456 protein-coding genes, 3 tRNA genes and 8 pseudogenes (1 of these 467 cut by a window edge) are annotated in these 438442 nt (G+C 64.9%); 210 read left to right on the forward strand and 257 right to left on the reverse strand.

Going from position 1 to position 438442, the window contains the following annotated elements; genetic code table 11:
• A pseudogene (locus EN857_RS03115) lies at positions 1-102 on the forward strand (IS110 family transposase); the annotation flags it as partial.
• A 199-nt stretch (positions 103-301) separates the two neighbouring features.
• On the opposite strand, the gene EN857_RS03120 reads toward EN857_RS03115, so the two are convergent.
• The 5 genes from EN857_RS03120 to EN857_RS03140 form a co-directional block, all read right to left on the reverse strand.
• Positions 302-940, reverse strand: a complete 639-nt coding sequence (locus EN857_RS03120; RefSeq protein WP_127394260.1) for an alpha/beta family hydrolase — start codon at positions 938-940, stop codon at positions 302-304.
• 238 nt (positions 941-1178) lie between these two features.
• Complete coding sequence (locus EN857_RS03125) at positions 1179-2297, reverse strand: tetratricopeptide repeat protein (RefSeq protein WP_128273452.1); 1119 nt, start codon at positions 2295-2297, stop codon at positions 1179-1181.
• The gene (locus EN857_RS03130; protein WP_127394150.1) at positions 2294-3205 is read right to left on the reverse strand and encodes a Ku protein; all 912 of its coding nucleotides are present in this window, start codon (positions 3203-3205) and stop codon (positions 2294-2296) included. Before EN857_RS03130 ends, EN857_RS03125 begins: the two co-directional genes overlap by 4 nt.
• Before the next feature lie 361 nt (positions 3206-3566).
• Positions 3567-6062, reverse strand: a complete 2496-nt coding sequence (ligD, locus tag EN857_RS03135) for a DNA ligase D (protein ID WP_135857977.1) — start codon at positions 6060-6062, stop codon at positions 3567-3569.
• A gap of 237 nt (positions 6063-6299) precedes the next feature.
• On the reverse strand, positions 6300-6524 hold the full coding sequence (locus EN857_RS03140) for a hypothetical protein (RefSeq protein WP_127286561.1): 225 nt from the start codon (positions 6522-6524) through the stop codon (positions 6300-6302).
• 303 nt (positions 6525-6827) lie between these two features.
• Here EN857_RS03140 and EN857_RS03145 point away from each other — a divergent pair, with 303 nt between their 5' ends.
• The gene (locus tag EN857_RS03145) at positions 6828-7325 is read left to right on the forward strand and encodes a GNAT family N-acetyltransferase (RefSeq protein WP_127393605.1); all 498 of its coding nucleotides are present in this window, start codon (positions 6828-6830) and stop codon (positions 7323-7325) included.
• A 73-nt stretch (positions 7326-7398) separates the two neighbouring features.
• A complete protein-coding gene (locus EN857_RS03150; protein ID WP_127393606.1) occupies positions 7399-8406 on the forward strand; it encodes an aldo/keto reductase in 1008 nt (335 codons plus the stop codon).
• 7 nt (positions 8407-8413) lie between these two features.
• Here the strand turns inward: EN857_RS03150 and EN857_RS03155 are convergent, their stop codons facing one another.
• From EN857_RS03155 to EN857_RS03170, 4 genes are all read right to left on the reverse strand, one after another.
• Entirely contained in the window at positions 8414-9421 is a 1008-nt protein-coding gene (locus EN857_RS03155) for a LacI family DNA-binding transcriptional regulator (RefSeq protein ID WP_187331247.1), read from the reverse strand.
• Positions 9422-9567: 146 nt separating this feature from the next.
• Positions 9568-10581: a zinc-dependent alcohol dehydrogenase family protein gene (locus EN857_RS03160; protein ID WP_127393608.1), complete on the reverse strand. Its 1014-nt coding sequence runs from the start codon at positions 10579-10581 to the stop codon at positions 9568-9570.
• 24 nt (positions 10582-10605) lie between these two features.
• The gene (locus tag EN857_RS03165; protein ID WP_127393609.1) at positions 10606-11376 is read right to left on the reverse strand and encodes an L-iditol 2-dehydrogenase; all 771 of its coding nucleotides are present in this window, start codon (positions 11374-11376) and stop codon (positions 10606-10608) included.
• A 192-nt stretch (positions 11377-11568) separates the two neighbouring features.
• Positions 11569-12888, reverse strand: a complete 1320-nt coding sequence (locus tag EN857_RS03170) for a sugar ABC transporter substrate-binding protein (RefSeq protein WP_187331170.1) — start codon at positions 12886-12888, stop codon at positions 11569-11571.
• Positions 12889-13200: 312 nt separating this feature from the next.
• Between EN857_RS03170 and EN857_RS03175 the strand changes: the two genes are divergently transcribed.
• Together EN857_RS03175 and EN857_RS03180 are read left to right on the forward strand one after the other, a co-directional pair.
• Positions 13201-14181, forward strand: coding sequence for a sugar kinase (locus EN857_RS03175; protein ID WP_128346699.1), 981 nt, complete (start codon positions 13201-13203; stop codon positions 14179-14181).
• A complete protein-coding gene (locus EN857_RS03180; protein ID WP_127392373.1) occupies positions 14181-15455 on the forward strand; it encodes a D-tagatose-bisphosphate aldolase, class II, non-catalytic subunit in 1275 nt (424 codons plus the stop codon). The genes EN857_RS03175 and EN857_RS03180 overlap by 1 nt, the downstream gene beginning before the upstream one ends.
• 30 nt (positions 15456-15485) lie before the next feature.
• Here the strand turns inward: EN857_RS03180 and EN857_RS03185 are convergent, their stop codons facing one another.
• The 5 genes from EN857_RS03185 to EN857_RS35460 all read right to left on the reverse strand — a co-directional run bounded on the left by EN857_RS03185 (position 15486) and on the right by EN857_RS35460 (position 19333).
• On the reverse strand, positions 15486-15728 hold the full coding sequence (locus tag EN857_RS03185; RefSeq protein WP_127310050.1) for a hypothetical protein: 243 nt from the start codon (positions 15726-15728) through the stop codon (positions 15486-15488).
• A 130-nt stretch (positions 15729-15858) separates the two neighbouring features.
• The gene (locus EN857_RS03190; protein ID WP_127287141.1) at positions 15859-16488 is read right to left on the reverse strand and encodes a glutathione S-transferase family protein; all 630 of its coding nucleotides are present in this window, start codon (positions 16486-16488) and stop codon (positions 15859-15861) included.
• A 211-nt stretch (positions 16489-16699) separates the two neighbouring features.
• Positions 16700-17800 (reverse strand): NAD(P)/FAD-dependent oxidoreductase, encoded by a 1101-nt coding sequence (locus tag EN857_RS03195; protein ID WP_127287142.1) that lies wholly within the window; start codon positions 17798-17800, stop codon positions 16700-16702.
• Positions 17801-17886: 86 nt separating this feature from the next.
• Positions 17887-18705: a tetratricopeptide repeat protein gene (locus EN857_RS35455; RefSeq protein ID WP_245511263.1), complete on the reverse strand. Its 819-nt coding sequence runs from the start codon at positions 18703-18705 to the stop codon at positions 17887-17889.
• On the reverse strand, positions 18620-19333 hold the full coding sequence (locus tag EN857_RS35460; RefSeq protein ID WP_245511264.1) for a LuxR C-terminal-related transcriptional regulator: 714 nt from the start codon (positions 19331-19333) through the stop codon (positions 18620-18622). The genes EN857_RS35455 and EN857_RS35460 overlap by 86 nt, the downstream gene beginning before the upstream one ends.
• A gap of 241 nt (positions 19334-19574) precedes the next feature.
• Between EN857_RS35460 and EN857_RS03205 the strand changes: the two genes are divergently transcribed.
• From EN857_RS03205 to EN857_RS03240, 8 genes are all read left to right on the forward strand, one after another.
• Entirely contained in the window at positions 19575-19796 is a 222-nt protein-coding gene (locus EN857_RS03205) for a hypothetical protein (RefSeq protein WP_127392369.1), read from the forward strand.
• A gap of 148 nt (positions 19797-19944) precedes the next feature.
• Complete coding sequence (locus EN857_RS03210) at positions 19945-20187, forward strand: hypothetical protein (RefSeq protein WP_127285802.1); 243 nt, start codon at positions 19945-19947, stop codon at positions 20185-20187.
• A 64-nt stretch (positions 20188-20251) separates the two neighbouring features.
• Positions 20252-21784 carry a winged helix-turn-helix domain-containing protein gene (locus EN857_RS03215; RefSeq protein WP_127392368.1) on the forward strand — a complete coding sequence of 511 codons (1533 nt, stop codon included), beginning with the start codon at positions 20252-20254 and terminating at the stop codon, positions 21782-21784.
• A gap of 72 nt (positions 21785-21856) precedes the next feature.
• Positions 21857-22462 carry a DUF922 domain-containing protein gene (locus EN857_RS03220; RefSeq protein WP_135857982.1) on the forward strand — a complete coding sequence of 202 codons (606 nt, stop codon included), beginning with the start codon at positions 21857-21859 and terminating at the stop codon, positions 22460-22462.
• Positions 22463-22890: 428 nt separating this feature from the next.
• Positions 22891-23973: a sn-glycerol-3-phosphate ABC transporter ATP-binding protein UgpC gene (gene ugpC / locus EN857_RS03225; protein WP_127285799.1), complete on the forward strand. Its 1083-nt coding sequence runs from the start codon at positions 22891-22893 to the stop codon at positions 23971-23973.
• Between the two features lie 38 nt (positions 23974-24011).
• Positions 24012-25337 carry an ABC transporter substrate-binding protein gene (locus EN857_RS03230; RefSeq protein ID WP_127285798.1) on the forward strand — a complete coding sequence of 442 codons (1326 nt, stop codon included), beginning with the start codon at positions 24012-24014 and terminating at the stop codon, positions 25335-25337.
• Positions 25338-25437: 100 nt separating this feature from the next.
• Positions 25438-26376 (forward strand): sugar ABC transporter permease, encoded by a 939-nt coding sequence (locus EN857_RS03235; RefSeq protein WP_128275417.1) that lies wholly within the window; start codon positions 25438-25440, stop codon positions 26374-26376.
• Between the two features lies 1 nt (position 26377).
• Positions 26378-27271, forward strand: a complete 894-nt coding sequence (locus tag EN857_RS03240) for a carbohydrate ABC transporter permease (RefSeq protein ID WP_127285796.1) — start codon at positions 26378-26380, stop codon at positions 27269-27271.
• 70 nt (positions 27272-27341) lie between these two features.
• On the opposite strand, the gene EN857_RS03245 is transcribed toward EN857_RS03240, so the two are convergent.
• Positions 27342-28046, reverse strand: a complete 705-nt coding sequence (locus EN857_RS03245; RefSeq protein ID WP_127394110.1) for an SDR family oxidoreductase — start codon at positions 28044-28046, stop codon at positions 27342-27344.
• A gap of 122 nt (positions 28047-28168) precedes the next feature.
• Between EN857_RS03245 and EN857_RS03250 the strand changes: the two genes are divergently transcribed.
• Positions 28169-29062, forward strand: a complete 894-nt coding sequence (locus EN857_RS03250; protein WP_128346505.1) for a LysR substrate-binding domain-containing protein — start codon at positions 28169-28171, stop codon at positions 29060-29062.
• An 11-nt stretch (positions 29063-29073) separates the two neighbouring features.
• Here EN857_RS03250 and EN857_RS03255 read toward each other — a convergent pair whose 3' ends face one another.
• The gene (locus EN857_RS03255) at positions 29074-29493 is read right to left on the reverse strand and encodes a VOC family protein (RefSeq protein WP_127311003.1); all 420 of its coding nucleotides are present in this window, start codon (positions 29491-29493) and stop codon (positions 29074-29076) included.
• 292 nt (positions 29494-29785) lie between these two features.
• Here EN857_RS03255 and EN857_RS03260 point away from each other — a divergent pair, with 292 nt between their 5' ends.
• Positions 29786-30994 carry an MFS transporter gene (locus EN857_RS03260; protein WP_127286122.1) on the forward strand — a complete coding sequence of 403 codons (1209 nt, stop codon included), beginning with the start codon at positions 29786-29788 and terminating at the stop codon, positions 30992-30994.
• A 154-nt stretch (positions 30995-31148) separates the two neighbouring features.
• A complete protein-coding gene (locus EN857_RS03265; protein WP_127311002.1) occupies positions 31149-31784 on the forward strand; it encodes an ankyrin repeat domain-containing protein in 636 nt (211 codons plus the stop codon).
• A 71-nt stretch (positions 31785-31855) separates the two neighbouring features.
• Here the strand turns inward: EN857_RS03265 and EN857_RS03270 are convergent, their stop codons facing one another.
• The 4 genes from EN857_RS03270 to EN857_RS03285 form a co-directional block, all read right to left on the reverse strand.
• Positions 31856-32152: a DUF1330 domain-containing protein gene (locus EN857_RS03270; protein WP_127286120.1), complete on the reverse strand. Its 297-nt coding sequence runs from the start codon at positions 32150-32152 to the stop codon at positions 31856-31858.
• Between the two features lie 15 nt (positions 32153-32167).
• Complete coding sequence (locus EN857_RS03275; protein WP_127286119.1) at positions 32168-32704, reverse strand: GNAT family N-acetyltransferase; 537 nt, start codon at positions 32702-32704, stop codon at positions 32168-32170.
• Between the two features lie 82 nt (positions 32705-32786).
• Positions 32787-33350 carry a GNAT family N-acetyltransferase gene (locus EN857_RS03280; protein ID WP_127393510.1) on the reverse strand — a complete coding sequence of 188 codons (564 nt, stop codon included), beginning with the start codon at positions 33348-33350 and terminating at the stop codon, positions 32787-32789.
• A 147-nt stretch (positions 33351-33497) separates the two neighbouring features.
• Positions 33498-35741 carry a cation:proton antiporter gene (locus EN857_RS03285; RefSeq protein ID WP_128346504.1) on the reverse strand — a complete coding sequence of 748 codons (2244 nt, stop codon included), beginning with the start codon at positions 35739-35741 and terminating at the stop codon, positions 33498-33500.
• A gap of 230 nt (positions 35742-35971) precedes the next feature.
• Here EN857_RS03285 and EN857_RS03290 point away from each other — a divergent pair, with 230 nt between their 5' ends.
• From EN857_RS03290 to EN857_RS03305, 4 genes are all read left to right on the forward strand, one after another.
• Positions 35972-36175 (forward strand): hypothetical protein, encoded by a 204-nt coding sequence (locus EN857_RS03290; RefSeq protein WP_127394105.1) that lies wholly within the window; start codon positions 35972-35974, stop codon positions 36173-36175.
• Positions 36176-36286: 111 nt separating this feature from the next.
• Positions 36287-37018: a DUF2270 domain-containing protein gene (locus EN857_RS03295; RefSeq protein ID WP_127286116.1), complete on the forward strand. Its 732-nt coding sequence runs from the start codon at positions 36287-36289 to the stop codon at positions 37016-37018.
• A gap of 198 nt (positions 37019-37216) precedes the next feature.
• On the forward strand, positions 37217-39436 hold the full coding sequence (locus EN857_RS03300; protein ID WP_135857985.1) for a diguanylate cyclase: 2220 nt from the start codon (positions 37217-37219) through the stop codon (positions 39434-39436).
• Positions 39437-39601: 165 nt separating this feature from the next.
• Entirely contained in the window at positions 39602-39790 is a 189-nt protein-coding gene (locus tag EN857_RS03305; protein ID WP_127284475.1) for a DUF1059 domain-containing protein, read from the forward strand.
• On the opposite strand, the gene EN857_RS03310 is transcribed toward EN857_RS03305, so the two are convergent.
• A complete protein-coding gene (locus EN857_RS03310) occupies positions 39787-41037 on the reverse strand; it encodes an MFS transporter (RefSeq protein WP_127391381.1) in 1251 nt (416 codons plus the stop codon). The genes EN857_RS03305 and EN857_RS03310 overlap by 4 nt on opposite strands.
• 3 nt (positions 41038-41040) lie before the next feature.
• Positions 41041-41781: an MBL fold metallo-hydrolase gene (locus EN857_RS03315; protein WP_127391382.1), complete on the reverse strand. Its 741-nt coding sequence runs from the start codon at positions 41779-41781 to the stop codon at positions 41041-41043.
• A gap of 72 nt (positions 41782-41853) precedes the next feature.
• Here EN857_RS03315 and EN857_RS03320 point away from each other — a divergent pair, with 72 nt between their 5' ends.
• On the forward strand, positions 41854-42522 hold the full coding sequence (locus EN857_RS03320) for a metalloregulator ArsR/SmtB family transcription factor (RefSeq protein ID WP_127391392.1): 669 nt from the start codon (positions 41854-41856) through the stop codon (positions 42520-42522).
• A gap of 35 nt (positions 42523-42557) precedes the next feature.
• On the opposite strand, the gene EN857_RS03325 is transcribed toward EN857_RS03320, so the two are convergent.
• The 8 genes from EN857_RS03325 to EN857_RS03360 all read right to left on the reverse strand — a co-directional run bounded on the left by EN857_RS03325 (position 42558) and on the right by EN857_RS03360 (position 51757).
• Positions 42558-43220 (reverse strand): RNA ligase family protein, encoded by a 663-nt coding sequence (locus tag EN857_RS03325; protein WP_245493441.1) that lies wholly within the window; start codon positions 43218-43220, stop codon positions 42558-42560.
• A gap of 206 nt (positions 43221-43426) precedes the next feature.
• The gene (locus EN857_RS03330; protein ID WP_127310430.1) at positions 43427-43765 is read right to left on the reverse strand and encodes a hypothetical protein; all 339 of its coding nucleotides are present in this window, start codon (positions 43763-43765) and stop codon (positions 43427-43429) included.
• Between the two features lie 18 nt (positions 43766-43783).
• On the reverse strand, positions 43784-44344 hold the full coding sequence (locus EN857_RS03335) for an ATP-binding protein (RefSeq protein ID WP_187331171.1): 561 nt from the start codon (positions 44342-44344) through the stop codon (positions 43784-43786).
• Positions 44345-44347: 3 nt separating this feature from the next.
• Entirely contained in the window at positions 44348-46714 is a 2367-nt protein-coding gene (locus EN857_RS03340) for a SpoIIE family protein phosphatase (RefSeq protein WP_127310431.1), read from the reverse strand.
• On the reverse strand, positions 46711-47889 hold the full coding sequence (locus EN857_RS03345) for a class I SAM-dependent methyltransferase (protein ID WP_127391383.1): 1179 nt from the start codon (positions 47887-47889) through the stop codon (positions 46711-46713). The genes EN857_RS03340 and EN857_RS03345 overlap by 4 nt, the downstream gene beginning before the upstream one ends.
• Positions 47886-48407 (reverse strand): ubiquinone biosynthesis methyltransferase UbiE, encoded by a 522-nt coding sequence (locus EN857_RS03350; protein ID WP_127310436.1) that lies wholly within the window; start codon positions 48405-48407, stop codon positions 47886-47888. Before EN857_RS03350 ends, EN857_RS03345 begins: the two co-directional genes overlap by 4 nt.
• A 162-nt stretch (positions 48408-48569) precedes the next feature.
• A complete protein-coding gene (locus EN857_RS03355; RefSeq protein ID WP_127391384.1) occupies positions 48570-50219 on the reverse strand; it encodes a bifunctional diguanylate cyclase/phosphodiesterase in 1650 nt (549 codons plus the stop codon).
• A gap of 395 nt (positions 50220-50614) precedes the next feature.
• Complete coding sequence (locus tag EN857_RS03360) at positions 50615-51757, reverse strand: AraC family transcriptional regulator (RefSeq protein WP_127391385.1); 1143 nt, start codon at positions 51755-51757, stop codon at positions 50615-50617.
• A 235-nt stretch (positions 51758-51992) separates the two neighbouring features.
• Here EN857_RS03360 and EN857_RS03365 point away from each other — a divergent pair, with 235 nt between their 5' ends.
• Together EN857_RS03365 and EN857_RS03370 are read left to right on the forward strand one after the other, a co-directional pair.
• On the forward strand, positions 51993-52295 hold the full coding sequence (locus EN857_RS03365) for a hypothetical protein (RefSeq protein WP_127391386.1): 303 nt from the start codon (positions 51993-51995) through the stop codon (positions 52293-52295).
• Positions 52296-52408: 113 nt separating this feature from the next.
• Positions 52409-52639 (forward strand): hypothetical protein, encoded by a 231-nt coding sequence (locus tag EN857_RS03370; RefSeq protein ID WP_127391387.1) that lies wholly within the window; start codon positions 52409-52411, stop codon positions 52637-52639.
• 128 nt (positions 52640-52767) lie between these two features.
• Here the strand turns inward: EN857_RS03370 and EN857_RS03375 are convergent, their stop codons facing one another.
• Together EN857_RS03375 and EN857_RS03380 are read right to left on the reverse strand one after the other, a co-directional pair.
• A complete protein-coding gene (locus tag EN857_RS03375) occupies positions 52768-53370 on the reverse strand; it encodes a sulfotransferase family protein (RefSeq protein ID WP_135857988.1) in 603 nt (200 codons plus the stop codon).
• A gap of 21 nt (positions 53371-53391) precedes the next feature.
• Entirely contained in the window at positions 53392-54291 is a 900-nt protein-coding gene (locus tag EN857_RS03380) for a VOC family protein (protein WP_127391389.1), read from the reverse strand.
• Between the two features lie 176 nt (positions 54292-54467).
• Between EN857_RS03380 and EN857_RS03385 the strand changes: the two genes are divergently transcribed.
• Positions 54468-54767 carry a hypothetical protein gene (locus EN857_RS03385; RefSeq protein ID WP_127310928.1) on the forward strand — a complete coding sequence of 100 codons (300 nt, stop codon included), beginning with the start codon at positions 54468-54470 and terminating at the stop codon, positions 54765-54767.
• Positions 54768-54937: 170 nt separating this feature from the next.
• Here EN857_RS03385 and EN857_RS03390 read toward each other — a convergent pair whose 3' ends face one another.
• From EN857_RS03390 to EN857_RS03410, 5 genes are all read right to left on the reverse strand, one after another.
• Positions 54938-55252, reverse strand: a complete 315-nt coding sequence (locus tag EN857_RS03390) for a MocE family 2Fe-2S type ferredoxin (RefSeq protein WP_127286342.1) — start codon at positions 55250-55252, stop codon at positions 54938-54940.
• 74 nt (positions 55253-55326) lie between these two features.
• Positions 55327-56274, reverse strand: coding sequence for a substrate-binding domain-containing protein (locus EN857_RS03395; protein WP_127286341.1), 948 nt, complete (start codon positions 56272-56274; stop codon positions 55327-55329).
• 78 nt (positions 56275-56352) lie between these two features.
• A complete protein-coding gene (locus EN857_RS03400; protein WP_127391390.1) occupies positions 56353-57360 on the reverse strand; it encodes a sterol desaturase family protein in 1008 nt (335 codons plus the stop codon).
• A 24-nt stretch (positions 57361-57384) separates the two neighbouring features.
• Positions 57385-58176 carry a 3-methyl-2-oxobutanoate hydroxymethyltransferase gene (locus EN857_RS03405; RefSeq protein ID WP_127391391.1) on the reverse strand — a complete coding sequence of 264 codons (792 nt, stop codon included), beginning with the start codon at positions 58174-58176 and terminating at the stop codon, positions 57385-57387.
• A 283-nt stretch (positions 58177-58459) separates the two neighbouring features.
• A complete protein-coding gene (locus tag EN857_RS03410; RefSeq protein WP_127391395.1) occupies positions 58460-59464 on the reverse strand; it encodes a LacI family DNA-binding transcriptional regulator in 1005 nt (334 codons plus the stop codon).
• A gap of 180 nt (positions 59465-59644) precedes the next feature.
• On the opposite strand from EN857_RS03410, the gene EN857_RS03415 reads away from it, so the two are divergent.
• Both EN857_RS03415 and EN857_RS03420 read left to right on the forward strand, forming a co-directional pair.
• The gene (locus EN857_RS03415) at positions 59645-59917 is read left to right on the forward strand and encodes a hypothetical protein (RefSeq protein WP_127286337.1); all 273 of its coding nucleotides are present in this window, start codon (positions 59645-59647) and stop codon (positions 59915-59917) included.
• Between the two features lie 164 nt (positions 59918-60081).
• On the forward strand, positions 60082-60894 hold the full coding sequence (locus EN857_RS03420) for a methyltransferase domain-containing protein (protein WP_127393828.1): 813 nt from the start codon (positions 60082-60084) through the stop codon (positions 60892-60894).
• A gap of 89 nt (positions 60895-60983) precedes the next feature.
• On the opposite strand, the gene EN857_RS03425 is transcribed toward EN857_RS03420, so the two are convergent.
• The gene (locus tag EN857_RS03425; protein ID WP_127393829.1) at positions 60984-61814 is read right to left on the reverse strand and encodes an aldo/keto reductase; all 831 of its coding nucleotides are present in this window, start codon (positions 61812-61814) and stop codon (positions 60984-60986) included.
• Between the two features lie 147 nt (positions 61815-61961).
• On the opposite strand from EN857_RS03425, the gene EN857_RS03430 reads away from it, so the two are divergent.
• Entirely contained in the window at positions 61962-62258 is a 297-nt protein-coding gene (locus EN857_RS03430; protein WP_320254358.1) for a hypothetical protein, read from the forward strand.
• A gap of 20 nt (positions 62259-62278) precedes the next feature.
• Here the strand turns inward: EN857_RS03430 and EN857_RS03435 are convergent, their stop codons facing one another.
• Complete coding sequence (locus EN857_RS03435; RefSeq protein ID WP_127393830.1) at positions 62279-62911, reverse strand: TetR/AcrR family transcriptional regulator; 633 nt, start codon at positions 62909-62911, stop codon at positions 62279-62281.
• A 436-nt stretch (positions 62912-63347) separates the two neighbouring features.
• Between EN857_RS03435 and EN857_RS03440 the strand changes: the two genes are divergently transcribed.
• From EN857_RS03440 to EN857_RS03450, 3 genes are read left to right on the forward strand one after another with little or no spacing between them, the layout of a single operon-like run.
• Positions 63348-63848: a (2Fe-2S)-binding protein gene (locus EN857_RS03440; protein WP_187331172.1), complete on the forward strand. Its 501-nt coding sequence runs from the start codon at positions 63348-63350 to the stop codon at positions 63846-63848.
• A complete protein-coding gene (locus tag EN857_RS03445; RefSeq protein ID WP_128346373.1) occupies positions 63845-64828 on the forward strand; it encodes a xanthine dehydrogenase family protein subunit M in 984 nt (327 codons plus the stop codon). The genes EN857_RS03440 and EN857_RS03445 overlap by 4 nt, the downstream gene beginning before the upstream one ends.
• A complete protein-coding gene (locus EN857_RS03450; RefSeq protein ID WP_128346374.1) occupies positions 64825-67119 on the forward strand; it encodes a xanthine dehydrogenase family protein molybdopterin-binding subunit in 2295 nt (764 codons plus the stop codon). The genes EN857_RS03445 and EN857_RS03450 overlap by 4 nt, the downstream gene beginning before the upstream one ends.
• A 209-nt stretch (positions 67120-67328) precedes the next feature.
• Here EN857_RS03450 and EN857_RS35465 read toward each other — a convergent pair whose 3' ends face one another.
• The 4 genes from EN857_RS35465 to EN857_RS03475 form a co-directional block, all read right to left on the reverse strand.
• On the reverse strand, positions 67329-67538 hold the full coding sequence (locus tag EN857_RS35465) for a DUF4440 domain-containing protein (protein ID WP_245493453.1): 210 nt from the start codon (positions 67536-67538) through the stop codon (positions 67329-67331).
• A 385-nt stretch (positions 67539-67923) separates the two neighbouring features.
• Complete coding sequence (locus EN857_RS03465; protein ID WP_127287073.1) at positions 67924-68601, reverse strand: outer membrane protein; 678 nt, start codon at positions 68599-68601, stop codon at positions 67924-67926.
• Between the two features lie 74 nt (positions 68602-68675).
• On the reverse strand, positions 68676-69371 hold the full coding sequence (locus EN857_RS03470) for an outer membrane protein (RefSeq protein ID WP_127287074.1): 696 nt from the start codon (positions 69369-69371) through the stop codon (positions 68676-68678).
• 191 nt (positions 69372-69562) lie between these two features.
• A complete protein-coding gene (locus tag EN857_RS03475) occupies positions 69563-70711 on the reverse strand; it encodes a helix-turn-helix transcriptional regulator (protein WP_127392313.1) in 1149 nt (382 codons plus the stop codon).
• A 270-nt stretch (positions 70712-70981) separates the two neighbouring features.
• On the opposite strand from EN857_RS03475, the gene EN857_RS03480 reads away from it, so the two are divergent.
• A complete protein-coding gene (locus EN857_RS03480) occupies positions 70982-72007 on the forward strand; it encodes an AraC family transcriptional regulator (RefSeq protein ID WP_135857992.1) in 1026 nt (341 codons plus the stop codon).
• Between the two features lie 28 nt (positions 72008-72035).
• Here EN857_RS03480 and EN857_RS03485 read toward each other — a convergent pair whose 3' ends face one another.
• On the reverse strand, positions 72036-72794 hold the full coding sequence (locus EN857_RS03485) for a slipin family protein (RefSeq protein ID WP_127284425.1): 759 nt from the start codon (positions 72792-72794) through the stop codon (positions 72036-72038).
• Entirely contained in the window at positions 72791-74161 is a 1371-nt protein-coding gene (locus EN857_RS03490) for a nodulation protein NfeD (protein WP_128346659.1), read from the reverse strand. The genes EN857_RS03485 and EN857_RS03490 overlap by 4 nt, the downstream gene beginning before the upstream one ends.
• Positions 74162-74327: 166 nt before the next feature.
• Between EN857_RS03490 and EN857_RS03495 the strand changes: the two genes are divergently transcribed.
• Together EN857_RS03495 and EN857_RS03500 are read left to right on the forward strand one after the other, a co-directional pair.
• Positions 74328-74813: a hypothetical protein gene (locus tag EN857_RS03495; RefSeq protein ID WP_245493452.1), complete on the forward strand. Its 486-nt coding sequence runs from the start codon at positions 74328-74330 to the stop codon at positions 74811-74813.
• Between the two features lie 253 nt (positions 74814-75066).
• The gene (locus EN857_RS03500; RefSeq protein WP_127392315.1) at positions 75067-75363 is read left to right on the forward strand and encodes a hypothetical protein; all 297 of its coding nucleotides are present in this window, start codon (positions 75067-75069) and stop codon (positions 75361-75363) included.
• Between the two features lie 35 nt (positions 75364-75398).
• Here EN857_RS03500 and EN857_RS03505 read toward each other — a convergent pair whose 3' ends face one another.
• Positions 75399-76937, reverse strand: a complete 1539-nt coding sequence (locus EN857_RS03505) for a winged helix-turn-helix domain-containing protein (protein ID WP_127392316.1) — start codon at positions 76935-76937, stop codon at positions 75399-75401.
• 100 nt (positions 76938-77037) lie between these two features.
• On the reverse strand, positions 77038-77775 hold the full coding sequence (locus EN857_RS03510; RefSeq protein ID WP_187331173.1) for a class I SAM-dependent methyltransferase: 738 nt from the start codon (positions 77773-77775) through the stop codon (positions 77038-77040).
• Between the two features lie 825 nt (positions 77776-78600).
• Between EN857_RS03510 and EN857_RS03515 the strand changes: the two genes are divergently transcribed.
• The 6 genes from EN857_RS03515 (at position 78601) to EN857_RS03540 (ending at position 84491) form a co-directional block, all read left to right on the forward strand.
• Positions 78601-79206 carry a CDP-alcohol phosphatidyltransferase family protein gene (locus tag EN857_RS03515; RefSeq protein WP_127393355.1) on the forward strand — a complete coding sequence of 202 codons (606 nt, stop codon included), beginning with the start codon at positions 78601-78603 and terminating at the stop codon, positions 79204-79206.
• Positions 79207-79226: 20 nt separating this feature from the next.
• Positions 79227-81014 (forward strand): bifunctional alpha/beta hydrolase/class I SAM-dependent methyltransferase, encoded by a 1788-nt coding sequence (locus tag EN857_RS03520; protein WP_135858204.1) that lies wholly within the window; start codon positions 79227-79229, stop codon positions 81012-81014.
• Between the two features lie 37 nt (positions 81015-81051).
• Complete coding sequence (locus EN857_RS03525) at positions 81052-82356, forward strand: phosphatase PAP2/dual specificity phosphatase family protein (RefSeq protein WP_127393358.1); 1305 nt, start codon at positions 81052-81054, stop codon at positions 82354-82356.
• The gene (locus tag EN857_RS03530; RefSeq protein WP_127284432.1) at positions 82353-82787 is read left to right on the forward strand and encodes a hypothetical protein; all 435 of its coding nucleotides are present in this window, start codon (positions 82353-82355) and stop codon (positions 82785-82787) included. The genes EN857_RS03525 and EN857_RS03530 overlap by 4 nt, the downstream gene beginning before the upstream one ends.
• 7 nt (positions 82788-82794) lie before the next feature.
• A complete protein-coding gene (locus tag EN857_RS03535; RefSeq protein ID WP_127284433.1) occupies positions 82795-83463 on the forward strand; it encodes a lysophospholipid acyltransferase family protein in 669 nt (222 codons plus the stop codon).
• An 80-nt stretch (positions 83464-83543) separates the two neighbouring features.
• The gene (locus tag EN857_RS03540) at positions 83544-84491 is read left to right on the forward strand and encodes a phosphatidate cytidylyltransferase (RefSeq protein WP_127284434.1); all 948 of its coding nucleotides are present in this window, start codon (positions 83544-83546) and stop codon (positions 84489-84491) included.
• 253 nt (positions 84492-84744) lie between these two features.
• On the opposite strand, the gene EN857_RS03545 is transcribed toward EN857_RS03540, so the two are convergent.
• Positions 84745-85674, reverse strand: a complete 930-nt coding sequence (locus EN857_RS03545; RefSeq protein ID WP_127284435.1) for a hypothetical protein — start codon at positions 85672-85674, stop codon at positions 84745-84747.
• Positions 85675-85992: 318 nt separating this feature from the next.
• Here EN857_RS03545 and EN857_RS03550 point away from each other — a divergent pair, with 318 nt between their 5' ends.
• The gene (locus tag EN857_RS03550) at positions 85993-86220 is read left to right on the forward strand and encodes a hypothetical protein (RefSeq protein ID WP_127284436.1); all 228 of its coding nucleotides are present in this window, start codon (positions 85993-85995) and stop codon (positions 86218-86220) included.
• Positions 86221-86322: 102 nt separating this feature from the next.
• Here EN857_RS03550 and EN857_RS03555 read toward each other — a convergent pair whose 3' ends face one another.
• The 3 genes from EN857_RS03555 to EN857_RS03565 all read right to left on the reverse strand — a co-directional run bounded on the left by EN857_RS03555 (position 86323) and on the right by EN857_RS03565 (position 89723).
• Positions 86323-88347 (reverse strand): AI-2E family transporter, encoded by a 2025-nt coding sequence (locus tag EN857_RS03555; protein WP_245493317.1) that lies wholly within the window; start codon positions 88345-88347, stop codon positions 86323-86325.
• Between the two features lie 276 nt (positions 88348-88623).
• Entirely contained in the window at positions 88624-89166 is a 543-nt protein-coding gene (locus tag EN857_RS03560; protein ID WP_127285050.1) for a hypothetical protein, read from the reverse strand.
• A gap of 203 nt (positions 89167-89369) precedes the next feature.
• Positions 89370-89723: a cupin domain-containing protein gene (locus tag EN857_RS03565; protein WP_127285049.1), complete on the reverse strand. Its 354-nt coding sequence runs from the start codon at positions 89721-89723 to the stop codon at positions 89370-89372.
• Between the two features lie 254 nt (positions 89724-89977).
• On the opposite strand from EN857_RS03565, the gene EN857_RS03570 reads away from it, so the two are divergent.
• Positions 89978-91954, forward strand: a complete 1977-nt coding sequence (locus EN857_RS03570) for an acyltransferase family protein (RefSeq protein WP_127285048.1) — start codon at positions 89978-89980, stop codon at positions 91952-91954.
• 98 nt (positions 91955-92052) lie between these two features.
• Here the strand turns inward: EN857_RS03570 and EN857_RS36285 are convergent, their stop codons facing one another.
• From EN857_RS36285 to EN857_RS03595, 5 genes are all read right to left on the reverse strand, one after another.
• On the reverse strand, positions 92053-92487 hold the full coding sequence (locus EN857_RS36285) for a hypothetical protein (protein ID WP_348627109.1): 435 nt from the start codon (positions 92485-92487) through the stop codon (positions 92053-92055).
• A gap of 335 nt (positions 92488-92822) precedes the next feature.
• Entirely contained in the window at positions 92823-94211 is a 1389-nt protein-coding gene (locus tag EN857_RS03580; RefSeq protein WP_127393113.1) for a polysaccharide biosynthesis/export family protein, read from the reverse strand.
• A 355-nt stretch (positions 94212-94566) separates the two neighbouring features.
• Positions 94567-95241: a protein-L-isoaspartate(D-aspartate) O-methyltransferase gene (locus EN857_RS03585; RefSeq protein ID WP_127393112.1), complete on the reverse strand. Its 675-nt coding sequence runs from the start codon at positions 95239-95241 to the stop codon at positions 94567-94569.
• Between the two features lie 286 nt (positions 95242-95527).
• Positions 95528-96418: a transglutaminase family protein gene (locus EN857_RS03590; protein ID WP_127393111.1), complete on the reverse strand. Its 891-nt coding sequence runs from the start codon at positions 96416-96418 to the stop codon at positions 95528-95530.
• 133 nt (positions 96419-96551) lie between these two features.
• Positions 96552-97649 (reverse strand): flavodoxin family protein, encoded by a 1098-nt coding sequence (locus tag EN857_RS03595; RefSeq protein ID WP_127311146.1) that lies wholly within the window; start codon positions 97647-97649, stop codon positions 96552-96554.
• A gap of 333 nt (positions 97650-97982) precedes the next feature.
• Here EN857_RS03595 and EN857_RS03600 point away from each other — a divergent pair, with 333 nt between their 5' ends.
• From EN857_RS03600 to EN857_RS03610, 3 genes and pseudogenes are all read left to right on the forward strand, one after another.
• The gene (locus EN857_RS03600) at positions 97983-98291 is read left to right on the forward strand and encodes a hypothetical protein (protein WP_127311145.1); all 309 of its coding nucleotides are present in this window, start codon (positions 97983-97985) and stop codon (positions 98289-98291) included.
• Between the two features lie 76 nt (positions 98292-98367).
• Positions 98368-98575, forward strand: a pseudogene (locus tag EN857_RS35470) (DUF763 domain-containing protein); the annotation flags it as partial.
• A 99-nt stretch (positions 98576-98674) separates the two neighbouring features.
• A complete protein-coding gene (locus EN857_RS03610; RefSeq protein WP_127285041.1) occupies positions 98675-99031 on the forward strand; it encodes a hypothetical protein in 357 nt (118 codons plus the stop codon).
• A gap of 286 nt (positions 99032-99317) precedes the next feature.
• Here EN857_RS03610 and EN857_RS03615 read toward each other — a convergent pair whose 3' ends face one another.
• From EN857_RS03615 to EN857_RS34575, 4 genes are all read right to left on the reverse strand, one after another.
• Positions 99318-99914: a DUF6456 domain-containing protein gene (locus EN857_RS03615; RefSeq protein WP_127393110.1), complete on the reverse strand. Its 597-nt coding sequence runs from the start codon at positions 99912-99914 to the stop codon at positions 99318-99320.
• Positions 99915-100018: 104 nt separating this feature from the next.
• Complete coding sequence (locus EN857_RS03620; protein ID WP_245493319.1) at positions 100019-100810, reverse strand: GcrA cell cycle regulator; 792 nt, start codon at positions 100808-100810, stop codon at positions 100019-100021.
• Between the two features lie 85 nt (positions 100811-100895).
• Positions 100896-101021 (reverse strand): hypothetical protein, encoded by a 126-nt coding sequence (locus EN857_RS36125; protein ID WP_281015713.1) that lies wholly within the window; start codon positions 101019-101021, stop codon positions 100896-100898.
• A 185-nt stretch (positions 101022-101206) separates the two neighbouring features.
• Complete coding sequence (locus EN857_RS34575; RefSeq protein WP_187331174.1) at positions 101207-101344, reverse strand: hypothetical protein; 138 nt, start codon at positions 101342-101344, stop codon at positions 101207-101209.
• Positions 101345-101424: 80 nt separating this feature from the next.
• On the opposite strand from EN857_RS34575, the gene EN857_RS03625 reads away from it, so the two are divergent.
• The 3 genes from EN857_RS03625 to EN857_RS03635 all read left to right on the forward strand — a co-directional run bounded on the left by EN857_RS03625 (position 101425) and on the right by EN857_RS03635 (position 103685).
• Positions 101425-102057, forward strand: a complete 633-nt coding sequence (locus EN857_RS03625) for a S24 family peptidase (protein WP_127311141.1) — start codon at positions 101425-101427, stop codon at positions 102055-102057.
• 79 nt (positions 102058-102136) lie between these two features.
• Entirely contained in the window at positions 102137-103228 is a 1092-nt protein-coding gene (locus EN857_RS03630) for a tetratricopeptide repeat protein (RefSeq protein WP_127391657.1), read from the forward strand.
• Between the two features lie 106 nt (positions 103229-103334).
• Positions 103335-103685, forward strand: a complete 351-nt coding sequence (locus EN857_RS03635) for a hypothetical protein (protein WP_127287006.1) — start codon at positions 103335-103337, stop codon at positions 103683-103685.
• 62 nt (positions 103686-103747) lie between these two features.
• On the opposite strand, the gene EN857_RS03640 is transcribed toward EN857_RS03635, so the two are convergent.
• The 4 genes from EN857_RS03640 to EN857_RS34580 all read right to left on the reverse strand — a co-directional run bounded on the left by EN857_RS03640 (position 103748) and on the right by EN857_RS34580 (position 106263).
• Entirely contained in the window at positions 103748-104251 is a 504-nt protein-coding gene (locus tag EN857_RS03640; protein ID WP_127391656.1) for a porin, read from the reverse strand.
• A gap of 14 nt (positions 104252-104265) precedes the next feature.
• Positions 104266-104766 carry a porin gene (locus EN857_RS35475; protein ID WP_245478420.1) on the reverse strand — a complete coding sequence of 167 codons (501 nt, stop codon included), beginning with the start codon at positions 104764-104766 and terminating at the stop codon, positions 104266-104268.
• A 298-nt stretch (positions 104767-105064) separates the two neighbouring features.
• On the reverse strand, positions 105065-105745 hold the full coding sequence (locus EN857_RS03650; protein WP_210235132.1) for a hypothetical protein: 681 nt from the start codon (positions 105743-105745) through the stop codon (positions 105065-105067).
• 215 nt (positions 105746-105960) lie between these two features.
• Positions 105961-106263, reverse strand: a complete 303-nt coding sequence (locus EN857_RS34580) for a dynamin (RefSeq protein ID WP_127287008.1) — start codon at positions 106261-106263, stop codon at positions 105961-105963.
• A gap of 618 nt (positions 106264-106881) precedes the next feature.
• On the opposite strand from EN857_RS34580, the gene EN857_RS03660 reads away from it, so the two are divergent.
• Together EN857_RS03660 and EN857_RS03665 are read left to right on the forward strand one after the other, a co-directional pair.
• On the forward strand, positions 106882-107091 hold the full coding sequence (locus tag EN857_RS03660; RefSeq protein ID WP_127391655.1) for a hypothetical protein: 210 nt from the start codon (positions 106882-106884) through the stop codon (positions 107089-107091).
• 440 nt (positions 107092-107531) lie between these two features.
• On the forward strand, positions 107532-107735 hold the full coding sequence (locus EN857_RS03665) for a hypothetical protein (protein ID WP_127284208.1): 204 nt from the start codon (positions 107532-107534) through the stop codon (positions 107733-107735).
• A 967-nt stretch (positions 107736-108702) separates the two neighbouring features.
• Here EN857_RS03665 and EN857_RS03670 read toward each other — a convergent pair.
• Entirely contained in the window at positions 108703-108873 is a 171-nt protein-coding gene (locus EN857_RS03670; protein ID WP_135857998.1) for a CsbD family protein, read from the reverse strand.
• A gap of 201 nt (positions 108874-109074) precedes the next feature.
• Here EN857_RS03670 and EN857_RS03675 point away from each other — a divergent pair, with 201 nt between their 5' ends.
• Positions 109075-109287 (forward strand): hypothetical protein, encoded by a 213-nt coding sequence (locus tag EN857_RS03675; RefSeq protein ID WP_127311524.1) that lies wholly within the window; start codon positions 109075-109077, stop codon positions 109285-109287.
• Positions 109288-109417: 130 nt separating this feature from the next.
• Here the strand turns inward: EN857_RS03675 and EN857_RS03680 are convergent, their stop codons facing one another.
• The 3 genes from EN857_RS03680 to EN857_RS03690 all read right to left on the reverse strand — a co-directional run bounded on the left by EN857_RS03680 (position 109418) and on the right by EN857_RS03690 (position 110460).
• On the reverse strand, positions 109418-109684 hold the full coding sequence (locus EN857_RS03680) for a DUF2934 domain-containing protein (RefSeq protein WP_127311525.1): 267 nt from the start codon (positions 109682-109684) through the stop codon (positions 109418-109420).
• A 172-nt stretch (positions 109685-109856) separates the two neighbouring features.
• Positions 109857-110066, reverse strand: coding sequence for a hypothetical protein (locus tag EN857_RS03685; RefSeq protein ID WP_127284203.1), 210 nt, complete (start codon positions 110064-110066; stop codon positions 109857-109859).
• Between the two features lie 94 nt (positions 110067-110160).
• Positions 110161-110460, reverse strand: coding sequence for a DUF1236 domain-containing protein (locus EN857_RS03690; protein WP_127284202.1), 300 nt, complete (start codon positions 110458-110460; stop codon positions 110161-110163).
• Positions 110461-110664: 204 nt separating this feature from the next.
• On the opposite strand from EN857_RS03690, the gene EN857_RS03695 reads away from it, so the two are divergent.
• Entirely contained in the window at positions 110665-110994 is a 330-nt protein-coding gene (locus tag EN857_RS03695; protein ID WP_245478377.1) for a DUF982 domain-containing protein, read from the forward strand.
• A gap of 17 nt (positions 110995-111011) precedes the next feature.
• On the opposite strand, the gene EN857_RS03700 is transcribed toward EN857_RS03695, so the two are convergent.
• On the reverse strand, positions 111012-111308 hold the full coding sequence (locus tag EN857_RS03700) for a hypothetical protein (RefSeq protein ID WP_245509066.1): 297 nt from the start codon (positions 111306-111308) through the stop codon (positions 111012-111014).
• Between the two features lie 185 nt (positions 111309-111493).
• Between EN857_RS03700 and EN857_RS03705 the strand changes: the two genes are divergently transcribed.
• Complete coding sequence (locus tag EN857_RS03705) at positions 111494-111811, forward strand: hypothetical protein (RefSeq protein ID WP_127393367.1); 318 nt, start codon at positions 111494-111496, stop codon at positions 111809-111811.
• A 104-nt stretch (positions 111812-111915) separates the two neighbouring features.
• Here EN857_RS03705 and EN857_RS03710 read toward each other — a convergent pair whose 3' ends face one another.
• Positions 111916-112137 carry a hypothetical protein gene (locus EN857_RS03710; protein WP_127284199.1) on the reverse strand — a complete coding sequence of 74 codons (222 nt, stop codon included), beginning with the start codon at positions 112135-112137 and terminating at the stop codon, positions 111916-111918.
• A gap of 218 nt (positions 112138-112355) precedes the next feature.
• Complete coding sequence (locus tag EN857_RS03715; protein WP_127284198.1) at positions 112356-112655, reverse strand: DUF1236 domain-containing protein; 300 nt, start codon at positions 112653-112655, stop codon at positions 112356-112358.
• A gap of 225 nt (positions 112656-112880) precedes the next feature.
• On the opposite strand from EN857_RS03715, the gene EN857_RS03720 reads away from it, so the two are divergent.
• A complete protein-coding gene (locus EN857_RS03720) occupies positions 112881-113564 on the forward strand; it encodes a DUF1236 domain-containing protein (protein WP_127393366.1) in 684 nt (227 codons plus the stop codon).
• A gap of 164 nt (positions 113565-113728) precedes the next feature.
• Here the strand turns inward: EN857_RS03720 and EN857_RS35480 are convergent, their stop codons facing one another.
• Positions 113729-113935, reverse strand: a complete 207-nt coding sequence (locus tag EN857_RS35480; protein ID WP_245511274.1) for a hypothetical protein — start codon at positions 113933-113935, stop codon at positions 113729-113731.
• Here EN857_RS35480 and EN857_RS35485 point away from each other — a divergent pair.
• The 4 genes and pseudogenes from EN857_RS35485 to EN857_RS03740 form a co-directional block, all read left to right on the forward strand.
• Positions 113934-114169: pseudogene (locus tag EN857_RS35485) on the forward strand (PAS-domain containing protein); the annotation flags it as partial. The gene EN857_RS35480 and the pseudogene EN857_RS35485 sit on opposite strands and share 2 nt — an antisense overlap.
• A gap of 75 nt (positions 114170-114244) precedes the next feature.
• Positions 114245-114739 (forward strand): GGDEF domain-containing protein, encoded by a 495-nt coding sequence (locus EN857_RS03730; RefSeq protein WP_281035918.1) that lies wholly within the window; start codon positions 114245-114247, stop codon positions 114737-114739.
• A gap of 229 nt (positions 114740-114968) precedes the next feature.
• Positions 114969-115265 (forward strand): GYD domain-containing protein, encoded by a 297-nt coding sequence (locus EN857_RS03735; RefSeq protein ID WP_127393364.1) that lies wholly within the window; start codon positions 114969-114971, stop codon positions 115263-115265.
• Positions 115266-115563: 298 nt separating this feature from the next.
• Entirely contained in the window at positions 115564-115812 is a 249-nt protein-coding gene (locus EN857_RS03740; protein ID WP_320254380.1) for an exopolysaccharide production repressor protein, read from the forward strand.
• A gap of 211 nt (positions 115813-116023) precedes the next feature.
• Here the strand turns inward: EN857_RS03740 and EN857_RS03745 are convergent, their stop codons facing one another.
• The 6 genes from EN857_RS03745 to EN857_RS03770 all read right to left on the reverse strand — a co-directional run bounded on the left by EN857_RS03745 (position 116024) and on the right by EN857_RS03770 (position 120254).
• On the reverse strand, positions 116024-116431 hold the full coding sequence (locus EN857_RS03745; RefSeq protein WP_127311071.1) for a hypothetical protein: 408 nt from the start codon (positions 116429-116431) through the stop codon (positions 116024-116026).
• 217 nt (positions 116432-116648) lie between these two features.
• A complete protein-coding gene (locus EN857_RS03750) occupies positions 116649-117485 on the reverse strand; it encodes a hypothetical protein (RefSeq protein WP_127311072.1) in 837 nt (278 codons plus the stop codon).
• A 297-nt stretch (positions 117486-117782) separates the two neighbouring features.
• On the reverse strand, positions 117783-118190 hold the full coding sequence (locus tag EN857_RS03755; protein ID WP_127284192.1) for a TadE/TadG family type IV pilus assembly protein: 408 nt from the start codon (positions 118188-118190) through the stop codon (positions 117783-117785).
• Positions 118180-118620 carry a TadE/TadG family type IV pilus assembly protein gene (locus EN857_RS03760; protein WP_127284191.1) on the reverse strand — a complete coding sequence of 147 codons (441 nt, stop codon included), beginning with the start codon at positions 118618-118620 and terminating at the stop codon, positions 118180-118182. Before EN857_RS03760 ends, EN857_RS03755 begins: the two co-directional genes overlap by 11 nt.
• Positions 118621-118625: 5 nt before the next feature.
• On the reverse strand, positions 118626-119870 hold the full coding sequence (locus tag EN857_RS03765) for a pilus assembly protein TadG-related protein (RefSeq protein WP_320254381.1): 1245 nt from the start codon (positions 119868-119870) through the stop codon (positions 118626-118628).
• Positions 119871-120017: 147 nt separating this feature from the next.
• Positions 120018-120254 carry a hypothetical protein gene (locus tag EN857_RS03770; RefSeq protein ID WP_127284190.1) on the reverse strand — a complete coding sequence of 79 codons (237 nt, stop codon included), beginning with the start codon at positions 120252-120254 and terminating at the stop codon, positions 120018-120020.
• 302 nt (positions 120255-120556) lie between these two features.
• Here EN857_RS03770 and dinB point away from each other — a divergent pair, with 302 nt between their 5' ends.
• On the forward strand, positions 120557-121816 hold the full coding sequence (dinB, locus tag EN857_RS03775) for a DNA polymerase IV (RefSeq protein WP_127284189.1): 1260 nt from the start codon (positions 120557-120559) through the stop codon (positions 121814-121816).
• Between the two features lie 139 nt (positions 121817-121955).
• Here dinB and EN857_RS03780 read toward each other — a convergent pair whose 3' ends face one another.
• Together EN857_RS03780 and EN857_RS03785 are read right to left on the reverse strand one after the other, a co-directional pair.
• Positions 121956-122399 (reverse strand): SRPBCC family protein, encoded by a 444-nt coding sequence (locus EN857_RS03780; protein ID WP_127284187.1) that lies wholly within the window; start codon positions 122397-122399, stop codon positions 121956-121958.
• Between the two features lie 154 nt (positions 122400-122553).
• Complete coding sequence (locus tag EN857_RS03785; protein WP_187331176.1) at positions 122554-123540, reverse strand: EamA family transporter; 987 nt, start codon at positions 123538-123540, stop codon at positions 122554-122556.
• Positions 123541-123768: 228 nt separating this feature from the next.
• On the opposite strand from EN857_RS03785, the gene EN857_RS03790 reads away from it, so the two are divergent.
• Positions 123769-124500, forward strand: coding sequence for a class I SAM-dependent methyltransferase (locus EN857_RS03790; RefSeq protein WP_127393158.1), 732 nt, complete (start codon positions 123769-123771; stop codon positions 124498-124500).
• Positions 124501-124543: 43 nt separating this feature from the next.
• On the opposite strand, the gene EN857_RS03795 is transcribed toward EN857_RS03790, so the two are convergent.
• Positions 124544-124825 carry a hypothetical protein gene (locus EN857_RS03795; protein WP_127310501.1) on the reverse strand — a complete coding sequence of 94 codons (282 nt, stop codon included), beginning with the start codon at positions 124823-124825 and terminating at the stop codon, positions 124544-124546.
• Positions 124826-125237: 412 nt separating this feature from the next.
• On the opposite strand from EN857_RS03795, the gene EN857_RS03800 reads away from it, so the two are divergent.
• A complete protein-coding gene (locus EN857_RS03800; RefSeq protein ID WP_127286806.1) occupies positions 125238-125678 on the forward strand; it encodes a hypothetical protein in 441 nt (146 codons plus the stop codon).
• A gap of 104 nt (positions 125679-125782) precedes the next feature.
• On the opposite strand, the gene EN857_RS03805 is transcribed toward EN857_RS03800, so the two are convergent.
• Positions 125783-126850: a glycosyltransferase gene (locus EN857_RS03805; RefSeq protein WP_127286807.1), complete on the reverse strand. Its 1068-nt coding sequence runs from the start codon at positions 126848-126850 to the stop codon at positions 125783-125785.
• A 433-nt stretch (positions 126851-127283) separates the two neighbouring features.
• On the reverse strand, positions 127284-127472 hold the full coding sequence (locus EN857_RS03810) for a hypothetical protein (RefSeq protein ID WP_127393157.1): 189 nt from the start codon (positions 127470-127472) through the stop codon (positions 127284-127286).
• A gap of 99 nt (positions 127473-127571) precedes the next feature.
• On the opposite strand from EN857_RS03810, the gene ade reads away from it, so the two are divergent.
• Positions 127572-129281, forward strand: coding sequence for an adenine deaminase (gene ade, locus EN857_RS03815; protein WP_127393156.1), 1710 nt, complete (start codon positions 127572-127574; stop codon positions 129279-129281).
• Positions 129282-129308: 27 nt separating this feature from the next.
• Here the strand turns inward: ade and EN857_RS03820 are convergent, their stop codons facing one another.
• The 4 genes from EN857_RS03820 to EN857_RS03835 form a co-directional block, all read right to left on the reverse strand.
• Complete coding sequence (locus EN857_RS03820) at positions 129309-130688, reverse strand: pyridoxal-dependent decarboxylase (protein ID WP_128346476.1); 1380 nt, start codon at positions 130686-130688, stop codon at positions 129309-129311.
• A gap of 75 nt (positions 130689-130763) precedes the next feature.
• On the reverse strand, positions 130764-131492 hold the full coding sequence (locus tag EN857_RS03825) for a GNAT family protein (protein WP_189379671.1): 729 nt from the start codon (positions 131490-131492) through the stop codon (positions 130764-130766).
• Between the two features lie 14 nt (positions 131493-131506).
• Positions 131507-132241, reverse strand: coding sequence for a class I SAM-dependent methyltransferase (locus tag EN857_RS03830; protein ID WP_187331177.1), 735 nt, complete (start codon positions 132239-132241; stop codon positions 131507-131509).
• 32 nt (positions 132242-132273) lie between these two features.
• On the reverse strand, positions 132274-133191 hold the full coding sequence (locus EN857_RS03835; RefSeq protein WP_245493406.1) for a 2-dehydropantoate 2-reductase: 918 nt from the start codon (positions 133189-133191) through the stop codon (positions 132274-132276).
• A gap of 256 nt (positions 133192-133447) precedes the next feature.
• On the opposite strand from EN857_RS03835, the gene EN857_RS03840 reads away from it, so the two are divergent.
• From EN857_RS03840 to EN857_RS03850, 3 genes are all read left to right on the forward strand, one after another.
• The gene (locus tag EN857_RS03840) at positions 133448-133669 is read left to right on the forward strand and encodes a hypothetical protein (protein ID WP_127393940.1); all 222 of its coding nucleotides are present in this window, start codon (positions 133448-133450) and stop codon (positions 133667-133669) included.
• A 432-nt stretch (positions 133670-134101) separates the two neighbouring features.
• Positions 134102-135457, forward strand: a complete 1356-nt coding sequence (locus tag EN857_RS03845) for a sensor histidine kinase (RefSeq protein WP_127285203.1) — start codon at positions 134102-134104, stop codon at positions 135455-135457.
• Complete coding sequence (locus EN857_RS03850) at positions 135454-136098, forward strand: response regulator transcription factor (RefSeq protein WP_127285197.1); 645 nt, start codon at positions 135454-135456, stop codon at positions 136096-136098. Before EN857_RS03845 ends, EN857_RS03850 begins: the two co-directional genes overlap by 4 nt.
• A gap of 129 nt (positions 136099-136227) precedes the next feature.
• Here the strand turns inward: EN857_RS03850 and EN857_RS03855 are convergent, their stop codons facing one another.
• Positions 136228-136701 carry a hypothetical protein gene (locus EN857_RS03855; protein ID WP_127285198.1) on the reverse strand — a complete coding sequence of 158 codons (474 nt, stop codon included), beginning with the start codon at positions 136699-136701 and terminating at the stop codon, positions 136228-136230.
• Positions 136702-137220: 519 nt separating this feature from the next.
• A complete protein-coding gene (locus EN857_RS03860; protein ID WP_127285204.1) occupies positions 137221-137694 on the reverse strand; it encodes a hypothetical protein in 474 nt (157 codons plus the stop codon).
• A gap of 612 nt (positions 137695-138306) precedes the next feature.
• Between EN857_RS03860 and EN857_RS03865 the strand changes: the two genes are divergently transcribed.
• On the forward strand, positions 138307-138411 hold the full coding sequence (locus tag EN857_RS03865; RefSeq protein WP_127285199.1) for a putative RiPP precursor: 105 nt from the start codon (positions 138307-138309) through the stop codon (positions 138409-138411).
• 23 nt (positions 138412-138434) lie between these two features.
• On the opposite strand, the gene EN857_RS03870 is transcribed toward EN857_RS03865, so the two are convergent.
• Together EN857_RS03870 and EN857_RS03875 are read right to left on the reverse strand one after the other, a co-directional pair.
• Positions 138435-139322 carry a DMT family transporter gene (locus EN857_RS03870; protein ID WP_127392602.1) on the reverse strand — a complete coding sequence of 296 codons (888 nt, stop codon included), beginning with the start codon at positions 139320-139322 and terminating at the stop codon, positions 138435-138437.
• A gap of 112 nt (positions 139323-139434) precedes the next feature.
• On the reverse strand, positions 139435-139779 hold the full coding sequence (locus tag EN857_RS03875) for a low affinity iron permease family protein (RefSeq protein WP_127392607.1): 345 nt from the start codon (positions 139777-139779) through the stop codon (positions 139435-139437).
• Positions 139780-139905: 126 nt separating this feature from the next.
• On the opposite strand from EN857_RS03875, the gene EN857_RS03880 reads away from it, so the two are divergent.
• From EN857_RS03880 to EN857_RS03905, 5 genes are all read left to right on the forward strand, one after another.
• Complete coding sequence (locus tag EN857_RS03880; RefSeq protein ID WP_348630761.1) at positions 139906-140901, forward strand: YihY/virulence factor BrkB family protein; 996 nt, start codon at positions 139906-139908, stop codon at positions 140899-140901.
• Positions 140902-141458: 557 nt separating this feature from the next.
• Positions 141459-142595: an acyltransferase gene (locus EN857_RS03885; RefSeq protein WP_127392604.1), complete on the forward strand. Its 1137-nt coding sequence runs from the start codon at positions 141459-141461 to the stop codon at positions 142593-142595.
• Positions 142592-143701: a glycosyltransferase gene (locus EN857_RS03890; protein ID WP_127392605.1), complete on the forward strand. Its 1110-nt coding sequence runs from the start codon at positions 142592-142594 to the stop codon at positions 143699-143701. The genes EN857_RS03885 and EN857_RS03890 overlap by 4 nt, the downstream gene beginning before the upstream one ends.
• 313 nt (positions 143702-144014) lie before the next feature.
• On the forward strand, positions 144015-145007 hold the full coding sequence (locus EN857_RS03900) for a glycosyltransferase family 2 protein (RefSeq protein ID WP_127392606.1): 993 nt from the start codon (positions 144015-144017) through the stop codon (positions 145005-145007).
• The gene (locus EN857_RS03905; protein WP_187331178.1) at positions 145004-146782 is read left to right on the forward strand and encodes an ABC transporter ATP-binding protein; all 1779 of its coding nucleotides are present in this window, start codon (positions 145004-145006) and stop codon (positions 146780-146782) included. Before EN857_RS03900 ends, EN857_RS03905 begins: the two co-directional genes overlap by 4 nt.
• Positions 146783-146850: 68 nt before the next feature.
• Here the strand turns inward: EN857_RS03905 and EN857_RS03910 are convergent, their stop codons facing one another.
• The 4 genes from EN857_RS03910 to minC form a co-directional block, all read right to left on the reverse strand.
• Entirely contained in the window at positions 146851-148266 is a 1416-nt protein-coding gene (locus tag EN857_RS03910; RefSeq protein WP_127393973.1) for a hypothetical protein, read from the reverse strand.
• Between the two features lie 482 nt (positions 148267-148748).
• On the reverse strand, positions 148749-149021 hold the full coding sequence (gene minE / locus EN857_RS03915) for a cell division topological specificity factor MinE (protein WP_127286476.1): 273 nt from the start codon (positions 149019-149021) through the stop codon (positions 148749-148751).
• Positions 149018-149833: a septum site-determining protein MinD gene (minD, locus tag EN857_RS03920; RefSeq protein ID WP_127286477.1), complete on the reverse strand. Its 816-nt coding sequence runs from the start codon at positions 149831-149833 to the stop codon at positions 149018-149020. Before minD ends, minE begins: the two co-directional genes overlap by 4 nt.
• Before the next feature lie 115 nt (positions 149834-149948).
• On the reverse strand, positions 149949-150707 hold the full coding sequence (gene minC, locus EN857_RS03925; RefSeq protein ID WP_127393329.1) for a septum site-determining protein MinC: 759 nt from the start codon (positions 150705-150707) through the stop codon (positions 149949-149951).
• Between the two features lie 368 nt (positions 150708-151075).
• Between minC and EN857_RS03930 the strand changes: the two genes are divergently transcribed.
• Entirely contained in the window at positions 151076-151531 is a 456-nt protein-coding gene (locus EN857_RS03930; RefSeq protein WP_127310579.1) for a hypothetical protein, read from the forward strand.
• Positions 151532-151603: 72 nt separating this feature from the next.
• Here EN857_RS03930 and EN857_RS03935 read toward each other — a convergent pair whose 3' ends face one another.
• A complete protein-coding gene (locus tag EN857_RS03935; protein WP_135858005.1) occupies positions 151604-152065 on the reverse strand; it encodes a phasin in 462 nt (153 codons plus the stop codon).
• Positions 152066-152475: 410 nt separating this feature from the next.
• On the opposite strand from EN857_RS03935, the gene EN857_RS03940 reads away from it, so the two are divergent.
• Positions 152476-153633, forward strand: coding sequence for a sulfite oxidase (locus tag EN857_RS03940; protein ID WP_127310581.1), 1158 nt, complete (start codon positions 152476-152478; stop codon positions 153631-153633).
• Between the two features lie 126 nt (positions 153634-153759).
• Here EN857_RS03940 and EN857_RS03945 read toward each other — a convergent pair whose 3' ends face one another.
• The 3 genes from EN857_RS03945 to EN857_RS03955 form a co-directional block, all read right to left on the reverse strand.
• Entirely contained in the window at positions 153760-154185 is a 426-nt protein-coding gene (locus EN857_RS03945; protein WP_127286481.1) for a globin family protein, read from the reverse strand.
• 133 nt (positions 154186-154318) lie between these two features.
• Positions 154319-154504: a hypothetical protein gene (locus EN857_RS03950; RefSeq protein WP_127310582.1), complete on the reverse strand. Its 186-nt coding sequence runs from the start codon at positions 154502-154504 to the stop codon at positions 154319-154321.
• Between the two features lie 34 nt (positions 154505-154538).
• Positions 154539-154988 (reverse strand): hypothetical protein, encoded by a 450-nt coding sequence (locus tag EN857_RS03955; protein WP_127393330.1) that lies wholly within the window; start codon positions 154986-154988, stop codon positions 154539-154541.
• A gap of 562 nt (positions 154989-155550) precedes the next feature.
• Here EN857_RS03955 and EN857_RS03960 point away from each other — a divergent pair.
• The 3 genes from EN857_RS03960 (at position 155551) to EN857_RS03975 (ending at position 156993) form a co-directional block, all read left to right on the forward strand.
• Positions 155551-156096 carry a group 1 truncated hemoglobin gene (locus EN857_RS03960; protein ID WP_135858008.1) on the forward strand — a complete coding sequence of 182 codons (546 nt, stop codon included), beginning with the start codon at positions 155551-155553 and terminating at the stop codon, positions 156094-156096.
• A 212-nt stretch (positions 156097-156308) separates the two neighbouring features.
• Positions 156309-156494, forward strand: a complete 186-nt coding sequence (locus EN857_RS03965) for a DUF3606 domain-containing protein (RefSeq protein ID WP_128346458.1) — start codon at positions 156309-156311, stop codon at positions 156492-156494.
• A 178-nt stretch (positions 156495-156672) separates the two neighbouring features.
• Entirely contained in the window at positions 156673-156993 is a 321-nt protein-coding gene (locus EN857_RS03975) for a hypothetical protein (RefSeq protein ID WP_127394274.1), read from the forward strand.
• Positions 156994-157007: 14 nt separating this feature from the next.
• Here the strand turns inward: EN857_RS03975 and EN857_RS03980 are convergent, their stop codons facing one another.
• From EN857_RS03980 to EN857_RS04000, 5 genes are all read right to left on the reverse strand, one after another.
• Complete coding sequence (locus EN857_RS03980; RefSeq protein ID WP_127394276.1) at positions 157008-157229, reverse strand: KTSC domain-containing protein; 222 nt, start codon at positions 157227-157229, stop codon at positions 157008-157010.
• 26 nt (positions 157230-157255) lie between these two features.
• Positions 157256-157405 (reverse strand): hypothetical protein, encoded by a 150-nt coding sequence (locus tag EN857_RS03985; protein WP_127394275.1) that lies wholly within the window; start codon positions 157403-157405, stop codon positions 157256-157258.
• A 45-nt stretch (positions 157406-157450) separates the two neighbouring features.
• Positions 157451-157735, reverse strand: a complete 285-nt coding sequence (locus EN857_RS03990) for a PRC-barrel domain containing protein (protein WP_127283927.1) — start codon at positions 157733-157735, stop codon at positions 157451-157453.
• A 120-nt stretch (positions 157736-157855) separates the two neighbouring features.
• Positions 157856-158050, reverse strand: a complete 195-nt coding sequence (locus EN857_RS03995; RefSeq protein WP_127310587.1) for a hypothetical protein — start codon at positions 158048-158050, stop codon at positions 157856-157858.
• Between the two features lie 219 nt (positions 158051-158269).
• On the reverse strand, positions 158270-158593 hold the full coding sequence (locus EN857_RS04000; RefSeq protein ID WP_127283925.1) for a DUF2934 domain-containing protein: 324 nt from the start codon (positions 158591-158593) through the stop codon (positions 158270-158272).
• A 246-nt stretch (positions 158594-158839) separates the two neighbouring features.
• Between EN857_RS04000 and EN857_RS04005 the strand changes: the two genes are divergently transcribed.
• Positions 158840-160063 (forward strand): acyltransferase, encoded by a 1224-nt coding sequence (locus tag EN857_RS04005; protein ID WP_187331179.1) that lies wholly within the window; start codon positions 158840-158842, stop codon positions 160061-160063.
• Positions 160064-160205: 142 nt separating this feature from the next.
• The gene (locus tag EN857_RS04010) at positions 160206-161591 is read left to right on the forward strand and encodes an FAD-binding oxidoreductase (protein ID WP_135858010.1); all 1386 of its coding nucleotides are present in this window, start codon (positions 160206-160208) and stop codon (positions 161589-161591) included.
• Positions 161592-161657: 66 nt separating this feature from the next.
• On the opposite strand, the gene EN857_RS04015 is transcribed toward EN857_RS04010, so the two are convergent.
• Positions 161658-162281, reverse strand: coding sequence for a TetR/AcrR family transcriptional regulator (locus tag EN857_RS04015; RefSeq protein ID WP_187331180.1), 624 nt, complete (start codon positions 162279-162281; stop codon positions 161658-161660).
• A gap of 216 nt (positions 162282-162497) precedes the next feature.
• Here EN857_RS04015 and EN857_RS04020 point away from each other — a divergent pair, with 216 nt between their 5' ends.
• Entirely contained in the window at positions 162498-163622 is a 1125-nt protein-coding gene (locus EN857_RS04020) for an alpha-hydroxy acid oxidase (RefSeq protein WP_245511273.1), read from the forward strand.
• 8 nt (positions 163623-163630) lie between these two features.
• Here EN857_RS04020 and EN857_RS04025 read toward each other — a convergent pair whose 3' ends face one another.
• Positions 163631-164320 carry a BA14K family protein gene (locus EN857_RS04025; protein ID WP_135858016.1) on the reverse strand — a complete coding sequence of 230 codons (690 nt, stop codon included), beginning with the start codon at positions 164318-164320 and terminating at the stop codon, positions 163631-163633.
• 89 nt (positions 164321-164409) lie between these two features.
• A complete protein-coding gene (locus tag EN857_RS04030; protein ID WP_127394101.1) occupies positions 164410-165531 on the reverse strand; it encodes a KamA family radical SAM protein in 1122 nt (373 codons plus the stop codon).
• 441 nt (positions 165532-165972) lie between these two features.
• On the opposite strand from EN857_RS04030, the gene EN857_RS04035 reads away from it, so the two are divergent.
• The gene (locus EN857_RS04035; RefSeq protein WP_127283918.1) at positions 165973-166182 is read left to right on the forward strand and encodes a cold-shock protein; all 210 of its coding nucleotides are present in this window, start codon (positions 165973-165975) and stop codon (positions 166180-166182) included.
• A gap of 110 nt (positions 166183-166292) precedes the next feature.
• Here EN857_RS04035 and EN857_RS34585 read toward each other — a convergent pair whose 3' ends face one another.
• Positions 166293-166646, reverse strand: coding sequence for a hypothetical protein (locus tag EN857_RS34585; RefSeq protein ID WP_189379747.1), 354 nt, complete (start codon positions 166644-166646; stop codon positions 166293-166295).
• On the opposite strand from EN857_RS34585, the gene EN857_RS04045 reads away from it, so the two are divergent.
• A complete protein-coding gene (locus tag EN857_RS04045; protein WP_128346777.1) occupies positions 166626-167561 on the forward strand; it encodes a hypothetical protein in 936 nt (311 codons plus the stop codon). The two genes, EN857_RS34585 and EN857_RS04045, sit on opposite strands and share 21 nt — an antisense overlap.
• A gap of 95 nt (positions 167562-167656) precedes the next feature.
• The gene (locus tag EN857_RS04050; protein WP_128346778.1) at positions 167657-167992 is read left to right on the forward strand and encodes a hypothetical protein; all 336 of its coding nucleotides are present in this window, start codon (positions 167657-167659) and stop codon (positions 167990-167992) included.
• A gap of 106 nt (positions 167993-168098) precedes the next feature.
• Here the strand turns inward: EN857_RS04050 and EN857_RS04055 are convergent, their stop codons facing one another.
• Positions 168099-169166 carry a cyclic nucleotide-gated potassium channel gene (locus EN857_RS04055; RefSeq protein ID WP_135858018.1) on the reverse strand — a complete coding sequence of 356 codons (1068 nt, stop codon included), beginning with the start codon at positions 169164-169166 and terminating at the stop codon, positions 168099-168101.
• Between the two features lie 164 nt (positions 169167-169330).
• Complete coding sequence (locus EN857_RS04060) at positions 169331-170887, reverse strand: serine hydrolase (protein WP_135858020.1); 1557 nt, start codon at positions 170885-170887, stop codon at positions 169331-169333.
• Positions 170888-171051: 164 nt separating this feature from the next.
• On the opposite strand from EN857_RS04060, the gene EN857_RS04065 reads away from it, so the two are divergent.
• The 3 genes and pseudogenes from EN857_RS04065 to EN857_RS04075 all read left to right on the forward strand — a co-directional run bounded on the left by EN857_RS04065 (position 171052) and on the right by EN857_RS04075 (position 176501).
• Positions 171052-172719, forward strand: coding sequence for an acyl-CoA synthetase (locus EN857_RS04065; protein WP_128346957.1), 1668 nt, complete (start codon positions 171052-171054; stop codon positions 172717-172719).
• 94 nt (positions 172720-172813) lie between these two features.
• Positions 172814-173707, forward strand: coding sequence for a hypothetical protein (locus EN857_RS04070; protein WP_127393987.1), 894 nt, complete (start codon positions 172814-172816; stop codon positions 173705-173707).
• 189 nt (positions 173708-173896) lie between these two features.
• A pseudogene (locus tag EN857_RS04075) lies at positions 173897-176501 on the forward strand (EAL domain-containing protein).
• An 80-nt stretch (positions 176502-176581) separates the two neighbouring features.
• On the opposite strand, the gene EN857_RS04080 reads toward EN857_RS04075, so the two are convergent.
• The 5 genes from EN857_RS04080 to EN857_RS04100 form a co-directional block, all read right to left on the reverse strand.
• A complete protein-coding gene (locus EN857_RS04080; RefSeq protein ID WP_127393466.1) occupies positions 176582-176932 on the reverse strand; it encodes a hypothetical protein in 351 nt (116 codons plus the stop codon).
• Between the two features lie 97 nt (positions 176933-177029).
• Positions 177030-178652: a ribosomal protection-like ABC-F family protein gene (gene abc-f / locus EN857_RS04085; protein WP_127393464.1), complete on the reverse strand. Its 1623-nt coding sequence runs from the start codon at positions 178650-178652 to the stop codon at positions 177030-177032.
• 179 nt (positions 178653-178831) lie between these two features.
• The gene (locus EN857_RS04090) at positions 178832-179575 is read right to left on the reverse strand and encodes a 2OG-Fe(II) oxygenase (RefSeq protein ID WP_127393463.1); all 744 of its coding nucleotides are present in this window, start codon (positions 179573-179575) and stop codon (positions 178832-178834) included.
• 104 nt (positions 179576-179679) lie between these two features.
• On the reverse strand, positions 179680-180204 hold the full coding sequence (locus tag EN857_RS04095) for a hypothetical protein (protein ID WP_127310615.1): 525 nt from the start codon (positions 180202-180204) through the stop codon (positions 179680-179682).
• A gap of 13 nt (positions 180205-180217) precedes the next feature.
• Positions 180218-180640 (reverse strand): OsmC family protein, encoded by a 423-nt coding sequence (locus tag EN857_RS04100; RefSeq protein WP_128274693.1) that lies wholly within the window; start codon positions 180638-180640, stop codon positions 180218-180220.
• Between the two features lie 184 nt (positions 180641-180824).
• Here EN857_RS04100 and EN857_RS04105 point away from each other — a divergent pair, with 184 nt between their 5' ends.
• Positions 180825-181496, forward strand: a complete 672-nt coding sequence (locus tag EN857_RS04105; RefSeq protein WP_127391958.1) for a phytochelatin synthase family protein — start codon at positions 180825-180827, stop codon at positions 181494-181496.
• A gap of 89 nt (positions 181497-181585) precedes the next feature.
• Here the strand turns inward: EN857_RS04105 and EN857_RS04110 are convergent, their stop codons facing one another.
• From EN857_RS04110 to EN857_RS04120, 3 genes are all read right to left on the reverse strand, one after another.
• Positions 181586-182035 (reverse strand): hypothetical protein, encoded by a 450-nt coding sequence (locus tag EN857_RS04110; RefSeq protein WP_127391947.1) that lies wholly within the window; start codon positions 182033-182035, stop codon positions 181586-181588.
• Between the two features lie 63 nt (positions 182036-182098).
• Positions 182099-183589 (reverse strand): AMP-binding protein, encoded by a 1491-nt coding sequence (locus tag EN857_RS04115; RefSeq protein WP_127391948.1) that lies wholly within the window; start codon positions 183587-183589, stop codon positions 182099-182101.
• Between the two features lie 82 nt (positions 183590-183671).
• Entirely contained in the window at positions 183672-184496 is an 825-nt protein-coding gene (locus EN857_RS04120) for a p-hydroxycinnamoyl CoA hydratase/lyase (protein ID WP_127284963.1), read from the reverse strand.
• A 103-nt stretch (positions 184497-184599) separates the two neighbouring features.
• Here EN857_RS04120 and EN857_RS04125 point away from each other — a divergent pair, with 103 nt between their 5' ends.
• The 3 genes from EN857_RS04125 to EN857_RS04135 all read left to right on the forward strand — a co-directional run bounded on the left by EN857_RS04125 (position 184600) and on the right by EN857_RS04135 (position 186929).
• On the forward strand, positions 184600-185052 hold the full coding sequence (locus EN857_RS04125) for a MarR family transcriptional regulator (protein ID WP_127284962.1): 453 nt from the start codon (positions 184600-184602) through the stop codon (positions 185050-185052).
• Between the two features lie 296 nt (positions 185053-185348).
• Positions 185349-186551, forward strand: a complete 1203-nt coding sequence (locus EN857_RS04130) for a cytochrome-c peroxidase (protein WP_245478320.1) — start codon at positions 185349-185351, stop codon at positions 186549-186551.
• A gap of 147 nt (positions 186552-186698) precedes the next feature.
• Positions 186699-186929 (forward strand): hypothetical protein, encoded by a 231-nt coding sequence (locus EN857_RS04135; RefSeq protein ID WP_127391949.1) that lies wholly within the window; start codon positions 186699-186701, stop codon positions 186927-186929.
• Here EN857_RS04135 and EN857_RS04140 read toward each other — a convergent pair.
• Positions 186902-187498, reverse strand: coding sequence for a dihydrofolate reductase family protein (locus EN857_RS04140; RefSeq protein WP_127391950.1), 597 nt, complete (start codon positions 187496-187498; stop codon positions 186902-186904). The genes EN857_RS04135 and EN857_RS04140 overlap by 28 nt on opposite strands.
• Before the next feature lie 108 nt (positions 187499-187606).
• Here EN857_RS04140 and EN857_RS04145 point away from each other — a divergent pair, with 108 nt between their 5' ends.
• On the forward strand, positions 187607-188074 hold the full coding sequence (locus EN857_RS04145) for a helix-turn-helix domain-containing protein (RefSeq protein ID WP_127391951.1): 468 nt from the start codon (positions 187607-187609) through the stop codon (positions 188072-188074).
• A gap of 70 nt (positions 188075-188144) precedes the next feature.
• Positions 188145-188870 carry a 3-keto-5-aminohexanoate cleavage protein gene (locus tag EN857_RS04150; protein WP_127391952.1) on the forward strand — a complete coding sequence of 242 codons (726 nt, stop codon included), beginning with the start codon at positions 188145-188147 and terminating at the stop codon, positions 188868-188870.
• 25 nt (positions 188871-188895) lie between these two features.
• Here EN857_RS04150 and EN857_RS35490 read toward each other — a convergent pair whose 3' ends face one another.
• Positions 188896-189528, reverse strand: a complete 633-nt coding sequence (locus tag EN857_RS35490) for a GFA family protein (RefSeq protein ID WP_245493443.1) — start codon at positions 189526-189528, stop codon at positions 188896-188898.
• On the opposite strand from EN857_RS35490, the gene EN857_RS04160 reads away from it, so the two are divergent.
• Entirely contained in the window at positions 189527-189997 is a 471-nt protein-coding gene (locus EN857_RS04160; protein WP_127391953.1) for a nucleoside deaminase, read from the forward strand. The genes EN857_RS35490 and EN857_RS04160 overlap by 2 nt on opposite strands.
• Positions 189998-190085: 88 nt before the next feature.
• Here EN857_RS04160 and EN857_RS04165 read toward each other — a convergent pair whose 3' ends face one another.
• Entirely contained in the window at positions 190086-191144 is a 1059-nt protein-coding gene (locus EN857_RS04165; protein ID WP_127391954.1) for a Gfo/Idh/MocA family oxidoreductase, read from the reverse strand.
• Positions 191145-191312: 168 nt separating this feature from the next.
• A complete protein-coding gene (locus tag EN857_RS04170) occupies positions 191313-192098 on the reverse strand; it encodes a ThuA domain-containing protein (protein WP_127286677.1) in 786 nt (261 codons plus the stop codon).
• 277 nt (positions 192099-192375) lie between these two features.
• Here EN857_RS04170 and EN857_RS04175 point away from each other — a divergent pair, with 277 nt between their 5' ends.
• A complete protein-coding gene (locus tag EN857_RS04175) occupies positions 192376-193131 on the forward strand; it encodes a DUF4239 domain-containing protein (RefSeq protein ID WP_135858022.1) in 756 nt (251 codons plus the stop codon).
• A gap of 2 nt (positions 193132-193133) precedes the next feature.
• On the opposite strand, the gene EN857_RS04180 is transcribed toward EN857_RS04175, so the two are convergent.
• The 6 genes from EN857_RS04180 to EN857_RS34590 form a co-directional block, all read right to left on the reverse strand.
• Positions 193134-194381: a glycosyltransferase gene (locus EN857_RS04180; protein ID WP_127391956.1), complete on the reverse strand. Its 1248-nt coding sequence runs from the start codon at positions 194379-194381 to the stop codon at positions 193134-193136.
• 290 nt (positions 194382-194671) lie between these two features.
• Positions 194672-196144 (reverse strand): tlde1 domain-containing protein, encoded by a 1473-nt coding sequence (locus EN857_RS04185; protein ID WP_189521629.1) that lies wholly within the window; start codon positions 196142-196144, stop codon positions 194672-194674.
• A 490-nt stretch (positions 196145-196634) separates the two neighbouring features.
• Positions 196635-197879 (reverse strand): NAD(P)/FAD-dependent oxidoreductase, encoded by a 1245-nt coding sequence (locus EN857_RS04190; protein ID WP_135858027.1) that lies wholly within the window; start codon positions 197877-197879, stop codon positions 196635-196637.
• Positions 197876-198595, reverse strand: coding sequence for a methyltransferase domain-containing protein (locus EN857_RS04195; RefSeq protein WP_127393795.1), 720 nt, complete (start codon positions 198593-198595; stop codon positions 197876-197878). The genes EN857_RS04190 and EN857_RS04195 overlap by 4 nt, the downstream gene beginning before the upstream one ends.
• Positions 198592-199659, reverse strand: coding sequence for a type III polyketide synthase (locus tag EN857_RS04200; RefSeq protein WP_127393796.1), 1068 nt, complete (start codon positions 199657-199659; stop codon positions 198592-198594). The genes EN857_RS04195 and EN857_RS04200 overlap by 4 nt, the downstream gene beginning before the upstream one ends.
• 258 nt (positions 199660-199917) lie before the next feature.
• The gene (locus EN857_RS34590) at positions 199918-200079 is read right to left on the reverse strand and encodes a hypothetical protein (protein WP_187331181.1); all 162 of its coding nucleotides are present in this window, start codon (positions 200077-200079) and stop codon (positions 199918-199920) included.
• 242 nt (positions 200080-200321) lie between these two features.
• Between EN857_RS34590 and EN857_RS04205 the strand changes: the two genes are divergently transcribed.
• Both EN857_RS04205 and EN857_RS04210 read left to right on the forward strand, forming a co-directional pair.
• Positions 200322-201830, forward strand: coding sequence for a multicopper oxidase family protein (locus tag EN857_RS04205; RefSeq protein ID WP_135858029.1), 1509 nt, complete (start codon positions 200322-200324; stop codon positions 201828-201830).
• Positions 201827-202393: a cytochrome c gene (locus tag EN857_RS04210; protein ID WP_128347007.1), complete on the forward strand. Its 567-nt coding sequence runs from the start codon at positions 201827-201829 to the stop codon at positions 202391-202393. Before EN857_RS04205 ends, EN857_RS04210 begins: the two co-directional genes overlap by 4 nt.
• Before the next feature lie 18 nt (positions 202394-202411).
• Here EN857_RS04210 and EN857_RS04215 read toward each other — a convergent pair whose 3' ends face one another.
• From EN857_RS04215 to EN857_RS04225, 3 genes and pseudogenes are all read right to left on the reverse strand, one after another.
• Positions 202412-203125: an ABC transporter permease gene (locus tag EN857_RS04215; protein ID WP_127394017.1), complete on the reverse strand. Its 714-nt coding sequence runs from the start codon at positions 203123-203125 to the stop codon at positions 202412-202414.
• Positions 203126-203162: 37 nt separating this feature from the next.
• Positions 203163-204101 (reverse strand): annotated as a pseudogene (locus tag EN857_RS04220) (cation diffusion facilitator family transporter); the annotation flags it as partial.
• Between the two features lie 89 nt (positions 204102-204190).
• Positions 204191-204457: a metal-sensing transcriptional repressor gene (locus EN857_RS04225; RefSeq protein WP_127286125.1), complete on the reverse strand. Its 267-nt coding sequence runs from the start codon at positions 204455-204457 to the stop codon at positions 204191-204193.
• Between the two features lie 113 nt (positions 204458-204570).
• Between EN857_RS04225 and EN857_RS34595 the strand changes: the two genes are divergently transcribed.
• The 5 genes from EN857_RS34595 (at position 204571) to EN857_RS04245 (ending at position 208225) form a co-directional block, all read left to right on the forward strand.
• Positions 204571-204717, forward strand: a complete 147-nt coding sequence (locus EN857_RS34595; protein WP_189523004.1) for a hypothetical protein — start codon at positions 204571-204573, stop codon at positions 204715-204717.
• Positions 204718-204795: 78 nt separating this feature from the next.
• Entirely contained in the window at positions 204796-205251 is a 456-nt protein-coding gene (locus tag EN857_RS04230; RefSeq protein WP_127311823.1) for a hypothetical protein, read from the forward strand.
• 104 nt (positions 205252-205355) lie between these two features.
• A complete protein-coding gene (locus EN857_RS04235) occupies positions 205356-205943 on the forward strand; it encodes a dihydrofolate reductase family protein (protein ID WP_128346849.1) in 588 nt (195 codons plus the stop codon).
• A 34-nt stretch (positions 205944-205977) separates the two neighbouring features.
• Entirely contained in the window at positions 205978-206937 is a 960-nt protein-coding gene (locus EN857_RS04240) for a squalene cyclase (protein ID WP_135858032.1), read from the forward strand.
• Positions 206938-207520: 583 nt separating this feature from the next.
• A complete protein-coding gene (locus EN857_RS04245) occupies positions 207521-208225 on the forward strand; it encodes an SOS response-associated peptidase (protein WP_128274502.1) in 705 nt (234 codons plus the stop codon).
• Positions 208226-208256: 31 nt separating this feature from the next.
• Here EN857_RS04245 and EN857_RS04250 read toward each other — a convergent pair whose 3' ends face one another.
• On the reverse strand, positions 208257-208577 hold the full coding sequence (locus EN857_RS04250) for a hypothetical protein (protein WP_127393057.1): 321 nt from the start codon (positions 208575-208577) through the stop codon (positions 208257-208259).
• Between the two features lie 100 nt (positions 208578-208677).
• On the opposite strand from EN857_RS04250, the gene EN857_RS04255 reads away from it, so the two are divergent.
• Complete coding sequence (locus EN857_RS04255) at positions 208678-208854, forward strand: hypothetical protein (protein WP_127393058.1); 177 nt, start codon at positions 208678-208680, stop codon at positions 208852-208854.
• Positions 208851-209060: a hypothetical protein gene (locus EN857_RS04260; protein ID WP_127286627.1), complete on the forward strand. Its 210-nt coding sequence runs from the start codon at positions 208851-208853 to the stop codon at positions 209058-209060. Before EN857_RS04255 ends, EN857_RS04260 begins: the two co-directional genes overlap by 4 nt.
• A 58-nt stretch (positions 209061-209118) precedes the next feature.
• Here the strand turns inward: EN857_RS04260 and EN857_RS04265 are convergent, their stop codons facing one another.
• The 3 genes from EN857_RS04265 to EN857_RS04275 all read right to left on the reverse strand — a co-directional run bounded on the left by EN857_RS04265 (position 209119) and on the right by EN857_RS04275 (position 213322).
• Positions 209119-210558 (reverse strand): FAD-binding oxidoreductase, encoded by a 1440-nt coding sequence (locus tag EN857_RS04265; RefSeq protein WP_127393059.1) that lies wholly within the window; start codon positions 210556-210558, stop codon positions 209119-209121.
• A 213-nt stretch (positions 210559-210771) separates the two neighbouring features.
• Entirely contained in the window at positions 210772-211704 is a 933-nt protein-coding gene (locus tag EN857_RS04270; protein WP_127311353.1) for a dimethylarginine dimethylaminohydrolase family protein, read from the reverse strand.
• Positions 211705-211735: 31 nt separating this feature from the next.
• Positions 211736-213322 (reverse strand): amidohydrolase, encoded by a 1587-nt coding sequence (locus tag EN857_RS04275; RefSeq protein ID WP_135858034.1) that lies wholly within the window; start codon positions 213320-213322, stop codon positions 211736-211738.
• A gap of 82 nt (positions 213323-213404) precedes the next feature.
• Here EN857_RS04275 and EN857_RS04280 point away from each other — a divergent pair, with 82 nt between their 5' ends.
• From EN857_RS04280 to EN857_RS04300, 5 genes are all read left to right on the forward strand, one after another.
• Positions 213405-214301 (forward strand): LysR substrate-binding domain-containing protein, encoded by an 897-nt coding sequence (locus EN857_RS04280; RefSeq protein WP_126055475.1) that lies wholly within the window; start codon positions 213405-213407, stop codon positions 214299-214301.
• Positions 214302-214429: 128 nt separating this feature from the next.
• The gene (locus EN857_RS04285; protein WP_127311732.1) at positions 214430-215524 is read left to right on the forward strand and encodes an ABC transporter ATP-binding protein; all 1095 of its coding nucleotides are present in this window, start codon (positions 214430-214432) and stop codon (positions 215522-215524) included.
• A gap of 71 nt (positions 215525-215595) precedes the next feature.
• Complete coding sequence (locus tag EN857_RS04290) at positions 215596-216708, forward strand: ABC transporter substrate-binding protein (RefSeq protein WP_127311731.1); 1113 nt, start codon at positions 215596-215598, stop codon at positions 216706-216708.
• A 24-nt stretch (positions 216709-216732) separates the two neighbouring features.
• The gene (locus EN857_RS04295; RefSeq protein WP_128346405.1) at positions 216733-217566 is read left to right on the forward strand and encodes an ABC transporter permease; all 834 of its coding nucleotides are present in this window, start codon (positions 216733-216735) and stop codon (positions 217564-217566) included.
• Positions 217567-217568: 2 nt separating this feature from the next.
• A complete protein-coding gene (locus EN857_RS04300; protein ID WP_127393267.1) occupies positions 217569-218372 on the forward strand; it encodes an ABC transporter permease in 804 nt (267 codons plus the stop codon).
• 127 nt (positions 218373-218499) lie between these two features.
• Here the strand turns inward: EN857_RS04300 and EN857_RS04305 are convergent, their stop codons facing one another.
• Positions 218500-218859, reverse strand: coding sequence for a metalloregulator ArsR/SmtB family transcription factor (locus EN857_RS04305; protein ID WP_127287233.1), 360 nt, complete (start codon positions 218857-218859; stop codon positions 218500-218502).
• A 437-nt stretch (positions 218860-219296) separates the two neighbouring features.
• Between EN857_RS04305 and EN857_RS04310 the strand changes: the two genes are divergently transcribed.
• From EN857_RS04310 to EN857_RS04320, 3 genes are all read left to right on the forward strand, one after another.
• Positions 219297-219554 carry a DUF982 domain-containing protein gene (locus EN857_RS04310; RefSeq protein WP_127393266.1) on the forward strand — a complete coding sequence of 86 codons (258 nt, stop codon included), beginning with the start codon at positions 219297-219299 and terminating at the stop codon, positions 219552-219554.
• A gap of 562 nt (positions 219555-220116) precedes the next feature.
• The gene (locus tag EN857_RS04315; RefSeq protein WP_127393265.1) at positions 220117-220470 is read left to right on the forward strand and encodes a hypothetical protein; all 354 of its coding nucleotides are present in this window, start codon (positions 220117-220119) and stop codon (positions 220468-220470) included.
• 175 nt (positions 220471-220645) lie between these two features.
• The gene (locus EN857_RS04320) at positions 220646-220957 is read left to right on the forward strand and encodes a hypothetical protein (protein ID WP_127285783.1); all 312 of its coding nucleotides are present in this window, start codon (positions 220646-220648) and stop codon (positions 220955-220957) included.
• A gap of 54 nt (positions 220958-221011) precedes the next feature.
• Here EN857_RS04320 and EN857_RS04325 read toward each other — a convergent pair.
• Together EN857_RS04325 and EN857_RS04330 are read right to left on the reverse strand one after the other, a co-directional pair.
• Positions 221012-221088, reverse strand: a tRNA-Arg gene (locus EN857_RS04325).
• Between the two features lie 58 nt (positions 221089-221146).
• Positions 221147-221452 (reverse strand): ETC complex I subunit, encoded by a 306-nt coding sequence (locus EN857_RS04330; protein ID WP_127285784.1) that lies wholly within the window; start codon positions 221450-221452, stop codon positions 221147-221149.
• A 247-nt stretch (positions 221453-221699) separates the two neighbouring features.
• On the opposite strand from EN857_RS04330, the gene EN857_RS36130 reads away from it, so the two are divergent.
• From EN857_RS36130 to EN857_RS04345, 3 genes are all read left to right on the forward strand, one after another.
• Complete coding sequence (locus EN857_RS36130) at positions 221700-222674, forward strand: NAD(P)H-dependent oxidoreductase (protein WP_127393264.1); 975 nt, start codon at positions 221700-221702, stop codon at positions 222672-222674.
• Between the two features lie 117 nt (positions 222675-222791).
• Complete coding sequence (locus EN857_RS04340) at positions 222792-223961, forward strand: NAD(P)/FAD-dependent oxidoreductase (RefSeq protein WP_245493387.1); 1170 nt, start codon at positions 222792-222794, stop codon at positions 223959-223961.
• Between the two features lie 169 nt (positions 223962-224130).
• Positions 224131-224207, forward strand: a tRNA-Pro gene (locus EN857_RS04345).
• Positions 224208-224493: 286 nt separating this feature from the next.
• Here EN857_RS04345 and EN857_RS04350 read toward each other — a convergent pair.
• The 5 genes from EN857_RS04350 to EN857_RS04370 form a co-directional block, all read right to left on the reverse strand.
• A complete protein-coding gene (locus EN857_RS04350) occupies positions 224494-224916 on the reverse strand; it encodes a type II toxin-antitoxin system VapC family toxin (protein ID WP_127391665.1) in 423 nt (140 codons plus the stop codon).
• A complete protein-coding gene (locus EN857_RS04355; protein ID WP_127391664.1) occupies positions 224913-225167 on the reverse strand; it encodes an Arc family DNA-binding protein in 255 nt (84 codons plus the stop codon). Before EN857_RS04355 ends, EN857_RS04350 begins: the two co-directional genes overlap by 4 nt.
• Before the next feature lie 89 nt (positions 225168-225256).
• Entirely contained in the window at positions 225257-225961 is a 705-nt protein-coding gene (gene hdaA / locus EN857_RS04360) for a DnaA regulatory inactivator HdaA (protein WP_127285790.1), read from the reverse strand.
• 6 nt (positions 225962-225967) lie between these two features.
• On the reverse strand, positions 225968-227170 hold the full coding sequence (locus EN857_RS04365; RefSeq protein WP_127391663.1) for an AI-2E family transporter: 1203 nt from the start codon (positions 227168-227170) through the stop codon (positions 225968-225970).
• The gene (locus tag EN857_RS04370; RefSeq protein WP_127285792.1) at positions 227142-227699 is read right to left on the reverse strand and encodes a CDP-alcohol phosphatidyltransferase family protein; all 558 of its coding nucleotides are present in this window, start codon (positions 227697-227699) and stop codon (positions 227142-227144) included. Before EN857_RS04370 ends, EN857_RS04365 begins: the two co-directional genes overlap by 29 nt.
• 421 nt (positions 227700-228120) lie before the next feature.
• Between EN857_RS04370 and purM the strand changes: the two genes are divergently transcribed.
• The 4 genes from purM to EN857_RS04390 are packed head-to-tail and all read left to right on the forward strand — an operon-like array spanning position 228121 to position 230633.
• Positions 228121-229200: a phosphoribosylformylglycinamidine cyclo-ligase gene (gene purM, locus EN857_RS04375; protein ID WP_127391662.1), complete on the forward strand. Its 1080-nt coding sequence runs from the start codon at positions 228121-228123 to the stop codon at positions 229198-229200.
• Complete coding sequence (gene purN, locus EN857_RS04380) at positions 229197-229904, forward strand: phosphoribosylglycinamide formyltransferase (protein WP_127311098.1); 708 nt, start codon at positions 229197-229199, stop codon at positions 229902-229904. The genes purM and purN overlap by 4 nt, the downstream gene beginning before the upstream one ends.
• A gap of 3 nt (positions 229905-229907) precedes the next feature.
• A complete protein-coding gene (locus EN857_RS04385) occupies positions 229908-230087 on the forward strand; it encodes a type II toxin-antitoxin system RelE/ParE family toxin (RefSeq protein WP_127391667.1) in 180 nt (59 codons plus the stop codon).
• 27 nt (positions 230088-230114) lie between these two features.
• A complete protein-coding gene (locus EN857_RS04390) occupies positions 230115-230633 on the forward strand; it encodes a histidine phosphatase family protein (protein ID WP_127391661.1) in 519 nt (172 codons plus the stop codon).
• Positions 230634-230823: 190 nt separating this feature from the next.
• On the opposite strand, the gene dapB is transcribed toward EN857_RS04390, so the two are convergent.
• The 6 genes from dapB to EN857_RS04420 form a co-directional block, all read right to left on the reverse strand.
• The gene (gene dapB / locus EN857_RS04395; RefSeq protein ID WP_127391660.1) at positions 230824-231591 is read right to left on the reverse strand and encodes a 4-hydroxy-tetrahydrodipicolinate reductase; all 768 of its coding nucleotides are present in this window, start codon (positions 231589-231591) and stop codon (positions 230824-230826) included.
• Between the two features lie 63 nt (positions 231592-231654).
• Positions 231655-232464 carry an agmatinase family protein gene (locus tag EN857_RS04400; protein WP_127391659.1) on the reverse strand — a complete coding sequence of 270 codons (810 nt, stop codon included), beginning with the start codon at positions 232462-232464 and terminating at the stop codon, positions 231655-231657.
• 90 nt (positions 232465-232554) lie between these two features.
• Positions 232555-234675: a molybdopterin oxidoreductase family protein gene (locus EN857_RS04405; RefSeq protein ID WP_135858036.1), complete on the reverse strand. Its 2121-nt coding sequence runs from the start codon at positions 234673-234675 to the stop codon at positions 232555-232557.
• A 362-nt stretch (positions 234676-235037) separates the two neighbouring features.
• The gene (locus EN857_RS04410) at positions 235038-236180 is read right to left on the reverse strand and encodes an FAD/NAD(P)-binding oxidoreductase (RefSeq protein ID WP_127393846.1); all 1143 of its coding nucleotides are present in this window, start codon (positions 236178-236180) and stop codon (positions 235038-235040) included.
• Between the two features lie 51 nt (positions 236181-236231).
• Positions 236232-236660 (reverse strand): hypothetical protein, encoded by a 429-nt coding sequence (locus EN857_RS04415; RefSeq protein ID WP_135858039.1) that lies wholly within the window; start codon positions 236658-236660, stop codon positions 236232-236234.
• An 85-nt stretch (positions 236661-236745) separates the two neighbouring features.
• The gene (locus tag EN857_RS04420; RefSeq protein WP_127285725.1) at positions 236746-237408 is read right to left on the reverse strand and encodes a peroxiredoxin; all 663 of its coding nucleotides are present in this window, start codon (positions 237406-237408) and stop codon (positions 236746-236748) included.
• A 148-nt stretch (positions 237409-237556) separates the two neighbouring features.
• Between EN857_RS04420 and EN857_RS04425 the strand changes: the two genes are divergently transcribed.
• Positions 237557-239278, forward strand: a complete 1722-nt coding sequence (locus EN857_RS04425) for a BTAD domain-containing putative transcriptional regulator (RefSeq protein ID WP_127393848.1) — start codon at positions 237557-237559, stop codon at positions 239276-239278.
• A gap of 45 nt (positions 239279-239323) precedes the next feature.
• Here the strand turns inward: EN857_RS04425 and EN857_RS04430 are convergent, their stop codons facing one another.
• Complete coding sequence (locus EN857_RS04430) at positions 239324-241201, reverse strand: ABC-F family ATP-binding cassette domain-containing protein (protein ID WP_127392638.1); 1878 nt, start codon at positions 241199-241201, stop codon at positions 239324-239326.
• A gap of 138 nt (positions 241202-241339) precedes the next feature.
• Between EN857_RS04430 and EN857_RS34605 the strand changes: the two genes are divergently transcribed.
• On the forward strand, positions 241340-241477 hold the full coding sequence (locus EN857_RS34605) for a hypothetical protein (RefSeq protein WP_187331182.1): 138 nt from the start codon (positions 241340-241342) through the stop codon (positions 241475-241477).
• 327 nt (positions 241478-241804) lie between these two features.
• Positions 241805-242005 (forward strand): hypothetical protein, encoded by a 201-nt coding sequence (locus tag EN857_RS04435; RefSeq protein ID WP_127285722.1) that lies wholly within the window; start codon positions 241805-241807, stop codon positions 242003-242005.
• Between the two features lie 60 nt (positions 242006-242065).
• On the opposite strand, the gene EN857_RS04440 is transcribed toward EN857_RS04435, so the two are convergent.
• The 4 genes from EN857_RS04440 to EN857_RS34610 all read right to left on the reverse strand — a co-directional run bounded on the left by EN857_RS04440 (position 242066) and on the right by EN857_RS34610 (position 244700).
• Positions 242066-242506 (reverse strand): MucR family transcriptional regulator, encoded by a 441-nt coding sequence (locus tag EN857_RS04440; RefSeq protein WP_127285721.1) that lies wholly within the window; start codon positions 242504-242506, stop codon positions 242066-242068.
• 167 nt (positions 242507-242673) lie between these two features.
• Positions 242674-242877, reverse strand: a complete 204-nt coding sequence (locus EN857_RS04445) for a hypothetical protein (protein WP_127285720.1) — start codon at positions 242875-242877, stop codon at positions 242674-242676.
• Entirely contained in the window at positions 242870-243859 is a 990-nt protein-coding gene (locus tag EN857_RS04450) for a DMT family transporter (RefSeq protein ID WP_245493464.1), read from the reverse strand. Before EN857_RS04450 ends, EN857_RS04445 begins: the two co-directional genes overlap by 8 nt.
• A 7-nt stretch (positions 243860-243866) precedes the next feature.
• Positions 243867-244700 carry a hypothetical protein gene (locus tag EN857_RS34610; protein ID WP_187331183.1) on the reverse strand — a complete coding sequence of 278 codons (834 nt, stop codon included), beginning with the start codon at positions 244698-244700 and terminating at the stop codon, positions 243867-243869.
• A gap of 111 nt (positions 244701-244811) precedes the next feature.
• Here EN857_RS34610 and EN857_RS04465 point away from each other — a divergent pair, with 111 nt between their 5' ends.
• On the forward strand, positions 244812-245783 hold the full coding sequence (locus EN857_RS04465; protein WP_127283662.1) for a LysR substrate-binding domain-containing protein: 972 nt from the start codon (positions 244812-244814) through the stop codon (positions 245781-245783).
• A 303-nt stretch (positions 245784-246086) separates the two neighbouring features.
• Here the strand turns inward: EN857_RS04465 and EN857_RS34615 are convergent, their stop codons facing one another.
• Complete coding sequence (locus EN857_RS34615) at positions 246087-246254, reverse strand: hypothetical protein (RefSeq protein ID WP_187331184.1); 168 nt, start codon at positions 246252-246254, stop codon at positions 246087-246089.
• A 137-nt stretch (positions 246255-246391) separates the two neighbouring features.
• On the opposite strand from EN857_RS34615, the gene EN857_RS34620 reads away from it, so the two are divergent.
• From EN857_RS34620 to EN857_RS04490, 5 genes are all read left to right on the forward strand, one after another.
• On the forward strand, positions 246392-246562 hold the full coding sequence (locus tag EN857_RS34620) for a hypothetical protein (RefSeq protein WP_187331185.1): 171 nt from the start codon (positions 246392-246394) through the stop codon (positions 246560-246562).
• Positions 246563-246638: 76 nt separating this feature from the next.
• On the forward strand, positions 246639-248717 hold the full coding sequence (locus EN857_RS04470; protein WP_127392640.1) for an ATP-dependent helicase: 2079 nt from the start codon (positions 246639-246641) through the stop codon (positions 248715-248717).
• A gap of 491 nt (positions 248718-249208) precedes the next feature.
• Positions 249209-249502: a hypothetical protein gene (locus EN857_RS04480; RefSeq protein ID WP_127392641.1), complete on the forward strand. Its 294-nt coding sequence runs from the start codon at positions 249209-249211 to the stop codon at positions 249500-249502.
• 95 nt (positions 249503-249597) lie between these two features.
• Positions 249598-249780: a hypothetical protein gene (locus EN857_RS04485; RefSeq protein ID WP_135858041.1), complete on the forward strand. Its 183-nt coding sequence runs from the start codon at positions 249598-249600 to the stop codon at positions 249778-249780.
• Positions 249781-249954: 174 nt separating this feature from the next.
• Positions 249955-250257 (forward strand): DUF982 domain-containing protein, encoded by a 303-nt coding sequence (locus EN857_RS04490; RefSeq protein WP_127392779.1) that lies wholly within the window; start codon positions 249955-249957, stop codon positions 250255-250257.
• Positions 250258-250349: 92 nt separating this feature from the next.
• Here EN857_RS04490 and EN857_RS04495 read toward each other — a convergent pair whose 3' ends face one another.
• The 3 genes from EN857_RS04495 to EN857_RS04505 all read right to left on the reverse strand — a co-directional run bounded on the left by EN857_RS04495 (position 250350) and on the right by EN857_RS04505 (position 252664).
• A complete protein-coding gene (locus EN857_RS04495; RefSeq protein WP_127283668.1) occupies positions 250350-251138 on the reverse strand; it encodes a GGDEF domain-containing protein in 789 nt (262 codons plus the stop codon).
• Between the two features lie 210 nt (positions 251139-251348).
• A complete protein-coding gene (locus tag EN857_RS04500; protein WP_127392780.1) occupies positions 251349-251936 on the reverse strand; it encodes a hypothetical protein in 588 nt (195 codons plus the stop codon).
• A 215-nt stretch (positions 251937-252151) separates the two neighbouring features.
• Positions 252152-252664, reverse strand: coding sequence for a DinB family protein (locus EN857_RS04505; protein ID WP_127283670.1), 513 nt, complete (start codon positions 252662-252664; stop codon positions 252152-252154).
• 261 nt (positions 252665-252925) lie between these two features.
• On the opposite strand from EN857_RS04505, the gene bluB reads away from it, so the two are divergent.
• Positions 252926-253561, forward strand: coding sequence for a 5,6-dimethylbenzimidazole synthase (bluB, locus tag EN857_RS04510; RefSeq protein ID WP_127392781.1), 636 nt, complete (start codon positions 252926-252928; stop codon positions 253559-253561).
• On the opposite strand, the gene EN857_RS04515 is transcribed toward bluB, so the two are convergent.
• Positions 253562-253768: a hypothetical protein gene (locus tag EN857_RS04515; RefSeq protein ID WP_127392782.1), complete on the reverse strand. Its 207-nt coding sequence runs from the start codon at positions 253766-253768 to the stop codon at positions 253562-253564.
• A gap of 169 nt (positions 253769-253937) precedes the next feature.
• Here EN857_RS04515 and ndk point away from each other — a divergent pair, with 169 nt between their 5' ends.
• Positions 253938-254360, forward strand: coding sequence for a nucleoside-diphosphate kinase (ndk, locus tag EN857_RS04520; RefSeq protein WP_127283673.1), 423 nt, complete (start codon positions 253938-253940; stop codon positions 254358-254360).
• A 180-nt stretch (positions 254361-254540) separates the two neighbouring features.
• Positions 254541-254741, forward strand: a complete 201-nt coding sequence (locus EN857_RS04525; RefSeq protein ID WP_127392783.1) for a hypothetical protein — start codon at positions 254541-254543, stop codon at positions 254739-254741.
• A gap of 254 nt (positions 254742-254995) precedes the next feature.
• On the opposite strand, the gene EN857_RS04530 is transcribed toward EN857_RS04525, so the two are convergent.
• The 6 genes from EN857_RS04530 to EN857_RS04555 all read right to left on the reverse strand — a co-directional run bounded on the left by EN857_RS04530 (position 254996) and on the right by EN857_RS04555 (position 260132).
• The gene (locus EN857_RS04530) at positions 254996-255760 is read right to left on the reverse strand and encodes a YbaY family lipoprotein (protein ID WP_127392784.1); all 765 of its coding nucleotides are present in this window, start codon (positions 255758-255760) and stop codon (positions 254996-254998) included.
• A gap of 78 nt (positions 255761-255838) precedes the next feature.
• A complete protein-coding gene (locus EN857_RS04535) occupies positions 255839-256321 on the reverse strand; it encodes a molybdenum cofactor biosynthesis protein MoaE (protein WP_127392785.1) in 483 nt (160 codons plus the stop codon).
• A 4-nt stretch (positions 256322-256325) separates the two neighbouring features.
• Positions 256326-256583 carry a molybdopterin converting factor subunit 1 gene (gene moaD, locus EN857_RS04540; RefSeq protein WP_127283677.1) on the reverse strand — a complete coding sequence of 86 codons (258 nt, stop codon included), beginning with the start codon at positions 256581-256583 and terminating at the stop codon, positions 256326-256328.
• Position 256584: 1 nt separating this feature from the next.
• A complete protein-coding gene (gene pgsA / locus EN857_RS04545; RefSeq protein ID WP_127283678.1) occupies positions 256585-257181 on the reverse strand; it encodes a CDP-diacylglycerol--glycerol-3-phosphate 3-phosphatidyltransferase in 597 nt (198 codons plus the stop codon).
• A 102-nt stretch (positions 257182-257283) separates the two neighbouring features.
• A complete protein-coding gene (uvrC, locus tag EN857_RS04550) occupies positions 257284-259374 on the reverse strand; it encodes an excinuclease ABC subunit UvrC (protein ID WP_128346193.1) in 2091 nt (696 codons plus the stop codon).
• The gene (locus EN857_RS04555) at positions 259371-260132 is read right to left on the reverse strand and encodes an SDR family oxidoreductase (protein WP_127283680.1); all 762 of its coding nucleotides are present in this window, start codon (positions 260130-260132) and stop codon (positions 259371-259373) included. The genes uvrC and EN857_RS04555 overlap by 4 nt, the downstream gene beginning before the upstream one ends.
• A gap of 414 nt (positions 260133-260546) precedes the next feature.
• Here EN857_RS04555 and EN857_RS04560 point away from each other — a divergent pair, with 414 nt between their 5' ends.
• Positions 260547-261194 (forward strand): outer membrane protein, encoded by a 648-nt coding sequence (locus EN857_RS04560; protein ID WP_127283681.1) that lies wholly within the window; start codon positions 260547-260549, stop codon positions 261192-261194.
• A 92-nt stretch (positions 261195-261286) separates the two neighbouring features.
• Here the strand turns inward: EN857_RS04560 and EN857_RS04565 are convergent, their stop codons facing one another.
• Both EN857_RS04565 and EN857_RS04570 read right to left on the reverse strand, forming a co-directional pair.
• Positions 261287-261706: a GFA family protein gene (locus EN857_RS04565; protein WP_127394158.1), complete on the reverse strand. Its 420-nt coding sequence runs from the start codon at positions 261704-261706 to the stop codon at positions 261287-261289.
• 80 nt (positions 261707-261786) lie between these two features.
• Positions 261787-262170, reverse strand: coding sequence for a TfoX/Sxy family protein (locus tag EN857_RS04570; RefSeq protein WP_128346192.1), 384 nt, complete (start codon positions 262168-262170; stop codon positions 261787-261789).
• A gap of 269 nt (positions 262171-262439) precedes the next feature.
• Between EN857_RS04570 and EN857_RS04575 the strand changes: the two genes are divergently transcribed.
• On the forward strand, positions 262440-263099 hold the full coding sequence (locus EN857_RS04575) for a hypothetical protein (RefSeq protein ID WP_245493313.1): 660 nt from the start codon (positions 262440-262442) through the stop codon (positions 263097-263099).
• Positions 263100-263196: 97 nt separating this feature from the next.
• Here EN857_RS04575 and EN857_RS04580 read toward each other — a convergent pair whose 3' ends face one another.
• From EN857_RS04580 to EN857_RS04590, 3 genes are all read right to left on the reverse strand, one after another.
• The gene (locus tag EN857_RS04580; RefSeq protein ID WP_127393946.1) at positions 263197-263793 is read right to left on the reverse strand and encodes a glutathione S-transferase family protein; all 597 of its coding nucleotides are present in this window, start codon (positions 263791-263793) and stop codon (positions 263197-263199) included.
• Positions 263794-264063: 270 nt separating this feature from the next.
• The gene (locus EN857_RS34625) at positions 264064-264444 is read right to left on the reverse strand and encodes a hypothetical protein (protein WP_187331186.1); all 381 of its coding nucleotides are present in this window, start codon (positions 264442-264444) and stop codon (positions 264064-264066) included.
• Positions 264445-265076: 632 nt separating this feature from the next.
• Positions 265077-265607, reverse strand: coding sequence for a DinB family protein (locus tag EN857_RS04590; protein ID WP_127393948.1), 531 nt, complete (start codon positions 265605-265607; stop codon positions 265077-265079).
• Between the two features lie 96 nt (positions 265608-265703).
• Between EN857_RS04590 and EN857_RS04595 the strand changes: the two genes are divergently transcribed.
• Positions 265704-266294 carry a TetR/AcrR family transcriptional regulator gene (locus EN857_RS04595; protein WP_127309368.1) on the forward strand — a complete coding sequence of 197 codons (591 nt, stop codon included), beginning with the start codon at positions 265704-265706 and terminating at the stop codon, positions 266292-266294.
• A gap of 22 nt (positions 266295-266316) precedes the next feature.
• Here the strand turns inward: EN857_RS04595 and EN857_RS04600 are convergent, their stop codons facing one another.
• The 7 genes from EN857_RS04600 to EN857_RS04630 all read right to left on the reverse strand — a co-directional run bounded on the left by EN857_RS04600 (position 266317) and on the right by EN857_RS04630 (position 271480).
• Positions 266317-267153, reverse strand: a complete 837-nt coding sequence (locus tag EN857_RS04600) for a DMT family transporter (protein ID WP_127392421.1) — start codon at positions 267151-267153, stop codon at positions 266317-266319.
• Positions 267150-267731, reverse strand: a complete 582-nt coding sequence (locus tag EN857_RS04605) for a TetR/AcrR family transcriptional regulator (protein WP_127283596.1) — start codon at positions 267729-267731, stop codon at positions 267150-267152. Before EN857_RS04605 ends, EN857_RS04600 begins: the two co-directional genes overlap by 4 nt.
• A gap of 183 nt (positions 267732-267914) precedes the next feature.
• On the reverse strand, positions 267915-268529 hold the full coding sequence (locus EN857_RS04610; RefSeq protein WP_127392422.1) for a LysE family translocator: 615 nt from the start codon (positions 268527-268529) through the stop codon (positions 267915-267917).
• Positions 268530-268643: 114 nt separating this feature from the next.
• Complete coding sequence (locus tag EN857_RS04615) at positions 268644-269096, reverse strand: hypothetical protein (RefSeq protein WP_127392423.1); 453 nt, start codon at positions 269094-269096, stop codon at positions 268644-268646.
• A gap of 192 nt (positions 269097-269288) precedes the next feature.
• Positions 269289-270137, reverse strand: a complete 849-nt coding sequence (locus EN857_RS04620; protein WP_127392424.1) for a 23S rRNA (adenine(2030)-N(6))-methyltransferase RlmJ — start codon at positions 270135-270137, stop codon at positions 269289-269291.
• Between the two features lie 7 nt (positions 270138-270144).
• The gene (locus EN857_RS04625; RefSeq protein ID WP_127392425.1) at positions 270145-270768 is read right to left on the reverse strand and encodes a hypothetical protein; all 624 of its coding nucleotides are present in this window, start codon (positions 270766-270768) and stop codon (positions 270145-270147) included.
• Between the two features lie 16 nt (positions 270769-270784).
• A complete protein-coding gene (locus tag EN857_RS04630; protein WP_127283591.1) occupies positions 270785-271480 on the reverse strand; it encodes a TetR/AcrR family transcriptional regulator in 696 nt (231 codons plus the stop codon).
• 85 nt (positions 271481-271565) lie between these two features.
• On the opposite strand from EN857_RS04630, the gene EN857_RS04635 reads away from it, so the two are divergent.
• The 3 genes from EN857_RS04635 (at position 271566) to galE (ending at position 275091) form a co-directional block, all read left to right on the forward strand.
• Positions 271566-272045 carry a carboxymuconolactone decarboxylase family protein gene (locus tag EN857_RS04635; protein WP_187331187.1) on the forward strand — a complete coding sequence of 160 codons (480 nt, stop codon included), beginning with the start codon at positions 271566-271568 and terminating at the stop codon, positions 272043-272045.
• A gap of 935 nt (positions 272046-272980) precedes the next feature.
• Positions 272981-274009, forward strand: a complete 1029-nt coding sequence (locus tag EN857_RS04640; protein WP_245478165.1) for a UDP-glucuronic acid decarboxylase family protein — start codon at positions 272981-272983, stop codon at positions 274007-274009.
• Entirely contained in the window at positions 274006-275091 is a 1086-nt protein-coding gene (galE, locus tag EN857_RS04645) for a UDP-glucose 4-epimerase GalE (RefSeq protein ID WP_127283589.1), read from the forward strand. The genes EN857_RS04640 and galE overlap by 4 nt, the downstream gene beginning before the upstream one ends.
• 193 nt (positions 275092-275284) lie before the next feature.
• Here galE and EN857_RS04650 read toward each other — a convergent pair whose 3' ends face one another.
• Positions 275285-275782 carry a DUF995 domain-containing protein gene (locus EN857_RS04650; protein WP_245478163.1) on the reverse strand — a complete coding sequence of 166 codons (498 nt, stop codon included), beginning with the start codon at positions 275780-275782 and terminating at the stop codon, positions 275285-275287.
• Positions 275783-276182: 400 nt separating this feature from the next.
• Here EN857_RS04650 and EN857_RS04655 point away from each other — a divergent pair, with 400 nt between their 5' ends.
• The 3 genes and pseudogenes from EN857_RS04655 to EN857_RS04665 all read left to right on the forward strand — a co-directional run.
• Entirely contained in the window at positions 276183-277109 is a 927-nt protein-coding gene (locus EN857_RS04655; protein WP_127283588.1) for a lysylphosphatidylglycerol synthase domain-containing protein, read from the forward strand.
• Positions 277106-278149: a glycosyltransferase family 2 protein gene (locus EN857_RS04660; protein WP_127283587.1), complete on the forward strand. Its 1044-nt coding sequence runs from the start codon at positions 277106-277108 to the stop codon at positions 278147-278149. Before EN857_RS04655 ends, EN857_RS04660 begins: the two co-directional genes overlap by 4 nt.
• Positions 278150-278181: 32 nt before the next feature.
• Positions 278182-278964, forward strand: a pseudogene (locus EN857_RS04665) (NAD-dependent epimerase/dehydratase family protein); the annotation flags it as partial.
• A 258-nt stretch (positions 278965-279222) separates the two neighbouring features.
• Here the strand turns inward: EN857_RS04665 and EN857_RS04670 are convergent.
• The 3 genes from EN857_RS04670 to EN857_RS04680 all read right to left on the reverse strand — a co-directional run bounded on the left by EN857_RS04670 (position 279223) and on the right by EN857_RS04680 (position 283306).
• Positions 279223-281667: a sulfatase-like hydrolase/transferase gene (locus EN857_RS04670; protein ID WP_127392830.1), complete on the reverse strand. Its 2445-nt coding sequence runs from the start codon at positions 281665-281667 to the stop codon at positions 279223-279225.
• A gap of 234 nt (positions 281668-281901) precedes the next feature.
• Complete coding sequence (locus tag EN857_RS04675; protein ID WP_135858043.1) at positions 281902-282642, reverse strand: hypothetical protein; 741 nt, start codon at positions 282640-282642, stop codon at positions 281902-281904.
• A gap of 145 nt (positions 282643-282787) precedes the next feature.
• The gene (locus tag EN857_RS04680) at positions 282788-283306 is read right to left on the reverse strand and encodes a hypothetical protein (protein WP_245493338.1); all 519 of its coding nucleotides are present in this window, start codon (positions 283304-283306) and stop codon (positions 282788-282790) included.
• 234 nt (positions 283307-283540) lie between these two features.
• On the opposite strand from EN857_RS04680, the gene EN857_RS04685 reads away from it, so the two are divergent.
• Both EN857_RS04685 and EN857_RS04690 read left to right on the forward strand, forming a co-directional pair.
• Positions 283541-286210, forward strand: a complete 2670-nt coding sequence (locus EN857_RS04685; protein WP_187331189.1) for a DUF6212 domain-containing protein — start codon at positions 283541-283543, stop codon at positions 286208-286210.
• A gap of 126 nt (positions 286211-286336) precedes the next feature.
• Positions 286337-286624 (forward strand): hypothetical protein, encoded by a 288-nt coding sequence (locus tag EN857_RS04690; RefSeq protein ID WP_127283581.1) that lies wholly within the window; start codon positions 286337-286339, stop codon positions 286622-286624.
• A 28-nt stretch (positions 286625-286652) separates the two neighbouring features.
• Here the strand turns inward: EN857_RS04690 and EN857_RS04695 are convergent, their stop codons facing one another.
• Complete coding sequence (locus tag EN857_RS04695) at positions 286653-287657, reverse strand: glycosyltransferase family 2 protein (RefSeq protein ID WP_127393851.1); 1005 nt, start codon at positions 287655-287657, stop codon at positions 286653-286655.
• A 141-nt stretch (positions 287658-287798) separates the two neighbouring features.
• Between EN857_RS04695 and EN857_RS04700 the strand changes: the two genes are divergently transcribed.
• The 3 genes from EN857_RS04700 (at position 287799) to EN857_RS04710 (ending at position 292534) form a co-directional block, all read left to right on the forward strand.
• Positions 287799-291089: a DUF6212 domain-containing protein gene (locus EN857_RS04700; RefSeq protein WP_128346258.1), complete on the forward strand. Its 3291-nt coding sequence runs from the start codon at positions 287799-287801 to the stop codon at positions 291087-291089.
• An 82-nt stretch (positions 291090-291171) separates the two neighbouring features.
• Positions 291172-291948: an OmpA family protein gene (locus EN857_RS04705; RefSeq protein ID WP_127392977.1), complete on the forward strand. Its 777-nt coding sequence runs from the start codon at positions 291172-291174 to the stop codon at positions 291946-291948.
• A gap of 7 nt (positions 291949-291955) precedes the next feature.
• Positions 291956-292534 (forward strand): cation transporter, encoded by a 579-nt coding sequence (locus tag EN857_RS04710; protein ID WP_127392978.1) that lies wholly within the window; start codon positions 291956-291958, stop codon positions 292532-292534.
• A gap of 76 nt (positions 292535-292610) precedes the next feature.
• On the opposite strand, the gene EN857_RS04715 is transcribed toward EN857_RS04710, so the two are convergent.
• Entirely contained in the window at positions 292611-293201 is a 591-nt protein-coding gene (locus EN857_RS04715) for an NAD(P)H-dependent oxidoreductase (protein ID WP_127392979.1), read from the reverse strand.
• A 109-nt stretch (positions 293202-293310) separates the two neighbouring features.
• Complete coding sequence (locus EN857_RS04720; RefSeq protein WP_127285222.1) at positions 293311-293679, reverse strand: antibiotic biosynthesis monooxygenase family protein; 369 nt, start codon at positions 293677-293679, stop codon at positions 293311-293313.
• A gap of 95 nt (positions 293680-293774) precedes the next feature.
• On the opposite strand from EN857_RS04720, the gene EN857_RS04725 reads away from it, so the two are divergent.
• Both EN857_RS04725 and EN857_RS04730 read left to right on the forward strand, forming a co-directional pair.
• On the forward strand, positions 293775-294251 hold the full coding sequence (locus tag EN857_RS04725; protein WP_127392980.1) for a MarR family winged helix-turn-helix transcriptional regulator: 477 nt from the start codon (positions 293775-293777) through the stop codon (positions 294249-294251).
• 198 nt (positions 294252-294449) lie between these two features.
• Positions 294450-295610 carry a hypothetical protein gene (locus EN857_RS04730; protein ID WP_128346259.1) on the forward strand — a complete coding sequence of 387 codons (1161 nt, stop codon included), beginning with the start codon at positions 294450-294452 and terminating at the stop codon, positions 295608-295610.
• Positions 295611-295655: 45 nt separating this feature from the next.
• On the opposite strand, the gene EN857_RS04735 is transcribed toward EN857_RS04730, so the two are convergent.
• The 8 genes from EN857_RS04735 to EN857_RS04770 form a co-directional block, all read right to left on the reverse strand.
• Positions 295656-296654, reverse strand: coding sequence for a Rieske 2Fe-2S domain-containing protein (locus EN857_RS04735; RefSeq protein ID WP_127392981.1), 999 nt, complete (start codon positions 296652-296654; stop codon positions 295656-295658).
• A complete protein-coding gene (locus EN857_RS04740) occupies positions 296651-297796 on the reverse strand; it encodes a GNAT family N-acetyltransferase (RefSeq protein ID WP_245493339.1) in 1146 nt (381 codons plus the stop codon). Before EN857_RS04740 ends, EN857_RS04735 begins: the two co-directional genes overlap by 4 nt.
• Complete coding sequence (locus tag EN857_RS04745; RefSeq protein ID WP_135858045.1) at positions 297793-299049, reverse strand: F390 synthetase-related protein; 1257 nt, start codon at positions 299047-299049, stop codon at positions 297793-297795. Before EN857_RS04745 ends, EN857_RS04740 begins: the two co-directional genes overlap by 4 nt.
• Positions 299046-299885 (reverse strand): MBL fold metallo-hydrolase, encoded by an 840-nt coding sequence (locus EN857_RS04750; RefSeq protein WP_127394192.1) that lies wholly within the window; start codon positions 299883-299885, stop codon positions 299046-299048. Before EN857_RS04750 ends, EN857_RS04745 begins: the two co-directional genes overlap by 4 nt.
• Entirely contained in the window at positions 299882-300865 is a 984-nt protein-coding gene (locus EN857_RS04755) for an NAD(P)-dependent oxidoreductase (protein ID WP_127394191.1), read from the reverse strand. Before EN857_RS04755 ends, EN857_RS04750 begins: the two co-directional genes overlap by 4 nt.
• Positions 300866-300867: 2 nt before the next feature.
• On the reverse strand, positions 300868-301857 hold the full coding sequence (locus EN857_RS04760; protein WP_135858047.1) for a 3-oxoacyl-[acyl-carrier-protein] synthase III C-terminal domain-containing protein: 990 nt from the start codon (positions 301855-301857) through the stop codon (positions 300868-300870).
• 177 nt (positions 301858-302034) lie between these two features.
• The gene (locus EN857_RS04765) at positions 302035-302484 is read right to left on the reverse strand and encodes a DNA polymerase III subunit chi (RefSeq protein ID WP_127392418.1); all 450 of its coding nucleotides are present in this window, start codon (positions 302482-302484) and stop codon (positions 302035-302037) included.
• Between the two features lie 19 nt (positions 302485-302503).
• Positions 302504-303988 (reverse strand): leucyl aminopeptidase, encoded by a 1485-nt coding sequence (locus EN857_RS04770; protein WP_135858048.1) that lies wholly within the window; start codon positions 303986-303988, stop codon positions 302504-302506.
• A gap of 348 nt (positions 303989-304336) precedes the next feature.
• Here EN857_RS04770 and lptF point away from each other — a divergent pair, with 348 nt between their 5' ends.
• The 6 genes from lptF to rsmA all read left to right on the forward strand — a co-directional run bounded on the left by lptF (position 304337) and on the right by rsmA (position 312111).
• Positions 304337-305533 (forward strand): LPS export ABC transporter permease LptF, encoded by a 1197-nt coding sequence (lptF, locus tag EN857_RS04775; RefSeq protein ID WP_135858050.1) that lies wholly within the window; start codon positions 304337-304339, stop codon positions 305531-305533.
• A gap of 2 nt (positions 305534-305535) precedes the next feature.
• Positions 305536-306618, forward strand: a complete 1083-nt coding sequence (lptG, locus tag EN857_RS04780; RefSeq protein ID WP_127392419.1) for an LPS export ABC transporter permease LptG — start codon at positions 305536-305538, stop codon at positions 306616-306618.
• On the forward strand, positions 306618-309029 hold the full coding sequence (locus EN857_RS04785; protein WP_187331191.1) for an LPS-assembly protein LptD: 2412 nt from the start codon (positions 306618-306620) through the stop codon (positions 309027-309029). Before lptG ends, EN857_RS04785 begins: the two co-directional genes overlap by 1 nt.
• A gap of 185 nt (positions 309030-309214) precedes the next feature.
• A complete protein-coding gene (locus EN857_RS04790; protein ID WP_127287107.1) occupies positions 309215-310138 on the forward strand; it encodes a peptidylprolyl isomerase in 924 nt (307 codons plus the stop codon).
• An 89-nt stretch (positions 310139-310227) separates the two neighbouring features.
• The gene (gene pdxA, locus EN857_RS04795; protein ID WP_135858052.1) at positions 310228-311256 is read left to right on the forward strand and encodes a 4-hydroxythreonine-4-phosphate dehydrogenase PdxA; all 1029 of its coding nucleotides are present in this window, start codon (positions 310228-310230) and stop codon (positions 311254-311256) included.
• A 24-nt stretch (positions 311257-311280) separates the two neighbouring features.
• Positions 311281-312111 (forward strand): 16S rRNA (adenine(1518)-N(6)/adenine(1519)-N(6))-dimethyltransferase RsmA, encoded by an 831-nt coding sequence (rsmA, locus tag EN857_RS04800; RefSeq protein ID WP_127392413.1) that lies wholly within the window; start codon positions 311281-311283, stop codon positions 312109-312111.
• 213 nt (positions 312112-312324) lie between these two features.
• On the opposite strand, the gene gmk is transcribed toward rsmA, so the two are convergent.
• From gmk to fabD, 7 genes are all read right to left on the reverse strand, one after another.
• On the reverse strand, positions 312325-312999 hold the full coding sequence (gene gmk, locus EN857_RS04805; protein ID WP_245478501.1) for a guanylate kinase: 675 nt from the start codon (positions 312997-312999) through the stop codon (positions 312325-312327).
• 5 nt (positions 313000-313004) lie between these two features.
• A complete protein-coding gene (locus tag EN857_RS04810) occupies positions 313005-313895 on the reverse strand; it encodes a YicC/YloC family endoribonuclease (protein ID WP_127285716.1) in 891 nt (296 codons plus the stop codon).
• 228 nt (positions 313896-314123) lie between these two features.
• Positions 314124-315359 carry an endolytic transglycosylase MltG gene (mltG, locus tag EN857_RS04815; protein WP_127311673.1) on the reverse strand — a complete coding sequence of 412 codons (1236 nt, stop codon included), beginning with the start codon at positions 315357-315359 and terminating at the stop codon, positions 314124-314126.
• Between the two features lie 201 nt (positions 315360-315560).
• Positions 315561-316823, reverse strand: a complete 1263-nt coding sequence (gene fabF, locus EN857_RS04820; protein ID WP_127393661.1) for a beta-ketoacyl-ACP synthase II — start codon at positions 316821-316823, stop codon at positions 315561-315563.
• A gap of 34 nt (positions 316824-316857) precedes the next feature.
• Positions 316858-317094, reverse strand: a complete 237-nt coding sequence (locus EN857_RS04825) for an acyl carrier protein (RefSeq protein ID WP_006203723.1) — start codon at positions 317092-317094, stop codon at positions 316858-316860.
• 213 nt (positions 317095-317307) lie between these two features.
• The gene (fabG, locus tag EN857_RS04830) at positions 317308-318045 is read right to left on the reverse strand and encodes a 3-oxoacyl-[acyl-carrier-protein] reductase (protein ID WP_127285713.1); all 738 of its coding nucleotides are present in this window, start codon (positions 318043-318045) and stop codon (positions 317308-317310) included.
• 59 nt (positions 318046-318104) lie between these two features.
• On the reverse strand, positions 318105-319046 hold the full coding sequence (gene fabD / locus EN857_RS04835) for an ACP S-malonyltransferase (RefSeq protein WP_135858055.1): 942 nt from the start codon (positions 319044-319046) through the stop codon (positions 318105-318107).
• A 269-nt stretch (positions 319047-319315) separates the two neighbouring features.
• Here fabD and EN857_RS04840 point away from each other — a divergent pair, with 269 nt between their 5' ends.
• Positions 319316-321244, forward strand: coding sequence for an LTA synthase family protein (locus tag EN857_RS04840; RefSeq protein WP_128346509.1), 1929 nt, complete (start codon positions 319316-319318; stop codon positions 321242-321244).
• 21 nt (positions 321245-321265) lie between these two features.
• Here the strand turns inward: EN857_RS04840 and EN857_RS04845 are convergent, their stop codons facing one another.
• A complete protein-coding gene (locus EN857_RS04845; RefSeq protein ID WP_127393176.1) occupies positions 321266-322897 on the reverse strand; it encodes a pilus assembly protein in 1632 nt (543 codons plus the stop codon).
• Positions 322898-323338: 441 nt separating this feature from the next.
• Here EN857_RS04845 and rpsF point away from each other — a divergent pair, with 441 nt between their 5' ends.
• The 13 genes from rpsF (at position 323339) to EN857_RS04915 (ending at position 335395) form a co-directional block, all read left to right on the forward strand.
• Entirely contained in the window at positions 323339-323830 is a 492-nt protein-coding gene (rpsF, locus tag EN857_RS04850; RefSeq protein ID WP_127311714.1) for a 30S ribosomal protein S6, read from the forward strand.
• Positions 323830-324078: a 30S ribosomal protein S18 gene (rpsR, locus tag EN857_RS04855; protein WP_006203718.1), complete on the forward strand. Its 249-nt coding sequence runs from the start codon at positions 323830-323832 to the stop codon at positions 324076-324078. The genes rpsF and rpsR overlap by 1 nt, the downstream gene beginning before the upstream one ends.
• A gap of 216 nt (positions 324079-324294) precedes the next feature.
• A complete protein-coding gene (gene rplI, locus EN857_RS04860; protein WP_127393175.1) occupies positions 324295-324879 on the forward strand; it encodes a 50S ribosomal protein L9 in 585 nt (194 codons plus the stop codon).
• Between the two features lie 275 nt (positions 324880-325154).
• Positions 325155-326444, forward strand: coding sequence for a cyclopropane-fatty-acyl-phospholipid synthase family protein (locus EN857_RS04865; RefSeq protein ID WP_127393174.1), 1290 nt, complete (start codon positions 325155-325157; stop codon positions 326442-326444).
• Positions 326445-326536: 92 nt separating this feature from the next.
• The gene (locus EN857_RS04870) at positions 326537-326860 is read left to right on the forward strand and encodes a YnfA family protein (RefSeq protein WP_127310952.1); all 324 of its coding nucleotides are present in this window, start codon (positions 326537-326539) and stop codon (positions 326858-326860) included.
• Between the two features lie 3 nt (positions 326861-326863).
• Positions 326864-327832: a small ribosomal subunit Rsm22 family protein gene (locus EN857_RS04875; protein WP_127310953.1), complete on the forward strand. Its 969-nt coding sequence runs from the start codon at positions 326864-326866 to the stop codon at positions 327830-327832.
• Positions 327833-328051: 219 nt separating this feature from the next.
• A complete protein-coding gene (locus EN857_RS04880; protein WP_127285617.1) occupies positions 328052-329542 on the forward strand; it encodes a replicative DNA helicase in 1491 nt (496 codons plus the stop codon).
• Positions 329543-329772: 230 nt separating this feature from the next.
• Positions 329773-331191, forward strand: a complete 1419-nt coding sequence (radA, locus tag EN857_RS04890; RefSeq protein WP_127285618.1) for a DNA repair protein RadA — start codon at positions 329773-329775, stop codon at positions 331189-331191.
• Positions 331192-331250: 59 nt separating this feature from the next.
• Positions 331251-331931, forward strand: coding sequence for a CvpA family protein (locus EN857_RS04895; RefSeq protein ID WP_127285619.1), 681 nt, complete (start codon positions 331251-331253; stop codon positions 331929-331931).
• A 133-nt stretch (positions 331932-332064) separates the two neighbouring features.
• Complete coding sequence (gene purF, locus EN857_RS04900; RefSeq protein ID WP_127287302.1) at positions 332065-333546, forward strand: amidophosphoribosyltransferase; 1482 nt, start codon at positions 332065-332067, stop codon at positions 333544-333546.
• A gap of 27 nt (positions 333547-333573) precedes the next feature.
• Positions 333574-334329: an SDR family NAD(P)-dependent oxidoreductase gene (locus EN857_RS04905; protein ID WP_127310954.1), complete on the forward strand. Its 756-nt coding sequence runs from the start codon at positions 333574-333576 to the stop codon at positions 334327-334329.
• A 76-nt stretch (positions 334330-334405) separates the two neighbouring features.
• The gene (locus EN857_RS04910; protein WP_127392711.1) at positions 334406-335038 is read left to right on the forward strand and encodes a hypothetical protein; all 633 of its coding nucleotides are present in this window, start codon (positions 334406-334408) and stop codon (positions 335036-335038) included.
• A gap of 135 nt (positions 335039-335173) precedes the next feature.
• Positions 335174-335395 (forward strand): hypothetical protein, encoded by a 222-nt coding sequence (locus EN857_RS04915; protein WP_127286733.1) that lies wholly within the window; start codon positions 335174-335176, stop codon positions 335393-335395.
• Positions 335396-335397: 2 nt separating this feature from the next.
• Here the strand turns inward: EN857_RS04915 and EN857_RS04920 are convergent, their stop codons facing one another.
• Positions 335398-335904 carry an OsmC family protein gene (locus EN857_RS04920; protein WP_127286734.1) on the reverse strand — a complete coding sequence of 169 codons (507 nt, stop codon included), beginning with the start codon at positions 335902-335904 and terminating at the stop codon, positions 335398-335400.
• A gap of 163 nt (positions 335905-336067) precedes the next feature.
• Between EN857_RS04920 and EN857_RS04925 the strand changes: the two genes are divergently transcribed.
• On the forward strand, positions 336068-337579 hold the full coding sequence (locus tag EN857_RS04925) for a peptidase S10 (RefSeq protein ID WP_127392712.1): 1512 nt from the start codon (positions 336068-336070) through the stop codon (positions 337577-337579).
• 10 nt (positions 337580-337589) lie between these two features.
• On the opposite strand, the gene EN857_RS04930 is transcribed toward EN857_RS04925, so the two are convergent.
• A complete protein-coding gene (locus tag EN857_RS04930) occupies positions 337590-338021 on the reverse strand; it encodes a nuclear transport factor 2 family protein (RefSeq protein WP_127286736.1) in 432 nt (143 codons plus the stop codon).
• Positions 338022-338324: 303 nt separating this feature from the next.
• On the opposite strand from EN857_RS04930, the gene EN857_RS04935 reads away from it, so the two are divergent.
• Positions 338325-339212: a DMT family transporter gene (locus EN857_RS04935; protein WP_127286737.1), complete on the forward strand. Its 888-nt coding sequence runs from the start codon at positions 338325-338327 to the stop codon at positions 339210-339212.
• A 48-nt stretch (positions 339213-339260) separates the two neighbouring features.
• The gene (locus EN857_RS04940) at positions 339261-340175 is read left to right on the forward strand and encodes a DMT family transporter (RefSeq protein WP_245509040.1); all 915 of its coding nucleotides are present in this window, start codon (positions 339261-339263) and stop codon (positions 340173-340175) included.
• A 139-nt stretch (positions 340176-340314) separates the two neighbouring features.
• On the opposite strand, the gene EN857_RS04945 is transcribed toward EN857_RS04940, so the two are convergent.
• On the reverse strand, positions 340315-341172 hold the full coding sequence (locus tag EN857_RS04945; protein ID WP_135858058.1) for a LysR substrate-binding domain-containing protein: 858 nt from the start codon (positions 341170-341172) through the stop codon (positions 340315-340317).
• A gap of 114 nt (positions 341173-341286) precedes the next feature.
• Between EN857_RS04945 and EN857_RS04950 the strand changes: the two genes are divergently transcribed.
• The gene (locus tag EN857_RS04950) at positions 341287-341694 is read left to right on the forward strand and encodes a 4-oxalocrotonate tautomerase family protein (protein ID WP_127310845.1); all 408 of its coding nucleotides are present in this window, start codon (positions 341287-341289) and stop codon (positions 341692-341694) included.
• Between the two features lie 306 nt (positions 341695-342000).
• Positions 342001-344223 carry an AMP-binding protein gene (locus tag EN857_RS04955; RefSeq protein WP_127284287.1) on the forward strand — a complete coding sequence of 741 codons (2223 nt, stop codon included), beginning with the start codon at positions 342001-342003 and terminating at the stop codon, positions 344221-344223.
• Between the two features lie 106 nt (positions 344224-344329).
• On the opposite strand, the gene EN857_RS04960 is transcribed toward EN857_RS04955, so the two are convergent.
• Positions 344330-345076, reverse strand: coding sequence for a phosphatidylcholine/phosphatidylserine synthase (locus EN857_RS04960; protein ID WP_245478351.1), 747 nt, complete (start codon positions 345074-345076; stop codon positions 344330-344332).
• A 75-nt stretch (positions 345077-345151) separates the two neighbouring features.
• Complete coding sequence (locus EN857_RS04965; RefSeq protein WP_127393236.1) at positions 345152-345850, reverse strand: phosphatidylserine decarboxylase; 699 nt, start codon at positions 345848-345850, stop codon at positions 345152-345154.
• Between the two features lie 180 nt (positions 345851-346030).
• On the opposite strand from EN857_RS04965, the gene EN857_RS04970 reads away from it, so the two are divergent.
• Complete coding sequence (locus EN857_RS04970) at positions 346031-346924, forward strand: SMP-30/gluconolactonase/LRE family protein (RefSeq protein ID WP_135858060.1); 894 nt, start codon at positions 346031-346033, stop codon at positions 346922-346924.
• On the opposite strand, the gene EN857_RS04975 is transcribed toward EN857_RS04970, so the two are convergent.
• The 4 genes from EN857_RS04975 to EN857_RS04990 all read right to left on the reverse strand — a co-directional run bounded on the left by EN857_RS04975 (position 346903) and on the right by EN857_RS04990 (position 351352).
• Positions 346903-347244 carry an antibiotic biosynthesis monooxygenase gene (locus EN857_RS04975; protein WP_127393238.1) on the reverse strand — a complete coding sequence of 114 codons (342 nt, stop codon included), beginning with the start codon at positions 347242-347244 and terminating at the stop codon, positions 346903-346905. The two genes, EN857_RS04970 and EN857_RS04975, sit on opposite strands and share 22 nt — an antisense overlap.
• A 205-nt stretch (positions 347245-347449) precedes the next feature.
• Positions 347450-349330 (reverse strand): ABC transporter ATP-binding protein/permease, encoded by a 1881-nt coding sequence (locus EN857_RS04980; RefSeq protein WP_128346598.1) that lies wholly within the window; start codon positions 349328-349330, stop codon positions 347450-347452.
• Positions 349331-349348: 18 nt separating this feature from the next.
• Positions 349349-349696, reverse strand: coding sequence for a metalloregulator ArsR/SmtB family transcription factor (locus tag EN857_RS04985; RefSeq protein WP_127394321.1), 348 nt, complete (start codon positions 349694-349696; stop codon positions 349349-349351).
• Between the two features lie 102 nt (positions 349697-349798).
• Positions 349799-351352 carry a LysM peptidoglycan-binding domain-containing protein gene (locus EN857_RS04990; RefSeq protein ID WP_135858063.1) on the reverse strand — a complete coding sequence of 518 codons (1554 nt, stop codon included), beginning with the start codon at positions 351350-351352 and terminating at the stop codon, positions 349799-349801.
• A gap of 131 nt (positions 351353-351483) precedes the next feature.
• On the opposite strand from EN857_RS04990, the gene EN857_RS04995 reads away from it, so the two are divergent.
• Positions 351484-352095 (forward strand): TIGR00730 family Rossman fold protein, encoded by a 612-nt coding sequence (locus EN857_RS04995; protein ID WP_127284295.1) that lies wholly within the window; start codon positions 351484-351486, stop codon positions 352093-352095.
• A 38-nt stretch (positions 352096-352133) separates the two neighbouring features.
• On the opposite strand, the gene EN857_RS05000 is transcribed toward EN857_RS04995, so the two are convergent.
• The gene (locus tag EN857_RS05000) at positions 352134-353021 is read right to left on the reverse strand and encodes a LysR substrate-binding domain-containing protein (protein WP_127392885.1); all 888 of its coding nucleotides are present in this window, start codon (positions 353019-353021) and stop codon (positions 352134-352136) included.
• 116 nt (positions 353022-353137) lie between these two features.
• Between EN857_RS05000 and EN857_RS05005 the strand changes: the two genes are divergently transcribed.
• Positions 353138-353428, forward strand: a complete 291-nt coding sequence (locus EN857_RS05005) for a muconolactone Delta-isomerase family protein (protein WP_127392886.1) — start codon at positions 353138-353140, stop codon at positions 353426-353428.
• Positions 353429-353474: 46 nt separating this feature from the next.
• Here EN857_RS05005 and EN857_RS05010 read toward each other — a convergent pair whose 3' ends face one another.
• From EN857_RS05010 to EN857_RS34630, 3 genes are all read right to left on the reverse strand, one after another.
• Entirely contained in the window at positions 353475-354326 is an 852-nt protein-coding gene (locus EN857_RS05010) for a hypothetical protein (RefSeq protein WP_135858066.1), read from the reverse strand.
• 83 nt (positions 354327-354409) lie between these two features.
• Positions 354410-354784 carry a hypothetical protein gene (locus EN857_RS05015; protein WP_127392888.1) on the reverse strand — a complete coding sequence of 125 codons (375 nt, stop codon included), beginning with the start codon at positions 354782-354784 and terminating at the stop codon, positions 354410-354412.
• A 155-nt stretch (positions 354785-354939) separates the two neighbouring features.
• The gene (locus EN857_RS34630; protein WP_189521630.1) at positions 354940-355116 is read right to left on the reverse strand and encodes a hypothetical protein; all 177 of its coding nucleotides are present in this window, start codon (positions 355114-355116) and stop codon (positions 354940-354942) included.
• Positions 355117-355485: 369 nt separating this feature from the next.
• Here EN857_RS34630 and EN857_RS05020 point away from each other — a divergent pair, with 369 nt between their 5' ends.
• The gene (locus EN857_RS05020; protein ID WP_127284300.1) at positions 355486-356484 is read left to right on the forward strand and encodes a transporter; all 999 of its coding nucleotides are present in this window, start codon (positions 355486-355488) and stop codon (positions 356482-356484) included.
• Positions 356485-356491: 7 nt separating this feature from the next.
• On the opposite strand, the gene EN857_RS05025 is transcribed toward EN857_RS05020, so the two are convergent.
• From EN857_RS05025 to cysS, 9 genes are all read right to left on the reverse strand, one after another.
• On the reverse strand, positions 356492-357178 hold the full coding sequence (locus EN857_RS05025) for a glutathione S-transferase family protein (RefSeq protein ID WP_127284301.1): 687 nt from the start codon (positions 357176-357178) through the stop codon (positions 356492-356494).
• A 48-nt stretch (positions 357179-357226) separates the two neighbouring features.
• Positions 357227-358156: an EamA family transporter RarD gene (gene rarD, locus EN857_RS05030; RefSeq protein WP_127392889.1), complete on the reverse strand. Its 930-nt coding sequence runs from the start codon at positions 358154-358156 to the stop codon at positions 357227-357229.
• A gap of 82 nt (positions 358157-358238) precedes the next feature.
• Positions 358239-359855 (reverse strand): citramalate synthase, encoded by a 1617-nt coding sequence (gene cimA / locus EN857_RS05035; protein WP_128346128.1) that lies wholly within the window; start codon positions 359853-359855, stop codon positions 358239-358241.
• Positions 359856-360042: 187 nt separating this feature from the next.
• Complete coding sequence (pip, locus tag EN857_RS05045) at positions 360043-360990, reverse strand: prolyl aminopeptidase (protein ID WP_245493297.1); 948 nt, start codon at positions 360988-360990, stop codon at positions 360043-360045.
• A 17-nt stretch (positions 360991-361007) separates the two neighbouring features.
• Complete coding sequence (locus EN857_RS05050) at positions 361008-361484, reverse strand: GFA family protein (RefSeq protein ID WP_127393286.1); 477 nt, start codon at positions 361482-361484, stop codon at positions 361008-361010.
• Positions 361481-361972: a GFA family protein gene (locus tag EN857_RS05055; protein WP_127393285.1), complete on the reverse strand. Its 492-nt coding sequence runs from the start codon at positions 361970-361972 to the stop codon at positions 361481-361483. Before EN857_RS05055 ends, EN857_RS05050 begins: the two co-directional genes overlap by 4 nt.
• Before the next feature lie 23 nt (positions 361973-361995).
• Entirely contained in the window at positions 361996-362382 is a 387-nt protein-coding gene (locus EN857_RS05060) for a VOC family protein (RefSeq protein WP_135858068.1), read from the reverse strand.
• Positions 362379-362738 carry an endonuclease domain-containing protein gene (locus EN857_RS05065; protein ID WP_245478299.1) on the reverse strand — a complete coding sequence of 120 codons (360 nt, stop codon included), beginning with the start codon at positions 362736-362738 and terminating at the stop codon, positions 362379-362381. Before EN857_RS05065 ends, EN857_RS05060 begins: the two co-directional genes overlap by 4 nt.
• A 256-nt stretch (positions 362739-362994) precedes the next feature.
• Entirely contained in the window at positions 362995-364428 is a 1434-nt protein-coding gene (gene cysS / locus EN857_RS05075; protein WP_127393284.1) for a cysteine--tRNA ligase, read from the reverse strand.
• Positions 364429-364818: 390 nt separating this feature from the next.
• Between cysS and EN857_RS05080 the strand changes: the two genes are divergently transcribed.
• Positions 364819-364974 (forward strand): hypothetical protein, encoded by a 156-nt coding sequence (locus EN857_RS05080; protein ID WP_127286319.1) that lies wholly within the window; start codon positions 364819-364821, stop codon positions 364972-364974.
• Between the two features lie 92 nt (positions 364975-365066).
• Here EN857_RS05080 and EN857_RS05085 read toward each other — a convergent pair whose 3' ends face one another.
• Complete coding sequence (locus tag EN857_RS05085) at positions 365067-365843, reverse strand: SOS response-associated peptidase (RefSeq protein WP_127393283.1); 777 nt, start codon at positions 365841-365843, stop codon at positions 365067-365069.
• A 116-nt stretch (positions 365844-365959) separates the two neighbouring features.
• Between EN857_RS05085 and EN857_RS05090 the strand changes: the two genes are divergently transcribed.
• The 4 genes from EN857_RS05090 (at position 365960) to EN857_RS05105 (ending at position 368347) form a co-directional block, all read left to right on the forward strand.
• Positions 365960-366388, forward strand: coding sequence for an NUDIX hydrolase (locus EN857_RS05090; protein WP_128346129.1), 429 nt, complete (start codon positions 365960-365962; stop codon positions 366386-366388).
• 72 nt (positions 366389-366460) lie between these two features.
• Positions 366461-366838 (forward strand): TIGR02301 family protein, encoded by a 378-nt coding sequence (locus EN857_RS05095; protein ID WP_127394383.1) that lies wholly within the window; start codon positions 366461-366463, stop codon positions 366836-366838.
• 350 nt (positions 366839-367188) lie between these two features.
• Positions 367189-367446 (forward strand): hypothetical protein, encoded by a 258-nt coding sequence (locus EN857_RS05100; protein ID WP_126059159.1) that lies wholly within the window; start codon positions 367189-367191, stop codon positions 367444-367446.
• A gap of 103 nt (positions 367447-367549) precedes the next feature.
• Positions 367550-368347: a hypothetical protein gene (locus EN857_RS05105; protein ID WP_187331193.1), complete on the forward strand. Its 798-nt coding sequence runs from the start codon at positions 367550-367552 to the stop codon at positions 368345-368347.
• 87 nt (positions 368348-368434) lie between these two features.
• On the opposite strand, the gene EN857_RS05110 is transcribed toward EN857_RS05105, so the two are convergent.
• Both EN857_RS05110 and EN857_RS05115 read right to left on the reverse strand, forming a co-directional pair.
• Positions 368435-368800: a hypothetical protein gene (locus EN857_RS05110; protein WP_127394180.1), complete on the reverse strand. Its 366-nt coding sequence runs from the start codon at positions 368798-368800 to the stop codon at positions 368435-368437.
• Between the two features lie 245 nt (positions 368801-369045).
• A complete protein-coding gene (locus EN857_RS05115) occupies positions 369046-370377 on the reverse strand; it encodes a dihydroorotase (RefSeq protein ID WP_128346130.1) in 1332 nt (443 codons plus the stop codon).
• 84 nt (positions 370378-370461) lie between these two features.
• Between EN857_RS05115 and EN857_RS05120 the strand changes: the two genes are divergently transcribed.
• The 6 genes and pseudogenes from EN857_RS05120 to EN857_RS05145 all read left to right on the forward strand — a co-directional run bounded on the left by EN857_RS05120 (position 370462) and on the right by EN857_RS05145 (position 377075).
• Positions 370462-371322: a folate-binding protein YgfZ gene (locus EN857_RS05120; protein ID WP_128346131.1), complete on the forward strand. Its 861-nt coding sequence runs from the start codon at positions 370462-370464 to the stop codon at positions 371320-371322.
• Entirely contained in the window at positions 371322-371960 is a 639-nt protein-coding gene (locus EN857_RS05125) for an HD family hydrolase (RefSeq protein WP_127393137.1), read from the forward strand. The genes EN857_RS05120 and EN857_RS05125 overlap by 1 nt, the downstream gene beginning before the upstream one ends.
• Before the next feature lie 125 nt (positions 371961-372085).
• On the forward strand, positions 372086-372916 hold the full coding sequence (locus tag EN857_RS05130) for an oxidoreductase (RefSeq protein ID WP_127393138.1): 831 nt from the start codon (positions 372086-372088) through the stop codon (positions 372914-372916).
• A 64-nt stretch (positions 372917-372980) separates the two neighbouring features.
• On the forward strand, positions 372981-373970 hold the full coding sequence (locus tag EN857_RS05135) for an AraC family transcriptional regulator (RefSeq protein WP_245493298.1): 990 nt from the start codon (positions 372981-372983) through the stop codon (positions 373968-373970).
• Positions 373971-374176: 206 nt separating this feature from the next.
• Positions 374177-374784: pseudogene (locus EN857_RS05140) on the forward strand (methyltransferase domain-containing protein).
• 152 nt (positions 374785-374936) lie between these two features.
• Complete coding sequence (locus tag EN857_RS05145) at positions 374937-377075, forward strand: EAL domain-containing protein (RefSeq protein ID WP_128346132.1); 2139 nt, start codon at positions 374937-374939, stop codon at positions 377073-377075.
• 10 nt (positions 377076-377085) lie between these two features.
• Here EN857_RS05145 and EN857_RS05150 read toward each other — a convergent pair whose 3' ends face one another.
• Positions 377086-377976, reverse strand: a complete 891-nt coding sequence (locus EN857_RS05150) for a fatty acid desaturase family protein (protein WP_127393637.1) — start codon at positions 377974-377976, stop codon at positions 377086-377088.
• A gap of 110 nt (positions 377977-378086) precedes the next feature.
• On the opposite strand from EN857_RS05150, the gene EN857_RS05155 reads away from it, so the two are divergent.
• Entirely contained in the window at positions 378087-379013 is a 927-nt protein-coding gene (locus EN857_RS05155; RefSeq protein ID WP_128346133.1) for a LysR substrate-binding domain-containing protein, read from the forward strand.
• Between the two features lie 14 nt (positions 379014-379027).
• On the opposite strand, the gene EN857_RS05160 is transcribed toward EN857_RS05155, so the two are convergent.
• From EN857_RS05160 to EN857_RS05185, 6 genes are all read right to left on the reverse strand, one after another.
• Positions 379028-379300: a DUF3303 family protein gene (locus EN857_RS05160; protein ID WP_127393634.1), complete on the reverse strand. Its 273-nt coding sequence runs from the start codon at positions 379298-379300 to the stop codon at positions 379028-379030.
• Positions 379301-379503: 203 nt separating this feature from the next.
• Complete coding sequence (locus EN857_RS05165) at positions 379504-380967, reverse strand: RimK family protein (RefSeq protein WP_127393635.1); 1464 nt, start codon at positions 380965-380967, stop codon at positions 379504-379506.
• Positions 380968-380972: 5 nt separating this feature from the next.
• Positions 380973-382070, reverse strand: a complete 1098-nt coding sequence (locus EN857_RS05170; protein ID WP_127393636.1) for a peptidase C39 family protein — start codon at positions 382068-382070, stop codon at positions 380973-380975.
• Between the two features lie 209 nt (positions 382071-382279).
• Positions 382280-383071 (reverse strand): anti-sigma factor, encoded by a 792-nt coding sequence (locus EN857_RS05175; RefSeq protein ID WP_127284255.1) that lies wholly within the window; start codon positions 383069-383071, stop codon positions 382280-382282.
• Entirely contained in the window at positions 383068-383586 is a 519-nt protein-coding gene (locus EN857_RS05180; RefSeq protein WP_127393954.1) for an RNA polymerase sigma factor, read from the reverse strand. The genes EN857_RS05175 and EN857_RS05180 overlap by 4 nt, the downstream gene beginning before the upstream one ends.
• A gap of 141 nt (positions 383587-383727) precedes the next feature.
• Complete coding sequence (locus EN857_RS05185) at positions 383728-386496, reverse strand: DUF2339 domain-containing protein (RefSeq protein WP_135858070.1); 2769 nt, start codon at positions 386494-386496, stop codon at positions 383728-383730.
• Between the two features lie 254 nt (positions 386497-386750).
• On the opposite strand from EN857_RS05185, the gene EN857_RS05190 reads away from it, so the two are divergent.
• Positions 386751-387215 (forward strand): NUDIX domain-containing protein, encoded by a 465-nt coding sequence (locus tag EN857_RS05190; protein ID WP_127392463.1) that lies wholly within the window; start codon positions 386751-386753, stop codon positions 387213-387215.
• Between the two features lie 9 nt (positions 387216-387224).
• On the opposite strand, the gene recO is transcribed toward EN857_RS05190, so the two are convergent.
• Positions 387225-387974 carry a DNA repair protein RecO gene (gene recO / locus EN857_RS05195; RefSeq protein ID WP_127392462.1) on the reverse strand — a complete coding sequence of 250 codons (750 nt, stop codon included), beginning with the start codon at positions 387972-387974 and terminating at the stop codon, positions 387225-387227.
• Between the two features lie 235 nt (positions 387975-388209).
• Between recO and EN857_RS05200 the strand changes: the two genes are divergently transcribed.
• Positions 388210-389010: a type II CAAX endopeptidase family protein gene (locus EN857_RS05200; RefSeq protein WP_127392461.1), complete on the forward strand. Its 801-nt coding sequence runs from the start codon at positions 388210-388212 to the stop codon at positions 389008-389010.
• A 56-nt stretch (positions 389011-389066) separates the two neighbouring features.
• Here the strand turns inward: EN857_RS05200 and era are convergent, their stop codons facing one another.
• From era to rpoZ, 10 genes are all read right to left on the reverse strand, one after another.
• Entirely contained in the window at positions 389067-389993 is a 927-nt protein-coding gene (gene era / locus EN857_RS05205; RefSeq protein ID WP_127392460.1) for a GTPase Era, read from the reverse strand.
• Positions 389990-390715: a ribonuclease III gene (rnc, locus tag EN857_RS05210; protein WP_127392459.1), complete on the reverse strand. Its 726-nt coding sequence runs from the start codon at positions 390713-390715 to the stop codon at positions 389990-389992. Before rnc ends, era begins: the two co-directional genes overlap by 4 nt.
• Before the next feature lie 3 nt (positions 390716-390718).
• Entirely contained in the window at positions 390719-391468 is a 750-nt protein-coding gene (gene lepB / locus EN857_RS05215; RefSeq protein ID WP_127286192.1) for a signal peptidase I, read from the reverse strand.
• Between the two features lie 76 nt (positions 391469-391544).
• Positions 391545-391958, reverse strand: coding sequence for a holo-ACP synthase (gene acpS, locus EN857_RS05220; protein ID WP_127392458.1), 414 nt, complete (start codon positions 391956-391958; stop codon positions 391545-391547).
• Positions 391955-392548, reverse strand: a complete 594-nt coding sequence (locus EN857_RS05225) for a DUF2062 domain-containing protein (RefSeq protein ID WP_127286190.1) — start codon at positions 392546-392548, stop codon at positions 391955-391957. Before EN857_RS05225 ends, acpS begins: the two co-directional genes overlap by 4 nt.
• A 568-nt stretch (positions 392549-393116) precedes the next feature.
• Positions 393117-393662: a DUF417 family protein gene (locus EN857_RS05230; RefSeq protein ID WP_127392457.1), complete on the reverse strand. Its 546-nt coding sequence runs from the start codon at positions 393660-393662 to the stop codon at positions 393117-393119.
• A gap of 647 nt (positions 393663-394309) precedes the next feature.
• Positions 394310-394690: a VOC family protein gene (locus EN857_RS05240; protein WP_127392456.1), complete on the reverse strand. Its 381-nt coding sequence runs from the start codon at positions 394688-394690 to the stop codon at positions 394310-394312.
• 78 nt (positions 394691-394768) lie between these two features.
• Complete coding sequence (gene pyrE / locus EN857_RS05245) at positions 394769-395347, reverse strand: orotate phosphoribosyltransferase (protein WP_127286186.1); 579 nt, start codon at positions 395345-395347, stop codon at positions 394769-394771.
• A gap of 32 nt (positions 395348-395379) precedes the next feature.
• A complete protein-coding gene (locus tag EN857_RS05250) occupies positions 395380-397608 on the reverse strand; it encodes a bifunctional (p)ppGpp synthetase/guanosine-3',5'-bis(diphosphate) 3'-pyrophosphohydrolase (RefSeq protein ID WP_127286185.1) in 2229 nt (742 codons plus the stop codon).
• A gap of 128 nt (positions 397609-397736) precedes the next feature.
• Positions 397737-398138: a DNA-directed RNA polymerase subunit omega gene (rpoZ, locus tag EN857_RS05255; protein WP_127286184.1), complete on the reverse strand. Its 402-nt coding sequence runs from the start codon at positions 398136-398138 to the stop codon at positions 397737-397739.
• Between the two features lie 305 nt (positions 398139-398443).
• On the opposite strand from rpoZ, the gene EN857_RS05260 reads away from it, so the two are divergent.
• Both EN857_RS05260 and EN857_RS05265 read left to right on the forward strand, forming a co-directional pair.
• Positions 398444-399025 (forward strand): NYN domain-containing protein, encoded by a 582-nt coding sequence (locus EN857_RS05260; RefSeq protein ID WP_127286183.1) that lies wholly within the window; start codon positions 398444-398446, stop codon positions 399023-399025.
• Positions 399022-399693: a uracil-DNA glycosylase gene (locus tag EN857_RS05265; protein ID WP_187331194.1), complete on the forward strand. Its 672-nt coding sequence runs from the start codon at positions 399022-399024 to the stop codon at positions 399691-399693. Before EN857_RS05260 ends, EN857_RS05265 begins: the two co-directional genes overlap by 4 nt.
• Here EN857_RS05265 and EN857_RS05270 read toward each other — a convergent pair.
• From EN857_RS05270 to dapA, 3 genes are all read right to left on the reverse strand, one after another.
• The gene (locus EN857_RS05270; RefSeq protein ID WP_127392507.1) at positions 399662-400408 is read right to left on the reverse strand and encodes a GH25 family lysozyme; all 747 of its coding nucleotides are present in this window, start codon (positions 400406-400408) and stop codon (positions 399662-399664) included. The genes EN857_RS05265 and EN857_RS05270 overlap by 32 nt on opposite strands.
• A gap of 82 nt (positions 400409-400490) precedes the next feature.
• Positions 400491-400970, reverse strand: a complete 480-nt coding sequence (gene smpB / locus EN857_RS05275; protein WP_127283034.1) for an SsrA-binding protein SmpB — start codon at positions 400968-400970, stop codon at positions 400491-400493.
• A 150-nt stretch (positions 400971-401120) separates the two neighbouring features.
• Positions 401121-402002, reverse strand: a complete 882-nt coding sequence (gene dapA, locus EN857_RS05280; RefSeq protein ID WP_127283033.1) for a 4-hydroxy-tetrahydrodipicolinate synthase — start codon at positions 402000-402002, stop codon at positions 401121-401123.
• A 302-nt stretch (positions 402003-402304) separates the two neighbouring features.
• Between dapA and EN857_RS05285 the strand changes: the two genes are divergently transcribed.
• Entirely contained in the window at positions 402305-404347 is a 2043-nt protein-coding gene (locus EN857_RS05285) for a lytic transglycosylase domain-containing protein (RefSeq protein WP_128346273.1), read from the forward strand.
• Between the two features lie 87 nt (positions 404348-404434).
• Positions 404435-405319 (forward strand): alpha/beta hydrolase, encoded by an 885-nt coding sequence (locus EN857_RS05290; RefSeq protein WP_127392508.1) that lies wholly within the window; start codon positions 404435-404437, stop codon positions 405317-405319.
• Between the two features lie 158 nt (positions 405320-405477).
• Here EN857_RS05290 and EN857_RS05295 read toward each other — a convergent pair whose 3' ends face one another.
• The 3 genes from EN857_RS05295 to EN857_RS05305 form a co-directional block, all read right to left on the reverse strand.
• On the reverse strand, positions 405478-406551 hold the full coding sequence (locus EN857_RS05295) for a site-specific integrase (protein ID WP_127283030.1): 1074 nt from the start codon (positions 406549-406551) through the stop codon (positions 405478-405480).
• Between the two features lie 241 nt (positions 406552-406792).
• Complete coding sequence (locus EN857_RS05300; RefSeq protein ID WP_127392509.1) at positions 406793-407926, reverse strand: porin; 1134 nt, start codon at positions 407924-407926, stop codon at positions 406793-406795.
• 244 nt (positions 407927-408170) lie between these two features.
• A tRNA-Ser gene (locus EN857_RS05305) sits at positions 408171-408261 on the reverse strand.
• 453 nt (positions 408262-408714) lie between these two features.
• Here EN857_RS05305 and EN857_RS05310 point away from each other — a divergent pair.
• Complete coding sequence (locus tag EN857_RS05310) at positions 408715-409887, forward strand: porin (protein ID WP_127283028.1); 1173 nt, start codon at positions 408715-408717, stop codon at positions 409885-409887.
• 665 nt (positions 409888-410552) lie between these two features.
• Here EN857_RS05310 and EN857_RS05315 read toward each other — a convergent pair.
• Complete coding sequence (locus EN857_RS05315; protein ID WP_127283027.1) at positions 410553-412232, reverse strand: sulfotransferase; 1680 nt, start codon at positions 412230-412232, stop codon at positions 410553-410555.
• A gap of 210 nt (positions 412233-412442) precedes the next feature.
• Here EN857_RS05315 and EN857_RS05320 point away from each other — a divergent pair, with 210 nt between their 5' ends.
• The 5 genes and pseudogenes from EN857_RS05320 to EN857_RS05340 all read left to right on the forward strand — a co-directional run bounded on the left by EN857_RS05320 (position 412443) and on the right by EN857_RS05340 (position 416516).
• Positions 412443-413555: a pyridoxal phosphate-dependent aminotransferase gene (locus EN857_RS05320; protein ID WP_127283026.1), complete on the forward strand. Its 1113-nt coding sequence runs from the start codon at positions 412443-412445 to the stop codon at positions 413553-413555.
• Between the two features lie 96 nt (positions 413556-413651).
• Entirely contained in the window at positions 413652-413936 is a 285-nt protein-coding gene (locus tag EN857_RS05325) for an acylphosphatase (protein WP_127283025.1), read from the forward strand.
• A 119-nt stretch (positions 413937-414055) separates the two neighbouring features.
• Positions 414056-414511: pseudogene (locus tag EN857_RS05330) on the forward strand (HlyD family efflux transporter periplasmic adaptor subunit); the annotation flags it as partial.
• 141 nt (positions 414512-414652) lie between these two features.
• Complete coding sequence (locus EN857_RS05335) at positions 414653-415300, forward strand: TetR/AcrR family transcriptional regulator (RefSeq protein ID WP_135858073.1); 648 nt, start codon at positions 414653-414655, stop codon at positions 415298-415300.
• Positions 415301-415352: 52 nt separating this feature from the next.
• Positions 415353-416516: an isovaleryl-CoA dehydrogenase gene (locus EN857_RS05340; protein WP_127394009.1), complete on the forward strand. Its 1164-nt coding sequence runs from the start codon at positions 415353-415355 to the stop codon at positions 416514-416516.
• Positions 416517-416533: 17 nt separating this feature from the next.
• Here EN857_RS05340 and EN857_RS05345 read toward each other — a convergent pair whose 3' ends face one another.
• The gene (locus EN857_RS05345) at positions 416534-416926 is read right to left on the reverse strand and encodes a hypothetical protein (RefSeq protein ID WP_127394008.1); all 393 of its coding nucleotides are present in this window, start codon (positions 416924-416926) and stop codon (positions 416534-416536) included.
• A 245-nt stretch (positions 416927-417171) separates the two neighbouring features.
• Between EN857_RS05345 and EN857_RS05350 the strand changes: the two genes are divergently transcribed.
• The 4 genes from EN857_RS05350 to EN857_RS05365 all read left to right on the forward strand — a co-directional run bounded on the left by EN857_RS05350 (position 417172) and on the right by EN857_RS05365 (position 421820).
• Positions 417172-418779: a carboxyl transferase domain-containing protein gene (locus EN857_RS05350; RefSeq protein ID WP_127394007.1), complete on the forward strand. Its 1608-nt coding sequence runs from the start codon at positions 417172-417174 to the stop codon at positions 418777-418779.
• Between the two features lies 1 nt (position 418780).
• A complete protein-coding gene (locus EN857_RS05355) occupies positions 418781-419311 on the forward strand; it encodes an O-acetyl-ADP-ribose deacetylase (protein ID WP_135858075.1) in 531 nt (176 codons plus the stop codon).
• 120 nt (positions 419312-419431) lie between these two features.
• Positions 419432-419809, forward strand: coding sequence for a hypothetical protein (locus EN857_RS05360; RefSeq protein WP_127394394.1), 378 nt, complete (start codon positions 419432-419434; stop codon positions 419807-419809).
• 49 nt (positions 419810-419858) lie between these two features.
• Positions 419859-421820: an acetyl/propionyl/methylcrotonyl-CoA carboxylase subunit alpha gene (locus EN857_RS05365; RefSeq protein WP_128274579.1), complete on the forward strand. Its 1962-nt coding sequence runs from the start codon at positions 419859-419861 to the stop codon at positions 421818-421820.
• A gap of 61 nt (positions 421821-421881) precedes the next feature.
• Here the strand turns inward: EN857_RS05365 and EN857_RS05370 are convergent, their stop codons facing one another.
• Together EN857_RS05370 and EN857_RS05375 are read right to left on the reverse strand one after the other, a co-directional pair.
• Positions 421882-423003, reverse strand: a complete 1122-nt coding sequence (locus EN857_RS05370) for an ABC transporter substrate-binding protein (RefSeq protein ID WP_127309863.1) — start codon at positions 423001-423003, stop codon at positions 421882-421884.
• A 367-nt stretch (positions 423004-423370) separates the two neighbouring features.
• Positions 423371-423637 (reverse strand): sel1 repeat family protein, encoded by a 267-nt coding sequence (locus tag EN857_RS05375; RefSeq protein WP_127393724.1) that lies wholly within the window; start codon positions 423635-423637, stop codon positions 423371-423373.
• A 434-nt stretch (positions 423638-424071) separates the two neighbouring features.
• On the opposite strand from EN857_RS05375, the gene EN857_RS05380 reads away from it, so the two are divergent.
• The 5 genes from EN857_RS05380 (at position 424072) to EN857_RS05395 (ending at position 427789) form a co-directional block, all read left to right on the forward strand.
• The gene (locus EN857_RS05380; protein ID WP_127393723.1) at positions 424072-424413 is read left to right on the forward strand and encodes a DUF2147 domain-containing protein; all 342 of its coding nucleotides are present in this window, start codon (positions 424072-424074) and stop codon (positions 424411-424413) included.
• Positions 424414-424595: 182 nt separating this feature from the next.
• Positions 424596-424748: a hypothetical protein gene (locus tag EN857_RS34635; protein WP_187331195.1), complete on the forward strand. Its 153-nt coding sequence runs from the start codon at positions 424596-424598 to the stop codon at positions 424746-424748.
• A gap of 32 nt (positions 424749-424780) precedes the next feature.
• Positions 424781-424978 carry a hypothetical protein gene (locus EN857_RS05385; protein WP_127283014.1) on the forward strand — a complete coding sequence of 66 codons (198 nt, stop codon included), beginning with the start codon at positions 424781-424783 and terminating at the stop codon, positions 424976-424978.
• Positions 424979-425177: 199 nt separating this feature from the next.
• Positions 425178-426638 carry an AMP nucleosidase gene (locus tag EN857_RS05390; RefSeq protein WP_245493415.1) on the forward strand — a complete coding sequence of 487 codons (1461 nt, stop codon included), beginning with the start codon at positions 425178-425180 and terminating at the stop codon, positions 426636-426638.
• 140 nt (positions 426639-426778) lie between these two features.
• Positions 426779-427789, forward strand: a complete 1011-nt coding sequence (locus EN857_RS05395) for an endonuclease/exonuclease/phosphatase family protein (protein WP_127393908.1) — start codon at positions 426779-426781, stop codon at positions 427787-427789.
• 18 nt (positions 427790-427807) lie between these two features.
• On the opposite strand, the gene EN857_RS05400 is transcribed toward EN857_RS05395, so the two are convergent.
• Positions 427808-428407, reverse strand: a complete 600-nt coding sequence (locus tag EN857_RS05400; protein ID WP_127393907.1) for a DUF922 domain-containing protein — start codon at positions 428405-428407, stop codon at positions 427808-427810.
• Positions 428408-428627: 220 nt separating this feature from the next.
• Complete coding sequence (locus tag EN857_RS05405; protein ID WP_128346489.1) at positions 428628-430307, reverse strand: electron transfer flavoprotein-ubiquinone oxidoreductase; 1680 nt, start codon at positions 430305-430307, stop codon at positions 428628-428630.
• Between the two features lie 197 nt (positions 430308-430504).
• Between EN857_RS05405 and EN857_RS05410 the strand changes: the two genes are divergently transcribed.
• From EN857_RS05410 to EN857_RS05420, 3 genes are all read left to right on the forward strand, one after another.
• Positions 430505-431149, forward strand: a complete 645-nt coding sequence (locus EN857_RS05410; protein ID WP_128274051.1) for a hypothetical protein — start codon at positions 430505-430507, stop codon at positions 431147-431149.
• A gap of 46 nt (positions 431150-431195) precedes the next feature.
• On the forward strand, positions 431196-432113 hold the full coding sequence (locus EN857_RS05415) for a uracil-DNA glycosylase (protein ID WP_127392798.1): 918 nt from the start codon (positions 431196-431198) through the stop codon (positions 432111-432113).
• Positions 432114-432207: 94 nt separating this feature from the next.
• The gene (locus EN857_RS05420; RefSeq protein ID WP_127392799.1) at positions 432208-433020 is read left to right on the forward strand and encodes a helix-turn-helix transcriptional regulator; all 813 of its coding nucleotides are present in this window, start codon (positions 432208-432210) and stop codon (positions 433018-433020) included.
• Here EN857_RS05420 and EN857_RS05425 read toward each other — a convergent pair whose 3' ends face one another.
• Both EN857_RS05425 and EN857_RS05430 read right to left on the reverse strand, forming a co-directional pair.
• The gene (locus EN857_RS05425; RefSeq protein WP_127392800.1) at positions 433021-433989 is read right to left on the reverse strand and encodes a DMT family transporter; all 969 of its coding nucleotides are present in this window, start codon (positions 433987-433989) and stop codon (positions 433021-433023) included. It abuts the gene before it with no gap.
• A complete protein-coding gene (locus EN857_RS05430; RefSeq protein WP_135858077.1) occupies positions 433986-436292 on the reverse strand; it encodes a xanthine dehydrogenase family protein molybdopterin-binding subunit in 2307 nt (768 codons plus the stop codon). The genes EN857_RS05425 and EN857_RS05430 overlap by 4 nt, the downstream gene beginning before the upstream one ends.
• 156 nt (positions 436293-436448) lie before the next feature.
• Here EN857_RS05430 and pepN point away from each other — a divergent pair, with 156 nt between their 5' ends.
• Positions 436449-438442, forward strand: partial view of an aminopeptidase N gene (gene pepN / locus EN857_RS05435; protein WP_128346632.1) — the 5' portion only. 652 nt of this gene lie beyond the right edge of the window; 1994 of the gene's 2646 nt are visible here — the first part of the coding sequence; its start codon is at positions 436449-436451; its stop codon lies off the right edge, out of view.

Here is a 438442-nt window from a genome sequence, read left to right on the forward strand (position 1 = left end):
GTCGGCAAGCCGAAGATCGTCGCCGTCGTGGCCGTCATGCGAAAGCTGCTGACCATTCTCAACGCCATCATCCGCGACCAAAAACCATGGCAAACAGCTTGACAGCCAAGACAGTCGCTCTCCCCGTTAACGGGGAGAAGAGGGCTGGCCGTGACGCCGGCGCGTTTCCTGCAGCGCTGGCGATGAGCGAAACCGGAGGCGACAGCGCCCTTCTCCCCGTTCACGGGGAGAAGATGGCGGCAGCCAGATGAGGGGCGGCGCAGACGCCAAAGAATGTCCAATCAGGGTCGAAGCGACCGCCCTAAAGCCCCTCTGCCCAAGCCTTTATCGTCTCCGCCATCGTCCTCAAATGATCCGCCGTCGAAAACCCCGAGATCGCCTTGCGCGGCTTCAGATCGTGGTCACCATCCTCCAGCCAGATCATCTCGATTGCGTCGGAGAGACCGTAGGTCGCCACCTCGTCCTTTGTGCCGAACTCGTCGCGCGTGCCCTGGAAGATCAGCGTCGGCGTCTTGAGGCCGAGGAGATGTTTTGTCCTCAGTTGCTCGGGCTTGGCCGGCGGATGGAACGGATAGCCAAGGCAGACCAGCCCGGCGATCTCGCCTTTTTCAAACATCTCGTCGGCGACCATAGACGCCACCCGTCCGCCCATCGACTTGCCGCCGATGATAAGCTTGCCCGTGACACCCTTGGCGCGCAGGTCGGCGATCGCCTTGATGTATTCAGGATTCACCGTCTCGGCGCGCGGCGGCGGCTTGCGATGGCCGTAGCGGCGGGCGGCCATGTAGTGGAACTCGAAGCGCGCGACCTGAAAACCGGCTGTGGCCAGAGCCTTGGCGGTGGCGGTCATCGAGGGCGAATCCATCGCGGCGCCGGCGCCGTGGGCGAGCAGGATGCTGACGGGAGCGGTGTCGAAGCCGTCGAAGAGGAAGTGGGTCATGGGGCTGTGCTCGGCGCGACGGCGAAGCTGCTGATCTCCCCCCTTGTGGGGGAGATGGCCGGCAGGACAGAGGGGGGCGCGAAGGAACGCCGACTTCGGCACTTACAAACCGAAAATCTTAGAGGTCGCCGCCGCGAGCCGTTGAGAGGCTGGCGGGACAGCGCCCCCCTCTGTCCTGCCGGACATCTCCCCCACAAGGGGGGAGATTGGCTGTCGCGACGGCCTTCGCCAATCATTGTCACCCCGCTGTCCGCGCCATGTGCAGATCCACGAACTGTATGCCCTTCCGCGCCAGCCTCGCCCATTCGGAGTCGGTATCCAATTCCAGATAGCGCGCCCAAAGCCGGCGGGCTTCGGGAAAATTCCCCGCGTCGAACTCCAACCGCGCCAAATTGAACACCGGGTCGGCATAAGCCTTGTCGAGCGTGATCGCCTTCTGAAGATGGCGGCGGGCCGAGGCCACCTTGCCCTCGTCGCTCATCAGGCCGGCGAGGTTGAACCAGGCCTCGACGAAGCCGGGATCGAGCTTGATCGCCCGCGCATAGTCGTGCGCGGCTTCCGCCACGCGGCTGGCGCCGCGCAGGCAGTTGGCGCGATTGAAGGCGGCGATGGCATCGCTGGGGTCGATCGCCAGGCAGCGCTGGTAGAGCGTGGCCGCGTCATCATGGCGCTCCTCCTCTTCCGCGGTCTCCGCCTCGGCGAAGAGTTCCTCCAGGGTATCGTCTTCAGGACTGCCCAGATCGAACAGCAGCTGGCCGTCGAGTTCGCTCAGACCCTCGTCGAGGTAGATCGCATCGGGACGACCATGCTGCGACCCGACATTGAGCGACTTGGCGGTGAGCGAGGCGACCGGGCCGGAGCGGTGGACGGAGCGCGCGATGGCGCCCCAGGTGGCGCCGCTGGCGATCAGCCCGGCATATTTGCGGGCCAGGATCAGATCGCGGAAGGAATAGGGCTCGCCGTCGTGCTCGAAGGCGTCGAACAGCGACAGCATGTCGAGATCGTCGCCGGCAAGCCGCGACTGGTCGATGAGCGACTGCCTGGACAGCGACGAGGCTTCCGGCGCCTTCATCAGGCCGAGCAGGCGCAGGAACCCGTTCTCGCTGATCAGCGCGCGGCCGGCTTCGCGCTCCGCATTCGTTCGGCGCACGATCTCGGCATCGCCTGTCCTGCCCGTCGCGGCTTTTGCCAGCAGCGTGCGGCCAAAGACGACATGCGTCGTGCGCCGCGTGACGCCGCGCCTCAGCTCGGCATGGCGGCGCTCGACCTCGCGCGCGGCGAGCCGGAGCGGAAAGGCGGCCAGCGCGCCGACGGCGCCGAAGACGGCGCCGGGAACGATGACTGGCCCTGCCGTCACTTCTTGCTCTTGCCGACGGCCTTCAACAGGTTCGCCTTCAGCGGGTTTTCAGGCGCGCCGCCGGCGGCGGCCTTCTTGGCGGCGGGTTTTGCCGGCGCCTCCTCGGCCTTGCTCTTCGACTTGGCCGGCGGCTTGGCGGACTGCGACAGGCTCGCCTTCAGCGCATCCATCAGGTTGATGACGTTGCCGCGCTCGGGCGCCGCCGCGATGATCGGCTTGTGGCCCTTCAGCTTCTCGCGGATCATTGCCATCAGCGCCACCTCGTAGCGATCCTCGTAGTTCTTCGGATCGAAGGTGGTCTCCTTCTGCTTGATCAGCGCCTCGGCCAGCTGCAACATTTCGGGGTCCGGCTTGCCGGCCGGGATGTTGCCGAAATATTCAGCCGTGCCGCGCACTTCGTTGGGATTCCTCAAGGTGCAGACGAACATGCCGTTCTCGCGCGCGCCGATCGTCACCACGCGCTCACGGCTGGACAGCACGAGGCGCGCGATCGCCAGCTTGCCGGATTGGCGCATCGCCTCGCGCAGCACGGCGAAGGTCTCTTCGGCCATGGCTCCGTCGGGAGCCAGGTAATAGGGCGAGTCCTGATAGATGACATCGACCTCGCCTTCGTCGACGAAGGCCTCGATGTTCATCGTGTGGTTGGATTCGATCCTGACCGCATCGAGGTCGGCATCATCGATGATGATGTATTGCTTGTCCTCGTATTCGTAACCCTTGACCAGATCCGAGCGCTCGACCAGCCCTAGCTCGGGATCGACCGGCTTCATGTTGATGCGGTTGTGGGTCTTCTTATGCAGCTGGTTGAACGCAATGCGTTCGCTCGCGCTGGTGGCCGGATAGAGCCGGACCGGACAGCTGACGAGGCTGAGCTTGAGGTAACCTTTCCAACTTGCCCTGGGCGCCATGATGAACTCCTACGCGGCCATGCACTGACTTTATCTTGGAGCATGGTCTTGTCCAAAAACCGGTTCCCACTTTTTGGAACCATGCTCGTTGCAGCGCTCCCGCTCAAGGACGGTTGGCGCCGTGGAAATCCTACACCGACCCCTGAGTGTACTGCCGAATTCCTGACGAAATGTTTTCTGGGACGGGTTGGCGCGGAGAATAGTTCAAATTGTAGGAAGCGTCGATGGAGATGAAACTTAGACGCTGACGAGTTGCCGAAAGCCTTTAATGCTTCGTCATCCTAGGGCGGAGCAAGGAGCGAAGCGACGCGCGCAGACCCTAGGATGACGAAAGACGCGAGGGCTTCGCCTCATGCATGGCCTACCTCCCCTCCATCACCGGCAAATCCCTTGCCGCCTCGTCGATCTCCGCCCAGGGATCGCCCGACGTCTCCAAGAGCCCCGGCAGCGAGGCGTAGTTGAGGTCCTCTGGCGCGTCGATCGTCTCGAGATCCGCCCAGCTTACCGGGGTCGAGGCCGGCAGGTTGGTGCGGGCGCGCAGCGAATAAGGCGCAGCGGAGGTGTGGCCGCGGGCGTTGCGGTGGAAGTCGATGAAGATGCGGCGCTTGCGGTTTTCCTTGCCCATGGTGGTGGTGAAGGTGTCGGGCGCGCTTGCCGCCAGATAGGTCGAGATGGCGCTCGAGGCCTGGTGCAGCTTCTTCCAGTTCTGCTTTCTGGTCACCGGCACGGTGATGTGGATGCCCTTGCCGCCGGAGGTTTTCGCGAAGGGCACCAGCCCCAGGCCCTCCAGCCCGCCCTTGATGTGGACGGCGGCCTCGACCACCTCGCGCCAGGTGATCCCCTCGCCCGGATCGAGGTCGAAAACGATCTGGTCGGGCTTGTCGAGGCTGGTGCGATGCGTGCCCCAGGTGTGGAACTCCACCACGCCGAACTGGGCCAGCGCCAGATAGCCCTTTGCCCCTTCGACCGAGAGATAGGACTTGGTCTCGCCTTCGGAGTTGGTGGCCCCGAAGGTGACGACCGAGGGCGGCATGCCGGTGAAGGCATGACGCTGGAAGAAGCAGTCCTGCGGCTTTCCGGTCGGGCAGCGCACCAGCGACACCGGGCGGCCGATGATGTGCGGCAGCATGAAATCGCCGACCAGCGCGTAGTAGACGGCAATGTCGAGCTTGGTTGGCCCGGTCTTGCCGAACAGCCGGCGCTCCGGATTGGTGACCCAGATGGTGGCGAGGTCGGATTCGGCGATCAGCCGCTTGCGCTTGACCGGCGCCGGCGTCGTCAGTCCGCCGACATCGCGCAATCCGCGAAAGACGCCGTGGCGGATCGCATTGTCGGCGGTGCGGTTGGAATAGCGGATGCGTGCCGACAGCAGCGGCTTCACCCAATGCATCTCGCGCATGATCTCGCGCGGCGCCCCCTCGGGCGGCGTGGCGCCGGCGGTCAGCCGCTCCAGCCGGGCAAGCAGGTCGGTCGCCATATCGCGGTCGAAGCCAGTGCCGACCTTGCCGCGATAGTGCAATTCGCCGTTTTCGAACTCGGCCATGCCCAGCGCCGCCAGACCTTCCGCCCGGTCGGACACGGTATAGCCGGCGATGACGAAATCATCCGTCTTTTGCGCCTTCACCTTGGTCCAGCTCTTGGTGCGGCCACTCTGGTAACTGGCGTCGGCGCGCTTGGAGACGACGCCTTCCAGCCCAAGGTCCGAGGCCTGTTCGTAGAGACCCTGCCCGTCGCCCTCGACATGGTCGCTGAACTGGATGGCGGCGTTGGCAGCCTGGCCGGCGAGCAGTTCGGCAAGCAGCGCCTTACGCTTCTGCAGCGGAGCCTTGCGCAGGTCCCAGCCGTCGAGGTGGAGGAGGTCGAAGGCGTAGAAATGCAATTTGCTGCCGGCGCCGGCCGAGAGCGCGTCCTGCAGCAGCGCGAAACGGGAAATGCCCTTCTCGTCGAGAACCATGATCTCGCCGTCGATGATTGCCTGGCTGACCGGCAGCCTGGCGAAGGCTTGCGGCAGGTCGCCATAGCGCTTCGTCCAGTCGATGCCACCGCGGGTGATCAGCCTGACCTCGCCATCCACGACATGGGCCATGGTGCGGTAACCGTCGAACTTGATTTCGTGCAGCCAGAGCTCGCTGGTGTTTTCCGCCGGCCCCTCGCCGCCCGGCGGCTTCGGCACCTGGGTGGCGAGCTGCGGCTCGATGCGGGAAGGCGGTGCGGCCTTGACGGCGCCGGGCAGCGCGCCGGGCTTCAGCGAGCCGGCTTTCGGCGGCAGACGCTCGGCCTTCCTCGGCGGCGCCGCCAGTTCCTCGATGCGGCGGCCGGACTTCACGCTTTCCGGCCGCGCTTCGAGGATGTCGAGCTTGGTATCGGAAGCGAGGTCGCGCTCCTTGAACAAGAGCCAGTTCTTCTTCGCTTCGTTCTCGCCGGGTTTTGGCTTCAGCCTGGTCAGCATCCAGCCGCCGTTCAGCTTCTCGCCGGCCAGGCGGAACTTGAAGGCGCCGGTGCGAAGCGACTTCTCGACATCCTCCATCGGCGCCCAGGTGCCGGTGTCCCAGACGATCATCGGCCCGCCGCCGTATTCGCCCTCGGGGATGACGCCCTCGAAGTCGATGTATTCGAGCGGATGGTCCTCGGTCTCGACGGCGAGGCGCTTGTCGGCCGGGTTGAGCGAGGGCCCGCGCGGCACCGCCCAGCTCTTCAGCACGCCGCCGACCTCGAGGCGCAGATCGTAGTGGTCGGCGGTGGCATGGTGCTTGTGGACGACGAAGCGGTTGCCCGCATCGAAGACAAGCCCGCCCACCGGCTCCGGTGTGCGGGAGAATTCGCGCTTGGCGCGGTAGGGTTTGAGGTTAGAGGGCATCAGCAACCGGCGCCCGCCAAAGGCAAAAGCCGAGCTCCTTCGCGCCCCCCTCTGGCCTGCCGGCCATCTCCCCCACTTGGGGGGAGATCAGACGTCGCGCCGGCTTTCGCCAATCGCCAACGTTGAACAATGAGGGCCGGCGCCGGAACAGCCAATCTCCCCCCTTGCGGGGGAGATGTCCGGCAGGACAGAGGGGGGCGCTGTCCCGCCAGCCTTGCCATGATCATCCGTGAAAACTCAATCGTCGGCGGCCGGCGTGAGCTCGAGCTCAGCCGGGGTCAGCCCTTGCCTGAGCTGGCTCAGCCGGAACTCATCGACCCAATAGGCCTCGCCGTCGACCAGCACGCGCGCGCTGTATGTGCCACCGGAGAAGCTTTGCGCGGTGACATACACCTTGTGGCGGTCGAGCGCCTTCTTCACCGCGGCGCGGCGGGAGTTTTCTCTGGCGACGGAACTGGCCATGGGCTCACACATCTATGCAGCCTAGGAGCGGCGGCTGGCTATAAGGATGGCGGAGAGCGGCGGGGGAGTCAATTTGGCGGGTGCGATGAGGCGCTGATCTCCCCCCTCGAGGGGGAGATGGCCGGCAGGCCAGAGGGGGTAGTCTAACATAGATCTCCCCCCTGTCTTCGTCGCACAGAGGCGTCGGCGCTTCACGCGCGGCGACCCCCTCTGTCGCCTTCGGCGACATCTCCCCCTCAAGGGGGGAGACTGGCTCTGGCCGGCCCGCCGCTATATCTTCTTGGGCTGAACGAGGAGAGGAACATGACCCACATCCGGGCGATGACGAAAAACGACCTCGCCGAGGTGTCGCGGCTGCTCGGCCAGTCCTGGCGGCGGACCTATTCGCCGATCATGGGCGCCGACACCGCGGCGCGGCTCTCCGACGACAAGCACGCGCCGGAGAAGTTGGCGGTGGAACTCGAGGATAACGACAAGATGTCCTTCGTCGCCGAGCGGCCCAACGGCTCGATCGCCGGTTATGCGATGGCCGCGATGGACGATGGCGGCGACGTCATGCTCGACCGGCTGCACATCGAACCGAACGAGTTCGGCACCGGTCTGGCGACCGATCTGCTGCACGCCGTGCTGGCCGCCCATGCGGGAATTCCCAGCATCGCGCTGGAAGTGATCGAGGGTAACGACCGGGCGATCGCCTTCTACCAAAAGCACGGCTTCGAGGCGGTCGAGCGCAGGCCGGCGGCCCACGGCGTCAGCGGTCACGCCTCGCTGATCATGCGCCGGCTGCTGCCACGGGCCTGAGGCCCTGCCGCTGGACGCCTCGCCTTCGGACCCTATAGTTTAGCCGGGTTGCAAATTCGACCGGAGCAAGACGATGAGCCTGGGCAAGCAGAAACTCGGCAACCAGGGGCTCGTCGTCTCGGCGGTCGGCCTCGGCTGCATGGGCATGAGCCAGTCCTACGGACCGGCCGACGAGGCGGAATCGATCGCGACGCTGCACAGGGCGATCGAGCTCGGCTGCACCTTCCTCGACACGGCCGAGGTCTACGGGCCGTTCATCAACGAGGAGCTGCTCGGCCGCGCGTTGAAGGGCCGGCGTCATAAGGTCACCATCGCCACCAAGTTCGGGTTTCGCATCGTGGACGGCAAGCAGGACGGCACCGGTCGCGACAGCCGGCCCGAGCACATTCGCGAGGTGGTGGAGGCGTCGCTGAAGCGGCTCGACACCGACCATATCGATCTCCTCTACCAGCACCGCGTCGATCCCGGCGTGCCGATGGAGGATGTCGCGGGCACGGTCGGCGAGCTGGTGGCCGAGGGCAAGGTGCGCTTCTTCGGCCTGTCGGAGGCTGGCATCGCCAACATCCGCCGCGCCCATGCGGCGCATCCGGTTTCGGCGCTGCAGAGCGAATATTCGCTGTGGGAGCGCAATCTCGAGCCCGAGATCATTCCGCAGCTGAAGGACCTCGGTATCGGCCTGGTGCCGTTCGCGCCGCTCGGACGCGGCTTCCTCGCCGGCGACGTCAAGCGCGCCGAAGACTATCCGGAGGGCGATTTCCGCCGCGGGGACCCGCGCTACCAGGGCGAGAATTTCGACGCCAATGTCGCGGCGGCCAGCGCGGTGCGCGACGTGGCCGCCGCCAGGGGCGTGAAGCCTGGCCAAATCGCGATTGCCTGGCTGCTCGCCAAGGGCCCGGAATTCGGCATCGACCTCGTGCCGATCCCCGGCACCAAGCGCCGGACATACCTGGAGGAGAATGTCGCCGCTGCCGACATCGGGCTCGACGCCACCGAGATGCTGCTGCTCGACATGGCGCTGACCCCCGACAGGATTTCCGGGCCGCGCTACAACGAGCGAACCATGTCGATGGTGGATCGGTAGCCCAACTTCACGCCGAACTGCGCAGCATCAGTTCGGCGTTGAGCAGGATGCGGGCGTCGCCGCGCTTGGCCGAGGATTTTTCGTCCAGCCGCTCGAGCAGCAGTTCGATGGCGAGACGGCCAATCTCGTTGTAGTTCTGCGCCACCGTCGTGATCGGCGGGCAGGCGTAGCGCGACAGCGGGTGGTCGTCGTGCCCGGCGACCCGCAGGTCGCAATCAGCGCCATGTCCCACCTTGAGGCCGAGCTGAAAGGCGGCGCCGAGTACGCCGAAGGCGACGCGGTCGTTGGCGCACAGCACCGTTTTGGTCGGGAAACCGCCGGCCTTCAGGATGCGCGTCGCCTCGTCATAGCCGAACTTCTCGAAATCCCACGAGCGGGCGTCCTCGACCGGCACGATGCGCGGCGCCATCTTGAACTGGTGCATGGCCTCGACATAGGCCTCCTGCCTGGCGGAGGCGTTGTTGTTGACCAGCGGCATGGCGAAGTAGCAGGGCGGCTCGCCGGACCGGCAGAGGTAGTCCACGATCAGCCTGAAACTCTGCCGGTTGTCGGTGCCGACGAAGGAGGAGGTCTGGTCGAGCGGCGAGTCGACATAGATCAGCGGGATCGAAGCGCCGAGCTCGGCCAGGATGCGGTGGTGCGACTGCACGCCGAGCGGCGCGATGATGGCGCCGGCGATGTTCATCGAGCGGAACGTCTGGATCGCCTGGTCTTCCATCTCGGCGCGCCCGTCTGAGGACAGCACGAAGGCGAGGAAGCCGGCCTCGTTGGCGATCAGCTCGATGCGGCGCGTCAGCGCCATGTAGAACGGGTCGGTTGAATTCGGGATGATGACGCCCAGGATGTTGCTGCGGCGGCGATTGAGGTTGACCGCGAACATGCTCGGTCGGAAATCGGATTTCTTCAGCGCCGCCTCGATGGCGCTGCGCGTGTTCTTCCTGACCGAGTTGGGATCGTTGAAATATTTGGAAACGGTCGTGCGAGACAAGCCGACGAAGTCCGAGAAATCCTCCATCGTCCTGATCGTCTTTGCCATTCACAGGCCCCCTGTTCGACCCTTCCCGTCACTCTCTACGTGAGTCACCATCTCGCGCAAAGCTGCAACGCTTCGACCGCGCCAGGCCAGTTTACGAGTCGATGGGAGTGGCCGCGCGTTTTCACTCACATGTCCGCCGAAAACTGCACTTTCATCGTCGCCGGATCGCCGCCGCTCTTGGCGAAGAAGGGCAAAAGCTCGGCAAGCGGCAATCGGTGGCTGACCAGCCGCGCCATGGTGCCGTCGTCGCGCTTGAGGATGTCGAGCGCCTGCGGAATGTTGCGGTTCAGCGAATGCGAGCCGGCCAGCCTGATCTGGCGGCGGAAGATCTCGAAAGGCGCGACCGAGATCCTGGCGTCGGGCGCGCAGACGCCGAAGACGAGCGCCGTGCCGCCATCGGCTGTGAAGCCGACCATGCCTTCGACCACGCCGGCGACGCCGGTGGCGTCGGCGACGAAGTCGAAGCCTTTCGCCCTTGCCGCCAGCGCCTGCGATCCGGACACCAGCGGCTCCAGCCCGAGCGCCTCGGCGAAGGCAAGCCGGGGCTCGCTGATGTCGGCGACCGCGACGCTCACCACCCCCCTCGCCTTCAGCGACAGCGCCAGCAGCAGGCCGATCGGGCCGGCGCCGAAGACCAGCGCGGTGCCGGGCACGCGCGCGCCTGGCTCGATGCCGGCGGCGCCGAGACCGTTCAGCACGCAGGCGAGCGGCTCGGCCAGCGCGGCGGTGGCGAAGCCGAGATCGCCGATGTCATGCAGGTGACCGACGGCGACGAGGCTGAATTCGGCGAAGCCGCCGTTGGCGGTCACGCCGTAGGCTTTCAGCGAGGTGCACAGATTGGTGAGTCCCTTCCGGCAGGCAGCGCAGTGGCCACAGGGAATGTTGGGATCGACGGCGACGCGGTCGCCAGGCTTCACGGAGGTGACGTCGGCGGCGACCGCCTCGACGGTTCCGGCATATTCATGGCCGGGAACCAGCGGGAACGCGCCTTCGCCGTAGCGGCCGTGCAGGACCTCGATGTCGGTGTGGCAAAGCCCGGCGGCGCGGACCCTGACCAGAGCATGTCCCGGCGCGATCTCCGGCATGTCCAGCTCCGCCATGCCGGCGACGCCTGCGGCGGCAAATCGGATGGCTTTCATGTCATTCTCCCAGATGGCAACGCCTCAGCTCATCCAGTTGCCGCCGTCCACATTGTAGGTCTGGGCGAGGATGTAATCACTGTCGGACGAGGCGAGGAAGACGGCGAGCCCGGCAATGTCCTCCGGCCGCGCGAAGCGCCCGATCGGCACGGACTTCGCCACTGCCGCTTTCTTCTCGCCCGGCTTCAGGCCCTCCCAGCGGGCGAAGTGGGCGTCGACGACGTCCCAATGCTCGCCGTCGACGACACCGGGCGCGATCGCGTTGACGTTGATGCCGTGCTTGACCAGCGCCAGTGCCGCCGACTGCGTGGCCGAGATGATCGCCGCCTTGGAGGCGCAGTAGAGCGTCACCAGCGCCTCGCCGCGGCGACCGGCCTGGCTCGCCATGTTGATGATCTTGCCGCCACGGCCGCGCGCTATCATCAGATTGGCGACGGCCTTCATCATGAACAGCGGCCCCTTGAGGTTGATGCCGAAGACCTTCTCGTAGCTCGCCTCGGTAATGTCGGTGATCGGCGCCATGTCAAAGATGGCGGCGTTGTTGACGAGGATGTCGATGCCGCCGAACTCGCGGTCGACCTCGGCGGCAACGCTCTCGATCGCGGCGAGATCGGTTACGTCGAGCTTCTTCGCGCTGGCCGCCGGACCGATCGCGGCGGCGGCAGCGGTCGCACGTCCGATATCGATATCGGCGATCACCACCCTGGCACCCTCGCGGGCGTAGGCTTGCGCAAAGCCAAGGCCGATGCCGCGCGCGCCGCCGGTGATGAGGGCAGTCTTGTTGTTCAGCTTCATGTCCAACTTTCCAAAATTTCGAAAACGATATCCGGGCGGCCCAGAAAGTTGCCTGTCAGCCGGCGCGGAACGCACGGACCCGCTTTGCTCTTGCGGGATCCGTGCATCCTCCGGGCCCGCTTGCAACGGGAGGTCTGGGCGGGCCGGATCGCCAGGGGCGGCACGCTTTGCGCCCCTGGCTAGTTTAGGGCGCTATTTGATGTAGCCCGCTTCCGTCATCGTGCGCTCCACCTCGGCCTGTACGCCATTCAGCGCGTCATCGACCGACTGCTCGCCTGTGACCGCGGCGGCAACCGCCTGGCCGACCTGCGTGCCAATGCCCTGGAATTCAGGGATGGCGACGAACTGGATGCCGGTATAGGGCACCGGATCCTTGGTCTGCTTGGTCGGATCGGCGGATTCGATCGCCGAAAGCACCGTCGCGGCGAAGGGCGCCGCCTTCTGGTAATCGGCGCTGGCATAGGTGGACTTGCGCGTTCCCGGCGGCGCCGCCACCCAGCCTTCGGTCTCGCCGACGCGCTGGACATAGGCCTTCGAGGTCGCCCATTTGACAAAGGACTTCGCCGCGTCCGCCTTCTTGGTCGAGGCCGGGATGGCGAGGCTCCAGGCCCAGCCCCAGGCCGAACCGTTGGGGGTGACCGCGACCGGCGCCTTGGCGAAGGCGACCTTGTCGGCGACCTTGCTCTGCTTCGGGTCATAGACGCGGCCCGCCGCGGACGTGGCGTCGATCCACATGGCGCAATGACCGGAGGCGAACAGCGTCTGGTTCTCGTTGAAGCCGTTGGAGCTGATGCCGGGAGGTCCATCCTTCTTCATGGTGTCGACATACCAGCCGATCGCCTTCTTCCACGCGTCGGAATTGATCTGCGGCTTCCAGTCCATGTCGAACCACTGGCCGCCGAAGGTGTTCACCAGCGTGCCGACGAAGGCCATGTTCTCGCCCCAGCCCGGCTTGCCGCGTAGGCAGAGCCCGTACTGCTCCTTCGACTTGTCGGTGAGCTTGTCGGCAAATTCCGTGATCTGATCGTAGGTCGGCTGCTCCGGCATCTTCAGGCCGGCGGCGTCGAACAGGTCCTTGCGGTAGAGCGTGAACGAGCTTTCGGCATAGAACGGCACCGCATAGAGCTTGCCGTCGACGGTCAGGCCGTTGCGAACCGGCGCGATCAGGTCGTCATAGTCATAGTCGTCGCCGAGATCGTTGAGCGACGTCAGCCAGCCGGCCTTGCCCCAGATCGGCGTCTCGTAGCCGCCGATGGTGAGCACGTCGAACTGGCCGCCCTTGGTGGCGATGTCGGTGGTGACGCGCTCGCGCAGCACGTTCTCTTCGAGCGTGACCCAGTTGACCTTGTTGCCGGTCGCCTTCTCCCACTCCGGCGATAGCTTCTGCATGATGATCATGTCGCCATTGTTGACCGTGGCGACGGTGATTTCCGTGGCGGGCGCGGCGCCTGCCGCCAGCGCCGAGGCTGCGGCCGATACGGCGAGAATCCCGATAAGCTTACGCGTTGGCATTTCGTCTCCTCCTTTACGAATGCGCATGTGTAAGTGAACATGCGTATATATTCTATTGCGCCACAGGAATTTTGAGTCAAGCCGCTTGCGCGTTGATTTTCGACGCCCCGCCCTCGCCTGACGGTAAAATTTTCATCGAAATGCGTTACACATAAGGCTTCGCGCGCATTAAAATAAATGAACATGCGTGTAGTTTCTGTTGACTTCGCCTTCGCCGCGATTTACCCCGGCTACAGCCTGGCGCTATCGTGCAGCCGGGGCGCGGCGTGGTCAGCGCCCGGCAAGGCTGAGGGAGAGAAGGAAATTGCAGGAATGAGCCGCCGAAGCGAGATCGCCGCCGAAGCCGCGGGGCCGACAATTGTCGCCGGCGAGATCCTGGTCGAGATCATGGCGACCGAGCAGGGCCTCGGCTTCCTCGAGCCGCTGGCGCTGATGGGTCCCTATCCGAGCGGCGCGCCGGCTATCTTCATCGACCAGGTGGCGAAGCTCGGCGGCGGCGCCGGCATCGTCGCCTGCGTCGGCCGCGACGATTTCGGCACCATCAATCTGGAACGGCTGAAGCGTGACGGCGTCGACATTTCGGCCGTGTCGGTCAGCGACCGCTTCCCGACCGGAAGCGCCTTCGTCCGCTACAGGCCGGACGGCGGCAGGGACTTCGTCTACAACATCGCCGAATCCGCCGCCGGGCAGATCCGCCTCACACCGGAGGCGCGACGACTGGCGGACGATGCCGGCCATCTGCACGTGATGGGCTCGACGCTGTCGGTAGCGGGGCTGAAGGAGATCGTCGCCTATGCCGCGAAGGCGGTGCGCGGCCGCGGCGGCTCGACCTCCTTCGACCCGAATGTGCGCAAGGAGCTGATCGACGGGGCCGACGGGGCGCTGCTTTCCGCCCTTGTCGACGACGCCGATCTTCTGCTGCCTTCCGGCGACGAGCTGCTTGCCGCGGCCGGCGTCAACGACGAGAAAGAGGCCGTGGCGGCGCTGATCGCCAGAGGCGTCGGCGAGATCGTGCTGAAGCGCGGCGCCGCCGGCTCAACCCGTTTCGGCGCCGACGGCAGCCGGATCGACTGCGCCGGCTTCCTGGTCGAGGAAGTCGACCCGACCGGGGCCGGCGACTGTTTCGGCGCCACCTACCTCACCTGCCGGCGCAAGGGGATGGAGCCGGCCAAGGCGCTGTTCTATGCCAATGCCGCGGGCGCCCGCAACGTGACGCGGCGCGGGCCGATGGAAGGCCTGGCCGGCTTCGACGTGCTTGACGACTTCATCGCCGGGACGGCGCGAGCGACATGATGACCAATCCGCTGACAGGCCTCGCCACCGCGCGCCGGGGAGGATCGCCCTACGGCATCACCTCGATCTGCTCGGCGCATCCGCTGGTGATCCAGTCGGCGATCCGGCGCGCCGTCGCCGACACGGATTCGATGCTGCTGATCGAGGCGACCTGCAACCAGGTCAACCAGTTCGGCGGCTATACCGGGATGACGCCCGACCTGTTCGTCGCCTTCGTCCAGGAGATCGCCAGCCGCGAGGGGCTCCAGCCCTCGCGCATCATCTTCGGCGGCGACCATCTCGGGCCGAACCCCTGGCGCTCCGAGCCGGCGGCGCAGGCGATGGCCAAGGCCGAAGCCATGGTCACGGCCTATGTCTGGGCCGGCTTCAGCAAGATCCATCTCGACGCCTCGATGGGCTGCGCCGGCGAGCCCGCCGCCCTCGACGACGAGACCATCGCGGCGCGGGCTGCCCGGCTCGCCAAGGCAGCAGAGAAGGCTGCTCGGGCCAAGGGCGGCGCGCTGCCGCTCTACATCATCGGCACCGAGGTTCCCGTCCCCGGCGGCGCCGATCACGCGCTCAGCGACCTGAAGCCAACCGAAGCGGCGGCAGCGCGGCGCACGATCGAAATCCATCGCGAGATTTTTGCGCGCGAAGGCCTCGGTGAAGCGTTCGGCCGCGTCATCGCTTTGGTCGTGCAGCCGGGCGTCGAGTTCGGCAGCGAGAACGTCATCGCCTACAAGCCGGAAGCATCGAAAGCGCTGACCGCACTGCTCGATGAACAGCCGTCGCTCGTCTACGAGGCGCACTCCACCGACTACCAGAGCCGCGCGGCACTGGCGGCGCTGGTCGCCAACGGCTTTCCGATCCTCAAGGTCGGCCCGGGCCTGACCTTCGCCTTGCGCGAGGCGCTCTACGGGCTCGACCTGATCGCCGCTGAAATGGTCCCCGGCTATGGCGACCGCTCGCTTGCCCGCACGATGGAGCGGGTGATGCTGGCGGCGCCCGGCCATTGGCGCAGCCATTATCATGGCGGCGAGACCAGCCTCTATCTGCAGCGTCACTACAGCTACAGCGATCGCATCCGCTACTATTGGAGCAATCCCGCGGCCAGCGTCGCCGTCGGCCGCCTGCGCGAGGTGCTTACCGGCGTCGACATCCCAGAAACGCTGATGCGGCAGTTCCTGCCGACGCTGCCGGCGGGCCTGGGGCCGGCGAGCGATCCCGAAGCCATCCTGCTCGCGGCGGTCGATGCGGTGCTGGCGGATTACGAGGCGGCGTGCCGGGGCGGGTGAGCTAAACCGGAGATGCCGGCGGGACAGCCCCTACTCAAACCCCGCCGCCGGCGCCCGCGGCCCGTCGTCCTCCTCCGGCGGCTCGAGGATCTCGATCAGCCGCGCCACCCGCGCGCCCGGCAAATGGCGACCCTCATTGACCAGCGCCTCGTCGGCGCCGATCCAGGCGAAGGCCTCGCGCAGTTCTCCAAGGCTGGCGCCGGTCAGCGCGATGTCGGCGAGGACGGCCTCGTCCACCGGACCCAGCACTGAAATGATGTCGTCGCGTGTCATTGTCACCTCCGCGCCGGCCCGGCGCCGAAGGGCCCGGCCCTGGCGACGGAATCTGGGGCGCGAAATCGGATAGGCAATGGCAGAGCCGGGTTTGGCGCGGATTCGAAACGCGATCCTCGGCGAGCGGGCGTCAGGCGCCGGAATGTGGATCGATGCTGTAAGGATGGACGGGATAGTCGGGACCGATCGCGTCCCGCACCCGGCCGATCCACGCCGTCACGAACGGATAGTCCGCGAGCTTAAAGCCGCAATCCTCGGCGCGGTGGCTGTAGGCATAGACGGCGATGTCGGCAATGGTGAGAGTGTCACCGACAAGGAACGCTCCGTCGACGAGGCTGCGCTCCAGCGCCGCCAGCGTACGGGCGCCGGCTTCGCGCTTGCCCGAAACCATCGCCTGGTTGCGCTCGAGCCGCCCGGTCAGGATCCAGTAGCGCAGCGAGCCAATCACCGGCTCGACATAGTACTGCTCGAAGAACAGCCATTGCATCACCTTGGCGCGGAGAAGCCGGTCTGCCGGCAGATAGGATGTGCCCTCCGCGACGCAGACGAGGATCGCGTTGGACTCGGCGATCGCCTGCCCGTTCTCAACGGCGAGCACCGGCACGGCGCCGGCCGGGTTGAGCTTGAGGAAAGCCTCCGTGTGGCTCTCGCCCTCGAAAATCGAGACGACGCGGGTTTCGTAGGCGATGCCGAGCAAGCCGAGCAGAACCCTCACCTTCCAGCCATTCTGCGACGGCAGATAATCGTAGAGCGTGAGCATGGTGGTCCTTTCGTGCAATCGGGACCGGCTTCGCATAGCGCAGGGGTATGGTCCACCCGATCTATGCTAGGCCCCGAAGCGGCTCTGAACGGCCGCCGGCGATGTCTACGTGCGGACCGAAGAACTCAAAGAGCTCCTGCATCTGAGGCAGCATGTCCCATCCTCTGGTCGGCATGAGTGTCGTTTGTCCCCTCGTCGTCGGAAGCCGCCCTCATCCCCGCTTCTCGATATCGGCGGCCACGGCCATAGCTTCCAGGCCGATTTCGCGCAGCAGGCCGGTGACGGGATTGTGGAAGCCGACGAGGTAGAGGCCGAGTTCCGAGGAGCGGGCATTGACGCCGCTCTTCTGCGGCCTGAGCTCCGCCGGCAGGAAGTTGTCGTAGGCCGGGCGGTAGCCGGTGGCGAGGATGACGGCGTCGAATTCCTCCTGCCCGCCGTCGACGAAGGTGGCGCCGCGCTCGCCGAAGTGCTTGACGTCGGGTGCCACCTTGATCCGGCCGGCCTTGATCGCCGCCACGGTGCCGACATCGATGACCGGAATGCGGCCGGCGTCGATCTGCTTCAGGATGCCTTCCTTCGGCCTGACGATGCCGTATTTCTCGAGCTTGCCCAGCGCCAGGTCGAGGATGATTGGGAACATGCGGTCGTTGAGGCCCTGCGGCATCGGCCGGGTGGCGATGCCCACCATCTGGATCGGCACGCCGAACAGCTGGCGCGGCACGATGTGCACGCCCTTGCGCACCGAGAGCGTCGGGTGGGCGCCACTCTCGGCAAGGTCGAGCGCGATCTCGGCGCCGGTGTTGCCCATGCCGATGACCAGCACCGTCCTGCCGAAAAAAGGGGCCGCCTCGGTATAGTCGGCGCTGTGCAGCACCTTGCCCTTGAAGGTCTCGATCCCGGGAAAGCTGGGGACGATGGGCTCGGCATTGTTGCCGCTGGCGACGACGACATGGCGCGCCGTCAGCGCGTCGGATCCCGTCTCGACGCGGAAACCGTCCTTGTCGCGGCGGATGCTGTCGACCGTCACGCCGAAGCGCGGCCTGAGCTCGAAACGTTCGGCATAGGCGTCGAGATAGGCCACCACCTTCTCGCGCGGCACATAGCGCGGATGGTCGCTGGGGAACGGCACGAAGGGCAGCGAGGAGAAGGACTTCACCGTATGCAGATGCAGCCGCCGGTAGTGCCGCCGCCAGGCCGGCGCCACCTCCGAGGCCTTTTCAAGCATAAGGAAATCCACCCCCGCCCGGCGCAGGCAAGCGCCGACGGCAAGCCCGGCCGGCCCGGCGCCGACGATCACGACATTGGTATCCAAGCGGTTTCCTCCCCTCCCAGGTCATGGCAGGCTATGCCGGGAGGTGCAGGCTGGACAAGTGGGGTGCGGCGCTTCCCTTCTCCCCCTCAGCCCAGCCCCGCCAGCTTCGCCGCGTCGCGAATGGCGTTGACGGCGCCCGGGTTGGTCACGGGATAGCCCGAGATGAAACCCTCGACGGAAAAGTCGGGGAACTCGGCCGCGAGCCGCGCCACGAATCCGGCCGCCTCGGTGCTGTCGCCCGAAGCCGCATGGGAGAGCGCCAGGAACATCAGCACATTGGGCGAGTCCGGCGTGGTTCGGCGCAAGGCCGCGATGGCTTCCCGGTGCCGGCCGGCGCAGAACAGGACGCGGCCGTGCATGCCGAAATACCAGGGCGGAGCGAGCGGATTGAGGCGCATGGCGCGCTCGATGAGCGGGATCGCCTCGGCCGGATCGCCTGCGACCAGCGCCTTGCTGCCGGCAAGCAGCGCCAGCGTGTCGGCATGGTTGGGGCCGCATTCGAAGGCCCTTTTGTAGTCACGCTCCGCGGCATCGAGGTCGCCGAGGCATCCCATGAGATCGCCGAAGCAGTTGCAGGCGCTGCTGTCGAAGGGATCGAGCCGGATCGCATTTTCGACCGCCGCGCGCCATTTCTCGATCGATGCCTGCGGATCGCGGCCAAAGCAGTTGCCGGCTTCGATCGAATAGGCGTAGGCGAGCTCGGTCCAGGCCCTGACCAGCGTCGGGTCGAGTTCCAGCGCACGTGAAAACAGCCGGATCGCTTCCGCATTGCCGGCGCGGCTGAAGGTGTTGTGCTGCTCGACGCCAAGCAGATAGAGATCATAGGCGCGCAGGCTGGCCGGCGGCTTGCGGCGAACCGCGTTGCGCCCGATCGTGGCGATCGCTCCGAAACAGCCGGCGAGCACATTGATGACGCTTTCGGTCAGGCTGTCCTGACAGCGCGAAGATGTCCTCGACCGGACGGTCGTAGCGCTCGCTCCAAAGGCTGACGCCGTTCCTCGCATCGGCGAGCTCGATGGTCAGCCGAATGCGGGTGTCGTCGGCGCGCAGTTGGCCCGACAAGATATAGGCGGCGCCCAGCGCCTTGCCGTCGGCCACGAAATCGGCCGGCTTGCTGCCCAGCGATTTCATGGTGTGGAAGGCAATGACCGGCAGGTCCGCATAGCGCGCAAGGTCGACGGTGATGTCCGACGACAGGCCGTTGGCGAAGCGGCGCCAGCGCTCTTCGTCGCTCAGGCACTCGATCGGGAATATCGCCAGCACCGGCGAAGCGCCGGGCAAGGCCGACGGCTTGTCCGGCGGCAAGCTGGCAATGCCATTGAGGTGCGCGGCAAGCGCCACCTTGTTGCGCACGCCGAGCTTCTCGTAGATCGCGGCAAGATGGGTGCGCACGGTCGACGGCGCGATGAACAGCGCCTCGCCGATCTGGCGATAGGTCAGCCCGGCCGCGAATTTTTCCGCCACGGCGCGCTCGCGCTCGGATAGAGCCGGCGAGGACGGTGAAGACGTGGCCGCTGTCGCGTTGTGGTTCATGCAGATCCCTTGCCCGCGGGCGCACGCGCCATCAACGCCTGCCGTGGCAAAATACTACAAATGCAGGACCTAAAACACCGCATCTGGCCGATCCCCTCGCGGGCACAGGAGGTGCAAGCTTCCTTGCAGCAACAGGCTGTAACCATGGGAGGTTTTCATGCGAGGTGTTTCGATCGGACTGGCATGCGCAATCGTGGGTTTTTCTTCCCCGTCGCAGTCATTCGCAAGCGGGTGCAGGCAAATGCTGGAATCGGACGTCAAGATTGCCAGCATGCGGCTTTATGCCGACATACTGGCCAATGCCGCCCGCAATGGCTGGGACTACGCGCCGGAGGCGATCGTCAGCGGCTCGAAGCGGCATTTCGATGAGATGAAGCTGCAATTGATCGCCGCCGGCTATGAGATCGTCTCCGTCGGCGCCCGCCCGCACTGTCCCCGCTTCGACACGCTGGCGAGCGAATAGCAACGAAAAGCCGGGATCGCAGGCCGCGGCGCTGAAAGCCGATTTCAGCAAAATATCAGCAGCCGTTCAGGACGGCGAGCGCGCGTTGGGGCAATGTTGAAGCAATACAGGCCTAGCGACTGCGAACCACTGACCCTGGAGATCGATCATGCGTGAGAAGGCTGAAAGAGCGCTTTGGTCCTCGATGCTGGCGCAGGAGGAAACGCAGCGCATCCTGTCGATGGGCGTCGCCGGGCTCATCTGTGGGGAAGCCAATGAGATGCTGGCCTATTTCGAACGGCAGGCGCCTTGCGAGACGCCAGCCCCGTCCGCCAAACGGCCGGGCCTATGGCCTCGAATTCGCCACGTCCTGCCGCACAGTGTTTTTCCGGGGAGCTTCTTTCGGGCTTGACCTTGCCGGCATTCTGCCTCTCCGATAGTCGCCGCGCGAATGGGCGCGGCGATGGGGCAAGGGCTTGTCGCAACAGTTCGGCAATGCGGTTATCGATCTTGAACTGGGCACGCTCAGGCGTGACGGCGAGATCGTGCCGGTGCGGCCGAAGACCTTCGACCTTCTTGCGTTCCTGATACGCAATTCCGGCCGGGTGCTGGGCAAGGACGAATTGTTGCAGGCTGTCTGGCCAGGCATCATCGCCACCGAGGATTCGCTCACCCAGTGCATTCGCGACGCGCGCAAATCGATCGGCGACGAAGCGCAGGCGCTGATCCGTACCGTTCCCCGGCGCGGCTATCTGTTCCAGGTCGCGGAAACCCGGGCCAACGATCAGCCTGGGCAGATGGCGCCCCAAGCCGGACGCGCGGCCGAACCGATGGTCGCCATCCTGCCGTTCAGCGTCGAGGCCGGCGACACCACCGGCAGGGTGTTGTTCGACGGCGCGGTCGAGGAAATCACCAACGCGCTGTCGTGCTTCAAGACCGTCGCGGTGCTGGCTCGCCATTCGGCCTTCGTGCTGGCTGAGCATTGGACGGAGGATATCAACGCGACCGCCTTGCGGCTTGGCGCCGACTACATCGCGGAAGGCAGCGTGGAATCCGCCGGGGATGGCTACAGCGCTCGCGTCGTGCTCACCGAGACGATATCCGGACGTCGCGTCTGGATACAGAATTTCACATTCGCCAAAGGCGAGATCTTCGCCTTCCAGAAAACGGTCGCACAACGGATCGCGATGGCGCTGGTCGCCAATATTGAAAGCGCCGTCATGCGCCGCAGCCAGCCCGCATCCGCGTCAAATGTCGAGGCCTATCTCCACCTGCTGCGCGGCATGGCCCTGCTGCGCAGCTATGGCGAAGGCGTGAACGAGGAGGCGCGCAGGCATCTCCTCATGGCGCTCGAACGGGACCCGAATTCGGGCCTTGCGCATGCCTACCTGGCGCTCGCCGATTTGATCATAGGAGGCTATTCCGGCGCGCCGCGCGCCGTGCTCGACCAGGCGCGCGACCGGGCGCTGCATGCTATCGCGCTCAGCCCCGACGAGGGGCGATGCCACAGGATCCTGGCGCTTACCCTGCTCTACCGGGGTTGCGACGAGTACGACGCCGCCGAAAAGCATCTTGCCCGTGCGCTGGACCTCAACCCCTACGATGCCGACACGCTCGCACAGACCGGCTACTTCAAGGCGCTGCGCGGCGATGGCGAAGCCGGGCTGGCTCTGCTCGACCAGGCCATTCAGCTCAACCCGATGCATCCGAGCTGGTATTATTTCGACCGCGGCGTAGCCTTGTTCGTTGCTGGACGCTACCGCGAGGCCGCAACCTCCTTTTCCTCCCTGCCGCGCAAAAGTGTCTGGCAATGGGCGCGGCTGGCGGCTTGCCACGCGCTCGACGGCGACACCGAGAAAGCCAGGGCTTGCGTCAGGGAAGGCCGCGCGCTGGATTCGGGCCTGACCATGGCGGAAATCCTTGCAGACCTGCGCTTGGAGTGCGCCGAGGATTGTGAACGGTTGCGGATCGGTCTCGAACGGGCCGGCTGGGACAACACGCCGGCATAGCCAGTCCGCCACGCAACGGGCATGATGGAAGGCGATCGCCCGCCGACTCGGGCTCCAAGTCCGCGGGGGCGCATGAAACCAGCCATCCTTTTGCTTTTGCTCGCGGCCATGCTGCCCTCCGCACCGGCGCGGGCCGGCGACTGGAAGCCGGTGGAAAAGGTCGAGACCTACGCCATCTCCGGCCAGACCGCGCCCGAGCTCTATGCTTCGGTCGGTGAAAACGGCCCGCTCATTGGCGAGAGCAAGAAGCGCGTCATCGCGCATACCAATTTCAAGCTGACCTGGCAGCGCGACTACGACGACAAGGCCGGGGGCGGCGCCTGCGTGCTAAAATCGGCGCGGCCAAAGCTCATCATCACCTACACGCTGCCGAAGCCGACCGGTCCGCTGCCGGCGGGCTTGCAGAAGCGCTGGGACGGCTTCGCCGCAGGCCTCGCCGCGCATGAGAAGGTGCATGGCGGTCAGATCATCGACATGGTGCAAAAGATCGAAGCGCTCAGCGTCGGACTGACCGTCGCCGACGACCCCGGCTGCAAGAAGATCAGGACCGAGCTCACCCAGCGCCTGGCCGAACTCTCGCAGACGCAGCGCCAGGCCAGCCGCGACTTCGACCGCGTCGAATTCGGGTCGGGCGGCAATCTGCAGAGGCTGGTGCTGGCGTTTGTGAATGGGGAATGAGCCCAGCTCGGGCAAGGACATCCGAACATTTGCGATGACGATCTCCACCCTGGCGAGAAAATTGGTAGATTCGTGATTCGAGGAATGCGGCGCCATTCAAGCATTGGCTTATATAACCCCGGCGAGCTTACCAGTAGATCGATACACGCTGGAATAGCACAGCTATGCGTGGACCTCCGTCTAAGGCCTATCTACGTTCATTTACCCTGAGCGCTTAGGCAGATCTGCTTCCCACCGCCGCTTTACACGCAGGGTTGGTAGCGCTACCGTTTGCCCAGTCGCGTGACCAAGGGGGGAGCCTTGGTAGCTGTCGCCGGCTGGTGTGGTGGATTGAGGTTCCCGCCGTTTTGACGGGATCCGCTTCAGCACCATGTCAGAAAGAACATGGAGTCTTGCGGACGTCGCAGGACCCAGCCGGGAGGATTTCGATGGCGTCTGTCGCGATTGCCGATGTCTACAAGTCATTCGGAAGCGTCGAGATCCTTCACGGCGTCAGCGTGGACATAGAGGACGGTGAATTCGTCACCCTGGTGGGGCCATCCGGCTGCGGAAAATCCACCCTTCTCAGGATGATCGCCGGCCTGGAAAAGATCTCGCGCGGCGAGATCGCGATCGGCGAGCGTGTCGTCAACAACGTCGCGCCAAAGGAGCGCGACGTCGCCATGGTGTTCCAGAACTACGCGCTCTACCCACATATGACGGTTGCCGAGAACATGGCGTTCTCGCTGATGCTAAAAGGTGTCTCCAAGGCAGAAAGCGAAGCCGGCGTCCGGCGCGCGGCCGAGATCCTTGGGCTGGTGCCCTTGCTGTCGCGCTATCCGCGCCAGCTTTCAGGCGGCCAGCGCCAGCGCGTCGCCATGGGCCGGGCGATCGTGCGCAATCCGGCCGTCTTCCTGTTCGACGAACCGCTCTCAAACCTCGACGCCAAGCTCCGGGTGCAGATGCGTGCCGAGATCAAGGAGCTGCACCAGCGGCTAAAGACCACGACGGTCTATGTCACACACGACCAGATCGAGGCGATGACCATGGCCGACAAGATCGTCGTCATGCATGACGGCCTCGTCGAGCAGATCGGGCCACCGCTGGAACTCTACGACCGGCCAAACAATCTCTTCGTCGCCTCCTTCATCGGCTCGCCCGCCATGAACCTGCTCAAGGGCGGGATTGCGACCGATGGCTCGCCATCCTTTCGCGGCGCAGGCGAGATTTCCGTGCCTTTGGCGGCGACGCCGTCGATCAGCAATGGCGAACCGGTGGTGCTGGGAATACGGCCCGAGCACCTGAGGCTGTCCGAGGCGGGGATTCCGGTCACTGTCGCGGTGGTCGAGCCGACCGGCTCGGAGGTGCAGCTCATCGGCCGGACAGAAGGCGGCGAGGAGATCGTCGCGAACTTCCGGGAGCGCCATTCCTTTACGCCAGGTGAAACCATCCGGCTCTCGGCCGAGCCCGGCCTCATCCATCTCTTTCACGGCGAAACCGGAAAGCGGTTCGAGATGGGCACCAGGCCGTAAGAACGACTGAGCGAGGAAACTGACAGGAGGAGACCACCATGAAATTCACCAGACGTGACGTGATCCGCACGACCGCCGGCGTGGCGGCGGGAGCCTTGGGAAGCCGGTTCGTCGGCTCTCCCGCCCTGGCCCAGGAAGGCCTGAAATACAAGCCGGAGGACGGCGCGAAGCTCAGGCTGCTGCGCTGGTCGCCCTTCGTGCAGGGCGATGAGGACCAGTGGCTGGCCAACACCAAGCGGTTCACCGAGGCGACGGGCGTCGAGGTTCGCGTCGACAAGGAAAGCTGGGAAGACATCCGTCCCAAGGCGGCGGTCGCCGCCAATGTCGGTTCCGGTCCCGACCTGATGTTCGTCTGGTTCGACGACCCGCATCAATACCCCGACAAGCTGCACGACGTGACCGAGCTGGGTGAGTATCTGGGCTCGAAATATGGCGGCTGGTATGACGGACCGAAGCAGTACGCGACCCGGGAAGGCAAATTCCTCGGTCTGCCGCTCGCCACCATCGGCAATGCCATCGTCTACCGCGAAAGCTGGGTGAAGGAGGCCGGATTCGCGGAATTTCCCAAGGACACGGCGGGCTTCCTCGAGCTTTGCAAGGCCCTACAGGCGAAGGGACATCCGGCCGGCTTCACGCACGGCCACGGCGTCGGCGACGGCAACAACTACGCGCACTGGCTGCTCTGGAGCCATGGTGGCCAGATGGTCGACGAGAGCGGCAAGGTCGCGATCAACAGCCCGGAGACGCTGAAGGCGATCGACTACGCGCAGCAGCTCTACAAGACCTTCATTCCGGGGACCGAGAGCTGGCTCGACGTCAACAACAATCGTGCCTTCCTGGCCGGCGAAGTGAGCGTCATCGCCAACGGCATTTCCGCCTACAACACTGCCAAGATCAACAAGGACAAGGATCCCAAACTGGACGAAATCGCCAAGGACATCCGCACGACCAACCTGCCGATCGGCCCGGTCGGAAAGTCGGTCGAGCTGTTCCAGGTGACCACGGCCGTCATCTTCGACTACACGCCCTACCCCAACGCAGCCAAAGCCTATCTGCAGTTCATGTTCGAGGATCCGCAGATGTCGGACTGGATCACCTCCTCCGCGGGCTACTGCTGCCAGACGCTGAAAGCCTTCGACAACAATCCCGTGTGGAAGGCCGATCCGAACAACGCCGCCTACGCGAAGGCCTCGGCGACGCTGCGTCCCAACGGCTATGCCGGGCCGCTCGGCTACGCCTCGGCCGCGACCATGGCAGACTACGTGCTGGTCGACATGTTCGCCAAGGCGGTGACCGGCCAGGCCACGCCGCAGGAGGCGATGGAAGAGGCGGAGAAGCGCGCCAACCGCTACTACCGGGTTTGATCATCGCCCGGCCGGGCAGCTGCGCTGCCCGGTGAGGGTGCGCAACCGCGCGGCGGCCGCCCTGGCCGCCACGCAATCATATCTGATGAGGAGCCACCGCATGGCCGTGCCGTCCGTTGCCGTTGAGCAGCGTTCTTCGATCCTGTCGCGCCTGAGCGAAAGCCGCAACGCGCTTGGCTTCGGCTTCATGTTGCCGGCGGCGGTGCTGCTGTTGGTGTTTCTGACCTATCCGCTCGGGCTGGGCGTCTGGCTCGGCTTCACCGATGCCCGTATCGGCCGCCCCGGCATCTTCATCGGCATCGAGAACTATCAATACCTTTGGAGCGACAGCGTCTTCTGGCTCTCCGTCTTCAACACCCTGCTCTACACGATCAGCGCTTCGATCCTGAAGTTCATGCTCGGCCTCTGGCTGGCGCTCATCCTAAACGAGAACCTTCCCTTCAAATCGTTCTTCCGCGCCGTGGTGCTGCTGCCCTGGGTGGTGCCGACGGTGCTGTCGGCGATCGCCTTCTGGTGGATCTACGATTCGCAGTTCTCGATCCTGTCCTGGGCGCTGCAGCAGATGGGCCTGATCGACCATCGCATCAACTTCCTCGGCGACCCGACAAACGCGCGCGCCTCGGTCATCGCCGCCAATGTCTGGCGCGGCATTCCTTTCGTCGCCATCACCCTGCTTGCCGGCCTGCAGACGATCCCCCAATCGCTTTACGAGGCCGCCACGCTCGACGGCGCCAGCCGCTGGCAATTGTTCCGCCATGTGACACTGCCGCTGCTGACGCCGATCATTGCCATCACCATGACCTTTTCAGTACTGTTCACCTTCACCGATTTCCAGCTGATCTATGTGTTGACCCGCGGCGGACCGGTCAACGCCACCCACCTGATGGCGACGCTGTCCTTCCAGCGCGGCATTTCAGGTGGCCAGCTTGGCGAGGGCGCCGCTATCGCGGTTGCCATGATCCCCTTCCTGCTGGCGGCGATCCTGTTCAGCTATTTCGGCCTGCAACGCCGCAAGTGGCAGCAAGGCGGCGGAGACTGAAATGGCCGCGATCAAGAGACCGAAACGTCCGGAAACCGATGAAGGCGGCATGGGCTACCTGCAAAGCCTGCCGCGCCGCGTGGTGACGGTCTATCTGCCATTGCTGGTGTTCATCATCGTGCTGCTGTTTCCGTTCTACTGGATGACGATCACGGCGGTTAAGCCCAATGTCGAGATGACCGATTACGCCAACTTCAATCCGTTCTGGGTCGTGCATCCAACGTTGCAGCACATCCGCTATCTTCTCTTCGAGACGTCCTATCCCGGTTGGCTGCTCAACACGGTCATCATCTCCACCGCCGCCACGTTCCTGTCGCTGCTGGCGGCGGTGCTGGCAGCCTATGCGATCGAACGGCTGAGGTTTTCGGGAGCGCGGCAGGTCGGTCTCGCCGTCTTCCTCGCCTATTTGGTGCCGCCCTCGATCCTGTTCATTCCGCTGTCGGTGATGGTGTTCAACCTCGGGCTCTACGACACGCCGTTCGCGCTGATCCTCACCTACCCGACGTTCCTGATCCCGTTCTGCACCTGGCTGCTGATGGGCTATTTCCGCTCCATCCCCTTCGAGTTGGAGGAATGCGCGCTCATAGACGGAGCGACCCGGCTGCAGATCCTCACCAAGATCGTGCTGCCGCTGTCGGTGCCGGGCCTGATTTCCGCCGGCATATTCGCATTCACCCTGTCATGGAACGAGTTCATCTACGCCCTGACGTTCATCCAATCGTCGGAGAACAAGACCGTGCCGGTCGGCGTGCTGACCGAGCTTGTGCGCTCTGACGTCTACGAATGGGGGGCGCTGATGGCGGGCGCGCTGATCGGCTCGCTGCCGGTCGTGGTGCTCTACTCGTTCTTTGTCGAGCACTACGTTTCCTCGATGACCGGGGCGGTGAAGGAATGACGCCGACCGCGAGCGGCTTGCCGCCAAATGCACGGCGGCAAGCCGGCCGCATGGCCGCGGCCGACAGGCGTCAGATCGCCCGTATGATGCCGCCGTCGACGCGGATGTTCTGGCCGGTGATGTAGCCGGCGCCATCGGAGGCGAGGAAGGCGATGGTGGCTGCGATCTCGTCGCTGGTGCCGTAGCGCTGCATCGGCACGCTGTCGCGCCGCTCCTCGGTGGCGGGCAGGCTGTCGATCCAGCCCGGCAGCACGTTGTTCATGCGCACATTGTCGGCGGCATAGGTGTTGGCAAAGATCTTGGTGTAGGCGGCAAGGCCGGCCCTGAACACCGCCGAGGTCGGGAACATAGGGCTCGGCTCGACCACCCATGCCGTCGAGATGTTGATGATGGCCCCGGCCTTCTGCCTGACCATGTGGGGCGTCACGATGCGCACCGGCCGGATGACGTTCATCAGGTAGACGTCGAGGCCGGTGTGCCACTGCTCGTCGGTGATCTCGAGGATCGGCGCGCGCGGCCCGTGGCCGCCGCTGTTGACCAAAACGTCGATGCGGCCGAAGCGCTCGAGCGTCAGGTCGGCGAGACGCTGCAGATCCTCATTCGACTGGTTGGATCCGGTGACGCCGAGACCGCCGAGCTCGCTGGCCAGCGCCTCACCCTTGCCGGACGACGACAGGATCGCAACCTTGAAGCCGTCGGCGGCCAGGCGCTTTGCCGCCGCCGCGCCCATGCCGCTGCCGCCGGCAACGACGACTGCCACTTTTTCTACACTCATCGCATCTTCCTTTCCGGATTGGTTTTCGGCCCGTACCACCATTGATCACAACGTGTTATATTCGACTTTCGCTGCTGGTTCGAACCAGAAAGCCTTAAATCGGACTGTAGAAAAACTACTCGATGCCCGAAGCCTTCCTGCGCTTGCCACCGCTCAATGCGCTGCGCGCCTTCGAGGCGTCGGCGCGGCATCTCAACTTCCGCCTCGCCGCGCATGAGCTCAACGTGACGCAGGGCGCGGTGGCGCAGCACATCCGAGGGCTGGAGGCCAGCCTCGGCGCGAAACTGTTCGAGCGGCTGCCGCGCGGCCTGGCGCTCACCGACGAGGGCCGCACCTATGTGCCCAACATCCGCCGCGCCTTCGAGCTGATCTCGGAGGCGACGGTGCTGCTACGGCCGGAACCGGCGCGCCTGACGATCAGCGTGACGCCGAGCTTCGCCACCAAATGGCTGATCCCGAAGCTGCCGGAGTTCGTCGCGCACAATCCGCTGGTAGACCTGCGCATCCTCGCCACCGAAAGCCTGTCGAGCTTCCAGGCCGACGGCGTCGACATCGCGGTGCGGCAGGGCCGTCCTCCCTTCGGCCCCGGCCTCGTCGTCGACCTCCTGTTCCCGCAGCAAATCATCGCCGTCTGCAGCCCTGCCCTTTTGCCGCCCGGCGCCGGCGAAATCGCCGCGGCGGACATCCAGCAGCATGTCCTGCTGCATGACGGGCACAATCTGTGGCCGGAATTCATGGAAAAGGCGCTCGGCCTGAAGATGGCGAAGGAGGTCAAGCGCATGCGCTTCAACCAGACGGCGCTGGCGATCGACGCGGCGATCGCCGGCCAGGGCATCGCGCTTGCCAGCCGCTTCCTGGTCGCCGCCGACCTTGCCGCCGGACGGCTGGCGCAGCCGGTCCAGGGAGACATGCGCGGCACCCAGGATTTCCACGTCGTCATGCCGCGCAGGCAGCGGCATCCCGAACCGACGCAAGCCGTCCGGCAATGGCTGCTGGATGCGAGCGACGCGGGCTGAAGCTCCGTGCCCTAAAAGCTGATCTCCACCGCCGCCGCACTCCGCTTCGCCTCGCCATGGAACACCGCCTCGATGTTGTTGCCGTCGGGGTCGAGCAGGAAGGCAGCGTAGTAGCCGGGGTGGTAAGGGCGCTCGCCGGGCGCGCCGTTGTCCTCGCCGCCGGCCGCAAGTCCCGCCTTGTACCAGGCGACGACCATGGCGCGGTCCTTGGCCTGGAAGGCGAGATGATGGCGGCCGGTGAGCACGCCCTGGGCGGCGCGGCTGTCAACGCTGGAGACGAATAGTTCATCGGCCCAGAAGTAATCCTCGGCCTCGCCGCCGACCGGGATGCCCAGCACGTCGAACGCCGCGCCGTAGAAGCGCCGGCTGGCCTTCAGGTCGCGCACCACAAGCTGGATGTGGTCGATGAGCCGGCCGCGATAGAGTTCCATGGAGAGCCTCCTGTTTTGACTGGTCAATCATCTAGAAGGGACCAACCTCCGGTCAATGTCGGGTATTGCATGCTACTGACACTAGAGAAGACGATGGGGCGGAGGAGGTGTGAAGCAACGCAGCTTTTCAGGCGGCAGCAAAAATCACCCGTGCCAAAAATCTGATTAAAAAATGCAACCGGATTGTCGGATTGCTGCCAGTGCCAACGTCCTTCGGACGCAAGCGGCGTGACGAAGCTCGAAAAAGGCGCGCCGTGTCGACAAACTCTAGCTTCCGGCATGGGAGAAGAACATGAAGCTTTCCTATCGTTGGGTCATCGTCGCGGCTGGCGCGCTGATGACTTGCGTCGCCATCGGCGCGATGTTTTCGCTGGCGATCTTTCTCGAGCCGATGTCGCTCGACACCGGCTGGTCGCGCGCCGGCATATCGAGCGCAATGACGCTGAATTTTCTGGTGATGGGTCTCGGCGGCTTCGCCTGGGGCGCCATCTACGATCGCGTCGGCGCCCGCCCCGTCGTCTTCGCCGGTGCGCTGCTTCTGGGGCTGGCGCTGGTGCTGGCCAGCCGCACCGGCTCGCTCACCGTCTTCCAGCTCACCTATGGCGTCCTCGTCGGGCTCGCGGCCAGTGCCTTCTTCGCGCCGATGATCGCGCTCACCACCGCCTGGTTCGACACCAACCGCAGCCTCGCCGTGTCGCTGGTATCGGCCGGCATGGGCGTGGCGCCGATGACCATCTCGCCCTTCGCGCGCTGGCTGATCACCGCCTATGACTGGCGTGCGGCCATGTTCGACATCGGTGTCATGGCTTGGGTGCTGCTGCTGCCCGTCGCCTTTCTGGTGCGACAGCCGCCGGCGGCGGTCGCGGCAACCGATGGCGCGCCGGCACCCGCCACCGACGATCCCGGCATGAGCGTCGGCCAGGCGCTGCGTTCGCCGCAATTCCTGGTGCTCGGCATGACCTTCTTCGCCTGCTGCGCGGCGCATTCCGGCCCCATCTTCCACATGGTGAGCTATGCCATGGCCTGCGGCGTGGCGCCGATGGCCGCCGTCTCGATCTACAGCGTCGAGGGCCTCGCCGGCCTCGGCGGGCGCCTGCTCTACGGCGTGCTCGGCGACCGGCTCGGCGTCAAGCCGGTGCTGATCACCGGGCTCCTCATCCAGGCCGCGGTGATCTCGGCCTATCTCGCGGTCAGCCGGCTCGAACAGTTCTATGTGCTGGCCGTCATCTTCGGCGCCACCTATGGCGGCGTCATGCCTCTCTACGCGGTGCTGGCGCGCGAATATTTCGGGCCGCGCATCATCGGCACCGTGTTCGGCGCCGCCACCATGCTGTCCAGCCTCGGCATGGCGTTCGGGCCTCTGGCCGGCGGCATGATCTATGACGCCTATGCCAGCTATTCCTGGCTGTTCATCGGCTCGGCGCTGGTCGGGCTGGGCGCCGCAGGCATCGCGATTGCCTTCCCGCCGCAACCGAGCCGGCAGCGGCTGCAAATGGCGTAAGCATCAAAAGACAGTCGGCGGTTCCATTCTTCACGGAACCGCCGACCGGTGGCGCGAAATCCATTTGCCGGACGCCTGCGAGTGTGAAAGGCTCCGCAAGAGACGCCGCATCCGATGAATGTCGGCACGATCCCATGGTCCGGGAGACATTGCAGTGACCGCAAGCTTGGAAGCCGAAGACGCCAGGAGTTGGTCCACCCTGCTGGTCGCGGCGGAAAAAGGCGACGCGGAGGCCGTGCGCGCGGAGCTTTCCGCCGGTGCGGACATCAACCAGAGCGACGAAGGCGGCTGGTCGGCGCTGCACCTTGCCGCCCACAATGCCCGCCTCGCAGTGCTCGAAGCCTTGATCGCGCAGCCGGAAATCGACGTCAATTCCCGGAACAAGTGGAAGAGCACGCCGCTCAGCCTGGCCGCAGCCAAGGGTCACTACGACTGCATCCTGGCGCTGGCGGGACATCCTCGGATCGATATCAATGCCCGCGCCGACTACTATGGCAGGACGGCGCTGATCGAGGCGGCAAGGAACGGGCATCTCGATGTCGTCAAGCTGCTCGTGGGGCATGGCGCGGACGTCAATCTGGCCGACAAGACGGGGCGAAACAGCGCGCTCATCGAGGCCATCAAGGGACGCCACTACGAGGTCGCCGAGTATCTGCTGGAATCCAGGAAAGTGAACTTCCTCAACAAGGACATGCGGCTCAACGCATTGATCTGGGCCGGCAGCACCCGCAACGCCCAACTCATCGAGACATTGGACGCCGCGATCCACACCTTCTTCGAGGGCAAGTGAGCGCAGGACCGACCGCGATCCACATGTCCTGACGCAGGACGAACCCGCCGTGCACTGTTCGGTGGCAGGCGTCAGGCCGGCGGCACGCCCTCGGTCGCGATGATGCGCGTGTTGGCGCAGCGGAAGCGGATCTGCTTCAGCCGCTCGTACTCAGGCGAGTCGTACCAGGCGGTCAGCGCCGCCATGTCGGGGAATTCGATGATGACCAGACGGTGCGGCTCCCAGTCGCCCTCCAGCACCCGGGTCAAGCCGCCGCGCGCCAGATACCGCCCGCCATGACGCGCTTCCGTCGCCGGAACCTCGCGCCGGTATTCATCGAACATGGCGGCGTCGGTGACGTCGACATCGGCAATGAGATAGGCAGCCATTCCAGTCCCTCCTTCTCAAATCGTCTTCCACATCATCAGGATCGGCACCGGCGCGCCGCCGCGATCGTCGTGGATCGTCTCGCCCGGCTGGTAGCCGCAGGCCCGGTAGAGCGGCTCCCCGGCCATCGTCGCGCCGAGCTCGACACGGCGAAAGCCCTCTGCCCTCGCCGCATTTTCGCAGAGCGAAAGGATGAGGCGGCCGACGCCGCGCCGCACGAAATCGGGATGCGTGTACATCGCCCTGACTCGCGCCGCGTCGGTGGCGGGATCGAGCAATGCCGCGCTGCGCCCCGGCGTCCTGTCGCCGCCATAAAGCGTGGCGCGCCGGCTCCAGCCGCCGCAGCCCGCCAGCGCTCCTCCGCATGTGACGACAAAATAGGTTCCGTCGTCGATAAGCTGCGTGTCCAGGCCCATGATGGCGCGGCTGGATTCGATCTGGGCATCATTCAGGAAGGGTTTTTGCAGCTCGCCGATCGCCAGCGCCATCAGCGCCGAAATCGCCGCGATGTCGTCGCGCGTGGCTGTCCGGTACTGTAACTCCTGGCCAGACATTTGCGGGAATGCCAAAGTGTCATTGAGGGGTCGTAATTTATATTAGTGCATACTCATATCAAAGGGCCGGCATCCAAGGCTTTCAAGCGCCTGGCGCCACCGTTGTCGCCACCACCCAGCGGTGCTTGCCGATCTGACGAGCGCGGCGAAAGCCCTTCTTCTCGAACATCGCCAGCGTGCCGTTGTGCAGGAAGGCGCCGGCGACCTTCCGGCCTTGCGCGTCCTCGGGATAGCTTTCCACCGTTCCGCCGCCGAGGCGGGCGATTTCGCCGAGCGCACCTGCCAGCGCGGCGGCGGCCACGCCTTCGCCGCGACGCGCCTTGTCGATGAAGAAGCAGGTGATGCGCCAGTCGGGAAGGACCTTCAGCCCTTCCTCATAGGCGCGCCGGTGCTTGATGCGCGGCAATTCGTCGGTCGGCCCGAACTGGCACCAGCCGACGCAGGCCGCGCCGTCGAAAACAAGCGCGGCATGCGTGCTTCCGTCCCGGACCCTTGCCTGCTTGGCGGCGCGGTTGCCGCCGGCGCCGTTGCCCTTGGCATGGAAGGCCATGCACCAGCAGCCGCCCCAAACGCCATTGTGGCGCTCGACCAGCGCGGCGAACTCCGGCCAGGTTGTTTCGTCGAGGGGTTTTACGCTGAAGCTCATCGTGGTTCCTCAAAGCCAGCGATAGCCGTTTTGAAGGTTCGCGCCTCAGTTCCGGAACAGGCGGCAAATCCCGACATCATCAGCGTCGTCCCTTCGAATGGGTAAGGCGAATGAAGGCGTCGACAATCGGGACGCGGGCTGGGCCTGTCAACCGCTGATGGAGCGCCCCGCCTCCCTCCCCTCGTCGTCGCGGCGCAGCCGCGCGTCGGAGATCAGCATCACCGGGCACGGGCAGCGCTGCAGCACGTCGCTCGTCGTCTCGCCGAAGATGAGTTCGTCGCCCGGCCGCCGCGCCACGCCCATGACGATCAACGCCACCCTCCTGCCAGCCTGGCGGGCAATGGCATCGGCGGCGGCGGCCCTGCTGCGGATGGCGGTCTCGATCTCGACGCCATAGCGGTCGGCAAGCTCGACAATGTCCTTAAGCACAGCCTCCCTACGGCGATGCGAGACGGTGTCACGCGGTTCGTCGCGGCCGACCCGCGCAACATAGAGCATCTTGACCGGCGCCCCGGTGACAGCGGCAATGGCAAGCGCGAGCTCGGCGCCACGGCGGGCGACCGAAGTGCCATTGACCGGCACCAGGATCTTGCCTGATCCCGGGCCGAGCCTCGGCATCTGCCGGCCGGCGCCGGCGGGCTTCAGCACCAGACAGAGCGGGCCGTCGAAGGCGCCGGCGATGTCGTTCAAGCGATGCGAGAAGCTGCCCTTTGAAGTCACCGCACGGCCGAGCCCGATGAGCAGCACGCCGTAGCCTTTGCGGGCTTCCTTCGCCACCGCCTCGGCCGACAGCGGCGCTTCGTGCCGGCGACGGGTGACGGGGGCCTCGCGGGCCGGCTCCTGGTCGGCCTGGAGTGCCGCCTCGCGGCCTTCCTCGGCGCCCCGCTCGATCTCGTCCAGATGCGCCGCCTCGTCGGGCTCGGCTTCGCTTTCGCCGCTGGCATGCAGCACCGTCATCGGCTTGCCGGCCCCGACCACGCCGGCAAGGTAGGCGGCGAAGCGGCCGACCACGCCCTCGTCGACGACCACAAGCAGCCGCTCCAGATTGGCGATGAAGCCGCGCTGGTCGACCTCCTCGCGCTCCAACCGCTTCTTCTCCGCCTCGCCGATCGACAGGCGCCCCAGCGCCCAGCGTAGCGTCGGCGGCATCGCCAAAGTGGTGATGACGGCCATGGTCACGATCATGGTGAAGAGGTTGTGCGAGAGCACGCCTATCGACAGGCCGATCGAGGCGACGATGACTTCGGTCGAGCCGCGCGCGTTCATGCCGCAGCCGACGGCGATGCCCTCGGCACGGCTCATGCCGGCGAGTTCCGCGCCGATGAAGGCGCCGGCAAACTTGCCGATGCTGGCAATAGCGACCAGCGCCACTGTAAGCAGTGCCAGCTGCGGATCGACGAGCACGGTAAGATCCGTCGACAGACCGGCGACGCCGAAGAACACCGGCATGAATAGCGCAGTGATGACGCCGCGCAACTGGCCCTCGATGTGGCGCGACAGGATCGGCGACTCGCCGACCAGTATGCCGGCGACAAAGGCGCCGAGCACGGTGTGGACGCCGATCAGGTCGGTGATCAGCGCCATGGCGCCCATGATGGCGAGGATGATGGTGACGACGGCATATTCGCTGTGGAAATTGTCATTGGTCCAGCGGATGGCGTCGAAGACGATGCGGCGGCCGAGCGTGAATGAAAACGCCATGAAGGCGGCGACGCCTAATATCGTGAAGGCAAGGCTGCTCACCTCGACGCGGCCATGGGTAGCGATGCCGATGGTAATCGCGATGATCACCCAACCGATCGTGTCCTCGATGATTGCCGACGAGACGATGGTCTGGCCGAGGTCGCGGCGCATGAAGTTCATCTCGCGCACCACCATGGCGACGATCTTAACCGAGGAGATCGACAGCGCGGTGCCGAGGAACAGGCCTGCGACGATGCGCTCGCCGCCTGGGGCGAGCAGCGTCGCAGGCATGAACTGCGCCGCAGCGAAGCCGATCACGAAGGGCACCGCCACGCCGGCTGCGGAGATGGAGAAGCAGGCGCGGCCGACCCTGCGCACCAGCTTGAGGTCGGTTTCCATGCCGGTGAGCAAAAGCAGCATCAGCACGCCGAGCTGGGCCACGGCATTGATCATGCTTTTCTGGCTGGCATCGCCGGAAAAGACCACCCGTTCCCCCTCCGGCCACAGCCAGCCGAGCAGCGAGGGGCCGAGCAGGATGCCGGCGATGAGCTGGCCCATCACGGCAGGCTGGCCGAAGCGTTCGAGCAGTTCGCCGAGACCGCGTCCGACGAGAAGCAAAAGGATGATCTCGAGAACGAAGACCCCCTCGCTCGACATGCCGGTCTTCTCGGCGCCCCAAGCCATGGCCGGCGTGACCAACAGCGTCATTGCCGCAATAGCGACCGACCGGTGCCTGTTTGGCAGGAAGGACAAGACTCGCACCCCTCGATTATTGCGAACGACAACGGTTTGGCGCGCCTATCGGTTGCACCGCCGCGTGGCGCGGAAACGACTGGCGGCAACGCGGACAATTCGATTCAAATGCGGCTGTGGATGTTTGCTTTCGGGTAAAGCGACTCAAGCATCTTCGCGGCACGGCGGGCAATAAGGAGAAGCTAATGAAAAGCGACTTTGCCGCCGCTCGTCTGCACCTCGAGCGGGCCGGCCACTATCTGCGCGGCGATGACGAAGCCAGCCACACGACGCTTGCGGCGCTCGATCTCATGATAGAAGCAATCACGGTGGCCCAGTACAGCCGCCATTCGGCCGATGTGGTGGAATTTCCGGGACCGGCCGCGAGGAAAATCTCCTACCAGGGCTGAAGCCGGCCTTCCGACATCCACGCGCGGGAACGTTTCAGTGTGCCGCGCGTTGTTGTCATCGGGGTGATGGCCGGCCATTTCCGCCGGCCATTGCATTTGGATGGCAAGGGGATGTCCAAGATCGAGACCGTCAAGCCCGTCGAGGCGGCGGCAGCGCCGCGGGCCTCTGATGCGTTCGCGCTGAAACTCACCTCCTCCGAACTGGCGACGACGATGTCGCATTTCCACCGCGCAGAGATCGCCCGCATGGCCGGATGGCGCGACAGGCTCGACCGCACCAGCAACTGGGCGATCACCGTCGCCGCCGCGATGCTCTCGGTGTCGCTGTCGACGCCGAGTTCGCATCACGGCGTGCTGCTGTTCGCCATGCTGCTGATCACGCTGCTGCTCTGGATCGAGGCGCGGCGCTACCGCTTCTTCGACGTCTACCGTGCCCGGGTGCGCCAGTTCGAGCGCTACTATTTCGCGCAGATCTTCTCGCCGCAGCCCGACTTCGCCTCCAACTGGCTGGCGATCGTCGGCGAAGGCCTGCGCTCGCCGCGCTTCCTGATCTCGCAGCGCGCGGCGCTGGTGCGCCGGCTGCGCCGCAACTACATCTTCATGTACACGATCCTGATGCTCGCCTGGGTGTTGAAGATCACGACCCCCAGCCTGCAGCGCGAAGGCTCGCCGATCGGCTTCGGCGCCTCGTTCCTCGACGCGATGCGCGTTGCCGCGCTCGGGCCGGTCCCCGGCATCGTCGTCGCGTCCATCGTGGGACTGTTCTATGTCGGCCTGCTCGCCGCCGCCTTCCTCGTCAGTAGCGACGAGGGCGAGCTGTCACACGGCACCGTGCATGTCTGAGCGGACGAAGGCTGCAACCTGATCCTAAATCCAGCTGCTGCTTTCGAAGAAAGCAGGCGCGGCCGATGCCTCGCCGGGACAACCTCCGGGCCCGGCCGCCGTTAGCACGTTGATAAGCAATTGGTAATAAAAGCTCATGGATGAGAGACTTGCCTCAATCCGCCAGCACAATGGCGCCATCGCCGGCAGGGCCCTGCCGTGCGCATTAGGAGCCTGATCATCCTCAGCATGGTCGGCGCCGCGGCGCTGATCGGAACGGTCGGCGGCGTCGCGGTCTTCACGCAGATGGCGGCGACCAAATATCTGGGGCTGACCGAGGCCACCAACGTCGCGCGCGAGCTCGCCGACACGATCGTCTTCAAGCCGTCCGACGGGACGCCTTCGCTGCTCGAGCGGCCCGAGGCGCTCAACCAGTTCCTGGAGCTGCAACACGGGCGCTCGCAGCGGGATTTCGTCGTCGTCGACCGCAACAAGGTCATCGTCGCCCACGCCGCCGACGAGGAGCACAAGGCCGGCGACAAATTCGAGCACGACCCCGGCAACGAGGTCGGCCAGACGCTGGAAGACGGCATCCCGCGCAAGTTCGTCGATCCGGAGGAAGTGAACGCCATACTGGCCGTTCCGATCGAACAAGGCGGGAAGACGATCGTCGGCGCGGTGCTGCTGGAATACGATGCGGTGCTGAACGCGGCCGAGCAGCGCACCAACAGCATGCTGTGGCTGATTGGCCTCAGCGCGGTTGCCGCCATGCTGGTGGCGGCTCTCTTCGCCTGGGTGCTGCTCAGCCGTTTCGGCTCCGGCCTCAGGGATATGATGCGCGGCATGCAGGCGCTGGCGCAGGGCAATCAAATGATGCGCATCAGCCATGGCCGCAAGGATGAGTTCGGGCAGCTGGCCGACGGCTTCAACACCATGGCGGACCAGCTCGCGTCGGCGCGGGCGCACATCGAGGACATCGTCGAGACGGTGGCCGAAGGCATCGCGGTGCTCGACGCCCATGGCCGCATCGCCAGCGCCAATCCCGCGGCGGCAACGATGGTCGGCCGGCGCGCCGACAAGATCGTCGGCCTGCAATGGGACGCGGCGCTGAAACTCCACGACGCAAGAGGCGGCGACTTCGCCGGCGGGACGTCTCCCGTCGAGATGGCTTTGGCCACCGGACGCCAGCACCAGGGCGAAGTGCGCCTGACCAGATCGGATGGATCGCAAGTGCCCGTCATCGCCAGCTGCAGCCCGCTGAGCCGGTCCGAGGGCGGGCTGGTGCTGACGCTGAACGACATCAGCGAGCTGCGCCGCGCCGAAGGCGTCGTCAACGAGCGCGCCGACCAGCTCGCCGTCCTCAATCGCGAGCTGCACGAGAAGTCGGAAACCACGACCCGGCTGGTCAAGCTCGGCGAGTTGCTGCAGGCCTGCGTGACCTTCCCCGAAGCCTTCTCGGTGGTCGGGACGGCGATGACCGAGTTCCTCGGCGGCCTGAGCGGCAGCGTGCATCTGACCAGCGCCTCGCGCAACCTGGTGGAAGAGATGGCGCACTGGGGCGACGTACGCTCGAGCGTCAACCAGTTCGCGCCGGAGGACTGCTGGGCGCTGCGGCGCGGCCAGGAGCACGTCGCCGGCCCGGGCATGCTGACGCCGCGCTGCGCGCATATCACCGAGAACGGCAAGAAGGGCTATGTCTGCATGCCGCTGGCGGCGCAGGGCGAGACGCTGGGCATCCTGCATTTGTGCGAGCCCAACGCGGCCGAGAAACCGCAATGGCTTGCCGAGCGGCAGCAGATCCTGCGCGGCGTCGTCGACACGCTGGCGCTGGCACTGGCCAATCTGCGCCTGCGCGAGACGCTCAGGCAGCAATCGATCCGCGATCCGAACACCGGCCTGTTCAACCGCCGCTATCTCGAGGAAACCAGCAGCCGCGAACTCAGGCGCATGGAGCGCTCGGCCCAGCCGCTGGCGATCATCATGCTCGACGTCGACCACTTCAAGCAGTTCAACGATACGTTCGGCCACGAAGCCGGCGACCTCGTGCTGAAGCAGGTCGCGGCAACCCTGATCGAGCATGCCCGCGACAGCGATGTCGTGTCGCGCTATGGCGGCGAGGAATTCGCGCTGGTCATGCCGGGGGCATCGCTCGAAGAGGGCGCCCAGCGCGCGGAAACGCTGCGCCAGGCGATCAAGCAGCTGCATCTGGCGCATCGCGGCCGCACGCTCGGCACCGTCACCGCCTCATTCGGCGTCGCCGCCTATCCCGAGCATGGCGCCGGCTGGGCCGAGCTGACCAACGCCGCCGACCACGCCCAATACGACGCCAAGGCGGAAGGCCGTGACCGCGTCGTCGTCGCCAGGAACAATGCGCCCGGCGAGCGCCCGGCGATCCAGCTTGTGCCGCCGGCGAAGGCGGGCGCCGAGGCCAAGGGCTGATATGTTTTCACCGTCGGCCATCCGCGATCCTCAATTTGCCGCACCAAGCACGAACCAGCGCTGATCCGATTGGATGAAATGCGCGTACTGCGCATTCGAAAACTGTGAATTGACAAGCGAGCCGCTTCCTCGCCTGCTAACTGGGCAAACTAGGGAGGCGTAGATATGGCCTATTCATATCGGTGCAAGGACTACCCTGGAATGGAAGCCTGTCCGGGATCGTTCACGGCTGAGACCGAAACTGAACTGTGGAAACACATCGAGCTTCACGCCGCCATCGCTCATCAGGAGAACCCCGAGCAGTGGTCGCCGGAAGACCGGCAACAGGTGAAAAAGATCATTCAGGCCAGCTAACCCTTGGCGGTATCGCGCATCGCGACGGCGACAATCGCGCCCGAGAAAAACGTCAGTGCGGCGATCGACGTGATCGCCCATGAGAGCCCGAAGCGATCGGCGATGAGGCCCGCGGAGAGCGCGCCGATCGCGTAGCCGAGGTCGCGCCAGAACCGATAGACGCTAAGCGAGCGGGCGCGCCAGCTTGGATGCGAGGCGTCTGAAACCGCAGCGATCAGGCTTGGATAGACCATCGCCGTTCCAAGGCCGAGAAGAAGGCTGCCGACGAGCCACCACTCGAACCGGCTGGTGGCCGCGGTGAGAAACAGGCCGCCGGCCTGAACCCACATTCCGGCCACGATCAGGCCTTTGCGACCCCAGCGATCGCTCAAGGGGCCGGTGACGACCTGCAGGATTCCCCAGGTCGCGGGATAGATCGCCTTCAGGATGCCGATGCGCTCGACGCCAAGCCCGAAGGAGGCGAAGAACAACGGGAAAATACCCCAGCTCATGCCGTCATTGAGGTTGTTGACGAGACCCGCTTGCGATGCCGCGAACAGATTGCGATCCCTGAACGAGGTCAGCGCAAACACCTCCCGGAAGCTGATCGGCGCCGTCTGCTGTTTGTGGGCGGACGCCTCCAGCCTGAGGTGGTCGCGCGTGTCACGAACGAGCAGGATCGACAGCACGGCGCCGATCACGGCGTAGCCCATGCCGAGATAGATCGGCGCGGGACGCAGACCATACCGCGAGGCGAGATAGCCGGTGAGGAACGCCGTCACGCCGACGGCGAGGTAGCCGGCAAATTCGTTGAGGCCGACGGCGAGGCCGCGCGATTTCGGGCCAACGAGATCGACCTTCATGATGACCGTCATCGACCAGGCGAGCCCCTGGTTGATGCCGAGCAGGGCATTGGCCGCAATCACCCATCCCCAGCTCGGCGCCCAGATGATCATGAACGGGACCGGCAGGCCGACAAGCCAGCCGAGGACGAGAACGCGCTTGCGGTCCCAGGCGTCCGCGAGTTGGCCCGAGACCAGATTGGCAAGCGCCTTGACCACGCCGAAGCTGACGATGAAGGAGACGACGAGTGTCGTCGAGGTGATGCCGAACTCTTCCGACCCGATGAGCGGCACGACCGTTCGCTCGACCCCGACCATGCCGCCGACAAAGGCATTCACCAGCATGAGCAGCGCAAACTGCCGCCAGTTTTCCTTGAGCCCAAGCCTGACAGTGGAGCCTGGCGAAACTGATGCCCCCTCGTTCATTGCTCAGGCCGAGGCGGCGGCGAGACCCGCGTTGGCGGCACGGTTGCGCGCCGCCTCCGGCGGCGGGGGCGGTATGTCCGCGATCATCGTGGCGACGAAAGCGTCCTCGTCATCAATGCGGAACGCCTTGTTGAAGCGCTTCTCGAAGCCAATCGTCGATGTCGGCTTGCCGCTGAGCGAGCGCCCGCAGACCGAGCCGGAGTAGGCGCCAGGCAGCACTTCGACGTGATCCGGCAGTTGCTTGAGGCGGCGCACGCTCGAAAACAGCGTCCGCGCGCCGTCCTCGGCACTGGTTGCAAGTTCGGTTCGTCCGAGATCGCCAACCATGAGAGTGTGGCCCGTCAGCACGAACCATGGCTCGGCCGCGCGTGTCCTGTCCGTGACCAGGAGCGAGATGTGCTCCGGCGTGTGCCCGGGCGTGTGCATGACGGTCATGGTCACGTTGCCGAGCTCGACTACCTCGCCGTCCTTGGCGCGTCGAAATGGGAAACCGGCTTCCGCGCCCTCGAACAGCATGTATTCCGCGCCGGAGGCTGCGGCGAGCGTCCGCCCGGCGGAAATGTGGTCGGCGTGGATGTGCGTATCGACCACATAGAGAATGCGCATGCCGGTCGCCTCGGCAACTCGAAGATAGGGCGCGATATCGCCTACCGGATCGACGACGGCGGCTGCCGACTTGCCTCCGCATCCGAACAGGTAGGATGCAGCGACGGGATCGGAATGGAGGAACTGACGGAGGATCATGACTCTTGCACTCCCTGCCTCGCCCGAGATAACATTCAATTATTCTGCTGAATGTTCCATCGAGAAGAAGGCATGTCAAGCATCGGACCAAAACAGGTGGTTTTCGCCAGCCTTGCCGAACTGGCTCAAGCTCTCGGGCATGCGCACCGGCTGGAGTTGCTGGAGCACCTCGCCCAGGGTGAAAGGAATGTCGAGGGGCTTGCGGCACGGGCGGGCCTCAGCTTTGCCAACGCCTCGCGCCACCTTCAGATCCTCCGGCGCGCGCACCTTGTCGAGGCGCGGCGGCACGGCAAGCATGTGCTTTACCGTCTTGCCGGAGATACCCAGGTGGTTGAGTTGATGAAGGCCTTGGGGCGCGTGGGCGAGCGGAACGTCGCCGATGTCAATCGCGTCATGGCCGACTACTTCCACGCACGCGACGCGCTGGAGGCTGTGTCGCGCGAAGACCTTGTCTCAAGACTGCATGACGGTCTTGTCACGGTTCTCGACGTCCGGTCGGAGGACGAATTTGCGCTTGGACATCTTCCGGGGGCGCTCAACATTCCGCTCGCTGACCTTGAACGCCGGCTGGCGGAGCTTCCCGCCAACCGGGAGGTCATCGCCTATTGCCGCGGTCCTTATTGCGTTCTGTCCTTCGAGGCTGTCGCGTCATTGCGGGCGCGAGGGTATGTCGTTCATCGGCTCGAGGACGGCTACCCCGAATGGAAGGCTGCGGGCCTTCCGGTTGAGGCGGCGGCCTAAAGTGGCCTCGCACCCTTGGGCCTTGCCCGGGACGGCTACGCCTGGGTGGGCGTGCAATACCTGGCCTTCAGCCATGTGTTCGACGGTCCGCTGCTGTAGCGGCTGTCGGCGCGCTTCGAGATGATGCCTTCGAGCCCCATCTTCTCGGTGGCGCGGATGATGCCCAGCGCACTGCCCTCGAAATGCTCGCTGTATTGGATCCTGCCGAGGCCGGGCTCGACCAGTTGCCACAGCGCCTGCTTGCGCTGCAGCAGGGGCAAGGAGGCCAGATCGCGACCGTCAAGATGGAGGATGTCGAACGCGACGAAGACCAGCCGGCTCGGCTCGTGCCAGATCGCGGTTTCCAGCGCGGGGCGGTCGGGAGAGCCCTGCTCGCCCGGCACAATGACCTCGCCGTCGAGAATGGCGGACCGGCACGGCAGCTCTACTTCCAGCGCGATGGGCCAGTATTTCGTGGTCCAGTCACGGCCGTTCTTGCTGTAGAGGCGCACCCCGCCCTTATCGATGATGATCTGCGTCCGGTAGCCGTCAAGATGGACTTCGTGAACCCATCCCTCATCTTCGGGCGGCTGCTCGACCCGAGTCGGGATCTGCGGCGGGATGAACTCCAGCCGGCCGCTGTTGACCTTGGCTCGCTTACTCAATGACGCCACCTTTGACCACGCGGCGGCGGCTTGTCGGCACAGGCGGCCCGACATCCCCCCAACCTGGATGCCTGCCGCCTGTGCCGAGCCCCCGCCGAGTCATTGCAATCATCTACGCACGGGGCCGATTTGTCGTTAGCCCCGCATCCAAATACTTATCCTGGGGTACATATCTCGCTCAGTGCGGCGCTCTCTGACGCCAAATGTTATCCGGGATTGTCGCGAGCCACTTGGGCCTTGGCCAGTTCACGGCGACCTGGTCAGTCCATCAAAAGCACCAGGGCCGGATGCAGCTTCTTCAGATTCGGCAATGATTTCGATTGCCAGGGTATGTCGGGCGTTCCACGCACGACCAACCGAACATCAGGATGCTTGCGCACCTCGATGGTAAATTTCGCCAGCAGGTTGATGCCGGAAGAGTTGAGAAAGTGAAGGTCCTTCAAATTGAGCGTAATGGAAGCGGGATTTGACGCAAGCACACTGGTCGCCAAGGCCGTGATGGGCGCACCGGCTTGTGAACTGGCCAGCCGCATTGAACCGTCGAAAAATATATCGCTTCCCTCAATCCACACACGGTAATCGTCTGTCTTGATTTCCATAGCCTGGTTTCGTTTCTTCTAGTTTTGAGTTTGCGAGATCGGAATGGAGGCGTATGTCTCCAGGCAAACCCGATCGCTTTCGTCCGCTGAGCTGAATATCCAGGCCAGGCGTGCGCCATAGTCGCTCATCAACGTCAGCAGTCCGAGCCCGGAGCCCGATATGTCGGGGTTCGCGGCATTCGCTTCTATTCGCTGTATCAGCAGGTCCTTGGGGTCGCCAACCGTGATGTCGGCCAGGAGAGTTTGGAACTCGGACGCGTCTTGACCATCGATGTCGTTCGACACCTTGAGCTTGAAGCACTCCGAATCCATCGACGCCTCGATCACGATCTCACCCGGCGCGCGAAACTTGACGGCATTTTCGATGAGCTCGTTGACCAGATATCCGATGCTATGCCGCACTTCCAAGTAGTCATTGCGAGACGACTGAAAGCGCAATGCGAAAAGATCGGCGATGAAGTCCGAGGTCGTAGCGCAATGACGCCAACTCAGGTCGAGAGGGCCGTCGAACAGCCGCACGCGACTGACGTTCTCCCTCATCCCGATTGCAATGTCAGGGGTGCCGAACAGCGCGGTCATTGCCTAGGTGTGCCTTATGATCACAAGGGTGATGTCGTCGTGGATCTTCTGGATTCCGATATGGGCCATCAGATCGTCGACGATCCCGGTTTTGATTTCCTCGGCGCTCCGGCCGTGACGTCTTTGCACGCTCTGGGAGAGACGCTCGAACCCGAACAGTCTCTTGTTCTGGTCTTCCGCCTCGGTCACACCGTCAGTGTGCAGGACGATGACGTCGCCGCTGCCGAACCGGATGTCACGCGTGTCAATGAACTGCGAGATGTCGCTCTCCAGACCGACCGGCAGACCCAGATCAAGCGTATCGATGCGTTCGACTTCCCCATCCGCGCGCACGACGAGAACGTCCTCATGCTGGCCGGATAGCGTGACCCGCTCATCCTCAAAGTCGAGGAAAGCCAGCGAGAGATGCTTGTCGGTGTTGGTCCGCTCGATGTTCTTGTAGATCGCGCTGTTCAGCCTATTCAGAAACTGGTGCGGATTCGCTTCGTTGGCCTCCTGCAGCGCGCGTGCAACGGATTGGACCATCAGCATCAGCACACCGCTCTCGAGGCCGTGACCGGTCACGTCGCCGATGCCGACCTTGACACGCGATCCGTTCTGCAGAACGTCGTAATAGTCGCCGCCGACCTCGTCGGCCGGCCGCATGTAGGCTGCGATCTCCAGCCCGGGAATCGCTTCGAGTTCGAATGGTTTCGGCAAGACCATCATCTGGATCTGCCGGGCAACCGCGAGTTCGGCGCCGAGGCGGACGTTCTCGTCCCGCAGCTTTTCGTTGAGCGCGGAAATCTCCAGGTTTGCGTCCCCGAGTTCCCTGGTTCGGTCGTCGACGAGCTGCTCGAGGTTTTCGGTGTGAAAGCTGATCTCCTCGGCCATGCGGTTGAAGGCGATGCCTGCCGCTCCTACCTCGTCGCGCGTTGGAATGCTCACGCGGACTGAATAGTCCTTGGACTGGAGCCGCTGGGCGGCACTGGCAAGCGACCTGAGGCCAGCGGTGATGCGCTTCGAAATTCCGAGCACCGCCGCAAAGACAATCAGGAGCGAAACGACGATCGCGCCGATCTGGAAGAGCAGGATACGATTGGTTGCGCGGGAGATGCTCTGCTGCGCGGCGAACAGCGATGCATAGATCTCCCGTTCGGGCACGACGATGCCGACCGACATCGTCTCGGGCTTGATCGGTCCCGAACTCCACAGATTGGTCGGCTTCAATCTCTTCAGGACGACAATGTAGGGTACGCGTTCGCCCTTGTTGTCGAGCATGATATGCTGAATGACACCGTCATTGTTCTGGTCGAGAGGCAGCGACGCGATGGCGGGCTGCGTGCTTCCGCGCAGGGACCTCTCCAGGCCGGTGACGCCCTGCGCGCCCGCATCGCTCGATGACGTCAGGCCGATGATCGCCTGGCCCGACGCATTGATCGCCACCACGTTGCCGCTCGACATCGTCAGGAAACCAAACCCGGTTTCGGCGATCTTCACACGTTCGACGACTTCCGCAAGCTGATCGAGCGTGATGTCTGCCCCCGCCGTGCCGGCGATACCGGTGCGATCGCGCGTCCACAGCGGGTGGAAAAAGCTGACGATCAGCTTTCCCGTGATTGCGTCGGTGTAGGGCGCTGTCTGGGTGATGTCGTCAGGGACCGGACGCGAGGCCGGATCCTTGGCCCATTGCTGCCACGACCCATAGATCCCAGGAAAGAAGAACTCCCAGAACTCCGCCTTGTTGTGGCCTGGATAGAGCCGGTCGAAGGTCTGTGCCTGGTCCGTATACGGCACCGTCCTGAAGATCGGCCGCTCTTTTGGACCGATATAGTACATCTGCAGTTTGGACGACCCGCTGGCCATGAGCGTCGGCGCGACGAGATCCAGCACGGTACTGTCTTCTATTTCCTGCTGGACGCTCGGCAACGGATTGTGGTCGGCCCCCAGCAGGTAGCCCCAGACGCTTATCACGGACGGCGCGCCCGGCAGGTTCTGCGCCCAATCGCCTTGCGCGTCGTAGACGACCTTCACGGAGCCCGGCGCTTCATGCGAAAGCGTCGCTCCGACCTGTTGCTGCCGCGTAGGATCATCGATTTGGCCCTGCAGCACGCCGGCCAGCGCCTTGACGTCGCCATGGACCCGATCGAGCAGCAGGTCGACACTCAACGCCGTCGACTCGGCATAGGAGCGAATGTACTCCTGGTTTGCGGTCGTCAGGCCCTCACCGACTTCCGATGTGGCATCGCTCGACAGCTTCTGAACGTTCCAAAGCGCCAGACCGCCGCTCAGCAGGAGGTCGAACAGCACGGCGCCGCCAACGACCAACACGAACTTCGCTCGAAAGGAGCGCAGGCCGAAACGCGGGGCAGGTTCGTTGTCGGCTTTCATTGCGGTCGCCGCCCCGATGCGACCCAGATCGGCCAACCCGCATAACCCTTGGGATGTAGCGCCGCGAAAATGTGGTCCTGAAACCCCTGCCGGAACCGTGCGACGAACTCGGGTCCGTCGCCGCGTCTCACCGCCATCTCGCCCGCATAGACATCCGCCCAGGCTACGATGACATCGGCGAAGTCCTGCGGATCGCCGTCCAGGTTGGTGACCATGAAGGTCTCGACACGGATGTCTTCGAATCCGGTTTCGATCAGGTATCGCCTACTCTTGGGTCCAAGCTCGACGTCCATCTCGAAATGCCCGAACAGCTTCGCCACCTCGTTGTAGGTCCAACGAATGCTTTCTGCGCGCGGCTCGCCGAGGCAATGCGAATTCTTCTCGTTGGTGATGTAGACCCGCCCGCCTGGCTTACATATGCGGTAGAGTTCCTTAAGGATGAGTTCCGGTCGATTGAAGATTTGAAGGGAATGCCGGCAGGTGACCAAGTCGAATTGCGCTTCATCGAGCAGCATTTCCGACGCATCGCCATAGGTGTATTCGATGCCCCGGATATCGAACTCCCGCATCACCTGTCGAGCATAGTTCAGGCTGGACATGGAGTGGTCGAGGGCGACGATCCGCGATGGCTGGAACTCCTTCTGCACGAGCACGGCGAAATCACCGATCCCGCAACAGATGTCGGCCATGACGATCCCTGGCCTCATGCCGTGTCGCGGTAAGATTGCGCGCTCGTGGCGCCAGGTCATCTTTGTCTGCGTGCGCAGGATTGGAACGAACCCGCCTTCCTCGAGGAAGCCCTGCCCCGGATAGAATTCGCTGTCATACTCCTCGACCGTGATGTTCGGTTCGATTCCGCTCAGGCGACTGAATTTTCGCGAGGTCCAGCCGACGACGCTCGACGTGATGACGACAAATTTGAGATCGGGTCGAGCGCGACAAGCGTCGATGATGATCCTCGAAAAGGCGTGAAACGCGGCGTTGTTCATCTGCGTCAGGCGTCTGACATTGACGTAGAGAACGCCGCGCACACGGGCGATCGCGTCACGCAGCAATGCCAGGCTGGGCGCAAGCTCGTCGATCGCCTGAGGCCGGACCACCCCGGATAAGGAGAATTCCTGGCTGTTCGCGTCGTATTGCGCCTTGAAGCGTGGGAGAAGGCTGTAAGGGCTCAATGTTCAAAGCCCTCGAGCGGAAGATCCACGACCAACTTGATCGCATCGCCGTCGGCTTCCTCGACCCTCAGTGTCGCGTTGTAGTCGACAGCCAGTTCCAGGAGTACGATCTCCCGGCTGGGCGCGATATCCCCAGACACGGAACTGACGTATCGCTCCCTGGCTTCCAATCCCGCGACCTGGCTTACGGCTTCCTTGTAGAATTGGCGCTCCTCCGCCACGCAAGGAAATGTCAGCTCGATCCTGTCCGTCGCTCCATGGCGCGACACCCTGCATGCCAGTTCGCCGTCGCCATGGCGCGTGCGAAAGGCAACCTCCAGCAATTCGTTGAAGGCGGAGGAAAAGAGATTTGAATGCCGGACCGAGTCTGACCTCGTCTGGCTGATCATCCGGGCCACGTATGTCGAGACATAATCGCAGTGCCTCCAGGCGGAGACAAAATTTCTGATTTCCATGTCGATCTGGATCATCGGCTCAAAAGTCGGCTCGCCAGCCAGGTCATGATGAACAGCTCCCATCGGCATCCTCCCTATTCCATCCGTATTGAGCCATGGCGGCGCGATGACCTCCGAGACGGAATTTCCGCCGCCTCGTGATGAGCCAGTCCCGCATGACAAGGGTTGCGCGGTATCTGTCTCTATCGCTTTTACAACTCTCCACTTTACAAAGGGTGCAAGGGGCTAGAGCGCCCGATTCGATTCCTCCATCGCCCGCACCGCCTTGGGCGAGGATCGCCCGATGAAATCGCTGGTCGCCTCGGCTCCGAGCGGCCGTCCCAGGAAATTACCCTGCAGGCAATCGCAATTCTCCTTGGTCAGCCACCGTGCCTGTGCCGACGTCTCAACCCCTTCGGCGGTGACGCTTATTCCCAAGCCGTGCGCCAGATTGATGATCGATCGCACGATCGTCTGGCTTTTGAGATCCGTTTCCAGGTCCGCGATGAAGTATTGGTCTATCTTCAAAGTGTCGAAGGGAAAGTTCTTAAGGTAGCTCAATGACGAATAGTACGTCCCAAAATCGTCAAGCGAAATGCGTATTCCCAATACGTTCAACGTGTTCAACGTGTCGATATTGTCGATCGTCTTCTCGAGAAGAACCGTTTCGGTTATTTCCAGCTCTAGTCTGTCGGCGCGGATTCCTACTTCGTCGATGATCTGGGCGACCGTGTCCGTCAGCGAACCGCTAAGGAACTGAGCCGGCGACAGGTTGACCGCGACTGTCAGCGCAGAGGGCCACGTCAGTGCCTGGCGACAGGCTTGCTCGAGCACCCACCGCCCGATCTCATCCATCAAACCATCGGCTTCGGCGATCGGGATGAACACGCCGGGCGGAATGATCCCGATCTCGGGGTGCCGCCACCGCAACAGCGCTTCGAAACCGACCACCGACGAACGGGCCCGAATGAGCGGCTGATACTCCAGATAAAGCTCGTTCCGCTCCAGCGCGGTTCGAAGGCTGCGCCTCAGGTTTTCGCGTTGCTCGAGCAGGAGCAGCATCGAACGGTTGAACGTTCGAGCGCAGCCGCGTCCATCCGTCTTGGCTGCGTAAAGAGCAATGTCGGCGGCTTTCATCAGTTGCTCGCCATCGGCCCCGTGCTCCGGCCCGAAAGCAATTCCGATACTCGAGCCGACGAAGACAGAAATGCCGTTGATGACGAACGGGTCCTTGAACGCATTGACCAGCAATCCGGCGAGGCGCTCGGCTTCGGCCGGCTGCTCCTTGCCCAATTGGATGACAGCGAACTCATCGCCGGCATAGCGGTAGGCGGATTCGCCGTCCTGCAGCGCGTCGCGGATGCGACCTGCCGCGAGTTGAAGAAGCGTGTCGCCGGCTCCATGGCCGAGCGTGTCGTTGACCGCTTTGAAATCGTCCAGGTCGATCTGCAGCAGGGCGGCTTTCGGCTTTGGTCCGCCAACGGTCGTCAGCGCCTGCTGCAGGCGCTCGCCGAATCGCCGCCGATTTTGCAGTCCGGTCAGCACGTCGTGCGTCGCCTGGTGGAGCAGAATCACATGCTCCTGCTCGTCCGCTGCGCTGCGCCCACCGCGCTCTCGTGATTCGACGATTCCCACACCATTTGCGGTGCCGAAGACGAAAACGGATCGGGGTGCTTCGCCCGACGATCGCGGCAGGTCGATGCTTGCCGCAGAGCCGCCCTGGAACACCCGAAGAAATTCGTCGCGACACCTGGAATCGAGGAAGCCCGGGTAGATCTCCCAAATGGCGGCGCCCAGCGCCACCGCGCCGCCATACAGGCCTTTGAGGCTGGTGGCGTAGTGCGTCAGGCGGAAGTCGCGATCATAGAACGACAGCAGCTCGGTCGTGTTCGCCAAAAGGTCAGCGAGAAGCGGTTCGCCGGCACGTGGAACATCGCTCGAGGAAGGGCCCTCGCTCTGCGTGCCGACGCCTGATGCCTCTGGGCGCAAGAGCCACCTCCATAGGCGGTGCGAGTTCGCGTCCCCCAGTTTAGAAATAGCATAACTATCAAACTTGGCAAACTTTCAGCGCGCCGTATCAACAAGCGTCGCGTGCGGCGCAATTGCGATGAATGCTCGGTTGTGAAGGGTAGCAAGTTATCGATAACGATGAACAGTCACAGTTCGTTAATAAATCGAAATTGGCGGGAATTCAGCTATATGACTGATGCCGTGGTGGAAGCGATTCGAAATATTGTATCCCATGAGGCGGAGCAGCTCCCTGCCCAGGCAAGCCGGTTTTGAGCCCGGAGTCAGCTTCCAAGCGCCTTCAGCCACCCTTCAAAGGACGAGACCCTGTCGTGCTCGGCAAGCGGGACAGAGTGGGCGGGGCGCGGCGGCACCGCGGAACTTCGGACTTCGCGGGGGCTGTAACCGAATTCCTTGCTGAATGCCCGGCTGAAATTGGCCGCTGAACTGAACCCGACGGCTTCCGCAATATCGACAATGCGCCGGCGGTCCGCCGGATCGCCAAGCGCGACATGGGCTGCCAGGAGCCGGCGACTTTGTATGTAGTGGAGGACACCACCGCTCGGTTCGAACAGCTGATAGAGACGGGAGCGCGAGACGCCGAGCGCACGGCACATTGAATCCGGTGTCAGATGGGCCGCATCCAGATTGTTTTGGACGTATCGGCGGGCGCGCTCCATCAACGCCACGCTGACCAATTGTTCGGCAGCCGCGGCATGTTCCGCCGGGGGCGAAAGGCAAGCAATGATCATGCTGCGCGTCGCATGCACGATGCGGGGCAGATCGTCAGCCGTGAGACTGTGCAACCTTGCTTCGATGCTGTTGAGATAATCGAGCAAGAGGTCGGCAAAGTTGCCAGACAGGACTGAATTGTTCTTCGCATCCAGGGTTGCCCTTGCGTCGGCGAACAAGTCACGCGGCAGATAGACGAAGAGACTTTCGGATTCCGTTGTCCTGCCGCGAAACGGGTAGCCAAGCGATCTGATCTCCAACTTGCCCGGCTGGTTTTCCGCAACACGGCGATCGACCTCGGTCCACGATCGGCCAGTACGTGGCAAGGCGATATACCAGTGATCGATAGAACTGGACCGGAGCTTCGCGGCGGAGCGCATGTAGCTATACGCCGGCGTGCGCTGTTGAACGATCAGCATGCGGCCGAAGTTCCAAGCCGTATGGTCGGCAGGAAAGCCATCGTCGGCCGATTTGTCGTCCGGCAGCTTGACCTCGACAAGCGGTGCCATATGCGCCTGCCAGGCGGCGAACTGCTGCTCCGGCGCCAGTTCGCGCGTTGAAAATGGCAAAGGGTCGAGCGCCGGCGCAAGTGACGGTGCAACCTCGTTGTGAGGTTGCGCTTCGCGCGGCCACCGACGTCGATCACGCTCCGGCGCTTGCCTCGCGCGCGCCTCGCCGTGCTTCTTAGCATCCATCGCAGGGTACCTATCCGAATCCGGTATACCCATGCGCCCACGTCAATCATGTGGTGTACCACAGGCACTTGGCAAGACTGGCGGAACTGAAGTCCACAGAAGCGGCCATCATCACGCTGGATGTCAGCAAGAAATGCATTCCGAGATAAGTTTATGGATGTGACGATAACGACACTCCTCACCCCGGTGCGTATAAAATCTGGCATCGTGAAAGCGTAGTTGAGGAGACCACGAGATGAACGCAAAGCTCAAAGCGGAGGCTCGCCGCAAAATCATTCTTGATGGGTACTTTAACAATGAACCCTTGAAAGATATTGCTGCCAGGATCGGATGCTCACTGGCGAGTTTGAAGGTCAGCGCCAGCAAACTCGGCTGCACCAGGACTCCAAAGGAGGCCGCCGCATTTCGGCGCGGCTTTCGTGTCCCCGAAGAAAAACGGCGAGATTACTATCAGCTGATGATCGCCGGGCAGTACAAGGCTCGCGAATGCGCGCAGATCTTGGGCCTGTTGACGATGCAGCTGCCGGGCCCTGAGTAGTCGAATGGCAATACTGTCGACGATATTGTTACTCGGGCGTTCCATCGCCTCGGCGGTTCCCCGGTAAAAAGCCCGCTGCAACCACGTGCGGCGGGCCCTGAAAGGTTCGCAAAATGCCGCGCCGGCGTTTCAATGGCACCTGCTTCAGCCCCCACGATCTGGCAATCTGCGAGCGCGTGTTCGATCAGATCTGCGCGGATGAGCATCTCGACCCCTTGGGGCCGGACGCCGAAATTCTGGCTGAGATGGTTGTGGCCATTTTTCGAAATGCTCACACCAGCGAGCGCGACCTGCTGGAGGCAGTCAGGTCTCGACGGAACAAAGTCGCGGGAACCGCGCATTAGGGAGGAAGAAGGCAGTAGGGAGTAGGCAGTAGGCAGTAGGGAGTACGGCGAGAGCGTTCAGGACTATCTTCTCACTGCCCTATTCCCTGTTCCCTGTTCCCTATTCCCTATTCCCCATTCCCTATTCCTTACTGCCTCACCAGCGCCGCGCGGAATTCCTTCGTACTGTTGCGATTGGGATAGGCCTCGTCAGGCACGGCAACGCCGAGATGGGCGCAGAGCGGCTCCCAGCCGTCGCCGAGGCGGTGGACCAGCAGGCGCTCGCGCGGCACCGTCGCCATGACGGCGGCGACATTGGCCTCATAGACGGCGATCGCATGCGCGCGGTCATGCGGCCTGCCGCCGAACACTCGGGCAGCGACCAAAGTGCGGCCGAGCGCATCCTGGTCCTGGGTCTGGCCGATGCCGACGAGGATGGTCTTCTCGAAACTCTCCCACCAGCTTTCCGGTGAACGCCAGGTGAGGATGACGCGGACGTCAGGATAGATGTTGATCAGCTCGGGCCAATAATGCGCCGATGGCCAGTCCACGCAGGAATTGTAGCCCGAGAACAGCGCGCTCCAGTCGGGCGCCGCTCCTTTTGCCAGCGCGCGCCACAGCCGCTTCTGCTCGCCGTCGGCCATCACTTCGGACATGTGATGGCAGGTGCCGAAGCCGAGGATTGTCAGCGCCTCGCGCATCGAATCCGTTCCCGTCCGGCCAAAGCCCGTGCCGATGACCTTGATCGACATGCCACCCTCCCCCATCGCCACTCAGGTGCCGGCGACCATCATGCGCAGCCGGTTGCCCTCGGGATCGGCGCAGTCCAGCGCGCCGCCCGCCTCGCCGAAGGGCACGCCCGCCTGGCCGAGCCGCTCCGCCACGGCGGCAAGCTCATCGGCTGCGTCGAGCACGACCGTGAAACGCTGCAGCCCCGCCGCGTCCGCTGGCGGTTCCCTCAATTCATCGCGGGCCCAGATGTTGAACGCAACCATGTGCGGGCGCCGGTCGGTGCCGCAGTCGAACAGGCCGAAGGCCCTCGACTGGATATGCGGCCGGAAGCCGAGCACGCCCACATAGAACGCCATCAGTGTTTCGGGAGAACGGGCGCGCATATGGATATGGCCGATGAAGGCATTCGCCGGCAACCTTGCCTCAACATGACCGGAATTGCCGAGATCGCGCAGCAGGGCGCCGACATTCAGCGGCTCGAGGCCGGAATGGGCGCTGCCGTCCGTGGCGATCAGGGTGACGCGGCCATCCGGCGCCTCCTGCCTGTCGGCGAGGCGCTCCGGTGTGTCGAAGCAGATCTCGATGCCGTTGCCGGAAGGATCGGAGACGTAAAGCGATTCCGAAATCAGATGATCCTGGGCGCTGTATCTGAGGCCGGAGGCCTTGAGCCTGGCGGCGGCATGCGCGAGGTCGCGGCGCGTCGTGACGTGGATGGCGACATGGAAGAGACCGCGCCCCTTTTGCGGCAGCGCGACCTCTGCGCCTTCATGCAGCACAATAAGCGCCTTGCCGTCGACCCCAAGCCCGGCCACCGCGTCATCCTCCCCAAGCAGCGACAGCCCGACCGCATCGCGCCAGACGGGCAAGGCCGCCGTAATGTCGATCACCCTGAGATGAACCGGCCCGAGATGGGTGGCGCCTGCCAGCAGTCCGTCGCTCATGCCGGAATATTAGCGGCGAATGATATGGCTGTCAGCAAAGCTGGCACGGGGACGCGGTGAGCTGCGGAAAGTTCGGTGGTCCATTCGATCCCCTGTGGCCTTCCGGCGGAAAACGAACAAGAATGGCATGCCGCCACGCCGCACGATGGCGGCCATAAATGCAGGAGGAGATGCGAATGGACGAGCCCGATCGCTGGCGCAACATGGCGAGCGCGCCGAGGGATGGCAGCCGGATCCTGGTCACGGTGCGGCCGACCGAACAGGGACCGGCCGAGGTCGACATGGCCTATTGGTCGCGCGCCGACCAGCATGGCGAAGAAGGCTGGCGCTCCTCCGACTCCCAGCCGGGCCGCGTGGTCGAATATGCCGAACCGGAATTGAAATGCTGGATGCCGCTGCCCACGGCAGGCCGGGGCTCGATGCCGAGCCCCTGGGAGGGGGAGGACGTGTCGCTGCTGGACGGCTCGGGGATTTAGCGCCAGTCTCCCCCCTTGAGGGGGAGATGTCGCCGAAGGCGACAGAGGGGGGTCGCCGCGCGTGGAGCGCCAGCCTGATCCGCCGCAGGAGGTAGAGCCCAGTCGAACCGACCCCCTCCGCCCTGCCGGGCATCTCCCCCGCAAGGGAGGAGATTGGCAGCTTCAACGCCCTACCCCACCTCCACCATTACCTCTCCCGCCTCGACCTTCGCCGGATAGGTCCTGAGATTTATGCAAGGCGGCAGGCGCTTGGCCGCGCCGGTGCGGTAGTCGAAGGCGCCGGCATGTTTCGGGCATTCCACCTCGTAGTCCATGACCAGGCCGTCGGCGATGTGCACCGCCTCGTGCGTGCACAGCCCGTCGGTGCAGAACACTTCGTTGTCGGGCGAGCGGAAGACGGCGTAGGTGCGGCCGCCATGGTCGAAGCGCCGCGCGCCTTCCTGTTCGATGTCGTCGAGGCCGCAGGCCCTGATCCAGCTGGTCATTCTTCTTTCCCTGTCGATTTCGGTCGAGCCTCCGGGACGGCCGTAACGACCGCCCGGAGGGCTTGGTCGTAGGATCAGTTCTTGTTGAGGTACTCGGCGGCGTTGGCCGGGGTGACCAGCTCGAACGGCACGTAGACGACGCGGTCGACCTTCTCGCCCTTGGCGAGCGCGAGCGCGGCATCGACACCGCCGCCGCCCTGCCCGTTGGCGTTCTGGAACACCGTCACCGCAAGGTCGCCCGCCTTCATCGCCTGGAGGCCGTCCTGCGTGGCGTCGATGCCGCCGACGACGACGTTCTTCATGTCGATGCCGTTGGCCTTCAGCGCCAGGATGGCGCCGATGGCGGATTCGTCATTGTTGGCGATGACGGCATCCGGCGCCTGGCCGGCGGTCAGCCAGTTGGTCATCAGGTTCTGCGCATTGTCGCGCGACCACTCGGAGGACTGCTTGTCGGTCACCTTGATGAAATTGCACATGTCGGTCGAAAAGACCTGCTCGACATCCTTGGTGCGCTGCAGCGCTGCCTGGTGCACCAGGCTGCCCATGACGATGTAGGCGGTGGCGCCCGATGACTTGCCCTTGGCGCGCAGCATCTTGCAGACTTCGAAGGCCTCCAGCGTGCCGGACTCGACCTCGTTCGAGCCGACATAGACCTGCTTCTCCGGGAGGTTCGCCATGTCGGTCGGTTCGAGGTTGACGAAGACCAGCGGAATGCCGGCCTTGGCGGCCTCCTCGCTCAGCGACTTCGAGGCGTTGGTGTCGACCAGGGTGACGATGATGGCGTCGACGCCGCTGGCGATGAAGTTCTTCACCTGATCGAGCTGCTTGGCGACGTCGTTCTGCGCGTCCTCGACCTGGATGTCGGCGCCCTTTTCCTTGGCGCGGGCCTGCATGCCGTTCTTCAGCAGCGTCTGGAAGTTGTTGTCGAAATTGACGATCGAGACGCCGATCTTGGCGGCGAAGGCGGTTGCCGGCATCGCCATCAGCGCGGCAAGCGCGGTCGAGATCAGAAGTTTCTTCACGGGTTTCCTCCCTTTGCAGATGGGTGCCGGTTCACCCGCTTTGTCTCCGGCCCTTTCGGGATAGGGTTCACTGGGCTGTCATTTGGCGGCGGCGTTGGCGCGCGCCTTCTTCTTCTCGTAGCGGGCCTGCATGCGGGCCTCGCCGTCCTTGCTGCCGTCGTGGAAGGTGCCGAGCCAGCGGTCGAACGGGATCAGGCCGTCGCCGTAGTTCACCTCGAAATATTTGTGGTGCAGGTAGTGGATGTAGGCGTGGCTATCGACGCTCGCGTCCTCGGTCAGTTCCACCTTGTCGAAGCCGACATGGCCGGGAATGGCGCCGAAGCCGGCATAGTGGAGCTGGTAGAGCGCGAGCAGCGGGTTGGACGGGATGATCAAGTGCCAGAAGGCGACGCCGAGATAGCCGAGCTGCTCCACCGGGTGCATCGACAGCGACGACCAGGGCGACGGGTTGACCGAATTGTGGTGCACCGAATGCACCCATTTGTAGAGCGGCCCCCAGTGGATCGTCCGGTGCAGCAGGAAGAAATGCGTCTCGTGGATGATCGGCACCACCAGCGCCAGCAGGAACAGGTAGAGCGGGTGCTCGGCGAAGCTCAGCCACGGCACGTAGCCATTGGCGTAGGCATGGAGGATGGCGACCTCGATCGCCGTCCAGATCGGCATGCCGGTGCCGAAGGTGCGCAGCATGTTGTCGAGGTTCTGGTTCTCGAAGAAAAAGGCCTTGCTCTTCTGCTCCGACGGCCATTTGCCGTTGTATTTGAAGCGGTTGCCCTGGGCTCTCAAAATGTAGAGTCGAAGTTCGAAGACGCCGAAGAAGACGAGCAGCGCTGCGCAGTTGACGACGAACAGCCAAAGGATCCAGCCGACGGAAAACGTCTTCATCACCTCGACGTCGGGCAGCACGAAGCGCCACCACGCCACCGCCGACAGCGCGAACAGCACATTGTAGGGCAGAAAGTAACTCGGCAGCCATTTCAGCACCGCCAGCGGCCGCGGGGGGTAGGCGAAGAGCGGCGCGGTGCCGGCCGGCTCGTTCGGCGCCCAGTCGCCTCGCTTGTTGCGCGTGCCGTATTGCAAGTCGTCCATGGCTGACCTCACAGGGCCCCGGTTTCACAAAGATTGAGAGAGGGTGAGGAAGCGGTCGTAGGCGGCATCGTCCATGTCGACCTGGTGCTTCGCCTCGGGATAGGCGCCGGCCGCCACGTCGCGGCCGAAGGCGCGGAAGGCAGCAATACGCTTTTCCTGCAGCTCGGCCTCCAGCGTGACGAAGTCGGCGTAGCGCTTGGCGTGGCGCGGATAGTGGCCAGCATGGGTGCCGAGCACATCGCAGGAGAACAGATATTGCGTGTCGCAGGCCGTACCGCAGCCCATGCCCATGGTGGTCAGCGGGGTGGCGCGCGTGATGTGGTCGGCGAGCCTGACCGGCACCACCTCGACCTCGACGCAGGCCGCGCCCGCATTCTCGATGTCCTTTACCGCGCGCAGCACTTTGAAGGCTTCGTCCGCGGTGCGCCCGACAGCGCGGAAATTCGTCCAGGTGGCGCGGTTCGGCACCAGGCCGACATGGCCGGTGACCGGGATGCCCTCCGCCGCCATGGCCTCGATGAAGCGCGGCGAATGCGAGCAATAGACCGCATCGGCGCCGCGCTTCATCATGGCGAAGCCCAGCCGCACCGCCTCATCGGGCGAGGCGACCGCGCCGTGCGGCATGCCGACGGAGAGGAAGGCGAAGGGTGCCGCCTGGCGGATCAATTCCAGATTGTGGTCGGGCTCACAGGACAGGATGACGATGTCGCAGGCTACCGCGGCGGCCGCCTCGGCCGGCGTGTCGACATGCAGTTGCAGCCATTTGCGGCCGCCCTTCTGGCTTTGCAGGTCGCTGACTGTCAGCCGTCTCGTCACAAATGCATCCTCCCGTTCGCGGGCGGACGATCGCAGGTAGGAAAGAGCCCCCTCACCCGGATTGCCTGCCGATCTGTGAAGGACAGATCGTAGCCATCCGACCTCTTCCCGAAGGAAGAGGGAGATCCTCGGTGCCGCCGCCCGCCTCTTCTCCGAAACGGCAAAAGGTGCAGGTGAAGCGGCCGGATGAGGGGGCGAACTTCACATGCCATCGCCCTTCCGTTCACGGGCGAGTTAGCACCGCGACGGCGGCGAAAGCTCCCGGTTCCTTGATCAAATCAGATCAAAGGTTCTCGGCGGTGAAGGTGACGAAGCGGATCGGCGGATTGTCGACCGGCAGGTCGTGCAGGTTCAGCGCCGCGAGCACAAGGTCTATGGCGCGGCGCGCCTGAGCTTCGGGCGACTGGTCGAGCACGACGTCCATCGTGCCCTCGCGCAAGGCGCGCGTGCTGCGCTCGGTCAGTTCGTGACCGACGAAGAAGATGTCGCGGCCCCTCGAGTGGCGGCGCAGCACCTCGTTCAGCGCCGTGTTGGCGCCGCCGGCATTGTAGAGGCCGGCAAGGTCCGGCCAGCGCTTCAGTGCCTCGTGCAATTGTTCGGCGTTGCGGTCGCCATCGTCATGGCCGAACAGCGCCGCGACCGGCTCGAACTCAACGCCAGCCTCGATCAGATAGTCGAAGAAGCCGCGCACGCGGTCGCGGTGGACGCGGTAGATCTGGCTGTGGCAGATGGCGACGACCTTGCCCGGCCGGCGCTGCATGCGTGCCATCAGCAGGCCGGCCATGCGGCCGGCGGCGTAATTGTCGATGCCGACATAGGTGCTTTTGGTGCCGGATATCTGGGTGACGATCTGCACCGTCGGGATCCTTTCGCCCTCGAGCTGGCGAAGCGCGGCGCTGACCAGCGGATGGTCCGGCACGGCGAGGATCAGACCGGCGCGGCGCATCTCCGGATCGAGGATGCGCGCGGCGATCTCGGCCGGGTTGGCCTCGTCGAGGAAGGTGCGGTGGACGGCAATGGTGCGGTCGAGCGTGGCGGCGATGCGCTCGAAGGCGCGCGAGAGCCTGGCGAAGAAAGTCGCGTCCGGCCTGACCAGGATCACCTCGATGCGGATGACGCCGCGATGCGCCTCGGGCAGACGGCGCGGATAGTCGAGCGAGCGCGCCGCCGCCACCACCTTCTCGACGGTCTCAGGGCGCACCCCGCCTCTGCCGTTCAGCACGCGCTCGACGGTCGCCGTGCCGACGCCGGCACGGCGGGCGATCTCGAGGAAGGTAGGCTTTGGAATGGGCGGACTCCTGGATGTGTAACGACGGAACCTAGTCCTTCTCCCCGTGCCGGAGAAGGTGCCTCCCCATCAGCGAATGCTAATTGACAGCCAAGTGGAAACGGCGCTGATTGGTGCTCGCATAGATCGCACCAGACGGGCGATTTCGACCCGCCGGGCGCCACCTTGGGAGGGTCCGCAATGCCAACGATCATCGGCCATCACAACATCACGAAAGGCGCCAAGCACTGGCTCACGTCGCCGAAGCGCAAGGAGATTTTCGGCGCGCTCGGAATCACCAACATCCGCACCTTCGTCGATCCGCAGAACCCGAACCGGGTGGCGCTGATGATGGACGTTCCGGACATGGACAAGCTGGCGGCCCTGATGCAGAGCAAGGCAGCCGCCGATGCCATGGAATTCGACGGCGTGGTACCGGAATCGCTGGTGATCCTGGTGGAAGAAAAGGGATAGCCGGCTCGCGTCCTGGGTTCGGGCGGCTCAACCAACCAGGCTGGATAAGCGAGATAGGTCCGGCGTAGCCGCATATGGCGCCGGACGCCTTTCGGTCGAAAACGAGCCGAAACAAGCAATCATATGCTAGCCTTGCCAGCCATCAAACGGACGGGGGAATAGAAATGCTGGAAACCGACAAGGTGTTCGCCGGCTCTGTTCCGGAAAACTACGACCGCCATATGGTGCCGTTGATCTTCGAGCCCTACGCAGTGGATCTCGCGCGACGGGCGGCGGCGCTGTCGCCCGGCGCCGTCCTGGAGACCGCAGCCGGCACCGGGGTCGTCACCCGCGCGCTGGCGCCAAAACTGCCGGTCGGCGCAAGCTATGTCGTGACCGACCTCAACCAGCCGATGCTCGACTATGCCGCCGCGCGGCAAGGCCCCGACAGCCGCATCCAATGGCGCCAGGCGGATGCGCTGGCGCTGCCGTTCGAGGACGCGGCCTTCGATCTCGTCTGTTGTCAGTTCGGCGCGATGTTCTTTCCCGACCGCACGGCCGGCTATCGCGAAGCAAGGCGCGTCCTGAAGCCCGGAGGACGCTTTTTGTTCAACGTGTGGGATCGCATCGAGGAGAATGTCTTTGCGCATGACGTGACGAATGCGCTTGCCAAAATCTTTCCCAACGATCCGCCGCGCTTCCTGGCGCGCACGCCGCACGGCTACCACGACAAGGACCTGATCCGCAGAGACGTCGAGGCCGCGGGGTTCTCACATGTGGCGATCGAGACGATAGCCGAACAAAGCCGCGCATCCTCGCCGCGCGTTCCGGCCGTCGCCTATTGCCAGGGAACGCTGCTGCGCAACGAGATCGAGGCCAGAGACGCGGGAAAACTGCAAGCCGCGACCGACCATGCCGAAGCCGTGATCAAGGACAGACACGGAAGCGGCGCGGTCGCCGCCAAGATCCAGGCGCATGTGATCGTGGCGATGGCGTAGCGATAGGCCAATCGCCAACGGTGCAGAAAAGGCGCCTTCGGCGAAGCGCTAATCTCCCCACGATGGGGGAGATCAGCTGTTTCAACGCCTCAGAACAAAAACGCCGCCGTCGCCGGATCCGGCCCGGTGCGGCCGTCTTGTGAGTCCATGCCGCGGATGGTCTCAAGGTCCCTGCCATCGAGCGCGAAATCGAAGACGTCGAAATTGGCGGCGATGCGGTCCTGGTGGTTCGACTTCGGAATGACGATCAGCCCCTCCTGCAGGTGCCAGCGGATGATCACCTGCGCCACCGACTTGCCGTGCTTCTCGGCGATTGCCCCGAGCGTCGGATCGGCAAGCAGCCGGCCGCTGCCCAGCGGGCTCCAGCTCTCGATCTTGATGTCGTGCCTGGCGTGAAAATCACGCTTGTCGCGCTGCTGGAAGCGAGGGTGCAGCTCGATCTGGTTGACGGTCGGCGTAACGCCGGTCTCGCCGATGATGCGCTCCAGATGGTCCTGGTTGAAGTTCGACACGCCGACCGATTTTATCCGGCCGGCCTTCCGCAATTCGACCAGCGTCTTCCAGGCTTCGACATACTTGCCCTGGCTCGGCACTGGCCAGTGGATGAGGAAGAGATCGATCTGGTCGATGCCGAGCTTTTGCATCGTGTCGTCGAAAGCGCGCAGCGCGGCATCGCGCTGGTGCGCACCGTTGCGCAGCTTGGATGTGATGAACAACTCGGCCCTCGGCACGCCAGCCGCGCGGATCGCCTCGCCGACGCCTTCCTCGTTGCGGTAGCCCTCGGCGGTGTCGATCAGCCGGTAGCCGGCCTCGATCCCCCAGCGCACGACCTTGGCGGTGGTGCCCGGGTCGACCTGCCAGACGCCCAGACCGATTTGGGGGATGGCGGAGCCGTCGTTCAATGTCAGCCGTTCAGGCATGCGTATGTCCTTCTGCAATCATGTTTGCCCCGCGCCCTATCTAGGCTGCGCTCCCGGCAATGCGAGTCGATGACACGTTTGTGTATTTGCGGAACGGTCGGCGGCTAAGCGCACACGGCCCATTTCGACCGCACTGGAACTTTTTGCATGGCTAATGTTTTCTTAACCACGAACTCGCAGTCTCGATGGGGCGCGTTGCAATGGCCTTGCGAAAACGTCTGCGTGGGAGGCGTCATGCCAATTCGTCGAAAAGCTCAGGACGCTGGTATTTTCGATCCGTCCGAACTGGCTTTGCTGGCACGGATCTTCGAACGGCTGAAACATGAAAGCGATGCCGCCGATCGTCTCGAAGGTCTGGCGTCGCGCATCCTTGCCAATTACATGGCCGGCATCACCGACGAGGAAGAACTTCTCTCGCTGTCGAGGCAACCGCTGGGTCGATAGGCCGATCGCGGCGCGCCCGACTATCGGGGCACCTTCGACGCCTTCGTCGCCCCGAACCGCAACCCATCCATCAAGAGCTTGACCAGCCGCCCCGACCGGTCGCGCCAGTCGGGCGTGTTGGGGGCGGAGTAGATGCCGCCGAGCGCATGCAGCACGTCGGAGGCATCGACGTCGGCGCGGATCGTGCCGGCGGCGGCGGCCGCTTCGACCAACCGTTTGAGCGCCTGAGAGACGCGGCCGGAGGTGTCGGAGAACAGCGTCGAATTGGTGGTGAGCAGGATGCGCAGGCTGGTCGCCAGGCCGCGCTTGGTGGCGATGTAGTCGACGAAACGCTGCATCCAGAGCTCCAGCGCGACATCGGCCGGGTGATCGCGGGCCAGCTCTTCCGCCGCCAGGCAGAGCGCCTCCACCTCGCGGCGGTAGACGATTTCGACCAGATGCTCGCGGGTCGGGAAATGGCGGTAGAGCGTGCCGATGCCGACCTCTGCCTGGCGAGCGATCTCCTCCAGCGAAGCATCGACGCCGTCGGTCGCAAAAGCCTGCGCCGCCACCTCGACAAGCTTGTCGCGGTTGCGCTGGGCGTCAGCGCGCAGCGGTTTTGGCGCTGGCGTGGCGGGCTTCTCGTCGGCGGTAGCTAGCGGCCTTTCAGCCAATTTTGTCTCCACGGGTCGATTGGGGCTTGAACCGTGGCCGGTCAGCCCCCACGTAAATAAACGGAGGCGCCTCCGTTTTAGTGGAGCACCTTTATCATATAATCAGGGGGACCGGTATGTCACGTGTTCGAGAGGAGCAAAATTCGGTTGCCCGCTGGACGACGGAACTGCCGATCTCCCCCTCATCAGGGAGATGGCCGGCAGGCCAGAGGGGGGCGTTGTCCCGCCGACGTCGCAGCCCGCGACAAACGCGTTCGCATTTCAGGTTTCCTCTCAAGGACGTAGCCCCAATCGCCGCGTTCCTTCGCGCCCCCCTCTGCCCTGCCGGGCATCTCCCCCACAAGGTGGGAGATTAGCAGCTTCCACGCCTTGCCCCTCGCCTCCCAAGCCCCATTTCCATCCGCCTAGCGTCCAGCAATTGGAGCCCGACGCCCTCATGAATGACCAATCGACCATCAGCCCCACCACCCTCTCCATCCATCTCACCATCAACGGCCGCGACCACGCGCTCGACATCGAGCCGCGCGTCACCCTGCTCGACGCGCTGCGCGATCGTCTCCATCTCACCGGCACCAAGAAGGGGTGCGACCAGGGCCAGTGCGGCGCCTGCACCGTGCATGTCGACGGCGAGCGCGTGCTGGCCTGCCTGACGCTCGCCGCGCAAGTCGCGGGCCGTTCCGTCACCACCATCGAAGGACTGGCGGGCGAAGACGGCACGCTCAACGCCGTCCAGGCAGCCTTCCTCGAGCAGGACGCCTTCCAGTGCGGCTATTGCACGCCCGGCCAGATCATGTCGGCGGTGGCCTGCATCCGCGAAGGCCATGCCGGCTCCGACGAAGAAATCCGCGAATACATGGCCGGCAATCTCTGCCGCTGCGGCGCTTATCCGCACATCGTCGCCGCCGTTCGCCATGCAGCAGAGGGGCTCCGCTCATGAGAGACTTTTCCTACCTTCGCGCCGACAGCGTGGAAGCTGCACGCAACGCCGCCGCCCTTCCCGGCGCCATGCTGCTCGCCGGCGGCACGACGCTGGTCGACCTCGCCAAATGCGGCGTCGCCGAACCTTCCGCTGTCATCGACATCAGCCATATCAAGGGGCTCGACGCCATCGATGTCAGCGCCGGCCGCGCCGTGATCGGCGCGCTGGCGAAAATGAGCCATGTCGCCGACCATGCCGAGATCAAGGGCCGCTTCCCGGCCGTCTCGGAAGCGCTGTGGCAGGCAGCCTCGGCGCAGCTGCGCAACATGGCGAGCATCGGCGGCAATCTGATGCAGCGCACGCGCTGCCCCTATTTCCGCGATCCCGCCAACTTCCCGGCCTGCAACAAGCGCGCGCCCGGCAGCGGCTGCTCGGCGATCGGCGGGGTGACGCGCGGCCATGCCGTGCTCGGCACCAGCGAGGCCTGCATAGCCACCTATCCGGGCGATCTCGCCATCGCGCTCGTTGCCTTCGACGCCGAGGTTCATCTCGGCGAGAGGCGGCTCAAGGTCGAGGACTTCTTCCTGGCGCCGGGCGCCACGGCCGAACGTGAGCACGACATCCGCCCCGGCGAGGTGATCACGGCCATCGAGATCCCCGGCTCGGCCGCAGCCAGGCGCTCGACCTATCTCAAGGTCCGCGACCGCCAGTCCTATGAGTTCGCGGCGGCGAGTGCCGCCGTCGGGCTGGAACTCGAAGGCGACGGCCGCACCATCCGCGACATCCGCATCGCGCTCGGCGGCGTCGCCACGAAACCGTGGCGTGCGCGTGCAGTCGAAGACGCGCTCAAAGGCAAGACGTTCGACGAGGCCACAGTCCGCAAGGCCAGCGAACTCACCATGGAGGGCGCCGTCGACCATGGCGCCAACCACTACAAGATCGAGCTCGCGCCGCGCGTCGTCGCCAGAGCCATCCTCAAATTGGGAGAGACGGCATGACCGTTCATGAGATGAAACATGCCGCGTCCGACGGCGCGCGCCTCGAAGCGGTCGGCGGGCGGCTGTCGCGCGTCGACGGCCCGGCCAAGATCACCGGCGCGGCCCACTACGCCGTCGAGCAGCAACTCGAAGGGCTGGCGCATGCGGTGATGGTGGAAAGCACCGTCGCCGCCGGCACGGTCCTTTCGATCGACACGCGCGCGGCCGAGACCGCGCCCGGCGTGCTGCTAGTGCTGACGCCGGACACCATCATACCGCTAAGGACGGCGTCGGACTGGTTCGGCACGCCACCGCCCAACGTCCCCTATTGCCCGCTCGCCCGCGTGGTCACCTATTCCGGCCAGCATGTCGCTGCGGTGGTGGCCGAGACCTTCGAGCAGGCAGTCGCGGCCGCCGCCCTTGTCAAGGTGACCTATGACGAGACGCCGGCCATCGTCGACCTTAGCGACCCCAAGGCGGGCGACGGCATCCCGATCGAGGCGATGACCAAGGAGTGGGGCGACGCCCAAGCCGCCTTTGCCGCTTCGCCGGTGCGCGTCTGCGCCGCCTACAACACGCCGCGCGAGTTCCAGGCGGCGATGGAACCTCATGGGCTGATCGCGCGCTGGCAGGGCGAGGCGCTCACCATCTGGGAGCCCAGCCAGTGGCTCGACGGCATGGCGCGCACCTATGCCGAATGGTTCGCGATCCCGTTCGAGAACGTGCGGCTGGTCTCGCCCTATATTGGCGGCGGCTTCGGCTCGAAGGCGCTCGCCTTGGCGCACAGCGCGGTAGCGGCGGCCTCGGCAAAGATGTTGGGACGGCCGGTCAAGCTGATGCTGACCCGGCCGCAGAATTTTACCTCCTATGGCGGCCGCGCCGCGACAAGGCAGACCGTGGCGATCGGCGCCGATCGCGATGGCAAGATCCAGTCGATCGTGCATCGCGGCGTCAACGAGACGGCGGTCGACGGCATGTGGGTCGAGCCACTCGGCTCCGTTACCTCGATCATGTACGCCACGCCCAATTTCTCCTCGAAGCAGAATGTCGTGCGGGTCAACACCGTGGTGCCGGGCGCCAAACGGGCGCCGGGCGAAAACCCCAGTGCCTTCGGCATCGAAAGCGCGATCGACGAGCTCGCCTATGAGCTCGGTATCGATCCGCTGGAGATCCGGCTGCGCAATTACGCCGAGGAAGACCCGCACGCCAGGAAGGCATGGTCGACACGCCAGTTGCGCGAGGCCTTCGCGGCCGGCGCGGAAGCCTTCGGCTGGGCGAAGCGTTCGCCCGCGCCGCGCTCGATGCGCGACGGCCATCACCTGATCGGCTGGGGCGTCGCGGCCGGCACCTATCCGGTGCGGCGCGCCCATGGCGAGGCGGTGGTGAACATCCTCGCCGACGGTTCGGTCGAGGTCGAAAGCTCCTCCATCGACATGGGCCAGGGCACCTATACTATCCTGGCGCAGACGGCGGCCGAGACGCTAGGCGTGCCGGTGGAACAGGTGTCGGTGAAGCTGGGAGATTCCCACTTCGCTCGCGCCGGCGTTGCAGGTGGCTCCAGGCTTGCCGGTGTCATGACCGGCGCCGTCTACAAGGCGGCCAGCCAGGCGCTCGACGAGCTGATCGGGCTGGCGATCGCCGATCCGCGCTCGCCCTTCCATGCGCTGCAGGCGAACACGCTGGTGGTCAGGGACGGCCGCATCGCCTCGCCGCGCGGCGAAGGGCCGGAGCTGTCGATCGCCGAGCTATTGTCCGCCGTCGGTCGCGAGAAGATCGAGGCCAAGGGCGACACCATGCCGGCGACCACGACAGCGGAGGAGCGCTACAAGAACTACACCACCATCGCCATGTCGATCCCACACACCGAGGGCGACTATTCGCGCCATTCCTGGTGCGCGCATTTCGTCGAGGTCCGCGTCGACGAGGATTTCGGCACGGTGCGGGTGTCGCGCGTGGTGTCGGCGCTGGATTCAGGCCGGCTCTACAACCCGAAGCTGGCGGAAAGCCAGTGGAAGGGCGGCATCATCATGGGCATCGGCCAGGCGCTGCTGGAAGAAGGCTTGGTCGACCGCCGCCACGGCCGCATCGTCAACGGCAACCTCGCCGACTACATGATCCCGACCAATGCCGACATTCCGGATATCCAGACGATCTCGGTCGGCATTCCCGACCCGCATTCGTCAGCGCTCGGCGGCAAGGGCGTCGGCGAGCTCGGCATCGTCGGCGTCGCGCCGGCGATCGCCAACGCGGTGTTCCATGCGACGGGGAAGCGGGTAAGGGATTTGCCGATCACGCTGGAAAAATTGATCTGAGGCTGGCGCGAGCCCCTGCCCTGCCGGGCATCTCCCCCTCAAGGGGGGAGATTGGCGGTTTCAGCGCCGGCGCGCACCCTCGCAGCGTTCGAAATTGGCGAAGGCGGCGGAGCGAATAAACTCCCCCCTTGAGGGGGAGATGGCCGGCAGGCCAGAGGGGGGTGCTGTCCCGCCAGCGTTTCAGCAAATCACAGCTTCACATAGCGAGATCAGGCACTCGCCAGCAAGTTCGCATCCCGCGCTAGCCGCCAGCGTCCGTCGCCTTCCTTGCGCAGTAGCGTGAGCGTGTAGCCGGAGCGCCGCACCGGCTCGCCGCCCGGTGGCGGCGCCGTCATGTCGATGCGGTTGCGGATATAGGCCCAGTCGCCGAGCAGCTTGAGTTCGACGATCTCGCTCGAGCCATCGATCTTCTCGCCCATGCCTTTGAAGGCAGGCAGCGAAGGCTGCCTTGCCGAACGGTTCCTTGGCGGGAACCATGAAGATGACGTCGTCGGTCATCAGCGAGAGCACGGTCTCCAGATCGCCTTGCGGCTTGCCGCCATCCAGGTCTCGACCACCTGCCGGATCGCGCTTTCGTCGTCGGTCATTGGGTTGTCTCCCTAATGCATCCGTGAGTAGGTGGTGCACCTGTTGCCAATGGCAATGAGCGCCTGCGGGGGGTGATGGCCGCGAGGCCGGAGGGGGCGCGAAGGATCGCGGCAATATTCCAGCTTGTGTTCGTCGCCCCAGGCTGATGCCGGGGCGCTTCAAGTTCGAGCGCTCCCCCGCGGCGGAAACGCCCGGCGCGGGGGGGTGTTCGGCGGATCAGAACTTGTAGCTGAGTCCGACCCGAATATCGTGAGTCTGGAGATCGACGTGCGTTTCGGTGGTAAAGCCATTCACCGCCGAGAGAGCCTTGCTGCCGAAGTCGGAGTAGCGATATTCGACCCGAGCGATCCACCTGTCGGAGAGGGCGTGCTCAACGCCGCCTCCAACCGTCCAGCCAACATGCGTCTCTTCACGATATGGCTGGTCACCGCCGAAGCCGCCGGTGGTCACGAGCACTTGATACCTGGCCGCGGCCACGCCGGCAGTGATGTAGGGCAAGGTCCGGTCGTAGGCGTAACCAGCCCGCAGCCGCGCAGAGCCTGACCATTTGACCTCGCCCTTGACCAAGGCGCCACCGCCGCTGCCGAAGGCCGTCTGTCCATCCACGGCAGTGTACATCAGGTCGGCTTCGGCGCCGAGTACGAAGCGGCTGGCCATTTCACGATTGAGGCCGATATGGATGCCCCCTATGAAGCCGTTCGGATCGATAGGACTGTTGAGATCGCCGCCGCCGCTGGTAACCAGGTGGTCAGAGCTTCCGACTGCGTAACCGACGTCGACGCCGGCATAGGAGCCAGACCAGTCGTAGGCAGCCTGCCCCTCATTGGTGTCCGCCGCTGATGCCAGGCCGGCAGGCGCGAGGATGAAGGCTGTCGCGAGAAGAATCGGTTTCATCGTGTCTGCTGCCTCATAATGTTGCGCCCTCCGTTTCGGAAAGGCCGCAGAGGGGCTCCGTTCGGTTCTGCAGATCAGAACTTGTAGCTGAGGCCGACCCGTAAATTGTGCGTCTTGAGATCGACGTTCGAAACCGTGCCAGGACCAAAAAGCGGCACCGAGAGATCCTTTTTACCGAAGTCGGCGTAGCGATATTCGACGCTGGCGATCCACTTGTCAGTGAAGGCGTGGTCAACGCCAGCTCCAACCGTCCAGCCAAGATGGGTTTCGTCGTGGACTGGTATTGTACCGCCGGGGCCGTTGGTGATCACGCTCACTTCATACTTGGCGGCGGCCACGCCGGCAGTGATGTAGGGCAAGGTCCGATCGAAAGCATAGCCAGCCCGCAGCCGCGCCGAACCCGACCACTTGAGTTCGGTGTTGAGCAGCGCGCCGGCGCCTGCGAAGGTGCTCACCCTATCTACATTGCTGTATGCGAGGTCGGCCTCGGCGCCGAGCACGAAGCGGTTCGCCATTTCCTGGTTGACGCCGATATGGACGCCGCCAACAAAGCCGGTCGGATCGAGGGGCGCGTTGACGTCGGTGCCCCCAAGGCCAGCGCCGGCAATGAAGAGATTGGATTTTCCGGCTGCATAACCGACGTCGACGCCGGCATAGAGGCCGGACCAGTCGTAGGCGGCGGCAACGGGCGAGGTTTCATTGATGTCCGCCGCGCATGCCATGCCGACAGGCGCGAGGATGAAGGCTGCCGCGAGAAGAATGGTTTTCATTGTCAGTCTGATGCCCCAGAAATGCTACGTTCCCCGCCGCCGAAATGCTTCGCGGGGATTCAGCTGTTGTCGACGTCCCGGTGTTGCATTGTCGGGCGGCGCGCGTCTTGGGCTGGGCCGCACTGGAATTGTCCTGGAACGCACCCCGTCACTTTCCGAACCAGTGTGGCAGATCAGCCGCAGCCGGCCGGCTACGTCGATTCGGGACCTGCGAGAGGGGCGCCCATGTCCGAAATGAGTTTGACGAGATCGGCCTGGCGCCGCGTGCCGGTCTTGGCAAAGATCCGGTTGAGGTGGGTCTTCAGGGTATTCTCGCCGATGCCGAGCGCAACCGCGCTCCTGGGGGCGGACAAACCGCTGCCGATCCTGAGCAGGACCCGCGCCTCCGCTGGCGTCAGGTCGAACAGCGTGGTGAGAACGGCTTCCGGCAATGGCGAGGCGGACGTCGTCGTCGACACGAAGACGGCGGCACAGGCGGGCCGGAAAGCCGCGCGCGCGGTGCCTTCGGTCAACGGCAACACATAAGCAACGGCGGGCGGCTGTCCCGGCGCCGAAATGGGCAGGCCGATGCCGCGCGAACCAAGCGAGGCATCCGCGCGCGCGGCACTGGCGATCGCTTCCTGCAGGGCAAGAGCCACCGCCGGATTCTGCGCCTGCAGGAGGCCATTCCTCGAACGAATGGGACCTTCCACCGAAAGCATCTGCTGGGCAGCCTCATTGGCATGCAGGATTGCCCCACTGGCGCCAGTAAGCACGACAGGCACGGCCAGATGGTCGAGCGCCTGACGATAGAGACTGGCAGTCACGCGGGCCTGATCGAGCAGGTCGCCAATCAGGGACGCACGGCGCAGATGCGGCGACAGCAAGGCCATGAAACGCTGCTCCTCGACGGATATGATCCCCCTGCCGGCCCGCGTGGTGCAACCCATGAGGCCGATCCGGTCCGGTGTGTGAACGAATTTGATGATGCAGCCTTCGCGCAATCCCTGCGGCTTGGCCCAATTCTGATAAAACGGCGTCTGCTGGAGTTCGGCTTCGCTGATATGCGATAGCGTCGCGACGGGCGTGTCGATATCGCCGACGACCGCCGCCTTCAGCCCTGGAATTGCGTCAAAGTCATAATCCTCCTGCAGCACGCGCATCCGCTCGGGATCCCAGGGCGACCGAGCGGCGAAGCGACCGTGATTGTCGGCAGTGCTGGCAAGCGCGATGGTGCTGTACGCCGCATCCATGGTTTCGGTGATCCGGATCATGACCCCGGTCCAGCCGTCCGGATTCAGCACGCAATCGTAGATATCGCCGACAATCGAACCCAGAATTTCGCTGCTCAGCCTTTCCACCGTTTCTCCTGCACCCCAGCATGCCCGCCATGATGGACGGCGGGCAAAGAATGAAACCAGCAACATTTTGACGGCGGCTCGGCGCAAGGACGCCGATCCGCCTGGAGGATTTTGCTGGCGTCATACTTTCGGGTGACGCCAAGCGTAATTGGGCTCGATTAAGGGGTTCAGTCGGCTGAACGCCAAGCCATCAATGTTGCTGGTTATTCCTGGATTGGAAAGCGTCGCGTTCGATTTTTTGAGACTGCGGGTTTAGCGGGGGCGCTTCCTTTGTCACGAAAGACGGTGTTTTCATCGGCTGGTTTGCCGGAGCATCTTGGCGCCTATGAGGGATTGCACAGGATTACCTACAATTCCAGCGACCTGATCGGCGGCGAACAAATCCAGAAGGAGCAATGGATCTCATCGCTGACATCCGGTTACGCCCGTCTGCGTGCCGATCCGGCCATCGGCAGATCGTTCGAAGGGGAGCTCAGGATTGTTCGAGCTAGCGACGTTTCGGTGGGCACGATCCACGGCACTGTCAAATCGATATCGAGAACCACTGAAGACATTGCTGCTCAGAGCACCAACAATGTCGTGTTGCTTCTCAATGCCGGACACTCCCCGCCCAGCGTCGACCAGGCGGGAAGGAGCGTCGATCTGAGTCCAGGCGCGTCCGTTCTTGTCGAGCAGAGCGCTCCCTCAATCATCCGAGTGAGCGACGGGCAATGCGGCCTGATCGCCGTGCAGACCGATCGCGAACGCGTGCGTCAGCGATATGCAGGGTTTGAGGATCGCCTGATGACCGTCGTGTCGAGCTCCATGATGATCAACGCCCTTCTTCGTGCCTATGTCGGCGTTCTGGCCGATGAGAAAGAAGCCGAGTCTCAACTGACCATGCAGTTCGTGGCCGATCATATTGCCGACCTGATCGCCGCCACCGCTTCCATTGCCACACCGGTGACGGCGCACGACAACGCGGACGCGCGAGGTCTACGTGCGGTACGGACGCAAGCGATTCTGACTAAAATTCGCGGTGGCTTCACCGATCCGGAAATCTCCGCGCAAGGTATCGCAAAAGAGCTCGGCCTGTCGGCGCGCTATGTCCAGGATCTGCTCCAGGAAACAGGCATCAGCTTCTCCGAGCGTGTTCTCGAACTACGCCTGCAGAGAGCGCACAAGATGCTCTCGCAACGGCACAACGACGCCATGCGCGTCAGCGAAATCGCGCTGATAAATGGCTTCAGCGATGTGTCCTACTTCAATCGCTGTTTCCGCCGCCGCTTCGGCTACACGCCATCGAGCGCGAGATAGATCCGGACATCGGCCGGCACGGCCCCCCTCACTTCCCCTGCCCCTTCAAAAATTGCCCGAGCAGATCAACCGGCAGCGGGAAGACCACCGTCGACGAGCGCTCGCCGGCGATGTCGTGCAGGGCCTCGAAATAGCGCAGCTGCATGGCTTGCGGCTCGGCCGCCAGCATGCGGCCGGCTTCGACCAGTTTCGCCGCCGCCTGCTGCTCGCCGTCGGCGTTGATCACCTTGGCGCGGCGCAGGCGTTCGGCTTCGGCTTGCTTGGCGATGGCGCGGACCATGCTCTCGTTCAAATCGACATGCTTGATCTCGACATTGGAGACCTTGATGCCCCAGGCATCGGTGCGCTGGTCGAGGATCTCCTGGATGTCGTTGTTAAGCTTGTCGCGCTCGGCCAGCATCTCGTCGAGTTCGTGCTTGCCGAGCACCGAGCGCAGCGTGGTCTGCGCCAACTGGTTGGTGGCGGCCATGAAATCCTCGACCTGGATGATCGCCCGCTCGGCGTCGACGATGCGGAAATAGAGCACGGCGTTGACCTTCACCGAGACATTGTCGCGCGAGATCACGTCCTGCGGCGGCACGTCCTGCACCACAACGCGCAGGTCTACCCGCACCATTTGCTGGATGAAGGGGACGAGGATGATGAGGCCGGGACCCTTGACCGCCGTGAAGCGGCCGAGCGTAAAGACCACGCCGCGCTCATATTCCCTCAGGATGCGGATGGCGGCCGCAAGGAACATGATCACGGCCACCGCAACGACCAGATAGGCCACGTAACCGACCATCATCTTATTGCTCCGTTGTTGTTCGCGTCGCGGCGGCGCACCGTCAGCACGAGGTCGCCGACATCAGTCACCTCGACGCTGTCGCCGGGCGCGACGGGCTCGTCGGCCCTCGCCCGCCAGCGCTCGCCTAAGGCCAACACATGGCCCTCGCCGCCCTGCCAGTCGAGGATCTCGACGGGCAGGCCGCGCATGGCCTCGCCGCCGACGCGCGGCGGACTTTTGCGCGCCGCCCAGACATAGGTTCCGGTGAGCAGCGCCAACCCCAGCGTCAGCGCGGCAGCGGGGCCGATGACGGCCCACGACATGGCAAAGCCCGGACCCTCGACCTTGAGCAGCAGGGCGGAGCCCAGCAGGAAGGCGGCGACGCCGCCCAGCCCGAGCACCACGGTGGGATTGAACGCCTCGATGGCAAGGAACGCGATGCCGAGCAGCATCAGCGCCAGGCCCGCATAGTTGATCGGCAACAGGTTGAGCGCATAGAGGCCGAGCACCAGGCAGATGGTGCCGATGACGCCGGGGGCTACCGCGCCCGGGCTGGTGAACTCGAAGATGATGCCATAGACGCCGACCAGCATCAGGATCACGGCGACGTTCGGATCGGTGATGACGGCGAGCAGCCGGATGAACCAGCCCGGCTCCAACGTCTCGACCGGCAGGCCGTCGGTCGCCAGCACCTGCTTTTTACCGGCCACGTCGACGGTGCGCCCATCGGCAAGCTTTAACAGCTCGGCGGTGTCGCGGGCGATGAAGTCGATGACATGTTCCTGCAGCGCGGCGCTGGCCGAAAGGCTCGCCGCCTCGCGCACCGCCTTCTCGCCCCAGTCGCCATTGCGGCCGCGCAGTTCGGCCAGCGAGCGGATCAGCGCAACCGCGTCATTGGTCACCTTGGCCATCATCGCGTCGCCCGGAGGTCGCCCGGTGGCGTCCTTCTGGTCCTTGTCCTTCTCGCCGCCCGGAAGCGACGGCAGCCCGCCGAGTTCGACCGGCGTCGCTGCGCCGAGATTGGTGCCGGGCGCCATCGCCGCGACATGGGTGGCGTAGAGGATGTAGGTGCCGGCGCTGGCCGCGTGGCCGCCGGCCGGCGCGACATAGCCGATGACCGGCACCGGCGAGGCCAGGATGTCGGCGATCATCTCGCGCATCGAGGTGACCAGCCCCCCCGGCGTGTTCAGTTGCAGGATGAGGACCGCTGCGTCGCGCTTGGCGGCGGTGTCGAGCGCCTCCTCGAGCTGCCTGGTGCTGGCCGGCCCGATGGCGCCGTCTATGGCGACGCTCAGCGCCACCTTCCCGCTCCCGGTCGAGGAGAAGGGAGAAACGACAGCCGCGGCCAAAAGAGCAGCGGCAAGAAGGGCCACCCGCGCGAAGATCACGCTCAAAGCTCCATGGTGAAGATATGGGTTGTATCTTGGTGAAGTCCAATGAGGGCATGTGGCGGGGGAGATCGGCTGTCACTGCCCTTAGCCAATCTCGGTGCTGCCACTCCATCAATTGCCCTGTATGATCCTGCCGCTACGAGTGTCTCGATGGGGGGAAATCATGCGAAGCGTATTGGCGGCATTCATCGTCTTGGGCGCACTGCAAGCCACGCAGCCGGCCAATGCCGCATCCTGCGGCTGGAGCGCGAAGATGGAGGAGGACGAAGGCGGCAGCGTGCTGACGGCCTCGGTGTGCGGCGGGCCGAATGGCGGCGCGCATCTGATGCTGACCTGTTTCGGCAAGCCGACGCTGAGCTACGATCTCGGCGAGGCCGGTCCGCAGCTCGAGCCCGGCATAAAGGCCTCGTTCGCGTTCAAGGCCGGCGGCAAGACGGTGACGAAGACGCTCGTGCTCGAGGCGATGTACAATTACTTCACAGCGCAATTCGGCAGCGCCGACCCGCTGCTCGCATTGCTGCGCGGCAAGGGCGAGGTCATTGTCACGTCCGACAAATATGGCGAGAACAGTTTTTCGCTTAACGGATCGAGCGCGGCGATCGGCAAGGTGCTGGCCGAATGCGGCAAGGCTTCCGGGGACGCGGACTGAAGGCGGCGAGAGGCCGAGAACAAGCCTCAGGCCGCGCGGCAGCGAAGCTGCCATCTCCCCGTCGAGGCCCGTGAGGGGGGATTGCGCCAAGGAGCGCGGACGCAACCGATCGACGCTCGCCGCACCCCGAACCGACTTGCGGTTTTCGTCGCAATTTCCCTGAAGTTTCGCCGGGGCATCACGATCTCCAGTCTGGCGCCAACTATCCTCGGCCTTGCTGTCACAGTGACAGTTCGAGACGGAGATCAAGGCCATGACCACGATCGTTTCCTTCTTCATCGGCGCCACCGCCGACAACCGGCGCCAGGCCTCCCCTTCCCGGCTCTACCGGCTCGCTTGCGCCGCGACATCGGCGCTGTTGTGGCTGCCGCGTTTCTGGAAGACGCGCGGCGAGCTGGCAGTGCTCGCCGCCATGAGCGAATGCGAACGCCGCGATATCGGCCTCACAGCCTTCGACGTCGAGAACGCGCTGACACTGCCGGTCGACCGCGACCCGACCGAGGTGCTTGCGAAGGTCGTGGAGGACCGCCGCCAACGCCGCGAATTCTGAGCGCGATGCTTTAGGGCCGGGCGCCGGCGATCCGATCACTCTGGCAGGCCGGCCTCGCGCAGGCCGGCGGCGATGCGTTCAGTCGTGCCCGCGTCGAAGGGCGAAGCGTCGCCAACCCTGGCAATGGTGAGGCCCGGGCAGGTTTCCATGAGCCTGCGGCAAGCGTGCCGTGCCTCGTCCTTGCGACCGGCATGAACCAGCGCGGTGACCAGCAGGCGCAGTCCCCACCAGGTGCCCGGCTGCTGGCTAAGGCCGCGCTGCGTCAGCGCCACCGCCTCGTCATAGCGCGCGGCGACGAAATGCGCGGCGCCGATGCCGATCTCGGCCATGTAACCCATCGGGTCGCGCGGGCTCAGCCGTTCGAAATGCTCGAACTTTTCGATCGCCGCCTCGGGCCGTTCGCGATAGACGTCCAGCCAGGCGCTGCGCAGCCAGGCCCAGGCGGAATTCGGATCGAGCGCACGCGCCCGCGCCAGATGCATGTCGGCGACATCGTAGTCGCGGGCAAAGGAATGCGCCGCCCCGAGCACGGCAAGGACCATCGGATCGTCGCCGGAGAGCGCCGCCCCCTTCTGCGCCAGGCGCAGGCCCTCTTCCCGAGAAGCGGCGGGCGTTTCGGTCCAGCGGTAGCCGGCGCGCTGCAGATGGCACCAGGCAAGCAGCGAAAGCGCCAGCGGATAGTCCGGCTCGATCGCGATCGCACGTTCAAGCAGCGTGCCGGCCCCCTCGTTCTGCGCGCGCTCGAGCGACCAGGTGAGCGGAAAGGCGCGCAACACGTAGTCGTAGGCGGCGAGGCTTTCCGGCCGCTTGCGCCGCGAACGCTCGATCTCGGCCGACAGGATGGAGGGCTGGATGGCGCCGACGACACTCTCCGCAAGCCGGTCCTGCAGGTCGAACACATCGGCCATGGTGCCGTCGTAGCGGTCGGCCCAGATCGTCTTGCCGGAACCGGAGTCGATGAGTTGTCCGGTGAGGCGGATATGATCGCCGGCCTTGCGGACGCTGCCAGTCAGGACGTAGCGCACGCCGAGTTCGGCTCCGGCCCGTTTCACGCCGTCGGCCTCGCCCTTGTAGGCGAAGCTCGAATTGCGGGCGATGACGAACAGCCAGCGCATGCGCGACAGCGCCGTGGTGATCTCGTCGACCATGCCGTCGGCAAAATAGTCTTGCGCCGGGTCGCCGCTGAGGTTCTCGAAGGGCAGCACCGCGATCGACGGCCTGTCGTCGGCGGTCCCCTCCCCGGTCGCGGTGGCGACCCGATCCTCGAGGCGGCGCACGCGCTCTTCGTCGATCACATAGCCGCGCCGCAGCACGGTGCGGATCAAGCCATCGGCCTCGGCGCCGAGCGCCTTGCGGATGTCCTTCATGCATTGGGTGAGCGAATCGTCGGAAACGGCGACGTTCGGCCAGACCGCATTGACCAGCTCGTCCTTGCCGATGACGCGGCCGGCATTTTCCAGCAGGCAGGTAAGCAGCGAAAGCGACTTGGCGCGCAGGTCGACGTCGAGCCCGCCCCTCTGCAGCCTGCCCCTGTGCAGATCGAGCCTGTGGCCGGAGAATTCGAACGTCGTCATGTCGCCCCTCGAGGAGACGTCAACCAATTCGATCCGCGCGACGGCTAGCGATCGATCAAAGCCCTCGCATGCTCGAAGACATCATGCCTGTCCCCCGACATCAAGGCTTTCGCCCACTGAAGATGGCGTGGCCGGCGAAGAGCCAGGCGCAGTCGACTTCGGTGAAGCCCGCTTGCGCAAGCCAGGAAAGCTGCTCGGCCAGCGAGGACGGTTTGTCGATCGGCTCGCCGTCCGGGTTACGGAAATAGTTCCAGCCCAGGCGATTGAATTCGGCGAAGGCGGCGAGATCGCCGTCGATCGCCAGCGCCCGCGTGCGCACCGCCTCGTCCCATTGCCGTGCGGCGATGTCGAGCCCGCTTGCGGTTGGCGGGCGCACGATGTCGGCCACCACCAGCACGCCGCCGGGCTTGAGCGCCGCCGCCAGATCGGCAAACAGCTCCTGCTTCTGCCGGCCGTCGAGATGATGGATTGCGAGCGAGGAGACGACCGCATGCGGGGGCTCGGCAAAGCGCCGCCAGTCGCGCTGCGCCAGCTCGAACGCGGCGGTGGTCAGGCGCCCAGCTTGGTCGCGGCAGGTGGCCCGCGTCTGCTCCAGCATTTGCGCCGAGCCATCGAGCGCCAGAACATGGCAGTCGGGAAAGCGCTCCAGCAGCGCGCGGCTGAGCAGCCCCTCGCCTGGGCACAGCTCGACCAGCAGGTTGCCCGGTGCGGGTTGCGGAATGAGGTCCGCGATGATCCCGATCTGGCGTTCGCGTTCCGGCACGAAATAACGCCCGTTGTCCAAAAAGCCGCGAGAATGGTTCTCGTCCCAATGTGCCGTGCCTTGCGCCTGCGCCATGTTGCACCCTTTCCTCTTCGACCCAGTCTGCACGGCACCCGCCCGGCCGTCGTGATGGCAGGCTGAAATTCGGCTGAGATTGGCGGGACGGAAGCTGCATGGCGGCCGAAGCGCGACGGCGGCGATACGCAATACCCAAGGCGAGGCGGCAAGCGATGCAAGCCGCCCGGCCATCGCGCCCCCGGGCTTCGGTTGCGTTGCTGTGCATCGTCTTGCCCTGGCGCGCCATGACGCAATTCACACAGGCGAACCGGCAAAATCGCCGCCCGCCCAAATACACCCAAAAAAAGTCAGGTTGATAATGCTGGGCGGAAAAAGTCCAGCCGGCGAAAGGCAAGCCGATTCAAGCGCATAGGCGGGGGCTGCCGCATCGGCAACAGGGGCGGTCGAAAAGCCCGAAAAACCGGCTTTTGCTGGCCTTCAAGGACAGCAAGGACGCGATCGCGCGGGTCTGCGGCAACGGTCCGCCAGGGTCAAAAACCGGCGTTCGGGCGCCCGGCTGGCGGCGTTGACAGGCGACGCCGCCGCTGGATATGCCGAAGCCACTGGTCACGCCATAACCGGGGGCTGTTGGGGACGGACGGGGTTTCAACAGCTTGGCGGGGGCGCCGGACGGGCTGGTACACGCATGGTGTACCGCCCGCTCCTGGCCGGTCTTCCAAAACGCAGATTTTAACCGCGTCGCAAGCGCGCGCACTCCGCCCTTGCGTCTTGGCCGCCGATTGACCATCCTCATTGCGTGCAGCGTCTCCAGCCGGAGGCGTGGCAGGGTGTTTGGCGCATGGGGGTCATGCGTGGGGTTATGACGCGGTTGGGGGATCGCATATGCCAACGCTTTACGCGTTGAAGCCGGCCTTCCAGGCGAGGTTGCGGCCGCTGGCCGACCGGCTCGCCGGAGCCGGCGTCACCGCCAACCAGATCACGCTTCTCGCCGCCGGCATTTCGGTCGCGACCGGGGTGGTGACGGCCGTCTTCGCCGCCCATCCCGTCGTGTTCCTGCTGATGCCGCTGGTGCTGTTCGCGCGCATGGCGCTCAATGCCATCGACGGCATGCTGGCACGGGAGCATGGGCAAGCATCAAAACTCGGCATGTATCTCAACGAACTCTGCGACGTCGTCTCTGACCTGGCGCTGATCCTCGCCTTCGCCGCCCTCTTCCCGGCTTCGGGCGTGATCGCCTTCGGGATCGTGGCGGTCATCGTCGAATTCACTGGTGTGCTCGGCATCGCCGCGGGGGCGGCGCGCGACTATGCCGGGCCTTTCGGCAAGAGCGACCGGGCGCTGGCGCTCGGGGTCATCGGTTTCCTCGTCGCCTTCGGCCTGTGGCCGGCGGCGCTCACGCCTTTCATGTTTCCGGCGTTCGCAACACTGTCGCTGGCGACCGCCATCAACCGGATACGCAGCGGCCTTAGAGGAGCAGTCGAGCATTGACCGACCTCGGGGGCAACACCATGATCCATCAGCAGAATATCGCCGCGGCAGCACCCACGAGCGTCGAACGGGTGGTCGAGGAGCGGACCTTCAGGACCCATGACGGCACCGAGATCTTCTATCGCTACTGGCCGGCGGTGGGTGACAAGCCCAAGGGCGCCGTCCTTCTCTTCCATCGCGGCCACGAGCATGGCGGCCGCATGGCGCATCTGGTCGACGAGCTCGCCATGCCGGGCTACGCCTTCTATGCCTGGGACGCGCGCGGCAACGGGCGCTCGGCAGGCGAGCGCGGCTACGCGCCGTCCTTCGCCGCCCTTGTGCGCGACATCGACTGCTTCGTGCGCGAGATCGCGCGTGACGGTTTCGGCCAGCGCGATCTGGCACTCATCGCGCAGTCCTTCGGGGCGGTGCTCGCCGCTGCCTGGGTGCATGACTACGCGCCCGACATCCGCGCGCTGGTGCTCGCCTCGCCGGCCTTCTCGGTCAAGCTCTACGTGCCCTTCGCCAAGGAGGGCATCGCGCTCTGGCAGAAGCTCAAAGGCCGCTTCTTCGTCAATTCCTACGTCAAGGCGAAATTCCTCACCCATGATCCGGAGCGCATCGCCTCCTTCGACGCCGATCCGCTGATCACCCGCCCGATCGCCTCCAACATACTGGTCGAGCTCTACGCGCATGCCGCCCGCATCGTTGCGGACGCGCGCGCGATCACCGTGCCGACACAGCTGCTGATCTCGGGCGCCGACTGGGTGGTGCGGCACGGCCCGCAGCACGAATTCTTCGTCAATCTGGCGAGCCCGGCCAAGGAGCGGCACGTGCTGCCCGGGTTCTTCCACGACACGCTCGGCGAACGCGAGCGCAAATACGCACTCGACCTGATCCGGCCATTCCTCGAGAAACAGTACACGACGCCCGAGAAGCCCGCCGATCTGACTGTCGCCGACCGCGCCGGCTACACGCGCGACGAGGCCGACAAGCTTGCCTCGCCGCTGCCGCTGTTGTCGCCCAGGGGCCTCTACTGGGCGATGAGCCGCGCCTTCATCCGCATGGGCTCCTGGTTCTCGACCGGGCTCAAGACCGGGATTGCCACCGGCTTCGATTCCGGCTCCACGCTCGACTATGTCTATGAAAACGAGGCGCGCGGCGTCAGCCATGTCGGCCGCATGGTCGACCGCACCTTCCTCGATGCCATCGGCTGGCGCGGCATCCGCCAGCGCAAGCTTCATCTGGAAGAGCTGATCGCCAGCGCCACGGAGCAGCTGAATGCTGCCGGCCGGCCCGTGCACATCCTCGACATCGCCGCCGGCCATGGTCGCTACGTGCTCGATGCCGTCGCCAAATGCGCCGTGCCCCCGGCAAGTGTCAGGCTGCAGGACTATTCCCAGCTGAATGTCGGGCTCGGCACCAGGCTGATCGCCGAGCGGAACCTGCCGACCAGCGTCACGTTCCGCCAGGCCGACGCCTTCGATACCGGAATGCTGGCCGGGCTGAAGCCGGCGCCGGACCTCGCCATCGTCTCCGGGCTCTATGAGCTGTTCGCGGACAATGCACTGATTTCCCGCTCGCTCGGCGGATTGGCCGGCGCCATGCAGCCCGGCGCGCTGCTGATCTACACCAACCAACCCTGGCACCCGCAGCTGGAGATGATCGCGCGCAGCCTGACCTCGCATCGCGGCGGCCAGGCCTGGGTGATGCGGCGGCGCACGCAAAGAGAGATGGACCAGCTGGTGAAGGCCGCCGGCTTCGAGAAGATCGACCAGCGCATCGACCAGTGGGGCATCTTCACCGTCTCGGTCGCCCGGCGCGTCTGAGGAAGCCGTGCCCGCCGCCGACCCTGCCCCAGTCCCCATCGCGACCGAGCGGCCGAAGGATAAATTCGGCGCCATCCTGCTGCGCGCGGCGCTCTGGCTGGCGCTGCTCGCGCCGCTGTTCTACTCGACCTACGGCTTCGCCAACTGGCTGGCGTCGCGCCGCGACGACGTCGGCAGCATCGTCTTTGGCTGGGAACGCGACATTCCGTTCATGGCCTGGACGATCGTGCCCTACTGGTCGATCAACCTGTTCTACGGACTGTCGCTGCTCCTCAACGACAGCAAGCGCGGCGTCGACCGCCTTGCCGGCCGCTATCTGACGGCGCAGGCCGTCGCGGTGATCTGCTTCATCCTGTTCCCGCTCAAGGCCACCTTCGTGCGGCCGGAGACATCGGGCCTGCCGGGATTCCTGTTCGCGGTGCTCGGCGGTTTCGACAAACCGTTCAACCAGGCGCCGTCGCTGCACATAGCGCTGCTGGTGATAATCTGGGATCACTGGCGGCACAGGCTGACCGGAATCGCGGGAATTATCTGGCATGTCTGGTGCTTGCTGATCGGAGCCTCGGTGTTGACGACATGGCAGCACCACTTCATCGACATTCCGACCGGCGCGCTTCTCGGCCTGTTCGCTGTGTGGCTCTTCCCGCGCGAGGGCGAGCTGCCGTTCGCCGGCTTCCGGCTGACCGCCGACAGGAGAGCGCGGCGGCTGGCGCTCTTCTATGGGCTGGGGGCGGCGCTGCTGCTCGCCAGCGCGGCCGGCGGCGCACTTGTGTCGCCGATAGCCCTCGTGCTGCTGTGGCCGGCGCTGGCGCTTGCCATCGTCGCCTTTGCCTATGCCGGGGCCGGGGTGAAAGTGTTCCAGAAATCGGCCGACGGCAGTGTGCCGCTCGCCAGCCGCCTGCTGCTCTGGCCCTACCGTGTCGGCGCGAAAATCAATCTCTGGGCCTGGACGCGCACGCTGCCGCCCCGCGTGCCGGTCGCCGACGGCGTCTTCCTCGGCCGCTTCCCGACGACGGCCGAAGCTAATGGCTTCGGCACGGTGGTCGACCTTGCCGCCGAGTTGGAGCGGCCGGCTCGCGCGTCATGCCGATGGATCAGCCTTGCCGTACTCGACCTGATGCCGCCAGCCGAGAAGGAACTCTCCGAAGCGGTGCAGGCGATCGAGGCGGCGCGCCGGCAGGGCACGGTGCTGATCTGCTGCGCGCTCGGCTTCCAACGCAGCGCTACCGTCGCCGCCGCATGGCTGGTCGGCACCGGCCGCTCGCACACTGCAGCGCAGGCGCGCAAACTGCTCGCCGCCTCCGGCCGACCGGTGCACATTCAGGCCGGGGAAGCTGCATGAGCAGCAACCCCTATCAGGACAAAGCCGGCGCGTTCGCCGCCGGACTTATACTGCAGGCGGCATGGCCACTGCTGGCGGTCGCTGCTTGCCTGCTCGCCGCGCCGGTGATCGGGCTGGCGGCCGCGCCGCAGGTGACACCGCTATCGGCGGCGGCGTGGCTGGTGGCTGCGGCGGCGGCTCTAGCTACCCTCGCCTTCATCGCGCTTATCCTGTTCGATGCGCTGTTGTTCCGGCTGATGGCGAGCCATGACAGCGAGGTTTCGGGCGGCGGCGCGGTCGACGATTTGCTCGCCCGCATGCGGCTGAAGCCGACGCCGGCCCAGACGCGATCGCTCGACCAGCGCATAGCGGGCACGCGCCGGCTGCTGACAAAACAGCGCATAGCCTTTGCGGTGTTCGCGGCAGCGTCACTGATGGCGGCATTGCTTTGAGACTTCGATGACAAAACTCCACATCCGCGCCAACACCTTCACCCTCCTGCAGACCATCACCTCGGTCGGCCTGTCGGCGATGGCCTGGGTGGTGACTGGGGTCAGGCCGATCTGGAACGGCAGCCAGCCGTCGGAGCGGCAGCGCATCTATTTCGCCAACCATGCCAGCCATGGCGACTTCATCCTGCTCTCGGCCTGCCTCAGCGAGAAGGTGCGCGCCCGCACCCATGCGGTTGCCGCGGCCGAATATTGGGGCAAGTCGCGGCTGCGCCGCTACATCGCCGAGGACATGCTGTCCTCCGTATTGATCCATCGCCAGTGGACCGACGAGGCCGAGAACCCGATCAACATCATGCTGTCGGTGCTTGACCAGGGTCATTCGCTGATCCTGTTCCCCGAGGGCACCCGCAACACCACCGACGAGCCGCTGCTGCCGTTCCGCTCCGGCCTCTACAATCTCTCGATGGCGCGGCCGGAAGTCGAGCTCATCCCGTGCTGGATCGAGAACATGTCTCGGGTTCTGCCCAAGGGCCAGTTCCTGCCGGTGCCGCTTTTGTGCCGCGTCGTCTTCGGCCCGGCTGTCACCATCGCGCCCGGCGAAGAGCGCCGCGCCTTCCTCGAACGCGCCCGCCAGACGCTGCTGGCCCTCGACCCCCGTCCGGACCGGGACGACTAGACCATGATCCCAAAAAGTGGCTCCCGGTTTTTGGAAAAGACTATGGTCAAACAAAAAGACAGGGCCGGAGGCCCGAAATAATGCCGCTGCCGCCGATACATGAAACCATGATCCTGATCGCCGGCCTGGTCGCCGTGCTGTCGACGGCCAGCGTCACCGCCGGCATATTGTCGTGGCGGGCGCCGAAGCCGCTGTCGCCGACGCTCACCAACCTCACCCAGCGCATCAACGCCTGGTGGGTGATGGTGGTGGCGATCACGGTCGCCTTCTTCTTCGGCCATGCCGGCATGACCATCCTGTTCGCGCTGATCTCGTTCGCGGCACTGCGCGAATTCGTGACGCTGACGCACAGCCGGCGCAGCGACCACTGGGTGCTGCTCGGCATGTTCGCCATCATCATTCCGTTCCAGTACTGGCTGGTGTGGACGGCCTGGTACGGGCTCTTCACCATCTTCATCCCTGTCTACTGCTTCCTGCTGATGCCGGCCATCACCGCGCTCAACGGCGACACCGAGCGCTTCCTGGAGCGCGTCTCGGCGCAGCAATGGGCGATCATGATCTCGGTCTACTTCGTCAGCCACGTGCCGGCGCTGCTGACGCTGAACGTGCCCGGCTTCGAGGGCCGCAACCTGCTGCTCATCGCCTTCCTGATCATCACCGTGCAGGGCAGCGACGTGCTGCAATACATCTTCGGCAAGCTGTTCGGAAAACATCTGCTGTCGCCGAAGGTGTCGCCTTCGAAAACCTGGGAAGGGCTGGTCGGCGGGCTTGCGGCGTCGAGCCTGCTCGGCGCGCTCTTGTCCTTCCTGACGCCGTTCTCGCCGCTGCAGGCCGCCGTCGTCGCCCTCGTCGCCTGCCTGATGGGCTTCCTCGGCGGCCTGGTCGCCTCGGCCATCAAGCGCGACCAGGGCGTGAAGGACTGGGGCCATCTGATCGAGGGCCATGGCGGCATGATGGACCGCGCCGACAGCCTGGTCTTCGCCGCCCCGGTGTTCTTCCACACGGTGCGGTATTTCTGGTCGGTGTGAGGAGCCGCAAAGCCCGGCCGATACGCGCCCGCGCCCCTAGGCTAGCCGGGGCGCGGGCCGATCGGGTGTCCCCGATTACAGCACCGTAGAGGCCGGTGCTGCTGTGCGACCAGGCAATAGACGGACCGCCGGGTCTATTAAATAAGTTATAGTTCGGAGAGATCGTTCATCGGGCAGCGACGCGATGGCCCCCATCCCCCCAGGATTGGCAGGGTCGGCACCGGCCTTCACCCGCCGCCGCCGGCGAGGAGCCCTATCCCGAATGCCTTAGCCAATGCCGGTCGAAGATATCGAGGATGGCACGGAACTCGGCCGGCGGGACCTGGTTGGCAACGTCACTGTCGCCGATCAGGAATTGCGCGAGCTGCCGGTCGACGAGCCCGGGCTGATCGATCGACATGCCGAGCGCGGCCAGATCCTCCGCGATCGACTGGTCCGGCAGGAGGTAGCCGCCCCAGGCCGCTGCGTCGGGCGCCGGGTCGCGCAGGCGGATGATGAGGATCCTGGTGATCGAGGGCTGCGGCTCCGGGCCGATGATCGAGCTGCCGCACATGTAACCGCCGAGCACGCTGCCCGGCTGCGACTGCGGGAACAGGCAGAGGAAGAACTGGGCATCGCCGCCGCTTTCCTTCAGATGCGCATAGAGGCCGCGCTTTGCCGGCGTGACCGGCCCGCCAAGCAAGAGCTGGCCCGTCGGCAAGGATTCGCGATAGGCAGCGCTCAGGCTGTGCGCGCCAGGCCCCGGCTCGATCGACAGGTTGCCCCTGATCAGCTGGCCGCGATAGTAGGGCGAGAGCGCGCGCGAATAGCATGCATAGGTTCCGGCGAGCGCCAGGCCGACGCTTTTCTCGTCATGCGCGGTGGCCTCGAACTGTGCGGCGGCGCGGCGTTCGAGCTCGGCTCTGTCGACGCCGTGGCGGGAGGCGATGGCAGCGGCGAACTGCGGCAGGTCGCTGTCGGCGATCCAGGCCCCCGGCTGCTCCAGGCGAAGCAGCTTCGCCCAGTCGTCATAGACGGCGTACTCGCGCGGCTGGGCGCGGCCCTGCAGCCATTTGTCGGCGCGGCCGAGATCGAACGCGGTCTTCGGATTGACGGCCCGGAACGCCGCCGCCAGCTCCTTGCGGGTGACGGTGCCGAGCAGGGCCGAGGTCAGCCGGAGTTTTTGCGCGATATGCTGTGCCATGCGGCCGCCGTCCCTGGGCCTGTTCCATCCCGGTCGACCGGAATGGCTCGCCCCTTTTCGAGCACGGCCCCGGTCCGGGATCGTGCTCCCATGCCAGCTGCTAGCCATAGCATGCGCCGGCACGTCCTCCCATTGTACTTTTCCACAAGCTAATATTCCAGGAATTCCAAAGAATTCCACGGCGTTCCGCACGCGATCCCTTTCCGGTCCGGCGCCTGGCGCTAAGCTCGCCGGCGCTAGGGGAAGGCCACGAGGAAAAGCGGAATTGGCTCGGGCAGACCGCCCAACGCCTCCGCATTCAGGCAGGGAGGAACCGACATGAAGCTCGTTCTGTCAGCGCTGCTCGTCGTGCTTGCGCTGGCGCAGGCCGCGGAAGCCAAGAAGAAAGTCCCGGTGGCGAAGGACGACGCGAAGGTCGAGGCGACCCGGCCGCCGCTGGACAACACGGCCACAGGCGGGATCACGCCTGCCGGCGCCAAGCCGGCGACGACCAACCAGGATGGCTACAATTCGATCTATCCGCCAGCAATCTACCTGCATTTCTAGCCCTTGGCGGGGCGGCAGTGGCGCGGGGATCAACGATCCTCGCGCCACTGCGGACGCAAACTCCCGAGGGCTCGCTTTCGCCGACCCGAGGCAACCGCGCCCTCAGCCGGCGACCGCGGCCGACGCCTTCTTGCGCGCCGGCTGACGGCGGGGCGGGCGGCGCTTGGCGGCGAGCTTGAGGACCACCGGCGGTTCGCCGGACAGCGCGCCGTTGACGGCATCGACCATGCCATAGGCGACGAAGTCGGCATTGAGGTCACGGGCCTCGGCGCTGGCGGCCTGCCGGTCGCCATTGCCGGTTTCCGACCAGAAGACGATGCCAACCCTGAGCTTTGGCCGGCGGCGCTTCAGCCGCCGCACCAGGAAGCGGGCATGCTTGACGGAATCACGGTCGAGGAAGCCGATGACGACCGCGTCGAGCGCATCGAGCTCGAGGCGGCGCACGCCGCCGGGCTCGAGATCGGCGAAGCCCGCCTTCGTCGCCTCGGCGCCCTGCACTTCTAGCACCTGCGCCAGCATGGCGGCGGCGGCATCATCGAGCTCGCCGCGGCCGCCGGCGCACAGAACCGCAATGCCGGTTCCATCCGGGAGATTGACCTCTTCGGCCTCGTCGACCTCCTTGTCCTCGCCAGGCTTGCGCTCCGACGCCTTGCGTTCGCCGGCCTTGTCATCGCCTGAGGCGGCGGCTTCCGGCTCGTCCTCTTCCTCCTCGGCTTCCTGCTGGGCACTGTCGTCGAGGTTCGCCACCAGGGTCTCGGCGCTGCCGGCCAGCAGCCGCCGCTGCTCGTCGTCGAGAACGCCGCGCATGCGGTCATGCTCGCCGAGCAGCAAAGCGGGGATCGCGACCTTGTCGTAGAACTCGAACAGATATTTGTCCTCCAGGAACTCCTCGGCATGGTCGGTCGCCTCGTCCGGATCGCCGGCCAGCAGCCGCTGGTAGAGCCGGGCGTGCGGCTCCAGCACCGGCTCGTTGCCGAACAGCACGTCGAGGAATTCGAATTGCGGCACATGGCGGCCGAGCACGACCAGGCAGACGGTGAGCGGGGTGGACAGCACCAGGCCGAGCGGACCCCAGAGCCATGTCCAGAAGATCGCGGCGACGATGATGGCGAGCGGCGACAGCCCGGTGCGCGAGCCGTAGAGCCAAGGTTCGATCACGTTGCCGGTTATCAGTTCCATGACGATGAACAGGGCCGCCGTCCACAAGAGCAGAGCCCAGCCGGGCGCCACGGCCAGCGCCAGGAACAGCGGCAAGAGCGCGCCGATGATCGGGCCGATATAGGGCACGAAGCGCAGCGCCAGCGCCAGCATGCCCCACAAAAGCGCATTGGGGATGCCCAGCACCCAGAGCCCGATGGTGATCGGCACGGCGTAGACGATATTGACCACCAGCTGCATCAAAAGATACTGGCCGACACGCTTGCCGGCATCCTGCAGCGCCTGCGTGGTGCGGTGCAGGTCGCCATAGCCGACGAGACGGATGAAGCGGTCGCGCAGATCCTCGCGCTCCATCAGCATGAAGATGACCACGACGATGACCAGGCCGGCCGAGGCGAGCGGGCTGAGCAGCGGCGCTACCAGGTTCTGCAGCACCTCGAGCGGCTTTTCGTGCGCGACGATCTCGACCGGGATCGGATCGCGTTTGGGCGTCTCGGTCGCCGAGGGCAGTTGCGGCTCCTGGCGCTCGATCTCCTGGCCGACGCGCTCGATCACTCCGCTCAGCCTGGCGATGATGCCGCCGCCGAGGCCGGTTTCCTTCAGCGCGCGGATCTTGGTCAGGATGTTGATCTGGTAGACGGGAATGTTCTGGGCGAGATCGCTGACCTGCGTGGCGACGACAAAGGAGAACATGGCAAGCGCCGCGAAGGCGCCGAGCACGCTGGCGATGACGGCCGGAAGGCGCGGAATGCCAACGCGCTTCAGCGCGGAGACCAGGGGCGCCAGGGCGAAGGTCAAAAGCAGGGCGACGGCGATCGGCAGGAACACCTCGCGGCCGAAGTAGAGCGCCGCCACTGTCGTGACCACCGTCGCGACCGTGGGCAGCGCTGTGCGCGGATGCGCCCTCGACGCAGCCAGAAGACCAACCAGCCCGGATCCCGACGGGCGCGTGCCGTTTTGCCGATTCACCTGATGCCTCCGCCCAACGAGGAGCATGATCAGCGATATTTCGCCGGCGTGCAACGCACGGCGCGGCCACCCTGATGACTGCCTCTCTGTGGATTAGCAAACGCGCAGATTGCGCTTATGTTGCAGGGCGTTGTCGCAATAGCCGTAGGCGGCGCCGAAGTTGCGGCGGCGGCCGAGATGCCAACGCTCACGGCCTCTACAGTTGGCGGTTCGGATGGCGGGCGGAGATACCCGCCATTGTTGTGAGGACGGAGCGCCCGTGCGCTCTCGTTCCAGCTACTTAACCGGGATCATGAGATGGGCGTAGGGTGTGCCCGGCCACATGACATAGGGCTTGGACGTGTCGGGCTTTGCGTCCGTCGGATAGCCCGCCATCATGTCCATGGCGTTGACGATCATCACATGCGGACCGGTCTCTACCCAGTTGTTGCCTTCCGTGGGCGCTGTCGCATAGGGATCGGTGTTGCTGCCGTCGGTGCCGCCGGACAGCATGTACATGAAGCCGACCTTGCCCTTGGGCGGATCCTTCTTTTGCAGCCAGGCCATCGCCCATTCCATCGAGTTGGCGTCGCCGCACATCGGGTCCGGGCCAGGCGAGGCCGGGTTGTCCGGCATGCACCAGAAGCCGCCTTTGCCCTCGCGCAGGGTACGCATGTTGCCCTTCTCGTCCATGGCGTAGACCGCGGCGCCGCTGGCCACTGCAGCCGGCGCGGCTGACTCGGCGCTCTTGATCAGCGCAGCGTCATCGGCGGCTGCGCCTTGCATCTCAATCAAACTGGCTGCTGCCAAAAGCGCAGCGACCGTCAGAAGCCGTTTCATGGCCGTTCTCCGGTTCGAGTTGATCTGTTGTGCATGATGTCGGACGCACGGCACTTCGGGGCCGTTTGTCGGTGGTCAAATGCTAGCAGATCGCACGTTTCCGGACAACGTTACTTAGCGCAGCCTAACGTACAGAGCGCTGTGCGCCGGCTCGACGCTGGCCGACCCGCCGCCACTCTCGCATGACTGGCGACGCGCCCGCATCAGCCGACCCGAACGACGAAATGCTTGGTCACCGGCTCGATGATCTTCCAGGTTCCCTTGAAGTCGGCCTCGACGACGAAGGCATCGCCCGGCCCGACCTCCACAGGTGCGCCGCCGTCGGGAGTGATGATGATGCGGCCGGCGATCATGTGCACGAATTCATAGTCGGTGTAGGTGGCATGGTAGGTGCCTGGCGAGGCGCGCCAGGTGCCCGAGATCACCTTGCCGTCGGCGGTGGTGTGCTGCACGGCGGTCTGCATGGTCGGCCTGCCCTCGACGACGACCCAGCCCGGCAGGTCGCCGGCCTCGGCATGCTCGATGGCGCCGAATTTGAGGATGGTTTGGTCGGTCATGATGGGCTCCGTTCCAGCCGGCATTGGCTGAGGGTGCATAGACGATGCGCGAAGCATGGGCAACGCGCAGGCCGACCGCGCGTGTCGGATTTGGCGAAGGTCCAGGTGAGAGCGTCCTTCTCCCCGTGAGCGGGAGAAGGACGCTGATCTCCACTTATGTTGCACCGCGTTAAATATGTTGCATTGCGATATCCGCGCTCAGGGTCGAGTCTCGCCCGTGGGTGGGCTGCCAACGACCAGCACGAGGCGTCGTCTTGACAGCACAATTCCCGGCCTCGGCATCGTTCCGGCCCGACATCGAGGGCTTGCGCGCGCTGGCAGTGGCCGGCGTCATCGCTTATCATTTCGGGCTCACCGCGCTCCCCGGCGGCTTCACCGGTGTCGACATCTTCTTCGTCATTTCGGGCTACCTGATCACGCGTCATCTCGTCACCGAGATCAACGAGACCGGGCGGCTCGACCTCTGGCGCTTCTACGCCCGGCGCGCGCGCAGGCTGCTGCCGGCTTCGCTGTTCGTCATCCTCGCGACGCTGGTGGCCGGCGCCTTCATCCTGTCGCCGGAGGAGCAGTCGCTCTATTCCAAGGGCGCCATGTTCGCGTCGGCCTACATGATCAATCTGTGGCTGATCCGCTGGTCGTTCGACTATTTCGCGTCCGACGCCGCCAACAACCCGTTCATCCATTTCTGGTCGCTGTCGGTCGAGGAGCAGTTCTATCTGGCCTGGCCGGCGCTGCTGGTGCTTGCCGCGTGGCTGAAGCCCGGCAAGCGGGCGGTGATCCTGGTGATCGGGTTTGCCGGTCTGGTGTCGTTTGCTGTCTGCGCCTGGCTGACCACGGTCGCCCAGCCCTGGGCCTTCTATTTCTCGCCGCTCAGGGCCTGGGAGTTCGCCGCCGGCGGGCTGGCCACGCTAGCCCCGGCGACATTGTGGCGCGAGCGCCGCGGCCTGAGCGCCACCATGGCCTGGCTCGGGCTGGCGCTGATTGCGATCTCCTATCTTTCTTTCAGCGAGGATGCCCCCTTCCCCGGTCTGCTGGCTTTGGTGCCGGTGACCGGCGCCGTCCTCATGCTGCTGGCGGGAGCGGCCGGCGCGAGCAATGGCCCCAGCGCCGTGCTCGCGCTGCCGCCCTTGCAGTGGGGCGGCAAGCTTTCCTATTCGCTCTATCTCTGGCACTGGCCGGTCATCGTCTATGCCGGCATGCTCACCGCGGAACTTTCTACCGTGCAGCGCCTTGTCTGCCTGGCGCTGACGCTGGTGCTGTCGGCCTTCACCTATCACGTCATCGAGAACCCTATACGCCGCAATGGCTGGCTTATGGCCAATGCGGCGCGCGCGCTGGTGCCGGCCGTCCTCCTGACCGGCACCGGCGTTGCGGCGGCCTACGCCAATGCGCGGCTGGCCGTGCATGATCTCGACCCCGAACAGCGCGTCATCGCCGAAAGCGCGGCGCGCCCTTCGACCGCGCGCGCCAAGGGCGGCTGCGTGCTCGATTTCGAGACCGTCAAGCCCAAGCCCTGCGTGTTCGGTGCCAAGGATGCCGAGGGTTCGGTCGTGCTGTTCGGCGACTCGCATGCCGACCATTGGTCGACGCCGCTGATCGAGGCGGCAAGCAAGAACAACTACCGCGTCGTCACCTATCTCAAATCCTCCTGCCGAGCCTCACGGGTCACGACCTGGAACTGGCGGCTGAAGCGCGACTACACCGAATGCGACCGGTGGCGGGAGCAATCGGTCAAGGACATCATCGCGCTGCATCCGCGCATGGTGGTGATCTCGGAATTCTCGATCGGCAACGTGATGAAGGAATCGCCCGAGGAACTGAGGCACGCCGATTGGAACGAGGAATGGAGGGCCGGCCTGCACTGGACGCTCGCGGCATTCAGCCGGGCCGGGATCAAGGTCGCGGTGATCAGGGACGTGCCCTATAATGGAAACTATGTCGACAAATGCGTGGCACGGGCCTTGTGGCGCGGGCAGGCACCTGAGGTCTGCGATACGCCTAGGAACATGGCGGCGAACGACGACATCGCCGCGGCGGAGCGCGATGTCGTGCGCAGCGTGCCCGGCGCCACCTATGTCGACCTGACCAGCCAGTTCTGCGACAGCACCACCTGTCACGTCTTCATCAACGGCAAGCTCGCCTACCGCGATCGCCATCACCTGGCGACGCCGTTCGCGGAATCGCTGGAACCGGTGATGGAGAAGACGGTGCTACGGGTGATCGGGAGCTAGGACGGGTGGCGAAGGTCATCCAATGACCCAGGCAGGACCAGGGGCGCTCCAGACGTCCGTTTCATCGAGACTTGGCACACCCGCCAAATCCAACAAGCCTATTTCACCGCGACGACCCTGCCCGCCGGGTCGAGGCGGCATCCTACCCGCGCTTGCCGGACCTCGATGCCACCTTGTCTTGCATAGTCTATGCGCACCTCAATCGGTGCGGTGAGCGCGCCGAGACGATGCCGGCGCAAGGGACCTGCGCTGGCTGCGTGCACGCGCACGGCACCAAGCGGCACCGCAGCCGATTTGATCGCCTGGCGGCAGACGCGAACCACGGCCGGCGGGGTGCCGGGTATCACCTTCAGCGGCGCCAGAGGCTGCAGTACGGGATAGCCTTTTTTGCTTTGCCCGAGCGTGTCGCGACCACCTCTGGAGGGCCAAAGGCTGTGTGGCAGGACGATTGCGTATCGCGCGCCCCTGGGCACGACAATGGCAGCCTTCTTCTTGCCGGCAACGGCACCCGCCGTCCCTGTGGTACTCCCCAAAGCAGTGCTCGCTCCGGCGGTGCCCGCTGGGCCATCAACTGATTGGTCTCCCGCGTCGACGCCAGCCGAAACGCCGCCGCTTACGCCGCCGAGGCTGGCGCCCGCCCCAACGTCGGCGCCGAGCGATCCGTTGCTTGTGCCGAGCGACCCTCCAACATCTGCTCCTCCCAGCCCGTCGACGCTGGTGCCAACTCCAACGGAGGCGCCGTCCGAGCCAGCGCCCACACCAACACCGACCCCGATACCGCCGACCGTGCCTCCAACGCCCACGTCAACAGCCGAAGCAGGCCCGATCGCAACTGCGATCGCCAATGCGGTAGCCAGATACCGGCGCATCACCATAATCCTGACGCCGAGCGCAACGGCGCCCGCGTCGGCAGCAACGCGGCGGGAAGCGGAATCGTCGCCACCGGAACCGGTTGCCGTGACTTGCGGGCGGCCACTTTTCGGATCTCGTGCTCGTCGGGCGCACGGACTGAACGAGCCCGCTTCCCTGCAAGGCGTGGACCAGCTCCATCAGCGTCGCGTGCTTTGGGAGCGGGCTCGACGCGCTGGGCGCGAGGCGCATCGGGAGCTTTCAGGACGTCGATCTTGTTGCGCGCCGCGGTGAGGTTGCGGGCCAGGCCAACGGCCCTTTCGCGTTGTTGCTCCAACGCCGCGGAAAGCCGGGCCACTTCCTCCTTTGCCGCATCGCGATCCTGATTTGCAGCGCTGAGATCGAGGGCGAGGGCATCTGCTCTTTCGCGTTCCAGTGCGAGCGCTTGCTCGGTTCGCTTTGCAGCGGCCTCGGCAACTTGCCGGCCCTGGATGTCGACGGCTTGCGCAGCCGCCGCCAGTTTTCCCCTTGCCGTCACAGCATCGAGAGATTGATGCGCCGCGGCGAGATCGCCTTCCAACCGCTCGACCTTCTGCCGCTCCTCGTCAAGCGCGCGCCTGGCTGCTGCCAGCGAGGCTTCCGCAGCCTGCTGCGCTCCGAGTGCGGCGGCTCTTTCGCGGTTCGCGAGAACGGCTTTCTCCTGCAGGCTTTCTACTTCGCTCTGCGCCAGTTCCAGATCCCCCGCCAGCCGTTCGGCTCGTTTCTGCTGCTCTTCAAAGGCCCGCCCTTGAAGAACCGGGGCGTCTGCGACCACACGCGCCGGCAAGCCGGTGTCAGCACGTGCGACCAACGCATGCTGCTCGCCAGCAAAGGCTTGCGCCGCTTGACCGGTTCGCGCGGGTGCATTGGTTTCCTGAAGCGATCGATTCTTCGCCGCTTCGAGATCGACCGGCGCCGCTGCTCGCGATCGTCGGCGCTGGACGGTCGTGACGGGACGCACGTCGAAGCCACTTCTGGCCTGCAGCCGATCGTCAATCAGTTTTGCCAGGTCATTCTCACGCAGACCCGCAGCCACTACCTGCCCAATGACCGGAAGATGCAGCGTCCCGGCCGCATCGATCGTAAAGGCACCGTTGAGCTCCGCGCCCGCGACGCCCGCGCGGAAGACGCCCCACCCCGCAACATTCACCTCAACAGTGTCTTGAGGGCCGAGCCTGTCGTCAGTCCCTGACTGACCTCTTGCCGGGGCGCTGCATAGCAGGATGAGACAGAGGGGGATGAGGCTCATCGCGGCGCCGCGCGACCTTTTGCGGGAGCCATGAGACGAGGTCGCCATGGTTGAGACTTGTCGGTCACCCTCGGGAAATGCTGGACCGTGGTCCGCTTTGGGCCTCTGGATAGGATCCATGGCTGGATCTCCATGCCTCACTGGCCGCGCGCGACCCGCGCACCGCGCTTACGGATACCGCAACCACCACGTGAGCCTAACAAAGTCGATCCAGCATGGTGAGTACCAAATAGAGCGTAGTCAGCCCCACTCAATTGAGTAAATTGGCGTCATGTCTACTGATCGATATTGACGCGACAGCCTCATAGGAAACGGACTTGTGCCACCTGTACTTTTCCCACCTGCCGGGTGAGAACCGGACATTGGCGAACGGCGGTTTCTGACCCGAAGCGCATCTTGGCGACGACCGGTGCGCGGCTGTCCTTCTTCCAGATCAGTTCAGCCGGTGTGTGCTGGCCGCGCCAATTGTGAGACCTCAGACGGTTTCGAGCCGGCTGAACCGAACCGGGATGAGTTTCCGGGTCTTGATCTGCCCTGCCGCGTCCTTGTCGATGACGGTCAGAAACTGTCCTTCCTCTGACTCCAAAGGCAGGACCAGACGACCCGCCGGCGTGAGCTGGCTCAGCAAAGCCGGCGGCGCCCGCTCAGCCGCCACGCTAACCAGGATCTTGTCGAATGGGGCGTGCTCGGGCCAGCCGCGAGACCCGTCTCCGACACGAATGGCGACATTGGAGAAGCCAAGGTCCTGCAGCAGAGCCTCGGCATGGCTTGCGAATTCCTCGATGATTTCAACACTCCAAACTTGTCCGGCGAGTTCAGCGAGGATTGCGGTCTGATAGCCAAGGCCGGTTCCGATCTCGAGCACTGACTCGTGCGGCTCGGGAGCGAGCAGATCGGTCATCAGCGCGACCATGAAGGGCTGCGAGACGGTCTTGCCGAATCCGATCGGCAGCGGCATGTCCTGATAGGCATAGGGCGCGACCGATGATGGCACGAAGAGATGTCGCGGCACCTGCCCCATCGATGCCAAGACCCGCTCGTCGAGCGTTGCTTTGCCGAGTTCTTCGCTTGTCAGGTCGGCATGGATCGCAATCATCTCGATCATGTGCCTGCGCAGAACCGCAAGATGCTCTTCGGTCATCGGTTTCATAGGGGTGGGCCTTCCTCGACCAGCCTGATAGCTATCCCGTTCCTCTTGGCACAGCGACGCTCGCCATCATTCCGGTGGGGCGAAACGGTCATTCGCAAACGTCCACCGCGCTCGGCATAGCTGGCTGACGCGCGTTTCGTTCGGGCCAGCAACGCCGGAACAGATCGAGCGGTTCCGGGAAAATGGCGTGTGCATACCGCCAGGCGGCAAGGCGGGGCTCAACGTGGACCGCGGTGTCGTCGTTGCTGCGCTTCAAGCGCGGACCGGTCGCGCCGCAAAGACGCAACTAATTCCTGTCGCCGCCGGTTTCCTTCGCCACCTTCACCTCAACGGTCATGTCGAGGAAACTCGAAGCGCTGCCGGAATAGCTTCCCGAAAGAGGGATGGCTTGCCGGGGGTGCCTGGCCACGGCAACCCTGATCAGATCCCGGTTGCCGACTATTCCGTTGGTCGGATCGAACTCGATCCAGCCGGCCCCGGGCAGGTAGACCTGGCACCAGGCATGCGTCGAGCCGCCGCCGCGCACCTCGGCGCTGTCGCGGCCCGGCACATAGACGTAGCCGGTCACGAAGCGGGCGGCAAAGCCGAGCGAGCGAACCGCTTCCATCATGAACAGCGCAAAGTCCCGGCATGTGCCCTTGCGCAGGTGCAGCGTCATCAGCGGCGGTTGCGTCCCGGTTTCGAAGCGACGGGAGTACACGAAGCTCTCGTGGATGGCGTAGCAGAGCGTCATCAACAGCTTACCGGTTTCGGTGTGGCCAGCGGCGCCGACGAACTGGCGGGCCCATTTGCCGACCTCGTCACCTTCGTCGGGATGATGGCGCTCAATCGTCTGCGCGAGGTCGGCCGCCTCGTCGGAATCGTAAGAGAACGGATAATTCAGCGCGGCTTCATCGATGCGGAAATCTGGCGCGTGCTGGGGCGTGTGATCGAGCCGAATGTCCGTCGAGAAATGGAGTTCATTGGCCGAACCCGTGAATTCGATCACCGCAACGCAGTTGCCAAAAACGTCATGGATCCAGCGTACCTCCTTCGGCTCGGGGTCGACCGACAAAGAGTGGTCGAGAAGCCGCTGATCGAAACTGTCGCGCGGCCTGAACATCAGCCGGTGCTCGCCAAAACTCACCGGCTGGCTATAGCGATAGACGGTCGTGTGCTTGACTGAAAAGATCGGCATCGGCGTCCGCGGCAAATTCACCCTGCGGCGCAATCATATAGCGTTTTGCGCATACATCCGATGGTCCCCGCTCGAAGCCTGCCCGGAACGCTGGAGCCGTCGGCGGGAAGATGGTGCCGCGGGAGGTAAGGAGTTACTTCGGACGCGGATCGACGAGGTCCGTCCCGATCGACGGCAGGAGACCCGTTCGCCGTTTCGCGACGGCCTCCGCCAGCGCGAGCGCGGCGGCGCGCACCTCGCTCTGCACGGCACGGTCGGCATCAAGATCACGGTGGCTGGTCGCATAGGGCTGCCAGTAGCCGATATAGCGGTCGAGCTCTGCCTTCTCGCCAGCCGGCTCCAGCTTCATCGAGCGCAACCAGTCGGCAAGTCCGCGGCGGGCGTTTTCGGCACCTTCGGTGTCGCCGTGGACGACGACCGAGAACAGACGCCCGGCCAGATGGCGCGGATAGTCCCACCCGGCGAGCTCGGCACGTTTCGCCAAAGCGGCGTCCTTGCCCTGCGTCAGCGAGGGATCGGGATTGCCGCCATCGGCGCAGACGAGGCGATCCATCATCAGCTTCACCGGCGACGACGTCTGGTACCAGTTGACCGGGGTGACGATCATGATGCCGTGGGCCTCGACCCAAAGCGGATAGATGTCGTTCATCCAGTCGTGAATCTGGCCGAGCGAGTGGTTCGGATAGCAGGAGCACGGCCAATGGCAAAGTGCCGCCGCGGTCGAGAAGCATGCCTTGCAGGGGTGGATCGCACGGCCAAATTCCGAGGCGATGCGCGAGAGGTCGAGAACGCCGACCGAGAAGCCGGGCTTTCCCTCTATGGCCCGGCGCGCGATCTCGACAAGGCGAAAACTCTTGGACATCTCGCCCGGACACGTATGCTCGCTGCGCGAGGAGCCGTTGATGAGCAGGATGCGCGCCGGCGACGACGCGTCCTCGTATCGCTGCTGCGCCGCCTTCAAGGCCTCGCTGGCGGCGATCCACTCCACCGACAGCTCATAGTCCGGATCGTGAAAGCCTTTGCCGGCCTTGCGGGTGATCGGGCTCTTGCGCTCGTCCTTGTAGGCCTGCCAGGCGATCTCGCACAGGGTATCGACCGCTTGCGCCGCCGAAGCGAATGCGGGGTCATAAAACTGTCCGCGATAGCGATTCTTGAATTCGGCCTTGCTCAGGCGCGGGCTGGGCATCCCTTTGCGTGGAACGGCGGTGTCGGGATTTGCGCGCTTCGCCATCGATTGCCCTTTGCCCGGAGCGGGCCGGGTGGGACAAGAGCTCGACTGCCATTTCGTTGGCCAGGGTAAGAAGCCGGAGAAACCACCCTGTTCTCTCTGCCACCAGGTCCGGCTGACGCGGCCCGCTGAGAAGGAACCCGGGCTGAGCGCGATGGTTCCGGAAAGCGCCCCTCATGAGGTGCACGCCTTGCCGCCATGAAGCGGTGCTCGCGGGTTTTGCGGCCCGGCGGGAGGGTGGCCCCTTTGCGGCCTGGCGTCAGGCCAACCGATTTTTATCGGAACAGCACCGCGCCTCAGGGGTTTTGTTAGATCAACCTGGAAAAGGAGGTAGTCATGAAAAAGCTCCTGCTCGCCTCCGTCATCGCGATTGCGTCGGCGGCGGCCATGATCGGTCCGGCCAGTGCCGACAGCCTGCGGCTGGGTATTGGCATCGGCCCAACTTATGACGACTATTACGGCGACTATGGCCCCTACTACGGCGATCCTTACGTCTATCGCCCTCACTACCGGTATGACGTCTACGACAATGGCTACAGGCCGCGCTACGCAATGCGCCACAACCGCCATTGCTGGACCGAGTACCGCAAGCACTGGCGCCACCACCACCGCGTGATCGAGAAGATCCGTATCTGCGAACGGTGACAGGGACATTCAGCCCGGCTTCTCCTTCTCCCTTGTGGGAGAGGGAGAAGCGGGTTTGCAATGGCTGAGCGAGCGCATGACGCAGCCGGCCGCGTTGTTGTGCAAGCCATCATCCACCCTACGGCCGCGAGTTGCTCAGGCGGCTTGCGCTGTCTTCCGGTTCCTCGGCGCCGTGGGGTTGCACTGGCATTCCTCTGGCATCACCACCTCGATCATCGGCGCGCTGAAGCGGCCTGAACCCGCTCTCGGGCGAGTTCGGCATCCATGTCTGCGGCGGGCGCGGAATCTCCTCCTCAGATCGACACCGGCGAACATTAGCGATCGGGAACATAGCCCGCCGGCGGTGCGTTTAGTTGATGATCAGCCTTCAGGAGGAGGTTGCCATGAAAAAACTGCTACTTGCTTCAGTGATCGCCGTTGCCTCCGCGGCAGCCTCGGTCGCGCCGTCGGATGCGCGCGGATTGGGATTTTTCGGTCCGTTCGGCCTCAGCCCGTTCTACGGCGGCCCGTTCGGTGGACCTTTCTATGGTGGACCGTTCTATGGCGGCGGACCGTTCTACGACTATGGCGGCCGCTATTACGGCCCGCGCTATTACCGTGACTACTATCCCGGCTACGTGGTCCGCTATCCGCACCGCTATCACTACCGGCACCATTACCGCCATTGCCACGTGAAGTGGGTGAGGCACTGGCATCATCACCGCCGGGTGCTGGAACGCGTGCGGATTTGCCGTTACTGACCTTCGTCATCCGCGGGCTGACCAGAGGATCGATGCCGTGATGCTCGTCGTTCATGCGGCGGATCAGAATTTCCGCATCGCCGCAACGCGCGAAAGTCACGGCATGGGACCCTGGAGGCGGCGCAGCTCCCAAATCCCACCCGTGCCATCTGCGGGGCGCGGCGCGCATTCGTGAAGACGGGCGAGCTGATCACGATCAAAGATGCCAGAGCCGGCATCGTTCGTTTGCTGCTATTCCAAACGAAGCCCTGCTTGCAGGCCGCCTATATCCATTGGCAAGTCCCCCTCACCCTGCTTTCCTCCCCATCATCCCATAGTGCACCGCCAGCAGGTCGAGCCCCACCTTCAGCAGTTTCACCACCACGTCACGGCCGTCGCCGGTGCGTTCGGCGATGGCCTTCACCGACTGGCCTTCGAGGCAGACCTTGCGTACCACATCGGCCACCTCCCAGTGGCCGAGCGCGGTGACGGCATGAGCATGAGCGCGGCCGGCCGAGAGCACGCGGTCGGGGATGCCGGCATTCACCCTGGTACCGTCGACGCGCTCGTTCCAGGACTGCGGCTGCAGGCCCTCGCGCTGGGTGCGCTCGAAATCGTCGCGAAGGCGCCCTCCTGCCTCGCGCTGCTGGCGTGAGAGCGAGGTGATGCCGACCAGCGGGTCGACATTGCGCAGGCGTACGATGCCGCCGGTGGAGGTGAAGCCGCCATTCGACACCTCGTAGACGCGGCGTGCTTCGGCCGTGCCATTGCTCAGCCGCTGGCGGCCGAAGGCGTCCTGGCGCAGCGCGAAATCATGGCCGATCTCGCGGCGGATGCGCACCTGACCGGCCTCGCCCTTCGGCAGTTTTGGCGGCTGCGGTTTCCTGGCGGTCTTGCGGGGCATGGGCGTTCCTCGGGCTTGGGATGGGTTCTGGATAAGATCGGCGCTCTGCGGCGCCACCATCGCATCGTCGATTTCTATGAGAGCGGCCTTCTGCGGCGCGCCCCTCACATCCCGCTGCCGCGATGGCCATGAAACCTTGCGTGATGGTGGCTGCAATAGCTTTGCGTCGGCCGCGTGCGCAGGCCGCAGCAGAGCATCTCCGGGCCGGGACGAGCGCCTGGAGCATCCTTCTCCGGCTCCTCCTGCAGCGCGAGGTCGAGCGGCGCGCGGCAGCGGCCGAACAGGCAGTCGATGAAGCGCATGGCGGCGACATGCGGCTGGCGGCCCGGGTTTACCGGCGGCGGTGGCGCAGGCAGCTTGTACAGCTGCGCCTCAGACTTTTCGCGCTGGCCCGGTGCCAGCCAAGCCGGCGGCAGCACGCGGGCGGGCTTTCGCGGCTTGGGTTTCTTGGGCCTGGGCGGGGTGCGGACGGCGGAGACGCGATCTGCTTGCGAGGCGACGTCAAAACTGGAGACGTCGGCGGGACAGCGCCCCCCTCTGCCCTGCCGGGCATCTCCCCCACTTGGGGGGAGATTGGCAGCTTCGGCGTCGGCGCTCTCGACTTGCCTGGCAAGCGCCGACGGTTCGGAAAGCGCGATGCTTCCGGCCGCCACCCTGCTCCGCCAGTCCGGTCGAGCATGCTTCCTCGGCCGGCCGCCGGAACGGCCGCCCTTGGGATTGGCGAAGCCGATGGCGCGCAGGCCGGTGTCGCGATGCACGATGCCGATGATGGCGTTGCGCGAGACCGGACTTCCGCGCAGCGTGCTGAAGCGGACGGCGATATGGGAGGCCGAAAGCCCCTCCTTGAGCCAGATCGCGATTTCAGTGAGTTCCTTCTCGGTATAGGCGGCAGGCATATCGGGGTCCATCGGTTGCGGCGCGCGGGCGAGCGCCAGGGTTCGGCCCGAGGGCCGTCGCTGAAATCGTTCGGGAATGGGCGGATCAGGCGGGGCCGCGGCCCTCCAGGCGCAGAAGCGCGGCCTCCGCCGCCTGCCTGGTCAGGCCGGACACCGCCCGGCCGGTTGCGCGATCAAAGAGGATGACGGTGCCATCCTCGGTGCGGATCACGGAGGCGGCACCGGCCGCGGGCGGACGAAGGAAGGTGGCCGGAGCCGGGGGAGGAGCGACTCCGGCCGTTCCGGCCGAGGGGGCGGCCGGACCCGGGGCGAAGACCCCGGTGTTCGTCCGGACCGGGGAGGAGGACAGCCCGGACGATAGGAATTCAGCAGACGAACGGAAATCAGGATGCAAGGTCATGCCGCCTCCCCTTGCGGCGCTATCGCGTCGGAGCTGATGCCGACGGCGGCGACCGCGCCGATGCCGTGCCAACGGTCGATCAGCGCCGAAATGTTCGTGGGCAATGCGGAAATGCTTGCGGGATGCTCGATCATGCGCTAATCGTACGATGTGTACGAAAGAGTCGCAAGCGAAATCGTACGTATTGGACGATATTTTTCAGGCGTTTTGTACGATGATGGACCCACGGCACAGATTGCAGCAGGCGCGGACCGCGGCGGGCTATGCCACGCCGAGCGATGCGGCGCGGGCCTTGCGCGACATCAACAAGAACACGCTGATCAGCCACGAGAACGGCAACCGGCCGCTGTCGCGCAAGGCGGCGGAGAAATATGGCCGGCTGTTTAACGTCGACCCCGGCTGGCTGTTGTTCAATGCCGATGGCGCAGAGGCCGGACCGGCAAGCTTTGCCGCCTCGCCGCTCACCGTCGACGTGCCGATCGTGTCATGGATCAGCGCCGGCGAGCTCGGCGGCCAGGAGGGCGTGGTCAACCTCTCCGACTACCCGACCATTCCCACCGCCGACCTCGAGGAAGGCGAATGGATCGCGCTGCGCGTCGATGGCCCGTCGATGAACAAGATCTCGCCGCCGGATTCGATCATCTTCGTCAATCTGCGCGACAAGCGGCTGGTGACCAATGGCTGCTACGTGATCGCCGACGAAACCGGCCGCGCCACCTACAAGCGCTACCGCCCGAACGACACCCCGCCCTTCCAGCCGGCGTCGTATCTGGACATCCCGCCACCGGAGCTGGAGGGCGCGATCACCATCATCGGGCGGGTGAGACGGTCGATAATCGATATGTGAGCAATCTCGCTCTCGCCGTCGGCCTCTGACTGCTCTTTCATGACACCGCAATTTCTGCTTGCATGGCAAGCAGCCGTCGGTGTCGGCCGAGATCAATGGTTTTCGAGGGAGAACCGGCGAAATGGTGAACCAGGAAGGCGTGGGCGAAAGCCGGCTGATATGGCTGGTACGAAAATGGCGCCCACCGCTGTTGCTGCTGCTGACCGGCCTCGTCGCGCTGGACGTCCGCGGCGCGATGGGGATCGCCGCCAATCTCACCTATGCGGCGTGCATCGGCAATGCGGCCGACGCCAGCCGGCGGATCGAAGCCTGCACGCAAATCATCGATAACCAGGCCAGCGCCCCTGACAAGCTCGCGACAGCCTACTTCAAGCGCGCCTACGCCTGGTCCATGGAAGGCGATTTCGACCGCGCCATCGCCGACAGCGACCAGGCGATAGGGCTCTATCCTGAATATGCATCCGCTTATTACAACAGAGGCTACGACTGGGCCGCGAAGGGCAATTACGACCGGGCCATTGCCGACTACGGTCAGGCGATCGCCTTCGACCCGAAAAGCAGCGCTGCTTACAACAACCGAGGCCTTGCCTGGTCGTACAAGGGCGACAATGACCGGGCCATCGCGGATTACAATTTGGCGATCATCGCTGATTCCAAGAACGCATCCGCATACCTCAACCGGGGCGGCGCATGGGCGGCGGAGGGCGCCTTCGATCACGCCATCGCCGACTACAACCAGGCCATTGCCTTCGATCCGACACTCATCGGGGTTTATGAAAATCGTGGCCTGAGCTGGGGCGGCAAAGGTGACTACAACCGCGCCATCGCCGATTTCAACGTGGCTATCGGCCTCAATCCGAAACGCGCCTACGCCTATTACGGCCGGGGTCTAGCCTGGTCCAACAAGGGCGACGACGACCGCGCCATCGCCGACTACGACAAGGCCGTGGACCTCGACCCCAAGTTGGCCGATGCCTACCACGCGCTGGGCCTCGCCTGGGCGCACAAGGGCGACCACGACCAGGCCATCGTCGACTACGACCAGGCAATCGCGCTCAATCAGAAATCCGCCGATTTCTACAGCGCCCGAAGCGCCTCCTGGAAGGCGAAGGGGAACCGCGAACGCGCCGAGGCCGACCGGAAGACGGCGGCTAGCCTTGGCGGGACGTAGGTTGCACCGCATTCTTATGACCGTCCCTCGTTCAATTTGTACGAAATCGGCTTGACCGGTATTCGTACGTAAAGTACGATATTTCCCTTCTTTCGAGGGGATATCCTTGAACACCGCAAACCACGCCGCCTTCGCCGACCTCTCTCGCCCGCTGCTGTCACCGCTGCCGCTCGAGCAGCGCGAACGCCTCGCCGGCGCCTGGCGAATGGCCAGCCAGGACATCGCCGAGGACATCCGCTTCATCCGCCAGTATCTGAAGGTGATCGCCGAGAAGGACGAGCGCCTGTCGACCGGCACGCTCGTCCACAGCCGCGCCTATGTCGAGGCCTGCGCCGGCTGGCTGCCTCAAACCGTGGCGCGCTATCTGCGCAACCTGCGCGCAGTCACCGAATGCGAGCTCGCCATGACCGCGGCCGGTATCCGCTTCGCTCTGTCCAGCGACGCGTGGGAGGCTTGAAGGGCGAGCGCTTCCCCTTCTCATCCCACAAGGTCCCACAAGGGAAGGAGGTCAGATGCCTCCTACCAGCTGAACTGCAGCCCCGCATTGCCGCCGACGGTGCCGCTGGAGAAGGCGATGCCCATCGTCCCGGTCAGCCGGCCGCCATGGACAAAGGCTTCGCTGAGCACCGCAGCACCGGTGAAGCCGAAGGCGTCGGCGCCGCCGGCATTGCCCCAGTTGACGCGCAGGCCGAAATGCTCGCCCTGGACGAGATCCGGCGCGGCAAGGGCAGCCGAGATCGAGGCGTTCTCGAAGGCGCGGGTGACGCGGTTGTCGATGTCGTCGGCATGGCTGGCCAGAGCGGTCTTGCCGGGGACGGTGGTGGTGCCGCCATTGCCGTCATCGATCTCCTTCCTGGTGTCGCCGGTCTGGGCGTTGATGCAGGTGTCGGTGCCGGGGCTGTAATAGTAGTTGGCACCGTAGGCATAGCACAGCTTGACGTATTCGACCGGCTTCGCCAGCGCCGGCGCCGACAGGCCGCAGAGCGCGCCGAGCATCGCCGGCGCAAGAAGATATCTGAGCATGATTGCCCCCGGCCTTACCAGGTGAGCTGCAGGCCGGCATTGCCGCCGACGGTCTTGCCCGAGAAGGCGACGCCCGCCGCGCCGGTCAGCCGGCCCGTGCCGCCTGGCAGGAAGCCCTCGCCCAGCACGGCCGCGCCGGTGACGCCCATGGCATTGGACTGGCCGGCATTGCCCCAGTTGACGCGCACGCCAAAATGCTCGCCTTGGACGAAATCCGGGCTGATCAGCGCCGAGGCCACCGAGGCGCTTTCGAAGGCGCGGGCGACGCGGCCGTCAATGTCGTCGACCTTGCTTGCCAGCGCAGTTTTTCCGACGACGACGCCGTCTTCGGTGACGCGGCGCGTCTCGCCGGTATCGGCGTTGATGCAGGTATCCGTGCCGGGGCTGTAGTAGTATCGCGCGCCATAGAGCGAGCACACACGGACATACTCCACCGGCGCCGCCAAGGCCGGCACCGACAGACCACCCGCCGCGGCCACAAACGCAAATGAAATGAAACGGTTGATGCCTTGCATTGCCCCTACCCCGAAGCTCGTTGCCGAAAAAACCCTGGCGCGAAAAGGCGCATGCAGGCGCGTGCAGTGTCAACGGCGCGATCGGGTCAATACCTGACTTTTACTGGTGTATTTTTGTTTGCACCGCGAATGTTGCGGCGATGCCGCGCGGATGTCTCGCTACACTGGCAAATCCCGCGCGCGCCCAATCAAGCCAATCGCATACATTCTAATATTCTTAAATTTGCCTTCAGATGACGCCGAAAGCTCGGCGCCGCCTGATCAATCCTATCTCTGCCCTACAAGCCCAAGACGGTGTTCACCCGTTGAACTTGTCCGGAAACTGTTTGGCGATGCCATCCGTCAGCATGTCGGCGAACTTCAGCATGTGGTCATGGCCTTCATCGTAGGACTTGATGTCTGCCGCCCAGTCCTTGTTCAGCCGGCCGACCACTTCGCCGGTCGTCAGTTCCAAATGCTTGTGCAGCATGTGGCGGAGATCCTTCTCGGGCCAGTTCGGATTGGCCTTGCCAAGGAACACGGCAATGTCGTCGGCATTGGCCGACCATTTATCCTGAGCGGCCGAGAGCTTGTCCTTGCTGCCTGATTTGGCCGCCTCGACCACTTCCGTTGCGATCTTGATATGGTCTTTGAGCAGCGCCGCCAGTTTCTTGCCGGCGGCATCACCGTAATAGGGCTTTACCGCGTCGCCTATTTCATCCTGGTTCTGGAGCAGGCGCTTCGCGACTTCGTCCGTGTCCTGGAGGCCCGCGAGGGCGCTGATGATGTAGTTCCGCGTATAGGTGATGTGGTCTTCCCAGAGTTTCCGCATTGCCGCTCGAACGTTCGCCGATTGCGGTTCGCCGGCGCGAGCAGGCAGGAGCGACAACGGTCCGGCAACCGCAAGAGACACCGCAGTGAGAGAGGAAAGCAGTACTAGACGCCTGTTCATGCCCCGATCTCCGAATGTGCCAACACTCGCGCGACAGATGGGCAGCAAAGCTGGGTCGATCGGCCGTTTCCGCTCCGATCGTCGGCACCCGAAGGCGAATGTCCGCTATCGGAAGATGAACATTAGCAACGACTAAAAAGTTCCGTTGCGGCGACAAAAAAGCGACTTTTGGAGATGGCGATCCTTACGAGGCTGTGGTTGGCGGATAGTGGAAAGAAAAGGCTCCGGCGCACCACGCCGGAGCCCCGTCCTTTTTCGATGCATCAGCCGCCACTGGGAGCCGGCGCCGGGGCCGGAGCCGCGGGCGCAGGTGCTGATGGCGCGGGGGCCGCAGGCGCCGGTTCGGATGGCGCTGGCGCGGCAGGCGCAGGCGCGGACGGCGCGGATGCCGCCGGCGCCTCGACATTGGGCGCATCGACCTTGACGTTGACGTCTTTGCTGCCGCCGCCGTTGAGGTTGATGACACCTGTGAAGAAGAGCAGAACCACGATCGCGAGTATCGCGAGAACGACCGCGACAACCGTACCACCTCCACCCGAGTTCACAACCGTTGGACCGTCAGCCATTTGCTTTTCTCCTCTCGATTGCACTGTCGAGAAAACGGGCGCGTTACGGCAACGTTCCGCACAGGGGACCTCAGTCCCGGCAGCCATGAGACTGAAGTCTCATTGCCGGGCGCAGAGGGCCGGGCCGGTTGTTTCAAGGCAACCGTGGCCCTGCCAACTCATTGGTAAGGGGACCACCGGGTACGTCCCTTCATCGGCGGTCTCCGGGTGCCCGCCATCATCGTTCCCGTGTCGGCGGGCACCCGCCCCAGGGGGAGCCGCCATGCGCTTAGGAAACATGATAGCGGATGCGTTCGCCTTCCTGCTGTTGGCGTGTCTTGTCGGCGGCATTTTCCTGGCGTTCGGAAAGCCCTTCTGGCGTGAGCATCAGGGCCAGATGGCCGTGCCTCCCCGGGTTGGCGCATTCACGACGGCCTCGGTCGGCAAGCCCCCGAGACCTGACCTGCCGCAAACCTTCGACCTTGGCCTGGCCCCCTCAAAGCCGGGACACTCGCCCGGTCCGAGGACTGGGGTGGAATGACGTCTGCCCGGCTCTGCCGCTGAAGGAACGGAACCTCTTCACCCGCGTATGTTAGTCGGGCCGTTGGCCCATCCGGCAATCTGGCCAGGTTTCCCGCAATGACCAAAGCATCGCTACATCTGCTGAAAGGCGCCGGTTACCTGGTCTCGACGGCGAGCGCGATCCTGCTCGCCATCGTAAGCTGGAAGAGCGCCGCGCAAAGCCCGCTGCTGGTCGCCTGCCTGCTTGGCGGTGCTGCCGCATCGATTTTCGGCATGCTCTGCCGCTGGCTTTCCTACGAAATCGAAAAGCGCCAGGAAGAAAAATAGCACGTGGCCCAGCGGAGTACCGTCGCGGCGGCCCGCTAAGAGCCCGCGCCACGGAGGGACCGATGACGCGGGCCGGCCGATGTTTGCCCACCAGCCTGCGTGGGACGCCAAGCAGCGACGCCACACACAGGACCTCAACCATTCGAAACGGCTAATGTTCCCGGCTGCTGAGATCCTCGGCCAGACCACCGGGCTTGAAATGAGCAGGTGCTTCGAGAAAGGCGTATCTGGCGCCCGCCCAGGCCCCGCCCAGGCCGATGCGGCGCGCGGTCTTCCTGGCGCTGCCGGCTAGGCTTCTATTCCTGCAACCACCAAGTCAGGACACCAGGGATGGAACGTTTCACGGCAATTCATGATTGGTGGACTCGCGCGCCCCGTCGAGCGTTTAATTCGTGACGGGCGAAGGAAGGGCAAATTCACGAAGGGAGGAATGTGGATCGATGAATTATGAATTCGAGACCAACCTATCCGACGACCAGCAGCCTTATGAAGTCACCGCTTTTGCCAAGAAGCACGGCCTGACAGTTCCGGCCGCGGATGCCGTTCTCTTCGCCAAGGGGCCATCCAGGGCGGCGTGCGACGCGGGCGCATTGGCATTCCTGTGCGCTGTCGCGCAATACGCCAGCAGACGATCTCCGCATTAGGCTCCGGATGAGCGTGGCGACAACCTCGCCACGCATGCCGGCGCAGGCCTATAGAGTCGCGCAGAGCTATCTCAAACCGAGAAAGCTAAGTATCGCGATGACGATGACCACGGCTCCGACCAGCCAGATGATGTTGTTCATGACGCGCTCCTTCGCCCGAAATGGGTGCTGGAGTGACAACATCAGCGACAGCTAAAGGTTCCGACCGCAAACGTGCCGCACCCATCGAGGATCAGGCGGTGGACTGGCGGGTCTTTGCAACAAAACGGCTTGGTGATCGTTTCTCATGCGCCAGAAATTCCTGGCTACTCCAGCCCTGCCGCCGGCAGAGCCGGCGGGTTCTTTTTGCTGCCTTCGCCTGGGAATGCCATGCCGCTGCGTTCCATGCTCTGACGTTGCAACTTCAGTCGCATCCAGCTTCGGACCATGGCCCTAAACGCGGAACGAACCCATCCAAGCGCCGTTGGTCAACACCGGCAGCTCCCGCTGGCAGCGGTTGAGCGCGGGCAAGGCTCCAGCGCACGGCGGGAGGTGCGTGGCGCTGGAGCCTTTTGAAGTCAGAGATAGGGCGCGCGTGCAATGGATGATCGTCACGACAGCGCTATGGAAGCTCGGTGGCTTCTTGCCGTGCCTGCCGGTCTCTGGCTTACGTGACTGGCGATACACAGCGGCCCGACAGCCTGTTGGGGTAACTTCGACTGACCGCCGGGCCTGACCGGCTTGGGGGCTTCGGGGGCGGGCAAGCCGGCTAGGACGACACTAGTATTAGCCAGCTCGCAACATAATCCGATTGTCACTCTTTCCCCCGCTTTTGCTCCGCACGTGCCGAAGTTGGCTGCACCGACGTAGCGTGAAATCCCCGCCACATCGGGCCGGCCTTGATCGGCCTGACCAAGTCCGAGCCAGCCTGTTGCGGCCGCCTTCCAGCCCGCCAGCTCTCGATAGAGATCGCCGCGGGGCGCCGCGCTCAGTCGAGCCTTCTCGACCAGTCGTCGAGCTGCCGCTGCGCCTCTTCCTTGGCGATGCCGTAGCGCTCCTGGATCCGCCCCACGAACTGATCGCGATTGCCTTCGATGCGGTCGAGGTCATCGTCGGTCAAGTCGCCCCACTGCTCCTTGGCCTTGCCTTTGACCTGCATCCACTTTCCTCTGATCCCAGTTCATGCCTTGTCTCCTTTGTTGTCAAAGGAGAATGGACCCGGCGCGACAATGTTCCGAACGATCCGCCCCACGCATGCGGGCCTTCCTCGGCAACGCCATCAAATGTGATTGAAGGCAGCGCCGCGTTTGGCAATCCTGCCGGCAGCAAAGCGGAGGCGACATGCAAAGGAGGATCGGCAATGCCTCATCTTCACATGAAGGCGGTCGACGTGGTTGTCGATCTCCTTGACGCGGCCGAGTACGTCGACAAGCTCAGCGAGCAGGAACTGAGGGAACTCCTGCTCGAGGCCGCCACCGTGCTCGCCGAACTCTTGAAGCGGAATGTTCCGGCCAGCCTCGATGAGCTGGACGCAGTGGAAGGCGCTGAAGCGCCAGCCTTGGCGAGGGGCTGATCAGCCTTGCGACCACGCATGGCGGCCTGCCCTACCCTGGCAGGAAGCTGCAAAATTTGCCGGAAATCTGCCACGGCCGGCGCGCGTCCCGGCCCGGCCCATCTCTCCGACGGCGGGGCCGATCCGCCTTTCAGGCCTTGCCGGCTTTCGACTTGCTCGCCGCGGGCTTTGCGGCCTTGGTCGCGCTCTTGGTGGCAACAGTCTTGGTGGCAGCGGTCTTGGCGGGCTTCGCTGCGGCAGGCTTCTTCGGTGCAGCTTTCTTCTTCGGCTTGGCCTCGCCATCGATCTCGGCCGTCGCCTGGTCCCAGTGCTGAATATCCGCGCCCTCGGGCCGGCCGGCCTTTTCCCAGATAGCGTGTGCCCGCTGGCGAATGCGTTCCTGCCTGTCGTCCGTCACTTGTTGCCTCCGTGGTTGGGTTCCATTCCGGTGGTCCACGGTAAACACTAGCGGAAATTTGAGCCGGCGTCTTGAGCGCAGCGGAGGGGACTTGCGGCAATAACGCCCAACGAGAATCCCAGTGCGTCCCTCCCTCCCTCCTGCGAGGCTTGTCCTGCGCAGTGGCGCTGGCCTAGTGCGCCATGACGGCGACGCCCAGCAGGGCTGCCTTCTTGGTTATCAGCCCGGCGAGATCGGCGTCCGAGCGTTCGGTGCCGGTGCGGCGGCGCAGTTCGCCGATTGCCTCCGTCATGGAAAGCAATCCCGTTCCCCGCTCGGCCAACAGCTTGTCGCAACAGGCCGCCACATTCTCGGAGTTGGGGGTCTCGACATGCGGCAACATGGACGTGCTCCTTCCCTGCCCCAAAACCCCTCGCCCCGCCGCTTCGCGCGAAGCGGCGGGGCCGTCATGCATCAGCCGGGTGCCCCGGCCTTATTTACTCTATGACCTCAATGACCCTGCGGGTGCCGGGATCGACCAGCACCGTATGGTCGCCGACGACCGTGTATCTATACTGGGTGTCGGGCACCTCACGCAGTTCCACCGTGTCCGGCAAGGTCGAGCCGACATTGAGCTCGACGCCGAGAAGGTTGATCGAGGCCAGCGGATGTTTGTGGACGTATTCGCGGATGACGGTGCGCTGCTCGGGCGTCACGATCACCTGGTCCGCGGCGGCGGCGCCGATGCCGGCAATCATAGCCAGCCCGGCGACAGCAGTAATAAGGGCAATTTTCATCTCTGCCTCCTGTTGGTTGGTTGCGAGCTTCGCCCCGCCTCCACGGACCGGCGGAAGCGCGAGAGTTCGAATTGGCGGGCTCTCCGGGGCAAACGCCGGCACGGGGCTCTTGTTCCGCGAGCCGGCACTAATTGATCCGCCGTCGGCGTCGGAACCAGGCGGCCGTTCCAGCATTGAAGGCGAAGAGTCCAGCGGAGGTGCCTTATGATTGAAGATCTGCCTTTCGACCCGCCGATCGCCGTCGCCGTTGGCGCCGGCTTCAAACGGGACATTGCATCGCTGGCGGAGATGCAGAACTTCCTAAAAGAATGGCCGCCTGCCGAAGACACACGGCTGCAGAAGATCGCCATCAAGGCGTGCGAGGCGGCGCGGGCCGGACACGTGACCATCGAGCAGACGCGACGCGCCTTCATGGCTTTCGCCAAGGCCGCGGGCATCGTCTGGACCGGCGTCGATCCGGTCACGACGCTGCGCCGCGCCAAGGTGCGGACGATCCGCGCGGCGCGCGCGCCGCACGAGCGTCATACGCGCTGAGCCGAGCCTCCCAATCACTATTGCTTAGGCGGCTGCGGCGGCACTTCCCCGGGCTTGATCACCGGCATGTTGCCTTCCTCGGGCGCCGGCTGGGCCATACCCTGGTCGCCGGTCGGCGGCGGCTGCAATACACCGCCGCAAGGCTTGAGCTTGCCGGTCAGGCCATTGTCGCTGCCGCTGTCGGCGGCCGGTTTCTGCTCAGCGCTGCCCTGCCCCTGCGGCTCGGCCTGGCATGGGCCTGCCGGCGCTTTGGTCTGGTCGGGGTTGTCCTGCGCGGCCCCGGACCGGCCAGCGCCATCACCAGCAGCGCGCATGGCGCAAAGGCGAAAGGTTTCATGGTCTGGCTCCTTTCCTTGTCCGGGAAAGAACGCCGGGGCCGATTGGTTCCCTGGCGGACCGGGGCGCTTGCGCTGCAGCCGGTCGGGCGGGGAACCGGTGGCAAGGCGGCGAGTTCAACCTTCGGAACAGATTTCAGGTGCCAGCGCCAAGGAGGCCAGTCATGGAACCGCGCAAGAGACCGAACGACGAGGTCGAACCGTCAACGGCCGACGACCGGACGCCAAACGACGAGGTGGAGGCGCCTACGCCAAGACAGCAGGATTGGGATGCGGTGAAGGGCGCGAGCATCGTTCCTGACGAAAGCCTGCCGGAAGCGGATGTGCCGGAAAGCGCCGGCATCGAGAAGGAGGGCGAGTTACCGGAAGAGGACGACGACAACCCCTACCAGGAGAGCGACGAGGCATTGCCGGACGATGCCGAGGAAGCCGCCATCAAGCGCGACCCGGCAAGGCGTGGCGGCCCCTTCGACGAGGTATGAGGCTCGCGCCGACAGGCACGAGCGCACGCTCTCGCCCGCGAGGGCGGAACGGATAGGTCGGATGCTGACAGGGTGATGCTGGACCGGCCCGCGGCCGGCGGCGGTCAGTTCGGCGCGCTGTCGCCCACCGTCTCGGCGACAAAAGAAGCGGCGATCAGGTCGTCGGCATCGATGCTTAGGGAGCCGTCGGCGCCCCCCATGATGGCCGCAACCTTCTGGAAGGTCTTCATCTCATGTTCGGTGATGCTCGCACTTCGCATCCTGGCCCGCAGGTCGGCGACACGCATCCCCAATGCCGGGGATGTTCCGATTTCGCGCTTCGACATGGTAGCTGTGCTCCGTTCCCCGACCCGTTTCTGGTTGCCGCCGATTCGTTTGCCCGATCTGCCTCGCACAGCCTGCCTATTATTGAGGCAACACGAAGTCAGACGCGGCAACGCGTGGTGAGAGGGAAAGGTTCCTGCATGTATCGGCATATATTAGTCACGAAATAATACGAGCTGGCCCGCCCGCCGCTCTGGCAAGCGGCGGGCGCCATTTCAGGTCACTGGATGATCTTTACGATCTTGCGGGTGCCCGGATCGACAAGCACGGTCTGATTGTCGACGACCACATAGCGATATTTGACGTTGGGAACTTCGCGGAGTTCAACGGTGTCGGGAAGTGCGGTGCCGACATTGAGCTCCACGCCCGGAAGCTTGACCGAAGCCAGCGGCTGCTTGTGCACATACTCCCGGATGATGGTTTCCTGCTGCGGCTCGATGATGACGTCCTGAGCGGCCGCGGCGCCCATGCCGGCGAGCAGCAGCAGGCCTGCGGCAGCTGTCTTGAGATGCAGTCTCATGATCGTCTCCTGTCTTTACCGACGACCTCCTCCACCACGCGCACAATGCCGTCCGCAGCCGGGCCGCCTCGGTCGTTAACGCCACCGCACAGGCCTTGTTCCTGGATTTTTTTGACTGGGTGGCCGATCCGATTTGGTCATGGAATCCCGCCCAATTTGCTTCGGAACAAAGGCTCCGAGCCGAAGTTACCCCAACGAAGGGACGACACGTCGAGGAGAGTTCTCATGAAACATATTCTGATTACCAGCATGCTCGCGCTCGGTGTCGGCTGTGGCGCCGCGATGGCGCAGGCACAGGCGCCGGCCGAGGTCCAGCCAAGCGGTGACAACAATTGCGCCGCCGGCACCGCCGATTGCCAGAAGGGCGGCAAGGCAGGCGAGCAGGCCCAGGGCAAGGCCAAGATGAAGACCAACGAGCAGGCGCAGGGCAAGGCCAAGGCGAAGACCGACGAACAGGCGCAGGGCAAGGCCGGCGCCACCACAGACGAGCAGGCCCAGGGCAAGGCCAAGGTGAAGACCGACGAACAGGCGCAGGGCAAGGCCGGCGCCACCACAGACCAGCAGGCCCAGGGCAAGGCCACGGTGAAGACCGACGAACAGGCGCAGGGCAAGACATCGACGCAGCCCGATCAGGGCTCGACCGCGTCCATCACCAACGTGACGGTCGAACAGAAGACCGAGATCACCAACGTGATCCGCGAGACGAAGATCACGCCGGTTGACCGGGTTGATTTCGACATCTCCGTCGGCACCGAAGTGCCGCGGCACAAGGTGCGGCTGCATCGCCTGCCGCCGCGCATCGTCAAGATCGTTCCGGCCTACGAGACCTACGAGTATTTCGTGCTGGCCGACGGCAGGATCGTCATCGTCGATCCGGACACGCTGAAGATCGTCATCATCCTGACCTGACGTTCACGAGCGTCGCCAGGCCCGCCGCGCCGTATGGCATGGCGGGCCTCTCTCGTTCGCGATGCAGGAAACCGGCACGAGAGGGCCGCGACCGGCAGCGCGTTAATCCGGCGGCAATCCTTTCATATTAGCGTCACTGAATATTCCGGGGATTGCTGAGGGGGTCAGCGGCCGATGGCGATGGCATCACGTGGCGCGGTGGGCGCATTGGAAGCAAGCGTGCCGGCAAGGCTCGGCACGGCGGGCCTCGCCGAAGCGATCGGCCGGATGGCGCAGCTGGTCGAGCATTCGCGCGAACGGATCCGGTTGCTGGAGGCAGTGATCGAGAATTTCCCTGGCGGCGTCTCGCTGTTCGACCAGGACCTCAACATGGTCATCTGCAACCAACGGCAGCGGACCTTGCTCGACTATCCGGACGACCTCTTCGCCAACGGCTATCCGTCGATGGAGATGCTGTTCGCTTCAACGCCGAGCGCGGTGAATACGGGCCGGGCGAAGTCGAGTTGCATGTCGCGCGCCGGCTGGCGCTGGTCAGGCAGCGCGAGGCGCATGTCTACGAGCGGACCCGCCCGAACGGGACCATCGTCGAGGTGCGCGGCATGCCGATCGATGGCGGCGGCTTCGTCACCACCTATTTCGACGTTACCGAGCAGCGCCGCGACCAGGCGACGATCGCCCACATGGCACATCACGACGCGCTGACCGACCTGCCCAACCGCATGCTGTTTTCCGACCGGCTGCACAGCGCGGTGGCGCTCGCCAGGCGCGGCGCGCTGATGGCCGTGCACTATCTCGACCTCGACAAGTTCAAGCCGGTCAATGACGGCTTCGGCCACAAGGCCGGCGACAGGCTTCTGATCGACGTCGCCGCACGGCTACGCGGCGCGGTGCGCGACCACGACACGGTGGCGCGGCTTGGCGGCGACGAGTTCGCCATCGTGCAGACAGGCATCGCTGAAAAGACGGATGCGGCCGCTCTTGCATCGCGCATCATCGACCGCTTCCGGGAACCGTTCACGGTCGCCGGCACCCCGTTCGTCCTCGGGCTCAGCGTCGGCATCGCGCTGGCGCCCGGCGATGGCGTGACGAGCGACGACCTGCTGCAGAAGGCGGACATGGCACTCTACCGCAGCAAGTCCGGCGGACGCGGAACATTCCATTTCTTCGAGGCCTAGACCCGCGGACTCCAGGGAAAACGGCTTTCCCAAATATTCGCCGGTGCTAATATGCCGCCGCGCGGGGAGAACACCCAATCTTCGCGTGGAGTGCCGGCAAAGTCTCCGTAAGCTGCCTCGGCCGGCACTCCTTCTCGCGTGCCGCCTGAACGGCACGATCTCGTCGGGAGAAACAACGGCCGCGGCGGAGACGCTTCCGCACGCCCCCCGACCGCGATGGGAGGAAATCATGTCGCATTACGTCATACTTGTGAACTTCACCGAGCAGGGCGCCAAATCCATCAAGGACACGGTGAAACGGGCCGAAGCATTCAAGTCGATGGCCGCCGATAGCGGAGTGAAGGTGAATTCGCTGCTGTGGACCCTTGGCCAGCACGACGTGGTCGCGGCCGTCGAGGCCAATGACGACATCGCGGCTACGGCCCTCAGCCTCTCCGTGGCATCGCTTGGCAATGTGCGCACGCAGACGTTGAAAGCCTTCGACGCCGCAGACATGTCCAAGATCATCGGCAAGATGGCGGTCTGACCGCAAGGGTGCCCGGCGATGCGTCACGCCGGGCACGCCAAAGGCGGCGCGCCTCAAATGCCGGTGCAGTAACCAAGACAACTCTTGCGCCGGGCGGCTCAAGGTCCTAAGTCCTAAGACATAGGTCGCATACAACTGGCCGAAAGGCAGAACAGAGCGCGGCACTGGTGCCAACTTGCGACCATGCGTGAAAGGTGCAACGCTCAAATAGGGTAGAGACATGGGCGGGCATTCCGGACCGCAACAAGATCCGGAGCGTTCGATCGGGCAAATGTATTTTCCGCAGTTTCTTGTGGGAATGTCGGCAACAATTCTCGTGGTCCTTGGCTGGACCTACGCGGACACGGGATCGTTGTGGCAAGCGCTGGGGTGGACATTTGTCGCCGCCCTGGTGCTGCAGGTGGGCTACTTCATCGCCGTGCTGCTGATCATCTACGGCCGCGCCTCGTCGGCGGCCAAGACCACCGACAGTTCGCTGCCGGCCAAGGTGCCCGGACCGTTCGAGCGCGACGGCATCATCCACACCTTCCTGTCGCGACTGCTGTAACCGGCGATTGGCGAAAGCCTGAGACAGGCTCTTCTCCCTTGGGGAGATGGTCGGCAGACCAGAGGGGCGCTGTCCCGCCGGCCTGTCAGCAACTGTCCAGATCATTGAAGCTGATTGTGCAGGGGGCGGATCACGCCGAAGCTGGTGATCGTTCGCCCCTCTGTCCTGCCGGACATCTCCCCCACAAGGGGGGAGATTGGCAGTTTCGCCCTCAGCGAGGCGCCGACTGCAGGCCGGAGGCCGACGGCACCGGCTCGGGCGAGAACACCACAACGGCGAAGAGCAGGATGGCCGCGGCGACGATCAACGAGCCGCCGGCGACGATCGGCTCCAGTGCCGGGTTGCCGTGCAGCAGCAGGTAGAGCGCAGGCAGCATGATCACTAGGCCGAGCGTATAGAGACCGTAGTGGATCATCGCGATGCGCCGCGCCGCCTTGGCTGGATTGAGCGCGTAGTAGCCGCCGAATATCGCCGAGGTGACCCAGCCCAGCAGATTGATGTGGGCATGCGCGGGGAACGCGCCATGGTCACCCGATATGGCCATTTCCAGGCCGGCGGCGACGCCCAGAATGAGAAACACGATGGCTGTCTTGAAGAAGAGCTCCGAAACCCGTGGCATGTTCTTGTCCTCCCAATGCCTTTGAACCCCTAGACGCAGGAGATTACATTGGGAAGCGAAGATTTGCCATGCCGAACATGGGGTTAGCGGTGGTTTTCCCCGTCGGGATGAACGGAAGCGGGTAGTGAATAGGGAATTGGGTAGCAAGCGGTATACGGACGGGGCTGGCGGCATGCCGCCAGCCCCTACTATTTGCTACTCACTCGTCCCTACTCACTCATTCCGCCGTCTCGGTTTCCGTTTCCTCATCGGCCGGGTCGGTGGTCGTGTCGTCGGTCGTCGCCGCGGCGGCGTCCTGCTCCGCCAGCTTGGCGGCTACCTGGTCGATCTTGTCGTCGAGCACGCCCGTGGCCCATTCTGTGACCTCGTCGTCGACCGGCTTGTTAGCCATCTCGGCAAGCGCATCGTCGAGCGATGGGACGTCGGCAACGGCTTCGTCGGCCTTGGCCTGGGCATCGATGACCGCCTGGTTGGCGTCGTCGAGCGCGGCCTGCGCTGCATCGAGTTCGTCCTGGGTCGGGACCTCGTCGGGCGGAGTGGTCGGGTCGGCCGCCTTTGCATTCAGCGCGTCGAGTGCGGCCTGGGCGTCGATGACTGCCTGATTGGCGGCTTCGACCGCGGCCTGGGCGTTCTGGGCATTCGCGGAGGCCATCACATAGGCCTGCACTGCGGCGAAGTTCTTGCTCTTGGAGTTCATGTAAGCGTTGATGTTGCGCTGCAGAGAGTTGAGCCGGCCGAGCTTGGCGTGGAGGTTCTTCTCCTTGGGCGTGGCCGCGACTTCGACGTCATCGACGGTGACCGTCGCTGACTTCTTGCCCGACTTCGCCGACGCCGACTTGCCATGCGTGCTCTTGCCGGATTTGCTCTGGCCGGAATTGCCGTGCGTGCCGCTCTTGCCGGAATTGCCGCCGCCACTATTGCCATGGCTGCCGCCGCTATTGCCATGGCTGCCGCCATTGCCGTTGCCGCCGCCATTGCCGTTGCCGGCCAACGCGGGAGTGGCCAGGAGAGCGAACGCGGCCACCGCCGCCAACAGGGTTTTTCGGGTTGTCATAGTACCTCCTCGGGGATTCGCCACCTCGCCTACCCGCTATAACGCCGTCGTATGCAAATTTGCTAATTCGAAGAAGTAAACTTTAGACAAATATAGTAGCGATGCGCGACCGACGCGCCGGGTGACACAGATAAGATACTGAAATCAAAGACGATTATCGCGGACAGATGCCAGCTGAGCCCTTTGGGCCGCAGAAGCCCTATACTGATCAGACCTTAGTCCTAACTGATCGGGAGACGCAGTTACGCCAGCAACATCTTGCAGAACATCAAGTGAAACCTTTTGGCGGCAAGATGCTCAGCTTGCAACCAAGGGTACAGTGACTGTCGTTGCGTAACTGATCGGATACTGGTCGAAATACGGGAACTCGATGACGAAGGCATAGCTGGCGGTCAGATGCGCCATCTTGAAGCCGCCGCTGGCCGGATCGGTCGCTATCGTCACGACGACGTTCTTCAGGCCCAGCGCCAGCAGTTTCTGCGTGGCGATCGCCTGTATCTGGCTCTGCGTTAGCGTGTTGTTGAGCTGCAAGGCACGGGCCGAGGTTTCCAGCGTGTAGCGGACGGTCGAAGTGGCATTGAACGACCAGCCGAACGCGAAGATCCCGAACAGCAGCATCACCAGGAACGGCGCGATCAGCGCAAATTCCAGCCCGGCGCCGCCGGACCGGTCGCGGCGCCATCTGGCGATCCGTTCAGCGGACACGGATGACCTCCTGATGGGTCATCACGCGCGGATCCGGAAAGACGCCGAAATTGAACGGCGGCACCCAGGTGCCGGTGGCCGAGATCTGGACGAAGACATTCGGCAGCTTGGTACCGCCGCAGATCGTGGTCTCATCCACCACCGTGGTGCCGCATTTGTAGGATCTGACCAGCACGACCGCCGCATCTTCAGGCTTGTTGTTCCAGCTCGACAGCGCGACCGCCTGCGTTCCCGTGTCGTTGGTCGCGCCGGCCATCACCAGATTGGCCGCGGTTTTGACGCCAGCGCGCATCTGCAGGTAACTCGACACGTAGGACCAGCCGTCGGCGATGCCGAGGCAGACGAAGCACAGGATGGGCAGCACCATGGCAAATTCCACGGCGGCTATCCCGGCCTTGTCCCGGAAAATGCGCAGGGTCCGCCCAACCATGCGCGCTACTCGACGAGCTGAACGGACTGCGTCGCCGGAATGTCCTTCATCCCGAGACTGGTGCAGTCCTGCTTGATGGTCGTGCTGCCCGACCATTGGATGGTGTCGGCGACGACCTGGGTGCAGCCGCCGCTGCCGGAGAAGTTGCCGAGGTAGTTGACCTGCTGCTTGGGGAAATAGATGGCGCCGGTCAAGAGCGACGTCGCCGTGCCGTTGAAGGTGCTCTGCGCCGCGGTCCCCGTCCTGTCGCCATAGAACAGCATGCCGGAATAGGTACCTGAGGTCGGCGCGCTCAGCGTCACCGTGGCGGTGCCGTTCATGCTGACGGTGTTGCTGCCCGCCATGAAGATGGTTACCCCGCTGCCGGCGACGACTGCGTTTGCGTTGATCTTCATACCGCCCTGCACGACATAGACGCCGGGCTGCAGCGTTACGTTGCCCTTGAGATCCATGCCGCTGCAATAAGTGCCAGGCTGAAGCGTTTGCGACGTCTTGTTGCCGTTGACGTTCTTGCACGGGTTGCTCGCCGCGGGCGTCGGCAGGCTGGAGAACGGATCGGATGCGGGCAGGGCCTGGGTGAGGTTGGAACTGCAGGTCGTGGTCACCGGATTGTTCAGCACCATGCCGCCGACCGTGATCAGGCAGTCGGCCTTGAGCGTCGCCGATCCCTGCGTCCTGATGGCGTCCGCAGCAACCGAGTCCGACATGACGGAGCAGCCGGTGAGGTTGACGGTGGTGTTGCCGGAAAAGAGCGCAGCCTGGACCGCCGAAGGACTGAGCGCCAGCACGCAGGCCTTCGAGGCGTCGGTGATGCGCGCCACCGCCCTCGCCTGCTGCGGAACCGGGGTGCTGTTGAAAATGGCCGTGAAGTAGCGATCGAGGTTGTGCTTGACGATGACCTCAACCGCCTTCTTGGCGGTGTTCGGGCCGGACAATGGCGGCGTGTTGACCTCTATCGTGCCCGGCGCGACAAAGTCGTTCGAGGTCGCCGACTGCGTGGCGGCGGCGACGATGGTCGGGTTGTCGGAACCCGCGATCTTCTCGAGCGCGCCGGCATAGGCCGCGGCATCGGCCACCGCCTGCAGCTTCAGGCTGCTGTAGTACCAGAGCGAGGTCTCGACACCGAGGCCAGCGCCACCGACGACGACCGGTAAGGCGAATGCGAAGATGACGGCGACGTTGCCGCCCGCGCCGCTGGCTCCCAGCAGGCGGCGAAAGTTCCCCATGAAAAAACGGGTGCGCGATGCCATGCTTCCATATGAGCAAGCATGCATAAACGAATGGCTAAGATTTTCGCTCGACTTGTCACTTGCCGGGCCTGAAAGCCCAATTTTTCAATAAGTTGTGATGGACGCCACCCCCGAGCGGCGCCCAACATATAGCAGCGTATATCGGACTTACGGCGCCCTGAGGATGTCAGCGCCAGGCTGCTCGTCGAACAGCACAGCGCAACCGCGCTCGAGCGCCACGGCCGACAGTTCGTTCGCCGCCACCTCGTCCGGCGAGATGAAATCGCCGGTCAGCACACGCAGTTCCTCCACCGCCCGTGCCATCGACACGAGCCGCCCGGCGGCCCTTCCGGTGGCGCAAGCATCGACGATATAGACGAGGTCCGTGATCTCGAACTGGCCCATGTCAGGCCTCCCGCAAACGGCGTCCCTACCACGCAGTAACGCCGTCGGCCGGACGATGTTCCTGCCTCTCGGCATCGACCTTGGTCGATGCTGCACGTGCGCTCCCGACGCGTGCTCGACGTGGCAAAAAACGAGATTCCGGCTGGATCCCGCATCCTTGTGACAGGTCGCAGATCCCACCGTCGTCGGCGGTCCGATGCCGCTTGACAAGAGACCCCGTTTGTTCTCTTTTTGTTCGAGAACAATTCCTTCGAACAGATGTTGCTAATGCTGCAACGCCGCAAGGTGAATTGGCGCCACGGATGACGCAAAGTCAGGCGACAGCGGCCACCATCCTGCATGCCGATCTCGACGCCTTCTATGCCTCGGTCGAGCAGCTGCTCGACCCGTCGCTCAGGGGCAAGCCTATCGCCGTCGGCGGCGGCGTGGTGCTTGCGGCTTCCTATGAGGCCAAGGTTTTTGGCGTTCGCGGCGGCATGCCCGGCCGCAAGGCGCGCGAACTCTGCCCGCACCTGATCTTCGTCGGCGGCCGCTTCAGCGAGTACCAGCGGCTCGGCGACGCGGCGATCAAGGTGCTCGACGATTTCACGCCGCTGGTCGAACGCATCTCGATCGACGAGGCCTTCGCCGACGTCGCCGGCTGCACGCATCTGTTCGGACCGCCCGACGAGATCGCCCGCGCCATCCGGCGGCGGGTGAAGGCCGAGCTCGGCCTGCCAATCTCGATCGGCGTCGCGCGCACCAAGCACTTGGCCAAGATCGCCTCGCAGGTCGCAAAACCCGACGGGCTGGTGGTGGTCGAGCCCGGCACGGAGATCGCCTTCCTGCACGACCTGCCGGTATCGCTGATGTGGGGCGTCGGCCCGGCGACCCGGGCGCGGCTCGCCGAGATCGGCGTCGAGACCATCGGGCAATTGGCGCGCAGCCATGGCGGCGCGCTGAAACGCCTGCTTGGCCCGGCCGCCGGCGAGAAGCTCGCCGCCCTCGCCTGGAACCGCGACCCGCGCCGGCTGGAGACGCACCGGCGGGCACACTCGGCCGGCGCGCAGTCGGCGCTTGGCCGCAAGCCGGCGGAGGCGCGGGTGTTCGTGCCGACGCTGCTGCATCTCGCCGATCGTGTGGCGAGCCGCCTGCGCGCTAAGGCGCGGCCCGGCCGCACGGTTACGGTGCGAGTGCGCTTCGCCGACATGCGCGCCGTTACCCGCTCCGTGACGCTGGAGCAGCCGATCCAGGCAACAGCGATGCTGGCCGAGATCGCCGAAGAGCTGGTGCGCGGCGTGCTCGCCGCCAACCGGCATGAGCGGGAAATCTCCCTGCTCGCGATCTCCGTCTCGCATCTGGAGGAAAGTGCGGAGCTGCAGCTCGAACTGCCGCTCGGGCTTGCCGACGAGAGACTGAAGCCCGGCAGCCGCAAGGGCCTCGCCCGCTTCGGCGCCGACCGCGCGATAGACAGGATCCGCCAGCGTTTCGGCAAGGAGGCGGTCGGCTACGGCGCAGCGGCGCTGGAGGCGGCGCGCTCGGTGCCGGATGAGTTCCGCGAACTGGCGGAGAAGGAGCTGTAGTGGGTGAAGGCGCCAGGGCTCGCAGGCGACCGCGTCGTGGTCGGCGGCATGCGTCGATCAGTAGCCGAGTTGTCCGCGACCCGCCGGAGCACCGGCGAGTCGATCCGGATGACGACAAAGCCTTGGACGGCGATATACCCTACTGATTGATCTCGGGCTCGACGAGCTTTGCCAGGTTGCGGAGCGACTCCTGCCAGCCGAGATAGCAGGCCTCGACCGGGATGGCGTCCGGGATGCCGGCCTGCGTGATATCGAGATCGGTGCCGCACGATACCTTCTTCAGGATCACGGTGACCTGGATCTCGCCCGGAAGGTTGGGATCGTCGAACCTGTCGGTGTAGCGCAGGCGCTCGCCCGGAACGAGTTCGAGATACTCGCCGCCGAAAGAATGACTGTCGCCCGTCGTGAAGTTGCGGAAGGACATTTTGAACGTGCCGCCGACCTTTGCGTCGAAGCTGTGCACCGTGCAGGTGAAACCGTTCGGCGGAAGCCATTTCGCCAGCGCGTCCGCTTCCGTGAATGCGCGGTAGACCTTCTCCGGCTTGGTCGCCAGAACGCGGTGCAAACGTACGGTGCTCGGCATATCGAATGTCCTTTCTGATTGCTGTCCGATGCCCCAAGGACGGGCGGGGCCCGGCCAGTCCGACACAGGCTATCAGATTTTTTGAGGCGCGGGCCGCAGCCACCCTGCACGGGCGGGATCGGCTTGGTTTTGCGCGATTGCGACGGGAACCGTCTCACGCCTTTCCTGGAATTGCGCCGGTCTTGACCACGGTGGCGAGCACGATCCCGGCTACGATGAAGGCCGCGCCAACGAGATCGTAGTCATGCAGGCCCTCGCCGAGCAGCAGGTAGGCGAGTATGGCGACGAACACGGTTTGCAGGTAGAGCAGCATGCTTGCCCTGCTCGCGCCGAGCGTTTCCACGCTTCGGTTGTAGAGATAGTACATCAAGGCGCCGCCCGGGCCCGCCAGATAGGCAAGCGCCAGCAAGCCGTCGCCATTCATGGCGGAGCGTTCGTCGTTGAACAATTCCCACAAATGGAACGGCAAGGCGACCAGCGCGCCGGCCCCCAACAGGAGCACGACCAGCGGCAGGAGCTCGATGCCGAATTTGGCGCGCCGCACGAGCACGGTGTAGAGGGCCCAGCAGAACGCGCTGCCGACGATCCACAATTCGCCGGGGCTGAAGCTCAGGCGAAGCAACGCCGTCAGGTCGCCATGCGCGACGATGACCAGCATCCCGGCAAGGGCGGCCAGCGCGCCAAGCGACTTCCAAAGCCCGAGCGGCTCGCCAAGCACGAAACGCGCCAGCACCATCGTCATGACTGGCGACAGCGCCATGATGATGCCGGCGGTGCTGGCATCGGTCTCGTTGAGGCCGCGATAGATCATGCCCTGGCAGAGCGTGAGGCCGATGGCGCCGACGGCGACGATCTCCAGCGACCGCGCCCGCAGCAGCGCTATCATCGCGCCGTGGTGGCGATGCACGATCGGCAGCAGGATGGCGCAGGCGAGCGTCAGCCGCCAGAAGCATAGCCCCCAGGGCGGCATTTCCGGCGCCACCCATTTGGCCGCGATATAGACGCCAGCCGACAGAAGCCAGCACAGCACGGCGGCCGGATAGCCGGTAAAGGATGACAAGGTCGGCGAGGATCCGGTCAGGGAGGATATGGTCCCGACCGCAGGTTGCTCCCCCGGATGCAATATCGGCACTGCCTGCATGTCGTGCCCCCTTCCACGAACGTCCGACCAAGGACGCGGCAGCAATATATCTCAATCTTGGGATGTTACATATGTCCGAGCATCGACGGTGATCGCGGAGATGCTTCTCTCACATGATGTCCAGACTTCAAATGCGGGGAAGCACCTGGCGAATTTCCACGGGAACGCGAGGCTTGCCGGAGGCGTTGCACATCCTTGCGGGGTGCGGCGGTTACCGGAGAACACGACATGGAAGGGTTCAGGCCTGAAGACAGCTTTCGCGGCGACGTTGCGAAGCACTACGACGATGATCTGCGCGGCGACGAGGATGAGACTGTTCAATTCCTGAAGGAGATCGCGGGTGGACGCGACTGCCTGGAGCTTGCGGTCGGCACAGGACGGATCGCCCTGCCGCTGGCGGCCGTCGGCCTGCAGGTCGACGGCATCGAACTTTCGCCCGACATGATCGAGGTACTGCGGGAGAAGCCGGGCGGATCGGAGATCGAGGTCGTCAATGGCGACATGACGGCGGTCGACATGGGTCGCCGCTACGGCGTTGTATATCTGGTGTTCAATTCGATCGGCAACGTGATCACCCAGGACGGTCAGGTCAGGTGCTTCGAGAATGCGGCCCGGCACCTTGATGAGGATGGCGTTTTCCTGCTCGAATGCCGGGTCCCCACGGCGCCGAAGCGGGACGACGGCGGCTTCGTCGAAGTCTCACATCCCGGCACCGGATCGGTCCACATCGCGGCCTGCAGATATGATCCGGTCAGTCAGGTGCTCGACCTGTCACACATCGATATCGGCAATGATATGGTCCGCATGGTTCCGCTTAGGCTGCGGCTGGCCCATCCGCCCGAATTCGACCTGATGGCGAGATGCGCCGGGCTGAAGCTCGACCAGCGATATGGCGGCTGGAAGCGCGAACCGTTTGACGCCCGCAGCTGGCGCCACATCAGCGTCTACCGGAAGAGATAGTCCGCAGACTATAGAGCCGGCATCGACGCCGGCCTGGTCGAGATCAGTGCGATGCGCCGCTGGAAGGGTGCAAAAGTTCCCAGGTCAAACCAATCCGGCCATGGAACTGCGATGCAAATCGTTCGGCTTCGACGTTCTCCAGGCCATCGTCGACGAGAGCCTCGATGCTTCGCCGCATCAAGGCGAGCTGCATCGCCCGCGCGTGCGCGGCGTCCGTCTCCCGCATGATTTCCGTGACATGGTAGGCGACGACCGGCTGGCCGAGACAGGACAGAAGCGCGCTGGCGTCGGCTGTCGCTGCACTGACTGCTTCTTCGATCTGCATTTGGCGCTCCTCATCAACGCTGATGATGGCGCCTCCCCGGGAGACAACGGTGTTCCGCTGCTTTTCTAGTTCCTCATCTCGCGCACCGACAAAGTGACAGTCGCGCTTGAGGGGCAATCGCTCTCTTGTTCGCTACCAAAACAGTATGCTCCAACATCCAATTAAAGGCGACCGGATAGTTAATCGATGGTTAACAAGGGCGGTCACATCTTAAGCGTTTCTTAGACGAGACGGCGCGGACCAGCGCCGCGCCTTCCTGTCTGGGCCGGTGAGCCGTGGCCGACCGCTCGCAGCCAGATTTAGGCGGCGTGCCTGGAACCAATGAGGAGCGAGACTGTTCAGCAGTAACCTTGATACGACGCTGACGAGCCCGGTCCGGCCGGGCAAGCGGCGATCATGAGGAGTTCTCATCATGAACATTTCGTCCGGAATTCGTTCAGTCGCGGTTGCCGTCATCGCCGCCGGGGCAGTCAGCGTCGCCAGCGTCGCGCATGCCGACAACGGCACGATCCGCTTCGCCATCTACAAGGCGGCCTTCTTCATCGGCGGTGCCGGAGGCGAAGGCACCCTCACCTTCCATGGTCGCCGTTATCCGATCTCGGTCGGCGCTGTCTCGGGCGGCCTCGCCTTCGGGGCTTCCAAGACCTATTTCCACGGCACCGTGCGCCACATTCGCCGCGCCCGGGACGTGACCGGAGTCTACGGTGCGGCAGGCGGTGGCGGCGCGCTCGGCAAAGGCGCCCAGGTCATCGTCATGACCAATGACAGGGGCGCCCAACTCGAACTCTCGGGCAAGCAGGTCGGCCTGCAAATCAATGCCGATCTCAGCGGCATGAGCATCGCGCTGAAGTAAGGGCCGGCGGCGGCCGCCGTGGGTCTTGCCAGATCAGCGACGGCACGCCATGTGAGCCGCAGAACCGCCGGTGCATGATCTTGCCGCGCCGTTTCTGCCGCCCCCTACCCCATCGCCTGGCGGATGGTTTTCGCGAGGCGCGCCAGGAAGGCCGGCCTCGAGGCAGCGTCGAGCTTCCAGGACAGCACGGCGAGCGCCATCTTTCCGGGCAGCATGCCGACGGACAGGAACCAGGCGGCGAGCATGGCTCGGCGCCTGAGCGAGGCCGTCATTTCAAGGCTGGCGACGGCGCCGTGCGCGGCAAGCGCCAGTTTGGAATCATTGGCCACCGGGTGGCGGTCCCTGTCGGCGCAGAGCGAGGCCAGCCGCTCCTCCAGATGAAGCGTATCGTGCAGGACGGTCTCGGACGGCTCGACCGCCAGGCCGACGCCGGAGACCTGGCCGGACAGCGCCGCCATGCGGTGGAAATCATGCGCCACCCGCCAGCGCGCCCGCTCGGCAAGCTTGGCGCCGAAGACGGAATGGTTGGCGCCGTGGATGCGGTAGGCGCCGACGCATTCCTCGATCGACTGTACCTGGCCGTAGAGCGGGGCCAGCGTCGCCAGATAGCCATCGGCGCCCTGGCGGAAATCGGCTTCGGGAATCGGCATGATGGTCTCCAGCGTCGAGCGGTCGAAGGCGAGCCCGCTGGTCACCGTCGTCTGGTAGCGCCCCTTGTGCAGCAGCTTCGGCACCACGTCGCCGTCGTCGAAGGGAAGTTCCGGCGGCGGGAAGACATCCTTGACGTGCTGTTCTTCGTCGACGATGTGCAGCCGCGACTGCACCTGGGCGGTCGCCGGGTCCCAGGCGTCGACGATCCTGGAGACGGCGTCAGGGTAGAGATAGTCGTCGGCGTCGAGGAAAAGCACGATCCTGCCCGAGCTTGCCGCAAAGCCGGTGTTGAAGGCGGCGGCATGGCCGCCATTCCTTGGCCGCAGGCAGGCGCGAATGGAGTCGCCATAGGATTCTATGACCGCCGCCGAACCGTCGCTCGATCTGTCGTCGACGACGATGACTTCGACATCGTCATGGTCCTGGCCGAGCGCGCTGTCGACGCTGCGTTCCAGGAAGCGCGCGTAGTTGTAGTTTGGGATGATGATGGACACCGGAATCCGGCTGGGCATCGGATGCATCGCGTTTGACCTCGCGTCTTGCTTTGGTTTCAGCGGAACCCGCAGGAACAGGCCTCTAGCCCCACGAGTTTCCCGGGGGCAAAGCTTGCGCTTGCCTCGGGGAGACGGGTTGCGTTGCGACGTCAGCTGAGCGGCCGCGATTGCCTTCGAGGTCATCCGCCGCAGACATCGGCATGCGGCGCGAGGCGGTCGGAGATCCGGTCAGGCCGGCATGGCATGGCGGCCGGCCTCGACGGGAATTGTCCGTCATTCGATTTGAGACGGTCCGTCGCGCGCCCCGAAGGCATGGCCGGAGTGTGACCGCGAAATGCGGCCGCAACAAGCCCCGCGCGTCAATTGCGCCCGCCTTTCCGGCTGGAGCGGCGCGGCTCCAGTATTTGAATTACACAATTCCGGACAGAAAACCGCTACGCACTTTTTCCTGGAATTGCTTCTAGAACTGATAGATGGCCGTCAGTCGCACCGTCTGGTTGGACATGTCGACCTTCGTGCCGGGGCTGACGAAGGAGTTGGTGGTGATGTCGCCGAGGGTGCCGCCGAAGCCGGCGCCGCCGACGGCGATGTCCAGCGACTTGTACTTGTCGTAGAGATATTCGCCGCGCAGTCGCAGGTTCTCGCTCACCTTTTGCTCATCGTCATGTCCGCGTTCTGCTGATCGGCCCTTGACCGCTTCCGCACTTCAGCCGAGCGTGGACGAGCATCCCGCCCGAGCGAGCACCCAATGGATTCGAAGACACAGCTGACCCGCATGATCCGCGCCGGCTCCGGCGAGGTGCCCGCCGATCTGGTGGTCCGCAACGTGCGGCTGCTCGATGTCGTCACCGGCACGGTGAGCGAAACCGATATCGCCATCGTCGCCGACCGCATCGTCGGCACCCATGCGCGCTATCAGGCGGCCGAGGAGATCGACGGCCGCGGCCGTTTCGCCGTGCCGGGCTTCATCGACACGCATCTCCACATCGAATCCTCGCTGGTCAGCCCGCTCGAATTCGACCGCTGCGTGCTGCCGCATGGCGTCACCACCGTGCTTTGCGACCCGCATGAGATCGCCAATGTGCTGGGAGTCGAAGGCATCCGCTATTTCCTCGACTGCGCAGAGCGGACCATCCTCGACGTGCGCGTCAACCTGTCGTCCTGCGTGCCGTCGACGACGTTCGAGACCTCAGGCGCGCGGCTGGAGGCGGAGGACCTCGTACCCTTCCGTTCCCATCCCAAGGTGGTCGGCCTCGCCGAGGTGATGAATTTTCCCGGCGTGCTCGCCGGCGACGAAGGCATGATCGCCAAGCTCGACGCCTTTTCCGACGGCCACATCGACGGCCACGCGCCGCTGCTCAGGGGCCAGCGGCTCAACGGCTATCTGGCGGCGCGCATTCGCACCGACCACGAGACCACGACCGCCGCCGAGGCGCGTGAAAAACTCGCCAAGGGGATGGCGATCCTGATCCGCGAGGGCTCGGCCTCCAAGGACCTTGACGCGCTGGCCGAGATCCTCGACGCCGACACGTCGAGCTTCGTCGCGCTCTGCACCGACGACCGCAATCCGCTCGACATCGCCGAGGAGGGCCATCTCGATTCCTCGATCCGGCGGCTGATCGCCAAGGGCCGGCCGTTGCATCACGTCTACCGCGCCGCCAGCCATTCGGCTGCCCGCATCTTCGGCCTCACCGACCGCGGCCTGGTGGCGCCTGGCTGGCGGGCCGACATCGCGTTGCTCGACGACCTCGAGGACTGCCGCGTCAGCGACGTCATCGCGGGCGGCCGGCTGGTGAGCCCGGCGCTGTTCGAGACGCGGCGGACGGTGGGGCCGGTCGGCCTCGGCTCGGTGAAGGCGAGGCCGGTCACGGCGGACGCCTTCCGTGTCGAGGCCAGGGCCGGCCGCAACCAGACGCCGGTGATCGCGATCAAGCCCGGCCTCATCATCACCTTCCGCGAGGACGCCGCCCTGCCCGTCCTCGACCAGTGCCTGCAGGCCGATCCCGAAGCCGACATCCTCAAGGCCGCCGTGGTCGAGCGTCACGGCAGGAACGGCAATATCGGCAAGGGTTTTGTGCGGGGTATCGGCCTCAAGCGCGGCGCCATCGCCTCCTCGATCGGCCATGACTGCCACAACATCACGGTGGTCGGCGCCACCGACGCCGACATGGCGGTGGCGGTCAACCGGCTTATCGCGATGGGCGGCGGCATGGCGGTGGCCGACAATGGCGTCATCACCGCCGAGCTGGCGCTGCCGCTGGCCGGGCTTATGAGCCTCGACTCCTTCGAGACCGTCACCCATGCACTGCACCAGTTGCGCGAGGCCACACGCGCGATCGGCTGCACGATCCCTGAGCCATTCCTGCAGGTGGCGTTCCTGGCGCTGCCGGTCATCCCGCATCTCAAGCTGACCGACATGGGCCTGTTCGACGTCGACAGGTTCGGCTTCGTCGAGTGACATTTTGGCCGACTGGCGAACCTTACCTCAGTCGTTAACTTCGCCGGCCGCTGCGATGACCTCCGAGACGATTTCGAGCACATTGCCGTCCGTCGTGCGGTGGTTGACGAAGCACGCCCTGAGCGCGAACTGGTCGCGGACCGTCGCGTTCGACAGATAGACGCGACCGCGGGCATTCACGCGTCTCAGGATCGCCCTGTTATCCTTGGCGCGATGGCGAAAACAGACCGCGCTGAGCGGCACCGGCGCCAGAAGCTCCAGCTCCGGATGCGCCTCGACCGCCTCCGCCAGCAGCCTTGCATGGCGCAGGTCCTCGGCGATCGCGTCGCGAAAGGCGCGGCGCCCGTGATATTGCAGCGACAGCCAAAGCTTCAGTGCGCGGAAACGCCGCGACAGCTCGAACGATTCCTCGAAGAAGGCGAAACCTTCCGTCGGATCCTGACTCAGCAGGCCGACATAGTCGTCGCTGTGCGAAAACGTCTTGCGCGCGATGTCCGGGTGGCGATGCAGCAGGCAGCCGCAGTCCAGCGGCTGATAGAGCCATTTGTGCGCGTCGAGCGAAAGCGAATCCGCCAGCGCCAACGAATTGAGCTGTTGCGGCAGGGCCAGGGCGGCCAGTACCCCATATGCGCCGTCGACATGCAGCCATAGGCCCTCGCGCCCGGCGATGTCGGCGATCTCTGGCAGCGGATCGATGGCGCCGGAGACGATGGTGCCGACCGTGGCGACGATGGCGATGGGCATTCGTCCGGCCGCGCGATCGGCGGCGATGGCCGCCTGCAGGGCGTCCGGACGCATCCGGAACTGATCGTCGACGGCAACCAGCCGCAGGTTCGACCTGCCGATGCCGAGCAGCGCCACCGCCTTCGGAATGGACATGTGCACCTGCTCGGACGCATAGATGACACCGCCGCGCACTCCCGTTTCGTTGGCCGGCAGCTTTGCTTCACGCGCCATCGCCAGCGCCATCAGGTTTGCCGCCGAGCCGCCGCCGCAAAGGCTGCCTGTGAACCCGGCGCAGCCGACCGCCTGCGCCAGCCACCCGACGACGGCGTGCTCGATCGACGTCGCCGCCGGAGCCGATCGCCACGAGGTGACGTTCTGATTGAGCACCGCCGCCAGCAATTCCCCTACCGCGCCCACCGGCTCGCCCGAACCGAGCACGTAGGCGAAGAACCTGCCGGTCGATGGTCGCGCATGCGCAGCGATCAGCTTGAAGTCGTGCAGGACATCCCCGCCCCTGCCCTCCTCGGCCCAGGGCCGCGAGAAAAGCTCCGTCGTCTCTTTGCCGCTGGTCGACGGATAGGCCGGTCGATCGTCAAGCGAGGCCCAGTAGCTCCGGGCGAGGTCCATCGCCTCGTCCGCCAGCCGCGACAAGTCCTGATTGGAGATTTCGAGCGCCCTCATAGGCCTGCCCCCTGCATGCGAAACCACTGAGTTGATTAGCACGAAACCGGCATCGCTACCGGTAAGGGTTTTCGGTCAGACCGGCAGCGGCGGATCCGCCGGCTCCCCGGGATCATGGCCGGCAGCCGCACGTATTTCGGTCAGCGACCAGATTTGCCGCCCATCGCGGAAGTTCGCGGGATCGAGCCAGGCCTCGAGGGCGGCGCGGCGGGCCGGCCATTCGCTGGAGAGCATCGAGTACATGCAGATGTCGCGCGCCTTGCCCTTCAGGAACAGGCCCTCGCGCAGCATGCCTTCATAGACGAAGCCGAGACGGTCGGCTGCCTTGCGCGAGCGCTGGTTGGTCGAGGTGCAGGTCCATTCCAGACGCCGGTAGCCGAGATCGTCGAAGACGTGGCGCAGGATGAGATAGAGCGCCTCGGTGGCGAGCCGGGTGCGCTGCAGCGGCGGCGTGTAGAGTACGTAGCCAAGCTCGACGACATGATGCGCGGGCCTTGCCTCCATCAGGCAGAGCCAGCCCAGTGGCCCGCCGTCGGGACCGTCGACGGCGAAGAAGGCGCGCTTCGGATCCGCCACCAGGGCGGCGACATGCTCGGCGAAAACTCGTTCGGTGGCGAACGGCCCCACCTTCATGTCGATCCAGGTGGCCTGCGTGTGCTCGTCATGCGAGAGCGGATAGAGCCCTGCCGCGTCGCGCGCGGCGTCGAGCGGACGCAGCCGTCCCCAGCGGCCGACAAGCTCGATTGCCGAGGGAACCGGCGCATCACCCGGTTCAATGTCGTCCGGCTTCAGTTTGGATGCCATCATCGCGCCCTTGGTCAGTTCCAGTACCGGAACATCCTACCCATTCTGTTCGGCATCACGAATATTTCCTCCGCATGGGAAAAGCCGGCTTCGCGCCCCATGCCGAGCCATCTCGCTGCGGTTTCCGGGAAATCGGCCAGAAGCATGTGCCGTTCCATGGCGGCGAACTCCTCGTCGGAGACGGCCGACCATTCATCGCGCAGCAAGGAAAAGCGCGCGAGCCAGGCAGCGCGATCCTCTCCCTCGAACAAAGCGGGCTCCCAGATGACGAACAGGCCCATCCCTCCCAGGGCCCTGCGGACGTTGCGCATCAGCCGGGCCTTGCCCTCGCTCGACAAGTGGTGCAGCGACATGCCGATCCAGATCACGTCGACGGGTTCCGACCACTTCGCCATCGCATGCACGAAATCGCTGCAGCGCAGCTCAACGGGGCAAGGCAGGACATCGAGCTCTCGGGCCGCAAGCCGCAGCGATGCTTCCGACAAATCGATGCCGACATAGTTGCCGATCGTGGTCGTCCTCAGCGTCGCGGCCGAGGCGCCGGCGTCGCCGCAGGCAATGTCGAGAAACCGGAACGACGCGGGCGCAAGCTCCGTGAGCACGTCGCGCAGCAGGCGATAGACCTCGCGATGGAACATCAGGTTCGCGGCCACGATCCTGCGGTAGGTCTCGAGCTCCTGGTTGAACATATTTTGGGAGCCTGTTGCCTCGCTCCCTGTCGTCACCGGCATGCCTTCGCTCGATGTCATGACGCCCTCCATGGAAGGTCGATGGGATGCCGCTAGGGGACGGCACCGGCTGCGTGGAGATGCAAGGCGCGGAAGACCGCCGTGTGGCCAGGGGTCGCTATGCCGAACTTGATGCCCAGCTCGTGCATCCGCCCGGACAGCCAGGCGACCTCGATCGGTTTCCCTCTTTCGAGATCGTTGGCCATCGACGATTTCACATGCGGGGGGAATGCGGACCATCTGGTCGTGACGCGTCCTTCGAACCCCTCGGCCAGCGGATGGCCGGCCGCCGCGGCAATCGCTATTCCCTCATCGCGCAGCTGTTCGATGAAGATACGCGCCTCGGGGTCGTCGAGGATCGGACCGATGCCCGAGCGCATCAGCGACGTTCCGCCGGAGAAGGCCGCCAATGTCACGAACTTCTCCCACAGCACATTGTCGATGTCGGCAACCGGCTTCAGCTCCAGCCCGATAGCGCGATCGCATAGCGCCTGAAGATCCTTGATGAGAGGATCGCCATGCCCGCCGACGAGAATGTGAGGCAGCCCGCCGGCGTGGACGACTTCTCCGGGCTGCTTGATGAAGCCGGATAGATAGGTGGCGCCACCAATGACGCTGTCGCTGGGAATATGGCGGCGGAGAATGCCGACGCTGTCGATGCCGTTCTGCAGCGTCACGACGCGCGTTTTCCCGCTGACGAGCGGTCCGAGCGCGCCGGCGGCCTTTTCGCTGTCGTAGAGCTTGACGGCGAAGATCACGAGATCGACGGGACCGATATCGGCCGGCGAGTCGCTCGCGCACACATCGGCCAGAAAGACGTTGCCGATGTCGCTTTGAATCCGCAGGCCGCCCTCGCGCATTGCCTGCAAGTGGGCGCCGCGAGCAATGAAGCTGACGTCGCCTCCCGCCTCGGCGAGCCTGGCGCCGACATAGCCGCCGATGCCGCCCGCACCTATCATCGCGATCCGCATGCCGTCCCCTCGACGGCAACCGCCGCCACTGGCCGCGCGAAGCTGCAAATGCTTGCACCGGCGCGATCAATATTAGCATTTCCTTGAATATACACCAGCCGGGCCGGGCGGATGTCCGGCGGCAAGTCACACCGAGCCCTCCGGCTCGGCCAACAGTGAGTGATAGGCCCACGGGACGCAATTGCACCCAAAAGAAGTCAGGACATGCGCTTGAAAGCCCCAACTCGCGAGGCATATGAAAGATATAGAGAAGTATATGACTCGCTTCCGGGGGGTAGCGGTGGCGCGCAATCAGGTATCGGACAACAAGCGGCTTTCGGCCTTCGACCTCGACCTTCTGCGCGAGGCTTTCCAGAAATCGGCCCGTGAGCATGGCGTCACGGCGGCCGATTGGGCCGAACATGCCAAGCTGTTCATCGAGCGAACAGCACAAAGCGAACCCGGCAAGGAATTCACTGGGCGAAGCACCCCGCCATAATGGCCGGCGCAGCTTGGGGCTTGGGCTTCGGGGGGCAAGCCGCACCGGCCACTGCGGGTTCGGGTGTCGCACGCCCGCCGCGCCATGGACCCTACAAACATATTAGCAATCACTCAATTAAGCCTGAGTGCGTAGCCCACGAAGGGATGAGCCGGCATGCCAGCCATCGGCCCGTCTCGTCCATTTGACGGACGTCACCTCCCGGGGCTTCCCGAACCGTTTCGCCAGCGCCCGGTGCGGAAGCTGAAGCGGCCCGGAGTGACCGCATTGCGTCGCACCAAGAGACTGCACAATGCCAACGGTGGCTCCCAGTGGCCCACACCAAGGTCGATGTCGCAAACGCCGGACTAAGTCTATAGTCTTCGCAGCCAGGGGAGAGGTGTGCGATTGTTCGGGACTTTCTTGGGGGGATTTTTGCGGCGATGGGGCAGGTTGTCGCTGGCGCTGCAGTTCTTCATTGCCAGCGGCGTCGGGTTGCTGGCCGCGATGCTGCTGGTCGGGCTTTGGGTGACTTCGCAGATCCGGGACGGCGTCATGCGCAATTCCGCCGCCACCACGGCGCTCTATGTCGACAGCGTGATCGCGCCGCTCTTGCCCGACATGCGCAAGAGCCGCGAGCTCAGCGACACCGTCAAGCGGGCGCTGGACGAGACGCTGGGCCAGGGCGCGCTCGGCAAGCGGCTGGTCTCGTTCAAGCTTTGGCGGCGCGACGGCATGATCCTCTATGCCGACGACGCCGAGCTGATCGGCAAGACCTTCCCGCCCAACCACAACCTGATTTCGGCTTTCGCGGGCAATGTCATGGCCGAATACAACGACCTCGACGACGACCCGGAAGCCGGTGAGGAGAAAACGGTGAACGCGCCGCTGTTCGAGATCTACAATCCGGTGCGCGAACCCTGGTCGGGCGAAGTCGTCGCCGTGTCGGAGTTCTACGAGATCGCCGACGACTTCCAGGAAACGCTGAACGCGGCGCTGTGGTCGACCTGGCTGGTGGTGGCTGGCGCCACGGCGGCGGCATTGGCGCTATTGTCCGGAATCGTCTTTCGCGGCAGCCGCACCATCGAGACGCAACGCACGGCACTCGAGGCGAAGGTGACGGAATTGCAGTCGGCGCTGTCGCAGAACTCATCGCTGCGCCAGCGCGTGCAGCGGGCCTCGCGCCGCGCCACCGCCATCAATGAACGCTATCTCAGGCGCATCGGCGCCGACTTGCATGACGGGCCGGCGCAGCTTGTGGCGCTGGCCGCGCTCAGGATGGACAGCCCTCTGCTGCTCGATCCAGCCGCCTCGAGCGAATTGCGCGAGGCCGAGATATCGGGCATCCACAAGACGCTCGGCGAAGCGATGCGCGAGATACGCGGCATCTGCAACGGCCTGGTTCTGCCGCAGATCGAGACGCAGGCCGTAGTCGACATCCTGACGTTGGCGGTGAAGGAACACGAGCGGCGCACCAGCAGCAAGGTGGCGCTGACGCTTCCCGGCCGCCTGCCGGAACTCGGCACTTCCGAGAAGATCAGCATTTACCGTTTCGTACAGGAAGGGTTGAATAATGCGTGGCGGCATGGAAAGGGCAAGGATCAGGCGGTGCGGGCCGGCATGAAAGGCGGCAGGCTGATGGTGGAGGTGATGGACGGTGGTCCTGGCTTCGATCCCAGCAGGAGCGAGGGGCTCGGGCTCGCGGGCCTGAGGGAACGCATCGAAAGCATCGGCGGACAGTTCGAAACACTGTCCGGCCCGCAAGGCACGCGATTGGTGATCACACTATCTGTCGAGGAGCAGCCGTGACCGCATCCATCCGTATCGCCATTGTCGACGACCATCCGCTGTTTCGCGAGGGCGTGGCGCGCAGCCTCGGCGAGATCGGCGGGTTCGCGGTGGTCGGCGAAGGCGCCAGCGCCGACGACGCCGAAAGGCTGGTGCAGACGACCGCACCCGACATCCTGCTGCTCGACATCAGCATGCCGGGCGGCGGGCTCAACGCCGCGGCCCGGATCCTGTCCGGCCACCCCGGGCAGAAAATCGTCATGCTGACAGTGTCGGAAACCAATGCCGATGTCGCCCAGGCACTCAACACCGGCGTGCGCGGCTATGTGCTGAAGGGCGTCGGCTCCAAGACGCTGGCCGAAATCCTCGGCGAGGTCGCGGCTGGCCAGAGCTATGTCTCGCCGACGCTGTCGGCGAGGCTGCTGTCGGACCTTTTGCAGCCGGCGAGCCGCAAGCCCGACCCGCTCAGCCAGCTCACCGGCCGCGAGGCTGAGATCCTGCGGCTGGTGGCGGAGGGCCTCAGCAACAAGGAGGTCGCCGCCAGGCTGTCGTTGCAGGAAAAGACGGTCAAGCATCACATGACCAGGGTGCTGGCCAAGCTCAACGTGCGCAACCGCACGGAGGCGGCGCTACTGATGCATGAGGCGAAGGAGAAGAATTAGGTTGGTGAATGGTGAATGGATAGGCGCCAACACTATTCACCATTCACCCATTCACTATCTATTCACAAAAGTCACCCCCGCCCTCAGGACGGGGGTGCGTGAGGGACAGAAAGGGGTAGCTCCCTGCCCTCACAAGCCCAGCAGGCGCGCCAGATCCTCGGGCGTCGCCTGGCGCTCGACGATGGTTCGGCCAAGAGCATCCTCCATCTCGAAACGGCCGTTCCGGATTTCTTCCTTCATGCCGTCGGGATGGACGACCTTGATTGTGTCGCCATCGATTTCGACCTTGTCTCCGGTCGCCGCGTTGACGTGGCTGTTGTGGCTGGCGCTGTTGCCGCGGTTGCCGTTGTTGTTGCCTGAGTTGTTGTTACCGCTGTTATTGTTGCTGTTGCCGCCGCCGGAGCTTGAATTGCCGCCGCCGTTGCCGTTGCCGCCACCGTTCCCATTGCCGCCATTGCCGTTGCCGGCATCGGCATAGGCCAATGCAGGAACGATCCTGGCGGCGCCATAGAGCTTGACGTGGCAAGGCGCGATCGTCAGCGCCAGCACCGTCGAAGCCCCCAGGACAAGCCGGCTCAGCCGGTTCAAGGACAGTGTGAGCATCTCCTCTCCCTGCCGGTCTTCTCTCCGGTCTGGCAGACCGCGGCCGGCATGATTGAGAAGAGGAGAGCATCCATGCATGGGCACGCGCGCGAAAGCGGCCCACGACCCATGCCCTGCCGGTTCGGACCTTTTTTACGCCTCTGCCGGACCTATGTCGCAATGCCGGCGCAATGCGACCCGCGCGACGAACGGCAACGCCAGGACGCGGCAAGGTTGCGGCGCGTTAACCAAACCTCTTGGAAAGCGCAACGCAATTCTCTAAGACTATAGCGCGCGTGAAAAATGCGGGGACCGCGCCAACGAGCCGCGATGCGCCAAGGGTCGCCCTGCGGGAATGCAAGGCGGACCCCAAAAAAATACCCCCGCCAGAAGGCGGGGGCAAGGTGAGCAACGAAAGTCCTGTCAACCGATGATCAAGGACTGAAGAGACGAAGCAAAAGGTGGCAACCTGATTTTGCAGCGCTGACCTTCGGTCCCGAAACGATCACTTCCAGATAGAACCTCGCTCTCACAAACCGTTCAAAAACTCTTCAGCCGCGCCACATCGGCAGCGGTTGCCCTTCTATCGACGATGGTGCGCCCGAGCGCGTCCTCCATCCTGAAGCGGCCGTTTTCGATTTCTTCCGTCATTCCGTTGGGGTGCGTGACCCTGATGCTCTTGCCGTCGACTTCGACCTTGTCGCCGGTTACGGCGTTGACATGATCGACAGTGGCATTCTCGCCGGTGCCTTTGCTGTTACCCTTGCCGTTGCCGCCGGCGTTGCTGTTGCCGCTGTTTCCGTTGCTGCTGCCGCCGCCGCTGTTACCGTTCCCGTTGCCGCCGCTATTGCCGCCGCCGTTGCCGTTGCCGCCGCCATTGCCATTGCCGCCCTTGCCGGCTTGGGCCTTGGAAGCGACGGGACCGTCGATCGAGAGATGAAAAGGTGCGATAGTCAACGCCAGCGCCGCCAGCGCCCGCAAGACCAGCCTGCAGCCCATGCGCGGTACGCGCATCCCATTCTCCCCATGCCGGTCAACCGGCCCGAACCCAGCCGAAACCCCAACGGCATTGTCGATGCGAAAAACATTCACAAATCGCAACGCCTTGCGGAAGTGGCCCACGACCCATGTCTTGGCGATTCGGACTTTTGCACAAACGACGTCAGACCAAAGTCCTAGTTCAACCTCGGGATGTAGTCCTGCGAAGGCTCCCGCAAGCCGCAACGCCGCACCAACCCGGGCCCGGCGATCGACGAGTCAGGGCACTCGTTCGGCAACCATCGACCGTTGCCGGCGCTAGCGACCACCGGGCATCCGGCAACGAATAAAGCCGGGCGACACCGACCTGGCCGAAATCGCCGGACAGCTAGCCGCCGACGGCGTGACCGCCCGAAAGCCATAGAGGCAAGGTTGCATGCCGAGCATTTCGGCCAGAGGCATATCCGCGGCCCGAGCCTTGAACACCCGCAACCTTGACGGCAAAAGTATACATAAAAACAATTGCTTAATTGCAACTGCTGAAGCAGCCTAGGCGCAAGGCTGACTTGGCCAGCCGGGCAAGGCGAGCCGGAAGTTGACAGGCTCGATTGGTCTGGCAAACTCGCTCGACAGTTTTTGGAGTGTGGGATGAGCAAGAAAACCTACGCAAAGCCCGAGCTCGTCAAGAAGGACAAGCTCTCGCAGGTCACCGCGGTCAATGGCGGTTCCGTGATCATCAACGGGGCCGGCTGACAAAGCCAGCAACAAGCCGATATCTAGGCTGGCGACGGCACCGGCGGCCTTGCCGTGATCGCCGTGCCGAAAGCGGCGAGGATTACAGCCGCTATGCCCGCGCATTGCAGTGCCGTCAGCCGTTCGTGCAGGAAAAGGAAGCCGATCAGCGCGCCCAGCGCCGGCTCCAGGCACGCCATCATGCCATAGACCCTGGCCGGTATCCTGGTCAGCGCCATCATCTCCAGCCAGAACGGCAGCGCGCAAGAGAGCAGACCGACGATGACGGCCAGCGCCAGCACATGCGGCTCGGCGATCTTGGGTACGATGTCGGTTAGGCCGAAGGGCAGCGACAGGGCGGCGGCGATCGCCATGCCCCAGGCCGTGGTGCGGCCGCCGAGCTCGGCGCCGGCCTTCTGCGCGAAGACGATGTAAAGCGCCCAGCACCCGCCGGCGGCAAGTGCCAGCAGCACGCCTATCGGATCGAGCGCCTGGCGCACATCGGCGAAGGGTGACAGAAGCACGACGCCGGCCAGCGCCAGCGCCACCCAGGCCAGATCCCTTGCTCGGTGCGACGTCAGCGTCGCGACCAGCAGCGGGCCGGTGAATTCGAGCGCCACGCAGATACCGAGGGGGATCCTGGTGAGCGCGGCATAGAAGAGAAGGTTCATGAAGCTGAGCGTGACGCCATAGGCGACGAGCCAGGGCAGCACCGCGCGCGAGGGCCTTACGCGCCAGGGCCTGAGCACCATCGCCAGCATCAGCGCGCCGGCGACGAGCCTCAGCGTCGTGGTGCCCTGGGCGCCGACGACCGGAAACAGGCCCTTGGCGAAGGCAGCGCCCACCTGAACCGACAGCATGGCCGCCAGCAGCCCGAGGACGGGCAAGGCGCCGGCTTCGGCTCGCGTTTTGGTGATTGGCGCCGACGTCACGGTTCTCCCCTGCCTCTTGAGCGATGTGCCGGAGATAGGGTCAAAAGGCCTGCCTGTCGTGAGGCACGGACGCATGGTTGATGGGGCAGTATGCCAATCCCCGCCAGCGCTGCTAGGCCGCGCCCGATCTGCTCTTGGCGGCGCCTGCTGCCCGTTGCTCGATGGCTTCAAGCTTGGCGGAGATCTCTTCCGGCGAACCGTGCTCGAGGCCGACGACGTCGTTTCTCGCGGCATCCAGCGCCACGATTATCTCGTTGAGCTTGGCCTGCATGGCCGAGGTGTCACGGTAGTTCTGGATCAGCACGACCCCGGTCAAGGCAATGGCCGAAATGGAGAGGATGTAGGTCCCGACCGTCGAACTCGCCACAAGGGCGCATGAAAGGGCGGCGGCGAGCATGACATAGAAGCCCGGCGGCTTCGAAAAGAACTCGGCAAGAAAATAGAGCGGCCGCTCCATGATTGTGTCTCCCATTGTTGCCTTCAATGCCGCAAAGGCAGTTCGGTTGCCTCGGGAACAAAATGGCAGACGGCAGATTGAGGATCAGGCCGGCTGCTTTGCCGGCGTGCCAGGGCGTTCATGTCGATGATCTGGGCTTTGCTGAAAGAGAGCGCGACCGGCTTCGTCAACGACAATGCCTTGAGCCGGGGAGCCGCGCTCGCCTTCTATGCCGCGACCTCGCTGGCGCCGATCCTGCTGATCGTGGTGGCAATCTCAGGGATCGCGATCGGGCACCAGGCGGCGGAACTCGCGCTGTCGGCGCAAATCTCCGGGCTGATGGGCTCACAGAGCGCGGAGCTTTTCCGCGCCACACTGGAGTCGGCGTCGAACCAGACAAGCGGAACATGGGCCGCACTGGCTGGATTGGTGACGCTGATCGCCACCGCATCCGGGGTTTTCGGCGAAATGCAGCTTGCGCTTAACACCATATGGAAAGTCCCGCCGACCGACACGTCCCTGTCGAGGATGGTAAGGGCGCGCGCCGCGAGCCTCGGGCTGGTTGGCGCGTTGGGCTTTCTTTTGCTGGTCTCCCTGATCGCCAGCGCGGCGATCTCGGCGTTGGCGGCGATGCTGAACGCGTATCTTCCATTTGGCGAGACGATAGCCAGCGTGCTCAACACGGTCCTGTCGTTCATTTTGACGGCGGTGCTGTTTGCGGCGATCTACAAGGTCTTGCCGGACAGGTCACTGGCGTGGCGCGATGTCGGCCTGGGCGCACTGGTGACGGCGGCGCTGTTCACGGTCGGCAAATCGGCGATCGGATGGTACCTGGGCGCCAGCACGATCGCCTCATCCTACGGCGCCGCCGGCGGCCTCATCGTCACGCTGCTGTGGGTCTATTATTCCTCGCAGATCTTCCTGTTCGGCGCCGAGCTGACGCGCGCCTATTCGATCCGCCGCGGGACGAGACCGGACCTGGGCCCGGTCGTAGCGCAGGCCGTGGCCGCTGAAAAGGCCGTTGCCGTCGCTGAACCCGAGCAGCCATCTCGCGGCATCACCTGGGTCTCAATCCTGATCTCCGTCTGCGCCGGCTCGATAGTCGCGCTCATGCTCGACCGGGACCGCCGGGCGGATCAATGACCGCGCCGCCAATTCTGTCTCATTGCGAAGGCCGTGCTGAAAGAGGCAAACGGCAGCGGCCGCCTCGCCTCCGGTCCGCGCGACAACATTTGTTATAGCTCGCTCGGCGGCACGCTCGTACCTTCGGTTCGCACCATATCTTGCTGCGTTGCACAACGTCGCACTGCCCTTGACTCATTCGCCAAGGCAACCATCCGGAAATTATGATCAAATATCAAACAAGCACTCGCACAAGTTGCGCGCAACTTACCCAGAACTCAACCTGATGAATACTTATAGACAAAACAGAACAAGCGTCGGATTTCTGCACGACTCCGACGCACTGGCAGTCGCAATTGGCAAAGAAGGCGAAAAATGGGCGAATCTGTGCCTTTTGTCGGGTCCGAGATCACAGTTTTATTTCAACGCGGTAAACATTTTGTGTTGCGGCGCAGCATTCCGTGCTACATTCGTTAGCAGTTGCGAATGTGCCGTGGAGGAGCTGAGCAGTTGGGCCTTCTGCTGACCGGCATTGATTTCTATCCAGCCTTAGCGGATGACATCGGCGGAAGCCGCTGATGGCGAACGCGCGCGACATACAGCTCGATGCGCTGCGCGCCGTCGCCGTGACGATGGTGCTCTATGCGCATTTCCTGGCGCCCGGCGGGACGTCCTTCCTCGGCCATCTCGGCGTCCGGCTGTTCTTCGTTCTCTCCGGCTTCCTGATCACGCGGCTGCTGCTCGAAGCGCGCAATGACGCCGCGTTCGAGGCCGGGCCGGCGCTGCGGGCCTTCTACATCCGCCGCATGCTTAGAATCTTCCCGCCCTATTTCGCCGTGCTCGGCCTCGTCTGGCTAACCGACCTCGAACAGGCCAGCGGATCGCTCGCCTGGCATGCGCTCTATCTCTCCAATTTCTGGTACGCGCTGCGCAACGAGTGGACGCCCTGGCTGCTCTGCCATTTCTGGAGTCTCAGCATCGAGGAGCAATTCTACGTCGCCTGGCCGCTGATCGTGCTGCTGGCGCCGCGCCGCCGCGTCGAGGCGATCATCGGCGGCGTCATCGTGCTGTCGCTCGCCTACCGCTTCTACTGGCCGGTGACCGCCGTGCCGGCACTGGCGCGCGACCTGCTGCCGCCGGCCTCGATGGACGCGCTGGCCTGCGGCGCGCTGCTTGCGGCGCGGCGCGCCAGGGGCGCCGACGTGCCGCGCTGGATGCGGCTCGGCTGGCCGGGATTCGCGGGCCTGTTCCTGGTTATCCAGTGGTTCATCCCGGCACCGGCGAACCCGATGCTGGAATGGGCGCATTGGCTGCTGCTGCAAGTGCTGCCGCTGGTGCCGCTGATGGCCATCGTCGGCGCCTTCTCGCGCGGCGTCGGCGGCGCCATAGGCCGGTTCGCCGAACTGCCGCCACTGCTCTCGCTTGGCCGCATCAGCTACGGCGTCTATCTCTACCACCCGATCCTGCTGGCCTACGCCGTCAAGGCGCAGCCCTGGATTCCGCTCAACGTCTCCGAACAGGGGCCGGGGCGGTTCCTGGTCGCCGGCACCGCCACCATCGTCGCGGCTTCGATCTCCTGGATGGTTTTCGAAAAGCCGCTCAATGGCCTCAAGCGGCATTTTCCCTACGTCGCGCGCGGACGCAGCGCGGCGTGGTCCGGACGGCCGGCGGGCGGCCCCGTGCCGTCGCTGCAGCGAACGGATGCAAGACAATGACCGCCGCGCCGCTCGTTTCCGTGCTTTTGCCGGTCTACAATGCCGGGCCCTATCTCGCTGCCGCGATCGGCTCCATCCTGCGGCAGGACTATGTGCGCCTCGAAGTGATCGCGATCGACGACGGCTCGAGCGACAATTCGCTGGAAATCCTGGAGCGCCACCGCAAGGCCGACAGCCGTGTCACCCTGATCTCGCGCGAAAACCGCGGCCTCGTCGCCACCCTCAACGAGGGGCTGAAGCTCGCCCAGGGCGAGTTGGTGGCGCGCATGGACGCCGACGACATCGCCTATCCGTGGCGCCTGTCGCGCCAGGTGGCGCTGTTCGCCGACCGGCCGGAGCTCGGCTTCTGCGGCGCCGGCATAGACATGCTTCAGCACGGCCGCATCAAGAGCGGCGAGCTCGATCCGGTGTTCAAGATCGGCCGCATCCCGATCCTGTCGCAGTTCTTCACCATCTTCATGCATCCGACCGTGGTCTACAACCGCGAGGTCATCGGCGAAGACAGCCTGTACTACGACCCCGGCTACCGGCACGCCGAGGATTTCGACCTCTTCCGACGGCTGGCCGCCCGCTATCCGGCGGCGATGATGCCGGAGAACCTACTCGTCTACCGCATCCATCCGGGCAGCGTGACCAGCCGGCATGCCAAGGAGATGCGCCGCACGCATCTCAGGATCGTGGCCGAAAACCTCGAACGCGAAGGCCTGGCAGAAGCGACGCGGGACCTTCGCGACATCGGCGAGGATGTCTCGTTCGACACGGTCGCCGGCGCGGCCCGGTTCATCGTCGCGCTGGAGCAACGGATCGCCACGCTACCGGACGAGACGCGGCCAAGCTTCGCCGCTGGCGCGCTCAACCTGTTCTATTTCCTCTACCAGCTCGTCGGCGACGAGAATAAGCCGCCGCTGACGCATGAACTCTTGACGCGGACGGCGAAGTGGGACGCCATCCGCCGCCGCGAGAAATACGCGCTCAGCCCCGGGCACTGGGCTCCCTGGCTCAGCCTCGCCTCGATCACCGCCGGCAAGAAGGCCGACTGGCTGGCCTACTATCTCAAGACCAGGCCGGAAGCCGAAGTGCTCAAACCGTATCGGGTGGGGGCATGAGCGCGTCACTAAAACCGCCAATCTCTCCGGCGCTGGCGATTGGCGAAAGCCGGTGTGACGGCCAATCTCCCCCCTTGCGGGGGAGTTGCCCGGCAGGGCAGAGGGGGGTGCTGTCCCGCCGGCGTGTCAGCCATGGGCTTTCGCGGCGCAAGCCTGATCTTCGGTTGGAAAAAGCCAACGTCGAAGACCAGCGTTCCTTCCCACCCCCCTCTGGCCTGCCGGCCATCTCCCCCGCAAGGGGGGAGATCGGCGGCTTCGCCGTCGGCGCCCTCTTTACGATCGGCAACCATGACCACCCTGCGGGGGGCGCGGCATGAACGAACGACTGCCCCCGCCCTCACCCGCCCGCCATCGGCCGGAGGTTTCCTTCGTCGTCTGCACGCGCGACCGCGTCGACGTGCTGGAGGCCTGTATCGCCTCGATTCAGGCGGCCTGCCGGACTCATCCGGCCTTTCCGGCCGAGCTGGTGGTGGTCGACAATGGCTCGCGCGACGGCACGCCGGAACGCCTGGCCTCGATCGCCGAGAAATCGAAGGTGCCCATCACCGCCCTCTCCGAGCCACGGCCCGGGCTGGCGGCGGCGCGCAATTCCGGACTGGCGCGGGCGCGCGGCCGCGTGCTGGTGTTCGTCGACGACGACTGCAAGCTCGAGCGGACCTATCTGCGCGACCTGCAGCGGCATTATGCGAGCGGCGAGAAATGGCTGATCCGCGGCGGCCGTGTCGAGCTCGGCGACGCACGCGACCTGCCCTTCACCATCAAGCGCTGCGAGCAGCGCCAGCGGCTGACGCCGGCCGTCCATCCGGGCGGCTTCGTGCTCGGCTGCAACATGACCATGCACCGCGACGTCGCCGCCCGCATCGGGCCCTTCGACGAGCGCTTCGGCACCGGCGGCGCGCTGCGCTCGGCCGAGGACACCGACTATCTGGTGCGGGCAATGCTGCTCGGCATGCCGGTCGAATATGTGCCTGACATGACGATCTTCCACCATCACGGCCGGCGCGACCGCAAGGCGATCGACCGGCTGCACCGCGACTATCATTTCGGCAATGGCGCGCTCTGCCTGAAGCATATCCGCCGCGCGCCCTGGCTGCTCAGGCATTTCTACTGGGCGGTGCGCGCGGCACTGCGCGAGCTTGTCGGCGGCCCAAGGTTCGATCCCGAGCTCAGGCTGTCGCACTGGCCCGTCGTCGCCATGAACCTGGCGGGCGCGGCGAAATTCGCGCTGCTTGTCATCACCAGGCGGCCGGCCCCCGAACCGCTGCGGCGCGCCGAGCCCGGCGAAGCCGAGGCCAGGGCGCGATGATCCGGCCGCTGCCACCGGCGCTCTCGATCCTGCGGCGCGCGCTCGGCGGCGGGCTGCGGCGCCTGCTGCCGATCGTGGTGCTGCTCGGGCTTGCCGGCGCCGCGCTGGAGGGCCTCGGCATCGGCCTGATCATCCCGCTGCTCGGCATCATCATGGGTCATGGCGACGCTTCCGGCATGGGCGGTCTCTCCGCCCTGCTGCAGAAGGTCGGCGCCGGGCTCGGCGAGCGCGAGCGGCTGATCGCCATCTCGGCGGCGATCCTCGGCTCGATCCTGCTCAAGAACCTGCTCGGCTTCGCCAATACGGTGCTGACCGCCCACATCTACGGCAAGGCGAGTTTTTCCATCCGCAGCGCGCTGTCGGAACAGCTCTTGAGGGTCGGCTATCCCTTCTTCCTGCGCGAGAGCCCGGGCCGACTGCTCAACATCATCTCCAATGAATCCTGGCGCGCCTCCGACGCCATCCAGGCGCTGCTCGGCTCGATCGTCAGCGCCTCGGCGGCGATCATCCTGCTCGCCTTCCTGTTGCTTCTGTCCTGGAAGATGACGCTGCTGGTGACGCTGGGGCTGGCCCTTGTCCAGGTGGCGCATGCGATGCTGTCAGCCCATCTCAAGGCGCCGAGCCGCAGCGTTGCCTCGCGCAACAGCGCGCTCGCCTCGCGGATGCTGCATCTGGTGCATGCCGGGCGCCTCATCCGCATCTTCGGCCAGGAGGCGCGCGAGAAGGCGGCGTTCGACAGGGCCTCCGACGGGGTGCGCCATGCCGCCTTCGTGCTTTCGACCCGCCAGGGCGCGCTGCCGCCGCTGACCGAGGTTCTGCATGCCATGCTGTTCCTGGCGACGGTGATCGGCGCGTGGCTGGCCGATGTCAGCTTCCCGCTGACCGCCGCCTTCCTCATCCTGCTCTACCGGCTGCAGCCGCATATGCGGGCGCTGCAGATGTCTTGGAGCCAGCTGCAGGGGCTCTCCGGATCGCTGGAAGAGGTGACCTGGCTGCTCGACCCCACCGGCAAGCCGGCGCCGCCGCAGGGCAGCCTGCCGTTTCCGGGGCTTAAGGAACGCATCGCTTTCGAGGGCGTCAGTTTCACCTATGCCAGCGAGGAGCAGCGCGCGGCGGTGCTGCATGCCGCTACCTTCGACATCCGGGCGGGCCGTTCGACGGCGCTGATCGGCCGCTCCGGCGCCGGCAAGACGACGATCGTCAATCTTCTGTGCCGCTTCGTCGAGCCGGACGGCGGCGAAATCCTCATCGACGGCACGCCGCTTGGCGAGATCGATCCGTCCGACTGGCGGCGCCACATCGCTCTGGCCAGCCAGGAGCTGGAGCTGGTCGACGGCACGATCCTCGACAACATCACCTATGGCCATGACACCGCGTCAGTCGAAGACGCCGAGCGCGCCGCGCGGCTCGCCGAGGCGCATGAGTTCATCGAGCGCCTGCCGCAGGGCTACGCCACCGTCGCCGGCTATCGCGGCGTCAACCTGTCGGCCGGGCAGCGGCAGCGCATCGCGCTGGCGCGCGCGCTGGTGCGCGACCCCGACATACTAATCCTCGACGAGGCCACCAACGCGGTCGACGGGCTGTCGGAAGCGGCGATCGTCGAAACGCTGAAATCGCGCGCCGGACGGCGCACGACGCTGGTCATCAGCCACCATCACTCAACGATCTCGTTCTGCGACGACGTGGTGATCCTCGACCATGGCAGGGTGAAGAAGCAGGCGCCGTTCGCCACGCTGGCCGCGCTCAGCATGGACGAGCTTTACCAGCCGGAGTGAGGGGCGACGCTGAAACTGCCAATCTCTCCCCCGCGGGGAGATCGGCAGCTCTGCGGTTTTCGCCAATCCTAAGACGCGTGCAGCCGGCGGCGCGCGCGGCGGCGGTGGGTGGGGTGCGCGGGGTCGGCGACCACGCCGGCGATCTCGACGACATTGTCCTCGCGTGTCCTGGCGGTGGTCACCCGGTGCAGGCGCTCAAAGGGTAAGAGCTCCTTGATGCGGGCATTGAGCGTCGCGACCTCGGCGCGCAGGTCCTCGCATTCCTGCTTCTGGATATCGAGCTCGATCTGCTCGGAGGCCTGCTGCAGCGACAGCTGCGAGAGATTGGCGTTGACGGCCGAGAGGTTCATCTTGTCGCTTTCGCTCTCGCTCCTCAGCACGGCCAGCTTCTCGTCGGCGATCTGCTTTTCGGCGAGCGCGTCGCTGGCCTGCGCCTTGAGCCTGGCGATCTCGCTTGCCGCCTCGCCGTTCTCGTTCGCGGCACGCTCCAGCCGCGCCTGCAGGTCCTGGATCTCGGAACGCAGGCCGCGCATCTCGGCCTGGCCACGCGCAAGCTCGGCCTCGCGATCGGCCTCGGTGAGGCTGGTCGCCTCTGCCGATTCCTGGAGCCTCGCCTGGGCGCTCTCCAGCGCCTTCTGCAGCCGCGCCTCCTCCTTCTCGCTCCTGCCGAGCGCGGCGGCCAGATCGGTGATCCGCGCCATGTCGGTGGCGTGCATGGCCGCGACCTCGTCCATCTTGTGGCGCGCCTCGGCTTCGCGCTTCTGCGACTGGTCGAGGTCGACCGCCAGGCTGACCTGCTTTTCGCGCAGCATCTTGCTCTCGCTGGCGCTTCGGTTGGCCTCGACGGCTTTCGCCGAAAGCTGCTTGGCGATGTCGCCGAACTCGGCCTCGCGCCTGGCGCCGGCATTGGCCGCCTCGACGAGCTCGAGCCTCGCCGCGGCGAGCGCGGCGCGCAGCGCCTCGCGCTCCTGCACCAGGCTCGCCTCGCGCTGCTGCAGCGCCTCGAACGCGCCGTCGCGCTCGCGCTGCTTGCGCGCCGCCTCGACCAGTTGCTCCGACAGCGCCCGCTGCTCGCCGGAAAGCCCGGCATTGGTAAGTTCCATCTCGTTGGCGCGCAGGATGTCGCCATGCAGGATGCCGAGGAACTCGCGCGTCAAATGCTGCGAGGTGGCGATCTCCGAGAGCTTGCCGCTGATTTCCTCCAGGTGCCCCTGCGCATCGCGGAACAGCCCATCAAGGGCGCCAAGCGCGGCAAGCCTGGTCTGCGTGTGCGGGGTCAGGCGCTGTGGATTCTCGCCCGCTTGCACTTCGGCCTCCGGCCGTGGAGCGTCCTCTTCCGGCACGGAATCCGGCCCCGCGACGCTGACCTCCTCCGATGATTCTTCGTCGAGGCACGCATCGAATGCTTCCGCCAAATCCGTCTGGAGCTCCTCGAAAGCTCTGTCCACCTCATCGGCACGCTTGATAAGTTTCTTGAAGTTCATGACCGAACACCTCCAACTCAAACGCACTTCGGATAATTAACGATTAGCTAATATGGGCTTCTACATCCCTCGCTTCCGCTAGGGAAGTCCCCCGATAGGACTAGCGCGCACGGCAAGAACGGCGCGACAGCGCCCGCCCGTGGCCTGCCGGACATCGCCCTCGAGGGGGAATCCGGCTGTCTTGCCTGCCTGTAGCCAATTCATCGTTTGAGGAGTGAGTTTCTCGAAAAGCTTCGATCTAGGGCGCAGGGGCCGGCCGACCAGAGGGGGGTGCGAAGGATCGCAGGAACCGCCGGGGAGGCTCCGGTTCCTCGCCCCCACGAAGGCGGGGGAGAGGTGGCTCGGCGAAGCCGAGACGGAGAGGGGAGATGCGCCGGCCTTGAAATCGATCAGAGGGAACCCGCCGGCGTCGCAGGCCCCCTCTCCGGCCGCTGCGCGGCCACCTCTCCCCCGCCTCTGGCGGGGGAGAGGTAAAGCACCTGCTACCCCGCCAGCGCCAGCGGCGTGGCGCTCTTGTTGGGGATCTGGATATCGATTTCCAGCGTCGACATGGTCTTGCCGCGCTCCATCGAGACCTGGAGGTAATCCTGATCGATCTGCACATGCTTGGCGATCACCGCCATGATCTCCTCGCGCAGAATGGAGACCAGATCGGGCTGGCCGCGGCTCTGGCGCTCGTAGGCGAGCAGCAGCTGCAGCCGCTCGCGCGCCACCGGCGCGCTGGTGCGCCGCTTGAAGAGGTCGAGAATGTTCATGCCGCCCTCCTTCCGAGCAGACGGTTGAGCAGGCCCTTGCGCTCGAAGGGCACGACCACCGGCAGGTCCTCGCCTTCCAGTCGCCTTGCGGCGTCGATATAGGCCTTGGCGGCGACGTTGGCCGGATCGGCCAACGTCACCGGCGAGCCGAGGTTCGAGGCCCTCAGCACATCCTGGCTTTCGGGGATGATGCCAAGCAGCGGCGTCGACAGGATCTCCAGCACGTCGTTGATCGAGAGCATTTCACCGCGCGCAGCGCGCGCCGCGTCATAGCGCGTCACCAGCACGTGCTTGGCGATCGCCTCGCCCTGCTCGGCCTTCATGGTGCGGGCGTCGAGCAGGCCGATGATGCGGTCGGAATCGCGCACCGAGCTGACCTCCGGGTTGGTGACGATGACCGCCTCGTCGGCAAAGCGCATGGCGAGCTGGGCGCCGCGCTCGATGCCGGCCGGGCTGTCGCAGAAGACATAGTCGAATACCGAGCGCAGCCGCTCGATCACCTCGCCGACGCCTTCCTCGGTCAGCGCATCCTTGTCGCGCGTCTGCGAGGCCGGCAGCAGGAACAGCGTCTCGACCCGCTTGTCGCGGATCAGCGCCTGCGAGAGCTTCGCCGTGCCCTGGATGACGTTGACGAGGTCGAACACGACGCGCCGCTCGGCGCCCATGATCAGGTCGAGGTTTCTCAGGCCCACGTCGAAATCGACCAGCGCCACCTTCTTGCCGGTCTTGGCGACCGCGGCACCCAGCGCCGCTGTCGACGTCGTCTTGCCGACGCCTCCCTTGCCTGAGGTGACCACCACTACCTTGCCCATGAAATGCCTCCGTTTGGCGATTGTTGTTTCGGCCGTGCCAGGCACGGTGTTGCAGGACCATCGCACGCGAAACCGGTCCCAGGCTTACGATTGCGCCGCCCCAGATCGGCCGGGGTCAGCCGAGCGGCACCACACACAGCACGTCGTTCTCGAGGAAGGCCTGCACCGCCTTGCCGCGCGAAACCTTTTCCATCTCCTCGGCGGTGGTGTACCAGCCGTCGACCGAGATCAGCTCGGCCTCGTTCCTGCGGCAGAAGACGCGCGCGGCAATGTTGCCGAGCGCGCCGGCGGAAGCGCGGCCGCGCAGCGTGCCGTAGACATGGATGGAGCCGGCGGCGACGATCTCGGAGCCGGACGCGACCGAGCCGAGAACGATGACATCGCCATGCGCATGGAAGATCGACTGGCCGGAGCGGATCGGCGTGCGCACCATCAACGTGTCGCCGCCGGGCAGCGCGGGCTTCGCCGGCGCCTTGCCTTCCTCGGGCTTTTGCTCGTCAGCCTTGCCCTCTTCCGCCTTCTTGCGGCCGGGATGCAAGAGCAACCCGTCGCTGGTCGCCTCCTTGGCGCCGATCAGCTTCGGCGGCAGGTGCGAGCCAAGCTCGGCGCCGCCATCCATCTCGATGGCATAGACGCGAATGCCGCGCTGGCCGAGCACGCCGACCAGCGAATCGATCGCCGCAACATCGGGCTTCAAGGTGTTGAGATCGAGCACCACCGGCCGCCCGGCAAAATAGCCCGGCGAGTTGCCGATCCAGCGGTCCAGGCTCTCCAGCCAGACATCCAGGGGCGCTTCGGGGGTGAGCGTGAAAGCGACGAAAGAACGGGCGCGAAAACGGATGGATTTGGTCTCGACGGGGGCTGCGAAGGTCACGGGAAGCGATTCCTTACTGATAGGTAAACGCTAGGGGCCGAATGGTTAACGAATGGTTAATTTTGGGGGTAAGGACCGTTAAGAGCCGGCTTGGCTAACCTTTTGTGGCGGGGCGGCCACACGGGCGTCCGCGCGGCGGCGCCTGCTCAAAATCATAAGATCGACGGACGCAAAATTCGGCCCATATGCTGGGCGCCGCGCGAGGGCGCGCGGCCAGGCTCGGCTTGGACACGTCCTGGCAGCTTTCAGCATCTTTGACGCGGCCCGATGAACGGCTGCAGCATGTGAAGTTCCTAATATACGCAGGTATGCCGCACCGGGCACAGTCTGGCCCGGCTGATTTCCACCTTTTCGGAAGGAGACGGGGCATGCGCATCAATCAGGCAGGCAGCAGGCGCGAAGGCAGCAAGTGGGCAGGCAGAGCGAGCGCAACAATTGGCGCGCTGTTGCTGGCATCCCTTGCAGGATGCATGACGTACCGGACGAGCGGCAGAGATACATTCCAGACCAGCGGCATAGATGCATGGTTGACCGCGGCCAATGCCGACGCGGTCATCAATACGATGGCAGCGAAGGGGCTGATGCCGGCTACCATCGACTGCCGCTTCGACCACACCGTTCCGGGTCAGGTGGCTTACGTCTCGAAGTTCACCTGGCAGCGCGCTCCGACAAACACACGCTATCATTGGGAAGTCGGCGATCCGACCTACCTCGCCAGCAAGGAAGTCAAATCCAACCGTGTTGGCCTACACCGCATCGCCGCGAAAACCGTCCGCGACCCCGCCACCGGCCAAAAGGTTGCATGCTCGATCTGGACGAATTAGGCCACTACGAATGGCCGGCGGCTACCAGGCGCCGAGCCGGCGCGAGGCGCCGGCTCGGGTTGCCTCGAGCAATCAGGCCGCCTTGCGTTCCTTCAGGGCCTTCTCAAAGGCATCCTTGATCGGCTTGGATACGTCCTCGGTAGCCTTCAGCATCAATGCCTGGAGCGCCTTGGCCTGCTCGGCGGACTTTTCGATCTGCTTTTGCAGGAAAGCGGTCTGCAGTTCGAGGAACTCGGCCGGCGACTTCACGGCCACCAGTGCTTCGAGGTGCGCGAAGGAGGCCTCTGCATTCGTGCGCAGAGCGGCAATCATCTGCAGGGAGACCTCGTTGCCGGTGGTCTTGGCCATCTCGAGGGTCGACTCAACGGCCTTTTGAGTCGTTTCGGCTTCCGAACTCAATTTGGAAAATACTTCCTTCGACTGCTCGACGCTCTGTTCGGCGACAGCGCGGACTTGCTCGACAGCCTTGGACGGGTCGAAGGCAGGGGATTCGACGTTTTCGATGGTTTCGGTCTTGGCGGGGAGCTTGGACATTGTTTCCATCCTTTTTCCAGGGGCGGCGGCCTCAAATCAGAACCGCCCCCTTGACGTACGAGACCGTCGCAACGGATTTATGAAGCCCGCATGAATTTGGGCGAGCGGGCTGCGTCCGGCGTTGCGCAAACAGATGCCATACCGGGTGTCTAATGCCACAAAGTACAATGCCACAAAGTGATCATGTCACGTCCAAGTTGTGGACACGTCCTCTTCATGGGCGCACTCTTGGATTGCGAAACGCAGTCTAGTTTCGCCCAACGCTTCACATGCTTGAGGTGCGTCGGTGATTGTCTCACCCGCCGGATACTTTCGGCTGGGCAGAGTTTTCATTGTGTCGCATATCCGCGGTCAGGCTACGGCCTAACGCACGTTGCAGCCTGCTCCGGAATCAACTGGGAGGTAACAACATGCATAGCCTTCAACGCAGAGAACTTCTCGTTCAAGGAAGTGCGGCTCTTGTCGCAATCGCTGCTCTCCATGCCTCGCGTCGGGCTTACGCTTTTCCAGCACAGGCGGGCGAGGAAACCATTCCGTGGCTGGATCAGCCGACCGAAAATCCCGATCCGGTAGGTATCCAAAGCCAGCTTGTCTGGGAGGATCTGGATAGCTGGATAACGCCAAACGACAAGTTCTTCAGCATCTCGCATTTCAATCGACCAACGATCGATGAAAAGACGTGGTCAATGGAGATCGGAGGGCTGGTCAAGAAGCCGTTAAAGTTGACGCTCGCCGACATCAGGGCGCGACCGCGCCAGGAGGTCGTGTTCACAGTGGAATGCTCAGGCAACCACGGGTTTCCTTTTTTCACCGGCGGCATCGGCAATGCACGCTGGGCAGGGACGCCGCTCGCGCCGATCCTCGAGGAGGCCGGCGTTCTGGAGAAGGGCATCGAGGTCGTCTTCTTCGGGACTGACGAAAGCGAGATCCCGATACGCGACGTCAAGATGAAGCAGAACTTCGCGCGCAGCATGTCGCTCGCCGACGCCATGAATCCCAACAATCTGCTCTGCTATGAAATGAATGGCGTCGCGCTGCCGGCGGCCAACGGTTTCCCGCTACGGCTCATTGCTCCGGGCTGGTATGGGATCGCCAACGTCAAGTGGCTGAAGCGCATCGAGGTTCGCGACACCAGGTTCATGAGCCTTCTGATGGCCCGCGACTATGTCACCATCCGGGAGGAAGACCACAATGGCGAGACCGTGTGGACCGAGAACTCGGTGGGCCGAGCGCTGCTGAAGTCGGCGCCCGCGAAGGTCACCCGGAAAGGCTCGGACTACTCGATCATCGGGGCCGCCTGGGGGGCACCCATCGACCGGGTCGAAGTGCAGATCGATCAAGAGCCTTGGGCGCCAGCGACTATCGACCACAGCGAGGAGGCCGAACACGCCTGGGAAATCTGGTCCCTGACATGGGCAAACCCCTCGCCGGGAGAACACACGGTGACTTCGCGCGCGGTCAGCGCCACGGGCCAGATCCAACCAGCAATGGATGATCCCTTGATCGCCAAAAAGCATACGTACTGGGAGAGCAATGGCCAGGTGACGCGGCACGTCAAGATCGCTTGAGGAACATCGAAACCCACAGAGTCGGAAAGCCCGCAGGAGGCCAACGACTTGGCGAAAATGGTCATGCCGACGCAGCTGCGCGGCATGACCATTCGGGACGTCCTCTGCAGTGCATCGCGCACCCCCTCAGGCGGCGATCTGCACCTCCCTCGCTGCCTCGATCATCACGCTCGCCAGCAAGCCATAAGCCGCCTCCCAGGCCTCGCGCACCGGTGGCGTGAAGGCGTCGCCGAGACCGGCAGCGAGCGTCTCGATCAGGGCCTGGCCGACGATCGGGTAGTGATGTTCCTCGACGCCGTAACCGACGTGGCGCCTGGCGAGATCGCGCACGGTGGGCAGGATGGTCTCGGCGCGGTCCAGCCCGTGCACGACGAAACCCAGCGCCGCCATCACCTTGGCGCCCTGCTTGGTCATGTCGCGCTCCGGAAACAGCGCCCGGAGATCGCCGTCGATGGCGAACAGGCGTTCATAGAACAAGGCGGCTGCGGCCACGCGGATCGGAACGACCTCGCGAAAGCTGTCCTGGACAAGGCGTATCTGGTCGGGTGTCATCGGCGTACTCCTGGGATTGGTAAGCGATGACTTTCCCTCCGGGGCGTTTCGCAGGGATGCCGCCGCTGTCGGCGACGTGTTTCAGCGCTGTCTCAATCCGGTATCAGGCAGGCTGCCGCTTTTCGCGGCGGGATCAGATGCCGTTCATGCCCCGCTGCTCCCTGTCGCGTCGGTTGAGGAGGCCCACCAGATCGTCGGCCTCTTCGATGGGCATGTCGATCAGGGGGACGCCGTCCTCGACGACCGGCAAACCGGTGAAGACGTCGACGATGTCCCACGTGCCTTCAGGTGTCTCTTCTATGCCGTAGCGTTGGGGCATGGCGCGGGTATCTAGGGCAGGCGCGAAGGGCTGGCTAGGTGCCCTTTGCCGCCTCCTCGATCAATTCCGCGACCAGGTTGCGGAACTTTGCGTCAGACTTGTCGCCTATGTTTCCGACGTCTTTCGCTACCATCCCGGGGGCCGACACGGACACCGCTCCGCTCACCTCGACACTGACTGTGAACATCCTTCTGACCGCATTTTCCGATTGCCGCTTCCTGTAGATCTCGAACCGCATCGACGGTGTCGATGCTTTGACCAAGCGATCGGATGCGGTGTCTATGTCGAAAGCCACCTCGCCAGCGACCTCGGCATTGGCCGCTTGCAACGATGCAACCACGACGTCATCCAGCCAGGCCCTCGCTTGCGCTTCAAAGTCCGCCACAGGCACATTTCGCTCCGCAGCCCTCGCATTTTCGGCGCCTCTCCCCTTCTGATTACGGGCTTCCTTTCCGCGCTCAAGAGCTTCTTTGAACTTGGACATCCCGATGCCTCCGATCTTTCAGCGCATGAGGCCGGCCCGTCAGATCGGGCACGGTCCTCCCAATAGAACGCATGTGATCAGCGCACGTTGCGTCATCGTTTTTCCAACCCCGCGCCCACCGGCACCCATAAAGCCTTGGGATAGCTTGGGGTGAACGAGAAAGGCAGACTTCCCGTGATCCGTCGCCGGGCCGACTGGACGCATGAACCCAGGGCGGCCTGATGCCATCACGCCGACCGGGTGAGACTGCCGGATACAATGTCGCGATGCCGGCGATCGCCGCGCAATCGGAGCTGCGAAGCCAGCGGTGCGGTTGGTAGGCCGGGACCGTTTCGAGCCCCAACCGCGTCGGCATGGTCAAATGCCGCTTGCAAACATGCCCCTCGCCTTCGCGCTGCAGGTCCTTCGCCCAGCCGGCTCAAAAGGAACAAGTCGGGCGCGGCGCTCGTTAATGCCGCGGACCATGCCGGGTAAGGCAAAGTGGACATATCCGAAAATCAAATCATTGACGCCGCCAGACCAGGCCGCGGCTTGCTCTGGCTCAACGCGAAGGAAACCAGAGATGAAAACGGCTGTTTCGACCTCTCTCACAAGACGAAGCGTCGTCGCGCTGGCGGTCGCCGCCGCATCGACGACTGTAGTGGCCACCAACAACGCGCTCGCGCAGGAGCAGGCCAAGCCTGAGAAAAGCCTGTACGAGCGGCTGGGCGGCGTGTTCGCCATCGCGGCGGTGGTGGATCACTTCAGCGACGCCATCGTGAAGAACCCGATCGTCGGCCAGAAATCCAAGAATGCGCAGCTGCGGAAATGGCACACCAAGAACCTCGAACGGCTGCCCGGCCTCAAATTCATGCGCACGCTGTGGGTCTGCGACGTTTCCGGCGGCCCGTTCAAGTTCGTGGCCACCAAGCCCGGCACGACGCCGCTCGGCCTCGAGGAAGCCCATCGCGACCTGCGGATCTCGCCGGCGGAGTTCGATGAGGTCGCGGCCGAACTCGGGCGGACGCTCGATCACTTCAAGGTTCCGAAGGCCGAGAAGACCGAGATGCTTGAAGCCTTTGCCGCACACAAGGGCGAGGTTACCGCCGGCTACGACAAACAGGGCTGAAGCCCGGCCCGCAAGGCGATGCCCAATTATGTTGTCGCCGATGGCTTGCTGAGTGCGTCGCGCGCCGTCGCCAGTTCCGCTGCGGGAAATCGCGGCTGGCTCCGCCGCTCAAGGGGTGCCTGGCCGGCCACTGCCGGCCTACGCATGGAACCCGGGTCCGCGTGCCGGCTTATGTTAGCCAGAGCGCAGCAACGATATCTCGGGAGAAACCAATGGCCGACGACAAAAGCAACCGCGGCTTCCGCGACCAGAGTCTCGTCTCAGCCGACGAGGAGTACGAGGTCAGATATTTCGCCAAGCAGAACCGCATCACGCCTGACGAGGTCCGCGCGCTGATACGCGAGCACGGCAATGACCGGAAAAGGCTGGCGCGGGAGGCCAGGAAGCTGCGCGGATGACGAAACTTTCCGATCTCGGGCCGCCCATCGCCAGCACCCGGCGCGGAAACCCGCCCGGCGGATATCCGGCCTGTCATTTCTATCTCTGCCCCAGATGCGGCCAGCCGGTCGACATGCCTGACCTCCGCCAGGTGATCTGGCATCAGCGGACCGAACATGAGCGGCTGGACGTTGACCGATGACCAGGCGCGGGCCCGCGAGAGGCGTTGGTGTCGGCGATGAGGTTGCCATCCATGCCACCGTTCTGCGGCGGATCGACGAGGAGCGGGTAAGTGTCAGCATTCCGACCTATGGGCATCCGCATTCGATAGCCGACCGCACGGCCAGGAACGGCCAGAACATCGAGCTGATAGGGGAAGTCACGCGCATCGATGAGCAGGCCGGCAAGGTGACGGTGAACCTGCGGCCGGTCGTGACGGTCGATCTGGACCAGGTGAAGCTGGTGACGGGATACGAACCGCCCCGTCCCCCGGTGGCGCGTAACGACAAACCGGACTGAAGCCGGAGCCGCGGTCATTCGGGATCGGCGTTGCCGGCGGGCACGAGACGGTGGCTGAAGCGATTGCGGATGTGGTCGTTGAAATACCGGCCTTTGGCGAAGGCGGCCCGGAATGCCGCGAACGTCTCCGGCGGAACACCCTGAAACTCATAGTGCTTGCCGCTTGCCACGAACCATACCGAGAGGATGCGGCGTTCCGGATCGTAATCGGTCTTGCGAATCGAGGTTGACGGCATGCCTGCCAATTCCTGGTCTTACCCGCTCAATGCCGCTTGAAATACAGCACCTCGCGCTCGTGCTTCTCAGCCGCCTCGCGGCTGTCGAAGGTGCCGAGGTTACGGCGGCGGCCGGTCTTTTCGTCCTTCTTGCGCGAATAGAGCCGGTATTTTCCGGATTTGAGTTTTCGGATCATCGTGTACCTCCCGAAGAGGAAGGCCGGCCGTGCCGGGCCCCTCTTTCAGTCCTGGTGCTCGGGCATGTCCTCGAGCTGATCCTTCGTCCAGAAGGTGACGGCGTGGACGTCGCCGTCTTCGTCGCGCATGAAATCGAGCTGCATGGCGGGAACCGCGACGGGTTTGGCGCCGATGCCAAGGAAGCCGCCGACGTCGATGACGACCTGGCTGCCATGCATGTGGTCGACGGAGCCGATCTTCTCGTCGTCAGGGCCGTAGATGGTCGCGCCTTCGAGGATGGCCGGGGTCAGCTCGGCATTGGTGAGCCTTACGTGGTTGGTGTGATCCATGGCGTGGTCTCCTTCGGGGTTATGAAGGATGAACCTGCGAAGGCGCCAAGAGTTCCGACAGAACAGAGGACGTGGTCAGCACGGGCCAAGGCGGCCCCGCCGGCCACCGGCGAAAGGCGGCTAGCGGCGCGGTTGCGGTCTCGCCACCGTCTCCAAAGGGCTCTCCGAGAGCCGGGCCGAGCGCTGCTCACCAAGCCGGGACGACCTCTTCTTCGGTTTCGGCTCCGCTTTGGGGATCGGCGCCTTGGCGATCAGGTAGTCGGCCCGATTTGTCCGATAGTCTTCCTTGTGCACAGACGTTTTCGGCATAGACATTTTTGATCTCCTTGCAGAGATCAACGCACAGCGACGCCACCCTGTTCCCGGTTTCCTCAGCAACCCGGAGCTATTTGTTCGTGCGTAGTTGCGGGCGGAAGGCTGTCGCTCATTTTTCCTGAGTTGCAAGACGGAAAACCGCCCCGCATTTTCCTGGAATTGCTTTCGCCAAGCGCTACTCCGGACGAAAAACCGCCACGCATCTTTCCTGGAATTGCTTTAGAGCCGCCGTCTCGCCTTGAGGCTGCGGGCGGCGGCCTCGATCGCGGCGCGGTCGCTGCCCAGCCTGTCGATCAGCTCTTGCGCCTCGTCGCCGGTTATGCCGGTGCGCATGGCCAGTTCCTCGACCGTCAGTATGTCGGTGCTGGCGATCTTGCGGGTTTCCGGCAGGGCGTCATCGGCCGTCAGCGGCAAGGCCGCCTCGCGGTCGATTTCCGCCTCGGCCTGGCTCCAGTGCCGGTCGTGATTGCCGAACAAACGGCCCTCGCGTTCCCAGATTTCATAGGCACGCTGCCTGATCTTCTCCAGCCGATCGTCACCCATTGTCGGTTCCTCCATTTCAGCTTTTGCTCAAACGCCCGGCGCGGCCGAACGATCCCAGGAATCTACGCAATCATCGGTTGATGCCCGGATGATCCAGCATCCGAAAGCGGTAGCGCGGCGCATATGGGTATATACCTATGCGCCTGTTCTTTTCCCGGCGCGACACGCCTAGAGTCCGGCCACGGTGTGGCAACCCGGCGGAGCAACACGTGCCGCTGCATAAAGCACGTGACCTGGACTGACCCGATGAGGGCTGTGTTCGCATTCGTCACCCTGGGGCTGGCGGCGCTGGCCGCAAGCATGCTCTTCATGCTTCTTCTGCGGGCCTATCCGGCCCTCCATGGTGACCGGGGCCGGCTGCCCGGCTCGCCGCTGCCGGGGACGGCGAGCAATCGAGTGGCGGGGGTCTCGTCACGGATCGGCGAGGAATACGAACTCACCACCAGGCAGATTTCGGCGTCGCGGGAAAAGCTGTTCTGGAACAATATCCAGATCCTCAGGCTCATAGCCGCCTATGGCATCGTCTACGTCCATCTCGAGCCTGTCTTCATCGCCATCGGCGCCGGGTCGACGATCGTCGATATGCTGCGCTTCGGAACCGACCTGTTCCTTGTCGTGTCGGGGTTCCTTTCGGCACATGTGCTCAGCCGTCCGGGCAGGACGGCGCCGGCCTATCTGCGCGACCGGGCCATTCGCATCCTGCCGCTCTACTGGCTGTTTACGCTGCTGGCCTTCTTCGCCAAGGACTGGGTGACGGGCTACGGCACGCCGACCGTGCGCGAGCTGGTGATGTCGATGCTGTTTATCCCGTATGGACCTTATCCGATCCTGCATCCGACGTGGACGCTGGTGATCATCGTCCAGTTCAGCCTGATCATGGCCGCCTGCCTGGCGGTGAGCCGTCGCAATGCCGCCTACCTGGCCTCGGCCTTCGTCGTCCTGCTCGTGCTGCTCGGCAGGATGTTCCAGCCGCAGAACCCGGCGCTGGCGGCCTACACCGATCCGATCCTGATCGACTTCGCCTTCGGCGTCCTGATCTACAAGGCGCTTGGAGGCGAGCAGCACTGGCCGGCGCAGGATCGCGCCGTCGGATGGGCGCTGCTGGCGCTCGGCATCGGCATGGCGGCGGTGGTGCTGAGGCCGATGTTCTGGGCGGACCTGCCCCGGCTCGTCGGGCTTGGCCTGCCGGCAGCGCTGCTGCTCTTCGGTACGGTGATCCTGGAGCGGTCGGGCCATGTCGTGCGGTCGGCGTCGGTCAATTTCGTCGCCAGATGCACCTTTGCCATCTATCTATGCCACCAGTTCGTCAATGGTGCGTCCGAGAAGATCGTGTCGCTCGACCCGACCTCGCGCATCGTTCATGTCCTCGTGCTGGTGGCCACCCCCCTGCTTGTCACCATCGTCGCCGTATTCATCTTCAGCTATGTCGAAGCGCCTGTGACACGCCATCTCAAAGGCCATTTGGGCTAGCCTCGGCCTCAGATGATGATTGTCGTCGGCATTCTACTTGGCTAAGCCACCGGTCAAGCGTGAGCGGCCAGCGCATCACAGCCCAGCGCGGTTGTGAATGTGAGGTCGTTTGCCGTCAGAGCGCCCAAACCCTGGAGCCTGCATGTCCTCCCTCCTGCCTTCCCTCCGCGCCGCCTGCCCCAACGCCACCGTCTGGGACTCCACCGAGCTCGCCTCCCGCGATCCTGGCTTCGATGCCCGCAATTTCGGCGCCACCGCGCTGGTGCGGCCGGCCGACACCGCAGGCGTCGCGGCGCTGGTCAAATTCTGCGCGGCGCGCGGTCTCAGCCTCGTTGCCCAGGGCGGGCGCACCGGCCTGACGGGGGCCGCTGCGACTGTGGAAGGCCAGATCATCTGCGACCTCGGCGGCCTGAACAGGGTGGAAGAGATCGACCCGTTCGGGCGTGTCGTCATCGTCGGAGCCGGCACGCCGCTCTCGGTGCTGCAGGAGGCGGCGGCCGCGCATGCGCTCGACCCCGGCATCGACCTTGCGGCGCGCGGCTCCTGCACCATCGGCGGCATGGTTTCCACCAATGCCGGCGGCATCATGGCCTTTCGCAACGGCACGATGCGCCATCGCGTGCTCGGCCTCGAAGCGGTGCTGCCCGACGGCAGCATATTTTCCGACCTGACGCGGGTGCTGAAGACCAGCGCCGGTTACGATCTTAAGCACCTGTTCATCGGCGCCGAGGGCACGCTCGGCATCGTCACCCGCGTAGCCTTGCGGCTCGATCCGGTGGCGGGCGCCAGCGCCACGGCGCTGGTCGGCGTGCCGGACGCGGCCAGCGCGCAGCGCATCGTGCGGCATTTCCTGGAGCGTACCCAGACGCGGCTCAACGCCGCCGAGATCCTGTGGCAGCGTTTCGCCGCCGCCATGAACCGCATGCTCGGCTTCACGCCCGGCCAGTTGCCGCTCGATGCCCCCTGCCTGCTGGTGCTCGAGCTCGGCGCCGACAGCGTCGAGGCCGCGCGAGAAGCGCTGGAGGATGGGCTGGCGGCGATCTGGGAGGAAGCCGGCATCGTCGACGGGCTGGTCGCCAGTTCGGTCGCGCAGGCGGAGGCGATCTGGCGGCTGCGCGAGGAGACCGAGATGATCGAGCGCATGCACCATCTGCCGCCTTCCTTCGACGTGTCGGTGCCGGCGGGCGGGCTCGATACCTATGTGGCGCGCATCGAGGCCGGGTTGAAGGCAATCGACGCGACTTACGCGCCCTATGTGTTCGGCCATCTCGCCGACGGCAATCTGCACATCTCGATCAACACAGACGGGCCGGTCCCGCACGCGCTGCACGAGGCGATCGAGGACGTGCTCTATGAAGGCTTGCAGGCAAGCGGCGGCTCGTTCTCGGCCGAGCACGGCGTCGGCCTCGACAAGCGCGACGCCTATGAGCGCCACGTCGACCCGGTCAAGCAGGCGCTGGCCAGGGCGATCAAGGAGATGATCGATCCGGCTAATGTGATGAATCCGGGGAAGATTATCGCCGGCTGAGGTGGTGGGCGTTGCTCTGAGGAGCCGGCGCGAGGCACCCCCTCTGGTCTGCCGACCATCTCCCCCTCAAGGGGGGAGATTACTCGCTCCATCGATTTCGCCAGTCGCCAAGGAACCTGCCGGCTGTCCCATCACCAGCCGCTTCGCGGCCTCCGCTGCCGCCGTGCAGTAGTCGCGGTCGCCGTGTACGAGGATCATCACCATGGCGCCCTCGACCAGCAGGAACAGCTCTCGCGCCCGCTCGCCGGGCGACGGCACCTTCGCCTCGGCAAGCAGGCTCGCCAGCTGCCGTTCCATCAGCGCCTTGTGCTCGCGCGCCATAGAGCGCGCGGGATGGCCGTTAAGGTCGGCGAGCTCGATCGCGAGGCGAGTGAAGCCCGATCCCGCCCAGCGCGGCTTGGCCGACCATGTGGCCAGTCCCTTGAACAGCTTGTCGATCAGCTGCTCGGCGCCGCCCGACAGGTCGATGCCGTAGGTCTGGAACTCGGCGAAGGCGCGCTCGTGCTGCGAGGCGAGCACCGCCGTCAGCAGCGCGTCCTTGCTGTCGAAATGGTAGTAGAGCGTCTTCTTGGTGACGCCGGCGGCGACCGCGATCTCGTCCATGCCGACGCGGAAGAACCCGCGGCGGCGAAACAGCTTGTAGGCCGCCTGCAGTATCGCTGGTCTGGTCTGGTCGGACGATCGGGGCACGGGGCGGGGAGCGCTCCAATGTATACTCGCTAGTGAGTTTACATCGCCGGCGACGGCGCATTCAATGGGCCTGCACTATCAGCAATGGCTAATATTCGTTGGGAGACGACGATGGACAGGCTGATCACCGCGGTACCCGAACTCCAACAATCGAGTGAAGCAGCAGTGGTTCGCGACCGGGCCAGGGCGTCACCCGCGCCGGCGCCGCTCAAGGGCATGACCTGCATCGAGGACCTCAGACAGGCTGCCCGCCGGCGCGTGCCAAAGGCCTTTTTCGACTATGTCGAGGCCGGCGCCTATTCCGAGCAGACGCTGCGCGCCAACCGCGCCGATCTCGAGCGGCTCACCTTCCGCCAACGGGTGCTGGTCGATGTCGCGCAACGCGACACCGCGACGACGATGTTGGGCGAAAAAGCCGCGCTGCCGATCGCGCTGGCGCCGATCGGCTTAGGCGGCATGCAGTGGGCCGATGGCGAAATTCTCGCCTGCCGCGCCGCGCAGACCGCCGGCGTGCCTTATACGCTCGGCACGATGTCGATCTGCTCGATCGAAGACGTCGCCGAGGCGGTCGCAAAACCATTCTGGTTCCAGCTCTATGTGATGAAGGATCGCGGCTTCGTGCGCTCGCTGGTCGAGCGCGCCATCGCCGCCCGCTGCGGCGCGCTGGTGCTCACCGTCGACCTGCAGGTGCTGGGCCAACGCCACGCCGACATCAGGAACGGGCTTGCGGTGCCGCCGTCGCTGAAGCTGCGCAACATCCTCGACATGGCGGCGAGGCCGGGCTGGGCCTGGCGCATGCTCAGCGCCAGGCGCTGGACCTTCGGCAATCTCGCCGGCCATGTGAAAGGCGAGCGGGGCGTCAAGGAACTGGCCGACTGGGTGTCGCACCAGTTCGACGCGACGCTCAACTGGAGCGACGTCGAATCGATCCGGAGCATCTGGCCGGGCAAGCTCATCATCAAGGGCATCCTCGACGCCGAGGACGCACGCACCGCCAGCAAGGCCGGCGCAAGCGCCATCGTGGTGTCCAACCATGGCGGCCGCCAGTTGGACGGCGCGCCGTCGACGATCTCCAAGCTGCCGCGGATCGTCGAGGCTGTCGGCTCAGAAACCGAGGTGCTGTTCGATGGCGGCGTGCGCTCGGGCCAGGACGTGATGCGGGCCCTCGCCCGCGGCGCCAGCGGCTGCCTGGTCGGACGGGCCTATATTTACGGCCTCGGCGCCGGCGGCGAGGCCGGTGTGGCGACGGCCATCGAGATCCTGCGCAAGGAGCTATCCGTCACCATGGCGCTGACCGGGACGAGAAGCGTCGACGAGATCGACGAGAGGGTTCTGGATTAGCGGGGCACCTACTCGCACTGCTGGCGCGGGCCGCCGTCGTAGGGCTGGTAGCTGTTGTCTTCCGGGCGGTAGGAGCGGTAGCGGCTGAAGCAATAGTCGATATGGTCGGCTGAAACCCCGGCTGACGCGCCGTCGCCCGACGTGTCGTCGCCCGGCCAGCCCTGATAGGTGGTGGCGAAGCGATCCATCGCGGCGGCCTTCATGGAAGTGTCCCGCAGCTTGACGTAACCCTGGTCGGCGGCGCCGGCGTCGAGGTAGGGCGAGACGCAGGGGCGCTGCTCGCCGCTGTAGGATCGGTAGCTATTGTCGTCGAGGCGATAGGAGCGGTAGCGGCTTTCGCACCATTCGACATGAGAGGCCGGCAGGTCCATCGTGGCCTCCGCGCCTTCCCCGGCGGCGGCCGGCGCCTCGCCCGCCTGCGGTTCGATCGAGGCGGTCACCTCGGGCCCGATCTCGGGCTTTGCGGCATCGGCGGGCTTGGGGTCGGCCGGAACCGGGCGGGCGGGAACGCGCTCGAGAGCCTGCTTGGCCGCGCCGACCGGCTCGGCGTTTCTGGTCCACAGCTCGGCCACGCTTTGGCTCGGCGCGACCACGCCTACCGGTTTGGCGGCCAGCAGCCAGGTGGCGAAGGCCAGGCCACTGGCGAAGATCGTGAGGGTCAGCACGAAGCCGCCCAGAATTCCCAACAGAGGTTTCACGCCACGCTTCCTTCAGCCCCCGCTCATAAAATGCGGAGCCGTAAGGCTGGTTCCAACGGAGGAGCCAGAGGCAAGCGCTTCTAGCGAACTTACTCCCTCACCACCTCCCTGTACGCCCTCGCCTTCCCATCCTGTCCGCGGATGCGCCAGGTCTCTCCGTCACACCCCTCGATGTGGCTCGGTCCCAGCGGCACCTTGCCGCCGCCTTCGGGCAGGTCGATGACATAGGTCGGGTTGCAGATGCCGGAGAGGCGCGCTCGCAGCGCGCTCACCAGCGCCTGGCCTTCGGCGATGGTCGTGCGGCGATGCGCCATGCCGCGCGCGAGGTCGCCGTGGTGGAGGTAGTAGGGCTTGACGCCGAGCCGGTATATCAGCTCGCGGCAGAGCTCCTCCAGCACCTCGACACTGTCGTTGACGCCTTTGAGCAGGACGCTCTGGTTGAGCAGCACGAAGCCGGCCTGCCTAAGCCGGCGGCAAGCGGCTTCGGTAGCGTCGGTGATCTCTCGCGGGTGATTGAAGTGCGTCACCACCGTCACCATCAGCCTGCCCTCCAGCGCCGCGACCAGCCCGGCGGTGATGCGCGAGGGCAGCGCGACGGGAACGCGGGTGTGGATGCGCAACAGCCGCACATTCGGGATCGCCTCGATGCGGGCGCGGATTTCGCCAAGCGCCTTGTCGGGCAGCGACAGCGGGTCGCCGCCGGTTAGGATCACCTCGCGGATCTCAGGGTGATCGGCAATATAGGCGAAGGCCTCTTCGAGTGCTTCTCGGGTGTAGCCGCGGCCGATCGAGGTCAGTGACTCCTTGCGGAAGCAGAAGCGGCAATAGACCGCGCATTGATAGGTCGGGAACAAAAGCACCCGGTCCGCATGGCGATGCGTCAGCCGCGGCACCGGGCTGTAGGCATGGTCGGCGATCGGATCGTCGAGCTCGCCTTCCGCCTCGGCCAGTTCGTCCGGCGACGGGATCACCTGCGCGCGGATCGGGTCGTTCGGGTCGTTCCAGTCGATAAGGTCGAGATAGGGTTTTGGGATGCGCACCTTGTGGTTCACCGCGGCTTCCTGCGCGGCCGCGCGCTCGGCGGGCGACAGCGGCAGCGCGGCGAGATCGCGCACATGGCGCACGCCGGCGCGGACATCGTCCTGCCAGGCGGGATCGGCGGCGCGCTGATCGCTTGCCTTCATGTCGTTGAATTTGGCGTCTGTCGTCATCGGGGAGTTGCTCGGCAGCGGTTCGCGCGCAGCTATCGAGCGTATGGCCGGCCGGGTCAACTGCCTGTCGCTGCCGTTGGTCGATCGCGGCGATCCTTCGCGCCTCTCTCCGCCCTGCGGGCATCTTCCGAGCTTGGGGTAGATTGACAGCCTGGCTGGTGTCTCCGACCCCTGGCCCATGGTGGCCGAGTCACTCCAGGCGGATGAAAATAGCCAAACCGAAACCGGCCTATCTTTTTGAGAAAAAGAATTATTTTCACACTACGCCTTGTTCGCGGACCCACAACGCTCTATGTTGCAAGTATCGATCTTGCTTGTTGAACCTTGTTCTGGCGCAATCCGCGCTCTCGGCGATCTTCCTCTCAAAATCGATCTGAAATCGTTTGCCGCGCAGGCTGTGCGGCGAGCAGTTTATCTATGGATGATTGAAAGGATATCGTCGTGAATACTGGAACCGTGAAGTTCTTCAATGCCACCAAGGGTTTTGGCTTCATCGAGGTCGGCAACGGCCAGCCCGATGTTTTCGTGCACATCTCGGCCGTCGAGCGCGCCGGCATGCGGTCCCTCGTCGAGGGACAGAAGGTCAGCTTCGAAATCGTGAAGGACAACCGCAACGGCAAGAGTTCGGCGGAGAACCTTCAGGCCGCGTAAGGAGATTGCGCTTCTGGTCGTTGACCACGGATGTACTGGCACCGATCATCGAGGCGCATAGGAGAGGCCGGGTTTCGCCCGGCCTTTTTTCTTTTCATCATTGGAGACCGTCATATGCGACAACAGCCGGTACCCGAAGGAATATTCAAGCCGAAGCCGACGGCCATCGAAACGAAGCAGGACGCCACGACCAGGGCGGCCCGCCAGATCATCGATGGTGAAGCGGCCGAACGCGAGCGAAAGACCGAACGCTTGAGGCAGGCCAGGCTTGCCATGCAAGCTGTCGAGGCAGCCAGCCCCGCGGCCAGGTCGCCGGCGAAGAAGCGAACGGGCAGGCGCAAACAGGCGTAGGCGGTACAAGTCGGGCGACGAAGCTGCCCTGCCCATAGGTATTTGAGCGAAATGGTATTAATCTGCGCAGGCTGGGCTTTCGGGGCAAGCCAATGGATTTCAGCGCAGGCCATGGCTACCTTCTCATCGGCGGCCTCATCCTGGTTGGCGCCGGGCTGCTGATCCTGTCGCTGATCGTCAATCTGCGCGTGGCGCACAGCGTGCGCGACGACGTGCGCCATCGTGAAAAGCTGCTGGAATATTACCGCAACATCTTTTCGCAGCTGGGTGTGATCCTGATCGGCATCGGCGTGTCGCTGTTCATCTTCTTCTTCCAGCAGAATTATCAGGACCAGCGCAGGCGCGAGACGGAACTGCAGCAGGTCATGGCAAAATTGGCGGCGCGCCTTGCGCGTGGCGCGCCCGTCGTCGAAACGCTTGGCGAATTCGACGAGGTGCTGGATGAAGGCGGCGCCTATGTCAGTCCCGAGCTCGGCGGCAAGAACGCCGCGATCAGCGCCGAAGGACCCGAGCTTGGCAAGCAGGTCGCCAAGATCCAGCTCGTCGAGCGCGACGTCGATGTCCGCGACTTCGACATCCTGAACCTGTCGCGCGACTTCGAGACGTCGTTCGTCGTCAACGAGCTCGATCCGACGCTGTGGTTCAACATCGTGCGCGACGAGAACGAGATCAAATACGCCACCACCCAGCTCGCCCTGGACTACAAGGACCTGCAGGATGCTATCGGCGGCGAGGCGATCGAGGCTGCCGTCGCCAATCCCGACAAGGAGCGCAAGATCAAGCATGAGATGCTCGATATCCTCTACGACGCCGACCTGCTGCGCCAGCGCAGCAGGCGATTTCTCGCCCGCGCCTGCTGGCTGTTCAGCAAGGGCAAGGGCTTTGTCGCCCTTGCCCCGGTCGAGGTTATCGAGGCCGATGCAAGGTCGCAGCAGGAATGGATCGAGCGCTCGAAACCGCTGCTGGCGCAGACGAAGTCGGGCAGCGGCGATTGCTTCAAACTGCTCCGCTACGGGCAGGCGTCGTGAGTGGACGACGGGCGGGAGCATGCTATTTTCAGTGAAGCGTCACCTGCACATGGACGCGCGAGCGAGCAGCGCCCGCCGAATGCGTGAGGAACGCCATGCGACGGCTCATCTTCTCGGCAATATGTATCGCCGCCACGACGGGCGCCAACGCGCATGACTGGTACGAAGACAAGATTGACCCGCTGACGAAATTCAAGTGCTGCGGTGGTCATGATTGCCGCGCCATACCTCAGTCCTCGGTTCAGTCAAGGACCGACGGCGGGTACACCTACCTGCCGCATGGCTTCACCATACCGCGCGAGCGTGTCCAGGAATCCCCGGACGGCCAATACCACATCTGCGAGAATACATACGTCATAACCAATCAGCCGTATCTGCGCTGTTTTTTCGCGCCTCGCATCAAGGTCTCCTCCTTGCTACTCCCACGTTGAAGCCAATACTGCGTGTCGCAGCAAGGATCGGCATCGGCAGGCAATTGGCAACCTTCCCGTCGCATCCTCTTCGTGAGGACTCAGGATCGATGAACACCTGCTGCGGTCAAGCCATCGGTGCCGCGCCGCGCCGCTCGAGCGCGGTCTTGCGGATGATCTCCGCGATCTCCGGGCTGCTGCTGCACAGCATCTGGAAATCCGCCGAGTGCAGCGACAGGAGCGAGACCGCCGTTGCGGCGCTGACGGTTGCCATACGCGGTTCGCCGCTGATCAGCGCCATCTCACCGAAGAAGGCGCCAGGGCCAAGCTCCACCGGGCTCAGCGTCGCGACGCTGACGCGCCCCTCCGCGACGAAGAACATCTGATCACCAGGCTCGCCAATGCGGCAGATCACGGCGCCCGCGGGCACCGTGCGCGGTCTTAACGCGCGCACGATCTCGATCAGCACGGCCGGGCCGAGCTTCTGAAACAACGGGACGGCGGCGACCAATCGCCAATTGCGGACGAAATCCTCGCGACGGACTTCCTGATAGAAGCCGGTGGCAAGAATGCCGGCCCAGAGCGCGAAGATACCGATGCCACTCATCATGACCAACCCGGCAAGGACGCGGCCGGCGAAGCTTTGCGGAATCTCGTCGCCGTAGCCGGTGGTGGACAGCGTAACCACCGCCCACCACATTGCCTGGGGGATGCTGCCGAACTTTTCCGGTTGGATGTCGCGCTCGATGACATAGGCCGCGAGCGCGACGCCGAACAGAACGACGCCGAAGAGCGTGGTGACGCCGATCAGATTGCGCGCTTCGTTGGCCAGCACCCTGCCCAGCACCGGGAAGAAAGTGGAGTCGCGCAGCGGTTTCAGCAGCCAAACAGCACAGTAGAGGCTGCGGTCGGGCGTACGGACGAGCAGAAATGCGGCGAGTGGAACCAAGACCGCGAGCACATCGATGGCGATTTCAGGCGTCCTGTTCCGCACGTCTCCCGCCCGGCGCTTGAGCAGCGTCCCAGCCAGTTGCAGAAGATAGGCGCCCCAAATGACAGCGAGGACGGCAGCCAGGGCCAGTCTGCTGCGTCCGGACATGTCGGGTATCGTGAGCGCAGCCACCGCCAGAAGCCCAGGCGCAGCCAGCACCGCGTTGAGCGGCGCGTAAATTCTCAGGAAAGGCAGTACCGACATTTTATGCCCACGAGCCGCTACCACCCTGCAAAATAGAATGCCTTCAAGGCAAGCGCAAAGGTGCCTGCTATCGCCGCGACGTGCATCAACACGGTGAACCAACAGTCCGCGATTGCTTCGCGACCCGGCGTGAACAGGCAGGCCGACGACCTATTTCGGCCAATCTAGTCGCCCACCCGCCGCAGCGTGCCGAGATGATTGTCGTCGAGAAACCCGATGGTGATCGCCAATGCCTTGCCATCGGGGCCGACGGCAAAGCTGACGCCCGTCGGCCTGTCCGGCATCTCGGCATCGGGGTAGGTCAGGAACAGGTCGCCGTCGAAATGCGTCAGGGAATAGGACCGGGCGCCGGCTGGCCCGACCTTGAGGACAAGGCTGTCTCCCGCGCTCGACACGTCCGCTTCGCCGATGAAGTCGTTGGCGTAGCGGCCGGCATAGGCGCTGGCCGGTCGGGCCGGCCTCGAGGGCGACGGTGCCGCGGCAAAGGTGGCCTTGGCCGCCTCGACAACCGGACCGAACATGCCGGAATAGATCGTGCCCCATGCCTTGACCCAGTCCCTGTCGACAGCACCGTCGAAGACGAGATCGGCGAAGCTGTCGGACAGCCCTTCGGGGACGCCGGTCGGAAAAGCGTTGGCGAGGATGACGATGCCAAGTTTCTCCTTCGGGAAGATCGTCACCAGGGTACGCGCCCCGACGCTGAAGGCGCCGGCATGGCCCCAGCTCAAACCGTGCCGGCCGAATTCGACGTTCCAGCCGAGGCCGTAGAAGGACTCGCCGCCGGACGCCGGGTTCTTGCCGCGCGTCATCAGCGGCACATGCGTCTGGTCCAGCGCATCGGCGGCAATCAGCGTCTTGCCGGCATAGACCCCGTCGCCCAGCAGCAGGCGCACCCATTGCGCGAGATCGCGCGCGGTGGAGCTGACGCCGCCGGCGGGCGCCTGCGCATCCGGATCGCGCCTGATCTTCGCGGCCCAGGCGCCATCGACCCTGACGTGGAGTGCGGCGCGGTTCGCGTGCTTGACGAAATCCGCATGACGCGAGCTGGTCGAGGCCATGCCGAGGGGACGGTAGAGTTTTTCCTCGGCGACCTCCTCCCAGGACTTGCCTGTCGGCATTGCGGCCGCGACGGCCCCCTCGGTCAGCCCGAAGTTGCTGTAGGAATAGCCGGCGCGAAAGCTCGACGACGGCGGCACGCAGCGCAGGCGGTGCAGGATCTCGGCGCGGTCGTAGCCGATGTCCTCGAGATCGTCGCCGGCGGTGCCCGGTAGGCCGCTGCGGTGTGAAAACAGGTCGCGGATGGTGAGCTCGCTGGTCGGATAGGGCTCGGCAAGGCGGAAAGCCGGATCGAGATCGGCGATCTTGGAGTTCCAGGACACGGCTCCATCGCTGACCAATGCCGCGACGATGGTGGCGGAGACCGGCTTGGACAGCGATGCGATCTGGAACACTGTGTCGGCGTCGACGGATTCGGGTTTGCCGGCCTCGCGATGACCGAACCCCTTGAGGAAGATCACCTCGTCGCCATGCACGACGGCGATGGCCAGACCGGGGACGGCACCGTCCGTCACGGCGGCCTCGGCCAGCGCTTCGAGCTTTGGCAAGGAAGCGGCGATGCGCTCGGGCGTGATGGGGTCGGCCGACGCTGCACAGGGCAAAAGCGCGATCACGGCGATGGCGGCCCATATCCTCAAATGACAGAGATTCCGATCAAGCCGCATCGCGCCCCTCCCTCCCTGCATTCACCGGGCCATGCTACAGGCCGGCGCTGGCGCGGCCAAGCCGCGATCGACTTTCGCCGCAATCGACCCCGGCGCGGATTTCGGGCAAGCTGCACCGAGCGACCTGCCATGGAAAGATGGCAAGCCGTTGAGGGAGGATTGCGATGACCAAGACGCCAGCGGCGCCCAGCCTGCCGCGCTACGAGGACGCCGTCGAGCGCTTCCGCATCGAGGATGAAGTCGCCCGGCTGCATGGCGATCCGGCGACTGGCATCAATGCCTATGTCGAGTGCTGCGGCCGCTACACCGGCGAAAACCGGCTGGCGCTGCGCGCCATCTCGGCGGGCGGGGAGTTGCGCGAGTTTACCTTCGACGATCTCGCCGACATGTCGGGGCGCGACGGCAATATGCTGAAGGCGCTTGGCGTCGGCCCCGGCGACGTCGTCGCTGGCATGCTGCCGCGCATTCCCGAGCTGGTGGCGCTGATCCTCGGCGCCTGGCGCATCGGCGCGGTCTACCAGCCGCTGTTCACCGCCTTCGGGCCGAAAGCGATCGAGCATCGCCTGAGCTACAGCAAGGCAAAGCTGGTGGTCACCAATCCGGCCAATCGCGGCAAACTCGACGAGGTGGAGAACCATCCGCGTATCGCCACCATCCTTGGCGCGGGCGAGGCCCTGCCCGCCGGCGACATCGATCTCCGCGCTGCCGTTGCCGCCGCCTCCCTCGATTGCCAACCAGTGATGCGCAAAGGCTCGGACCTGTTCATGATGATGTCGACCTCCGGTACGACCGGCCATCCAAAAGGCGTGCCGGTGCCGCTCGGCGCCCTGCTCGCCTTCGGCGCCTATATGCGCGACGCGATCGGGCTGCGGCCCGGGGATGTGTTCTGGAACATCGCCGATCCCGGCTGGGCCTACGGGCTCTACTACGCCATCACCGGCCCCTTGCAGCTCGGCATCGCCACCACCTTCTACGAAGGCGCCTTCAACGCCAAAAGCACCTACGACATCATCGAGCGGCTGGGCGTTACCAGCCTTGCCGGCTCGCCCACCGCCTATCGCCTGCTGATGGCGGAAGGCGCCGCGGCTGCCGCTCGCGTCAAGGGTAAGCTCCGCGTGGTGAGCAGCGCCGGCGAGCCGCTCAACCCGGAAGTGATCCGCTGGTTCGATGCCAACCTCGCCGCGCCGATCCACGACCACTACGGCCAGACCGAGAACGGCATGATGGTCAACAACCATCATGGGCTGGCGCACAGCGTGCGCGCTGGCTCGGCAGGTTTTGCCATGCCGGGCTATCGCATGGTGGTTCTGGACGAGGCGGGTAACGAGCTTGGCCCGAACCAGCCGGGCATCCTCGCCGTCGACATCGCCAAATCGCCGCTGCGCTGGTTCGAAGGCTACCACCAGGCGGAGACGCCGACGATCGCCGGCGGCTATTACCGCACCGGCGACACGGTGGAATACGAGCCGGACGGTTCGGTCTCCTTCATCGGCCGCGCTGACGACGTCATCACCTCGGCCGGCTACCGCATCGGGCCGTTCGACGTCGAGAGCGCGCTGATCGAGCACCCGGCGGTCAACGAGGCGGCGGTGGTCGGCGTGCCCGATCCGCAGCGCACCGAGATCGTCAAGGCCTTCGTCGTGCTGGCGTCGGCCTTCAAAGGCAGCGAGGCGCTGGCCGAGGAGCTTGCCCAGCATGTGAAGAAACGGCTCTCGGCGCATGCCTATCCGCGCGAGGTCGAGTTCGTGACCGAACTGCCGAAGACGCCGAGCGGCAAGATCCAGCGGTTCCTGCTCAGGAAGGCGGAAGTGGAGAAGCGGAAGGCCGGATAAAGATTTGGCGACCCGCTGATTTCCGCCACGCAAAAGCCGCCAAGTCGGGCGAAGGCTCGCAAGGGCTTTTGATCGCTAACTTGGGGGCTATGTCATGCGGTTGATCTGGACACTTCTCTTCATGCTTGCGGGCAGCGCGGCACTCGCTGCCTCGCCGGAGGACGACTATATCGCCGCGCGCGACAAGGCGATTGCCGACATCGCAGCACAGGAAAGCGCGAACGCTGCCGTGGAAACGCTCGATGCCCAGAATACGAAGGCGATGGCCGATCTCCAGACGCGTCTTTCGGCCCTGCTCGGCCCGCTGGCGGTAAAGGATTTTCCGGCAGCCGGCACGATCAATCTGCAGAGCCTCAGCGACTCCGATATCGGTTTCGGCATGCTCGACGGGCTGAGATACACTGCCAGCGACGACGGCCCGAGCCTTGTCGCGACGACGCGCGGGCTTGCCGAGCGGTGGCTCAAGTCCAGGGCCGACGAGACCGATGAGAACCTCAGGCTGCCGGCCGGCATCGACGCGGCGCTGAAGCTCGACGCCTTCTACACCCAGGCCATCGGCGCCGACGCCGCCTTCGTCAGCACGCTCGACTTTCCGCTGAAGAAACCGGAAGGCGCCGACATGGCGTTCGCGCGGCTTGGCGGCTGGACCCAGGATGTCGGGCCGATCTACGACCAGCAGGTGATCGTCACGCTGGTCAAGGGCGATCGCGTGCTGATCGCCGAGGCGCCAGCGGCACCGCCCGTCCCGAAGATCGCGGCCTGCGATGCCTTGTGGACCGCGGCCGACGCCGCCGCCCAGAAATTCCAGGAGGCCTACCAGGCTTCGGAGCTCAAGGACGAAAAGGCCTACGATGCCGCCAACGCCGCCTGGGAAAAAGGCGACGGCGACTACCGCGCCTGCATGGGCGAGCATCTGCCCGGCGACCCGGCCTTCCCTGCCCTGCTTGCCCACGCGCAGGAGCTCGCCGATCACATGGCGGGAAAGTAGGCGCGGCGCGGCTTCGGCGCCCCGCTTCCCCTTCAGCTCCTCCGGTTGCTGTGCCTGCAGCAATGGGACCAATACTGAAACTTCTGGCCCGCATGGAAGTCTAAATTTAAGCACTTTCTACTAAGTTCGACCGATGGGCCATTGTCCAGGAAAGGTATTCGGGTCGATTTGGCCGGAACGGGTTTCAGCATAGGCCGCGTCAGGCAGGCCGTTTTTTCCCTCGCCAACTTGCCGGCGGCGATAGCCTTCGTCGTGCTTTTGGTCTGCGCCGTCGTTGCCGACCAGCAGAACAGGAAGGTCTCCGATCAGCTGGCGCGCCGATGTCCTGGCCAAGGTCAACATCATCCGGGCCAAGCTCGAGGGCAACATCAACGGCAATCTTCAGCTCACCCAGGGCCTGGTATCGGCCATCGTCACCGAGCCCTATTTGGGCCAGCAGAGATTTGCCTCGCTTGCCGGCAATCTGTTCGAGCAGAAGTCGCAGTTGCGCAACATCGCCGGCGCGCCCGACCTCATCATCTCGCTGATGTACCCGATGAAGGGCAACGAGAAGGCGATCGGGCTCGATTACCGCAAGAACGAGGCGCAACGCACGGCAGCGCTGCGGGCGCGCGATCGGCGCGAGCTGGTGTTCGCCGGTCCAGTCGATCTGGCGCAAGGCGGGCGCGGCTTCATCGGCCGCATCCCGGTCTTCGTGCCGACGGCGGGCGGTGGCGACCGCTTCTGGGGCATCATTTCGGCGGTTGTCGATGTCGACCGGCTCTACGCGGCAAGCGGCCTTACCGACCCCGCCATAGACATCGATGTGGCGCTGACCGGCAAGGACGCGCTGGGTGGCAGCGGCGAACGTTTCTTCGGCGGCGACAATGTCGTCGCCGGCAATCCGGTGACAGCCGAAGTGGAGGTGCCGTCAGGCTCGTGGCGGATTTCGGCCATTCCCAAGGGCGGCTGGCCAGCGGCGCCGAAGAATGAGCGGACCCTGCTGGCCCTCATGGCGCTCGCCGGCGTGCTGGTGGTGCTGCCGATCCTGGTGGCCGGGCGGCTGTTCGGCGAAAGGCAGAAGAACTATGCCGAGTTGCGGCGCCTGTCCGGGCGGCTGGAGCTGGCGCTGGAGGCCTCAGGCATCGGCGTCTGGGAGCACGACCTCGCCACCAACGAACTGGTGTGGGACGAACGCGTCAACGAGATCTACGGCAAGGCCGCCGGCAGCGAGCCGCGCGGCTATGATGACTGGGCGGGAACGATCCACCCCGACGACATCGAGCGCGCTCGACGGGATTTCGACCTGGCTGCGGCGACCAGGGGCCTCTACTCCTCGCAATACCGCCTCATCCATCATGACGGCGACGTCCGCCACGTCCGCACGCGCGCCACGTTCTTCCAGGACACCGGCGGCACGCCGAAGATGATCGGCGCCGAATGGGACGTGACAAGCGACGTGCTGCTCAACGAAAATCTGGAGCGCGAGCGGCAGCTGTCGGAATCGAAGAACGCCGAGCTGGAGATCGCCAAGGCGCGCATCGAGCATGTCGCGCTTCACGACTCGCTGACCGGCCTGCCCAACCGCCGCTATCTCGACGAGATGCTGGTCGAAAGCGGTGAGAGCGGCCGGCGCACGGCGCTGCTGCATCTCGACCTCGACCGCTTCAAGCAGATCAACGACACGCTCGGCCACGCGGCTGGCGATGCCATGCTGATGCACGCCTCGAAAGTCATCAAGGCCAACGCCGGAACCGCCGATTTCGTGGCCCGCATCGGCGGTGACGAGTTTGTGGTGGTCGCCCATGGGGATGGCGACGACAAGCTTGCCGAACTGGCCAGCCGCATCATCGAGGAGATGCGCCAACCGGTCACCTACCAGGGCCACCAGTGCCGGTTCGGCGTCAGCATCGGCATCGCCGCCAATGACGGCGTCGACGCCAGGCAGTTGCTCGTCAATGCCGATCTTGCGCTTTACAGGGCGAAAAGCCATGGCCGCAATCGCTACGAGTTCTTCAACGAGGAGCTGCAGAGCGAGATCGTCCGGACCAAGCAGATCGCCGACGAAATCCTCGGCGGGCTGGAGCGGAACGAGTTCGTCGCCTATTACCAGCCGCAGTTCGACGCCAGGACGCTGGAGATCGTCGGCGTCGAGGCGTTGTCGCGCTGGAAGCATCCGCGCCGCGGCATCCTGGCGCCCGCCGCCTATCTCAAGGTGGCCGAGGAGCTGAACGTGGTGGCGCTGATCGACCGCACCACGCTCAAGCAGGCACTGGAGAATTTCGAGCGCTGGTCGCATCTCAACATCCCGCGCGTTTCGGTCAACGTTTCGGCCAGGCGCCTCGAGGACAGGGACCTGATCAAGGGTTTGCGCAAGCTCGCCATCAAGCAAGGCACGGTGTCGTTCGAGCTGGTGGAGTCGATCTTCCTCGACGAGAACGACGACTTCGTTTCCTGGAACATCGAGCAGATCAAGGAACTCGGCATCGACATCGAGATCGACGATTTCGGCACCGGCTATGCCTCGATCGTCAGCCTGCTCAAGCTGCAGCCGCGCCGGCTGAAGATCGACCGCCAGCTGATCACGCCGATCACCGGGTCAAAGGCGCAACGGCGGCTGGTGTCGTCGATCATCGAGATCGGCAAGTCGCTCGGCATCGAAGTGGTGGCCGAAGGCGTCGAAACGATGGAACATGCGCGCATCCTGAAGGAATTGGGCTGCGACATCCTGCAGGGCTACGCCTTCGGCCGCCCGATGGACGCCAAGACCTTCAAGGCCTTCGCCCAGTCGCGCAAATGGCTGGCGGTCGGCTAGCGCCCCTCGTCCACGACGGCTACGCGCCATCTGAGCCCTTTACGGGCACCTCAGCCAGTCTCCAAGCAGGCCGATCCCGGCTATGGATATTTCGTCGGGGCCTGTGGGCTTGACTCGCCCTGCAACGCCCTCGGCAGTGGAAGGCTCGAGCATTGCAAGTGCACCTCGCGGGCGAACGCCTTTCGCTGCTTCTGCTCGTGCTCCTTGACGGCTGCTATGATCCCCAACCCGTACGGGCCGAGCACGACGAACCCCCAGCCCGGGTGGTTCTTTTCGCGAGCGTCGTAATCCGAAGCGTCCGCGCGGGCTTGCTGGCATTCCGGCGACGCCCATTTCTGATCCTGCTGCGAAAGCGACGCTTCATAATCGACCGGCGAGGTCGCGCATCCGGCCACTGTCGCGGCCAACGCGACCGACATTGCAATTCTCATCCCGAAGCCTCCCCTGAAGCATTGTGGAGGGTACACGGAATTCTTCTTCCGGCAATCGCGTGCCGGATGACTGTAGCGGGTCATGGCCGCCGTCTCCCTAGCTCCTCAGCCCCGGCGCTTCCTGCCCGGTGCGTTCGACATATTCGGTATAGCCGCCGCCGTAGGTGTGGATGCCGTCGGGCGTCAACTCCAGCACGCGGTTGGACAGCGCCGCGAGGAAATGGCGGTCGTGCGAGACGAACAGCATCGTGCCTTCATATTGCGAAAGCGCGTTGATCAGCATCTCCTTGGTCGCCATGTCCAAATGGTTGGTCGGCTCGTCGAGCACCAGCAGGTTGGGCGGGTCGAACAGCATCAGCGCCATCACCAGCCGCGCCTTCTCGCCGCCGGAGAGCACGCGACACTTCTTATCGATCTCGTCGCCGGAGAAGCCGAAACATCCGGCGAGCGCGCGCAGCGGCGCCTGGCCGGCCTGCGGGAAATTGTCTTCCAGCGTCTGGAACAAGGTGCGCTCGCCCTCGAGCAGCTCCATGGCGTGCTGGGCGAAATAGCCCATCTTGACGCTCGGACCGCGCGCCACCGTGCCCTGGTCAGGCTCGGAAGCACCGGCAACCAGCTTCAGAAGCGTCGACTTGCCAGCGCCGTTGATGCCCATCACGCACCAGCGCTCGCGCCGGCGCACCTGGAAGTCGAGGCCGGCATAGATGCTGCGGCTGCCATAGCTCTTGTGGATGCCCTTCAGCGTCGCCACGTCCTCGCCGCAGCGCGGCGCCGGCTGGAAGTCGAAGGTCACCGTCTGGCGCCGCTTCGGCGGCTCGACGCGATCGATCTTGTCGAGCTTCTTCACCCGGCTCTGCACCTGAGCGGCGTGCGAAGCGCGCGCCTTGAAGCGCTCGATGAAGGCGATCTCCTTGGCCAGCATCGCCTGCTGGCGCTCGAACTGCGCCTGCAACTGCTTGTCGGCCAGCGCCCGCTGCTCCTGGTAGAACTCGTAATTGCCGGAGTAGGAGGTGAGCGAGCCGGCGTCGATCTCGACGATCTTGGTGACGATGCGGTTCATGAACTCGCGGTCGTGCGAGGTCATCAGCAGCGCGCCGTCATAATTCTTCAGGAATTGCTCCAGCCAGATCAGGCTTTCGAGGTCGAGATGGTTGCTCGGCTCGTCGAGCAGCATCACGTCGGGCCGCATCAGCAGGATGCGGGCGAGCGCGACGCGCATCTTCCAGCCGCCGGAGAGTTTCGCGACGTCGCCGTCCATCATCTCCTGGCTGAAGCCGAGGCCGTCCAGGACCTCACGGGCGCGGCCGTCCAGCGCATAGCCGTCGAGCTCCTCGAAGCGGTGCTGCAACTCGCCGTAGCGCTCGATGATGGCGTCCATTTCGTCGGCGCGGTCGGGGTCGCCCATGGCATGCTCGAGTTCGCGCATCTCGGCGGCGACCGCGCTCACCGGCCCGGCGCCCTCCATCACCTCGGCAACGGCGCTCATGCCTTCCATGTCGCCGACATCCTGGCTGAAATAGCCGATAGTGACGCCGCGATCGACCTGGACCTGGCCTTCGTCCGGCAGTTCCTGCCCGGTGATCATGCGGAAGAGCGTCGTCTTGCCGGCGCCGTTCGGGCCGACGAGGCCAACCTTCTCGCCCTTCTGCAAGGCGGCCGAGGCTTCGATGAAGACGATCTGACGGCCGTTCTGCTTGCCGATGTTTTCGAGACGGATCATAGGACGGTCCGGATAAATGCGCTGATGTGGCGGGATTTGCCCGAGCGCTTACCCGAATGAAGGCGGCGAGGGAAGAGGCAGAAGCGCCGCAGATGAGACATTGGAGATTGGCGAAGGGCGGCGGCGACAGCCGATCTCCCCCCTCGTGGGGGGAGATCAGCAGCTTCGGCGCCCCGTCTTTATTTCGCGTCGTGGAAGATGATCCCGACCGTATGCCGTTGCCCCGAGCGCAAGCGGCTGACGCCGTGGCGCAGGTTCACGCGATAGTGCCCCTTCTTGCCTTGCACCGGCCGATTGTGGACGGCGAAGATCACCGCGTCGCCTCGCCTCAGTGGTACCACCTCGGCGCGGCTCTGCATGCGCGGGCGCTGTTCGGTGAGCACGAATTCGCCGCCTTTAAAATCCTCGCCTGGCTCGGACAACAGGACCGCAACCTGCAACGGAAAGGCGAGCGCGCCGTAGAGGTCCTGGTGCAGGCAGTTGAAGTCGCCAGGGCCGTATTGCAGCAGGAGCGGCGTCGGCTTCGTTTGGCCCTCGTCATGGCAGCGCTTCAGGAAGGCGGCGTGGTCGCCGGGATAGCGCAGCGCCACCCCCATCTTCTCGTGCCAGTCGTTGGCGACGGTGGCCAGCCGCGGATAGAGCGCGGTGCGCAGGCCTTCGATCAGATCGGGGAGCGGATATCGGAAATAGCGGTACTCGCCCATGCCGAAACCGTGGCGCGCCATCACCACATGGCTGCGGAAATGCTCTTCATGCGGATAGAGCGCGGCGATTTCGGCGCATTCGTCGGCGGCGAGAAGCGCGGGCATGACGGCACAGCCATGGGCGTTCAGTTCACCGGTCAGAGTGCGCCAGTCCTGGGCTGCGACGCGCGCTTCGGCAGAGCGGATTTTACGATGCGAGCTTATCGAATGGATGGTCACTGGTGCCTCCTTTGATGGGATCAAGGTGGGGCGGGTGAAAGGTGGCGGCCACCCGATTCCTGCGGAGGTGGGCTCTCCCTTCTCTCCTGTGGGAGATCGCGCTTTCACCGCTTGCGATACCCCTCCAGCTCCGGATCGAGATCCACCCGTACCGCATTGGTGAACAGGCAGGTCGCCACCATGATGCCGGCGAAGGCGACGAGGTTGACCAAGAGCGTGTCGTCGTAGCGCGCCTTGAGCGCGGCCCAGACTTCCTCCGGAACAGCATTGGCATCGGCTGCGACCGCCTTGCCGAACTTTATCAGCAACGCCTCGTCGGCGGTCGGCTCGATCGCCTCCGGATCGAAGCCGGAATCGATCAGCGCGCGGCGGAAGAAGGTGACGGGGATCTCGGCGCGGCAGGTCTCGGAGATCGCGTGCGACAACAACCAGATGGCGCGGTCGTCGAGCGCGGGCTTGAGCAGATCGCGCAGCGTGAACCATTCGGCATAGATGCGATGGGCGGCCGGCGAATGGAGCAGGATGCGCTTCATGTTGGTCATGCGGCCGCGCAGGCTGAGCTCCCTGTCGTGCTCGGCTCGGATTTCTTGCGACGCCGTCGAATAGTCGATGGGCGGGATCATGGCCATGGGAACGGTCGCCTCACCGAAGCGTCGTGTGCAATTCTGGCGTTGCGCGCAGCGTGTTGGAGACGGTGCATATCGCCTCTGCGTCCTCGACGATGCGCTGCTTGGTCGCCGTGTCGAGATCGCCTGAAATATCGAGCCTGATGTTGAAGCGGACGACGCGGGACGGCTCGTCCGCCGCCTTCTCGCCGCCGACCTCGGCGCGCACCTCGCCGAGCTGCGCAGCCACGCCGAGACGCATGGCAGCGATGCGGGCGCTGATCACCATGCAAGCGGCGAGCGAGGCATAGACCAGGTCGAGCGGGTTGAAGCCCGGCGCGCTGACGCCGGTGACGACATCGACCGTGCCGCCGGTCGGCGTGGTGACGACCGGCAGGCTGCCCGGCTGCAGGACAGCGGTTGCGCCGGTGACGCGGGTCCTCACCTTGAGCTCACTCATCGCGGTATCCCTTTCGGCCGGCGGCACGCCAAAAATCGAGGGCGCAGCCGCCGCGGCGCACGCCCTGCCCCGCTATATGGTACGCGAGGGGCCGACGTCGCAACATCGACTGATGTCTCTGGTTCCGCTAGGCTGCAACACCTTGTTGCATTGTCCTGATGCTGCACTGTCTCGAGGTTCGGCAATGAAGCGCGGTCTCGCTTTCGCTCTGATTGCAGGCATTGCCGGCGTTGGCCTGCTCGGCGGCGGCGCGCTTTTGACTGTCGGTCAATCCGCCGTCTCGCAGGACGCTATCCAGTCGTCGGTTATCCGCACCCCGGCATTGATCGACAGCGCCTGGAAGCTGCCGGTGGCCGCCTCGTTCAAGGCCGACCTCGACTGGCAATCGAACAGCTCGCGATGCGGGCCTGCAAGCGTCGCCAACACATTCCGCTCGATCGGCGAAGAAGAGACGACCGAGGCCGAAGTGCTTGAGGGCACCGGCAAATGCTGGACAGGTTTTTGCATCATCGGGCTCACGTTGGACGAGGTTGCCGAGGTCGCTCGAACGAAAACCAGCCGGAAAGTCTCGGTGCTGCGCAACCTGAGCGCCGAAGAGTTCCGCGAGCACTTGAAGCGCGCCAACGATCCGAACCGCCGCTACATCATTAACTTCACACGCGAGAAGATTTTCGGCGCCGGCAGCGGCCATTTTTCTCCGATCGGAGGGTATCTGGAAGCCGAGGACATGGTTTTCGTGCTCGATGTCAACGAGCGCTACAAGCCCTGGCTGGTCGAGCGTGAACGCCTGTTCTCGGCCATGGACACCGTCGACAGCGATGGCGACAAAAAGCGGGGCTTGCTACTGATCGAGTAGATCGGGTCGCGCGCTGCTCCGCCCGGAAGTCGAGGAGCTTTTGCCGGCTCGCGCTACATCCAACCGAGGTCGATCGACGAACGATGGCCTCAAAGATGCTGCCAAATAGCCTTCAGCTGCGAGCCGATTGCCTGCTCGATCCTCCGCAATTGGTTGGTTTCCAACGAGGTCTCGTCGGGATTGACGACCGTAAGCGCACAACTGCCGAATGCGGCTGGCCATACATAGCGCAGATCGTTGAGCGATGTGGGCCCGTGGCAGCAAGGCGTTACGGCCGCAAGGTCTTCAAAGCCCGATGACGCCGCCCGGTCCATCGCCTCGCCCCACCAGTCCTCGAGATCGCTGCCACACAGGGGGCAGTTGATGCTTTCCGTGTTCGCGCCGGCGTCGAAGAATGTCACCCCTTTTTCAAATTCGACCCCGATATGTTCGGCCCGCGGAAACAAATCTCGCAAGATCGTCACCGCCTCCCTGGCTGCCGCCTCGCCGGGGCGCCAGCGCGGATCGTACGAAACCAATCGCAGGTAATTGTCGGACATCCCTCTTCCTGGAGCAGGAGGGGTGTTCAAAGCAAGATGTTACGGGACCGGAATCCGGCCTATCTATTTCAGCGCCCGCAACAGATGCTTCTGGATCTTGCCCGATCCCGTGCGCGGCAGGACTTCCACGGAGAAAAATTCCTTGGGCACCTTGTAGCGGGCGATGCGTGCGACGCAGTGCCTGGCGAGGGCCGCCGGGTCGAGCATGCGGCCGGGTTTCAGCACCACAAAGGCGCGGCCGACCTCGCCCCAGCGCTCGTCGGCGACACCGATCACCGCCACCTCGGCGACATCGGTATGGGCAAGCAGCGCCATCTCGACCTCGGCCGGGAAGACGTTCTCGCCGCCGGAGATGAACATGTCCTTGCGGCGGTCGACCAAAGTGACGAAGCCGTCTTCGTCGCGCTTCGCCATGTCGCCGGTGCGGAACCAGCCGTCCGCGCTGAAGGCGCGCGCCGTCTCCTCCGGTCGGTTCCAGTAGCCCGGCGTGATGTTGGGGCCGGCGAGCCAGATCTCGCCTGCCTCCCCCGGCGCGACTTCGTTGCCGGCATCATCGACGATGCGCAGCGAGACCATTGGCGCCGGCAGGCCGGCCGAGCCCGCCTTGGCGGCGATACGCTCGGCCTCCAGCGGCATGCCGAGCACGGTGCCGGCCTCGGTCATGCCAAAACCGTCGACCATCGGCACGCCCTGCTTGAGCCACCACGCTATGTCGGCGGCAGGGTTCGGCGCACCGCCGGTGAAGAGCGCCACAAGCGATGTCCAGCGCGCAGGCTCAAAGCCGGCATGTTCGCGCAGCATCCTCGCCATTTGCGGCACGCAGAAATAATGGGTGACGCCGAGCGCCGGGTCGGCGAGCCGGCCGTTGGTGACGCCGGGCTCGAAGCCGGAGGAGACCAGCACGGTGCCCCCCTTGAGCAGCACCGGGCGCAGATTGGTGATCAGGCCGATGACATGGAACATCGGCGCGTCGCAGAGCACGACGCTGTCATGGCCGACGCGGCCGATGACGCCGAAATTGACCGCGGTGGCGAAGGCATTGGCCTCGGTGACGATGACGCCCTTCGGTTGGCCCGACGTGCCTGACGTGTAGAGGATGATCGACGGCCGGTCTGCTTCCGGCAAAGGGCGACGCGGCGCTGGCTCGGCCTCATCCACGGCCGCCTGGAAGCGCGCGACGTCGAGCGGCGCGCAGCCGGTCGGCGGCGCCACATCGAGCCCGGTGTCGTGGACCAGAAGCGCGGGATCGCAATCGGCCAGGATCGCCTGCCGCTCGGGTGCGGCAAGCCGCCAGTTGACCGGCACGAAGACGGCGCCGAGGCGCATCGAAGCCTGCTGCAGGATGACGAGGTCGGCGCTGTTGCGGGCCAGCGCGGCGACCCGCTGCCCCTGCCCTACGCCATGGTTTTCGAGCACCGCGACCGCGCGCTGGATAGCGTCGTCGAGCGCGGCGTAGGTCCAGCGGCGTCCGGACGCCAGGTCGACGCAAGCAAGGCGGTCCGGCTGCGCGCGGGCATGCAGGGCAATGGGGTCCGGTGTCGTCCATGCCGGCATTGCGATCTCCTCCCGTGTCACGCGCCGTATCGGTTGCCGGCCGGCAGCGATCGCCGGCCGGTGTCAGGTCACATCGACCGGATCATCTCGCCTTGTCGTAGGCGCCGAGGCCGGGCTTGTAACTCTTTTCGTCGATGAACTGGCGGATGCCTTCCTTGCGGCCTTCATTGTCGAAGGAATTCGCCGCCTCCTGCGCCCGCACCAGATAGTCCTCGGCATTGTCGTAGGTCATCTCGGCGACGCGGCGGATGGCGTCCTTGGTGGCCTTGAGCGCGACCGGGTTCTTCTTCAACAGGATCCCGGCCACCTCGGCGACACGCGCCTTGAGACCTTCCAGCGGGTGGCTTTCATTGACCAGCTTCCAGGCCGCCGCCTTCCTGCCGTCGATCAGTTCGCCGGTCAGTGCATGATACATAGCGTCGCGCATAGACAAGAGATCGACCACCACCTTGGTGGCGCCGCCGCCGGGCAGGATGCCCCAGTTGATCTCGGAGAGCGCAAACTGCGCCTCGTCGGCGGCGAAGGCGAGATCGCAGGCAAACAGCGGGCCATAGCCGCCGCCGAAGCACCAGCCATTGACCATGGCGATGGTCGGCACGCGATACCAGCGCAGCCGCCGCCACCAGCCATAGGCCTCGGCTTGAGCCTTACGCACGGCGCCCTGGCCCTTCGCCTCGGTCTCACGGAAATATTCCTTGAGGTCCATGCCGGCCGACCAGGCGGCGCCTTCGCCGGAGAGCACGAGAACGCCGACATCGTCGCGGAATTCAAGTTCGTCGAGCACCTGCATCATGCGCCGGTTGAGCGCCGGGCTCATCGAATTGCGCTTGGCCGGCCGGTTGAAGCGGACCCAGGCGATGCCGCCCTCGACATCGAAAGCGACGGTATCTTCGATTTCCTCTGCCATGGTCAACTCCTCCGATATCGCTATGCTACATAGCTTTTATCTTCGCTATGTCGCATAGTATTTTTGTCTTGACAAGGGGCCGGATCGCGGCAATCGATCGGACATGGACGAAACCGGCAACGACCTCGCCGAGGACGCGCTCGACGCGCAGATCGGCTACAATCTGCGGCGCGCCTCGGCGCTGGCGCTCAACGATTTCGCCATCGAGATGGCGGAAGCGGAATTGCGCCCCGTCACCTACGCCATGCTGGCGCTGATCGACGAACGGCCGGGCATCCGCGCCGCCGGGCTTTGCCGGCTGCTCGCCATGAAGAGCGCCAACATGGCGCCGCTGCTGGCCGAGCTCGAGGAGCGCGGCCTGATCGAGCGCGACGACCATGCCAAGGATCGGCGCGTGCAGGAGCTTCGGCTGACCGAGGCGGCCAAGGCCGCGATGCCGGCCTGGCGGCGTCAGGTGCGCCTGCACGAGGACCGCTTCCTGCATCGGCTGACCAGCAAGGAGCGCGCAACGCTGCTGCGGCTGCTGCGGCTGATCTGGGTGGATGAGGCGGAGTGAGCGCCGGCGCGCTCCCAACTCTAGGCAAAACAATCCGATAGCTGCGCATCCTGCCGGATTGATTCATCTGTTCTGCAGGGGAAGCGGCGTAACGGGCTTCCTTCCTTCACGCCCTCAGCGCGTCAGATCGAGCGCCACTGTCACTTTTGTGACATTCTCCCCGCGAACACGGTTGCTGAGCTTCGCGACCGGTCATCAATCCGTTGCACTGGGCACCTAGCCCCGGCGCAAACCGGACCATGCCTATGCCGACAAGACGATGGAAAGGCCTGACAATCGCGATCGCCACGGCGGCGATGTTCGGCTTCGCCTTACCGGCGACCACCGCGGGCAGCACCCATCCCGGCCCGCTGTCGCGCGCGGAGGCTTTCGCGCGAGCGCAGGCGCTGACGGCGCTCGGCCGGAAAATGTTCTTCGATCCGTCGCTGTCGGCCTCGGGCAAGCAGGCCTGCTCCTCCTGCCATGATCCCAACCACGCCTTCGGGCCGGCCTCGGCGGCACCGGTCGAGATGGGCGGGCCCAATCTCGACCGGCCGGGCCTGCGCGCGGTGCCATCGCTGCGCTACCTGCAGGCGGCGCCCGCCTTCACCGAGCACTTTTACGATTCCGAGGATGAGGGCGACGAGAGCGTCGACAACGGTCCGACCGGCGGACTGACCTGGGACGGCCGCGCCGATCGCGGCCAGGAGCAGGCGAAGATCCCCCTGCTCTCGCCCTTCGAGATGGCCAACAAGGATGAGGGCGCGGTTGTGGCGGCGTTGCGCAAGGCGGCCTATGCGCAGGAGTTCCAGGCGGCGTTCGGCGACGGCGTGTTCGAGCGGCCGGGCGACGCCTTCGATGCCGCCGCCGAAGCGCTCGGCACGTTCGAGCAGAGCAGCGCCGATTTCTACCCCTATTCCAGCCGCTACGACGCTTTCCTCGCCGGCAAGGCGACACTCTCGGCGCAGGAACTGCGCGGCCGTGCCGTGTTCGAGGACGAAGCCAAGGGCAATTGCGCCAGCTGTCATCTGAGCCGGCCCAGCAACAAAGGCGAGCCGCCGCAGTTCACCGATTACGGGCTGATCGCCATCGGCGTGCCGCGCAACGCAGCGATCCCGGCCAATGCCGATCCGGCCTATGTCGATCTCGGCCTGTGCGGCCCGCTGCGCACCGACCTCAAGGGACACGCTGAATATTGCGGCCTGTTCAAGACGCCGACCCTGCGCAACGTGGCGTTGCGAAAGAGCTTCTTCCACAACGGCTGTTTCCACACGTTGCGCGATGCCGTCGCCTTCTACGCCAGCCGCGACACGGATCCGGGCCGCTGGTATCCAAAGAGCGCCGACGGCACGATCAACCAATATGACGATCTGCCAAGGGCTTACCGGGGAAACCTCAACACGGATCCGCCTTTCAACGGCAGGAAACCAGGCGACAGGCCGGCGCTAACCGACGCCGAGATCGACGACATCGTCGCCTTCCTCGGCACGCTGACGGATGCCGATCAAGCCGGGCATTGAAGGCGGGCACAGTGCATGCCGCGGACCGGCGGATTTTCCTCCGGTCAGAAAAATATCGGTGAACAGTCTTGCCTGTGTGGCCTCCGTCACAGGGTCGCCGGAAAGTTCCTGCTATATTAGCATCTTCTTCTGAGAGCGGGGGCTCGAATGAGGTTTGTAGCGGTGCAGGAGCCGCCCCATCATAGCTGGGCGGTGTTTGATACAGTCAGGGACGAGCCCGCCGCCTATGCCGGGCGCGTGCTCATCGGCCTGACGTCGCACGAGGCCCGGTGCTTCACGGCCGCGGCCAACGACGATGCGGGAAAGTGGCGGGCGAACAAGCCGTTGCGACGGCGTGCTGCCGGCCTGATTCAGGTCGCGCGCCCGGTCGGCGCGTAGCGGTTCACCACCATGCCGCAGGCATAGGCCTTCGAGCCTATGAGCTTCAGCCTGGCGAAGCCGCCCTGATCGAATATGCGGCGGCCGCTGCCCAGCACCGCCGGGTTGATGAAGAACTGGAACTCGTCGACCAGCCTGGCGGCGATCAGCGCCGAGGCGAAGCCGGCGCCGCCGAAGACGGCGATGTTGCCACCCTCGCCCACCTTCAACGCATTGACCTCGCGCGGCAGGTCGCCGCTGGCGACCCGCGTGCGCTCCCATCGCGAAGTCCTCAGCCTGTCGCTCAACACCACTTTCTGCGCTTCGACGATGCGCTGGGCGAAGGCGTAGAAACGGTCCTTCGGGAATTTCCTCGCCGCATTGCCCCAGTGGGTGAGATAGCCCTCCTCGGCCATCTTGCGGCTGAGCAGGATGGTGTCGACGGTTTCGAACACAGCGTTGAAGTCCTGCTTCAGCGCATCGTCCCAGTCGCTGTCGTCGCCCCATTCCCAAAGCTGCCAGCGATGGTCCTCATCGGCGCCGACGAAGCCGTCGACCGACATCTGCATTTGCAGGATCAGCTTTTTCATTGCGCGGTCCTCTTCGCGTTGCTCACATACGGTTTACTTTTGGAACCAGTTGACGCGAAGGAACGAATGATGTCAATTGTAAAGTGATTTACAAATGGAAGCAAATCAATGTCGACCAGGGAAAGGTCCGGCTGTCCGATCAGCCTCTCGCTCGAACTGCTAGGCGACCGCTGGACGCTGCTCATCATCCGCGACCTGGTCTTCGCCGGGAAAAAGCATTTTCGCGAGTTCCTGCAATCTGACGAGGGCATCTCGTCGCGCACGCTCGCCGAGCGGCTGCAGACGTTGCAGGACGAAGGCATCCTCACCCGCAGCGAAGACCCGACGCACGGGCTGAAGGCGATCTACCGGCTGACGGAGGCCGGCATCGACCTGCTGCCGGTGCTGGCGACGCTCGGCGCCTGGGGCAGCAAATATCGCAAGGCGGACGAGAGCCTGGCTCGAATTGCCAGGGAATTCGCGGCGGATGGCGCGCCGGCGTTGGCGCGGATGAAGGAGAGGTTACGGAAGGAGCAGGTAAGGCTCGGCGGGGCTGGGGGCGCGAAAAGTCGCGGCGCCGCCGGGATCACCCTGTAGCGCTTTCATTACTGCCGTTCCCGCTGACCCCGCCCTGCGCTAGACTGGCATTGCAACCGGATTGCCAGCCATGATCGTCCAGGCCTGCATCAATGGCGCCCGTTCCGCCGATTTCCATCCCGCACTGCCGCTCGACGCCGACGCCATGGCGCGCGACGGCGCGGCTTCGGTTGCGGCGGGTGCTGCCGACCTGCATGTCCACGCGCGCGGCGCCGACCGACTGGAGAGCCTCGCGCCGGCAGCAATGGACCGCACCGTGCTGGCGCTGCGCCGCGCCTGTCCGGGCACGCTGATCGGCGTTTCCACCGGCGCCTGGATCGAGAAGGGCGACCTGCGCACGCTGGTCGCCATCGCCGGCTGGCATGAGCTGCCGGACTATGCCTCGGTCAATCTCAGCGAGACGGCGGCGCCTGTCGTGATGGAAAGCCTGCGCCAGCGCGGCATCGGCATCGAGGCGGGCCTGGCCTCTATCGCCGACGCCGAGCGGCTGATCAGTCTCGACCATGGCGGACGCGTGCTGCGCGTGTTGATCGAGATTTCCGAGCAGGCACTGGACGAGGCTTTCGCCGTCGCCGACGGCATCGAGAAGGTGCTGGAGCGCGCCGGCATCCGACGCTCGATCCTGCTGCATGGCGAGAATGCGACGGTGTGGCCGTTCGTCGAGCGGGCGGCAGCGCGGAAGCTTTCGACCCGCGTCGGGCTGGAGGACGGGAAGGAATTGCCGGACGGCGGCATCGCGGCCGGCAATGCGGCCCTGGTGGCGGCCGCGGTGACAATTTATCGGGCAGGGCAATAGCGGCGCGAAGAACGCTCGCCAGAAGTCAGCCGATTTTCGCCAGAGGCTCGGCGCTAATCTCCACCCACTCACAGCGCCGGCTGTCGTGATAGAAGGACTGGAACGGCGGCGGGAAGGACGGGTCGGCGAAGGCGCCCACCGGAATCGCGATCACGCCGGGCTGGGTGTCGATCCGGTAGTGGACGGTGGTGCCGCAATCAGGGCAAAAGCTGTAGCTGACGCGGCCGCCCTGCTCGCCGATGCGGGTAAAGTCCGCCGCCCGTCCTTGGATCGATACGTCACCTTCCTTGAAGCGGACATTGCAGCTGAAGGCGCTGCCGGTGCGCCGTTTGCAGTCCAGGCAGTGGCAAACGGAAATGCGAACGATCTCGCCCGAGCAGACGGCTGAAAGCTGGCCGCAGGAGCATTCCGCGCGACGAGTGATCATGACCGCTCCTTTCAGCTCCGCCCCTGCCTTGTCCGGGACAGCACAGATCGGCACCTTATTGAGTTCGGCGGCGCGGCGGAAGGACGCTTGCGCCTCACCTGCCACGGAGCGCGGCGGCCCTTGTGAGGCCTGTCGGGCCGCGGTTAGCTCTTGCCAATCGTGACCCTTAGCAGCAATCTCGACCCAACAGCCGCTCATCGGCTGGATGTCGGCATGATGGGGTATTGCCATGACCCGCGATCAAATGTTTGCCCATCTGCGATCCGCCGACGCCGTCGCGCGCGAGGCGGCGGCGCATGGGCATCATCCGTTCGGCTGCGTGCTCGTGGGGCCCGATGATCGCGTGCTGATGCGGCAGGGCAATCTCAACACGGTGCGCCATGCCGAGACCGAGCTCGCGCGCCGCGCTGCCGAGGCCTACGAGCCGGAGTTCCTCTGGCAATGCACGCTGGTCTCAACCGGCGAGCCCTGCGCGATGTGCACGGGCACGCTCTATTGGGCGAACATCGGCCGGCTGGTCTACGGCTTCGAGGAGGCCGAACTCCTGGCGCTCACCGGGGATCACGCGGAGAACCCGACGATGAGCCTTTCTTCGCGCACCGTGCTCGATTCCGGCCAGAAGAAGATCGAGGTCTTTGGCCCCTTCCCCGAAATCGCCGACGAATTGATCGCGCCGCACCGCGATTTCTGGAAACGCTGACCGGTCCTTGCGACAAGGGACGACGTCCTAGCGATCCCAGGCACGAATGTTTCGACTTTCCTGCCGGCGGTGACCGGCTGTTCGACCCTCACTGCGTGTCCGCGTGCGCTCTCAGTTCGGCGCGCTTCTCGTCGGATACCACCGAGAGATCCAGCACCTTCTGCAATTCGGCGGCGTGGCGGAAGGACGGCTCGGGCTGGACGCCGCTCTTCACCGCATCGACGAAGCGCTGGTAATTGGTCGGCACCGTGCCGGCGTCGAGCGCCTCCCATCTGGCGTTCTCGACATTGTCGCCAACGCAGGCCTTGAGCAGCGAGCCGTCGAGATTGTGCACCACCTCGATGCCGCCCTTGTCGCCGTAGATGCGCAGCCTCAACTCGTTCAGATGCCCGCTCGCCCAGCGGCTGGCGTGCACCACGCCGAAGGCGCCGTTGGAGAAATCCAGCGTCATGGCGAAGCTGTCATTGGCGTCGAGCCCGTATTCGCCGATGCGATTGCCCGGCGCCTTGTCGAAGGCGCGCAGGCGGCAGAAGACATGGTCGATGTCGAGCGCCGCGCCATAGCTGGCGAAATCGAGGATGTGGATGCCGACATCGCCCAGCACGCCGTTCGAGCCGTGGCCGCGCGACAGGCGCCACAGCCATTTCGGATCGGTGCGCCAGTCGCCCCAGAATTTCGACACCAGCCAGCTCTGCAGGTAGGACGCCTCGACATGGCGCACCGTGCCGATCTCGCCGGCCTGCACCATGGCGCGCGCCTTCTGCAAGGGGGCGACATTGCGGTAGGTGAGGTTCACCATGTTGACGATGCCGGCGGCTTCAGCCGCATCCGCCATCTCGCTTGCCTTGCCGAAGTTCTCGGCCAGCGGCTTCTCGCACAGCACCGGCTTGCCGGCGGCGATCAGCGCCATGGTGGTCGGGTGGTGGATGCGGTCCGGCGTGACATTGGCGACGGCATCGAATTCGCCCCATTTCAGCGCCTCCTCCAGCGAAGTGAAGCGGGTGGGGATCTTGAAGCTGTCGGCGAATTCGCCGACGCGGGCCGGATCGACATCGACGGCGCCGACGATGTCGACGCCATCGATGGCGCTGAAACGGCGGGCATGTTCCTGCGCCATCCAGCCGGTACCGAGTATCAAAAGCCGCATTTTTTGCTCCTCCGAGCGAATTGGTTCGATTCAATGATATGGGCGACTGTGGTCTAAGCGCGATTCTTACGCAATCCCAGAAGGAAAAAACGCCGCCTTTTCCGGAACGATTTCTGTTGCGCGCGCAATTCCGGACGGAAACCCGCTGCGCACTTTTCCTGGAATTGCTTAGCGGAAGCCGGCTTCGCCCGCCGCGTGCAACTTGCCGCCGCGCTCGACGATCGGCTCAAGCGCCTTGTCGACCGGCACATTCGGCGCGTCGAGTATGGCGGGCTTTGCCCCTTGCGGGTTATGCGCCCACTTCACCGCATTGCGCAGCACCTTGTGAACGGTGGCGTCGTGATAGGTCGGATAGGTCTCGTGGCCCGGCCTGAAGTAGAAGATGCTGCCGGCGCCGCGCCGGTAGGTGAGCCCGGAACGGAACACCTCGCCGCCCTGGAACCAGGAGATGAACACCGTCTCCAGCGGCTCCGGCACGGCGAACTGCTCGCCATACATCTCCTCGTTCTCCAGTTCGAAGAATTCGCCGACGCCTTCGGCGATCGGGTGGCTGGGACTCGTCACCCAGAGCCGCTCGCGCTCGCCGGCCTCACGCCATTTCAGCGTGCAGGGCGTGCCCATCAGCCGCTTGAAGATCTTCGAGAAATGGCCGGAGTGGAGGACGATGAGCCCCATGCCCTCGAAGACGCGGCGCGCGACGCGCTCGACCACTTCGTCGGCGACGGCGCCATGGTCCTTGTGGCCCCACCAGACCAGTACGTCGGTCTCGGCCAGCCGCGTTTCGGGCAAACCGTGCTCGGGCTGCTCCAGCGTCGCGGTCGAAGCCTGTATGCCGGGGTCGGCCTTCAGCGCGTTGGCGATGGTGGTGTGCATCCCCTCGGGATAGATCGACGCGACCACCTCATTGGTGCGCTCATGGATATTCTCGCCCCAGACGACAGCGCGTATTGTCATGACATCCTCGTGGTGAAATCGGAACCGACCCGCCCCGGTCATACATAGTCCGCCCAGGCGCGAATGGAAACGTTTCGATGGTGATGTTCTGTCCCAAGGGCGCGAGGAGGCGCTGCGCGGAACGAGAACCGAGGCGAACCTTGCCGCCCCTCCAGCGTAAAGTTCCGGCCTCGAAAACCCTTCCAAACCAGCACAATAGGCGCCCCTCCTCCGACTCTGAATCAACCCGACCCGGCAACCCTTTGGCAAACGCCGCGTCTCGGTTACAATATCGGCCATGCGCGAAGCGTTGCTTGGGGTCGCGATTTTTGTCTGCCTGGCCGGAGCGTCGCTCACCAGCCTGCTGATCCATGGTCGCTTTCCGCCGCATCACCGCCAGGACGATACCAGCGCGATCGTGCGGCTCGCCGCCAACCTATTCGTGGTGATGACCTCGCTGGTGCTCGGCCTGATGATCAACTCGGCCAAGAACACATTCGAAGCCATCGACCACAATCTGCACGCCTATGCGACCGAGCTGATCCTGCTCGACCGGTCGCTGCGGCAATACGGCCCCGAGACGCAAGCCGCGCGCCAGCCGCTGATCGCCTATGTGCAGCGCGTCGTCGACGCCACCTCGCCAAGCCAGCAATCGCCGATCGTCGCCAACCGGCCGTCTGAGCTGCTGCTCAACAATGTGGGCGACCAGCTGAGCGTGCTGACGCCGCCCGACGACAGGCATGCAGACATGCTGCGGGATGCCCGCCAGCAGCTGCAAAAGGTGATCGAATTGCGCTGGGTGCTGGCCGAACAGTCGGAAGGCGCGATCCCTGGAGCGCTGATCGCGCTTCTTGTCGCCTGGCTGACGCTGATCTTCGCCAGCTTCGGCTTCAGGGCGCCATGCAACGCAACGGTCGTCGCCACCTTCGTCGTGTCGGCGGCCCTGGTCGCCGCCGCGCTCTATCTGATCATGGACATGGACATACCCTTCTCCGGCCCGATCCAGATCTCGCCAGCGCCGCTCGAAAGGGCGCTGGCGGAGCTGAAGCAATGAGGTCAGCTCCCGCCCCGGCCTAGGTCAGCGAGCAGCAGCCTGGCGGTCACCGCCGCTCCGTCGCCGCGGATCGAGCCGGCGAGCGCGACCGCCCGGGCGCGGGTTTCCGGCGCGAGCGCCGTCGCGAGGGCTGCCGACAATGTCGCCGTGGTCGGTATAGGGCCGTCATGCGCCGCCCCTATGCCAAGTTCGGCCACCCGCCGAGCCCAATAGGGCTGGTCGCCGATCTGCGGCACCACGAGCTGAGGCGCCCCTGCCCGGGCAGCGGCGACGGTCGTGCCGGCGCCGCCGTGATGGATGACGGCGGCCATCCGGCCAAACAGTGCCTGCTGGTTGACGTCGCCAACGGCGAAGCAGTCGTCGCGATCGTCGATCAGGCCGAGCTCGGCCCAGCCTTGCGCGAGCACAGTACGGCGACCGTGAGCCCGGACCGCCTCGATGGCCGCGCGGGCAGATTCGCTGGCGACCGCTATGGAGCCAAAGCCGACATAGACCGGCGGAGAGCCGGCTTCGAGGAACGCCTCCAGCCCGTCGGGCAGCGGCCGTTCGTCCGGCAGAATCAAGGCGCCGGTCTGCACGGCGTCGATCAGGTCCGACGGCTGCCACGGCCCCAACGTCGCGTCGCAGGCGAGCAGGACGGGATCGCCGTAGACATAGTCGCGGACATTCGCCACCGGCGGCAATCCGAGCGAGGCGCGGTGGCTGTTGATCGCACCGCCGAACAGTGCGTTCTTGGTCAGGATGTCCGTCTGCCACAGCAGCCGGTTGTCGGTTACCCCGGCTGGAAGAGGATGGCCCGGATATTCATGCGGCCGGTTGTGCGCCGAAGGCAGCCAGATGGGGCAGAACGTGCCAAGCATGTAGCGCATGCCCCGCTGCTCCGCGACCAACCGCGCGGCGGCGCAGGACGGAAACAGGCCGAAAGCCACCACCGCGTCGCAGCCTTCTGCGGCTGCCGCCAGCGCATCATACTGCCTGGCGACGATCTCGGCCGCCTGGCCGGAGACGAGCGCTGCCACGCCCTCGGGCGATGCCGATCTCCTGCGCCGGATCATCTCCTTGGCCCATTCGCGCACCGGCGAAAAGGCCGGCGCCAGTGGGACGCCGGCGCGGGCACACAGAGCGGCGAACTCCTCATCGCCGGGGGCACTTACCCGCACCCCGGCGCCGAGCTCCTGCAGCCGCGCGCCGAGCGCCACCACCGGTTCGACATCGCCACGCGAACCGTAAGTCGACAGTAAAATCCGCATGCAAACTCCCTTTCCTAAACTGAGGTCAAGGGCAGCGTAAATACGGCATTGCCGGGGGCTTGCCGCAAGCCCGGGCTGCGCCATATATGCTTTCTGGGAGAGGGAGTTCTCCCTTTCCTCATCCGCAATTCGATGGAACCGTCACTGCCGCTGTTGCAAGAGACGTGGCGAAGACATCAAGCGCGTGCGTCGACCGCGCCGCGCGTCAACGGCGGTGAAGACCGCAAACCGTTAAGAGATCAAAGGCAGCCTACCGGCAACTAGCTGCTGCCGGCATAGTGGCGGGCGGGTCAGCCCTGGCGGCCTTCCTGGGCGACCTGGGTGGGCGACCCGTTCAGGCGCGGCACAACGACCAGGCGCTTGATCTTCCCCTTCTTGAAGGCAGAGAGGAAGCGGCCATAATCCTTGAAGGCCACGCAGCCGCTGGATTGGGCTGGGGAGCCGCGCAGCAGATAGGTATGGGCGAGCAGACCGTTGCGGTTATATTTGTTCCTGCCGCTGGTCGGCGTCAGCCGGATCGCCTCGACGCCGTGGAAGCGCGATTCACGCATCGACAGATTGTAGGTGTCGGGCGGCGTCGGGCCGGAATTCTTGCGGTTGGCGAAGCGCGGCTGGTCGGCCATGGCGCCCTTCCCCGAATGCGCCTCCAGCTTGGAACCATCGGGCATGTAGACCGTCGCTGTCGAGATGTCATAGACGGCGACGCCGTTGCCCACGCTTGGCCTGTTGCTGAACAGGTTGCCGAACACGCCGCCCGCGCCGCGCTCCGGCATGTCGGGCTTGGCGTAGGCGAGCATCTCCGCGTCCTGGGCCTTCGACCGCTTGCCCGGCTTGGCCGGCTTGCCCTGGCTGGCCTGCACGCCCGGCAGGGTCGGCACGGCCGCCTGCTCCGAGCTGCGCGGCGACAGGATCGGCGCCTTCCCGGACGGCGGCACATCGGCGGCCTTGGCCGACTGGGCCTTGCCGGTCCTTGCCGCCTGTGGCGTCTCGGTCCCAGGCGCATCAGTCCTGCTGGCCTGGCCCTTGGGAGCCAAGGCCTTGGGGGCCGGCTGATCGATCTCGGCCTGCGGCCGGCCGGTTGGCAGCGGAACTGCGTCCGGCATCTCGTCTTGCGGCGGCAGCGAGGCGAGCTGAACTTCGGCCGGCTCCTGCCCAGCGTCAGGCCCGGCCATAGCCACCGATGGCGGCGGCGCCAGCATGTCGACCTCCGGCATTGCATTGGCGAGCGCCAGGGCCAGTCGCGACGAGCGTTCGATTTCCGCCACCTGCGGCCCGAAGCGCACCGATGCCGGGCCCTGCTGGTCGGGCAGGCGAACCGATTCGGCGAAGCGGGCATCGGCCGGCAGGCTGGCCAGCAGGGCCGGCTTGTCCTGCGCGCGGGCGAAGGCCTCCGCCAGCTTCTGCGGCGACAGCTTTGCCCTGGCGACGACGCTGTCGAAGCGGTCGGTCGAGGCTGTGCGCGCCACGGTTTCCGGCGCGGCCATCTTCGGCGTGATGCTGTCGGGGTGGGCGGATGCGAGGCGGGCCATCTTGCCGGCATTGCCGGCAGCGGCGAAGCTCGAGGCCTGGCGCACGCAGCCCGCATCGCAGCGCTCGAGCAGCGCCTGCCGATGCGGGGTGCCAACCGGAAGCTGCAGCATCCAGGAACTGGCAGTCGCGCGGCGCGGATCGGCGAGCGCGATGCTGCCCGGCGCAAGCAGGCTCGGCGGCAATCGGTTGGAGGCGGCGGTGAGCGAGGTGCCCACCGAATAGAGGCCAGCCATGGTCGCCACCGACCATAGAGCGAGCGCGGCGCCGACAGCAGGCACCGCAACCCAAAGGCCACCAGATTTCTTCGAAGTTACTCCCTCTTCAGGAGCATTACCCCGGCTTTTCAAACGCAAAGACGCCATACAACCACTCTCAATCGGCATGCCGGTTCGCGGACCTGGCACCCGTCACGATCACAGTTCGCCTGGTGCCCCCTGCACCTTCACGCGTCTGTTGCCGATTGATTCAAAAGATGGACAAAGATGGTTAACCAATCCCTCCAGCGACCGCCGATTGCACTGCGGTCGACACGAAAAAAGAGCCCTCCACAGTCTCCGCTATGGTAAAAATGCTCTCCCTCACTTGCCTTGCTGCCCGTTTTTCCGGCCTGTGTCAAGAAAACGTGAAGACCGGAACCGCAACGTCTTCAGCCGGCTAGAGGCGGATTAGGGTGAAAATGCGGCGTGGCGACAGGAAGCTCCGGCCGTCCGAAAAACTGGCCAGTCAGCCAAATCCGGGAACTCGCCTTGTCTTGCCGCTCAGATGCGCGCCCAATGTCAGCGCTTGCGGAAGATTCCGGACAGCCACCCTCATCAAGGCTGGACCGCCGGGGCAAAATGCAAGTCGGGCGATGCCCGCGGCTGCGTAGACCCGGGTCGAGAACAATCCTCTCCAGGCGGCCTCGTAGCGTCTGCCGGCCGCTTCGCGGCCCGCCTGGCCCGTTGGCGCCCCGCCGAGCTCCGAAGCCAGCAGCCAGCCGGACTGAAGCGCCATAGAGATGCCTTCGGCGATGATGGGATGCGATTCCCCGGCCGCATTGCCGACCCGGAAGATATCGTGCTCGTAGCAGGCGCGGATGCCGGGCCGGATCGGTCCGGCCGCAAGCCATGGACCGTCGAGGCGGGCTCCCTCCAGGACATCGCTCACGCCCCGGCAGGATGACATAAGGTGGCGGCAGACCGCATCGGCCGCAGGTAGGTGGCCATTCTCCTTGGGACCATCCTGTTCGGGGGGATGGTTGCCGCGCAGCCGCGCGAGCACGTCGCGCCTGATGCAGCAGGAGATCGACAGCCGGCCATGGTCGGCGAAGACCATGCCGCCATAGCCGCCGGGAAATACCAACAGCGGCATCAGATCAGTTGCGAGCGACGATCCGATAAAATGCGCTTTGAAGCCGAGCAGGTCCGACGGGCGGCTGGACTTTGCAAGTTGGCTTGGCAGGGGGCCCGGTTCCCAGGAACCGTGCGCCGCGACGATCACCGGCGCCCGCAACATCGTGTGTTCGTCGCTGACATTACTGGCCTGAATACGCACCGTCTGCATGTCGCCATCCCGGTCGATGGCGACGGGCCAAAAGGGCTGGAAGATTTCGGCGCCCGCCGAGCACGCCGCCTGCAAGAGCAGAGTGTCGAGCACGTCCCGGCCCAGTGCCCGGCCGAAGCCGTCATCTGCACAGCGCCCTGCTCTTGCCCGAGGCATTGCCGCCTCGACGCGGGTATTGCCTGAGAAGAAGCCGACGCGGCGGATTTGCGGCCCTGCACTGGCGCGCCAGGCGTCGCCGATCTCCAGCCGGTCGAGAAGCGCGAGATTGCTTGCCGAGATGTATTCGCCGCAGACCTTGCGGCGCGGGAACAGCCGCTTTTCCACGATCGCTACCGCCCATCCGCGCCGGGCAAGCGTCAGCGCAACGGATGTACCCGCCGGCCCGGCGCCGATGATGATCGCATCATGTGTCGACAGACGTGTCATCGGTCCGGATCGGAAACGCTACCGGCGCCGACGAAGACGTGGGAAAACGGACCGGCACGCCGTTCCTCGAGCGGCATGCCGTTGACCTTAAGCCAGAGAGCGGAGAGCTCGTTGCCGCGAAAGCCGGCGCGTACGCTCTGGGCCGCATCGTGCCGGGTGACGTCGTTGACGCCGATCGCCGGCAGAAGGCCGGCAGCGACGAGCGCCGGCATCGATCTCAGCGGTTCGGTTGCCAGGAGCAAAGGCGCTTTGGGCGCCAGCAGTGAGAACAGACGCAGCAGCCCGGCGTCATCGAAATGATGCAGGAAGAGGTTGACGGTGATCGCGTCGTAGCGGCTGCCGCCGGCCCGTTCCGCCCAGTCGAAGACGTCGGCGGTGATGCCTGCAACTGTCCACCCCAGACGGTCGAAATCCACCGAGAGTTCGGCGGTGAGAACGTCGACACGGTCGAGCAGCGTCAGTTCTACCCGCGGCCACTGCTTGACCATGCGCCGGGCCACGGCCAGCATGAAGGTGCCGTCGCCGGCGCCGATCTCCAGGATGCGGCCCGGCGGCTTCGGCACGAATTTCCTCAGCAATGACGCCATGATCCGCGCCTGCAGCATCAGTGCGTTGATGCGGCGTAGGTCACGGCGTGAAGCGCGCGCCCGTGGATCGTCGGCGGCGAGCCCATCCAGGATTTCCGGGATAAGGCTGCGCTGCGCGAGCGCGGTCATGAGACGGTCCTGAACAGCATGGTCTCGGCCGTTAGGCCGGGTCCGAAAGACATGCCGCAGCCCAGCAGTCCGCCGGGCTTCTTCAGCATCTTCTCCATCACGAACATGACCGTCGCAGACGACATGTTGCCGTAGCCGCGCAGCACCTCGCGCGACGGCTCGAGCGCGGCCGGTTCGAGATCGAGCGCCCTTTCGACGGCGTCGAGAATGCTGCGCCCGCCGGGATGCACGGCCCAGAGGTCGATCGCCTCCGGCGGCCGGCCACCAAGGATGGCGTCCTGGCTGCTTCGCAACACTTCCTGGACCGCCCCCGGGACCTTGCCGGAAAGAAACATGTCGAAGCCGTGGTCGCGGATATCCCAGGTCATCAGGTCCCGCTGCTCGTCGGCGACGGCGCAACAGAAGGAGTCGAGCGCGATGCCGGGCGGCTCGGCGGTCACGAGCGTCGCCGCGCAGCCATCGCCCCAAAGGCAGAAAGAGAGCAGCTTTTCCAACTCGTCGGTCTCCCTGATGTGCAAGGTGCATATTTCGATATTGACCAGCAGGATCCTGGCTTGCGGGTTGGAGCGGACGATGTGGCGGGCAAGCTTGAGGCCGCTGACCGCCGCATAGCAGCCCATGAACCCGACTATCGTGCGCTCGATGCCATCCGGCAGGCCGCAGCGCTGAACCAGGTCGAGGTCGATGCCGGGCGCGGAGAAACCGGTGCAGGTAGTGACGATGAGGTGGGTGATGCGCGACGCCTCATCGCCAAGATGCAGCCCGTCGACGCCGCTTTGCGCCAGGACGGGGGCGGCTTCGCTGAACATCGCCATTCTCACGGCCGTTCCGGGAAACGCGCCGCGCCTGAAGGTCCCGGCGAAATCGGCCGACGGCCCTTCGGGTTCGAGGGCGGGCGCAAAGCATGAAAAGCGGTGCTCGATGCCGGCGAGGCCGGCCATGCGTTCGAATATTCTCCTGCGATCGGAGGCCAGCATCGAGGCTGCGTAGCGCAGGTAGAACTGGTGGACGTCGTGCTGCGGCACCGCCGTCGCGATCCGGTTGATATAGGCGTTGGCGGACACGTTTCTGCCTCCCTGGGCTCGGGCGCGATGCGCGCTGTGCCGGAGGGATTTCCGCTACTGACAGGCGCCAGGCGTTGAGCGTTGCCTATTCGATAAACGTTTCGAAAAACCAGTTTCTTCCTGGCGCGACCCAAAGATTCTGAAAGGATCACACGCAAAATCAAAGTGTTACGGTCTCAGCCGCGCGCGAAAGGCGCGCCGGCCACAAGCGCATCAAGCCGGGGTGAATCTTCGGTCAGGCAAAAGCTTCGGGCCGATTCACTCGCTGCCTTGCACCCCTCCGGGCACGATCAAGGCTCCCTGGTCGCGCTCCGAATATCTGAAGCGGATAAAGAACAAGGCGATGATGATGAGGCAGATCGCCAGCACGGTGGCGAGGATCCTTCCCGGGTGGTTTTCGGCAGGCTGTTTGTCGTCCATGGCGGTTCGCCTCGCCTATAAACCCGACCGGAGCGGAAAGGGTTCCAAGCTCCCGGGCGCAACGCCGGATTGAAGAAGCCGATCGCCGCGATCACGTGACGTCGATAACGACCATCAGCCCGCCGCCGCCCTTCCGTTGAATTTCCGACTTCAGCCCTCGATCCGGCTTGACCTTCCAGCAACTGGAACCCTTAGCGTAGAGAAATCCGGCGGCGGACTCCCTCGATATCCAGGAGCAAACGATGCATCGACGCGGTTTTCTGGCGGCAGGCCTGGCGACGGTTCTGGCGAGCCCACGCGCGCTGGCGCAGATGAAGATGGACGACATGTCCGGCATGGACATGAGCGGCCATGCCGGGCACGACATGGGCGCGATGGCCGAAGGCGCCGTCGCCCTGCCCGAGGGCGAGGTGTTGCGCGACCTGCCGCTGCTCGCCAACGCGGCCGGCCGGCCAGGCCTGTTCAAGGCACGGCTAACGGCGGAAGCGGCCGTCACGCGCTTCGCCGAAGGGCTGGACACGCCGATCCTCGCCTATAATGGCACGAGCCCCGGGCCGCTGATCGAGGCCTTCGAGGGCGACCGCGTCGAGATCACCTTCGCCAACCGGATCGAAGGCGAGGCCAGCACCATCCATTGGCACGGCATGCCGGTGCCGGCCGATCAGGACGGCAATCCGATGGACCCGGTGGAGGCGGGCACTGACCGCGTCTACGCCTTCGAGCTTCCGGAAGGGTCGGCCGGCTCCTACTGGTATCATCCGCACGCCCACGGCACGACCGCCGAGCAGGTCTATCGCGGCCTTGCCGGCGCCTTCGTCGTCAAGGCAAAGGCCGATCCGGTGCCGGCCGAATATGCTGATACGGTACTGGTGCTCACCGACCTCAGGCTCGCCGCCGACGGCTCGATGCCCGCCAACACCATGACCGACCTGATGAACGGCCGCGTCGGCGACCATGTGCTGGTCAACGGCCAGAAGAATCCCAGGCTTGCCGTAACGAAAGGCGCGGTGCGGCGCCTGCGTCTCTACAACGCCACCAATGCGCGCTTCCTGAAGCTCGCCTTCGACGGTGCGGCGATGACCGTCATCGGCACGGATGGCGGATTACTGGCGGCGCCGGTTGCGGCCGACGAGATCCTGCTCAGCCCGGGCGAGCGCATCGAACTGGTCGTCTCCTTCGGCCGGCCAGGCCTCGTCACCCTCGCCACGCTTGACTACGATCGCGGCTGGATGGGGCCCGGTCGCCCGGCAGACGGTGGGCTGACACTGCTGACCATCGACGTCTCCGAAGAGGCCGGAGGAGCGATGCCGCCGCCGCCGGCGAGCCTGCGGCCGATCGCGCCGCTGCCTGCCCCCGCCTTTAGCCGGCGCCTGGTCTTCAGCGAAACCATGGCGATGAACGCCACCGGCATGGAAATGGGCTTCCTGATCAACGGCAAGGCCTTCGACATGGCGCGCGTCGACATCGTCGGCAAGGCCGGCGAGACCGAGCTCTGGGAGATCGTCAACCAGGCCGACATGGACCATCCCTTCCATGTCCACGGCACGCAGTTCCAGGTGATCGAGCACGAGCGCGACGGCAAGATCTCCAGGCCGCCCTTCCTTGCCTGGAAAGACACCGTCAACGTGGCGCGCGGCGAGACGCTGCGGCTGCTGCTGCGCCAGGAGCAGCCTGGCCGGCGCATGTATCACTGCCACATCCTCGAGCATGAGCAACTCGGCATGATGGGCGTTCTCGACGTCACGGCATGAGGGCGGGCATCGCATCCCGGGTGGCGATGCTGGCGCTTACCGGCTCGCTCGTTATGTCCTCGCCGCTGGCCGTGGCCTCGGGCGACGCGGTCGTTGCTGCCCGCCAGGCTTCAATGAAGGCGATGGCGGCGGCGGCGAAAACCGTTGCCGAGATGTTCGACGGCAAGCGAGCCTATGACGCTGCAGACTTCCGGACGGCGGCCGATACGCTTCGTACCCGCACCGGCCCCGTCCTGATCGCCGAATTTCCGTCAGGCACGCTCGGCGCGCCCTCCGGCGCCAAGGCTGAGATCGATCAGGCGCGGCCTGAATTCGAGGCGCTCGCCCGCCATATCGGCGGGCTCGCCTCGGCCCTGGCCGCAAAGGCCGAAACGGCGCCGGCGCAAATCACCAGCGACATGCGCATGGGCGCGATGCTGCCGACGGATGGCGGCAGCCTGCTCGGCAAACGGCCGAACGCCGTGCATGTCGATCCTGCCAAGCTGCCGGCGGAGCATCTCCTGCATCTCATCCTGCAGGATTGTTCGAGCTGCCATTCGAAGTTCCGGCGGAAGGTGAAGTGACACAGGCGACCTATCTCTTCAATTCGACGTAACCTGCCAGATGGCAACGCCGGCCAGAACAAGGCCGGCAACGCCCTCGATGCCGCGCGAGAGGAGGTCGAACAGGCGCGGCCGGCTGTCGAAGAGATGCACGAGCCGCTCGCGAAACAAGATCGACAGCACGGCAACGCAGGACAGCGTCAACGCAACGCCGACCATCATGGTCAACGCAAAAAGGATGCCGGCGCCGGGGACGCCGCGCGATATGGCGAAAGTCATGACGAACAGCGTAAGCGGGCACGGGATCAGGCCGGCCATGAAACCCACGACCTCCCCTTCATGCTTGTGGCTATGCCCATGGCCAAGCGCGCGCCAGACCATCCACGCGCCGATCACGCCGAGCAGCGCGCGGCTGACATCTTCGAGCAGCGGCGCCCGACCGACGCTTCCCAATGCCAGCGACACAAGCGGCAGGGAGAGCACGGCGATCAGCACCGCTATCGTCACATGCGTGACGGAAAGCGCGATCGAGGCAAGCAGACCGCGCGACACCTTCGTATCCGAGCCGGCGAGATAGGTGGCGAGCACCGCCTTGCTGTGTCCCGGCGTCAGCGCGTGGGCGGCGCCAAAGACGACGCCCATCGGCAGGAAGGAGAAGAACGCCAGCCAACCGCCGCCTGCCGCCAGAAGCTTGATCTGGTCGGCGAGCGCCAGGTAGATCGTGCGCTGGAACTCGACAAGGGTCTGAAGCATCGGGCGAGACTATAGCCGCCGGACTCGGCGAGCGTCAGTGCCGATGTCCGGCATGGTCGCCATGGTCATGGTGGTGCTGATGCGAGTGATCGTGCCGCTCGAACCGCACATTGGCCGCTGCCAGCGCCGGCATGTGCTGGAAGAGTTCGTCCTCGAGCATAGCCGCGAGCCTGTTCGCCTCGGCAAGCGGCAGGGTCTCATCGGCGGCAATGGCGATGTCGGCATGCAGCCTGTGGCCGATCCAGCGCGCCCTGGCGTCGACGAGCCGCACTCCCGGCACATGCTCGGCCGCATGGTGAATTTCATCGACGATGCCGGGCTCGACACCGTCCAGCATGCGCGTCAGCACGGCTTTGGAAGACTGCCACACAATGGCGAAGATAGCGATCGTGATCAGCAGGCCGATGATCGGATCGGCGAGTGGAAAACCCGCCCAGACGCCGATGGCGCCGAGGACAACCGCCAGGCTGGTGAAGCCGTCGGTGCGGGCGTGGTAGCCGTCGGCGATCAGCGCCGCGCTGTTGATCTCGCGGCCGACGCGGACGCGGAACACGGCGACCGCTTCGTTGCCGATGAAGCCGATGATGCCGGCGATCGCCACCGAGCCGAGGAGTTCGATCGCCCTTGGATGGATCAACCTGTCGATCGCCTCGTAGCCGGCGACGATGGCGCTGAACAGGATGATGAGCACGATGATGATGCCGGCAAGGTCCTCGACCCGGCCGAGGCCATAGGTGAAGGTCTTCGACGGCTTGCGCCTTGCCAGCATGAACGCGATCCAGAGCGGGATGGCGGTGACCGCGTCGCCGACATTGTGGATGGTGTCGGCAAGCAGCGCCACGCTGCCCGACAGAAGGACGACGACCAGCTGCAGCGCGGCCGTGATTGCCAGCACCACGAAGGACCATTTGATCGCCCAGATGCCGCGCGTCGTGGTGGCGATGGTGGGGTCGACCACGCCATGCGTATGGCCGTGAGGGCCATGACCGTCATGATGGTGGCCATGTCCGGCGTGATCGTGCGAACCGAGGCGGAACCAGTCGAGAACGCGTGCGCCAAAACCGCTCATAGATACTTCGCCAATTGCTTGAGCTCGGCGAGCGCGTCATGCGAGCCCCCCTCGGCGCTGTCGTTCAGGCAGTGCTCGATATGATCGTGGATCAGCTCGCGCTTTGCGCTGCTGATCGCGCTCTCCACGGCGTGGAGCTGCTGGGCAAGGTCGACGCAGGGGCGTTGCGCCTCGAACATCGAGAGCACCGCGGCAAGGTGGCCCTGGGCGCGTTTCAAACGCTTGACGATGGCGGGGTGTGAGGTGTGGATGCCTTCTGACATGGGGCGGGGAATATCCCCCCGGGGAGGATAGAGTCAAGCAGGCTGGAGGGCTTTCGGAGGCTGGTGCCGCCGGGGTTTGCAAAATATTAATTTGTTCAGCCGACGCTAATATGATGACCAAGAACCTCCACAACGCCACGCGGAACTCTCCGATCCAGGAGATCAGGCCTTCGCTGCTTGGCAAGGTGGCGCCGGCGCTGTTTCCGTTGGTGGTTGTGGCGCTCGGCTATTTCGTCGGACGGCAGTTCTTCGGATTTTGAGGCCGGCGCGCCAGCCTTCCATCCCACCTTCCCAGGCCCGCCCCCTGCCCTAGCTTCTCCGTGGAAGGAGAAAGCGGCATGGCGATCTATGGTCTCAGGGTGGTGAGCTTCATCTTCGCGGCGCTGGCGTTCGTACCGGCCGGCGCGCATCTGTTCTCGATGCTCAACAAGCTGAAGCTCGACGGCACGAGCTATCTCGCCGCGCAGCGCGCCTATGACGGCTGGAGCCTGTTCGGCAGTCTCGTGCTGGGCGCCCTGCTGTCGAGCGCGGCACTTGCGGTCGTGCTCTACCGCTCGGGCGGCGCCTTCGGCCTGGTGGCGCTTGCCTTCATCGCCATCGGCGCCACGCAATTCGTGTTCTGGAGCTTCACCTTTCCGGCAAACCGGGCGACCCGCAACTGGACCATGCTGCCCGACAATTGGGAGATGCTCAGGCGGCAATGGGAATATTCGCACGCGGCCGCCGCCTGCCTCAACGCGCTGGCGCTGCTGTTGCTGTTCCTCGCGGCGCTGCGCCGCGACGCGGGGGTTTGACGGGCTCCGCCCGCGCCGCGAAGCCAAATTCCATCAGTCAGTGGTAAAACTGATTGCAATATGCAATTGGTCATGCATGCTGGCGAAGCGGAACGGAGACGCCGATGGCCAGGATCGTCTATTCCATGCTGACGTCGCTGGATGGCTGCATAGAAGGGCCGGACGGAAATATCGGCTTGCCGGTGCCGGAAGGCGAGCTGCACCGGCATTTCAACGACGAGATGAGACGTACTTCGACCGTTCTCTGCGGCCGCAGGATGTATGACGCGATGCGCTTCTGGGACAGTCCGGAGCGAGAGACCGCCGACGACGAGGTCGAGCGCGACTTTGCCCACGCCTGGCGGGAGACGCCGAAAATCGTGTTCTCGACGACGCTCGGCGAAGTCGGCCTCAACGCCCGGCTGATGCGCGGCGACGCCGAGGCCGTTGCAAGGTCGCTCAAGGCGGAGACGGGCGGCGAAATCAGCGTCGGCGGCGCCGATCTTGCCGCTCATCTGGCGCGCGCTGGCCTGATCGACGAATACCGGCTCTACATGCATCCGGTCGTGCTTGGCGGCGGCAAGCCGTACTTCCAGGTCGGGCTGTCGCTGGGGCTGGAGCCGCTCGGGACGGAAAGCCTGTCCCAGGGCGTGACGCTGCTGCGCTACGCGCCCATCAACCTCGCACCGGGCAAGGGAAGCGGCTACAAGTGAATCATCGATCTCCCGCCGACAGGCTCGCTCGCTCATGACTGACCCAGTCATCGAATGGCTCCTCGCTTCCGATCCGTCGATCCGCTGGCAGGTGATGCGCGACCTGCAGGACGCGCCGGAGCCGGTATGGATGGCGGAACGCGCCAAGGTGGAGAGCGAGGGCTGGGGCGCCCGGCTGCTTGCCTGCCAGGATGAGGACGGGCAATGGGCTGGCGGCGCCTTTGTGCCTGCCGGCTTCACCCCCGAAGAGTGGCGCGAGCACGGCCAGCCGTGGACGGCGACGTGCTTTTCGCTGTCGCAGTTGCGCGAGTTCGGCCTCGATCCCGCCTCGGACCGGGCCAGGCGCGCCGTCGATCTGGTCGGCGCCAATTCACGCTGGGACGAAGGCGGCCAGCCCTATTGGCAGGGCGAGGTCGAGGAGTGCATCAACGGCCGTACCGTTGCCGACGGCGCCTATTTCGGCGTCGACGTCTCCGCCATCGTCGAGAGGCTGGTCGGCGAGCGCCTCGACGACGGCGGCTGGAACTGCGAGCGGGCGAACGGCTCGCTCCGCTCCTCCTTCGCCAGCACGATCAATGTGCTGGAGGGCCTTCTGGAATTCGAGCGCGTCACGGGCGGCACGGACCAGTCGCGGCAGGCGCGACGGTCGGGCGAGGAATTCCTGCTCGAGCGCAAGCTGTTTCGCCGCCTCGCCACGGGCGAGCCGGCCGACGAACGGTTCCTGCGCTTCCTGCACCCGAACCGCTGGCGCTACGACATCTTGCGCGCGCTCGACCATTTCCGCTCCGCCGCGATACATGCCGGCACCGATCCCGATCCGCGGCTTGGCGAGGCCATCGGCCACCTTCGTTCGAGACGCCTGGACGACGGCACATGGCCCCTCGACTGGAGCCTGCCGGGGCGGGTGTGGTTCGAGGTCGACGAGGGCGAAGGCCAGCCCTCGCGGTGGGTAACGCTCAGGGCGATGCGGGTGCTGAAATGGTGGGAGCAGTAGCGCGGGTGGAAAGCGCCGCCAGCCTGCGCTTGCGGACCGGGGCGCCGGTACACGTTGGTCCTAGGCCCTAGGTCGCTATTGCCCAAGTATTAGCATGAGCGCATGTTCAAGCAGCCGGCGAGGTCGCAGAAGCCGGTCAGGCCCGGCGGCCAACCCATACATCACCCCCCCTCGGCGGCCGGGCCACCTAACTTCCCGAAAGTGATATGAGGTACGATCCAGGTCGCGGGAGAGTTGCGGCGGCGGAGGGATTGGCGGCGCAAATCTTCTGGCGCCGGGGGGCCAGCCGGGGGCGCGAAAGATCGATGCGGAGGCAACAAGTGCCTCAGCGCTTCGTCGAAGCAAAAGCCTTTGGCTCAGGGAGCCTTGGAAACGGTGGTCGCGGCGAGCGCCCCGAGCTTGCCCGCCTTGAGCAGTACCGGCCTGGCGTAGGTCTTCTTCACGGAATCTCTCCTTCAGCAGATGCCAAACTTTCTGCTGCTTCGCCGCTTCTGTCAACGCGGCGGGGTTTGCACGGCCGGCTCTGGCGCTTTGCCGAGAAATGCGCGAACAATTCCCTCCCTGTGAGACGGCTGGCTGCATCATGTGCAACCTCTACAACATCACCACCAGCCAGGAGGCGATCCGCCAGTGGACGCGCGCCCTGCGCGACGCCATCGGCAACCTTGAACCCTCGATCGACATCTATCCCAACCAGTTCGCCCCGGTGGTGCGCAACGCGGCGGACGGGGCGCGCGAACTTGCCAATCTGCGCTGGGGCATGCCGACGCCACCGGAGCGCATGCGCGGCAATGCGGACCCCGGCACCACCAACATCCGCAACCCGCAATACGCCCACTGGATGCCTTACCTCGGCGTCGAGAACCGATGCGTGGTGCCGGTGACGAGTTTCGCCGAGCCCTCGCCCCAGCCTGGCGACAAGGACCCCGAGACCGGGGTGCAGAAGAACTTCTGGTTTGCGCGCGGCGAGGAACGCCCGCTGTTCTTCTTCGCCGGCCTGTGGACGCCTTGGCACGGCGTGCGCAAGGTCAAGGAAGGTCCGGGCGACCATCAGCTCTACGGCTTCCTGACCACCAAGCCGAATGCGCTGATCGCGCCGATCCACGAGAAGGCGATGCCGGTGATCCTGACCACGCCGGAGGAGACCGAGACGTGGCTGACCGCGCCATGGCCGGAAGCGCGGAAGCTGCAGCGCCCGGCGCCGGACGACGCGCTGGTGATCGTCGACAAGCCGGCGACGCAGATCAAGTTTCCGGCGGAGCCACCGGCGCAGGGATCGTTGTTCTAAAAACCAAAGCTGGCAATGGCCGCCCGCCTTCTTATTGCTCATCCCGCCACACGACACGCCGCACCGTCCTTATTTCGGCAAGTCGCCTCACCCGGATGCCCTGCCTTTCCAGGGCCGACGGGCTTTGCGTCTCGGCATGCATGAATTCGTTCTTGCCGCAGCGCTCGCAGCGCATCTTGCTGCCCACGAGGCCAGGTTCAATGTCGCCGAAAATCGTCATGAGGTCGTCGGGCTGATACCAGCGCTTGACGTTGCACAACCCGCAGCGGACGAGCACGAGCTGCCCAATCTCATGGGCGTTGCTGAGCCGCCGTCCGCCGCCGCGCTTTCGTCTTCCGTCAGTATCAGGCATGCCTAATAATAGGAACGCATTCCTCTTCCGGTCAATTCGCCCTTGACAATTTTGTACCCTTTTTGTTCACTTCGCACACGATATACGAGGAGGTGTCGGGATGGACCGGATCGTGAGGCTGGACAGCCGCCAGGAAGCGGCGCTTCAGGCCGTAGCCCACAAGTTCATTGCGCTCCACAAGGGCGATGCGGTGAAGGCGCTGAAGGAGATGATCGTACTCAATGGGCATCTACAGGAGCGCCTCGATGGGCTGCAGGTTTCAAGGAGGCGGCAATGAGCATCTTGCATCTCGACGCCGAAGCGCAGGCTGAATTGCAGGCCGAGGCCGAGAAGCTGATCGCCCGCTACGCGAGCCCGCTAGAGACGGTGAAAGCGCTGATGGCCTACAATTGCGAATTGGAGACACAAATCCTCGCGCTCGCTCACCGCCACCCGGAACTGGTGACGGTGAGCTATGATGATACACCGGCGGTGATCGGCTAAGCCCCGTTGGCGCGACGACGCGGTTGCGCGCGCCGTCGCGTCGGCGGATGCCTGGCCGTCATGCCGCCCGCAGACCCTCCTTCGGACGCAGGTTCTGGTTCATGCGGAACAGGTTCTGCGGGTCGTAGCGCTGCTTGATCTCCAGCAGCCGGCGATAGTTGCCGCCATAGGCAGCTTCGACCCGGTCGATCTCGTCCTCCGGCATGAAGTTCACATAGGCCGTACCGACGGCATAGGGCCTTGTCGCCTCGTAGACACCGCGGGCCCAGTCGATGCAGGCCTTGTCCATTGCCGGTTCGCGCCAGCGGGCGTGGACGTTCATGACGAAATGCGAGCTGCGCTGCGGGAACGCCGTGGCGTCCGCCGCCACACGACCGGCCGCGCCACCGATATGGGCGAAGAACACCTCGCATTCGGGGCCTGGCAGCTTGGCTATCGCCGCCGTGGTGATCTCGATCGCGCTGTCGGAAAGCTCGGTGAAGTCATGGCTCTTCCAGTAATTGCGGGCGCCGGGCGCAAGCAGCGGGTCGAAGGCCTGCTGCCAGCCGGTGAGCGGATTGGGCCCGACGACATCGGCGATCGGCGAGCCGATGGCGCGCAGCTTCCGCGTCGCCTTTTCGCCGGCCTCGATGTCGCCGCAATAGCACATGGCCAGCACCAGCACCTCCTTGCCGTGCCATTCGGCCGGCAGGAAGGGCAGCGGCGGCGCCTGCCGCATGACGACCCAGCAGGTCAGTTCGTCGGGCGCGGTCTCCAGTGCCTCGCGATATTCGCGCAGCACTTTCTGGGCATCGGCGAAGGGATGGACGACGAGGCCCGACAGCACTTGCGGTCCGAATTGGTGAAGTTGGAACTCGAACGCCGTGACGATGCCGAAATTGCCGCCGCCGCCGCGCAGCGCCCAGAACAGCTCGGGATTTTCGCTCTGGCTGGCGCGCAGCAGCTTGCCGTCGGCGGTGACCACATCGGCGGAGACGAGATTGTCGATGGTCAGCCCGAATTTGCGGGTGGTCCAGCCAAAGCCGCCGCCCAGCGTCAGGCCGGCAATGCCTGTGGTCGAGTTGATGCCGACCGGCACCGTCAGTCCGAAGGCCTGTGTTTCCCTGTCGACATCGACGAGCGTGGCACCCGGCCCAACCCAGGCGCGGCGCGCCGCGACGTCGACTCGCACCGACTTCATCAGCGACAGATCGATCATCAGACCACCGTCGCAGACGGCGCTGCCGGCGATGTTGTGGCCGCCGCCACGCACGGAGACGAGGAGCTTGTTCTCGCGGGCGAAGTTCACGGCGGCAACGACATCGGAGGCGCCGACGCAGCACACGATCAGCGCCGGCCGCCGGTCGATCATGCTGTTCCAGATGCCGCGGGCGTCCTCGTAGGCGTCGTCGCCGTCCCGCAGCACCGTGCCGCGTATCCGTGCAGAAAGGGCTTCGAGGGCCGCAGCGTCGACGGTCGCCTTAGCGCCGTCAAGGGTGGTGAAGCTCATGGCATTCATGCTTTCCTCCCGATCTTGTTGGTGAGCCCCCCAGAATTTTAGTGTGCGCTTATGTTGGATTTCTCGCAAGTTTTCGTCGGCAACGAGCTTGCGCGGCAGAGCAATAATTCGAGCTAGATGAAGCCGGATAGCTCACGACCCGGCGACGCATCCCCTGTCCCACAGAACAAAGGATGCCAGGATTGAGCCAGCCGGCTCCTGTGACGCCGCCTCTTACGCTTTCTCGCGCTTCAGCGCCTGCGCCATGCAGTGGATGCCGCCGCCAGTCTTGGAGATCTCGCTCATGTCGATCGCCGCGACCTCGAAGCCGCGCGCCCTCAACTGGCCGATCAGCGTCTGGCTCGACGTCGGCGCGATCACCCTGTCCTTGCCGAGCGACATGAAGTTGCAGCCGAGCGCCATCGTGTCCTGGAAGGGCACGTCGATGATCTCGTGGCCCTTGCCCTTCAGCCAATCGACGATGCCGGGTTCGGTGCAGGCGAGGCACACCGCGGTGAGCTTTTCGGCGATCGGCACGACCATCAGGTCGATGTGGACATAGTACTCGTCGATGAAGGCAATGCGCGTCTCCCAGCCCTCCTTATCGAACCAGGCTTGCACCTGGCGCGCGCCCTCCTCCTGGGTGCGGGCGCCGCCGCAGCCGATCAGCACCACGCCGTCCTCGATGACGTTGAAGTCGCCGCCTTCGAAAGTGCCGGCGGTGACCATGTCGTAGATAGGGATGCCGAGCTTTTCATAGGTGCGGATCGCGGCGTAGTTCTCGCCGCGCCGCCACCAGTTGGCCATGGCGGTGATGAAGGCGCCGTAGGGAGTCATGACGCTGGAGTCGCGCGAATAGACCTGCATCGGCAGTTCCGGCGTCGGCTCGTGCCAGTGGATGTTGACGCCGAAATGCTCGTAGGCGGCGACCAGGTCCTTGTGCTGCGCCTGCGCGATCTGGACGTTGCAGGGCGCCTCGCGCAGATGTTTTCTGGACAGCGAGCTGGTCGACAGATGGCGCAGGAAGTTCGGCGAGCCGAGCAAGACGTCGGTCAGCACATCGGTCTCGTTGGCGAAGCCCCAGGCGGTCAGCGGCTTGGTGCCGCCGTTGGGGTTGCGGCGCTGCAGCGAGAACGGCTCGGCGACGATGCGGTCATGGACGGTCATGGTTGTTCTCCTCGAGGTGGTCTGCTTGAGATCATTGGCTGCTTGGTATCCACCAGTCGCGCCCACGCGCGGTGGTGACATATTCCGGCCAGCGGAAATTGATCGGCGGCTCGTAGTCGCAGAGCGGCGCGATCCAATTCGCGCCGCCGATGCCACCGTCGGTGCGGGCAACGAACTCGTCCATGGCGGCATCGCGCGCGGCCTTGTCCTCGAGCAGGCGCAGCGCCGTCAGCGCGACGGTCTTGGAAGCACAGGTCACCATCGGGTCGATCGTCGCGGCAATGCCGCCCAGCGCGTTCATCACCCAGCCTGGCCAGGCATGGCCGATTGCCGAGCGCAGCGCCGGGCGCGCGACATAGAAACGCGCCGTCGGCGTATGCCAGCTCATGTCGGTGTAATCGTCGGAGGTCGAGTTGACCTGCGAAGGCGGCAGATCGCGACGCAGGATCGCCTCGGCCTCCCGTGGCGAAATCAGCCGCTCCAGCTCGTCGATGAAAGGGTTTTCGGTCGCGACGCCGCCGGCATTGACCTGGATTTCCCGAGCGACGGCTCTCGCTTCTTCGTCCCAGCGCGGCGGACCGACCGTCGAAAGCGCCGCGTAGGTGATCTCGGCTATGGCATGGTTGGCGAGGCCTGGCCGCGACTTCGACACCCAATGGCGCTCGTGGCGACAGCCGCTCATCGTCGCCGCCGCTTCCGCGTTGCGGTCGAATACGGCGGTGACCTGCTCGGCCATGGCAATGGTCGGCACGCGGATCATGTACTGGATCTCGGCCAGTCCGGCCGGCAGATTGTCGGCGGTCGCCTGGCCGGCCGTCAGGATCGCCTCGCTGATCGACCAGCCGCCCTGGTGCGGCAGCATGGAATCACGCAGCGCCTTGGAAGCCATGTACATCAGCATCAGCGCGTCGTTGGCGCCCGGCGCCCTCACCGCCGAATGCGCCTGCGGGATGGGAGCGCCATCGCCTGCGCGAACCCAATTTTCCGGCTCGTCGCAGATGAAGCGATAGATCATCGCGTAGGCGGCGCCGCAATGGGTGTCCCAGCGCGCGGTGTTGCAGAGCGGCAGCATGTAGAAAGGATGGAAGGAGATCATGCCGGCAAGGCCGTCATAGTAGCCCTTGGCGGCATGGATCGGCTTCGAGCCCCTCACCTTCTCGGCCGGCTCGCCGGTGAAGCGCAAAGTGCCTGGAATGCCGTGGCGTTGCATCGCCGCCTTGGTGGCGAGCAGGCCGCCTAGGCTGGCGATGCCGAGCCCCGAATGCGGATCGGTGTGGCCGCCGGCCTCGACACCGAGGCCTGGGCGCGGTCGCTTCACCGGCTCCGCATCCTGGCAGTTGCCGGGCACGGCGTCGTACTCGGCATACATGCCGACGGTTGGGCCGGCGCCGTTGGTCCAGTGGGCGCAAAAGGCGGTCGGCATGCCGCCCGAGCCTTCCTCGACCGAAAAGCCTTCGCGCTTCAGGCGTTCGACATACCAGGCGGCCGACTGGTACTCGCGCCAGGCGGTCTCGCCGAAGTCGAAGATGGTGCGCGTCCATGCCGACAGTGACGGCTGGATGTCGTCGAGGCAGGCAAGCGCGGTCGCTTGCGCCGATGTCGTCGCCGGTTGCTCCATGGTGAGAAGAAAGCAGTGAAGCGGCTTTTCAAAAAGTGATATGTTTTCCCGGCTCGTGCAAATTCGGTTCACCTGAGGTCCCTTGCGCATACCTTCCACACAAGCCCTGCGTGCCCTCGACAGCTTCGCCCGTCACGGCAGCGTGTGGCGCGCCGCCGACGAACTGCACCTCACCCGCAGCGCCGTCTCGCACCAGCTCCGCCTGCTCGAACGCGACCTCGGCTTCGACCTTTTGGAGCGCATCGGCAAGGGAGTGGCGCTCACTCCGCGCGGCCAGCGCTACGCCAGCGACGTGCGCAAGGCGCTGACCGTTCTCGGCGACGCTGTGGGGCGCAACGCCGGCACCGGCGTCGGCGGCTCGTTCGCCGTCTCCTGCACGCCGGGCTTCGCCTCGCTGTTCCTCTGCACCCATATCGGCGAGTTCCGGCAGATGTACCCGGATGTCGCGCTGCACATCCTGACGCCGAGGCGGCTCGACGACGTCAGCAATCCCGACGCCGATGCCTTCATCGCCTTCGGTGTCGGCAACTGGCCGAACCGCGCGGCCGAGCTCCTGTGCGAGATCTCGTTCACGCCGCTCTGCAGCCCGACGCTGCTCAACAAGGTCGGCGGTTTTTCCAAGCCCGCCGACGTGCTGCGCGCCAACCTCCTGCATCTCGGCGATACCGAGGACTGGGCGCGCTGGCTGGCGCTGTCCAAGGTGGAGAACCCCGACACCGAAGGCGGCATCTTCTTTTCCGACATGAACCTCGTCTTCTCGGCGGCGATCGCCGGCCAGGGCATAGCCATGGGTGACGAATTGACCAGCCGCAAGGCGCTGAACGAGGGCCGGCTGGTGCGCCCTTTCGACATCGCGATCAAATCGCCGCGGTCGTATTTCCTGGTGTCGGAGCACGCCAAGGCCAACCATCCGGTGCTGCAGGCGTTCGGCGGATGGCTGCGATCGAAGCTGTCGGAGAACCGGGTCGGGCCGTATTGAGGCGGAGCGCCATTTCCGCCTAGTCGGCCCAGACGTGAATCAAATTTGCCGATCAGACGAAAACTATTCGATTGCGGTGAACGCGCGCCGTGCCTACGATTTCAACCGAGACTGAGGAAGAGGCAGGAATGCAGCAACCCGGCCGGGCAGCAGAAATCAAGGCGAACGGGATCGGCAAGAGCTTCGGCTCGTTCCGGGCGCTGGACAATCTGACGCTCGATATCGGCCGCGGCGAGTTCCTGACCCTGCTCGGGCCGTCGGGCTCCGGCAAGACCACCTTCCTGATGATCCTCGCCGGCTTCGTGCAGCCGAGCGAGGGCCGCCTGTTCAGCGACGGTGTCGACATCACTCAACGGCCGGCCGAGCAGCGCGCCGCCGGCATGGTGTTCCAGGGCTATGCGCTGTTCCCGCATATGAGCGTCGAACAGAACATCGCCTTCCCGCTCAAGGTGCGCAAGAAAACGGCCACCGAGATAAGGCAGCGCGTCGGCGAGATGGTCGAGCGCGTCGGGCTGAAGGGCCACGAGAAGAAATTGCCGGCGCAGCTTTCCGGCGGCCAGCAGCAGCGCGTGGCGCTCGCCCGCGCACTGGTGTTCGAGCCGGGCGTGCTCCTGCTCGACGAGCCGTTCTCGGCGCTGGACAAGAGCCTGCGCGGCCAGATGCAGGCCGAGATGAAGCGGCTGCACCAGGAGACCGGCACCACCTTCGTCTTCGTCACCCACGACCAGAGCGAGGCGCTGGCGCTGTCGTCGCGCGTCGCCATTTTCAACCATGGCAAGCTGTTGCAGGTCGGCGCGCCGGATGAGGTCTATGACCGGCCCGCAAACCGCTTCGTCGCCGAGTTCCTGGGCGAGATCAACATGCTGCCGGTGAAGGGCGTCAAGCCCGCCGACAATGGCGCCATCGGCCTGTGCGAAGACCGCGCGGTCAACATGCGCTGCAAGGCCGAGACGGTCAAAGGCGACGCCTTGCTGGCGATCCGACCGGAGCACATGTCGATCGCGCGCGAGGCGGCGGTGGGCGAGAACGGCATCGCGGCGACCGCGATCGCCTCCACCTATCTGGGCGCTGCGACCAGGCTTGATCTTACGACGCGCCAAGGTTCGAAAGTGACGGTGTCGGTGCCGAACGAGGTGGCCGCGGCGGCGCTAAGCAAGGGCAATTCCGTCTGGCTGACCTGGCCGGCCGAAAAAGGTTTCCTCCTTCCGGACGGAGGACAATGACCGCTGCTGCGGCCTGACCTCGCCGCACCGGCTTTCCGGATCAGATCAACGACAAAACAAGGGGAACTGACATGACCGATACCAAGAAACACGCCATCGAATCCCTTGCCGCCAGGGCAAGGAGCGGCGAGATCTCGCGCCGCCAGTTCGCGCAGCTCGCCGGCCTCGTGCTGGCCGGCACGCCGCTGCTCATGCGCTCGACCGGCGCCTTCGCCGCGGCGAAGGAACTGGTGCTGGTGAACTGGGGCGGCGACGCCATCACCGCCTATGACGCCGCCTATGGCCAGGCCTTCACCAAGGACACCGGCATCACCGTCAAGATGGACGGCTCGGGCCCGACCGAAGGCGCGATCGCGGCGCAGTTCAAGAGCGGCGCGCCGACCTGGGACCTCGTCGACGTCGATCCGTTCTCGGCGATCACGCTGGGCGCGCAAGGCATGCTGGAGCCGATCGACTACGCGGTCGTCGACAAGAAGAAGATGCGCGAGGGCTTCGGCTGGGAATACGCCGCCTCGACCTATTTCTTCTCCTATGTGATCGCCTACGATTCGGAGAAATACGGCAGCGAGGCGCCGACCGGCATGGCCGATTTCTTCGACGTGAAGAAATTCCCCGGCAAGCGCTCGCTCTACAAATGGGGCGTGTCGAGCTGGGAGGCAGCGCTTCTCGCCGACGGCATCGCACCCGCCTCGCTCTACCCGCTCGATTTGAAGCGTGCGCATGACAAGATCGCCGCCTTCAAGGAGAATGTCGTCGCCTATTGGGGTGGCGGCGCCGAAAGCCAGAGCGTGCTGCTCAACGGCGAGGCCTCGATGGCGATCGTGTGGTCGACGCGCGCCTCGCTAATCGAGCAGGACTCCGGTGGCAAGATCAAATTCATCTGGGACCAGGGCCTGATCTCGCCCGGCGCGCTGGCCGTGCTCAAGAACAACCCCGGCGGCAAGGACGCGGCGATGAAGTTCATCGCCAGCGCGCAGGATCCGCAAAAGCAGTTGGTCATGTTCGACAAGCTCGGACAGGGCCCGGCCAATCCGGCCGCCGACGCGCTGATCCCCGCCGACAAGAAGCGCATCAACCCGGTCGATCCCGAGAACATGAAGAAGCAGATCGCGCTCGATATGGAGTGGTACGCCAAGAATTACGGGCCGGCGCTCGACGAATACACCAAGATCATCTCCGCCTGAGCGGGCGCGGATTTTCTGGCTGACATGAGAGGCACCCTCTCCGACAGGACGGGCGCGGCGCTGTTGATGGCGCCGCTGCTCCTGTTCCTGATCCTTGCCTATGCCTGGCCGTTTCTCGGCGTGGTGAAGTGGAGCTTCACTCTGCCTACGCCGGGGCTCGGCCAATATGGCGCGCTCGCGACCGATCCGCTGGTGCAGTCGGTGTTTGTCCGCACGCTGCGCATCGCGCTCATCGTCACGCTGGTGTCGGTCACCGCCGCCTATGCCATCACCGTGGTGTGGGTGCGCGGCAGTCCGGCGCAGCGCGTGCTCGCCGAATTCTGCATCCTGGTGCCGTTCTGGATCTCGGTGCTGACGCGCGCCTTCGGCTGGGTGGCGCTGCTCTCCAACCGCGGCCTGATCAACACCTGGCTGCAGTCGGTGGGCTTCATTTCCGAGCCGCTCACGCTGGTGCGCAACGAATTCGGCGTCATTGTCGGCATGACGCATTTCCTCATCCCCTTCGCGGTGTTTCCGCTGGCGTCCGCCATGCGCAGCCTCGACGAGCGCGTGCTGCTCGCGGCGCGCGGGCTGGGCTCCAGCCGCATGCGTACCTTCTGGACGGTGTTCGTGCCGATGACGCGCTCCGGCATCATCGGCTCGGCGATCATCGTCTTCGTCTTCTCGCTGGGCTTCTTCGTCACGCCGGCGATCCTCGGCGGCGGCCGCAGCGTGATGATCGCCGAGCTGATTTATCTGCGCATCTTCCAGAGCCCGGACTGGGGACTGGGCGCGGCGATCAGCGTCGTGCTGGTGCTGTTCGTCGGCGCGCTGATGGCGCTCCTGTTCCGCTACGTCAAACCGAAGCAGCTGGTGTAGCGATGCCGACCTATCGTCCCGGTCCCGTCTCGCTCATCCTCGCCGTGCTGGTGGCGCTGTTCCTGCTGCTGCCGCTGCTTGCCGTCATCCCGGTGTCGCTGACGCCGAGCCGGATGCTGGCAATGCCGTCGGGCGAGCTGTCGCTGCGCCACTACCGATCGCTCTACGAGGATCCGCGCTGGATCGACGCCATCCTGCTGTCGATCCGGATCGGCGTGGTCAGCAGCGCCATCTCGACCGTGCTGGCGCTCTGTTTCAGCCTTGGGGTGTGGATGTTCCAGCCGCGCTTCACAGCCGCACTCGTCGGCTTCGTGCTGTTGCCGATGGTGGTGCCGCCGGTGGTGTCGGCGATCACGCTCTACTTCCTGCTGACCTCGATCTCGGGGGCGAGCTCGTTCTTCGGCTACGACACCTGGCTCGGCGTCGCGATGGCGCATTCGGTGATGACGGTGCCCTTCGCGACGGTGCTGATTCTGGTCTCGCTCAGCCAGCTCGACCGCCGCATCGACCTCGCCGCGCGCGGCCTCGGCGCCAGCGTGTGGGAGCGCGCGACGCGTATCATCATGCCCAACATCAAGTTCGGCATCGTCACCGCCGCGCTGCTCTCCTTCGTGCTGTCCTGGGAGGAGATCGGCGTGACGCTGTTCATCACCTCGGTCAACGCGATCACGCTGCCTCGCCTGATGTGGATGGGACTGCGCGACAACATCGATCCGGCGATCGCCGCGCTCTCGGTGATCCTGATCATCATCACCGTGCTGGTGCTTGCGGTGAGGAGCGTGGTGACCAGGCGCGCAGCGCCGTAGAGCGATTCACCGCTTCACGGAAACAGGGCAAAAGGCAGACACGACATCGGCACCGGCCTGGAAGGCCGGTGCCCTGTCACGGGATCGACAGGCTGCCGGGCGCGGCGGGAGCGCCAGGCGTGCCTATTCAGGCCGCCTGCGGCCGGCGCTGCCTTTCGGCCACGTACTGCCGGTGCTGGCCGGCGAGCGGTCGCTCGGTCGCCAGCAGGCCATCCAACAAGGCGAGCAGCTCGCGCGCCGCGGCCGACTTGCAGGAGTAATAGACCATCTGCCGGTCGCGGCGGGTTTCGACCAGGCCAAACCTGCGCAGCTTAGCAAGATGCTGCGACAGGGCAGACTGGCTGAGGTCGACCTTCTCGGCGAGAGTGCCGACCGAGAGTTCGCCCGCAGCCAGATAGTTCATGATCATAAGCCGCTTCCCGTTGCCCATCACGGTCAGAAATGCGGCCGCGGTTTCGGCGTTGGAAGTGAGTTCCTTCGAGACCATCGATTTCCCCATACTTCGTGCTCTTCCGAAGCCACGGGGGCAATGGCATCAGACATCCAGAGCGTTACCTGAGCGAACCATCCCGACGGTATCGGAACGGAGCTCTGCTTCTTGTTTGACCATGATCCTTCTCGAAGAATCGGTTGCCACCATTCGGGATCATGGCCGGGACGACCCACGCGCCTTGGAAAGCGGCGCAAGCCGGCGCAGATTCGCAAACTTCCGAACCCGCGCCGCCAAGAAGTACCAGCACGGCGCTCTTTCAGCAACAATATAACGATTTTTTGCGCGTGGTCGCAGCGCCCTCACCGCTCCGAGACGGTGAAGCAAGGGCCGGATGCATCGGCAATGGCGACCTCACGGGCTGTTGAGAAGGGCAATGAAACCTCGCGGCCGTTCCCGCGTTTTGGATGGTTGAAGGCAGTGAGGGTTCCAACATGACCCAGGGTTGGTTTTCGAGGCCGGTCACGGTTTCGGTGGGCGTCGCGGGCGCGATCAGGCACATTTCGAGCGCACAGCAGGCGGTCGAGCTGCTGGCGGGTCAGTGGCGGGACGCCGGCAGCGCGCTGCACGGCTCGGCGCTGCGCGCCTGCCGCAGGGCGATGAGTGGCGAGGTTCCGGCCGACGCCGCCCGGGACGCGTTCATCGGCGCCGCGCGCGAGGCGCATGTGCTGGTGGAGCACGCGTCGGAATGATGGTGCCCGGGCGGGATGGACAGGTCCATCCGTTCGGGCTTCAGATCCCGAACATCAGGGTCGCATAGACTATCGGGCCTGCGATCAGGCAGACAGCCATCGCGATCAGCACGGCTATAGCGAAGCGCTCCGCGCGTCTGACACGGTTCGCGACCTCATCGTCGTCGGTTGAGATGAGATCGAGGATCGAAAAAACTCGGGGGGCAGTATGGTTGTCGTTTGCGGGTCGGCCTGCTTCGTCATGCAGGTTCAGTCTGCTTGGGCTAGAGGTCACATTCGTCTCGCTATTCGAATACGCCACACCGCTTGCCGCTGGTGGCGATGCCAATCGGCGCCCGCTATGTCAAGAAGAACTTACGGACATCCGGTGACTACGACAGGCCTTGCCGCAGCCGCTCACCAACTCGCGACCGCGAAATTGGTTGCCGGTCGCGGCCCAATGCGCTCGGCGATCAGGCTTTGGTCCGACCCAGTCCGAGCGAGACTGTCACGGTGATGGAACCCTTGACGGCGGGAACCATATTCCGACGCCGGCCGTTGACCGACGCGAAGGAGAAAACCAATGGCCGAAACAGACGACCAATCCTCGACACCCAAAATGACCCAACGCGAGGCTCAGGAGGCACTCGAAAAGCAGGTCGCGCAGTTGAAGCGCGAGATCAACAAGATCAATCGAACATTGTCCGAGCGCGCCGAAGAGGCTCTGGAGGAGGCCAATGGCTGGTATGACAGCGCGACTGATCGTGCCAGCCGGACCGCTCAGGCACTTCGCAGCAGAGCGCAGTCGGTTTCCGGAGTGGTCCAGGAAAATCCGGGCACGGTCTCGACCGCCTTCGTTCTGGGCGGCATGATCGGCCTGATGCTTGGGCTCATCCTTACCGGTGCGGACGATCCCCGCCGCGGGCGCTGGCTCTAGGTCCGCCTGGATCGCGCTCGGCGCGTGGCCCTGCCGCGCATCATATTAGCAGGAAACGATATGTTAACGGCTGTCATGCAGCCTTTGCGCGTGGAGGAAGGGCAATGCCCTCCTCATCGACGTTCCAACGTGCGCCCTCGAGCGCCGGGACGTTCGACCAATGCGGAGCAAACGCATGAGTGTCGAAACAGCTCTGGAACAATTGCTGCGGTTGATTCATCGCCGGGCCATGAGACTAGCGGCTTTGCCGGATGACGAGAGGGATCTGCACTACGATCTCATCCGCCTGTCTTGTTGCAAGGCGGCCGAGCATATTGGGCAAAGTCCGGACGAGGCAGCCATCACCGCAAACGACATGGTCGAGTTCGTTCGCGCGCTGGTCGGGATCATCGAAGTGGGGCGCGGACATGACCGGCGCGAAGCGCCGATCGGTCGCCGGCCGGCACAGCAGTTCGCCGGCCTGGGGAACGGCGCCGCACGCACTTAGGCCGGCGCTTCAGCCTCGCCAGCCCCGCCAAACAGTCAACAAAATCGGAGATATTGGCGATCCCGGCAGGATTCGAACCTGCGACCATCGGCTTAGAAGGCCGGTGCTCTATCCAGCTGAGCTACGGGACCGCTGGCCGGCGATGCCGGCTTTCTGCTTCTCGGCCGGGCGCGCCGCCCGGCTTGCCGGTCAGTGCGTCCAGGGCGTCCTGCGGTCATAGCGGAAATTCTCCGCGTAGGAAATCTGCCGGCGCTTGGTCTCCTTCGGCTCCTCGACGCGGTAGGCGAGGCCTTCCTTTTCGGCATAGGCCACGGCTTCTTCCCTGGTGTCGAAGGTCAGCCTGACCTGGCTCAGCATGTCGCCCGAGGTGGTGTAGCCCATCAGCGGGTCGATCTTCTTGCGCTGCGCGGGATCGAATTCCAGAACCCAGTGACCGGTCTTGGCCTTGCCTGACTGCATCGCGGTTTTGGCTGGGCTGAAAATGCGCGCGGACATGTCCACCTCGTTGTTGCGGGCCGGCGGCAGCGCCACCTTTCGCCTGTCATTACTGTGCAACGGCGCCGACGGCAAGGCCAACGGCCGCCGGGCGGGGGCGTCAGCCGGCGCGTCGGAACCTCGCCGAGGCCTGGGCATTATCCAAAACATCAGGCGACCTGTCTCGCGAGCGGGACGAATTCCGCCGCCGGCGCCCCGCGCCGGCACCCAGGCAAACGCAGCCGTTCCAACAGCCCAGACACGCATCATGAACAATGCAGCCCAAACCCGCGCAATCCAGCTCGCCGTCATCGTCGGCAGCCTTCGCGCCCAGTCCTACAGCCGCAAGATCGCCAGGGCACTGGCCGCCCGCGCGCCTGACTCGATGCGCTGCCGCTTCATCGAGATCGGCGACCTGCCGCTCTACAACGAGGACCTCGAGGGCGAAGATCCGCCGCGCGCATGGTCGACATTCCGCGCGGAAATCCGCAGCGCCGATGCGGTGCTCTTCGTCACGCCGGAATATAACCGCTCGATCCCCGGCTGCCTGAAGAACGCGCTGGATGTGGGCTCGCGCCCGTCAGGCAAGAGCGTGTTCAAAGGCCTGCCGGCCGGGGTCGTCAGCGTCACACCGAACAAGCTTGGAGCGTTTGGCGCCAACCATGCGCTGCGCCAGACCTTCGTCTTTCTCGACATGCCGGTGATGCAGCAGCCGGAAGCCTATATCAGCACCGTCGCCGACCTGCTGGACGACAAGGGCGGGGTGAAGAGCAGCGAAACCGCTGGATCCCTGGAGAAATTCATGAGCGCCCTGGAGGACTGGATCCGAACCATCCGGCCAGACGATGCCTCCTTCGAAGCGTTCATGCGGCAGCGTGAGAAGATCGCCGAAGACTATGTCAACGGCGACGCGAAATCGCTCGAGGCGATCGTCACCCACGCGGAACCGGCGACTTTCTTCTCGCCGCGGGGCGATCATCTCCAGGGCGCCAACGCCGTCGCGAGCCGTTACGAGCGCGACGCGCGCAGCTTCCATGAAGGCGGCAGCACCGATCTCGAGGTGCTGCAATCTTCGGCGAGCGGCGGCCTGGCGTTCTGGACCGGCCTGCAGCACGCAGAGGCGCGCATGGGCAAGAATGGCGAGACCACGGCGATGACCTTGCGGGTGACCGAGGTGTTCCGCTTCGAGGACGGCGCGTTCAGGCTCGTGCACCGCCATGCCGACCCGGCGAAGGCCGGATAGACCCGCGACATAACGCCGGCGGCTTTGCAACCGCGGCATCTTCCCATTGCGCTGCAAGCGGCATATGTCGGATACAACGCCGTGTCAGACAGGGTGATGACGGCGACAAACAAGGACATGGACGCGGAAACCTTGCAGGCTCAGGCCGGCCGACCGGAGACCTTCGACGGCGCGATCGTGATCGGCGCCGGCGCGGCCGGGCTCAGCGTCGCCCTGGCGCTCATCGAGGCCGGCGTGGCAACGCAGGTGCTGGAGCGGGAGAGCCGGCTGGCCGAACCCTGGCACCGTCGGCACGAAAACCTGCACCTCAACACCCATCGCGATCTTTCTTCCCTGCCCGGCGTCGCCTACCCCGCCGGCACGCCCGCCTTTCCGCACCGCACCACGGTGATCAGCCATCTCAACGAATTCGCCGAGACGCACGGGCTGCCGGTCGAATTCGGCGTCGTCGTCGAGGAAGTGACCTTCAACGGCGATCACTGGACGGTCAGGACAACCGCCGGGCCGCGGCTTGCGCGCCATGTCGTGATCGCTACAGGTCGCGACCGGCATCCGTTCATTCCCGCCTGGAAAGGCATGAAGGACTTTGCCGGGCGCATCGTCCATTCGGCCGATTTCGGCGCGGCGAAGGACTATGAGGACAAGACGGTGCTGGTGGTGGGCGCCGGCAATTCGGGCTTCGACGCGCTCAATCACCTTTCCGGCGTCAAGGCCGGACAGATGTGGCTTGCCGCCCGCAACGGCCCCTCGCTCTTGCCCAAGCGCATCGGCCAGATCGCAGTGCACCGTTTTTCGCCTTTCATGGCGCGGCTGCCCGTGAGGCTGGCCGACTGGGCGATGGCGCTGACCCAACGCCTCGTCTTCGGTGACCTGCGCAAATTCGGCCTGCCGTCGTCACGCGTGGGCGGCGCCAGCCGACTGGGCTCCGACTACACCGCGATCGCCTCCGATGACGGCGCCGTCGATGCCATCAAGGCCGGCCGTGTCATCGTGGTTCCGCAGATCAGGGAATTCACCCGCGACGGCGTCATCCTCGACAACGGCCAGACGATCACCCCCGACATCGTCATCGCCGCAACCGGCTACCGCACCGGGCTGGAGCCGATGGTGGGCTCGCTCGGCGTGCTCGACGCCAAGGGCGTGCCGCTGTTCAACGGCGCCGACAGCGACCCGAGACTGCCGGGCCTTTGGTTCACCGGCATGCGGCCGAGCATCCGCGGCTGCTTTGCCAATGCCCGCATCCAGGGCGCCGCGATCGCCCGTGAGATCGCCAGGCGACGACGCTGAGCGCAAATCGCTCATTTCTGCATGAAGGCGGCGAAGTTCTCCCTCGTCGACGGCAGCCAGGCTTTCGTCATTCGTCAGCACTTCGTGCCCGATGAACGATACAGCGCTTCGTTTTTCTCGTTTCGTGGGTTGCCTTCGCGGGTCTGGAACCTTATACGCCGCAGGGCCTCGGAGTGTAGCGCAGCCTGGTAGCGCATCTGGTTTGGGACCAGAGGGTCGGGAGTTCGAATCTCTCCACTCCGACCATTTTTCTCCCCGTCCCTGAACACCCGAGTTCCGGCGAATGCGCGCACGGGGTGCCCCTGGCGTCTGTCACAGATACTTTTATCGGCTGCCCCGATGGACCACGTAATGATCCATATATGACGATGCAGACGATATCTCTGGAAGGCAAGCTCGCCGGGCGAGAACCCCAACCGCCTTACACCCGGCGAGCCCACAACCCGATCTGGAACGCGATCGGGGCCGGGATCAGCCGGCAAACTGGATGTTGCAAGATGGATGCCGGCGGCCTTGTCCCGAAATGGGACAGTTAAGTGGCGCTTTCCCATGGATTGACGACGGGTATGCCCGCCGCGTGAAAGGCCGACACGTCACGTGAAGCGACGCGGAAGCCTTTGGCGGCGGCGATAGCCGCTATGTAGCCGTCGGGTATAGGAAACCCCTTGCCCGCGGCTCTGGCCTTTGGGGCAAGGCCGGCATACTGCCTCGCTGCCTGCGCATCGAATGGCAGAACGCGCTGTTCGAACACCGCGCGTATGCCAGCAAAGGCCTCAGCCAGGGCATTCTTGCGGCGCCCCGCAGCCATCACCTCGATGCCGAACAGCACCTCAGCGAGAGTCACGCTGGAAATATACAATGTTTCAGCAGCCTGATCGTCCAGCCATGCCAGAACCGCCGGATGGGGCTGTGGCCTCATCACCTCCGAAACGACATTGGTGTCCAGGACGATCATTCGAATCTCAGAGGCTCGGCCGGGCTTTTATCGCGGACCTGCTCCAAGGCATCTACATCCTCACCTTTTACCCCGGCGCGGCGGGCGATGTCGGACAGCAAAGCGCCCAGCTTCACACGCCCTTCCGGCCGCACGGCGTTTTCGAGTATGGCTCGAATCTCCGCTTCCGTGCTTCGGCCGTGGACGGCGGCCTGCACGCGCAGAGCACGGTGGGTTTCTTCCGGAATATTTCTGATCGTCACAGATGGCATTGATATCATCCCGATGTCATTGACATCATATCACCAGATGTCTCTGATGTCACTGGCTCTGACGTCACCTGCTGGCTACCGGACAAGGCCTAAATCTCGAACTCGCCCTGCCCTTCGTCCATGGCGCTGACGGTTTCGGCGGCGAGCGCCCTGGTGATCGGCGTCTTGCGCTCCAGCGCTGCGCGGTCGAGGCGTTCCACCACGCGCATGGCGGTGGCCAGCGAGCGCTCGATGCGCCTGACCAGATATTGCACGACATGCGGCTCGACCTCGACCTGGCGGTCAGCGAAAAGCTTTGTGATGACGCCGGCGAGCAGCAGATCGTCGGGTTCGTGGATCTCCACGGTCGCTGCGGCCTTCAGCCGCGAGATGAGGTCGGGCAGCGCGACACCCCAGGCCGAGGGAAAGCGCCTGGCCGTCAGCAGTAGAGAGGAGCCGGCGCCACGGACGGCGTTGATGAGGTGGAACAGGCCAGTCTCGTCGACGGGGTGCTTGTCGATGTCGTCGATGAGGACGGGCATCTCCCCAAGATCGGCGATGCACTGTTCGATGCGTCCGGCATCGACCCTTAGCGCGCCGGCGCGGGCCAGCCAGATCGAGGCCAGATGCGTCTTGCCGGAGCCCGCCGGCCCGGCCAGCACCACGACCGGCGACGGCCAGTCGGGCCATCGGTCGACCAGCGCCACCGCCTGGGCGTTGGTCGAAGACACCACGAGCTCGTCGCGCGAGTAGCCGGTGCCGTGGCCGAGATCGAGCGGCAACTGGCGCGGCGGATCGGTTCTGTCAGCGGCCATGGCGTGTCAGCCGCGCGGCTTGGCGGCCCGGCGGCGGTTCGCCGGCAGCGGCGGTATGGGCTCGGTCGCGTGACCCTTGTAGAGCGGCGATTCGAGATAGCGGGCAATGGCGAAGCGCACCAGCACGGCGACCGCCGCCGAAGCTGGCACCGCGATCAGCAGGCCGACAAAGCCGAACAGCGCGCCGAAGGCGAACAGCGCGAACATCAGCCAGACCGGATGCAGGCCGACGCTTTTGCCCACCAGCCTCGGCTGCAGAATGTTGCCCTCGATGAATTGGCCGACGAAAAACACGCAAGCCACCGCAACGATCATCACCCAGTCCGGCCAGAACTGGACAAAGGCGACGCCGACCGCGAGCACCAGCCCGGTCAGCGAGCCGACATAGGGGATGAAGGAGATCAGCCCGGCGAAGAGGCCGATGAGGATCGCGAAGTTGAGGCCGGCCAAAGTCAGGCCCGTGGCGTACATGGCGCCGAGCACCAGGCAGAGCGTGCCCTGGCCGCGCACGAAGCCGGCGGTCGCGGTGTTGATGTCGCGGGCGATCGTCCGCACCGTCTCGACATAGTCGCGCGGCACCCAGCTGTCGACCTCGGCCACCATGCGGTCCCAGTCGAGCAGCATGTAGAAGGCGACGACCGGCGTCACCACGAACAGGCTGACCACCGAGACCAGCGCCACGCCGGAGCTCCAGATCGACGTGAAGACGGTGGTGAGCAGGCCAAAGCCGGAAGTGAGCAGCGAGTTCAGCCCGTCGCGCAAGCTGTTGGCGTTGACGCCAAATCTCTGCTCCAGCCATTTCGGGTCGAAGCTGGTGATCAATGCCTGCAGGCGGGTGAGATATTCCGGCAGCTTGCCGGCGAAATCGGCCATTTGCGTCGCCAGCACCGGCACCAGGATGACGAAGGCGAGCACAAGCACGACGATGAAGGCGATCAGGATGACCACCGTCGCCATCAGCCGGGAGAGGCCGAGGCGCTGCAGCCGGTCTGCGACCGGGTCGAGGAAATAGGCGAGCACCATGCCGGCGACGAAGGGCAGAAGGATGCTGGAGAAGACGTAGAGGAACAGGGCGAGCAGGACGGCGGTGCCCAGCCAGAAGAATATCTGGCGGCGGAACGCCGAGGACGCGGCTTCGCCGGCCGCCGCTGCCTCGGCGGCCGCCGCGATGGATCCTTGGTCAGGAGTCCGGTTTGGAGCCTTCGCCATAGCCGCTCATATGCCTCAACCAGGTCACGAGATAGGCCGCGGCCGAAGCCACGGTCAAGACCCCGGACAGCAATATGAGCGCCGGCCTCAGCGGGTCGAAGTGGATCGAAATAGCCAATTCGCCAAGCACCACCGCCGCCAGGATGATCTGGATGGCGGTGTTGGCCTTGGATATCAGGAGCGGTTTCATCTCGACCGGATGCGCCATTACCGTCGACAGAAGCACGGCGCAGACGATCAGCGCGTCGCGCGAGACCATGGTGACGACCAGCCACAGCGGCAACTCGCCGATGAAGCCCATGACCACGAACGCCGAGACCAGCAGCAGCTTGTCAGCCATCGGGTCGAGATAGGCGCCGAGTTTCGAAAACTGGTTGAAGCGGCGAGCGATGAAGCCGTCGACGCCATCGGAGATGCCGGCGACGAGGAAGCCGGCAAAAGCCCAGTCCCAGCGCGCCTGCAGCATGGCCAACACCACGGCGGGCACGAGAACCAGGCGCATGATCGTAATCATGTTGGGGATGGTCAAACGTCTGCCCCGTCGTGGCTTGTTGGGAGATAGATGATGGAGATGGGAGGTGGGCGCAAGGACCGAGCGCCTCATTCTCCCACACGGTCGATTGGCGAAAGCGGCGATGACGATCGAACTCCCCCCTTGCGGGGGAGATGCCTGGCAAGGCAGAGGGGGTGCTGTCCCGCCGACGTATCGGCCATTGCTCAACGGGCACCAACTGATCGTTCGAAGGTCGCGATCCTCCACACCCCCTCTGTCCTGCCGGACATCTCCGCAAGGAGGAGATCAGCTGTCGCCTCGGACTTGGCCAGTCGCCAGCGCTGTTGCAACCATTGCTGTCCACGGTTTTGTCGCCCGGGAGGGCCGTCATCCTTGCTCCCCGAAACCATTCATGCGAAGAGCCCGCAAGCACAGTGGAAACAGCGACGAGCCGGATATGACCAAGCGCGACACAGCCAAGCGCAAGAACGGGCTCACCTATGCCGAGGCGGGTGTCGATATCGATGCCGGCAATCTGATGGTGGAGAAGATCAAGCCGCTGGTGCGCGCCACGCGCCGGCCGGGCGCCGATGGCGAGATCGGCGGCTTCGGCGGGCTGTTCGACCTCAAAGCCGCCGGCTTCTCCGATCCGGTGCTGGTCGCCGCCAATGACGGCGTCGGCACCAAGCTCAAGATCGCCATCGACGCCGGCAAACACGACACGATCGGTATCGACCTCGTTGCCATGTGCGTCAACGACATCGTCGTGCAGGGCGCCGAGCCGCTGTTCTTCCTCGACTATTTCGCCACCGGCAAGCTCGACCCCGACCAGGGGGCGGCGATCGTCGGCGGCATCGCGCAAGGCTGCCGGCAGGCCGGCTGCGCCCTGATCGGCGGCGAGACGGCCGAGATGCCCGGCATGTATCACGGCAAGGATTACGACCTCGCCGGTTTCGCCGTCGGCGCCGCCGAGCGCGGCCAGCTGCTGCCCACCGACGACATCGTCGAGGGCGACGTGCTCCTGGGTCTCGCCTCGTCCGGCCTGCATTCCAACGGCTATTCCCTGGTTCGCCGTATCGTTGCCGCCAGCGGCCTCGCCTGGAGCGACCCGGCACCGTTCAACGACGAGGCGACGCTTGCCGAAGCACTGCTCGAGCCGACGCGCATCTATGTGAAGTCGATCCTGAAGGCGATCCGCAATACGCATGGCATCAAGGCGCTGGCCCATATCACCGGCGGCGGCTTTCCCGAGAACATTCCGCGCGTGCTGCCGAAGGACTTTTCCGCCGAGCTCGACCTCAACGCCATCGAGGTGCCGCCGGTGTTCGCGTGGCTGGCCAAGACCGGCGGCGTGGCGCCGGAAGAGATGATGCGCACCTTCAATTGCGGCATCGGCATGATCCTCGCCGTGGCCTCCGGCCAGGCGGCACAAGTGGCTGCTGTGCTGCAGGAGGCCGGCGAGACGGTGACGCCGATCGGCCGCATCGTGCCACGCCGCGACGCCGGCGTCATCTACCGGGGGTCGATCGGCCTATGAGCAGGAAACGCACCGTCGTTCTGATCTCCGGGCGCGGCTCCAACATGACGGCGCTGATCGCGGCGGCGAGCGACCCAGCCTATCCGGCCGAGATCGTCGGCGTCATCTCCGACCGGGCGAACGCTGCCGGCCTCGCCATCGCGGCCGCGCGCGGCATCGCCACCAAGGTGATCCAGCGCTCGGATTATGGCAGCAAGGAAGCGCATGACGGCGCGATCGATGCCGCCCTTGCCGGCTTCGGCGCCGAAATCGTCGCGCTGGCCGGCTACATGCGCATCCTGGGTGGCCGCTTCGTCGAGAAATGGCTGGGGCGGGTGGTCAACATCCACCCTGCCCTTTTGCCTGCCTTCAAGGGCCTGGATACGCATGCCCGCGCCCTGCGCGCCGGCGTTCGCATCCATGGCTGCTCGGTGCATTTCGTGACGCTCGACATGGATGACGGCCCGATCATCGCGCAGGCCGCCGTGCCGGTGATGGTCGGCGACAATGAGGATACGCTCGCCGCCCGCGTGCTCAAGGCCGAGCACCGGCTCTACCCGCTGGCGCTTGGGCTGGTCGCCGAAGGCAAGGCGCGCATGGAGAAGGGCCACACCGTGCTCGCCCATTTCGCCGACGATGCCGACAACGGCACCTCCGTGGTGATGGCGCCCGACCCGCTGCGCGAGGAAAGCGATCTCGAGCAGTTGGCGCGGATCACGCCGTAAGGGATTGAGGCCGGTAGCAAATATTGCCACTTTTCCGAGTCCGGACCGCGACGACCTGACGTTGGTGCCGACACCCGAGCGCCGAGCGTCGGCAACTATCTCATACTCTATCGCCTCGCCAAGGAACGGATTGAGATCGTGTGTATCGTGCATGGCGCACGCGACATCTCGACGTTATTTTGAAAGGCAGTGGCGACAGGGAATGGTGATATGGCGAAAGCAAGACAACTCCTCGTCCTGCGCCACGCCAAGTCGAGCTGGGACGATGCCAAGCTTGCCGATTTCGACCGGCCGCTCGGCCCGCGCGGGCTGAAGACGGCGCCGCTGATGGGACGGGAGCTTTCCCGGCGCGGCTGGTTGCCGGATCTGGCGCTGGTGTCTGCCGCGCTGCGCACGCGCGACACATGGCGGCTGGTCGCGGCCGAACTGCCAAGAAACGTGCCGGCGGAATTCACCGATGCGCTCTACGAGGCAGTGGCAGAGGATGTGTTGGCCGTGGTGCGCAAGGCCAGCGCGGCAAGTCTCTTGCTGCTCGGCCACAATCCCGGGCTGGAGGAGTTCGCGCGCCGGCTCGCCAGTTCGAGGTCAGATGCCCAGGCGCTGAGGAAGCTCAAGGAGAAATTCCCGACGGCGGCACTGGCCCGTTTTGTCCTCGATGGAGACTGGGCGGATCTCGGCTTCGGTGGCGCGCGGCTGACGCATTGCATCAGGCCGAAAGAGCTGAGCTAGCGGCCTCCACGGCAGCGCGACCCTTGGCGCGCGCGGAGCCCAAAGACAAAATCCGACCAAAGCGATAGCGCCGAACCTTGCCGATTTGATTCAGGCTTGCGCAAAGGCGAAGCGGGCACAAGCCCGCCGCCTCGGGGAACAATCTTGGCGAAAATCGTCGATGACGGCCAATCCCTCGACTGAGGCAGTTTCAACGCCGCAACACGTCGCGCATGTCGTATTCGCCGGGTGGCTGTCCGGCGACCCAGAGGGCGGCGGCGATGGCGCCGCGGGCGAACATCGAGCGATCGCCCGCCGAATGCGACAGCGTCAGCACCTCGCCGTCGGCGAGGAAGTTGACGCTGTGCTCGCCGACGATGCTGCCGCCGCGCATCACTGCGAAGCCGATCTCGCCGGGCGGACGCGGACCGGTGACACCGTCGCGGCCGTGTCGCGCGACGTCTTCCAGCGTAATGCCCCGCCCCTGTGCGGCCGCCTCGCCCAGCATCAGCGCCGTGCCCGAGGGCGCATCCACCTTCGCGCGATGATGCGCCTCGAAGATCTCGATGTCGCAGTCGTCGGGGCTGAGCGCGCGCGCCGCCTGCTCGACCAGCCCGGTCAGCACGTTGAGGCCAAGCGAGTAACTGCCGGAACGCACGATGGCGACCGTCTTCGCGGCGGCGGCAATGGCGGCAAGCTCGGTGGCGTCGAAGCCGGTCGAGCCGATCACCAGCGCCGGGCCGCCACGCACGGCGCAAGCCGCGGCAAGTTCAGCCGACGCAGCCGGCGTGGTGAAATCGACGATGACGTCGGCAAGCGCCAGCGCCTCGTCGCGCTCGACCAGCCCCTCCCCGGCGGAACCGGAGCGATGGAAGCGGGCCGCGAGTTCGAGGCGCGGATCGGCCGCCACGGTTTCCACCATCTGCCGGCCCATGCGGCCCAGCGCGCCGGCTATGGCGATCCTGAGCGGCTTCGGCATTGCGGCTCCAATGGGAAAGACGAGTCGGAACAAGCAGCTGGAACAACGTCTTGCAAGATTGATTTACCCAACGGGCGCGCCATTCGTCTGCAGCATCATGCCGGCGATCTCCTTCACCAGCTTGGCGGCGACCAGAGCGGTCTGGTTCGAGAGATCCTGGCTCGCATTGTATTCAACGACATCGGCGGCGACGATCGGCTGGTCTATTCCCTGGATCAGGCCGATCACCTGGCGGGTGGTGAAGCCGCCTGGTTCGCGATGGGAAATGCCGGGAGCGAAGGCCGGATCGAGAGCGTCGATATCCATCGAGACATAGACGGGCGTCTTGAGGTCAAGCCGCAGCCCTTCCTTGAAATGCCGCATCTCCACCACCTCGACATCGAAGCGCCTGAACTGGTCGCGGTGGTGGTCGTTGATGGTGCGCAGGCCGATCTGGATCAGCCGGTCGGCAAGCCGCTCCTCCATGATGCGCGCGAAGGGCGAGGTGTGCGAGCGCGGATTGTCGCCATAGGCATGGTAGATGTCGGGATGGGCATCGATATGCAGGATCGTCAGGCTGGGATGACGGCGCCGTACCGCGCGCAGCACCGGCCAGGAGATCGCATGGTCGCCGCCGAGCGAGATCAGCGGATGGCCGGCATCCAGCGCGCGGCCGACTTCGCTTTCGATCCGCTCCCACGGATCGCCGGGCTGCGTGAAATCGACGTCGCCGTGATCGATGAAGCGGTCGCTGAGGTCAAAGCCGGTTTCCGACCATGAACTGTAGGCATCGCTGGCGAGTTCGCGCCGGATCAGCGGCGGCGCTTCGGCCGCACCGCGCAGCCAGGACGAATTCCCGTCATGCGGAATGCCCAGAAGCGATATCTTGCTCACGACATCCTCCCTCGTCGCAACAGACAGGGCGTCTCTATAGACGCGGGAGCTGGCGGCCGCGACGGCAAGCGCTTGGTCCAGATCGCGGGATCAAACGCCAAGCTCTTGCGGCTTGCGCAGCCATACCTTGTTGTCGTGCAGCGCGGCACCGCCATAGGGCGCCGGCGCGTCGGCGCCGGTCAGCACGTTGATGCCCTCGCCGCGTTCATGCGCGCTGTTCGGCCAGATGCCCTCGGCGATCACCACACCGCGCCTGATGCCATCGAACAACTTGGCGTGCAGCACCAGCTCGCCGCGCTGGTTGCCGACCTCGACGCGGCTGCCATCGGCAAGCCCGAGTTCGGCGGCATCGTCGGGATGCAGCAGCAGCACCGGCCTGCCCTCCTTTTCCTTCGACACGGGCGTCTCGGCGAAGGTCGAATTGAGGAAATTGCGCGCCGGCGAAGTGGTCAGCCGGAACGGATGGGCTTCGTCCGCCACCTCGATCAGTTCGACATGGTCGGGGAATTCCGGCAGCTGTTCCACCGGTCCGAACAGCCCCATGCTCCTCGGCGGCCGGTTGGGCGCCGCCTGCCCGGACCAGTCGGGACGGAAGCGGAACTTTCCGTCCGGATGGCCAAAGCCGTCGATGAAATGCGCCGCCTCGAAATCCGGCGGCATATCGATCCACTTCTGTTCGCCCAGGCTGTCGAAGCTGCCCAGCCCGCGCTTGCCGAGGATGATGTCGATATGCTCCTTCTCGGTGAGGCCGAAGCCCGGCCTGTCGGAGACGCCGAGCCGCTTCGCCAGTTCCTCGATGACAAAATGGTTGGTGCGCGGCCCTTCCGGCGGATCGATCAGCTTCGGGCCGAGCGTGATGTGCTGGTTGCCGCCGCCCTTGTAGATGTCGTCATGCTCGAGGAACATCGTCGCCGGCAGGACGACATCGGCGAGCCTGGCGGTGTCGGTCATGAACTGCTCGTGCACGCAGGTGAACAGGTCGTCGCGCAAAAAGCCCTGCTTCACCAGCCGCTGCTCGGGCGCGACATTGACCGGATTGGTGTTCTGGATGAGCAGCGCCGTCACCAGCGGACCGCCATAGAGCGCGTCCGCGGCCCCTGTCAGCACCGGGCCGATGCGCGAATGGTCGAGATGGCGCACGTTCGGGTCGCGCAGCGCGGTGCCTTCGAGAAGATCCTGGTTCAGCTTGAAGATGCCTGAATTGGAATGGAAGGCGCCGCCGCCCTCATATTGCCAGGCGCCGGTGACGGCGGCGATCGAGGCCGCCGCGTGCATGTTGACCGAGCCGTTGCGCTGGCGCGAGAAGCCGTAGCCGAGACGGAAATAGGTCTTCTTCGTCGTGCCGACGAGATGCGCGAAGGTCTCGATCTCGGCAACGCTCAATCCTGTGATCGCGGCCGCCCAGTCCGGCGTGCGGGTGCGAAGGTGCTCCTCCAGCCCGCGCGGATCGTCGGTGTATTTGTCGAGATAGGCGTGGTCGGCGAAGCCGTCCCGGAACAGCACATGCATGACCGCGCAGGCCAGCGCGCCATCGGTGCCGGGCTTGAGCACCAGGCCGAGATCGGCCTGCTTCATCGTCGCGTTCTCATAGACGTCGATGACGACGATCTTGGCCTTGCGTTCCTTGCGGGCCTTGATCGCGTGGGTCATGACGTTGACCTGCGTCACCACGGCATTGGTGCCCCAGATCACGACGCAGTCGGACTTGGCCATCTCGCGCGGATCGGGACCGCGTAGCGCGCCTGCTCCAACCATCCAGCCGGTCCGGGCGAGGTTGGTGCAGATCGAGCCGAAGAAGCCGGAGTACTTCTTCGCGTGGCGCAGCCGGTGGATGCCGTCGCGCTGCACCAGCCCCATCGTGCCGGCATAATAGTAGGGCCAGACCGTCTCCGAGCTGTACGTCTCCTCGGCCTTGATGAACTTCTCGGCGACGAGGTCGAGCGCCGCTTCCCAGCTGGACTCCTTCCAGGTGCCGTCGCCCTTGGCGCCCGCCCTGACCAGTGGCTTCAGCAGGCGGTCGGGGTGGTGGACGCGGTCGGCATAGCGGGCGACCTTGGCGCAGATGACGCCCGCCGTGTAGCTGTTGGCCTTGGCGCCATAGACGCGGCCGATGCGGTTGCTATCGAGCAGCTCGACCTCGAGGGCGCAAGTGGACGGGCAGTCGTGCGGACAGGCCGAATGGCCGATCCTGAGCTTGGCGTGCTGGTTCATGCGGGTTGTCTAGCGGGATTCAGGCTCGGCGTGTAGGTCCAGATCGGGCGCGAGTTGGCACTGTTCTGCCAAGATGTGCTGCGCAGTGAGGTTGCGGGAGTAGGTTTTTTTGCGCGGCATTGAAACCGCCAATCTCCCCCCTCGTGGGGGAGATGTCCGGCAGGACAAAGGGGGGCGTGAAGGATCGCCAACCTCTGAGTTCATTCGGTAGCGAAACACTATGGGACTTCGCTGTTTGGCTGAGAGGCCGGCGGGACAGCGCCCCCCTCTGCCCTACCGGGCATCTCCCCCACTTGGGGGGAGATTGGCCGTCGCTGCGGGTTTCGCCAATCGCCAACCTCGGGGATTGGCGCAACGCCTCCTCACATCCCGAACCAGCGCGCGCGGCGGCTGGAGCCGAAATGCTCCTTGTCGGCTCTGAGCGCCAGCGAGGCTTCGTGGTAGGTGCCTGTCGGTTTCGGACCGGAGAAGAAGTCCACCTCGACCTTGCCGATGCGGCCGCCACCGAATTCGATATAGCAGGTGCCGAAGCCATCATATTGCTTTGCCGTGCCGCTGTTGGAGAGCTTCACGATCAGGTCGCTGGCGACGGCGCGCGCCGCGCCTTCGGCGAAGACGCCGGCCTTCGGCGTGCCGGTGTTGGCGCCGTCGCCCACGGCGTAGACGCCGGCATAGTTGGTCTCCAGCGTCCTCGGATTGACCGTGATCCAGCCATTCTCGGTCATGCCGCTGGCAATGACCACGTCGGGCACGCGATGCTTGGGCACGCCGAGGAACAGGTCGAACTGCATCTCTACCCCGTCGTCAAGGATCGCGACCTTGCGCGCATTGTCGATCGACGCGACGCGGCGGCCTGGAATGAAGCCGATGTTTCGCTCGACGAAGGCGGAGACGAGGGCGCGCGAAGTCTCCGGCGACGGCGGCACCGGACTCGGCAAAGGCAGCACGAAATTGATCTCGCAGGCTTCGCGCACGCCGCGCTTGACCAGGTAGTCGTGCAGCATCAGCGCGCATTCGCTGGGCGCCGGCGGGCATTTGTAGGGCGCGCCGCAGACCCCGACCAGCGCCCTCCCCCTGGTGAAGGTGGGCAGCACGTCGCGCAGCCGTTCGGCGCCGGCGACGGTGTAGAATTCGTTGGCGCCGGCGAGCCCTGGCGTGGCGTCGAAATCGTAATCGGCGCCGAGCGCCACGACGAGGAAATCGGCCTCGTGGACGCCGGCATCGGTGGTGACGCGCCGCCGCTCGGGGTCGATCGCGGTGACCGTCTGCCTGAGCAGGCGCACGCCGGGCTTGGCATAGTTCGAGTAAGGCAGGCGCACCTGATCCGCCGTCTTGTGGCCGAACATGACGTCGAGCTTGGAAAAGCCAAAGACGAAGCCGTCGCTCTTGTCGATCAAGGTGACGTCGATGCCGGCGCCGAAGGTCTCGGACAGCAGGCTGGTGAGCTCGAGGCCGCCAAAGCCCGCCCCAAGGACGAGGACGCGCGGCTTGCTGGAAGTGTTCATGTTACCCTCTCATTTGTTGCTTGGAATGACGCGCGTCGTAGTCAAATTTCCCTAGGACCAGTGCCTCAACGTGGCGGTGTCCTCGGCGAAGATCACGCCGAAGAAGCCGTCGATCATCTTCAGCGTGTCGGCATCGCTCATGCCGGGCAGCGCCGGGAAATCGCCCTCCAGATCCACCTTGGTCCTGCCGCCCATCGGCGTGTAGCTGTGGGTGAACCGCGCGCCGTCGAAGGCGCCGCCGGTCAGCCTGGTCTCGATGCCGCGCGGCGGATCGAGCGTATGCTCGACCTGCATGGCGAAGGTGGTTCCGTCGGGATTATAGACCTCGGCGTCCAGGGTGACGACATTGCCGGCCACGCCGGCGAGCCGGTGGCTCTTGAAGGCCAGATGCCGGTGGTTGCCGGCGCTCATATATTGGAACAGCAGCTCCGGCGTGGCGTCGAAGACGGCGATGGCGGGCTTCACGTAATGCACGGTCATGGCGGTCTGCTCCTGCGATGGTTCCTTGGGCGCGCGGCCGGAAAGGGCATCGCCGCTCACCGGCCGCGGCTCACGCGGCCGCGGCTCAGGCGTGCGGCTGCGGGACGATGCGGATGTAGGGCTTGGGCGCCTTCCATCCGTTCGGGTAGATCTTGGCCGCCTCGTCGTTCGACACCGAGCCGGCGATGACGACGTCCTCGCCCTGGCGCCAGTTGACCGGCGTCGCGACCCGGTGTTTCGCGGTGAGCTGCAGGGAATCGATGACGCGAAGGATCTCGTCGAAGTTCCGGCCGGTGGTCATCGGATAGGAGATCAGCAGCTTGACCTTCTTGTCCGGCCCGATGACGTAGACGTTGCGCACCGTCTGGTTGTCGGCCGCGGTGCGGCCCTCCGAGGAGTCGCCGACAGTCGCCGGCAGCATGTCGTAGAGCTTGGAGATCGCAAGCGTCGGGTCGCCGATCATGGGGTAGTTCGGCGCATGGCCTTGCGTCTCCTCGATGTCCATGGCCCAGCTCTGGTGCCGGTCGACGGGATCGACGCTGAGTCCGATGATCTTGACGTTGCGCTTGTCGAATTCAGGCTTGAGCTTGGCCATGTAGCCGAGTTCCGTGGTGCAGATCGGCGTGAAATCCTTGGGGTGGGAGAAAAGGACGCCCCAGGACTCGCCGAGCCAGGAATGGAAGCTGATCTGGCCTTGCGTCGTCTCGGCTTCGAAATCCGGGGCGGTGTCGTTGATGCGGATGGACATGGTGAGTTCTCCTCTGTGAATGGGTTGACGCGGCCATACTGACCGGCCGGCGTTCCTCCACCGTTCCCCGAATGCGCCTTGCCTGTGCCGGCCCTTCCAATCGGCATCGATGCCGGACTATGGTTGGCCGGGGACTTGGGAGACGAAAATGCGCGTAGAGGTGGATTTGCTTGGCCAATTCCGCGTGTCCATCGATGGACGCGCGGCGTCCGCGGCGGCGTGGCGGCGCACGAGCAGCGTGACGCTGGTCAAATTGCTGGCGCTTGCCCGGCGCCATCGGCTGCACCGCGAGCAGGTAATGGACGCACTATGGCCCGACCTCGAACCGGAGGCCGCCGCCGCCAATCTGCGCAAGGCCGTCCACTTCACCCGGCGCGCGCTCGGCGCGCATGACATCATCGCGCTCGACGGCGAAGTCGTGGCGCTGGCGCCGGGCGCTGAGCTCGCCGTCGATGCTGCCTTGTTCGAGGCCGAGGCGACGGCGGCGCTGCAGGCAAACGATCGCGGGGCCACGGAACGGGCGGCCCGGCGCTACGCCGGCGACCTGCTGCCGGACGACCGCTACGCTGAATGGGCGGAAGAGCCGCGCCAACGGCTGCGCGAGCTCTATGTGCGCGTGCTGGAGGCGGCCGGTCTGTGGGAACGCTTGCTGGCGGTCGATCCCGCCGACGAGCGCGCCGCGCGGGCCCTGATGCAGGCGGCACTCGACGCCGGCAATCGCGGCGAGGTCGTGCGGCAGTTCGAGCGGCTGCGCGAAAGCCTGCGCGTCGATCTCGGCGTCGGCCCGCAAGCGGCGACGGTCGCCATCTACGAGAAGGCACTGGCGCTCGGCGGCGCGCAGCCGACCGGGATCGCCGAACGGGTGCGCGGGCTTTTGGCCTGGGGCATCATCCAGCTCAACAGCGGCGACTTCGGCGATGCCGGGCAGAAGGGCGCCGAGGCGCGCACACTGGCGATCGCCGCCGAGCTCGGGCGCGAGGTCGGCGAGGCCAGCGCGCTGATCGGGCTCGCCGCACACATGCAGGGGCAATGGCAGGAGCTTTTCCAGTCCGAATTCGTCGACTGGGTTCGCGGCGCGCCAAGCGTTGCCTCGAACGTCTTCGACGGCCATCTGTGCCTGGCGGAATTCTGCCTCTACCGGGCCGGCGGCCATGAACACATGGCCAAGGCGGCGCGCGAGCTTTTGGGCATCGCCGAGGCCGCCGGATCGGTTCCCGGCCGCGTGCTTGCCTCGCTGATCCTCGGCGAGGCAGAGCTGTTCTCGGGGCGGCTCACAGCGGCGGAGGAGCTGTTGACCAGCGCAGCCCAGCTCAGCGCTGCAGCGCGCGCCCCTTTCGGCGAGGCGCTGGCGCTGCATCGGCTCGGCGAAATCGCGCTGGCGCGCGGCCAGAAATGGCGCGCCGGCCGGCTCCTGCAGAAGGGCTTGCGCCTTGCCGAATCGACATGGCTCGCCCCGCATCTGCTGATCCGCTTCCAGGCGCTGGCGGTCGAGGCGGCGGCGACGCAATCGCAGGCGATGGAGGCGATCCGGCAGGGCGACCGCAGGCTGGCCGAAAAATGCACCTGCCAGCCCTGCTCGATGGGCTTTCGCGTCGCGTCCTCGATCGCGCTGGCCGAGGCCGGGGAACTCGACCAGGCGAGCCGGCGCATCGACGAGGCCGAGCGACTGGCCGGCATGTGGCAAGGCGGACCGTGGGTCGCCGCCGTCTGGGAAGCGCGCGGCGTGCACCGCCAGGCGCGCGGCGAAAGCGACCAGGCCTCCGCGCTGTTGCGCGAAGCGGCCGCGCGCTACGCCGAACTCGGCCGCCCGCGCGACCAGGAGCGCTGCCTGGCGCGGGCGCAAGCGGTTGAAGTGAGGCTGGCGGGGTAGAAGCTGCCAATCTCCCCCTTGTGGGGGGAGATTAGGCTTTCATCCCTACTCCGCGATCCCTTCCTCATATTCCGCCGACATGGTCAGCCACTTGTCCTCGTTCTGCGCCAGCGTCTGAGTGAGTTGCGAGCGCTCCTTGGCGAGGCGTGTCGCGGTCGAGGGGTCCTTCTCGTAGATCGCCGGATTGGCGAGCTCGTCCTCGATCAGGTCGATGCGCTTGCGGATGCGGTCCATCAGTGCCTCAGTGGCGCGGATTTCTTTCGCCAGCGGTTCGAGCGCGGCACGGCGCTGGGCCGCCTCGCGGCGACGGTCGGCCTTGGAGGCCTTGTCGGCTTCCTTCTGTTCGCGGCGATTGGAGGAAACGCCGGTGACCAGCGTCTTGTAATCCTCGAGGTCGCCGTCATAGGGATTGACCGCGCCGTCCTTGACCAGCCACAGGCGATCGGCCGTCGCCTCGAGCAGGTGACGGTCGTGCGAGATCAGGATCACGGCGCCGGGGAAATCGTTCAGCGCATGGATCAGCGATTCACGGCTGTCGATATCGAGGTGGTTGGTCGGCTCGTCGAGGATGAACAGGTTCGGTCCGTCGAAGGCCGACAGGCCCATCAAAAGGCGCGCCTTCTCGCCGCCGGAGAGATCCTTGGCGGCAGTGTTCATTTTCTCAGTCGTTAGACCGAACTGGGCGACGCGGGCACGCACCTTCGATTCCGGCGCCTCCGGCATCAGCCGGCGTACATGCTCATAGGCGTTTTCCTCGGGGCGCAGATCGTCGAGCTGATGCTGGGCGAAGATCGCTACTTTCAGGCCCGGCGCCACCGTCATGGTGCCGGTCTCGGCCTTGAGGCGGCCGGCGAGCATCTTGGCGAAGGTCGACTTGCCGTTGCCGTTGGCGCCGAGCAGCGCGATGCGGTCGTCGGCATCGATGCGCAGCGTCATCTTCTTCAGGATCGGCGCGCCCTCGGTGTAGCCGACATTGACGCCGTTGAGGGCAACGATCGGCGAGGCCACCGTCTTCACCGGCTCGGGGAAGGAGAACGGCCGCACCGTGTCGTTCACGATGGCCGCGATCGGCTTCATCTTCTCCAGCGCCTTCAGCCGCGACTGCGCCTGCCTCGCCTTGGAGGCCTTGGCGCGAAAACGCTCGACGAAGGACTCCATGTGCTTGCGCGCCGCTTCCTGCTTGACACGGCTCTTCTCCTGCAGTTCGCGCTGCTCGGTGAGCTGGCGCTCGAACTGATCGTAGCCGCCGCGCCAGAAGGTCAGCTTCTTCTGGTCGAGATGGACGATGGAGTTGACGGCGCGGTTGAGCAGGTCGCGGTCGTGCGAGATCAAAAGCACGGTGTGCGGATATTTGGAGACGTAGTTCTCCAGCCACAGCGTGCCTTCGAGGTCGAGATAGTTGGTCGGCTCGTCGAGCAGCAGAAGGTCTGGCTCGGAGAAGAGCACGGCCGCCAGCGCGACGCGCATGCGCCAGCCGCCGGAGAACGACGAGGCCGGACGCTTCTGCGCGGCGTCGTCGAAGCCGAGGCCGGCCAGGATGGTGGCGGCTCGGGACTCCGCCGAATGCGCGTCGATGTCGGCAAGCCGCGTGTGGATCTCGGCGATGCGGTGCGGATCCGTGGCCGTCCTTTCCTCTTCGAGCAGAGCCTGGCGCTCGGTATCGGCCTTGAGCACGATGTCGATCAGCGGCTCCTCGGTGCCCGGCGCTTCCTGCGCCACCTGGCCGATGCGGGTGTTTTTGGGCAGGCTGATCGAGCCGGTCTCGGCGGGGAAATCGCCGGTGATCGCCTTGAACAAGGTGGTCTTGCCGGTGCCGTTGCGGCCGACGAGACCGGCTTTGGTGCCGGCCGGCAAGGTCAGCGAGGCATGATCGAGAAGCAGGCGCCCCGCCATGCGCAGCGAGAGGTCGTTGATGATAAGCATGGCCGCGCTTTTGCACGGGACATGAGCGCTTCGCAAGAGCCAGGGCTTTGGGACGAAGGTCACCGGCGATGGGATGGCCGGCTGGTCGCGAAATGCTCGCCGGCTGGAACCAGATGGCGGCCGGAGCGTTTGGGGCCGATGATCCGCTATTTCGCCCTCGCCGTCATCTTCTTCCAGGTCGCCACCACGGCCGCCCTGGCGACGCAGGTGGTGCTGTTTGCTGACAACACGGATGCCGCGCCGCTGCTGGGGGCCGTTGACCTGGCAGGTCAGTGAGCGCTGCCAATCTCCCTTTGACGTAGCGGCGCCTGCAACTTCACGACATGCCATATCGCGCATCGACATTCGTTCGAACACGAATGTTATCGGTACACTGGCGCTTTTCGAGCATTAAGTTGATAAATCAGACAACTTGAAGTTCCGTTCCAACATATATTAGCGCATGGCGTGCGCTTCAGATGCGTGTGGCGCAGAAAAATCTCTTGCCGCACGCGGGATGCTTTGCGAAAATTCGATTTCATTTTCGCACCGATGCTGTGATCTTGGGATCGCGCCATGAGTCGCCGTGGGCGCCAACGATAATTGTATTGGTCAGGAGCCAGGATGGACGAGGCAGCGAAGGATCTGCGCGCACTCAGATTTGTCGCCGACATGACGCGCAAATTGGCAAAGATGCTTTCGCGCACGCGCTACCACATGCTCGTCTATTTTCTCGAAATGACGGCGGTCGAAGCTGAAACCCTGGCCGACGCGCAGGATCCCAAGCTGACACGCGCCCAGAAAGCGCCCGAGCCCAAAAACTGAGTGCGCACAGGCCCGGTCCATCCCGATGATGCCGGGATGGCGCCGGGCGAGGCCAGAAAATCAAACCTTCTTGCGCTTCGCCACCTTGGCCGGCTGAGCCGCCGGCTTGCGGCCGAGGCCGGAAGATTTGGCCAGCGCCGACCGGGTCGCCGAATAGCTGGGCGCCACCATCGGATAGTCGGGCGCAAGCCCCCATTTGGCGCGGTATTCGTCCGGCGTCAGGCCATGGTCGGTGGCGAGGTGACGCTTCAGCGACTTGAACTTCTTGCCGTCCTCGAGGCAGACGATGTGGTCCGGAAACACCGAGCGCTTCGGATTGACGGCCGGGTTGAGCACCGGCGCCTCCTTGGCGGCGGCAACCGAGCTCAGCTTGCGCACCGAGGCGCTGACGCTGGCGATCAGATCCGGCAGACCGGAAGCCGGAAGCGGATTGTTGCCGACATAGGCCGAAACAATGTCGGCGGTTAGTTCAATCGCGGTCTTGTCGTCGATATTGTGCAATTTTTTTCCCTCTGCCGATGATCAAGTCACCAGCTCTAGTTGTAGACTTTTGATGATGTATCGATTTTGACCGTGCTCCCCAACGGACCCATAGAGTCAATAAACCCTGCAGACTCAATACGGGGCGATATTTTCATGGGCGACGGCAGCCGCGCAATTTAGAAAATCTAATACTTGGAAGCAGCAGACTTGGATAGGCCGGTATCAGCCAAAATTTCGAGAATACGCTTCCAACGGGCACAACGACCGAAATCTTTCTGCTCAATCGCCTTTTCCGCCTTCATCGCGGCGTAAAGCGGCGCCTCGGCGCCGAATTCCTTCACCAGCCAATGCGCTTCCTGTCTGGCGCGGCGTTCGTCCTCGTCAAGCATGGTTCCCGGCCTCCGGACCTTCGATGCCCACCGCAATGCAACTGCCGATGACAAGGACGGCGCCGGCGATGGCCGTCATCGTCAGCGTTTCGCCCGACAGCGCCAGAAGGAGAGTCGAGGCGATCGGCGTGAGATAGGCGGCAACCGCAACCTTGCCGCCCCGGTCGAGCTTCAGCGCCCGCGACCAGAAGTAGTAACCGAGCCCCATCGGGCCGGCGCCGAGATAAAGCCCGGCAATGAGATAGGTTCCGGCCTGCCAGGCGACGCCGTCATGCAGGCACCAGGCAAAGGTGAGGACCACGCCGGCCACGGCCGACGGCAGCAGGAACCGGTCCGGCGGGGTGGCCACGCGACCGACGAAGATCGAATAGAAGGCCATGCACAGCGCCGAACCGAAGGCGGCGAGATAACCGACAAGATTGCCCTGGAACAAGGACTGCTCGCGGCCTCCGGAAATCACCAGGGCCACGCCGACAAAGCCGAGCGCGGCGGTGACGCCGAGCAGCGCGGGGCGACGCGGGCTGTCCAACACGATCAGCGCGGCCGCCACCATCAGCGGCCAAGTATAGGCGACAAGATTTGCCTCGATGACCGGCATCGAGGCGAAGGCGATGTATTGCAGGACCATGGTGCCGACGAGGCCGATGAAGCCGACGGCAAAGGCAGCGAGGTTGGTTGTCTCCCCCTTCTCCCCTTGTGGAAGAAGGTGGATTGGCGCGCGGCGCTTCAGCCTGATCAGCGCAAAGACCAAGGCGGCGCCGGTGAATTGCAGGAATTGCACCAGCGATACCGGATGATTTTCAAGCAGCGACTTGCCGACCAGCGCATTGGTCGACCACAGCGCCACCGCGCCGGCGGCGAAGGCCAGCGCGGCCGCGGGGGCCGCTCCATCCCGCAGGACCCGGGATGGGGTCCTGTCTTCCTGCCTGGCCATGACCTGTTCCGAATGCTGGATCAGCGAAGCAAGCCGGTTTCCGCCCATGGCTTCACTACCATGATTCCCTGGCGCCGCCGGCGACGGTTTCCGCGGCCGGCTGCGGGGCGGGATGCTCCTCGGCAAAACGGCGGTAGGCCGGCAGCTGGTTGTTCCAGACGTCGTCGGCAAGCTCATTCACCCATGCACGATCGTGGTCGTTGTCGGCGGCGAGGTAGAACATGCGGTTATCGTCGACATAGGGCTTTGCGACCGAGCGCTGGTTGAGCACCAGGGTGACGCGCGAGCCGAGCTGGATGGGCGCGGTGCGATGCAGCACGCCGAGGAACTGGCCGAGCGTGGCGTAGTTCATCTTGTGGTCGATGCGCATGATGCGGTTGCGCGGGATCTCGCGTCCGGATTCCAGGATCGCCCGTCCGGTCTCGGAATCATCGCAATAGATCTCCAGATGACCGCCGATCAGCGGATCGCTGATCGACAGCGGGATGAGCTCGGTGACCGGCACGCCGTCGCAATGCCATTCGACGGCGCCGTCCTTGGGATTCATGAAGGTGACCGTCGAGCCGACGATCGACAGCGGATAGGGCTCGAGCTTGGTGCCCATCATGTCGGAGAGCCGCTCCAGGCGCAGCTTGTCGTTCAGCAGTTCCTTGATCTCGGGAATGTAGCGGTCGGCGCCGGTGATGAAGGTGAGATCCAGATGCTTGTGCACGGCATGGCTGGACTTCAGCTTCAAGGCAGCCTCCTCGATCGCGGCAAGCAGCGCCGGGTCGTAGCCGTGCAGATACTGGGCGACGCCGAAACTCGACACTTTCCAGGCGGTGTCGTGGCCGATGATGGCTTCACGGCTCATCGCACAACGCAGTTCGGGGATGGTGTGGGCGTTCATTCTACTTCTCCAGCGTGGGGGCAACACTTGGTAAACAGTCGATTAATCCGCCCACCCCTGTAAATTTAGGAATGCTGGTGCTACCCTAAGCCCAGCTTAAGGTCGAAAACGGTGCGTCTGCTCAGTCAGGTCAACCTCAATTCGCTGAAAATCGTCGAGAGTGCTGCCCGGCACGGGAACTTCACGCGTGCCGGTGAAGAACAGTTCATCACCGCTTCCGCCGTCAGCCAGCGCGTCAAGAGCCTTGAGGACCAGCTGCGCTTCAAGATTTTCCAGCGCGGCGGCAACGCGGTGTCGCTGACGCCGGAAGGCGAGACCTATGTGTCGCGGGTGCGCGAAGCTCTGGAGCGGATCGTGGCGGCCAGCATGGAAGCGACCGGGCAATCACAGGCGCATGTGCTGAAGATCTCGGTGCTGCCGACCTTCGCTGCGCGCTGGCTCTTTCCGCGCCTGCCGCTGTTCCAGCGGCAATATCCCGATATCGAAATGCGGGTGTCGACCTCGTACGCCACGCATGAGTTCGCGACCTCGGAATACGACCTGGAGATCCGTTACGGCGACGGCAGCTTCCCCGGCCTGCAGGCGGACCTGCTGTTCAAGGAAGATTTGACGCCGGTGTGCAGTCGCAAACTCTTCCACGAGATCCTCGGCGACAAGCCGCTGTCGAAGGTCACGCCGGACGATCTCAGGCATTTCACGCTGCTCCACTCCGACACCTGCACCCAGAATTGGCAGTCGTGGCTGGGCTTTGCTGGGGCGAGCTTCGTGCTCGGCGAGACCAAAAGCATCTATTTCGATTCCTGCATGATGTCCTACGAAGCGGCCAATGCCGGCATGGGTTTTGCCGTCGCCAACCGCGCCTATATGGCCAGCGACATCCGCGCCGAGCGGCTGGTGGCCCCGTTCGCGGTCCACCACCCCAACACCGCTGGCTGGTACTTCGTCAGTCCCGACACCCAGCACGCGGCACGCAAGGTTGTGCTGTTCAAGCAATGGGTGATGGCCGAAGCGGCGATGACCCAGCGCCAGCTGGATCAGGAGATCGAAGGCGTGCCGGTGAAGCGCGTCGCGGCGATGGCTTGAGGCACTCGCACAGGCTTCTTCGATAAGCCATGTGCCCGATCAGGTACAAATGACGACCTCCCGCCGCAACTCTGGGTTTTTGTTGTAGATTTCACACAATAGGCGGAATTTCCGCCGGATTTCCCCCACTTCCAGCAGTCTTCCCCAACCTGCCCCCCTGACCTAGCGGCAAGACTCAGCTATGATCTTTCTTGCGGCGGGCCTGACTTTCCCGCTTGGCCGGCGCTTTTCAGCTTCCTCCCAAGCAGCGCCGGCCTTCTTCTGTGCAACAGCTGGCCAGATTTGCCTGAACTGCGCCGTGCCTCACTGTGCCGGCTGCGTTCCCTGCTGGTCACCGCCGGTGGTCGACTTCGGCACCGGGTTCTTGTCGACCTGCGGGTTCTGGTCGACGGGCGCCTTTGTCGGCTGGACGCTGTTGTCGCAGGCGGCGAGCGCGAGCCCCAAGGCCAGCAGCATCGGAAGCTTCATCATGACAACCTCCTCTCGTTCGCCCCTGAGGGCAAACGAGACGATGGCGGTTTGGTTGCACCGCGAGCCAGGTCGGATGAGGCGCCGGCGGAACAAAATGCCCCTCTCCCCGGTTGGTCCGCTGGAAGGAGCTTTTGATCATGATCCGTCTGCTGATTGTTGGCCTGTTCGCCTATGTGACCTATCGCTTCGCCAAGAAAGTCATCGACGAGGTGCCCGACGGCTTCGAGCCACTTCCATTGCAGGATGATGATGAACGCCGGTCGCTGCGACGTCAGTCGGTGGCGATGGGTGCCGAGCCACGGCGGTAGGCAAACTGCCACTTTTGGCGGAGATTGGCAGCGTCGCCACCATTGCGAACAAAGCGGAAACGATGCTTGATGGGCGATGAACCTCGCCCTCCGTGATTCGCCCTTGCGGCCAGCCTATCTCGACAAGCTCAATGCCGAACAGCGGCTGGCGGTCGAGCATGGCGACGGCCAGGTCGCGGCGCCGCTGCTGGTCATCGCCGGCGCGGGGTCGGGAAAGACCAGCACGCTGGCGCATCGCGTGGCGCATCTGATCGTCAAAGGCGCCGATCCGCGCCGCATCCTGTTGATGACGTTCTCGCGCCGAGCCGCCTCTGAAATGGCCAAGCGCGTCGAGCGCATCGCCGGCGAGGTGCTGGGGCGCGACGCTTCCGTCATCGCTGACGCGCTCTCCTGGGCCGGTACCTTCCACGGCATTGGCGCCCGGCTGCTGCGCGACTATGCACTGGAGATCGGCCTCGATCCCGCCTTCACCATCCATGACCGCGAGGATTCCGCCGACCTGATGAACCTTGCCCGGCACGAGCTTGGCTTCTCCAAGACGGAGAGCCGTTTCCCGACCAAGGGCACCTGCCTGCAGATCTATTCGCGCGCCGTCAACGCGCAGGCGCCGCTCGGCGAGGTGCTGGGCGGTGTGTTCCCATGGTGCGCCGGCTGGGCAGAGCAGTTGAAGGACCTGTTCGCGGCCTATGTCGAGGCCAAGCAGGCGCAGAACGTACTCGATTACGACGACCTCCTGCTCTACTGGGCGCAGATGGCGGCCGAGCCGGAGATCGCGGCGCATCTCGGCGGCCGCTTCGACCATGTGCTGGTCGACGAATACCAGGACACCAACCGGCTGCAGGCCTCGATCCTGACGGCACTGAAACCCGACGGCGCCGGCCTGACGGTGGTGGGCGACGACGCGCAGTCGATCTATTCGTTCCGCGCCGCGGAAGTGCGCAACATCCTCGACTTCCCCACGCAGTTCGCCCGGGCAGCGGCAATCGTCACGCTGGAGCGCAACTACCGCTCGACCGAGACGATCCTGGCGGCGGCCAACGCGGTGATCGGGGAGGCCGCCGAGCGCTTCACCAAGAACCTCTGGAGCGAGCGCAGATCGTCCGAAAAGCCGCTTCTGGTCACCGTACGCGACGAGGCCGAGCAGGCAAGCTATGCCTGCCACGCGATCCTCGCCGAGCGCGAGGCCGGCACGGCGCTGAAGTCGCAGGCCGTGCTGTTCCGCGCCTCGCATCACAGCGGGCCGCTGGAGATCGAGTTGACCCGCCGCAACATCCCCTTCGTCAAGTTCGGCGGGCTGAAGTTCCTCGATGCCGCCCATGTCAAGGACATGCTGGCGGTGCTGCGCTTCGCCGAAAATCCGCGCGACCGCGTCGCCGGCTTCCGCGTGCTGCAGCTTATGCCGGGCATCGGGCCGTCGGCGGCCGCGCAGATCGTCGAGACGATGGCGACGTCGCTCGACGAGGCGATGGGGCTCGCCCGCTACCGGCCGCCGCAGCGAGCGGCCGAGGATTGGCCTTCCTTCCTGGCGCTCTACGAAGGCCTGCGCGCCGGCGCGAAATGGCCGGCCGACCTTGAGCGGATCCGGCTCTGGTACGAACCGCATCTCGAGCGCATGCACGAGGATGCAACGATGCGCCGGGCCGACCTCCTGCAGCTCGAGCAGATCGCGTCCGGCTACCCGTCGCGTGAGCGCTTCCTCACCGAACTGACGCTCGACCCGCCGGACGCCACCAGCGACGAGGCAGGCCCGCCGCACCGCGACGAAGACTATCTGATCCTGTCGACCATCCATTCCGCCAAGGGCCAGGAGTGGAAGAACGTCTTCGTGCTCAACACCGTCGACGGCTGCATCCCCATCGACCTCGGTGTCGGCAGCAAGGAAGACATCGAGGAGGAACGGCGCCTGCTCTATGTGGCGATGACGCGGGCCAAGGACAGGCTGCACCTGGTCATGCCGCAGCGCTTCTTCGTGCACGGCCAGGCGGCGCGCGGCGACCGCCATGTTTATGCCGCGCGCACCCGCTTCATCCCGGCCTCGTTGCTCTCCGCCTTCGAGCAGACGTCCTGGGCGAGCGTGCAGGCGAAGGACGATCCGCGCCGGCGGCCTGAGGTCAAGGTCGACCTCGGCGCGCGCATGCGCGGCATGTGGAAATAGGCCCGCCGCCCGCGGCCGTTTCCTTTGCCGGCAACCAAAGCCCGGACCTGGCGTTAACCCGCATTGACGTGGAGCGCGACGATGGACCCTGTAGCGGCGGCGGCAATGATCCTGCTTTCCTGCAGCCCGGACATGGCATCCTGCCATCCGGGAGAGGCACGGCCAGTCGTGTACCGGGACATGGCTCAGTGCTCCGCCGCTCTGCCCGACAGGCTACGCGGAAACGGCATGATAGGCAGGTGCCGGCCTATTGATGCGGCGACAGCCAGAAGCGGTGCCAACGGCAACCAGTTGGCGACCGTGCGCGTCACGCGAGGAACCGGCGCCAACGCCGTTTCGACGGACTACCTCGTCCTCCATGCCCCGGACTGACCAGCCTTCATCGTCGCTGGCCTCCTCACGAAACGTATCAGCACGCCCCTCCATCGCGATGGAACCATCAGCCAGCGGGCGGGTTTCCGTAAGCAAGACCTAATGCAAAGGAGACGGATATGAAGAACGTTGTTCTCGCCGCCATGCTTGGCATGGCCACGCTGGCGCCGGTGACGGCTCCGGTGCAAGCGGCAAGCCTGACCATCACCACCGACAACGGCACGCGCTATAGCGATGATTACTCCTGGCGCCGCCATCATCGCCACTATGCGATGCGCGATTATGACCGTGACAATCGGCGCCACTGGCGTCGCGACCGCGACCGCTGCCATGTCAGGGTGCACAAGCGCTGGCACCACCACCGCCTGGTGATCAAGCGGGTGTGGAGCTGCGGCTACCACCGAGGCTGGTAACGTCATGGGCGTGGCGCGAACCGTGGCTCCAGGGCGAGCTTCGGTGAGCGCCTGTCCGACGTTTTGTCGGACTCTGCTTTAGCGGGAGGGTGTAAATGCGTTTCGTTCCCGCCACCATGAGCCGGCGACAACGGCTTGGCCAGTTAGCCGGGCGGCTGTTCGTCAATGTCGTCGCAGCGCTTATCGCCGGCGTCGCCATTCTCTTGCTCGTGCTTTCGACCCACCATCCGGGGTCGCCTAGCGCGCCGCCCCAGATCCTCACGACCACGGCGCCGTAGCAGCGGCCCGGCTTGCGCCTATCGAAGGCAACGCCCTGGTGCCCCTGGTGCCCCGCCTTATTCTCCCTAACCCCCAAAATCATGGAACCTCCCGCCCCTTCCCGCGTTCTCTGGCGTTCGACCCCCGATCGGAAACCGGCGCCCGCCGACCTCCGCCCAACCCAAGAGGCCAGAATGCACGACAGGATGTTCTTCACCCCGGTCGCCCTTACCGTTGGCGCCGGCCACAAGCGCATGATCGCGTCGCTGTTCGACATGCATGAATTCCTGACCGAATTCCCGCCGTCGCGGCGGCGGCTGAGCTATGGCGCCGCGGTGAAGGCGTGCGAAGCGGCGCGAGCCGGCGAGATCTCGCCCGAGGCGGCGCGCGATGCGCTGATCACCTTCGCGGTGACGGCAGGCATCCTCTGGCCCGCCGCCCAGCCCGCCGTCTCGGTCAAGCCGGTGGCGCGCAGCTTCGGCGGCTATGCTGCGTAAAGTGAATAGCGAATAGGGAATAGCGAGTAGGGAAGGCAATGCATGCGCCAGCCGGCGCAACGCTATTTGCTACTCACTATTCGCTACTCGTCTCAATGGACCGTCGCGGCGTCATCGGTCAGCGGGCCAAGCAGCGCGACCGTTGCGAAGCTGACCTGGTCGCGGCCGTTCGACTTTGCCTTGTAAAGGTGACTGTCCGCCGTCCGGTACATGTCGGCAAATGTAGCGGGACCGTTGAAGGCGACGCCGCCGATGCTGACCGAAAGCGGGCAAGGCCGGCCGTCGGGGGAGAACTCCACCTCGCGGATGCGCCGCCTGATCCCTTCGGCGACCAGCCAGGACTGCGAGGCGTCGGCGCCGGGAAGAAAGACCGCGAATTCCTCGCCGCCGATGCGCCCGACAATGTCGGCGCCGCGCAACTGGCCCTGGATCGTCTTGGCGATCAGCTTCAGCGCCTGGTCACCGCAATCGTGTCCGAGGCGATCGTTGATGGTCTTGAAATGGTCGGCGTCGACGATGAGGAAGGCGCCGGCATCGACGACCGCCTGGCTGCGCGCCTGATCGAGGTAGGCCTCGACCAGCATCGAGAAGGCGCCGCGATTGAACACCGCCGTCAGGCTGTCGGTGGCCGCGACGATGCTCAGCTCCTTCTGGGCGACGGCAAGCTGGCGCATCTTGAACATCAGGAAGAAGAAGAACGACCCCGCCAGCACGAGCGGCAGCAAGAGGTCCGTCATCTGCGCGCGCCACAGGGCGTCCGGCGACAGCAAGGGGAAATTGTAGGAATCGACGAAGAAGGCCGCGGCGATGCAGACCGCCGTGCCGACCACCGTGACTGCAATGACCCTGCCCCAGCTCGTCGGGGACAAATCGATGCGCATTCTATTGCTCCCGCTGCGTCAGGCCATCCTGCGTCGGGAAGGCAAACGAAATCCTAATATTAGCTTCGCCTTTCTTGAACGTGGTTAACCGCCCTCGAAAGGTCCTCGGCGGTCGGCACCCAAAAGCCCGCCACCGGGATGGCAAGGGGTGGCGGGCTTCCGACTGCTGGCCGTCGTAAAGTCTCGCGGCCGGTTCAGGCGCCGGACTTGTCAGCGGCGGGCGATCAGCAGGCAGAGCTGGCGCAGGTCGCGGTCATAGGTGCCTTCGCTGCTCAGCACGTCGACGCAGCGCTTCTTCATCCGCGCAAGCTGGCCGCTCGACATGCTGGCGACGACGCTCGACAGGCCCAGCGTGCCGGCAGTCGCCGAAGTGCCGGGGATGCCAGGAACCCCTGACGTTCCAACCCCGATACCTGTGTTGGCGCTGGTACCGCCGAACGTCGTCCCTATGGCGGCGTCGACACCGTTGCCGGTGCCCAGGGACGCGTCAGCGCCCGCACCGCTGGTGCCGCCCAGGGACACCGTAGCCGCTCCGCCGCCTCCGCCGATCAAGGCATTGCCATTGGCGCCATTGGTGCCGCCGATCGAAGCGTTGGCGCTGGTGCTGCTGCCGCCAAAGGATGCATTGCCATTGGCCCCGCTGGGGCCGCCCGCATTGGCGCTGGCTGCATTGCCGCCGACCGAAACGCCGCCTAGGCCACCAAGGCCAACTTCGGCCGCACTCGCAGGAAAGGCGAGAATAACGACGATCGTTCCGCCCGCAAATGCTCTGGAGATTTTCCGAACGATACTGGACATGACACTCTCCCTTGTTGCCCTTCTGGTTCCTGCGCTGCAACGTTGTGGCAAAAATCGACAATGTTGCTCGCGCATCAAGGGCTACGCTTGGAGATGCATTCCAGTTTCAACGCTCGTTCTGCCGTCGCGAGTCTTAGTTTTTGAACATTTCACAAAAAGTAGCGCTTTATTCTAAATATTTAGACATTTCTAATATAGAAACCCCAGCCGCGGAATCAGGCATAGGCGCGGCCTTCCTCGCTGCGCTGGAACCGCACCAGATCGAGCGGCACGGAAGGTCGGCCAAGCACGGTCAGGATCATGTGCGCATGGCCGCGATGGTGGGTCTGGTGGTTGAAGAAGTGGCTGAGCGCCGGCGCCAGCCGCTGCGAGACGGTGCGCATGTCGGAAAGGGTCATGTAGGAGAAGCGGCCGGCGAGCGCCTTGTCGCTCATGCCTTCGATCCAGCCGATGATCCTCTTGTCCTCCGCCTCGCGCGCCAGCCAGAGCACAGGCAAGGCGCGGTGGAGGATCGCGTCGGTCCTCGAAGGAGCATCGCCCTCGCCGGTGAAGCGCTTCATCCAGATGCGGTCAGCGGCCAATAAATGGTTGAGCGTCCCCGCCATCGAGCCGAAGAAGGCGCCGACATCCCTTTCGAATTCTTCGTCCACGAGGTCGGCGGCAGCCTCGTAGATGCGGCCGTTGGCCCATTGGTTGTAGGCCGCAAACATCATGAAATGCTGTTTCATCTCTCCGGCCCCGCTGCGTTAGGTTCAGGCCTACCTAAACCCTCGAAGGATTCGATTCTAGGGGAGTAAGGCAGCATGGCAGTAAGGCAGTATGCTGGGCCGCTGAGGTCGCCCCCGGGAAACGCTGCCCTGCAGCCCTCCCCCGAAATGCGACAAAGTGGACCCGCCTGCGTCGTTTCGCGCGCCTCATGGCCGCCTTGATCGGGGCAAAGAAGAAGCAGCCGGCAGACCCGGCTAACACAATGAAGGCAGCACGGCGGCATGGTACCAGCCCCGGATTTTTCCGACGAATTTCGTCTCGGGCTTGTCAGCCTGATGCAGTGGCGCCGCGATGTCAGGCGCTTCAGGTCGACGCCGCTGCCCGACGGCACGCTGGAGCGGCTGCTGGCGCTGGCCGCTGTCGCGCCGTCCGTCGGCCTCAGCCAGCCCTGGCGCTTCGTCGTGGTCGACAGTTCCGAGCGGCGCGAAGCGGTGAGAGGCACGTTCGAGCGCTGCAACGCGGAAGCGCTGCGCTGCTTTTCCGGCGAGCGCGCCGCGCTCTACGCCCGCATGAAGCTCGCCGGGCTTGCCGAGGCGCCTTGTCAGTTCGCGGTCTTCGCCGACCGCACGACGGCGCAGGGCCATGGGCTCGGCCGCCTGACCATGCCCGCCACCATCGACTATTCGGCGGTCATGGCGGTGCATACGCTGTGGCTGGCGGCGCGGGCGGAAGGCATCGGCATGGGCTGGGTGTCGATTCTCGATCCGGCCGAAATCGCCGCCCTTCTCGACACGCCGCCGGAATGGACATTGATCGGCTATTTCTGTCTCGGCTATCCCAGCGAACAGGACTGCGTGCCGACGCTGGAGCGCGAGGGCTGGGAGCAGCGGCGCGCGCCGGTGGTCCTCAAGCGGTAATCACTTCGCTCCGTCCCTGTCGACGAGCTTGACGCAGATCGGGTCGCCCTGCTCCATGCGGGCGCATTGCCATTCCGGGCCGAAACCGAAATTCTCCCTTGGCCCCAGCCCAGGAAAGACCAGCAGGACAAAGAGGGCGACGCCGACAAACACCGCCACGAACAGGATGCCGGCGATATCCCCGCGTCTGAGGTAAGGCCAGTTCATCGTGTGCCGTGCCCGGCTCCTTCGCTCTTGACCGCACGCCGCCATTGTCGCGCAAAGCGCCGTCCTTGGCCAGAACGCCAGCGGGTGGGCGCCTCCCCTTGGCAAGGCGCCATGCGGCTTGTATAGAGCCCGCCACCTCCAATTCCATTCTCACCACAAGGACGACCCAATGGCGATCGAACGCACCTTTTCCATGATCAAGCCGGACGCGACCCGGCGCAACCTGACCGGCGCCATCACCCAGATGCTGGAAGATGCCGGCCTGCGCGTCGTCGCCTCCCGCCGGGTGTGGATGAGCCGCCGTGAGGCCGAGGGCTTCTACGCCGTGCACAAGGAACGCCCGTTCTTCGGCGAGCTGGTGGAATTCATGTCCTCGGCGCCGACCATCGTGCAGGTGCTGGAAGGCGAGAACGCGATCGCCAAGAACCGCGAAGTGATGGGCGCCACCAACCCGGCCAACGCCGCCGAGGGCACCATCCGCAAGGTGCATGCGCTGTCGATCGGCGAGAATTCGGTGCACGGCTCCGACGCGCCGGAAACCGCCGCGCAGGAAATCAAGTACTGGTTCTCGGACACCGAGATCGTCGGCTGAACCGTTCAGCACGACGCAGGAATGAAGGCGGCAGCCGGCCGGTCCGGCGCCGCCTTTTCGATTCCAAGGTAGACAGGCCCATCTGGAGCGCTAACTTGATGTCATCGGCGATAACTGACCAAGGGCATCGCCGGCTGTGAGCGAGTATCGCGCTTCCGCCCTTCCACCAGGAAGCGGGCGATGATCGATCCCAAGGTTTCCACGAGCGGCATTGCCTACCCTGACGACCTTGCCTTGCTGAAGCGGGTCTATGACCGCATCTGCCAGGAGCGGGGCATCGGCGCCGGCAGTGCCGAAGCCGCGGATCTGGCGGCGCAAGCGATGGCGCTGTTTGCTGCCGGCGTCTTCGACGAAGACGAGATCAACCGCAGCCTGTCCTAAGACGAGTAGCGCCCGCCTGGATGCCCCGCCGCCCCTCGCGGCGGGTTCCCGTCACTTCGGTTGGCGGTCCTTCAGATTCGCATGCTCGTTGGCCGCCTCCGTGTCCGCCGCAGGCGTCCGCGTGTCGGCGCCTACAAACGGACGGCCCTGCCCGGGGGCGAGGTCGCCGCCAGGATGGCGCAGAACCAAGCTGAAAAACCTGTGATGCTTCGCGCGCCCTCTGTCACCCCAGTCCCATACGAAACTGTCGAGGACTAACTCGCCGCGTTGAAGCGCAGTATGACGCGGTCGTCCTTGTCGGCGATGATGAGCTTGCCGGCGTCGATATGGTAGGAGGCGGCCTTGGCGAGCGCCTCGAACAGCGCCTTCTCCTGCGCCATCACCTCCGGGGCGCAGGCCATGTAGGTCGAGCCGATGTCGCTGATGGCGATCTTTTCGCCGTCCACCTTGGCGGTGGCGAAATAGGCGTTGCAAGGACCCTTGCCGCCGGCCTTGCCGGCCTCGCCGACGCGGAACGTCGCCTGCGGCTGCGAAATCACGCCGATGCCGTCGATATATTCGATCAGCCAGCTCTGGCCGAGCAGCGCGTCGGCCGGCGCATCGCTCGACGCCACCATCTTCAGCATGATGCTTTGCGGCCTGTCGCTCAGCGGATCGACCCGGTGGCGCGTGTCGGTGGTGAAGAGCAGCTTGTCGTCGACGGTGATGCGCGCCTGCAGCGCATAGGTCATGTTCGGCCGGATCACCTGCGGGTCGAAGCCGATCTCGAACCTGATCGGCACCTGACCGGCGGGCGCAACCTTGCGCTCGCCGATGATGGCTGCCGGCGCATCGGCCAGCGACACGTCCGCAAGCTGGACGGAGAGCACGGCATTGGGCGGCAGCGCGATGCGCTCGCGGTACGTCGCCTCGCCCTGCAGTGTCTTCTCGGCGGCATCGGGAAGTTCCGGCACTGCAAGCACGCCGACGACCAAGGGCACCAGGCCGAAGATGAAGAATTCCGCGATCCTGTCCAGCATGACCCAGCTCCCCTAGGTTGCGCCAGCAAGGGGAAGAATCCTTCAGGATTGCGGTCAATGCATGGCCACGGGGCGGATTTAATCGGCCGGCTTGGTCGTCCAGCGGCTGGCCGCCTCGTCGTCGGCCTCCTTGGCCTCGACCCAGCCGCCCTCGGAGCCGTCGGCATGATGCTCCTTCTTCCAGAAGGGAGCGCGCGACTTGAGGTAATCCATGAGGAAATTCGCCGCCTCGAATGCCGCATGGCGGTGGGCTGAGGCAGCCACCACCAGCACAATGTTCTCGCCGGGCGCGATCCTGCCGTGACGATGGATGACGGTCAGCCCCTGCAACGGCCAACGTTCGATCGCCTCGGCGGCGATGCGGCCGATCTCGGCCTCGGCCATGCCGGGATAGTGCTCGAGCTCGAGCGCCGAAAGCGCCCCCTGCTCGTCGCGGCAAAGGCCGGAGAAGGTGACCACGGCGCCGATGTCGGCACGCCCCTTGGTCAGTCCGGCAATCTCGGCGGCGACGTCGAAATCCTGCGCCTCGATGCGCACGGTCGGCCGCACGGCGCCGGGCACGGTTTCAGCCCCCGGTCATCGGCGGGAACAGCGCGATCTCGCGCGCGCCCGCGATCTTCTCGCGGTGGCCGACATGTTCCTGGTTGATGGCGACGCGGATGACGTCGGGAAACTGCAGCGCGTTCTCGTACTCCTCGCCGCGCGACTTCAGCCAACGCAGCAGGTCGGCCACCGTCTCGATGCCGGCTGGAAGTTCGACATCCTCCTCCGGCTTGCCGATCCGTTCGCGCACCCAGGCGAAATAGATGAGCTTGGTGGCCATCTCACTCGTCCATGATGTGCTTGAGGCCGGCGCGGAAATAATCGTAACCGGTGTAGAGCGTCACCAGCGCCGCGATCCATAGCAGCACCAGCCCGGTCTGGGTGGTCAGCGGGAAGATCTTGTCGCCGGCGGGACCCGCGAGCAGGAAGGCGATGGCGACCATCTGGATGGTGGTCTTCCATTTGGCGAGCTGGGTGACGGGCACCGAGACCTTGAGGGCCGCCAGATATTCGCGCAGGCCCGAGACCAGGATCTCGCGGCACAGTATGATGATCGCCGCCCACAGCGACCAGCCGGCGATGCCGGCATGGCGGTCGGTATCGGCGGCAAGCAGCAGCAGGCAGGTCGAGACCAAAAGCTTGTCGGCAATCGGGTCGAGCATCTTGCCGATGTTGGAGGTCTGCTGCCAGGCACGCGCCAGATAGCCGTCGAAATAATCGGTGATGGAAGCGAGCAGGAAGATGGCCAGCGCCGACCAGCGGGCGAAGTCGGAAGACTTCAGATGGCCCTCGAGGAAAAAGCACAGCACCACCAGCGGCACCGCGATGATGCGGGCGTAGGTGAGGATATTCGGCAGGTTGAACGCGCGCTGGGCCATCTTCTCGGGAACTCTTTCTGCCTGCGTACTCAAATCAGAAGGGAATGTGGGGGGTCAACAGGGCAGATTCGATTGGTCAGCCGAAAATAGGCGCAAGAATGGTCAGCTGTCATGAAAATGGTTGTAAACCAGCTTCGCCATCTGCTCGGAGATGCCGTCGACCTTGACCAGATCCTCGACCGCGGCACGGCTGACCGCCTTGGCGGTGCCGAAATGCAAAAGCAGCGCTCGCTTGCGGCCGGGGCCGATGCCGGCGATCTCGTCGAGCGGGCTCTTGACCATCTCCTTCTTGCGGCGGGCGCGGTGGGAGCCGATGGCGAAGCGGTGCACCTCGTCGCGCAGGCGCTGGACGAAATAGAGCACGGGATCGCGCACCGGCAGGGTGAAGGAGTCCCTGCCCCGGACGAAGAAGCGCTCGCGGCCGGCGTCGCGATCCTGGCCCTTGGCGATGCCGATCGCGGCGACGCGGTCCTCGATGCCGAGATCGGCGAGGATCTTGCGCACCGCCGTCATCTGGCCCTGGCCGCCGTCGATCAGGATGACGTCGGGCCAGGCCGGGAAGGCTCCATTGCCGCCGACAAGATCGTCGGCCGTTTCGTCCTCGACTTCGGCAGCCGCCACCTCGCTTGAGGGCTGGACATCGCCATGCTCCTTCAGCAAGCGCGAAAAACGCCGCTCCATCACCTCGCGCATCATGCCGAAATCGTCGCCAGGCGTGATCTCGGTCGAGCGGATGTTGAATTTGCGGTATTGGTTCTTCACGAAACCTTCGGGCCCGGCAACGACCATGGCGCCGACGGCGTTGGTGCCCATGATGTGCGAGTTGTCGTAGACCTCGATGCGCACCGGCCGCTTGGCCAGGCCGAAGGTCTCGGCAAAACCGGTAAGCAGGCGCGCCTGCGTCGAGGTTTCGGCCAGCCGTCGGCCGAGCGCCTCGCGCGCGTTCTGCAGCGCGTTGTCGGTCAGGTCCTTCTTCTCGCCGCGCTGCGGCACCGAGATCGACACCTTGCGGCCGGCGCGGGTCGAGAGCGCCTCGGCGAGCAGATCCTGCTCCTCGACGGCAAGCGAGAGCAGGATGGCACGCGGCGTCGGCTTGTCGTCATAGAACTGCGCCAGGAACGAGCCCAGCACTTCCGATCCCTCCAGCGCCGGGTCGGCCTTGGGGAAATAGGCTCGGTTGCCCCAGTTCTGGCCGGTGCGGAAGAAGAACACCTGGATGCAGGTCTGGCCGCCCTCCTGGTGGATGGCGAAAACGTCGGCCTCCTCGACGGTTTGCGGGTTGATGCCCTGATGCGCCTGCACATGCGAGAGCGCGGCCAGCCGGTCGCGATAGATGGCGGCACGCTCGAAATCGAGCTCCTCGGACGCCTGCTGCATGGCGGTCGAGATCTCGGTCTTCACCTTGAGGCTGCGACCGGAGAGGAAATCCTTCGCCTCGGCGACCAGCCCGGCATAATCCTCATGCGAGATCTCGCCGGTGCACGGACCGGCGCAGCGCTTGATCTGGTAGAGCAGGCACGGCCGGGTGCGGTTCTCGTAGAAGGAATTGGTGCAGCTTCTCAAAAGAAAGGCGCGCTGCAGCGAGTTGATGGTGCGGCCGACCGCGCCGGCCGAGGCAAAGGGGCCGAAATAGTCGCCTTTGCGCGAGCGCGCGCCGCGATGCTTGTAGATGCCGGGCGAGACATGGTCGCCGGTCAAGAGGATGTAGGGGAACGATTTGTCGTCCCGCATCAGCACGTTGAAACGGGGTCGCAGCCGCTTGATGAGGTTCGCCTCGAGCAGCAGCGCCTCGATCTCGGTGCGGGTGACGACGAACTCCATCGTCGCCGTCTCGCGCACCATGCGGCCGATGCGCAGCGTGTGGAAGCGCCCTTGCGCGTAGTTGGTGACGCGCTTCTTCAGGCTGCGCGCCTTGCCGACATAGAGCACATCGCCGGCAGAGTTCATCATGCGATAGACGCCGGGCGCGTTAGGCAGCCGCTTGACCAGCGTCTGGATCACCTCGGCGCCGACCATGCCGTCGGCGTCTCCGGCATGCGGCGTCCAGTCTATGGCGGTGAAGGCGACGTCCGGTCCGGCCGGGACGGCTTCCGGCTCCACGATCTCCTCGGCCGCATCGTCCTCGAGATCGATCTCGGGGGGCAGGTCGTCGGCAGCGCCGCGCGTCTTGTGTTTTTGCTCTGCGGGACTCATTCCACCATGCCTGTCACATCGGGCGTCTGCCACGCAAGATGCTGGCCGCCGTCGAGCGCGATCATCTGGCCGGTGACCGAGCGCGCTTGCCAGAGATAGCGGATGGTAGCGCCGAATTCGGTCAAATCCGGGCCACGCTTGAGGATCAGCCCGTCGAGCTGCGCGGCGAAATCATCATCGTCCTGGCGGACGCTCTTCAGCGTCGGGCCGGGGCCGATGGCGTTGACGCGGATGCGAGGCCCGAGCGCCTGCGCCAGCATCTCGGTTTGCGTCCACAGCGCCGACTTCGACAGCGCATAGGAAAAATAGCGCGGCGTCGGGCGCCAGACGCGCTGGTCGATGATGTTGACGATCAGCCCCTCCTCGCCTTCCGGCAGGGCGCGGGCGAAATTCTGCGCCAGCAGCGCCGGCGTCTTCACATGGATGGCGAAGTGGCGGTCCCAAGCCTGCCAATCGAAATCCTCGACACTGTCGTCGACGAAAAGCGAGGCATTGTTGACGAGCAGCGTGACGGGGCCAAGCGCCGCCTCGGCGCGGCCGACGAGATCGCCGACCGCATCCATGTCGGTGAGGTCGGCGGCGACGACCGCGGCGCGGCCGCCCTTGCCCCTTATCTGTTCCGCCAGCGCCTCGGCCTCGGCGCCCGAACGGTTGGCGTGGATGGCGACCGCGAAGCCGTGTGCCGCCAGATCCTCGACGATCGCCTTGCCGATCCGTTTTGCGCCACCGGTCACCAGCGCCGTCGCGGTCTTGGTCATCTGTCAATCCTCAATCGGCGCCTCGATTCCACCAGCCGGCACATTATGACCGGCTGAGGGGTTAAACGCCGTTTCCACCTGGGGCGGGAATGTGGCGAAGCGGCCTCGCCGCAACCTTTGCGTGATCCGGATTCGCGCCGGCAGGATCGCAATATAGGATGCTCGACTCCTTGTACCAAGCCGCGTGCAGCGCAGCATGAAAGCGCTGCTGACATTTCGCTGTTGCGAAGATGCAACGTCACGGTTCAGCCTCATTCGCGCCGGGGAATGACCCAAGTTCAGGTTCGCTTCAGCCGCATTTCGACACGACATTCGGAACCGTTGAGCGCCGGGTCCGTTTATCCCCCCGGACGGGTCTTGGGGTGCTCATGAACAACAAGCCTACGTGTCCTGTGGCTTAAGGAGTAAAGAACAATGCAAGCCAATCTCAAATTCGCACGGCCGCTGGCTGTTGCCCTCGGGCTCTTCGCCCTCGGCGGTACCGCTTACGCAGCCGACGTCGTCTCTGAAGAGCCGCCGGCGCCCGCCCCGGTTGCCGAACTCCCCGTCGCTTCCTGGGCCGGTCCGTATCTCGGTCTGAGCGCCGGCTACGGCTTCAGCGGCCATGCCGACGTTTCCGGCGGCCCCGACATCAAGACCAAGGGCTTTGTCGGCGGCGTCTTCGGCGGCTACCAGTGGCAGCAGGAGAACTTCGTGTACGGTGCTGAAGCCGATCTCGGCTACAACGGCGTCAAGGGTTCCAGCGCCGGCGTCGAAGCCAAGGGCGGCCTGGACGGCTCGCTGCGCGCTCGCCTCGGTTATTCCGTGACTCCGGAAATCCTGCTCTACGGCACCGGCGGTCTTGCGGCCAAGAACCAGAAGATCGACGACGGCGTCTCCAGCGACAGCAAGGCGATGCTCGGCTGGACGGCCGGTGTCGGCACCGACATCAAGATCACGGACAACGTGTTCGGCCGTGTCGAGTACCGCTACACCGACTACGGCGACAAGGACTTCGACAATGTCGGCAACGTCAAGTCGAAGGACAACCGCGTCACCTTCGGCGTCGGTATGAAGTTCTAAGTCGTCGAAGCCACGACACGAAAAAGCCGGGCCTCGCGCCCGGCTTTTTTTGTGCCTGCACTTGAACGGATGCCCCCGCACCTATCAGCTTGTCAGGTGCCTGGTCGATCGGCTGGCTTTTCCTGGAAGCCGTCATGGGCGGGTATCGATGGCAGCCGATCGAGCCATTTCATCCGCGATCGCGTCAAGACCTGCGCATCGGGCTGGTAGTCGTCCGGATTGGTCATGGTGGCGGCGTGTACGTGGATCTCGCGAGGCCATGTGTCGGAGCGGAAATAGAGCCTCGTACCGCAGGCCGGACAGAACCCGCGAAAGGTGTTCGGGCTGCTTTCAAAGTGCCTGATCTCGCCGGTCCAACTCACCTGCTCCGGCCGCATGCCGAGGAAGGCCGTCAGCGGGGCGGACGTGGCGCGCCGACAATCGGCGCAATGACAGACCAGATTGCGGGTGATGTCCCCGGAATAGGTCCAGGTGACCGCTTCGCACATGCAACGTCCCGTCAGAAACGCCATCGCAATCCTCCCGCCGGCCGCGTTGCCGAGCCGGTTCACGACACCAGTCGATGCAGCCCAAGATAGGCTGCTCCATCAACTCACATTCGCTTCTTTGCGACCTTGGCTGGCTTCGATTTCGTCGGCAGCGTCTCGACGAAGGCCAGCGCGAGATCGAGCCAGCTGGCGAGATCGGCTGCGCTCGCGGTGCCTTCCGGCGCGACGTGGACGTAACCCTCCATCCCGCGCCCTCCCATTTCCATCGGGCGCGCATGCGGACGGGCGACCGCCGCTTCATGCGCCGCCTTGCCGACGCGAACCAGCAGCCCGCGTTTCGAGGTGCCAATCAGCATGTTGCCGTTGAGCATGAAGCAGGTGCCGCCGAACATCTTCTGTTCGGTGAAGGCGCGCCGGCCAAGGGCTGCACGCAGGCGCTCGACCATGGGATCTGGCGCGACGCTGGTTTTGGTGACTGACTTCGCCATGCTCAGCCCTCCGCGAAATGCGCGGCGTCAAGCAAGCATGAAAGCAGGAGGAGATTCAAGCCGGAAGCAAGGGCGGAATTCTCGATCCACCCGGCGACGGAAGGCGTTTCCAAAGGCTGCAATTATTCTTGACTTAAATAATCATCTTAATCTAAGGCGAGCCACCAAGCCAACGGCGCGTCCCCTCCTGGGCGGCCTCAGCCAAAGTCATTCAACAAAAGAGACGTTCCCGGTCGGCGGGCACGCGCGAATGTAATTTGGCGGGCAACATGAACGGTCCTGAAATCTTCACCGTCTCACCGGTCACACTGGCCTCTTACGCCCGAACCTGCCTCAGGCTGGTTCATTTTGCGGGTCTGACTTTGGGGTTCGGAGGGGCCGTCTTCCTCGATCTCATGTTTTCACGCTACCGAAAGACCCCCGTGACGACCGAACTCGCCGACAATGTGGAGTGGGTCAGCAAGTTCGTGGCTCTGGGACTCGGTCTGCTTTGGGTCTCGGGGCTGGGATTCCTCGTGCTGTATCACTTCGCCGAGCCGGAAAAACTGACGAACCCGAAGATCTGGGCAAAGGTCGTGATCGTTGCGATCCTTACCCTCAATGGCGTCGCCATCCACAAACTGGTCATACCTTTTGTGCGTCGGCGGATCGGCAGCCAACTCCTTGTCGGCATGACACCCCGCATGCACGGCACTTTGGTTGGTTGCGGCGTCGTCTCCCTTGTGTCCTGGACGATGCCCGTAGTGCTCGGCACGGCGCCGCAACTGAACTTCGTCGTTCCGTGCGCGCTTATCCTGGCCGGATACGCGGCAGTTCTCGGACAGGCGTTTCTGATCGCAAACTTCTTGCTACGTCGCGCCTCGGGGAACATCTCGGTCCCGGCGTCGTCAACGCCGGGCGAGCCTGATCCAGGTCTTGCCCCTTCCTGAAAAGGCTCGCAACGCAAGGCAGTTCAGGGGAGGCGTGTCGCAGAGCGACCATGACGGTCACTCTCCACACAAGCGTCCCCCGGGGAGATCGCAGTTCTCAGCCTGGCACTGCCGGCTTCAGTTCCGGGAACTTCTCGTCGAAGCGCGCCGCCCAGCGGGTCAGCCGGCCGCGGCCCTTTTCCCATTTGCCGGCGAAGCGCAGCGCCAGATAGCCGAGCGTGGCGCGCAGCGCCATCTGGCCGGCGGTGATCTTCTTGGGCAGCTTCGGCGGGTTGGCGTTGAGCAGGTCGAGCGCGGTGGTGATCTTCGCCCACTGGCGATCGAGCCACGGCTGATAGACCATCTCTTCCGGCCGCGTGCGCCGCTCGTAGACCATCGACAGCGCGCAGTCGCAGATGCCGTCGGCAAGCGCCTCCAGCACCTCGGCCTCGAGCCGCTTGTCGGGATTGCGCGGGAACAGCGCGTTCTTCGATACGCGATTGAAATGCTGGGTGATGGCGCGGCTGTCGTAGATCGAGCGGCCGTCGTCGAGGACCAGCACGGGGATCTTGCCGAGCGGATTGGCGCCGATCAATTCGGCCGGCTTCTCCTCGGTCTTGACCGGCACTAGGTCGATGGCGATGCCGGCATAGAGCGCGGCCATGCGGACCTTCGAGCTGTAGGGAGAGGTGGAGGCGTAGAGCAGCTTCGGCATGGTCGGGTTCCTGATTGTCTGCGCGCACTGTTGACCGATCATGGCCGGCAAGACAACGGCCAGTGTCGCGAAACCGGACAGCCAATGCGCCGGAAACGAATTGCTGGCGAAGCCGGACAACAAAAAAGCTCCCGGAAGTTTGCCGACGGCAAAGTCCCGGGAGCTTTAGGGGGAGCGTGCGCTCCAGCTTCGCCAGCGACGCCGAACCGGCGAGAGGGGCACCGACGGCACCCGCCCTCACCTGTCCTTGTAGCGAGCGAAGCTACGCGATCACTTCTTGGCGGCCGGCTTCTTTGCCGGAGCTGCCTTCTTCACTGCAGACGCCGACTTGGCGGCGGCCGCCTTCATCGGTGCCTTGGCGGCGGGCTTGGCCGCTGCCTTGGCTGCAGGCTTCTTGGCGGCAGGCTTCGCTGCCTTGGCGGCAGGCTTCGCTGCTGCCTTGGCTGCGGGCTTCGCCGCTGCCTTGGCGGCGGGCTTGGCCGCGGCCTTGGCGACCGGCTTCTTGGCGGCGGGTTTCGCCGCTGCCTTCGCCGGAGCCTTGGCGGCTGCCTTCGGCGCTGCCTTCTTCACTGCGGGTTTCGCGGCAGCCTTCGGTGCCGCTTTCTTTGCCGGCGCTTTCGCCGCCGGCGCCTTGCTTGTCGTCTTTGCCATGCGATGCCCCTTGCGTTTTGCCGGCGATCGTCAGTGATCCGGCATGCTCATGCATATCTGACTCGCGGCTTTCTAGCCAGCGAAGCATTACACTGAATTTCGCAGATTAAATTTCGGTTACGGCGAAAGCATGCTCGCAATGATCGGCACTAACGTGCGCAGAGATTCTTCCCAGCCCGCCGCGAACTTCCGCGAGAGAAATTTGAAGCCTCGCGACTCATGCGATCTTCTCGTCAAGCATGGGAACTCCTAGCTATGGCGGCGGTCGTGCGCGTTCACCCGAAGAGCTGTCGTATCGGCTTGCTTGATAGAGCGACTGCAGAACAACTTAAAACTTAATGCGAGCTTTTAGCTCGTATATGTTCTGCCCGAACTAAGTGGCGGTGAAGCAGCATTCACTGCAGGACAACGCCACTCTCTGTGCCACCGACTTTCGTCACTCGGCAAGCCAAACCGTTGGCTTTCCGTTCGCGACACGGACCGCTCCTCAACTCCTCACTTGGGGGAAATTGGACGCCGCGTCGGCTTTCGCCAGTTGCCCATGCTGCAGGATTGAATGGGGCGCGAAGGAATGGTCTTATCCGCCACCTCGCGCAGCCGCTTTTCCCTTGAAATGCAAGGCTTTCGGGCCGTCACAGCCCGGCCGGCTCGCACACCTTCTGCAGCCTTCGCGAAGGCTCGGTCCGATGGAGATGGACGGCAAATGTGTCCCAGGGCGGAGTGACGCCGATTTGCGCGACGATGCGGCCGATCTCGCCGCGATGATAGCCGCCGTGGATGACGACATGGGTCAGCATTTCCTGGCGCGACATCATCGCCTTGTCGCCATCAGTGAAGGCGAACGGCATCGGCTCCGAGAGTAGATTGGGCGAGACGGTTTCCAGATAGTCGCGATACCAGCGATCCATCGCCGCGACATCGCCGTGCAACGTGTCGAGCGACGGCGTCTTCTCGGTGTTGTCGGAGGCAAAGCCGTGTTGCGTGCCGGAAAGATGCGCGGCGAATATCTTCGAGACGACAAGGTTGTGGTTGAGGAGACGGATCGCTGCGTGGCGCTCCTTCGCGTGCGCATCCGGGTCGAGGTGTGCGAGCTTCTCCAGCAGTTCGTCGTTGGCCCAGGCTTGATAGGCGAAGAGGCTGCGAAGCAAGTCAAGCGCGCTCATGGCCGGTGTTCCTTTTTTCGAAATGTGAGTATGTTGTTTATATTTTCGCGACGTGGAGCAAACATGTCTACTCGCATTGCAAAGCCGCGCATGCGCATGCGTAAGGTGCCGCGCCAGGCGCGTTCGCGGGCAACCGTCGAGGCGATCATCGAGGCGGGTGCTCATGTTCTGAGCGAGCTCGGATGGGCCGGCTTCACCACCAACAAGGTGGCCGAGGCGGCCGGCGTCAGCATCGGCTCGCTCTACCAATATTTTCCCGACAAGCTGTCGCTGCTCGAAGCGATCCGGCGCCGCCATTTCGATCAGGTGCTGTCGGTGATCGCCGAATCAGCCGAAGGCGGCAAACCGCTCAGGCGATTCGCGCAGGAGCTGGTGCGCGGCATGATCGAGGCGCACAGCATCCATCCGACGCTGCATCAGGTGCTGCTCGACGAAGCCCCAGGCGACCGCGGCTCGCGCGCCGCGCATGCCTCGTTCCAGGCCCGCTATCTCGAACACTACACGGCCGCCGTGGCGCAGTATCGCCGACGCCGGAAAGACGTCGAGACGATCGCGCGCGTGCTGTCGTCGGCGGTCGAGGGCGTGATCCACAATGCAGCGCGACGCGACATGCTGGACGCGCCGGAGCTGCGCAAGCAGCTGGTCGAGCTGATCTGCGCTTACCTCTCCGCCACGCGTACGGGATGATACGGTCGAACCCCTTCGCCGCTCACGCCTGGTAGCCGAGGCAGATGGCGCCGAGCGCGACGACGGCGCAGGCGCCGACGCGGCGCGGCGTCAGTTGCTCGCCGAGGAAGAACCGGCCGATGAAGGCGGCGAAGACGACGCTGGTTTCGCGGATGGCGGTGATCGGGCCGGCGGGGCCGAGCGCGAAGGCGGCGACCACCACGCCGTAGGCAAGCAGCGCGAACAGGCCGCCGGCCAGCGCCTTGCGGGTTTCCGGCGCGCTGAAGTCGACGATGAGCCTGCCGCGCAGCATGACGAAGGTGGCCGGCAGCAGGGCGCCGTAGATCAGCAGCACCCAGGCAGTGTAGGCGCCGCTGTCGCCGGCGGCGCGGACGCCGATCGCATCGACGGTCGCGTAGGCGGCGATGATCGCGCCCGTCGCCAGCGCGTAGAGGATCGACGTCGTCGATGCCCTTCCCTTGCCGAGCGACAGTCCCATGATGCCGCAGGCGACCAGCGCGACGCCGGCGATCTCCGGCGTGGTGAGCCGCTGGCCGGCCATGAGGAAGCTGCCAAGCGTAACCAGCAACGGCACGCTGCCGCGCACGATCGGATAGACCTGCCCCAGCTCGCCATAGCGGTAGGCGGCGACAAGGAACACGCTGTAGCCGACCTGCAGGCCGGCCGAGAGCACGACATAGGGCCAGGCGGCCGCGGCCGGAAGCGCGTGAAAAAGCGCCATGGGAATGGCGATGAACGTGCTGGAAAAGCTCATGACCGTGATCGTCCACAGCCTGTCGGCCCCCGTCCGCAGGAAGGCGTTCCAGCTGGCATGCAGGATGGCGGCGAACAGCGCCAGCCCGATGACCGCCGCGCTCATTGCCGCCCCCACGCGCCCGCGATGATGGCGGCCGCTGCCTTGCGGGCATTGCCGATGGCGGCGTCAGCCTCGCCCATCTGCGCCAGCAGCGTCGCCCCCTCGATCAGCATCAGCAGCGCCGCCGCGGCGCCCTCCGCCCGCTCCGGCGGCATCGTCTGCTCGAGGATCGCCTGCATGCGCGACCTCAGGCCATTCTTCTGGCGGGCGACGGCCTTGAACACCGGGTGGGCGGGATCGCCGAACTCGGCCAGCGCATGCGCGAACAGACAGCCATGGAAATCGGCGCTGCGGAACCAGCGCTCGTGCCAGTCGAGGATCGTCGCGATTTTTTGCCCGGGCGTCGCGGCTGCCGTCGCGAGCCGGTCGAGCTGGCGCTCGAAACGGCGGGCGCGATGATCCAGCACCGCGACGATCAACTCGTCCTTGCTCGGGAAATTCCGGTACATCGTCATCTTCGCGATGTCAGCCTCGGCGATGATCCGGTCGATGCCGGTGGCATGGAAGCCGTCGCGCTTGAACAGCGCATAGGCGGTGTCGACAACGTGCTGGCGTTTGGCCGAGGTGCGTGCGGGTGCCATGGCATCGCCCCGTGATGAGACAGGTCTGTCTCTTTTCTAGGACGTGAGCGTGCCTATGTCAACTGGCGAGTCGGCGCGATGGCTCGGAGACACAGACTATGGACTCACAGTTCGGGTCCGCGATGGCCAATCGCAGGCGAGCACCCGCCTTCCTGGGCCGGGAGCCGGCGGTCAGCGCTCCCCTTAGCGCGTGGCGACCACGGCCACGCCGGCGCCGATCATCGCGCCACCGGCGGCGCGGTTCACGCGGCGCACGACGGCGGGCGTCCGCAGCAGGCCGCGGGCGCGGCCGGCGAGAAGCACATGCCCGCCGATGACCACCGCCTCGACGACCAGGATCACCATTGCCAGCACGCCGAGATGACCGGGTGCGAGCGATGCGCCGACCACGTTCGGCAGCAGCGCCACATAGAACAACGGCATCTTCGGATTGCCGAGATTGAGCGCGACGCCGGTGGCGAAGGTCGCCAGCAGGCCCCGCCGGCCGGAGACGGGCTGCAGGTCAGGCACCACTGGCACGGCAGTCCACAGCCTGATGCCCATCCAGATCAGATAGGCCGCGCCGCCATAGCGCAGCATGGTCATGACGATCGCCATCTTGGCGGCGATGATCGACAGGCCGAAGGCGGCGAGCGCCAGGAAGATGAGGATGCCGACCACCGTGCCCGCGCCGTAGGCGATGCCCGACGCGGCGCCATTGGAGAGGGTGCGGGCGACGATCGTCATATTGTCCGGACCTGGGCTCGCGGCAAAGACGAAGAAGGCTGCCGCGAAGGCAAGCAGGGTCGCAATGTCCATGAAAACTCCCGAGTGTGATCAATCGCTCTCGGGAGATCAGGTTAGCCGATTTGCCACGCGGCGAAAGCCGGCAAAGCCGGAATCTTCGCTACGACAACCGCGCTTGCGCCTGGCTCAGCGCAGCACGCGGCAGCGGCCGTTATAGACCATCCAGCGGTCGAAGCCCGAAACGCAGAATTCGACATTGTCGCCGATCGAGGCAAAGCCCTGGCCTTCCTCGATCAGGTACCAGATGGTGCGGGCGCGACCGTCGGACAGGCTGACCGTGGCGCCGCAATAGCGGCGGCCGATCGGCCATTCCTCGCTGGCCGGCAGGTAGCGGTGCTGGTGGATGCGGCTGAAATCGGTGATTGCGACATCGGGCAGATGCGGCACGTGGCGCACCTGATAGGCGAAGCGGTTGGTGATCTTGTTCAGCACCCAGGCCTCGCCGCAGATGCCGCCGTCCTCCTCGGAATAGACGGCGAGGTCGGCGGCATGCGCCGCCTGGGTGAAGCCGAGCGACGTGGCCAGCGGCGTGCAGAGCGAAATCAGGGCGGCAAGAGCGGAACGAGCGAAGCGAGTCATGGCAGCCTCTCAAGGTCGATTGCGCGCACTGTGCGGATTCGCCGCTCAACGGTCAAGCGGTTGCGCTGGCAATGGTTTCCAAGGCATGGCCAGCGGCATCGACGGTCGATCGTCAATCCTCACAAGGCACCGCGCGGCCGAAGCCGGCGACACTTTCCCGCTTGGCTAGCGCCCCGGCCTGAAGTGGGCGGGCTACTCGCCCGCCAGCCAGTCAACCGTCCAGCGCGACGGCTGCGCGAGCGCCATCGCCTTGTGCAGGGCCGGCAGCATCAGGCGCAACTCGCCTTCCAGCGTGAAGGGCGGGTTGACCACCACCATGCCGGTGCCGTCGAGGCTGGGCTCGGCTGATGCCGGCCGGATCTCGAAGCCGATGTCGAGCAGCTTGGGGATGCCGGCATTCCTCAGCGCCGCCCTGAAGGCAGCGACCGCCTTGCGGTCCTTGATCGGATACCAGAGCGCGTAGATGCCGCCCGGCCAGCGCCTGTGCGCCTTCGACAGCCCGTCGACGAGGCGGGCGAACTCCCCCTCCTCCTCGAAAGGCGGATCGACGAGCACCAGGCCGCGTTTCTCCTTCGGCGGCAGATGCGCGCCGAGCGCCAGCCAGCCGTCGAGTTCGATCACCCTGGTCTGGAAATCGCCGGCGAAGACTGCTTTGAGCCGCTCCGCGTCCTGCGGATGCAGTTCGATCGCCGTCAGCCGGTCCTGCTTGCGCAGCAGGTGCCTGGCGATCAGAGGCGAGCCGGGATAGTTCTTCACCCCGCCTTCGGGGTTCACGGCGCGAACGGCCTCGAGGTAGGGCGCCAGCAGGGCGGCGACCCTGGTATCCAGATCCGCGCCGACCAGCCGGCCGATGCCGCCCAGCCATTCGCCGGTCTTCTGCGCTTCAACCGACGACAGGTCGTAGCGGCCGATGCCGGCATGGGTGTCGATGACGCGAAACGCCTTGTCCTTCTGCTTCAGATAGTCGAGCAGCCGCGTCAGCACGGCATGCTTGACGACATCGGCGAAATTGCCGGCGTGGTAGGCGTGGCGGTAGTTCATGCCGGGCTCAATTCGACGAGCCGCCGCGGCCCCAGCGCGGTGGTGGAGGCTGCGAGTTCGGGTTCGGCGGCCGGCCGCCGCGACCGCCGAACGCGAAGGAAAGCACCAGTCCGATCAGACCGGCTGCCATCAGCGCATAGCCGGCCGGCCGCGCCCGCCCGTCGATCGCGCCGGCCTCGGCGCGCAGCACGAGATCCACCGCGCGGATCGGGATGTCCTCGGCATCGCCCGGACCGACGGTGAAGAGATAGGGGCCGGCGCTGACCGTCTGGATCACGCCCGCCTCGTCGCGGAAGATCTTGTCCGGCAGTTGCGGGCTTGCCTGGCGCGGATTGTCGGAGTGGTTGAACTGGAGCGTCGAGGCGAGTTCGGTGCGACCGCCCGTGGCGGCGGTGAGCGTTAGCACGGTGCGCTGCTGCGAGACGATGCGTTCGGCCCGAGCGGTGAGATCCACCAGCACCCGCAGCGGCGCGTCGCGCGCGGCAAGCGGGATCGTCACCGGCCGGAAGCGGCCTTGCTCGTAGACCCGCCAGGTGCCGATCTCGTGGCCGGAGAAATTGCTCATCGCCCAGGGATAGAGGACGCCGATGGCGACGCCGGCGAGGAGAACAAGAACGAAGAGAAAGCGCATCGAGGGCCTTGGCTAGCTAATTGCTGTGGCCGCGATCGCTTCCAGCTTTTGCGGTCGCGGCCCGGGCACCATCGCGAATCCGCTCCATCTCGTCCAGCAGCATCTCCAGGCCGAGATCGAAGGTCTTGTCGAAACCGGTGGTGCCGAAATAGGCCCCGGCCGCCACGACGCTGGGAAAATCCCGCGCCATCTCCTCGCTGCTGACGGTGGTGACGGCCGACGGGCCCTTGGCATAGCCGGCGGTCTCGTCGAGGATCGCCCCCATCAGGTAATAGCCAGCGGCACGGAACAGCCGGGCGCTGAGCTCGGGCCCGAAGCCGCCCGCCTCGAACAGGCCGATGATGCTGTTCAGCTTGGCCAGACATGGCGGCGAGTTCATGCGGTAGACGACGATGAACGGCGCGAAGGCCGGATGCTCGGTCGCGACGCGGCGGAACTCCTGCATGCCGATGCGGACCCGTTCGCGCCAGGGCAGGCCGTCGCCGGGGATCACCAGCGCGTTCATCTGCCGGTCGACCAGCGCCTCATAGAGATGCGCCTGCGAAGGATAGTGATGATAGATGCTCATCGCCTCGCAGCCGAGCGCCGCGGCGAGTTTTCGCATCGAAAAGCCGGAAAGGCCCTCCCGTTCGATCACCTCGAAGGCGGCGTCCTCGATCATCTCGCGGGACAGCCGGCCGCGCGCTCGCTTTTTTTTGATCGATGAGTCCATGGCGTCGCTTGACAGCTTACACTGTAAGGTTCATTTTCTGCCCTACCTTACATCGTAAGGCTAACAAACACCAGAGGAGAAAAACATGTCGGCCCGTCGCACGCTTTCGATCACACAGTCCTCCCTTCGCCTTGCCTCCGCATCCATGCTGGCTACCGCTTGCGCGCTGACCCTGACCCTGGCCTCGGCGCCCGCCCAGGCCGACGACTACGACGCCACCATCAAGGACATCCAGTCGACCATGGGCGGCGTGCCAAGCTTCGTGAAGCAGTTCCCGAAGGCCGGTCTGCCCGGCGCCTGGGCCGAGGTCAAGGCCATCGAGCTCAGCGACAAGACGGCGCTGCCGCCCAAGGTCAAGTCGCTGATCTCGCTGGCGGTCGCCGCCCAGATCCCGTGCAACTACTGTATATGGTCGGACACGCAGGACGCCAAGCGCGCCGGCGCCACCGACGAGGAGATCCAGGAGGCTGTGGCGATGGCTGCGCTAACCCGCCACTGGAGCACCATCTTCAACGGCATGCAGGTCGATTTCGAGCAGTTCAAGAAGGAAATGGGCGGCGAATAGGAGAGGAATGGGGCGGCGGGCAGCCCGCCGGCAGCAAGGATCTGGTTGATCGACAAGGCCCGTCATCGGCGGGCCTTGCTTGCTGCCGCCGATGGCTACCGCGCTCTTCCTCCAACTCGCGCGGCGCGGCATGCTGCGCCCTTCGGTCGCCGGATCAAGCCCGGCCGTTCAATGCATCCCAGAGTGGCAGACCTCACGCCGTTCCGGTTGAAACCGGGCCGCGGCGCCCGGATGACGGGCACGCCCGCCTGCCCGGCGAGATATGCGGCAGTCGCCGTCCGGCGCCGTCGCGCCTGTTTGCGATCCGGGCGAGTGCTGACAGAAATCGCGCCAACTCTTTACCGACATAGAACGGAGCCTGGTCAAGAAAACCTGTATTTCCCAAGATTGAGCAAAGCACATCCGCAGCGCACGGAAAGACAGACACCCGCTGCATTTGCCGGTTCGATAAGTCGACACCTTCAAGTCCGCTGGCCCCTTCGCCAACAAGCTTTGCGAGGCTCCCAGAGAGCCTGCCTCGCCGGGGGCCGCAGCCGATTTCGCCCACCATTCCGGACCGGCAGGCAGCCCGATTCGTAAGGTGCATGATTAACCAATCACCAATGTATGAGGTTAACGGATCGCTAATTTAGTTGACTACAATCGCCATAGGTATATTTTTATATGCGTTGGGTGTGCAATTTGGGCGAGCAAGATCGGCGATGGTGGCAACCAGACGCGTGATCGCGATTCACGGGGCATAGCGGGCTGAGCGGCAACCAATAAGCCGTACGGCACTGCTCCCGCAAACTCAGACGTTTTTACGCACATCATGGGTGATGGCGCCTCGGCTTACGCTGAGGGTCGCTACTGTTTCGGGACTTGGTCGAGCAACGCTCTTGCTTGGCCGGGGTGGTGGTGCGCGTGCTGCGTAAGGGGGAGTCATGAGCAGGGTGATGAAGGTCGTGAAGCTCGACCCAAGGGGTGGTCGCAAGGGTGCCAATACCGATCGCGGCCGGGCGCTGGTCGCTGGCGGCGCCGGGTTCCTGGGTTCGCATCTGTGCGAGAGGCTGCTGCATGACGGATACGAAGTCGTCGTCCTCGACAACTTCCACACCGGAAAGCGCTACAACCTCAACGGCATGCATCGCGATCCGTTCTTCACCTGCATCAAGCACGACATCGTCGACGCCTTGCCGATGGATCTCGCCGTCGACGAGATATACAACCTCGCCTGCCCCGCCTCTCCGCCGCACTATCAGGCCGATCCGATCCATACATTCAAGACGAGCGTGCTGGGCTCCATCAACCTTCTGGAACTCGCCCGGCGGCACAATGCCAAGATCTTCCAGGCTTCGACGTCGGAGATCTATGGCGACCCGCTGGTGCACCCGCAGCCCGAAAGCTATTTCGGCAACGTCAACACGCATGGCCCGCGCTCCTGCTATGACGAGGGCAAGCGCTCGGCCGAGACGCTGTTCTTCGACTATTCGAGGACATACGGTATCGACGTGCGCGTCGCGCGCATCTTCAACACCTATGGCCGCCGCATGCAGCCCGATGACGGGCGGGTGGTGTCGAACTTCATCGTCCAGGCGCTGCGCGGCGAAGACATAACCGTCTACGGCAGCGGCATGCAGACGCGCTCGTTCTGCTACGTCGACGACCTCATCGAAGGCTTCATCCGGCTGATGAACGCCCCAACTTCGCCCGCCCATCCGGTCAATCTCGGCAACCCCGTCGAATTCACCATCATGGAACTGGCAGAGCTGGTCATCGACTATACGAATTCGCGCTCGCGGATCGTGCACCGGCCGCTGCCGGTCGACGACCCCAAGCAACGCAAGCCGGACATCTCCTTCGCCAGGCAGCATCTCGACTGGGAGCCGAAGATCAGCCTGAGAGAAGGGCTCGCCCATACCACGCAGTATTTCGACGCCTTGCTCGGCAGTCGCCGGCCCGTCAAGGAGGCTGTCACGTCATGAAACGCCGCCCGATCCTGGTGACAGGTGGGGCCGGATACATCGGCAGCCACACCTGCAAACTCCTGTCGGAGGCGGGCTACCTGCCGGTGGCGTACGACAATCTGAGCCGCGGCAATGAGGGGTCCGTAGCCTGGGGTCCTTTGATCGTCGGCGACGTCCGCGATCGTCGGACGCTCGAGCGGGCGATCACGACCCGCCGGCCGCAGGCGATCATCCATTTCGCAGCGCTGGCCTATGTCGGGGAGTCGGTCAGCGAACCGGCCGACTATTATTCGACCAACGTGGCGGGAACGATCGCGGTGCTCGACGCGGCGCGGGCAAACGGCATCGACAACATCATCTTTTCCTCGAGCTGCGCGACCTACGGCGTGCCGGCGTCGCTGCCGGTCAGCGAGACCTCGCCGCAGCGCCCGATCAGCCCCTATGGCCGCACCAAGCTGATGGGCGAAGAGATCATCCGCGACTATGCCTCGGCCTATGGCATGAAGTACGCGATCCTGCGCTATTTCAACGCCTGCGGCGCCGACCCGGACGGCGAGCTCGGTGAATGGCACACCCCCGAAACCCATCTCCTGCCCAGGGTGCTGATGGCTGCGTCCGGCATGATCGATGCGATCGAGGTCTTCGGCACCGACTACGACACGGCGGACGGCACCTGCGTGCGCGACTATATCCACGTCAGCGATCTTGCCCGTGCCCACCTGAAGGCGCTCATTCATCTGGAAGCGGGCGGCGACAGCCTGTCGGTCAATCTCGGCACCGGCCGCGGCGTTTCCATCAGGGAGATCCTGGAAACGGTCGCCCGGATGACGGCGCGACCGGTTCCGGTCGTCTACCGGCCGCGGCGTCCCGGCGATCCGGCCGAGCTCTATGCCGATCCGAGCCTGGCGCGCGAGCAACTGGGCTTCGTGGCGGAACTGTCCGACATCGACACCATCGTCAGGACGGCCGCGCCCTTCTTCGGTCTCGGCCCGGCAATGCCGGCGCCCGCAATTTCCGCTCCGGATCCCGTGACAGCGCCGCGCACTGCTGCGCGGGCACCGGTAAACACCAGCCCACAAGGCTGGCAGTCGTCCCTGTGAGTAATGTGTCGGGGCGTGGGCTCGCTGAGTTGGGTTGAAAACTCGCTCAGCGGGCCTCTTCTTTTTGCTGATTGCTGCGGTGGGCCGACCAGTGCCTGACGGTCACGGTTTCCACCGAAACGGAGAACCGCTCTATCTCTTGTTTTGTCGCAATTCCGGACGGAAAACCGCCTCACGCGTTTCCTGCAATTGCTTAGCCCTTGGGATCCACCAGCTTGCGGGCCGTTTCGAACTCTATGTTCTTGGCGTCGCCTTCCTGGAACTTCCGGTGCTCCCCGGAAGCATCGTCCGAAGCGTGCTTGAAGCTGTACCAGCCGCCGTCCGGATCCTTGCGCTGCTCGACGTTGCCGTCCTGGATGCGATGGCTGAAGCAGGTGCGGATCGGCGTCGCGGCATAGGCCGTGGACCGCCAGACGAGCTCCATGCACATCTTGCCGTTGCTGGTCAGCAGCCATCTGCCTTCGGCGATGGAGGTCGAATCCGGTCCGGCGGTCCAGGCACGCAAACGCCTGTCCTGCGCGAAATAGGCGGCTCCATCCTGCCAGTTCCACGTGCGGTCCGCGTAGAACAGCTGCATCTCGAACGCCGTCGGAACGGTGGCGGTCTGGGTAGGCGCTCGATCCTTCGCGGCGGCCGTGTGCGCAACGCCGGCAAGCGCCATTTCGCTGCAGGCGACGAGGGCGATCAGCAAGGCGTGCCGCGCAAGCGGCCGGCCCCTTCCGGCTCGTTGAATTGTCGGCATGATAGACGGTCGCATGTCGGTGTTCGCCTCCCCCATCCGGCGCCAACACGCACACGCAAGCCTTCGCCCCAAAGGCATCGCGGTTGCCGCCCCCGCCTGCTATTAACCGCGAGGCAAGGAGCGGTGTCAATCGCTGTTGCCCACGGATCCACGACACCGTCTCGACGGGCGGGACCAAGCTTGTGGATTCGAACAGGCTGCTGGTCTATAGGAGCAGCCGCCACCACAAGGAGCCGCGACCTTTGGGCTTAGGGGCCGCGGACAATCGGCAAGGAACCCGATGCCGGGCATCTCGGATCTTCCCGATGAGCCCACCGGAACGCGGCGGCGAAAGCCTGCGGAGAATTGGTTGAAACGAGCAATCTCGATAGTCGTTACCCTGGCGCTGCTGGCCTGGCTTGCCAGCGACGCGCGCTGGAAGATGGTGGGCGATGCCTTCGACCGCGTCACGCCAGCCACCTTCGTGGCTGTCGCCCTTACTCTGTTCGTTACCTATGGGCTGCGGGCGCTGCGCGTCTGCGACGAATTCCGCGACGAGGTGCATGGTCGTTTCGGCGCCTGCCTGCGCGTCATCCTGATCCACAATGCGATGATCAACGTCGTGCCCTTCCGCGGCGGCGAGACCGCCTTTCCGCTGCTTTTGCGCCAGGTCTTCGGCATCTCGATCATGCGCGCCAGCGCCTCGCTTTTGTGGTTCAGGCTGCAGGACGCCTTCGTCGTCGGCATCCTCGCTTGCCTGGTCTGGCCAGGGTTGCACCCAGCGCTGAGAGCCGCGGGGATCGCGGCGCTGATCGCCGCCGCCTGGTACCTGCCGCGCTGGGCGCGCGCGCCGCATGACTGGGACGGGCGGGGCCGGCTGGTGGCCAAGCTCGGCCGCATTCGCGACATCTTCACCGAAGCGACCGGACGCTCGCGCTATGGCTGGTGGTGGACGGTCGCCAACTGGGCGCTGAAGCTTTCCGTTCAGGCCTGGCTGCTGGCGCTGATGCTGGGGACATCCTTCACGACCGCCTTTCCGGGCGTGGTCGGCGCCGAGGGCGCCGCCATCTTGCCGGTGCAGGGCGTTGCCGGCTTCGGCACCTATGAGGCGGGCGCGGCGGCGGCGCTGCTCACCTCCGGCATCGCCATGAAGAGCGGCCTGCAGGCGGCGCTGGCGCTGCACCTGTTCATCTTCGGCTCGGCGATCGCCACCGGCGCGATCGCCTGGCTGTTCCCCTCCAAATCGACGCTGCCGGAAAGCCCGGCGGCGGAACCTGCAAGGAAGCCCTCGCTATGAGCCTGCTGCCCATCCCTGCGTCAGGTTTGCCCGACGGCGCGGTCATGCCGGAACATATGCTGTCGATCGTCGTGCCCATGTACAACGAGGCCGAGAATGTCGAGCCGCTGCTGGCGCGCATTCACCAGGCGATGGAGCACTATAGCCAGCCCTGGGAGGTCGTGCTCGTCGATGACGGCAGCACCGACGCGACGGCAAACGAAATCCGCCGCCTGGCGGCGCATTACGGGGCGCATGTGCATGCGGTCGAGCTGGTGCGCAACTACAAGCAGACCGCTGCCATGCAGGCAGGGCTCGATGCCGCGCGCGGCGACGTCATCGCCACCCTCGACGGCGACCTGCAGAACGATCCTTTCGACATACCGCGCATGGTCTATCGCCTGCTGACCGAGGACCTCGATCTCGTGGCCGGCTGGCGCAAGGACCGCCAGGAGGGCTTTTGGATGCGCCGGCTGCCCTCGCGCATCGCCAACAGGCTGATCGGGCGCGTCACCGGCGTGCGGCTGAAGGATTATGGCTGCAGCCTGAAGGTCTTCCGCGGCAGCGTCATCCGCAGCGTCCGGCTCTATGGCGAAATGCACCGCTTCATCCCGGCCTGGCTGGCGACGGTGACGACGCCGCGGCGCATCGCGCAGGAAGTGGTGACGCATCATGCGCGCATCTACGGCCAGTCCAAATACGGCATCTCGCGCACCTTCAGGGTCGTGCTCGACCTGGTGTTCATGTACTTCTTCATGCGTTACCGCACCCGGCCCGGACATTTCTTCGGCGGCATCGGCATCGTGCTCGGCGCGCTGGGTTCGCTGGTGCTTGCCTATCTCTTCTGCGTGAAACTGTTCCTCGGCCAGGACATCGGCACGCGCCCGATGCTGTTCGCCGGCTTCTTCCTGCTCATCGCCGGAGTGCAGATGGTGACGTCCGGCGTGCTGGCGGAAATGCTGGCGCGCGTCTATCACGAGGCGAACGGGGCGTCGGCCTATGTTGCGCGGCCGCGGCCGGATGAACAGGAAAGTGACGGCTGGCGTCGCCCGGCGTCATGATTTGACCGGACTTCCATGGAACTTGCGCCGCCCTGGCGGCAGCGCTGGGCAAGCGGCCGGTGCGCGGCATCGTGCATCTGGCGGCGCAGGCGGGCGTGCGCTATTCGCTCGAAAATCCGCGCGCCTATATCCACGCCAACATCGCCGGGCAGCTCGAAATCCTGGAGCTCTGCCGGGCCTCCTCCGGGCTCGAGCATCTGGTCTATGCCTCGTCGAGCTCGGTCTATGGCGGCAACACGAAAGTGCCGTTCGCCGAGAGCGACCGCGTCGACGACCCGGTGTCGATTTACGCGGCGACGAAGAAGGCGGACGAGCTGATGAGCTCGACCTACGCGCATCTGTTCGGCCTGCCGCAGACGGGCCTGCGCTTCTTCACCGTCTATGGCCCGTGGGGCCGGCCAGACATGGCGAGCTGGATCTTCACCGAGGCGATGCTCGCCGGCAAGCCGATCCGCGTCTTCAACCATGGCGAGATGTGGCGTGACTTCACCTATATCGACGACATTGTCGAGGGCGTCGTCGCCGTCCTCGACAAGCCGCCCGCGTCCGACGGCCCGCGGCACAGGCTCTACAACATCGGCAACAGCCAGCCGGTGCATCTCGGCCGCTTCATCGACACGCTGGAGAGCCTGCTCGGCGTCAAGGCGATACGCGACAACCTGCCCCTGCAGCCCGGCGAGGTCGAAAAAACCTATGCCGACACCAGCGCGCTGGAGCGGGATTTCGGTTTCAGGCCGAAGGTGCGGATCGAGGAAGGCCTGCGGAAATTCGTCGACTGGTACCGGCAGGAATGGCGGCCGGAGGGCAAGAGGTAAGGCGCAAGGCCTGCGCCAGCCTCTCGCCCTCGGCTCGCGCCCCCCGGCGAAGGATCAGTGTCGCGAGCGGCGGCTTGAACGCCAGCCGCTCTTTTCCACTGCCCTTCCATATTAGTCGACGCTGATTAAAATTCGGGCAAGCGGCGTGGTGAGCACCGTCTTTCGCCATTGCGCCAGATATTGTTAAAATGCCACCTATTGGCTTTGCTGCCCGCCCTCGGAAGGCGGCGCGTCAACGCGGTACGCAGATCCTCGCTCCTACACGCATCCGTCGACGAAGGGACCGCCGACCCATAGCGAGCCGTTGTTGTACATGCTGGTGCCGCTGCCATCGGTGTAGCCGGTGGCCCGGTTGTCGATATGCAGCCTGCTGTTTGGGACCAGCTGGCCGTTCACCTTAATGCTCTTGATGAACAGGTTGCGATCGCCTGGCTTGCCCTGCCCGGCCCACAGATCATTGGCAAAGCGAAGCTCGATCAAATGCGGACTGGCCACGGCGCTGAGGTCGACGAAGAATGGCTTCGCATCGGCCGACGCCGCCTGCAGCTCGGCGCCGATCTGGTCGGGCGTTATGGCCTTGCTTTGCACGCCCGAAACGTTGATCTGGGCGACGGGCTTGCCATCCACCAGGACATCCAGGCGCGGCGGTCCTTCGAACTCCGTGCCGGTGGCGTCGATCTCCAGGTTGGTGACGGTGCAGCGCGCAGTGTCTTTGGCCTCGGCAGCGACCAGATCGGCGACGCGCCGCCGCTGCGACTGCACCCATCCGGCGATTGGCTGCAGCAGCGCGTTGCGATCGCTGGCGTCGTTGAAGAGATTTGTCCGCTCGTCGGGATCGGCCTTGAGGTCGTACTGCTCGACCTTGCCGGTGGTCGCGTTGAAGACGACCTTGCGGTCGTCCTCGCGGTAGCCGAACAGGAAGCCAGCCCAGGGATTGAAGAAGAAGGTCTTGTTCGGCCGCTGCTCGCTGAACAGGCTGCGCCCCTGCCACTGCTTGGGCAGCGGAAGACCGAGTATGTCGAGGATGGTCGGGGCGATGTCGACGATGCCGCCGACGGAATGTACGACCTGATCGTGGAAGAGATGCTTGTTGATCATGATCAGCGGGATGTGGACGTTCTCCTCATAGATCGCGCTGGCATGGACATAGTCGTCATGCTCGCCGAACGCCTCGCCATGATCGCCAAGGATCACGACCAACGTTGAATCGAGCTTGCCCGACTGCTTCAGCGACTCGAGGATTTCGCCAAGCGCCGTATCGCCGACCTTGAGGGCATTGAGGTAGGCATTGAATTTTTCGTCGTCCGAGTAGTGGACCAGCCCGGTGTGGGAGGACGGCGCCATCTTCGAGAACATCGGGCTGTCGGTGATGTAGGGATAATGGGTCATCGCCGTGAACATGATGGCGAAGAAAGGATTGCCCTCGTCCTTGTTCATCCAGTCGATGGTCGACTGCGCCGTGCACAGATCACTGTTGTAATCCATATTCTTCCACTGCTCGGAACTGAGCTTGAAGGTGGGAGTGGCGCATTTCTGCCCGCGATAATCCTGGATCGTATCAAGCCCCTTGTTGAGCAGGAATTCGTCGACGCGCTGGAACCGGGAATCCGCGCTCCAGAAGAAGCCGGTGCGAAAGCTGTGCGCGGAAAGGATGTTGGAGATCGAGTCCAGCGGCAGATACGGGTGCTGCATCGTCATGCCGTAGTATGAGATGTCGTTGTACATCGAGGTAAACAGAGAAAATAGCGAGTAGTGCGTGGAAGGGGCATGCGCATAGATGTTGTCAAAGCGCACGGAATCCGCCGCATAGCTTTTTATGTTTGGCGTGACGGGGTATTTACCGCCAAAGGTCTCGATATATTTGGATGGCACCGACTCCATCATGAAAATCAGCACGTTCTTGATCGGGTTCGGTACTGGCGCCTTGAAGCTCGAGGTTTCCGGCGGCCGCTCCGCGACGCTGGCGGTGTCGGGGTCATTGGCGCTGGCGTTCATCGTCAGGACCACCGGCGTCGGACTGAGCAGGGCCGATTCGACGAAATGCACGATCGGATTGTCGATCTTCGCCGCTGGCAGCGCTTCCGCATGCACGTGATAGGCCGTGCCGGCCAAGGCGCCGGCGACGCCCAGCACGAGCGTGGCCAGAAGGACCCTGTGACCGACGACACCGAGCCGCAGCCACAGTCTGGCCGCCGCGTAGCCTAGGACAAGCACCAGAAGGATGGACAACGACACGATGGCGACGTCCCTGGTGTTGAGCGCGTCGCCCATGGCGTTCCGGGCGTCGGCATTCTGCAGGAAGTCGCCATAGACCAGCCATTGGAAGGTGAACGGTTCGCCCAGCATCTTGACGAGATTTATGTTGGCAAAGCCCCAGCCCAGCGACACCAGGACGGCGAGGTAGAAAATGAAGCCGACAACAGCGCAGCCAAGCCGGCTGGCCTTGACCGGAAAAAGAAGGATCAAGGCCGTCACGGTCAGGGACGCCATGACGATCAGGTCGTAGTAGCTCGATGCCAGTCCCTTGGGCATGGACGCGACAAGGCCGCCAAGCGTCGTTTGCGGATCGACGATGACGCCCCGGTAGACGCCCAGAAGCAGCCACGACAACAAGCCTGTGCAAATGATCTGCAGGCTCATGCGCCGGAAGCGCGTGTCCCGCGACGACGCTGGCGGCTCGTTCGACACCATACGGCCGCTCACGGCAATGCCCTGCCCGGCGTGCCGGAACGGCTCGCCCAGCCCGTGCCGCCAATGACGCCGGCAATCGCGAAAACACTCATAGGACTATCCGCCGCCAGTTTGCGCTTCGGCCCAGCCACGGCCGAAAGCCTTCAAACCCCCATGACAGAATCGGTCCGAGCTAAAAAAGAGTCAACAAAATCAAGTATTCGTTAACCAAACTTGTCGTGAACTGGTTAACCGGACGCGTTGACCTCACCCGAAAGCGTAGAGGGCTTCCGTGGAAATGGCCCTGAAGTAGGCGGTGAATTCCCAGTAATTCTCGATGCGCTCGGCGAACGGGCGCGATGGCGGCTTCAGGATGTCGGTCTCGAAACGGTCGAGGCGCTGAGAGCCGCCGAGATAGGCTATGATCGCGTTGCCGACCAGCGGATCGGCGATGTCGCTGTAGTGGATCGGGAAATAGGGCTGCCCGGTTTCGAACAGTACGGATTTGATCTTGGCCCGAAACAGGTTCAGTTCGTGGAGATAGGCATTGAAGCGGTCGATGTCGAAACGCACCTTTTTCCGGTAGTCGCCGGCGGGCAGCGGATCCGAGGCATGAACCGCCCAGACTCCGGACGCCTCCGCCTCGAGCAATGAAACGTACGACGCGACCGGGTTCCTGACGAGCCAGAGTTTCTTGACGCTCTGGTCTTCCAGAACCGGAAGAATGGCGGGGCGCGTCTGTTCGGGGAATATGTGGAAGCCGACAAAGCGGGCCGCCGGGTCGTCGAAAATCCGCGCTATGAATTGTTCTGGGTCGGCGTCGCGCATCTCGACGCCTTCACGCGGCAGGCTCAGCTTCTCGTGGTAGTCGCTGCGCAAGCCGACAAAGCCCGCGTTGAAGATCTCGCCATGCATCACCATCCCCTCATACTGGTTGAGATGGCGGTTGAGCGCTTGCGATCCTGTCCTTTGCGAGGCGAGAAGCACGAACTTTTGGCAAGACTGCATTCGCACCAGGCCCGTGACGAATAAGACGGCTTCGAAAATACACCAATGACTTCTTGGATCAAATGCGGGCAGCCGCGGGCATGAATCGGCTGTGGCGGGCCTGCGCCCGCCACCCGTCAATGCCTTTCAGTACTGGTTCGCAGGATCAGCCGCCACGCAGGCGCGTCGGGCCGAAGCTGGCAATGGTCGTGCCGCGCTGCTCGGAAGGACATGTCGGCAGAAAGCGGCTGGCATCCGCATATGTCATGGTCGCGATCGAACCCTTCAGTCCGCCGCGCTTGGCGATCCAGCCGCGAACCCAGCCCGGATAGTTCTTCATCATGAAATTGGCGGCGACCTGGTTGCCCCGCGCCCCTGCGCCATAGGGCAGGTGGAAGCCGAAAGACGCGCGCTGCGTGACGCACACCTTGCTCTTGGGCATCGACAGATAGAGCGTGCAGGCCGAGTCGCACGCACCGTTGAAACGCACGAAGGTGCCGCTGCGGCGCATCTTCAGCGCACGGATAGCATAGTCGATCACATAGCCGCCGCGGTCGCCGCTGATCGTCTTGACGTTGGCACTGCCGAGGTTGATGCGCGGCCGCAAAAGTTGGTCGGCGGAGCTCGCCGAGACCGTTGCGCCCATTACGACGAGCGCACCGAGAAACTTCATTGTCGTTTTCATTTGCGCCTCCTGATATGCCGTCATGACTAGCCAGGAGCCGTAAAGATTGCTTATGCCGGGTCGCTAAAGTTGTAACAGTCGATTGTTTGCACAGTCATTTTAGCACCTGCTTGACGAGTTGGTTTACCGATGGCGCAAAAGCATGATCACCGAAAAGTAAACCTGACGCGGGCATAATGGCGGGTGGACCGCGTCGCGAAGGGCGCTGTCGGCGGGACCGAACAGGGAATTTCGATGGTCGTTGGTGGCAAGGAGCTGGGGCCGGTGGAGCCGGAAGGCAAGCCTCGCCGCGTCTGCGTCGTGACGAGCGTGATCGGCCGTCGCGGCGAGGACGATGCTGCCATGCCCGAGCTGGCCAGGCTCTTCGCCGGAGACGGCGACGACGTCACCCTGGTTTGGGTGCCGGGCCCGGACGCGCCGTCTTCCGAGGTGGTGGCGACACACCGCGGCGAGTTGGAGGCGGCCTCCATCCGGCTGCAGGTCCTCGACCGATCGGATCAGCTGCTTCCTTGGCTGGCGACGCCCGAGAGCCGGTCGGCCGCCCTGCTGCACTACCTGGAGCGGTCCGGCCATGACCTGGTCTATGCGCCGCTCGAGGGCGGATTGCCCTACTTCACCTTGCTCGCGGCCGAGACGGCGGCGTTCGCCGCACCGCCCATCGTGGCCGTCGCCCATGCCCCCAGCGAGTGGGCCGATGAAGCCGACAAGGCGTTCATGGACAGTACCGAGGCGATTGCCGTCGCCCATATGGAAAAATACTGCGCCGAGATGGCCGACAGCACGGTCTGTGCGTCGGCCGCCCTGCGAAAATGGATGTTGTCGCGGGGCTGGAAGGTCAGGAAGGCGACAGTGGCGCCGCTGCTGCGCGATCCGCGCGACGCGGCCGGCGCACGCACGCCGATTGCCAGGAAAAGCGCGAGCGAACTCGTCGTCCTCGCCGGGTGGCGGGTTCGCGATGGCCTGACGCTGCTCTGCGATGCGCTGGACACCCTCGCGCCGACCGCGCCCGAAGGCCTTACGGTCACCGCGTTCGGCCCGTTCGGAAGGATCATGGGCGAGCATAGCGGCGGACTGCTTCTGCGGCGCGCCGAGCGATGGCCGTTCAAGCTCAACCTTTTGCCGGACGCCGACCTGAACGCAAGGCTCGACCACGCCGCGCGGACCGGGGGGCTCGCTGTCGTTCCCGCGCGGGCGGCATCGACCGGCGGGGTCGTCGCTGCCTGCATCGCGGCGGGGTTGCCGGTCGTTGCGACCAATGTTGGCGCGAACGCCGAGGCCTGGATCGCCGAGGCCGGTCAGCCCGGGCTGGTCGATCCCGATCCCGCCGCGCTGGCGCGGGCGATTTCGGCCGCGCTCGACAGCCCGCCACGCCCCCAGCGGATCGTGCGCCAAAATCGCCAGGCCTGGTTGGATACGCGCGAAGCGCCGCGCAAGCGGACCCGCAGGGGCGCCGGCCCATCGCCGCTGGTTTCGATCGTCATGGCCCATCGCAATCGGCCGCTCTATCTGAAACAGGCGATCGCGGCGATCGAAGCGCAGACTTACCGGGATCTCGAGCTGGTGCTGGTCGACGATGGCAGCGACCAGGACGGGGCCAGGCGATTGCTGGATGCGCTGGAACCGGACTTCCGCCGGCGCGGATGGAAGATCCTGCGCCGGCCGCACCGGCATCTCGGCGCGGCGCGAAACGCCGGCGTTCGCGCCGCCAAGGGCGAGTTGATCCTGTTCGCGGACGACGACAACGCATTGTTCCCGGAGGCGGTGGACCATTTCGTGCGCGCCATGGCAGCAACGGGCGCGGACATCTGCACGGCGTTCCAGCTGATTTTCTACGAGGACGTCGTGCCGGAGAAGCGGGCCGACGGGCTGATCCAGTATCTGCCGCTCGGCGGCCCCGACGCGCTCGGCCTGATCCACAACGTCTATGGCGACGCCAATGCGATGGTGCGCCGGTCGGTCTTCTCGCGGATCGGATTCCTGGTCGAAGAGCCTGGCTACGCCGTGCACGACTGGGAATTCTTTGCGCGAGCCTCGCTTGCCGGGCTGAAGATCAGGCCGATCCCGAAGCCGCTCTACTGGTACCGCTCGAAACCGGATAGCATGTTCCGGACATCGAACTGGTACGATAATCGCCGCCCTGTCCTGGAGACATTTGGCTCCGGCCAGTTCGATGGCGCCGGGCCGCTCTACCAGCTCGCCATCGCCCAGAACACGACGCGATCCGAACTGGAAAGCGCGCGCGAAAACCTGAGGTACACACCCGCCTATCGAGACTATCTGGAGCTCTGCGATCTCGAGCCGAACAGCGATGTGGCCCTGAAGAAACTGGCGGGCATTGCCGGCTCGATCGGCCGTCCCGAGACCGTGGCCGGCCTGCTTGGACGGCCTGCCACCATGGCCGTTGATGCCCCCGGTCGTCCGCGCGACGGCGGCGGTTCAACCACCCTCGCCTACGAAGTGCTGCGGAGCGCCAGGTTGCTGACGCCACGCGCCTCGGCCCTGCCACTGTTGCTTGTCGCGCCGGATGGTGGCGGCGTGTTCCTGCGCCCGCACGCGGACGGCGTCGTCGCGGCCTCGCTTGATCTCCATTTTCCGCCCTTCTTTCGAAGGGTGGAGGCAACGGTCGAGATCGCGCATGCCGACGCGTCGGCATTGGACTTCGCGCTTGCGCTTGCCCGCCCCGATCAAACCATAGACTGGCAGGGGGATATCGCCTCCCAGACCTTTGCCTTCTCAGGCTGGACGACCGTCGAGGAAAAATTCGTGCGCCACTCGCTGGTGGCGGCGCTTCGCGCGCGGCGCAAAATGCCGCTCTCGATCGCGCTTGCGGTTCGTTTCGCGGGAAGGCCGAATGGTTCGCCGACCAATGCCTTCTTTCGGCAGCTTGTATTGTTCAGCGACTAGCGCCTTCGCGGCGGATTCGGACGTTAACCTTGCGCCAGGATGGGGCACGGCACACCCGCAGTTATGGTTGACAAAATGCTAACAAAACAATAAATTCAATATGGTGCGTGGTGAAAGGGGTTAGTTATGCGTAAGATCCAATCGCTACTGTTGGGTGGGCTTAGTATTCTTGGTGTAAGCGTCGCTTTCTCGGGCGCGGCGCAGGCGCAATTCGAAGTCGGGGTCAAGGAGGCCGAGCTCGCATGTGAGCAGGCCCTCAGGATCGGCACGATCGAGGCGCTCGAGGACTATCTGCATCGCTATCCGAATGCTCCGACGGCATGCAAAGCGCTTGCTTTGAACAGCCTGGCGCAGTTCGGTCCGGATGGCGACGGCGGAGATCATGGAGAGGGTGGCGGCGGCTACGGCGGATAAGTCCCGCCGCAGTTTCCAGTTCGCTATGTCAGGTGGCCGTGCCTTGGCGCGGCCCGACGGCGTTTGCGACGAACTCGGCGTAGCGATCCGAGGTTTTCATCCAGCCGAGGTCCACAAGCTGCGCGGCGTCGTGATAGCGAACGGAGCGATGGTTCCGGAGCGACAGTTTCGGATTGCGCTCCAGCGCCTCCATGTAGGCGGCGCGCTCCTCGAGCGTCTTTTCCTTAAGCTGCGTGTTCTCGCTCAGCGACGACGCTGATTTCTGGCGGAAGCCCCAGACGAATTTGAAGTGCAGCAGCGCGACGCGGAGTTCGCTGAACCGGACCTTGCTGATCGTGTGCTGCGCCACGTGATAGTGCCTGCCCCGCTCCCATCGCACGATCGGAACCTTGCTCAGGCACGGTGGAAAAGTCTGCTTGAACCGGCCGTGCCAGAAGACGCGCTCCCGCACGCCGCCGAACATCTGCTGCGGCGGATACAAGCCGTCACGCGCACGCAGCCAACCCGGCTCCGGATCGAAATAGGGTGAGGCCTCGATAAGCGGGATCTTGCCGTCATAGCTGCACTCGGCCAATGGGCCGTCGGCGTACATGTCGATCATGGAGCCAATCACCGCTTCCGAGCCGGTCGCGTCGAGATAATCGCAAAGCCGATGCAGATCCACCCGCTCGAAATCCGGGTAGACGAGCAGTTCGTCGGCGTCGATCGACAGACACCAATGGCCGGTGCCGAAGACGTTCATCAGCGTGTTGATCCACCGCGGTGGATCGATGTTTTCGGCGAAATGCGATCCCTCGGTGTGGAAGCAGTGGCTGTCCGCCTGCTCCAATATCAGTTCGCGCGTACCGTCGGTGGAGCCGTTGTCCAGGAAGAAAAACCGATCGACGCCGAGGCCGCGATAGTGATCGAGAAGCTTGGGCAGCAACGTCGCTTCGTTGCGCAGTCCGACAAAGCACAGGATCTCGCCAGCGGCCATGTCGATCGGCCGCTCGTCCAGTCGCGCGAGGTGTTTTGGGGATTGCAGGCCAACCATCGGAACGTCATCAATCCGGTTACGCGAACGCGTGGGAGCGCTATTGTGAGCCGCAAAACAATTATCAAAGTATTATCCAACTGTTGGCAAGACTGTTTCGAGCGCGGCGGCAGGCTGACAGTGGACCGATAGGGGGACCGATTGAGCGTTGGTTCGAAGGCAGGCACGGCGCCCAAAGGCAAGCGGCAGGCAAGCCGGAAGCCGCGCAATGTATGCATCGTTTCGGAGGTCGAGTTCGGCTCAACGGTGACCGCCGATCCCGGGTCGGCGACCTACGCGCTGGCGCAGCATCTGGCGGCGACCGGCGATACGGTGACGCTGCTCTGGGTGCCGAGCCCCACAGGCACCCAGCCGAACGAGCAGGAGATCGCCAGGCTCGGCAAATGGTGTTTCGACAATTTCCTGGTTCGGCTCGAATTGTTGCCGCCATCGCCCGAATTGCTGCGTGGGTACGATTCGAGCGACAAGCACTCCGTGGCCGTCTACCACTATCTCAAGCAGAACGCGTTCGATGTCGTCTATTTCGCGCTCGAAGGCGGACTGGCGCATTTCCCGACCGTTGCCAAGCGCACCGGCGTCTTTCCCGATCCTCCCGCCATCGTCGTGCTCGCCCACGAACCGCTGATGTGGAAGCTGCAGGCGAACGGTCGGGCGGTCGAGCGCAAGGAGCAGATGACCGTCGCGCATATGGAACGGATTTCGGCCGAGACCTGCGACCATCTCGTCGTCAGCGGCCAGTCACTGCTCGACTGGATGACCAAGGCGGGGTGGAAGCTGCCGGCCAGCCGCCATGTTGCCGCTCCGCTGGTGCCGGAGGAATGGCGTTCGAACTTCCACTCCGATCATTATCGGCCGCGACAGCGGCTGACCACGGAAGTGGTTCATTTCTCGGGGACCGAAGCGCGCGGCGGCCTGACGCTGTTTTGCGATGCGCTCGACCGTCTGGCCGACAGCGGCATCACCGATCTGGCGGTGACTGTCGTGGGCGCCTTCGGGCATGTGCTTGGCGAGCATTCGGGCGGCATGATCGTGCGGCGCGCGCAGCAATGGCCGTTCAAGCTCAAGCTGCTGCCGATTCGCGACGAGCCGGACATTTTCAGGTATCTGCGGCAGAGCCATGCGCTGGTGGCGATCACCCATGCGGCGGCACAGCTGCCGATGGATGTGGTGGCCTGCATCGATGAGGAGATCCCGTTCGTCGCCACCGATGTCGGCAGCGTACGCGACATGCTGCAGCCAAAGTCGGCCGATGCCGTCCTGATGGCGCCTGCCGCTTCCGCCATCGCGGCCAAAATCGCGACGGTGCTGGAAAACCGCTCGATCGTCGCGGCGAAGCCGCTGCATGGGCGCGAGGCCCGCGCCAAGGCCTGGAGCCGGCTGCACGAGAAATTCGGCCGCGAACCGCGCAAGACCGCGAGCCCGCGCCGCAGCCGGCCGCCGCTGGTTTCGATCATCACCGCGCACTACAACCGGGCGCCGCTGTTGCCGCAGGCGATCGCCTCGGTTCGCCGCCAGGACTATCCGAACATCGAATTGGTCGTTGTCGACGACGGCAGCACCGATCCGGACGCGGTTCGGCTGCTGGCGGAACTCGAACCGGAGTTCGAGCAGCGCGGCTGGCGGATCATTAGGCAAAAGAACGGCTTCCTCGGCAAGGCGCGCAACACCGGCATCCGCGCCGCCAAAGGCTCGCTGATCCTGTTCCTGGACGACGACAATGCGCTGTTCCCGAACGCCGTCAGCACGCTTGTCGCCGGCATGCAGAACTCCGGCGCCGATATATGCACGACCTTTGCCAAGTGGCTCAACGAGCCCTTCGTGCCGCCGGATACCAAGAGCGGCTACATGCTCTATTTCCCGGTCGGCGGCCCCACCGACATCGCCCTGATCACCAATCCCTATGGCGATGCCAATGCGATGTTCCGGCGCGAGGTGTTCGACAAGATCGGCTATCTCAACGAAGAGCGCGGCTTTTCCGCGAGCGATTGGGAATTCTTCCTGCGCGCCGACCTCGCCGGCCTGGAGGTCGTTACCGTGCCAGAGCCGCTCTATTGGTACCGGTCGGCGCCGACAGGCATGAACCGGAATGCCGAGTGGCTGAGGAACCGCAGGCCGATCATCGAGGTCTTCCGCAAGCACAAATTCGCGCGAACGGACATGTTCGTGCAGCTCGGCATCAGCTCGAACACGGCCAGCCACGAGAAGGACCTCAACCTCTGGAATCTGGAACTGCGGGTCAAGGACGAGCGGTATCTGAGGCTGAGCGCGGGTTCCGCCAATGCCCCGGACGCGATGCAGCTGCTGGCCGAGATCGCGGCCCGTGAAGGCCGGGCGGACACCGCGATTTCGCTGCTCGCCCATGCGGGGCGATCCGACTTTACGCTTGGCGTGGTCGACATGCTCAAGGCAGCCGCCGACGAAACCGTGCCGGAACTGCATTCCTCGCTCTATCGCGAGCACTACCTTTCCGTCGAGCCGCTGCGCCTGGCGCATGTCGGTTCACATCCGGATGCCGATGCCAATCCGCTGAGCTATGTCGAACAATCGCCGGATCAGCTGTTTCTCGAAGCCAAGGGCGGCAACATCACCATGGCCTTGCTGAAGGGCGTCTGCCCGCCGGGCGCCATCGGCGCGAGCTGCTGGGTCTATCTCGACGAGGACCTGACCGAGCCCGCGCAGTTCCAGCTGGCGATCGTCGACGCGGAAAACCAGACCTTCGGCGACCTCGCCAAGGTGCTGGAGAGCAATGGCGGGAGCGGCTGGGCGGATGTCAGCCGGGCGCACGAGGCGCGCGAGATCCAGGCGGCCGTCAGCTCGCCGTCGTTTGCCAGGCGCGACCTGCTGCTCGCGGTACGGACTGCCGGCAGCCGCGTGCTGGGAGGCTTTTCGAGCATCCAGGTTCGCCATGCGGTTTCGAACGGCGCGAGACACCCGCGTCTCAACGCGCCGCAACAGCGCCAGCGCATGCGCCGGATAACCAATGACGAGCTCAAGCATGCGGCGCTCGTCACCAACCATCCCTCCGACCTGCCGACGCTGCTCGTCGCCGGCGACAGTGGCGGCATATTCCTGCGGCCGAACACGCATGGCCCGGTCGTCGCCGCGCTCAATTCAGCCTTCCCGGCCTTTGCCAGAAGCGTCGTGGCAACGGTAGAGATCGCTCATGAGGAGGCGTCTCCTTTCGAGTTCGCCATGGCGCTGGGCAAGCCGGAGGAAAAGCTCTCCTGGAAAGGCGATGCCCCGACCGGCGCCCTCGCCTTCTCCGGATGGACACGGGTTTCGAGACCTTTCGAGCTGCAAGACTTGAAAGTCTCGATCCGCGAGATAGATCGCAAATGGCTGACGATCTATCTGGCCATCCGCCTGCCGCGCGGCTCCAAGTCGATGCCGTCCAATGCCTTCTGGCGCAAGCTGCTGCTCGTGTGGGACTGACGAACGCCGGCCGCGGTTTGCCCACCTTGCCGCAGTAAAGAGCGGGGCGTTAGACTAAGCCGCAGCAGGAGGCGCCAAGAAAATGAAGAAATCATTCATTCTTGTTCTGGCCTTTATTAGCGCTGTCGCAAGTACGGTAACTTTCAGCGCAGTCGCCCAGGAACGCGACGTTGGCCCGAACTGCACGCAGTGGAACTCCTATCGCGTCCTCTTCAAGAAGGGCGACGGCAAGATAGCGGAGGATTCCGCCAACGCGTTGAAGGCTTTCATCAAGGACGCCGGGAAGGATTGCGGCTACAGGCTCTATGCGACGGCGAGCAAAGAAGGTGGCTACGACAAGGCTGACGGCATTGCCGGCCGCAGGCTGAACGCGACCAGCGACTTCCTCAAGGTACAAGGCGTCAAGCCGGAAATGGTGCTGGCGCTCTCGCATTGGGTCGACGACAGCGCCACAAACACGAACACGGCGCGGAGCGCGATCGTGTACACCTTGCCGAAGCAAGGCATATCGTGCCGGCAATATGAGAGACGCGCAGCTGTCCAGGTCCATCTGTTTTTCGACAGCCAGTCCTCTGTGATTTCATCGCGGATCAAGAATGACCTCGAGAAGTTCGCCGCGAGCATCAAGGACTCGCGCTGCAACGTCGAACTGACGGCCTTGGCGGCCAAGGAATTCAAAGGCGCCAATGCCGCAAAGACAAACAAGGCACTGGCCAGGCAGCGTGCGAAGGCGATCGTGGACATCCTGACCGCGGCTGGGATCGACGGTGACCGGCTCATCGACACGAACGTCGAATATGTTGGCGACAGCAAGCCGAACGTCGCCAGGAATCGCCTGGCGATCGCCTCGTTGATGTAGCAAAAACATGACTGGCAACCTGAGCAGGATCGTGCGTTTGGTGGCGATCCTGAACCTTGCCTATTTCGGGATAGAATTTGCCATTGCCGTCCGGATCGGGTCCGTATCGCTATTTGCCGACAGCATCGATTTTCTGGAGGATGCGTCGATCAATCTCCTGATCCTGGTCGGGCTGGGTTGGGCGGCCCGCAATCGGGCGCGGCTTGGAATGCTGCTCGCCGGCGTACTCCTGGTCCCGGCTTTGGCCACGCTATGGACCGCATGGCAAAAGCTCCATCTTCCGGTTCCGCCCTCGCCCGTACCACTCACTCTCACGGCGATGGGTGCGATCCTCGTGAACCTGTCATGCGCACTCATGCTCGCGCGTTATCGCCATCATGGAGGAAGCCTCTCCCGCGCCGCGTTCCTGTCGGCGCGCAACGATGTCCTTGCCAACGTAGCGATCATCGCTGCCGGTCTGGTCACGGCATTCCTGTGGAATTCGGCCTGGCCCGATATCATCGTCGGGCTTGCCATCGCTGTCTTGAACGCCGATGCCGCCCGCGAGGTTTTCAGTGCCGCGAGGCGCGAGCAGGCCGAAAGTTGAATCCGACATGACACATTCAGGCGGCCTGGTTGTGATGCCTCTTCCCCGAAGATCGTGCCGGGCACGGCAATGGAACTCAGAACGTATCGAAGCGACGCTCCACCTCGCGCGCGAACATTTCCCGCTTTTCGTCCGATATGCTGTGAACGGAGTATCGCGACAGGTACAGATGCCGCACGTCCCGGCCGCACATGGTCTTCAGGCCGCGCAGCAGCACCTTCTTTCCGGGGTTCTGCATATAGAGTTGGGTGTACCACCACGGCGACCCGCATGTGGTGACCACGCCCATGCGGCGGATATTGAGCAGCGAAGGCTTGATCAGGCCGTCATCGGGCGGCACCTCGTAAGCGATGCCTGGGCGCCATACGCGATCGAAATAGCCTTTCAGTATGGCGGGCATGCCCGACCACCAGGTCGGAAAGCAGAAGACGCATGCCTCTGCCCATAACAGCGCATCGACATAGACCTGCAGATCCTTCGGCACCTGGGAGGGATCGTAATGGCCACGCCATTCCTCGGGCAGCATCGCCGGATTGAAACCCATCTTGTACAGGTCGAAGTCGATGACTTCGTCGCCTCTCGCCTTGAGCGTCTTGACGATGCGCTGGTGAAGCGACGCCAAATAGCTGTCAGCCGCCGGGTGCGCGTAGAGTACGTTGACCTTCATCGGATGACGCCCTCAAGCCTTCCACCTCCGAAGGTACTAGTCGAAGCTAATAGGCTTGCCTAGCTGCCGAGGCACGCCCTTGCGTTTGGCGTCATCCTTGCCGCTTCGGCTAGGCCACGCAGATCCCCGGCACCGCGACCTTCTCGAACAGATGCGGCGACGCGACGGCCGAGGACGGATAGGCCGAGATCTTCGCCCTGAACTGCGGATGCGTGAAGGCGGCACGGAAGGCGGCGGTCGATTCCCACACGGCATAGTTCAGGTAGGTCGGGCTGTCGCCGATCGCGCGGTGAAGCTGGGTCGAGATGAAGCCCGGCTGCTGCTTCATGAACACGGCGTCGTCCTGCCAGACGTCGAGGAAGGTCTGCTCGTCGGCCTTGTCGAGCGTGAAGACGTTCACCAGCACGACGGCGGTGGCATCGATGGCGACCTGGCGGTCGATCGGGAAAGCGGGGTCGAGGGGGCGCATATGGGTCATGAGGGTTTCCTTCAATTGGTGTTATGATGTCAATCTGTTACGATGCCTACATATGCATTTGACAACATGATGTCAATATCGATACAAGGTGACAAATGTCCAGCACGAAACGAACACCGCCCGGCAAGGCCTTGAGCGACCTCATCCTTGACCTGTTCAGGTTGAACAGCCGCATCAGCGCGGCCGGCGACAGGCTGGTCGCAGATCTCGGCCTGACCAGCGCTCGCTGGCAGGTGCTGGGCGCCATCGTCGCCGCCGCGCATCCGCAGCCGGTGGCGTGGCTGGCGCGGGATCTCGGCGCAAACCGCCAGAACGTGCAGCGCATCGTCAACGATCTCGAAAGCGAAGGGCTGGTCGCCTTCAGGGTAAACCCGCATCACCGGCGGGCGCAGCTTGTCGTGCTGGCCGACAAGGGGCGTGCAGCCTACGACGCGGCCATGCGCCTGCAGGCCCCCTGGATCAACAACCTCGCCGACGGGCTTTCGGTCGAGGACATCAACACCATGCACGGCGTGATCACGGCGCTGCGCAAAAAACTGGAAGGCAACGACGACGCTGAAGAGCAGAGCTGACCGCTGCGGAACGGTGGCTGTTCCATCCACTTGCTGAGCGCCGTCCCGATCCTGGCGCTGCTCGGTTCGCAGGATCGCCGGCTTTGGACCGCCCGAGCCGGCTGACGATGGCGCGGCTCCGTTGCCAAGCGCGCCGATTTCGCGCAACGGTTCCGCCAACCGCAATCACCGCCGTGGGCTTGCCGATGCCAATGTCCCGTGCCCGATAGCACTGTCCTCGTTACCGGAGCGCGCGCGCCGGTGGCGCTGCATCTGGCGCGGCTGCTGCATGGCGCCGGGCGACGCGTGATCCTGGCCGACACCCCTGCCCGGCCGATCGCCGCCGCCAGCATAGCCTGCGCGCTCTATCGCCGCCTGCCGCCGCCGCGCTTCGAGCCGGCGGCCTATGCCGAGGCCGTCGAGGCGCTGGTGCGCGCCGAAGGGATTGGCCTGGTCATCCCGACCTGCGAGGAGGTTTTTCATCTGGCGCTCGCCTGGCGCGGCCGCGCGATCTCGGCGCGCCTGTTCGCCCCCGGAATCGAGCTGCTTGCCGAGGTCCACAACAAGCATGCCTTCATCCGGCTGGCCGAACGGCTTGGCCTCGCCGTGCCGCAAACGACGCTGCTGCAATCCAGAGCCGATCTGGAAGCGGTGCGCGGCCGCGCGCGCGAACTGGTGTTCAAACCGGTATGGTCGCGCTTCGCCAGCCAGGTGCTTTTGCGCCCCTCGCCCGACGAACTCGATGCCGTCAACCCCTCGCCCGCCATGAAGTGGGTAGCGCAGCGTTTCGTGACGGGCGAGGAGATCAGCGCCTATGCGGTGGCGCGCGCGGGCAAGCTCAAGGCGTTCGCGCTCTATCGCTCGCTCTACCGTGCCGGCAAGGGCGCCGGAATCTTCTTCGAACGGATCGAGGATGTCTGGGCGCGCGAGCTGGTCGAGCGCATCGCCGGTGGCACGTCATGGACCGGGCAAATCTCCTTCGACCTGATGCGGCAGGCGGACGGAACAGTGCTGCCGCTGGAGTGCAACCCGCGCGCCGTCAGCGGCCTGCATTTCTTCCGCGATCCGGCGCGCTTCGCGGACGCCGTGCTGGGAGACGGGCCCGAGGTCAGACCCGATGTCACCGCGCCCCAGACAGTGCGGCTCGCCATGTGGATCTACGGGCTGCCGGCGGCCTTGCGCTCCGGTGGCCTCGGCCGCTTCAGCAAGGCGATGCGCGGTGCGGAGGAACTGCTCGACTGGCCCGGCGATCCTGCACCGGTCAAGGCGCAGTGGCCGGCGCTGGCCGAGATCGCCGGCATCGCGCTTCGAGGACGCATCGGCCTGCAGGCGGCGTCAACGCGCGACATCGAATGGAACGGGCCTGAGGAGCTCTTCTGAGGTCCGGCCCGAAGGAACGACACGCCGAGTTCTCCAATGCACCGTCTAAAGCTCGATCTGGTGCACGCGCGGCTCTTCCGCTGCCGGGGGCAGCTCGCCCGCGATGATCGCGGCGATGTCTCGGCGCAGGAAATCGAGCGGCCCGATCACCGGCAGCGCTGGCGGGGCAAAACGGGCGTTGTCGCTCGCCGATTTCAGCACGCGGCGATCCTGCTGCAACGCGATGTTGAACAGCGGTTTGAAGGCAAGCGCCTTGATCCCGCCGAACCAGCCCTGGCGCGGGCCGATCAGCCAGTCGACGCCCTCGACGGTGCGCTCGTCGGCCTGGCGCAGATGGAAGGTGGTGGCGAGCGCAAGCCCATCCTTGCCCCAATATTCGAGTTCGGCGATGCCGGGGTAACGGAAGCGGCCGATGGTTTTCGCGCGCTCGCCTTCCAATAGCCGGCTGATCAGCCCCTGCTGTCGATCCTCGCCGGTGTAGCAAGCCTCGACCCAGCCCTCGCCGCCGGTCACTTCGACGCGCACGAGATGGCGCTTCGAACCCAGGCCACGCAGCAGGCCCTTGTGGGTGAAGTGGGTGTGGGTGGCATCGAGGATGTTTTCGGCCGCGTCGATCACCGTCGATTGCGTCGAGCTGCGCACCCGCCGCACGACGACGTTCTTGCCCTGCATGCAATGGAGATAGGGTTCGGCCTCGGGCGTGCCCGACGAGACGAAGACGACGCCGTCGCGCTCGATGGCGCCAAAGCGGCGCACCCGGTAATGCGGCATCTCGCCGACATGACCGGGGATGGCGGTGCAGCGCCCTTCCCCGTCATAGCGCCAGCCGTGATAGGGGCACTCGATCTCGCCGCCGACGAGCTTGCCGGTCGACAGTTCGACCAGCCGGTGCGGGCAGCGGTCGAACAGCGCCGCAATGCCTTGCGCCGAGCGGAACAGCACCAGCGGCTGGCCGTCGAACAGGATGCGCTTCGGCTTGCCCCTGATGTCGCCCGACAGCGCCACGGCCTGCCAGTGATCCTTCCGCTTTTGGCGCTCGCTCAAAGTTCGAACCTCCTGAGCAGGGGAATGCCTACCCGCGCCAGCACGGTTTCCATGACGCGGATCGCCACGCGTCGGCGACGCGGCAAATGACCGGCATAGACGGCGTTGTATTCGATCGCCGCGACGGCGCCGCGCCGTCGCTTGAAGCTTGCGGCCCCGGCGCTCATGTTGAAGAACAGGCCGCGCGCCGTGGCATGGTCCTGCGCCATCGCCATCACCATGCGATAGAGGCCCTCCTCTATCGGCAGCCCGGTGTCGTAGCCGACGATCGGCTGGGTCAGCGTGCCGCCGTTCTCGAACAGGCCGGTGACGGCGACGAGTTCGCCGCCCGGCCGACGCAGGCCGACCAGGCTGAGAACGCCGCGCCGGTGCATCTCGGCGATGTAGCGAGCGGTGTAGTGCGGGTTGAGCGGCGTGTATTTTTCCAGATAGAGCATGCTGTAGAGCTGTTCCGCGCGCGCATAGTCGGGATCGCTGAAATCGGCATCGCCGACGCGCTTGAAGGGCGTGCTGCCGAGCCGCTTGCGGTCGCGCTTCATGTCGTTGCTCATGGCCGGCGCCGAACCGCGGTCGGCGAAGATGTAGATCTGGCGCGCCGCCAGCATGCGAAAGCCTTCCGCTTTCAGCGCCGCGATGGTGGCCGGGTCGGCGATCTCGTTCAGCGAACGGATGACGATGGCGCGGTCCGGGAAGCGCGCCGCAAGGTCGGCGCGCAAGGCGGCGATTGCGGCACGGTCGAGCAGCGGCACCGGGTTGGTCGAGTAGAGCCAGTTGTTGAGCTGAACCTGATGGTCGAGGCCGCTCGCCCGCACCAGCGGCGCGCAGGCGCCGATCAGCGCCTTGAGCGAGCGCCGCAGCGACGGGTGCGCGATGAAGTTGCGCGTCTCGTCGACGGCATAGTCGATATAGGCGCCGGACGGGCAGCAGATGTAGCAGTTGGGCGCGTCGCTGGTGTCGTTCAGCGTCAGCGGGAAGGTGCGGCCGGCGACCTCCACGCTTTCGACCGACGTGGTAAGGTTGGCAACGAGATCGCGTACCGGCACGTCGTTGAAGAGCCGGACGAAAGCCTCGACCTTGCCGGGGCTGTTCTGGACCCGGTCCGCCTGCTGAAGCGGCCTCTCCATCATGGCGGCCGGGCTCACGGCGCCACTCCCAGCCGGCATTCGACGCGGCGCAATTTGCGGTCGGTCTCCAGCGGCAGCGGCGCCCGCACCAGATCGACCGTCGCCATCGCCTTGCGCGCCGCGAGCAGCGCGAGCACCGCCTGATGCGCGGCAGTCGCCGCCTCGTCGGCGAGATCCGGCGCGAGCCTCAGCTCAATGGCATCGGTCGCCGACTGCACCAGCCGGAAATCGTCGATGCGACGGTCGGCCTTGAGCACCGCATTGCGCAGTATGTCGGGGGTGAGCAGGACCTGGCCGGCGGCCGATTCCAGCCGGAAGACGTCGTCCATGCGGCCAACGATCTCGTCGACGCAGCGCAGCGGCGAACCGCATTTGCAAGGCTGCTCAGAGAGCCGCAACAGGTCGTTCATCCGGTATCGCGCCATGATCTGGGTCTGACGACGGAAGGCCGTGACCAGCGGCGTCACCAGCCCGTCGCCGGCCGGCTCGAATTCGAAGAACACCGAATCCTCGGCGAGATGCAGGCCGCCCTGCCGGCAGGTCACCGCGAACAGGCCCTCCGTCGCCATGTAGATCTGGTCGAGGGGCAGCCGGAAGAAATTCTCGATAACCGGACGGTCGACCGGATCGAGCGTCTCGGCGGCCGAGAGGACGCGTTGCGGCGAGAGCCGAAAGCCCGACGCCGCGAAATGCCGCAACATCTTCGGCGGCGCGATGATCACCGTTGGCTGAAAGTCCTCGAGCGTCGCGCGCCAATGTTCCGGGCCGAGCGTCAGGCCGAAGAAGCGCAGGTCGATGCGCCGCGATTTGCGGGCGCTGTCGTACAGTCCCGTGTTCTGCGGCAGGATGACGGCGACGCGCATTCCGCGCCACAGAAGATCGGGTGCCGCCTTGGCGAGGAGCGTACCCAGCCAGCGGTATTTTTCCGCCTCGGAGATGACGAACAGGCCGCGATTGCCGGATGTACCGGTACTCGCGCCAACCGTCAGGTCGCCGAGGCGGCAGTCGGCGGAAGCGGCGGCCCAGGCATCGCGGGCCGACACGCCGCCGATATTGAAGCGCTCGAAATTCGCCATCAGCAGCGCCTTGTCGGTCACAGGCAGGTCGCCGAGCTGTCGCGGCGCCTGGCCATAGAACGGCGCCAGCGGCAGGTCGTGGTCGAGCCAACGACGCAGGGTGGCCGCTTGCCAGCGCTCGAAGGCCGGCCGGCTTTTGCGCGAAACCCAGCGCGTCAGCACGAAGGAACCGATGGCTTCCGTGAGCCCGTTCATCCGGCCCCCGCCGCCAGTTCGTGCGCAGTCAGGTCGTACTGCGTCATAGCAGGGTCGTGGCAGAGCATCACCTGTCCACCCGCCGCCTGGAAGCGACGCAGCGTCTCGCAGGTCGGGCCGATGACGGCAACATCCTCGGCGATGAGGCTGGAGGGAAAGCCGGGGGCGCGCTTCGGATCGAGTGCGGCGAGCAGCCATTGCGCGTCGACGGCATAGAGCAGCGGCCGCTCCAGCCCGGCGAACAAAAGGCCGAACTGGCCGTCGGCATGGCCGGGCAGATCGACCGCCACGACGCTCCCGTCGCCGAAGAGATCGGCTCCGCCTGGCACGCCGCCGCGCGTGTCGATCCGCCGCTTCATGGACAGCCCGTCGAGCCTTGCCTCGAAGTCGGCCGGGAAGAGTTCGGTGAAGACGCCGTGGCGGAGGTTCTGCCTCGGCGTGCGCGCCTTGACGCGAGCCCAGGCGGAGCCGCTGGCGATGAAACGGGCGTTGGGAAACAGCGACAGACCCGAGATGTGGTCGGCGTGGAAATGGCTAACGATGACGGCGCGGACATCGCCGGGCGCAAGGCCGAAGCGCTGGAGCACCGTCAGCACCTGCTCGGTCGCGTTGAGTTCAGGCCTGAGCACCGCTCCGTAGAGGCGCAGCATCCAGCCGCGCCCCTCGCCCGTGACAGACTCCGGCGTGTAGCCGGTGTCGACCAGCACCGGCCCGGCCTGCGGATGCAGGATCAAGCCGTAGCGGACGCGCAGCCGCACACTGTGCCAGCCGCCGCCGCGCAGGATCAGCCGTTCGGCGGCACTGACCCAGGCACTGTTGGCAAAGTGGACCTTCATGCCGGGCCTCCGCCGGCGAAGGTGCGGTCGAGCCCCTGCGCGAAGGGGATTTTCGGCGCCCAGCCGAGCAGGCGGCGCGCCTTGGCGAGGTCGAGACTTTGCGCGTAGGCGAAGAGGCCGAGCCCATAGCGCGTCACCGGCGGCTCGGGACGGCCGGGAAGAGCGAGCGCTACCGCCTCCATGGCGCCGGCGGCCAGCATCGCCGGCCAGAGCGGCATCCGCCGCCAGCGCGCTGTGATACCGGCGCGGGCGCAGGCCTCGTCGGCGATGCGGCGCACCGGCAGCGGCTCGCCGCCCGAGACGTTGAAGACCTCGCCTTCCGCCTCCGGCGGCGCCGCAAGCGCCACCATCACCGCATCGACGACATCGTCGACATGGGTGAGATCGATGCGGGCGCGGCCGTCGCGGAAGACCGGCAGCGGGCGGTTCTTCGCCGCCTTGATGAGGCGCGGCAGCAACGCGCGGTCGCCGGCGCCGTAGATGCCGCGCGGCCGCAACACTACCGGGTGGATGGCGGGCGCCGCCAGCACCAGCCGCTCAGCCTCGCGTTTGGTGCGGGCATAATGGTTGACCGGATCGGGCAAGGCGGCGTCCTCGGTGAGACCGAGCTGGTCGCGAAAGGCGAAGCACACGGACGGGCTTGAAATGTGGACGAAGCGGCTCACACCTTGCCGGGCCGCGAAATCGAGCAGGTTTTTCGTCGCCGTGACATTGGCCGCCTCGAAATCCGCCAGGCGCCCGAAAGGCGCGGAGAGTGCCGCGCAATGGATGATCCGCTCGACCCTGCCCAGTCTCGGATCGAGCGCGCTTTCGAGCGGCCGCGACAAGTCATGGCGGATGATCCGATGGCCGGCGGCCTCCAGCGCAGCACAACATGCCGCATCGCGGCCGAGCCCGAGCGCCAGCGTGCCGGACGCGGCCAGCCTTGCCAGCACATGGGAGCCCAGAAAGCCGCTGGCGCCGGTGACGAGCACGGCCATCGTCAAACCTCCAGCGCCATGCCGCCGAAGGACACGCCGGCCGAGGTGCCGAGGAACAGCAGCCTGGCGCCCGACGCGATCCGGTCCCCGCGCCGCGCGACATCGAGCGCGAACGGAATGGAGGCGGCGATCTGGTTGCCGTAGCGGGCGGAGATGTCGACGAGTTTTTCCGGCGCGAAGCCGGTCTGGCGCGCCATATGCGCCAGCGCGAACGGGCTTGCCTGATGCGGCACGACGAGGTCGACATCCGCGTGCCGCCAGCCGGCGCGCTGCAAAAGCTCGGTTACGAAGCCGCCGAAATGGCGCGCTGTGACGCGGAACAGTTCCTTGCCGTCCATGTGGAACAGGCTGTGGCGGGCGAATTCCTCCGGCTGGCGATGGAAGTCGAAACGCGTGCCGCCCGAGCCGATGCCGCAGGCCTCGTAGGCCGAAGGATAGGTGCGCATCAGATTGGCCACCACCCTGCCCCCGCCCGGCCCTGCCTTCTGCAACACCGCCGCCGCCGCGCCGTCGCCGAAGAGAGCGGCGACCTCCGGCTGGTCGCGCCACGGCAGCGCGCGCGAGGCGACCTCCGAGGAGAACACCAGCGCCGTGCTGAATTGCCCGGCCTCGATCAGGCGCGAAGCGGTCTCGAAGGCGGTGAGGAAGCCGAGGCAGGTGCTGTTGACGTCGAAGGCGGCGGCCGAACCGTCTGGCAGGCCAAGGCGCTGCATGACGAGTGGCGCGGTCGCCGGCAGCGGCTGATACGGCACGCCGCAGCCGCCGATGATCAGATCGACCTCACAGGCTTCCAGCCCGGCATCGGTCAGCGCCAGACTGGCCGCCGCGCAGGCCAGATCGATCTGCGATTCGCCTTCGCAGACGTAGCGCTCGACGACACCGGTGGCGGCTTCGAGCCGACCTTGGGCAAGGCCAAGCCGTTCCTCCAGCGCGCGCGAGGTCACGCACTGGGCCGGCACCGCCCCACCGGTTCCGATGATCTTGATACGCATTCTCAACCCGCCGAATGAGTTCGCGTCTATCTAATCCATAAAGCGGATCAGGGGCGATGGCCATGATGGTGGCCCAAGGGTGGGAGCTATCCGGGGGGCTCGCATCGCCCCAGAAATCGTCTATCGGCGCCGCGCCGACGTTTCCTATCTAATGATTGGCGCCCATCAGTATGGAACCTACGCCTTGCGCTCCCAGCGCCGATCCGGCGTCTGCTGCCAGTAGGTCACCGTGTGGCCGGCCTCCTTCATCGTTTTCCAATGGCTGCGCGCCCCATCCAATTGCGCGGCGTCATGGCCGTCGAACAGGAAGACGGCGCGCTCGTAGCCCGAGAGGTCGGCAGGCGCCGCGCCGTCGACCAGGAAACGGATCTGCGCGGCATTCGGGTTGCCCTCGCCGGTGGTGAGCAGGATCGGCTGCTCGCCCGGATAGGCTTCACGGTCGGTGGCATGCGCCAGGAAGGAATCGTCGCGGAACGTCCACAGATGCTGGTCGAGCGCGTCGCGCCGCTCCTCGGTGCCGGTCTGCACGACGGCGCGCCAGCCGCGGTCGACGCTGCGCTCGAGCAGGCCGGGCAGCGCCTCCTCGAGCGTCGATTCGGTCAGGTGGTAGAACAGGATCTCGGCCATGATCGCGCCTCGAACGGCCTTACCCCTCGTAGTGGTCGCGCACGAGACGGTCGAGCAGCCGCACGCCGAAGCCCGAGCCCCAGGACTGGTTGATCTCGCTCGGCGGCGAGCCCATCGCCGTGCCGGCGATGTCGAGATGCGCCCACGGCGTCTCCTTGACGAAGCGCTGCAGGAACTGCGCGGCGATGATGGCGCCGCCGTAGCGTCCGCCGATGTTCTTCATGTCGGCGTTCTTGGAATCGATCAGCTTGTCGTATTCGGCGCCGAGCGGCATGCGCCACAGCCGCTCCTGCGTCGCCTGCCCGGCGCCGGAGAGCCGGTCCGCCAGCTCGTCATTGTTGGAGAACAGGCCGGCATAGTGCTGGCCGAGCGCGACCATGATGGCGCCGGTCAGCGTCGCCAGATTGACCATGAATCTCGGCTTGAAGCGGTCATTGGTGTACCAGAGCGCGTCGGCCAGCACGAGGCGGCCTTCGGCATCGGTGTTCAGAACCTCGATGGTCTGGCCCGACATCGAGGTGACGATATCGCCGGGGCGCTGGGCGTGGCCGTCGACGGCATTCTCGACCAGGCCGATGACGCCGATGACATTGGCCTTGGCCTTGCGGGCGGCAAGGGCGTGGATGAGCCCGGTGACGGCGGCGGCACCGCCCATGTCGCCCTTCATCTCCTCCATGCCTGAGGCCGGCTTCATCGAATTGCCGCCGGTGTCGAAGGTGACGCCCTTGCCGATGAAGGCGACCGGCGCGTCCTTGGCCTTGCCGCCCTTCCAGTGCATGACCGCCATGCGGGCGCCGCGCGGCGAACCCTGCGCGACGCCGAGCAGCGAGCCCATGCCGAGCTTCTTCATCTCCTTCTCGGTCAGAATCTCGACCTCGACGCCGAGCGCCTCCAGGTCCTTGGCGCGCGCGGCGAACTCCACCGGGCCCAGCGTGTTGGCGGGCTCGTTCACAAGATCGCGCGCGAGAAGCACGCCGTCGATCACCGCCGCCTCGTCGGTGAAAGCCTTCTTTGCCGCGGCGGGATCGGCGCAGTGGATGGTCACCTTGACCGGCTTCTTCGGCTCGTCCTTGTCCTTCTTGGTCTTGTACTTGTCGAAGGAATAGCTGCGCAAAAGGATGCCAGCGGCGAGGTTCGCGGCCTGCCTGCCGCCGGCCTCGGCGCCCGGAACATCGAGCACGACGGCGACTTCCGTCGCCTTGCGCAGCAAGGCCGCGATGGTGCCGCCCAGCCTCAGCCAGGCCTGGTCGTCGAGGGCGGCGGCCTTGCCGGCGCCGACCGCCACCAGGCGGTCGAGCGAAGTCCCCTCCGGCGCCAGCACCTCGGCGACGGTGCCGAACTTGCCGGAAAAGTCGGCCACCGGGAACGCGCGCGCGAGCGCGCCGGCCGGATCGCAAGCCTTGCCGGCTTCGCCAACGGCGCCATCGTCGGCCGCCAGCACGAAGGCGCTGCCCTTTTTCGGCGCGGCAAATTTGGCGAAGGCAATCGAAGGTGTCGAAGTCATCAGAACCTGCTTTCGGGGATAGGCGCCGCACAACGGCTTTCAAGAGTGCGCGACATTTGGTCGTTTTCCATCATTTGGCAAGACTTTGGCCGAAATCGCAGCCTATATCGCCGCCGCAACCATCAGTGGATTCGTCGCGGCATGGCCCCGCATTCCTGCCGTAACCTCTTGTTAACCACCAATGTTTTGCATTTCTTATGCATTGCCTTGGACACTCCGGCCAGCCGGGGCGCGTGATGTGGAACGGGAACCAGATCGAGCCGCCAATGCAGCCAGTTGTACTGCCGTCGCCGGATGACTACCTTGTCGGCGGGCATGATGCCGTTCGGCAAAATCGAGAAAGCCTTCATGAAGGTCGTTGAACGCTACATCATGCGTCGCGCAGCGACGGTCTTCGTGGCCGCGCTGACCTGGACGCTGGCGATCGTGTGGACGACGCAGGTGCTCGCCAAGATCGATCTCGTCACCGACAGCGGCCAATCGGCGCTGACCTTCTTCGAGGTCGCGGCGCTGATCATCCCGTCGATCATCCCGATCGTGATGCCGTTCGCGCTGGTGGTGGCGGTGGCGCAGACGCTCAGCGTCATGAACACCGATTCGGAACTGGCCGTCATCAATGCTGCCGGCGCCTCGCGCTGGACCATCGCGCGGCCGATCCTCCTGCTGGCGCTCGCGGCCAGCGTCTTTTCCTTTGCCGTCGACAATGGCGTCGACCCCTATGCCAGGCAGAAGAACCGGCAGCTGGTGGCGTCGTCGCGCGCCGACCTTCTGTCGCTGATCATCCAGGAAGGAACGTTCCGCAAGATCGACGACGGCCTGTTCCTGCAGATCGGCGAACGCCTGCCGGACAACAGGCTCGGCGGCATCTTCGTGGCCGATTCGCGCGAGGAAGGCGCCAACCTGATCTACTACGCCAAGTCCGGCAGCATCGTCGAAAAGGGCGACGAGAAGGTGCTGATGATGAATGACGGCGTCATCAACCGCAAATCGCTGACCGGCGACCTGTCGGTGATCCGCTTCACCTCCTATGCCTTCGACCTCTCGGCCTTCATGTCGGCGGCGAACGAGATCACGCTGCTGCCCAAGGACCGCACGACGCAGTACCTGCTCAACCCGGATCCCAACGACAAGATGTTCCAGCGCAAGCCGGGCAGCTACACCGCCGAGCTCGACCAGCGCTTCTCCGAATGGTCCTACCCGCTGGTGTTCGCGCTGATCGCGCTGGCGGTGGCGGGCGACGCGCGCTCGCACCGGGAAGCGCGGATCCATCCGCTGATCACGGCCATCGCGATCGCGCTGTTCGTGCGCTGGCTCGGCTTCTTCGCCGCCGGCAAGGCCGACAAGGTGCCGCTCTATGCCTATATGGTCTACGGCGTGCCGATCGTGGCCTCGGCTGTCGCCACCTGGTTCATCGTCTCGTCGAGGTCGATGGAACTGCCGGCGGCCTGGGCGGACTGGATGACCAATCTCGCCGGCCGCGTCAGCGAGACCTGGACGGCCATCAAGCTGCGTCTCTCCCGGCGCGCCTCCGGCCAGGGGGCATGACGATGGGCTGGACGCTGGGCCGCTACTTCTTCTTCCGCTACGTGTCGATCACCATCTGGTTCTTCCTAGGCCTGCTGGCGCTGGTGTTCCTGATCGACTTCACCGAACTGTCCGGCCGGACCACCGGCCTGCCCGGCTTCACCTACGGCACCGCCTTCGCCATTTCGGCGCTGAGGATGCCGATGATCATGCTGCAGACCGTGCCGTTCGTCGGCCTGTTCTCGGCGATGGCGACGCTGGTCTCGCTCAACCGCAAATACGAGCTGGTCATCGCGCGCTCGGCCGGCGTTTCCGCCTGGCAATTCCTGCTGCCCTGCTGCATCGGCGCGCTCATGTTCGGCGTGCTGTCGGTCGGCGTGCTCAATCCGATCGCGGCGCACGGCTTCTCCTGGTCCGAGCAGATGGAAAACCAGCTGCGCGCCGGCAATTCGAACGCGGTGCCGGCCGACACGACGCCTTGGATCCGGCAAAAGACCGCTTCCGGCGACACCATCATCGGCGCCCGGGCGATTCTCAACCAGGGCCTGGAAATGGCCGACGCGGTGTTCTTCGTGCTCGACCAGCAAGGCAACATCGTCGAGCGCAAGGACGCGGCGCACGCCTTCCTGCGCGACGGCTATTGGGAGTTGCAGGACGTCAAGGTGTTCAAGGACGGCACTATCCGGCCCGCGACATCCGACCGGGTCCAGACGAACCTCAAGCCTGAATTCGTGCAAGAGCGGCTGGCGCGCCCGGAAACCATTCCCTTTTACGACCTGCCCGGCAAGATCGAGGTTGCCCGTTCCTTCGGGCTGAAGGCAAATGCCTTCGCCATGCAGTTTGATTCGCTGGTGGCGCTGCCGTTCCTCCTCGTCGCCATGACGCTAATTGCGGCAACAGTTTCAATGCGATTTGCGCGTATGGGGCAGTCGGCGACGATGATTCTGGGTGGCGTCCTCGCCGGCTTTCTGCTTTATGTCGTTTCGGTATTGGTCAAGGCATTCGGCGTGGCGGGATTCGTCCCTACGGCGGTGGCCGCATGGGTTCCGGTTGTCGTGGCTATGTTCTTCGGGGTGACGTTTCTGCTATACAAGGAAGACGGCTAGTGAGGGAGGCGGTTTTGCGCAGCCATAGGCACGCCGGTTTGGCACGCCTCTATGGGGCGACCGCCTTGGCATGTCTGTTCGCCTGCGCGGTGCCGACGGTACCGGCGCTGGCGCAGGACATTACGGCGAATCCCGTTCCGTCCGGCACGCAGATGCTGCTTGCCGCAGATACGCTCGTCTACAACAACGACAACAACACGGTGACCGCTGTCGGCGGCGTGCAGATCGACTACGGCGGCAACAAGCTGGTCGCCCAGCGCGTCGAATACAACCGCAACACCAAGCGCCTGGTCGCGAGCGGTGCGGTCGAGCTGATCAACAGCGACGGCACCAAGATCAATTCGGACCATATCGACATCACCGACGACTTCGCCGACGGCTTCGTCAACGCGCTGCGTGTCGAGACCGTCAACAAGGCCTATTTCGCCTCCGAGAGCGCCGAGCGCATGGGCGGCGTTCTGACCACCTTCCACAACGGCGTCTACACGGCCTGCGAACCCTGCGAGGACAAGCCGGACAGCGCGCCGACATGGCGCGTCAAGGCGCGCAAGATCATCTGGAACGGCGAGAAGAAGACGGTCCGCTTCGAGAATGCAAATTTCGAGTTCTTCGGCTTCCCGCTCGCTTATCTGCCGGCTTTCGAGATCGCCGACCCGACGGTGAAGCGCAAGAGCGGCTTCCTGATCCCCGGTATCGTCTACAAGAGCGACCTCGGCGTCGGCGTCAAGATCCCCTATTACTTCGCCCTGTCGCCGACCTATGACCTCACCGTCACCGGCACCGGCTACACCAAGCAAGGCTTCCTCGGCGAAGCCGAATGGCGCCAGCGCTTCAACAATGGCGAATACAGCCTGAAGATCGCCGGCATCCATCAGCAGGATCCCGACGCCTTCATCGACAACGGCGTGCGCAATGTCGATTCGGGCGCGGCGGGCGATCCGAACAAGTTCCGCGGCATGATGGGCACCAAGGGCCAGTTCGCCATCAACGACCGCTGGAACTTCGGCTGGGACGTGCTGCTGCAGACCGACAAGAACTTCTCGCGCACCTATGCCATCGACGGCTACAGCGACACCGTCCACCAGTCGTCGATCTACCTGACCGGCCTCAACGACCGCAACTATTTCGATGTCCGCGCCATGCGGTTCGAGGTCCAGGAAAACACGCTCTCCAGCGACGCGACGGCGCGCGCCGGTGAACAGCCCTGGGTGCTGCCGTCGCTCGACTACGCCTACATCCCCGATATGGCCGTGGCCGGCGGGCAATTGTCGCTCAACGTCAATGCGCGCGTTATCAGCCGCGACCGGCTCGACGTGGCGCTGGCGGATCCTCTCGATGACACCTCGATCAACAATGTGCGCGGCATCGAAGGCCAGTCCAGCCGGCTGACAACCGAGGCTGAGTGGAAGCGTACCTTCACCACCGATGGCGGCCTGCAACTGACGCCGCTGCTGGCGCTGCGTGGCGACGCCGGCTATGTCAACGCCAATACCGCCTCGCTGAACGCGATCAACCAGATGGCGACCAATCTGGGCGAACAGGACGACATGCGCACCTCGCTGGCCCGCTACATGGCGACGCTAGGCCTCGAAATGCGGTGGCCGGTGCTGTTCTCGATGGCGAGTTCCAGCCATATCGTCGAGCCGATGGCGCAGGTATTCGTGCGTCCGAACGAGCAGTATGTCGGCGGCCTCGCTGTTCCCAACGAGGATGCGCAGAGCTTCGTCTTCGATGCCACGACGCTGTTCGAGCGCGACAAGTTCTCCGGCTACGACCGCATGGAAGGCGGCACGCGCGCCAATGTCGGCTTCCGCTATTCCGGCGCCTATGAGGGTGGCTGGAGCACCAACGCCATCTTCGGCCAATCCTACCAGCTGGCCGGCCAGAATTCGTACACCGCGCCCGACCTGGTCAATGTCGGCGCCTATTCGGGCCTCGACAAACCGACTTCGGACTATGTCGGGCTGATCGGCTTCAACAGCCCGAGCGGCTTCTCCGGCTCGCTCAGCGGCCGCTTCGACGAGCAGACCTTCGACGTCAGGCGCGCCGAGGTGAAGGCCGCCTATTCCGGCCTGCCGGTTTCGCTCACTGCCAAATATGCCTTCATCCAGGCGCAGCCACTCTACGGCTTCGAAACCGATCGCCACGAGGTCACGCTCGGCGCTTCGACCCACCTTGCCGAGAACTGGCGCGTCTTCGGCACCGGCACCTACGACATCAAGCAGAGCGTTCTGGTCAAGGACGGCGTCGGCTTTGCCTATAATGATTCCTGCTTCACCTATTTGATGACGTTCTCGGAATCGCGCGACCTTGTGACCAAGGAAGTGTCGCAGAATGTCGGCTTCAACCTGTCGTTCCGCACGCTTGGCGATTTCGGGTCGTCGACCAGCGCCATCGACACCATCCAGTGACGGCTGGCTGACGACATGGTTTCGCCGCATAGGGCTGGCAGGGGTTTCGGTCACATTGCGCATGACCCCGAAACCGGAAGACATTTGCCGAAGGATCATGCGCCAGATCAATTGCCATAGCGTCTGCCGCGGGTCCGAGGGGACGCTCGGCGCTGTAGAAGCGGGACAGAATTGGGATACGTGAGATGAGGAAATACCTGTTTTCAGCAGGCTTCGCGCTGCTGGTGGCGGCGACCTCGGTTTCGATCACGGCGATGACGCCGCCTGCCTTCGCCAGCACGATCAAATATGTCGTCAACAACGTACCGATCACCACCGGCGACATCGCGCACCGGGCCGCATTCCTGAAACTGCAGCGCAAGAAGGGCGATGCTGGGCAGGAAATGATCGACCAGACGCTGCGCATGGCCGAGGCCCGGCGGCTCGGCATCCGCATCACCGATGCCCAGGTCGATGCGGCGTATCAGCGCTTTGCCACCAACAACAAGATGCAGCTCAAGCAGCTCGACGGCATCATGGCGCAGTCCGGCGTCACCAAGGAGCACTTCAAGGACTTCATCCGCGCCCAGATGGCCTGGAACCAGGCGTTGGGTGCCCGCTATCGTTCCGGCGAGGGCGGCGCGGTGACAGAGCAGGACGCGGTGCGGCGCATGCTGGACAAGGGCGGCGCCAAGCCGACCGCCATGGAATACATGCTGCAGCAGGTGATCTTCGTGGTGCCGGCCTCCGAGCGCAGCGCGACACTGGCCAAGCGCAAGCGCGAGGCCGATGCCATGCGCGCGCGCTTCAACGGCTGCGACAGCACGCGCCAGTTCGCCAAGGGGCTGCTCGACGTCACCGTGCGCGATCTCGGCCGGGTCCTGGCGCCTCAGCTGCCGGCTGACTGGGCCGACCAAATCAAGGCGACCAAGGTCGGCGGCGCCACCGCCACCCGCGAGACCGAGCGCGGCATCGAATTCATCGGCATCTGCTCGTCGCGCGAAGTGTCCGACGACAAGGCGGCGCAGATGGTGTTCCAGAGCGAGGGCGGCAACGACAAGGACGCCGACGAGCTCTCGAAGAAATATGTCGACGAGCTGCGGAAGAAGGCCAAAATCGTCGAGCGCTAGATTGGCAGGGTTTTGGGCGTGAGTGAACGAGACGACAGAGCCACCTCCTGTCCATACCCGGGCAGATCGCCCCGCAAGACGGCCTAGACATGCGCAAGACCGATGCCCCGCTGGCAGTGAGCGTCGGCGATCCATCCGGCGTCGGCCCGGAGATCGCCATCGCCGCCTGGCTCGCCGGTGAAAGCGCCGGGGTGCCGCCCTTCTACCTGCTTGCCGATCCGACACTGATCGAGGCGCGCGCGCACCACATCGGCGCCAGGATAGCCATCGCCGAAACGCTGCCGGCGCAAGCAGCGCGGATGTTTTCGCGGGCGCTGCCGATCGTGCCGCTCGATGCCGGCCATGTCGACAATCCCGGGCGGCCCGACATCGCCAATGCCGCAGGCACCCTCGAAGCCATCGATCGGGCCGTGGCCGATTGTCTTGCCGACCGCGCCGCGGCCGTGGTCACCTGCCCCATCGCCAAGAAGCCGCTCTACGATGCCGGCTTCCGCTTTCCCGGCCACACCGAATATCTGGCGCATCTGGCGGGACTGCACACGGGCGCCGGGGTGACGCCGGTAATGCTGCTTGCCGGCCCGGAACTGCGCACCGTCCCGGTCACCATCCACATCCCGCTCGTCGACGTGCCGAAGGCGCTGACGAGCGAGCTGATCGTCACCACCGCACGCATCACCGCCGCCGACCTGAAAACCCGCTTCGGCATCGCCAGGCCGAGGCTCGCGGTCGCCGGCCTCAACCCGCATGCCGGCGAAGGCGGTGCAATGGGGGTGGAGGACAGGCGGGTCATCCAGCCGGCGATCGAGCAACTGAGGGCGGAGGGCATCGACGCCTTCGGACCGCTGCCGGCCGACACCATGTTCCATGCACGGGCGCGAGCCGGCTACGACGCGGCACTTTGCATGTACCACGACCAGGCGCTGATCCCGGCCAAGACGCTGGCCTTCGACGAGGCGGTCAACGTCACGCTCGGCCTGCCCTTCATCCGCACCTCGCCCGACCACGGCACCGCTTTCGACATTGCGGGCCAGGGCATCGCGCGCGCCGACAGCCTGATCGCGGCCCTGAGGCTCGCCCGCCGGCTTGCCGACAGCGGGACCGAGGCCGTGGCCGCATGAGCGCATTGCCGTGAGCCTGACCGCATGACGATCGACGGGTTGCCGCCGCTGCGCGAGGTGATCGAACGCCATGGGCTGCAGGCGAAGAAGTCGCTCGGCCAGAATTTCCTGCTCGACCTCAATTTGACCGGCAAGATCGCGCGCTCCGCCGGCGACCTCGCTGACGCCACCGTGATCGAGGTCGGCCCCGGCCCCGGCGGATTGACGCGGGCGCTGTTGTTCAACGGCGCCAGGCGGGTCGTCGCCATCGAACGCGACGAGCGCTGCCTGGAAGCGCTGGCGGAGGTCTCCAATCACTATCCCGGCCGTTTGCACGTCATTCCCGGCGATGCGCTGAAGACGGACTTCGCCGCGCTTGCCGGGGAAGCCGGCGGACCGGTGAAGATCGTCGCCAACCTGCCCTACAATATCGGTACCGAACTCCTGATCCGCTGGCTGACGATTGCCGAATGGCCGCCCTTCTACCAATCGATGACGCTGATGTTCCAGCGCGAGGTAGCCGAGCGCATCACCGCCGCCCCAGGCAGCGATGCCTATGGCCGGCTCGGCGTGCTCGCCGGCTGGCGCACGCAAGCCAGGATCGCCTTCGACGTGCCACCGCAGGCCTTCACCCCGCCGCCGAAGGTGACGTCATCGGTGGTGCATCTGGTGCCGCGCACGGCCCCCTTGCCGGTAGAAGCGAAAAAGCTCGGCCGCGTCACCGAGGCCGCCTTCGGCCAGCGCCGGAAAATGCTGCGGCAAAGCGTCAAGAGCCTCGGCGGCGAGGCCTTGCTGGTCCGCGCCGGCATCGACCCGACGCGGCGGGCGGAGACGCTCAGCGTGGACGAGTTCGTAAGGTTGACGAACGCGGTGTAGTGCTGCGGCCTCTCCTTCTCCCCTTGTGGGAGAAGGTGGCCTCGCGAAGCGAGGTCGGATGAGGGGTGTTGGACGGATCGCTACGCAGAAGGGCGTAAGCGCAGAAAAGCCTTCTGCTTTTCACGCCTCATTTCTTCCAGCACCCCTCATCCGTCTCGGCGCTGCGCGCCGATCCACCTTCTCCCACAAGGGGAGAAGGAGAGGCGCACCGCCTCACTCCGTCTTCTCGTCCAGCAACCCCGAAACGAAATCGAACAGGCCCGGCCGCCTGTCGCGCCGCAGCCGCTCGGCGGTGACGATGCCGCGCACCTCGGCGAAGGCGCGGTCGAGATCGTCGTTGACGATGACGAAGTCGTATTCCTTCCAGTGCTCGATCTCGAGGCGGGCGTTCTTCAGCCTGGTCTCGATCACCGATTCCTGGTCCTCGGCGCGGCGTTTCAGCCGCGCCTTCAATTCCTTCATCGACGGCGGCAGGATGAAGATCGAGACGATGTCGGCGCGCATCTTCTCCTTGAGCTGCTGGGCGCCCTGCCAGTCGATGTCGAACAGCATGTCGCGGCCCTGCGCCAGCGCCAGCTCCGCCGGCTCGCGCGGCGTGGCGTAGCAATTGCCGTGCACCTCCGCCCATTCGAGCAGGGCGTCAGAATCGCGCAGCCGCTCGAACTCGCGCATGGTGCGGAAGTGATAGTGCACGCCTTCGATCTCCGAGCCCCGGCGCGGTCTGGTGGTGACCGAGACCGACAGCTCGAGACTGGAATCGCTTTCGAGAAGATTGCGCGCGATCGTTGACTTGCCGGCGCCCGACGGCGACGACAGAACCAGCATCAGCCCGCGGCGGCGGATGCGGGACCCCAGATCCCTGGCAACCATCGGCTCCTTGGCAACCATCCGGGTCACTCCAGATTCTGAACCTGTTCGCGAAACTGGTCGACGACCGCCTTCAGCTCCAGCCCGATGGCGGTGACCGCGGCAGCGTTCGACTTCGAGCACAACGTATTCGATTCGCGGTTGAATTCCTGTGCCAGAAAATCGAGCTTGCGGCCGATGGCGCCGCCATTGGCGAGCAGCACACGCGCGGAAGCGACATGGGTCTTCAGCCGGTCGATCTCCTCGCGGATATCGGCCTTGGTGGCGAGGAAGGCCGCCTCCTGGTGAAGCCTGCTGGCGTCGAGATTGGCCGAAGCATCCAGCAACAGGCGGACCTGCTCGGCGATGCGTTCGCGGATCGCCGCCGGCTCGCGCGACGGATCCGCCTCGGCCTTCAGCGTCAGCGCCTCGATGGCGTCGATGTGGCCGGCAAGCAGCGAGCGCAGGGCGGCGCCCTCGCCCTGACGGGCCATTTCCAGGCCTACCAGCACCGTTTCGAGCGAGGCCAGGATGGCGCCGTCGAGCGCCGCCCGCGCCTCCTCGGTTTCGATCGTCTCGGGAATGTCGAGCACGCCGCGCAACGCGAGCAGCCCGTCGGCGGTGGCGGGGGCGGCGCCGAATTGCTCCTGCAGGCGCTTGGCCAGCCCGGCCAGATCCTTGAGGAAGGACTCGTTGACCACCGGCTGCACCTGCTGGCCGGCGGCGCGGCCGACCGTCAGCGTCGCCTGGAAATTGCCGCGCGAAAAACGCTTCTGGATCGTCTGCCGGACCGCCGGCTCGAGCCGCTCGAAGCCTTGCGGCAGCCGCAGCCTCACCTCGACGCTCTTGCCGTTGACCGATTTCACCTCCCAGGCGATCGAGGTGCCGTCATGTTCGGCGACCGCCCGTGCAAAACCGGTCATGCTCTGCAGATTCATAATGCCCTTGCGCCCCCTTGCGCGCGGTCGCGGACGTTGCGCGACCCTGAGCGGTTGATGGCATCGCCGAACCGCTCTAACTATTTGTTTCTACGCAATTCCGAACGGAAAGCGTTGCACACTTTTCCTGGAATTGCTCCAAAAAACCACGGCGCCCCCTCGAAGCGTACGCCGCCGTCAAAATATCAACGCCCCCTTGCAGCCGGGCGCAAGTTCAAAAGCGTTTGTCTATTGGGCGGCGCCCGCATCGCCACCGGCGTCACCGCTATCGTCGCCGGTGGCCGGCGCGTCGGTCTGGCCCTCGACCTTGGCGGCGCCAGCCTTGGCGGCGTCCTCGGCCTGCTTCTTCTGTAGTGCCCGGTAGCGGGCGACGTTCTGGTTGTGCTCTTCGAGCGTCGCGGCAAAGACATGGCCGCCAGTGCCGTCGGCGACGAAATAGAGATCGTCGGTCTTTGATGGATTGGCGACGGCCTCAAGGGCCGCACGGCCGGGATTGGCGATCGGCGTCGGCGGCAGGCCGTTGATCAAATAGGTGTTGTAGGGAGTCTGCTTGTCGATGTCCGACTGGTAGATCGGACGGTCGGCGGGTTTGCCCTTGCCGCCGAACAGGCCGTAGATGATGGTCGGATCGGACTGCAGGCGCATGCCCTTGGCGAGACGGTTGAGGAACACGGAGGCCACGCGCGAACGCTCGTCCCCCCTGCCCGTCTCCTTCTCGACGATCGAGGCCAGTGTGACGAAGTCCTCGACATTGGCGATCGGAAGGTCCGGCGCGCGCCGCTCCCAGACATCGTCCACCAGCTTCTTCTGGTCGGCAAGGAGCTTGTCGATCATCTGCTGGCGCGTGGCGCCGCGGGTGAAGCGCAGTGTGTCGGTGGCGAGGCTGCCCTCCGGCGGCATGGCCGCCGGCATGTCGCCGGTCAGCGCATCCTGCTCGGAGATGCGCTGCAGCGCCTGCTCGACTGTCAGCCCCTCGGGGATGGTCAGCGAATACATCACCGACTTGCCGCTCTTCAGCATTTCCATGATGTCGAGCATCGAGGCGCGCGGCTTGATCTCGTATTCGCCGGCCTTGAGCGCGGAATCATTGCCGGTGGCACGCACGCCGAGGCGGAAGATGCGCGCGTCGCTGATCAAGCCGCGCCGCTCGAGCTGGTCGGCGATGTCCTGAACGCCGGTGTTCGGCTTGACCAGGAAGGTGTCGCCATTGGCCGACGGGCCGGGTTCGGTGAACGCCTGCTTGCCGAAATAGAGCGCGGCGCCGGCCGCCAGGATCATCAGCATCACCAGCGAGATGACGAAATTCATGAACACGACGACCTGGCTGCGCGAGGCGCGCGAGCGTCGCGGCGGCGGCGTGCCGGCCTCGGGACGCAGCGCCTCGGCCGCCGTCTTCGGGACGATCGGACCAGTTGCGGCCTGCTGCTTGCCGAAATCTCCGCTGCCGCCCGGATTTGTGTTCATAGCGCCCTACCATCTGATCTCTTGGAGAGGCGCACGTCCCAGCGGACGCGCGGACCACGCTCCAACATTTCAACCCTGCGCCTCGTGCCTTGCGAAAACCGGCCGCGGTTTTCTGTCCGACGCGCGAATCCCCAAGGGCAGAGTAGGGGCGAATATGGCAAAATTGACGACAGGCCGCGCGAGCGGCCGCCGGCCCCACACTCAGCCATTGTAACGCTGGAAGACGAGCGAGGCGTTGGTGCCGCCGAAGCCGAAGGAGTTGGACAGCGCCACGTCGATCTGGCGGGCGCGCGGCTTGTTCGGCACGAGATCGATCGCCGTCTCGCGCTCCGGATTGTCGAGGTTGATGGTGGCGGGGGCCGTGTTGTCGCGGATGGCGAGGATCGAGAAGATCGCCTCCGCCGCGCCCGCCGCGCCCAGGAGATGGCCGATCGACGACTTGGTCGACGACATCGAGATCTTCGAGGCGGCATTGCCGACAAGGCGCTCGACGGCGCCGAGCTCGATCGTGTCGGCCATGGTCGAGGTGCCATGGGCGTTGATGTAGTCGATGTCGGCGGGCGAGAGCTTCGCCCGCTTCAGCGCCGCCGTCATGCAGCGGAAGGCGCCGTCGCCGTCCTCGGCCGGCGCGGTGATGTGGTAGGCATCGCCGGTGAGCCCATAGCCGGTGACCTCGGCATAGATCTTGGCGCCGCGCGCCTTGGCGTGTTCGAGTTCTTCCAGAACCACGACGCCAGCACCCTCGCCCATGACGAAGCCGTCGCGGTCGCGGTCATAGGGACGGGAAGCCTTTTGCGGCGTCTCGTTACGCTCGGTTGACAGCGCGCGGCAGGCGGCGAAGCCGGCCAGCGAAAGCCGGGTCACCGGCGCCTCGGCACCGCCTGCCAGCATCACGTCGGCATCGCCGAAGATGATCAGGCGGGCGGCATCGCCGATGGCGTGCGCGCCGGTCGAGCAAGCGGTGACGACGGCGTGGTTCGGGCCTTTCAGCCCGTGCCGGATCGACACCTGCCCGGAGACCAGGTTGATGATGTTGCCGGGGATGAAGAACGGGCTGATACGGCGAGGCCCGCGCTCGTGCAGGATCAGCGCATTCTCGGCGATGCCCTCGAGCCCGCCGATGCCGGAACCGATCATGACGCCGGTGGCGCAGCGCTCCTCCTCGGTGCCCGGCTGCCAGCCGGAATCCTTCAGCGCCTCGTCGGCGGCCGCGATCCCGTACAGGATGAAGTCGCCAATCTTGCGCAGTTCCTTCGGCTCGAGCACGGCTTCGGGATTGAGCGTGCCGTTGGAGCCGTCACCGCGCGGAATGACGTGGGCGATCTTGCAGGCAAGATCCTCCACTTCGAACTCGGTGACGCGCTTGGCTGCGCTGCGGCCGGTCAGCAGTTCCTTCCAGCTGTGCTCGAAGCCCATGCCAAACGGCGAAACCAGGCCAAGGCCCGTGACGACGACACGCCTCATCGCAGGTCCTCCCCGGTGATGCCCGCGAAAAGCCTCAGGCCGAGGCCTTGTCGATGTACTTCACCGCGTCGCCGACGGTCAGGATGGTCTCGGCGGCATCGTCCGGAATCTCGACGCCGAATTCTTCTTCGAACGCCATGACGAGTTCGACCGTGTCGAGGCTGTCAGCGCCCAGATCGTCGATGAAGCTCGCCTGCTCCGTCACCTTGTCGGCATCGACGCCCAGGTGCTCGATGACGATCTTCTTGACGCGCTCTGCGGTGTCACTCATTTGGGGCATCCTCGTCTTATGTTGAGTTGTCTTCGTTAGCGGGCGGAATGCCGCTAATCAAGCTGAAATATGGTCTTGCGGGTAACGCAACGCCACAGGACCGGTTTTTGCCCGAACCGCCGGGTTGCCGGCCGCATTACACGAAAAATGCGGGAGGTCCAAGCCGAAATGGCGCTTTTCACAACCGCCGGACCATAGTCGGAACAAGGCTGCTCAGATCATCGCCATGCCGCCATTCACATGAATGGTCTGGCCGGTGACATAGGCCGCTTCGTTGGAGGCGAGATAGGCGACCGCGGAGGCGACTTCGGCACTGGTGCCCATGCGCCGGGTCGGGATCGCCGCCATGATCGTCTCCTTCTGCTTGTCGTTGAGCTTGTCGGTCATGGCCGATTCGATGAAGCCCGGGGCGACGCAGTTGACGGTGATGTTGCGGGTGGCGATCTCCTGCGCCAGCGACTTGGAAAAGCCGATCATGCCGGCCTTGGAGGCGCAGTAATTGGTCTGGCCGGGATTGCCGGTGACGCCGACCACCGAGGTGATGTTGATGATGCGGCCATGGCGGCGGCGCATCATCGGATGGGTCAGCTCGCGCGTCAGCCGGAACACGGCGGTGAGGTTGACCTCCAGCACGCTGTCCCAATCGGCATCCGACATGCGCACGAACAGGCCGTCCTTGGTGATGCCGGCATTGTTGACGAGGATGTCGACGCCTTCGAGATCGGCTTCCGCCTTCTGGCCGAGCGCCTTGACCTCGTCGCGGTCGGACAGGTTGGCCGGGAATAGTTTCACGCGGTCGCCGAGTTCGGCGGCCAGCGCCTCGAGCTTCTCGAGGCGGGTGCCGTGCAGGCCGACGATGGCGCCCTGGCTGTGCAGCACGCGGGCGATCGCCTCGCCGATGCCACCCGATGCGCCGGTGACGAGCGCCTTGCGGCCGGTCAGTTCGAACATGTTGGTCTCCTGATCTCAGAGAGCACCCTTCACACGGGTGCGTTCAAATCGCCAGTGGATTATGCGAGCGCGGCCAGCGCCGCCTCGACATCGGCCGCCGTGCCGACGGCGCCCGTGGCAACGTCGCGGTTGATCCGCCGCGCCAGGCCCGACAGCACCTTGCCGGCGCCGACTTCGTAGAGCGTGGCAACTCCGTTGGCGGCGAACCACTCCACCGTCTCGCGCCAGCGCACGCGGCCCGTCACCTGCGCGACAAGGCGCCGGGCGATCTCGTCGGGATCGCTGGTCGGGGTGACCGTGACGTTGGAGACGACGGGAACCACCGGCGAATTCTTTGCCACGCCGGCCAGCGCCTCGCGCATGATTTCGGCGGCAGGCTGCATCAGCGCCGAGTGGAAGGGGGCGGAGACCTGCAGCATCAGCGCCCGCTTGGCGCCCTTTTCCGTGCACAGCTTTGCCGCCAGCTCGACCGCCGGCTTGGCGCCGGAGATCACCAGCTGGCCGCCGCCATTGTCATTGGCAACCTGGCAGATGGAGCCTTTTGCAGCCTCGGCGCAGGCTGCCTCGACATCGGCCTGCTCGAGCCCGATGATTGCCGCCATGGCGCCCTCGCCCGCCGGCACCGCCGCCTGCATGGCATTGCCGCGCACGCGCAGCAGGCGCGCGGCGTCCGCCACCGAAACGAAGCCGGCGGCGGCAAGCGCCGAATATTCGCCCAGCGAATGCCCCGCCACGTAAGCGACCTTGTCCTTCAGCGAAAAGCCGCGCGCTTCCAGCGCGCGGATCGCCGCCAGCGACACTGCCATCAGCGCCGGCTGGGCGTTGGCGGTCAGCGTCAGCGTCTCTTCCGGCCCTTCCCAGATCAGCTTCGACAGTTTCTCGCCGAGAGCGTCGTCCACTTCCTCGAACACTCTGCGCGCCTCGGGAAAGGCGTCCGCCAGGTCCTTGCCCATGCCGACGGCCTGGCTGCCCTGTCCCGGAAAGGTGAATGCGACGGCCATATCGAGGCTCTCCAATGGCTGATTTTACCTGCCTGTGGCGCAAGGCGGACGGGCAAGTCAAGCCCGCGCCACCCTGTCCGGGCGCGAAATCACCACCCGAGTGCCTGTTCCAAAAGGCTTTTTGGCGATCACTGATGATGAAAACCGCTCACGATTCGTTTGCTGGCTCTTCTTATTTTCGCCACAGGCGCTAGCTTTGCGTGACAGTTCAATGACAATTCAATGACGCCGATCGGATTGGCGCGCAGCGTGGGCCGGGGAATATCGAAGTGGCACGGATCAGGAAAGGCGCCGGGAAGGTGGCGCCGCAGTTCTTGGAAGACGATCCATCCACCGGCTATCTGCCGGGGCGGAGATGGCCGATCGTCCGCTACGGCCTCGTTACCCTGCTCGCCTCCGCCATACTGGTGTTCGCCATCGAATGGATCGTGCGCGGCGATTTTTCCGGCACCGTCGCCTTCTTCCTGCAGCCCTTCAAGCCGGGCTGGACCACCATCATCGTCTTCGCGCTGGTGCTGATCGGGCTGGACGCCGTGCTCGGCCGCAGCCACCAGAGCCTGATGATCGTGGCGCCGCTGACCCTTGCGCTGGCCTTTGTCGGCCACCAGAAGTCGCACTATCTCGGCGATCCGCTCTACCCGACCGATTTCCTCTACTCCCGCCAGATCATGGCGCTGATGCCGCTTCTGGTGCGCGAGCGGCCGCTGACCGCCGTCGCCATCGCCATCGCCATCGTGGCCGGCCTGTCGCTGCTCGTCTATGGCTGGCGCCTGTGGCGCCGCAAGGTGCCGATCCTCAGCCGCAAGGGTCGGCTGGCGCGGCTGACGCTGACGGTGCCGCTGCTTGCCTTCTTCGTGTCGATCATGGACTACGCCACCTTCTCGTGGACCCGCGACCGGCTGCAGATCATCCCGATCATGTGGGACCAGAAGGAGAACTACGCCTCCAACGGCTTTGCGCTTGCTTTCGCGCTCAACGTGCCGATGGCCCATGTCTCGGCGCCGGCCGGCTATTCCGACAAGGCGATCGCGGCGATCGCGAGACCTGACGTGACGGCCTCGGTGCCGGACGAGAAGCCCGACATCATCATCGTCATGAGCGAATCCTTCTGGGATCCGACCAAGCTGCCCGGCGTCACCATAACGCCGGACCCGATCCCCAATGTGCGGGCGCTGCGCTCCGGCTATATGTTCTCGCCGGAATTCGGCGGCATGACCGCCAATATCGAATTCGAGGCGCTGACCGGCTTCTCCAATGCCTTCCTGCCGGCCGGCTCCATCCCCTACCAGCAGTATGTGCGCACGCCGACGCCGTCGCTGGCGACCTTCCTGAAGAGCGAGGGCTACAGGGCGCGCGCCATCCACCCCGGCACCAACTGGTTCTGGAACCGCGGCGCCGTCTATGCCGATTTCGGCTTCAGCGACTTCCGCTCGGAGGAGACGCTGCCGCCGATGCAGAAGCGCGGGCCGCTGGCCTCCGACGCGGCGATGACCGACGAGATCATCCGCGAGGCGGACGCAAGCGAGGACCCGGTCTTCCTGTTCGCCGTCAGCCTGCAGAACCACGGGCCCTACGAGCCGTACCGCTATTACAATCCATCCCACAAGGTCGCGGCGCCGATCAGTTCCTGGGCGCGTGAATCGCTGCTGAGCTATGCCGAAGGCTCGGCCGACGCCGACCGCGGCCTGGAACGGCTGGTCGAATGGGCAAAGAAGCGCCAGCGGCCGACGGTGATCGCCTTCTTCGGCGACCATCTGCCGCCGCTCGGGCCGGTCTATGTCGAGACCGGCTTCCTCAAGGACAACGTCGCGCCGCGCAAGGAGCCCTCGCCCGAAGCGGCACTCGAGCACCACCAGACGCCGCTGATCATCTGGTCCAACCGCACCGGCCCGGCCGAGGAGATGGGCGCCGTCAGCCCCGCCTTCCTGCCCTACCATATCCTGACCACTGCCGGGATCACGCACCCCTACTATACCGGCTTCCTCGGCGCCCTGCGCGAGCGCTACCGCGTCGTCGACCGCAACCTTCTGCTGTCGCCGGCCGGCGAGGCGACGCCCGACTGGGCGCGGCAGAAGAAGATCGACCCGGCGATCAACGATTTCCGGCTGATCCAGTACGACATGATGTTCGGCAAGCGAAGCGCCGCACCGGACTTCTTCCCCGAAACGGTCGACAAGGTCGTCGCCCACACAAGCTGAGCCGGCGGGCGAACCCGCCGTTCAGTTCGTCAGCTGCAGCTTCGAAAATTTGCTGGCGATGGTCTGGAAGACGTTCGGCAGCTTGCTTGGATCATTGACGGCGTAATAGTCGCTCGGATCGGAGGCGCAGGCGCTGTAGAGCGCGCGGTTGGCCGCCGTATCGGCCTGCAGCACCATGGTGTAGACCTGCACGCCCTGGCTCTTCAGCTGCGTGCAGACATCCTTTGTCCAGCCATCGACATTGCGCGCAGCCGCCGTCTGGTTGTCGGAGCCGAAACGGCCGCCTCCAAGATAGCCGTAGGAGGTATAGTCCGACTTGGTCGGCTGGCCGCTGGCGCCGTAGACGACGTTTTCGCCGTCGGTCAGCAGCATCACGACCTTGCTGACGCCCGAGGTCTTCCAAGGCGTGGCGTCGGTATAGGGCGGCTGCGGCGACAGCACCCGCATGCCCCAGGCCAGCCCTTCCGAGACATTGGTGCCCGAACCGTTCCATTCGCTCATCTGGGCTGCGGCGGCGCGCAAGCTGTCGAAATCGTTGGTCAGCGGGACGATCGGGGTCGGGCAGGCGCGATTCGGACCGACGGTGATGGTGTTGCCGGTCTCGGTCACGATCTTGTTGGTCGAGGCAACATAACGCGCGACCTTGCTGACATTGGCGTCGAGAACGCCACTAAGGTCGATGCCGAGGACGTTGGCGCCCGGCAGCGCCAGCTTGATCTTGTCGATTGTGTCGTCAAGATAGGAGTTGTTGTAGCCGGTCGACGAATTGCCGTAGGAAGCGGACGGCTTGCGGGCGACGTCGGGATCGTCCGGCGCGAGGTAGGGGACGAACAGCGTGTCCGGGTTGGACGGATCGGGTGGCGTGTCGGAGATGTTGTAGGCGCCCGGCCGCGCCTCGACGCAGCCTTTCCAGCCGGTCCCCTTCCAGCCGGTGTGCTTCAAGGCCGGAACGTCCTGCTGAAGCTGCTTGAACAGCGACATATGATCTGGACGTTTGCCTTTTACTGCCGGGAAATTGATGCCGTTGGTGGACGACTTGCCGTTCAGGTCGATCCAGGACGGGTCGAAATCGGGGCCATTGACGTTGACGGCGGTGACAAACGGCACCAGCGAGGCGCGCACCTGGCGAGTCGGCGACTTGGCCGCCTCGAGATAGTCGATCAGCGACTTGGTCGCCTGCCTGAGCGCGCTGATGCGCGCGCCGGCCATGGAGCCGGTGTTGTCGAGCACCAGCACGACTTCGAGCTGGTTGTTCGATTCCATCGCCGAGGCATCGACAGTGATGTGCCTGTCGTCGCCGAACAGGAAAGCGAAGTTCAGATTGACGTCGGCCGAAGCGACTGCCTTGGTCTTGATGTAGGTGACGCCCTTGTCGACGCTGAGCGTGGCCTGGGCATTGGACAGTTCGCGGTGGGTCGCGACATTGGCCTGGAAATAGCGGTTGAAGGCATCGCTGCGCGAGATGTCGATGTCGCCGAGATGCGAAGAGGCCAGGTTGGCCGCGTCAAGCGCGTTCTGCAGATTGCTCCTGGCCTTCATCAGTGTCGAGACATCGGTGGCGAAGGCCACGGCGGTGAGGATCGCCGGCACGCCGAGCGCCAGCACCAGCGCGAAGTTGCCGCGCTTCGAGCGCCAGAAATTCTTGAGAAGCATCCTACCCCCGGATCGCCAAGCAGACCGCCCCCGCGCGGTCACCCGATTTCGTGCGCTTCTCGTCGTGAATTTGAGGTTACAACACAAAACAACCGCTTATGGTGGTTAAAGCCCGATTACCGGAAAATCGATAAAATAGCTTGCTCCCGAATGTTGGCGTTTTTTCCTGACTGCGACGGCAAGGACCGACGTCCTCCCTTGCCTTCCCCGGGAATTGCTGTATAGACCCCCGCAATCTGCCGGTCCTTGCTGGGGGCTGTACGGAGGGCCGCAGGCTTATCGAAAGCCTGCGTGTGAAGCCAGAAGCGCTTCCGCCTCCCGTGTCTCCGCTCTCGACCGTCTCGTCATGCTCCTTTCTTCCCCGCTTCGCGGGTCAGAGAAGTTGCAGAGGCTTTAGCCGCGAGGAACCGGGAGAGAAACGAAGAAAGGCACCGATACACTATGGCTCTATACGAACATGTGTTCCTTGCCCGGCAGGACCTCTCGCAGCAGCAGGTCGATGCGCTTGTCGAACAGTACAAGGGCGTCATCACCGCGAATGGCGGGTCCGTCGGCCGGGTCGAGAACTGGGGATTGAAGTCCCTCACCTACCGGGTCAACAAGAACCGGAAGGCTTACTACACGCTGATGGACCTGACCTGCCCGCCGGCCGCGCTCAACGAGATGGAGCGCCAGATGGGCCTGTCCGAGGACGTGCTGCGCTTCCTGACCATCAAGGTCGAGGCGCATGAGGAAGGTGCGTCGGCGATGATGCAGAAGCGCGAAGAGCGCTCCGAGCGCGGCGGCTTCGGCGACCGCGACCGTGGCGACCGCGGCCCGCGTTCGTTCGGCGACCGCGATCGTGGCGACCGTGGCGATCGTCCGCCGCGCAGCTTCGACGGCGAGCGCGGTCCGCGCCGCCCGCGTGAAGGCGCTGAAGGGGGTGCAGAATAATGGTCGACATCAACCAGATCCCGACCCGGCGCCCGTTCCACCGTCGCCGCAAGACCTGCCCGTTCTCCGGCGCCAACGCGCCAAAGATCGACTACAAGGACGTGCGTCTGCTGCAGCGCTACATTTCCGAGCGCGGCAAGATCGTGCCGTCGCGCATCACCGCCGTCAGCCAGAAGAAGCAGCGCGAGCTCGCCAAGGCGATCAAGCGCGCCCGCTTCCTCGGCCTGCTGCCCTACGTGGTTCGCTAAGACTTCCGAAGCGGGCGGCCAGCCGCCCGCTTCTTTCCCCACGGCGACGGGCGCCGCAGGGTTGGACATCAAATCCCGGGTTGAGGCCGAAAGCCTCTAACTGCCGCGACAGGCAGGACAGCGACACGGCGGCAACGCCCCCTTTGCTTCCTGACCTGTTCCAGATCAATCCTGCGCCGATCCCCGCGATCGACGCCAAGACGAAGGAACAAAACCATGGAAGTCATTCTTCTCGAACGCGTTTCCCGCCTCGGCCAGATGGGCGACACCGTCAAGGTCAAGGATGGGTTCGCCCGCAATTTCCTGCTGCCGCAGGGCAAGGCGCTGCGCGCCAACGAAGCCAACAAGAAGAAGTTCGAAGGCCAGCGGACCCAGCTCGAAGCGCGTAACCTCGAGCGCAAGTCGGAAGCCTCGCAGGTTGCCGAAAAGCTCGACGGCAAGAGCTTCGTGGCCGTGCGTTCGGCCGGCGAGACCGGCCAGCTCTACGGTTCGGTGTCGACCCGCGACATCGCCGACCTGCTGACGGCGGAAGGCTTCTCGGTCAACCGCAACCAGATTCAGCTCAACCACCCGATCAAGACCATCGGCCTGACCAATGTGGCCATCGCGCTGCATCCGGAAGTCGAAGTCACGATCACGCTCAACATCGCCCGCACCGCCGACGAGGCCGAGCGCCAGGCCAAGGGCGAGACGCTGACGACGGCCGAAGCCATCTACGGCGACGACATCAACGACAATGCGCGGCCGGAAAACTTCTTCGACCCGAACGCCGAGTTCGAAGGCGGCGAAGACAACGCCTGACCAGGCACGATCGAGCGCCACAGCGGCGCTCGAAACGCCTTGACTGCCACCGGTTTCGACTGGACCAACGCCCGGGCCTCGCGCCCGGGCTTTTTTGTGCCAAATGGAACTTTTCGAACCCCTATATCTTGATGCAGACTACAGCGTCGCGCGTCCTTTGGACGCACAAAGGACGTCGTAGTCCTTTGACTTGGCGCATGATCCCGCCGCGAAATCGATAGCGATTTCGGGACCCTGCGTCAGGCCATCCTGTCTGACGTTGGGGACATTTGGTCATGAATATTCTCTTGAAGCGCCTTCTCGACCGCCTGGTGCGCACCGGCAATCTCAAAGTGACCGGGCCGAAGGGCTCGACGGTCACCTTCGGCGACGGCAGCGGCGAGCCGGTGCACATGCACATCAAGACAAAGCACGCCGAACGCGCCATCAGCTTCGATCCGATGCTGGCGGTACCCGAAGCCTATATGGACGGCGAACTCGATATCCTCGAAGGCGGCGTGCTTGGGGTGATGCGCATCGCCTTCCAGAACATGGGCAGCGGCGGCATCGATGCGACCTGGTCGAAGGCGATCGAAGGCCTGCGCCACGCCTTCCGCCGGCTGCAGCAGATCAACACCGCCGCGCGCGCGCGGCGCAACGTGCAGCGCCACTATGATCTCTCAGGCGACCTCTACCGGCTCTTCCTCGACGAGGACATGCAGTATTCCTGCGCCTATTTCGAGCAGCCCGACATGACGCTGGACGAGGCGCAGGCGGCCAAGAGGCGGCACATCGCCGCCAAGCTGCGGCTGAAAGCCGGGCAGACGGTGCTCGATATCGGCTCCGGCTGGGGCGGGCTCGGCCTCTATCTCGCCAAGGCCTTCGACGTCGACGTGCAAGGTGTGACGCTGTCGATCGAGCAGCACGGCGTCGCCACAGACCGGGCCCATGTGCAAGGGCTGCAGGACAGGGTGCATTTCGACCTCAAGGATTATCGCTCGCTCAACGAACGCTTCGATCGCATCGTCTCTGTCGGCATGTTCGAACATGTCGGCGTCAACCACTACCGCACCTTTTTCGAGAAGTCGGCGACATTGCTCAAGCCCGACGGGGTCATGCTGCTGCACACGATCGGCCGCTCCGGCGTGCCGTGGGCGACCAGCGCCTTCGTCCGCAAATATATCTTCCCGGGCGGCTACATCCCGGCGCTTTCCGAGGTGATGCCGGCGATCGAGAAGTCGGGCCTCGTCGTCACCGACATCGAAATGCTCAGGCTGCACTATGCAGACACGCTGAAGCATTGGGGCATGCGCTTCGCCGCCAACCGCGACAAGGCCAAGGCGATCTACGACGAGCGCTTCTGCCGCATGTGGGAATTCTACCTCGCCGCCTCGGAAGCCGCCTTCCGCTGGCAGGACCTGGTGATCTTCCAGATCCAGCTCGCCAAGAGGAACGACACGCTGCCGGTCACCCGCGACTACATGGCCAAATGCGAGAAGGCGTTGGAAATGCGCGACATCGGCCACCGGCCCGAGCCGACCGTCGCCAAGCCCGCCCGCCGCCGGAAGGTGGCGGACGGGGAGTAGGAAGCCGGCGGCATCGCGGCCAATCGGCCCATTATCCTTGCCATAGCCGGCCCAAGCATGAAAAAGGTCTCGTTATCGCGAGACCTTTTTTCATGACCTATCTCATCTACATCGCCGCCGCGCTTGCCGAGATCGCCGGCTGCTTCTCGTTCTGGGCCTGGTGGCGGCTGGAGAAGTCGCCGCTGTGGCTGGCGCCGGGGCTCGTCTCGCTCGCTTTGTTCGGTTTCCTGCTGGCGCTGGTCGACACATCGGCCGCCGGCCGCGCCTACGCCGCCTATGGCGGTATCTACATCGCGGCATCGCTCGGCTGGCTGCGGCTGGTCGAAGGCGTGCGCCCCGACCGCTGGGACCTTGCCGGTGCGGCGATCTGCATCGCCGGCGCTTCGGTCATCCTTCTCGCACCCCGGGGAGCGTGACGCGTGGAACTCCCCGCCCCGCTCCGGCAAGGCGTCGAGCGCCTGCTCGAAAATGTGCCCTTGCCGGCGCTCAAGCAGGCGGCGCGGACGCTGTCCGACCGCTACCGCGCGGAGCTGCGCGACGGCCGCCTGCACATGGCCGAGGACATGGCGGTCAAAGCCTATCTGGCGACGCGGCTGCCGGCGACCTATGCCGCCGTCCGCGCCAGCCTCGACGCGCTGGCCGAGGCAAGGCCCGAGTTCCAGCCGAGGACCTTGCTCGATATCGGCGCCGGGCCTGGCACCATGCTTTGGGCCACGATCGACCTGTGGTCCGACCTCGAGGCGGCGGTGATGCTCGAGGCGAGCGCGGCGGTGCGCAAGATCGGCCAGACGCTGGCCGCCGAGACGGTCGCCGCCAGGACGGAATGGCTCGCCGGCGACGCCACGATCGATCTCACGGATCTTCAACCCGCCGATCTGGTCACCGCCGCCTATGTGCTGGACGAGATCGTGCCGGCCTCGCTGCCCAAACTGGTTGGCCGACTCTGGCAGTTGACCGCCGACACGCTGCTGATCGTCGAGCCGGGAACGCCGGCCGGCTGGCAGCGCATCCTTGCCGTCCGCCGGCAATTGATCGAGGCCGGCGCGCATGTGCTGGCACCCTGCCCGCACGAGGCGCCCTGCCCGCTCGTCCCGCCCGACTGGTGCCATTTCTCGCGCCGCGTCGCGCGCTCGCGCCTGCATCGCCTCGCCAAGGACGCCGACGTCCCCTGGGAGGACGAGAAATTCATCTACATCGCCGCCTCGCGGCAGCCGGCGCCGGCGCGCCCGGCGCGCGTGATCGCGCCGCCGAAAGCCGGCTCCGGCAAGGTGCTGCTCAAGCTTTGCGTGCCCGACGGCAGTGCCGGCGAGACACTGTTCAGCAAGCGCGACGGCGACGCGTTCAGGATCTCGCGACGGCTGGACTGGGGCGACACGCTGGATATTTGAATGACAATTTGTTCTTTATTTGTTCTACAGCTTCGCGTAGAATCGCGGCCTTGCCGAGTCAACCGGAATCGGGGCACGGGAATTCTGTCCTGTGGACGGTTTGCCGTTCCTGTGAACAGCGGGCATCAAGGCTGATTGGCCTTCGGGTGATGCAGAAAGGTCAGCACCGACTCATCTCGTTCTTGCTATCGAGAGGTCGGGATCGAAATCGGGGATATCATGGCTGAGGCAGCGCGCAAATTCGGCGTGGCGGAGCAACCGCTCTATCGCGAGGCACCGAACAATATCGAGGCCGAGCAGGCGCTGCTCGGCGCCATCCTCGTCAACAACGACGCCTTCTACCGGGTCTCCGACTTCCTCAAGCCGGCGCATTTCCACGAGCCGCTGCATCGCCGGATATTCGAGGTGGCGGCCGAGCTCATCCGCATGGGCAAGATCGCGACCCCGATCACGCTGAAGACCTTCCTGCCGGCGGACGAAAAGGTCGGCGACATGACGGTGGCGCAATATGTCGTGCGGCTCGCCGTCGAGGCCGTCACCGTCGTCAACGCCACCGACTATGGCCGCGCCATCTACGACCTCGCCACGCGCCGCGCGCTGATCACCGTCGGCGAGGACATGGTCAACATCGCCTATGACGCCCCGGTCGACATGTCGCCGTCCGACCAGATCGAGGACGCCGAGCGGCGCCTGTTCGAGCTGGCCGAGACCGGCCGCTACGACGGCGGCTTCGAGAGCTTCACCGACGCGGTCAAAACCGCCGTCGACATGGCCAACGCCGCCTATATGCGCGACGGCGGCCTGTCCGGCATCGCCACCGGCCTGCGCGACCTCGACCGCCGCATGGGCGGCCTGCAGCCTTCCGACCTGATCGTGCTTGCCGGCCGCCCAGGCATGGGCAAGACGTCGCTCGCCACCAACATCGCCTTCAACATCGCCGAGGCCTATGTGCCTGCGCAGCAGGCCGACGGCTCGTTCAAGGCCGCCAATGGCGGCGTCGTCGGCTTCTTCTCGCTCGAAATGTCGTCGGAGCAGCTCGCCACCCGCATCATCTCCGAGCAGACCGAGATCTCGTCGTCGAAGATCCGCCGCGGCGAGATCTCGGAGATGGATTTCGAAAAGCTGGTCGCCTGCTCGCAGACCATGCAGAAGATCCCGCTGTTCATCGACCAGACCGGCGGCATCTCGATCGCCCAGCTTTCCGCCCGCGCGCGCCGCCTGAAGCGCCAGCGCGGCCTCGACCTCATCGTCATCGACTATATCCAGCTGATGCAGGGCTCCAGCGCCAAGGCCTCGCAGAACCGTGTGCAGGAAATCACCGAGATCACCACCGGCCTCAAGGCGCTGGCCAAGGAGCTCGGCGTGCCGATCATCGCGCTGTCGCAGCTGTCGCGTCAGGTCGAAAGCCGCGACGACAAGCGTCCGCAGCTCTCGGACCTGCGCGAATCCGGCTCCATCGAGCAGGACGCCGACGTGGTGCTGTTCGTCTATCGCGAGGAGTACTACCTCAAGAACCGCGAGCCGAAGCTCGGCACCGACGAGTACATCAAGTGGGAAGCCGAGATGAACGAGATGCGCGGCAAGGCCGAGGTGATCGTGGCCAAGCAGCGCCACGGCCCGACCGGCTCGGTCAGCCTCGCCTTCCACGGCGAATTCACCCGCTTCTCCGACCTCGCGGAAGAGCATCATTTGCCGGACAGGTTTGAGTAGTTTTTTGACCCGCAGTCGCGCTCCGTCACACCCCCCTCTGGCCTGCCGGCCATCTCCCCCGCAAGGGGGGAGATCGACAGCTTTGGCGGCGGTCCCTGTCCTGCAACGTCGGCGATTGGCGAAAACGGTGGCGACATCCAATCTCCCCCCTTGCGGGGGAGATGTCCGGCAGGACAGAGGGGGGTGGGCGGGAACGCCAGCCTTCCGCCATCTGCGAACGGCGCAACTGCATGGCTAAATCGCGCGTCCAGTTCATCTGCCAGAATTGCGGATCGGTGCACCAGCGCTGGGCAGGCAAGTGCGATGCCTGCGGCGAGTGGAACACGCTGGTCGAGGAAGGCACCTCCGGCGGCATCGGCTCGGGACCGGCCAACACCCGCAACGCCCGCAAGGGGCGCGCCGTGGTGCTGACCAGCCTGTCGGGCGACATCGAGGACGCGCCGCGCATCGTCTCCGGCATCGGCGAGCTCGACCGCGCCACCGGCGGCGGCTTCGTGCGCGGCTCGGCGCTGCTGGTGGGCGGCGATCCCGGCATCGGCAAGTCGACGCTGCTGACGCAAGCCGCCGCCGCGCTTGCCTCGAGGGGACACCGCATCGTCTATGTCTCCGGCGAGGAAGCCGTTGCCCAGATCCGGCTGCGCGCCCAGCGCCTCGGCGTCGCCTCGACGCCGGTCGAGCTCGCCGCCGAGACCAATGTTGAGGACATCCTGGCAACCATCGCCGACGGCAAGCGGCCCGACCTCGTCATCCTCGATTCCATCCAGACGCTGTGGACCGACCTCGCCGATTCGGCGCCCGGCACCGTCACCCAGGTGCGCGCGGCAGCGCAGGCGATGATCCGCTACGCCAAATCCACCGGTGCTGCGATCGTGCTGGTCGGCCATGTCACCAAGGAAGGCCAGATCGCCGGCCCGCGCGTCGTCGAGCACATGGTCGACGGCGTGCTTTATTTCGAGGGCGAAGGCGGCCACCACTACCGCATCCTGCGCACGGTGAAGAACCGCTTCGGCCCGACCGACGAGATCGGCGTGTTCGAGATGTCGGACAAGGGCCTGCGCGAGGTCGCCAACCCGTCAGAACTCTTTCTCGGCGAGCGTCATGCGAAGTCGCCGGGTGCCGCCGTTTTCGCCGGCATGGAGGGCACGCGCCCGGTGCTGGTCGAAATCCAGGCGCTGGTGGCGCCGTCTTCGCTGGGCACGCCGCGCCGCGCCGTGGTCGGCTGGGACGGCGCGCGGCTGTCGATGGTGCTCGCCGTGCTCGAAGCCCATTGCGGCGTGCGCTTCGGCCAGCATGATGTCTATCTCAACGTCGCCGGCGGCTACCGGATCAGCGAGCCGGCTGCCGATCTGGCGGTCGCCGCCGCCCTGGTTTCCTCGCTCACCGGTCTTGCCCTTCCCGCCGATTGCGTCTATTTCGGCGAGATCAGCCTGTCGGGTGCGGTGAGGCCGGTTGCGCATGCGCAGCAGCGCCTCAAAGAGGCCGAAAAGCTGGGTTTCGGTAGTGCGGTCCTGCCCTTGGGCAGCGAGGAACTTGTCGGTGGCAATGGCGCTGGGGGGATCGGGGCCGGCGCTTTCCAGCCCACCGAGCTTGCCGACCTCGTGGCGCGTATAGCCGGCTCACGGCGCAACCGCGCCGAGGAGCAAGAATGACGCGGCTCGTCGAGCGGTAAAGACATCGAGCGCTGAAGACATGGAGTGGGGCGAAGGACATGCCGATTACGCTGCTTGACGGAATTCTCGTCGGCTTCACCCTGGTCTCGGCGATGCTTGCCATGGTGCGCGGCTTCTCGCGCGAGGTGCTGTCCATCGTCTCCTGGGTGGCGGCGGCCGCGGCGGCCTTCTTCTTCTACAAGCCGGTGCTGCCCTACGTTCAGCCCTATGTCGACAATGACAAGATCGCCATGGCGGCGGCCGCCGGCGTCGTCTTCGTCATCGCGCTGATCGTCGTTTCGGTCATCACCATGAAGCTCGCCGACTGGATCATCGATTCCCGTATCGGCGCCCTCGATCGCACACTCGGCTTCCTCTACGGCGCGGCGCGCGGCGTCCTGGTGGTCGCGGTGGCGCTCTTGTTCTTCAACTGGCTGGCCGGCGCCAAGGCGCCCGGCTGGGTCGCCAACGCCAAGTCGCGGCCGCTGCTGGAGACGATCGGCGCCAAGCTCGAAAGCCTGCTTCCCGAGAACACGGAAGACCTCGTCAACAAATACACGCACAAGGGTGCGCCCGCGACCGAGACGCCGGTGGCACCCGGCGCGACGACCGATCAGCCGGCGGCCGAACCGCCGGCAAACGGCGACGATGCCGATGCGCCGGCCGACGACAGCGAAGGCGAAGCGCCGGCCGACAACGCGCCGGCTCCGGCTCCCGCCAGCCCGGCGCCGGCAAACTGATCCCGGTCAAACGGGCGCCCGCGGCAAGGCGGGCGCTTCCCCGGGATTGACGTTGGTGTGAACGCCGCAAGGCATGCGTTGCTTTCGACGAGCGATCGCCTTATATGGCGATTTTAGCGGAGCTTGAGCCCCCATGGCAGTTTCGAAGGCAGACGCAGGCGACGTGCTTTCCGCCGAGGCCGACGACCATTTCCACGACGAGTGCGGCGTGTTCGGCATTTTCGGCCGGCAGGATGCGGCGGCGATCGTCACACTCGGCTTGCACGCGCTGCAGCATCGCGGCCAGGAAGCCGCCGGCATCGTCTCTTATGACGGCAGTCAGTTCCATGTCGAGCGCCATGTCGGCCTGATCGGCGACACCTTCACCAAGCAGCGCGTCATCGACAGCCTGCAGGGCAATCGCGCCATCGGCCACACCCGCTACGCCACCACCGGCGGCGCCGGCCTGCGCAACATCCAGCCCTTCTTCGCCGAGCTCGCCGAGGGCGGCCTCGCCGTCGCCCACAACGGCAACCTCACCAATGCGCTGACCGTGCAGCGCGCGCTGCAGAAGCAGGGCTCGATCTTTTCCTCGACCTCCGACACCGAGACGCTGCTGCACCTGGTCGCCACCAGCAAGGAGCGTGACCTGAATTCGCGCTTCATCGACGCGGTGCGCCAGGTCGAAGGCGCCTTCTCGCTTGTCGCCATGACGGCCAAGAAAATGATCGGCTGCCGCGACCCGCTGGGCATCCGCCCGCTCGTGCTGGGCGACCTCGATGGCGCCTGGATCCTCGCCTCCGAGACCTGCGCGCTCGACATCATCGGCGCCCGCTTCGTGCGCGACCTGAAGCCCGGCGAGATGGTCGTCATCACCTCCAAGGGCATCGAGAGCCTGTTCCCGTTCGAACCGCAGAAGACCCGCTTCTGCATCTTCGAATATGTCTACTTCGCGCGGCCGGATTCCTCGGTCGAAGGCCGCAACGTCTATGAGGTGCGCAAGCGCATCGGCGCCGAACTGGCGCAGGAAAACCCGGTCGAGGCCGACATCGTGGTGCCCGTGCCGGATTCCGGCACGCCGGCCGCGATCGGTTTCTCCCAGGCCGCCGGCATCCCCTTCGAGCTTGGCATCATCCGCAACCACTATGTCGGCCGCACCTTCATCCAGCCCGGCGATTCGATCCGCCATATGGGCGTCAAGCTCAAGCACAACGCCAACCGCCGCATGATCGAGGGCAAGCGCGTGGTTCTGGTCGACGATTCGATAGTGCGCGGCACCACCAGCCAGAAGATCGTGCAGATGGTGCGCGACGCCGGCGCCAAGGAAGTGCATATGCGCATCGCCTCGCCGCCGACCAGCGCGTCGTGCTTCTATGGCGTCGACACGCCGGAGAAGTCGAAGCTGCTCGCCTCGCGCATGTCGGTCGAGGAGATGGCCGAATTCATCCGTGTCGATTCCCTCGGCTTCCTGTCGATCGACGGGCTCTACCGCGCCGTCGGCGAGGCCGGGCGCGACAACGACCAGCCGCAGTTCTGCGACGCCTGCTTCACCGGCCAGTACCCGACGCGCCTGCTCGACTTCGAAGGCCACGACAATGTGCGCACGCTGTCGCTGCTGGCGACAAGCGGAGCGTAGGCCGGACCACCTCACGGAAGCTCTCGCATGACCCTCGACCTCTCCGGCCGCCTGGCGGTCGTCACCGGCGCTTCGCGCGGCATCGGCTATTTCATGGCCAAGGAACTGGCTGCCGCCGGCGCGCATGTGATCGCGGTCGCACGCACAGTCGGCGGGCTCGAGGAGCTCGACGATGCGATCAAGGCCGAGCACGCCAGGACCGGCAAGGGCGAGGCCACGCTGGTGCCGCTCGACCTTGCCGACATGGCCGGCATCGACCGGCTGGGCGGCGCCATCCACGAGCGCTGGGGCAAGCTCGACATCCTCGTGGCGAACGCCGCCGTGCTCGGCGTCATCACGCCGATCGGCCATGTCGAAGCCAAGACCTTCGAGAAGGTGATGACCATCAACGTCACCTCGACCTGGCGGTTGATCCGTTCGGTCGATCCGCTGCTGCGTCTTTCCGACGCCGGCCGCGCCATCATCATGTCCTCCAACGCGGCACACTCGGCGCGCGCCTTCTGGGCGCCTTACGCTGCTTCAAAGGCGGCGGTCGAGACGATGATGCGCTCCTGGGCGCATGAGACGCAGGGCCTGCCGCTCAGGGTCAACGCGGCCGATCCCGGCGCCACCCGCACCGCCATGCGCGCGCAGGTCGCGCCGGGCGAGGATCCGGAGACCTTGCCGCATCCGTCCGAGATCGCCAGGCGCATCGTGCCGCTGGCCAGCCCGGAACTGAAGGAAACCGGCCTGATCTTCCAGGCCAAGCACAACCGCTTCGTCACCTACCGGCAACCGGAATAAACCGAGCTCGAGACGGATTAAATACGCCTGCGGCAACGTTCTTCGAATGTAGAACATTCGAAACCGGAGGACCGCCATGCGTAGACTTATTCTCGTTGCCGCCGCCGCACTTACCGCCGCTACCGCCGGCACGGCGCTGTCGCAAGACGCAAAGATGAGTTTCTTCGTCACCAGTGTCGGCTCCGGCAAGGGCGCCGATCTCGGTGGGCTGAAGGGCGCCGACGCGCACTGCGCGTCGCTGGCGGAGGCAGCCGGCGTCAAGGGCAAGACCTGGCATGCCTACCTGTCGACCGGCGCCGAGGATGCGCGCGACCGCATCGGCAAGGGTCCGTGGGTCAACGCCAAGGGCGTCAAGATCGCCGACGATGTCGCCTCGCTGCATGGCGATGCAAACGCCATCAGCAAGGAGACGGCGCTCAACGAGAAGGGCGAGGTGGTCAACGGCCGCGGCGACAAGCCGAACCGCCATGACGTGCTGACCGGCTCGAAACCCGACGGCACGAAGATCGCCGACCAGACCTGCGGCGACTGGACGATGAGCGGCGCGGAGGGGGTGGCCATGATGGGCCATCACGACCGCACCGGGCTCGACGATTCGGCAGCCGCCAAGTCATGGAATTCCTCGCATGCCTCGCGTGGCGGCTGCAGCCAGGAGGCGCTGAAGGGCACCGGCGGCGACGGCCTGTTCTATTGCTTCGCCGTCGAATGACCGCTGGAGAGCGGGGCTGACATCACGCGGCTGTGATGTCGCGCGCATGCACCGCAGGCCGGGCGAGCTTTCACCGCTCGCCCGGAGTTGCTAGGATCGGCCGACTCTCCCACACCAACATAGTGAGGAATTCCCATGGCTGCTCCCAGCGTAGCATTGGTCTGGTATCTGGTGATCGCCGGCCCACAGGGCGGCATGGTGGTGCTGCCCAGCACCTTCGACACCCGCGAACAGTGCACCAACGCCGTCACCGAATACCAGAAGCAGCCGACCCCTCAGGGATGGGCGGTGCAGTGCGTGCCGAGCGCCTCGCCGTTCACCGACGAAGGGGATGCCGAAGAGCCTTCGGCACAGTAGCTTCAGCGCCGTGCGCTGACCGTCAGTTGCGGCTTGTTGCTGATGGTCTGGAACACCACACAATAGCGTTCGGTGAGTTTGAGCAGCGAATCGATACGCTCCTGCGGCTCGTCGGTGTCGAGATCGAAACTGAGCCGGATTTCGCGGAAGCCGACCGGTGCGTCCCTGGCGACGCCCAGCGTGCCGCGAAAGTCGAGATCCCCCTCCGCCTGCACGGTGGCATTGCCAAGCTTGAACTCCAGCGCCGTCGCCACCGCCTTCAGGGTAACGCCGGCGCAAGCGACCAGCGCCTCCAGCAGCATGTCGCCGGAGCAGAGCTCGAGCCCGGAGCCGCCGGTCGCCGGATGAAGGCCGGCGATGGCCAGCGCCCTGCCCGTCTCGACCTTGCAGGCGATCGACTGGTCGTCGACCGAGCCCCTTGCCCTAAGCGTGATCAGCGCGCGCGAGGCATCCTCTCGATAGGCGTCCTTCAGCGGCGCCTGCATGGCCTTGAGTGCGGTCGCGTCCATTTGCGCTCCTTTCGATATTCTTTGGTGGTTGATAGCACATTATTCCAGCTTGGGTTCCTTTCCCCCGCCCTAGGCGAGGCGAGGAACCCAAGTGTCGAGACGCCCCCTTTGACTTCGACAGGCTCAGCCATACCTATGCGGAAGTCGTTCCCGCGGAGGCGTCATGCGGTTCAAGCTGAAACTCGTTCCCCTCGCCCTGCTGTTGCTTGCCGCGTTCGCGCCGGCTGGTCTCGCCGAAACGCCGGAACGGCCGGCGCCCGCGGGCGGCGTGCTGTCGCTCCTGCCACAGCCGCAGACGACGAACCACTCGATCACCATCGCCGGGCGCAAGCTGGACTATCAGGCTAAGGCCGCCACCCTGTCGCTGCTCTCCGGCAAGGGCGATGTCACAGCCGAGATCTTCTACGTCGCCTACACGCTGCGGCCATCGGAGGGCGAGGCGAAGGCTGCCCCTCGCCCCATCACCTTCGTGTTCAACGGCGGGCCGGGCGCGGCCTCCGCCTATCTGCATCTCGGCGCGCTCGGGCCGCGCGTCGTCATGACCGGTGCAGCTGGAGAATTCCTGCCCTCACCGCAAAAGCTCATCGACAATCCCGACAGCTGGCTCGACATGACCGACCTCGTCTTCGTCGATCCGGTCGGGACCGGCTACAGCCGCGAGGCGCCCGGCCAGGACACGCACGATTTCTGGGGCGTCAGCCAGGACGCCAGCTCGATCGGCGCCTTCATCCGGCTCTATCTCGCCCAGAACGGCCGCACCGGGTCGCCGCTTTTCCTTGCCGGGGAAAGCTATGGCGGGTTCCGTGCGGCGCTGCTTGCCCGCACGCTGCAGGAGGATGTCGGCATCAGCCCGAACGGCATCGTGCTGATCTCTCCGGCGCTGGAGTTCATGCTAGTGCAGCCGGACGAATTCGAGCCGCTGCACTGGGCGCTCGAACTGCCCTCGCTGGCGGCGGTGCGCCTCAGCAGCGAAGGCGTCAGCGGGGATGCGTTGCGGGAAAGGCTCGCCGAGGTCGAGCATTATGCCATGGGCGACTACCTCACCGCTTTGACCAGCGGGCTGGAACAAGGCGGAAAGCTGGCGAGCCAGCGCGTGGCTGATATCACCGGACTGCCGCTCGAGCTCGTCCAGCACAATTTCGCCCGCGTCCCGACCGGCCTGTTCGCGCGAGAATTCGCCCGCGCCAAAGGCAAGGTGCTGAGCCCGTATGACGGCATGATCGGCACGGCCGACATCGCGCCAGAGAGCGGACGCATCGCAGGACCCGATCCCGTGCTCGACCGCAGTGTGCCGGCGCTGACCTCGGCCTTCGTCGGCTATGTCCGCGACGAGCTCAATTTCCACGCCGACATCAGCTACCGGCTGCTCAATGGCGAGGTCACCCACAATTGGGACTACGGCACCTCGCGGCAAGGCTATGCCGGCGTGATGGATGATCTGCAGCGGGCGCGTTCACTCAACCCCGCGCTCGGCGTCGTCATCGTCAACGGCTACACCGACCTCGTCACGCCCTATCTCGCCTCGCGTTATCTGGTGAATCAGGTTCCGCCGCTTTCCGACGCAAAGCCTATCCGCCTCGATGTCGTCGAGGGCGGCCACATGATGTATTTCAGGGCGGACGGAAGGCGAGCGCTGAAGGAGGCGGCCGCGGAGCTTTATCAGGCAACGCAGTGAGGCCTGCGGCTCACGAACAGGTTTCGCTGCCGGCCGTTGACGGACGGCGCCCGGAAAGGGCTTCGACCGCGTCTTCGATGCCGACAGGCTGCCTCTCGACGTCCTCCAGATACAGTCGCCCGCTTACGATCCGATCGTCGACGATCTCGAACAGGGTGACCCCGCGCACCTCGAAGGGTTTTCCGTCGCGGCGAGTGCCGGACCAATGCCATTCGGTCCAGGTCGTGTCGCCGTCCCGGACCGAGCGCATGACCGTCGCATGGAAGTCAGGTATCCCTGCGAACATGGCCTCCCAGTTGGCGCGCATCTGGTCGCGGCCAACGAAGGCTCTGCCCGGGTGCGTCGGCTGTTCGCTTCGATAGTTCTCGTGGATGAGAGCGGCGACAGCGTCGAGCTGATGCGCGTTCATCGCCCTCACCAGTCGATCGATCACGTCAGTCATCGAAGCTTCCGGACCTATGCAGCGCACGCATTGGCGCGCCTCTCCATAGTCCACTGCCGGGGTCAGCCGCGCCGATCAATCCGCGAGTTGCAAAATTACCTGAACGGGCGATGACCGTCCAGCATTGCAAGACGTCGAACATCCGTGTGCCGCAAGCGTCAGGTGAATGCAGGCCGCCAGGCCTGTGCCCCAACGCAAGGCCGGAGCTGGCGTAGCGCCGTGCGGGCCATCGCCCGTATAGGCTGATCCTGTTGGGCCAAGGGGTTTGGCTCAATGCAAGCAACGTCCGCAAAGCGGTGCCGCATGGCCGATGTCGCCATTCTCGATAGCCGCGAAAGGGTGCTGGCCGGCATCCTCCTGACCGGCGGCGCCTATTTCCTGTTTTCGGCGCAGGACGCAGCGATCAAGCTGCTGGTCGTCGGCATCAGCGTCTGGCAGATCATGTTCTTCCGCTCGGTCACCATCCTTGCCGCCTGCGCGGCGATCGGCGGGCGGCGCCTGTTCACCGATACTGCGCGCTCGCCCATCGTGCGGCCGATGCTGGTGCGCAGCGCCTTCACGCTGGCGGCCTGGCTTTGCTACTACAATGCCGCCCGCACCCTGCAGCTCGCCGAGCTCACCACCATCTACTATGCCGCTCCGATCATCGTCACCGTGCTGTCGGTGTTCATGCTTGGCGAGAAGGTGCCGCTGCTGCGCTGGCTGGCGGTGCTGATCGGCTTTGCCGGCGTATTCGTCGCCTGCGATCCGACCCATCTCGGCATCTCGCTGCCGATGGTCCTGGTGCTGGCCGCGGCCCTGCTTTGGGGCATCGCCGTCGTGCTTTTGCGCAAGATAGCGATGCAGGAGCGCACGACGATCCAGCTCGTGCTCAACAATTTCTACTTCCTGCTCTTCTCCGTGGCGCCGGCGCTGATCTGGTGGCGGACGCCCGACGGCGGCCAGTTGCTGCTTCTGGCCAGCGTCGGTGCGCTCGGCGGCATGGCGCAGTATCTTCTGTTCGAAGGCATGAAAAGGGCGCCGGTGTCGATCGTGGCGCCGTTCGAGTACACGTCGCTGGTCTGGGCCTTCGCGCTCGGCTTCGCCATCTGGGGCGACGTGCCGCGCCGCGAGGTGTTCCTTGGGGCGGCGCTGATCGTCGCCGCCGGCCTGCTCGTCATCGGCAACGAGCATTTCCGCAAACGGCTCTAGCATGACAACTGACGGAACCATGCCGGTAGGGCGACGTAGACTGAGGACATGACCGATTCCCTCGAGATGACTGATACATTGGCCGATGGCGCGACGAGCGCCGCCGAGCGAACCTTGGGCATCGTCCTGGTGTCGGCTTCCGCCGTCGTGTTCGGCCTCACCGGCGTGCTGACAAAATCGATCCACGCCGATCCGCTGACGATCACCTGCTGGCGCGGTTTCGTCGGCTCGATCCTGATCACGCTTTATGTGCTGTGGCGGCGGCGCCGCTCCGGCGGGCGCGAAAGCCTGCGGCTCGGCTGGCGCGGCTGGCTGCTGGCGCTGGAAGGCGCAGCCGCCAGCATCGCCTTCATCGCGGCGTTCAAATTCACCTATGTCGCCAATGTCGCCGTCATCTACGCGACCTCGCCTTTCATCGCCGCATTGCTCGCCTTCCTGCTGGTGCGGGAAAAATTCCGGCTGCAGACGATGCTTGCCGCCGCCGTGTCGCTGTGCGGCGTCGGCATCATGGTGTGGTCGGGCTTCGGCACCGGCCATCTCTTCGGCGATGGGCTGGCGCTGCTGATGACAACCGGCAGCGCGCTCTACATGATCATGGTGCGCGCCTTCCGCGACACGCCTGTTGTGTGGGCTGGCGCGGTGTCGGCCTTCCTTCTGTTCGTCCTCGGCTGGTTCGTCACAGATCCGCTGGCGGTCTCGGCACGGGATGCGCTGCTGCTGGCCACGTTCGGCGGCTCCTTCGCGCTGGCGTCGATCCTGTGGACGGAAGGTTCGCGGCTGATCCCGGCGTCCGAATCAGGCCTGCTCGGCTCGGCCGAAGTGCCGTTCGCGATCGCGTTCGCTTTCCTGTTCCTCGGCGAGATCCCGCCGGCCGCCAGCATAATCGGTGGCGCGATCGTGCTTTGCGCGGTGTTTGCCCATGCCGGGCGCGACTGGCTGGCGGCAGGGCGCGCGGCCAACTGAAAAATATTTTTCGGGTCATGGAACCATCATCGGGCCCGCGCATTGTTGCTGTGGCGGATCACCCCCAAGTCCCCCCAAACCCCTCGATCCGCCCTCCTTAGAAGCCGACCGCAAGGTCGGCTTTTTCTTTGCGCGGCGATCAGGCTGCGGACGATGCCAGACCGGCGCTCAAAAGCGTCGCCAGATCGCGCGCCGGCCGCCCGGCGTTCTGACCCAGCCGGATGGCGAACTCGGCGGTCGGAACCGGCGGCAGCGCAAACTCGCGCGGGGCTTCGACGATGCCGGAATGGGCAAAGCGCGCCGTGCGCAAGGTCAGCGCGATGCCGGCATTGACCGCCGTGCGCACTCCGGCAAGGCTGGCGCTGCCGGCGGCGATGCGGTAGCGGCGGCCCGCCGCGTCGAGGGCGGCGAGCGCCGCTTCGCGAAAGCCGCACTGCGGGTCGAGCAGCGCCAGCGGCAAGACGTCTTCGCGCGCGGCGAGCCCCTTCTGCGAGCAGAGCCAGAGCATCGGCTCGCCGATCACGGCAACCTCGTCGGGGCCCGGTGACTGGCGCATGGTGATCGCCAGATCGAGATCGCCGGCCTGCAGCGCCTGTCCGAGCTCGATGGAGCGGCCGACGCGCAATTCGATCCGGACGCGCGGATGGCTGACGGCGAAGGCGCGCAGCAGTTCCGGCAGGCCGCGATCAGCGAAATCCTGCGTCGTGCCGACGGCGAGGCGGCCGTCGGCACGCGCGCCCTTCAGCGCCAGCAAGGCCTCGGTGTGGACGGCGAGGATGCGCCTGGCATGGCCGACCAGATCCTCGCCGGCCGGCGTCAAGCCGCGCCCCCTGCCCTGGGGAGCAAGCAGCGGTTCGCCGACGATCTCCTCCAACCGCTGCATCTGCGCCGTCACCGCCGGAGGCGAGCGGCCGACGGTGGAAGCCGCCTTCGCCAGCGAACCGCCATCGACGAAAGCAAGGAAGGTTTTGAGAAGGTCTGGGTCGAGCGTTTGCATAGTTCGATGATATCGAATCTTTTCTTCAAAACAATTCGATTTTTTTGATTCGAGGCTCGTGACATGGTTTCTTCCAAGGGCGAGGAAGCGCCGCTCACAACGAGGAGAAAGAAAATGCCGATCATCAATGTCAGCGTCACCGGCAAGCCCGACGCCGCACTCTCTGCCGCCATCGCCAGGGAGGTGACCGAGCTCACCGCGACACATCTGCGCAAGGATCCGACCATCACCGCGGTCGCGATCAGCTATTTCGATCCCCAGCACTGGTTCGCCGGCGGCAAGTCGCTCGCAGAGCACGGCACCAACACCTTCTGGCTCGACATCAAGGTGGTCGACGGCACCAACACCAAGCTGGAGCTCGAGGCCTATCTCAAGGCGATCTTCGCCGCCTTCGGCCGCCTGCTGGGTGGCGTCCACGAAGAAAGCTATGCCTTCGTGCACGAAGTGCCGGCAGCCGCCTATGGCTATGGCGGCAAGACGCAGGAGTTCCGCTTCATCAGCGGCAGGTTGAACGCGGCGTAAAGAGCGCTCCCCCTTCTCCCCCTTGCGGGAGAAGGTGGCTCGGCGCGTAGCGCCGAGACGGATGAGGGGTGTTGGAAGAAACTCGACCTCGAAAACTCCAATGTTTTTAGGCACCTACGTCTTCAAAACAGTGATCCGTCCAACACATCTCATCCGACCGACCTTCGCTCGGCCACCTTCTCCCACAAGGAGAGAAGGCCAGAGGGCACTCAGTCCACATTGACGTCGCCCCCACTTCCGCTACCCTCTGGCGCCGAAGCGGCCACTCAAGAGCCGCGACGTGGAGGACGTTGGGAGAGCGCGGCAATGATCCTGACCCTGGCGCTGCTTGCAGGCCTCGTCGCGGCCTGGCTTTTGATCGGCGTGCTGGAATCGGTGCGCCTCGGCCTGCGTTTCACGCAGGCGCTGCTCTATGTGCCGTTCAAGCTCGCCTACCGCATCGCCGACGAGCGCATCCGCATCGCCCGCAATGCCAAGGCGCCGATCATCTACGTGATTTCGCACCAGTCGCGCATCGAGCCGGCGCTGATGCTGTCGCTGCTGCCGGACGACACGCTGCACATCCTCGACGACGCTTCGGCGCGCTCACCCTGGCTGGAGCCATGGCGCGAGCTTGGCCGCACCATCGCCTTCAACGCCGAGCATGTCTTCGTCAGCCGCCGGCTGGTGCGGGTCCTGAAAGGCAAGGGCAAGCTCGCCGTCTACCTGCCCGATGCGGTCGAGCCTGATATCAAGTCGTTCCGCCTGTTTCGCGCCATTACCCGCATCGCCATGCAGGCCGACGCCAGCATCGTGCCGATCTTCGTCGCCCGCGCCCGCGACCTGCCGGCATCGCTGACCCCGGCCGACAGGGCGCCGCGCCACTGGTTTCCGCGCCTTTCGGTGAGCGTGCTGGAGCCGATGACGATTGCCGAGCTGGCGGCGCGCAATCCCGACCAGGCCTCCAACACCAACGCGCTGTTCGACCGCTTCGCGGAAGCCAGGCTCTTCGGCACCAATCTCGACCGTGGCCTGTTCCTCGCCATTCGCGACGCCGCAACCAGGGTCGGCGCCTCGCATCCGATCATCGAGGACGTCATCTCGGGCGCGCTGAGCTACCGCAAGATGTTCATCGGCGCGCGCGTCCTGGGGCGCCGCTTCGAAGCGGTGACGGCGCCGGGCGAGGCGGTCGGCCTGCTGCTGCCCAACGCCAATGGCGTGGTGCTGTCTTTCGTCGGCCTGATCTCGGCCGGCCGGGTGGCGGCGATGATCAACTACACGGCGGGACCGGCGAGCGTCACCGCCGCCGTGCGCACCGCCGTCATCAGAACGGTCGTGTCGTCCCGCGCCTTCATCGAGAAGGCCGGGCTCGCCGACATAGTCGAGGCGGTCGAGGCAGGCGGCGCCAGGATGCTGTGGCTCGAGGATGTGCGCCAGAGCATGACGATGCTGGACAAGCTCGCCGCCGCCCTCTTGTGGCGCTTTCCGCTGCGGCCACAGGATGCGGCGAAGCCGGCGGTGATCCTGTTCACCTCAGGCTCGGAGGGCACGCCCAAGGCGGTCGTCCTGTCGCACAAGAGCCTCTACGCCAACGCCATGCAGGCCGAGGCCCGCATCACCATCTCGCCCGCCGACATCCTGCTCAACGTGCTGCCGGTGTTCCACTCGTTCGGACTGACCGGCGGCACCATCCTGCCGCTGGTCACCGGCGTGAAGCTGTTCCTCTACCCGTCCCCTCTCCACTACAAGATCATCCCCGAGATCGCGCGCAAGGTCAGGCCGACCATCATGTTCGGCACCGACACCTTCCTCGCCAACTATGCGCGCACCGCCAAGGATGGCGATTTCTCCAGCCTGCGCTTCGTCGTCGCCGGCGCCGAGGCGGTGAAGCCGGAGACGCGCCGTGTCTACCGCGAGCGCTTCGACGCATCGATCATCGAGGGCTTCGGCCTGACCGAGGCCGCTCCGGTCGTCGCCGTCAACACCGCCATCCATGGCCGCGACGGCACGGTCGGGCGGGCCCTGCCAGCCATCCGCATGAAGCTCGAGCCGGTCGAAGGCATCGACGACGCCGGCCGGCTGTGGCTCGACGGGCCGAACATGATGATGGGCTACATGACCGCCGACCGGCCGGGCGAGTTGCAGCCGCTCGACGGCTGGCACGATACCGGCGACATCGTCTCGATCGACCGCGACGGCTTCATCACCATTCGCGGGCGCGCCAAGCGCTTCGCCAAGATCGCCGGCGAAATGGTGTCGCTGGGCGCCGTCGAGATGCTGGTGCAGTCGCTGTGGCCGGAAGAGCGCCACGCCGCCGTGGCGGTGCCGGACAAGAGACGCGGCGAGCGCATCGTGCTGGTGACCACGGCCGATGACGCCAGCGCGGAGGAACTGCGTGCCTTCGGCAAGAAGGCGGGCGCGGCCGAACTGATGGTGCCCAACGACATCGTCAAGGTGGAGGAGATCCCGGTGCTGGGCTCGGGCAAGACAGACTATGTCTCGACCCGCAGGCTGGCGATCGACCGGCTGGGGCTGAGCGCGGCGGCGTAGCGTGCTAGAGCGGTTCAGCGTTTCATGGAACCGCCGACCCGCTCTAACTATTTGTTTCTACGCGATTCCGGACGGAAAACCGTTACACACTTTTCCTGGAATTGCTCTAGCCGATGTCCGACGGCGGCACCTTCTCGCCTTCGCGCATGGCGCGCTTGGAATAGGCCCGCACGGAAAACGGCAGGAAGACGAGATAGCCGGCGACCGAGGCGGTCAGCGTGTACCAGGGATAGGTCATCAAAAGCAGGACGTAGAGCACGACGGCAAGGATCACCGGAAGCACCTTGTCGCCCGGCACCTTGATGCTCTTGCCAGAATGGACCGGCAGCCGGCTGACCAGCAGGAAGGCGACGAGTACGGTGAAGCCGGTGGCGACAAAGGCGGCGAGACGGGTCGGCTCGAGTCCCAGCCGCAGGAAATAGAGGTAGAGCGGCAGCATCACCAGCACCGCGCCCGCCGGCGCCGGCACGCCGACGAAATATTCGCTCTGCCACAGCGGCCGGTCGGCCTTCTCATCATCCAGCACATTGAAGCGGGCGAGCCGCAGGCCGCAGGCGATGGTGAACAGAAGTGCCGCGATCCAGCCGAACGAGCCGGCCTGGTCGAGCAGGAAGGCATAGAGCACCAGCGCCGGCGCCACGCCGAAATTGACGATGTCGGCCAGCGAATCCATCTGTGCGCCGAATTTCGAGGTCGCCTTCAGCATTCGCGCCAGGCGGCCGTCGATGCCGTCCAGGAAGGCGGCGAGCAGCACCATCACCACCGCCGGCTCGAAGCGGTCCTGGAAGCCGAAGCGAATGCCGGAGAGGCCGGCGCAGATGGCAAGCACGGTGACCAGGTTGGGCAGCACCATGCGCATCGGGATTTCACGGATGCGCGGACCGCCGCTGGCATGCGCCTCGAATTTCTTGAAGGGCGCGCCCACGGCTCAGGAAATCCTGACCAGCGGCGTCACCGCCGCGCCGCCGAATTCGGCAAGCACCGTCTCGCCGCCGACGGCCGTCTGGCCGACGGCGACGCGCGGCACGGCGTTCAGCGGCAGGAAGACGTCGACGCGCGAGCCGAAGCGGATCAGGCCGAAGCGCTCGCCGATGGCGATCGATCCGCCGGCCTCGGCCCAGCAGACGATGCGCCGCGCCACCAGGCCGGCGATCTGCACGGCGGCGACGGTGCCGTTGGGGCTATCGATGACCAGCCCGTTGCGCTCGTTCTCCGAGCTTGCCTTGTCGAGCTCGGCGTTGAGGAATTTTCCGGGCCGGTGCTCGATCCTGGCGATCCGGCCACGCACCGGGGCGCGGTTCACATGGCAGGAAAAGACGTTCATGAACACCGATATGCGGGTCATCTCGCCGGAGCCGAGACCCAGCTCGCGCGGCGGCACGGCGGGACCGACCGCCGAGATGACGCCATCGGCCGGGCTCACCACCAGCCGGTCGTCGACCGGGGTGACGCGCTCGGGATCGCGGTAGAAATAGATGCACCAGGCGGTGAGGATCAGCCCGGTCCAGAACAGGATCGAGGAGAAATAACCCAGAAAAAGCGTGCCCGCGGCAAAAGCGGCAATAAAGGGATAGCCCTCGCGATGGATCGGAACGAGCGTATTCTTGATCGTATCGACGATGCTCATGGGATGGGGGCAGTCCCTGTTTCAGGTCCGGCCTCAATAGCCGAAAGCCCCCCTGCCCGCAACGCAACAATGGGCGAGGCTGGGCGGGTCACCGGAGACATGCATTTTTTTGCCTATGCTGTCGGAACTCGACCATGCCACTCGTCCTTGGCTAGACAACTCGCCCAGGGAGCCCGCCAAATGCCATCGCCGAAATCGTCTGCAATTGATGCCAATCTCATCATCGAGGGTCTCGCCTTCGGCGAGTCGCCGCGCTGGCATGACGGACGGCTGTGGGTCTGCAACTGGGGCACGGGCGAGATCGTCGCGGTGGATGCGGACGGCAACAGCGAAATCATGCTCGCAATACCGGCCACCCTGCCCTATTCGATCGACTGGCTGCCGGATGGGCGATTGCTCGTCGTCTCCGGCCGGGAAGGCCTTCTGCTGCGGCAGGAGGCTGATGGAACGCTCGCCACCCATGCCGATCTCAGGCCGCTGTCGAAAAGCCCGTGGAACGAGATCGTCGTCGACGGGCGCGGCAACATCTACATCAATGGCGGCGGGCCGGCACCGGCGCCGGGCGAACATTTCGGGCCGGGGACGATCGTGCTGATCCGGCCGGACGGCACGATCCGCCAGGTGGCCGAAAACGTCGCCTTCGCCAACGGCATGGCGGTGACGCCGGACAACAGGACGCTGATCGTTGCGGAGTCGCACGCCAACCGGCTGACCGCCTTCGACATCGCCGAAGACGGCAGCCTTGCCCGCCGCCGCGTCTGGGCGGACCTCGGCGGCGACTATCCCGACGGCATATGCATCGATGCCGAGGGCTGCGTCTGGTACGCCGACGTGCCCAACCGACACTGCATCAGGGTGCGCGAAGGCGGCATGAAGCTCGACAGGGTCGAGGCCGATCGCGGCTGCTTTGCCTGCATGCTGGGCGGGCCTGACGGCAGGACGCTCTATATCGCCGCCGCCGAATGGCGCGGCTTCGAGCACATGATCAGCGATGCCCGTACCGGCCAGGTGCTGAGCGTCGAAGCGCCGGCACCTAGCGCGGGTTGGCCTGCCTACTGTTCCGGCAAACGCTGATAGTTGGCGATATCGGCCCTGACGCCGAGCCGGGCGATCGTCTCCTGCGGGCTGAACGCGATGCGCTCGTGCGCGGCCTTGACGATCGGCACCACCTTGTCGACCGCTGCCTGGCTTTCCCATTCGACGATGGTGACGAGGTTGAACTCGCCCGGCCCGGAGAACTGCTCGAGCAGGAAGTCCTGCACGAAGCCGCTCTGCTGGCGCAGCAGTTCGTGGGTCATCCGGACCTTGCCAATGATCTCCTCGCGAGCCGCCGCCGGAACGACAAACTTGTCGACCCGGAACACGCTGCCATTGCCTTGATTTCTCTCGCTCATTTCAATCTGTCTCCGTTCTGGAAAGGCTCGTTTCGCAGGGGCTCGGAGACGGTTTGCAAGCTCAAGGTAAGTTGAGGTCAAGGGGATTTTTTGCGCCGACTTCCCCTTCTCGGCTGCAGCGATTTCAACATATCGCCAAGCTGGAACACTCCTCATCCGTCGCCTTCGGCGACACCTTCTCCCGCAAGGGGAGAAGGAAGAGGCGCTAACTAACCTCCGACGTCCTTCTCCGCACGATGACACCCAGCTCGTCGCTCTCGCGGGCGACGCGCAGCCTCTCCTCGGCCTCGGTCGCCTCGCGCTGGCGGTCCCACATCGAGGCGTAGAGGCCATCCTTTCGCAGCAGCGCGGCATGGGTGCCGCGTTCGGCGATCTGGCCGTCCTTGAGCACGATGATCTCGTCGGCCGAGATCACCGTCGACAGGCGGTGGGCAATGACGATGGTGGTGCGGCCCTTGCTGACGAGGTCGAGGGCTGCCTGGATCTCCTGCTCGGTCTGGGTGTCCAGCGCCGAGGTCGCCTCGTCGAGCATCAGGATCGGCGGCGCCTTCAAAATCGTGCGGGCGATCGCCACGCGCTGCTTCTCGCCACCGGAGAGCTTCAGCCCGCGCTCGCCGACCATCGAGCGGTAGCCCTCAGGCAGCTTCTGGATGAAGGGGCCGATCTGGGCGAGCTCGGCCGCCTTGCGCACTTCCTCCTCGCTGGCGCCGACGCGGCCATAGCGGATGTTGTAGGCGATGGTGTCGTTGAACAGCACGGTGTCCTGCGGCACCATGCCGAGCACCGCGCGCAGGCTCTCCTGGGTGACGTCCCTGATGTCCTGGCCGTCGATCAGCACCTGCCCGCCCTGCACGTCATAGAAGCGGAACAGCAGCCTGGAGATGGTCGACTTGCCGGCGCCGGATGGGCCGACGATGGCGACCGTCTTACCGGCCGGCACTTCGAAGGAGACGCCCTTCAGAATCTTGCGGTTCGGATCGTAGGAGAAATGCACGTCGCGGAACTCGACCTTGCCCGCGCCGACCAGCAAAGGCCTGGCGTCCGGCTTGTCGACGATTTCCTGCGGCACGTCGAGCAGGTCGAACATGTGCTCGATGTCGGTCAGCCCCTGGCGGATCTCGCGATAGATGAAGCCGATGAAGTTGAGCGGGACGGACAGCTGCATCAGCATGGCGTTGATGAAGACGAAGTCGCCGACACTCTGCGTGCCGGCCTGCACTTCCAGCGCCGACATGCACATGACGATGACGGTGCCGAGGCCGAAGATGACGCCCTGGCCGAAATTCAGCCAGCCGAGCGAGGTCCAGGTGCGGGTGGCGGCGATCTCGTAGCGCGCCATCGAGCGGTCGAAACGCTCCGCTTCCATGGCCTCATTGGTGAAATACTTGACCGTCTCGAAATTGAGCAGCGAGTCGATCGCCTTGGTGTTGGCGTCGGTGTCGCTGTCATTCATGTCGCGACGGATCGAGATGCGCCAGTCACTGGCCTTGACCGTGAACCAGACATAGACCCAGACGGTGACAGCGACCACGGCCACATATTTCCAGCCATAGGTGAAGGCGAAGATGCCGGCGGTCAGCGCGAATTCGAGGATGGTCGGCGCCGTGTTCAGCATGATGAAGCGCACAATCGTCTCGATGCCCTTGGTGCCGCGCTCGATGATGCGCGACAGGCCGCCGGTGCGGCGCTCGAGATGGAAGCGCAGCGACAGCTGATGCATGTGTACGAAGGTGCGGAAGGCGAGCTGGCGCACCGCATACTGGCCGACACGGGCAAACAGCGCGTCGCGCAGCTGGTTGAAGCCGAGCTGCACCAGCCTCAGCACGTTGTAGGCGACGACCAGCATAACCGGCGCAAGCAGGAAGGACGGCAGTGGCGGCGGCGTCTTCGCGGCGCCGGCCAGCGCGTCGGTCGCCCATTTGAAAAAATACGGGCCGGCGACCAGCGTCACCTTGGCGACGACCAGCAGCAGCGTTGCCCAGGTGACGCGCGCCCTCAGATCGGCGCGGTCCGCCGGCCACATATAGGGCCACAGATTGCGTAAGGTCGCGAGGGTCGATGAATCGGAGACGGTTTTTCCGGCCATTCTTTTTGCCTTCTTGTTCTAGCCGACGGAGCAGCAGGATTTGACCAGCGCCGAGAGCGATGCCGAGACATCGGCGAGCGCCGCGTGGTCGACTTCGTAGCGCGAGCGCTGGCGGTCGGGCTCGAAACGGACCAGTCCGGCCTCGACCAGGATCTTCAGATGTTGCGAGACGGTGGACTGGGCGAGGTCGAGATGGTCGACCACCTCGCGACAGCAGCAGGAACGGCTTGCGGCGAGATGCCTGAGGATCTCGATGCGCGCCGGATGCGAAAGCGCCGCGAACCGCGCTGCGACGGCGCGGCTGTCGGGGGCGCAGGCGGGATGAGCGCTGTTCGCAGGAGCGGATTCAACCAGGGATTCTGTCATCGTTCATCGTCGATAGACGATGAACGATGACAGGGCAAGCTAGGCTGGTGGGTAGTAGGGTCATCGCCCCAGCAAGGGGGAGATTGGCCAATCGCCGAACTCCTACTCCGTCTTCGTCGGCGCCGTCGTCATCTGGTCGCCCATCGCCTTCATGTCGGCGGCCTCGCCTTCCTTCGACTTGCCGGGAACCTTGAACACCTGGCCGGGCCAGATGCGATCGGGATCCCTGATCTGGTCCTGGTTGGCGAGATAGATGGTGGAGTAGCGCACGCCGTGGCCATAGACGCGCCGCGAAATGCGCCACAGCGTGTCTTTGCGGCGGATGATGACGGCGCCGTCGGCGTGTTCGAGCTTGGGTGCCACCGTCTCCGGCACGTCCGGCGTCGCCGCCGCGACCTTGGCCGGCGCTTCGGCCGCAGGAGCAGCGGGCGCCTCGGCGGTCGTTGCGGGCGCGGCGGGTTCGGCCGCCGGGGCAGCAGGCGCCTCGGCCGCTGTCGCCGGCGCGGCGGGCTTCGTCTCGGCGGGCTTTGCCTCAGCAGGCTTGGTTTCGGCGGGCGCCACGGCGGCGACCGACTCGCCAGGCTCGCGCTCGAACGGCACGGCGGCGCGGGCCACCACCTTCACGCCGTCGTCGCCCAGGCCATCGACATGGATGGTGTAGCTGCCGACCGGAATGTCGCGGGTGGCCTCGATCAGGAAATGACCGTCGGGCGAGGTCTGGGCGTCGCCGAGCAGGATATCGTTGGCATAGGCGCGCACCTTGAGGCCGGGATCGGCCGTGCCGGCGACGAAGATTTTGTTGCCGTCGATCTCGACCGCTTCGACGACGATCTTGGGTTCGGCCGCCGGCGCTGCGGGCGCCGTTGCCGGAGCAGCGGGTGCAGGTGCCGCTTCCACGGCCGCCGGCGCGGCCGGAGCCGGTGTTGCCGGCGCTGGCGTGGTGGCTGCGGGCGCTTCCGCCGCAGGGGCGGCCGCCTGGTCGCCGGTGGCGGGCGCCGCGGGCTTGGTCTCCGGCGCCGGGACGGTGAGCAGTTCGGATGGCTTGCCCGGCTCCTCGACCATCGCCAGCACCTGGCCGGCCGGATTCTGCGGGATCGAAACGACAGCGGTCTGCACCGAAGCGGTCACGACATCGCCGGCCGTCGAGCGCAGCGTGATGGTGTAATCGCCGGGCTTCAGCGGATCGTCGAGAACGATGGCGAAGGCGCCGTCGGGACCGGCGACGGTCGAGCCAATCACGGTCGCGCCGTTGAGGATTTCGACCTTGGAATTGGGCGCCGCGTTGCCGGCGACGACGATCGAACCATTGCTTTCGACGCGCACGACATCGAAGGTCGGCGCGACCGAACCGGCCGTGGCGGGCGGCGTGGCAGGCGCCGCGGGAGCCTCAGACGCAGGCGCAGCAGGAGCGGATGGCGCGGCCGGAGCCATAGCGTCGGTGGCCGGCGCCGGCGCGGCCGGAAGGCGGCCCTCGGTGCCAGGATCTGACGGCTTGGTTTCCGCCGGCTTGGTCTCGCCCGGCGCCAGCGCCGCGATCTCGGCCGGCGGCGTGCGATTGAGATACGGATCGAGCGCGCCCGACACATAGGCGGTTCCCGCCGCGGCGACGACGCCGCCCGCGGTAAACAACAACGCCTTCAATGGATTAATTGCCATTTTTGACTGCCCCTTAGCCACCTAACGCCGGTCTAGCGTGTTTTAGCGAGTCCCACAAGAAAAACGGCCGGCCAAGAAAAAGCCTGTCCCGGGCTTGACCATGCCTGCCGTCCCTATCACCAATCATCGGCATGAACACGATTCGATCCGTCTGCGTCTATTGCGGTTCGTCTCCGGGCCGCGATGCAACCTACGTCAAGGCCGGCCACCTGCTCGGCCGCTCGCTCGCCAAATCCGGCCTCAGGCTGGTCTATGGTGGCGGCACCAAGGGCATCATGGGCGCCGTCGCCGAGGGCGCGCTCAAGGCCGGCGGCAAGGTGACGGGCATCATTCCCCGCTTCCTCATCAACAGGGAAGCAACCGAGACCGCGCTTGACCGGCTCGACGAGCTCGTGATCACCGACAACATGCACGAGCGCAAGCACAGGATGTTCGAAAAATCCGACGCCTTTGTGGCGCTGCCGGGCGGCATCGGCACGGTCGAGGAGATCGTCGAGATCATGACCTGGGGCCAGCTCGGCCATCATCGCAAGCCGATCGTCTTTGCCAACATCAAAGGCTTCTGGGACCCGATGCTGGCGCTGCTCGACCATATGAGCAGCGAAGGCTTCATCCACACCGCGCACCGGGTGAAGCCGCTGGTGGTCGAGGATCCCGAAGCGATCGTCGCCGCCATCATGGTGGCCGGCTCGTCCGTCGACGCGCCGACGGAAGGTGTGCAATCGGTGATAGACAAGATGTAAGGCGGTAGGGGAAAACAGTGCCTACTGCCTAGTTCCTACTACCCATTGCCTACTGCCTTCCTCAAATCCCCGATCACCGCCCGCCGATCCTGCCGACGCCAGGCGAGGTGGATCGACACGCTGCGCTCGAACCAGGGCAGATCGCGGAAGACGATCCCCCGCGGCGCCGCGCTGCGCAGGCTCTCCTGCACCGTCGCCAGGCCGAGGCCGGCGCCGACGAGGCCGAGCGAGGTCAGCGGATCGGCCGTTTCATAGGCGATGTCGGGCACGAATCCGGCCTCGATGCAGGCGGCGAGGAACTGGCCGCGGTTGGTGTCGGCCGGCTGGCGCACCACGGTGATCCAGGTGCGGCCGTCGAGATGATGCGGGCGAATGTCGAGAACGGCGGCAAGCGCGTCGCCCTCGGGAATCGCCAGCACCAGCGGCTCGCGCCGGACGAGCATCGAGGCGATTTCGGGATAGTCGGCCGGCGGCGGCGAATAAACCAGGCCGAGATCGAGCGTGCGCTGGCGCAGCCCCTCCAGTTGCGCGGCCGAGCGCAGGCTCATCAGGCTGAGGTTCAGTTGCGGCCGGTCGCGGCGGAACTGTCTCAGCATGCCGGCGACGATCCCCGCATGCACCGCGCCCTCGACATAGCCGATGGCAAGGCGGCCGGCAGTTCCCGCCGCAAGATCCCGGCCGAACGTCTCCAGCCGCTTTGCACCCGCCAGCAGCGCCCTCGCCTCGACAAGGAAAGCCTGGCCCTCGGCATTGAGATGCACCCGCTGCTTTGCACGCTCGAACAGGGCGACGCCGAGCTGCTCCTCTAGCTGGATGATCTGCCTGCTGAGCGGCGACTGCGAGATGTGCAGCAATTCGGCGGCGCGGCCGACATTGCCCGTCTCGGCAACCGTCACGAAATAGCGGAGCTGGCGCAGATCGAACATTTTCGCTCCTGGTGGCTAGTCCCTCAGGTCTCAACTTCAGCCTAATCAGTCTTGGACTGTCTGACCAGCGGCGGCGACAATTCCGCCATCCCAATCAGGATCTTTAGGAGACAGCCATGCAGTTCTTTGCCCTTCTCACCCGCAACACCCAGAAGTTCAGCGACGCCGATTTCGCGCCGCTGCTGCCCGGCGAGGCCGAGCAGCGGCGAGCGCTCTATGCAGATGGCGCTGTGCGCCAGGTGTGGAACCGCGGCGACATTCCCGGCAGCGGCATGATGTTCGAGGCGGCCGACGACGCCGAAGTGCGCGGCCATCTCGCTACGCTGCCGCTGGTCAAGGCCGGCATGATGGATATCGCGGCGATCGTACCGCTCAACCCTTATCCGGGCTTCGGCCCGAAGCGCTGAGGCGGCCGAGAGCTGGAGATGAGTGCCGCCGTGAAATCGGCGGCGCTCATGAACCTCCACGACCAAACATGCGACGGAAAATGCTTGCTCGAGGTGCGGTGTATCGCTCGGGCAAAGGGTTGGTGAGCAGGAACTGCTCGTGCCCCTCGACCGTTTCGGTGCCGCGATAGCTGCATTGCAGCGACCGGGCCAGGGGAACAATCTCCTTCAGCACCGACCCGAATCCCTCACCATCGATCGGCACATCCTTGACCATGTGCAATTCGCGCGCGAAAGCCTCGACACCGAGGAAGCGATAGCCGCGCTTTTCGAGTTCGGCGCGGAGCTTTGCCAGGGAAGTCTCCGCACCCCAGAACTCGTAGCGCGTCGGCCGGATGCGGGCGCTCGCGGCGATTTCCAGATTGAGGTCGCCAATCGCCTCGGCAGGAAGAATAAGCGCCGCCACCGCGCCAAGCGAATGCTGTTCGACGGCGAGCGGAAAGGCCGACGCCTCGGCGGTGGCGCGGGCTATCCGCTGGAAGCCGACGACATCCTCGGCCGCAAAGTAGAAGTCCCGGCGCCCATCGCCATGCTGCTCCGCGATGTAGCATGCGGGGCAGCTCGCGGTGATCAGTTCCTCGCACAGTCTTTCGAAAAACGCGTAGTTCCGGCTCGACCCCTTGGGTGTCAGCAGGGCATCACGCGGCGTCAATTCGTTTGCCCGCGGGGTGAGCTTCAGGAGCAGGACAGGCAGCGAAGCAGCAGCCCGCAGAAGCGCCATGTTCACCCTCACTCGGACGAACAACGCACTGCCGCCGGGGCGGTAGCGTATCAGGTCGCGATGCGGCTCCGCCTTGCGGATGACCTCTTCCGTTTCATCGTCCGAGACTTGTTCGCCGGTGACATCGAACTGAAGCAAAGTCATCGCCTGGCCCTCGCCTCCCGGATCGCGTCCGGTAGGAATGGTCCATCTTGCCAGTTCACATCGCCCCAGCCCAGACCTCACGGCCAGGCATTCTTCATTGCGTTTACGGAAAGCCAGGCAATAGAAGGCAGCGCGATGAGCAGCGCCAGCCGCAGCCCGGCCGATCGCGCCGCGTCCGGGTTCTGCTGCTGCAGCCGTCGCCATATCTGGAAGGCCGCGGCAAGGACGAGCAGCCCGTAGAGACCGCCCAGCGCCCACAGAACCGCCGTGCCGCTCACCGGCATGCCGGCCTTTTCCAGTGCCTGGCCGATCAGCATCGTCGGCCCGGCAATGAAGAAGGCAACCGCGACCCCGAAGAAAAAGCCGATCATCGCGCCCGGAAACGGCGTTGCCGAGAGCGCCACAAACAGCGCCAGCAGGATGAGCAAAGTGATGAATGCGCGCTGGCCCATGGCTGCCCCCATTTTGTCATGGCCGGTCGGACACAGCCTGGAGTGGCAGGCTGGAATTTATGGCCCGTAACGAGAGAGAGACTGGTCCGCGGCGTTGTGATCGCCCCAACGCGCCCTTGCCGCGACCGGCGACAGGGACAAGGCAGGCTCTGTCATCAGCCCGCCCGCAGCGACAGCACGAACCCCACGATCAGACCAAGGACGAAGCCGAGCGGGCCGGTGACGAAGATGCCGAGCAACGGACCTTGATTGGCTTCGGGCGTGAAGATGACCGGGCCAACGAAGCCGCCAAGAAAGCCGATCACGCCCAGGATTGCGCCCCATTTGAGCATCGGTTCCCCCCGCCTGCCGAGCCACTGCACCAGATTTACGTCTCGGAACCAAGCCGCAGCGTTAGCGTTGGCTCAGACAACAGCAATTCAGGAGATCGTCATGCTGCGAGGCGCATTGCTCTGGCTCATCGGAATACCATTGCCCATCATCCTCATTCTGTGGCTGCTTGGCTATCTGCACTGACTACCGCAGGCGGCATATGCAACGCATGCCAGGCGGGGATGGCTGGCCAACCATCACAGGGATCGCGGTTCCGTGCACAGCTTCCAGCGTCACGGAACCGTCACACGCAACGGCGGCGGCCATGCTAGAAACCTGGCTTGGCCGCCCCAGCGACCTGGACCGTTACAAGATCCGGCAAAGCCGCCATGAACATCGCCCTCGCCTCGGAAGACAAGAGCCTGTCGCCCTATCTGCCCGACGAGCACGGGCTGTTCTTCCTCTATCATTTCACCGCCGAGGGCATGCGCACCAAGGATGCCGCCGACGCGCACTGGACCTGGCGCAGCTATCAGATCTCCGACATACGCGCGCGCCAGGAGATCGCCGGCGAGCAGGCGCTGCCGCCTCCCGTGCGCGAAGCCTTCCTTAGCGCCAGCCACGGCTGCCACATCGACCTCGAGGACGATTGGCTCTATGGCGATCTGCCGGACCTGCGCCACGACTATTCGGCCGAGGCGCGCGGGCTTGGCCATTTCCGCTTCGCGCTCAACGACAGGATGCTGATCGGCGCCCGCAAGCAGCCGCTGCAGTCGGTCGACACCATCCGCAAGGCGGTGGAGAACGGCACGCGAAAATTCCGCTCGCCGGCCGAGCTGATCGAGGCGGTGATGGGCCAGTCTCTGGACGGCATGGCGGCCGAACTCGGCGGCCTTTCCGAGACGCTCGACGGCATCGAGGACCGCATCGTTTGCGACGCATGGCACAGCGAGCGGCAGGCGCTGGTCGACGCGCGCCGGCAGCTCGTGGTGATCCACCGGCAGATGGCGACGCTGACCAGCCTGTTTCGGCATCTCGACCATTCGCACCGCAACGATCTGCCCGATGCGGTCAACGACATGGCCGCAAGACTCTCGCACCGGGCGCACACGCTCTATCACGACGGCGAGCAGCTGCAGGCACGTACAAGGCTGCTGCAGGACGAGCTTATGGCCAAGCTGACGATGCAGTCCAACCAGTTGCTCTACATCTTGTCGGTGATGACGGCGGTGCTTTTGCCGATGACCATTATTTCAGGTCTGTTCGGCATGAATGTCGGCGGCCTGCCGCTGCTGGATTCGCCGATGGGCTTTTGGGTGGTGACGGCGCTGTCGCTGCTGGTCGCCGGCGCCGTCTATCTGTTCGTCAGGCGGCTCGGGCGGGTATAGGCGCGACCTACGCCGTCGCCCGCAGATCCTCGACGATGGCGCCGGCGGCGCGGACTTCCGCTTCGTGCTCGGGCTCGCGCCATGTCTCGGCAAGGCCCGCCGCGTACCATTCGCGCATCGCAGGCAGGTCGAGCAGCCGCTTCGGATAGGCGGCCGCAGCGCCCTCGAATTCGAGCCCATAGGACTGCGCCCGGAACGCCACCGGCGCAAAGAAGGCATCGGCGGCGGTGAAGCGGTCGCCGGCCAGGAACGGGCCGCCGAAGCGGGCGAGGCCGTCATTCCAAAGATCGCTCAGACGGAAGAGATCCTGCTTCAGCGCATCGGACATCGGGAACGGCTCGACGCGCACGCCGCAGCTCATCGGGCAGAGGTTGCGGAGCGCGGTGAAGCTCGAATGCATTTCGGCTGCGGCCGAGCGCGCCCAGGCACGCGCCCTGGCGTCCGCCGGCCACACGTCCTGATGGCGCTCGGCCAGATATTCGACGATGCTGAGCGAATCCCAGACCGCCCAGCCATCATCGACCAGGCACGGCACTCGGCCATTGGGCGAGAACGACCGAAAAAGGCTGAAACTGGATCCGGTCGGAAACGGCGTCAGTCGCTCCTCGAAGGGAATGTCGAGAGTGCGCATCAGCACCCATGGCCGCAGCGACCAGGAGGAATAGTTCTTGTTGCCAATGTGCAGAACGTACATCGGGCGCGCCCCTCCTCGTTTCATGCAGTTCCGGACGGAAAACCGCTTCTATCTTGCCGCCGGCGCCGGTTGGCGAACCTCGCGGCCCCTGAACATCGACCAGCTGTACATCGCCAGTGCCGTCCAGATCAGCCCGAAGGCGACGGCCTGCGTTGTGCCGAACGGCTCGTTGAAGGCCAGCACGGCGATCAGGAAGACCATGGTCGGCGCGATGTACTGCATGATGCCGATGGTCGAGAGGCGCAGCAGCCTGGCGCCGAAGGCGAAGAGCAGAAGCGGCACGGCGGTGACCGGGCCGCAGCCGATCAGCAGCGCGGTATCGGTGCCGTTGCCCGAGACAAAATGGTCCTGTCCGGTGGCGATCAGGTAGGCGATGTAGCAAAGCGCCGGCACCGACAGCAAAAGCACTTCGAGCAAAAAGCCCTGGCTCGGGCCGATCGGCAGCGTCTTGCGGAAGAAGCCGTAGGCGGCGAACGAGAAGGCCAGCGCCAGCGACACCCAGGGCAGCTTGCCGGCCTCGATTGTGAGCACCATCACCGCGATCGCGGCCAGCGCGACCGCCGCGATCTGCAGCCGGTCGAGCCGCTCGCCGAGCAGCACCGCGCCGACGACGACCACCACCAGCGGGTTGATGTAATAGCCAAGCGCGGTCTCGACGGTGCGGTCGACAGCGATCGCCCAGACGTAGATGCCCCAGTTGACCGAGATCAGCGTCGCCGTCAGCGCCGCCATGGCGATGCTTTTCGGCGAACGGATCGCCGCCTTGAAATCGGCTGTGCGGCCGGCCCAGACCAGCACGCATGCCGCGATCGGCACCGACCAGACGATGCGATGCGAGATGACCTCGATCAGCGGCAGATGCGCGACAGCCTTCATGTAGAAGGGCAGCAGCCCCCACAGCAGATAGGCGCCCAGCGCCAGGAGGAAGCCGCGGCGGGCCTTGGCGTCTGCATCGAGCTGATCGGGTTCGGTAGCCATGGCCCAACGCTATGCGCCAGACGCCCGCCCAAGACCATCGCAAATTGCTGATGGATCAATGGACTTCCGCTGATGGGTCAACCTACTCCGCCGCCACCAGCCCGGCCATGTCGCGGTTCTTCATCAGCTTGTAGACGATCGAATCCATCAGCGCCTGGAAGGAGGCGTCGATGATGTTTTCCGAGACGCCGACCGTCCACCAGCGGGCGCCTCTGGAATCGTGCGATTCGATCAGCACGCGCGTGATGGCCTCGGTGCCGCCGTTGAGGATACGCACCTTGAAGTCGGCAAGCTCGAGGTCGCCGATCTCGTTCTGGTATTTGCCGAGATCCTTGCGGAGCGCGATGTCGAGCGCGTTGACCGGGCCGTGGCCTTCGGCCACCGACATCTTCTCCTCGCCATCGACCATCACCTTGACGATCGCCTCCGACACCGTCTTCAGCTGGCCGTTGGCGTCGAAGCGGCGCTCGACCATGCAGCGGAACGAGGTGACGTTGAAGAACTCCGGCAGGCCGTGCAGCATCTTGCGGGCGAGCAGCTCGAAGGAGGCGTCGGCACCCTCATAGGCATAGCCCGAGGCCTCTCGTTCCTTGACCACCGCGATCAGCGCATCGAGCCGATGATCGTCCTTCGGCACGTCGATGCCGCGGCGCTTCAGCTCGGCGAGGAAATTCGCCTTGCCGCCCTGGTCGGAGACCATGACGCGGCGGCGGTTGCCGACGGCTTCCGGCGGCACATGCTCGTAGGTCGCCGGCTCCTTGGCCAGCGCCGAGGCATGGATGCCGGCCTTGGTGGCGAAAGCGGAAGCGCCGACATAGGGCGCCTGGGCTTCCGGCGCGCGGTTCAGCAATTCGTCGAAGGCGCGCGACAGGCGCGAGATGCCGGTCAGCGCCTCGGCCGAAATGCTCGTTTCGAAGCGGTCGGCGAAGGCCGGTTTCAGCGAAAGCGTCGGCACGATCGAGATCAAATTGGCGTTGCCGCAGCGCTCGCCGATGCCGTTCAGCGTGCCCTGGATCTGGCGCACGCCGGCCTCGACGGCGGCCAGCGAATTGGCTACCGCCTGGCCGGTGTCGTCATGGGCGTGGATGCCGAGATGCTCGCCCGGAATGCCTGCGGCGGTCACTGTCTCGACGATGGCGCGCACTTCCGAAGGTTGCGTGCCGCCATTGGTGTCGCACAGCACCACCCAGCGCGCGCCGGCATCGTAGGCGGTCCTGGCGCAGGCAAGCGCGTAGGCGGGATTGGCCTTGAAGCCGTCGAAGAAATGCTCGCAGTCGACCATGGCTTCCTTGCCGGCGGCGACCGCCGTCTCGACCGACACCTTGATCGAGTCGAGGTTTTCCTCGTTGGTGCAACCGAGCGCGACACGCACATGATAGTCCCAGCTCTTGGCGACGAAGCAGATTGCATCCGATGTCGACTGCACGAGCGCCGCCAGCCCCGGATCATTGGAGGCCGACACGCCTGCCCGCTTGGTCATGCCGAAGGCGACGAATTTTGCCCGCACCGTTCGCTTCTGCTGGAAGAAGGCGGTGTCGGTCGGGTTGGCGCCAGGGTAGCCGCCCTCGACATAGTCGATGCCGAACTCGTCCAGCAGCTTGGCGATGGCGATCTTGTCCTCCACGGAAAAGTCGATGCCCGGCGTCTGCTGGCCGTCGCGAAGGGTGGTGTCGAAGAGATAGAGGCGTTGCTTTGTCATCGTTCTGTGGGCGCTTGAACACCCCCCTCTGCCCTGCCGGGCATCTCCCCCTCAAGGGGGGAGATCAGCAGTTCGAATGCCGCGCCACAACCTGCAGCGTTGAAAATTTGCGAAAGCCGCGACGAAAGCCAATCTCCCCCCTTGAGGGGGAGATGTCCGGCAGGACAGAGGGGGGTGCCGCGGGCTGTCATTTCTTCCCCGCAAACCCATCCGTCGCCCGGATCAGGCGATCCAAGATCCCGGGCTCCGAATAGGCATGGCCGGCGCCTTCAATGAGATGGAAATTCGCCTTCGGCCAGGCCTTGTGCAGCGCCCAGGCGTAGCGCGCCGGGCACGGCATGTCGTAGCGGCCGTGGACGATGGTGCCGGGGATGTCCTTCAGCTTCCAGGCGTCGCGCAGCAACTGCCCCTCCTCGAGCCAGCCGGCATGGACGAAGTAATGGTTCTCGATGCGGGCGAAGGCGACGGCATAGTCGTCCTCGCCGAACTTGCCGCTGGTTTCCGGCTCCGGCAAGAGCGTGATCGTCTCGCCTTCCCACAGGCTCCAGGCAAGCGCGGCCTCGACCTGTGCCTTGCGGTCGGAGCCGACCAGCCGCTTGCGATAGGCGGCCATCATGTCGCCGCGCTCGGCTTCCGGGATCGGCGCCAGGAAACGCTCCCATTTGTCGGGGAACATCTCGGAGACGCCGAACTGATAGTACCATTCGAGCTCGGCGCGCGTCAGCGTGTAGATGCCGCGCACGACGAGTTCGCTCACCCGCTCAGGATGCGTCTCGGCATAGGCGAGCGCCAGCGTCGAACCCCAGGAGCCGCCGAACACCAGCCATTTGTCGAAGCCCGCCATTTCGCGCAGGCGCTCGATATCGGCGACGAGATGCCAGGTGGTGTTGGCCTCCAGCGAGGCGTTTGGCGTCGATTTCCCGCAGCCGCGCTGGTCGAAGAGGATGACGTCGTAGAGCTTGGGATCGAACAGCCGCCGATGCTTTGGCGATATGGTGCCGCCCGGGCCGCCGTGCAGGAAGACTGCCGGCTTGGCACCCTTGGTGCCGGAGCGCTCCCAGTAGACGGTGTGGCCATTGCCGACATCGAGCATGCCCGACTCGAACGGTTCGATCTCCGGATAGAGGGTACGCATGGAGCCGCCGGCGATCGTCATAGTTTCAAGCCCTGCTGCGGCCAGTTGGCCGTCTCGTGATCGGGATGCTGGAAGGAGATGATCTGCTCCTGCCGTCGATAGAAGTCGGAGTCCTCATGGATCGGCGCTTCGAAGATCTTTTCCACCCAGGGCAGCCGCACCGCGTAGTTGACCTGGATCTGCGGCGCGAGGTCGGAGCGGTCGTCAAAGGCGCCGATGGCGATCTCCAATTGGCCCTGCTGGCGGTAGGTCATCGGCGTGCCGCAACGGGCGCAGAAGCCGCGATCGATGTTGACGGAGGACTGGAAGTAGCTCGGCTCCTCATGGGTCCATTCGACGCCATCCTTCGGCACCGTCACCAGCGCCCCGAAGAAGGAGCCGAACTGCTTCTGGCACATGCGGCAATGGCAGATGGACGGGCGCCCGAGCGCGCCCTTGATGCGAAAGCGCACGGCGCCGCATTGGCAGCCGCCGGTTCGAACGGTGTCGGTCATGATCTTTCCTCCGGCGGCCATTGGTCGGTGTCGTGGTCGGGGTGCTGATAGGAGACGAGCTCGGCCAGATAAGGCGCCGAGCCGATGTCGGCCATCGTGTCCTCGCCCGGCAATTTCGGGATCGTATCGACGTAAGGCAGCTTCGCTTCGGTGCCCCACTGGATGGTGGGCGCGATGCCGGCCGGATCGTCGAAGGCGGCGATCGCCAGCGCCATGCCGTCGGGCGCCTCGAAGGTCAGCGGCGTGCCGCACTCGGCGCAGAAGCCGCGCCATGCTGCGCTGGAAGAACGAAAGCGCTTGGGCTCGCCGCGCGTCCATTCGACCCTGGCGCCGCGCACCGAGACCAGCGGCAGATAGAAATTGCCGCTCGCCTTCTGGCACATGCGGCAATGGCAGATCGAGGCATCGCCCAGCGCGCCCTCGACGCGGAAGCGCACCGCGCCGCATTGGCAGCCGCCTGTATAGACCGGCCGGTTGTCGAGGCTCATGACTCACTCCAATTCATGGCCGATCACTCCGGATCATGGCAGACCGCCTCGACGTTGTTGCCGTCGGGATCGAAGACGAAGGCGCCATAGTAGTTCGGATGATAGTGCGGGCGGAGCCCCGGGCCGCCATTGTCCCTGCCGCCGGCGGCAAGGGCTGCGGCATGGAAGGCATCGACCTCGGCGCGGCTGCGCGCGGTGAAGGCCACAGGCTGGTGATCCTTCGGCTTGTCCTTGCCCGAGCTCAGCCAGAACACCGGCCGGTCGCGGCCATAACCGCCGACCTTGGCGCCGCCGGTGTATTCGGTGGGCACCATGTAAAGCAGCGAAGCGCCGAGCGGCGCCATCGCCTTGTCGTAAAAGGCCTTCGAGGCGTCGAAATCGGAAACGGTGATGCCGAGATGGTCGATCATGGAACTGCCTCCCTTGTCGGTTCGCGCGCCGGCCTATCGGCGCCGGCGAGGCCAGCCTCGATCACGATGTGCTGGCAGACATTGTCGATATCGCGGATGACGTCGTCGTTCCAGAAGCGCAGGATGGTCCAGCCGAGCGCTTCAAGCTTCGCGGTTCGCGCAGCATCGGATGCGGAGACGTCAGGCGACGCATGCTGAGAGCCGTCCAGTTCAACGATCAGCTTCTTGCTGGGGCAGGCAAAATCCACGATGTAGCCAGCTATCGGCATCTGACGTCGGAACGCCATTCCCATCAGCCTATCAGCACGCACCTCATTCCAAAGCTTCAGCTCGGCATCGGTCATCGCCTTGCGCATCTTGCGCGCATTGCCGCGTTTGGCGGGAGATACCCGATGATGGGTCATCGCGAGGCCCCCCTCTCTGCCCTGCCGGGCATCTCCCCCTCAAGGGGGGAGATCGGCAGCTTCGCCGACGGCGCTCCACTTTCCACCTCGGTGATTGGCGAAAGCCAAGCCAACGTCCAATCTCCCCCCTTGAGGGGGAGATGTCCGGCAGGGCAGAGAGGGGGGCCTCGCTCCAACCTCTCCAATCCTGCTATCCGAGCGCCCAACCTCACCTTTTGATCTCCCACGTAGTCACACGCTCGCCGGTGACAGGATCCTTACCGTCCTTCAGCTGCACGCCCTGCGCCAGAAGCTCGTCGCGGATGCGGTCGGCCTCGGCCCAGTTCTTCCCGGCGATCAGCGCCAGGCGTTTGGCGATGGCCTTGGCGATGGCCGCCTCGTCCACCTCGGCCGTGCCGACATCGAAGCCGAGGAAGGCGAGCGCGGCCTTCAGCGACGCGGCGGCATCGTTGCCTTCCGCCGCCTCGCCGGCAAGCTGCGTCAACTGCTGGAAGGCGGCATAGGTCGCGAGATCGTCGGACAGCGCCGCCACGACCTCCGCCGGCAATTGCCCGGCCGCCGGCGCCAAATCCGAGGCGCGCTTCCACTTGCGCAACGTGTTCTCCGCTTCCTCCAGCTTGCGCACGGAGAAGTCGATCGGCTCACGGTAATGCGTCATCAGCATCGCCAACCGCAGCACTTCGCCCGGCCATTTGCGGCCGCCGAAGGTCTCGGTCTCCAGCAGCTCATGGATCGAGTAGAAATTGCCGAGGCTCTTCGACATCTTCTGGCCCTCGACCTGAAGGAAGCCGTTGTGCATCCAGACATTGGCCATCACCTCGGTGCCGTGGGCGCAGCGCGACTGGGCGATCTCGTTTTCATGGTGCGGGAAGATCAGGTCGAGGCCGCCGCCATGGATGTCGAAGACCTCGCCGAGATAGGCGGCCGACATCGCCGAGCACTCGATGTGCCAACCGGGCCGGCCCCTGCCCCACGGGCTTTCCCAGCCGGGTTCCTCCGGCGAGGACAGTTTCCAAAGGACGAAATCGCCGGGGTTCTTCTTGTGCGCGTCGACGGCGATGCGGGCGCCGGCCTGCTGCTCGTCGAGATTGCGCTTCGACAGTTCGCCATAGTCGGGCATCGATGCGGTGTCGAACAGCACCTCACCCTGCGCCTGATAGGCGTGGCCGCGGCCGATCAGGCGCTCGATCAGCGTGATCATGTCGGCCTTGCCGTCCGGCCTCGGCAGGACGAATTCGGTGGCTCGCGGCTCGAAGGTCGGTGGGAGGCAGCCGAGCGTCGCGACATCCTTGTGGTACTGGTCGGCGGTCTTCTCCGTCACACGGCGGATCGCCTCGTTGAGCGACAGCTTTCCCGACGCAATTTCGGCGCCGAAATCGCGCAGTGCGCGGGCGTTGATCTTGTCGTCGACATCCGTGATGTTGCGCACATACGTGACGTGGCTCTCGCCATAGAGTTGGCGCAACAGACGGAACAGCACGTCGAAGACGATTACTGGCCGCGCATTGCCGATATGGGCAAAGTCGTAGACCGTCGGGCCGCACACATACATGCGCACATTTTGCGGATCGATGGGGACGAAATCGTCCTGCGTCCGCGTCAGCGTGTTGTAGAGGCTGAGACCCTTCGATGCGTCAGACATGCGTGCCCTTCCGATCCCTTGGATTTGGACGGAGCCTTCCTTGCGCCAAGGCGCAAACCGGGCTCCAGCCTGCTGGCCGGGGCGTTTGTCCAATCTGGGGAAAGATGAGGCGAAAACGTCCGGACCAGCGCGAGGCTAGTCAATAATGCAAATGCCACAAATGGCGAAAAACGTTTTCATGCGCGGCTTTATCGCCTTGCCGGGTGTTGCCGTCAAGTCGCAACTTTGAGCAAACGAGTCGCCGGGTCACGGCTTATGAGGCACTGAAACATTTTATTAAACATGTCGGCACAGTGATGAAACATTCGCCGGCTAGATCGCCAGGCGTCACGATTTGGTCGGAATCGGCCATCAAACGCGGACACGCAAATGTTACCAGGGAAGAGACCAATGCCACGAAGCAAGCAGGAACCGAGCCGCGCCAAGCAACCGGCGCTCGCCAACCAATATCGGGCGATCGGACCGGCCGCGATCGTCGCCGCCCTTCTGCACACCGCCAAGAAGAAGAAGCCGGCACAGAAGATCATCTCGCCGCGCGCCGCCTGAAACGGCACGACCGGCGCAGCCTCCGATGATGGGGGCGCCGGCGATGAGGGCGCGACCAAGCGCCCTGGAAATGAAGGCCTCGACGGGCTTCGCTAGAATAGCGTCATCTGACTGTCGTCCCCGCCGGACTTCTGGCGCCTGACCTTCTCGGCTTGCGGCCCGACAATGCCCCGCTCCTGAATCTCCGGCCCAGTGTTGGCGACCTTGTTGACAAGGTCGGAAACCGGGACAGCTTCGAAGAAATCGGGTTCGGCCGGCCGCAACAGGTCGGCGACGTCGCGCGGCTCCTGCGTGCGGCAATCCAGCCAGCGGGCAAAGTCGCGCTCCTCGATCACCACCGGCATGCGGTCGTGGATATGGGCGATGCCCGAACTGGCACGGGCGGTGAGGATGGCGCCGGTGTCAATCTCCGAGCCGCCGGGCTCGGCATAGGTCTCGATCAGACCGGCGAAAGCAACGAGCCCGCCATGCCTGGGACGGATCCAGTAGGGCTGGCCCTTCGAACCACCTGCACCCTTGTCCCCGGCTTGCCGCCATTCATAGAAGCCGGAGGCCGGCACCAAGGCGCGGCGATGGCGCATGGCGGTCTTGAACGACGCCTTTTGCGCCGCTCCTTCCGAGCGGGCGTTGAACAGCAGCGGAAACTCCCTGGTGTCCTTGACCCAGGTCGGGATCAGCCCCCAGCGCACCAGCATCGGCTGGCGGTCCGGCAAATTCGAGCCCGGCGCCCTTGATGGACCGGCAAGCACCATCAGCACCGGTTGCGTCGGCGCGATGTTGTAGCGGGCCGGAAACGTCTCCAATTCCGCCAGGCCGAGAAAGGCTGCGGTCTGCTCCGGCGTGGCGGTCAGGGCAAAGCGTCCGCACATGGATTTCGGCTCTTCGATTGGGGATCGTCATGAAAGTGGCGATGGAACCACGGCACTGCAACCGCTAAAGCTGTCCGGTCCACAACCAAGCTGACAGACGAAGCGGCCCCAAGCGCATGAAAGAAGCTCGCAAGATCATACCGGCCGTTTCCGTTGCGATCGTGCGCGGCGACAAGGTCCTTCTGGTCAAGCGGGCGCGGCCGCCGTCGCAAGGGCTGTATGCCTATCCGGGCGGCAAGGTCGAGCCCGGCGAGACGCAGGCGCAAGCGGCGGCGCGCGAGCTCGAGGAGGAAACCGGACTGCGGGCCGATGGCTACCGCCCGCTGCGCGATATCCACATCGATGGCAGCGGTGAGAATCACGCGGTCGACTATCTGCTGACCGTGTTCGGCGCGGCTTACGCCGGCGGCGAGCCGGTGGCCAGCGACGATGCCGAGACGGCCGCCTTCTATACGCTGACCGAGATGGCAACCATGCCGCTGGCGGGAGACGTTTTCGAGGTGGCGGAGGAATTGCTGGGGGCTCGGGGAAATACAGGACCGTAGGGCCGCGAAAATCGCCTTGCAGGCGACAAAATGTTTCGCCACAAAGCCTTATCTCGTCACGACAAGGTCCTGATGACCCGCGCCTCACCCTTCCTTGCCGCATGGCTTGCCGCCAGCATGACGCTGACGGCTTGGCCGGCGCTCGCCGCCGAGGCGCCTTTCGAGCCTGGGCTGATGCGGCTGGCGGAAGTGCTGGGATCGCTTCATTTCCTGCGCAATCTCTGCGGCGAGAAGGGCGACCAGTGGCGGGTCGAAATGGAAGAGCTGCTGGCATCGGAAAACCCCGACCCTGAGCGGCGCGCCCGCTTCATCGCTTCGTTCAACCGCGGCTACCGTTCCTTCGGCGGCACATATACGCAATGCACGGCCTCGGCGACGGAAGCCATCAGCCGCTACATGAAGGAAGGCGAGACGCTGTCGCGCGACATCGCCTCGCGCTACGGCAACTGACGGCGCGTCCGGCCTCCCGCCCCCTCGCCACCCACAGGTTTTCAGAACCAGCGCTTGTCTATGCCGCCATCTTGGTGCAATCCTTATGTTGCACTTCTGCAACAGCGTTAACGAAACGTTACGGCGCGGATGTGAAATTAACTCAAACTGAAGGTTTTGGTGCCGCTCGCCGGCCTAATCGGCTAAGTTTGGAAACTATCGAACGCAGGCTTTTGCAACGCGACGGATTTTGGCGGGTACGACCCCAAAAATGTCGTATTTACAAACGGTTACTCAAGCCTGCGTGTGAAAGGGACAGCCCAGGCCCGATCCGCACAACGGATCGCCGCTTGAACAGGGTGGACATCGCAATGGAACATGCCGTCAACGACATCGACGCGTTGGTCAGGGAGGAGAAGCGCCTGACCGCCGTGGAGAGCCACAGCGAGGCGTGGGCGGAAGGGTTGTCGGCCGGCATCGAGCCGGAAATCATCGCCGAGGCAGCGCTTGAAACCGCGTTTGGCGAGATGCTGCGCGCCAATGGCGAGACCTCGGCTCTTGCCCTGCTCGACCGCATGCGTGAAAAGGTGATCGCCGGCGCCTTCGAACCGGAGCGGCTGAAGCACTGAGCCCGGTTCTTTGACGGCGGCGCGCCGTTTGGGCATCATTGCATCAAAGGCACCCAACCGGCCCGAGCAGCCCGACGGGCTTGGGCACATGGAGAGGCAGGCGGTGAATTTTTCGACCTCAGGCCAGCCGCGCGGCCTGGTTTTCAGCATCTGGCTTGCCGCCTTCTGCGCCGCGATTCCGCTGGCGCTCAGCCTCACGATCAGCCCTGCCCATGCCCTGAGCGAGATCAAGCGCGAAGATCTGCCCTCGCCGGCGACACCATCGGCCGATGACGACATGGCGCCGCCCGGCAGCGCCGTGCCGATGCCCGATCCGCTCGGCACGACCCCGCCCGCCACCAGCCAGCCGGGCAACGCGCCCGAGGAGAGCCAGCCGGAAGGGCCGGCGAACGACGGCGGCACCGCCAGCCCGAACTCCGACCCGGAGGCGCCGCCGCCGGAAGTCGTCTACGACCTCGCCAAGCTGCCGGAACCGGTCAGGCGCATGCATGATCTGATCGTCGAGGCCTGCCGGAGCGGCGACATCGAGAAGCTCAGGCCGCTGATCGGCAAGGGCGATTCCATGACACAGCTGTCGCTGGGCGACATCGAGGGCGATCCGATCACCTTCCTCAAGGGGCTTGCCGGCGACTCGGAGGGTCAGGAAATCCTCGCCATCATGGAAGAGGTGCTGAGCGCCGGCTATGTGCATGTCGATGCCGGCACGCCGCAGGAACTCTATGTCTGGCCGTATTTCTTCGCGCTGCCGCTCGACAAGCTCGACGCCAAGCAGCGGGTCGAGCTGTTCAAGATCGTCACCGCCGGCGACTATAACGACATGAAGCAGTTCGGCGCCTACATCTTCTACCGCGTCGGCATCACGCCGGCGGGCCAGTGGATGTTCTTCGTCGCCGGCGATTGAGCAACTGGCGAAGGCGCGGCGCATGCCTCTCGCAGGCTCGGCGACACCGCTGTCTCTCTTTGGTCGACGACCGCCTTACGCTTGGTTTTATTTGCAGCTGTATTCCCAAGTGAAAATCTGAGGATGCTCGGCGTCCGGATCCTCGTCTTGTTCAGGATCTCTGCTTACGGATATACCCCCCAAAGCGCTGACACCGTTCTGACAGCTACCCTTGATCAATCGTGCGACCATTCCAAACACTTGTAAGTGGCGATCCCGAAATGACATTTCAGCCAGAGGCCCCTCATACTTTTCCTTGTTATGAATGACCTCTATGCGCCTGTTGCTCGCACCTAGATCCACTATCGAGTAATTAAATTCAGACCCACCTAATTCGGAAACCCCCTGCTTCAATGTATCTAGCGCATTTGCTGAAATTACTGTCATTCCCAGAATTGCCAGAATGGCAGGCATGTGTCTGATCATAATTTCCCCCATTTTCGAGAACTCGAGTCTGTCTTTCTCGATTTTCTAGAGCAATTCCAAGGGAAATTGTGAAACGGCTTTTCGCCCGAATTGCGTCCAAACAAAGAGATGAGCGCGGTTCCGTGAAACCAAGAAGCCCTATTGCGATGATGCTGCGGTAAGGCTTGGTCCCGGGTAACAGGCCGGACCGCGATCGGTCGATGGCGACGCGGAAGAGCGGGTCGTTATTGGGCCTATGCCGGCAGCGCCTCGGAGAACTCCACCGCCCTGCCCTGTCCAGGCGTAACGATCTCGCCTTCCCACATAACGCGTCTACCGCGCACGATGGTGCCGACCGGCCAGCCGGTGACCTGTTTGCCGTTATAGGGCGTCCAGCCGGCCTTCGAGCCGGCCTGCGCGTTGGTGATGGTCTGGCGGCGCTTCAGGTCGACGACCGTGAAGTCGGCGTCGTAGCCGGCAGCGATGCGGCCCTTGCGCGCCATCCCGAAAATGCGCTGCGGACCGTGGCTGGCGAGGTCGACGAAGCGCTGCAGCGTCAACCTTCCGGCATTGACGTGGTCGAGCATGATCGGCACCAGCGTCTGCACGCCGGTCATGCCGGATGGCGAGGCCGGATAGGGCTTTGCCTTCTCGGCCAGCGTGTGCGGCGCGTGGTCCGAGCCCAGCACGTCGACGATGCCTTGCGAGATGCCGTGCCAGACGCCGTCGCGGTGGCGCGCGGCGCGCACCGGCGGGTTCATCTGGATCAGCGTGCCCAGCCGTGCGTAGTCGTCGGCGGCGAGCGTCAGATGGTGCGGCGTCGCCTCGCAGGTCGCGACATCCTTGTGCTGTTCGAGGAAGACGATTTCTTCCGCGGTCGAGATATGCAGGACGTGGATGCGCGCGCGCGTCTGCCTGGCAATGCGCACCAGCCGTTCGGTGCAGCGCAATGCGGCGATCTCGTCGCGCCAGACAGGATGCGAGGAAGGGTCACCCTCGATCCTTTCGCCCAGCCGCTCGCGCAGCCGGAACTCGTCCTCGGAATGGAAGGCGGCGCGGCGACGTGTGTTTCTCAAGATGGAGGCGACGCCCTCGTCGTCCTCGACCAGCAGATCGCCGGTGGACGAGCCCATAAAGACTTTTATCCCGGCAGCAGCCGGCAGCCGTTCGAGTTCGGCGACATCGCCGGCATTGTCGCGGGTGCCGCCGACCCAGAAAGCGAAATCGCAATGCATGCGGCCCGTGGCGCGCCGCACCTTGTCGGCAAGGGCAGCTTCGCTGGTGGTCAGCGGGTTGGTGTTGGGCATTTCGAAGACGGCGGTGACGCCGCCCAGCACGGCGGCGCGCGAACCGGTCTCCAGATCCTCCTTGTGCTCCAATCCCGGCTCGCGGAAATGCACCTGGCTGTCGACGACGCCGGGCAGGATATGCAGGCCCTTGCAGTCGATCGTCTCGCCGGCTGACGCCTGGCCGAGATCGCCTATCGCGGCGATGCGCCCGGCTTTCACGCCGACGTCGCGAAAACCCTCGCCGTCATGGTTGACCACCGTGCCGCCTGTCAGGATGAGGTCGTAGGTCGTGGCCATGGGCGTTTCGGTCTCTTGCGGGGGGAGTGTCAGGGGCTTACGTAAAGGCTGACCGTTTTGCAAGATCAGGTTCTTTTTCAATCCATGCCCTTTGCCCTGCTGAAAGACCGCGCCCTCATTTCCGTGTCAGGCCCGGAAGCCGAGCATTTCCTGCAGAACATCCTCACCACCGACCTCGACGCGCTCAGCCCCGGCGAAGCAAAGCCCGGCGCGCTGTTGACCCCGCAAGGCAAGATCCTGTTCGACTTCCTGATCTCGCGCGCCGGCGAGAATGGCTTTTGCCTGGAATGCCGGACTAACGTAGCTGACGATTTCGTGCGCCGGCTGATGCTGTATCGGCTGAGAGCCAAGGCCGAGATTGCCAAGCAGGATCAGGCGCTTGTCACCGTCGCGTGGGGCGGTGATACAACCGCCTCAGATTCCGATTCAACGACGCTCGCCGACACCCGCTTCCGCGACGTCACGGTCAAGCGCAGCTATGGCGCCGCGACGCAGAGTGGCGACGTCGCGGCGTGGCAGGCGCTGCGCATCGCCCATGGCATTGCCGAAAGCGGGACCGACTACCCGCTCGGCGATGCCTTCCCGCATGACGTGCTGCTCGACGAGACCGGCGGCGTCGGCTTCAGGAAAGGCTGCTATGTCGGCCAGGAAGTGGTCTCGCGCATGCAGCATCGCGGCACCGCCAGGCGCCGCGTGCTGATCGTTGGCGCCGAGAGCGCCCTGCCCGGCCCGGGCACCGAACTGATGGTCGCCGGACGACCGGTCGGCACGCTCGGCTCGACCGCCGGCGCGGCAGGCCTTGCCATTGCCCGCATCGACCGCGTCAAGGCTGCGCTCGAAGCCGGCCAGCCGATCACGGCCGGCGATGTTTCCGTCGCGCTCACCATCCCGACCTGGGCGAGATTCGGCTTTCCACAGGAAGCCGCCGGCGCGGAGGAGGCCTGATGGCGGCCGACCGCGCCGGCGCACCGCCGCGCGCCTGGCAGCGCATGCTGTCAGGCCGGCGGCTCGACCTGCTCGACCCCTCGCCGCTCGACATCGAGATCGCCGACATCGCGCATGGCCTTGCGCGTGTCGCCCGCTGGAACGGCCAGACCAGCGGCGAGCACGCCTTTTCGGTCGCGCAGCATTCGCTGCTGGTGGAGGCGCTGTTTTGCGAACTGGTGCCGGCGGCCTCGGCCGACGCGCGGCTGGCGGCGCTGCTGCACGACGCGCCGGAATATGTCATCGGCGACATGATTTCGCCGTTCAAGTCGGTGATGGGCGGCTCCTACAAGGATTGCGAATTGCGCCTGCAGCGCGCCATCCACCAGCGCTTCTCACTGCCGGCGGACCTCGGTGCCGCCTTGCGCAAGGAGATCAAGCGCGCCGACCAGATCGCCGCCTACTACGAGGCGACGCTGCTTGCAGGCTTCTCCGCAGCCGAAGCGACCGAATATTTCGGCCGTCCGCGCGGTTTTTCCGCCGAGCGCTTCGACTTCACCCCGCGCTCGGTGACCTGGGCGCAGGCAGCCTTCCTGAAGCGCTTCGCGGCGCTCGAGGCGAAGCGTCCGTCTTTCGTCGCTGCGAATTCCACGACGTGAAAGAATGCTGCCGCGCGAGAGGCGCGGCAAGTTTGGCGTAATCTGCTACTGTGATGGCGCGCTCTGTCAGTGAATGGCACCTCTGCTCGACCCTAGATTGGGCTCAAGCAAGATGAGAGGCAATCATGTTTGACAGACAGAAAAGGACAGCGCTCGTGACCGGCGCATCCTCCGGCATGGGCAAGGAAATCGCCAAGCGCCTGATTCAGGACGGCTTTCAGGTCTATGTGGCCGCGCGCCAGATCGACAGGATGGAGGACCTCGCGGCGCTCGGGGCACGCCCGTTGCGCATGGACATTTCGAAAGGCGCGGAGATCGACGCGGCTGTCGCCAGCATCCTCGCCGAGGTCGACGGTGTCGACGTGCTCGTGAACAATGCGGGGTTCGGTCTCTACGGGCCGGTCGAGGATATCGGCATCGACGAAGCGCGCTATCAGTTCGAGGTCAACGTGTTTGGCCCGGCCCGCCTGACGCAACTCCTGCTGCCGGCCATGCGCAGGAAGAAGGCCGGCACGATCGTCAACATCACTTCGATGGGCGGCAAGATCTATACTCTGCTCGGCGCCTGGTATCATGCGACCAAGCATGCGCTGGAGGGCTGGTCGGATAGCCTTCGGCTCGAACTCGCACCCTTCGGCATCAAGGTTGTGGTTGTCGAGCCCGGCCTGATCGAAACCGGATTTGGCGATGTCGTAGCGGACGGACTTCTGAAGCGATCCGGTACCAGCGCCTATGCGAAGGTGGCCCAAATGGTGGCGAAGACGACGAAAGCGAGCTACGGCCATGGCCGCGGCAGCGACCCAAGCGTCATCGCCGATGTGGTCTCGACGGCCGTCAGGTCGACCAGACCGCGGACCCGATACGCCGCCGGCAAGTATGCGAGAATGATGATCAGTGTCAGGAAGTGGTTGGGCGATCGCATGTTCGACCGCCTCATCCTAAGCCAGATGCGGTGAGGGAAAGAGCGTGAGCGGAATACCGGCCGACAAATGCAAGGCTCCACGCGCATTCTGGCACGCAGTGGAACGTCTCGGCCTGCCAGCTTCCGCCTTGTTGCGGCAGGCCCGGCTTCCCGCCACCCTTCACCTCAACGAACACGCCTTTGTCACGACCGCTCAATACTTCGAGCTGTGGAGGGCTCTCGAAGACCTCTGTCCCGAACCCGCCCTCGGCATCAGGCTGGTCGAAGCCGCCGATACGGCGATCCATCCGCCATCCACGCTTGCCGCCTTCCACGCGCGCAACTACCGCGACGGAATCGCCCGGATCGCGCGCTTCAAGCGCCTCTGTTCGCCCGAGCAGTTGCATGTTGCCGACGAGAAAGGCGAATGCACGATAAGCTCCGAATGGCTCTACGCCAAGGAGCCGACACCTGCCGTTGCCACGGATGTCGCCTTTGCCTTTGTCGTCGAACTCGGCCGGCGGGGAACGGGACAGCATCTTACCCCCAGCCGTGTCGAATTCAGGCGTCCCGATCCGAAAAGCGATGCGCACCGGACCTATTTCGGGTGTCCGGTGCGTTACGGCGCCCCGCGTGACCTGCTGGTTTTGCGGTCCACCGACCTCGATCGCCCTTTTCCAGGCCACAACCCCGAGCTTCTAGAGATCCTCACGCCCGCGCTTTCTGCCGCGCTCGGCGAACTCAGCGCGCAAAGCTCGATCTGTGAGCAGGTGAAGAGCGTTCTCAAGAGAAGCCTGGCGAGCGGAAGGCCGGAGCTTTCCGACATTGCGCGCGAGCTTGGCATGAGCGAACGCACGCTGCAGCGGCGTATCACCGAGCAGGGAACGAGCTTCCGCGAGCTTCTGGTCGACGCGCGACAGGAACTCGGCAGGCAATTGCTATCGGATCCAACGGCCGACATTGACGAGGTCGCCTGCCTGCTCGGCTACCAGGATGCGAGTTCGTTCTATCGCGCTTTCCGGGAATGGGAGGGCACGACCCCCAACCGCTGGCGGGAACTCAACTTTGACGGCCTGAAACGGGCGGCTTCCGACAGCCTCATGCACTGACTGGAGTTTTCCAGCCGCAACCGGTCGAGAAGACCGAAGGTGTCGCCCGGATGCGCCGCCCCCGTCAGCACCCCGCCACGTTGGGTGCGCTCTTGCCGTTGGCGTTCCCCGCAAGTGCATCGGCGCCTTCCGTCACTGTGCCGTGCACAAGCAGCTGCTATCCAGATCCTCGTCGAATTCTCACTGGCTTTCTTCCGAGGACGTGGATGCAGAACGATTTCTGGATGTTTTTTCGGTCCTGGCTTGCCGCGCCGCTCCGGGTTGCGGCAGTCGCGCCGTCCGGCAGCGCGCTGGCCAGGATCATGACGCAGGACATCACATCCAGCACCGGACCTGTCATCGAGCTTGGGCCTGGCACCGGCGTCTTCACGGCAAAACTGCTTGAGCGAGGCGTGCGGCCGGAAGACCTAACCCTGGTCGAATACGGCGCGAACTTCGCGCGGCATTTGGAAACCCGTTTTCCGCGGGCGCGCGTGCTTCGTATGGACGCCGCCCGCCTGGGGATATCGAATTCCGCAATGACGCATCCGTCGGGGCGGTCATCAGTGGCTTGCCGCTGCTGAGCATGCCCGACCACAAGGTGATAGCAATCCTCGACGGGGCGTTTGCTCACCTGAAGCCCGGCGGGGCGTTCTACCAGTTCACCTATGGTCCGCGATGCCCGGTCGCGCAGCCGATCCTTGAGGGACTGGGCCTCAGCGCAACGCACATTGGACGCACGATGCTGAACGTTCCGCCAGCGGCGGTGTACCGGATTGCGCGCCACCCGGCGAGGGCGCCAAGGGACAGGACCGTTGCAACGATCAGCCCATAATGGGCTGAAACAGCTTCCCTGGACAAGCGCTTCGCGGCGATCGAAGCAAAGCGTCAGGCAACGGTTACGCCGCATTCGGCTAGCTGAACAAACGCTAAATTAACCGGAGACTACCACAGTACTCGCTCAGTTCACGGTCCGCAGGCGCGAGTATGCCCGTCGCTCAGGTCAAGGCTGGTTCGCCCGCGCGCAGGCGCAGAGCGGCAAACATCGGCCCGACAAAGCGCATCGAAGACGAATTGCGCGAGCAGAATGAGCGCTTCTCGGCCGCCGTCGAAAACATGTCGCATGGGCTGTGCATGTTCGACGCCGACGAGCGCATGATCATCTGCAACCGCCACTACCTCGACATCTTCTGCCTGGATCCCGCGATCGTGCGGCCCGGCATCCGCTTCTTCGACATCCTCCAGCACAGCGTCGACATCGGCGTAGCCTCGCACAGCGCGGCGGATCTCTACGCCATCCGCAAGCCCTATATCGACGGGGCGAAGCCCTCGACCTATGAGGAAACGCTGGCGGATGGCCGCATCATCGACATCTCGCACCGGCCGCTGGCTTTGGGCGGCTGGGTGTCGATCTACGAGGACATCACCGTGCAGCGGCGCGCCGAGCTCGAGCTTAAGGAGCAGCATCGCCGCTTCGACGCCGCGCTGGCCAACATGTCGCAAGGCCTGTTGATGTATGACGCCGACGGCAAGATGATCGTTCGCAACGAGCGTTTCCTGGAACTCTACAATGTCACCGCGGCCGACTTCCCGCTGGGAACGACGCATCGCGACGCGCTCGAACGGCTGGTGGAACTCGGCATCTACACGAAGATCGACGTCGACAGCGAAGTCGCCAAGACCGAAGCCTGCCGCAAGGCGGCGAAGATTCACTCGACATACCGCCACCTTGCCGATGGCAGGACGCTTCTGGTGACAAGACGGCCGATGAGCGGCGGATGGGTGGCGACTTTCGACGACATCACCGAGCGCCAGCTCGTCGAAGAGCGCATGACCCATCTGGCGCATCACGACACGCTGACCAGCCTGCCCAACCGCTCGATGTTCCGCGAGCGGCTCGACCAGGCCCTGGGCGAAGCGTCAGTCGCGCCGCTGGCGATCTTCTCGCTCGACCTCGACCGCTTCAAGGCCGTCAATGACACGTTCGGGCACCCGGCAGGCGACTGGCTGCTGAAATGCGTGGCCGAGCGGCTGCAGCGCTGCCTGCGCAACGAGACGGATGTCGTCGCCCGTTTCGGCGGCGACGAATTCGCCATCATCCAGTTCGGCGTCAACGGCGTGGCCGACGCCGAAAGACTGGCGCGGCGCATCGTCGAGGTGATCGGCAAGCCCTATCGCGACAAGAGCCGCGAGATGCATGTCGGCATCAGCTGCGGCATCGCGCTCTATCCCGATGACGGCAAGGATGCCGACACGCTGCTGAAGAACGCCGACATGGCGCTTTACCGGGGCAAGAGCGAGGGCCGCAACGTCTATCGTTTCTTCGAGCCCGGCATGGACGCCATGGTGCGGGCGCGCCAGGCGCTTGAAACCGATCTCGAAGCCGCGCTGCCGCGGAACGAATTCGAGCTGGAATTCCAGCCGATCATGAACATCGCGGCTGGCGACATCGTCGGCGCGGAAGCCTTGATGCGCTGGCATTCGCCCACGCGCGGCCTCGTGTCGCCCGACAACTTCATTCCGGCGGCCGAGGAAACCGGGCTGATCGTGCAATTGGGCGACTGGGCGCTCAGGAAGGCCTGCACGGCGGCGGCGGGCTGGCCGCATGCGATGCGCATCGCGGTCAATGTCTCGGCCGTGCAGATCAAGAGCGGCAGCTTCGCTCGCAGCGTCATCTCGGCACTGGCCTTTTCCGGCGTTCCGGCCCACCGGCTGGAACTCGAAATCACCGAAACGGTGCTGATGGACGAGAGCGACACGGTGCTGAAGACGCTCAGCCAGTTGCGCGATCTCGGTATCCGCATCGCACTCGACGATTTCGGCACCGGCTATTCCTCGCTCGGCTATCTCCGGCGCTTCCCCGTCGACAAGATCAAGATCGACCGCTCCTTCATCCGCGACATCGATAACCGCGACTCGGCGGCGATCGTGCGCACCGTGATCGGGCTCGGCGCCCAGCTCGGCATCACCGTCACCGCCGAGGGCGTCGAGACCGAAGCGCAGCTCGACATGCTGCGCAAGGCCGGCTGCGTCGAGGCGCAGGGCTATCTGATCGGCGTGCCGGCGAAGGCGGCGCAGATCAACCGGCTGCTGCGATCAGGCATGGCGTTGCGCCAGTCCGGATAAGCAATAGCACTCAGCGCAACGCCTCGATGTATTTCTCGTGGAAGCTGACATAGCCGGGCTCGACCACCTTGAGATGGCGCGCGACCAGCCGGTGGAACTCCGGCAATTGATGGAACGGCACGCCGGGATAGGCGTGGTGCTCGGCGTGAAAGGGCATATTCCAGGCAAGCTTACGGACGAGCCAGTTGGTGAGCGTCGTCCTTGTGTTCTCGAGCATGTTGGCAACGAGGGGGCAGCGGCCGTGCTCGGCAAGCAGATAGAGCCGCAGGAACGGCTGGCCGAGCAGCGCCGGCACGATCCAGACATAGAGCAGCGCCGTTGCCCTGAACCATAGCGCGAGCATCAGCACGACGACGTAGAAGGCGACCATCGCCCGCGCCTCGACGCGCACCTTGGGCAGGCCCTTCGGCGGCACATAGCTGCCCCGGCAGCCGCCGATCGCATTGGTGTAGAGCGTCTTGAAATGCCCCCACCATACCGGCAGCCCCGAGACATGGACGATATATTGCCGCAGGGTTTCAGGCTTCGGAAAGGCGAGTTCCGGATCGTTGTCCGGATCCTGGGTGAAGCGGTGATGGGCGAAGTGGAAATAGCGGAACCAGTCCGCGGGGAGCGCGATGGCCAGGCTGCACAGGCGCGCGACGGCATCGTTGAGCCACTGCGTCTCGAAAGCTGTGCGATGCACTGTCTCATGCAGCAGCGTGAACAGGAACACGATCAATATGCCTTGCGGCAGCATCAGCAGCGGCCAGAGCGGCACCCTGGCTGCGATCAGGCCTCCGAGCAGGAGGATCGCTCCGAAATGGAAAGCCAACTGCATGAGGCCCGGCCCATCAGACTTGCCGGTCAGGCGACCGCGCTCCTCATTCGTAAGCGAGGCGATGACGTCGCGATGGTCCATGGTTCGTTCCGGCTGCTTGAGTTTGTCCACGCACATTAGCCACAAAGAAACCTTTCTAAAAATGAGGATTTCTGCAATCTAGATAAGTTCAACTTATCTTTGGATTGCCCGTGGCCACGCTACCCTCACTGAAAGGACTGCAAGCCTTCGAGGCAGCGGCGCGCGCCGGGAGCTTTGTCGCGGCTGCGGAAGAACTGTCGATCTCGGCGGCCGCGGTCAGCCAGCTCATTCGCACCGTCGAGGAGCAGATGGGCCGCAAGCTGTTCCATCGCGTCAACCGGCGCGTCGTGTTGACCGAGGCCGGCGTGGAGATGCTGCCCAGGTTGACCATGGCCTTCCAGGAGATCGGCAGCGTCTCGCGCGAGGTCAGCGGCGGCGCATTCCGCCCCCGGCTCGTCGTGTCAGTGCCGCCGTCCATGGCGATGGGCTGGCTTTCTCAACGTCTCTCTGGCTTTGTCGCCAGCCACGGCGCCGTCGACATCTCGCTCAGGGGCGACGACGACCCGGTGCCGTTCGACCGCGAATTGATCGACATCAGGCTTTCCTACGGCCCGCACTACCGCGAGCACCCGACCGAGGACATCGTCAGGGACGCCGTCTATCCCGTCTGCGCGCCGGCGCTGAGCGGCGCGATCAAGCGTGACGACCTCGTCGGCCTGCCGCTGATCCATACGGACTGGGGACCGACCGGCGCGTCGTTCCCTTCATGGCGCAACTGGTTCGAGGCGGCGGGGATCGATCCGGGCCGATCGGCGCGGCGCGGCCTGTCGGCAAACTCGTCACGGGCAGCGCTCGACCTCGCCATTTCAGGGCTAGGCGTGGCGCTCGCCCAGGGAATCTACTGCGCCCAGGCGCTCGAAGACGGCCGGCTGGTTCGGCCGGTCCTCCGCACGGCGGAGCTGCGCCAGCCCTATTGCCTGACGATCCCGGAGCGCAGCGCCCGGCGCGACGTTGTGGCGGCATTCCGCGATTGGCTGATCGAGGAGTGCCTGCGCTCGGTCGAATCGCCGGCGCTGCGTTCACACGACAGCTCGTGACCGCAGGGCGCGGCTCAGAGATGGCTGGCCAAGGCCGCGGTCATGTCCTTGCTCGTCGCCACGGGAATGATCTCGAACTCCACCAGATCATTCCATTCGATGGCCCAGCGCTGCAGCAGCGTCACGTCATCCGCCTCCACCAAAAGGAAGCAGCGGCTCATATCCGCCGCGATCCAGCTGTGGTGGACGACAAGCTCCTCCGGCTTCAGCCGACCCTGGTCGCGGAAGCGACGGTAGATCTCCTTGCGGTCGCAGCCACGGAAATCCTCGATGACGAAAAACAGCATGCTTTTCCCCCAGTTTGAACGGCTTGGAACTGGGGAACTGGAGAACTGGAGAACTGGAGAATTGGAGAATTGAGTGGCTAGCGCAGCCATCAGTCCTGACTTCCTCGGTTCCTCACTTCCTCAGTTCTTCAATTCCCCAGTTCTCCAGTTCTTCAATTCCCCAGTTCTCCAGTTCCCCAGTTCCTCAATTCCCTCCCCGGCCGCTACCGCCCCGGCCGCTCCAGCCGGTCCAGGAACCATTGCGTCAGCCGTACCCAGACCTCGTCCTTCTCGCCCGAATCCTCCCAGCCGTGGTCGAGATTGGGATTGTCGTTGACCTCGATGACGAAGACGCCGTCCTTGGTCTCCTTGAGGTCGACGCCATAGAGGCCGTCGCCGATGCAGCGCGCCGCCTTGACCGCCGTCTCGACGACATGATGCGGCGTCTCTCTCAGCGTGAAGGTCTTGATGCCGCCCTGGTCGGGCTTGCCATTGGCCTTGTGGTTGACGATCTGCCAGTGCTTCTTGGCCATCAGGTAATGCACGGCAAACAGCGGCTGGCCGCCGAGCACGCCGACGCGCCAGTCATATTCGGTCGGGATGAATTTCTGCGCGATCAGAAGGTCGGAATCCTCCAGCCACTCGGTCGCGAGCCGGGTCAGTTCCTCCAGGGTCCCGCATTTCTTGACGCCGCGCGAGAACGAGGAATCCGGGATCTTCAGCACCAGCGGGAAGCCCAGCGTCTGCGCCGCCACCTCGAGATCGGACGTGCCGGCGATCATCACCGTCGGCGGCACCGGCACCTTGTTGTAGGTCATCAGCTCGTTGAGATAGACCTTGTTGGTGCAGCGGATCATCGACAGCGGGTCGTCGATGACGGGCATGCCTTCCTGCTGGGCGCGGCGGGCGAAGCGGTAGGTGTGGTTGGAGATCGAGGTTGTCTCGCGGATGAACAGCGCGTCGTAATTGGCGAGCTTGGCCAGGTCCTTCCTGGTGATCGGCTCGATTTCAACGCCCATCTTCTCGGCGATCCTCGCCCAGTAGCGCAGCGAGGAAATCTCCGACGGCGGCAATTCCTCATGCGGATCGACCAGGGTCGCGAAAGTGTAGCGCGCCGGCGTGCGGCCCTTGGTGTCGCGCCATTCGCGGTTGGTGTAGGTCTCCAGGCACTGCAGGAAGACCCCCTCCTCCTCCTCGGTCATGCGGGCGAGCGGCAGGAAGCCGATCTTACGGATCGAGGCCCATTCGGCGCTGTCCTTGATGTGGACCTCCAGCGCCGGCGCGCGGAACCAGTCGAACAGGAGCTTGGCGAAACGGTCCCATACCTTGGACGGACCGATGCCGAAGAAGATGGCAACCTTGGCCGGGAAGTTGCCGCCGAGATCCTTGCGGCATTTGTTGAGCGCGAGCTCCAGTTCGGGCAGCGCATGCTCATAGAGCTTGCGCTCCGACAGGTCGATCATCGTCTCGACGGTCGGGATCACCTTGTGGCCGCGCGAGCCGGCAAGCAGCGAGGCGTAATAGCCGCGGCTCTGATAGCCGTAATTGTTCGACAGGTTGATGACCTTCGGCCGCTGGCCGCGAAACAGCGCCGGATGGGCGAGATAATCGCGGTTGGTGATGACCTTGTGCGGCGTCGCCACCTGGTCGAGATCGTTCTGCCTGCCTGTAAGGATGACCCAGGTCATTGTTGTCAGCGCTTCCCCAGAATGATGGCTGCACGCAGCCCGTCGCGACCGAACTGCGCCATGTTCATGAAGATGCCGTAAGGCACGGGAATGTTGGCCGCATCAAGGATCGTCTCCTGCCGCTCGTCCTCGACCCATGGATCGTGGATCAGGATATGGTCGCCGTCGTCGCCAATGGCCAGCACCCAATGCGGAACCTTCTTGCCGAACATCAGGAAGCCGCTGATCAGCACCAGCACCAGCTTGCCCCCGGCGATGGCGTTGCGAACATCGTCGAGGGCGAATGGACGGTAATTCACCGGAATGCCGTAAAGTTCCGCGCGGCGGCGGAAGTCGACCTGGGCAAGCTCCATCACCCGGCGCTTGTCCTCGCTGCGCACCGACTGCAGGAACAGCGCGCCATGGAAGGAAACGAAGATCTCCGCCGCGAGCCCGCTTTCATAGCCGGCGACCGCCAGCCCGAACGGCTCGCAGCCGCCCGGCCCCGACATCATGAAGACGGTGGTGGCCTCGCGCCAGAGGCGGATTTCCATCACCGGGTCGGGCACGAAGCCGTGGTCGAAATTGGCCATCGCCATCATCAGGCAGCACGGGCCGCAGGTGAACTCGCAGGTCTGCGGGTAGAAGGGAACGGTGGTGGCGATCGGCACGTCGCCGCGCAAGGTCTTCTCGTAGCGCAGCGCGGTGGCGCCGTCCTCGTAGTAGTCCGGCTCGCGACCGATCTTGCGATAGCCGGCCTGCTCATAGACGCGGATGGCGCGATGATTGTCCTCGCGCACTTCGAGGCGCAGCATCATCCGGTCGTGCTCGAAGGCCGCCTCCTCCGCCGCCGACAGCAGCTGGCGGCCTATGCCGAGCTGGCCAAAGAAAGGACCGACGGCGATTGAATAGAGCCGGGCGACGCCGCTGCCCTTGCGAAACAGCACCACGGCATAGCCGGCAACGCGGCCATCGCTTTCTGCAACCAGCATCTCGGCGGTCTCGCGCTCGATCAGCTGGCGAAAGGAGCGGCGCGACATGCGATCGCTCGAAAAAACAGCCTTCTCGATGGCGGCCAGGTCATCGACGTCGGACGCGCGGGCCTTGCGGATCTCGGCAGGCATGCGGGCTTCAGAAACCTCGATTGGGTTGTGGGAATGACCCTTGTCTAAAGCATGGATGATACCGGCCCCCAGCACCAGTATTCATCAAGCGCTATCGCTCCTCGATTAGGGCCGAATTGTGACAGGTTGAATAGTGGTCCAATGCTGAAGGAGCTCTGCACTGACTCGCTGTTTTCAGCGCAGCGCCAATGTCGAAAAACCCGCTGTTTTCAACTGGCGAGGCCGGCCAGAAGCTGACCGTAGGCGCTCTTGGCGACCGCCGCCAGCCGCTCGCGCGGCAGCGAGCCGACGACGGCGCAGCCATAGCCCTTGTCCAGCCAGTAGACAGCCTCGGGGCCGTCGGCCTCCGCTGCATAGGTGCCCTTGGATTTGCCGGCCGATTCGGCGGTCACGAACAGCGAGATGCGCTCCCCATTGGCGTCTTCATAGAGCAGCATCGCCGCCTTGCCCTGGCCGGCGGGCAACAACCGGCCACCGACCAGCTGGAAGCCCTCGGCCACCAGATCGGGCGCGACCAGCTTCAGGCCGACGCGGTTGGACAACCAGGTCTGCAAATGATCCTTGTCGCTCGCCGGCACCTCGACCGCATGGCGCTTCTCGGCGGCATAGATGACATGGGCCGCGATCGCCTGCTCGGCGAGCAGATCCTCGCTTTCGCCTCCCCTGCCGATGCCATCGATGCCAGCGACATAACCGGCAAGCCCGCCGATCACCAGCACGGCGGCGGCCGCGGCCGAAAGCCACCAGCGCGAGCGCCGGGCTGTCGTCCTTCCTGGAGCCTCGCCGAACACGGCCTGCTTCAGCCGTGCCGGCACCGGTTCTTCGAGCACGCCGGCAAAGGCGGCGCGAAGGGCAGCCCGATCGGCGACGAAGCGGGCGCTCCTTGCCTTCATTTCGGGATTGGCCTCGAGCCAGGCCTCATAGGCCATGCGCTCCTCGCCGGGCAGCTCGCCGTCGAGGGCCATGTGGATGTCGCGTTCGGAGAAATCGCGCCGGGTCATTTCTCGACGATCCTTATCGAGCGGCGGCGCGCCGTATCATCCAGCAGGCCGCGCAGTTCCTCGCGCCCGCGCGCGATGCGCGACATCAGCGTGCCGGCCGGCACGCCAAGGATGTTGGCCGCCTCGGCATAGGAAAAGCCCTCGATCGCCACCATGACCAGCGCCGCGCGGCGATCGGGGCTGATCGCCTGCAAGGCATCGATGATCTCGCGCGAGGCGATGCTCTCGACCTGATCGGCCGGAGCTGCCTGCGCCTCGCCGGACTCGAGCGGCAGCATCGCCGCCTCGCCGCGCCGGTTCACCTTGCGCATCTGGTCGATGAACAGATGATGCATGATCGTAAACAGCCACCTCCTGGGGCTTTCTCCCGTCTGCCAGTTATCGAGCCTGACCAGGGCCCGTTCGAGGCAGTCCTGGACGAGGTCGTCGGCCGAATCGCGGTCGCGCAGCAGCGAGCGCGCGTAGCGGCGCAAACGCGGTATTTCGCCAAGGATCGCTGCCTTCTTTTCGTCCATGACCGCTGGTTTTCGAGGTCGTTTTCCATCCAGATTGAACGCGCCTTTGGGGCGCGGCGCAAGCAGCCAGCGCGAAGCGGCCCACCGCTCCGGTTACCCAAGCAATGGAATGAACGCTGGCGGATGCCGGTTTATTCCCGGCTAGCCGATTGTTTCTGCTTGTTCCGCCTTCTCCTTCGCTGCTCTTGTCAGCAGCCGCTGGTAGAACAGGCCGATGCCGATCAGCACGGCGCCGAGGCCGATGAAGGACAGCGCCCTGAGCACGCCTTCCAGCTCCGACATGTCGAACAGGAAGACCTTCAGCACGGCGATCGCGATCAGCGCTGCCGAGGCGACGCGCAGCACCTGCGACTTCAGCCACACTCCGGCGGTCAGCAGCGCGACGCCGATGGCCAGCCACAGCGCCGAATAGGTGTAGGTTTCGACCTGGCCGAGCCCGCTCCACAGTCCGATGAACTCGCCTTTGAACAGCCGCCTGACCGACAGCGTCGCATAGGCGAAGGCGAGCAGCGAAGCGACCAGCGCCAGCATCGCCGCGTACCAGCGGGGGCGCTTGTCGCGGACGTAGAGCGCCAGCGCGCCGGCGGCGACCGCCGGCAGGAGATAGGCGAGGAAGAGGAGGTTGAACACCGGGATCGTCCCGGTCGATTCGTCAGTGAACAGCGGGTTCAGCACCACGAAATGCCGGACGGCGACGAAGGCGACGGAGAGCACGCCGACGGCCATCGAGCCGTAGCGCATCACCGAACTCGGCGAGCGCCTGTCGATGGCGACAAGGATGGCGCCGGCGCCAAGCGCGATCAGCGTGTAGATCGCCTGTTCGGCGAGCGTAACCGTGCCGGTGTCCAGCACACCGCCATGCATGGCGTGGCGCACCAGTATGGCGAGCGTGAGCAGCGCGAAGAGCGCCGCCCCCGCTTCCATCGCCAGGCGCGGCCGGCCGTTTGTGGTCCGGGCGAGCTGCCAGGCGGCGAAGCCGAAGGCTAGCGCCGGCACGCCGTAGCCCGGCAGCAGCCAGTTGAAGACAGGCGTCGTCGAAAGCGATGCGGCGCCGACAATGGTCGGGTCGTAGGCGACGCGGCCAAGCGTGGCGACGACGGCGCCAACCGAAATCCAGCCGAGCACCGGATAGGACCGCCAGCGGGTCGCCAGCGCCGGTACGACGGCCGCGGCGCCGACAAGCACGGTGGTCCAGCCGGAGCCGAAGGCCATATGCAGCATCAACAGGGCGGCGATCGCCGCGCCGCCGAGCGCGAAGGAGACGGCGACATCTCCCTTCAGCGGCGGCTCCTCGGCGCGCGCGAGCCATTCACCGCCGGCGGCGAAAGTCACGACCAGAAGAGCCGCGACCGCAGCGTAGAGGAAGTCGCGGTCGAGATTGCCGAAGGTGAACCACAGCGCCGTGAGCACGACCAGCGGCGCGATCACGGCCCAGGCCGCCCAGGACGCGGACCGGATGCGGGCGGTTGCCACCCATTGGCGCGCGGCCCAGAAGCCGGCGGCGATGAACAGCAGGCCGAGCCCGACGCCGATGTTGCGCGTCAACTGATCCGACACCACCACCGGCTGGCCGTCGACGCCGAGACTGCCGCCGACGATATCGGAACCGATCGAGGTCGGCGGGATGATGCCGAGATAGATCATCGCCGTCACCAGGCCGGCGGCATGGAGAAGCGGCAGCGCGCGCGGCCGATAGAGGGCCACGGCCAGCATCGCGGCAAGCAGCGCGGCGCCCGCCAGCGCATCACCGGCGACGGTGAAGGCCGGGTCGACCGAAAGCCCCAGCGCAGAAAGCCCGACGAAGATGGCGGGCGCGATCGACGGCCAGTCGAAACCGCCGGCGGATTCGGCTTCGGCGCCACGGGCGCCCAGCCAGACGAAGGCAAGCACAGCCAACGTCGCGGCATCGATGAATAGGATGGCCGACAGGTTCGCGGCGGGCGTGTTGGCCATGTAGAGGATGGTCCACAGGCCGGTGCCGACGAAGGCCGCCGCCACCAGCGCCTTCCAGTCGCGCAGGCGGGCAATCGCCGCGGTGGCGGCAAGCACGATCGCCAGATAGACGAACAGCGCCCAGGGATTGGGCGCCTGCGAGGAGACGAGCGCCGGCGTCGCCATGGCGCCGATCAGGCCGATGCCGGCTAGCGCCAGGCCATGGACCAGGCTCGCCGCGATCGTCGCCACGCCAATGACGCCGAGCAGCGTGAAGGCCAGCGCCGGACCGATGAAGCCGTAAATGCCATAAGCGGCATAGACGGTGCCGAACAGGATGAAGGCGCCGGCCGCCGTCAGGATCGCCGGGATATAGGCGCCGGCGGCACCCTGCACCGGCACCTTGAAGCCGGTGCGGCGGATGAATTCGCCGCCGCCGACCAGCACCAGGCCAAGGATGCCGGCCATGGTGAGGCGCACGCCGGGGCCGAAAATGCCGGCGTCGATGGTGTAGCGGATCAGGAACAGGCCGCCCAGCGCCAGCGCGATGCCGCCGACCCAGACCGCCCAGCGGGTGCCGAGCGCGGTCTCGACGTCGGTCTGCCGCGCTGCCTTCGCCGGTTGCGCGGCCTCGGCGGGGCCGGCCGCAGGCTCCGCCGCTGGCGGCGGCGCTTCGTCCTTGGCCCACGGTCCGGACACGACCTCGCCCGCAGCAGCGGCGGCCTGCGCCGCCGGCGCTTCGGCGCCAACATCATCCGCTACAGGAGGAGACGCTACCTCGGCCGTGATCGCCTCGGCCGGCTTGCCGTCGGCTTGCGGCTGTTCGGCCGGCCTGGCGGCCGGTAGCACGGCGCCCGAAAGCACGAGGCTGCGCAGCGCGCCAAGTTCGCGCTCGATCAGGCCGATGCGGCTCTGCTGGCGCGAAATGATGACGAACAGGGCGATGATGGCGGCAAGGCCGATCAGGCTTTCAAACATGGCGGTTCCCCCAAACCAGGCCGGTTGTCATTGACAATTGCGGCGGCCAGACGGCCGGTTCCTCCAGGCAAACGCGCCGCCGGATCGGCGACAGCAAAGATCGAGCATGTTTCGCAGCCGAATGCCAGCAGCTTGCAGCCTTTATCCAATGCCGAGGTGTCAAGGCGGCCAGGAATAGTCCTGCTGAGCGAGGTTGCGTGGCACGTGCTGCAAGTAGTCATGCTAGTGTCGGCCGGATTTGATGAGGATGACCAATGCCGCAACGCAGCGCGGGCCTGCTGATCTACAGGCGCACCGGCGGGGTTTTCGAATTTCTGCTTGTCCATCCCGGCGGACCATTCTGGGCAAGAAAGGATGAAGGGGCGTGGTCGATCCCGAAGGGACTTGTCGACGAGAGCGAGGATGAACTCGCAGCCGCGCGACGTGAGGCCGAGGAGGAACTGGGCGTCGCGATCGATGGACATTTCGAGCCGGTCGGCAGCTATCGGCAGCCGGGCGGCAAGATCGTGACGGCATGGAGTGTCGAATCTGACCTCGATGCGGACGCCGTCAGAAGCAACACGTTCACCATGGAGTGGCCACCGAGGTCGGGTTCAGTGAAAGAATTCCCCGAAGTGGACAAAGCCGGCTGGTTTTCCTTGCCGGAGGCCGGGCTCAAAATCCTGAAAGGCCAGCGCCCCATTCTCGGCGATTTCCTGGAGCGGCAAAACGCCGGCTAGCCGCAAGCGCTACTCTCCGGCGATCGCCTTGCCGGCCGCATGATGCCGGCGTAGCGCGGCGAGGAAACCGGCGCGGGCGTCGGGCGGTTCGAGGCCGCGCGGCTCGTAGACATGGCGGCTGAAGAAGAAGCCGGTCAGCCGGAACGCGTCCTCGAGCGCCGCCTGATCGGCACTGGGGCCCGAACGCTGCAGGAAGGCCGGCAGCGCCAGCATCTTGTCGTGCCAGGGGGCGCCGGCGGCGCGGGAGACGGCGCGGCCGGATTTCGGCGAGACATAGGCGAGGTCCTGCCTGGAGCCGGTCGCCGCGCACTGGCTGAGGTCGAGGCCGAAGCCGAGCTCGTCGAGGATCAGCAATTCGAAGCGCGCCACCAGCTCGCCCGCCGCGTCGGCGTCGTCGAGATGGGCGATCATGACGGCAAGCGTCTCATAGAGCGCACCATGGGCGTCGCGCTCGGGCAGCAAGCGCAGATGCGCGGCCATGGTCTGCAGGCCGTAGACGGCGACGGCGCTGTCGATCAGCCGGGCGGCGTTCATCTCGATCGCCTCGGCCTGGAAGGTGCCGAGATGCTCGTCGAGGCGGGCCCGCCACAGGAGATCGACGCGATTGCCCGGCTGCAGGACCGGCTGCTGCTTGCGCGAGCGGCCGCCGCGCACGAGGCCGAGATGGCGGCCATGGGCGCGCGTCATCACCTCGAGGATGGCGCTGGTTTCGCCATGCTTGCGGGTGCCGAGAATGATTCCCTCGTCGCGCCATTCCATGCGAGGGAGCATTTCACCGATCGGGCGGCGAAATCAAGGTTGTAACGGGCCGGGTGCCGGGACAGCCGCCAATCGCAAATATCGGAAATTTCTCAGAAACCGATCGGGATTTTTGTCCCGCGCTGGCGCCATATGCGGGCATGTCGACCGGCGCGGCCGGTCCCTTTGCTGTGGTCGACCCATCGGGCAAGCCGACCTCTCATTTGCCAATCCGCCCGACGAGAGGACCAGACAAATGCCTTCCTTCCTGAGCCTGGTGCGGGGGCACCAGCTGACCGCCTTCTTTTCGCTGGCGCTCGGCCTGACCTGGCTGGCGTTCATCCCCTTCTGGCTCTCCGGCGGCGAGAGCATTCCCTGGTTCACCTTCGGCCCGATGGTCGCCGGCTTCATCGTCGCCGCGCTTGCCGGCGGCTGGGCTTCGGTCAAGCCCATCCTCGCCTCGATGGTGAAGTGGCGGGTTCGCCCATTCTGGTATCTGGTGGCGTTCGGCCTGCCGTTCGGGGCGCAGTTCGCTTCGATCCTGATCAATCCGCTGTTCGGAGCGGCAGCCCCCGCCTGGGACAACATTCCCGCCGTCTACGAAATGCTGCCGATCATCGGCCTCTATGCGATCTTCAGCGGCCCGCTCGGCGAGGAGCCCGGCTGGCGCGGCTTCGCCACGCCACGACTGCTCGCCGGCCATTCCGCGCTTGCCGGCAGCCTGATCCTCGGCGTGATCTGGGCCATCTGGCACTTCCCGCTCGGCCTGGTCGGCGACCTCAGCCTCTACGGCACGATCAATGTCGTCCTGGCCGGCATCGTCTTCACATGGCTTTACCAGAACACCGCCAGCGTGCTTCTCGCCTTCCTGATGCATGTCACGCACCAGAACAGCGTGCGCTTCCTCGGCAAGGTGTTCGTCGACGGCGACTATGTGCAGCAGCAGTGGATCGGCGTGGCGATCTGGGCGGTCATCGCGGTCGCGATCGTCGCCTATTACGGCACGGAGTGCTTTGCGCGCCGGGAAAGGACAAAGCCGGCTGTCGCCACCGCCTGAACCCGCTCCTCAAACAGGCGCGGCGCCCGTCTCCGGGCGCCGCGCCTTTGCTTGCCTTAGTGCGGAAACTCCAACCCCATCTCGCGGTAGCGCTCGGGGTCGTCGCCCCAGTTCTCGCGCACCTTGACGAACAGGAAGAGGTGCACCTTCTGCTCCAGTATGCCCGCGATCTCCATGCGCGCCGCCTGGCCGATGGCGCGGATGGTCTCGCCCTTGTGGCCGAGTACGATCTTCTTCTGGCTGTCGCGCTCGACATAGATGACCTGCTCGATACGCACCGAGCCGTCCTTCTTCTCCTCCCATTTCTCGGTCTCGATATGGGAGGAATAGGGGAGCTCCTGATGCAGTCGCAGGTAGAGCTTTTCGCGGGTGATCTCGGCCGCGAGCTGGCGCATCGGCAGGTCGGAGATCTGGTCCTCCGGATAGTACCAGGGGCCGGCCGGCAAGGTTTGCGCAAGATAGTCGAGCAGGTCCTTGCAGCCGGAGCCGGTCAGTGCCGAGACCATGAAGGTGCGCTTGAACGGCACGCGCTCGTTCGCCGTCGCCGCCAGCGCCAGGAGCACCTCGGGCTTGACCCGGTCGACCTTGTTGAGGACCAGAAGCATCGGCTGCCGGACATCCTTCAGCCGGTCGAGAATGGCATCGGCGTCGCCGCGGATGCCGCGCTCGGCATCGATCAGAAGCACGACGATATCGGCGTCCTTCGCGCCGCCCCAGGCGGTGGTCACCATCGCCGTGTCCAGCCGCCGCTTCGGCTTGAAGATACCGGGCGTGTCGACGAAGACGATCTGGGCGTTCTCATGCGTGGCGATGCCGCGCACGATGGCGCGGGTGGTCTGCACCTTGTGGGTGACGATCGACACCTTGGCGCCGACCAGTTGGTTGACCAGCGTCGACTTGCCGGCATTGGGCGCGCCGATCAGCGCGACGAAGCCGGAGTGCGTCGCGGGGGCCTCGCCCGCCTGTGCCGCGTCTTCGCTCATGCCGCGCTTCCTTCATTCATCCAGACACCCTCGCGCAGCAGCAGCGCCGCCGCCGCCGCCTGCTCGGCCTCGCGCTTGGAGCGACCGCTGCCTATGGCCGGCGCGAACTGGCCGACCTTGACGCTGACGGTGAACAGCGGATCGTGGTCCGGCCCCTCCCTGCCGTCGATCCGGTAGGCGGGCGTCGCGCCCGCCGCCTGATGCGCCCATTCCTGCAATTCGGTCTTGGCGTCGCGACGGGCAGCGCCGATGGCCTGCGAGCGCGGCTGCCAATAGCGGTGGATGAACGCGCGGGCCGCATCCAGGCCGCCGTCGAGATAGAGCACGGCGATCAGCGATTCCAGCGCATCGGCGCGCAGGTTGACACGCTTGCGCCCGTCGAGGCCGCGCACGTCCGAGCCGGCGCGGATCAGTTCCGGCAGGCCGATCTCCTCGGCGATTTCGGACAGCGCCTCGGCATTGACCAGGGCGTTCAGCCGCAGCGACAGCTCGCCCTCGGCCGCGTTCGGGAATGCCGCAAGCAGCATGTCGGCCACGACAAGGCCAAGCACACGGTCGCCGAGGAATTCGAAGCGCTCATAGTCGACGCCGGCATGGCTCGACCGGGCGCTGGCATGGGTCAGCGCCCGCTGCAGCCGCTGGCGGTCGCCAAAGGCATGGCCTGTGCGCTCAATGAGCGCTTCGGCGAGCGCATCGGCGGTGAGCCGCTTCGTTGACGCCATCAGCTAGCTGACGAAATGGAACAGGCGCGCGGCTCGCATCAGCGACGGCCACTTCCAGACTTCGAGCGGGCTCGCGCCATCTGCGATCGAGAAGAAGATGATGTTGGCGCGGCCGACCAGGTTCTCTTCCGGCACGAAGCCGACGGTGAAGCGGCTGTCGGAAGAGTTGTCGCGATTGTCGCCCATCATGAAGTAGTGGCCGGGCGGCACGTCGAACTCGCGCGTGTTGTCGCCGATCGAGTTCGGCGTCAGGTCGAGCGTGTCATAAGTGATGCCGTTGGGCAGCGTCTCGCGATAGACATCGACCGGACGATCGACCTCGGTGATATCAGGGTTGTCGATCTGGCCGACCTTCTCGCGCGGCACGCCGGCGCCGTTGATGAAGAGCTGGCCGTCCTTGACCTGAATCTTGTCGCCGGGCAGGCCGATGACGCGCTTGATGTAGTCGATGGACGGGTCCGGCGGGAACTTGAACACCACCACGTCGCCACGCTTCGGCTCGGAGCCCCAGATACGGCCGGAGAAGATATCGGGACCGAACGGCAGCGAATAGCGCGAATAGCCATAGGACCATTTGGTGACGAAGAGATAGTCGCCTTCGAGCAAGGTCGGGCGCATCGATCCGGACGGGATCGAAAATGGCTGGAACAGGAAGGTGCGGATGACCAGCGCGAGCAGCAGCGCCTGAATGATGACGCTGACGGTTTCGCCAAGCCCGCCGGATTTCTTCTCGGATTTTTCAGCCACGCTCATGTCGTCCTCGATTGTGCGTTGGTTGGTATAGAGTCTCGGCGCGCGCTGGGCAACGTCAGCCGGAGGTCAGAAGCAATCAATGTGGCGCTTCTTCGGCGGGCAACGCCTCGATGATCACAAAGGCTTGAGCAAGCGGGAAATCGTCGGTGATGGTGAGGTGGATCGCCGCCCTATGCCCCCGCGGCAGGATCTTGCCGAGCTGTGCCGCCGCGCCGCCGGTCAGCGCCATGGTCGGCTTGCCGCCGGGCAGGTTGACGACGCCCATGTCGCGCCAGAAGACGCCATGCGCCATGCCCGTGCCCAGCGCCTTGGCGCAGGCCTCCTTGGCGGCGAAGCGCTTGGCGTAGGACGCGACGCGCGCCGCGCGGCCTTCCGAGCGGGCCTGCTCGACCTCGGTATAGATGCGCTGGATGAAGCGCTGGCCGTGCCGTTCCAGCGACTTCTCGATGCGTCTGATATCGATCAGGTCGCTGCCGATGCCGATGATCATTCCGCGGGAACTTCCCGCCCGCCATGACCACCGAGCCTGGCCTTGTGTGCCCTCTCGGCCATGCGCTTCCTGCGCCGCTCGCGAAAGGCGGTCATGCCCCATCGGGTGATGCCGTAGAAGAACAGGCCGAAGACGAGGCCGAGCGGCACCGCGCCGATCAGCATCGGCTCCAGCACCGGGTGCCACAGTTTCGCGAACGAAAGCGTGTGCATCATTTCCCCAAGGTGCTCAGGCGGTCCGTGCTTGGGCAGGCGTTCGTGCAGGATGAGCTTGCCGGTTTCCCAGGATGCACCCCACAGCAGCGGAAAGGTCAGCGGATTGCCGAAGAACACGGCGCCGAGCGCGGCCGCCACCAGATTTCCGGCGATTACCCAGCACAGCACGGCGGCGATCACGAAGTGGAAGCCGAGCGGGAAGAACGAGGCAAACACGCCGGCCGCGACGCCGGCGGCGACGGCATGCGGGGTGGCCTTCAGCCTCAGGATGCGCTTCGAGAAATACTGCACCGAGCGCGAGAACGAGCGGCGCGGCCAAAGATAGGTACGCACCCGCTCAAAAATGCCATCAGGCTCGCGGCGTCGAAAAAGCACTCTGTTCCGGTTCCTAGTACTCAACACAGGCTGTTCCGGCGATCCCGAGCCGGCAGGCGACTGCCATATCTTGCGCTTCGAGGCCGCCCGAAGGCAACAGCGACTTTGATATAGCGACGCGCCGACCGAAGGACAACGTCCGGCCAGCGTCTCGCCGCTCGAGCATATTAGAAACACGGCGGATTTGTGGAGACGGGAGTCAAGTCGCTGACGTGCGGCAGTTCGCCCCGCCAGCTAATGCAGCGCTGCGACGTCGGCCGCAACCTGGCGCTCGGCCGGCGTTGCCGCCCTCGCAAAGCAGCCGTCGCCGGAGTGAAGCAACGGTCCTGCCGATCTCACCGGGGATGATTGCGAGGTTGGCAGTCCGGGGTCCGATGAATCCGCTGAGGGTGCCGGATGTGGTCTTCCAATCTCTGACCAACTGCACCGCACAGTCCAAACGTGCAGGACCCGCTAGAGGTGCACCGCGGCCCCTTCAAGGAGCCTGCCGGGATTAGTCGGACTGAACTGCATGGCATCATGTCCTGGTTCGTCCGTCCTGCGCCAAATGGCGAGTAGGGTCATATTCTCACCCTTTGTTTCGCCGTTCATCGCCGTGTGCGATTTCCCGGTCGTGGCTCGACGCAAGTCGTTGCAGGCTGCCACCCAGTATGACCAGGCTCACGCCCAGCAATGCGACATCCTTGATTAGGAAGGCACCCAGCCCATTGAGAAAGGGAAACCCTTCCGAACCCGCCTCCCAGATTGGCAGAGCGAGCATTGTCGAGGCCGTCAGCGCAAAGGTGATTGAACCGATCGCGCCTCCGACGAGGCCAGCCCAGACACTGCGGAAAGACGCAGCCAGCAGAAGCGCAGCGATCAGTTCGATCACGCCCAGGAAGTAGGAAGCCCCGGCAAATCCGAATGCGGGATAAAGCCATGCCAGCCACGGCGTCTTCTCAACAAATGGCTTAAGCGCCTCGATCTCGATCGAGGTGAATTTCAAAATGCCGATCAACAGCAGCGGAAGCACCACCCCCGATAGGGCTACCGCACGGCCAACAGCAGCAAGGCGGTCGCCAGTTCGATTGATGCGCGCCACGAAGGGCGCGGTTGCGTTTGCCGGGGTGAACATAGCCTGCCTCCTTCTATTTATATGCTCCAAGCATACAATGACTCGATCTTGATGTATATGCTCCAAGCATATATTTTTCACTGATGGCTGATTCCAGGATCGAGAATGTGATTGGTGCTCTGGCGCTGGCCTTTGCGGACACGCTGCAGCGGGACGCTCAGGCACGAGCGCCGGAGCCCGGCCCCGCGGCGGCGGCCATCACCCTCGTTGGCCACGTACCTGGTCTCTCGATCGAGAGGCTGCGGCGCGCTCTTTCATTGTCGCATTCAGGCGCCGTTCGACTGGTCGATCGACTGGTCGCGGACGGATTGGCGGCTCGATCCTCGGCGCCTGACGATCATCGCGCGGTAGCGCTAAGACTCACGCCTCTGGGCGAGACGACCTGTGGTGCTATTCTTTCCGCTCGTCAGGCGGGGCTCGCATCAGCGCTCACAGTTCTAAGTTCGGAGGAGCTGCAGGAGTTCGGCCGACTTGCCGCCAAGCTGCTGCGCGGGCTCGTCAGCAGCGAGGACCATGCATACAGAATTTGCCGGCTATGCAACTATACCGCTTGCCTCGAGTGCCCTGTCGAAGCGGAATTGTCCTCAGCCTTGGCGAGATAGAGCTTCGTCACATCACTATCCGCCAGACAATCTGGCCATTCTGGCTTAGGTGAGGTACTCGCTGACTTCGACCAGATTGTCGTCCGGATCGCGGAAATAGATTGACATCATCGGCCCGCGCGCGCCGGTTCGCTCGACCGGCCCGACCTCGATGGCGACGTTGCTGGCCGCCAGGCTGGCGCAGATCTCGGCAAGCGGACTTGCCGCGACGAGGCAGAAATCGCCGGCGCCGGCCGTCGGCGCCTTGGCCTTCGGCTCGAAGCTGCGGCCGACCTCGTGCAGGTTGATCTTCTGCGATCCGAACAACAGCGCGGTCGGCCGGTTCGGTTCGTCGAGGCGCTGGAGACCGAGCACGCGCTGGTAGAAGGCGCAGCTCGCTCCCACCGAGCGCACCGTCAGCACGAAATGGTCGATGCCGGCGATCATAGCTGCGCCGCGGCCGACGGACGCTGCCGAAGAGATTCAAGCAACGCGCTCAAGCGCTTGTTTTCACGCATGGCCGCATCAGATGTTGCGGCTGCCGGGCTTGACGGCCGGGATGGCGGCCAGCTCCGGCGGCAAGCGGTCGGCCGGATAGGCCGGAACCTCGTATTCGGCGAGCGCGACCAGCGGCACGCCGACATCGGTCTTGCCGGCCGAACGGTCGATGATGCAGGCGGCCGCCGCCACCTCGGCGCCAAGCTCGCGCAGGCAGTCGATGGTCTCGCGGATCGACAGGCCGGTGGTGACGATGTCCTCGACGATGACGACGCGCGCGCCCCTGGCGATCTCGAAGCGGCGCAGCCTGAACTCGCCCCCTTCCCGCTCGACCCAGATCGCCGGGACGGCGAGATGGCGCGAGGTCTCATAGGCCGGAATCAGCCCGCCGATCGCCGGGCCGACGACATAGTCGATGCGGCCGGGAACGGCCTTGCGGATCTTCTCGGCCAGCGCCTTGCACAGGCGCTCGGTCTTGTCGGCATGCATGAAGACCCTCGCCTTCTGCAGGAACACCGGGCTGCGCAGGCCCGACGTCAGGATGAAATGTCCCTCCAGGACGGCGCCAGCCTCGCGGAAAATGCCCAGCACTTCGTCGGTGTTCATTTCATTCCCCCATTATTCTTCTAACCATGATGTCAGCCGTTGACGCGCCTTGCATCGCTGACGCTCGAATTGTCCTTGAGCTGCGAGAGCAGCCGGTTCAGGTGCTTGAGGTCCCAGACCTCGAGATCGATCAGCATTTCGGTGAAGTCGGGCGCTGTGCGCACCATCGACAGCGTGTGGATGTTGGCATCGTTGGCGGCAACGACCTGGGCGATGTCGGCCAGCGATCCCGGCGCGTTGATGGCGGTGACCGAGACGCGTGCCGGGAAGCGCTCCTTTGTGCGCTCGTCGATGTCCCAGCGCACGTCGATCCAGCGCTCGGGCTGATCGTCGAAGGCCTGCAGCGCCGGCGACTGGATCGGATAGATGGTGATGCCGGTGCCCGGCTGGATGATGCCGACGATCCGGTCTCCGGGCACCGCCCCTTCCGGTGCGAAGCGCACCGGCAGGTCGCCGCGCACGCCGCGGATCGGAACCGCCCCGTCGCGCGGCTGGTCCTTGTCCTTGCGCGCGGCGCGGCCCGGCATCTGGAACAGCATGCCGGCGGCGTTGCGGATCTTCGACCAGCCCTCCTCGCGCTGCTTGGGGGCGGCGACGGTGACGCGCTCGTCCTTGTAATCGGGGAACACCGCCTTCATGACGTCCGTCGAGGCCAGTTCGCCGCGGCCGACCGAGGCCAGCACGTCGTCAATGTCCTTGCGCGCCAACCGGTGCAGCACCGGCTTCAGGCTCTCCTTGGTGAAGGTCCTGCCGGCACGCTCGAAAGCGCGCTCGAGGATGCGGGCGCCGAGGCCGGAATATTGCTTGCGGATGGCGTTCTTGGTGGCGCGGCGGATGGCGGCGCGCGCCTTGCCGGTGACGACGACCGATTCCCAGGCGGCCGGTGGCACCTGCGCCTTGGAGCGGATGATCTCGACCTCGTCGCCGTTCTTCAATTCCGTCATCAGCGGCATGATGCGGCCGTTGACCTTGGCGCCGACGCAGGTGTCGCCGACATCGGTGTGGACGGCATAGGCGAAGTCGATGGGGGTGGCGCCGCGCGGCAGCGCGATCAGCATGCCCTTCGGCGTGAAGCAGAACACCTGGTCCTGGAACAGTTCCAGCTTCGTGTTCTCGAGGAAATCTTCCGGATTGTCGCCCTCGGCCAGTTGCTCGATGGTGCGCCGCAGCCAGGCATAGGCGTTGGTCTCCTTCGAGATGGCGTGGCCGGCGCCGTTCGTCTTGCCGCCTGTATCCTTGTAGATCGAATGCGCGGCGACGCCATATTCGGCGATCTTGTTCATCTCGCGGGTGCGGATCTGCAACTCGACGCGCTGGCGCGACGGGCCGACGATGGTGGTGTGGATCGAGCGGTAGTCGTTCTGCTTCGGCGTCGAGATGTAGTCCTTGAAGCGACCGGGCACCATCGACCATGTCGTGTGGATGGCGCCGAGCGCCCTGTAGCAATCCTCGAGCGTATCGACGACGACACGGAAGCCGAAGATGTCGGAGAGCTGCTCGAAGGACAGCGCCTTGGCTTCCATCTTGCGGAACACCGACCAAGGCTTCTTCTGTCGGCTCTTCACGCTGGCCTTGATGGCATGTTTCTCGAACAAGGCCGACAGCGCCTTTTCGATCTCGGTCAGCACGTCCTTGTTGCGCTCGAATATCTCGGCAAGCCTGGCCGTGACGGCGCGGTAGGCTTCCGGATTGATGTAGCGGAAGGCGATCTCCTCCAGCTCCTCGCGCATACCCTGCATGCCCATGCGGCCGGCGAGCGGCGCATAGATATCCATCGTCTCCTCGGCGATGCGCAGGCGCTTGGCTTCCGGAACATGGTCGAGGGTGCGCATGTTGTGCAAGCGGTCGGCGAGCTTGACCAGCAGCACGCGCACGTCCTCGGAGATCGCCAGCAAGAGCTTGCGCAGGTTCTCCGCCTGCTCGGCCTTCTTGGAGACGAGATCGAGCTTCTTGAGCTTGGTCAGGCCCTCGACCAGCTTGCCCATTTCGGGGCCGAACAACTCGTCGATCTCGGCCCTGGTGGCGGTGGTGTCCTCGATCGTGTCATGCAGCAGGGCGACCGCGATCGTCGCCTCGTCCATGTGCATTTCGGTGAGGATGGCGGCGACTTCGAGCGGATGCGAGAAATAGGGATCGCCGGAAGCGCGCTTCTGGTGGCCATGCTTCTGCATGGCGTAGACATAGGCCTTGTTGAGCAGCGCCTCGTTGACGTCAGGCTTGTAGCGCTGGACGCGCTCGACAAGCTCATACTGACGCATCATGGGCAGGATCTCGCGGTGCTGAAATGAATCATGCGCCGCAATGGGATGCGGCGCATGTCATAGATAGCCACGAAACTGCCTGGACGGAAGTGCCGGAAAAATGTTCCGGGCAGGTCCAGGAAACTCTCTCAGTAGTCGTCGCTCTTCTCAGGCGGCACAAGGCCTTCGATGCCGGCCAGCAGGTCTTCCTCGGTCATGCGGTCGAAGGCGATGTTGTCCTCGGCGTCGTCGGTATCGGTCGCAGCGACGGCAGCGCCCGTCTGGTCGGCGATCGCCTCGCCATCGGCCTCCGGCTCGTCGACTTCGACATGCTTCTGCAGCGAGTGGATCAGGTCTTCCTTGAGGTCGTCGGGCGACAGCGTCTCGTCGGCGATCTCGCGCAGCGCGATCACAGGGTTCTTGTCGTTGTCGCGCGGCACGGTGATCTGCGCGCCCTGGCTGATCTGACGGGCGCGGTGGCCGGCCAGGAGCACCAGCTCGAAGCGGTTGTCGACCTTGTCGATGCAATCTTCAACGGTTACGCGGGCCATGAATTGCCCCTTTCATGCGATGGATTTGACGGAAAACAGGCGCGGTCCATAACCTGAACGCCGCCAAAATACAAGCTTCTTGGCAATGCCGATCCGCCTCCCGGGGGATTATCCGGCTCGGCATGGGCAAGGCCCGCGGCGATCCGGCGCCGATCACAATTGCTTGCGAGGGGCCGACACAGCTTGGATTGCCGTAAAACTGGCGCTATCTCGGATAAGAAAGGCCGTGTGGTCCATTGACGGGCCGCGGGCATAGTCGCCGACGCTTTTAGACGACCGCCTATTTTGAAAAAAGGACATTTTCCATGTTCGACCCTCGGGAAAAAATCGCGCTTTTCATCGACGGTGCCAATCTCTATGCCACCTCGCGGGCGCTCGGCTTCGACATCGACTACCGCAAGCTTCTGTCCAGCTTCCAGAAACGCGGCTATCTGCTGCGCGCCTACTACTACACCGCGCTGGTCGAGGATCAGGAATATTCCTCGATCCGGCCGCTGATCGACTGGCTCGACTATAACGGCTTCAAGGTGGTGACCAAGCCGGCCAAGGAATTCACCGACTCGACCGGCCGCCGCAAGATCAAGGGCAATATGGACATCGAGCTCACCGTCGACGCGCTCGAGCTCGCCGACGTCGTCGACCACTATGTCATCTTCTCCGGCGACGGCGATTTCCGCACATTGGTCGAGGCGCTGCAGCGCCGCGGCCGCAAGGTTTCGATCGTCTCGACCATGGCCTCGCAGCCGCCGATGATCTCGGACGACCTGCGCCGCCAGGCCGACCATTTCATGGACCTGATGAGCCTGAAGAACGAAGTCGGCCGCGATCCCTCCGAACGGCCGGTGCGCAGGCCCGAACCGGCCGAAGTCGACGAGGACGACTATTGACGGCGGCGGCCTTGGTGGCCGCGCCCTCCCCCGAACCCGGTCGCGACTGCCCACTCTGCCCGCGGCTGCATGATTTCATCGCAGACTGGCGGCGGCGCGAGCCGTCCTGGTTCAACGCGCCGGTGCCTACTTTCCTGCCGCCGGAGGGTGAGGACGCCGTGCGGCTGCTCATCGTTGGGCTGGCGCCCGGACTGCGCGGCGCCAACCGCACGGGGCGGCCCTTCACCGGCGACTATGCCGGCGACCTGCTCTACGGCACGCTGATCGCGCACGGCCTGGCGCGCGGCGAGTTCAAGGCAAGGCCCGACGACGGACTAGAACTGGTGCAGACGGCGATCACGAATGCGGTGCGTTGCGTGCCGCCGGAGAACAAGCCGGTCGGCGGCGAGATTGCCACCTGCCGGAGTTTTCTGGTGCCGACGATCGGACGCTTTCCCAATCTGCGCGCTGTCCTGGCGCTCGGCTCGATCGCGCATCAGTCGACGGTGCGGGCGCTGGGCGGGCGCGTCGCCGCCCATCCGTTCCGGCACGGCGGACGGCACGAGGCCGGCGGCATCGCGCTGTTCTCCAGCTACCATTGCTCGCGCTACAACACCAACACGGGCGTGCTGACGGAATCAATGTTCGTCAATGTGTTCAAGGAGATCGCGGCGTTTCTGGAGGAGTAGATTCGGAAACCCGCGTGGCGAATAGCTCAGCCAGTTTGTCCGCCCCACCCTGCAGCACGTTCAGGTCGACGTCGCCTTCGATGCCGTCGACGCGACCCCGGTTGTGGTACTGCCAGTAGATCCAGTCGTCCTCGCCCGGCCGCATGGCCAACGAGCGCAGCCAGCGCGGGCGAACTGCGATATGCGCCGAATAGGCCTGCGCCGCCTCATCGGTGAGATAGACGATCGCCGGCTTGCCGAAGGTGGCCTCGACCGGGCCGAGAAAGGCCTGTAGCTCGGCCCTCAACTGTTCGGGCGACGGCCGCTGCGGGCAGTTGCCGCCGAATTCGATGTCGACCACCGGCGGCAGCAGCGGCTCGCCGCGCGGCACCACCGAGATGAAATTCTTCGCCTGGTCGGCGCCCGGCCGGCAGAAAGTGAAAAAGTGGTAGGCGCCGACCGCCAGACCGGCGGCGCGCGCCTCGCGCAGGTTGGCGGCGAAAGCATCGTCGACATGATCGCCACCTTCGGTCGCCTTGATGACGGCGAAGGCGACGTCGTCGGCGGCGACACGCCGCCAGTCGATCCGGCCTTGGTGATGGGAGACGTCGATGCCCCTGACGGGGAACCGGTCGCGATCGGGAGAGAAGGTGTGGAAGTAGATGAACCCGCCCGCTGCGACGACGCACGCCAGGACAAGGCTGGCCAGGACCCAGAGGACGATCCGCTTCTTCAAGACTATCCCCCGATGTCGGCTCTTCATGTCCGGAAGCTGAAGGCCGACTGTTGGCTTTTTTCAGGCCAGCGCCGGAGATTTTTCAGCCGCGTTGCTTGAGAAGGCGGCCCTTCTCGCGCGACCAGTCGCGCTGCTTTTCCGTCTCTCGCTTGTCGTGCAGCTTCTTGCCACGGGCGATCGCAAGCAGCAGCTTGGCGCGGCCGCGATCGTTGAAATAGATCTTGAGCGGCACCAGCGTCATGCCTTCGCGATCGACGCTCTGCGACAGCTTCGCCATCTCGCGCTTGGAGAGCAGAAGCTTGCGGCGCCGGCGCGGCTCGTGGTTGAAGCGATTGGCCTGCAGATATTCCGGCAGATAGGAATTGATCAGCCAGATCTCGCCGCCCTCGGCAGAGGCATAGGATTCCTGGATGTTGGCCTGGCCCTGGCGCAGCGATTTGACCTCGGTGCCGGTCAGCACGAGGCCGGCCTCGAGCGTGTCGAGCACCTCGTAGGAGAACCGTGCCTTGCGGTTCTCCGCAACGGTCCTGTTGTTGGGATCGGCTTTTTTGACTTGATTCATGACGTCCAGGTCCGTTTCGAAACCCGCTCCTGCGAGTCAGATGACGGTGTCACCGAGAACCGGAGCGGAGCGTACATATAGTACGTGAGCACCGGAAGCGCAGGTGGCGCCTTCAGATGGCCGCAGGAGTGGAGTTTCCAAACGGGCTCGTTAGTTTATCAAGCCGGCATGCTTCATCGCCTGGTCGATCTTCTCGGCCGTCGAGGCCTCGATCGTGACCAGCGGCGAGCGCACGACGTTCTCGACCTTGCCCAGCTTCGACAGCGCGTATTTGGCGCCGCACAGGCCGGGCTCGATGAAGATCGCCTTGTGCAGCGGCAGGAGCCGATCCTGCAGGTCGAGGGCCTTGGCGCTGTCGCCGGAAAGCGTCGCTTCCTGGAATTCGGCGCAGAGCCGCGGCGCGACGTTCGACGTCACCGAGATGCAGCCGACGCCGCCATGGGCGTTGAAGCCCAGCGCCGAGGCGTCCTCGCCCGAGAGCTGGACGAAATCCTTGCCGCAGGTGGCGCGCTGCTCGGAGACGCGCTCGACCTTGCCGGTGGCATCCTTGACGCCGACGATGTTCTTGAAGTCGTGCGCCAGCCGCCCCATCGTCTCCGGCGTCATGTCGATCACCGAGCGCGGCGGGATGTTGTAGATGATGATCGGCAGCTTGGTCGCGCGGGCGACAGCGGCGAAGTGCTCATAGAGGCCGCGCTGCGTCGGCTTGTTGTAATAGGGCGTGACGACCAGCGCGGCATCGGCGCCGGCCTGCTCGGCAAATTGCACCAGGCCTACAGCTTCCTCGGTGTTGTTGGAGCCGGCGCCGGCGACGACCGGAGCGCGGCCCTTGGCGACCTCGATGCAGACCTTGACCACCTGGCGGTGCTCGTCATGCGACAGCGTCGGCGACTCGCCGGTGGTGCCGACCGGGACGAGGCCCGTGGTGCCTTCGGCGAGCTGCCATTCGATGAAGGCGCGAAAGGCTTTCTCGTCGAAACGCCCGCTCTTTTCGAACGGTGTAACGAGCGCGGTAAGCGAGCCTCTCAGCATGTCGTCCAACTCCTTGGGACTTCGTTGGTTATGCATGTCGTTGCCCCAAAACCGGTATCCACTTTGGGGCGGCATGCATTGGTGTTTTGTCGGTCGGTCTATCGTGCGCGCCTTCTAGCCGAAAGCGAAGCCGCGCACCATAGTCTCGACATGGTTCACCGGCAAGCATTGCCATGGTGCCAGCAAGCGCAAATCGAACGACCTCGATAACCTTTTGTTTACGGGCTCTTCACGACCTATGTTTAGGCTTCGATGCGTCTTGGCCTGCTGGTAATGTGCTCGAACAGGAAATGACGAACCCCATGTCAGGCCGGCGGCCCCGTCTTTTCGCGTTTCTTGGCGCGACGCTTGCGCTGATGCCGGCCGCGGCGATCGGCGGCGGCGTCGACGTTGCGGTGACGTCGGCCCTCCCGGTAGCGCCCTTGGCCTATCAGGGCCGCCCGGACGCGCCGACATCGCCTTTCGCCGACGTCGCGATTTTGAAGGGCGGTCTCGACAGGCTGGCGGCCAACGACGTTGCCGGCGCGCGCCCGGTGCGCGAGGTCTTGCCGGCCAATTCGCTCGACCGCCACATCCTGGCCTGGGCGATCGCGCTCTATGGCGGCGACCGGGTGCCAAGCGGCGATATCGCCGACGCCGCGCAGATGCTGCCGAACTGGCCGGGCACGATCGCGCTGCGCAAGAACAGCGAACGCGCGCTCTATCGCGAGAATCCCTCCCCGCAAGTCGTGGTGAAGGCGTTCAAGGGCAGCCAGCCGTTGACCCCCGAAGGCGTGATCATCCTTGCCCGATCCTATGTCGCGCTGGGCAACCTCAATGCAGCGCGCTCGGTGCTGTCGCCGTTCTGGCGCACGGAAAGGCTGGAAGCCAGGGACGAGGCGACCATCATCAAGGAGTTCGGCGCGCTTATCCCCGCCGCCGATCATCGCTTCCGCATGGAGCGCATGTTCTATGCCGACCGGGTGAGTTCGGCGCTGCGCGTCGCCGCGCTTGCCGGCGCCGAGCCGCTCGCCGAGGCCTGGGCGGCCGCCGGCCGCGGCGACAGGAACACGGCCAAACTGCTCAACGCCGTGCCGGCCGCGCAGCGCTCGGCCGGCTATTTCTTTGCCGAGGCCGAATATCTGCGCAAGCAGCAGAAGTTCGCCGACGCGGCCGCGATCGTGATGAAGGCGCCGACCGACCGCGAGTCGCTGGTCGATCCCGACGCCTGGTGGGTGGAGCGCCGGGTGCTGTCGCGCGAGTTGGTCGACCAGGGCGACATGAAGACCGCCTACAAGATCGTCTCCATGCACGCTGCCGAAAGCCCGGCCAGCGCCGCCGAGGCCGAGTTCCATGCCGGCTGGTACGCGTTGCGCGGCCTCAACGATCCGGCCACCGCCGCCGCCCATTTCACTCGCATCGCCGACCTCGCGCAGGGACCGATGTCGCTGTCGCGCGCGTATTATTGGCTTGGCCGCACGGCCGAAGTGGGCGGGCCCGGCGACGCGAAGACGTATTTCACCCGCGCGGCTGCCTATGGCACCACATTCTACGGCCAGCTCGCCGGCGAGCGCGTGGGCTTGAGGACCCTCAACATCGCCTATCCGCAGCCAAGTGCCGCCGACCGACAGAATTTTGCCGGCCGCGAGGCCGTCAGCGCCATCAAGCGTCTGCAGGAGGCCGGCTATGACCGCTATGCCGAGACGCTTTACCGCGATCTCGCCGGGCAGTTGACCAGCCCCGGCGAACTCGCGCTGCTCGCAGTGCTCGCCGAAAAGCAGGGCAACCATTTCATGGCACTGAAGGTCGGCAAGATCGCCGCCCAGCGCGGCATCGACGTCGGCGCGCTGTCGCACCCGCTGGGCGTCATCCCCGACACTGCCGATATTTCCGGCTCCGGCAAGGCGCTGGCCTATGCGATTGCCCGCCAGGAGAGCGAATTCAATATCGGCGCGGTCTCCAGCGCCGGTGCGCGCGGACTGCTGCAATTGATGCCGGGCACCGCCAGGCAATTGGCGAAGAAGGCCGGACTGACGTTCTCGCAGACGCGCCTGACCAGCGATGCCGGCTACAATGCGACGCTTGGCGCTGCCTTCCTCGGCGAGCAGCTCGACCGTTTCAGCGGATCCTATGTGCTGACCTTCGCCGGCTACAATGCCGGCCCCAACCGCGCTGCCCAGTGGGTGGCCAAATATGGCGACCCGCGCGGCAAGGACGTGGACGCCGTCGTCGACTGGATCGAGCGTATTCCCTACACTGAAACAAGAAGCTACGTGCAGCGCGTGATGGAGAATTACGAGGTCTACAAGATGCGTATTTCCGGCAAGTACGACATCGTCGGAGACCTGGTGAACGGGCGCAGTTGAGCCCTTCCTTCCCTCAGCCATTTGACCGCCCCTGCCCTCGCCTGTAGCACTCGCGCACGAATCGGCAATGGCGAGGGACGTGTCCGCATGCCAGGCGAAGCTTTCTCCGACTTTTTCTATGACGCGCCGGATGGGCTCCGGCTTCACGCCCGCATCTATGGCGAAGTCAATTCGGGTCGTTGGCCGGTCGTCTGCCTGCCCGGCCTCACCCGCAACGCGCGCGACTTCCACGAGTTGGCGCTCCACCTGTCGAGACGGGCCGGGCGCAAGGTCGTGGCCTTCGACTATCGCGGGCGCGGGCAATCGGCCTATGACCCCGACATCGGCCACTACAATGTGGGCATCGAAGCCGGCGATATCCTGGCCGGGCTGGCCGCGCTCGGCATCGAGGAAGCGGGCTTCATCGGCACGTCGCGCGGCGGGCTGATCATCCATGTGCTCGGTGCGATCGCGCCGGCCGTGCTGAAGGCCGTGGTGCTCAACGACATCGGCCCGGTGATCGAGACGCAAGGCCTCGCCCATATCCGTTCCTATCTCGATGGCGCGCCGAAGCCGAAGACATTCGCCGAGGCGCTCAACGCGCAGCGCGAGGTGCACGGCGGTGACTTTCCGGCGCTCGCCGAAGCGGACTGGGAACGGATGGTGTCGGCGCTCTTTCGCGAGACCGACGTGGGGCTGATGCCGGATTTCGACCCAAGGCTGGTCGACATGCTGGCCGGTCTCGACTTCGGCAAGCCGCTGCCCGATCTGTGGCCGCAATTCGAGGCGCTGGCCGCCGTGCCGCTGCTTGCCATACGCGGCGCAAACTCCAAGCTGCTGTCATCAGCAACGCTTGAGGAGATGCGAGAACGACATCCCGGCATGGAAGCAATCACGGTCGAGGGCCAGGGTCATGCGCCGTTCCTCGAAACGGGCACCTTGCCTATCGCCATCGCCGCGTTCCTGGATCGGGCGGAAATTCAAAAGAAGTAATCCCAAGCTCAAAATCGGCTACCGAGCTATTTTTGCAGTATAGAAACGCTTAAAAAGACAATCGCTTCCGGAAAATGGCGGCGACCGATTCTGACCATCGGCGCCGCCCTCATCCGCCTTCGGCACCTTCTCCCCGTGAACGGGGAGAAGGACTCAAGCTAGTTGGCCCTGAAGCTTTTCCTGGAGACCTTCACGGCGGCCGCTTCGCTCTTCGGCTTGCGCGCCGGCTTTGAGGATGTGGGCGTGGTCACGGGCGAGGAAAACATGGAGTTTTCCGCGCCCTTCGTCGCCCCGTCGCAGCGCGGCGTTTCCAGCACGAAGACGCAGCCGTCGAGGTCGTTGGTGGCTAGATGCGCGTAGCGCATGGTCATCGACAGCGTCTGGTGGCCGAGCCACATCTGCACGCGCCTGATGTCGATGCCGCCCTGGACGAGTCGAGAGGCGCAGGTGTGGCGCAAAATATGCGGCACCACTTGCTCGTCGGCAGCAAGGCCGACCTCGGCCTTCGCCTCGTTCCAGATGGCGCGGAATTGCGCCTGGCTGAATCTGGTGAAGGGGCCCTTGGGACGGCGTCCCTCGGTGACCGGCAGCTTGATCACTTCCTTGACGCGGGCGGTCATCGGAATGGTACGGCTGCGGCCGGACTTGGTGATCCAGAAGGAGACGCGGTGCTCCTGGATGTCGTTCCAGATCAGGCCGAGCGCCTCGCCCAAGCGGCAGCCGGTATCGACAAGGAAGACGGAGAGCCGGTAAGCGTCCTCGCTGCGGCTCCTGATTGCGGCGAACAGCCTCGCCTCTTCGTCCTTTTCGAGGAAACGAATCCGTCCCGCCCGCTCCTTCTGGCGGCGGAACTCGGGCAGGCTGTGAATATCCCCCATCTTGTGAGCCTTGCGCAGCAGTTTGCTGAGAGCAGCCATCTTGCGATTGATGGTTGCGTTGCTGTTGCCGCGCTGGCGCAGGGTTCCGATAAGGTTGTCCAGGGTGCTTTGGTCAAAAGCGCTGAAACGCTCCCCGAGGAGAATCTCATCGATTTCGCCGATGAAAGAGCTGACATTGTATTTATGTCGCCCATCATCCCAGAGTATATCCCGATATGCTGAAAACAGCTCTCCGACCCGGTACGACTTTACTTCTCTTATCTTGTTATAGCTGTATTTTATTTTTGCAGTTTGAGAAGAAAAGATCGCGAAATGGTCAGAGGGCACCCCCTCTTGAATCGCTTCGTTCGTCATTTTTTTGACCACACCCCCGAGTGGAAAGGCGACACCTATCCGCTTGGAAGCGTCCTTTCAAGAGTTAAGTCTGACAAATCCGATTTCACCCGCCAGAGGGCGGGTCCCACGAAACCGTTCCGCAGACTTCCGTTCAGCTATCGAACCCCCTCTTCCTTCTGTTCACCCTGCCCGTCACGAAAACAAAACAGCCCGGGCGTTGAAGCGCCCGGGCTGGATTTTACCTGTGGACAACCAGCCCTTAGAACGAGCGCTGGAAGCGGAGGATACCGCCGACGCCGTCGCTGCTGCCGTGCCAGTCGCTGTCGGCCTTGTTGAAGTAGTCAACTTCGGCCGTGACAGTGAAGCCGGGAACCACATCGTAAGCGACGTTGGCAGCGAGACCGAAGGTCTTGCCATCGTCATACGACGCCTGCACGTTGAACGAGGCCTTCTCGTTGAACTTGTAGCTGGCGCCGCCCCAGACCGCCCAGCTGCCGTCCCAAAGCTTGAAGAAGCTGTGGCCGGTGTTCGGATCGGTAACGTCGGAGTCGCTTCCGTAGCCGGCCATCACGAACGCCGAGATTGCGTCGTTGACGGTGACGTCCAAGCGAGCCTTGCCAGCCCAGGATTCGTAGTTGCTGTCGTAACCAACGACGCCGCTGATGGAACCCCAGCCCTGCGTGTACTTCACGCCGCCGACGACATGCGGAACGTAGCTGTCGATCGTGTCGGCGCCAGCGCCCTCTTCGAGCGAGACCACGGCCGAGAAGCCGTTGCCGGCGTCGAAGTAGTACTGGACGACGTTGGTGTCGAACGAGCCGTAGGGGACGAGGGTATCGTCGATGACGTTGCCGGCATAGCCGTTGAACGTGTTGAAGGCCGATTCGTCCTTACCGACGCGCAGGCCACCGAGCTGGATCCAGGCGAAGTTCAGCGAGGGCGTCTTGTTGTGCGCCTGCCAGCCGGCCGGATCGTAGCCGGCGGGGAACGGGGCCGCCTGGTCATCATAGTCGCCCGAGCCGTTGCCGAAGTTGAAGCGGGTCTCGGTGAAGGTCTTCAAGGTGCCGAGCTCGGTTTCCTGGTTGGTCCAGGTCTTCAGCGTGAAGCGGGCATTCTTGTAGTAGGTGTCGTTGCGATCGGTCGGATCCAGGTGATCCGGAACATTCTGCACACCTTCGCGATCACCCACGCCGATGTCGTAACGGACAAAGCCGCCGATGCGCAGGCAGGTTTCGGTACCGGGGATGTAGAAGTAGCCCGAGCCGTACACGTCGCAGATCTTGACGTATTCAGCCGGTTCCGGCTCGGCGACGACAACGGCGTCGGCGGCGCGCGCACCGGAAACTGCGATCAGGGCCGCAGCTGAGCCGAGAAGAAGGCTCTTGATGTTCATTTTCTGACCTCCAGTCAGAATCGAACGAGCTGGCGGAACCGGGCGCAAGCATTTCGACATTAACACATTGATATTGCTATGCTTTAAAAGGACATTACGAGATTCTGCATCAGCCGCAGGAGGTCGACTCCGCTGTCGTCGTAGTCATCACATGCGAAGGCGAATCGCAAACGGGCATCGTCGATTCTGCTTTATGAGGGATTCGCGGAGTTGGTCCTGCGCAGCTGCGCGGCGCGAAACAGGATGGCGGAGAGGATGGGATTCGAACCCACGAGAAGCTTTTGACCTCTACTCCCTTAGCAGGGGAGCGCCTTCGACCACTCGGCCACCTCTCCGTTGCGCCGCTGGATAAAGAAAAGCTTCGGCACAATCAACAAGCCGGCGTCATTATCGCGGAAAAATCGGTTCCTGGCAGTGATGCCGCCTCGCCATGCGGCGATTCTGCGGCAATTCCCTGGCTGGCGACTCGGGCATGTGCGCCGCAATTCGGTCTGCACGGCGCCGGATTCGGGCCGTTTGCAAGGGGTGCGAGCGCCTCGATAGTTAACGAGAGCTTTCTGAGTGAGGCCAAATCGTGTCATTTGTGCAACAACGCTCGGGGATAGCGTCCGGACAGCCCGTCCGTCGGCACGATCGTGGTTGAACCCCGCCGCCTCATGGGTAAAGTCGAATTTGAAGGAGCGGCGCGGTGCGCATCTTTTTCGGTTAGTGGGGATGGGGCAGGGAACGCTGTCCTTCAGCAAAGAATACCCAGACCCGTTTTTTAACTTTTGACTGGAGGTCAGAAAATGAACATCAAGAGCCTTCTTCTCGGCTCAGCTGCGGCCCTGATCGCAGTTTCCGGTGCGCGCGCCGCCGACGCCGTCGTCGTCGCCGAGCCGGAACCGGCTGAATACGTCAAGATCTGCGACGTGTACGGCTCGGGCTACTTCTACATCCCCGGCACCGAAACCTGCCTGCGCATCGGCGGCTATGTCCGCTACGACATCGGCTTCGGCGACGTCGGCGCGTTCACAGGCGCTGAGTCCGTCGACCACCAGGATGGTGACGTGCAGGATACCTGGTACAAGAATGCCCGCTTCACGCTGAAGACCTGGACCGGCCAGGAAACCGAGCTCGGCACCTTGAAGACCTACACCGAGACCCGCTTCAACTTCGGCAACAACAATCGGCACGCCACCCCTGATGATCCGGCCACCACGACCATCGATGAAACCGATAGCAATCCCGCCGGCGGCAAAGGCATCTCGCTGAACTTCGCCTGGATCCAGCTCGGTGGCCTGCGCGTCGGTAAGGACGAATCGGCCTTCAACACGTTCATCGGCTACGCCGGCAACGTCATCAACGATACGCTGGTTCCGTACGGCGGTTTCGACACCAACGTCATCCAGTACTACTTCGACGCTGGCAACGGCTTCTCCGCCGTCCTCTCGCTCGAAGAAGGCTCGGGCGTCGTCGGCACGATCGACAGCTACGTTCCGCATGTCGTCGGCGGTCTGAAGTACACGCAGGGCTGGGGCGCCATCGCCGGCGTCGTCTCCTATGACAGCAACTACGAGGAAGTGGCCGGCAAGGTCCGCTTGGACGTCAACGCCACCGACGCGATCTCGCTGTGGGTCATGGGCGGCTACGGCACCGACGACAACCTCAACGATGACGCCGGCAATGCGATCGACGCTGGCGGCCGCGGCTTCTACAAGCAGTGGAGCGGCAACTGGGCTGTGTGGGGCGGCGGCACCTACAAGTTCAACGAGAAGACCTCGTTCAACGCTCAGCTCTCCTATGACGAAGGCAAGAACTTCGGCGTTGCGGCGAATATCGCCTACGACGTCGTTCCCGGCTTCACCGTCACGGCCGAGGTCGACTACATCAACGTTGGCGAGGATACCGTCTCCGATTGGACCGATGCCCGGCAAGAAGACGCCATCGGCGGTATGCTCCGCTTCCAGCGCTCGTTCTAATCAGCAGCGTCTGACCGAAATCGAACCCGGCGGGCAACCGCCGGGTTTTTTCGTCTTCGGGCGACAGCGCGCCAGACTCTTTCTGGAACCGCGCCCCGTCCCGTCGCGCAGCTTGCACCGGTCAATCCGGCACGCTGGCAAGAAGGCCCTTTTTCTTAACGAGCCTCTGCCATGCGCCTGCGCCCTCCCCTTACGTTGGCGGTCTCCTCCGCTTCCAGCGCTCGTTCTAACAGGCACGGCCTGACTGAAATTAGAACCCGGCGGGCAACCGCCGGGTTTTTTGAATTAGGAGATCCGACTATCAAGGTCGTGCTATCCGCGAGGAGCGAAGCGCGCGCGGAATCCGAGGGTGGCCTCTAAGTGCCACCGCGGAACTGGGTTCGCGGCGCCAGAGGACAGCGCCCGCGCCTCTTGCCGGCCATGTTCCCCGCAAGGCCCCGCAAGGTTAGATTGGATGTCGCGAAGTGCCTTTGCCAGTCTTCGGCTTCGAAGAAGGCGTGCCGAGGCAGACGGCTACCGATCTCGCCCTTGCCGGGTGAGGTGGTTGGCAGGCCAGAGAGGGTGAAACTCGACGGCGGGGCACCAGGTTCTGAACCGCGGCGCCCGCTTCGCATTCGCTCCGCTCCAGGAGGTCATGGTGGCTGCGCGTTGACCGCGAATGTTTCTTAAAGTTCAGCCAGATCTCCCAAGGCTTCAATCAATGGCTGGATTCTGCCTTCATAGTTCTTCCAGTGCTTGACTGACGACTTGTAGATCGGCTGGCGAACTTGCCAGCGACTGATTGTCCTGACCGAGCCCGCCTTGTCGAAAAAGCGAAGGCAGGCATCATTCCAAGGCAGGCCAAGATGGTCTATAAGACGGCGCGATTGCCTCTCCTGATCCGAAATGAGATCTTCATAGCCGTTCTCAAAAATTCGCCCGGGCAGAACCGTGTTCCAATGGCGCATAAGGCGATCATACTCGCGGTAGTACAGACCCAGGGTTTCCAGATCGCAACTGAAATTATGGCCTTCCTGAAGGTTTGAAAAGAAGCAAGAAAGACAATTGTCGATTGCGTCACGCCTGCAGTGAATAATCCGAGCATTTGGAAACAGAATCGCAATCAGCCCGACCAGCTCGAAATTGTGGGGCAGCTTGTCGACAATGTACGGAGCGTTTGCCGAATAATGACGCAGGTAGGACAGATATTCTTCTGCCAGCGCTTGAGATTGCGGGATCGTCATCGACCTTACCCACTGGCCGAAAGACTCCCCCGACCTGAGACTTAAGCCGATAGAGGCCGCCATTCGCCCCAGTTTCGTAAGCTCTCCGGCCCCGTGAACTTCCGGGTGGCTCGAGCAGATTTGCTCAGTCAAAGTTGTACCCGAGCGCGGCATACCCAAGATGAAGACGGGCACCTCGGACGGATTTCCATAAGCTGCTTTGTCTGCCAACAGCTGCGCATCGAACACGCCGATGAGCGAATCAACCCGCTTGCGATAGAAATCAATGTCGAACTCACGGGCCTTGAGCGCCTTGCCCTTCAAGAAATGATCCATCGCCTGGTCATAACGCCCCAGGTCGTTCAGGATCTTCCCCGCCGCCAGGTGAAGCAGACTCGACTCACCCGAGGAAATCGCGCTGTCGCCGAGTTCATTCAGGATTTGGCCGAGTTCGGGAGTCTCGGCAGAAAATTTTCGAGTGTTTGCAAAGGCAATGTAGCCTGCAGACACATTCACGCGCCCGGCAATGGCTTCGTTCAAATAGGTTGTTGCCTCGTCCATCCGTCCGAGGCCTATGAGTGCACTCGCAAGGCCCAAACCGGCGAGCGGATGATTGCGATCGATCTTCAGCGCTTTTTCATAGAGAGGCAAAGCCATTTCAGCCTTGTCAAACCTGCCGTATGCCTCGCCCAGCCGGCAAAGCGCCTCAACCAGATCCGGTTTCAGTTCACAGGCGCGCTGCAAGTGCTGAATCGCCAACGGGTGATCATTAACTTTCAGATAGGCTTCTCCAAGACTAAGCCGATAATAAGGGTTCCTCGGTTCCCGTGCCGCTGCACGCGCCAAAAACTTGATGGCCAACTCATCATCGACGCCAAGCCCGAGCGTGCCGAGAATGTACAGCGCAAGCGGATGGTTGCGCGTGCGCGCCAGGACGCGATGACAGAGCTCCTCGGCCTCCGCCAGCCGCTCAGCCTTTTGCAGTTCGAGCGCCTGTCGCAGCATCAGGTCGTCGGCCTGCGCACGCGACGGCGTTGGCTGCAACGGCCTTGCCTGCGGCGGCTTTGGCTGCGGCTGTTTGGCCGGTGGCGTGGACAGGCCCTTGAGATGCTTGGACCAGGCGGGAGGCAGCCGATTATTCATCTTGCCTCGCTAGCAAAATCGACCTGCGAAATCCAGCATTAGACTAGAGAAGGAACTCGCGGTGGGAGCTGAGCACTGGACATTTCCAGCCAGAGGCGTGCTGCTCCCCTCATCCACAAGCTAGCGCCGCCATTTCCCCCTGCCGGCAACTTGCGCGGCCTACCCGTCCACGCTAGCAAGAAGGCCCCTTTTCTCGACGAGCCTCTTGCCATGCGCCTGCGCCCTCCCCTTACGCCGCTTATCGCCGCGCTTCCCTCGACGGTGCCGTTTGTCGGCCCGGAGGCGCAGGAGCGTGACCGCGGCCGTCCGTTCCGCGCCCGTATCGGCGCCAATGAGAGCAGCTTCGGGCCCTCTCCGCGCGTCATCGCCCGCATGGAAAGCGTCGCGCGCGACCAGTGGATGTATTGCGACCCCGACAATTTCGACCTCAAGCAGGCCGCGGCCGCCCATCTCGGCGTCGGCGCCGAGAATGTGGTTGTCGGCGAAGGCATAGACGGGCTGCTCAGCCTGGTGGCGCGCATGTATGTGGCGCCTGGCGACGCGGTGGTGACCTCGCTCGGCGCCTATCCGACCTTCAACTTCCATGTCGCCGGCGTCGGCGGAAGGCTGGTCGCGGTGCCCTACGAGAACGACCGGGAAAGCCTGGACGATCTGCTCGCGGCGGTGGTCCGCGAAAAGGCGCCGCTGGTCTATCTCTCCAATCCCGACAATCCGATGGGCAGCTGGTGGGAGGCCGCCGAGATCATCCGCTTCATCGAGGCGCTGCCGGAAACCACCATGCTGGTGCTGGACGAAGCCTATGGCGAGCTCGGGCCTGCCTCGGCGCTGCCGCCGATCGACGTGTCCCGGCCCAACGTCGTCCGCATGCGCACCTTCTCCAAGGCCTATGGGCTGGCCGGCATACGCTGCGGTTACGCGGTCGCCGAGCCCCAGGTGATCCGTGATTTCGAGAAGATCCGCAACCATTACGGCGTCAGCCGCATGGCGCAGATCGCCGGCGTCGAGGCTCTGGCCGACCAGGCCTTTCTGGAAAGCGTGGTGACGCGCGTCGCCGCCGGCCGCCGGCGCATCGCCGCAATCGCCGAGGCGAACGGGCTGAAGCCGCTGCCTTCGGCGACCAACTTCGTCACCATCGACTGCGGCAGCGACGGCGCCTTCGCCCTGAAGGTGCTGCAGGGCCTCCTGTCGCGCGACGTGTTCATCCGCAAGCCGATGGCGCCCGGGCTAGACCGCTGCATAAGGGTCAGCGTTGGCCTCGACCACGAGCTCGACATCTTCGCCGAAGAATTGCCGGGCGCGCTCGCGGCCGCCCGGGGTAACTAGCAGCAGCCGCTCGGCGGCTCGACCGCGTCGATACCGGGTTGCCTTTGGCCGGCCACATGCCCAGATTCTGCAAGGCGAAGGCGGAAGGTTGGTAGGATGCAGGGCAGGCAGCGCGCCGTGCGGGCACGCATTTCCGGCAAGGTGCAGGGCGTCAGCTATCGTGTCTGGACGCGCGGCGAGGCGATGCGTCTCGGCCTGACCGGCTGGGTGCGCAACGAACGCGACGGCTCGGTGACGGCGCTGATCGCCGGCGCCGATGGCGCGGTCACGGCCATGATCGAGCGGCTTTGGCAAGGGCCGCGCGGGGCCTCGGTCGCGAAGGTCGAGATCGCGGAAAGCGCCGGCGACGACGCGCCAGGCGACTTCCGAATCGTCACCTGACCGAATGCTGCAGCAAGCTCGGCAGCGGCCTCGAACCCAGGCTCGACATCCTCACGAGGACTGCCCAACAATGCGGCGCACGACATATGTGTGTATGTTCTGATTTGTTTCCTTTAGCGCTGAAGCAGATCGACATCCGCGCGCCGCAGTCGGGGCGCGTGCACCAATTGGCGGTACACACGATCGGCGGGGTCATCGCGCCCGGCGAGGCGATCATGCAGATCGTGCCGACCGCCGACGCCCTGGTGGTCGAGGCGCGTGTCGCTCCGCAGGACATCGACCAGGTCCGCGTCGGGCAGCCGGCCGCGCTTCGCCTCTCGGCGTTCAGCCAGCAGACCACGCCGGAGGTCGAGGGCCAGGTGGACCGGATTTCGCCCGACCTTATCGAAGACCAGAAGGCTGGCGTGGCCTATTACGCCGTGCGTATCGCGCTGACACAGAGCAGTCTGAAACAAGCCGGACAGCTCGAGCTGAAACCCGGCATGCCGGCCGAGGTTTTTCTGAGGACAGGCGAGCGCACGGTTCTCTCCTACCTGCTGAAGCCTTTGACCGACCAGGCGAGCCGCGCCTTCCGCGGCGACTGCGGCTCCGGCCCGATCGACCTCGCCGCTGTTGCGGTCGATCCTGCCTTTTACCGCACTGTTCGAGGCGCCCTTTCCTTCTCCCTTGAATTAATTGAACGTTCGTTTTATTATTGACGCAAAAAGGGAAGCGGAATGGCGCGCACGACGGGTTCCGATGGCGAAAAGACCGAGGCTGCCGTCCGCGAAGCGGCGGTCGGCCTGATCGCGCGCCTCGGCTACGAGGCGATGTCGATGCGACTGCTGGCTGCGGAAGTCGGCGTGCAGGCCGCCGCGCTCTATCGCTACTTCCCGACCAAGGAAGACCTGCTGTTCACGCTGATGCGCGAACACATGGAAGGGCTGCTACACGCCTGGGACGCGGCGCGCCCAGCCGGCGCCGACCCGGTCGCCCGGCTTGCCGCCTATGTCGAGAACCACATCGCCTTCCACATCGCGTGCCGCTCCGCCACGCATGTCTCCAACATGGAGCTGCGCAGCCTTTCGCATGACAGGCTGACGCTGATCCTCAAGCAGCGCACGGCCTATGAGAAGGAACTCCGCGCCATCCTGCGCGACGGCGCCGAGGACGGCGTCTTTGCGATCGACGACATCGGGCTCACCGCCATGGCGCTGATCCAGATGATGACCGGCGTCATCGTCTGGTTCCGGCCGGGCGAGCGGCTGTCGATCGCCGAAGTCACCACATCATATCTTTCGATGACAATGCGCCTGGTCGGCGCGACAATCAGCCAAGGCACCGCGCGTCCCTCCGGGCGCGCCAGGGACGTCGTGGCGCTCTGAGTTTCACGCATGATCCCCCGCGAGGATCGGGGCATGCGCAGGGAGGAACGGCATGTACACGAACACGCTGAGCTTCGGGCTCGATCAGGACATCGAGGCGCTGCGCGACCTTGTGCGGCGCTTCGCGCAGGAGAAGATCGCGCCGATCGCGGCCGAGATCGACCGCGCCAACGAATTCCCGGCGCATCTGTGGGCCGAGCTTGGCGCGCTCGGCCTCCTCGGCATCACCGCCGATCCGGATTTCGGCGGCACTGGCATGGGCTATCTCGCCCATGTCGTGGCGGTGGAGGAGATTTCGCGCGCCTCGGCCTCGGTCGGCTTGTCCTATGGGGCGCATTCCAATCTCTGCGTCAACCAGATCAATCGTTGGGCAACGCCGGCGCAGAAGGAGAAATACCTCCCTGCCCTCTGCTCGGGCGAGAAGGTCGGCGCGCTGGCGATGTCGGAATCGGGTGCCGGATCGGACGTGGTGTCGCTCCGGCTGCGCGCCGAAAAGCGCAACGATCGCTATGTGCTCAACGGCTCCAAGATGTGGATCACCAACGGGCCCGACGCAGAGACGCTGGTGGTATATGCCAAGACCGATCCGGATCGCCATTCGCGCGGCATCACCGCCTTCATCATCGAAAAGGATTTCGCCGGTTTCTCGGTTGCGCAGAAGCTCGACAAGCTCGGCATGCGCGGCTCCAACACCGGCGAACTGGTGTTCGAGAATGTCGAGGTGCCGTTCGAGAACGTGCTGCATGAGGAAGGACGCGGCGTCGAGGTTCTGATGTCGGGCCTCGACTACGAGCGCGCGGTGCTGGCCGGCGGGCCGATCGGGCTGATGGCGGCCTGCCTCGACGTGGCGGTGCCTTATGTGCACGAACGCAAGCAGTTCGGTCAGCCGATCGGCACCTTCCAGCTGGTGCAGGGCAAGCTCGCCGACATGTACGCGACGATGAACGCCGCGCGCGCCTATGTCTATGCGGTGGCCGCAGCCTGCGACCGCGGCGAGACCACGCGCAAGGACGCCGCCGGCTGCGTTTTGTTCGCCGCCGAGAAGGCAACGCAGATGGCCCTCGATGCGATCCAGCTGCTCGGCGGCAATGGCTACATCAACGATTATCCGACCGGCAGGCTCCTGCGCGACGCCAAGCTCTACGAGATCGGCGCCGGCACCAGCGAAATCCGCCGCTGGCTGATCGGGCGCGAGATCATGGCGGAGGGGGTGTGATGGTCCCCTTCGCCATCTCAGCCGAAGGCCTTGGGCAGGTCGTCGGTCGGCTTGGCGACGATCTGATGCGCATCGCGCCACAGAATCTCGCGCTGGCGCGCCGACGTTATCGACCGCACTGGCAAGCCGCCCTCCTCGATCAGCCAGGCGCAATAACGCGCGCGGCTGATCGCCTCCCTGGCGTCCGGATGGAACCAGCAGACGCCCCAGATCGAATTCCGGCGCTTGAAATGCCGGCCAACCCTGCCAGGAATGGGCAAATGCCGATTGAACCAGCCGAACTGATCCTCCAGTTCGTCATGGATCCAGTCCGGGCAGCCGTTCCGGTACAGATACCAGGACGCATGGAAAAAGCCGGTCTCCACCCGGCTCTTCGGATGGATCAGCGGCGTTACAAACCGCAAATACATTGTGACACCCACAGCGCTTGCGGGCGCCGTGTTCCTCTTGCTCAAATTCGGGACGTGGAAAGCCGCCCTTCGGCGGCGTCAGGCCATGGCCGAAGGGAGACATCTGGTGAAACGCATATCCATGCCTTTCATCGTCGCCTCCTGAGGGTGTCACTACAAAAAAGGATGCCATGCTTGGCGCGAGGCATCCGGGCGCGGGCTGTTACACTGGTTCCGTCGCGGCATCAAGAGGTGTGAGGAACAACGTGGCCACATTGCAATCCCAGATCTCCCCCGTCTCCGACACCTTCCGCGCCAATGCCGAGCGCATGCGGGCGCTGGTCGCCGACATTTCCGAGAAGGCTGCAAGCATCGAACGCGGCGGCTCGCACGAGGCGCGCGAGCGCCATCTCGGGCGCGGCAAGCTGTTGCCGCGCCAGCGCCTGGCGCAGTTGCTCGACATCGGCTCGCCCTTCCTCGAGATCGGCCAGTTCGCGGCATGGTCGATGTATGGCGAGGACATTCCGGCCGCCGGCCTCATCGCCGGCATCGGCCGCGTCGAGGGCACGGAGGTGATGGTCGTCGTCAACGACGCCACGGTGAAGGGTGGCACCTACTATCCGCTGACGGTGAAGAAGCACCTGCGCGCGCAGGAGATCGCGCTGCAGAACAACCTGCCTTGCGTTTATCTGGTCGATAGCGGCGGCGCCAATCTGCCCAACCAGGACGAGGTGTTTCCCGACCGCGAGCATTTCGGCCGCATCTTCTACAACCAGGCCAACATGTCGGCGGCGGGCATCCCGCAGATCGCCTGCGTCATGGGCTCCTGCACTGCGGGCGGCGCCTATGTGCCGGCAATGTCGGACGAGACGATCATGGTGCGCAACCAGGCGACCATCTTCCTCGGCGGCCCGCCGCTGGTGAAGGCGGCGACAGGCGAGGATGTCAGCGCCGAGGAGCTCGGCGGCGCCGATGTCCACACAAGGCTTTCCGGCGTCGCCGACCACTACGCAATGGACGACGAACACGCGCTGGCCATTTGCCGGCGCATTGTGAAGAACCTCAATCGGAACAAGGCGGTAAGCCTGAACTTACAGAAACCGATTCCGCCGCTTCACGATCCGCATGAGCTCTACGGCATCGTGCCGACGGACCTGCGCCAGCCCTATGACGTGCGCGAGGTGATCGCGCGCACCGTCGACGGCTCGGAGTTCGACGAGTTCAAGCAGAATTATGGCACCACCTTGGTTACCGGCTTTGCCCATCTGCACGGCATGCCGGTCGGTATCATCGCCAACAATGGCGTGTTGTTTTCGGAGAGCGCGCTGAAGGGCGCGCATTTCATCGAGCTCTGCTGCCAGCGCGGCATTCCGCTGGTCTTCCTGCAGAACATCACCGGCTTCATGGTCGGCAGGAAATACGAGGCCGGCGGCATCGCCAAGGACGGCGCCAAGCTGGTGATGGCGGTCGCCACCGCCAGGGTGCCGAAGGTGACGATGATCATCGGCGGTTCGTTCGGCGCCGGCAATTACGGCATGTGCGGGCGGGCCTACTCGCCGCGTTTCCTGTGGATGTGGCCGAATGCGCGCATCTCGGTGATGGGCGGCGAGCAGGCGGCGACGGTGCTTGCCATGGTCAAGCGCGAGGGTATCGAGCGCAAGGGCGGCGAGTGGAGCGCCGAAGAGGAAGCGAAATTCAGGAAGCCCATCCTGATGAAATACGAGCATGAGGGTCATCCGCTCTATTCCTCGGCGAGGCTGTGGGACGACGGCATCATCGACCCGGCGAGGACGCGCGAGGTCCTGGCGCTCAGCCTGTCGGCCGCGCTCAATGCCGACATCGAGGAGACGCGCTTCGGCGTGTTCAGGATGTGAGATGAGCGCTCCCGGCGACAGGCTCCGCATCCATACCGGCGACATCACCAGGCTCGCGGTCGACGCCATCGTCAACGCCGCCAATTCGTCGCTGCTCGGCGGCGGCGGGGTCGACGGCGCCATCCATCGCGCGGCGGGGCCTGAACTCCTGGCGGAGTGCCGCACGCTCAACGGCTGCAAGACCGGCGATGCAAAGCTGACCAAGGGCTACCGGCTGCCGGCGCGCTACGTCATTCACACCGTCGGGCCGGTCTGGCAGGGCGGTGGCAAGGGCGAGGCCGAACTGCTCGCCTCCTGCTACCGGCGCTCGCTGGAGATTGCCAGCGCCCATGATTGCGGCACGCTTGCCTTTCCGGCGATCTCAACCGGCATCTACGGCTATCCGAAGGACAAGGCGACGGGGATTGCTGTCGGCAGCGTGAGCGATTTCCTCAGCCGGAACGCGATACCGGAAGCCGTCATCTTCTGTTGCTTCGACGAGCAAACAGCGGAACTATACCGAGAGGCCGTTGCTGCGGTCGGTGGAGTCTGAACTTCATGGACCAATCATATAATTTTCGAACTCAAATAGGATTTTTCGATACCGGGCTGGTCGCCCCGGAGAATACACGCTACTGCTCACCGCGCAATTTGCAGTGGGCATGGGGTGAAAATGAAACTGAACTATTTTCGGCGTATAGCTTCTTCGATACTTGCGGGATTGCTTATATTCGCCTTGCCCGGCGCGGGCGCGGCGGAGTCGCTTGCCGGCAAGGTGGGCGACAAGCGGTTCTCTCCGTATTTACCTGGGAATCCGAAGGACGAGTGCACCAAAACCTACCACGACTATGTGGCGGCCGGCGGCCATTCGGCCTATGCAACGACCTTCTATTCGCGCGTCGTCGACCTCTACATCATCTGCGGCTCGGGGCTGAACGCGCCGTCGCAAAAGGCCGCGGAAGAGCGGGCGCTACGATCCTGCCAGGCGGGCCTGAAGAGGTGGAAAGTCAGGACCGCGAGCGGCGGCTGCGAAATCGCGGCGTCGAAATAGGCCGAAGCTCGCCCGACTGGCGCCGACCGAGGCAAAACCGGGAGGCTCCATGTTCGGCAAGATCCTGATCGCCAATCGCGGCGAGATCGCCTGCCGCGTCATCCGCACGGCACGAAGGTTGGGCGTGCGCACCGTCGCTGTCTATTCCGATGCGGATGCGAGGGCCTGGCATGTCGAGATGGCGGACGAGGCAGTCCACATCGGCCCCTCGCCTGTCGGAGAAAGCTATTTGCGCGGCGACAGAATAGTCGCGGCGGCGCTTGCCACCGGCGCGGAGGCGATCCATCCGGGCTACGGCTTCCTGTCGGAGAACCCGGATTTCGTCGACCAGGTGACGGCGGCAGGGCTGGTCTTCATCGGCCCGTCGGCGGCCTCGATCCGCGCCATGGGATTGAAGGACGCGGCCAAGCGCCTGATGGAGACGGCGGGCGTTCCTGTGGTGCCCGGCTATCACGGCGAGGCGCAGGAGATCGTGCTCCTCGCCTCCAAGGCGCGCGAGATCGGCTATCCGGTGCTGATCAAGGCGCGCGCCGGCGGCGGCGGCAAGGGCATGCGGCGCGTCGACCACCCGGACGATTTCTCCGAGGCGCTGTCCGGCGCCCGGCGCGAGGCCAAAGCGGCCTTCGGCGACGATCGCGTGCTGGTGGAAAAATATGTCGACAAGCCGCGCCATATCGAAGTGCAGGTGTTCGGCGACAATTTCGGCAATGCCGTGCATCTTTTCGAGCGCGACTGCTCGGCGCAGCGCCGCCACCAGAAGGTGATCGAGGAAGCGCCCGCTCCCGGCATGACGCCGGCGCTGCGCAAGGCGATGACCGAGGCCGCGGTGAAGGCTGCCAAGGCCATCAGCTATTCAGGCGCCGGCACGATCGAGTTCATCGTCGACGCCTCGCAGGGGCTGAAGGCCGACCGCTTCTGGTTCATGGAGATGAACACCCGCCTGCAGGTCGAGCACCCCGTCACCGAAATGGTCACCGGCATCGATCTGGTCGAATGGCAGCTACGGGTCGCGTCCGGCGAGAAGCTGCCGAGCGCGCAAGCCGAGATCCAGCTTGCCGGCCACGCCTTCGAGGCGCGTATCTATGCCGAGGACGCCACCAGGGGATTCCTGCCGGCGACGGGCACGCTGCATCATCTGAAATTCCCGGATGCGGCGCCGGCGCATGCCGCCATGCGCATCGAGACGGGCGTGCGCGCCGGCGATGCGATCTCGCCCTTCTACGATCCGATGATCGCCAAGCTGGTGGTGCACGGCAAGGACCGGGCCGCCGCGCTTGCGGCGCTGCGCAAGGCGCTGGCTGAGACGGAAGTGGCCGGCTCGACGGTCAACACCGCCTTTCTCGCCGCGCTCGCCGCCGATGCCGATTTCGCGGCCGGCGACGTCGACACCGGGCTGATCGGCCGGCATCAGGACGAACTGGTGGCGATCGCCCCGCCGAATGGCGAGATCATTGCCGCCGCGGCGCTCGCGGCATCGGGCGCCGGCGCGCAAGAGCCGACCAGCGACCCCTGGTCGGCGCTTGCCGGCTATGCGCATTTCCACACGGTGGAGCGACGCACCAGGCTGCGCTACGGCGAAGAAGCCATACTGGCGCGCATCTCGATGCGGCCGGACGGCCGCTTCCAGGTGGCGCTGGAAGCGCCGTACGAAGAGGTCAATTCCCACGACCTCAGGACCACGCCTCGCCTCGCCCGCTGGCCGGGCCACGTCACCGTGTTCGAAGGTGCGGCCGGCTACAATTTCGCGGTTCCCGACCCGCTGGCGAAGGCCGACGAAGCCGCCGCGGCATCCGGGAGCCTGCGCGCGCCGATGCCCGGCCTGGTCAAGCTGGTGCGCGCGGGGTCGGGCGATGCCGTCGTCAAGGGCCAGCCGCTGCTGATCCTCGAGGCGATGAAGATGGAGCATACGATCGCCGCCCCGCATGACGGGGTGGTCGCCGAAATCGTGGCAGAAGGCGCGCAGGTCAGCGACGGCACCGTGCTGGTGCGCTTCGAGGAACCGCAGACCTGACTGTCCAAAATGAAAATGGCCGGAGCAGATCCGGCCATTTCCGACTGTCAGGCAGCGACGATCAAGGCTGGATCGGCGCGTATTTGCCGTCGTGCCACTGGTTGATGTCGTAGCTGGCGTTCTTCAGGTCGCCCTTCTCGTCGAAGACGACGTCGCCGACCACGGTGCTGATCGGCTGGCCGTTCTTCAGCGCTTCGGCGACCTTGGCCGGATCGTCGCTGCCGGCGCGCTTGATGCCCTCGGCGAAGGCCTGGACCACGGCGTAGGAGAACAGCGTGAAGCCTTCCGGCACGAAGCCGCCGGCTTTGATCTTGGCGATGGCGTCCTTGGCTTCGGGCTTGGCCTGCGGATCCGAGGGGAAGACGAACATCGTGCCTTCGCCGGCCGGCCCGGCGACCTGCCAGAATTCCGGAGTGGCGATCGAGTCCGGCATGATCAGCTGGAACTTGACGTTCTGCTCGGCCGCCTGGCGCAGGATGAGACCGCCCTCGGGGTGATAGCCGCCGAAATAGACGACGTCGGCCTTGAGCTCCTTCAACTTGGTGACGAGGGCCGAATAGTCCTTCTCGCCGGCATTGATGCCTTCGTAATCCACTTCCTTGAGGCCGCCGGCATTCATCGTCGCCTTGACGGCATCGGCCACGCCCTGGCCGTAGGCGCTCTTGTCATGCAGGATGACGACATTCTTGCCGGCATATTTCTTGGCGATCCACGGACCGATGAAGGCGCCCTGCGCATCGTCGCGCGTATAGAGGCGCATGATCGTCGGCCAGCCGGCCTTGGCCGCGGCATCGGTCAGCTCCGGATTGGAGGAGGCCGGGCTCATCATCAGCGTGCCGGCCTCGGCATAGACGGCGGATGCCGGAATGCTGGAGCCCGAGCAGGCATGGCCATCGACGAATTTGGTGCCGTCGGCGACGATGCGGTTGGCGACGGAAACCGCCTGCTTCGGATCGCACTGGTCGTCCTGGACGTCGAGCTTGATCTGGTTGCCGTTGACACCGCCAGCGGCGTTGATGGCGTCGGCGGCGGCCTGCGCGCCCTGCTTGAACTGGTCGCCGATGGTGGCGAGCTGTCCGGTCATCGGACCGACCACCGAGATGGTGATGTCATCGGCAAATGCCAGCGGCGCGCTCATCATCAGGCCCAATGCGGCTGCGCTCAAAATACCTAATTTTTTCATGGTGATATAACTCCTCCACTCGCGCGCGGCCGCTCCGGCCGCGCTTCTTTTAGAGAGGCCGGACCATTTCATCCTTCGCCTGGCATGTCTTGGCGCATCGCCGGCACTCGATTGGGCCTGTATTGTATCGCGGACCGCGTGAAAGCCAAAAGCCGCGCCGGCCTTGTTCCGGCCGGTCGCGGCTTTTTGCCAAACGAGCTTTCCCGAACGCCCCCGCGCCCGAAACCCCACTCGCTTCCCTGTCTTTCTTTTCGTCCGGCCGTCTTGCGCGGCCTTGTCCCTGATGCCGGCCGTCTTGCGCGGCCTTGTCCCTGTGCCGGCCGTCTTGCGCGGCCTGAGCCCGAAGCGTTTCCGCCCTTGTTGTCTGTCAGTGCATCGTCATCCATTCGCGAGCTTCGCGCAGCGCCCTAGCGATCTCGGCCTTGGACATCGCCGCCGACAGTTCCGAGCGCAATTCGGCGGCGCGCACCGAACCCTTGATGGCGGCGATGTTGAACCATTTGTGGGCGGCGACGACGTCGGTCTCGCAATCGCGGCCGGTCGCATACATCATGCCCAATTCGAAAAGAATGTCGGCCTGGGCAGTTGCCCCCATGGCGCCGAAGCCGGCTTCAAGCATTTCAAAACGTGCCATTTCAATCCCCTGTCTGGCTCCCGAGAGCTGCCTCCTTCTGTCCCTTGGTATCCCTCGGGGGGCTGCTCTTTCGATGCTTTCGAGGATGAAGCCGAGCCTTGAATCCGTCGTTAAATGGCGTGCTTAATTTGAAGAAAACAAAGCTAAAACAAGAGGTAAACACTGAAATTCGTTAAGCATACAAAGCCCGCAAATCAGCCTGTTTGCGGCAAATTTGACGAAAACTTCAAACGGTCCGGTCAAGACTCCGCTAACCACGGGAACCAATGGCGATGAAGCTATCCGTGCATTTCGCGTTGAAAGGTGGCGGCAAAATCCTGCAACCTTCCCCGGCGGCACCGCTTTTGTTTTGCCGGAAGCTGAACTAGCTTACGTTTGCGTAAGGGTTAGGAAGGCGGGACGGCGCCCCACCGGAACCTATAGGGAGGACAGAGATGTTTCGAAAAGTAAGCCTGGCCGTGGCGGCCACCTTGATCATGGCCAGCGCGGCCTTTGCCGATCCGATCGAGGGCAATTGGAAAACGCAGTCCGGCGAGACGGCGGCGATCGGCGGCGGCGGCGCCTTTGCCATCACGCTGAAGACCGGCAAGTTTGCCGGCAAGACGATCGGCTCGCTCAAGGCGGCCGGCGACAACAAATATGCCGGCAGCATAACCGACCCGGAGACGGACAAGACCTATGCCGGCAAGGCGACGCTTTCGGGCACCTCGCTCAAGATGAGCGGCTGCGTGTTCGGCGGCCTGATCTGCAAGAGCCAGACCTGGCACAAGCTCTGATCTGCGCCTCGCCGCAATCACCTGACGACGGGGCCCTCGTGGCCCCGTTTTCATTTTCTACCCGGCCGATGCGCCGCCTCAAAACCCGTCAACGAACTTGAACCGCAGATGAATGCCGGCATCAGAGCCGGTTCAGCGGCGCTCGGGCATTCTCCTTGGCATTGAAGGAGAGGACCAACGCAATGCTCGCCCGCCGCTTCACCATCGTCTGCCTGCTGATGAGCCTGTTTGGCATGCTTTTCGCCGTCCTGGTGGCCGAGACAGGCCGCCCGGCCCGGGCCTGGGACGCTGCCAATTCCTGCCGGCCGAACTGCATGAACCATTTCAACCGCTGAACCGACAAACCCTCAAAAGAGAAGCTACGATCATGGACCGCATCATCACCACCAGCGCCCTGAAGGCCCTTCGGCTCCTGCCGCGGGCGGCGCTCATCCTGGTGCTGCTCGCCGCCCCGGTGCTGGCGGTGCCGATGATGCGCGCCGATACAAGCGCGACGATCGAAGCGCCGTCGCCGAAGAAGTCCGGTGTCGGCTTTGTCCTGCTGGTCGCCCTGCAGCGCGGGTGAGGTGCGTCGATATTCAGGGGATGCCGGCCTGCAACTCGGCGCGGCCTGACCTGAATCTCAACACACCTTGAACCTTGGACGAACAAAATCGGCGCTCACGCTGTGTTCCGGCTTGGCTCCCCCTCCCAACCGCTCTTCCAAGTCTCTATATTGAGCCATGGAAAAGCGAATCTACCCCCAAGCCATCGAATCTGTCGTCATGCCTGAGCCTTTCGGCAGGCAGAGTTTCAACGACGCCAGAAAAGCGGTCGCCGCGCTTCAGGTGCTCTACGACCGCAACACCAAGTTCCTGCGCGATTCCTTCGCGGCACTGGCCGCCGGCGGCGACAACAACAAGCGCTACCGGGCCTTCTATCCCGAGATCGGCGTCACCACGACGTCGTTCAGCCAGGTCGACTCGCGCCAGGCCTACGGCCACATGCCGACGCCCGGCCATTTCTCGACCACGGTCACCCAGCCGATGCTGTTCGAAAACTATCTCGTCGAGCAGCTTCGGCTGATCATGCGCAATCACGGCGTCCAGGTGACGGTGTCGGAATCGACCACGCCCATCCCGCTGCATTTCGCCTTCCTGGAGGGCACCTATGTCGACGGCACAGCCGCCGAGCGCATCAAGCGGCCGATCCGCGACCTGTTCGACGTGCCCGATCTCGACGGCACCGATGACCAGATCGCCAACGGCACGTTCGAAGTTGCCTTCGGCGAGCCGCGGCCGCTGGCGCCGTTCACGGCGCAGCGCATCGACTATTCGCTGCACCGCATGACGCACTACACGGCGACCAGCCCGCAGCATTTCCAGAATTTCGTGCTGTTCACCAACTACCAGTTCTACATCGACGAATTCGTCGCCCGCGCCCGCGAGCTGATGGAGAGCGGCGGCGGCGGATACGCCGAATTCATCGAGCCTGGCAATGTCATCACCCATGCCGGATCGAGCGTGCCCTCCGAAGGCGCGCCGCCGCAGCGCCTGCCGCAAATGCCGGCCTATCATTTGAAGAAGCCGAACCATGGCGGTATCACCATGGTCAATATCGGCGTCGGCCCGTCCAACGCCAAGACGATCACCGACCATATCGCGGTGCTGCGACCGCATGCCTGGGTGATGCTCGGCCATTGCGCGGGCCTGCGCAACACGCAGGCGCTGGGCGACTATGTGCTGGCGCATGCCTATGTGCGCGAGGACCATGTGCTGGACGACGATCTGCCAGTCTGGGTGCCGATCCCGCCGCTGGCCGAGATACAGGTGGCGCTGCAGGAAGCGGTCGCCGAGGTCACCGGGCTTTCGGGCTACGACCTCAAGCGCATCATGCGCACCGGCACCGTCGCCACCATCGACAACCGCAACTGGGAGCTGCGCGACCAGCGCGGGCCGGTGCAGCGGCTGTCGCAGTCGCGCGCGATCGCGCTCGACATGGAATCGGCGACCATTGCCGCCAACGGCTTCCGCTTCCGCGTGCCCTACGGGACGCTGCTTTGCGTTTCCGACAAGCCGCTGCATGGCGAATTGAAGCTGCCGGGCATGGCGACCGAGTTCTACAAGCGGCAAGTGGCGCAGCACCTGACCATCGGCATCAAGGCGATGGAGAAGCTGGCCGGGATGCCGATGGAGCGGCTGCATTCGCGCAAGCTCAGGAGCTTTTCGGAGACGGCCTTCCAATAGCCGGCCAGCCCTGAAACCCTCGGCGAGGCAATGCTTCGTCTTGATCGCGCCGCAATTTAGCGGATAAGCAGGCCGGACGGATCGCCGGCGGTATTCAGCAGACCACGACTTCGATGAGAACAAGCGGCGCGCGCCCGAACATGGTGGCTGGGGTGACATTCCTGGCAATGATGGCGTTCTCAGCCGCTCTGGTGGCCGGGTTTTTCGGCACGCTGCATCCGGCCTTCGATTCCTTCTCGCATTTCCGCGTCCATCTCGCCGTGCTGGTCGCGCTCCTGGCATTGCCGCTGCTTGCCTCGTCGTTTCGCCTGCAGGCGGCCGCGGCGTTATTGTTTGCCGTCGCCAGCTTCGCCACCACGCTCAGCACGCTGCCCAGGCTGTGGCCGGTGCAGGCGGTCGCCAAGCCCGCCGACCAGATCGTCTACAGCCTGCTGCAGATGAATCTGCGCTACGACAATCCGACGCCGAAGAAGGTGCTGTCGCTGATCGGCCGGACCAATCCCGACGTGATCACCCTCGACGAGGTGTCGGAGATGTGGACGACCGAGCTCGGCTACATCACCAGCGCCTATCCCTACCGGATCCTTTGCCCCTATCCCAACGGCGTGTTCGGCGTGGCGCTGCTCTCCAGGCGTCCATTCGCCGCCGGCACCGAGCCGCGCTGCGAGCGGCGCGGGGCGATGGCGATCGCGAGCGTCGACTTCGGCGGTGTCAGCGCCGATGTCGCCGCGATCCATCTCAGCTGGCCATGGCCGCGCGAGCAGTCCTGGCAGATCGGTGAACTCTCGGAGCAGCTCGTCTCGCTTGGCGAGACGGCGATCATGGCCGGTGACTGCAACGCCGTGCCGTGGAGCGCGGCGGTGCGGCGTGTCGCGGCGCTCGGCAAGCTCACCGTCATGCCGTCGGCCGGACCGACCTGGATGTACATCAAGCTGCCCGACGTCCTGCGGCGCTTCGCCGGCCTGCCGATCGATCAGGTGTTCAGCAAGGGCGGGGTGACGATCCACTCGGCGACGCGGCTCGAGGAAACTGGCTCCGATCACCTTCCGGTGCTGGTGGAGTTTTCGCTGCGGGCGGAAGAGAAAAAGCCCGACGACGAGCATGAGACCGCACTTGCAGCCATGGCTCGGTTCGGCAAGACGCGTGGTTAGCGCGACGTTCCCGTCCGCTCAGGGCTTGGTCAAACCATCCACCAGATGCTCGACATGGCCGCCGTCGCGATGCTCGCGGGCGTCGAAAGCGTTCTGCTTGGCCTCGTATTCGGCATAGATGGCGTTGATGCGGCGCCTTGCCTCCTGGCGGGTGCCGGTGCAGAACCAGTTGTCAGCACGCTTGAGCCCATGGACCGCCTTCGCGGTGGCTTGCATCATGCGCCTGGCGATGCGGCCATGCGTCTCCTCATGCGCGCGGACGCCGGCGAAGAACCGCTTCCAGCGGCGTTCGAGCGCGGCACTGGTCGGCTGCGCCAGACGCGGATAGGTGTAGGTGAGGTCGAGCACGCCGTCGGCCTGCCGCAGGTGGCAGACCCCGTCGGTGCGGCTCATGGCGAGATCCCAATTCACCGTGTAGGCAGTGTCCGCGATGGCGCGGGCCATGAAGCCGTGCTTTGGGCCCTTGCGGTCCATTGCCTCGACCAGGGCAGCACCCGTCGTACCCGCGATGTCGTATGTCCGCGTCTTGATCAGCAGCTTGGTGCCGGCCGATGCCGCCGGGGTTAAGCTGCACAGGCTACCGACCGCTGCAAGGCATGCCAGGACCGCGAGGCGCATGGCCGTCCCTCCACTTTCAGGAAAGGGAACCACAAGCGCGCCGCGGTTTCAACAGGCCCGTCACATGCCCTGATAGACCGGGCCTTCGCCGGCTCTTCGGTTGGGCGGCGGGCGAGACGGCCCGGTCGGGCCGCCGCTCTCAGATGCCCTGATAGAACCCGGGCCTTCGCCGGCTCTTCGTTTGGGCGGCGGTCGAGACGGCCCGGTCGGGCCGCCGCTCTCACATGCCCTGATAGACCGGGCCTTCGCCGCCTTGTGGCGGCACCCAGTTGATGTTCTGGTTGGGGTCCTTGATGTCGCAAGTCTTGCAGTGGACGCAGTTCTGCGCGTTGATGACGAAGCGCACGTCCTTGGCCGACGGATCGGCCGCCGCATTGCCATCCTTGTCGACCCACTCATAGACGCCGGCCGGGCAGTAACGCGTCGAGGGTCCGGCAAAGACATCGTGCTCGGAGCGCTGCTGCAGTGCCGCGTCGCCGACGATGAGGTGGACCGGCTCGTTCTCCTCGTGATTGGTGTTGGACAGGAACACCGAGGAGAGCCGATCGAAGGTCAGTACGCCATCCGCCTTCGGATAGGCGATCTTTTCATATTTTGCCGCCGGCTCCAGCGTCGCGTAGTCCGCCTTGCCGTGCTTCAGCGTGCCGAAGGGCGAGAAGCCAAACAGCGTGTTCAGCCACATGTCGAGGCCGCCGAGGCCGACGCCGATGATGGTGCCGAAGCGCGACCACAGCGGCTTGACGTTGCGCACCTTCTTCAAATCCTTGCCGATGTCGGTCGCTCGCCACGCGGCCTCGTAAGACGCAAGCTCGTCATTGGCGCGGCCGTCGGCGATCGCTTGCGCGACATGTTCGGCCGCCAGCATTCCCGACAGCACCGCATTGTGCGAGCCCTTGATGCGCGGCACGTTGACGAAGCCGGCCGCGCAGCCCATCAGCACGCCGCCCGGGAAGGACAACTTCGGCACCGACTGCCAGCCGCCTTCGGTGATGGCGCGCGCGCCATAGCCGATCCGCTTGGCGCCCTCGAAAGTGCCCTTGATCGCCGGATGCGTCTTGAAGCGCTGGAACTCCTCGAAGGGCGAGAGCCAGGGGTTCTTGTAGTTGAGATGGACGACGAAGCCGACGGCCACCTGGTTGTCTTCCAGATGATAGAGGAAGGAGCCGCCGCCGGTCTTCATGTCGAGCGGCCAGCCGAAGGAATGCTGGACGAGGCCAGGCTTGTGGTGCTCCGGCTTGACCTGCCAGAGTTCCTTCAGGCCGATGCCGAACTTGGCCGGCTCGCGGCCATCGGAAAGCTTGTATTTGGCGATCAACTGCTTGGCGAGCGAGCCGCGCGCGCCCTCGCCGATCAGCACATATTTGCCCATCAGCGCCATGCCTGGCGCGTAACCAGGACCCTGCGTACCATCCTTCTCGACGCCCATGTCGCCGGTGATGACGCCGGTGACGGCGCCGGCATCGTTATAGACGAGGCTTGCGGCGGCAAAGCCCGGATAGATCTCGACGCCCAGCGCCTCTGCCTTGGTCGCCAGCCACCGGCAGACATTGCCGAGCGAGACGATGTAGTTGCCGTGATTGTTCATCAGCGGCGGCATCAGGATGTTGGGCAGGCGGAACGAGCCGGCGGGGCCAAGGACCAGGAAATGATCATCGGTCACCGGCGTCTTGAACGGGTGCCCTTCCTCCTCGCGCCAGCCCGGCAGAAGGCGGTCGACGCCGATCGGATCGACGACGGCGCCCGACAGGATGTGGGCGCCGACCTCGCCGCCCTTTTCCAGCACGACGACGGAAAGCTCGGGATTGACCTGCTTCAGGCGGATCGCCGCGGCGAGGCCGGCCGGACCCGCGCCGACGATCACTACGTCGAATTCCATGCTCTCGCGTTCGATATCGCTCATCGACCCCTCACTGGCTTGCCGCGCTTTCCCGCATTGTGCTGGCTCATGCGCTGCATAGCGCATCAATTCGCGACGGGAAACCGGCGCTTAACGGACAAAGCCGATTTCGACAAAAAGTCGCGCCCGGCAGGCAAGAACCATTTCCCTCAACGTTTTTCAATTGTTCCACGGCTTGCTTATCGGCAATACTTCGCGCCATGCGCACGCCTGAGCCATCCGGCTTCTCATTGACGCGCTTCTTCTCCACGCCCGGCCAGCTTTGCCGCGCGGTTCTTCCGCTCCTCTCGCTGCTGGTCCCGACCGCGGCCGATGCCGATCCGCAAAAGGTGTGGGCGACCGGCGCCTATTCCTTTTCCGACGAGCTCGGCGGCTTCCACATCACCGGCGCTTCCGGCATCGGCACCAAGGAGGATCCGATCGTCATCACCGAAGAGCTGAATTCGGCAACGCCGGTGACGCTGACCATCCGCACCACCAAGCCGATCGAGGCGTTCGGCAAGGCCGGCGAGGTCGCCAACGGCATCATGTACATGCGCATCAAGGCCCTCAACAATAGCGGCCAGGCCTGGGTGGAATTCCAGTTCGAGCTGCAGGAGATCCTCGACCAGCCGAGCGTGTTCGGCGACGGCCTGTCCTTCGACCAGCGCAACAAGTCGCCCGACAACATCGTGTCGAGCAACTTCGCCGACTTCGACCGCGACTTCGAACCCTATGACCGGCTCCTGTTCAAGAACGGCAAGATCGACCCGCTGAAGACGGGCAGCTTCGAATTCCTGATCACCGACTACACGCCGCGCTGGACGTTCTACTTGGTGCAAGACCCGCGCATACCGACCGGCTGACGCAGCCAACCTTGCAAATCGCCGCCGCCGGGACGATGGTGGCGCCATGATTGCCGCCTCCCCCAACACCCCCGCCGAGATCGCCGAGCTGCTCGCCTTCTATGCCAGCGCCGGCGTCGACGAGGCGCTGGAGGATGCGCCGATCAACCGCTTCGCGGAGGTTCGGCCGAAGCAAGCCGAGCGCGCGTCGGCACCGGCCGCGCGCGAAAGCACGGCTCCGGAACGGCCAGCATCGGAGCCAGGCCCCGACGCCAACAGAGCGCCGCAGCGGCCTGCGGCAGCGCCCGGGCTCGACGCAAGCAAGGTGCCGGACGCGCCGGCGCGCTCGATGCCGGCAACCGCAGCGGTGCCCGACGAAGCGCAGGCCCTGCTGGCGCGGCAGATGGCGGCGAGCGCCTCGACGCTTGACGAGCTTCGCCAGCACATGGCGGGTTTCGACGGCTGCAACCTCAAATTCACCGCCAAGAACCTGGTCTTCGCCGATGGCAACCCGAACGCGGAGCTGATGCTGGTCGGCGAGGCGCCGGGCCGCGACGAAGACCTCGAAGGCCTGCCCTTCGTCGGCCGCTCCGGCCGGCTGCTCGACCGCATGCTGGCGGCAATTGGCCTCGACAGGAATTCGGCCTACATCGCCAACGTCATCCCCTGGCGGCCGCCGGGCAACCGGACGCCGACGCCGCACGAAACCGAGATTTGCCGGCCGTTCATCGAAAGGCAGATCGAGCTGGTCAATCCGAAAGTGCTGGTCAATCTCGGCGGCCCCTCGGCCAAGACCCTGCTCAACACCACCGAGGGAATCTTGAGGCTGCGCGGCAACTGGCGCACGCATTCGACGGCGTCCGGCACCGTCATTCCGGCGATGCCGACGCTGCATCCGGCCTATCTCTTGCGGACGCCGGCGCACAAGAAGCTCGCCTGGCGGGATTTTCTCGAGGTGAAGGCGAAGCTGCGGGAGTTGGGGTGAAGCGCTCCCTTCTCCCATAGGGGAAGACGGGAAAGCAGCGCCATAACCTCCCAGGTAATTGAATTACTCCCCTCCCCGCCTTAGTCCTTCCCCTATGACCACATCCGAAATTTCCGCAGGCAGCCTCATCCGCGAGTGGCGCGCGCGCCGGCGCATGAGCCAGCTCGACCTCGCCATGGAGGCCGAGATCTCGCAGCGGCATCTCTCCTTCGTCGAAAGCGGCCGCGCCCAGCCCTCGCGCGAAATGGTGCTGCACCTTGCCGAGCAACTTTCAATCCCGCTCCGGCAGCGCAACCAACTGCTCTTGGCGGCGGGCTTCGCGCCGAGCTTCAGCGAGAAGCAGCTCTCCGATGCCGCGCTGGCGCCGGCAATGGCGGCAGTGGAGACGGTGCTCCGGGGCCACGAGCCGTTCCCAGCGCTGGCCGTGGACCGCCACTGGAACCTCGTCTCGGCCAATGCGGCAATCGCCCCATTCCTCGCCGATGTTTCCGAGCCGTCGCTGCTTGCGCCGCCGGTCAATGTGCTGCGGCTCAGCCTGCATCCGGGCGGCGTTGCGCCGCGCATCGTCAACCTCGCCGAATGGCGGGCACATCTGCTCGAACGGCTGAAGCATCAGAACGACGCCATCGGCGACCCGGTGCTGATCGAGCTGGAACGGGAATTGCGGGCCTATCCGTCCGGGCTGAAGAGGGCGCGGCCGGCCCCGGTCGAGCCGAGCGGTATCGTGCATCCGCTCCGGCTCGCGCATGGCGATCAGGTGCTGTCCTTCATCAGCACGATCACCGTCTTCGGCACGCCGCTCGATGTCACGCTGTCGGAATTGGCGATCGAAACCTTTTTCCCGGCGGACGAGCAGACGCGGGCGGTGCTGGTGCGGCTGGCGAAGGAGCGGGCCGAGCGGTCTTGATCACCCCTGCGGCGGCGTCGCCCTTCTTGTTCGGGTGCGTTCAAGCCCAAGCTGGCGTTCGCGCCAGATGATGAAGATGCCGGCCGCCACCACGATTAGACCGCCGGCCAGCGTGTTGAGCGATGCCACATCGCCGAACACAAGATAGCCGACGACGACGCCGAGGATCATCGAGGTGTATTCGAAGGGCGCGACGACCGAGGCCTCGGCGTGACGGTAGGCCGAAGTCATCAGGATCTGGCCGAGCCCGCCGCAAAAGCCGGCGACAACCAGAAGGGCGGCCTGCGTCGGCGTCAACGCCTGCCAGCCGAAGGGCACCGAAAACAGCGCCATGACGCTCGCCGTCACCGAGAACCAAAGCACGATCGTCGCCGTCTTCTCGGTCTGGACGAGGTTGCGCACCAGAAGCATGGCGACGGCCGAGATCGCGGCGGCGGCGAAGGCGGCGATGACGCCCAGCAACTCCTGGTCATCGAGCGCCGCGCCCGAGCGCAGCAGCGTCAGCTCCGGCCAGGAGATGATCAGGACGCCGACGAGGCCGACAGCGACCGCGCTCCAGCGGTAGACGCGGATCGCCTCGCCGAGGAAGATCGAGGAGAACACCACCACCAGCAGCGGCTGCGCGTAGTTCAACGTGATCGCTTCGGGCAGCGGCAGCCTGGTCAGCGCGAAGAAGCCGAGCCCCATGGCGCCGACGCCGACAAGGCCGCGCGCGACGTGGTTGAACCGCCGTTTCGTGGCGAATGCCGTGGCCAGATGCCCCCTGGACGCCAGGAAGGCGATGATCGGGAAGATGGCGAAGAAGGAGCGGAAGAAAACGATCTGCCCGGCGGGCACATCGCCGGCGGCCTTGATGCAGGTCTGCATACCGACAAAGACCGCCACCGAGACGATCTTCAGCGCGATGCCCCGCAGCGTGCTGTGGTGTCTGCCGTCGCCTTGCGGCTCCGCTCCCGCCCCGCCGCTCACCTTGGCGATGCGTCCCGGATCGCTGTCCAGATGCGCGCCGGCGTGGCCGGCATCTCGATATGCCTGATGCCGTGGGCGCGCCAGAGCGCGTCGGTCACCGCATTGAGCGCCGCCGGCGTGGCGCCGATCGTGCCGGCCTCTCCTGCCCCCTTGATGCCCAGCGCATTGGTGGTCGAAGGCACGTTGCGGGTCTCGAAATGGAAGAACGGAAAACTATCGGCGCGCGGCATGGCATAATCCATGAAGCTTGCCGTCAGGAGCTGGCCGTCCTCGCTATAGACGGTGTTCTCGGTCAGGGCCTGGCCGATGCCCTGGACGACGCCGCCATGCACCTGGCCGGCAAGCAGGATCGGATTCACCGTGACGCCGAAATCGTCGACGATGGTGTAGCGCAGGATCTCGGTGGCGCCGGTGTCGGGATCGATCTCGACCTCGCAGATGTGGGTGCCGTTGGGATAGGTGCATTCGTCCTGGACGAATTCGCCGAAGCCCTTGAGGTCGTCCGCGGTTTTCGCCGCCCTGGCGACGCTGGCGAAATCGATTGTGCGATCGGTACCGACGATGCGGGCCACGCCGTCGGACAGTTCGATGTCACCGGCCGAGGCTTCGAGCTCGTCGGCCGCGATGCGCTTGATCTTGTTCGCCAGATCCTCGCCAGCGCGGGACGCCGAAACACCGCCGAGCGGGATCGAGCGCGAGCCGCCGGTGCCGCCGCCATCCTTCAGATCGTCGGTGTCGCCCTGGCGGACCTGAATGCGGTCAATCGGCAGGTCGAGCTTGTCCGACAGGAACTGCGCATAGGCGGTGGCATGGCCCTGGCCGTTGGTCTGCGTGCCGATCTTCAGCGTCACCGTGCCATCGCCGTTGAGCTCGACAAAAGCCGGCTCGGAGCCCGGGAAGGCGCAGGCCTCTATGTAAGTCGCCATGCCGATGCCGCGGATCCTTCCCGCCGCCTTCGACTGTTCGAGCCGCTGCGGAAACGCCTTCCACTCCGCCCGCTCGATGGCGCGGTCCATGTGGCCGGCGAACTCGCCGGTGTCGTAGAGGCGGCCGGTCTGGGTGCGATATGGGAACTGCTCGGGGCGGATGAAATTGCGGCGGCGGATATCCTCGACCGGCAGGCCCAGATCATGCGCGCAGGCATCGACCAGCTTCTCCAGCAGCAGCGCCGCTTCCGGGCGGCCGGCGCCGCGATAGGCATCGACCGGACAGGTGTTGGTGTAGAGGCCGGTCACCGAGACGTCGATCGCCCCTATGTCGTAGACGCCTGTCGACATGGTGACTCCGACATAGGGGATGAACGGACCATATTGCGAAACATAGGCGCCGATATTGGCCAGCAGCTCGACCTTCATGCCGAGGAAGCGGCCGCCCTTGTCGAGCGCCATCTCTGCCTTGACGACATTGTCGCGCCCCTGGGCGTCGGTGAGGAAATGCTCGGTGCGATCGCCGGCCCATTTGACCGGCCGTCCGAGCCGTTTGGCGGCCTCCAGCACCAGCGGATACTCGCGATAGACGAAGGCCTTCGGGCCGAAGCCGCCGCCGACGTCCGGCGTGATGATGCGCAGCTCGCTCTTCTTGATCTTGAACAGCTCGGCGATGATGTACTGCATCGAATGCACGCCCTGCGACCCGGTGGTCAGCACGAAGCGGCTTTCGGCCACGTTCCATTCGCCGATGGCCGAACGCGGCTCCATGTAGTTGCAGACCAGCCGGTTGTTGATGAATTCGATGCGGGTGATGTGGGCGGCCCTGGCGAAGGCAGCCGCGGTCTTCTGCTTGTCGCCAATATGGTAGGTGAAGGCGCGGTTGGAGCCGAGTTCCGGCCAGACCAGCGGCGTGCCTTCATCCAGCGCCGTGGCGGTGCCGGAAGCGGCATCCTCGCTGTCATAGTCGACCTCGATCAGCTCGGCCGCGTCCTGCGCCAGCGCGCGGCTGTCGGCGACGACGAAAGCCACCGCATCGCCGACATAGTTGACCCTGTCGCCGCACAGGATCGGGATGTCGCGGGTCGGCGCCCTGGTGCCGTCGGGCTGGCGCTGCATGACGCCAGATTTGAGCTTGCCGAGATGGGCGATGTCCTTGCCGGTGAGCACAAGATGCACGCCCGGCGCCGCTGACGCCGCTTCGGTGGATGTGATGGTGAAGCCCGCCTTGGCGACAGGCGAGCGCAGCACATAGCCATGCAGCAGGCCGGCCGGCTTGATGTCATCGGTATAGCGGCCCTCGCCCTTGAGGAAGGCCTGGTCTTCGCGACGCAACACGGAGGCGCCCATGCCGAATTTCGGTGTGACGACGGTCATGGATGCCTCGCGATGACGGTGGGGGGATGGATGCCTGAAATAGGCATAGGCGCAGTTTTGTCGAGTGACCGTTTCGTGTAAAGAGCGCGAACCTCGATTTTTTTGGACCAGCGGGCCCGTTTGCCGCGCCGGGAACAGACAGGAAAACCCTTGGGAATGCGCACCGATACCGGCCATGTCTTCAAGCTCGAAGACTATCGCCCCAGCGACTATCTCATTTTGCAGACCAGCCTTGTTTTCCGCCTTTCCCCCGAGGCCACCCGCGTCATCGCCACGCTCACCATCGAGCGCCGCGAAGGCGTTGCCGCATCGGCGCCGCTGGTGCTCGACGGCGACGGGCTGACGCTGCTCGGTATTGCCATTGACGGCCGTGACCTCCAGCCGGTGGACTACGCGGCGACGCCGGACGAACTCGCCGTCCTGAAGCCGCCGGCCGCCTCCCGCTTCGAGCTGGTGCTGGAAACCGAAATCGCGCCGGCGCGCAATGAAGCGCTGATGGGGCTCTATCGCTCCAGCAATGTCTATTGCACGCAGTGCGAAGCCGAGGGTTTCCGGCGCATCACCTATTTCCTCGACCGGCCGGATATCCTCTCGATCTACACGGTGCGCATCGAGGCGCCGCACAACGAAGCGCCGCTGCTTTTGTCGAACGGCAATCCTGTCGAAAGCGGCGTGCTTGCGGATGGCTGGCACTATAAGGTCTGGCACGACCCCTTCCCCAAGCCGTCCTACCTGTTCGCGCTGGTGGCAGGCGCGCTCGGCAAGGTCGCCGACAGTTTCACCACGCTGTCCGGCCGCACGGTCGAGCTCGGCATCTATGTCGAGCCGGGCAAGGAGCGGCTCGCCGGCTATGCGATGGATGCGCTGAAGCGCTCGATGAAATGGGACGAGGAAGCCTTCGGCCGCGAATACGACCTCGACGTCTTCAACATCGTCGCCGTCTCCGACTTCAACATGGGCGCGATGGAGAACAAGGGCCTCAACATCTTCAACGACAAGTATGTGCTGGCCGACGAGGAGACCGCGACCGATGCCGACTTCGCCAATATCGAGGCGATCATCGCGCATGAGTATTTCCACAATTGGACTGGCAACAGAATCACTTGCCGCGACTGGTTCCAGCTCTGCCTGAAGGAAGGGCTGACCGTTTACCGCGACCACGAATTCTCCGCCGACCAGCGCTCGCGGGCGGTCAAGCGCATCGCCGAGGTGCGCACGCTGCGCGCGCACCAGTTCCCCGAGGACCAGGGGCCGCTGGCGCATCCGGTCAGGCCGCGCCGCTACCGCGAAATCAACAACTTCTACACGGCGACCGTCTACGAGAAGGGTTCGGAAGTGGTGCGCATGATCCGCACCATCCTCGGCGCCGAAGCGTTCCGCGCCGGCATGGACCTCTATTTCGAGCGGCATGACGGAGAGGCGGCGACCATCGAGGATTTCCTGAAAGTGTTCGAGGACGCCTCGGGGCGCGACCTGTCGCAATTCGCGCTTTGGTACCATCAGGCGGGCACGCCGAACCTGACCGTCAGTTCCTCGCACAACGCACGGGCAAAGGAGTTCACGCTGGAGATCGAGCAGTCGGTGCCGCCGACGCCGTCGGAGAGCCGCAAGCGGCTGATGCACATTCCGCTCGGCTTCGGTCTGGTCGGTGCCGGCGGCAAGCCCGTCTCTTACGGTGACGTCGAGGGCGCCACCGTCGAGGACGGAGTCATCCACATCCGCAAGCGCCGGCATGTCGTGCGCTTCACCGGCGTCGCCGAGCGCCCGGCGGTGTCGCTCAACCGCGGCTTCTCGGCACCGGTCACGCTGTCGGTCGAGCAGAAGACCGACGACCAGTTCTTCCTTGCCGGCCATGACAGCGACAGTTTCTCGCGCTGGCAGGCCTTCAACACGCTGCTCACCGATGCGCTGATCGCAGCCTTCCGCCAGGTGCTCGGCGGCAAGCCGCCGGCCTTTGCCCAGCGGCTCACCGAACTTGCCGGCAGGATCGCCGCCGACGAGACGCTGGAGCCGGCCTACCGGGCGCTGGCGCTTTCGCTTCCGGGCGAAGCCGACATCGCCCGCGACATCGGCAAGGGCATCGATCCCGACGCCATCTTGGCCGCCCGCGAGGCGCTGGCACTGGCCATTGCCAGGGCGAACCGGGAAAA

This window comes from Mesorhizobium sp. M4B.F.Ca.ET.214.01.1.1, assembly GCF_004791545.1.
Lineage (GTDB): Bacteria > Pseudomonadota > Alphaproteobacteria > Rhizobiales > Rhizobiaceae > Mesorhizobium > Mesorhizobium abyssinicae.

What these genes read in the sequence shown, in the direction of transcription:
- EN857_RS03415 (WP_127286337.1), top strand. Translation starts at nt 59,645, where the DNA reads ATGCCAACGATCATCGGCCATCACAACATCACGAAAGGCGCCAAGCAC.
- EN857_RS04315 (WP_127393265.1), top strand. Translation starts at nt 220,117, where the DNA reads ATGGCCGAAACAGACGACCAATCCTCGACACCCAAAATGACCCAACGC.
- EN857_RS04925 (WP_127392712.1), top strand. Translation starts at nt 336,068, where the DNA reads ATGCGGTTCAAGCTGAAACTCGTTCCCCTCGCCCTGCTGTTGCTTGCC.
- EN857_RS03270 (WP_127286120.1), bottom strand. Translation starts at nt 32,152, where the DNA reads ATGGCTGCCTATCTCATTGCCGATGTCGACGTCACCGACGCCGCCATG.
- EN857_RS04610 (WP_127392422.1), bottom strand. Translation starts at nt 268,529, where the DNA reads ATGGACATTGCGACCCTGCTTGCCTTCGCGGCAGCCTTCTTCGTCTTT.
- EN857_RS03700 (WP_245509066.1), bottom strand. Translation starts at nt 111,308, where the DNA reads ATGCGCGCTGCTGGTGATGGCGCTGGCCGGTCCGGGGCCGCGCAGGAC.
- EN857_RS04495 (WP_127283668.1), bottom strand. Translation starts at nt 251,138, where the DNA reads ATGCGCATCGATTTGTCCCCGACGAGCTGGGGCAGGGTCATTGCAGTC.
- EN857_RS04905 (WP_127310954.1), top strand. Translation starts at nt 333,574, where the DNA reads ATGACCCTCGACCTCTCCGGCCGCCTGGCGGTCGTCACCGGCGCTTCG.
- EN857_RS04490 (WP_127392779.1), top strand. Translation starts at nt 249,955, where the DNA reads ATGCACGACAGGATGTTCTTCACCCCGGTCGCCCTTACCGTTGGCGCC.
- EN857_RS05340 (WP_127394009.1), top strand. Translation starts at nt 415,353, where the DNA reads ATGTACACGAACACGCTGAGCTTCGGGCTCGATCAGGACATCGAGGCG.
- EN857_RS03730 (WP_281035918.1), top strand. Translation starts at nt 114,245, where the DNA reads ATGGCACATCACGACGCGCTGACCGACCTGCCCAACCGCATGCTGTTT.
- EN857_RS03595 (WP_127311146.1), bottom strand. Translation starts at nt 97,649, where the DNA reads ATGGCGAAGCGCGCAAATCCCGACACCGCCGTTCCACGCAAAGGGATG.
- EN857_RS04705 (WP_127392977.1), top strand. Translation starts at nt 291,172, where the DNA reads ATGAAGAAATCATTCATTCTTGTTCTGGCCTTTATTAGCGCTGTCGCA.
- EN857_RS04300 (WP_127393267.1), top strand. Translation starts at nt 217,569, where the DNA reads ATGCCGACCTATCGTCCCGGTCCCGTCTCGCTCATCCTCGCCGTGCTG.
- EN857_RS03820 (WP_128346476.1), bottom strand. Translation starts at nt 130,688, where the DNA reads ATGAGGGCGCTCGAAATCTCCAATCAGGACTTGTCGCGGCTGGCGGAC.
- EN857_RS04450 (WP_245493464.1), bottom strand. Translation starts at nt 243,859, where the DNA reads ATGGGCGGAAACCGGCTTGCTTCGCTGATCCAGCATTCGGAACAGGTC.
- EN857_RS04580 (WP_127393946.1), bottom strand. Translation starts at nt 263,793, where the DNA reads ATGCCGAAGCTGCTCTACGCCTCCACCTCTCCCTACAGCTCGAAGGTC.
- EN857_RS05055 (WP_127393285.1), bottom strand. Translation starts at nt 361,972, where the DNA reads ATGAGCCTCGACAACCGGCCGGTCTATACAGGCGGCTGCCAATGCGGC.
- EN857_RS03625 (WP_127311141.1), top strand. Translation starts at nt 101,425, where the DNA reads ATGATGGACCCACGGCACAGATTGCAGCAGGCGCGGACCGCGGCGGGC.
- EN857_RS03470 (WP_127287074.1), bottom strand. Translation starts at nt 69,371, where the DNA reads ATGAAAACCATTCTTCTCGCGGCAGCCTTCATCCTCGCGCCTGTCGGC.
- EN857_RS03545 (WP_127284435.1), bottom strand. Translation starts at nt 85,674, where the DNA reads ATGGCACAGCATATCGCGCAAAAACTCCGGCTGACCTCGGCCCTGCTC.
- EN857_RS03790 (WP_127393158.1), top strand. Translation starts at nt 123,769, where the DNA reads ATGGAAGGGTTCAGGCCTGAAGACAGCTTTCGCGGCGACGTTGCGAAG.
- EN857_RS05125 (WP_127393137.1), top strand. Translation starts at nt 371,322, where the DNA reads ATGGCGGCCGACCGCGCCGGCGCACCGCCGCGCGCCTGGCAGCGCATG.
- EN857_RS03900 (WP_127392606.1), top strand. Translation starts at nt 144,015, where the DNA reads ATGAACGAACGACTGCCCCCGCCCTCACCCGCCCGCCATCGGCCGGAG.
- EN857_RS05390 (WP_245493415.1), top strand. Translation starts at nt 425,178, where the DNA reads ATGCCTGAGCCTTTCGGCAGGCAGAGTTTCAACGACGCCAGAAAAGCG.
- EN857_RS03980 (WP_127394276.1), bottom strand. Translation starts at nt 157,229, where the DNA reads ATGCCGTCAACCTCGATTCGCAAGACCGATTACGATCCGGAACGCCGC.
- EN857_RS04915 (WP_127286733.1), top strand. Translation starts at nt 335,174, where the DNA reads ATGGCTGCTCCCAGCGTAGCATTGGTCTGGTATCTGGTGATCGCCGGC.
- EN857_RS03205 (WP_127392369.1), top strand. Translation starts at nt 19,575, where the DNA reads ATGCTGGAATCGGACGTCAAGATTGCCAGCATGCGGCTTTATGCCGAC.
- EN857_RS04225 (WP_127286125.1), bottom strand. Translation starts at nt 204,457, where the DNA reads ATGTCAGAAGGCATCCACACCTCACACCCCGCCATCGTCAAGCGTTTG.
- abc-f (WP_127393464.1), bottom strand. Translation starts at nt 178,652, where the DNA reads ATGATCCGTCTCGAAAACATCGGCAAGCAGAACGGCCGTCAGATCGTC.
- EN857_RS03245 (WP_127394110.1), bottom strand. Translation starts at nt 28,046, where the DNA reads ATGAGTGTAGAAAAAGTGGCAGTCGTCGTTGCCGGCGGCAGCGGCATG.
- EN857_RS05160 (WP_127393634.1), bottom strand. Translation starts at nt 379,300, where the DNA reads ATGCTGTTTTTCGTCATCGAGGATTTCCGTGGCTGCGACCGCAAGGAG.
- EN857_RS04195 (WP_127393795.1), bottom strand. Translation starts at nt 198,595, where the DNA reads ATGACCGCGCTCGCGCAGCGCAGCCTTATCCCGGAAATCCTGGATGGG.
- EN857_RS03255 (WP_127311003.1), bottom strand. Translation starts at nt 29,493, where the DNA reads ATGGAACTCTATCGCGGCCGGCTCATCGACCACATCCAGCTTGTGGTG.
- EN857_RS03500 (WP_127392315.1), top strand. Translation starts at nt 75,067, where the DNA reads ATGACCACGATCGTTTCCTTCTTCATCGGCGCCACCGCCGACAACCGG.
- lepB (WP_127286192.1), bottom strand. Translation starts at nt 391,468, where the DNA reads ATGAGCGTGGCTGAAAAATCCGAGAAGAAATCCGGCGGGCTTGGCGAA.
- pip (WP_245493297.1), bottom strand. Translation starts at nt 360,990, where the DNA reads ATGCGTACCCTCTATCCGGAGATCGAACCGTTCGAGTCGGGCATGCTC.
- EN857_RS03235 (WP_128275417.1), top strand. Translation starts at nt 25,438, where the DNA reads ATGGCCGTGCCGTCCGTTGCCGTTGAGCAGCGTTCTTCGATCCTGTCG.
- EN857_RS03935 (WP_135858005.1), bottom strand. Translation starts at nt 152,065, where the DNA reads ATGTCCAAGCTCCCCGCCAAGACCGAAACCATCGAAAACGTCGAATCC.
- EN857_RS05100 (WP_126059159.1), top strand. Translation starts at nt 367,189, where the DNA reads ATGGAACATGCCGTCAACGACATCGACGCGTTGGTCAGGGAGGAGAAG.
- EN857_RS04765 (WP_127392418.1), bottom strand. Translation starts at nt 302,484, where the DNA reads ATGGCCGAGATCCTGTTCTACCACCTGACCGAATCGACGCTCGAGGAG.
- EN857_RS05400 (WP_127393907.1), bottom strand. Translation starts at nt 428,407, where the DNA reads ATGCGCCTCGCGGTCCTGGCATGCCTTGCAGCGGTCGGTAGCCTGTGC.
- EN857_RS04000 (WP_127283925.1), bottom strand. Translation starts at nt 158,593, where the DNA reads ATGGGTGACGATCGGCTGGAGAAGATCAGGCAGCGTGCCTATGAAATC.
- EN857_RS03280 (WP_127393510.1), bottom strand. Translation starts at nt 33,350, where the DNA reads ATGAGCTTCAGCGTAAAACCCCTCGACGAAACAACCTGGCCGGAGTTC.
- EN857_RS03495 (WP_245493452.1), top strand. Translation starts at nt 74,328, where the DNA reads ATGCGAAGCGTATTGGCGGCATTCATCGTCTTGGGCGCACTGCAAGCC.
- EN857_RS03550 (WP_127284436.1), top strand. Translation starts at nt 85,993, where the DNA reads ATGAAGCTCGTTCTGTCAGCGCTGCTCGTCGTGCTTGCGCTGGCGCAG.
- ugpC (WP_127285799.1), top strand. Translation starts at nt 22,891, where the DNA reads ATGGCGTCTGTCGCGATTGCCGATGTCTACAAGTCATTCGGAAGCGTC.
- EN857_RS05385 (WP_127283014.1), top strand. Translation starts at nt 424,781, where the DNA reads ATGGACCGCATCATCACCACCAGCGCCCTGAAGGCCCTTCGGCTCCTG.
- EN857_RS04565 (WP_127394158.1), bottom strand. Translation starts at nt 261,706, where the DNA reads ATGGCGTTTCTGACGGGACGTTGCATGTGCGAAGCGGTCACCTGGACC.
- EN857_RS03155 (WP_187331247.1), bottom strand. Translation starts at nt 9,421, where the DNA reads ATGGAGGATTTCTCGGACTTCGTCGGCTTGTCTCGCACGACCGTTTCC.
- EN857_RS03230 (WP_127285798.1), top strand. Translation starts at nt 24,012, where the DNA reads ATGAAATTCACCAGACGTGACGTGATCCGCACGACCGCCGGCGTGGCG.
- EN857_RS04365 (WP_127391663.1), bottom strand. Translation starts at nt 227,170, where the DNA reads ATGGCGAAGGCTCCAAACCGGACTCCTGACCAAGGATCCATCGCGGCG.
- EN857_RS04865 (WP_127393174.1), top strand. Translation starts at nt 325,155, where the DNA reads ATGAATATTCTCTTGAAGCGCCTTCTCGACCGCCTGGTGCGCACCGGC.
- acpS (WP_127392458.1), bottom strand. Translation starts at nt 391,958, where the DNA reads ATGATCATCGGCATCGGCAGCGACCTGATCGATATCAGACGCATCGAG.
- EN857_RS04485 (WP_135858041.1), top strand. Translation starts at nt 249,598, where the DNA reads ATGCGTTTCGTTCCCGCCACCATGAGCCGGCGACAACGGCTTGGCCAG.
- EN857_RS04845 (WP_127393176.1), bottom strand. Translation starts at nt 322,897, where the DNA reads ATGCTTCTCAAGAATTTCTGGCGCTCGAAGCGCGGCAACTTCGCGCTG.
- EN857_RS04755 (WP_127394191.1), bottom strand. Translation starts at nt 300,865, where the DNA reads ATGGCCGTGCTCGTCACCGGCGCCAGCGGCTTTCTGGGCTCCCATGTG.
- EN857_RS05185 (WP_135858070.1), bottom strand. Translation starts at nt 386,496, where the DNA reads ATGTTTGAAAGCCTGATCGGCCTTGCCGCCATCATCGCCCTGTTCGTC.
- EN857_RS04135 (WP_127391949.1), top strand. Translation starts at nt 186,699, where the DNA reads ATGAGGTTTGTAGCGGTGCAGGAGCCGCCCCATCATAGCTGGGCGGTG.
- EN857_RS05320 (WP_127283026.1), top strand. Translation starts at nt 412,443, where the DNA reads ATGCGCCTGCGCCCTCCCCTTACGCCGCTTATCGCCGCGCTTCCCTCG.
- minE (WP_127286476.1), bottom strand. Translation starts at nt 149,021, where the DNA reads ATGAACATTCTCGACCTCTTCAAGCGGCGCACCAGCGCGCCGGTGGCG.
- EN857_RS04955 (WP_127284287.1), top strand. Translation starts at nt 342,001, where the DNA reads ATGATCCTGACCCTGGCGCTGCTTGCAGGCCTCGTCGCGGCCTGGCTT.
- EN857_RS05180 (WP_127393954.1), bottom strand. Translation starts at nt 383,586, where the DNA reads ATGGACGAAAAGAAGGCAGCGATCCTTGGCGAAATACCGCGTTTGCGC.
- EN857_RS04170 (WP_127286677.1), bottom strand. Translation starts at nt 192,098, where the DNA reads ATGACAATACGCGCTGTCGTCTGGGGCGAGAATATCCATGAGCGCACC.
- EN857_RS04050 (WP_128346778.1), top strand. Translation starts at nt 167,657, where the DNA reads ATGCGACGGCTCATCTTCTCGGCAATATGTATCGCCGCCACGACGGGC.
- gmk (WP_245478501.1), bottom strand. Translation starts at nt 312,999, where the DNA reads ATGGTTGCCAAGGAGCCGATGGTTGCCAGGGATCTGGGGTCCCGCATC.
- dinB (WP_127284189.1), top strand. Translation starts at nt 120,557, where the DNA reads ATGACGCAAAGTCAGGCGACAGCGGCCACCATCCTGCATGCCGATCTC.
- EN857_RS03805 (WP_127286807.1), bottom strand. Translation starts at nt 126,850, where the DNA reads ATGCATCCGATGCCCAGCCGGATTCCGGTGTCCATCATCATCCCAAAC.
- EN857_RS04515 (WP_127392782.1), bottom strand. Translation starts at nt 253,768, where the DNA reads ATGAACTGGCCTTACCTCAGACGCGGGGATATCGCCGGCATCCTGTTC.
- EN857_RS04180 (WP_127391956.1), bottom strand. Translation starts at nt 194,381, where the DNA reads ATGCGGATTTTACTGTCGACTTACGGTTCGCGTGGCGATGTCGAACCG.
- EN857_RS04005 (WP_187331179.1), top strand. Translation starts at nt 158,840, where the DNA reads ATGAGGGCTGTGTTCGCATTCGTCACCCTGGGGCTGGCGGCGCTGGCC.
- EN857_RS05260 (WP_127286183.1), top strand. Translation starts at nt 398,444, where the DNA reads ATGTTCGACCCTCGGGAAAAAATCGCGCTTTTCATCGACGGTGCCAAT.
- EN857_RS03840 (WP_127393940.1), top strand. Translation starts at nt 133,448, where the DNA reads ATGACTCGCTTCCGGGGGGTAGCGGTGGCGCGCAATCAGGTATCGGAC.
- EN857_RS05290 (WP_127392508.1), top strand. Translation starts at nt 404,435, where the DNA reads ATGCCAGGCGAAGCTTTCTCCGACTTTTTCTATGACGCGCCGGATGGG.
- EN857_RS05025 (WP_127284301.1), bottom strand. Translation starts at nt 357,178, where the DNA reads ATGTACGTTCTGCACATTGGCAACAAGAACTATTCCTCCTGGTCGCTG.
- EN857_RS04115 (WP_127391948.1), bottom strand. Translation starts at nt 183,589, where the DNA reads ATGCCGGCATGGACGACACCGGACCCCATTGCCCTGCATGCCCGCGCG.
- EN857_RS05165 (WP_127393635.1), bottom strand. Translation starts at nt 380,967, where the DNA reads ATGACCTGGGTCATCCTTACAGGCAGGCAGAACGATCTCGACCAGGTG.
- EN857_RS04680 (WP_245493338.1), bottom strand. Translation starts at nt 283,306, where the DNA reads ATGAAAACGACAATGAAGTTTCTCGGTGCGCTCGTCGTAATGGGCGCA.
- EN857_RS03175 (WP_128346699.1), top strand. Translation starts at nt 13,201, where the DNA reads ATGAGCCGCCGAAGCGAGATCGCCGCCGAAGCCGCGGGGCCGACAATT.
- EN857_RS03170 (WP_187331170.1), bottom strand. Translation starts at nt 12,888, where the DNA reads ATGCCAACGCGTAAGCTTATCGGGATTCTCGCCGTATCGGCCGCAGCC.
- EN857_RS03615 (WP_127393110.1), bottom strand. Translation starts at nt 99,914, where the DNA reads ATGCCCCGCAAGACCGCCAGGAAACCGCAGCCGCCAAAACTGCCGAAG.
- EN857_RS04080 (WP_127393466.1), bottom strand. Translation starts at nt 176,932, where the DNA reads ATGAGAATTGCAATGTCGGTCGCGTTGGCCGCGACAGTGGCCGGATGC.
- EN857_RS03735 (WP_127393364.1), top strand. Translation starts at nt 114,969, where the DNA reads ATGTCGCATTACGTCATACTTGTGAACTTCACCGAGCAGGGCGCCAAA.
- EN857_RS35490 (WP_245493443.1), bottom strand. Translation starts at nt 189,528, where the DNA reads ATGGCAATACCCCATCATGCCGACATCCAGCCGATGAGCGGCTGTTGG.
- EN857_RS03695 (WP_245478377.1), top strand. Translation starts at nt 110,665, where the DNA reads ATGATTGAAGATCTGCCTTTCGACCCGCCGATCGCCGTCGCCGTTGGC.
- mltG (WP_127311673.1), bottom strand. Translation starts at nt 315,359, where the DNA reads ATGAACACAAATCCGGGCGGCAGCGGAGATTTCGGCAAGCAGCAGGCC.
- EN857_RS04935 (WP_127286737.1), top strand. Translation starts at nt 338,325, where the DNA reads ATGGCCGATGTCGCCATTCTCGATAGCCGCGAAAGGGTGCTGGCCGGC.
- EN857_RS34620 (WP_187331185.1), top strand. Translation starts at nt 246,392, where the DNA reads ATGATCCGTCTGCTGATTGTTGGCCTGTTCGCCTATGTGACCTATCGC.
- EN857_RS03330 (WP_127310430.1), bottom strand. Translation starts at nt 43,765, where the DNA reads ATGGAAATCAAGACAGACGATTACCGTGTGTGGATTGAGGGAAGCGAT.
- EN857_RS04975 (WP_127393238.1), bottom strand. Translation starts at nt 347,244, where the DNA reads ATGAGCGAGAGAAATCAAGGCAATGGCAGCGTGTTCCGGGTCGACAAG.
- EN857_RS04070 (WP_127393987.1), top strand. Translation starts at nt 172,814, where the DNA reads ATGCGGTTGATCTGGACACTTCTCTTCATGCTTGCGGGCAGCGCGGCA.
- lptG (WP_127392419.1), top strand. Translation starts at nt 305,536, where the DNA reads ATGGGCTGGACGCTGGGCCGCTACTTCTTCTTCCGCTACGTGTCGATC.
- EN857_RS04120 (WP_127284963.1), bottom strand. Translation starts at nt 184,496, where the DNA reads ATGGCAGAGGAAATCGAAGATACCGTCGCTTTCGATGTCGAGGGCGGC.
- EN857_RS05295 (WP_127283030.1), bottom strand. Translation starts at nt 406,551, where the DNA reads ATGACGAACGAAGCGATTCAAGAGGGGGTGCCCTCTGACCATTTCGCG.
- lptF (WP_135858050.1), top strand. Translation starts at nt 304,337, where the DNA reads ATGAAGGTCGTTGAACGCTACATCATGCGTCGCGCAGCGACGGTCTTC.
- EN857_RS03540 (WP_127284434.1), top strand. Translation starts at nt 83,544, where the DNA reads ATGCCGCTGCCGCCGATACATGAAACCATGATCCTGATCGCCGGCCTG.
- recO (WP_127392462.1), bottom strand. Translation starts at nt 387,974, where the DNA reads ATGGAATGGCGCGACGAGGGAATCATTCTCGGCACCCGCAAGCATGGC.
- EN857_RS03640 (WP_127391656.1), bottom strand. Translation starts at nt 104,251, where the DNA reads ATGCTCAGATATCTTCTTGCGCCGGCGATGCTCGGCGCGCTCTGCGGC.
- EN857_RS03855 (WP_127285198.1), bottom strand. Translation starts at nt 136,701, where the DNA reads ATGCTCACACTGTCCTTGAACCGGCTGAGCCGGCTTGTCCTGGGGGCT.
- EN857_RS04525 (WP_127392783.1), top strand. Translation starts at nt 254,541, where the DNA reads ATGATCGATCCCAAGGTTTCCACGAGCGGCATTGCCTACCCTGACGAC.
- EN857_RS03565 (WP_127285049.1), bottom strand. Translation starts at nt 89,723, where the DNA reads ATGACCGACCAAACCATCCTCAAATTCGGCGCCATCGAGCATGCCGAG.
- EN857_RS05115 (WP_128346130.1), bottom strand. Translation starts at nt 370,377, where the DNA reads ATGGCCACGACCTACGACCTCATCCTGACAGGCGGCACGGTGGTCAAC.
- EN857_RS04310 (WP_127393266.1), top strand. Translation starts at nt 219,297, where the DNA reads ATGACCCAGGGTTGGTTTTCGAGGCCGGTCACGGTTTCGGTGGGCGTC.
- EN857_RS03530 (WP_127284432.1), top strand. Translation starts at nt 82,353, where the DNA reads ATGAGCAGCAACCCCTATCAGGACAAAGCCGGCGCGTTCGCCGCCGGA.
- EN857_RS04265 (WP_127393059.1), bottom strand. Translation starts at nt 210,558, where the DNA reads ATGAATGCCATGAGCTTCACCACCCTTGACGGCGCTAAGGCGACCGTC.
- EN857_RS04175 (WP_135858022.1), top strand. Translation starts at nt 192,376, where the DNA reads ATGCGCGAAGCGTTGCTTGGGGTCGCGATTTTTGTCTGCCTGGCCGGA.
- EN857_RS03535 (WP_127284433.1), top strand. Translation starts at nt 82,795, where the DNA reads ATGACAAAACTCCACATCCGCGCCAACACCTTCACCCTCCTGCAGACC.
- EN857_RS03365 (WP_127391386.1), top strand. Translation starts at nt 51,993, where the DNA reads ATGAACGCAAAGCTCAAAGCGGAGGCTCGCCGCAAAATCATTCTTGAT.
- EN857_RS34635 (WP_187331195.1), top strand. Translation starts at nt 424,596, where the DNA reads ATGCTCGCCCGCCGCTTCACCATCGTCTGCCTGCTGATGAGCCTGTTT.
- EN857_RS03120 (WP_127394260.1), bottom strand. Translation starts at nt 940, where the DNA reads ATGACCCACTTCCTCTTCGACGGCTTCGACACCGCTCCCGTCAGCATC.
- rpsF (WP_127311714.1), top strand. Translation starts at nt 323,339, where the DNA reads ATGGCTCTATACGAACATGTGTTCCTTGCCCGGCAGGACCTCTCGCAG.
- EN857_RS04020 (WP_245511273.1), top strand. Translation starts at nt 162,498, where the DNA reads ATGACCTGCATCGAGGACCTCAGACAGGCTGCCCGCCGGCGCGTGCCA.
- EN857_RS04570 (WP_128346192.1), bottom strand. Translation starts at nt 262,170, where the DNA reads ATGGCGAAGTCAGTCACCAAAACCAGCGTCGCGCCAGATCCCATGGTC.
- EN857_RS04185 (WP_189521629.1), bottom strand. Translation starts at nt 196,144, where the DNA reads ATGGCTGGCCTCTATTCGGTGGGCACCTCGCTCACCGCCGCCTCCAAC.
- EN857_RS04810 (WP_127285716.1), bottom strand. Translation starts at nt 313,895, where the DNA reads ATGAATCTGCAGAGCATGACCGGTTTTGCACGGGCGGTCGCCGAACAT.
- EN857_RS05060 (WP_135858068.1), bottom strand. Translation starts at nt 362,382, where the DNA reads ATGATCGACCATCTCGGCATCACCGTTTCCGATTTCGACGCCTCGAAG.
- dapB (WP_127391660.1), bottom strand. Translation starts at nt 231,591, where the DNA reads ATGCCGAAGCCGCTCAGGATCGCCATAGCCGGCGCGCTGGGCCGCATG.
- EN857_RS03860 (WP_127285204.1), bottom strand. Translation starts at nt 137,694, where the DNA reads ATGCGCGTACCGCGCATGGGCTGCAGGCTGGTCTTGCGGGCGCTGGCG.
- ade (WP_127393156.1), top strand. Translation starts at nt 127,572, where the DNA reads ATGGATTCGAAGACACAGCTGACCCGCATGATCCGCGCCGGCTCCGGC.
- EN857_RS04710 (WP_127392978.1), top strand. Translation starts at nt 291,956, where the DNA reads ATGACTGGCAACCTGAGCAGGATCGTGCGTTTGGTGGCGATCCTGAAC.
- ndk (WP_127283673.1), top strand. Translation starts at nt 253,938, where the DNA reads ATGGCGATCGAACGCACCTTTTCCATGATCAAGCCGGACGCGACCCGG.
- EN857_RS03780 (WP_127284187.1), bottom strand. Translation starts at nt 122,399, where the DNA reads ATGCCGAGCACCGTACGTTTGCACCGCGTTCTGGCGACCAAGCCGGAG.
- EN857_RS04720 (WP_127285222.1), bottom strand. Translation starts at nt 293,679, where the DNA reads ATGACCCATATGCGCCCCCTCGACCCCGCTTTCCCGATCGACCGCCAG.
- EN857_RS04675 (WP_135858043.1), bottom strand. Translation starts at nt 282,642, where the DNA reads ATGCAGTCTTGCCAAAAGTTCGTGCTTCTCGCCTCGCAAAGGACAGGA.
- EN857_RS04895 (WP_127285619.1), top strand. Translation starts at nt 331,251, where the DNA reads ATGCCGATTACGCTGCTTGACGGAATTCTCGTCGGCTTCACCCTGGTC.
- EN857_RS03445 (WP_128346373.1), top strand. Translation starts at nt 63,845, where the DNA reads ATGAGAGACTTTTCCTACCTTCGCGCCGACAGCGTGGAAGCTGCACGC.
- EN857_RS05430 (WP_135858077.1), bottom strand. Translation starts at nt 436,292, where the DNA reads ATGACCGTCGTCACACCGAAATTCGGCATGGGCGCCTCCGTGTTGCGT.
- uvrC (WP_128346193.1), bottom strand. Translation starts at nt 259,374, where the DNA reads ATGAGTCCCGCAGAGCAAAAACACAAGACGCGCGGCGCTGCCGACGAC.
- EN857_RS05395 (WP_127393908.1), top strand. Translation starts at nt 426,779, where the DNA reads ATGGTGGCTGGGGTGACATTCCTGGCAATGATGGCGTTCTCAGCCGCT.
- EN857_RS05095 (WP_127394383.1), top strand. Translation starts at nt 366,461, where the DNA reads ATGACCCGCGCCTCACCCTTCCTTGCCGCATGGCTTGCCGCCAGCATG.
- EN857_RS05080 (WP_127286319.1), top strand. Translation starts at nt 364,819, where the DNA reads ATGCCACGAAGCAAGCAGGAACCGAGCCGCGCCAAGCAACCGGCGCTC.
- EN857_RS05130 (WP_127393138.1), top strand. Translation starts at nt 372,086, where the DNA reads ATGTTTGACAGACAGAAAAGGACAGCGCTCGTGACCGGCGCATCCTCC.
- EN857_RS04825 (WP_006203723.1), bottom strand. Translation starts at nt 317,094, where the DNA reads ATGAGTGACACCGCAGAGCGCGTCAAGAAGATCGTCATCGAGCACCTG.
- ligD (WP_135857977.1), bottom strand. Translation starts at nt 6,062, where the DNA reads ATGCCCTCTAACCTCAAACCCTACCGCGCCAAGCGCGAATTCTCCCGC.
- cysS (WP_127393284.1), bottom strand. Translation starts at nt 364,428, where the DNA reads ATGTCTGACGCATCGAAGGGTCTCAGCCTCTACAACACGCTGACGCGG.
- EN857_RS03240 (WP_127285796.1), top strand. Translation starts at nt 26,378, where the DNA reads ATGGCCGCGATCAAGAGACCGAAACGTCCGGAAACCGATGAAGGCGGC.
- EN857_RS05190 (WP_127392463.1), top strand. Translation starts at nt 386,751, where the DNA reads ATGCCGCAACGCAGCGCGGGCCTGCTGATCTACAGGCGCACCGGCGGG.
- EN857_RS03290 (WP_127394105.1), top strand. Translation starts at nt 35,972, where the DNA reads ATGAAAAGCGACTTTGCCGCCGCTCGTCTGCACCTCGAGCGGGCCGGC.
- EN857_RS04635 (WP_187331187.1), top strand. Translation starts at nt 271,566, where the DNA reads ATGTCGGCCCGTCGCACGCTTTCGATCACACAGTCCTCCCTTCGCCTT.
- EN857_RS05250 (WP_127286185.1), bottom strand. Translation starts at nt 397,608, where the DNA reads ATGATGCGTCAGTATGAGCTTGTCGAGCGCGTCCAGCGCTACAAGCCT.
- EN857_RS04390 (WP_127391661.1), top strand. Translation starts at nt 230,115, where the DNA reads ATGGCGAAAGCAAGACAACTCCTCGTCCTGCGCCACGCCAAGTCGAGC.
- purF (WP_127287302.1), top strand. Translation starts at nt 332,065, where the DNA reads ATGGCAGTTTCGAAGGCAGACGCAGGCGACGTGCTTTCCGCCGAGGCC.
- EN857_RS04595 (WP_127309368.1), top strand. Translation starts at nt 265,704, where the DNA reads ATGCGTAAGGTGCCGCGCCAGGCGCGTTCGCGGGCAACCGTCGAGGCG.
- EN857_RS03750 (WP_127311072.1), bottom strand. Translation starts at nt 117,485, where the DNA reads ATGACAACCCGAAAAACCCTGTTGGCGGCGGTGGCCGCGTTCGCTCTC.
- EN857_RS04980 (WP_128346598.1), bottom strand. Translation starts at nt 349,330, where the DNA reads ATGGCCGGAAAAACCGTCTCCGATTCATCGACCCTCGCGACCTTACGC.
- EN857_RS04530 (WP_127392784.1), bottom strand. Translation starts at nt 255,760, where the DNA reads ATGCTGGACAGGATCGCGGAATTCTTCATCTTCGGCCTGGTGCCCTTG.
- EN857_RS03710 (WP_127284199.1), bottom strand. Translation starts at nt 112,137, where the DNA reads ATGTCGAAGCGCGAAATCGGAACATCCCCGGCATTGGGGATGCGTGTC.
- EN857_RS03260 (WP_127286122.1), top strand. Translation starts at nt 29,786, where the DNA reads ATGAAGCTTTCCTATCGTTGGGTCATCGTCGCGGCTGGCGCGCTGATG.
- EN857_RS04240 (WP_135858032.1), top strand. Translation starts at nt 205,978, where the DNA reads ATGACTGACCCAGTCATCGAATGGCTCCTCGCTTCCGATCCGTCGATC.
- EN857_RS03975 (WP_127394274.1), top strand. Translation starts at nt 156,673, where the DNA reads ATGACCAGGCGCGGGCCCGCGAGAGGCGTTGGTGTCGGCGATGAGGTT.
- EN857_RS04630 (WP_127283591.1), bottom strand. Translation starts at nt 271,480, where the DNA reads ATGGACTCATCGATCAAAAAAAAGCGAGCGCGCGGCCGGCTGTCCCGC.
- hdaA (WP_127285790.1), bottom strand. Translation starts at nt 225,961, where the DNA reads ATGGCCGCTGACAGAACCGATCCGCCGCGCCAGTTGCCGCTCGATCTC.
- EN857_RS03875 (WP_127392607.1), bottom strand. Translation starts at nt 139,779, where the DNA reads ATGGAGCGGCCGCTCTATTTTCTTGCCGAGTTCTTTTCGAAGCCGCCG.
- EN857_RS05200 (WP_127392461.1), top strand. Translation starts at nt 388,210, where the DNA reads ATGCCTTCCTTCCTGAGCCTGGTGCGGGGGCACCAGCTGACCGCCTTC.
- EN857_RS04245 (WP_128274502.1), top strand. Translation starts at nt 207,521, where the DNA reads ATGTGCAACCTCTACAACATCACCACCAGCCAGGAGGCGATCCGCCAG.
- rplI (WP_127393175.1), top strand. Translation starts at nt 324,295, where the DNA reads ATGGAAGTCATTCTTCTCGAACGCGTTTCCCGCCTCGGCCAGATGGGC.
- EN857_RS04880 (WP_127285617.1), top strand. Translation starts at nt 328,052, where the DNA reads ATGGCTGAGGCAGCGCGCAAATTCGGCGTGGCGGAGCAACCGCTCTAT.
- EN857_RS03950 (WP_127310582.1), bottom strand. Translation starts at nt 154,504, where the DNA reads ATGCCCCAACGCTACGGCATAGAAGAGACACCTGAAGGCACGTGGGAC.
- EN857_RS04255 (WP_127393058.1), top strand. Translation starts at nt 208,678, where the DNA reads ATGGACCGGATCGTGAGGCTGGACAGCCGCCAGGAAGCGGCGCTTCAG.
- EN857_RS03450 (WP_128346374.1), top strand. Translation starts at nt 64,825, where the DNA reads ATGACCGTTCATGAGATGAAACATGCCGCGTCCGACGGCGCGCGCCTC.
- rpsR (WP_006203718.1), top strand. Translation starts at nt 323,830, where the DNA reads ATGGTCGACATCAACCAGATCCCGACCCGGCGCCCGTTCCACCGTCGC.
- EN857_RS04960 (WP_245478351.1), bottom strand. Translation starts at nt 345,076, where the DNA reads ATGGTGCTGCCCAACCTGGTCACCGTGCTTGCCATCTGCGCCGGCCTC.
- EN857_RS03335 (WP_187331171.1), bottom strand. Translation starts at nt 44,344, where the DNA reads ATGACCGCGCTGTTCGGCACCCCTGACATTGCAATCGGGATGAGGGAG.
- EN857_RS36130 (WP_127393264.1), top strand. Translation starts at nt 221,700, where the DNA reads ATGAACAATGCAGCCCAAACCCGCGCAATCCAGCTCGCCGTCATCGTC.
- EN857_RS05355 (WP_135858075.1), top strand. Translation starts at nt 418,781, where the DNA reads ATGAGCGCTCCCGGCGACAGGCTCCGCATCCATACCGGCGACATCACC.
- EN857_RS34630 (WP_189521630.1), bottom strand. Translation starts at nt 355,116, where the DNA reads ATGCTCAAATGGGGCGCAATCCTGGGCGTGATCGGCTTTCTTGGCGGC.
- EN857_RS03315 (WP_127391382.1), bottom strand. Translation starts at nt 41,781, where the DNA reads ATGATCCTCCGTCAGTTCCTCCATTCCGATCCCGTCGCTGCATCCTAC.
- EN857_RS03465 (WP_127287073.1), bottom strand. Translation starts at nt 68,601, where the DNA reads ATGAAACCGATTCTTCTCGCGACAGCCTTCATCCTCGCGCCTGCCGGC.
- EN857_RS03250 (WP_128346505.1), top strand. Translation starts at nt 28,169, where the DNA reads ATGCCCGAAGCCTTCCTGCGCTTGCCACCGCTCAATGCGCTGCGCGCC.
- EN857_RS03945 (WP_127286481.1), bottom strand. Translation starts at nt 154,185, where the DNA reads ATGACACCCGACCAGATACGCCTTGTCCAGGACAGCTTTCGCGAGGTC.
- EN857_RS04965 (WP_127393236.1), bottom strand. Translation starts at nt 345,850, where the DNA reads ATGAGCATCGTCGATACGATCAAGAATACGCTCGTTCCGATCCATCGC.
- EN857_RS04560 (WP_127283681.1), top strand. Translation starts at nt 260,547, where the DNA reads ATGCAAGCCAATCTCAAATTCGCACGGCCGCTGGCTGTTGCCCTCGGG.
- EN857_RS05360 (WP_127394394.1), top strand. Translation starts at nt 419,432, where the DNA reads ATGAAACTGAACTATTTTCGGCGTATAGCTTCTTCGATACTTGCGGGA.
- EN857_RS04995 (WP_127284295.1), top strand. Translation starts at nt 351,484, where the DNA reads ATGAACACGATTCGATCCGTCTGCGTCTATTGCGGTTCGTCTCCGGGC.
- EN857_RS04600 (WP_127392421.1), bottom strand. Translation starts at nt 267,153, where the DNA reads ATGAGCGCGGCGGTCATCGGGCTGGCGCTGTTCGCCGCCATCCTGCAT.
- EN857_RS03285 (WP_128346504.1), bottom strand. Translation starts at nt 35,741, where the DNA reads ATGACGCTGTTGGTCACGCCGGCCATGGCTTGGGGCGCCGAGAAGACC.
- EN857_RS03985 (WP_127394275.1), bottom strand. Translation starts at nt 157,405, where the DNA reads ATGATCCGAAAACTCAAATCCGGAAAATACCGGCTCTATTCGCGCAAG.
- EN857_RS04145 (WP_127391951.1), top strand. Translation starts at nt 187,607, where the DNA reads ATGTCGACCAGGGAAAGGTCCGGCTGTCCGATCAGCCTCTCGCTCGAA.
- rnc (WP_127392459.1), bottom strand. Translation starts at nt 390,715, where the DNA reads ATGGCGTCAACGAAGCGGCTCACCGCCGATGCGCTCGCCGAAGCGCTC.
- EN857_RS04430 (WP_127392638.1), bottom strand. Translation starts at nt 241,201, where the DNA reads ATGCTTATCATCAACGACCTCTCGCTGCGCATGGCGGGGCGCCTGCTT.
- smpB (WP_127283034.1), bottom strand. Translation starts at nt 400,970, where the DNA reads ATGAATCAAGTCAAAAAAGCCGATCCCAACAACAGGACCGTTGCGGAG.
- EN857_RS04290 (WP_127311731.1), top strand. Translation starts at nt 215,596, where the DNA reads ATGACCGATACCAAGAAACACGCCATCGAATCCCTTGCCGCCAGGGCA.
- EN857_RS03350 (WP_127310436.1), bottom strand. Translation starts at nt 48,407, where the DNA reads ATGGGAGCTGTTCATCATGACCTGGCTGGCGAGCCGACTTTTGAGCCG.
- EN857_RS03190 (WP_127287141.1), bottom strand. Translation starts at nt 16,488, where the DNA reads ATGCTCACGCTCTACGATTATCTGCCGTCGCAGAATGGCTGGAAGGTG.
- EN857_RS34585 (WP_189379747.1), bottom strand. Translation starts at nt 166,646, where the DNA reads ATGGCCTGCGCTGAAATCCATTGGCTTGCCCCGAAAGCCCAGCCTGCG.
- EN857_RS34590 (WP_187331181.1), bottom strand. Translation starts at nt 200,079, where the DNA reads ATGGACGACAAACAGCCTGCCGAAAACCACCCGGGAAGGATCCTCGCC.
- EN857_RS35465 (WP_245493453.1), bottom strand. Translation starts at nt 67,538, where the DNA reads ATGGGCGAGAAGATCGATGGCTCGAGCGAGATCGTCGAACTCAAGCTG.
- EN857_RS04480 (WP_127392641.1), top strand. Translation starts at nt 249,209, where the DNA reads ATGAAGAACGTTGTTCTCGCCGCCATGCTTGGCATGGCCACGCTGGCG.
- EN857_RS03795 (WP_127310501.1), bottom strand. Translation starts at nt 124,825, where the DNA reads ATGCAGATCGAAGAAGCAGTCAGTGCAGCGACAGCCGACGCCAGCGCG.
- EN857_RS03880 (WP_348630761.1), top strand. Translation starts at nt 139,906, where the DNA reads ATGATCTGGGCTTTGCTGAAAGAGAGCGCGACCGGCTTCGTCAACGAC.
- EN857_RS03940 (WP_127310581.1), top strand. Translation starts at nt 152,476, where the DNA reads ATGCATAGCCTTCAACGCAGAGAACTTCTCGTTCAAGGAAGTGCGGCT.
- EN857_RS03740 (WP_320254380.1), top strand. Translation starts at nt 115,564, where the DNA reads ATGTCGGCAACAATTCTCGTGGTCCTTGGCTGGACCTACGCGGACACG.
- EN857_RS03955 (WP_127393330.1), bottom strand. Translation starts at nt 154,988, where the DNA reads ATGTCCAAGTTCAAAGAAGCTCTTGAGCGCGGAAAGGAAGCCCGTAAT.
- EN857_RS04615 (WP_127392423.1), bottom strand. Translation starts at nt 269,096, where the DNA reads ATGACTCGCTTCGCTCGTTCCGCTCTTGCCGCCCTGATTTCGCTCTGC.
- EN857_RS03130 (WP_127394150.1), bottom strand. Translation starts at nt 3,205, where the DNA reads ATGGCGCCCAGGGCAAGTTGGAAAGGTTACCTCAAGCTCAGCCTCGTC.
- EN857_RS05090 (WP_128346129.1), top strand. Translation starts at nt 365,960, where the DNA reads ATGAAAGAAGCTCGCAAGATCATACCGGCCGTTTCCGTTGCGATCGTG.
- EN857_RS03665 (WP_127284208.1), top strand. Translation starts at nt 107,532, where the DNA reads ATGAATTATGAATTCGAGACCAACCTATCCGACGACCAGCAGCCTTAT.
- EN857_RS03430 (WP_320254358.1), top strand. Translation starts at nt 61,962, where the DNA reads ATGGCTAATGTTTTCTTAACCACGAACTCGCAGTCTCGATGGGGCGCG.
- EN857_RS03830 (WP_187331177.1), bottom strand. Translation starts at nt 132,241, where the DNA reads ATGACATCGAGCGAAGGCATGCCGGTGACGACAGGGAGCGAGGCAACA.
- EN857_RS04555 (WP_127283680.1), bottom strand. Translation starts at nt 260,132, where the DNA reads ATGACCAAGACCGCGACGGCGCTGGTGACCGGTGGCGCAAAACGGATC.
- EN857_RS03340 (WP_127310431.1), bottom strand. Translation starts at nt 46,714, where the DNA reads ATGAAAGCCGACAACGAACCTGCCCCGCGTTTCGGCCTGCGCTCCTTT.
- EN857_RS03520 (WP_135858204.1), top strand. Translation starts at nt 79,227, where the DNA reads ATGATCCATCAGCAGAATATCGCCGCGGCAGCACCCACGAGCGTCGAA.
- EN857_RS04790 (WP_127287107.1), top strand. Translation starts at nt 309,215, where the DNA reads ATGAGGAAATACCTGTTTTCAGCAGGCTTCGCGCTGCTGGTGGCGGCG.
- EN857_RS04435 (WP_127285722.1), top strand. Translation starts at nt 241,805, where the DNA reads ATGGACGAGGCAGCGAAGGATCTGCGCGCACTCAGATTTGTCGCCGAC.
- EN857_RS04215 (WP_127394017.1), bottom strand. Translation starts at nt 203,125, where the DNA reads ATGCTTCAGACCCTTGTCGAGTTCCAGCGCACGATCTACCTGGCGCTC.
- EN857_RS04445 (WP_127285720.1), bottom strand. Translation starts at nt 242,877, where the DNA reads ATGCTTGACGAGGACGAACGCCGCGCCAGACAGGAAGCGCATTGGCTG.
- galE (WP_127283589.1), top strand. Translation starts at nt 274,006, where the DNA reads ATGAAACGCCGCCCGATCCTGGTGACAGGTGGGGCCGGATACATCGGC.
- EN857_RS05175 (WP_127284255.1), bottom strand. Translation starts at nt 383,071, where the DNA reads ATGACCCGGCGCGATTTCTCCGAACGCGACATCCACATGGCCCTCGAC.
- EN857_RS34595 (WP_189523004.1), top strand. Translation starts at nt 204,571, where the DNA reads ATGACCAAGAACCTCCACAACGCCACGCGGAACTCTCCGATCCAGGAG.
- purM (WP_127391662.1), top strand. Translation starts at nt 228,121, where the DNA reads ATGACCAAGCGCGACACAGCCAAGCGCAAGAACGGGCTCACCTATGCC.
- EN857_RS04640 (WP_245478165.1), top strand. Translation starts at nt 272,981, where the DNA reads ATGAAGGTCGTGAAGCTCGACCCAAGGGGTGGTCGCAAGGGTGCCAAT.
- EN857_RS03720 (WP_127393366.1), top strand. Translation starts at nt 112,881, where the DNA reads ATGAAACATATTCTGATTACCAGCATGCTCGCGCTCGGTGTCGGCTGT.
- pdxA (WP_135858052.1), top strand. Translation starts at nt 310,228, where the DNA reads ATGCGCAAGACCGATGCCCCGCTGGCAGTGAGCGTCGGCGATCCATCC.
- EN857_RS04725 (WP_127392980.1), top strand. Translation starts at nt 293,775, where the DNA reads ATGTCCAGCACGAAACGAACACCGCCCGGCAAGGCCTTGAGCGACCTC.
- EN857_RS04285 (WP_127311732.1), top strand. Translation starts at nt 214,430, where the DNA reads ATGCAGCAACCCGGCCGGGCAGCAGAAATCAAGGCGAACGGGATCGGC.
- EN857_RS04415 (WP_135858039.1), bottom strand. Translation starts at nt 236,660, where the DNA reads ATGACCGTGCATTACGTGAAGCCCGCCATCGCCGTCTTCGACGCCACG.
- EN857_RS03560 (WP_127285050.1), bottom strand. Translation starts at nt 89,166, where the DNA reads ATGAAACGGCTTCTGACGGTCGCTGCGCTTTTGGCAGCAGCCAGTTTG.
- EN857_RS03375 (WP_135857988.1), bottom strand. Translation starts at nt 53,370, where the DNA reads ATGTCGATCAAGGTCATCGGCACGGGCTTTGGCCGGACGGGAACGGAT.
- EN857_RS03835 (WP_245493406.1), bottom strand. Translation starts at nt 133,191, where the DNA reads ATGCGGATCGCGATGATAGGTGCGGGCGGCATCGGCGGCTATGTCGGC.
- EN857_RS04355 (WP_127391664.1), bottom strand. Translation starts at nt 225,167, where the DNA reads ATGCCATCTGTGACGATCAGAAATATTCCGGAAGAAACCCACCGTGCT.
- EN857_RS05020 (WP_127284300.1), top strand. Translation starts at nt 355,486, where the DNA reads ATGAACATCGCCCTCGCCTCGGAAGACAAGAGCCTGTCGCCCTATCTG.
- EN857_RS03505 (WP_127392316.1), bottom strand. Translation starts at nt 76,937, where the DNA reads ATGACGACGTTCGAATTCTCCGGCCACAGGCTCGATCTGCACAGGGGC.
- EN857_RS03960 (WP_135858008.1), top strand. Translation starts at nt 155,551, where the DNA reads ATGAAAACGGCTGTTTCGACCTCTCTCACAAGACGAAGCGTCGTCGCG.
- cimA (WP_128346128.1), bottom strand. Translation starts at nt 359,855, where the DNA reads ATGACAAAGCAACGCCTCTATCTCTTCGACACCACCCTTCGCGACGGC.
- EN857_RS04125 (WP_127284962.1), top strand. Translation starts at nt 184,600, where the DNA reads ATGGACGAAACCGGCAACGACCTCGCCGAGGACGCGCTCGACGCGCAG.
- EN857_RS03275 (WP_127286119.1), bottom strand. Translation starts at nt 32,704, where the DNA reads ATGTCTGGCCAGGAGTTACAGTACCGGACAGCCACGCGCGACGACATC.
- EN857_RS03400 (WP_127391390.1), bottom strand. Translation starts at nt 57,360, where the DNA reads ATGGACGACTTGCAATACGGCACGCGCAACAAGCGAGGCGACTGGGCG.
- EN857_RS34605 (WP_187331182.1), top strand. Translation starts at nt 241,340, where the DNA reads ATGATCCGCTATTTCGCCCTCGCCGTCATCTTCTTCCAGGTCGCCACC.
- EN857_RS03380 (WP_127391389.1), bottom strand. Translation starts at nt 54,291, where the DNA reads ATGAGCGACGGACTGCTGGCAGGCGCCACCCATCTCGGGCCGGTTCAT.
- EN857_RS05310 (WP_127283028.1), top strand. Translation starts at nt 408,715, where the DNA reads ATGAACATCAAGAGCCTTCTTCTCGGCTCAGCTGCGGCCCTGATCGCA.
- EN857_RS04405 (WP_135858036.1), bottom strand. Translation starts at nt 234,675, where the DNA reads ATGAACCAGCACGCCAAGCTCAGGATCGGCCATTCGGCCTGTCCGCAC.
- EN857_RS04100 (WP_128274693.1), bottom strand. Translation starts at nt 180,640, where the DNA reads ATGAGTGAGCTCAAGGTGAGGACCCGCGTCACCGGCGCAACCGCTGTC.
- EN857_RS03580 (WP_127393113.1), bottom strand. Translation starts at nt 94,211, where the DNA reads ATGGATCCTATCCAGAGGCCCAAAGCGGACCACGGTCCAGCATTTCCC.
- era (WP_127392460.1), bottom strand. Translation starts at nt 389,993, where the DNA reads ATGAGCGAAGACGCGGCACAGGCGGGCGAGGCCCCCGCGACGCACTCC.
- EN857_RS03165 (WP_127393609.1), bottom strand. Translation starts at nt 11,376, where the DNA reads ATGAAGCTGAACAACAAGACTGCCCTCATCACCGGCGGCGCGCGCGGC.
- EN857_RS04715 (WP_127392979.1), bottom strand. Translation starts at nt 293,201, where the DNA reads ATGAAGGTCAACGTACTCTACGCGCACCCGGCGGCTGACAGCTATTTG.
- EN857_RS04985 (WP_127394321.1), bottom strand. Translation starts at nt 349,696, where the DNA reads ATGACAGAATCCCTGGTTGAATCCGCTCCTGCGAACAGCGCTCATCCC.
- EN857_RS03140 (WP_127286561.1), bottom strand. Translation starts at nt 6,524, where the DNA reads ATGGCCAGTTCCGTCGCCAGAGAAAACTCCCGCCGCGCCGCGGTGAAG.
- EN857_RS03910 (WP_127393973.1), bottom strand. Translation starts at nt 148,266, where the DNA reads ATGAACTTCAAGAAACTTATCAAGCGTGCCGATGAGGTGGACAGAGCT.
- moaD (WP_127283677.1), bottom strand. Translation starts at nt 256,583, where the DNA reads ATGGCCACCAAGCTCATCTATTTCGCCTGGGTGCGCGAACGGATCGGC.
- EN857_RS04165 (WP_127391954.1), bottom strand. Translation starts at nt 191,144, where the DNA reads ATGCGGCTTTTGATACTCGGTACCGGCTGGATGGCGCAGGAACATGCC.
- EN857_RS04760 (WP_135858047.1), bottom strand. Translation starts at nt 301,857, where the DNA reads ATGCGTATCAAGATCATCGGAACCGGTGGGGCGGTGCCGGCCCAGTGC.
- EN857_RS05240 (WP_127392456.1), bottom strand. Translation starts at nt 394,690, where the DNA reads ATGATCGCCGGCATCGACCATTTCGTGCTGACGGTGCGCTCGGTGGGA.
- EN857_RS04660 (WP_127283587.1), top strand. Translation starts at nt 277,106, where the DNA reads ATGAGCCTGCTGCCCATCCCTGCGTCAGGTTTGCCCGACGGCGCGGTC.
- EN857_RS05085 (WP_127393283.1), bottom strand. Translation starts at nt 365,843, where the DNA reads ATGTGCGGACGCTTTGCCCTGACCGCCACGCCGGAGCAGACCGCAGCC.
- EN857_RS03210 (WP_127285802.1), top strand. Translation starts at nt 19,945, where the DNA reads ATGCGTGAGAAGGCTGAAAGAGCGCTTTGGTCCTCGATGCTGGCGCAG.
- EN857_RS05335 (WP_135858073.1), top strand. Translation starts at nt 414,653, where the DNA reads ATGGCGCGCACGACGGGTTCCGATGGCGAAAAGACCGAGGCTGCCGTC.
- EN857_RS04620 (WP_127392424.1), bottom strand. Translation starts at nt 270,137, where the DNA reads ATGAACTACCGCCACGCCTACCACGCCGGCAATTTCGCCGATGTCGTC.
- EN857_RS04575 (WP_245493313.1), top strand. Translation starts at nt 262,440, where the DNA reads ATGAACGGTCCTGAAATCTTCACCGTCTCACCGGTCACACTGGCCTCT.
- EN857_RS05015 (WP_127392888.1), bottom strand. Translation starts at nt 354,784, where the DNA reads ATGGGCCAGCGCGCATTCATCACTTTGCTCATCCTGCTGGCGCTGTTT.
- EN857_RS04350 (WP_127391665.1), bottom strand. Translation starts at nt 224,916, where the DNA reads ATGATCGTCCTGGACACCAATGTCGTTTCGGAGGTGATGAGGCCACAG.
- EN857_RS03765 (WP_320254381.1), bottom strand. Translation starts at nt 119,870, where the DNA reads ATGGCATCGCGCACCCGTTTTTTCATGGGGAACTTTCGCCGCCTGCTG.
- EN857_RS04870 (WP_127310952.1), top strand. Translation starts at nt 326,537, where the DNA reads ATGACCTATCTCATCTACATCGCCGCCGCGCTTGCCGAGATCGCCGGC.
- EN857_RS34575 (WP_187331174.1), bottom strand. Translation starts at nt 101,344, where the DNA reads ATGATCGAGCATCCCGCAAGCATTTCCGCATTGCCCACGAACATTTCG.
- EN857_RS05050 (WP_127393286.1), bottom strand. Translation starts at nt 361,484, where the DNA reads ATGACCGACACCGTTCGAACCGGCGGCTGCCAATGCGGCGCCGTGCGC.
- EN857_RS35460 (WP_245511264.1), bottom strand. Translation starts at nt 19,333, where the DNA reads ATGAACCACAACGCGACAGCGGCCACGTCTTCACCGTCCTCGCCGGCT.
- EN857_RS03890 (WP_127392605.1), top strand. Translation starts at nt 142,592, where the DNA reads ATGACCGCCGCGCCGCTCGTTTCCGTGCTTTTGCCGGTCTACAATGCC.
- EN857_RS05005 (WP_127392886.1), top strand. Translation starts at nt 353,138, where the DNA reads ATGCAGTTCTTTGCCCTTCTCACCCGCAACACCCAGAAGTTCAGCGAC.
- EN857_RS04230 (WP_127311823.1), top strand. Translation starts at nt 204,796, where the DNA reads ATGGCGATCTATGGTCTCAGGGTGGTGAGCTTCATCTTCGCGGCGCTG.
- EN857_RS04745 (WP_135858045.1), bottom strand. Translation starts at nt 299,049, where the DNA reads ATGAACGGGCTCACGGAAGCCATCGGTTCCTTCGTGCTGACGCGCTGG.
- EN857_RS03310 (WP_127391381.1), bottom strand. Translation starts at nt 41,037, where the DNA reads ATGAACGAGGGGGCATCAGTTTCGCCAGGCTCCACTGTCAGGCTTGGG.
- EN857_RS04770 (WP_135858048.1), bottom strand. Translation starts at nt 303,988, where the DNA reads ATGACTTCGACACCTTCGATTGCCTTCGCCAAATTTGCCGCGCCGAAA.
- EN857_RS03510 (WP_187331173.1), bottom strand. Translation starts at nt 77,775, where the DNA reads ATGGCGCAGGCGCAAGGCACGGCACATTGGGACGAGAACCATTCTCGC.
- EN857_RS04690 (WP_127283581.1), top strand. Translation starts at nt 286,337, where the DNA reads ATGCGTAAGATCCAATCGCTACTGTTGGGTGGGCTTAGTATTCTTGGT.
- EN857_RS04210 (WP_128347007.1), top strand. Translation starts at nt 201,827, where the DNA reads ATGAGGGCGGGCATCGCATCCCGGGTGGCGATGCTGGCGCTTACCGGC.
- EN857_RS04130 (WP_245478320.1), top strand. Translation starts at nt 185,349, where the DNA reads ATGTTCGGCTTCGCCTTACCGGCGACCACCGCGGGCAGCACCCATCCC.
- EN857_RS04420 (WP_127285725.1), bottom strand. Translation starts at nt 237,408, where the DNA reads ATGTCCATCCGCATCAACGACACCGCCCCGGATTTCGAAGCCGAGACG.
- EN857_RS03320 (WP_127391392.1), top strand. Translation starts at nt 41,854, where the DNA reads ATGTCAAGCATCGGACCAAAACAGGTGGTTTTCGCCAGCCTTGCCGAA.
- EN857_RS03620 (WP_245493319.1), bottom strand. Translation starts at nt 100,810, where the DNA reads ATGCCTGCCGCCTATACCGAGAAGGAACTCACTGAAATCGCGATCTGG.
- EN857_RS05415 (WP_127392798.1), top strand. Translation starts at nt 431,196, where the DNA reads ATGATTGCCGCCTCCCCCAACACCCCCGCCGAGATCGCCGAGCTGCTC.
- EN857_RS04505 (WP_127283670.1), bottom strand. Translation starts at nt 252,664, where the DNA reads ATGAAACAGCATTTCATGATGTTTGCGGCCTACAACCAATGGGCCAAC.
- EN857_RS04340 (WP_245493387.1), top strand. Translation starts at nt 222,792, where the DNA reads ATGGACGCGGAAACCTTGCAGGCTCAGGCCGGCCGACCGGAGACCTTC.
- EN857_RS03800 (WP_127286806.1), top strand. Translation starts at nt 125,238, where the DNA reads ATGAACATTTCGTCCGGAATTCGTTCAGTCGCGGTTGCCGTCATCGCC.
- EN857_RS05405 (WP_128346489.1), bottom strand. Translation starts at nt 430,307, where the DNA reads ATGAGCGATATCGAACGCGAGAGCATGGAATTCGACGTAGTGATCGTC.
- EN857_RS03515 (WP_127393355.1), top strand. Translation starts at nt 78,601, where the DNA reads ATGCCAACGCTTTACGCGTTGAAGCCGGCCTTCCAGGCGAGGTTGCGG.
- EN857_RS04250 (WP_127393057.1), bottom strand. Translation starts at nt 208,577, where the DNA reads ATGCCTGATACTGACGGAAGACGAAAGCGCGGCGGCGGACGGCGGCTC.
- EN857_RS05285 (WP_128346273.1), top strand. Translation starts at nt 402,305, where the DNA reads ATGTCAGGCCGGCGGCCCCGTCTTTTCGCGTTTCTTGGCGCGACGCTT.
- EN857_RS05410 (WP_128274051.1), top strand. Translation starts at nt 430,505, where the DNA reads ATGCGCACGCCTGAGCCATCCGGCTTCTCATTGACGCGCTTCTTCTCC.
- EN857_RS35475 (WP_245478420.1), bottom strand. Translation starts at nt 104,766, where the DNA reads ATGCAAGGCATCAACCGTTTCATTTCATTTGCGTTTGTGGCCGCGGCG.
- EN857_RS05370 (WP_127309863.1), bottom strand. Translation starts at nt 423,003, where the DNA reads ATGAAAAAATTAGGTATTTTGAGCGCAGCCGCATTGGGCCTGATGATG.
- EN857_RS04500 (WP_127392780.1), bottom strand. Translation starts at nt 251,936, where the DNA reads ATGTCCAGTATCGTTCGGAAAATCTCCAGAGCATTTGCGGGCGGAACG.
- pgsA (WP_127283678.1), bottom strand. Translation starts at nt 257,181, where the DNA reads ATGGCCCAGCGCGCGTTCAACCTGCCGAATATCCTCACCTACGCCCGC.
- fabF (WP_127393661.1), bottom strand. Translation starts at nt 316,823, where the DNA reads ATGAGGCGTGTCGTCGTCACGGGCCTTGGCCTGGTTTCGCCGTTTGGC.
- EN857_RS05110 (WP_127394180.1), bottom strand. Translation starts at nt 368,800, where the DNA reads ATGCCTGCCATTCTGGCAATTCTGGGAATGACAGTAATTTCAGCAAAT.
- EN857_RS05170 (WP_127393636.1), bottom strand. Translation starts at nt 382,070, where the DNA reads ATGCCTGCCGAGATCCGCAAGGCCCGCGCGTCCGACGTCGATGACCTG.
- EN857_RS05420 (WP_127392799.1), top strand. Translation starts at nt 432,208, where the DNA reads ATGACCACATCCGAAATTTCCGCAGGCAGCCTCATCCGCGAGTGGCGC.
- EN857_RS03185 (WP_127310050.1), bottom strand. Translation starts at nt 15,728, where the DNA reads ATGACACGCGACGACATCATTTCAGTGCTGGGTCCGGTGGACGAGGCC.
- EN857_RS03715 (WP_127284198.1), bottom strand. Translation starts at nt 112,655, where the DNA reads ATGAGACTGCATCTCAAGACAGCTGCCGCAGGCCTGCTGCTGCTCGCC.
- EN857_RS04205 (WP_135858029.1), top strand. Translation starts at nt 200,322, where the DNA reads ATGCATCGACGCGGTTTTCTGGCGGCAGGCCTGGCGACGGTTCTGGCG.
- EN857_RS03295 (WP_127286116.1), top strand. Translation starts at nt 36,287, where the DNA reads ATGTCCAAGATCGAGACCGTCAAGCCCGTCGAGGCGGCGGCAGCGCCG.
- EN857_RS04150 (WP_127391952.1), top strand. Translation starts at nt 188,145, where the DNA reads ATGATCGTCCAGGCCTGCATCAATGGCGCCCGTTCCGCCGATTTCCAT.
- EN857_RS04330 (WP_127285784.1), bottom strand. Translation starts at nt 221,452, where the DNA reads ATGTCCGCGCGCATTTTCAGCCCAGCCAAAACCGCGATGCAGTCAGGC.
- EN857_RS04950 (WP_127310845.1), top strand. Translation starts at nt 341,287, where the DNA reads ATGCCGATCATCAATGTCAGCGTCACCGGCAAGCCCGACGCCGCACTC.
- EN857_RS04970 (WP_135858060.1), top strand. Translation starts at nt 346,031, where the DNA reads ATGCCATCGCCGAAATCGTCTGCAATTGATGCCAATCTCATCATCGAG.
- EN857_RS03585 (WP_127393112.1), bottom strand. Translation starts at nt 95,241, where the DNA reads ATGAAACCGATGACCGAAGAGCATCTTGCGGTTCTGCGCAGGCACATG.
- EN857_RS03675 (WP_127311524.1), top strand. Translation starts at nt 109,075, where the DNA reads ATGCCTCATCTTCACATGAAGGCGGTCGACGTGGTTGTCGATCTCCTT.
- EN857_RS04750 (WP_127394192.1), bottom strand. Translation starts at nt 299,885, where the DNA reads ATGAAGGTCCACTTTGCCAACAGTGCCTGGGTCAGTGCCGCCGAACGG.
- EN857_RS05230 (WP_127392457.1), bottom strand. Translation starts at nt 393,662, where the DNA reads ATGTTCACCCCGGCAAACGCAACCGCGCCCTTCGTGGCGCGCATCAAT.
- EN857_RS04685 (WP_187331189.1), top strand. Translation starts at nt 283,541, where the DNA reads ATGGTCGTTGGTGGCAAGGAGCTGGGGCCGGTGGAGCCGGAAGGCAAG.
- EN857_RS04590 (WP_127393948.1), bottom strand. Translation starts at nt 265,607, where the DNA reads ATGAGCGCGCTTGACTTGCTTCGCAGCCTCTTCGCCTATCAAGCCTGG.
- EN857_RS03990 (WP_127283927.1), bottom strand. Translation starts at nt 157,735, where the DNA reads ATGGATCACACCAACCACGTAAGGCTCACCAATGCCGAGCTGACCCCG.
- EN857_RS04270 (WP_127311353.1), bottom strand. Translation starts at nt 211,704, where the DNA reads ATGACCGTCCATGACCGCATCGTCGCCGAGCCGTTCTCGCTGCAGCGC.
- EN857_RS03160 (WP_127393608.1), bottom strand. Translation starts at nt 10,581, where the DNA reads ATGAAAGCCATCCGATTTGCCGCCGCAGGCGTCGCCGGCATGGCGGAG.
- EN857_RS04695 (WP_127393851.1), bottom strand. Translation starts at nt 287,657, where the DNA reads ATGGTTGGCCTGCAATCCCCAAAACACCTCGCGCGACTGGACGAGCGG.
- rsmA (WP_127392413.1), top strand. Translation starts at nt 311,281, where the DNA reads ATGACGATCGACGGGTTGCCGCCGCTGCGCGAGGTGATCGAACGCCAT.
- EN857_RS04105 (WP_127391958.1), top strand. Translation starts at nt 180,825, where the DNA reads ATGAAGCGCGGTCTCGCTTTCGCTCTGATTGCAGGCATTGCCGGCGTT.
- EN857_RS04990 (WP_135858063.1), bottom strand. Translation starts at nt 351,352, where the DNA reads ATGGCAATTAATCCATTGAAGGCGTTGTTGTTTACCGCGGGCGGCGTC.
- EN857_RS05315 (WP_127283027.1), bottom strand. Translation starts at nt 412,232, where the DNA reads ATGAATAATCGGCTGCCTCCCGCCTGGTCCAAGCATCTCAAGGGCCTG.
- EN857_RS04190 (WP_135858027.1), bottom strand. Translation starts at nt 197,879, where the DNA reads ATGACACGTCTGTCGACACATGATGCGATCATCATCGGCGCCGGGCCG.
- rpoZ (WP_127286184.1), bottom strand. Translation starts at nt 398,138, where the DNA reads ATGGCCCGCGTAACCGTTGAAGATTGCATCGACAAGGTCGACAACCGC.
- EN857_RS03995 (WP_127310587.1), bottom strand. Translation starts at nt 158,050, where the DNA reads ATGTCTATGCCGAAAACGTCTGTGCACAAGGAAGACTATCGGACAAAT.
- EN857_RS03150 (WP_127393606.1), top strand. Translation starts at nt 7,399, where the DNA reads ATGAGCCTGGGCAAGCAGAAACTCGGCAACCAGGGGCTCGTCGTCTCG.
- EN857_RS03360 (WP_127391385.1), bottom strand. Translation starts at nt 51,757, where the DNA reads ATGGATGCTAAGAAGCACGGCGAGGCGCGCGCGAGGCAAGCGCCGGAG.
- EN857_RS05345 (WP_127394008.1), bottom strand. Translation starts at nt 416,926, where the DNA reads ATGTATTTGCGGTTTGTAACGCCGCTGATCCATCCGAAGAGCCGGGTG.
- EN857_RS04910 (WP_127392711.1), top strand. Translation starts at nt 334,406, where the DNA reads ATGCGTAGACTTATTCTCGTTGCCGCCGCCGCACTTACCGCCGCTACC.
- EN857_RS04940 (WP_245509040.1), top strand. Translation starts at nt 339,261, where the DNA reads ATGACCGATTCCCTCGAGATGACTGATACATTGGCCGATGGCGCGACG.
- EN857_RS04470 (WP_127392640.1), top strand. Translation starts at nt 246,639, where the DNA reads ATGAACCTCGCCCTCCGTGATTCGCCCTTGCGGCCAGCCTATCTCGAC.
- EN857_RS04930 (WP_127286736.1), bottom strand. Translation starts at nt 338,021, where the DNA reads ATGACTGACGTGATCGATCGACTGGTGAGGGCGATGAACGCGCATCAG.
- EN857_RS03440 (WP_187331172.1), top strand. Translation starts at nt 63,348, where the DNA reads ATGAATGACCAATCGACCATCAGCCCCACCACCCTCTCCATCCATCTC.
- EN857_RS03425 (WP_127393829.1), bottom strand. Translation starts at nt 61,814, where the DNA reads ATGCCTGAACGGCTGACATTGAACGACGGCTCCGCCATCCCCCAAATC.
- radA (WP_127285618.1), top strand. Translation starts at nt 329,773, where the DNA reads ATGGCTAAATCGCGCGTCCAGTTCATCTGCCAGAATTGCGGATCGGTG.
- EN857_RS05375 (WP_127393724.1), bottom strand. Translation starts at nt 423,637, where the DNA reads ATGGCACGTTTTGAAATGCTTGAAGCCGGCTTCGGCGCCATGGGGGCA.
- fabD (WP_135858055.1), bottom strand. Translation starts at nt 319,046, where the DNA reads ATGGCCGTCGCATTCACCTTTCCGGGACAGGGCAGCCAGGCCGTCGGC.
- EN857_RS34580 (WP_127287008.1), bottom strand. Translation starts at nt 106,263, where the DNA reads ATGGCTGACGGTCCAACGGTTGTGAACTCGGGTGGAGGTGGTACGGTT.
- pyrE (WP_127286186.1), bottom strand. Translation starts at nt 395,347, where the DNA reads ATGAACACCGACGAAGTGCTGGGCATTTTCCGCGAGGCTGGCGCCGTC.
- EN857_RS05365 (WP_128274579.1), top strand. Translation starts at nt 419,859, where the DNA reads ATGTTCGGCAAGATCCTGATCGCCAATCGCGGCGAGATCGCCTGCCGC.
- EN857_RS05145 (WP_128346132.1), top strand. Translation starts at nt 374,937, where the DNA reads ATGCCCGTCGCTCAGGTCAAGGCTGGTTCGCCCGCGCGCAGGCGCAGA.
- EN857_RS04010 (WP_135858010.1), top strand. Translation starts at nt 160,206, where the DNA reads ATGTCCTCCCTCCTGCCTTCCCTCCGCGCCGCCTGCCCCAACGCCACC.
- EN857_RS05120 (WP_128346131.1), top strand. Translation starts at nt 370,462, where the DNA reads ATGCCCTTTGCCCTGCTGAAAGACCGCGCCCTCATTTCCGTGTCAGGC.
- EN857_RS03745 (WP_127311071.1), bottom strand. Translation starts at nt 116,431, where the DNA reads ATGCCACGGGTTTCGGAGCTCTTCTTCAAGACAGCCATCGTGTTTCTC.
- EN857_RS03660 (WP_127391655.1), top strand. Translation starts at nt 106,882, where the DNA reads ATGACCAAAGCATCGCTACATCTGCTGAAAGGCGCCGGTTACCTGGTC.
- EN857_RS03965 (WP_128346458.1), top strand. Translation starts at nt 156,309, where the DNA reads ATGGCCGACGACAAAAGCAACCGCGGCTTCCGCGACCAGAGTCTCGTC.
- EN857_RS04425 (WP_127393848.1), top strand. Translation starts at nt 237,557, where the DNA reads ATGCGCGTAGAGGTGGATTTGCTTGGCCAATTCCGCGTGTCCATCGAT.
- EN857_RS03760 (WP_127284191.1), bottom strand. Translation starts at nt 118,620, where the DNA reads ATGGTTGGGCGGACCCTGCGCATTTTCCGGGACAAGGCCGGGATAGCC.
- EN857_RS05000 (WP_127392885.1), bottom strand. Translation starts at nt 353,021, where the DNA reads ATGTTCGATCTGCGCCAGCTCCGCTATTTCGTGACGGTTGCCGAGACG.
- EN857_RS03180 (WP_127392373.1), top strand. Translation starts at nt 14,181, where the DNA reads ATGACCAATCCGCTGACAGGCCTCGCCACCGCGCGCCGGGGAGGATCG.
- EN857_RS34615 (WP_187331184.1), bottom strand. Translation starts at nt 246,254, where the DNA reads ATGATGAAGCTTCCGATGCTGCTGGCCTTGGGGCTCGCGCTCGCCGCC.
- EN857_RS03930 (WP_127310579.1), top strand. Translation starts at nt 151,076, where the DNA reads ATGCGCATCAATCAGGCAGGCAGCAGGCGCGAAGGCAGCAAGTGGGCA.
- bluB (WP_127392781.1), top strand. Translation starts at nt 252,926, where the DNA reads ATGGTACCAGCCCCGGATTTTTCCGACGAATTTCGTCTCGGGCTTGTC.
- EN857_RS03485 (WP_127284425.1), bottom strand. Translation starts at nt 72,794, where the DNA reads ATGATGGTCGGTTACGTGGCCTATCTGGTCGTTGCGGTGGCCGTGATC.
- EN857_RS03390 (WP_127286342.1), bottom strand. Translation starts at nt 55,252, where the DNA reads ATGACCAGCTGGATCAGGGCCTGCGGCCTCGACGACATCGAACAGGAA.
- EN857_RS04140 (WP_127391950.1), bottom strand. Translation starts at nt 187,498, where the DNA reads ATGAAAAAGCTGATCCTGCAAATGCAGATGTCGGTCGACGGCTTCGTC.
- EN857_RS03770 (WP_127284190.1), bottom strand. Translation starts at nt 120,254, where the DNA reads ATGGGCCAGTTCGAGATCACGGACCTCGTCTATATCGTCGATGCTTGC.
- EN857_RS04410 (WP_127393846.1), bottom strand. Translation starts at nt 236,180, where the DNA reads ATGAACACTTCCAGCAAGCCGCGCGTCCTCGTCCTTGGGGCGGGCTTT.
- EN857_RS04110 (WP_127391947.1), bottom strand. Translation starts at nt 182,035, where the DNA reads ATGTCCGACAATTACCTGCGATTGGTTTCGTACGATCCGCGCTGGCGC.
- EN857_RS03590 (WP_127393111.1), bottom strand. Translation starts at nt 96,418, where the DNA reads ATGCCGATCTTTTCAGTCAAGCACACGACCGTCTATCGCTATAGCCAG.
- EN857_RS05300 (WP_127392509.1), bottom strand. Translation starts at nt 407,926, where the DNA reads ATGAACATCAAGAGCCTTCTTCTCGGCTCAGCTGCGGCCCTGATCGCA.
- EN857_RS03785 (WP_187331176.1), bottom strand. Translation starts at nt 123,540, where the DNA reads ATGCAGGCAGTGCCGATATTGCATCCGGGGGAGCAACCTGCGGTCGGG.
- EN857_RS03385 (WP_127310928.1), top strand. Translation starts at nt 54,468, where the DNA reads ATGGACGAGCCCGATCGCTGGCGCAACATGGCGAGCGCGCCGAGGGAT.
- EN857_RS05380 (WP_127393723.1), top strand. Translation starts at nt 424,072, where the DNA reads ATGTTTCGAAAAGTAAGCCTGGCCGTGGCGGCCACCTTGATCATGGCC.
- EN857_RS03610 (WP_127285041.1), top strand. Translation starts at nt 98,675, where the DNA reads ATGAAAAAACTGCTACTTGCTTCAGTGATCGCCGTTGCCTCCGCGGCA.
- EN857_RS04095 (WP_127310615.1), bottom strand. Translation starts at nt 180,204, where the DNA reads ATGGCCATGATCCCGCCCATCGACTATTCGACGGCGTCGCAAGAAATC.
- EN857_RS04945 (WP_135858058.1), bottom strand. Translation starts at nt 341,172, where the DNA reads ATGCAAACGCTCGACCCAGACCTTCTCAAAACCTTCCTTGCTTTCGTC.
- EN857_RS04055 (WP_135858018.1), bottom strand. Translation starts at nt 169,166, where the DNA reads ATGTCGGTACTGCCTTTCCTGAGAATTTACGCGCCGCTCAACGCGGTG.
- EN857_RS03690 (WP_127284202.1), bottom strand. Translation starts at nt 110,460, where the DNA reads ATGAAAATTGCCCTTATTACTGCTGTCGCCGGGCTGGCTATGATTGCC.
- EN857_RS03905 (WP_187331178.1), top strand. Translation starts at nt 145,004, where the DNA reads ATGATCCGGCCGCTGCCACCGGCGCTCTCGATCCTGCGGCGCGCGCTC.
- EN857_RS03865 (WP_127285199.1), top strand. Translation starts at nt 138,307, where the DNA reads ATGAGCAAGAAAACCTACGCAAAGCCCGAGCTCGTCAAGAAGGACAAG.
- EN857_RS34610 (WP_187331183.1), bottom strand. Translation starts at nt 244,700, where the DNA reads ATGAACGCCCACACCATCCCCGAACTGCGTTGTGCGATGAGCCGTGAA.
- EN857_RS03305 (WP_127284475.1), top strand. Translation starts at nt 39,602, where the DNA reads ATGGCCTATTCATATCGGTGCAAGGACTACCCTGGAATGGAAGCCTGT.
- EN857_RS03600 (WP_127311145.1), top strand. Translation starts at nt 97,983, where the DNA reads ATGAAAAAGCTCCTGCTCGCCTCCGTCATCGCGATTGCGTCGGCGGCG.
- purN (WP_127311098.1), top strand. Translation starts at nt 229,197, where the DNA reads ATGAGCAGGAAACGCACCGTCGTTCTGATCTCCGGGCGCGGCTCCAAC.
- EN857_RS03705 (WP_127393367.1), top strand. Translation starts at nt 111,494, where the DNA reads ATGGAACCGCGCAAGAGACCGAACGACGAGGTCGAACCGTCAACGGCC.
- EN857_RS04260 (WP_127286627.1), top strand. Translation starts at nt 208,851, where the DNA reads ATGAGCATCTTGCATCTCGACGCCGAAGCGCAGGCTGAATTGCAGGCC.
- EN857_RS03420 (WP_127393828.1), top strand. Translation starts at nt 60,082, where the DNA reads ATGCTGGAAACCGACAAGGTGTTCGCCGGCTCTGTTCCGGAAAACTAC.
- EN857_RS04305 (WP_127287233.1), bottom strand. Translation starts at nt 218,859, where the DNA reads ATGGTCTCGAAGGAACTCACTTCCAACGCCGAAACCGCGGCCGCATTT.
- EN857_RS05325 (WP_127283025.1), top strand. Translation starts at nt 413,652, where the DNA reads ATGCAGGGCAGGCAGCGCGCCGTGCGGGCACGCATTTCCGGCAAGGTG.
- EN857_RS35480 (WP_245511274.1), bottom strand. Translation starts at nt 113,935, where the DNA reads ATGTTGAGGTCCTGGTCGAACAGCGAGACGCCGCCAGGGAAATTCTCG.
- EN857_RS04320 (WP_127285783.1), top strand. Translation starts at nt 220,646, where the DNA reads ATGAGTGTCGAAACAGCTCTGGAACAATTGCTGCGGTTGATTCATCGC.
- EN857_RS04625 (WP_127392425.1), bottom strand. Translation starts at nt 270,768, where the DNA reads ATGCGCTTTCTCTTCGTTCTTGTTCTCCTCGCCGGCGTCGCCATCGGC.
- EN857_RS04295 (WP_128346405.1), top strand. Translation starts at nt 216,733, where the DNA reads ATGAGAGGCACCCTCTCCGACAGGACGGGCGCGGCGCTGTTGATGGCG.
- EN857_RS03670 (WP_135857998.1), bottom strand. Translation starts at nt 108,873, where the DNA reads ATGCAGGTCAAAGGCAAGGCCAAGGAGCAGTGGGGCGACTTGACCGAC.
- EN857_RS03685 (WP_127284203.1), bottom strand. Translation starts at nt 110,066, where the DNA reads ATGTTGCCGCATGTCGAGACCCCCAACTCCGAGAATGTGGCGGCCTGT.
- EN857_RS03325 (WP_245493441.1), bottom strand. Translation starts at nt 43,220, where the DNA reads ATGTCGGGCCGCCTGTGCCGACAAGCCGCCGCCGCGTGGTCAAAGGTG.
- EN857_RS04235 (WP_128346849.1), top strand. Translation starts at nt 205,356, where the DNA reads ATGGCCAGGATCGTCTATTCCATGCTGACGTCGCTGGATGGCTGCATA.
- EN857_RS05150 (WP_127393637.1), bottom strand. Translation starts at nt 377,976, where the DNA reads ATGGACCATCGCGACGTCATCGCCTCGCTTACGAATGAGGAGCGCGGT.
- EN857_RS04275 (WP_135858034.1), bottom strand. Translation starts at nt 213,322, where the DNA reads ATGGAGCAACCGGCGACGACATCGGCGCAAGCGACCGCGCTTGCCTGC.
- minD (WP_127286477.1), bottom strand. Translation starts at nt 149,833, where the DNA reads ATGGGCAAGGTAGTGGTGGTCACCTCAGGCAAGGGAGGCGTCGGCAAG.
- EN857_RS05065 (WP_245478299.1), bottom strand. Translation starts at nt 362,738, where the DNA reads ATGCGCAAGGCGATGACCGATGCCGAGCTGAAGCTTTGGAATGAGGTG.
- EN857_RS04065 (WP_128346957.1), top strand. Translation starts at nt 171,052, where the DNA reads ATGACCAAGACGCCAGCGGCGCCCAGCCTGCCGCGCTACGAGGACGCC.
- EN857_RS03145 (WP_127393605.1), top strand. Translation starts at nt 6,828, where the DNA reads ATGACCCACATCCGGGCGATGACGAAAAACGACCTCGCCGAGGTGTCG.
- EN857_RS03220 (WP_135857982.1), top strand. Translation starts at nt 21,857, where the DNA reads ATGAAACCAGCCATCCTTTTGCTTTTGCTCGCGGCCATGCTGCCCTCC.
- EN857_RS04160 (WP_127391953.1), top strand. Translation starts at nt 189,527, where the DNA reads ATGACCCGCGATCAAATGTTTGCCCATCTGCGATCCGCCGACGCCGTC.
- EN857_RS34625 (WP_187331186.1), bottom strand. Translation starts at nt 264,444, where the DNA reads ATGGCAAAGACGACAAGCAAGGCGCCGGCGGCGAAAGCGCCGGCAAAG.
- EN857_RS03825 (WP_189379671.1), bottom strand. Translation starts at nt 131,492, where the DNA reads ATGGCATCCAAACTGAAGCCGGACGACATTGAACCGGGTGATGCGCCG.
- EN857_RS03885 (WP_127392604.1), top strand. Translation starts at nt 141,459, where the DNA reads ATGGCGAACGCGCGCGACATACAGCTCGATGCGCTGCGCGCCGTCGCC.
- EN857_RS04920 (WP_127286734.1), bottom strand. Translation starts at nt 335,904, where the DNA reads ATGGACGCGACCGCACTCAAGGCCATGCAGGCGCCGCTGAAGGACGCC.
- EN857_RS04030 (WP_127394101.1), bottom strand. Translation starts at nt 165,531, where the DNA reads ATGACGACAGACGCCAAATTCAACGACATGAAGGCAAGCGATCAGCGC.
- EN857_RS04045 (WP_128346777.1), top strand. Translation starts at nt 166,626, where the DNA reads ATGGATTTCAGCGCAGGCCATGGCTACCTTCTCATCGGCGGCCTCATC.
- EN857_RS04060 (WP_135858020.1), bottom strand. Translation starts at nt 170,887, where the DNA reads ATGCGGCTTGATCGGAATCTCTGTCATTTGAGGATATGGGCCGCCATC.
- EN857_RS03370 (WP_127391387.1), top strand. Translation starts at nt 52,409, where the DNA reads ATGCCGCGCCGGCGTTTCAATGGCACCTGCTTCAGCCCCCACGATCTG.
- fabG (WP_127285713.1), bottom strand. Translation starts at nt 318,045, where the DNA reads ATGTTCGAACTGACCGGCCGCAAGGCGCTCGTCACCGGCGCATCGGGT.
- EN857_RS04605 (WP_127283596.1), bottom strand. Translation starts at nt 267,731, where the DNA reads ATGGCACCCGCACGCACCTCGGCCAAACGCCAGCACGTTGTCGACACC.
- dapA (WP_127283033.1), bottom strand. Translation starts at nt 402,002, where the DNA reads ATGCTGAGAGGCTCGCTTACCGCGCTCGTTACACCGTTCGAAAAGAGC.
- rarD (WP_127392889.1), bottom strand. Translation starts at nt 358,156, where the DNA reads ATGGCTACCGAACCCGATCAGCTCGATGCAGACGCCAAGGCCCGCCGC.